This window comes from Ruegeria sp. CJ6, assembly GCF_056536665.1.
This window is the reverse complement of the sequence record NZ_JBQFQB010000004.1, coordinates 166497-501668: the sequence shown is the minus strand read 5'-3', so window position 1 is coordinate 501668 and position 335172 is coordinate 166497. Positions and strand designations below refer to the sequence as shown.

Here is a 335172-nt window from a genome sequence, read left to right as displayed (position 1 = left end):
CCCAATCAAAAACCTCAGATGCCCCCAGTCTCTCCCGAGCGTCTCCGCAGCTTCCACCGCGTCCCAGCACCTCAGCAGCGCCGGTGAAGGGCGTTCTATGCCTTACGCATTCAACGCGCAAGTGGAAAATTCAAGAATATCGCAAAAAACTTCAAATTCATTTTTTAAGAAATAGTTTCAAATAGTTGAGCGGCACTCACCTCATAGAAATCGGCGAAAATCATCCTTCAAGCACACCAGATATTCCGCCTAGGTATCAGTGCTTGTTGGTTCAAACCCAACATATAGTGAGAACACTACAGTCACCCACAAGACCATACCGACTCGACGGCAATCAGCGATTCATTTCCAATCCCGGAATCGCACCCGATATCGGCGGCGCCAGGCGCAATGCAAGTTGGCCTTACAGGGCCTTGCGCATTGTCTATGGATAGGCTCAGGTCTTTTCAAAGCAAACCCGATACGCCTGTGACCTTGATATGACGAATGACATTAAGTTTCCCTTGCTGCGAACCGTTGGATTTGACGGTCTGTTGGTGACCTTTGCGCAAACCATGTCCGAGCCGTCGAACCGCGCCGCCCTGGCGTTTCGGGGCGCAGTCGAGGCGCAGCAGATTGACGGCGTGCTTGAGACTTCGGCCTCGCTGGCATCTGCATTTATAAGGTTTGATCCATTAAGCCTGTCGCATCATGACATCGAAGAGTTGCTGCGGGCTATGCTGGTCAGTCGCGATTGGTACGCTGCACCTTTGCCTGCGGGGCGACGATTCTGGAAAGTGCCGACGGTCTACGGTTCCGATCTTGCGCCACAGCTAGAAGACGCGGCATTGGCAGCAGGGTTGTCACCAGCGGACGCTATTGATCGTCTCAGCCAATCGCGTGTGCGGGTTTTAACCATCGGATTTGCGCCGGGCCAACCTTATCTCGGGCCACTCGGACCCGAATTCAACATTCCACGCCTGAAAGAGCTGACGCCGATGGTACCTGAAGGGGCGTTGGTTTTGGCAATTTCGCAATTTGTCCTGTTCTCGGGGCCAACCCCAACCGGATGGCGTCATGTTGGACAAACCGCGTTTCGTTGCTTTCGTCCGGACATGGAGCAAAGTTTTGCCCTCAACCCCGGTGATGAGATGCAATTCATCTCAGTCTCGCGCGAGGAGCTTGAGGATATCCGTACAACCTGCACTGATGGCTCTGGTGGTGCGAGTTGCGAGGAGATCACGACATGACACTGATCGTCCATCGCATCGGCCCAGCTTGCACGGTTCAGGATCAAGGGCGCACCGGGTATCTGGATCAAGGCCTGTCGCGTTCGGGTGCCGCAGATATAGCGGCGCTTTATGAAGGGGCCGCGTTGCTTGGTAACACCCCAACGAGCGCCGCCCTCGAAATGGCGGGGATGGGTGGTGAGTTTGAGGCAACCGCACCAACCGCCATCGCGCTGACCGGCGCACCGATGCAGGCCAGTATCGATGGCAGCCCCGTCTTGTGGAATGCCTCGCATCAGATGGAGGCTGGGCAGCGGCTGGTAGTCGGGTCGGTGCTGCAGGGCAGTTACGGGTATCTGAATCTGGGTGGCGGGATCGGGACCGACGTGACGCTGGGCTCACGCGCGGCCCATCTGATCGCAAGGATCGGGCGTGCTATTCAAGCGGGTGATCAGCTGCCAGCGACGGAAACCGGCAAGACCGGCCTGAAGCTGCGTTCGGAGGATCGGTTTTCAGGTGGGACGTTGCGGGTTGTGGCCAGCTTTCAAACTGCACTGTTCGATGACGAGACGCTGGCACGGTTTACGCAAACGACATTCCGCCGCGGCGCCCGAGCCAACCGGATGGGCATGCAGCTGGATAGTGAAGGTGACGGCTTCGCGGCCAAGGGTCAGTTGAACATACTGTCCGAAGTCATAACCCCCGGCGATATACAGATGACCGGCACCGGTGCGCCCTTCATCCTACTGCCCGAGTGCCAGACCACCGGAGGTTACCCGCGCATCGCAACCGTTCTGCCCTGTGATCTGCCTCGTGCTGCACAGACCCCGGCGGGAGGCGAGGTGCGCTTCGAATTCGTAACACTGGAACAAGCCATCACGCTGCAAGCCGCATTTAAGGCCGACCTTGCCCGCCTGCCCGCCCGTGTTGAACCATTGGTCCGCGATCCGCATGACATCCCGGACCTCCTGTCCTACCAACTGATCAGCGGAATGATCTCTGCCACCGAATAAGGAATTATTGCGATGCCGAGCGTCGATCTGAATGCCGATATGGGCGAAAGCTTTGGCCCGTGGAAGATGGGTGATGATGAAAGCCTTCTGAAGATCATCACCTCGGCCAATATTGCCTGTGGCTTTCATGCGGGTGACCCTGATGTGATGGCCAAGACCATGGCTCTGGCAGCCCAGAACGGTGTGGGCATCGGTGCGCATCCCGGTTTTCCTGATCTGCAGGGATTTGGGCGTCGAAACATGAAAGTGCCCCATGACAGTTTGCGCAATCTGGTGCGTTATCAGCTTGGATCGGCAATCGGTATGGCCAAGGCGGTGGGCACCGAAGTACGTCACCTGAAATTGCACGGGGCGCTGGCCAACATGTGTTCGGTCGATATCGATATGGCGCGGGCCTGTTATCAGGGTGCATTGGACGTGGACCCGGACATCATCATCATGGTGTTGGCGGTCACCAAACAAGAAGAAGCGGTGCGCGAGCTGGGCTGCAAATGGGTGGGCGAGATTTTTGCCGACCGTGCCTATAATGACGATGGCACTTTGGTGGATCGGTCACTGCCGGGAGCCGTGATCCATGATCCGGCGCTGGCCGGACCACGTATTCTGGAAATGGTGAAGGAAGGCGCCATCATCACCAAATCCGGCAAACGCCTTGAGACCTCAATCGATACGATCTGCCTGCATGGTGATGGCCCGACGGCAGTTCAGATCGCGCACTCGGTGCGCGAGAACCTGATCGCGGGCGGAGTCGAGGTCACAAAATTCATCCGTTAGAGCGTCATGTTAATTACCTGAAACTGCGCTTATCCTTGATCGATCATTCGCCTGCTCGGATATATCCCAGCTTCAATGGCCGTGTTTAGATGCACAAGCATGCTATTTCATTCAGAAAGTGCGTTCTTACTTGCCCCCGCGAACATGACTACTAATGTTGACCAACATTCCCTGAATGTCCCAGATGCATTAAATCTTCGATCGAGGTGGCGGTGAAAACAGTTGGATTTCTGTGGCTTGGCAATGAACTGCCATGGTTCAACAAAGTCGCGATCAAAACATTTCAGGATATCGGGCATCCCGTAGAACTGTTCTGCGAGGAGTCGCTGCGCGAAACCGAGAGCGACCTTCCGCTCCGAGACTATCGGGAGGTTTTGGATTCGCAGATTCTGACCAAGCTTGGCACGACTCCTCGAGTGGCATCCGACATATTCAGGCTCATTCTAATGCGGGACACTAATTATATCTGGGCAGATTGCGATTGCGTGGCGCTTCAGCCCCTGCCGGATACGGATATCATTCTTGCCAGGGCGGACGCGGAATCGAAGCTATTGAACAACAATGTTCTGCGAGTCCCCTCGGAGTCTCAGGAATTGTCAGAACTGCTTGAGATTGCTCTGGACCCCGAGGCTATTCCCGATTGGGTTCCACCGCGCCGCGCCAAAAAGGCAAGACAATTCTCTGGCCGCGAACGCCGCGAAATTGTGACCAGCAGACAGACTACATTCGGGCCCGATCTTCTTAATCATGTTTTCCAGAAATCCGATAATATCGATAAAGCCTTCAGCCACGAGGTTTTCAATCCGATTGGGAACACCAAAGGCTACATGCTTTTCTCTGAAGGGATATCGATAGGCGACGTATCGACTCCCAAAACCTGTGTGACGCATTTCTATCAGGCCAATGTGAGACGTTTCTTTCACGCAAACGGACCACAGAAAGGCACAGTTCTTGGCGACTTAGCCTTCAAGTACGGGATTACTGCTGATTAGGCGTGCCCGACCCGAAGTTCACATTCGCACGTGTAAACCAAGCATTCCATCTGATGCTTCTCTGAACAGGCTGTTGCCCAAGCAAAGCTTTGCGCCTAGCATCGCGGCAAGTGCATGATCTGACTACCACAAATCCAAGCAACGCGCCGCAAGGAGGTGAGCCTATGTCTTTTGATCTGATGTCCTACCAGCCAAGGGGCGACAAGAAGAACTCGGACTTCTTCACCGAATATCTTCCCAGGATTTACGAGCGCCGCATCAGCTCGGGCATTGCGGATCAGGTCGGTGCGATGCGGGCCATTGTCATTCAAGTCGAGACAGATGCGCTGTTTGACACGCTGGTCGAGCTTTATGTGATGACCCCCTATCGCCACACCGCCAGCTATTTGGGACAGACACACAAGTTCTCGGTGATGCATTCACATGCCGATTATCCGGCGCTGATCCTGATGGCTCCGCTCAGCCCGGCATTCGAGGATTTCATCCCGCGTATCAATCGTATGTACCCGCTGGCGCGCGGTAAGCCGCAGACGCGATATGTAGGTGAGATTTACGGTGCCATCGACCTGAAGGCGCTGACTGGATCGCTGGAGGATCAGAATATTCGGTTCGAATATTCTGGGGACACCGAAAATCCGTTCTACACGCTGGAAGGATACCGCTTTACGACGCCATCGGATTTCACGTGCAATCGCGTCGGCTATTCCACGCTGGATTTCAACGACACAGACAGTTTGGGACTGGGTGACCGTGTGCTGTTGAGTGATGCGGAACAGGTCAAGCTGGATCAGGCCGCCGCTTTTGGGACCGAAAGCAATATCTCACCACTGATGCTGGGGATCGACCATCTGGCGACACGCATTCTGGCCGGGGAACGTGAGGACGCGATCCTCGAATTTCTGACCATGGTGCCTTATTACTTCTGGGGGGCGTACAACATCTTCGACATGAACTCGTCGACCAATGTGAATCGCAATGCCAATGTGGATGACGACAAGAAATCCCCTGCCAAGGTCTTTACTGCTAACAACACGCCGTCGTTCGTGAACTCTTTCGAGCAATTGCCGATGCCAACCGAGGATTTCGTGCGTAATTTCGGACGACGCTTGCACCACATGGCGGTTGAAATTCAGGACGGCGACCATGGCGCGGGTGAGAAAAATGTCGATTTCGTGGTCAACACTCTTAAAGACAAGGGCGTTCCGTTCCTGGCCCATGTGGTCGGGGAATGCAAAGATGATCCGAACCTGAAACAGATCTTCTCAAAGCACTCGAAACACACGCTGCTGATCACCGAATACATCGAACGTTGTCATCACTACGACGGTTTCTTCACCAAGGATAACGTTGCAGCCTTAACTGCGGCGGCCGGGCAAGATGAACAGTACAAGCACGGCCACGTCTTCGATTGATTTGCCATAAAAAATGGGCTGCGAGGTCATCGCAGCCCAGGCCCATCCAGGAGAGAATGCCGGGTCTTATGACGGCCCGATCATGAAACACGTGACATTGCGCGCCTGTAACCGACGACAGGCCAGATCAGCCTGCTCGCGGGTCATGCCCTGAAACGTCGCGTCAAACCCACGCGAGCTTTGGTTCACCTTACGCAAAGTGCCTTCCAAAGTGGTCATTTCCGACAGCGCAGTTTTCAACAGAACCTTCTCGGCCTCATACCGTGTGGTGTAGCGGCCAACATTGACGCCCCAAAGGTGACCGCCGGAAGTGGACAAGCGGGTCACAACTTCGGGTTCAGGCTCGGGCTGTTTGGCCGGTTCGACCGAGGCCAGCACAACGTTTTCGGAAGGCTTGGCGCCATCCGACGGTGCTATGTCTGCTGCTGCAATCGCAGCAGCGATACCGTCCTGAATCCGGGTGTTGTCTTTTTCAGCCGTTGCGGCGACCGACCCCGCGACCTGAACCGTTTCGCTCGCCACCGGGCGCAACACCGGGCGCAGGCTCTTTTTCGGCGGGCCCGCTTGGGCGACCACTTGTGCACTACCCAGACCTGCATTCCCTGCATAGGCCGGGCGGGCGGGCTTACGGATTGGCGCACGCGAGGGGGCACGGCGGAAACCCATATCCAAAAGCTCGGCCACCCGGGCGTTGCGCGATGCACCTGATTTGCCACCGAAGACGGTCGCGATGATACGTTCATCCTTGCGCTTGGCCGAAGCAACCAGATTAAACCCTGCAGCGCGGGTATAGCCGGTCTTGATCCCATCGGCGCCCCGATAGGCTGCCAAAAGGCGGCGGTTGGTGTTCGGTACAGTCTTGATCCCGGCATTCGTCGATTGGCGCGAGAACAGGTTGTAGTACTGCGGGTAATCATACAGCAGGTGACGGCCCAGCGTGGTCATATCCCGCGCGGTCGACAAATGCCCCGACTCGGTCAGACCATGGGCATTCTTGAAGGTGGTCCGGCTCATCCCCATCGCCTTGGCGGTGCGGGTCATGCGACGAGCAAACGCCGCCTCGGACCCGCTGAGGGCGATGCCGATCGCGGTTGCCGCGTCATTGGCGGATTTCACCGCCGCCGCCCGGATCAGATAGCGAAACGCGATTCGCTGCCCAGTGCGCAAACCCAGCTTCGAGGGCGGCTCAGCCGCTGCCGCCTTGGTGATGCGCACCTGAGTGTCCAACGTGATCTCACCATTCCGCACGGCCTCAAACGCAATATACAGCGTCATCATCTTGGTCAGAGATGCCGGATGCAACCGCGTGTCGGCATTGCGGGAATGCAGCACTTCTCCGGTGCGTGCGTCGATCACCATGGCCGCGTAAGGGGCCGCCATGCCCTGAAGTGGTGCAAATGAAAGCAGCCACAGAAATGCTATAAGTAATAAGCCCATTCGGGCCGGAACTGTCCGCCGAATCTGCACGATCTTTGCCTCTGTCTGCCTCGCGCCGCCGGGTTTTCCCGGTCAGCAATTTTTATTTTGATATTCTTCAGGCTAACACAGGGACGGGTTTAAAGAAACTGAAAGCTGCGTTTGAGTGGATCATATACACAGTCAGATTCACGCTACATATGGTGTTTCATGCGCGCCCGAACACCATACAGGCGATTGTGCCGAATTTCAGGCAAGCCGTGTCATCGAATTTTTTGTGACTGATGTCAAACGGCAACAGGTCAGGAAATCTGATCAATCAAAGCTGAAAGATCACCCAAATCCTTCAACTCGCGGAACCGTGGGTTGGAAGTTGGGACCTCGGCCTGCTCGACCTCCCATACCAACCCGTGCGGGACATGCACGCCCCAGCACCCGGCTTCGATTGGGGCCACCACGTCAGAACGCATCGAGTTTCCGATCATCATCGAAGCGTCGGGTCCATCACCGTACTGGTCAAAAATCATCGCATAGGTCGCCGCCGTTTTTTCGCTCACGATCTCGACGCCATCGAACAGCTCACCCAATCCGGATTGCGCCAGCTTGCGCTCCTGGTCGATCAGGTCGCCCTTGGTGATCAGCAGAACCTTATGCGTCTTGGCCACCGCCTCGATGGCCTCGCGCGCATGGGGGAGCAGTTCGATGGGATGTGCCAGCATCTCCTGCCCCGCTTCAACAAGTTGGCGGATGACGCGCGCCGGTACGCGATCTTCCGTCACCTCAATCGCTGTCTCGATCATCGACAGGGTAAAGCCCTTGATGCCATACCCATAGTGCTGGATGTTGCGCTTTTCGGCGGCAAGTAGACGTTCCATCAGGTGATCGTGATCGGCGTGATCGGCCAGCAATTCGGCAAAATATGCCTGAGTCAGCTGGAAGAAACGCTCGTTATGCCAAAGGGTATCGTCTGCATCGAACCCGATTGTTGTCAGCTTGTCCCGCATCGCATTTCCGTCCGGTTGCTCTTTTCTCTGGCCACCGTGACGTTATATAAGCCGGGAAACAATTCGTAGTGTTAATCGAGATTCTCTTACAGCAATGCGCAAACACCAGTGGATCATGTCTGAAAAGGACGACGAAGACGACGACACGTCGGTCCTGGTGCAAACGCGCCCCAAGACCAAGCGGCCGCCGCTGTATAAGGTGCTGTTGCTGAATGACGATTATACACCGATGGAGTTCGTAGTGCATGTGCTGGAACGGTTCTTCGGCATGACCCATGCGCAAGCGTTTGAAATCATGCTGACCGTCCACAAGAAAGGTGTCGCCGTGGTTGGCGTGTTCAGCCATGAGATTGCCGAGACCAAGGTCGGGCAAGTCATGGATTTTGCGCGCAGGCATCAGCACCCGCTGCAATGCACCATGGAACGCGAAGAATAACGCACGGCCATGTCCTCTCGCCTTGATCTAGCCCTGAACAGCGGGCTCAGCCTGTCGCAACCGCTGACTGTCTTGGCGCCCACCCCGGACCACGATTTGTCGGACCTTCCGCGCGAGGCGCAGATGGTGCAACCGTTCAAACCATTCCACGATCACTTTGCCACGCAGGGCTTTGTCGCTACGCCCAATAGTGACGCGCCTTGCCAGGATGCGGTCGTGTTTCTACCGCGCGCCAAGGCGCTGGCCCGGGCGCTGATCCATCAGGCCTGCAGCCGCGCCAGCGGGGTCATCGTGGTGGACGGGGCCAAAACCGATGGCGTCGACAGTTTGCTGAAAGACATCCGCAAGCGGGTCGCGATCGAGGGTCCAATCTCGAAGGCACATGGCAAGATTTTCTGGTTTCAGTCTGATGCGGACGCCTTTGCCGACTGGGCTGCGCCTGAAAACCAAATGGTTGACGGCTTCCATACCGCGCCCGGTGTGTTTTCCGCCGATGGTATCGATCCTGCCTCGGCCCTGCTGCTGAAGTCTCTGCCAACCAAGCGCGGCACGCGCATCGCTGATCTGGGTGCAGGTTGGGGCTTTCTGTCCGCCATGCTGATCGACGACACCTTGCGCAGCCTGCATCTGGTTGAGGCCGACCACACCGCCCTTACTTGTGCCCGCGCCAATGTCACCGACCCCCGTGCGCAGTTCCACTGGGCCGACGCCACCAAATGGAGCGCGCCCGAGCCGCTGGACATGGTGATCATGAATCCGCCCTTTCACACCTCGCGCAGCGCCGACCCGACATTGGGCCAGGGCTTTATCACCAGTGCTGCACGCAACCTCACCCGCAACGGTCAACTCTGGATGGTTGCAAATCGCCACCTGCCTTACGAGGCCACGCTGGCCGAGGCTTTCGACCGTGTTGACGAAGTGGCAGGAGACAACCGCTTCAAGGTTTTCCATGCCTCTCGCCCTCGGGGCTGAGGCCCGCTAACCTGCGCCAGAACTCAGGAGGATTCGCATGTCCTTTTCCATCGCGGGCAAGACCGCAATCGTCACCGGGGGTGCCAACGGCATCGGACTGGCCATCGGACGGCACTTTGCCGATGCAGGCGCCAATGTCATGTTCGCCGATATGGATGAAAAGCGCCTGTCCGATGAGCTGGGCGAACAGGCGGATGACAGCAACATCCGTTATTTCGCCGGTGACCTGCGTGAAAAGCTGACCATAGCCAATCTGCTTTCGGCCACGCTAGATGCGTTTGATCAGGTTGATATCCTGATCAATGGTGCGCGGCAGGTGATCCCGTCGGACCCGCTGGACACCGATGACGATTCCGTGCGCACATTGCTGAACCAGAACCTGATGCCCGCGCTGCGACTGAGCCAACTAGTGGCTAAGCGATTTATCAAACAGGCTGATGGAGACGATGAGAACCCTGCCGGGTCAATCATCAACCTGTCCTCGATTGCCGCACGCCGCACCCATCCCGATCTGATGGCCTATTCCGTTTCGACCGCTGCGCTGGATCAGATGACACGTTCGTTGGCGGTTGCACTTGCGCCCAGCCGCATTCGCGTAAACTCCATCGCACTAGGATCGGTCATGAGCGCCTCATTGCAGTCAACGCTGAAAGAAAACCGAGATTTCCGGGACGACATCGAAAAACATACTCCGCTTTCCCGGATTGCCGCTCCGAACGAACTGGTCGAAACCGCGCAATTTCTCGCGTCGGACGCTGCGGGCTTCATGACAGGCCAAATTCTAACCATTGACGGAGGCCGCACCCTGCTGGACCCTGTCGCAGCCCCGGCCCACTGATCCCAATGTTCGATAAAGAAAAAGCCACCGCCGCTGCCTGGTTCCGCCAGTTGCGAGATGACATCGTAACCGCCGTCGAAGCGTTGGAAGACAGCCACACCTCAGGCCCCTTCTCGGATTCTCAGCCGGGAAGGTTCGAAGTCAAAGAAACTAAACGGCAGTCTGACGATGGCTCCGACGCGGGCGGCGGGCTGATGTCGGTGATGCGCGGGGGCCGCGTGTTCGAGAAGGTGGGCGTTAATGTCTCAACCGTCTTTGGTACGCTGGGTGAGCGCGCGCAAAACGCGATGGCCGCGCGCAAGGGTATTCCGGGGATGAAGGACGACCCCCGGTTCTGGGCTTCGGGCATCAGCCTTGTGGCCCATATGCAGAACCCGCATGTGCCTGCGGTCCATATGAACACCCGGATGTTCTGGACCCCACATGCCTGGTGGTTCGGCGGCGGCTCCGACCTGAATCCCTGCATCGAATATGACGGCGACACCGCCCATTTCCACGCCACCCAAAAAGCGCATCTCGACCCGCACGGACCCGGCCACTACCCGCGCCTCAAAGATTGGGCTGACGAGTATTTTTATATCCCCCACCGAAAGCGCGCTCGGGGTGTCGGCGGGATCTTCATGGATGACTATTGCACCGGCGACTGGCAGGCGGATTTTGCGCTGACGCAGGACATCGGTCGCGCCTTCCTGCCCGCCTTTCTGCCTCTGGTCGAAAAACGCCGGGTGCAAAGCTTTGACGACGCGGACAAAAACACCCAGCTGGTGCATCGTGGGCTCTATGCCGAATACAATCTGGTTTATGACCGGGGCACCAAGTTTGGTCTGGAAACCGGGCACGACCCCGATGCTGTTCTGATGAGTCTGCCGCCCTTGGCCAAATGGGTCTGACCGCTAAAACCCCATATCGATGGAATTATCAAAGCAGTAGTTTTGCGCCGAAGCGGCGGACAGGTTCTCACCCACCCTGTTGACGGTCAAAGAATATCCCGGATTGGTATCCGCGCCGGGCGGTGGAGTTAGCGAAAACTGCACTGTGCGAACACCTTTCTCGTAAGCTTTGGAAACATAAATCCGCTGCGAGTTTGAAACTCCCAATGTGCGAACTGCATAATCCCCAATTCCACACCAATAGGTGACCGCGGCCGAGGATCCACCGACGGGCTTCACTTCGTAGGTTCCATCCTTTAGCGGCGTGATCTGGGTTCTGAACTGCGGTCTTAGTTTATAGCCAAAACCAACGCCCTGAGACTGCGCAATGGTGGGGGCCAGTATGATGGCTGTCAGAGAGAGGCATGTAAGAAAACGCATATAAAACACCCTATGAAAAACGCGATCACGGCTGAGACGACGTGGGACCAACCAGCCTATACGAATCAATATAGTCAAACCGGGCCTCAGGTCTAACTCAACCCGTAACACATCAACTTGAGTGAAAATTCTTTCTTTGAATATGTGGTGCGCTATGATCTCTGCATCAGCAGTTTCCAGAGTGGCCCGTGGAAAAGTCATTTCCCAAAGACTGGTTCGATCTTTCCGGTGAAAAATACGCCGACTTCGGTGCGTTATTTTATCTGGCTGCCCTGACCAAAACGCATCGTAACCGCAGTTTGGCGCAGGTTCTCTATGCGTTCGAAACGCCGCTGAGATTGGGCCAGTATCACATCTTCCGCCAAAACGGCTTTCCGCGCGGATTCGTGACATTTGCCGGTCTCAGCCCGGAAGCCGAATATCGCTATGCGGTGAAGGAAGAGCCGCTGAGAGATGTCGATTTCGCCAGTGGCTCATCCTTCTGGATCATCGATATGGTGGCACCCTTCGGCCAAACTCGTCAGATCGTCGACATGCTGAAACGGGACATCCCGCACCCACGCGTGCGCACCAATCGTCTCAGCAGCGACCTATCCACAAAACGTATCGTCGAATGGACACGCGATGACCAGCAACAGGTGCATATGCGCCTTTACCGCGATGCCGAATTTGCCAGAACGCTCGAGCAGGAAAACGGATGACTTCGGTTGTAACCATATCGGGCGATATCACGGGCGACGTGACCGGCTTTCCTCCGAATGTCGCCTCGGGTGACCTCGATGTCACCGCAACATCGGATTTCGGGACCTTCACCGGGGCCACCTGGGCAATCTCAGATCAACCGGATTTCGGCACCGCCTCAATAGATGCGAACGGCACATGGACCTATTCCGTCGACCCGGCCTTCTTCGATAGCCTCGATGACGGAGAAATCCAATTGGACTCGTTCGAGGTGACGGTCACCGCCAATTTCGCCAATGGTTTCTTCACCTTCAGTGGAACCCAGACCCAGATCATTGATATCACTATCGAAGGCGTATGCTTTACCGCAGGTACTCTGATTGAAACGGCGGAAGGCCAGCGCGCCATTGAGACCCTGAGCGTGGATGACGACGTGTTGACTGCCGATCACGGAATACAGCCGATCCGCTGGATCGAAAGCAGCCCCATGTCGCCCGAGCGGTTGCGCGCAAATCCTGCGATGCGCCCGGTGCGTGTGACCGCAGGCAGTCTGGGACCCGGTGTTCCATCCCGCGATTTGCTGGTGTCTCAACAGCATCGCCTCCTGATCCGCGGCCCCAAGGTCGAGATGCTGTTTGGCGCGCCCGAAGTGTTGGTCGCCGCCAAACATCTGTGCTCGTGGCCGGGAATAGATATTGATACCGGTGATGAGCCGGTCGAATACCTGCATATCCTGCTTGACAGGCACGAGATTTTGTTTGCCGAAGGAGCTCAGGCCGAAAGCCTGTTTCTGGGTGAAGAAACCCTCCACACGCTGTCTTCTGACGCGCTCCAGGAACTCGCCGAGATATTCCCCGAGCGCGCCTCGGACGAACATATCGGCTTCGGCCTTGCTGCGCGGCTGATCCTGCGCGAACATGAGGCGCGCGCGCTTGCCTAGGTCCTAGACAACCCGCCCCCCGACATCCTGCGGAGCCAGCGCGACGGTCTTGATCACCGCATAGCATGTACTGCCCTGCTGCAAACCCAGCGCCGCGACCGAGCGTCGGGTCACGCGCGCCAGCACAACACCCGCAGTTGTTTTGACCGACACGATTGCACCGGGCCCCTCACCTGCCCGGATCGCCTCGACCTGCCCCGACAACACATTCAAGGCTGAAAGACCCTCGGGTGGTCTATTGGACAGGATCACCTCTTGCGCCGGAATACGAATACGCAGCTCTTCGCCGATTTGATGGGCAATCCGAGGCAGGTAAAGACGTGCGCCGCCGGCATCAAGTTCGGACAGGCCATCGTCGTGATGCGCCGTAACACGGACCCGCAAAACGGCCCCCACCGCGCGCACGCCTGCGGGGGCCACAGATGGGTCCGACAGAACATCGGACGCGGGACCATGCCGCACGACACGCCCGTCCTGCAGCGCAACCACGGACGTTGCAAGCCGGGCAACCTCGGCCGCCGAATGGGTCACATAGAGTATCGGGACTGATACCTCGTCCCGCAACCGTTCGAAATAGGGCAGGATTTCAGCCTTTCGCGCGTCGTCGAGCGCGGCCAGAGGCTCATCCGCAAGGATCAGGCGCGGGCTGGCCAGCAGGGCTCGGCCAATGGCGACGCGCTGTTTCTCACCCCCCGATAGCATCGCTGGGCGGCGGTCCAGCAGATGGCCAACACCCAACATCTCGATCACCCGATCCGGGTTTTCGCGTCGCGCCCCGCGCGGTGCAAACCAGCGACCATAATTCAGGTTCTGGCGTACGGTCAGATGCGGGAACAGACGGCCTTCCTGAAAGATATAGCCCAAGCGCCGTCTATGTGGCGGCAGCCATGCCCCACGATCCGTGTCGAACAACACCCAATCGCCGACCGCGACCCGCCCGGCCTCGGGCCTCAATAGCCCCGCGACTGCATTCACCACCGTCGTCTTTCCCGAACCAGAACGCCCAAACAGAACCGTTACACCGGAAGGTGCGTCGAAATCGAGGTCCAGCTTCATCCCGGGCAGCTGGTGTTGCAGGCGGACGGACAGGCTCATGATCCGGCCACGCGTTTGGCCACACGACGGCCCACATATTCCGACAGCAAAAGCGCGCCCATGGCGACGATGATCGAGATGATCACCAACCGAGTCGCCGCCGCCTCACCCCCTGGAACCTGCAAGAACGCATAGACTGCCGAGGGCAACGTCTGCGTCTGACCGGGTATGTTCGAAACAAAGGTGATCGTGGCCCCGAACTCTCCCATCGCCTTGGCAAACGCCAGGATCGCGCCCGCAATGACCCCAGGCAGGATCATTGGCAGCGTCACCGTTCCAAAGACCAGCAGACGCGACGCCCCCAAAGTGGCGCCTGCCTGTTCCAGTTTTGGGTCTACCGCCTCGATCGATAACCGGATCGCGCGCACCATCAGCGGAAAGGCCATGATCCCGGCAGCCAGCGCAGCGCCAGTCCATCGGAAAGCAAAAACGATCCCAAGCTCGGCCAAAGGCGCGCCCAACGGCCCCTGAATCCCAAAGGTCAGCAGCAGCAGATAGCCGGTTACCACCGGCGGCAGGATCAGTGGCAGGTGAACCAGACCATTCAGCAACTGGCGCCCCGGAAACCGCCAGCGCGCAAGCGCATAGGCAATGAAAATCCCAAAGGGCAACGTGATCAGCGTTGCCCAGAACGATACGCGCAGCGACAGGCGCAATGCCTCCATCTCTGCCGGGCCCAACCATCCCATCGTACTACCCTTCGGGCAGGGAGAACCCCTGCCTCACAAATTCGGCCCGTGCGGAATTGCCTTGCAAATAGGTCAAAAGCGCGTGCGCCGTAGGTTCTGCAGTAGAAGTCAGGGCTGCTGGATACACAATCTTCGGGTGGATATCTGCCGGGATGACACCGATGACCCCGACCCGCTCATCAGCCACAGCGTCCGAGCGATAGACAATGCCCAAAGGCGCCGCCCCCGTCGCAACCAGCGCCAGCGCGGCGCGTACATTGTCCGTCTGGGCGATCTGGTCCTGAACATCGCCCCAAAGTCCCAGACCCTGTAACGCGGCCTTGCCATAGATGCCCGCAGGCACCGCATCGACCAAAGCCATGGCCAGATACCCACTGCCTAGACGGGTGCTCAGGTCAAACCCCGCCTCAATCTCGGCCGTGTCAGCCCCCGGCGCACCAATCAAAACCAGCCCGTTACCCAGCAACTCAATACGTGAAGCGGTATCGATCAGGCCCTCATCCTGCAGCACGTCCATCCAATCCTCGTTGGCCGAAATGAACAGATCGGCGGGCGCCCCCGCTTGTATCTGCCGCGCCAGCACCGAGGAGGCCGCGTACGACACCGTCACCTCTTGCCCGGTCTCAGCCTCATAACTTCTGGCAATCCCGTCCAGTGCGGTCTTGAGGCTGGCGGCGGCAAATACCAGCACGCCCTCGGCCCGAACCGGGGCAGCGAGTATCGCGCAGAAGGCCAAAGCTGCGATCAGACAGCGACAGGCGCCCGTCATTCTTTGCCTCCGGATCAGAGGGTTGCAATCCCTCTGGGCATATCGGAGGCAACACGTGGCAGGCAAGGCCCTTTGGCCTTACAACCAAAGCTACGGCCCATATTGAACTCAGAATTCGGTGGAAAACGAGAATCGCCCAACCCAAGATCAATATGCTGTCGCGCTTCTCTAAAACCGAAAACTCCCGAGGTAGAGCGCTCAATCGCTAAACAACGTGTCTGATCCGCCTCGTCTGAACAGCGATATTCGCATTTCGCTATTCAACCACGATATGACACATGAGTTTGCTCGATTGGGAACCGCGCCCCATTGCCTAATCGCTGATCTGAAACCTTGCGCAATTTTGCAAAAGAAATTGTGCTATACCCTCTTGCACCCACGCACGGGCTTAGCTACATGAGCCCTCACGGGTGATTAGCTCAGTTGGTAGAGCGCTTCGTTTACACCGAAGATGTCGGGAGTTCGAGTCTCTCATCACCCACCATTCTTTCCCCGCAGTGTATCAAGGCTTAAGCGAAAAACACTTGCTGCTGTGCTGCTCGGGAAACTGTGTCCGCCGCACTTAAACGGAAAAGATGTCTCCAACACAGGAGATATGGGCTACGGCAACAATCGTAAAACAGCCTCAGCCCAAATGCCGTAGCCGTATTGATGGACCTGCCAAGCAAAGACGACCGGTGTTTGCCCCTGTCTGGTAACTCTGTGCGATTAGTCTTTGAACATCTCAGGCAAGGGGCAGGTGTGGTTGACCCGACATTTCATGATCTTCGGCACGAGGCGGTGTCACGCTTTGTGGAAAGTGGATCGTCGCTGGCGCAGGTCCAAATGATCAGCGGGCATCGGGATTTGCGGATGTTGATGCGTTATACCCACCTACAGACCGATGACATCATGGCAAAGCTGGCCACCGTAGAACTTGCTTAGATCGCCTTGATACAATGTAGGGTGGTCGCAGTCTCCAGATGCGCTAGCTCGAACGGTACGTCAGCAATCGCCAATGCGTGCAGTTTAATGCCGAAAAAACAGTAGAGCGGGATCGGAGATGTCGGGCAACCGTTCCGTCGTACCGAATGTTTAGGTCGGCGCTATATCGGTCGGGACAAGTTCCAAAGGGTTGAGCGAAACCGACCAATTCGGTTGGCTGCTCCAAGGACACATTAACACGGCACATAGACTTCCAGTTTTTGGATGGCATGACATGGGATCGGTATGGTCAATGCGAGGTCGACCACATTACCCCTCTTTCGGCTGCTCGGTCTTTGGAGCACCTCATCGAACTTTGCGGTTACAGCAACCTGCAACCTCTTTGGAAGCGGGACATCCTAGCAAAGGGCGGGGCGTAAGGCTCGCCCGTGCGGGCTAGAATCTGTCTTCTTTGCACAAGGCTGGTTGCGAATTTGCTCAACCCGCACCGTTATCGAGTATTCAAGGAAGAAGGCAAAGCCGATATTCCCTTAGCTTATGCCGAACGTCAGTCCTGCGGACTTTCCTGCTCTTCGTGATGGCCGTTTAAACGTCCGCTTTGTAGTGCTTTAGGAACATCGCGACACAATCGTCCAGTACGTCTTTCGGCGTTGGGTTCTCGCCAAGGAAGAACTCTGGCCAGAAGAAGAAGTTTTTTACAAGCGCCAGAAGCTGGTTGGTCGCAAGAACCGGATCAGCCTTTCGGATCACGCCTGCATCCATGGCTTCGCTGATCAGCCTCGTTATTGGGTAATCATGTGTTGCTGTTTCAGTGAAGAATTGCCGGGAACGTTCAAGGTCACGGATCAATTCTGAGATGACCATCCGGTTCAATCCGATGGCGGTCTCATCGGTGATCACCCCAATGTAGCGCCACAAGGCGTTCTTCAGTTGCTCAACGAAGTCTCGATCCGGATCATAGGGCACTGGCTCCATGCTCCGGTTCTGCTCCAGCATGATCTGTGAGATCGCCTCGAAAAGGGCCTCCTTGCTCTCGAAGTGATTGTAGAGCGTGCGACTCGATACGTTCGCTTTTTTGGCAATGGAGGTGGTCTTGGCCCCCAGAAACCCCTGTTCTTTGAATTCATCGATGGCTGCGTCGATGATATCTTTTCGTTTTTTTTCAGTGCGCTTCAAGATTTCAGCCTCAAAAAGTAAAAAGACATGTTTACAAAACACTGCCCATCACCATAAGTAAACACAACGATTTACTTTAGCAAGGCGCAATGCTGCCTGATCCCGAAAGGACCAAGACCATGACAACTCAAAATCTCACAGCGGGCAAAAACGAAGTCACCTTCAAATCCTTTGGCGTGGATTTGGCGGGCGATCTCTACCTGCCCGAAGGCTTTGATGAGACCAAGACCTACAAGGCCATCGTGGGGGCCAGCCCGTTCCCTCAGGTCAAAGATCAGATCCCGGCTACTTACGGGCCGGAAATGGCCGCGCGGGGTTTCATCTACCTCGGTTTCGATTACCTCGGCATGGGCTCGTCCCCTGCGCTGCCCGGAGAGTACAAGCAATCCCGCTACATGTTCCGGCTGATCGAAAACACCTGGGACGCCGTGTCTTACCTCGGCACTCTGCCGTTCGTTGACGAGATTTACGGTCTGGGTGTTTGCCAAGGCGGCTCGATCATCGCATCCGCCGCCGTGACCGATCATCGCATCAAGAAGATCGCCATGGTGTCGGGCATGATGGCGGCTGATGGTTTTCAATGGACCGACCGCGATATGGTCAATCAGCAAATCGCGGCCTCGAACGCCTCGATGCAGAAGATGTATGAAACCGGCGAGCCGGATTATGTCGAACCATTTGGGCTAAATGATGAGCAAACCCGAGAAGAATTTGTTGGATCGGGTGTTAACCCGATGGCCGGAGAATCCTATGACTACTACGGACGCGATGGAGTCAAAGGCCCGGTTGCGGTTCCGACCTATACCAACATGCATATCGGCGATCAGGGCATGCAGTCTCTGATTTCCATTGGAGAGGCTTATGCCGATAAGATCGTGCAGCCGTCCCTAACCATCTACAGCAGCACGGCCTTTACAGCGCCGTGCTCCACGCAGTTTGTCGCGAAGCTGACGAATGAACATGAGGAGTTGGCGTTTGATGAGTTCTCTCATGTGGACTTCTACTACAAGCCCGAGGCAGTAAAGGCGTCGACGGACGCTGTAGCAGAGTTCTTCAATAGATGAAGTGATGAGGCAGAGGTCATACAGTGATCTCTGCCTCCTTGCCGACAAGCGGAAGTTAGATCGAGGTTCTGCAATGGCCGCTTAGGGCTCAAAGCAGACATCAGGCTAAGACGCAGCATTGGCTGTTAAAGGCAGAAAAGCGGTCTTTCGCAGCGAAATGAGCCTACGTCGGCTAGTCGCAGTGTTTTGGCAGCTGCTATACTCTTCAAGCCAACCTTGGTTAGCTAGATGCACCTAAGCAGGGACAGCAAAAACTAGGCCAACTTTACACATTTCGAAAGTTGTCAGAAATGGCCAATTTGAGCCCGCGCACTCACGCAGTCAGGCCGCATGATTTTGATCCGAAAACCCTCAAGACTCTCACTTGTGATGCGCTCAGAGCCTAACGCGTTTGTGCACACAGCCATATATTTTGTACACTCCTAGGAATAACCTTTCAGGATTGACATGAATTTACATCGAAGCAACCGGGTCAAGGCACTAGTGCTGGCAAGCTTTGCAAGTATGGCGTTCGGGATTGGCGCTGCGGCCTCTGAGCGGCTACCGGCGCTACGCGTCGTACAATCAGGTCATAGCCTCACCGATGGCGTCATCGGTCCGCTTGAGATCATGGTACGTGTAACCAGTATGCGCGGCGGCAAACTGGACAAGGCTACAATTCCGGGCAGTCCGATGGAGTGGCGATGGGAAAATGCGAGTAACCCGGATATCCGTCAGCCTGAGGTGATGGCCCGTTACGACGTTCTAGCAATCACCGAACGTGTCGCACTGACAAACACAATGGACCATCATGACAGCAAACACTGGGCTTTGCATTGGGCGAGCCATGCGTGGGAGCATGGCGCGAATGGTGATGGCGCTCGGTCTGTGCTCTATGCAAGCTGGGTCGATATCGAAAGCGGTTCGGGTTCTGAAAATCGCCACAACGACCCTGAAGGTCATTTGACATTTCGCGAACGACTGCCGCTGGAGATGGTGCGGTGGCAAAGCATTCTTGATCACGTCAACGCAAACCGGCCCGATGGGATGCCTGAAATGGACATGATCCCTGGCCCTCTGATTATGGCTCGCGCTTATGACGAAATTGCATCAGGCACAGCCCCGGGGCTCAATGATATTCACGACCTTTTTTCAGATAGCATTCACCCCAACAAGATGGGTAACTATCTCATCGCACTGGCACATTTCGCGGTGATCTACGACGGCGATCCGCGTGGCTTGCCGCCAACGATGCTGACGCAGGGCGGGCCGGACAAGGTGCAGGCGGCATGGATGCAAGAAATTGTCTGGGACGTGCTTAACGAATACGCAGAAACATCAGGCGGCCCCTAATGAGCCCTGTGTAGGTCGGCTTACGCCGTTCACGCGCATCTTGGTCCGGTTTGGGCCTTCGCTCCTGCTGGGTCCAAAACAGCGAATGGCAGCAATGTCCGCAAAGTGGACGTACAAGCAAGTCGCCGAAAACGACCGCAATTCGGACAACCCCATCTCCAACTTTGCGGACGGAATGTCTGCTTCTGTTATTTTGTCTTGAAGTCAGGCGATTTAGCCAACCGCCATTCAACTATAGACTGAGCTACTAGACCGCTCGAGCTCCACACTGTTAACTCCGATATTACCCATGTGGAGAGTTATTCGCTCTGCTAGCCTTTGTTTGCACAACTCCGCTACGGCCGCTGGCAAGCCTTGCAACTCCTCTTTCCTCGCAACGACCGTCAACGTGCGCGACAAACCCGAAACAGGCAATTCTTGCAATCGCAAAGCCATGTTTTCAACGAGACCATCGATCAACAGCGTCGGGGTCAAAAGGCTAAAACCCTGTCCTGTCGAAACGCAGGAAGTCACCATGCTGGAGCGATCTGCCTGTATGACTTTGTCAGGCTCGAAGCGCAGTCGTCGCAGGTGCTGGGCAATCTGGCGTCCTGCATTGGTCGTATCCCCGAAACGTACAAGAGGCAGCCTTGTCTGGATTGCTTCCAGGCTTTCAGTTGGCCCGTTGTATGCTTCAGGAAGAACCAAGAGGTATTTTTCGGTCAAAATGTGATGCCGTTCTAGCCCGTCCATGTCCAAAAAAGGGTTTGATGTAATTGCCAGGTCCGCCTGCTTGGTGCGCAAGAGATGCTCATGGTTACCGCTTTGCCCGGCGTGCAATGTGATATCTTCGACGTTGAACATCTTTTGCGCAAGATCGATCAATGGCGGTGTAAGGGTTGTTGCAACGGAGGCTTGAATGCCCACCCTTAGCAGCGTCAGGGACTGGCCACCGACATGGCGCAACTCGGTTTCCATATCCGACAAAGCATCAAGTATCTTTTGCGCTTTGCCGTGCAGTCGTGCACCAGCGTATGTCAGTTTTGCGGGTCGCGTGCTGCGGTCCAGTAGCGTCGTGCCGAACGCCTTTTCCAACGCGGAAATGTGCTGAGATGCGGCGGGTTGTGACAGACTCAGCAGGCTCGCTCCAGCCCGCATTTGACCTGTTTCTGCTACCGCAAGGAACACCTCAAGCGAGCGCATAAGACTGGGTGACATTTTATAGCGATCAAGCACGGCTCATCCTTAGTATAAGAATTTCTAATACTATTTAGGTTTTCTTGGGTTTGGTCAATCGCTGCGGCATCGTTATCACATGTCTCGCATACGCACCTCTCGCCGCAAAAAAACGGCAAAGCAACGCTCACCGAACGACGCGCGTGCGCCATACATTTTGCGCAAGCTTTCAACCTTCGGTGTCCTCAGCGATGCCGGGCTTGAGCAGATTGAGGCAAATGCCGACACCATCCTTTCTGAGACGGGTATGGAATTTCAAGACGATCCTGAGATCCTCCTGATTTTTGCGGATGCAGGGTGCGATGTAGACGGCACACGGGTACGGTTCGCGCCCGGCTTTTGCCGCCGGACCATCATGGCGACCGCGCCAAGCCAGTTCATACAGCATGCCCGCAACCCCAAAAACACTGTCCAGCTTGGCGGCGATGCGACGGTTTTGTGCCCGTCCTGGGGTCCGCCTTTTGTGCATGATCTGGATCGCGGCCGGCGTTATGCGAGCCATGAAGACTTCAACAATCTGGTAAAGCTACACCACACGCTGCCATGGCTGCATCATTCGGGCGGTGTGGTTTGTGAACCTGTTGATCTGCCCGCCAACAAGCGCCATCTGGATATGCTCTACGCTCATATCCGCCACTCTGACCGCGCGTTTATGGGGGCCTTTATCGGCGCTGAACGGGCAGGTCATGCAATTGACATGGCGCGCATTGTTTTTGGCGACATCTCAGAGAAGCCCGCGTTATACTGCGTGTCTAACACCAATGCGCCTTTGGTGATGGACAGCCATATGTCTGGCGCGCTGAAAACCTATGCCCGCGCGGGCCAGCCCGTCGCCTGCACGCCCTGGGTGCTGACTGGGGCGATGTCACCCGCGACCGTGGCCGGCACGCTTGCGCAAGTGCTGGCCGAATCCATGGCGACAATGACGTTAACCCAACTGGTGAACCCCGGCACGCCTTGTCTGATGGGCAGCTTCGCCTCGACCATGTCGATGAAATCCGGCGCGCCAACTTTTGGCACACCTGAGGCCGGGTTGATGGTTCTCGCCGCGGGGCAACTTGCGCGCAGGCTCGGGGTGCCCCTGCACACTGTTGGCACACTAAGTTCGTCCAAACTGTCCGATGCACAAAGCCAGCAAGAGGCCGCGTGGGGTCTGATGATGTCGATGTTTGCCGGTGCCAACTTGATCAACCATGCGACCGGCTGGCTCGAAGGGGGGTTGGTGACCTCATTCGAAAAAACCGTGATTGATCATGATCTGTGCGGCAAGATCGGTCGCTTTTTTGACGGGATCGATATGAGCGAAAATGCTCAGGCGATGGAGGCTATTGCCACAACAGGGCCGGGGCAACATTTCCTTGGGTCTGAACATACGCAAGCCAACTTCATGACTGCGCTCTTTCGCCCGTGGACACCCGACGATAACTCGTTCGAGCAATGGCACGCGGCAGGTGAACAGGATGCGGCCGTGCGGGCCAACGTCATTTGGAAGGAACGACTAGCAGGGTATGAGGACCCCGGCCTCGACCGAGACGTTGATGCAGCTCTCAAGGACTACATCGCCGCCCGCAAAGCCGAAAAACCAGATCAGGAATACTTCTGATGGGCCTGGCTTTCAGCAATCTCACACATCCGCTCGTAGAACGGTACGTGATGCGCAGCTATGTCGGTATAGGGTTCTCCGAGCTGGTGAAGCTCTGCTTGGAAGTCGACCGCTTCAGGCGCCTTGATCGCCCCGCTTTGCAGCACTTCGGTATGCCAACTTTGAACCGAACCCCATCCATCCGGCACAGCATCGTTCCACGTGAACGCATGATCCAGAAACGTAAGCCCCACATGTGCCCAGTAGCGGCGCAACGTGGTCTGCGGATCATTGCGCAACTGATCTGCAGTAATCACCAACGGGCTATGGCCCAACTCGGTCAACGCGCTATAAAGCCTGCATTGCGCCTCATGCCCCAACTCCAACTGCGTAAACTCAGGATCGCGCTTTGCGTAGGAAAGCGCGGCTTCGATGGGATTGCGCACCAAAAAGGCGTGGGTCATTTCGCCCGCAAACCCTGCATCGCGGGGCAGTCTGTCGGCGACGTAGTACGCCATGTCCTTGAAGAAAACCAGACCACCCTGCGCGGTCTTGCGGATCATGGCGCGGATTTCATCGTAGGTCACCGGATGTCCCGGTTCCGGAGTGAAACCCGGGAAAAGCCGATCCTTGGTCGTAAGGTAGTGGTGGTACATGAACGGTTCGTGCAGGACCGACAGATCACCACGCTCGCGCATGATCCGTTCAAACGCCGTCGAAACCGAGCGTGGGTGGCACCACAAAGCATGTATAGTCATGTGGTTAGCCTAGTGGTGCTGAAAAGCTTGCGTCAACAGGGGTTTGCATGAGCCGCATTTTGATCATTGGCGGCGGCGCAATTGGCCTTAGCGTAGCCTATCATCTTGGGAAACGCGGCGCAGATGATGTCACGTTGCTGGAGCGCAACCAGTTGACGTCGGGCACCTCCTGGCATGCGGCGGGGATTGTTGGCCCTTTGCGCGCGACGCCCAATATGACGGTACTTGCCTCTGCCGCGCTTGAGGTCTTTCCGGCGCTGGAGCAAGAGACAGGCATGTCCACCGGATATCGACGCACCGGGGGTTATTGGCTGGCGCGCGAACCGGCGCGCATGGACGAATTTCACCGGATTGCTGACCTCGGCGCGACGCAAGGGTTAACGCCAGCGGTGATCGCTGCGCGCGATGTTCCGCTGCCCGCGCTCGATCTTTCAAAACATGTCGGCGCATTGCATGTGCCGGAAGACGCCAATGTGAACCCGGTCGACCTATGTATGGCCTATGCTCGTGCCGCCAAGACCCTCGGTGTAACGATCCGTGAAGGCGTCGAGGTCGAAAGACTGATCACCGAAAACAGGAAAGCAAAGGGCGTGGCACTTGCTGACGGCACCACTATGGAAGCGGACCAGGTGGTCATCGCGACAGGAGCCTGGTCGCGAGAGCTGGCTGCGACTGCCGGGGTCGCGCTACCGCTCCAAGCGGTTGAGCATATGTACGTTGTGACCGAACCCTTCCCCGATCTGCCCGACCCTTTCCCAGTGATCCGCGATCTGGATCGAGGCATCTATATCAAGGGCGATGCCGGAAAATTGGTGATTGGCGGATTTGAACCCAATGCCAAATGCTGGAACCCATACGGGCCAGAAGGCAACCGACCTTTCCTTGAGATGGCAGAAGACTGGGATCAGTTTGCCCCTTTTATGGAAGCGGCTTTGGAGCTTTGCCCCGCGTTGGAGCACTTAGGCGTGCAGCATTTCATGAACGGCCCCGAGAGCTTTACCGCCGACACACGCCCACTAGTCGGGGAAACTGACGTTGATCGTCTGTTTGTCGGCGCAGGCATGAACTCGGTGGGCGTTATGTCCTCGGCCGGGATCGGACGCGCCTTGGCCGATTGGATGGTCGATGGCCAACCGCCAATGAACATGTGGGAGGTGGATGTCGCCCGGGTCGACCCACTTACGGCAACGCCCGCGCATTTGGAAGCACGGATGGAAGAGGCCGTCGCGGACCTCTTCAACCTGCATTGGCCTTACAAACAGCCCAAGGCCGGGCGCGGGATGCGTAAGTCCGCACTGCATGATCGATGGGCTGCCTTTGGGGCGCAGTTTGGACAAACCGCCGGGTGGGAGCGAGGGCTTTGGTATGGCGAGGCGCAGGCGTATTCTATTGGCGCTCAAGGATGGTGGCCGATTACCCAAAACGAAGCTGCGTCTATGGCCAAGGGCACGGCCCTGATCGACCTCAGCCCCTTTACCAAGATAGACGTCACGGGGCCGCGTGTTCTTGACGCGCTGAACCAGCTTTGTACCGCGCAGATGGACGTCGCTATCGGCAAAGCAGTTTACACCCAAATCCTGAACGACCGTGGCGGGATCGAGATGGATATCACCGTCTCTCGTCTCGCCGACAGCCGTTTCCATATCACATCGGGTGCCGCGACCCGTGCTCGTGACTTTGCGTTCCTGCGACGCAATCTGGCCGATGGCGTGACGCTAACGGATGTGACCGAGGAGTTTTGCACACTTGGTGTCATGGGCGCAGGCAGTGGCCCGGTGCTGCAGAAACTGGATGCCGGGGTCGCATGGGCAAATGCGCCAATGGGTCAGGTGTGCGAATTTAAGGTCGAAGGCCAAAGTGCGCGCGCCACCCGCGTAAGCTTTGTCGGTGAATACGGCTGGGAATTAACCCTTCCCAATGCTGTCGCAGTGCGCGTTTTCGACGCGCTCATCGCTGCGGGCGCTGCGCCGCTTGGGCACTATGCGCTTGATGGCTGCCGGATCGAAAAGGGTTTCAAACACTGGGGCCATGACATTGATCCGACCGTCACACCTTTGGAAGCGGGGCTTGGCTTTACCATCGACTGGAATAAGGACTTCACCGGCAAGGCAGCTTTGCAGGAACAAAAGGAACAGGGCACCCGCAAACGTCTTGTCCTGATGCAAATCGAAGGTTCGGCGTTGATGCTGCACGATGAACCCATCTTTGAAGAGGGTCGACATGTCGGGTTCACAACCTTCGGCGCGCGTGGACCTCGCACCGGGCTGAACCTTTGCTTTGCTCTTGTGTCCACCGACCCAAGTGAGGCGAAAGCTCAAACTTGCGCACGTAGTTTCACGGTAAAGGTCGCTGGCAAAGACTATGCTGCCACCCCGTTGCAGCGCCCGCCCTTTGACCCGAAAAATGAAAGGATGCGTGGACAATGAGCACCGTGACCAAGGCACAGGTTGTCATCATCGGCGGCGGCGCGATGGGCGTCTCGCTGATGTATCATCTGGTCAAAGTGGGTTGGACGGATGTGCTGCTGGTGGAGAAGAACGACCTCACCCATGGCTCAACCTGGCATGCAGCGGGCCTGTGTACCCATTTCGCGCACAATCCGACGATTCAGGAACTGCGTGCCAAGTCCGTGCGACTCTATCGGGATATTCTGCCACAGGAGACGGGCCGTGACTGCGGGTTTCACACCACTGGCGCAATGCGGATCACGCGCAACCCGGACCGGATGGATGAGTTTCGCCATGTCGCAGGCCTGTCGGATTTCACGGGCTATCCGCTGGAAGTCCTGACACCCGAACGCATCGCCGAGTTGCATCCGCTGGCAAGACTCGACGGTCTGTTGGGCGGAATCTATGAACCCGATGACGGCCACGTCGATCCCACGCTTGCCACCAACGCCATGGCCGAGGTGGCGCGCCAGGGCGGCGCGCAGATCTGGCGCAACTGCCCAGTAACCGCGATCCGGCGCGATGGCGACCATTGGTTGCTCGACACGCCCAAAGGCACGGTTGAGGCGGTACATGTAGTCAACGCGGCTGGCACTTGGGGATGGGAAATCGGCCAAATGATGGGGCTGAACATCCCCTCTGTCCCGGTGCTACACCAATATCTGGTAACCGATACTGTACAGGTCGTGGAAGACCGGATTACTCAGGGGCTGCCTGAACTGCCGATCATCCGCGACCCCGAAGAAAGCTGGTATGTCCGGCAAGAACGCGATGGGCTGATCCTTGGACCTTACGAAAAAGAGGCACAGGTCTGGTCCGTGGATGGCGTCCCGCCCGAATTTGGTGCGGACTTGATGCCGCCTGACCTAGACCGGGTCGAAGATATCATCGAGGCGGCCATGGCACGCATTCCAGCGCTGGAAACTGGGGGCATCAAATCGGTCATCAACGGCCCCATCACCTTTACCCCCGACGCCAACCCGCTGATTGGTCCGGCGCATGGGTTGCAAAACGCGTGGTTGCTGACCGGCTCGTCCATGGGTGTGATGGAGGGCGGCGGCGCGGGCTGGTTCCTCGCGCATTGGATGACCCATGGCGCGCCGCCTATGGATGCGCTGGCAGTGGATAGTCGCCGCTTCGGGTCCTGGGCAGATCGCGACTATCGCGTGGCCAAAGCCATTGAGTGTTTCGGCTTACAATTTGGTGTCCACTATCCCCACGAGGAACGACCCGCAGGTCGTGGCCTGCGTCTGTCTCAATTGCATGAGCTGATGGTCGAACGGGGTGCGGTCATGGGAGCGGCCCATGGCTGGGAACGGCCAAACTGGTTCACCGATACACCCGGCGCAGAGGCGATTGAAACCTTCCGCCGCGCCAATTGGTTCGATGCAGTGGCCGCCGAGGTCGATGCCGCCTCCAACCGCGTTGCGATGGCCGATCTTTCGGTGTTCTCGAAATTCGATGTCACCGGGCCGGATGTGGCGGCGTTCCTTGAGGCGCTCGGATCCAACCGCGCGCCAGAACCGGGGCGCATCGGCCTGACCCATGTGCTAACACCAGCAGGCGGGGTATTGTCGGAGCTCACCGTCACCAGATTGGCCGAGGATCATGCCTACCTGACCTGCGCGGCTGCGGCCGAGGAAATCGACTTGGATCAGTTGATCAAGGCAGCGGCGGCGTTCGAGGTCACCGTTACCAACCGCTGCGAAGATCTGGCCGTGATCGGTGTCATGGGCCCGAAATCACCCGATGTGTTGCCCCAACTCACCAGCATGCCGTGGCTCACCGCGCAGGCAACCGAGATCGCTGGTATCCCCGTGCGAGCCCTGCGCGTGTCCTACCTTGGGGAATGCGGGTGGGAGCTGCATGTTACGCGCAATCAGGCCGTTGCGCTTTTCACCAAACTGGAAGAGACCGCCCAACCCCATGGCCTTGGCTTTTATGGCGCCTATGCCGCCAACTCGATGCGGCTGGAAAAGGGCTATCGCGCTTGGGGAAGCGACCTGACAACGGAACGCAGCCCGCTAGACGCCGGCCTTACACCCTTTGTCCGCAAAGACTTGCGCAACACCCTGCGTCAAGAATGGGACATGGTTCTGCTGGAGATTGAGGCAGGCGAAGTCGATCCGTTCTATGCCCACACGATTTGGCATCGGGAGCACCCGGTTGGGATCATCACCTCCGGTGCTTATGGCCATCGCACCGGCAAAGTGCTCGCACTGGCGTACCTGCGCGACCCAACTGCACGCGAAAACTTGACCGTTTCCATCCTAGGGCAGCACAGGCGGGCAACCATTCTGCCGCGTCCTCCATATGACCCTGACAATACCCGTTTGAAAGCTGGAGCCGCCAAATGATCGAACATCCCCTGCATACCGATTGGAACTTTGACAGCACCGCCGCGCGGCGTGATCGGTTCTATGCAGCCTCACTGACCCGTTTCACACCGTTCCGGGAACCAATCGTATTTCAGAAGGGGCAAGGTCAGTATTTGTGGGATACGGACGGGCGGAAATACACGGACCTTCTGGGAATGAACGTCTGCATCTCTGTCGGCCATTCGCATCCCCGGGTCGTCGCCGCAGCGATGGAACAGGCGCAAGAACTCACCCATTGTACGACCATGTTCTATCACCCGACGCCTGCGCATTTGGCAGAGGAACTTGCTGCCACAATGCCAAAAGGTCATGACTGGGTGGTGCATCTTACCAATTCGGGGTCTGAGGCCATCGACCTGGCCATGACGATGGCGCGGACCTTCACCGGCAATCTTGATTTGCTCGCTTTGAGGACCGCCTATCATGGACCGACCGCTGCAGCGCAATCAGTCACGGGTATTTCTGGGTGGCGGCACCCGGGCATGCCCGGCAACGTGGCCTTTGTCGCTGATCCGAACCAGTATCGCGGCATTTTTGGCCCCGGCACTGCGCCTTATCTTGATGAGATCACACACACGATCAATGCCGCTACATCCGGCCAGGTGGCCGGGATTTTGGTTGAGAGTGTGCAAGGTTATGGCGGTATCCACCAGATGCCGCCGGGATACATGTCGGGGGCGGCGGAACGAGTACGCGCAGCAGGTGGGCTCTATATCGCGGATGAGGTTCAATCCGGTTTCGGCCGCACTGGCGATCACTTCTGGGGGTTTGAGGCGGACGGCGTGGTTCCCGATATAATTGTTATGGCTAAAGGTTTGGGCAATGGCTTTCCTATCGGCGCCGTTGTGGCCAAGAAACATATCGCAGAGCCAATGGCCGAGAAGTTCATGTTCCACACCTATGGAGCGAACCCGACCTCTGCTGCCGCCGCGCGTGCCGTCCTTGCGGTAATGCGCGATGAGGGTTTGCAAGAGAACGCAAAGACCGTTGGTGCAAAGCTGTTGGAGCGCCTGAACGATCTGAAAGCCAAGCATAAGGCCATCGGAGATGTTCGAGGCCACGGTCTGATGCTGGCACTGGAATTCGTGATCGACCGCGACAGCAAAACACCTGACAAGACGATGACGTCCGAGGTCTTCGAGGCTTGCCGCGCACAAGGAATTATCTTATCGAAATCCGGTCCGTTCCAGCAATGCCTACGCATGGTGCCCCCGCTTTGCCTGTCTATGGAGGATGTGGATCAAGTCACAACGAGTCTTGATCAGGCGCTAGGCGATGCGGCGATTCAGGTATGAACAGCACCAAAAAGTGTAGTGTTCATGACGCGGCCAGGTAACAGCGTGAACAAGCCAGTTACCACAAGCGCCAAAGCAAATAGGGATATCATAAGCACCTTGTGACGGTTGATGTCTCCCTGACGTGCCGCCTTGCTCGCCAGAAAAAGGCTAACAAGTGTAACCGGAATCAACAGGTGGATGGGAGAGTAGCTCCCCCATAACCGTGTCTGATGCATGAAAACTGCGGTAAACGCCGTTCCCGCCATAAGTAAGGCCCAAGCATATCCGAACAGCCGATGACAGTGGTTCACCTGATAGGTGCATGATGCCTTAATGACTGAGACGCGCGGCACGATCTTTGTAGCTTTTGGACCAAGCTTGCTGCCAGCGCGGGCTGATGAGTTGTGCCCTCCTTTTTTCGTCGACTTTGAGCCTTCGGCCATCGATCCGCCCATGTACAACCAGCGCACCCGATACCTCTTCGCAGCTGATATATTTATCGGGATGTGCTGCTTTCCAGGTGATCAATCGGGCGCTTTCGTTTTGGGCATTGTTCTTTGCCAACCAGTGCCAAAGCTGATCTTTGGATGTGATCACGATCTCGTCCATGGTGCCCCAGGTAGATCATGTTCAGGTTATCCGCTGCAGAAAGGCTTCGGCGGTCGTGACGTGCTTGTCTTTGACATCCGAGGACATGCGCTCAGCCGTGCGGCACATCATTGCCCATCTTGGATTGCTGGCAAGCGTGCCCGCGTGTTTCAGGATGAAGCGCCAATACAGACCGTCCCATATGTCGGCCCACGGCCCTTTGCCCCAATGGCTCATTTTGCGGATGTAGTTTGAGCCGGAAAAATAGGGCTTCGTTGTGATCAGCCCGCCGTCAGCGTGCTGGCTCATGGCATAGGCGTTGGGAACCATGACCCAATCATAGCTGTCCACGAACATCTCCATGAACCAGCGGTAAACATCGTCAGGATCGATCTCGCAAAGGAACATGAAGCCACCCAGAACCATAAGCCGCTCGATGTGGTGGCAATACCCGGTTTTAAGCACCCTGCGGATCGTGTCGTCCAGCGGATCGATCCCTGTGCTGGCGTCGTAGAATGCGACTGGCATAGTGCGGCGATGGTTCCAGTGATTTGTGGTCCGCATCTTTACGCCTAGGTCATCATAGGTCGCCCGCATAAATTCACGCCATCCGATGATCTGGCGGATGAACCCTTCCACCGAATTCAGCGGAACATTTCTGCGATAGGCATGGGCGAGCGTGGTATTCAAGACTTGTTTCGGCGTCAAAAGTCCAATGTTCAATGCGGGCGTCAGGACAGCGTGCCAAAGCCAGCTTTCGCCTTCGACAATGGCATCCTCATAATCGCCAAACCGATCAAAGCGCCGTTCCAAAAACTGATTTAGCCAGTTGGCCGCTTCTTTGTGGAATGTTGGGTAATAAAGACGATCCAGTGTCCCCAGAGCGTCCGGAAACTCGGCAAGAACGCTGTCTTTTGCCGTTTGATCAATTGCATCATGGGTCGGCCAATCAATCCAAGGCAGGCTTTTGAGCAGCGCTTTGGGGACTTTCTTTCGATTGTCTTCGTCATAGCTCCACTGCCCGCCCACCGGTTGATCGCCATTCATCAGCACGTTCAAACGGCGGCGTTGGCTTTTGTAGAACTCCGCCATGAACCAGCGCTTTCTGCCGGTCGACCAAGCCAGGTTATAGTCTTGTGTGTTCAAGAAGCCTGGGGACGGCTGTAAGTTGATTGTGATGTTTGTAATACCCGCCGCCGCACTTAGGCGTTTTTCGGCGATAAAATCGACAGGATCGACCATGTTCACTTGATCGACGCCGAGTTCTTGCAGGTTCTGAAATAACCGCAAACACGAACCCGCCTCCCGTTCATAGGGCCAGATCGTCGCGTCGAAACCCTGCCTAATCAGATCGTCGCGATATCGGGCCATCGATGACCGGTGCAGCCAAAGCTTTTGCTTGTGCATGTTGGCGGGATAGATCGGGTCGCCAAAGAATAGAGGGTCTTCAAAGAGCACCACTTTGTCCGGCTGGGGAGTCAGACTGGGATGTTGGGCAAACAGTTGGTTAGGGAGCAGCAGGGCAGCGGTTGACAAACTGAGATCTCACTTCGTTACAGCGATAAAATTCAACTGGCTCAGAACGTTCGGTATCTTTTTCTTTAGTCCGAAAAATCCCGCCTTCGCGTGGGGCCATGAGACAGCGTCATAAGGGCGAATTAACCGTTCCAGCGTCAGGCCTGCTTCACGCAAAATAGGCTCAGCACGATCTAACCTGGACCGTACCGGACCTATTGGCGCATAAGCAGTCGCAATTCTTCTTACTCCTGCACTTTGCGCAGCTTCAATTATTGGCAGACTCCAATCATCGGCAGATTGCGCACGCACTTCATGGTCTGACAAAACGCTGTTCATTGCTTCTTTTGCAAAATTCACCGGGATAAATCCAACCGGATTAGGGGAGCGACCGTGGGTTGCCAAAAGTCCTACCACTGCAACGGGCGGTACGGGCATGATGGATGCACCGGTCATGTCATCCTCGCTTACTAGCAATAGAAATGGCTCTTTCGGCTGCATTTGAAGGATTGGAAAAGAAACACGTGGGTGTTCTACCGGTTCGGTCAGCGGTTCTGCGAACTTGGCCAATCCAGTGGGGCGAAATCGGCCTTCGGTATATTTGGCGATGTTGTCAGGTCGGGCGAGGTAGGTCTTGCCTTTCGTGTGCAAGCCCGCGACCCATCGCCAGCTCAATGTGTTCGACGCCGGATCACCATCAATCAGATGTCGCAAAAACAAGTCAGCGCCCAACTGCCAAGGCAGACGCAAGGTGAATATCCAGATTGAGGCAAACCAAATCAGCGCATGGTTATGCAGATAACCGGTGCCCACGAGTTCTTTTGCCCAATGATCAAAGCAGTCTATGCCGGTATTGCCTGACACTGCATCAGTATGGCGGCTTGCCAATGACGTGTCGTTATCAAGTGAGTTAAGCGCGTCCATCAGGTCGCGTTGATAGTGTGACCAGACGCTTGGTCTTTGTTCCAGCCAACCTTTGAAGTAAGCCCGCCAAAAAACTTCTTGTACAAACTTCTCAGCAGTGTCGGGACTGTGCGACGCCAATACCCGTGTAAGCACCTCCTCTTCGGTCAACAAGCGATGGCGGAGCCATGGTGACAAGACTGATACATTGTTGCGCCGCTCGGTCCCAAAATCGTAGCTCCGCGTGCGAGCATAGTCCTGTCCAGCACGCGTCACGAATTTCTCTAGCCGTTTAAGGCCACCCGCGCGCGTCGGGCTGAAATCGACGGTCTCGGGTAAAGTAATAAGTTCCGGGAACAGTTCAGTCATGCGGCGGATCTGCATTTATTTGAGCAGTACTTAACCTCATCCCAGACCTTTTCCCATTTCTTGCGCCAAACAAACGGACGCTGACAGACTGAGCAGATTTTCTGTGGTAGATTCGCTTTTTTTCGCATCTTCATTCGGCGTCTCCGCGTGGTAGACTGAGCTGTGCTAGATCCTCTGTCGATCCTGTGCGTTTAAGTGTTCTTTTACCGGATTTTCTGCTGGTGTGTTTTGACATGATCTTTTTGGATCCATCGCGGAATTCATCGCCTCTGCGGACCCTCCAGACCCTTTCGCGCGCGGCTTTGACGGCCGCCATATGATCAAAGACGCGTGCAGGATAGGCAAAGCCTATGATCTGCCCTGCGTTCGGTGCCGTCCAAGGTTCATGGATGTACGGGTCAGAGATCGCCGCCAATTCGGGCACCCATTTTCGAATGAACTGCTCATGCGGGTCCTGATCGCACCCCTGTTTCACTGGATTGTAGGTGCGCACCGTATTGATGCCCGTGGTTCCCGATTGCATCTGCACTTGGCTACAATGAATACCCGGCTCGTAATCCGAAAACATCCGCGTCAAATGCAAACCCCGAGCCCACCAATCAAGCCAGAGGTGATAGCTAGCCGTGGCCGTCACCATTGCCCGCATCCGAAAATTCAGCCACCCAGTCGCTGAAAATGACCGCATGCAGGCATCAAAAAACGGATACCCCGTTTCCCCCCTTGACCATGTGGAACGTAAATCCGCGTGGGGCTCCCGAGGACGAAGACCATCGTAGAGCGGATTTAAATTCTCCGACTCCATCCGCGGTTCGTCCTCAAGCTTTTGAATAAAGTGGCAATGCCAATGGAGCCGGCTGGAATATGATCGGAGAGATTTGCGCCAATTTCTGGCATTCGCAGGCAATGAACGACGCTGTCGATCCGTCGCTTGCTTCACTTCACGCATCGAAAACGCACCCCTGCAAGATAAGGCGAAATGCGCGAGTACGCGACTGGGCCCTCAATAGGGCTCGACACTTCACGCCGATATCGTTTGCCGCGGCTGATCAGATAACTATCCAAGGAATCAAGTCCCGCACGGCGGCCACCAAATTGGCGGTGGGCGCATGGATCATCCGCCAGGTTAAGGTCACACCGGATCGGCGTGGGGCCGAGCTCTATGTCTAAAGGGGTAAGTTGCGTTGACGAAGACACGAGTCGCTCCATAAACTCTGTCCAACGGGCCGCCCAGCCATCGCGGGATTTAAGCGGAAGAAACACACCATGGTTCCGAACCTGGGTCCAAGGAATACCTATCTGCCTGCACCACGCGCTAAATTCACGATCCCGCCAATAGGTCCAATCATTTCCCTTTTCATCATGTGACCAAAGGGCTTCGATCAGTCGGCTGGTCGCCAAATCAGACAGCACCTGTGTCACCCGACCCATACGTAAGATGAGCAGTTGGCCCAAGTCCGCTAAATCTCCACGCAATTCAGCAAGTGTTTCGGCAACAAAGTCCCAATGTCGCGCCGCGGCATCGGGTTGCTGCCAAAGCTCGGGCTCAACCACATAAAGCGGCAAAACCTGACCGATACGAGACGCCTGCGCCAGCGCCTCATGATCATCGACCCGGAGATCGCGTTTGAACCATACAACCTGCACGTAATCTCCTTTTTGATAGAATACGTGAAAGCTCTTACGTTGGATCTGCCGTCCGACAAGTCACCTACCAGTGTCAGACTTGAGCACAATGAACTCTGGCAAACGGCACTCAAACAAGAACTCGAATGTCCACAAATTTTTCGGTTCGATACTGCTCCGAATTCGCGTTTGCACCGAATTTCCATTCTTAGGAGCTACGTAGCCGGGTATCTAAAGGTAACTGGAAAGCAAGTTTGGGTCGTTCGTTTATGGCTCAATGTCAGCTCTGGGCGCATCGGTGCGTTTGGGGTGAGGCGCAGCATTTGGGAGATTGGGCACGAAGCAGTCGTTGTTTGAACTCAACTCAATGTCTGCTCTACGGACAAAGCCGCCTTTTGATTGCTTGCGATCAACGACTATTTCTAACCAGATGCGGCCACCTTTAGCTTGATATAAGTATTCGGCAGGCCAAGCCGCCAAGATCCGCTGATTTCTCCAGTTTTAGTTTGCCGCCGTAAGCGTTCATCAGATCAACACAGATTGCCAAACCCAATCCTGTGCCGCTGACAGAGGTATCCAACCGACCTCCGGATCGAACTACTCCCTCACGTGCATCCTTCGGAATACCTTGTCCGTCATCCTCAACGCAAATCTCAATGCCGCCGTCTACACGCTTTGCGGCGATGTGAATTGTTGTCCGACACCACTTGAGCGCGTTGTCGAGGAGGTTTCCCATCACCTCTTCGATGTCCTGAGTATCCATTCGAACCTGAATCCCATCCTCACAATCTGTCGTCAGAGATTTTCCTTCGCGTTCTGCCATGACCGAAAACAGTCTGGATAACCTGTTGACGGAATTGGTAAGGTCAGTTCGTGAATGCGTAAGTTCTGCGGTGTTCGACGCACGCATACGCGCAAGTGAGCGCTTTAGCTGAGCATCAATTCGATTTAACGCGTCATCTGCAGATTCGATATCTGCACCCGCGTCCGACAAAGTCGCCAGTTCATTTCTGAGAATTGCCGTCGGTGTTTTGAGCGCATGTGCCAGATCCGCAGCTTGTCGCCGAGAACCAGACACAATTTCACGATTCCTGTGCAGCAATTTATTTAGGTCCTCAACAAGCGGCGAAACCTCTTCTGGGTAATCTTCCGGAATCAAGTCATCTCCCTTGTCCCAGCGATGCACCACATCTGCGCGCAGTTTTTTGAGTGGGCCAATAATTGCTGACATCAACAACAACGAACCGGCAACTCCAATCAAACCAACCAATCCAAAAACCGGTAGCAAGTTGTTTTGCGCGGCTCTGCGTTCGCTTATCAGCTCTCGCCTGCTTTCGGCGACCGTTACGCCCCACTCAGTTCCGTCTTCGAATGTGATTCTCTGATATGCGCTACGAACGGCTTCGCTGTCCGGACCTGTGGTGTTCCAAACGATTGCCTCTTCGCTCACACGTACAGGTTCGGAAATTGTCTCGTCAAAGAGCGAGGCTGATGTGAATGTAGCCCCGTTTCCATCGGTAACCTGCCAGTATCTGCCTGAATACGGCGTTCCATAGGCTGGATCGAATATCAGTTCGCGCAATGCCTCAGGGTTATGCGTCGTTGCGCTCAAACCGACAACGAGTTGGGTGTGCCGGTCACGTAGCGTCTGGTCGAATTGTTCCAGAACACGTGTGTTGATGTACGAAAACACAATCAACGTTCCGACGCCGACAGAAAGCGCGCCTGTCGCAAGGCCGCCAAGCAAAGCGCGTTGGCGCAGCGATAACATCAGGCCGTATCGATCATATAGCCGCGTCCTCTGACCGTTGTAATAAGGTCAGAGCCCAGTTTCTTTCGCAGCCGGGTTATGAAGACGGCAATGGTGTTCGAATCCCTGTCACCGTCATATTCATAGATATGCTCTGACAACTCGGTACGTGACACCATGCGTCCCATGTTGTGGGCAAGGTATGTCAGAACTGCGATCTCTTGCGCCGTCAGATCAACAGGAATGCCGCTCACGCTGACGCGACCGTTTCGCGTATCGAGCATAACGTCCCCCATTTCGATAACCGGGTTCAACTGACCGCTTTGTCGGCGCAAGATGGCCCGTACACGAGCGGCCAGCTCGGGCATGTGAAATGGCTTGGTCATGTAGTCATCAGCACCTGCATCAAGACCATCCACGCGCTCGCTCCACCCATCGCGGGCGGTGAGGATCAACACAGGTGTCTTGACGCCCGCGCTGCGCCATTCGCGCAGGACAGAAATACCGTCGCGTTCCGGCAACCCGATGTCGAGGATGATCATGTCGTAAGGTTCGGTCGCACCCAGGTGCAGGGCGTCAGTACCATTCTTGGCCACATCTACCACGCGGCCTTCTGCGCTAAGAAGTTTCTTAATCTGCTCGCATAGCTGCGGTTCATCTTCGGCCAGAAGTACTCTCATATTCAAAAACTACAGTCACAAGGGCTTTGATTTAAGCCCTATTTTTTACCGTTGCCCTTGCCGTTCCCGCCAGAGTTGCCGCCGCCGTTACCACCGCTATTACCTCCGCCGTTTCCACCACCATTTCCACCTCCATTGCCGCCGCCGTTGCCATTGCCGCCGCCGTTGCCATTGCCGCCGCCGTTGCCACCGCCGTTTCCACCAGCATTGCCATTGCCACCGCTGTTGCCTTTGTTTCCACGGCTCGCAGAAGCTCCACGATTGCTGTTGGTGTCGCGGCTGTTGTTGGCGTTGGCGGGGTTCGAACGGGCTGCTTTCGATATTTGACGCCCAACACTGGATCGATTGGAAACGACTGTACCGGACTGGGCATTCACAATGACACTGACAATTTTTCCATCAGGCTTTTTGACAAGAATGCGATAGTAAATCTGATCGGACTGAAACGCTCGTGCATCGACAGGGGTGCCGCCATAGGCTTTTTCGACACCTTTGATAACCCGTTTCAAACGAATGGTGTCCCCGGTCAGGGTCGCTTTGCGCAGTTCACCTTGCTTGAGCTCGCGTGTCTGGGCAGCCGCTTCCCCAAAAGGCAAAGCAACAAGCAGGCTTGCAACCACCAAGATCACCTTCGCGCGCATGAAAGTCCTCGTATTTCGCGGCTAGAGACTACGTCTTTCGACATGAACCGATGATGAACAAGCAGTTAGCCCTGCGTTCAAGCACCCTCAAGTTAAATGGCAAGGAGCATTGGGGATTCGTGCGTGAATCGAGACTATTGAACATAGCGAGTTGTTTCAGAAAACTGATACCCGCTGATTTCCACCGAGGAGGTCGATATGAAAATCACCAGTTTGAGACTGCTAAAAGCATCGACCCTGGCAATCGCGTTGTTGGGATCTACAGCCATCGTAGCCACCGTTGCGGTGCCGGATATTGCATTTGCAAAGGAGGGCAAAGGCAATGGCGGTGGAAAGGGTAACGGTGGAGGCAACGGCAAAGGCGGCGATAAAGGAAACGGTGGAGGCAACGGCGGCGGAAAAGGCAATAGCGGTGGCAAAGGTAACTCTGCCAGCGGAGATCGTGGTGACCACAGTTTCGCCGGTAACAAAGGCGGAAAGAAAGGTGCCGACAAAAGTCTTGGTGGCCGAAACACCGGTAAATCCAAGACAAAATCTTCGCGCTCTGCTTTGGGCAAGGGCGGTCGTTTTTCCTTGAAGGATATCTTTAGCGGCAAAGGCAAGTCGAGAACGGTTGCCACATCTGGAAAACGCTCGACCACCAGCGGTAGCAAACAAAAGCCCAGGACGTACAAGAAGCCTTCGAAAACAGTAATTGTCGAAGAGTCCATTCGCCCAGCGGTCAGGGAAAAGGGGAACAAGATGGCGGCACTTCTTGGTGCCCACCCGTCTGAGTTAGGGGCGCTCAATGCCGCCAACGCCAGCGCAACTGCATTAGAAAATGCAGCGCCCAATTCCCGCGTAGGCCGAATTGCCAATTATCGAGATACCGTGTTGGCCGGAGAACCCTTGCGCGAAGAGCTTGAGGAACAATTGGAAGAGCTCGCTGGCTTGGAGCCGCCGGAGCGGACTGTTCCTGAGATTGAAGAAGACCTGGAAGCCGCGTTGGGTGAAGTCCAGGAAAACCAGGAACGCGTCGAGGATCTCGAACAAGCGCTGGAAGACGCAGGCGGGACGGACCCAGAGATTGAGGAGCAATTGGATGAAGCCCGCGCTGATTTGGACTCTTCGATCGAAGCAGCGCAGGACCTGAACGATGAACGACAGGCTGCCGTTGAATACGAAGAAGCGACTGAACAGGTGCAAGAACTGGCTGACCAGGTCGAGGAACAGGAATTGACCGAACGGGAAGCACTGGAAGCCGCCGCAAACAAGCCCGTGACCGACGCCGTTGAACACGAGGTAAAGGTGCTGTTGGGTCTGTAACGAAAGACAACGACTCTCTGCGTCAATCAACCCTCAGTACTGACCACTCACGGAAGTACTGAAACCCGGGTCGGCCAAAGGCTTCACAGAATGGGTAGCGGCTGGCCGGATACTTTTGCAAATCAAGGGCTACGCCCTTTTTCCCAAAGGCATAAGAAAGAAACCCCGCCCCATAACTGGAGCGGGATTTAGTTTTCAATTCCAATATCTAGGACGAATACCGGGAATTGTGTGGGGGTCTGCTGAACTGCCTTCAGACGTTGTTATGTGCCTCGGAAAGCCGCTTGTTTTTGACGATCTGTGTTAATGCATTTTCGATAGGAGGGAAGCGACCACTGCTCGATTTGGTCGTGGTTGGCAAACGTTCTTCGGCGATTTTGCCGGAGGTTTGCATCACAGCTGTTGTGCTGGACTCTTCAGTCACAAAGGCAGACTTGATCATGCGTTTCCCCTTGTCAGCGATCAAACGGAACAACGTCCCTATTGATCCAACACCGTCACTATGCCTGAGACTGTTTGAACACTCTGAGAATACATTGTTCACGTTCAGTTAATGTTGTTCGCGAAATAAAGACAAACGAATAGGCGGGCGACCAGATGGAGGAAGAACATCCCGTTTTGATGCTTTAGTTGAATTTGCGATGACAATCGCAGCCGATGATTTCAGCTCGTGAACAAACTGCTGCATCGGAAAGCGACTCTTCGCTTATGAACTCGCTAAGGCCCATTCAAGATCATATCTAGGCTAAGAAGCTGAAAAAGGCGCTGGGAATGAAAAAGATTGTTGGGATTCTAGCGGTGGCACTTACCGTGCAAGGCGCGTCATTTGCGAACGCCAGTGTCAGCTTGTGGAGCCTTAGCACGGGGCACGTTAGCGGAACCGGCGCCACCTCGCCGATCCATGTGAAATCCAAATCCGGACATTGTCCGCCGGGCTTGGCAAAAAAGGCAATCCCGTGCGTACCGCCTGGACAGGCAAAGAAATATCGACGTGGCGATTACATCTATGATGGGTATGTCCGCATTGATGATCCCAGCCGTTGGGGACTACGGCGCAACGGATATTACGTGCGTGCCGGAGATTATGTTTACGAAGTAAACCGTGAAACACATGAAGTGCTGAACCTGATAGGGGCAATCGCCGACATTCTGAATTGAGAGCTGGTATCGCTCACCACCTTGAAGCACTGTTTGCGGCCATTCGGTTGGATTGCGGCAGTCGAAAGTATGGACTCGCTACGGCCATTCACTGTGGTGCGCTTGGACTGGTGGTGAGAGCCCTGAGCGGACCTTGATCGCCGTTTAGGGCTTCGCTCTTGCAGCAAGTCGCGAACTGCAAAAAAAGGTCGTTAGACCTAATGACGACTAAAGGCGAGTGTGCAGACAAAGACGCCGTTCAGTTTTTGGGTGGTTCGTAGGGATCGGGCGTTCCCGGTGGAATCGGAGGGTATTCCTCGAAGGTAGCGATGTGCTCTTGCAGCTGCGGAAGCGCCTTTTCGACCGCCCACGTGTAAGGGAAAAGTACACTTTCGCGCTCGTGTGGATCGTTCAATAGATTGTAGACCCTTGGTGTGTCGAAAGACTCCGTTGCACCAAAAGCCGTCGTATTCTCTTTGAAAAGAACTTTCCAATCCTTCCATTTTACGCCGAATATTTGCTCTCCCATGTAAACGATCACGCCTTCTCGGTTTGAATTTGGCTGGACACCAAGAAAGAACTTCGACTGGTCGATACCATCAAAGGCCCTGTCATCAGGCACCTTGCCGCCTGCAAATGCCGCAAGTGTCGGATAGAGGTCCATCGAATGGACAACATCGTTGCTTGCTGAACCCGCGGGAATCTTACCCGGCCACTTGATCGCAAAAGGCACCCGCATGCTTCCTTCGAGGCTGGTGAACAGAGTGCCACGCCAGGGCCCGGCGGTGCCATGTACCGCTGGCACGGGCGAGACATTTGCGTTTCCAACCGGGAGAGCTTCGGGGCCATTGTCAGCAGTAAATATCACCACAGTGTCGTCGGAAACACCTGCCGCCTCGATCGCATCCACGATGCGCCCGACATAGGTATCTGTTTGAAGCAGAATATCGGCCCAAACACCATTACCGGTGGCGCCATCAAATTCCTCGGACGCGATATTTGGATAGTGAGTCTGAGTATAGGCAAGATAGATAAAAAACGGCGCTTCTTCGGCACTCTTCGCTTTGATAAACTCGATAGCCTTTTTCGTCAGGTCGCCGTCTATCTCGCCGCGATAGTCGAGATCGTAGTCCCGCGCGATGGTTGCTGGCTCACCTGCAACACCCTGCATCACAACAGGCTCTTCCAAGTTGGCTTCAGCAAATCCCGGAAGCGTGCGCCAGACTGTAACGTCAGTGGTCTCAACTCCGAAAAATTCGTCGAATCCTTGATTCGTTGGATATCGTCCTTCGGTCCAGCCAAGGTGCCACTTGCCGTACATGGCCGTGTTGTATCCCACATCCTTTAGCATCTCGGCCATCGTGAGTTCCCACTGAGTTAGGCCGTAGACACCGCCGCCTAGTGGGACCGTGTGGTTGCCGCTCCGGATACCATATCGTCCCGTCATGGTCGCTGCGCGGGACGGCGTGCACTGGCTTTCCACGTTGAAGTTCGTGAGTCGCAGTCCCTCCGCGGCGAGGGCATCCATCTCGGGGGTCGCTGTACCTCGGATTATGCCACCTCCATTGAACCCGGGTTCACCCCAACCAAAATTATCTAGAAATATGAATACGATGTTTGGTTTATCTTGAGCTGAAGCTCCCGTGGCAAATTGAAGGGATAAGGCCAGTAGGAATGTTCGCGACAACCATTTCATAACAACGCCTCCAATCAAGATCACAGGTTCAAGTCTGACGATCCAGGCCACAAGTCGTCAAGAACACCCACTCGTTGCGGTATTTTCTCACAACGGCTGAGCGTTAAAGAATTGGGCGAAGCTGCGGTCCGATTTTGGTCGAACTTCCCCCGGGGTCCTTGTGCAAAACTAAGAAAAACTGTTGTTTTCCTTGACGAACAGCCGGCTCAGATGTTGCCATGGGCTGGCATTCAGCTCGGCTGGGAGGTTCAAATGAAGTTTTTTCTGACGACATCAACAGCAATAGTTTCCGCAGCATTCATAACAAGCTCTTCACATGCTCAAGAGGCCGCTCAAGGTGGGCAAGTTGGAGAGATGACCATATCAGTTGATGATATGCGTGAACCCGCGCCTGCTGATTTCTCACCTTATGCAGGTCGAAACTTTCCTACACGACCTCTGTGGGGTGACACTCACCTGCACACGTCAAATTCGCTCGACGCGCGGGGGTTTGGCGTCATCCTGAGCCCAGACGATGCTTATAGATTTGCACGCGGTGAGGAAGTCACTACGTCGCACGGCCTTCGGGTGCAGTTATCGCGTCCCCTCGACTGGCTTGTCGTATCCGATCACTCGGACGCCATGGGCGCCATGAATGAAATCGTAGCAGGGAACTCCACTCTGATGCGAGACCCAACGCTTCGAGACTGGAACGAGCGCCTCAACGCTGGTGGGGACGTTGCGCTTGGTGCAACAATGGAGGTCATAGAAACCTTTGCGGGTATAACCGGTGATGCTCTTCCCGAGGCTGTTTCAGATCGCAGGTTCGTACAATCCGTTTGGGACGAATTCACGCAAACTGCGGATCATCACAACGACCCCGGCGCATTCACTGCGTTCATCGGGTACGAATGGACGTCCACAGAAGGAGGCAACAACCTCCACCGCAACGTGATCTACCGAGATGATGCCATTCGCGCACGGCAGATGCTGCCATTCACAACCGCAGAAACTTTTAATCCCGAACGTTTGTGGGACTGGATGGAAACTTATGAACTAGAGACCGGCGGCCGTGTGCTGGCCCTTGCCCACAACGGTAACGTCTCCAATGGCCTGATGTTTCCTGTCGAGACCAACCCTGAAACGGGTGAACCATTGACAGAAGATTACGCAGAGCGGCGTGCCAAGTGGGAGCCGATGTATGAGATCACCCAGATCAAGGGCGATGGAGAAACCCACCCGTTTCTCAGCCCGAATGATGAGTTCGCGGACTATGAAACCTGGGATAAGTCAAATCTGGGTCCGACACCCAAAGAAGACTGGATGCTTCAGTACGAATACGCGCGTGAGGCTTTGAAGAATGGTCTTAAACTAGAGGCTCAACTCGGCACCAATCCATACAAGTTCGGAGTAGTGGGCTCGACCGACAGCCATACGGCTTTGGCAACGGCGGAAGAAGACAATTTCTTTGGCAAACACTCCGGTGTCGAACCGGAACCTGGCCGTTGGCAGCATGTCGTTGGCGAGTTCGATACGACAAGGATTCTTGGGTGGGAAATGGCAGCCTCAGGTTACGCTGCAGTCTGGGCAGAAGATAACACGCGCGAAGCGATATTCGATGCCATGGAGAGGAAAGAAGTATATGGGACGACTGGTAGTCGCATCGCGGTTCGCTTCTTTGGTGGCTGGGACTTTACTGAAGCTGATGCAAAATCTCGTTTGCCCGCCGACGTCGGATATGAAAAAGGCGTTCCGATGGGTGGGGACCTCGCAACCGCTACAGAAGGCGCGGACTCCCCGACATTCCTGGTCGCTGCCCTGAAAGACCCGTTTTCCGGCAATCTCGACCGTATTCAGATTGTGAAAGGCTGGTTAAATGCCAACGGCGACACTGAAGAGCGGGTTTATGACGTGGCATGGTCGGGAGACCGCGAACCTGATGCGGACGGCAACCTACCGGCGGTGGGGAATACCGTGGATGTTGCAACGGGTACGTTTACCAATTCGATAGGATCCCCGGAACTGATCACTGTTTGGACGGACCCTGAATTCGATCCTTCTGTGCGGGCTTTCTACTACGCCCGCGTCCTGGAAATTCCCACACCGAGGTGGACAATTTACGATGCCGTTCGGTTCGGAGACGAATTGCCTGCTGAAGTGCCGACCTCAACACAAGAACGCGCTTACACTTCGCCAATTTGGTATACTCCCGGGGGGTGAAATATACCAAATACCTACGTCGTTGCTGTAAAAGCCCGGCAGTTCAGGTCGCCGCAACATTAGGCTAATCCGTTCATGCGACCGTCCGCTAAGAGCTAAACTCGGTCATTCGCAACCGATCGTAAAAACGTCCGCTTTGGGACCGGACGAGAATTTACGGCACATTTTTTGGGAGGGTAGAGGCAAGCTCCATACGGTTACCGCGAATAGAATCCATCACGAAGTTCTTGCCTCAGACGCAAACGCTCAGGGTATTCTTTCATGAATTGCTCGGGTGGTTTGCCTTCCCAAACTTGCGCATAAACCCGCATCTTGTTGCCGCCATAGATCTTTGCAAGGTCCTCGTTTGAATAGCCCCGCGCCCAAAGGTCATCGGTTATCGCCGCAAGGATTTTGGCGAGTTCGCCGTTGCCGGTAGCCCCTTTGTTGAACGCGTCGATCATGTAGCCGCCATCATCGTACATACTCGCATTGTCAGTCGCCCACTGCACGACGAGTTCAAGTGAGAACATGTCATCCGTTGCGATTCCGACATGGTCAACTCCTACAAGTCGGACGTAATAGTCGATCATGTCAGCGGCCTGCTTGGGTGAGATATCTTCAGGCCAGACGCCGTCCATCATCCATTCAGTGAAGGTCGGAGAAATGTAGCCGCCCGATTTGGCCGCGCGCAGCGCCTCGTCGTCGGGAATGGCACGATAACACCCGCGCAGCGTCGCATTCGGTTCATTCGCGTAAAGACCAGCAGGGACAGAGTGCGTGTAAACATAAGGCACACCGGGATAGGTCTCATCCATGTAGTCCATTGCGTCATTGGCCGTTTTTGAGCCAGTATGGCTCAGGTCCAGCAGGATACCGAACCTCACCATTTCATCGATGACCGACTTCCCCCAAGGGGTCAGACCAATATCGCGCCCGTTGTAGGCCGCCAATTGTCCTGAACCTGTGCGGAAGATGTCATTGTAGGCCAGGATCATACTCTTGATCCCCATATCCTTGAGCACCGCCATCTTCTTAAGGTCGCCGTCAAGGATCGTGGCCGTTTGGCTGTTCCAGATGACCGCCGTTTTGCCTTGTAAATGGGCGGCTTCGATATCGCGGGTTTCATTCACAATCAGGTAGTTTTCCGGTTGCTGCGCCATGGCCGCACGGAAGTGGTAATGCTGATCCAGAAAGGTTTCGAAAGACATATCTGCAGCAGCCAGCGTCATTTCGTGCCCTGTGATACCGTTCTCGCGAGCACGCTCAAAGTATGTGTGAAGCTGCTCGTCTTCGGTCCAGCCGGTGCCGTGGGGGCTGGCCAACATGCCAAGGACAATTGCGTCCTGCACAAATTGCTTCGCCTCATCTGACGCTTCCCAAGTCTTGCTTTCCTCGCTGGCGTTCAATGCGCCCCCAATAGCAATCGCTATGGCACCTAGGGCTAACAAGGTCTTCATGTCCGAACCTCCCAATCTACTTTGCTTTTTGGTTGCCACTCTCGAACCACCTCAGAAAACGATCCGGGTTCTTAGACCGAACAGCATAATGCTATCCTGCGTGGGGTTCAGCAGCGGGTCAGAAATGAACTGCAGTGATGGCGTGATCTGCAGCCCGGGTGATATTGAAAAACGATAGAATGCTTCGAGCGTGAACTGATCACCGTCTATGCCCCTTGCCTCGGCCCAGTTCAGTCCCAGCCCGGCCAGATCGGTATTGCGACCGTAATATCCCAGACCCGCAGAAACGGACCGATCATAAAGCGCCGCTGTCCCTTTTGAGGCCCCTGCCCTGAAGAATGGCATCCATTTATTGCCAACAAACCAAGCCGCTGAGAAGGCAGCCCCATAATCTTCAGGGCGGCTACCATCGTCGGCTGCATCCGCATGCCAAAGGGTCAGGTGGATATTGTCAAAGTAGATGCGATCAAAGCCGGAGGTGTAACCAAGCTCGAGTGACTTGAAGAGATTGCCATCGCTAAACACATCAAAGTTTGGATCAGACGGGTCGGCGTTTGCGTCTGAGATGCTCGCAACAGCGTAGAAGTTTTCGCTCAGCTTTACCCCACCGGCAATGCCAAGGCCTTGATTGGGTGTGTTAATAGTCGGATTGGTATTGAAAGACAGGTTCTGGAAACCGCTGTATGGGCTGACCAACCCATAAATGTCCACAAAGTCCGTTACATCAATCTGCCCGACTTGCAGTGTCCACGCGCCGTTCTCGGCCCTTTGCGTCCAGAATAGATTGGTCAGCAGCAAACCATTATCGTTGAAGGCTGTCCCAGTGATCGAAAGTGCTCCGCCATCCAGCCCAAGAAACTGTGGGGCAACATCAGTGTAACTGTGCCGATCTTCGATCTTGAATGTCAAAGAGCCGCGTTCAGTTGCCTGCCAACTACCGTAAAAACGCGCAATTCCGCTTGCCGCTTCGCCGGTTCCCAGATCAGCATTCGTGGATTGGCCCAATGCCAAGTAATCAATGTTGAACCGAAACCCACCCTCAGCCAGCCGGTCTTTCCACTGAAACCAACCTGGTGCGATATTGCGTGGAAAATCGGTACGGTATTGCGGATCGGTTAGCCCATCTCCGGGCTCTAGATCAGCTTCAACCGAAGATGGCCCGGACAGTCCCTGAGCCGACGCTGCGCCAGCAAAGGCAATACTCAATGCGGCAAACAGAAGTCTTATCATTCAGACGCCCTTGCCCCTCCGGTCTTGCGATCTCCTGCCGCCCGGATGCGATCGGCGGCGCGCTGCTTCCATTCCAGCCTGTCTGCTTCAGTTTCCAGAGTTTCGACGCGTTCCGTCTCTAACTGGAAAGTCGCATTCATAGGCATGAGGCCGTCCACAACCATCATATTCTGAACAGAAGGATCGATAGTCAGCGTGCCCGTCAGCCGAACGGGTTCGTGGAAATAGCTGGGCGTCCAGTCGCCGTTCAGCCGTACACGGATCATTTGGTTGGGCGGAGGTGGAGGCATGTGACTGCACATCCCGCGTTCCGGCACCAGATAGGCGACAGGTCGCCCATCCGGATCGCTCGGGGCGGGAATGGCAAAGCCCACGAGGGTGATTGTTTGACCGTCGAATTGCGGATTTCCATTTGTACCGGCTTTTCTTCGACGTTCCGTTACGACCTCTCGCTGATCCAGCAGCCAGTCGACATCAATACCATCTGCCGCCAAGGCATCCTCAGTCTCGGTCAGAAGCTCTTGCCATTTCTGCCTTTCTTCATTGCTACCAGATTCCCGCTGCAATCTGCCGCGCAGCCTTACGACGTAAAGAACATCGTCGAACTGTTCAGCGCTAAGTTCGCGATAGGGGTTTTCAAAGACCTGCGCGGACGGGTCAGGCAGGTCAGACCAGTCTAACGCGGTTCCTGGCGTCGCCATGACAGGATGAGCACACCAAACCAACCCTGCGAATACTATGGAGCGGAAGCAATGTCGCATAAATACTCTCCGGCTGTTCAGACAGGTCAATCCAGCGTGTTTTTGTAGATGACGCCGTCCTTCATGATCAGGCGGATCGTATCTGGGCTTTCAGGCCTCGGGTCGGCACCGAACCATTGATCTCCCGTGCCAACAACCGAGAAGTCTTCAAGTGGGTTACCATCGATGAGCAGGATATCCGCATAAGCTCCTTCCTCGATAACGCCCAGTTTTCCGGCGGTATACGGGTTCATAAAGTCACCTGACAAAGCGACCACCTCACCACCCGTCGATGTCAACGTCACCATCGACGTGTAGGGTCCAAAAAACTCATTGTTCAGGTGCTTCTCGTAGGCAATCTGGATATTGCATGCCTCGACCGAACCAACACAGTCGGTCTGGAACCCTCGCTTCACCGGGCATTCCTTCATATTGTCGATGTAGCCCGCAAATGTGGCCGAGGCGGACTTTGCCTTAGCAAGACTCGACGGGACATTTGCCACTGCCGGAATATCTAGCAATCCGGGATCGAAGGCCGTCAGGTTGGTGGTAATGTATGCCCCTTTTTCGTTCATGACTTGGGCAATTTCACAGTCAAACGAGAAGCCATGTTCGATCGACATCACACCCGCATCTAGCGCGCTCAGGATTGCTTCCTTCCGATAGGAATGCGCCATGACATAGCTGCCATACTCGTTTGCCACCTGTACCGCAGCTTTGATTTCCTCAGGCGATCCAGCCAGCAACTGCCACGGATCGAAGGCCGATACGACGCCACCAGATTGCATGAACTTCAACTGCGTCGCGCCCATGCGGAAATTGTTGCGTGCGAACTTGTAAACGTCATCAACACCGCTAATTTCCTGCGCCAAGTTCAGCCTGCTCATGTTTGTTTCAGACCCGGGCGGTGCAGTGAAATTCGCGAAGTCAGCGTGACCACCTCGCGTTCCGATAAATGCACCAGATGGAAAGTAACGCGGGCCGTCAATTTGGCCTGCGTCAATTGCACGACGTAACCCGCCATTGGCGCCACCCGCATCCCTGACTGTGGTGAAGCCCTGCATCAAATACATCTCGGCCATCCGTGCACCGTGTATGGCAAAGTCCTCCCACGTTGTGTTGGCCTCCATCGCAGGTAACGTCGGCCCCATCAGCATGAGGTGCGCGTGCAGTTCAATAAACCCGGGGGTCAGTGTCCGTCCCTCTCCGTCAATGACCGTAGCATTGGGGGCATCGATCGCTTCGGTTGATACGGCCTTAATCAGATTACCCTCGACCAATACGCTGGCATTCTCGATACGCTGTTCATTGACGCCATCGAAGACATGCACGTTGGTAAACAACGTTTGAGGTTCTTCTTGATCCTGAGCATGCGCGGACGTTGAAAAAGAAAGAGCTGCAGCGACAATTACCGTCGAGCAAAGGGACAATCGTAGGCCGGACATAAGTACTCCCTTCATATTCGTGTTTTGCAAACTGTAGTCCGGAAAATCTTGGCTCGGTTGCCACTTTCGAATTAGGATGTTCGAATGTGATTGAAAAAATGGCCACTTCTTAAAACTAATCCAGACAAGGGTGACGAGCTTGCCTTTCAACTCCACCTCTCAAGAGCATAGCGAGGGCTTTATTCGCCTCTCCTTAGCTGCTCCGTTCCTGCAATATCTCACCGAACGTAAGATCAATCCGCAACCAGCATTGGATCAGGTCGGCCTGAAAGCCGAACTGTTGTCTGACCCAGCCGTGTTCGTGCACTCAGAGTTGGTCTATGGTTTGGTAAATGCCTTCTCAGAAGTATCAGGGGATCGATACCTTGGACTGAAAGTAGGGGAGACGTTTGACCTGCAAGAGTGGCCTCCGTTCGCTCAGGCCCTGCAATCGACAAAGACGCTGTTCGAGTTCTTTACCCGTTTCGTGGGGCTTGTACCGCAGGAATCCAATTCTGTGCGACACAGCCTTGTCGTAGAAGCGGACAAAGCGACTTATCGAATCGAAAGGCAACAAGAGCCTACTGTGCCGCCGATTCAGGTGACCGGTTTTGGTGCCGCAATCTATGTACGCCTATTGCAGACCGTCGTCGGAGATGCCTGGGATTCTTCGCGTGTGCGATGGGAAAGCAGATACATCAACGGACTACCTATCGATTACAAAGGGATCGAGGTCGGCCTTGGGACCGATCCCGGAATGCAGATTAGTTTCCCTGTAGAATGGTTGTTTTTGCACCATGTCTCTGAGGGCTCTGCCAAGCCCATCGCCTCACCGCGACAAGATGAAGAAGTAACCGTAGTAGCTGCTTTGCGATCTGTTTTACGCGATAAGCTGGATGAAACCGATTTGGGACCAGAGGTGGTGGCTGGATTGTTGGGAATACAGCCGGAACGGTTTCTTAAGGCGCTTCAGCAGCAAGGCACAACGCTGCCCCGCGAAATCAAACGGCTGCGTGTCGATGTCGCCAAGGAACACCTCGGAGAAGACAAAATGACAATAGCTGAGATCGGTCTAATGCTCGGCTACTCCGACAAATCCCATTTCACACGCTTTTTCAGGGGCCAGACCGGAATGACACCGACCAAGTTCCGCCTTGGCTCGTAATTATGTTGCAAATGCTTGGATCAGCTGTGCGAACTTGATCTCGGAACAAAAGCAAAGGCGCGACCAGACTGCCGTCCCGACCGCGCCTTAAACCATTCTATTCGAACGCCATTATTGGCCCGTGGTCTCTACGCACGTTCCCTTGCCCCATCCGGACTTGCTGCCAGAGGCAGAGTAATCAAACGTGCCCTTCTCAGGGTGAACGTTATAATTCAGCGTGTAATCCTCACCGACATACAGATAAGTCAGGGTGTCGAGACCGGGAAACACATCCACATCCTTGTCGATATCCCCGATCGTGATGTGGCCCTTTTGCTGGCCATCATACTTCACAAGCCGAGCGGCCATTTCCGGGTGTTCCGCATCCGGTGCCTCACATTCAAACACCCGCTCCTCAGCAACTGCGGCTGCTGGCAATAGGGCAAGAAGAAGAGCTGCCTTTTTCATTGATTTCCAATCTGTATTCGATCTGTTGCACTGCGGCGGCTATTGACGATTTTGGGCGGAATTTTGTCCAAACTCGGGTCGTTCTGCGGTCTCGTTGCACGCATCTCGTTAGACCAATTCACGTTTGGGTTTCGCCTGCGTTTTGAGGTGAGCCCTAAGCACATTTCCATCGCGTTTTGGGGAGTATCCAACCCAGCATTGAGGGCTCGAAGACAGAGACAATGGGTCTATGCACCCATCAGCTGCTGAAAAATTTCTTAGGGTTCGTCATGGCAACCATTTGGAACCTCAATTTGTGAATTCCAATGCTGAAGGGGGCAGCGCGGGACCGGGCCAACTCTGCCCTACAGCTTTGCCCATAGCGGGACGTGCGGTCGCAGTAGGGTGAAAAACCCTGCGCGCGCTCCCATCTGTTCAGGACAGAAAAAGGAGAGCGTCTGATGCAATGTCCGATTGATGGAACTCAGCTGGTAATCACCGAGCGGAGCGGGGTCGAGATTGATTATTGTCCGCAATGTCGTGGCGTGTGGCTGGACCGTGGAGAGCTGGACAAAATCATCGATCGCTCTGCCGACCATACGCCGCCGCCACCGCCGCAGCGGGGTTATGATGACCGATCAGATCACGGATACCGTAAAAAGAAGAAACGCGGCGGCTTTCTGGATGAGCTGTTTGACTTCTAAGACGTTGGCACCGTGATCTGAGAGGGTTTTATCGGTTGTTGTATGGTCACGGTGGGAGATGGGTGCGAGCACCCATCCTACGCTTGCTGATCATATTATTCGGAATCGGAGATATCAGGCTCTTCGCCGATATCTATCGCAGTTAGCAACTCATACCCTTTACTAGAAATTGCGTCTTTTTTCTTCTCGAGTAGCCCCATGTCTCTCAGTTCCGCAATTGCTGCACTATACTCTAAGAATTTCTTTCTGTTGGGAATCTGAAAAGATTTACCGGACATAATTACCTTGTATTTACCTTCATAATCACTCAAACGGAATGCCCCGCTTTTATCGCGACTAACATATTTCAAAAACTCCAGCGCTGACTTAGAGACGCTCCCGATGGATGTCGTCGTCGGCAGTTCTGGTTCGTTCACGCGCCGTTCTTCTTCAAGCTCCGCCTTAAGTTCCTGTCCGCCGACCGTTGCAGCCTCCTCAAGACGTTTAGCTGCGTCAATTTTTGCTCTCTCTTGAGTTGCCTGAAGGTTCGCTTCGGCCTCAACTCGTACTAGTTCTGTTGAAATCTCTAAGATCTTCAATTTGTGCGCGGCGTTGTGTTGAATCTCTTTCATCTTTCCATTCGGACCCTGTGCCCACCATGTTCCGAGAGTCCGTAGCCACGGCGTCGCTAGTGCTAGCGCTACGCCTACAACAATGGGAATGACGGCAAGGGAAACTAGAGATGTATTGGCGTCAAAATAAAGAAACTTTTGTCGAACCGGTCGGTCGGCAAACAAGAGGTACCAGACGGGTTGCCAGTTGACTGCAAAAAAGCTAAGCGCAATTGATCCAATGAAGGGACTCCGCAGGCGTTGTGACCACGCTTCTGACAAGTCTTTAAAAAACTCCAAATTTTAATCTCCAACGCGTAAAAAATATGCGCAAGATATAGTTGTATCGGATGGCGTCAATACCATCTAGGGAGTTCTCACCGCTTCCGTCTCTTCACACTCCCACCCCGCTGCCCCGGCCTGCCAGCCGTTGACCGCCCCCGCGATTTCACTGCGTCTTCCGAGGCTTTCTCGACCGCCCATTGGCGCGCCATGGGGTCGTCGGCGACGGCCAGATCGACCGCTTCCAGACGTTTGATCTCATCCCGGATATTGGCGGCCTCTTCGAATTCGAGGTTCTCGGCGGCTTTGCGCATCTTCTCGCGCAGACCGTCCAGATGCGCCTCGAGATTCGCGCCGTGCATCGGTTTGTCGATCGTGGCGGTGACGCGGTTCATGTCGACATCGCCTTCGTAGAGACCGGCCAGAACGTCCTCGACGTTCTTCTTCACGGTCTCAGGCGTGATGCCGTGTTCTTCGTTATAGGCGAGCTGTTTGGCGCGGCGGCGGTTGGTTTCGCCCAAGGCGCGCTCCATCGAGCCGGTGATCTTGTCGGCATACATGATCACTCGGCCATCTGCGTTCCGCGCAGCGCGACCGATGGTCTGAATCAGGGATGTTTCCGAGCGCAGGAAACCCTCTTTATCCGCGTCCAGAATGGCGACCAGCCCGCATTCGGGGATATCCAATCCTTCGCGCAGCAGGTTGATGCCGACCAGTACGTCGAAGGCCCCCAAGCGAAGGTCGCGCAGGATTTCGATGCGTTCCAGCGTATCGATATCCGAATGCATGTAGCGGACTTTGATGCCCTGCTCGTGCAAGTATTCGGTCAGGTCCTCGGCCATGCGTTTGGTCAGCGTTGTCACCAGCGTGCGGAATCCGTTGGCGGCCACCTTGCGCACCTCGTCCAGCAGGTCGTCCACCTGCATCGACACCGGGCGGATTTCGACCTCGGGGTCCAAGAGGCCGGTGGGGCGGATGACCTGTTCGGTGAAGACACCGCCGGTCTGTTCGATCTCCCACTTCGCCGGGGTGGCCGAGACAAAGACGGATTGCGGGCGCATTGCGTCCCATTCCTCGAACTTCAAAGGTCGATTGTCCATGCAGGACGGCAGGCGGAACCCGTGTTCGGCCAGCGTGAACTTGCGCCGATAGTCGCCACGGTACATGCCGCCGATCTGCGGGACGCTGACATGGGATTCATCCGCGAAGACAATCGCGTTGTCCGGAATGAATTCGAACAGGGTTGGCGGCGGTTCGCCCGGCGCACGGCCCGTGAGGTAGCGTGAGTAGTTCTCGATCCCGTTACAAACGCCGGTGGCCTCAAGCATTTCCAGATCGAAGTTCGTACGCTGTTCCAGCCTTTGAGCTTCCAGCAGCTTGCCCTCGCCAACCAGCTGGTCCAACCGGATGCGGAGTTCCTTTTTGATCCCGATAATCGCTTGGTTCATTGTTGGCTTCGGCGTGACGTAGTGCGAATTCGCATAGACCCGCACCTGCTCCATCGTTGCCGCGCGTTCGCCGGTCAGCGGGTCGAACTCGGTGATGGTTTCCAGTTCCTCGCCGAAGAACGAGAATTTCCAAGCACGGTCCTCAAGGTGGGCCGGCCAGATTTCCAGGGAATCGCCACGCACCCGGAAGGACCCGCGCTGGAAAGCCTGATCGTTGCGGCGGTACTGTTGGGCAACCAGATCAGCCATCACCTGCCTCTGGTCATACTCATGACCCACCTTCAGATCCTGTGTCATCGCTCCATAGGTCTCGACCGAACCGATACCGTAGATGCACGAGACCGAGGCGACGATGATCACGTCATCGCGTTCCAGCAGCGCCCGCGTGGCCGAGTGGCGCATCCGGTCGATCTGTTCGTTGATCTGCGATTCTTTCTCGATGTACGTGTCCGACCGCGGCACATAGGCTTCTGGCTGGTAATAGTCGTAATAGGAAACGAAATACTCGACCGAGTTCTCTGGGAAGAAGCCCTTGAATTCCCCGTACAGCTGCGCTGCCAGCGTCTTATTTGGCGCCAGGATGATCGCAGGCCGCTGCGTTTCTTCAATCACCTTGGCCATGGTGAAGGTCTTGCCCGTCCCGGTCGCACCCAGCAGGACCTGATCTCGCTCACCATCATTCACACCACCTGCCAGCTCTTTAATCGCCGTCGGCTGGTCGCCAGCCGGTGCGAACTCGGTGTGCATGACGAACTGCTTGCCGCCCTCCAGTTTCAGACGCGCGCGCACGTCGTCTGCGGTCAGTTGAGTCTTGTCGGAATGGGCATAAGGCATGGGCGGGCTCCGGGTCAGGCCCCTACATTTGTTCTTATTTTGTCCATCTGCAAGGGCTGATCTGGATTCATTTTCAGCTAAGCGGTCCGGGGTTGGGCGTCGCGGTGCGTTTGAACCTTCGCCGCCAAGGCCGACAGGTTCTCGGCCAGCACGCGGCCCATCATGATCTTCAACAGGGTTTGTCCCATTAACCAGCCCAACGGTCCATATTTCATACAAAAATCCATACTACAGATAACACGGCTGCGCGTGTCGGACAGCGGTGTGATGGCAATCGCCGCCTGTGCTTCGCGCAGAGGCATCGCCACCTGCGACAACCGCACAGTGTAGCCGCGGTCGACCTGCCAATCCGTCACCTCTTCGACCAATGATGTGCCGTTCGCGAAGTGACACCGGCGCTGTGATCCAACACCATCCGATCCGGCAGTCAAAGCATCAACCGATATCACCTGCGGGGCAAACTCATCGATATGCATAAAGCGGCGGAGGATGGCCCAAATCTCATTGGGTCGGGCGTTGATGTCGAGGTGGCGTTCTTGGTGAAGCATCCTGCTGTCCTTTTACGTCTGCGCGCTTTCTACCCCGAACTAATGACAATACCTGTCATTAGTCAGTCCATGCGACCCGCGACAATTGTCATCTTGTCCCGGCGCGCGCTCTGACGCATAAACAGCTTCAGCCAAGTGAGTACGGAGAGGCGACATGCGCGCACGGATTTACCAGCCTTCGCGAAACGCGATGACCTCGGGGATGGCCAAAACCCGCAAATGGGTTCTGGAATACGCCCCGGCTTCTGCGCGTGAGGTCGATCCGCTGATGGGCTGGACCTCGTCCAATGACACCCAAACGCAGGTGCGTCTGAAGTTCGATACCAAGGAAGAGGCGCTGGACTATGCCAAAGACAACGGTATCGACGCGCAGGTATGCGAGCCGCACAAGCGCAAGCCGAACCTGCGGGCGCGCGGCTATGGTGAGAATTTCGCCACTGACCGGCGCGCTCCCTGGACCCACTGACAAGGCCCAGTGAATGATCGACATCCGCCAAGCAGACCCCGGCGCCAAGGATCTGCGCCCGATCATTCAAGCGCATCTCGCCCATAGCTGGGACGCGACACCGCAAACCTCAAATCATACGCTGGACATTGATGCCCTGCGCGAGCCGGGCATTCGCTTTTGGGCTATTTATGAGGCGGGTAAGCCCTTGGGTTGTGGTGCGCTTAAGGCGCTGCCGGATGGCACTGCCGAAGTTAAATCGGTGCACGTGGTTGCTGCTGCGCGCGGCCGAGGATTGGCGCGTGTGATCATGAACCATCTTGCCGATCTGGCCCGAGCCGAGGGCGTTTCCGCACTTGTCCTGGAAACTGGCGCAAATCATCTCTCGGAATATGACGCAGCACGCAAGCTATATGAAACATTGGGATATTCCTATTGCGGTCCGATCTACGGCTATGACGCCGATCCAAACAGCGCGTTTATGCGGTTGGACCTTACGTCCAGCCCAAAACGCTGAGGGAAAAGCTGAATGCACCCGCTTGGTGCAGTCTGACCGACCGCTTTGAATTCAGATATAAGGGCCGTACCCTTGCCCCGTTTCGAAAAACATCTGAAAAAATGGCGAGCCGTGGAGGACTCGAACCCTTATCTCAACCTAAACACAGTTATACAGTCGGTTTTGACAGACTTTGAACCCAAGTTTATAGCAGGGTGCACGAAACCCTCGCTGGAAAGCCTGCGCAAATCTAAGAGTTTAGTCAGGGCTGTCGCGAAATGGCACTTCGTTTACCATACTGGCAATCTGCGTATTTTTAACTTGCACTTTGATACGATTTAACTGGACGGCAATCGCGCGCATTAGACAATGATACCTTGAAGAGCGTGATACAGGAAAAATTTCAGGAAGTGGAACATTTTGAACAAATCCCTCAGTTATTTTGACGTTGTATATACTGCGGATTTCTTCATCTTTGCCGCAAATCTCTGAAGGAAATTGCTTTGATTACCGAGACCGATATCCGGCAGTGGGCAGATCGAAAGGAAGCCCAGTCACTTCTCCCTGTCATGGTACGCAAATTGATACGCGAAACCACGCTCGGACTTTCTTATATCCGCTTCCCAGGAAACGACGCCGTTGCTCTACACGGCGTGGATGGAGAGACAGAGACCGATGCGCCTACGCCATGGGTTCCGAAAGGCAAAGCATATTGGGAAATGGGATGTGATCAGTCTCCAGGCTCAAAAGCAAACAGTGACTATGACAAGCGCGTTAGCAGTCTCGACGTTGAAACCAGGCGCTCGAAAGCTTTTGTATTTGTTACCCCACGGCGTTGGCCAGGCAAGGAAGAGTGGTTGAAGGATCGACGTGCACGTGGCGATTGGGCCGAGGTGCATGCCTGGGACGCCGTGGACCTCGAAACTTGGCTCGACGAAGCTCCCGCGACTCGAGTCTGGCTCGCAGAGATGTTGGGCTCCGTTCAAGCTGGGATCACTTCTCCCGAAGATTGGTTCCGCAGCTGGGCCAGTGCCTCATCCCCGAATGTTACGCAGCGCCTCGTAGCGGATCGTCGTGGGGGTGTAGCCAAAGCTTTTATGCAAAAGCTTCGTGACGGTGACAGATCGATTCCGGTCGTCGCAGACAGCCGCCAGGAGGCCGTAGCCTTCTGTGTTGCGTCCCTCGATATGGAGAATGCCAACGATTTGTTGGATCGAATGGTGGTTATTACATCTCCTGACGCGGAGCCCAGTGCTGGTAATGGACCAAAGCCGATCCTAATCCTCGACCTGCCCCAGGGGGAGAAACCTGCGCGTTTGGATCGTGATCGCTTTCAAACAATTCACCCGATGGCGAAAGGCGAGGCCGCGCTGCGGGAACAGCTTGAGCTTCCGCATATTGCAGCCGACGTATTCCGAGAAGAGCTCGAAGGCATTGGTTTCTCCCGCGACGAAGCTCAACGGCTGGCTTTAGAGGTTGGCCATTCTGTAACAGTTCTCCGGCGGCGATTGTCGGACGATCCTGCAGTTCGGTTACCAAGATGGGCACAAGAGCCTGATATGGCTCGGAAGCTGCTGCCTTTCGCGCTTGTAGGTGGTTGGGTGCAGAGTGATGACCAAGATGACCTGTCTCTTTTGGCTCTGCTCTCCGATGCTTCTGAAGACAACATTTTACGCGCGGGCATTGAATTGGCGAAGGGAGAAGATGCACCACTTGCACGAATAGGCAGCGTTACGATGGCGGTCTCCCAACTTGATGCCCTCTTCGCAGTTGGTCCTTATATTGAAGCATCAGATTTAGATCGGTTCTTCCTACTATCCATCGATGCGCTTGGGGAGCGAGATCCGAAGCTCGACTTGCCCGAAGACGAGTGGTGGTGTGCGAATATACACGGCAAGTCTCGCACCTATTCAGGAGCCCTTCTATCCGGCTTGGGCGATACACTTGGTATATTGGCGACGTATGGCGATGCCATCTGTGGGAATAGACTGAACGTCAACCTTCAAGGCCGCATTGACCGCCATGTCAGAGATTTGATGTCTGAAATGACACCAGATGCCTGGGTTAGTATTCGTCCGCACCTGCGTGCAGTCGCCGAAGCTGCACCTTTGGCGTTCCTCGACTGCGTCGAGGCTGATCTTGCTCGACCGGATCAACCAATCTCGGCAATTATGCGTACCGTCGGTGCTGCAGGGATTTCGCAATCCTGCCTCCGGGTTGAATTGCTTTGGGCACTTGAGGCACTCGCTTGGTCGCCAAAGTACTTTCCGCGGGTTGCTGAGATTTTGTTTCGGCTCCGTGCCTTTGATGTCGACGACAATCACGTTAACAATCCGGCGAATTCAGCTAAGGCAATTTTTCGAGATTGGCTTCCGTCGACGACGCTCGACGTGGAAGGCAAAATAAGCGTCTTGCGTCGGTTGGCTCATCTCTACCGATCTCCGGCGATTGATGTTTGCAAATCACTGATCGAGTCCGGTCCGAGGTTTGCAAGTAGGACGACCATGCCGCGATGGTTGGCAGTAGAGGGGGAGTACGACGTCGCAACCAACGTCGATTGCTGGAAGATCCGCCGCGCTGCGAGTGAATTGCTACTTAATCTTGCCCCGTTAAACCTCGAGGAATTGCGCGCAATTTTGGAAATTGTCGATTGTCTACATCCAGATGACCTTCACCGACTTCGAGACGAAGTAGAGCGGTGGTCAAAGGACAATGAAGATCAGGCAAAAACTAAACTGGCTAATGTCGTGCGAACCAAACTCGGGCAGCTTCAGTTTAGGCATCAGCAAGAGGACAACGATGGTGTGGCTCAGTCAGTTATTCCGACGCTTGAACAGATTCTGGGCCAATTGCAGCCGCAAGATCTGCGCCACCGTCACCTGTGGTTGTTTGAGGAGGAGTACGTTCAATGGCCCTCCTTGGAAAGCGATGAAGCTTCGGGAAAGATCAATTGGCGAGAACGAGATGAGCTTGTTCAGGGCCGTCGTCACGACGCATTGCGCGAAATTGAAACAGCTTATGGTGCCGATGCTCTTTACGAGTTTTCCTTGGAACTGGAACATCCCCATATCGCAGCTCGCGTCCTTACCGGTCCGGATGTACCGCAAGAACAAACAATAGACTGGGCCATCCGAGCAATCACTGACGCAGGATTCTCAGAGAAATCTGAGAAATTCCTTGCACAGGTACTTTTTATCCACGACGAGACAGCTCTCGCCGTTGTTGTGGCGGCTCTCGAAGAAAAGGGTCTGTTGACCACTCAAGAGGATAAAGAACGACTTGGTCGTTGCCTTCCCAACCGTAGCGCCGGTTGGCGACTCGCAGAAAGAATTGGCGGGTATGTGAAGAGTACGTTCTGGTCGAACGTGCATATCCAAATCTTTGGGAACGAAGACTTCTTAGAAGTAGAGTTTGTCATCCGGCGCCTGTTGGAAGCTGGCAGGCCTCGATACGCGTTTCAGGCGGCCCGCCACGAACCTGAAAATCTCTCGGCGGACCTTTGGGTCGAAATTCTTAACGACATTGCTCAATGTTCTCAGGACGAAGGCCCGCTACCCAATCGTTGGCATCTTGTGCGCATTCTAAAGCAACTCGACGAAGCCCCAGGGGTGTCGGACGAGCAGATTGCGGCTCTGGAGTGGCCCTTTGCCAAGCTGCTGGGGGCGTATGGGGAAGGCAGCGATCGACCCGTGTGGGCAATTCATCGTCTACTCGAAAAGAACCCAGCCGAGTATATTGGGCTATTGAGATACTTGTACCGTCGGACCGACGACTCTCCAGAGGCAGATTTGGAAGAGATCGAAGCGGATCAGCTCCGCATTCGCGCTGACTTGGCCTTTCAAATCTTGCACGGGTGGGCTCAGATTCCCGGAACGCGGGACGACGGATCGCTGGATGAAAAAGCGTTTCTGGAATGGATCGACGAGATGCTCAAACTGGCCCAGAAACACGGACGTCTAAGACCGGCACTTTCTGGCATAGCGGACTGTCTCGCCCGTGTCGCAAAGGAAAGCGGCTTCGAAAATTGGCTACCAGATGTTGTTTTGAAGTTTTTGGACCGTTCTGACATGACCGACTTGAGGCGATCGTTCGAGATCGGCGCATACAATACGCGTGGTACCACCATGCGAAGCCCTTACGACGGCGGAGCGCAAGAGCGTGAACTCGCCGAAAAATACCGCGAACTCGCAGGCCGTAAATCGAACGACTATCCCCGGGTCGCCGCCATGCTCGATAGTATTGCCACGGGCTATGACCAGGACGCAAAAAGACATGATGAAGAGGCACAACTGGGTGAGAGGTGGCATCCGTAGATGTAGGCTCACGGCTCGTTGCCCTACTCAATCTGTTCCAGCTCTTAGGCGCAGCTGAGAGTCCGAAACAGAGGTTTGGGTACAGCAATACCGGTTCGTGTTGTGCTCACGCTAAAATTGTATGCAATTCCGACTACAAGTGGTCTTACGCATTTTGCTGGCGTACGACCCTTTCAATCAATGCAAGCAGAACGTAGCAGAAAGAGTTGAAGATGCATTTGGCTACTCCCCCGCATCCAATAGACGAAGATTTTTTTGAGGAAGTTTTCATTGAAGAACTTGATTCATGGTTTAACGCTGATATCGCTTGCTGCGACAAATGCTATGAGAGCTTCCTCAAGACTTGGCCAATGGCAGACGTTGCAGACGACTATGAATTCCAAAGAAATCAAATTCCATTAGACTGTTTCTACGAAGGTTCTCGTCTTGGAGAACACTTTACACTTGAGCAGTTTGAACGTCTCGTGACGGAACTGCCTTGCCCAAGGTGCGATGGAAAACTGGGCTATCTACTTTACCCTTATAACTTACCATTCAATGTTCCCAAGGACTTTGAGGAGTCCATAAATTCCATCAGCGTTCTGGCACGAGATACGCCCTTCCTACTATTAAAGAACAGGTTCGCCTCGGATGTGTTTGAATGCATCCAACAACGTGCAAAAATTACTCCAGTAGAAAAACTTGATCAAACAATGTTTCGGGGTAGAAGTCTTGCGGGCTTGAGAAGTTATTCCAACAAGGAGTTTGATTTTCCTCCGCCTGAATTCGTAGGTGAAGGACGATACAATCATGCCGGAATACCGGTACTTTATTTGGCGGATTGCGTGGAAACCTGCTTTCACGAACTGCGCGAGGAACCGTGTGCAGCCGCAGAGATTTGTGTAGACCAAGAAATCAAGATCTTGGATTTGGTAGATCCTATTGAATCCAATGAAGACGACACAGAGCTTTTGAACGCACTGGTGTTTTCTGCGCTTCTAAGTACGCCGAGCGATACCACGGGATACAACAAGCCTGCGTATGTCTTTTCGCGTTTCGTGGCTGATTGCGCCCGAGACTCAGGTTTTGACGGAATTCGATATCCTTCTACGCGGCTTTCGGAAGGAGCACATAATTTGGCAATTTGGAACCGAAATTGCTCCGTGGAGCGAAGCTCAAATATCCAAACTTTATCTGTTTTCGATGGCGATACATCCAAGACAATAGTGCCATAGCGACCACTTTTCGTGTTCGATGAGGTCATAAATTGAAGGCTGAGGCAGAACTGAGAAATCACCGCGTTCAGCAACATGGAACTCGATGTGAAGAGTCCCTACGACGGAGTCGGCACAACAAAGCAACCTTTCCACTTCGAGCTAATGTTCATACCGGTCTCATGGGAGGGGAGACATCAACAAACATGGGCGGGTCCGACACTGACCGACATCAAGAAGCCCTCAAGAAAACCAATGAACGAATATCTTGGCCCCGCGGCACTATAATTTCAGCGACGAAAGTCCCATTTCCCAAACTGTTGCATCAATCGTCGCACCCACAACGAAGTTTTGTTTCCGGCTTGGGGCAAAAAGGTACCAAACAGCAGGCTAAGTATTGGGCGTTCGACACATTGATGCCAATTCGCACAATCTGTGGTCTACTACTCCAAAGCGTTACGTTGCAGACCATCTTTGAGGATAATTTTGAGAAACTTCATTTGCCGCACACTCACTTTTTTTCTTTTTTGGTCATCATCTGCTGTTTTCGCCGATGAATACAGTATCACCGCCGTCGGAGATGCAGCATCAGCAGCCATCCAACAGATGGGTAATCAGCTTGATGATGCAGATAGCGGTGTGACATTGTCCTTCCTGCCAAACATCGCTCCACAAGATGAGTTGCTTGAATTTCTCGACTCCGGCTTCATCGATATCGCTGTCGTGTCCTTCCCCAACGTCCCAGCTCTTGCCCAATCACCGCTACTCAAGGCTTTCATGGCGCAAGATGCGATCGAAGTCCGCAAAGCCATCAATTCCGAGGTTGGCGCTTATGAAAAAGCTGACGTGGAGCGTGAGGGTTATCGTGTGCTTGATTTTTGGCACCTTTCTTCCACCATCTTCGGCTCACAGAACCCAATTCTCGAAGCAAGCGACTTCCAAGGACTTAAAGTCTTTCAGGGGACTCGCAACGAGGGTGATACCCTGATTGCGCTCGGCGCCGCCCCGGTTTCCATGCCATTCGGAGAGGTCTTTAACTCGTTGCAAACTGGGTCAATCGATTCAAGTGCCGTGCCTATTGACAACAGAGCAATTGCAGCCGGTTTCGCAGACGTGGTTACCCACTACATCGACAGGACATATGTCCCGACGCTCTATGCCGTTCTAATCACCGAAAAGAGATGGAAGGACATTCCATTTCCCGACCAGCATCATCTCGCCAGAGCTGCCGAAAGAACAGGCGAGAGGCTCGTCGATCAGCTTCAACTCCAGGCACAGACCTTCCGCACTCAAAGCCTTGCTCGCGGAGCCGTATTCAACGCTTGGGCGGCAGTCGATGTCGATGCTGCGCGGGAGGCAAGTTTGGCAGCCATTCCAGATGATCGCCCAGTCGAACGGAATCTCATCAATCTTGCCTTTGCCAACGCTGCAGCGGAAGCTGCGCCGCCGCCAGAACTGTCAGATCCCAGACCAGCGGCGGATGTCGATTTGCTATTCGCAACGGACCGGGAGCTCGTTGATCTGCAGCAAACGGAAACTGCGTACTCGTCAGTCCGCCGCCTGCGCGGCCATGATTACGGAATTGCCAGAGTCAGCCTCAAAGACCGTCGTAGATATGGTGATGATCTGGAAGATGTGTCCAACATAGAAAGGCTTGACCCGCTGACCGAAAACGACTTCCTACAAGAGCTCAGAAAAAATGACGGGCGGCAGATCGTCGTCTTTGTTCACGGGTATAACAACTCTTTCGCAGACAGTATGCGCCGTGGCGCGGCAATTCAGGAAGACATCGCTCGAGACGCCATCGTTATCAGTTACACTTGGCCCAGTGATGGGGAACTCTTAAGTTATGGATACGACGAATCCTCAACCGACACTGCGGACCAGAATTTCAAACTTTTTATGAAAAATCTGACCGAGACAGTCGATGCCGGGAGGGTCAATTTCATAGCCCATTCCATGGGAAGCCGGTTGCTCGCAAAATATCTTGCCGGCCTTCCTGAACGTGGCATCGACCCCGGTCAGACGAAATTCAACGAAATCATCTTTGCCGCTGCCGATGTTTCGATGGATTTTTTCAAACAGAAGGAAGAAACACCCTTCGATCCGGCAGCACCACTGTCAAGCTATGCCAGTCGAATTACAGTTTATTCCTCCGAACATGATCGCCCGCTTGGCCTGTCTGAAAAGCTCCACCGGGATCAGCGACTGGGTCTTGCGGATCAATCCAACATGTATCTTGAGCCAGATATTACTGCCGTTGATGCCTCCTTGATCGATCCTGCTCGATGGTATCAAAAATTCAGCTTTGCTACCCGCCATTCTTATGTGTTCGACAAGGCTGCCGGCGTGCGCGACTTAACTCGTCTCCTAAACGGAGAGGATCCAGCCACGCGACCGGGAATGAGTAGGAAAACAAGGGGGCACTTAGAGTTTTGGGAACTGCGTCCATAGGTGCAGATAAAGTTCTGTATAGAAAGAGTGGAAGAAGAAACAGCTCATCAATACGAGAGCGTGCCGCGGGTAGTCTGCGGGTCGCAGTCAGGCGCTTCTTGAATTAACGGCGTTCGTTGGGCCGACATGTGGCAAGCATCTGATATCACGCTTTTCTCAATGTAGTTTTGATTTTCATGCAGAAGGGACACGCTCACCCAGTAGGCGACCCGTCTAACTTTAGTCTGTATTTTGGATTGGCTTAATTGAACGATGAGGTATCCGAGGCCCCGTTTGCGTCATTCTTGTTGCCCGAACCAACGAGGGCCCCGTTGAGCTCGCTCCCGAAGGTGGATTTAGACAGAAACGTTAATCTTAAAATTGCTTGCCTTGACTTGGTTCTGGCTGGCGCTCTTCCCATCGGCGCCCCGCATTAGCCATAGCCTCGAAAGCCCTGATGGCTTCACCCGGGAAATCCTTTCTGACAATGGCTCGTGGGGTGTGCTCCATACCACCAAGATCAACCAACCTCTGCCAAGTCTCCTTGTATCGAAGCTTCATCCGGCTGTGTCCTATAAAGGTTTTAACGAGAACACCTCGCGCCTCTTTAGGTCCTCCCTTTACCTTGCTTACTGGAAGCACTGTCCCGCAACAAATCAGCCCCGTCTCTACCGGCACCATGAAAGCACCCTTATGATGGGATTTATTCGCAACCCCTCCCCAGCTCAAAGCCTTGCCGGCGACCGCCATGAGATCCCTCGGAGTTCGGACCCTTGCGTCTTGGATCATTCGTGCAACGGCGTGCATAGAAATCGCCCCAACACTCCCGCCTTGGTCAACCTCCAACCCGCTGACGCCCCCAAAGTAGGCTACGCGGTTAAGCCGCCTGAGTTGAATGGTGTCTACGGATACATTCAACATTTTCTGGGATTGTGCAAATATACCCGGACAAAGATGCATCACCCTCAATGTTGAAAAATCCGGTGTAGCTACTTTGTCGAACACTAAAGGTCCATAAGCTGCCAAAAGTTTCTGACAGCTCTTTTTTCGCATAGCCTTCGAATTTGTCCCGGCTGTCATTACAGGCTTTCCAAACCCCTTCTTTGTAATCGCCGCAATATCATTGAAAAGTTCCTTGGCGAGACCATCCGCCAGGCTGTCATCGATTTTGTCGGGCAATATCTCGCTTTTTATAGGCATGTTGCACTCAGATCTGTGAATTTTCTTTGTTTTCCGCCATATTGGAGGATCCCTCAAGACCCAAAGAGATCATCTCCACAACCGCAGGGGCACCGCATGGCAGCTGACCGATCATCACCATCGTCGCGGCAAAGATAGTCATGGCGCGATGGAATTGGAGCAGGTGGGGTGTCTCCCTCAACGATGACAAGCCGTCGCTTGGGGCCATGCCGCTGCCATAGTGATCGGAGCCAGAATCTAAAGGTCGTGCTGCATCCTTTTGGCTAAAGGACGCGTGTTCACGACAAGAAAACGAAAACGATTTTTTGCGGGGTGCAACTACGGGCGTGCCACAGCAGCCATTGTGAGTTGTTCGGGATTACGGATTGAACCTTGGGTCAAGCCCAATTTGAATCTTAGGATGTTAAGGCGTTGACGTCGTCACAAGTGCATGCTCTTCAGCTTCAAAGGTTGTTTGAGGGGCGGATCGCTCCCCGTATAGATGATTTCGAGGTTCGGGAATTCAAATGTTGGACAAAGCATCTGTTGATTGGGCGATTGATTTCATTGCTGAACACTCTGATGGTGACCTTTTTCCTCAAGTGGTTGAAATTAATGCCATAAAATCTGAGAGGGATCGCCTTTCTACCGCCATCGCTGGAAAGGACTTGAACCAGTTTCCGATTGGAACCTCGAGAAGATTTATCGTTCCCAAAGATGAAATTTCCTACCGACAAGCAACTCAGCTTGATCCGCAGGACTCGCTTATTCTATCCGCAATAATGCACCAGTTTGGTTCAGGTGTGGAGCAGCGAAGGAAGCCTTCCAATAAAGTATTCAGTTATCGTTTCTCTCCGACTGCTGAGCATGGCCTTTACGCCAGCCAATCGGGTTGGAATGATTTTTGGGCTAACGTTTCTCGCAAAGCCGCATCTTCTTCGGTAATTCTTTATTGCGACATCGCTGACTTTTACAATCAGATCTATCATCACACGGTCGAAAACCAGCTGATGGACTCTGGGTTTCCCAACCAAGCAACAAAGTGGGTAATCAGCCTTCTTGAATCTACGACAGCTGGCGTATCGAGGGGAATACCCGTGGGTCCACATGCGGCGCACCTGATTGCGGAAGCAACGCTCATTCCCATTGACAATAGTTTGGAAGTCCAAGGGGTGGATTTCCTAAGGTATGCCGACGATATTCTTGTTTTTTGTTCGTCGCAGGATGACGCAAGAGATGCACTTGCAAAAGTTGCTCGCACTCTTGATCAGCAGCAACGCCTGACCCTTCAGAGACACAAGACACGGTTTCTTTCACCAGAAGAAACGGATTCTTTGTGCCGGCAAATGGTCGAAGATAGACCAATCAACAAGAATGAGAAGGATCTACTTAGCGTTGTAGGTCGGTATTCATCAGGAAACCCATATAAGATGATTTCCTTTAGCTCGATTAAGGCAGTTGATTGGGCGAAAATCAGTGACGCCAGAATAGACACTATTATTGATGAGTATCTCAATCAAAATCCCGTAGATTTCATTCGGCTGCGCTGGTTTTTCAGGAGGCTCGCTCAAGTTGGGCACCCTGGCGCAATTCAAAAGGTTATAGCGCGCATTCACGACCTGAACCCGTGCCTCGCCGGAATTTGTGCATATCTGTCGAGTGTTCAGGATCTTGGAGTAGAAGATTGGAGAGAACTTGGGGGAGACTTGATACGTTTGCTTCAGGATAAGTCTCTATCAAGTAACGAATATTTTAGACTATCAGTGCTGAGCCTATTCTCGAGAAATGCTACTTTGAACCACATCCCCCAAATTATTCACTTTTTCTCGTCAGGTGATCCTTACGTTAGGAGGGAAGTAATCCTATCAGCAATGGCATCAGGAGCGACGGATTGGCTTCGTGAGCGCAAGGAGGAGTTTTCTTTGATGGATCCGTGGCAACAAAGAGCATTCATCTACGCGTGCTCAAAGTTTCCGCCTGATGAGCGTAAATACTTCCTTGGAAGGTTTCCGCAACAACGAGCTTTCGACGCGGCATTGCTTAGATGGGCAAGGCGCTGACTTCAGCTATGCGAAAAATTCACTGGCTTTAGGCATCGTGGAACGCAAAACCCAAATACTATAGCGAGCAAGCGGCATGAGCTTAGATGGATTTCTGACATTTTTTGGCTTGGTCATAGCCGCATATGCGGTTTTGGATCCGTTGTCGCGTCTAAAGCTGCGCCTGAATGCTCCAATAGCACTCGTTCTTTCTGTGGTTTTTGTCACGATAATCCTCGGGTTCCAGTTCATTCTCCCTATTCTCAGCATTCTGCCAGAAGACGTTGCAGTGTGGATAGTTAGCTTCGGGTTTGGGCAGCCAAGTGATCTTATGAGCAATGAAAAAGTTTCTTTTCTCCTGACTGCGCTTTGGGGTGTCTCCATACTCACATTTTTCTATCTAAGCCGACCGTCTGGAAATAAAGTCCGACGTCTCCTGCCGCTTACAAATATGCTTTATGATGAGAGGAGATACTTGGAGCTCATTAGAGTTCTGTATCCATATATTCCACTGCTCGGCAAATACCATAATCGAACAAATACATTGCAAAAGTTGTATGACTGGATGGTGCGTGTTAGCTCGAATCCGCTACCACTGGCGTTGCAGGGAAGCACAGATGGCAAGAGAGCACCTCGGTTCATTCGACCGATACTGAAGTTGGCGGCGAAAGGTCTCCCGAAATTTTCTAAGAGAACAATCGCTACACGTTTCATAGTAGAAACCGTAGCAAAGTCGCAGCACGTCAGACGCGAGCTCCAAATGCATACGCCTGAGTTCGCTGTCGAGTTCTATCGGACATTTCAGACCAGCACCTTCGAGGAGTTCGATCGGTTCGTGATGGAAAGTATGCAGAATCCAGAGAGCTTCTTACGTGAAGATCTCCGCGCCACCATCAATATTCAGGGTGAAACATACGCGCTGGACCCAGAGAGAGTTACCGTACTCAACTTTGTTGGTGACACCGACTTTGCGTTACGGTCAGGAGTTTGGAGGCCAGTAGGGGAAGCTGCCCTTAAAGCCATTCGGGAGGATAATAATTATGTCAGCTCCCTTTCCGAAGCTCCTCCGTTCGAAGATGAAGACCTATTCGACGATGTTACTTACTCTGCGATCCACTTTTTTGATATCTTGATTACTCGTGCTGCGACGAAGGAGGTCCAAGACAACTTTTGGCTGATGTATGTTGCGATCTTCGTCGAAAAGATCCTCCCTGTTCATGACCCATCTCGAGCGCCAGCACACTATGAAGGAGAGTTTCCGACTTTAGGGACCCGGATCGTTTGGGAAGCACAACATCGGCTTCAAAACTGGGTCGAGCTTTCTTGGAGGCTTTCTGAGGGAAATGTTCATAGAACCCCTTGCAACGTTGAAGAAGCCAAAGACGTTTGCGCGATCCCATACTGGGCAGCGCATTCTCTTTGCCGCGCGGTTAGGGAAATTATTCTTAGTGACAATGTTACCGAGAGTTTCAAGGTCGAAAGCTTAGGGAGCTTCGTCCGAACCGCAGCTCAAATCCCCAGATCCGGAAATTCTTCCTATTTAAGAGAATTCTTGGCGCTCGGTATTCTTGACGGCCCCTTTGATATACCGTTTGAGGACTTATCTCCTGAACTCAAGAAGCTACTGCCGCAAACAGATCACGCTTATCTCAGCAAGTTTCCTGAACTTAAGACAGCGATTAAAGTGAGATGAAAACCAATTAGCCCTCACCCGTACCTCTTTCGCACCGGAACAGAGCTTTGCAACCCTACGAATGGCTTCTTCGGCAACTGGAGAGCCCAGTGCGGCGAAGAAATTGACAAATTTGCGCCGGGAACGGGCCATGCAGGTCATTTCGCGGGTCTTTCTTTTTCCGAACGATCCGCTCACTTCGTCGGCGATAGCTCGCGCTAAGGACCAGAACATTTCCATTTCAAAATCGTCGTCTAAAAAAGAAGTCGGCGTCAGACGTAGTACTGAGCAACCTAACAATCATTGCCAGACAAGATCAGGACTTGGGGTCTACTTTCTACGACATTACGGACCCAGAACACCGAGAGGAATTAGTCAAAAAAGTTGCTGGAAGCTACGACCTATTAATTCTGGACGACTTCACCACACTGACCAATGGTCTGGACGACGAGAATGATGCGCCCGCTTTCAAAAAGGTTCAGGACTTGTTTCTGGAATTGAAGCGGGATGGAGTGTCGACGGTACTGGTCCATCACGCCAACAAGGGGGGTAAGCGGTCGTTCGCTGCAGTCGCGACCCAACCAACGAATTGCGAAGAAGATTGCGCGTCAAGCCGCCGACTATCAATCAATCAGGGGACTGGCTGTTCGGGGGCGCACAATCAGGACAAAGCTTCGCGCCCGGGTAATTCCGACGCGCAAAAGCCGCCGCGATGGCGCAAAGTCGGGCGCTTCGTGCTCGAGGAGGAAGGGGCTGGAATACATGCCTTCAATCATTACGACGCCGTCAAACTCTTTCCCCTTGGATTTGTGCATAGTCATGAGTGAGACACCCTTGGGATCACTCTCAAGACCGATCAGCTTCTCCTGATCGAGCACGCTGCGGATCAAGCGCGCCGCTCCATCATAGGTCGCCCGCTCTACCCAGCGACCAGACAGCGCTGTCGCCAGTGTATCGGACGCGCGGAACAGTCTCACCATCCGCGCATCCTGAAAGATCGTTTTCAGATCACCATGAGCTTGGAACGCCGTTCGGACGGCCTTCCAGTCTCTGACCGGATCGCCTGTCAGAGCGGGGATCGTCGATAGCGCATTCTCGAAGGTCTTCGGCGAGCCTGGCGTTAGCGCCTTGTCCTCTGCGACCCTGGCTTTCGATTTCCCAAAGCGCGCCGCCTTTTTGCCTGCTGCCTTCGCGCCGCGCCCACCATAGCGTTCGCAGAAATCCTTCTTTATGAGGAAATACTCTTCGATCTTGGCGTGCATGGCCTCGCGTGCAGCAGGCGTGCCCACAGAGATGAATTCGAGCGCAGCCGCCATCGCGACGCCCGCCGACGCTGACAGTTCTTGGTCCCAGACAGTGTCGTGCGGGATCGGCTGCAGGTCCTTGCCATTGTAGGTGTGTGGGAACTCGAGAATGTCAGAGATTTCTGCGACCAGATCATTGCTTCGTGTAAGGACGGCGACGGTCGGATCAGCGATCCCACGCTTACGCAGGGTGCCAAGTGTCACCGCCACGGCGAAGTGAACCGTTGCCGGGAATTGGTTTTTGTAGTTGTAGGGCAGCCACTTCACGTCTTCGCTCTTGGGCAGCGGACCTTTGCCTCTCAGCACGCAATCGGCAATCGAGAGGATATCACTATCGGCGCTGCGGTAATTGTCGTCCCGCAGATCGACTTCGAGCAGATCGACGGCGTCTTTCAGGATATCCAGCCTATCCGCGCGAACACCGGGCCGGAACGTGCCTTCGAATATCCGTTGTTCCGTATCAGCCAGAAACAGAGTTTGGGTCACGGCGCTGAGTTGCTGTACAAATCGCCATTGGTCGTCATCCGAATCCTGAAATTCATCAAGGATCACCAACGGAAAAAGCCGTCCCATCCATGAGCGCAAATGCGTGCTGCCCTCAAAGAGCTCCGACGTCGCGTCTGCGAAGAGGTCGAAGCAGACTATGCCGTCTTCACCCTTTAGCCGCTTGCTTTCCACCGCCCAATCCCCGTCGAACTGCGTGCGCCGGGTGCCTTCCTCGGACGGGGCCATCATTTTAAGAGGCCGTCCGCCCAGCAAGCGTCCGTGGCAATGCAGGATATCCCAGCAGAAGGAATGATAGGTGCGAACATCGATGCGCTTCATTTCTTCTTTGGTTAGAATTTCACGGCAGCGTTTCAGGATTTGCTGCACAGCGGCACGGGAAAAGCTCAAGAACAAGATGCTTTGGCCGGGCGCGAGCGCGTCCAGAATACCCTTGCACTTGAGTAGCGCGAGAGTCGTCTTACCCGAACCCGGCCCGCCAATGACCAACGCGTGACCTTTTTCGTCTATGACTGCTTGGCGTTTTTCACAGATCGTAAAAGCCATGATCTAAAGTATGTCCTCGACATCGCCATCGTTATCGAGCGGATCAGGGTCATTCGGTCCGTCTTCACCGTCGCCTGCATCGTCGGTATCGTCCAGGTTGGGCAAGGCCATGTCGGCGGCGACGGTCTCCAGAAAGGTCTTCACCGTGTCGGGCATCTCGTCCAGCGTCTCGCATTGCTCAATCAGCATTGCCGCAAAGCCCGAGCCCTTCTTAGCCTTGAGGACCTGCCTGGACAGCGCGATCACGTCATCCTCGCTTTCGCCGCCTTTCAGATACCCCTTATCGGTCGGATAGTCGGGATGGTCTTTGGCCTGCTCTAAAAAACGCCGATGGACCGCAGGCGATACTTCGGCGGCCAGCAAATCTTCTGTGCCCTTATAAGCGCTCTGGAAATTGTGGTGGTAGGTATCCAGCTTCGCCGCCTGGTCCGCAGTCCAGGCCTTATTGGGCTGATCGTGAAACGCGAAGGTCGTCTTTTTCATTGCCCCGAAAAACGGCCCCCACTTGGGAACATCGGACTGTGTACCTGCGTCGAAGACACTAATCCCAATCAAGTCCAGCGGCGCGTAAGCGTCTGATTTATCAAGAGCTTCATACATGTAGCTCGCCGCCGCCAGCATCTTGGCTTCTGTATCACCTTCCGCGACAATCACGCCGCGCGCTAACACGGCTTCCGCCAATTGCCTTCGATTGGTGCGCAGCGCGCTGTGTTTGATGACTCCCGCCGGAATGCTGTCCGATGACAGCGCCCCTGCTGTGCGAGATATGGACCGCAGATTCGCCATATCGAACTCTTCGATCACATAGGGCGAATGGGAGGTGATGATGGCCTGTCCCATGTTCTTCAGGAGGTATTTCGCGATCCTGCGCATGGGGCGGCAAGGCGATCTCAGGTTCCTCCATCGCAAAAATGATGGCGCGGTTGCCTCGCAAGTCTGCGATATGGGTCAGCAAGGCAAAGACCAGCGCGTTTACCGCGCCCGTGCCAAGCCTGTTGAAAGGCACGGCATGGTTGCTATCTTGGCTCTTCAGGAAGAGCTGGACAACCTCCCGCAGATTCTCGCGGGTCAGGTCAGAGGCATAAAAGCCCGTCGCGTCCTTGTCTGCCGACAGACCGACGAAGCGCGCCATGCGATCCTTGATCTGCGTCTGAATGCCAGCGAGCTGGGGAATGTCGCCAATCGGCGGGTCGAGAGCACGGAGTTGCTTCACCGTGCTTTCCCACATCGACTCCTTCCCAGTGTCGCCGAGCCGCAAAATCGTGTCCAGCAGTGAGCCGCGCTCAAGGCTCAGGGCGCGGCGTCCGGTCCGCAGCGTGCGCAAATAGATGAACCCGCATTGGATTTTCCACTCGCGGGGGAAGAAGCTCAGCCCCGCGAACGGCCTGCCATAGTGTTCATCGTCTTCGCCCAGCTCTTCGACAGGGTGTGCAAAATAGGTAGCCCCGACAAAGTCATCTTCCTTGCGGTCATAGTAGCCGATGAAGGTCAGGGGCAAGGCGCGCACGACATCTTCGCCGTCAGCGTCCTCCGGCACTGCGCCGTCTTCATCGACGAACCCGCCTTTGATGTCGCTCCATGGGCGCGTCTTTGAAAACAGCTTTTTCTCCATCTCTTCGGGAAGATGCAGCAGCACAACATCAAGCTTGATGTAAATCGGGTTGCCATCGTCATCGAGATATCGGCCGGCGTGAAAGTCATGCTCATTGACGATGGGACGGCGATAGGCGCGCTCTGGCCCGAGAACCAGCTCCAGCGCTTCACAGATTGTAGACTTGCCCGCACTATTGCCGCCTACAAGAAGTGTGTGGCCTTGGAAATCAACTGATCCTTTATTCACACCCCTAAAATTCTCGATCGACAGGTGCCGGACAAGAAGCGGCTTACGTTCTTCTTCTTTCAACAACAAAAAATCCTATTCAAGTTACAGGGCCACCCTCAAGAGGAGTAAACGAGCTCGCTGCTCCTGCAAAACAGTGCTTCACCACTACCTTCGATTGTCACCTATAGCTTACAGGCGTCCTCGCCATACATAAGAATCCCGACTGCTGCGCCGCCGCATTTGCATGTCATGTGAAAGGGAGCTTAGGGCCGTCTGCACATGATCGAAACGCCCCATATTGACCCAACTCATCAATCTTCAATCAGCGAAAAATCGTCGCCATCGCCCGATTTTCTTTTACGGTTCTTTGCTTTCATGGTTCGTCTTGGGCCTTTGGGAACGTAATTGTCGTTTAACGCTTTCTCGACCAACCATGTGGCAGGGTGATCAGGGAAACCTTCGCCATAGTGGCGGATCAGATCAATATATTTGAACCCAAGCGCAGATATCTTTCCGATCTCCTCGCCGGTTGAGGCGTTTTTGACCACAAGGCCGCCGCCCTTGGCCGCCAGCGCAATATCTTTATCTTTCAACGCTGCCGAAAGCTCATCCCAGGCGCGTGTGTCGTCAATAGATTTGCGGATGAGCGTTTTGAGGTCGAGTTTTGGCGGAATATCAATCTCCTGTGGTTTTGGAACCGAGATATCCAATGCCTTTGCGGAAGGGTCGGTCGTTTGTCGATGTGGATTGTCCCTGACACGGTCCGTCTGATCTTCCTCTCGGGCTGTTGGTGTCGGCTGCGTATGCGAGGCTTCGGCATTCTCATGCCGGAAGATCAACTCTGGTAGTATGGTCTCCCAACTATCGCGCCTATGGTAGTGGGCGTACTCTTCTCCACTATCGATCTTGCGCCAGTTAATGATGGCCCCGATCTGGCCAGAGGCAAATACATGCCCGAGGGGTGGCTTCCACGATTTGGCCATACGTCCGACAACACGTTTTTGGGCGTCCAACAAAACCCAATGAGGTTGTTGAAACACAAGGGAAAGAGTGTCCCCTACATTCGCTGAGCGCACGGCGTTGTGCACTTCATTTGCATCCCTTTGGCGACCGGCGAATGACAAATCTACAATATCGAGCGCAGGCATCTGGTATTTTGTTGCGGGCAATGAGGTTTCGTCGAGATCGGGCGTCACATGCCTGATCAGAACTGAATCTGAACCCGTTTTCAGAAAGGGGTGCGCTCCGGATGTCAGCACTGTGAGGCTTTGCTGTGCGCGGGTCATTGCCACATAGAATAGGCGACGAGGGGCTTCGTTATCCTCCTCTTTCGAGACCCGGGTCCAGCCGCCGTTTAGAATTGCGACATGGTCAAATTCAAGGCCTTTGGCCCTGTGCGCCGTCAGCAACAGCAGTCCACGTTGCTCACCGCGTGTATCCCGGGACCAGTCCGCGATCCATTCAATGATATCAGGTACCGGCATAGTCTTGGTGCCCAACTCCCGGGCCAGTTCCGCCACACCTTCTGCCAGCAAATCCACCCATTTGTTGCGAGGCTGAACATTCAGGACCGTAAGGATGTCCTGAATACCCAGAAGCGCGCCTTGTTTCTCGCGCAACCCGGACACCAGACGTTGGGTTTCTCTAAGACGCCAAACATTTGGAAGGTCTTCGTTGGCCATATCCACGCGCAACCCCAGTGCTTCGGCATAGGTCCGAACTGCATCGAGTGATTTCCAGTCTCGGGAAATCACAGCAACGCGGGACCAGTTCCAATTGGGGTCCAGGCGAGAAAGGCGTATCAGCTCGTCGATTGCTGCTGCAGATTGCGGCATAGCGCCAGGTGGGGCGTCCAGTAACTGCACTCGGCCATGGGCGACGGAATCCTTCCCCTCCAGACGTCCGCCGCTGGGTTGAGAGAGCCGCGCCTGGTTGATCGTGATTTGGTGATCCATTTTCATGCGTTCAGGCGCTCTGGATATGACCTGATTGGCGGCCTCGACAATATGTGCTGTTGACCGATAGTTTTCGATCAGAAAAGATGGTCTGGCCTTATAGTCATCTTCAAATCTGCGGATGAAATCGACAGAAGCCCCGTTGAAGGCATAGATATTCTGGTCATCGTCGCCCACGGCAAACAGGCTAAGTTTAAGCTCAGCATCTTCCATAGACCGACCTGCCACGGCGGAAATGAGCGCGTATTCCTCCGGGCCAATATCCTGGTACTCATCCACCAATATCCAGCGAAACCCCTGGATCAGGCTCTCGCGCTGCGCCTCTGCTTCGGCTTTTGTCAGGCCTTCGGGGTTGAGCTGGCGCACTGCCTCCATGATGACATTGTCGAAGTCTTCTGTTGCGGCCTGAACCCCCGCAAAACTGGCGCCAACCAGCTTCATCGCAAGTGAATGGCAAGTCGAGATCGTGACCCCAGCCGCATCATCGCCCACCAGCGCTCGCAAACGAACACGGATTTCGGCAGCAGCATGTCGATTATAGGCCAGTACCAGAATACCGCGCGGGTCCTCGCGCTTCATCCGTAATAGATAAGCGATCCGGTGCACCAAAACACGGGTCTTCCCCGATCCGGGACCGGCCAATACCAAAACATTGGTCTGGTCCCGATCGTCCGCGACAATGTCCTGTTGGACCTTGTTGCCGAGGTCTTCGACAATGGCGGTCCAGGACTTGCTGGTTGTCTGTCGCCTGACCTCACGAGCCATGCCCGGCATCCAACGTTTCATGAACTGCTCTTTGTTGAGCAGGAAGTAATCCTCCGATAGGCGTTCGGCGTCTGTGATCTTCTCGAGACCGGTTTCCGCGTAAGTTGCCATGACATGGGTCTGAAGCGTCTGTTCGGCGTAATGCTCTTCCAGAGGAAGGAAGTCCGATTGCGTGAACTGACCACCTTGGGGATTGAGGAATACGGTCATGGCGGGGCGGAATACGGTCAACCCTTTCCCCAGTGTCAACACGCCCTGTTCATGCATCCAAAGCAGGGAGCGTTCCAACAGTTTGGTCATATCGCGCAGACCGCTGGATTTCAGAACGGCATCCTGCATGAGCTGCGCCAGAAGGTCACCCACGGTGGTTTCGACCTGCAGGTCTTTGCCGCGTGCGCCTTTGTCGAGTCTACCCGTCAGAAACTTCAAAAGAATCCCGGCCGCTTGCCACCGGATCTCAGCAGTCTGGGCAATGACTTCCCACGATCTTATCCGCGTCACGTTTAGAGTGTTCCGGCTGATCTTGCGCAACCGGATATTGCCGGTGCCTCCATCCTGCCCCTTGCCATCCCGCGCTATGCTCCGGATCAGTTTGTCGATGACATCGGGGCGGGCATCGGCGTGGTCCTGATTGCGCAGATGCTGGCAGGTTTCCTGCAGGTTCAGCGGTATCGGAGTCTCTTTGTCCGCATCCGGTGCCAGCTCTCGCATCGACGCGATCAAATCCCGTTCCAGATTTGCGGCCTCTGTGAGGCGCCCAGAGGAAGACTGCGCCACACCCACGTGGATGAAGAGCGTCATTGCAACGTCGTTGCGCGCGATGCCAAAGCTTTCGAGATTGGCCATCGCTTTGGTCAGTGCGCCGGGTGTCAAACCGCTGACGCCGCAGAGCTGATCGGTTGAGACCCCTTCATCCGCCGGGGCCAAAATCAGATGCTGCACGATGGCCAGCAATTGTTTGCGATGCGCTTGAGTGATCTCCGCATCCGCAAGCCGTTGTTTCGCTTCGTCCAGTGTGCGGACTGTTAGCGAAGAAGGGAAAATACGAACACGGTTCTCTTCTCGCGAAACAAGTGTTGCTTCTTCAAGCCAAGATACGGCCGTCTTGACTCGTGTGTCATCAGTCGCGCTGTCCCGTTCAAATTCTTGATCCTTTTCGAACCGGACAATCTCACCCGCAGTGGCGACGATCTTGCCAGTTTTGCGTGTGCGCTCGTCGATCCGGCGTAGGGCTTTCAGAATGGCTCCGATTTCATGCCGTGCCAAACGCGAACCCGCTGACAACCTGAACTGGCGTTCTACATCATCCCCCGCGTACAGAAGCACGCAATCGGCGATTTCCCGGTCGCGTCCGGCGCGCCCAGCCTCCTGCAGGTAGTTTTCCAAGGACCCTGGGATGTCTGCATGCACTACCAGCCGGATGTCGGGTTTGTCGATGCCCATGCCAAAAGCGTTGGTGGCTGCGATCACCCGCAGGTCTCCGACCCGGAACCGTTCCTGAACGTCGTGTTTGTCATCGGACCCAAGTCCAGCATGGAAATGTGCCGCGTCCATACCTTGTGATTTCAGAAATTCGGCAACGCGCTCGGTCTCTTTACGTGTCGCACAATAGATCACGGCACCGGATCGGCCCTCAGATGGCAGCAGCTCTTCGATCACGTTCAGGACATCGGTCAGTTTGCTGTTCTTAGTCGTACGCCTGACATCAAATGTCAGGTTTTTCCGCGATGCTCCACCATCAAGGCAGAGCAGCTCGACCCCGGCGCGAGACTGGAAATGCTCGACGATATCGGCGACGACCTCTGGTTTGGCGGTGGCCGTGAGGCAGAGGATTGGGACAGGCGGTTGATCGCCCGAGAACTCTTTGATGAACCGTCCCAGATATCTGTAATCCGGTCTGAAATCATGACCCCATTTCGACACGCAGTGAGCCTCGTCAATAGCCCACAGGCCAACTTCGCGCTGAGCCAGTACCGACCGGATTGATGTACTACGCAATTGCTCTGGCGAGATGATCAAAATGCCCGCATCCCCCATGCGAACCTTGTCCAGGGCGTCTTGTCGCTCGGGCATGGACATCTGACCATTCACAGTCACGGAACAGGAAATGCCTACGCGCTCCATGCCCTGAACCTGATCTGCCATCAGCGCGACCAGCGGGGAAATGACCACGGTCAACGCCCCGATTTTGTCGAACCGCGACAAAGCGGGCACCTGATAACACACGGACTTTCCAGTGCCTGTTGGCAGGATGCCGAGCAGGCTTGTTCCGGACATGGCCTCGTCGACAATGCGTTCCTGCAGAGGGCGACCATTTGGGTCCACAGGCTGTGGGCGGAAACTGTCGAACCCGAACCACCTGTTCAGCGCACGGACCGGGTCATTCTGTTCTGCACACCACAAGCAGGCGGGATCTTTGCAGGACGTATCCCTGAGATGCCGGACAATCAGAGATGCCTCACGAAACTGCGCCCGGACCCATGGCGGCATGACCGAGTCCCCGCCGGCTACGGTGATCCACGATAGCGCATAGGCCATAGGCCATCCGTTTCGGGGATTGCTAAGCCGTCCCAGAGTCTGTTCGACCCGTTTGCCACAAGCCCGACCGTCCAGCATCCGACGGATGGCGGCAACGGCTTCATCCTGCGGCGGGCAATTGGCTTTTCGTAGGTACTTAAAAACCGCATCGAACCCTTCCGATTGTTCCGTCCGAGTGGTCAGGAAGTGATAGGCTACAAGCGCATCCGGTTCGCTTTCGTCAAGGTTTTGAAAGGCATCAATCTGATTGGCCAACACCTCAAAGACAAGCCGGGCGTCAAGCTCCGGATCATTTATGTGCCCTGCAGCCAAACGCCCGTCCTGGTAGTGTTTGACCAAGTGGTGGTAGGGATTGCGTGGGAAAGCCAGCGGGTTCAGCCACAATGTATCAATCGGTGCCTGCATGATCTGGTCCAGTCGTGGTCTGGCAGCAATAAGGTGCTCTATATCGTGTTGCAGGAAATTGTGGCCAATCGGATGTGCGACTCCGGAGATAGCCTCTTCCAAAAGGTCGAGATCTCTCTCCAGAACGCTGGATCCCGACTTCAAAGCCGGTTGCTCATCGTTTCGAACGGCGGCAAAGGCAAATACCTTGGCGGTTTTGGGATCCACCTCCAGATCGATGGACAGACATTTGGAAAGTAACTCGGTATGTCGACCGTTCATTTGTGATGCGCAACTGTTCATAGGTTGCAGTCAGAGAATACCTTTTTGAGGCCATGCACAACCCGGACGGGAAGTGATGACTAAAGCCATGGGTTGCAACACCACAAGTGATGGTGGTCAACTTAAATCTGGAAACAGTCCTGCCGGAATAGGTTCGATTTGAGGTGGCCAATTTCCATGCATTCAACCTTTCTCCGTTCTCGGGAAGTTGCACTGCATCATCGCAGTTCATTGAGAACGGTCGATTTGGGCCGTCCTTGCATCGCATGTCGCCGCAACCGGATACCATCTATCACTTGGCCACTCTCCGTACCGAAGCCTCGCCATAATACGTTCTTGAAGAGTCCAACACTGCAATTCCCGAATAGTAGAATGGAAGCTTTGCTAAAGTGCTTTACTCGGCGGCGACAGGAACCTTTTCGCCGGTCGTCATGGTCTCGAGCAACTTGAGCCCAATCGCTCTTCCGAGCAGTGGAGGAACTGCATTCCCAACTTGAACGTATTGTTCAGTCTTCGACCCTTTGAACTCAAACCAATCGGGAAAGGCTTGTAGTCGTGCAGCTTCACGGACTGAAATTGCTCGGTCTTGTTCGGGGTGAATATAGGCTCCCCAATGAACGTCGCACTTAGTTAGAATGGTGCATGAGAGCCCATCCCAGGTCATACGCCCATACCGTTTCGTGTGATCCGAACGTTTGGCTCGCTTCATCCCGGCTGGCAGCAATTCAAAGGGAATATCCCTCCAGCTACCACCAGGGGGGATGTGAGCCATGCGTTCAATGTTCACTTTGCCCAGCTTTGGTGCACCATGATTGCTGACTGACTTGCGCTTCCCGCGGGCATACTTGCGGAACTCGCTGTTTGCCTGGGAGCTGTAAGAAGATACTCCCAGATCCTGGCCATTCTTCAACTCGGGAAGATCTCCGATCGCATCCTTAATGGTGGTAAATGGCGCCAAACCTTCACCGTGAGTGGGCTCGGGATGCTCAATGGGAGCTCCAATACGGTTGCCAATGAAGATTACTCTCCGGCGTTCTTGTGGAACCCCAAATTCCTCGGCCTTTAGAACCTTCTCTTGGACTTCATAGCCCAGCTTTTTCAGTTCAGATTTGATTGCCCTGACAGCTTCGCCGCCACCAATGGAAAAGATCCCCATCACGTTTTCCATTACAATCCACTCGGGCTGCATTCCTTCAACTATGCGAAGATACTCCAGAAAAAGTGTTGCCCGCTCATCCTGCATGCCTCGTTTATGGTTGTAGACAGAGTAGGCTTGGCAAGGGGGGCCGCCCGCAAGAACAGTTAGCTCTCCGGGTTGCAGACCCGTTTTCTCAATAAGCTCGTCGATAGTGACATCTTCGATTGGTTTCTCAATGAATGTTGCATGCGAATGCGTGGCTTCGAAGGTTTTGCCAGCAGCGCTGAATAGATCGACGCCAGCTCGAACCTCAAAGCCTGCCATCTCCAAGCCGGCGGATAGTCCGCCTGCACCGCAGAATAGGTCAATCGCAGTTGGTTTCATGAAGCGCTCGAGTAGATGTTCTTGCTTTGTTTTGGACGCATACCGTTACCAGAGTATGAAACAGCAAGCAATCTGGAACAAGAATTTTCATGCCCCTTTATAGCGAGCCGAACAGTCGCCCGATGAAGTTAGGAGCATGCTACGGTTTGAGTTCTTCGAGTTTCCTTGTGAGCGTCTCTTGATAGATTCCCAGCGGCGGAAGGTTCTGCGGCGACACAAAAGCAAAAGCGAGTTGTTCAACCGTCGTAGTCAGTTCTTGAACTTTTTCAATCGGCCTGGCACCACTCTCGAGTGGTTCTGCAAGTTGATACGAGTGGAAGGTGATCGTCCCGGGACCCTTTGGGTAGGGGAGCAGGCTACCACCTACTCGAGTAAGAATTTTTTTGAATACAGGGTCTGGGAGGACGAAAAACAAACCATGAGTAGCGAGCCTTTCGCGCCGAAGGGCATGCCCCTTGTAGATCAGCTGTGGCAAGATTCGTTTAGTTACATTTTCCCAGTTGAAGCCTGCTTTAGTCCAGCCCGGCTTAGGGTTCTTGCCGTATCCCAGATACGGTTTGCCACCATAGTATTGGCTTGAAGCGTCGGAGTATTTATTCGTTGTATCAATCGTTTGAACTTCAATAGCAACGATGAGCTCTGGCTTCAAATCTGCATCTACACGCGCAAGAACATAATCCACTTTGAAGCTGCCCGAGCTTTCGTCCTCTGAAGGAGCTTCGATACCAATTTCACCACTGAAACCCTGCCCATAAACGACGACTTCGTTTCCGCCAAGCGCGTTCTTGCGCCTGCGAACTTCAGCTTCGGCGGCTTCTACCAGTTCGCAAGCTTCACCAAAAACCTCTTCGGCGATGTTGCGGATTACGCTGAAGTTCTCTGCATACAATCTGTTCGGGCAAATGATTACAGGTGGGGATGACGGTGCCTGCAAGGCACACGCCCCACCGCTTCGACTTTTCTTGCATTTGGCACCTATGAAGGGACACCATTTTTTGTCGGCATTATTCCGGCTCGGATTTGTAAGGGGCTTGAAACCGTGGAATTCCAAAATTTGTGTCGGCAACTCTTGCTCCATTTTTTGATAGTTGAGCGAGTTGTGCCGCGGTTGGCAAGGAGAGTTCGGCAATCACTCGAGCAAAATATTTTTCAGTTTCCAAATCGCACCCATGTCCCTCGTAGGTACGGAACAGAGGGCCGAACACATGAGCAAAAGAACTAAATCCGCGGATGTTTGCAATGCCATCACGCGAGGAACTCTACTATTTGAACACCGGGCGCGCGCGATTTGGTTCAAACTGGTCACAAAGGAGTGCACAGTATGTGGTCCGCTGAATGTTCGACAGGACTGGACTATTGTCGTTCCTGGGGTCATGCCTGTTATTGATCAGGTGAGCTTTTCGTCGGGTGATTGTGTTACATCAACCCACCTTCATGGGTACTGTGAGCACGTATCTTGTTGGTATCAACTTCTACAGCAGAGGCTTTCGCCTGAGAACATTTTCGAGTTTTGTCACGAAGCAGGGTGGTTTATCTGTTCCTATAAGTCAAAACCTTTGAAGCTGGCGAAAATTGAGGCTTCAGCGGCTTAATGACCAGGTAAACTGGAGGGTAGGAGTCAGTAGGAGGGTATATGGAGATTTGTTGTAGCGGGACTGCACGGATCCGTCATGTATCGAGTGGCGAAATCTTCGATATCGAAGCTGATGAGTTGGATTGGGATATTGTTGGTGGCGACGAACGCCAGATGGGACCAGAAACCCATTTTGAGGCAGTCATCAACCACCCTGACCTTGGAACGTTGACTTGGGGGATTTGGGAGTATCCCACAGGCGTTGAAAACTATCGAAACACTAATGCTGGTGGACACGAGATCGTCCATGATTTCGACTACGGACTTGAACATGCGGAACCAGAGCCGGACGATTGGCTCGACTACAAGTCCCCATCCGACCCATATTCGATTTTCATGGACTCCTATCACCATACTGGTGATCTGCTTGCCGATCATGCTGGAACTCGCGGCGACCATCTTGTGAATCGGATGATCTTCTCTCAGCAGATCACGGCGCTGGAAGCGTATCTTGGTGACACATTGTTGAATGAGGTTATGGACGACAAGGTGGCAATGGAACGCCTGCTTTCCCAAGACGAATATCTGGGAAAGGAGAAGTTCACACTGTCTGAGGTGTCAAAAGATCCCAAATTGGTTGAGCGCAAGATTCAAGAGCACCTTCGGTCCATCATTTATCATAATCTCGCGAAGGTCGATACTCTCTACAACATTGCACTTAACGTGCGTATTTTGAATCTGGTCATCGATAGAGCCAACCTCTTCAAGGCTGTTTCGCTTCGGCATGATTGTGTCCACCGCAATGGATACGACAAGGAGGGCAAAGAGATTCACATTTTCACAAAACAGTTTGTTCAGGAGACGGCAGATCTAATCAAACATTTCGTAGAGGAAATCCAAAAGTCGGTGCAGAACCGTGCCAGATAGACTTAGTGTCGCTACGCAGGTCCGCGCCAGCCAACTTTTCGAAAGCACCATTATCCGGCATTCCAATTCGCCCAAGACGGAAAGTCCTTCCCCCCCCCTCAGCAAGTCATCGATGCGAACCCAACCGCCCGGCATCAGCGACGGCCCAGCTATTTCCGGTTCATGCCTCAGTATTTTGCTCTGCTTCAACATCTGTATATTCTCTTTGATCTGAGCTATGCTGCTGCAAATGAACAAAAAAGTCGAAAACTCTGAGAGAACCCTCGCAGAATCGAATGAAGCCCTGATAGAACTCGGAAAAAGCTACGCAGACTATACTCCAGAACCGTCGTCAGACACTCCCGAGCAAGCAAAGCGCCGCGAAGCGTGGCGTCAGGCGAATGCGTCAGTTCGACTGTCCGGCGGAAAGATCAGCGACGAGTTTTTGGCCGTTCAAGAACGTCATATTACCGGCGAGATCGGCGATAAAGATGTGAAGCAATGGATCGAGAATCTGCTAACCTCGAACGAGACGCTGTAGTTCCGGCAGCGCCGGCGGCATATTGTGAGAGAACCTATTTCATGACACGGAAAGATCTCATCATCTGCGATCCCGATATCCGCGGTGGGATCCCAACGATCAAAGGTACTCGCATTGGCGCTCACGAAGCAGCAAATCTTGCCGCGAACGAAACGCGCGCGAATGTTTTCAAAGCGTTCCCTCGTTTGACGGAAGAGATGCTTGATGCTGCGATCGAGTATCATCGTCGAGCCATTGCCGACGCATCGAGCGAAGATGAAGAAGTTGGCGTCAGAGACCGCGGCACGGAAGACACCCGGGCAGCTTTCAAGCAGCGCGTTAAAATCACGAAAGCTCGTCTTTCTGAACTCTGACGAGAGTCTCAGAAAGTGGATGCTCGTATCGCTCTTGCCATTCTGACTGCGCAAATAGCGCAGCACGGTTTCCATCGAACCAGGCTTGCCGGTATCTTTCCAACGACGGCCCACTGTCCTCCAGACGTCGATGTTCATTTTCGACACCAGCCTGCGCTTCAAAGATCCATTTCTTATCTGTCATCGAACCAGACACCGCTTGCATCGGAAACTACTATCAAACCCTCGGACGTACTGCGTCCAAATTTCGTTCTAAGATCCTCGGGCAACCGGTTCAGCGCATCTTCGACGATATCGACAAGCATGTTTCGCTCAATTGCACCTCCGGGCAGTATTTTGAGATTGAGATACTCAATTACATCTCGCCTGGAAAAGCCCAGTGGGCTTATAAAAATCAGATCTGGGTCAATGCTCTTGCTGCGCAACTCAGCGAAAAACTCTTCAGCTTCACCTGCCGGAGTTGCCAGTTTGCACGTGAACGCATCGAACCAAACGTCATATTCCTGTTCAGTCAGATCGCTTGGTGCGATTAATCCATCGAGGACAGCTTTGACGCGCTCACCGATATCTGACCCTCGCACCAGGTTTCCATCTTCATCGAGACCGACGCCAAGGCCCTTCCGCCGCCGTTCTTCAATAACCGCTCGTTCTCTCGGCCCTGGATTGGTCACCTTCTCGATGAACAACGCAGCCCAGTTCTCTTGTTCCACGTTGGAGAGATCACCAGGTGACAATTTGCCTTCAAGGGCAGCCTTCACGCGCTCACTTGGATCTGGTCCGCGTATCAGCTTCCCGCCATTATCGAGACCGACGCCAACCCCAAGCATGCGGAGATTGGCGAAATGTTCGTGTGCTTCTGTTGTTAGCGTCGCGGTAATTTCCATAAAGGCATCGAACCAGACCTCTTGCTCCTCTGCAGTGAGATCGTCTGGCGAAAGCCGTCCGTCAAGCGCAGCTTTCACTCGCTCATTGACGCCTCTGTTCCCCTTATCCTCTCCTCCCATCACACGCACTCTTTGCGGCAGATTATAGCGTAATTTCGAACGGGCTCAGCCTAAGCTTGAAGGGCACACTTCTTCGCGACCTGCTCCGCAAAAATTCATTGGTACAACGTCAGAAATCATCATCCACTTCCCTGTGCCGCACTTGAAATGCCCGCTGCTGTAGAAGAGCATTTTTCTGTCTCTGCGCATGCAACCGCGGGCTGACAAATCGCGGATCATACTCTTCGGGCTCATACAGAGGAACACTTAACATAGCGGCAACTGTGAATGTCTTGCCGATTGGTACGCTTAAATCTCCAGCTTCGATCTGCTTTATTTGTAACGCTGATAGTCCCGCTTCTTCGGCAAGCTTTTCGACTGACATCTTATGCTGAAGGCGCACTGCCTGTATCATCAAACCGAGCATCTCAGCTGCTTCCGCGGCCATTTCATTGTGTCTGTATTCAGTAGGATTTTGGGTATCAAAAAAATCTGGAGGATTTCCAAGTTGGCCGTCAAGAATGCCGAGCTTGAACTTCTTGTCGGTCTGATCAGGCATCTCAATCTCCGTTTCAGCTAATGGTCAGGTCAAAAAACCTCATTCGCTCGACTTAGGTCAAAAACGTCCACGCATGACCTCTTTTGCCCATCCGTGCTCCACCAAGGGGACTGTTCCTGCCGAATACCTTTGTCGGTTTGATTGGCTCCACTGCGGAAATGCGGAAACTGTTTAGTTCCGTTGTTAATAAAAACGACGCGTTCAAGCAAAGCCGGGTCCGGGATCTCAAGTGCTGTTTCATAGAGCGGCCGAGACATACAGATTCCAGCTCCTTGGTCGACACATACATAACCCTGGATGGCCTCTCTAAACAGTTGCATCCAACGGTTCTCTTCCAATCCCACTTGCTCTGATGCCAAGGTTGTCCAACCCAGTGGGGATATCTCCAAAGCCTCGCACTCTTCACCTCGAAACTGCTGGCTTCGGCATCGGAACTTCGTGGCGTGAGCAAGCTCCTGCCCTACCAATAGAAGTGCTCCTTCAAAGCTGGTGCATCCATTGATTTCAAGTTCCAAAAGCGGGCGCAGGAACGGGCGGGCGAGAAGGTTCGTTACGAAACGACGCGCCAAAGGCTGCGGAATGCTCTCAACGATGACTTCGTCTCGGGCCTTTCTTGCCGCCAAATCCGCCAAGGCTATGAAATTCAACGAACCACCTTCAGGCACGCGCGTCGCTCCAGATTATTTTATCTACTTTTTAGATAATCTAAATTCCAGATTAGGGATCGTCAAGCACACAAATGTTTGGCGGTCATGTCAAAAACTATAAGAAGCAGTGGGCACAAAGCTTTGTGCCAAGCCATTGTAGACGCAAGGAAGCGTTCAGGATTGTCCCAGGAGCAAGTGGCCGAAAGACTACATTGCCAGCAATCCTTAGTGGCTCGAATAGAAAGCGAAGAACGCCGTATAGACGTCGTTGAGCTAATCGTTATTTGCAGGGCTTTAGGCGTCGACCCCGAAGAAGTTCTAAAAGTTACCGAAGCTGCCACGCAGCACGATCATTACCTTTGAAACTTATCCACAAGCAACCAATACAAGTCGGCTCCTTGTCTCGCACAGGCGGATAAAGCATCTGCTTAAGTCGAAACTGTCGCTTAGACCTGTAATTCGCGGATTGGGTCTTTCCCGCTCCAGTCTATCGAAGCCTGCTGGACACGACGGATACCCGCCTTGTCGTGCGTATTGACCGACCCGAAGATCTGCACGGTTTCGCCGGCGTGTATGAAGCTCAATACCGAGAAGGGAAGGCTCGCGCCGATGCTGTACACTGGTAGTCGTCGCTCGAGAAAGTAATAAGGAACAGTCAAATCGTGGATCTGGCAACGGAATGAAACATCGACACCGTTTTCTTAACGTTCAAAATTGCAGTAAGAAACTAATGAATGACCTCGTTGTATCTAACTGATCAAAGCGGCTGTGACACAAAACTGGAAAATCGAGGATCATGTGGCGGCCCCGGAAGAACTCGAATCCTCAACCTGCCGATTAGAAGTCGGCTGCTCTATCCAGTTGAGCTACGGGGCCAAACCACGAGACGGTGTCTATCAGAGGAGAAAATCTAAGAAAAGCGAGATTCTTTAGGTCCGTTCGGAATATTGCTTTCAACATGTTGCTCCACACATGACGATGCTGACAACTCGACTTATGGCGTCACAGTAAAAAGTCGAACACAACGCTGATTAAGAGTTCCAGCCCTATTACACCGTCACCGCCTGGCGGCCCGCCCGGCACTCCAGGTTGTTCAACCTACAATCGAAACTGATCTTGTTCTTGAATGACACGTGTTTGAAATCATCCACAGTCTTGCCTGGGCTTGCGAGCGTCCGCAACAATCCGTGCCTTCAGATCACGAGGCCAGCGTCGATGGCCCCGCGGGCCGACCACTACATCAATATCATTGAGAAACGACGTTTAGTGCTCCATTGAGAAACTCCCTGAAAACTATCACTCAGGCTGGAATCTCAAATCACAGAACAAAACTAAAGGTGGGACCAAAGCAACGCTTACCACTATCGATGGTGGACACTATCAGCTCTTTCCATCAGCCATCAGAGCGGGGAAGCCGGGCGGATACACGCAACATCAGATTCGCAGAAAATTTTCTGATGTTCAGTGTTTCTTACGATGCGCAACTGATAGGAAGCTGGTCCCAGCACCAACCTTCTGCTTAAGGCACCATCGTATAAATGGTCCGCAAAGATTGCGACCAGCAATAACTTCCTCACCCAGCAACGACGCAGTATCTATTATTACTTCGCTTTGAGTATCCAAATAGCACCCTTGAAAATGATTCAAAAAAGCAAGAACAAGGTTGGCTGTGCATTCGAAGTCCTCTCGAGCCGTACCTGAACTGTCTTTTAGTAGATCCCGATCATTGATCTTGTGCTCAGAAGTCTCTGGTCGTTTCTCGAGAGCAGCTCTTAACCTATTGTTGGACGCCCGCAGATTTGAAAGCTCCAATTTCAAGCCAAACACTTCCTGTTGCAAAGCGAGTAACGCATCGGTTCGCGGCCCTCCGTTCAAGCTTTGGCGTTTTGTCGACCCCATATGCTCATCCAACAGAAGCCGATAAACACTGTTCTGTCGCAGTCTGACGTCTGATACCCCTACAACTTTTGCAAGCGCCTTTGAGAGAGCAGTCAAACTGCGATATGTTGCGCCGGAATCTCCTATTTCTTTCAAAGCTCTTCGAAGCTTCGCGGAGACATCTTCCATTCGAGCATCGTGATACGCTTTTGCGTTTTGTGAGCCTTTTGGAGCACCCATCAAAGTTCTTTCCCGGCCGTTCTCAACGGAATTGCCTGCGTCGGTCGCGCAAGAGCCTTTAGTTCCTGACTGATTGCCTTCAGACTAACATTGTTTGCTTGGAGGCGTGTATGTATTGAGGCGGCCATTGCTCTAATCTCAAAATCCCTGTCTACTTCCGCCAAGAAATCTTTGGGCATATCGTCATTCTTCAGAACACGCGTCAGTCTGCTGGTTTTGAGGCGCAACTCGTCACTTGCAAGACCAGGAAAAGCATCGGCGTCAATTATGCGCTGCAACAGAAATTCTTGCTGATCTTGGTTCTGAGTGACCCGTTTCAAATGCAATCGGACGGTTTCAGGCTTCCCTGTGAGATATTCATCAGATGATCGCGCGCGCTCAAGTCCTTCCTTCAGAACCTCCACTGAATGCGACCATCCCATAAGTTCGTAGGAATCCAGATTTATTTCCCTTAAAATTGCTGAACGTTCGTCTTCACGTTCCTTTGCCCGATTAATTTCTTGTAGCAACTCAAGGCTGGATCTAATGCGCCCCATCAACGCATTTCTTTTGGCTTCAATTGCGGGCAGATGATCTACCGACTTACATGCAAAGCGGCACGCACCGCAACGCAGGGTTCCCCCCGTTTCCTCTACAACTTCCGCAGGACACAATTCACCAATTGGGCAGATGTGAGTGTCGCGAAAGACTATTTCAGTTGCTCTTGAAGATCGAAGTAAGTCCAGACCACTTTTTTCACCCTCTTGGTGGATGGCGGTTAAATTGAAAATCAGAAAGTCTTGGATTGTTGCATTTCGATCAATTCCGAATGACTTTCTAAGCGCAGAGTTCTTCTCTTTAGCGTTAACATACGCTGGTCCACTGGTAATGGCGGACATCGTACAGTTTAGCGATAGAGCGTCAGCCGCCTCAAGCTTTAAGGATAGATCCTCAAAATCAGAGTAAACATAGTGATGCGTCGCAATTTCGTTCGTATGGCCGATTACACGAGCTATGGCCCCAAGATCTACAAATGGGGAGCGAAGGGTCACGAACGTAGATCGGCACGAATGGGGCGTGTGCTCGTACTGCCAGTTCAAAACACATATGGAGAATCTTGATCTATTATCTCGTTTTTTTAGGATCTTATCCGGTGCTTTGTAGTGTACTATGTTCTTTGCCGGGATGTTCGACCAACCGAGGTAACTCTGGAAAGAGAACAAGAGGATTTTCCAGTATTCCGCGTACGATGAATCGGCAATGAACTTCCCAAGGTGATTTCGAAAAAGATGCTCTACAGCGGAAAAACGACTATGTTGTCGTCGTTCATACGGAACCTCCAACCAGCGATTTCCAGAGACACTCTCCTGTTCAGACTGTCTGTGTAGAAGTTCCCAAACACGGTGTAGAACGGGCGTTTTGAACGATTCATGTACTTTGTCCGTGTTTGCATAGAGCTGATAAACTTCCTTATTTTTACCGCTACAAGATTGATTCCAGCTGCGTCGGTCCAGCCACTGAATCGCTTGGTGCCCTAAACCGGTTTCGAGCGCTAAAATCTGCCACCTTAAATGTGATAGCCAGATTGGCCCTGACAGATTGCCGCTCCGCAGCAAACGAACAGGAACCCTGTCTACGCGAAATTTACCCGTTGGAGTTTCGTAAGAGGAAACAAGCCCATAGTCTTGTGGCCGGACACAGTAGTCAATACTGGCGCTCAATTCTGTCGGCAGCCCAGTGGAATGCCCCTTCTTTTCCATTTCTTGTAGATGCAGCCCAACTTTCTCGACCTCGTACAACCAAAGTAGCAGGTGAGGAAGTGTATCTCTGGAGATATTCTTCTTATTGGTGCCACTTCGTTTTCTCGAAATCGGTTGATCTAATTCACGGCTAATTGGGTTTCGAAAACTTGGACCTGCAATTCCTTCATATTCTTGTTCTGAATATGAAACTTCGATCCATTCGAAGAACAACGAAGCATGCCTTATCCATGCTCGCCTCGTGTCGTTACATTGAGAAAATGAACCTATAAACTCATGATAAGTCGGGATATTATCATCTGAAATAGTTCGGTCGATATGACGGCTGCGAAGGAAATCCTTAGGTGCTCGCACTAAGTACTCAGGAGGCAACGCTCGACCCATTAGTTTAGCGGGCAAATAGTAGGATATGTAATTAGCCAACTTTCTTAAAGAAACGGACACAGCCTTTGTGTCTTCATGCCCTTGGACAATCTGCCTATGACTTAGATACGATTCGAAAAGCCGTTCCCACAATGACAGCTCGGACGAGCTCAGCTGATACTCTGTGCCCGCGACGCGCGGATTGATCTTCATGAAGCTTGTAGTTTCAGGGCTTAACCGCAGCGACTGTATGTCTGTGTCTAATTCCTTGGATATGTCTTGGCTAAGTCTCTTATGCACGCCCGATTGAGCACTCTCAGCCCTAATGCTATCTTGAACAGCCTTCAGGCTTTGTTCTGAATAAGACAACTTTTCGGGAAATCGAGAAGTGGCAACAGAGACGAACAGAGTAGCGGTTGACGGCGAGTTGGTCTTGTCAGCAGATCGGGCTCTCGCTGCCATTTCTTCGCACAAGATCTTATAATCATCCAAGCAGATATCCTGGAAATTGACCCAAGTTGTTGTGTGCAACCATACCCAACAATGTGATTGCATTCGCTTTCCAACGGATTTGCCGAAATTCAACTGATCGCTGGGCAGTTCTACAAAGTCAGCCAAGAACCTTGCCACTTCCGAGGGCGACCGGCGGCGTACAGATTTTCCGACCCTTCTCTGAAAGTTAAATCTGTATGGGAGAGCAATTTTTCTTTGACACCATAAATGAAAAAGAAAGTTACACGCGAAGCGCTTCAAATTTAGGTGGGCCTCACGGCCCGGAACGAAGCCATTGAAGCCAGAGTTCATTGAGACGTCTGAAGTCGGCGCGGTCTCGTTCATAACCAAACCAGAAATGTCGGCAACCAGTTGATGTGGATTTTTATAGTCTCGAGCGGCTCGGACTAATCTGTCAAATTGGCTTACTTGCTTCCGAAATGGTTTAAGCCGTTGCTTGTTCGCGCTCTCCTCGAGGTCTTGACGCCCCTTTGCAAACGCGCATTGTATGTCTTCTTCAGTGAGTGTCTCAACAAAAAGAACTTCGTCGCTTGTGTTAATCAATGGCTCAGCCCCCTCAGTTTACGGGCCTCAAACTCATGCCGAGCGGCTATTATGGACGGCAGATCTTCGGGGGACGCAGCGTGGGTGAGTAGAGCATTGTCGGCAAAAATTAGTTTGCTTTCCAAAACGAGCTTGTCTTCACGAGCATATCACTGGGTGGACTTGACGTGTTGGTGCCCCATTAAGCGCTGAACTTCGTGAAGCTGTAAGCCGTATCCGTCCGGCAAGGGAAGGTAATTTAGCGTGAAAACTCCGTAAAAGTGTCGCAAACTGTGCCGACCATATCGCCTGCCAGATGGCAGACGGGAAACCCCGATTGCGTCACAGGCTTCGTTGAAAGCCTTTACTTTCGCATGGTCGGAGACTCCAAAGAACGGCCTGCCGTTTTGGCCTCTGCGAATGTCCTGAAATATAAAGTCGTGAGATGCCCGAGGGTCGTATTCGAACTTCCAATACTCTTCCAACGCCTCAAAAAAAAGGTCCCGGAATGGCTGCATAAAGTAGACTTGGGAGACAGTTCGCCCCTTGAATCTGAGCTTATATCGATCTTCGAGCTGGCTGGCATAGCGATAGTTGTGAGGGTCATTGACAAAAACCAGCCGGCTATCGAAGTCAATGTCTGGCAATCGCAACTGTTCAGCCTCATGGCTCCGCAGACCAGTGCCTGCCAAGAGCAGCCAGTATGCAAGGTTGCGACGGCTGGTCGCTCTTTGAAAGAGAGGCTTCAAGAGCAGCATCGGAAAATCCAAGGCACCGTCGTCCCGATCCTCCTGAACGCTTTTAAATTTCACTGACAACCCTGGTTTGGGCCGCTTGATACCGCCCGGCTTCAACCTCATTACGTTTGCTAAAGTTGAGTTTTGCATAAGGGCTTTTTGTTCCCCAACAGACATCTTTCGCATAGCTAACGGGAAGAGTACCTGACGAGTTGCGCACGTAGACATGGGTACTTCAGCGAGCCCGAATTTTTCAATCGCGTCCTCATGAAGCTCATTAGACAACTTCAAAAACTTGTTTATTGCAGCCAGGATATTCGACAATGATTTTCGACTAACTGGTTGAATCTGTAACCGATCTGCGATCAGTTCCCACTGCAGTTCGCTTGCATCTCCAAAAAAGGTATTCAATTTGCCTAAATCAGCGCCGAGAAGAATAGGAACGTAATGATCAACCGCATGTAAAATCTGTACGCGTGTTGCAGGCTTACCTAAGACTCCGACTTCGGTTAAGTAGTCCAGAAATGAAGCAACAACGTACCCATAGCGTGTGATTGTGTTTTGAGAATAATTCTTGGCAATCAGTTTATTTATATACGCATCGTAAGACACAACAAATTGACCATCGTGGTCTATGAGGCGTGACGCGTGATAGCCGCTTTTAGCAACACTTATTCTCGTAAAATGTCTCATGAAATCGCCTGTAAGATCGACCTGCTCATGGAACTAACGCTCGCAGGGACTATAAGCCATTCATGATATTGGAGTTAGTGACTTGCGGCGTGCGTAGCGCAACCAAGGCCACTTTTTATGTGATTTGGAGCCAAAATTCAGTTTGCATTCAAAAATCCCTATACCTAAAGGCGTTTTTTACGTTAATTATTCTCCTATATGTTGATTTTCAATCTTGTTAAACAGTACGGGCTTCGCGTAACCAAGAAGTATTTCCAATAAAAAAATCTACTCGAAGATGCGACCCTTCCTTAACGGATTGCGAACTTCGGATCTTAAAAAAAGACCCAGAAAGATTGAACCCAGCGCCGCCAATCTCAATGCCGGAACTATGCTCCAGCCAACACCTACAATTTCGAAGAATGGCCCTTCGGTCCATGGCGCTTGGCACCCGCTTGCTTTGTGAGGAGCCGCGCGTGCAAAGCGCCAAGCCTATGTAACCCCGCGCAAAGTCACGAAGAGGAAAGTTTAATCCATATTACTGATATGGTTAAGATAAGAACCCCCGACCTGAGAATTAGAAGTTCCCTGCTCTAATCCAGCTGAGCTAACGGCCCGGTCTTGTTCCGTTTGTATCAGTCAATCCATTAGGATTGTCAACTTGATAGAGGGCAAGCTTGTTCTTTCAAAAAGGTTATTTCCATCAGGGTATTGGCCGAATCTGGCAGACCTCTCGGCAAGAGACATCGAACCTACCTGCAGTTCAAACTTGCAGCCCAGCGCGCCCTGCGTCACGTTTGAAATCACAAATTGTGATTCCAAACGGATATGATGACGAACCCGGAAAACCTGCCCAGCCCTCAAGAGGTCCAAAACGCCATTCATCGGGTGCGCGGGGTACGCGTGGTTCTGGCAGAAGATCTGGCGCAGTTTTACGGAAAATCCGTCAGCGCCTTCAATCAGGCCGTCTCGCGCAATAAGGATCTGTTCGAAGGCTACCGCTTTCAGCTTTCCGACGCAGAGGTTGCGGATTTGCAATCACAGAATGTGATCTCAAAACCCGAAGGCCGCGGTGGCCGACGGGTCAATCCGTGGGTCTATACCGACTACGGCGTAGCTATTGCCTCGACTTTGTTTAAAGATCCGCGCGCGATCAGGATCACGCGGATGATCACCGAAGCCTTTGTTGACGGCACCAATGCGCTAGCGGAAACCCCGCGCAGCCCGCCTGAGATTCTGCCACCGCAAAATGCCCCTACGCCGTTGCTTCCAAATGGGGATCAACTGCGTGATCTGGCCGAAAACATCCTTGATTCCGGACAGCAAAGCCTTGTGGACTACATCGCCAATCCCACCACCAAACGGCAGCAGGCGGTGGCAGTGATCATGAAGACCCTCGCTGAAACGGCGGGCGAAGAGGTTCGCACACAACATGACCGTCTGCGCCTGAGCATCGCCGAACGGCTGGCCAGCGGAGACTATGCCGACGATGATGACCGGAAAAAACTGCTTGAGCTGCTGCACGCCATGAAAGACTGACCGCCTTAAAGGCCCAGCTCTGCCCGCGCCTTTCTGGTCAGCTTAGCTACGACCAGATCGTATGAGATTACAATATGATCTCGCAGCGACGCGTCGCTCATGCCACGTTCATCGTAAACCTGCAGCCATTTCATACCTCGCGATGCCAGATAGGGCGCTGGGCGGATACCTGGCTCATCTCCGAGGACCTCAAAGGCTAGATCGGTGGCCTTGAAGGTAAACGCATCCTTTCCGTCGTTCCAACCACAGATGGCAAAGACTTTGCCGCCTACTTTCCAGACATCTGCGTTGCCCCACTGCACGACATGGCTGGTGGCTTTGAGGTCCGAGCAAAAGGCATTGAATTCATCACGAGTCATCGCGGCGACTGTGGCGCTCTGGTCAGGACAAGGCAAGACCCGCTTTGCGGGCGCAATTTCTTTACCCGGCATTAACCTAGCTGCGCCAAATCATAGGTGATGTATAACTGTAATTCTCCCCTCTCGCCTGAGGTTTGGCTCAGTGATCTATTCGCCTCCAAGGCGGTGCAGCAAGGTGGCGTAATCCGTCGCAAGGCGCGCGATATAGAGCGATTTGCCGGGATGGAGCGTTTTATGGCCGAAATCAATCGTCGCGGTTATCAAGCGGCGGAAAACTCGGGCCAGATCGTAATCTTCTGCAACCGCGCACCCGTGCGTTGGCTCACCTGAGCCACGCAACGCTTTCTTGAAAAGAAAGCGCCCCGAAATCTTTTCAAGATTTCGCCCCCCACCGATTCAAGGTTTCAAAAACTTTGCCGTTCCGACAGTGCGCTGTTTCGGGGTCTGAAGATTCCGGGGATTGGCTTGGATATCTCCCGGCATCGCGACATTGCGTGGTTTCTGCAAGGCAAACGAGCCACAGGCGACACCATCGCCATCGGGGTCATTGCGCTTATGATATCCGGGCCTTCCTTCGCGAAAAGGCCCGAATCCCAGCATCTCCACCGCATCACACCCAGCCAGCGCCACCAGATGGATCACCGCTTCATGACGTTCGTAGTCTGAAACGCGCAGGTAGACACCGATTGCGATCATTCCTGTGGTTAAGGGCAAGGCCAGCACCATCAGTAGAATACGCACCGGAGACAGAGCCTGCCTGCGCAACGCGTCTGCGCGCCGCTGTCGCCGTATAAGACGAGGGTTCGGATCGGTGTCTTTCGTTTGTTTCCCGGTTGTCATGCCATAGGTCTTACACGCGGTATGTGGCAAAGCCATGGCCGCAATCGGGGTCGGCTTGGAAAAAGCTCGACCTTATCGCACCACATGCACGGCACATTTGGCGTGGCGCACCACATGGGTCGCGGTTGAACCCAACAACAGGTCCTGCATCCCCGGGCGGTGCGAAGCCAGGATGATCAGGTCAGGCTTATTCACTTCGGCCCAGTCCAGAATCGTTCGCCCGGAATGGCCTTCAACCACCAGCCCCTTCGCATTCGGGACGCGCGCCGCCAGAGCATCAAGCTCGGTCTGAATGGCCTTGCGGGCTTCGGACAGATACTCGGCAGGCATGTACGAGATCGCATAATCCGGAATGTGCTCTACCACATGCAGCAGCGTAACCGCAGCCTCGGGCGTCGACAGTAGTTCTGCCAGCTTCAACGCTGCCGAGCTGTCCCGTTCGGTATCAAAGGAAATGGGAACAAGAATGTTATGATACATGGCTCGCGCCTCCGTAGTTGTGCCGCTATACTGCGCGACCGGTGGTGGCCGTGCATTGACTCAGATCAGGTCTCACCGAATGTCTCGGCGACGTCGTACATCACGGGTTCAAAGCTCTTGCACAGCTCGTTAACCCTGCGATTCCGCTCTCGCATTTCCGGTGTGCGCAACATCGCCAGGAAATCCTCGCGGCGCTCCCATTGTGAATAGTTGGCAATCCGCGTCTGGGCATCATTCACATGCAATCCAGCTGAAATGAAACCCGGCTGTTTCGAAATGAACTCGGCATACGCATCGGTCAGCGCCTCAAGAAGGTCCTGGCAGGTTCCGGGGGTCATCTCGAAGGTGGTGATGACAGTCTGATAGCTGTTGGTTTTGGAAATCTGCGGCATAAGGCTCCTCCTTTATAGCTGACCCGAGCCTAGCACAGCTTTTGAAAACGCCACCCTTTTCCTGCACATAGACAATGTTTTTGGATCAAAAAATCTTTCTCAAAGATGAACAAGAAACTAACCATCCGTTAACCATGTCTGCCGATGCTGCCCCCATGGCTCGTCTGGTTCTCGTCATTCCGCTGCTTTTTATGGTGTGCACTCCGGCATGGTCCGGTGCGTGGCTCCGCGAGAAGGGGTCAAGCTTCACCGCGTTATCTGTGACCGCTTTCAAAGAGGAAGACGTCTACAAGTACAAAACCTCGCTTTATACCGAGTGGGGATTGCGGCCGAAAATCACGATCGGACTGGATGCCGAGGAGCATCAGGATTTGTATGGGCACGCGCTGGTCTTTGCACGCGTGCCGGTTGCAGACATGGGGTCAGCAGGGCGTCTGGCGGCCGAGTTCGGCGTTGGCGCGCACCATCGCCAGTACAGTAGTTGGGCAATGTACAAAGCAACACTTTCATACGGCAAAAGCATTCAAACCGGATTGGGAGGCGGATGGATCAATGTCGACGCAGCGCTCGAAAACCGCACCCATGAGGCAGTGATCCGCAAATTGGATTTCACGGCCGGTCTGTCCTCGGGTCGACGGTTTGACCCGCTCCTGCAGATCGAAACTTCTTATGTTTCGGACCGACCATGGTACTGGAGGGTGCGACCTTCGCTGATGTATCGCCCAAAGACGGGCAGACTCACCTGGATTCTGGGTGCCGAGCGCAATTCGGCTGATGATAACATCGGGATCAAATTTGGATTGTGGCGCAGCTATTAAAGATGGGCCGCCTACATTCAGGCGGCCCACCGCATCAATCAGGTATCAATCCGCAGAATGGTCGAAACCGCACCACGCAAGCCTTCGGACCAGCGCAGGCGGATATCGCTCTGGCCCGATCCCTGTCGCAACTCGACATATGGCGCGGTATAGCGCACCGAATTCAACGATGTCCTGAGGCTTCCCAGGGCAACAACCGCATCACACCCGCGCGCCCTGCCCCCGAACGGCAATTGGCCCTGCGAACTGACGGTCCAGGCTGATGACGGTGAGCTTTGCGTGTGCTGCAGCCGCAATGGATTGGCGCAAGGCGTATCGATGCCGTGAAACGTATTGTTCTCGAAACACACCCTCTTGTGCCTTTCCGGGTCGAGATCGGCAAAACTGGTATCGACCCGGTCCACTCGGTCGATCCGCACGTTGTTGACACGGAACTTGTTGCCGGTGACGGTCAGCCCGTTCAAGAAATGCCCTGTGCCATGGGGGCGGATCACCAGATAGCTGAACCAGGGGGCAACATCGCTGGCATAAAAGATGTTATCCGTGATGCTCAGCGCGCTGAACGAGAAGCTGGTGAAGTAATCCGGGTTGGCATCGTGCTCGTTGGTCCATTCGATAAAACAGTTATCGACATAGTTCTCGGCGATGGACGAACTGTTATAGCCGCCGATGATCACCAACCCGGCGTTGCGCACCCCGTTCGACACGTTGTCGCCCTGGAAGAAGTGGTTGCCCAGCACCAGATTGTTGTCGCCACTTAGCACCGCGAAATGATGGAACCGCGTGGCCCGGTTGTGGCGCAGCTTGACGTCGTTGGCATTGGCGTTCAGCGCGATTGAGCTTCGGTCCGGCACGTCCAGACTTTCCTCGGTCGACAGGAACTGACAGCCGTCGATCAGCATCCCCTGACATCCACGCCCGATCGAGGTGACGCCGCGATCTTTGGGGCGGCTGATGAAACAGTCCTTCAACACAAAGGTGTTCCCGCCCGGAGACAACCGGATGGCACTGCACCGCCCGTTACACTGGAACTCAATCCCTTCCATGTTGAACTTCTGCAACGCGCTGAAGCCGCTGAAATCCAACAGATATTTGAACGACGTGAAGGTAAAGGTCTGCGTCCCCGCAGCATCATAAGTCGGCGCACTCAGCGTGATTTCACCGGTGCTTTCGTTTTTCGACCGCACATAAACCTCACGCCCGACCCCGCTGCCGGTGACCAGCGAACCCACCGGTATATTCGCCACATTGGCCACGTTGGTCAGCGTATCAGGATCAGACGGGCTGTAGGTCGCGATCGAGGTGAAGGTTTCGGTATCCCAATTCGAGCTACTTTTGACGTCAAACTGCCCGTTGCGCACCACTCGACGGGTGGCATAGCCCGTCCGGTTCGGCACTGCTGCCGCCATATCGATGGGCTCGGTCACTGCGATCTTGCGCCCGCCCAGATCCAGCGATTCATGGTCCGAGCTGTTCAGCAACGCCTGAAACGCCTTTTTAAACGCCAGCATTTCATCACCAAAGGCGGTGATATAGGTGGGCAGATCAAAATTCTTGGTCAGCAGCAGCATTTTGTCGACCGGCATCGTGACGGTGCCGTCAAATGCGACCTCGGACGCCATGTTAGTGTTCTCTTCCAGCCGGAACTCACCTTGCGGAATATAAACCTTGCGCCCGTTCGCTGCCTGATCCGCCGCCTCAAACGCTGCGGAGTCATCGGTGACCCCGTCACCCACAGCGCCGAAATCGCGCACGTCGACCAGACCAATCAAATCGCGCAGAAAGACCGAGGTCACATCGGTGATCTCGATATCATCCACCCGCACCACCGCGCCGTTGGTGCCTTCGATATCCAAACCAAAGTGTCCATAAAGCGCCGCATTGCCCCATGGCATGTCCACGCCGGGGCGCAGGCCCGTGCCCACGATGGCCGTCACCTCATGCACGGTGCCATAGCCGGTCAGCTGCACCGCCGGACCCTGCTCGGCCAATCCGTCCACATGCGCATCTCCGGCTCCTCCGGCCCAGCCGGCAATCCGCACCTCGGGAAGCGGCCCGCTGATCGCCTTCACCCGCGCCTTGATCTGCAAATAGCAGCCCGGCAACAAAGGTGTCTGCCCCATATAGCGCAGCCGCTGAGGTTCTGCCGTCTTATAAATCTCCAGACAGCCTGCGAAATCCGCATCCGCCGGAACGAACACCCCCGTCCCCGACCCCTCATAGGTCGGAGAGCCCGGCGTGCCGTCGCCACCGGACCAGACCCCAAGACCAGCCGCATAGGCGGGCGGCATGAACACGATGCCGTCGGTGATTGCCTTGTTCATGTAAAATCCCTTTCCCAATCGCGCCAAGCACGCGCGCCAAAACCCGATACTGCCCGGGCCCTGAGCCCAAGCGCATGGGTCTGAGTATCGAAAAGGAATTAATCGCGGCTCTTACCACCGTGACGGTGGTGTTGCCTCAGGCCGCCGGGTCAGAATTGCCCAGCAACTGTACACCGTTGATCTTCCAGCCGTTTTCCTGCCGGATCATCTGGTAGTCCAGCAGATGCACCCGTCCGTTACCATCAGTGATCATGACCTTCTGCCACAGGGCTCCGCCAATCTCGCGCAGCTCCAGAAACCTCACATCGGCAGGCCGCCAGACCATAGGATAGCCGCGGCGCACCATGATCCCGAAATTCTCCGGATCGCCGAACAGCCGCTGGATATTGGGGCTGGCAAAGGTGAAGGCGGTGGCAAAGTCATCCGCCCTGAAGGCCTGTATCTGCGCCGAGATATTGGCCTCAATCTCGTCACTCTGAGCAAAAACTCCGGATGCCAGTCCGGCACTCAGGGATACAGCAAGCAATAGTCGACGCATGGGGCCACCTCCTGTTTCAAGGGTAGCCCCACACTGGATCAGGTCAAATCAGGCCAATTCCCCGGCCAGCGCCTTGTCGATCAGAGCAATCGTCTCTGGCACGCCATAAAGCGCGATGAACCCACCAAACCGAGGCCCTTGCGAAGCCCCCAGCAGCACTTCGTAAAGTGCCGTGAACCAGCCGCGCATCGGATCGAACCGCTCGCGCCCGATGGAATACACCACCGATTGCAGCGCTTCATCTTCGATCGGCCCATCATAGGCCTCCAACGCCGCCTTCAACGCCTCCAGCGCTTCGCGTTCCTGATCCGTCGGCGCGCGGTGCTTGCGCGTCGGTTTGACAAAATCATTGAAGTAACGCACCGCAAAGCCCGCCGCCTCATCCAGATCGGGATGGGTCTCGGCGGTCGCCTCAGGCGCATACCGGCGAATAAAGCCCCACAGCGCCTCTTTGTCTTCGGCCCCCGAAACAGACGCTAGGTTCAACAGCATCGCAAAAGGAACCATAAGCGTGGATTCGGGCACATTCCCACCATGGATATGCCACACCGGATTGTTCAGCTGCGCCTTCAGATCCTGTCCCGGATAGGCCCGCAACTGCTGATGATACTCATCATAAGCTTTCGGGATCACATCGAAATGCATCCGCTTCGCCGTTTTGGGCTTCTGATACATGAAATAGGCCAGCGACTCGGTCGGTGCATAGGTCAGCCATTCGTCGATCGACACGCCATTGCCCGAGGACTTTGATATCTTCTGCCCGTTCTCATCGAGGAACAGTTCATACGAGAAATGCTCAGGCGCACGACCTCCCAAAGCCCGGCAGATCGCGTCATAGATCTTTTCGTTGGTGGCATGTTCCTTGCCATACATCTCGAAATCAACACCCAAAGCGGCCCAGCGCGCGCCAAAATCAGGCTTCCATTGCAGCTTCACATTGCCGCCAGTCACGGGCAGCGTCCATTCCTTGCCATCCTCGTCATCGAAGGTGACAGTGTAGGTATCGGCGCAAACCTTCTTCATCGGCACATACAGAACCCGCCCGGTCTCGGGATGGATCGGCAGGAAGATCGAATAGGTCTGCTGACGTTCTTCCCGCAGGCTTTTCAGCATGATGGCCATCACGTCGTCATACTTCTCAACGGCGCGCTTCAGGATCTCGTCGAACTGGCCCGAGCGGTAAAACTCGCGCGCCGAATAGAACTCATACTCGAACCCGAAAGTATCGAGGAACCGGCGCAGCATCGCATTGTTATGCTCACCAAAGCTGCCATATTCACCAAACGGGTCCGGCACCGAGGTCAGCGGACATTGCAGATAATCCTGCAGCGCCTCGGGGTTCGGCACATTGCTGGGCACTTTCCGCATCCCATCCAGATCGTCCGAGAAACAGATCAGCTTGGTCGGGATATCCGACAGCGCCTCAAACGCGCGCTTGACCATCGTGGTCCTCGCGACCTCACCAAAGGTGCCGATATGCGGCAGACCTGAGGGGCCATAGCCCGTCTCAAACAGCACATATCCCTTTTCCGGAGCGCCCTGCTTATACCGTTTGAGCAACCGCCGCGCCTCTTCAAACGGCCACGCCTTGGACGTCATCGCGGTTTCACGCAGGTCAGACATTTGGATACTCCATCGGGAAACGTGCCAGACACCCCATGCGCCCGGACCGGCCCCTGTTATTGTGCAGGTGCAGTATGAGTCAATAAAGGGTGGTGATTTTCATGCCTCTATGAGCATGAACAGCGTGCAATCCATATCTGGTCTTGGTTACAAGTGTCCGCAGCACGGGGCATTGCGGCATTCTGAAAAACGTAGTCTGTTGATCGCTCTCGCGGATTTGCAAGCAAGGCAAAAAGATTAAATCGACATAAGCCATTTCCTGAAAATTCTCACGGTGACCCGTTCCTGATCGCCGGGGCGGCAGACGAAGTAGAGCCCCCGATCCAATGGAACCCGGCTTTCATCGAGGCGGATCAAGCGACCAAGTTCCAAATCCCTCTCCGCCAAGAGATGTCTTGCCAACGCTACACCTTGCCCGTCAATCGCAGCCTCCAACAGAACCGCGCTGTCCACGTACTTGATGCTCTGCGAATTGATCCGGTCAGCGCCCAGCCCGACCTGCGCAGCCCAGCTTTCCCACCCGACGTTGTAGGCATCATGCAAGAGTGGAAGATCAGCCACATTCTCGGCGGGCATCGGCAGTCGGGTTTTACCAACAAGGGATGGCGCTGCTACAACAATCAGGTCCTCTTGTCTTATCTGCTCATGATAGAGCCCGTCCCAACCGGGTTCCCCGAACCGCAGGGCGACATCGACCTCAGATGCATCAAAATCCGCAAATCGATCATTTGTGTCCAGCAGCAACGCGATACCCGGATGTTCTTGCTGAAATGAACTGAGCAACGGGACAAGCCATTTAAGCGCCAGCGATGTTGACAACGACACCGTAATCGACTGGTGGTGATGCAGCCGCTTCACCTCCATCACGCCCAGTTGCAACGCCGAAAATGCCCCGCGCGTCGATTGATGCAGAAGCTCCCCGGCACTGGTCAGTTCAACCCCATTTGGGCGGCGATGAAAAAGCGTTACGCCAAGATGCAGTTCCAGCAGCTTAATTTGCCGACTGATCGCCCCGTGGGTGACGTTCAGAACATCTGCTGCCTTGGACAGGCTGGAGTGGGTTGCGGTTTCATCAAAGGCCTGAAGGGCACGTAGATGTCTAAGGTTCTCCGGCATGTGAGAAAACCTAACAGCATTGTCCCAAAAACTCGATAGGTCTGCTTTGTTCCCGGCAGTTACACTGACCACAAATCAATAAACCTCACACACTGTGCGCCCAAAGAAAGGACACACCATGCCCGTTACCAAAGTTGCTTTGATGACAGGTACAGGACAGGGAATTGGCCGGGGTTGCGCCATTGAAATGGCGAAAGCCGGCTATAAGGTTTCGCTTATGTCTCCTTCCAACCGCTCGGTTGAATTGGCGGAGGAACTTGAGGGCATTGGCCGTCGCGGCTCTGTATTAGATGTCGATGATTTGCAAGCGATGGTCGACGACACCATGAGCAAATATGGACGGATTGATGCAATCGTCAGTAATATGGGTCACGGTGGAACGGTGCCTGAAGCCATCAAAACCGTCGGTTTCGATCCTGACTTTGACGGACCGCTATTGGAACTCAGCGACGAGCTATGGCACGAAAGTCTGGACATGTATGTGCTAAATGTCGTCAAGATCGCCCGTATCGTCACGCCCATTCTGATCGAACAAGGCGGCGGTGCATTCGTAAATATCTCATCCATGAACACAATCGAGCCACGTGCGCCCTATCCCATGAGCATGCTGCGTGGAGCATTGCATAGTTTCTCAAAGCTTTACGGGGACCGATATGCACGGCACAACATTCGCATGAACAACCTGCTGCCGGGGTTCTGCGAAAACGTGAACCTGTCCGAACAGGCACGCCGGGAAATCCCCGCTCAGCGGCCCGCAACGTTCGAAGAAATTGGGCAGGCTTGCGTGTTTCTCGCCAGCGATGCAGCCCGGTATATCAACGGTCAGAGTATACTGTCCGACGGCGGGATGAACCGGGCAGTGCGATAGCAAAGAGGCGGTGAAGCGTGATTTTCGCGGCCCTCGATGAAATCCTTGACACAGATCGGGAGGCAACAGGTGATGCCCCCCGAGGTTTGATTTCTACTGCGACATCCCACCTTCGGTCGATATCTGCTCTTCGACATGGCCCTGGTTGGTTATGTCCGACCCCCGCGGAGGATAGTCCTTGAAGGTAGACAGGTGGTTTTGGACGATTTTGGCAGCAGGGCCAAAGGCCCACATTTTGTTGCCCATCCAACGGGTATACATCCCCGATTCCTCAGCTGCCTTCTCATAGGGATCGCGGCGCAGGTTGAACAGCAGGGGCGCGTTCAGTTCCTCTTTTGGACCTGCCCATCCTTCGGTTTGTATCGTGAAATGTGCTTTCCAATCACCATGGCGTACCGCTTGCAGGTCCGGACCTTCATAGTAGATAATCTCGTCCCGGTTGCTCTCACCTTTACCAGTCAGGAAAGGCAGTTGGTTGTAACCATCCAGATGCACCTGATAGCCCTCATAGCCCTTCAGTAGTGATCCAGGCAGATCGTCAGGTCCTCCGGCGGCGGCGACGAGGGTAGGCATCCAGTCAAGACCAGCAAAAATTCCGTTGCTTACGGTCCCGGCGGAAACTCTTCCGGGCCAGCGAATGATAGCAGGAACGCGGAAGCCGCCTTCCCATGTCGTACCTTTTTCGCCTCGGAACGGTGTTGTTCCACCGTCAGGCCAAGTCATGGTTTCGGGGCCGTTATCCGAGGTGAAGACTACAATAGTGTTGTCCGAGATGCCAAGTTCGTCCAGACGGGCCATGACCTTGCCCACGTTGTCGTCAAGCTCTTTCATTACGACATCCTGCAAACCGCGCCCGTCGCCCAGCATTGCCTCGTATTCGGGGCTCAGATGTGTCCAGACATGTGCTCGGGCCGGGGCCATCCAGACAAAGAAGGGCGTGTCGCTATCGACCGCGCGGTTGATGAAGTCCAGAGTATGGGCCGTCACCTCATCGTCGAGCGTTTTTTGCCGATCGGGCGGAGCCGGGCCATCGTCGATTATACGCTGCTTTCCAACCAGGCCCCAGCGAGGATCTACAGTTTCATCAATTGTATCCGTGGCATAGGCGTGGATGATGTTCCGTGGGCCAAATGTGTCGTTGAATTTCTGATCTTTGGGCCAATCGGGGTCAGAGGTGTATTCCATCGCATTCAGGTGGTAGAGCCAGCCCCAATATTCATCGAAACCTTTCACAGTTGGCAGAAACTTGTTCATATCGCCCAAGTGATTTTTGCCAAATTGCCCGGTGGTGTAGCCTAGAGATTTAAGGATGTTGGCCAGAGTAGGGTCTTTTTCATTCAGACCTTTTTCCGGATCTCCGGGCAGCCCGACTGTGTGCATCCCCGTCCGAACTGGCAATTGTCCGGTGATAAAGGCAGATCGCCCTGCGGTGCAGCTTGGCTGTGCATAGTAATCCGTAAGGCGCATACCATCCGCAGCAAGCTGGTCAAGGTTGGGGGTTTTGATACTTTTCACACCCTGATGATAGCTGCCCAGACTGGCCCAGCCGACATCGTCGGCCATGATGACAAGGATATTGGGCTGGTCGGTTTCGGCCAAAACTGGCAGGGCACAGACCGAAGCTGTAGCCAGCGTGGCGGAAACCACAATAGATCGAAAAATGAACATTTTTACCTCTGCGAACGTAGAAGACGATACCGGTGAAGGGAATATCGAAAGTCCGATCAGGGATAGCGGTCGAAACTTTCGCGTCGCAACAGAGCTTTACCGGAATTTCATATTGTGAAATCTAAAGAGCAAAACCTGAAATGTGGTTGACGGCATGATGAACGAAAACTCTTTGACCGCTTTTCTTACATTGGCTGAAATCGGCAGTTTCCAAAATGCTGCCCGTGCGATGGGTGTGTCCAACGCATCATTGTCCCGCTATGTCGGGCAGGCCGAGGACTATACGGGGCTTGTTTTGTTTCATCGAAGCCGAAACAACAGCACTCTGACACGCGCAGGGCAGGAGTTCTTGCCAATCGCCCAGGCGCTGCGCGAAGACCTGAACCAGTATGCAACGCGCGTGGCCGCTTTGCGCGAAACCGGGCCGGGCACTTTGCTGATCGGTTGCGGGCCTCTGACCACGAGAACCCTGATCCTGCCCGCCCTGCGATCAGTGCGGCAAGTGATGCCTGATCTTCGCTTCCGAATTCTGGTAAGCGCCTACGCACGACCGCTTGATTTGTTGCAGGCGGGAAAGTTCGACATGTTCCTCGGTGACCTGACCTACACACCCGAAGCTGACAACGTCGAGATTATGGTGATGGAGAAACAACAAATCCAGTTTGTGGCACATCGCGACCATAAGATTCATCAGCGTGGCCCGCAAACGATGGCAGGCATATTCGATTTTCCCTTTGCATCTCCGCATCTCCACAAACACTGGAAAGCCGCTTTGACAAAAGCACTTGGTGGCGGTGCTGAAGCCGTCGAAAAGGTGAATGCACAGCCGCATATCGAATGCGACGACTACAACCTCCTGACCGGATTGTTGGCAGAACCGGACTACATCGTGGGAGGGATGGCGGACACATTTGCGGATCTGATCCATGCAAAGACGGTGAAACCCGTGTCTATGGCACAGAACCTTACGTGGAACATCTGCGCAGCGCGTAAGTCACAGAACACTTCGGATGCTGTAGAATTATTCTGGAGTGAGCTTGCTAAATATCGGGCATGACCGGCGGTGCAAGGCATAGAAAAACGCCCAACTGAAACGCATCTTAGCTAGTGCCTGGTCGTTTCCGTATGGCCAATTAACTTGGCGAAGTTCTGCTTTGGAATGCTGGCGGTGAAAGTCCAAAATGCTTGGTTCGCGACGCGCAGCACATGCAAAGAATAGAAGCCTGGTCGACGGCAGGTATAAGCTCTCAACGGACGTTTACATCACAGCCGAAATCACCCACCTTCATCGATCGCATTCATTGCACCCCAAAACTACCAGTTGAACCTCCTTGCACCCGCTCCTATCGTGCGGCAACAAACGTTTCATTCAGGACGACACCATGACCGAGCAAACCCCACATCCGATGTCCCCGCAGGATTGCCTTGTGGCGATCATGGTGGCGATTTCCGCCTCGGACGAGAACATCCGAACTGCCGAGCTGGTCAAGATCGAAGGCGCGGTCAACATGCTGCCGGTTTTTGCAGGCTACGACATCGACCGTACCCGCCGCGTTTCGCAGATCGTGTTTGATCTGTTTGAGCAGGTGGACGGGCTGGATGCCCTGTTCGGACTGATCCGTGACAACCTGCCTGAACGCCTGAACGAAACCGCCTACGCGCTTGCATGCGACGTCGCCGCCGCTGACGGCACATTGGCCGAGACCGAACTGCGCCTGCTGGAAGAAATCCGGTACGAACTCAGCATCGACCGCCTGCACGCTGCCGCTATCGAACGCGGGGCACGGGCGCGGCATACAACCTAGCTACCGTAGAGCGTACCCCACCGCTCAATCAGATTGCGCTGCAAAGTGCGAGACCGTCGGTTCCAGGCCCGCGCCCCGTCCGGGCGCTCGCGCGACGCACGCGGGATCGTGGCGCGGTGCGCGGTGTCGGCGGTGAAGATCGCAAAAGCCAGATCCACTCCATCTGCCGTTGTCATGTAACCGCCAAGACCCGAGACGAAGTTCAAAGTACCCGTTTTTGCGTCGACCTTGATCGGATGATCCTTGACCGGCTGCCCGTTTTTGTCGGCCAGCGTAAAGGACCGAAGCAACGGCCGCAGCTCCTCTGACTGCCCCGCCGCCACCAGCGTATTGACCAGACCGAAGGGGGCCATACGTGAGGAACCGCTAAGTCCGGAATGATCGACCATCGCGATCCCATCTGCGCCAAAACGCTCTGCCGCCCATAGGTTCATTTCTGCGGCCGAGTCCTCAAGGCTCTGCGGCGCAACCCCGCGCGCCTTGGTGGCCGCCAAACCCACCATTTCGGCGGTTATATTGGTCGAATATCTCAGCATCCCCTTCAGGATGCTTTCCAACGGATCGCTCTGATGCACCACCAGTTCGGTCCCTTGCGGTGCTTGCCGCGTCACCTGCACCCGGCCCAGCACGATCCCATTCACGCGTGCCAGCGTGCGGAACACATCTCCGGCATAAAGCGCAGGCTTGCGCACCGGCAACCAGCGTGCCCCGCCATTGCCTAGCGCGCCTTTGGCCACGGTCCAGCGATCCTGTCGCGCGCTTGGCTGATAGGTGTAAATCGGCAGGCTGCGGCTCTCGACTCGCATCGATGCCATATCTACCGAAGGCGTATAATTCGCGCTGCGCGCATCCATGGTTACACCATAGCCGGCGCCCTCGCGTTTCCACTCGAAATGCACACGGTTGAAATTCAGGGAAATCCCGCTGATCGACGGGCTATAGCCCAGATGATCCGGCTGCCCCGGATCAATGCTGAAGACGTAGGGCAGCGCACCATCATAGACCTTGAACGCGCCCTTCACCTCGGTGATCCCGGCCTTGCGCAGACTGGCTGCCATTGTGGCCAGCGCGTCTGTATCCAGCAGCGGATCACCGCCACCCGCAATGATCAGGTCGCCTTTCAGAATACCATTTTCCACCGGTCCATCCGCGATCAAGCGCGTTTCGAACCGATACTCCGGACCCAGCACATCCAGCGCATAAAGCGCGGTCAGCGCCTTGGCGACGCTGGCTGGTGGTAGGCTTTGGCCCTCGCCGAACACCTCCAGCGGCGTTCCGGTTTCCACGTCGGCCACGGCAAAAACAACCTCGCCCTTCAGCCCCGCCGCCTGAACCAGTCGCTCAGCCCCGCTGGGCTGCGGGCCACGCAGCACAGGGCGCAGAGACACCGAAGGCGCCTCGGCCAGGCCTGTGCCCGGAACCAGAGACGCCCCTAATCCACCCAGAAACAAACGACGCGAAATTCGATCGACCATGGGTCTATTAGAATCCCAGAGCTTAAATGCAGACAATCACTTGATTAAGATTATGCGCCAAGTGGAGTCATTCGGGCAACACCCCATCGCTCCAATTCCCGCGATTGCGCAACTCGGTCGAACTGACGTCAACCATCGGCACGTTCACAAAACACCACGCCGGAGCCTCCGCCCGCCCCAGCAAATGCCGCGCCTGCCCGTCGATACGGTACTTGGCATAAAGCCGAGCCGCCGGGGACATCCGAGCAGAAATCCGGTCCCCAGGCCGCGCCACAACGCCCACCGGCACGCTGTCCATGATCTGTCGCCAATCTTTCCAGCGGTGAAACTGCGCCAGATTGTCGGCCCCCATCAGCCAAACGAACCGAACCTTAGGATAAAGCCTCCGCAACGCCGCCAGCGTATCCGCCGTCGCCCGCGTCCCCGTCAGAGCCTCAATATCCGTGACCTCAACGCGCGGATGCTGCATCACATCCCGCGCCGCCGCCATCCGCCGCGCCAAAGGCGCAGGCCCCCGCTCCTTCAACGGATTGCCCGGCGACACCAGCCACCACACCCGATCCAGCCCAAACGCCTTCATCGCCTCACGCGTCACATGCACATGGCCTTGATGCGGAGGATCAAATGACCCTCCGAACAACCCCACGACCTGCCCGGGCCCCGCATATGGAATGGTACTGCGTTCCATCCTCTGCTGATGTTCAGAACTGAGAGGTGTTGTCAATCAATCGGCTGCACCACATCGCCAAGCCTGACTTGCCCCGGTTGCACTACTTCGGCACACCATCCCCCATGCCCCCGCACAGCAGAATAGCCGCCTTTGCCCAACGCCTCCTCCATCCGACTGCATGGAGCGCAGATCACGGTAAAGCGTAAAATGGCCTCTCCCACTTGCACCTCACGCCCCTTAAGCGCCGCCAGATTGATCCCAGAAACCACCAGATTGCGCCGCAGGATCTCAGGCATAACCGATCCCTGCCCCAGATAAGAGCCAATCGCCGCCAGATGTTCCTGCTGGATCAAAGTCACCGCCCGCTTGCCCGCCCGGCTGCGGTCGCCGTCGAGCCCATCGGCTGAGACCCAAACATCGTTGCGCCCATCCATTTCCGCTCTGCGGCCGGGACGTAAACCGATCCATGTCACCCGGCCCGGTTGCGCCCAACCGGCAATCAGTTCCGCAAGTTCTGCCAAAACCCCACCACTCCTTGTCGTGTTGGTTCTACCGGATCAAACGACCACAGAAAATTCACAAAACCACCAGCTTGCCCCGCCCGCTCGCCTCGGATATCCAGCGTTCCAACTTGATTTCCCCGACCCAGAGGACGCGACATGGCCGCCTATCAATATGTCTACCACATGCAGGGTGTCTCCAAGACCTATCCCGGTGGCAAGAAGTGCTTTGAAAACATCCACCTGAGCTTCCTGCCCGGCGTGAAAATCGGTGTCGTGGGCGTCAACGGCGCGGGTAAATCGACGCTGATGAAGATCATGGCGGGCCTCGACACCGATTTCACCGGTGAGGCTTGGGCGGCCGAAGGCGCCAAGGTCGGCTATCTGCCGCAGGAGCCGCAACTGGATGAATCGCTGACCGTCCGCGAGAACGTCATGCTGGGCGTGGCCGCGAAAAAGGCCAAGGTCGACCGGTTCAACGAGATTGCCATGGAGATCGCCGAGAACTACTCGGACGAGTTGATGGAGGAAATGACTACCCTGCAGGATGCGATCGACGCGGAAAACCTGTGGGACCTCGACAGTCAGATCGATGTCTCGATGGAAGCGCTGCGCTGCCCGCCAGACGATGCCAACATCGCCAACCTTTCGGGCGGTGAGAAACGCCGTGTGGCGCTTTGCAAGCTGCTGCTGGAAGCGCCCGACATGCTGCTGCTCGACGAACCGACCAACCACCTGGACGCCGAGACCATCGCGTGGCTGCAACAGCACCTGATCGACTACAAGGGCACCATCCTCATCGTCACCCACGACCGGTATTTCCTGGACGACATCACCGGCTGGATCCTCGAACTCGACCGCGGTCGCGGCATTCCGTACGAGGGGAACTATTCCGCATGGCTGGAACAAAAAGCCAAACGGCTGGAGCAGGAAGCCCGCGAAGACAAGTCCAAGCAGAAGACCCTGCAACGCGAGTTGGAGTGGATGCGTCAGGGCCAGAAGGCCCGTCAGGCCAAATCCAAGGCCCGGATCAACGCCTATAACGAACTGGCCGAACAGTCCGAACGCGAAAAGCTGACCCGCGCCCAGATCGTCATCCCCAACGGCCAGCGCCTTGGTGGCAAGGTGATCGAGGTCGAGGGCCTGTCAAAACACATGGGCGACAAGCAGCTGATCGAAGGGCTGGACTTTGCCCTGCCCCCCGGCGGCATCGTCGGCGTCATCGGCCCCAACGGTGCCGGTAAATCGACCCTGTTCAAGATGCTCACCGGTCAGGAACAACCCGACAGCGGCACCATCACGCTGGGCGACACGGTCGAGCTGTCCTATGTCGACCAGTCCCGCGATGACCTTGCCGACAACGATACCGTGTGGGAGGCGATCACCGGCGGTGCCGAGATCATCCAACTGGGCGACGCGCAGGTCAATTCCCGCGCCTATTGCTCGTCTTTCAACTTCAAGGGCGGCGACCAGCAGAAAAAGGTCTCGCTACTCTCAGGCGGTGAGCGCAACCGCGTCCACATGGCCCGCCTGCTGAAAGAGGGCGGCAACGTCCTGCTGCTCGACGAACCGACCAACGACCTTGACGTTGAAACCCTGCGCGCACTGGAAGACGCGCTGGTCGATTTCGCCGGCTGCGCCGTGGTGATCTCCCACGACCGCTTCTTCCTTGACCGGATTTGCACGCATATTCTGGCCTTCGAGGGCGACGCGCACGTGGAATGGTTCGAGGGCAACTTCGAGGATTACGAAGAGGACAAAAAGCGCCGTCTGGGACCGGACGCGCTGGAGCCCAAGCGGTTGAAGCATAAGAAGTTTGCGCGGTGATATGGGGGCGGCTAGTTTGCTGCCCCTTTTCATTTAATACTAGCTCGAGACCATGAATAGATTTAAAGAACTTCGTTTCTGGTTGAAACATGCACTTTGGTTCGTGCCCTGCGCCTACTTGCTGAATTTCATATATGCAATTCAGTCAGACCAATCAGGCGGCACATTTGGTGACACATTTGGTGCGGCCAACGCCCTTTTCTCCGGCACCGCGTTACTAATGCTAGTGCTTGCGGTGAGCTTGCAACGTGAAGAGCTTGAAGAAGTCAGAAAGGAACGAAATGACACTCGCAAACTACTAGAAGGACAAGAGGAGCTTAATGAGCTTCAAAAAGAAGCACTAGAAAGACAGAATTTCACACAGACATTCAATTCTTTGCTGAATTCCGCGCTTCAAGAAAAAAACCGTTTGGCTATTCGCCCGGTCGTAGATGGAAGACTAGGTCAGTCCGAGTATTCTAGCTCGAGTTTTTTCTGCGCAAGCCTTCTTGAAAAAGTTGCAGTAGGCGTCCGTACTGAACTGATACTTCAGGATTCCATAAACAAGCTGGCAAACAAGAATTATTTCTATGTTTGCATGTTAGTCCATCTCACGAATCTGGTAGATCGGAACAATGAAGCCGAAGACATGGCTAGCTTACTGCGCTCTTTGTTTGACGAAGAGTGCGCATATTGTTTGGCTTGGTATATAGTCAAGTCGACTATACTAAACGAAAAGAATGATCACCTTTTAGGTGTATTCTCGGCTTTCGAAATGATTGAGATGCTGGATGATGTAGCCCTAAATGGGTTTTTGAAGACGCGTCCGGATTACGCTGAACTTGCTTAGCAAGCGTAGGATGGGGTTTCACCCCATCACTCACTCAACGATAATACCCGAAAACTCGCACGATCTGTTCCCGCGCACCAAACCACTTGCAAACTCCAACCTCTCAAATGATGGGGTAAGACCCCAACCTACGGCTCTCCGAACGTGCCATCGGTGACCACACCGCTCCACTCCGGATCAACCCGACCTGCACGAATATCGCGATGGATTGACGAATACGGCCAATCGGTGGGGCGCTCGACCAACCCGTGCTTCACCGGATTCCGCCAACAATATGCCATATGATTGCAGTAATCCTGTTCGTCCCGAATAGTGTGCTCCCAAAACCGGCGTTGCCAAACAGGCGCTTCGCGTCTGTCGGCCCGTAGGCCGGGCTTCAGCCCGGCATATCTGCCGGATGTCACAACGGGCAGGTGTTCGGGGGCGGGTGCCGGGCTGAAGCCCGGCCTACGCATTGCTTCTCTGACCCGCATGGTAAACCGCGCCTTAATCGCACCCCACCGTGTCGAATAATCCGCATCCCCCGGCGGCAAGGTCCACACCGCGTGCAAATGATCCGGCAACACCACAAGCGCATCGCACCAGAACGGCCGCTCCCTCTGGGTCACTGCAAAGGCGGCCCGCAAATGCGCCACCTCTCGCACCAGCAAATCCGACGACCGGTCGGCCAAAGACACGGTGAAAAAATACTTGGCCCCGGGAATGCGGACGCGTCGATAATCGCTCATGCTGTAACTTGATCATGACGAGGGTTAACGGATTCTGAATGCCACTCCGACGCGCCAGATAAATAACCGGACCTTATCAAAGCTCTGCTAACTAATAACCAGAACCATCGGCGGATTTTTGTACAAGACGGACGATTCCGCCTCAAACCCTTGTACAATCCATACAATCCGCCCTTGCCACACCGTCTGACCGATGCCATATCCAAGAGGCTTACGTTTTTCTATTTCGACCTGCAGTCTCCTTCTACGGCGCTCAGTCTATCGATACAGACAACGACGCCGGGCTGCCGCATCCACGTGGGCAGCACTAAACAGGAGACAACGGATATGCCCGCAGGCACCGTAAAATGGTTCAACACCACCAAAGGCTATGGCTTTATCGCACCCGAAGATGGCGGCAAAGACATCTTCGTACACATCTCGGCAGTCGAGCGTTCGGGCCTCACCGGTCTGGCCGACAACCAGAAGGTCACGTACGAGCTGCGCGCTGGTCGTGACGGCCGCGAAAGCGCCGACAATATCGAACTGGCCTAAGCCATTCAAAGGGCGGGATTTTTCCCGCCCTCTCCGCTATGCCCGCGCCCCGTGTGTGGCATAGGGAATACATCACAATCGGGTTATTCCTCCCCGGTGATTGACCAAATCCGCTATCATTTCAAAACTAGCGTTATGATTTCTTTGGTCATTTGAGGGATGTCACCATGTTCACACGCCGCGTATTTCTGGCCGGTACTGCCGTCAGCCTGCTTCCGGGCGTTGTCAGCGCCAAGAAAGCGGTCGAGTATGATCCCACGCCACAATTCGTGCGGGTCAAAAAGCAATTCCTACCCGGTCAGCTGCTGGTCGTTCCCCGTTCCTTCTACCTTTATTACATAACCGAACCCCGCAAAGCGATCCGTTATGGCTGCGGCGTCGGCAAAGCCGGACTGGAGTTTACAGGAACCGCAACTATCGACGTAAAGAAGGAATGGCCCACCTGGCGACCGACCGATGAGATGATCGAACGCGACCCGGTGGCCTATGGTCGGTTCAAGGACAACGACTATGTCCAACCCGGAGGGAGCGATAATCCACTGGGCGCGCGCGCTTTGTATCTGTTCCAAAACGGAGTCGACACCTATTTCCGCATCCATGGCACCACACAACCGCAAACCATCGGTCGCGCGGCCTCGAACGGCTGCATACGGATGCTGAATGAGCATGTAATCGATCTGTACAACCGGGTGCCGATTGGAACCGTGGTGACCGTGGTCTAAGCCGCCGACCAATCCACATCGTCGGCTTGTTCAATCCTCAGGCGACCTTCTGGCCATGGGCGCATCAGCTTCTGCGCCTCTTCTTCGGATCCATGTAACCAGCTATCCACATCCTGCGACCCCAGCAACACACCCATACGGTGGTGGATCGGCTTTACATCGGCATTTGGCTCGCAGGTGACTGCGGCGACCTGATCCACACGCTGCCCACCAGGGGCCTCCCAACAATCCGTAATTGCAGCAAATAATAGCGATATGCCATCCTTCGCTGCGATACGCCATGCAGTTTTGCGCCGTTTCTCTCCGGTCCACTCGTACCAGCCATCAACTGGTATAACTGCGCGCCCAACACCTTCGAATGCGCTTTTGTCAAAAACCGTTTCAGAGCGAGCGTTGATAATGGTCTCCATCACCGGACGTCCGCGCGCATTGACCCTGCCGACCGGGATCATCCCCCAACGCATCATCTTCAAGCCTTCACCGGTCAATACCGTCACCTCCTGACCCGGTTGAATGTTCCTGCGCGGGGGTTGAGGCCCTACGTTATCTTTCACGTTCAGGAACTTAGCAATCTCGCCAATTGGTCGTGTGAGAAAAAACCGGCCTGGCATAGGACCCTCCTAATCGGCAGCGCGCTCCGCTAAAGCCAGTACAAAAGGTCCCAGCGCGTCAACGATCAGCGCAACGCCTTGGGCATTTGGATGGATACCATCAGATTGCATGAACTGGCGCGCGGCTGCAGGATCGTTCTCGGTCGTGAGCCCGTCAAAGAAGCTTTCCGCATAGATCGCGCCATACTGCTGCGCCAGTTCCGGATACATGGCATCGAAACTTTGCTTGTAGTCCGTCCCATAGTTCCCGGGGGCTTGCATGCCGATCAGCAGAACTTTGACATTCGCAGCGTCAGCGGTGTTCAGGATTGCCTCAAGATTGGCGCGCGACACATCCGGATCGATACCGCGTAACAGATCATTGCCGCCGAGGGCTACAATCATGCCATCGACCTCTGGCGTCAGAGTCCAATCAACGCGGGAGGCTCCTCCTGCGGTCGTATCCCCGGAAACACCGGCGTTGATAAGCTGAATATCCGCCCCTTCCTCCTGCAACCAGCGTTGCAGTTGCGGCACAAACCCGTCTTGTTGCGGAAGTCCATATCCTTGTGTCAGGGAATCTCCGAGCGCCGCAATCACCACCGGCTCAGCCGTCGCGGCAAATCCGCAACAGATGAACACGCCTGACATCAAACCCTTGCGCAGCTTCTGTATCGCGCCATATCCCAATGGACTGTACCCCTCTTGATGGCCTGATCGATGACGACACCCGTTCTCACCCTCCAAGATGCCGCATTATCGCTGGATGGCAATGCCGGAAGAGTGGATATCCTGCACGACATCACTTTGACTGTGAGCAAGGGTGAAACTCTGGGGCTGATCGGTCCCTCTGGTTCCGGAAAGTCTTCGCTACTGATGCTAATGGGCGGCTTAGAACAGGCAACTGGTGGACGCGTTACCGCATTGGGCCAAGATTTGACGAAAATGAGCGAGGATGCGCTGGCACGGTTCAGAAGAGATGCCATGGGCGTAGTGTTTCAGAATTTCCACTTGATTCCGACGATGACCGCGCTTGAGAACGTGGCGACCCCGTTAGAACTCGCGGGACACAAAGATGCATTCCAGCGCGCCGCGGCCGAGTTGGAGGCCGTGGGCCTTTCACATCGTATCGATCACTACCCGGCGCAGTTGTCAGGCGGCGAGCAACAGCGTGTGGCGCTGGCCCGCGCTTCGGCCCCGCGCCCGCATATATTACTGGCAGATGAACCAACGGGAAATCTGGATGAAACCAACGGTTCAGCAATCATTGATCTGTTATTCGGACTGCGGGACCGTCACGAGGCAACTCTGGTACTGGTCACGCACAGCCATACGCTGGCTCAGAAATGCGACCGCGTTGTGCGCTTGCGCGATGGGCGTATCGCCGAGGAATCCCAGCGTGAGGCCGCCGAATGAGCCTGCGTCTGGCCGGTCGCCTGGCCCGGCGCGAACTGCGCGGTGGGTTGCGCGGGTTTCGGGTGTTTCTGGCCTGCCTGGCTTTGGGTGTTGCAGCAATTGCTGCGGTTGGCATGGTGCGCCAAGCCATTCAGACCGGATTGCAACAAGAGGGCGCGTCGCTCTTAGGCGGCGATGCCCAGCTGGAGTTCACCTATCGCTTTGCAAACGATGAGGAACGTGACTGGATGGCGGACACCGCGCAAGCAGTGTCGGAGGTCGTCGATTTCAGGTCCATGGCCGTCACGGGTGATGGCGCAGGCGCGCAACGGGCGTTAACTCAGGTGAAGGCCGTGGACGGGGCCTATCCGCTGTTGGGATCGGTGGCTCTGGAACCCGCAGTTTCTTTGCCCGAGGCCTTGGCGGGCGCCAATGGTCTGCCCGGCGCCGTGATGGCTCCGTCCCTGATTGACCGCCTGAACCTTGCGATTGGGGACCAATTTGATCTCGGCACGCAGAGGTTCGTTTTGATGGCCTCGCTGGAACACGAACCGGATGGTGCGGCAGATGGGTTCTCGCTGGGACCGCGCACGTTGGTTCGAACCGAGGATTTGCAATCATCGGGCCTGCTGGCTCCGGGTACTTTGTTTTCCACCAAATACAGGATGAACTTGCCGCAAACCGCCGAGTTGGAGGCGCTGTCGCAGCAGGCCAGGCAGGCCTTCGAGGGAACCGGCATGCGCTGGACTGATGCCCGCAATGGTGCGCCGGGGATATCCGAGTTTGTAGGGCGCCTCAGCGCGTTTCTGGTGCTGGTTGGTCTATCCGGATTGGCGGTTGGGGGGATCGGCGTATCGGCTGCCGTGCGCGCCTATCTGTCCCAGAAAACGGAAACCATTGCGACATTGCGGACTTTGGGCGCTGATCGGGCCACAATCTTTCAGACATACATGATCCAGATCGCCGTTCTTTCAGGCGTTGGTATCGTCATGGGTTTGACCCTGGGCGCGGCGCTTCCAATGTTGCTGGCACCGGTTATCGAAACCCAACTGCCGATCCCTGCTGTATTCTCGCTATATCCGCAGCCCCTGTTCGAGGCCGCACTTTATGGTGTGCTAACCGCGTTCCTGTTTACGCTTTGGCCTCTGGCCAGAACCGAGGAGGTGCGTGCGGCAACATTGTTCCGGGATGCGCTGACTTCGGCAAGCAGCTTCCCGCGCTTGATCTATGTAATTGCGACTGCAATTGGCCTGGCCGTACTGATCGGAGCCGCCGCTTGGTTCAGCGGTTCAACCCGGTTGACCCTCTGGACAAGCGCAGGTCTGGCGGGGGCGCTCACTTTGCTGACCCTTTCTGCCATTGCCATTCGCAAATTGGCCCGCGCGGGCGCTCCTTGGGCCAGAGGGCGTCCAGCCCTGCGGTGGGCGTTGTCCGCAATCTCTGACCCACGCGAAGGCGCAGCATCGGTGGTCCTGTCCCTTGGGCTCGGCCTTTCGATCCTTGCGGCGGTGGGGCAGATCGACGGCACGCTACGCAATGCGATTTCGGGCAACTTGCCTGAGGTCGCACCCTCGTATTTCTTCGTCGATATCCAGAAGGATCAGATGCCCGGGTTCAGCGAACGTCTCGACACTGACCCTGCCGTCAGTCGGGTAGAAAGCGCTCCTATGATGCGTGGGATCATTACCAAAATCAATGGGCGACCCGCGCACGAGATTGCAGGCGATCACTGGGTTCTGGACGGCGACCGGGGCGTAACCTACTCTGCCCGCCCCCCACGGAATGCCCGCGTGACTGACGGGGTTTGGTGGCCAGAGGACTACAGCGGCCCACCGCAAGTCAGCTTTGCCGCAGAAGAGGCCGACGAGATGGGCCTGAAACTGGGCGATGAGCTGACCGTTAATATCCTGGGCCGCGATATCACAGCTGAACTCACATCGCTGCGTGAGGTTGATTTCTCTACTGCAGGAATGGGTTTTGTCATGTCGATGAACCCCTCTGCATTGGCTGGTGCCCCGCATAGCTTCATCGCTACCGTTTATGCCGAAGAACAGGCCGAGGCCGCCATTCTGCGTGATTTGGCCGGTCAATTCCCCAACATCACGGCAGTCCGGGTCAGAGACGCCATCGACCGGGTATCAGGCCTGTTGGCAGGGCTTGCAGCAGCCACGTCATATGGCGCAGGGGTTTCTCTGTTGACCGGGTTTTTAGTGTTGGTCGGTGCGGCGGCAGCGGGCGAACCGGCGCGTAGGTACGAGGCAGCGATCCTCAAGACTCTGGGTGCCAACCGTGGGCGCATATTGCGCAGCTTTGCCCTGCGGGCAATCCTTTTGGGAGCAGCCGCAGGTTGCGTTGCTTTGCTGACCGGAATTCTGGGCGGTTGGGCCGTGGCTACTTATATATTCGACACAGAGTTCGCGGTCATCTGGCCATCCGCGCTTGGGATCGTCATCGCCGGTGTTGGCGTTACCTTAGGCGCGGGGATGGTCTTTGCCCTGCGCCCGCTTTCAGTACGCCCTGCGCGTATACTGCGCGCCAGCGACTGAGTTCAGCGCATACAAGCGACAGGCTGCAATATTTTCAGCAATTGGTCATTGTCGCAAACCAACGCATCGAGCGTGATTTCGTCCAGCGACGCATAAAACACCTCAGCCGCATCTTGCAGCGCCAACCGGAGGCGGCAGGCATCGGTCAGTGGGCAGGTGTTGTCAGCATCCGCAAAACACTCGGCAATCGGCAACCCGCCTTCGACATGGCGAAACACGGACCCGACCCGGATCTGATCCGCCGGGCGTGCCAGCGTCATGCCGCCATTGCGGCCGCGTTGTGTGCTGAGATAGTCTAGCTGGCTCAGTTGGTTGATCACCTGTGCCAGATGGTTTTCTGAAATATTACAGACATCGGCGATCTCGGCCTTCGTGACCAGCCGTTCCTGATGTGCGGCGCAATACATCAAAACACGCACCGCGATATTCGTCCGTTTGGTAATCCGCATTAGGGCCTCCCGAATCTCAAGGTGAAGCTTTATTGCATGTCTCGTAAAAAGACTGTTTGACATACATCAATCGTCAAAGAAGGACGCGACCCGCATGGCAGACCCTTATTTCTTCGGCTATGGCAGCCTCGTGAACCTGTCGACGCATGATTTCCCCGACCCGCGCCCAGCGCGACTGAAAGGTTGGCGACGCGCATGGCGGCACACGGATCTGCGCCCGGTGGCGTTTTTGACCGCTGTGCCGGATGCTGATTCCGAGATCGATGGTATGATCGCCCATGTTCCTAAAAACGACTGGGCCGCGTTGGATGAAAGAGAATGGGCCTATGACCGCGTTCCAGCCACACGGTCGGTCACGCACACTCTGACGCAAGAGGTGGAAATCGCTGTCTACGCAGTCCCGCATGATCGACACACCGCGCCCAGCAATCACCATCCCCTATTGCTCAGCTATATTGATGTTGTCGTGCAAGGGTATCTGCGGGCTTTTGGACCAGAGGGCGCCGATCGCTTCTTTGCAACAACCGATGGTTGGGATGCTCCGATTTTGAACGACCGCGCCGAGCCCCGTTATCCCCGTCACCAACAATTGAAGCAGGCCGAGACCGAATTCGTGGATGACCGCCTGCAACGCGTTTCGGCGCAAGTTTTGCGACCCGGAGAACAAAGAAAGGCAGGTGATTTACCTGCCTCCTTCGTATTCTAAGCACTGACCCTGAAGTCAGCCGCGAGCGCGGATCACCTGCAACAGCGGCAGCAAGGTCGCCATTTCGGGCCCGCGCTCCATCCCCGTCAGCGCTTTGCGCAGCGGCATGAACAGGCCTTTGCCCTTGCGGCCTGTGGCCTCTTTCACGGCCTTGGTCCATGTGCCCCAAGTTTCCCCATCGAATGGGCCTTCGGGCAGCAACGAGACAGCCTGAGCAATGAACTCACGGTCCTCGTCAGCGATCAGGGGTTCGGCCCCATCACGGCACAATTCCCACCATCCCTCCAGATCGCTCAGCGTCGTGATGTTTTCGCGCGCCATGGTCCAGAAAGGCTCGGCCAGTTCAGCAGGTACACCTGCTTTAGCAACGGCATCGGCCACATCGGTCAGCGGCAGCGATTGTAGATGCTTCGCAGTCAGCGGGAACAGGTCCTGCACGTCGAACTTGGTTGGGGCCGCACCGAAGCGTGTAACATCAAAGCCGTCGATCAACTCTGACATATCCGAGCGCAACTCAACCGGATCTGACGACCCCAGACGCGCCATCAGGCTCAGTAAGGCCATTGGCTGCACGCCCTGCTCTCGCAGATCGCGCAAGGCCAGAGTGCCCAAGCGTTTCGACAACGCCTCTCCCTGCGGGCCAGTCAGCAACGAGTGGTGCGCAAAACGCGGACAGGTCCCGCCCAAGGCCTCGATGATCTGAATCTGCGTTGCGGTGTTGGTGACATGGTCCGAGCCGCGCACGACATCGGTTACGCCCATTTCGGTGTCATCGACCACAGAGGCAATCGTGTAGAGAACCTGACCATCTCCTCGGATCAGCACCGGATCAGAGACCGAGGCCGCATCAATCGAGATATCGCCCAGAATGCCATCGTTCCATTCGATCCGCTCGTGGTTCAGCTTGAACCGCCAGACGCCGTTGCCGCGTTCGGCACGCAGGGCTTCTTTCTCGGCATCCGACAGATTCAACGCCGCACGATCATAGACCGGCGGCTTGCCCATGTTCAGCTGTTTCTTGCGCTTCAGGTCCAGCTCGGTCGGCGTTTCGAACGCCTCATAAAACCGGCCCATCTCGCGCAGCTTGTCGGCGGCCTCGGCGTAGCGGTCCAGACGCTCCGACTGTCGCTCAACCCGGTCCCAATGCAGGCCCAACCACTCCAGATCCTGCTTGATCGCGTCGACATATTCTTCCTTAGACCGCTCGGGATCGGTGTCATCAATGCGCAGAATGAACGTACCGCCAGCCTTGCGGGCGATCAGATAGTTCATCAGGGCGGTGCGCAGGTTGCCCACATGGATGTAACCGGTGGGCGACGGGGCAAAACGGGTCGTGGTCATGGAAGTCTCCTGTTGGCGCGGCTCATCTCACATGGGCGCGATTTTGTCCAGCAGGGGCTTTCAGGTCGGTTCAACCGGCCAAATGCCATCTAAGCGTTCGAGCCCGGCTTTGATGAGTTCACGAAGCACGTCGAAATCGATATCCGGTAGCTTATTCATATAGAGGCAGGATTTACCCAGCTTGTGCTTGCCCAGTCTTGATAAGATATCTCCGAATTCAGCATACCCGGGCATGATATAGATGGAATGCGCCGCCTTGCGCGGAGAGAACCCAGTTGCGAGAAAGTCGCCCTCGCGCCCTGACGCATAGCGATAATGATATCGACCATAGCCAATGATCGACGGGCCCCACATTACTGGCGTATAACCTGTGGTTTCACGAAACAGCCTATCCAGCACGTGCGCCTCATCCGCCTTGCGGGTCGGCTGAATGCTCGCCAGAAAATGAGCAACGTTTTGCCCGGTGGGTACAGTTTTATTCGCAGATCGCGGCATGAACAAAAATTAACACGTAATGTTCAACCATGCAGCCCATATAACAGTGCCATAGTATGGCCACAGGCCCAGACTGACCTAATTCAGTCAAACATGCTCTGACAGGGAGAACGACCATGACCATCAGATTGACTCGCCGGGCGGCGCTTGGAACGGTTGCGGCTCTGCCGCTTGCGGCAGCTACTTCGCCTGTTCTGGCCGCAGGTACCGAGACCAAAGCCAACTCTACAATAGCAAAATCGTTTCAACTGGGCGATTTCACCGTCACCACCTTGTTGGATGGCAGCCTGCCTCGTGATGGTGCGCAAGACATTTTCGGCGGCGGCGCCTCGGATGAAGATTTCGCCCGTGTATCGGCTGACAACTTCATCTCGTCAGATGTTGCGCAGTTCTTCTTCACACCAACGCTGGTTAATACTGGGTCCGAGATGATCTTGTTTGATACTGGGCTTGGCCAAGGTGGAATTCAGGCCGCGTTGGCCGATGCCGGCGTAACGCCTGATCAGATCGATGTGGTGGTCATTACCCACATGCATCCCGATCATATCGGTGGTATGACAACCAATGATGCCGCGACTTTTGCCAATGCGCGTTATGTAACAGCAGCACCCGAATACGACTTTTGGTCAGCGCAAGACGCGGGCAACCGAGTGGGTGATATGGTTGCAGCCAAAGTCACCCCGATGGCAGAGAAGATGACCTTTATCGGGGATGGTGGTGAAGTCGCATCCGGCGTCACCGGTATGGCAGCGTTTGGTCATACTCCGGGCCATATGGTCTATCACCTAGAAAGTAACGGTCAGCGTCTGGTCCTGACGGCGGATCTTGCAAATCACTATGTCTGGTCATTTGCACATCCTGAATGGGAAGTGCGATTCGACATGGACAAAGCCGCTGCAACGGAATCGCGCCGGAATGTGCTGGGCATGTTGGCTGCGGACAAAGTGCCTATGATCGGCTATCACATGCCTTTCCCGGCCGCTGGGTATGTCGAATCCCGTGGCGACGGGTTCCGGTTCGTGCCGGTCAGCTATCAAATGATGGGTTAGAGGCTAAAAACCAGCATCCGGCCGCACTTTTGACCCATCCGTGAAACGGGACAGGCGAAAGGCGGTCGGATCAACGCAAGGCGTGCTTTCCGTAACAAGGTCCGCCACTAATCGACCGGCGGCAGGACCGATGCCAAAACCGTGGCCAGAGAAACCGGTCGCAATATGCAGGCCCTGCACCGCGTCCACTTTCGAGATGACCGGGATCGCATCCGGGGTCACATCGATCAGGCCGGCCCAGCTTTGCACGATCTCCGCACTATCAAGCGCAGGCAACGCCTTGCGGGCGTTGGCCCACGCTCTTCGCAACACTTTCTGGGAAGGTTCCGGGTCGAGTACTCGGCAATGTTCAAACGGTGTCACATCGGTCGGCAGCCAGCTTCGGTCTTCATTCGCCTCGACCATCCAGCGTCTCGAAAGGCGAAACCTTAAGGACCGCCACTCTTGCCGGAATGCGGGCAGAAACTGCAACCCGAGTCGGAAACTGTCAGGAACGATATCCACTGTATTCTCGTGACCCGAAGCTATGGTGTATCCCCCGTCCGAGCGCTTTCGAATGGCAAAATCATCACTCCAAAGCGACACCTCTGGCCCTGCTGCAACCGGAGAGGTCCGCATGACCGTATTGAGCACTTTGAGCTGTGGCAGAGCGATTCCCGCGTTCCCCGCAAACAGCCGAGACCAGGCTCCGCCTGCAAGTACGACTTGACTACACCTTACGCGGCCGCGTTCGGTGAAAACACCTGCGATCCGGCCCGCAGCAACATCGACACTTCGCACCGCGCATTGCGTCATGATCGCGGCACCACGGTCGCGCGCCGCCTCGGCGATTGCGGGGGCCGCCCATTGCGGCTCGGCGCGCCCGTCCTGCGGCAGGTAAAGCGCTGAGCGCAGTTTCATACTGTTATCCGACAGCAACCCGTCCAGTTCAGGGCCGGATACCATGCGAGCACCTGTTTGCAGCCCTTCAACATGGTCCAGCCATCGCGTCAGGTTTTCATCGTCTCGTGCGCCAGATGCGCCAAACACGATTCCTGATTGAACATAGCCTGTGGCGCGTCCCAATCGCGCATCCAGCCCTTGCCAGATTAGAAGCGCCTCTTGCATCAGGGGGATCTCGCGCGGATCACGTGTCCCAAGGCGCACCCAGCCCCAATTGCGCGAGCTTTGTTCGCCCGCAATCCGGCCCTTCTCGCACAACAGAACGGAAACACCTCGCTCAGCAAGCTCGAAGGCAGCCGAAGCCCCGATGATTCCACCACCTATGACGACAACATCTACGTGTTTGGGAAGTGTGAGATCAGATTCGACGGGTGTCGGTGTGGGGCCTGGCATTAACCGCTCGGTGCTCGTTCATCGGAGCGACATCCAGCCTGAAGGCGATTTCACTGGCAATGTAGAAAACGATTGGTCCCGGGCAATTGCCGGAACCTGTGGCCAATTGGCCAATGCGCGGCGAATTACACCGCGCAGATGCGTTCAGATTACGCCGCCCCGGAAAGTTGCGCCCATTTCTGGCGCAGTACCGTGCTGAGCTTGGGATCGGACTTTGATGCAAGCGATTCCTGTGGCTGCAACACCGGAAATTCCGATCGCAACGGAACCGGGCCTGCCACCGCGTCGGGCGTCGGCTCTTCCTGGCTCATAATGTCTGCAATCGCAGCATCCAGCGCCTGTTCATCCAACTTGCGCGGCGCTGATTCCATAGGCTTCAACTGCAACGGAGAATGAAGCGGCTTATCGTATCCATTCGTCATTTGACCACCAATACCTTTACTGACATCCCAAACACGGATGCCTTTTCCCAGTTCCACAATCCCGGTCATCGGCTCTGAAAATGGCAGGACAACCTACCGGATTGCGTCACATCCGCCCCATATGAGGCAGACCCCTGTCGTAAATGTGGCAAAAAAAGGACGCGCGTACAAGCGAAACATAGTCTTTTCACCGCACAACTGGCTGAAATGGATAAACAAACTGCCGCAGAAATCCGCATTACCATGCACTTTCGAAACAATGGTAAATTCTTCAACCAGAGCGGTGCTTACGTTCTATCCCGCCAGCGATTTACAATCGGATAGCGACGATCCAGCCAGAAGGCCCGTGGCGTCAACCGTGTGCCAGGCGCGGACTGGAAGCGCTTGTATTCACTAATGTAAATCAGATGTTCGACCCGCCGGGCCTCGGCCTCGTCAAATCCGGCTGCAACGCAGTCGGCGATTGAGCCATCCTGATCCACCAAAATATCAAGAATCGCATCGAGAACGGGGTAGTCCGGCAGGCTGTCGCTGTCTTTCTGGTCTTCACGCAATTCAGCACTTGGCGGCTTGTCGATCACCGAAGGGCGTATGACCTCACCCTCGAGACCCATCATCCAATCGCGATGATTGGCGTTGCGCCAGCGGCAGGTCTCGAACACGCGGGTTTTGTACAGATCCTTGATCGGGTTATAGCCACCGTTCATGTCACCATAGATAGTGGCGTAGCCGACTGCGACCTCGGACTTGTTGCCGGTGGTCAGCAGCATCTCGCCAAACTTGTTCGAGATCGCCATTAGCAGAAGACCGCGCAGGCGAGACTGGACATTTTCTTCGGTCAGGTCCTCATTCAGCCCCGCAAAAAGAGGAGCCAAAGTGTTGGTTACCGCTGCGCGTCCCTCAGAGATCGGCACAAAGTCGTAGTGCACGCCCAGCGCCTTGGCGACGGCTTCGGCATCATCCAAAGAACTTTGGCTTGTATATTCCGAAGGCAGCATTACGCAGCGTACATTTTCCGCACCGATCGCATCCACGGCTATTGCGGCCACCAGCGCCGAGTCGACGCCACCCGACAACCCCAGCACAGCTTTGCCAAACCCCGTCTTACCCATGTAATCGCGCAGAGATTGCACCATCGCGCGATAATCCTGCTCCCATTCGTCGGGTTGCGGCACGACTTCACCAGCCACAATACGCCATCCGTCATCTTGGCGCGACAGATCGATATGGCTGACGGCCTCATCGAAGACGGGCATGCGGAACGCAAGCTCTCCACCCGGGTTCAATCCAAACGTAGCACCGTCGAAAACCTGATCATCCTGCCCGCCGACCATGTTCAGGTAGATTACCGGCAGACCCGTTTCGACCGTGCGAGCCACCATGTGGTTCAACCGGATATCGTATTTGTTTCGAAAATAGGGCGAGCCGTTGGGGATCAGCAGAAACTCGGCCCCGGTTTCTTCCAGTGTCTCGGCGACATCCTCGTGCCAGCCATCCTCGCAAATCGGGCTACCAATACGGACATTTCCAACCGCATAAGGGCCGCCCATAGGACCCGCATCATAAAGGCGTACTTCATCAAAGACGGTCTCATTGGGCAAATGATGTTTAAGAACTTTGCTGACAATCCGCCCACCTTTGAGGATCAGGTAGGCGTTATAAAGCTTCCCATCTTCAACCCAAGGACCGCCGATGGCCAACGCCGGGCCGTCGGCACAGTCTTCAGCCAACGCCTGCACCGCATTCATCGCGGCCCGATGAAACGCGGGCTTCATCACCAGATCCTGGGTATTGTAGCCGGTTATGAACATCTCGGGCAGCGCCACAAGATCAGCCTGCGCCGCGCGCCCTTGCTGCCAGGCTGCAGCAGCCTTGGCGGCATTACCGTCGATATCCCCAACCGTTGGGTTCAATTGCGCCAGAGTGATGCGGAAACGATCGGCCATTTTTGCCCTCTTGCCCTCATGTCTTTCAGGGATTTAGCAGATCACACCGCGAGTGAAAGGCAAATGCGCCAAAAGCCGTTGCTCTGCCCTCGGCGGTATCTTAGTTTTGCGCCAACACAAACACCGCAGGCAGGTACAAAAATGAAAGCGATCCGCACATCCCTTACCGCTGCAACGCTTACAATGCTGGCGTCTTTTGCTATCGCCCAACAGGACGGTCAGATTGTCATCGCTGATGATGATGTCGGAGGTGTCTACGAGGGCACGTTCGAAAACGGGCTGCGCCATGGTACCGGCACTTACCGCCTGCCGAACGGTTTTGAATATTCCGGTCAATGGGTCGAGGGCGAGATTCAAGGACAAGGCACCGCGCGCTACGCCAATGGCTCTGTCTATGAAGGGACATTCACCAAGGGCCAACCAGAAGGGCGCGGCAAAATCGTCTATTCTGATGGCCAGTCCTATGAGGGCGAGTGGGCCAACGGCACGATAAACGGTACCGGTATCGCGACATATTCCAACGGCTCGCGATACGAGGGCGGCTTCAAGGACGCCAGATATCACGGTCACGGCGTGCTGACCGGCCCGGATGGCTCGGTTTATGAGGGCGACTGGGTAAACGGCCAGAAAACCGGCAGCGCCAAGATCACCTACGCCGATGGAAGTACCTATGAGGGCGACTTGAATGGCGGGCAACGGCATGGTCAGGGCAGTCAGGTCTGGGTCGACGGCATGACTTATGCTGGGTCCTGGGCCAACGACCAGATGGCCGGAACAGGCCGTTTGGTTCAACCAAACGGAGATGTCTACGAAGGCGAAATGGTCGAAAATCGCCGACAGGGCAAAGGCAAGTCCATCTATGCCAACGGTGCGACCTATGAAGGCGACTATTCTGACGACCAGCGCCATGGTCAGGGCACCTACAAGGGCAGCGACGGGTTTGCGTACACAGGTGCCTGGCAAAAGGGCCAGATTGAGGGCCTGGGTGAGATGCTCTATCCCGATGGTTCGGTCTATATCGGCGACTTTCTGGATGACCTGCCTCATGGCAAGGGGCAAACGACATACCCCGACGGATCAGTTTACGACGGCAACTGGATCGCCGGGATTTTTGAGGGCACCGGCACGGCAACCTATCCCAACGGAACGGCTTATACGGGCCAGTTCAAAAACGCGCGCTTCGACGGCAAAGGTATTCTGACCTTTGCAAATGGCTATCGCTATGATGGCGATTGGGAAGACGGCGTCCGGCAGGGTAAGGGCAAGGCTACGTTTCCGGACGGGATCATTTACGAAGGCGATTTTCTGAATGGCAAGCGTCACGGCAAGGGAACACTGACCCGACCGGGCGGGTACAGCTACACAGGCGACTGGGCCGACGGCAAGATCACTGGCTTTGGAACCGCCACCTATGAGACCGGGGATGTCTATGAGGGCAATTTCCTGGAAAACAAACGCCATGGTGACGGCACGATGCGTTTCGCGGGCGGCGAGGTTGAGACCGGCGTCTGGGAAAATGACACGCTGGCGACCGAAACAGAGACTGCCCCCGAAACCCCCGCTGCGGGTGCTGAAACCACTGAGCCAGACTCTAGCCCCGACGCGCCCGCCCCTGACGCGACAGACCCGGATATAAACGACGGCTAAATCAGCCCTACCAAGGCACGCGCTTACCAGCCCAATCGTAAAAACTGCCCGAGTCAGCTGGGGTGAGTCCATTGATTACGGACAGCAGATTGGCTGCGGCCTCATTGGGTTCAACAGCCGGGTGGCGGGCAAGGTACTTTTCGGTAAAGGCCGTTTTGACTGTTCCGGGGTGCAAAGCGACACATATGGCCTGTTTGTGCGTGCGCGCCAATTCGATGGCAGCCGTATGTACTATCTGATTCACAGCCGCCTTGGCCGCACGATAACTGACCCACCCACCCAGCCGGTTGTCCCCGATTGAACCAACCCGGGCCGACAGCACGGCGATCACCGATCTGCGGTCGCGTGGCAGCAGGCGGTGCACGTGCTTCAACACCAAGGCCGGGCCAACTGCGTTCAGTGCAAACTGGTCCATCATCGCCTTCGCGGACAAGGTGCGCATAGATTTTTCCGGACCCATACCGTTAATCTCAAGCGCCCCTGAGGCTACCAGGATCAGATCAAACGGATCAGAAAGGGACGCCAGCATACGCTCTGCGCCATCCGGGTCGGTCAGGTCAAACCCATCCGTTGATCTGGCCAGTCGGGTGACTTTGACACCATCCGTTGTCAGGTGGTCATTCAAAGCGCGCCCGATACCGCCAGAAGCTCCGATGATTAATGCTGTTTTCATGCTCGAGAAGTTAGCCGGAAGCTTCATCGCTTCAACTCCACCGTCATTTTTGTTCCCCCGTAAATTTCCCGCTTTTCATTCGCCGCGCGCCCTGTATAAGCTGATCCCCATGATCAACCGCGCAGATATCGCTTTTGCAAACGCCGCACCCAGCGGCGCGTTGCTGCGTGGTCTACTGATCCTAATCCGCCTCTGAGCGTGCCATCCGGCGCGCCCGCTCAGAGGAGGACGCCCGCGCGCCAAGAGGCTTTAGGACAGAAGAAGAAAGAGAACCCCATGACAAACGTGACCGACCAAGACCGCGTCGTGATCTTCGACACCACCTTGCGCGACGGCGAGCAGAGCCCCGGCGCGACCATGACCCACAACGAAAAGCTCGAAATTGCCGAGCTTCTGGATGAGATGGGCGTCGACATCATCGAAGCCGGATTCCCCATTGCATCGGAAGGCGACTTCAAAGCGGTGTCCGAGATTGCCGAGCGGTCGAAGAACAGCCGCATCTGTGGTCTGGCCCGCGCCAATTTCGCCGATATCGACCGATGTTGGGAGGCCGTGAAAAACGCCGAGAAGAACCGTATTCACACCTTCATAGGCACCTCTCCGCTGCACCGGGCGATACCAAATCTGACGCAAGACGAGATGGCCGACAAGATCCACGAAACGGTCAGCCACGCGCGCAACCTTTGCGAAAACGTGCAGTGGTCGCCGATGGATGCGACCCGGACCGAATGGGATTATTTGTGCCGTGTGATCGAGATTGCAATCAAGGCTGGCGCCACCACGATCAATATCCCCGATACTGTCGGTTATACTGCCCCGGTCGAGTCTGCAGATCTGATCAAGCGCCTGATCGAGACGGTTCCCGGCGCGGATGAGGTAATCTTTGCCACCCACTGCCACAACGACCTTGGCATGGCGACAGCGAACTCTCTGGCAGCGGTCGCAGGTGGTGCGCGTCAGATCGAATGCACCATAAACGGGTTGGGTGAACGCGCAGGCAACACCGCGCTGGAAGAAGTTGTGATGGCGTTGCGCACACGCAACGACATCATGCCGTGGCATACTGGCATCGACACCACCAAGATCATGCATATTTCACGCCGGGTCGCGACCGTGGCCGGATTTCCGGTGCAGTTCAACAAGGCCATCGTTGGAAAGAACGCATTTGCCCATGAAAGCGGCATCCATCAGGATGGCATGCTGAAGAACCGCGAAAACTTCGAGATCATGCGCCCTGAAGACATTGGGCTCTCTGGCACCTCTTTGCCGCTGGGCAAGCATTCGGGCCGCGCTGCGCTGCGCGATAAGCTCGAAACGCTGGGGTATGAGGTTGGTGACAACCAGCTCAAAGACATTTTTGTGCGCTTCAAGGATCTGGCCGACCGCAAGAAAGAAGTCTTTGACGATGACCTCATCGCGTTAATGAGCGTCGACGACGAAGCGGACGATCACCTGCAACTGGTGTCGATGAAAGTGACCTGCGGTACCGGAGGTCAGGCCGAAGCGACGGTCGAGCTGGAAGTAGAGGGTGCAGACAGGATCGCCACGGAAAACGGTGACGGCCCAGTCGACGCAACCTTCCGGGCGATCCGGGCGATCTATCCCAACACTGCGCGGCTGCAACTGTATCAGGTGCACGCGGTAACCGAAGGTACGGACGCGCAAGCCACGGTTTCGGTCCGTCTGGAAGAGGATGGTATGATCGCCACCGGTCAGTCTGCAAATACAGATACGGTGGTTGCGTCGGCCAAAGCCTATATCCACGCGCTGAACCGCCTGATCATGCGTCGTGAAAAGGCTGGTCCGGGAGCAGATACACGCGAGATCAGCTACAAAGACCTGACCTGATTGAAGGGTAAGGCGAATGGCTCCCGCACCCGCGGCGGCCCGGCTTCGCCGACCCTTCTTGGGTTTTGGGCCCGGCAGCGCGCCTCTGGCGCGCTGCCGGGCCCAACGCGTTTGACGGCATCTTTGATGCAGGCAAACGGAGCGGGAGCTTTCCCTGTTTAATTCTTGCTTTTCAAAGCTGAGCGAACAGCTCCGACAAGCGGCGCGTTTCGTCTTCGATCCCGAAGGGCGCATTCAACATGAACATACCTGATCCGACCATGCGATGACCTTCCCGCGCCGGAGGGAACCTGACCTCATGGCAAATCGTTTTGGGATATCCAGCGGATTTCAGAGACGAAATCATAGCCTTGTGACGTGCGTCCGTCAGGATTGGATACCAAAGTGCGATCACACCCACATTCCATTTGCGGTGCAGCTTCGCGATCACCCCGGGAAAGCGGTCATACTCGGCTTTCACTTCATAACTTGGATCGATCAGCACCATTCCCCGCCTCGGGGTCGGAGGCAGCAACGATTGGGCCAACTCAAGCCCATCCTGCCGATAGACCTTCGCCCCGAAAGGAGACAGCGCCAGTGAAAGTGCCGTATGTTCCTGCGGATGCAGCTCGGCGAAATGCAGGCTATCCTGTTTTCGCAACAGGTTGGCCGCAATCAGGGGTGAACCGGGATACGCTTGCACGCCGTGACTGGCCTGTATGGTATCCAGCACCCGCGCCATTGGATGATCGGAATCAAACCAACCTTCGCGCCTGACGCGCCCGATCCCGGCGACAGCTTCACCCGTTCGAACCGCCTCAGCCGCGTCAAGGTGATATAGTCCACGCCCGGAGTGCGTTTCGATATAGCTGAGGGGTTTGTCCTTTTGGGTCAAATAACGCAGCGTCCACGCCAATAAAGCGTGCTTTTGCACATCAGCCAGATTTCCAGCGTGGTAAATGTGTTGATATGAGAGCATTATGCCTTCTAAAGTCCCCATCAATAAGGCGGAAAGGTGCTGATTGTCGCGGAATCAGCCCTTTAACCGGGCGAGTTGGCACCCTATAAGGCATCCGTCCCGGAACCGTCGAGTCGCGGGCAGTGGAAATTCTGACAAACGGGATCAGGGAAATATGGGCATCTTTGGCAATCTGGGCGGCCTGTTCACAGCGGACATGGCTATCGACCTTGGAACAGCTAACACGCTGGTTTATGTCAAAGGGCGCGGAGTGATCCTGTCTGAGCCCTCGGTCGTTGCCTACCACGTCAAGGATGGGGTCAAGAAAGTCCTTGCTGTTGGCGAGGACGCCAAGCTGATGTTGGGCCGGACCCCCGGCTCCATTGAAGCCATCCGTCCGATGCGCGAGGGCGTCATCGCGGACTTCGACACCGCCGAAGAGATGATCAAGCATTTTATCCGCAAGGTGCATAAACGCTCGACATTCTCGAAACCTAAGATCATCGTTTGCGTCCCTCATGGCGCAACCCCGGTTGAAAAACGCGCAATCCGCCAGTCGGTTCTGTCTGCAGGCGCGCGCCGCGCGGGCCTGATTGCCGAACCGATTGCCGCTGCGATTGGTGCAGGAATGCCGATCACCGATCCAACCGGCAACATGGTTGTGGATATCGGCGGCGGGACCACCGAGGTTGCGGTTCTGTCGCTGGGCGACATCGTCTATGCCCGCTCAGTCCGCGTTGGTGGCGACCGGATGGATGAGGCGATCATCTCGTACCTGCGGCGTCAACAGAACCTGCTGGTGGGTGAATCAACTGCGGAACGGATCAAGACCACCATCGGTACCGCACGGATGCCAGACGACGGGCGTGGCCAGTCGATGCATATTCGCGGGCGCGACTTGTTGAATGGTGTACCGAAGGAAATCGAGATCAGTCAGGCTCAGGTGGCCGAAGCACTGTCTGAACCCGTGCAGCAGATTTGCGAGGCGGTGATGACAGCTCTGGAAACCACGCCGCCCGATCTGGCGGCTGATATCGTGGACCGGGGTGTTATGCTGACCGGAGGCGGAGCTTTGCTGGGCGATCTGGATCTGGCGCTGCGCGAGCAGACCGGTTTGGCAGTTTCTATTGCTGATGAAAGCCTGAATTGTGTGGCTTTGGGCACGGGCAAAGCACTCGAATACGAAAAACAACTGCGCCACGCGATTGACTACGAAAGCTAAGGCGCGCACCCTGATGGGGTGAGAACTCGGGCACGAGCAGCACGGGAAGGTAACCTGTGGCAAAAGACCGTTCACAGCGCGACGAATACACGACCCCTTTGCGCCGCCTGCTGCTGGGGATCGTGGTCCTGTGCCTGCTGGGTATCTTCCTGATCTGGCGCATCGACAGCCCGCGAGTGGAACGGTTCCGCGCGCAGGTGGTGGATACGGTAGTCCCCTCGATGGAGTGGGCAATGGTCCCGGTCACTGCGCTGGTGAACCTGTCTCGTGATTTCCAAAGCTATCAGCGGCTCAGCGAGCAGAACCAGGAATTGCGCAGCGAGCTGCGCCTGATGCGCGCCTGGAAAGAGGCCGCGCTGCAGCTGGAACAGGAAAACGCCCGCCTGCTGGACCTTAACAATGTTCGGCTCGATCCGCGCCTGACCTATGTCACCGGGGTGGTGATGGCGGATAGCGGCTCACCCTTCCGGCAATCTGTGCTGCTGAACGTAGGCGAGCGTGACGGGATTGTGGATGGCTGGGCTACGATGGATGGGATCGGCGTGGTCGGACGTATTTCGGGCGTGGGCCCCGATACCGCCCGCGTAATTCTGATGACCGATGCCTCAAGCGCGATCCCGGCGACGATCCAGCCTTCGGGGCAGACGGCGCTGATCGCAGGAGACAATACTTCAGCCCCTGCGGTGGAGTTTCTGGAAAACCGGGAACTCGTGCGACCGGGCGACCGGGTCGTTACATCAGGCGATGGTGGCGTGTTCCCCGGTGGCTTGCTGATCGGTCAAATCACGGTTGATCCCGGTGGCAGGTTGCGCGTGCGGCTGTCGGCAGATTTCGAGCGGCTCGAGTTTCTGCGCGTACTACGCTATCAGTCGGCCCCACCAATCACGGAATCCGGTGATATCGTCGGCCCCCGTCAACCCGAAGCATCCTTGACCCCATCCGAGGTCAATGATGGATAGGTCGGTCTCAGATCTGTGGGCCAAGCGCGGTCTCTATGTCGCTCTGGCGGTATTTGTGGTGTTTCTGCACCTGTTGCCGCTGGATACAAAACCTGATCGCCTGCCCTTTCCTGACATACTGATCGCTCTTACCTACGCATGGGTGCTGCGGCGGCCGGAATATATTCCGATCCTGATCATTGCCATGGTCATGTTCATGGCCGATTTGCTGTTGCAACGCCCACCCGGGTTGCTTGCTGCGTTAGTGGTTCTGGGTGCAGCCTATCTTCATTCCACTGCAGCTGGCATGAAAGACAGCGGGTTTGTGGGCGAATGGGCAACCGTCGGGGCCGTGATCACGGTTGTGTTTGTGCTCAATCGACTCATTCTTGCTATCCTCTCGGTGCAACAGGCAACTCTGGGACCGGTAGTGGTGCAAGTTATTCTGACAATCGCAATCTATCCTGTGATGGTTTTGATGAGCCAAACTGTATTTGGCGTTAGGCGCAAATCTGTTGCCGACAGCACGATGCCAAGGGTGCGGCCATGAAGCAGCGCAAACCAAAGCCCAAGGGCCTTGCTTACAAACGTTTGCCGCGCCGCGCCTTGATCCTCGGTGGGCTACAAGCGGCCTTTATCGGGGGGCTGGCAGCCCGGATGCGGTTCATGCAGGTGGATCAAGCGGATGAATACCGTCTGCTGGCCGAAGAAAACCGGATCAACATCCGTCTGATCCCACCAACCCGGGGCCGGATATATGACCGGAACGGGCAGATCATAGGATTAAACTCTCAGTCCTATCGCATCGTCATCGTGCGCGAGGATGCAGGCGATATCGACAAGGTTATCGCCAAGCTTTCGGAACTGATCCCATTGACCGAGGATGAGATCGAACGTGCCAAAACCGAGATGCGTCGATCGGCCCCGTTTCTGCCGGTCACGCTGGCCGATCAAGTAACGTGGGAGGATATCTCGAAAGTCGCGGTCAATGCCCCCGCACTGCCTGGTGTCACGCCCGAGGTCGGCATGACGCGCCAGTATCCACGTTACGAGGATTTTGCCCACGTCGTCGGCTATGTCGGCCCGGTCAGCGATTACGATCTAAGCCAAATTGAAGACCCTGAACCGGTACTACGTATTCCAAGGTTTCAGATCGGTAAGGTCGGGCTGGAAGCCAAGCAAGAGATCACATTGCGCGGTAAGGCGGGCGCCAAGCGGGTTGAGGTCAACGCCACAGGCCGGGTGATGCGCGAGCTGGACCGTCAGATTGGCGAAGCCGGGGCAGATTTGCAATTGTCAGTCGACGCCAATCTGCAGCAATACGCGCAGGCGCGATTGGCTGGGGAAAGCGCCGCTGCGGTCGTGATCGATTGCGAAACCGGCGACATCCGCGCCATCAGCTCGGCCCCCAGCTTCGATCCGAACCTGTTCGTGCGTGGGATCTCGGTGGCGGACTATCAGATGCTAACGCAGGACAAGTATCGCCCGCTTGCCAATAAAACGGTGCAGGGCACCTACCCTCCTGGATCGACTTTCAAAATGATTACCGCCATGGCTGCGCTCGAAGCCGGGGTGATCAGCCCTTCCAGCACGGTGTACTGTCCGGGTCACATGAAAGTGGGCAGCCGCCGCTTTCACTGCTGGAAACGCGGCGGGCACGGGACGGTTGACCTTGAAACCTCGCTGAAGCGCAGTTGCGACGTCTACTATTACGACGTGGCAATACGCGTCGGGATCGACAGGATTTCCGAGATGGCACGCACCTTCGGACTGGGTATCAAACATGACATTCCGATGTCTGCCGTTGCTGCCGGGCTTGCCCCCAATCAGGAATGGAAGCAGCGGGTTCACGGACAGGACTGGCTGGTGGGTGACACTGCAAACGCGTCGATCGGTCAGGGGTTCATGCTTGCCTCACCACTTCAATTGGCCGTGATGACCGCGCGTTTGGCGACAGGTCGCGCCGTGCAACCACGCCTTGTTCGATCAATCAATGGGGTTGAGCAGCCCTCGGGCGCGGGTGAACCGCTGCAGGTGAACCGCAACAACCTTGAGCAAGTGCGCAAAGCCATGTTCACAGTCTCGAATAACAGGCGTGGCACCGCGTATCGCAGTCGCATCATCGCCGATGAGTTCCGCATGGCAGGCAAAACCGGCACCAGTCAGGTGCGCAATATTACCAAGGCAGAACGCGCCGCAGGTGTGATCCGAAACGAAGACCTGCCATGGGAGCGTCGAGACCATGCCCTGTTCGTCAGCTTCGCCCCCTATGACAATCCGAAATACGCTGTGGCTGTGGTGGTGGAACACGGCGGCGGCGGCTCCAAAGCCGCGGCCCCAGTGGCGCGCGATATCATGCTGCAGGCACTCTACGATGGCACGCCACCGCTCGAGGCGTATCCGGCCGGAGACCGAGAGCGCATCAAAGAACAACAGAAACGGCTGGAGGGTGACCGTCGCCCCAAAGCGCGTCCTGACGAGAAGGACCGCGCATGAGCTATCTTGAATATGCCGTCAAATCCACGCCGTCGGGGTTTCGCAAGTTCCTTTATATGAACTGGCCGCTCACCCTGTTGCTGATCAGCGTGGCAAGCGCGGGGTTCCTGATGCTCTACTCGGTCGCGGGTGGATCCTGGATGCCGTGGGCGGAACCGCAAATGGAACGGTTCGGTCTGGGCTTGGCAGCCATGTTTATCATCGCGCTTGTGCCTATCTGGTTCTGGCGGAACATGTCGGTTGTGGCCTATCTGGGCGCGATCGGTCTACTGATCGTGGTCGAACTGTTTGGAACGATCGGCATGGGGGCGCAGCGCTGGATTGATCTGGGCTTCATGCGGCTGCAACCCTCAGAAGTAATGAAAGTGGCGTTGGTGATGGTGCTGGCCGCTTATTACGACTGGCTTCCGGCGCACAAAACCTCGCGCCCGCTCTGGGTGATTATCCCGGTCATTCTGATCCTGATCCCGACATTCATGGTGCTGCGCCAGCCCGACTTAGGCACATCGATCCTGTTATTGGCTGCTGGTGGTGGTCTGATGTTCCTTGCCGGGGTGCATTGGGCCTATTTCGCTGCCGTGATTGCAGCGGGGGTTGGCCTGATTGCTGCGGTGTTCAACAGCCGAGGGACTGAATGGCAGTTGCTCAAAGATTACCAGTTCCGACGCATCGATACGTTTCTGGATCCTTCAACCGATCCGTTGGGAGCGGGATATCACATCACGCAATCGAAGATCGCTCTGGGTTCGGGGGGCTGGAATGGGCGCGGTTTCATGCAGGGAACGCAATCACGTCTTAACTTCCTGCCCGAAAAACACACCGATTTCATCTTCACCACCTTGGCCGAAGAGTTCGGCTTTGTCGGCGGCATCACACTGTTGATCCTTTACGGTCTGATCCTGATCTTCTGCATGGTCACGGCGCTGTCGACCAAGGATCGTTTCTCGTCTCTGGTGACACTTGGGATCGCGCTGAATTTCTTCCTGTTCTTTGCCGTCAATATGTCGATGGTGATGGGGCTGGCCCCAGTGGTCGGAGTACCGCTGCCGATGGTCAGTTATGGCGGCTCGGCCATGCTGGTCCTGATGGCCGCCTTTGGCATCGTTCAAAGCGCCCATATACATCGTCCCCGCTGAAAGGTTTCCCATGCCCGTGAATGTCCTGTTTTCCGCGCGCCCTGAGTTGTGGCCTGAGTATGAAGCTCTGATGCATCTATACTTGTCGGACGCAGGGCTAGATTTTCATCTGGCCACGGACATCCCTGCAGATCAGGTCGACTACATCGTTTACGCCCCGAACGGAGGGGTACAGGATTTCACCCCCTTTACACGGCTCAAGGCGGTGCTGAGCCTCTGGGCGGGGGTTGAGAAAATCTCGGGCAATGAAACCTTGACCGTTCCGCTGGCGCGTATGGTTGACGGGGGTTTAACGCAAGGCATGACGGAATGGGTGGTGGGCCATGTGCTGCGCTATCACCTTGGGATGGACCAACACATTACGCTACAGGATGGGGTCTGGACACCTGATGCGCCACCACTGGCCCAGCAACGCACCGTCTGCATCTTGGGTTTGGGCGCATTGGGTGAAGCATCGGCCCACGCGTTGGCAGCGTTGAATTTCCATGTCATCGGTTGGAGCCGTACCGCCAAGACTATTCCCGGCGTGACCTGTCTGCATGGTAAGAACGGGCTGCGCGATGCGCTGTCCCAGGTCGAGATAGTGGTTTTGCTGCTGCCAGATACTCCGGCGACCGAAAACACGCTCAACGCCGAAACACTGGCGCTGTTGCCGGAAGGGGCCAAGATCATCAACCCGGGTCGCGGGCCGCTTATCGATGATGAGGCCCTGCTGGCCGCGCTGAATTCAGGGCAGGTCGGGCACGCCACGCTGGATGTCTTCCGCACCGAACCCCTGCCGACCGAGCATCCCTATTGGGCACATCCCAATGTGACGGTGACGCCGCATATCGCCTCGGAAACCAGACCTGTTACCGCAGCTCAGGTGATCTGCGAGAACATTCGCCGAGGTGAAGCGGGTGAACCCTTTCTCCACCTCGTCGACCGAAAGCTTGGGTACTAGGCCGCGATCAGCCCGCGGCCTTTCAGCAAGGCTTCGACGCCAGGCAGACGTCCACGGAAGGCCAGATACAGCTCTTCCGCCTCGCGGGATCCGCCAGTTGAAAGGATGTGTTCCTCCAGTGCCTTGGCGCGTTCGGGATCAAACGCACCGCCCGCTTCTTCAAAGGCAGCAAAGGCGTCGGCATCCATGACTTCGGACCACATATAACTGTAATAGCCCGCGCTATAACCGTCGCCTGCAAAGACATGGGCGAAATGCGGGGTGGCGTGGCGCATTCCAATGGCCCGAGGCATGCCGATTTCGGCCAGCACCTCGGCCTGTTTCTCCATCGGATCAGCGGGGGCAGCCCCCTCATGAAACGCCAGATCGACCAGGGCCGAGGCAACATATTCCACCGTCTGAAACCCCTGATCGAAATTGGCCGCTTGCAGAACTTTGTCCAACATCTCTTGCGGCATCGGCGCGCCGGTTTCGGCGTGGGTCGCGAACTCAGCCAATACCTCGGGCACTTCCAGCCAGTGTTCGTAAAGCTGGCTGGGCAGTTCAACGAAATCACGTGCCACCGAGGTGCCCGAGATGCTCTCATAGGTCACATTGGACAGCATCTGGTGCAGGGCATGGCCGAACTCGTGAAACAACGTTCGGGCGTCATCATAGGACAAAAGCGCTGGTTCACCTTTGGCAAAGTTACAGACGTTGATCACGACCGGAGCCTGTTCTTTCGGGTATTTCGCCTGCCCGCGCATTGCGCTGCACCATGCACCCGACCGTTTCGATCCGCGTGCAAAGTAGTCACCGATGAACACCGCAATATGCTGCCCGTCACGGGTCACCTCCCACGCACGGCAATCGGGATGATAGAGCGGCACATCAAGCGGCGCGAACTCCAGCCCGAACAGCCGTGTGGCGCAGGCGAAAGACGCCTCGATCATCCGGTCCAGTTGCAGGTACGGCTTCAGCGCCGCTTCATCGAGATCATGTTCGGCCTTGCGGCGTTTCTCGGCATAGTAGCGCCAATCCCACGCCTCCAGCGGGCCATTTACGCCATCCTCTTGCATCATTGCCGTCAGCACCTCGGCATCTGCGTCGGCGCGGGATTTGGCGGGCTCCCACACATCCAGCAGCAGCTCTCGCACGCGATCTGGTGTGCGGGCCATCTCGGTCTCAAGCTTGTAGGCGGCGAAGCTGGCATACCCCAGCAGCTTGGCGCGTTCTTCGCGCAGGCGCAGGATGTCCGCCGCAATCTCGCGGTTGTCGGTCTCACCTCCATTTGCCCCCCGTGCAGTCCACGCGCGATAAGCCTTTGCACGCAAATCCCGGCGGGGCGAGAATTGCAGAAAGGGCACGATAATCGACCGAGAGAGGGTCACCACCGGGCCATCCGCCCCCTTTTCCTGACCCGCTGCGCGCGCTGCATCGATAACAAAATCCGGCAAGCCTTGCTGGTCTTCTTCGGTCAAATCCATGAACCAGTCGCGTTCATCCGCCAGCAAGTTCTGCGTGAAGGACGTGCCCAGAGACGCCAAACGGGCCTTGATCTCTTGCATTCTCGCATCGTCCTCGCCGGTCAACGCCGCCCCCGCCCGCACGAACCCGCGATGAGACAGCATCAAAACGCGCGCCTGTTCATCGGTCAGGTCCAGATTATCGCGCCGGTCCCATAAATCCGCCACGCGCTTAAACAGTGCTTTGTTTGATGAGATGCGCGAGTAGTGTGCCGCCAGCTTGGGCGAAAATTCGCGTTGCAGTTCTTCACGCTTGGGGTTGCTGTCCGCACCTGCAACGGTGAAAAAGACCGACAGAACCTTATCCATCTGCTCGCCTGCAGCCTCCAGCGCTTCGATCGTATTGGCGAATGTGGGCGTGTCCGGGCTCGCTGCTATCGCCTCAATCTCGGCATCATGTGCGTGCATCGCCTGTTTCAGCGCGGGGGAAAAATCATCATCCGAGATTGTGTCAAACGGTGCGATTTCGAAAGGCGTGTTCCAGTCAGAAAGGATCGGATTGGTCATTGAGGTCTCCTTTGACCTCATAGCTAAGACCACCCGTCGAAATGATCCAGAGCTACCCGAAAATTTGAGCCCACCTTAATGAGATGCCCCGCAGATCGGGCAATCGGTGCGACGCGCCAGGGTGATCTTGCGGCTTTCGCCGTATAGCGCATCGTAGATCAACATCTCACCTCGCAATGCCTGCCCGGCGCCGGTGATCACCTTGATCGCCTCAACCGCCATCATCGAGCCGACCACACCCGGCAGTGGGCCGATTACTCCAGCCTCGGCGCAAGAAGGCGCAAGGCCGGGGGCGGGTGCTTCGGGGAAAATGCACTGATAACATGGGCCGGTGGTGGCAGGGTCAAAGACGCTGAGCTGCCCTTCCCACTGCGACAGCGCGCCAGATATCAGGGGTTTTCCCAGTGCAACCGCCGTACGGTTTGCAAGGTAGCGGGTGTCGAAATTGTCAGTGCCGTCGAGGATCAGATCAAAATCAGCAAACAGATCTGCTGCAATCTCTTCGGTCAGGCGACGGTGGTACGGCAAGACGACCACGTTGGGATTCTGCGCCACCATCGCCTGCTGGGCCGAGAACACTTTGGGCATGCCGATATCTGCGTCGCGGTGGATCACTTGCCGCTGTAGGTTGGCGTTCTCGACCACGTCATCGTCGATCACGCCGATTGTTCCCACTCCGGCGGCAGCCAAATATTGCAGGGCGGGCGCGCCGAGCCCCCCCGCACCGATTACCAGCACGCGCGCCTGTTTCATTCGCTTTTGGCCGGGACCGCCCAGTTCACGCAGAACGATGTGGCGGGCATAGCGTTCAAGCTCGGTCTCGCTGAACTGTTCGGATGGCTTGGCGGGCTCCGACGTCTGGCCGGACGCGGCGCGATTTCGCAACGCCTTCAAACCCCGCCCATAAAGCAGAACCAGCACAGCCGCTCCAGCGAGGATCAGCCACATCGCTGCCGACCCGCCGGTTGCCTGACGCAACGGGTTACCCTCGGGCAGCAGAAGTTGAGCAATAATCACGCCTGTCAGGAGCGCGCCAACAGAAACCAGCCGCGCGCTGCGCGACACCCCGGCAATATAGCCAACACCCCAAAGCCCGGCAGCAAGGATCAGAACCAGCAGCATCAGCCCCGCCCGGTTGAACCGAACCCGCCCGCGCCGCGATCAGTCTCGGTCAGAGCCTCAACGTCCTGGAACATGGCCTGCACCACCGGTGCAACGATCAGTTGCGCGATACGTTCGCCATGCGCAATCTCGAAGGGGTCCTGACCCGCGTTCATCACGATCACGCCCAATGGCCCGCGATAGTCGCTGTCGATTGTACCCGGAGTGTTGGGCAAGGTGATCCCGTGTTTCAAGGCAAGGCCCGATCGTGGACGCACCTGAACCTCGAACCCCTGCGGAATTTCGATCCTAAGGCCTGTCGGTATCAGCGCACGACGGCCCGGTTCCAGAATAATAGACGTACCATCCGGCAGATTGGCGCGCACATCCGCCCCGGCAGCACCCTCGGTTTCGTATGAAGGCAAGGGCACCAACGGGTCAGCCCCCTCCTCTCGGATAACGCGAATTGCCACCATACCTGTACCTCTTGTCTTTATGGCTGCTATCTGGTCAACGCGCCGGCGATCTTGGCTGCTAACCGCTTTGCCACATCATCCTTGCCCATACGCGGCCATTCTTCGGCACCTTGCTCTGAGATCAGGATCACCGCATTCTCAGAACCGCCCATGATACCTGTCGCGGGGCTGACATCATTCGCAACGATCCAGTCACAGCCCTTGCGGGCACGTTTGGCCGTAGCATGTTCGATCACGTTGTCTGTTTCGGCGGCAAAACCCACCACCAAAACGGGCCTGCCACTTCCCATTCGCGCGATGCGCTTCAAAATGTCGGGATTCTCGGCAAACTCTAGCGCAGGCACCCCGTCGCGGCTTTTCTTCAGCTTCCGGTCCGAGGCACTGGATACCCGCCAATCGGCCACTGCAGCTGCAAATACCCCCGCATCCACCGGAAGCGCTGCGTCGACCGCATCCGACATTTGCAGCGCGGTCTCTACACGCACGACCTTCACGCCGTCTGGAGGAGGCACGTCAGCCGGACCCGTAATAAATGTAACATCGGCACCCAGCGCAGATAGCGCGCGTGCAACAGCTGTTCCCTGAGCGCCCGACGATCGGTTGGCGATGTATCGTACCGGATCAATTGGTTCATGTGTCGGGCCCGAGGTCACCAGAATACGTCTGCCAGCCAAAGGCCCATCCCCGAACTGCGCCTCGATCGCTGCGACAATTTCAAGTGGCTCCGACATGCGGCCCGGACCGTATTCACCGCAAGCCATATCGCCTTCGTTGGGGCCGACAAAACGCACGCCGTCTGCTTCCAGTTGCGCATGGTTACGCCGGGTTGCGGGATGCTCCCACATGCGGACATTCATCGCAGGCGCACACAGAACCGGCGTATCGGTCGCCATCAAAAGGGTCGAGGCCAGATCATTAGCCAACCCGCCTGCCATCTTACCCATCAGATCGGCCGTTGCCGGAGCAACCACGATCAGATCAGCCGAACGGGAAAGCTGAATATGACCCATCTCAGCTTCATCGGTCAGATCAAAGAGATCTCGATAGACCTTTTCACCGGCCAGGGCAGACACGGATAACGGAGTTACGAATTCTTCGGCAGCACGCGTCAAAACCGGCGTGACCGCCGCACCACGTTCCCGCAACCGCCGGATCAGGTCCAGCGACTTGTAGGCCGCAATCCCACCGCCGATAATCAGCAGAATACGTTTCGATGACAGCATGGCTCGCCCTTCCCGTCCCGGTCGGCCCTGACATTAGGCAACGCTGGCGGGCAGTTCCAGCAGTTAATTCTGCACCTCAAAGGCTTTGCAGGGGTCTTCTCGCTCGGCCGTGGGGCTATCGATAACAGCATCAAAATCCCCGCTCACGACCCCATCTTCGGATTGTCCAAGTACAAAGACCTTCAAACCGGGGCGCAGTCGCGACAGAAAAGTCGGAATTCCGCGATCCTTACGGGCATGGCCATTGCCAGTGATGACCGCGACAGGCCCACCAGTTTCGTCGGTGGCGCGCAGAATGGCTCGGGTCAACACAGCGTCCCTCAGACGTTGAATGGCTACCATCTGCGGTAGAACTTCAGCGGGCAATGCATCGCAATGTGCCGCCAGTTGATCAGCCTCGCGTGCGGCTTGATCTTCATCCGACAGGGGTACAGTCAATCCATATCTGGCCGCATCAGCCCCCAACGCTGTGGCCGCCCCGCGTTCCATAGCAGCCCGGGCCGCTTCACGCGGAACCATCGCGCCATACACCGGCACATCCGCGGCCTGAAAAATGGGGTAGTACATTCTGAGAGGCGGCCAGCCGGATTCTGCCCAGCGCAGAATTCGGGACAGCTCCTCGGGATTGGTTGCCGCTTTTTGAGCCAACCGCTGAGCACCTTCTTCGGTCACCATCTCCCAGACAACCGCCGTGGGCGTGATTGCCTCAACTGCTTCGGCTTGGACCAGATGATGCTGAGGGTTGTCATGTATCTCGCCCAGAATGACGACATCCGCGCCCCGCATGTCGGCCAACACGTCCTGAGGGATAAATTCAGCAGCTCGAACCGTTTGAGGCAAAGTGGCGAGCAACACAAAAGCTGTAAGAATCGCAAGAGGTTTCATGCGAAGAAGTGTTGCACCTCGCGCGATTGCGCTTCAAGGTTCTTGCGCATCTTTGTGAACGCTGCCGCCTCGAGCTGGCGCACACGCTCTTTCGACAGGCCAAGCTCTTTCCCAAGACTTTCCAGCGTCCGGGCAGGCTCACGCAGTTTTCTTTCGCGAACGATAAACCGCTCGCGATCGTTCAAAGCTTGCATCGCCGCCACCAGCCATTCGCGCAGTTGCTGGTTGTCGTGGCTGTTCTCTACTACCTCGGCGGCTTGTTCGCTGTCATCTTCCAGCGCATCAATCCACTCGCGCCCGTCCTCATCTGCAGACTGCACCGCATTCAGCGAGAAATCGGACCCTGCCAGACGGCCTTCCATCATCTCGACATCACGCAGCGGGACTCCGATTTCGGCGGCAATCTTCTGATGCAACTGATGGCGATCCAGCTCCAGCCCCTCAGTCGCGGCTTCGCGCTCCAGACGCGCCTGTACCCGACGCATGTTGAAGAACAGCGATTTCTGGGAAGAGGTCGAACCAGTGCGCACCATCGACCAATTGCGCATCACGTAATCCTGAATGCTGGCCTTGATCCACCACACTGCATACGTTGAAAACCGCACACCCCGATCCGGATCGAACTTGTCGGCGGCTTTCATCAAGCCCAGTCCCGCCTCCTGAATCAGATCATTCATCGGCGCGCCGTAGCGTTTGAATTTCGCCGCCATTGATATCGCCAGCCGCATATAAGCCGTAATGAGGCGATGCAGCGCCTGCTCATCGCGTTCGTCGCGCCAGGCATAGGCCAGTTCCAATTCAGTCTCCGCATCCAGCAGCTCGGCCTTCATTGCCTGCCGGGACATCGAAAAATCATGTGCGTTGTCGAGTGCCATGCAATTCTCCCCTTTTATCACAGGCGATGGGCCGGGCTTGCCTTGCCGACTTGTGGTCGATACGCAGGACAAAACCGGGTGGATCACCAGAAAGGTAATAAAAGTGCATGCCGATTTAACCTTTATCTTGGGCGGGGCGGCATCCGGAAAATCTGCTTTTGCGGAGCAACTTGCTGTTTCAACTGGGAAAAACCGCGTTTACCTTGCGACATCACAAGTGTTTGATGACGAGATGCGCCTAAAAATCAGGCAACATATTGCACAACGCGGCAGCGGGTGGACGACGATCGAAGCGCCATTTGATCTATCGCCGGAACTCGCCAAGCTGACAAATGATCAGATTTGCCTGATCGATTGTGCAACCATGTGGCTGACAAATCACCTGCTGGCAGAGAATAACCTAGAGGAAGCACAGGCCGGACTGCTTGAGGCGATGAAGACCTGTGCCGCCCAGATCGTTATCGTATCAAACGAGGTGGGCCACGGGATCGTCCCCGACAACGCCCTTTCCCGTCGATTCCGCGAGGCGCAGGGACGGCTGAACATCGCTCTGGCTGCGCAGGCAGATCGGGTGGTGCAGGTTACGGCCGGGCTGCCGCTGGTTCTCAAAGGACAACCCCTATGACGCGCCTGCATTTGGTACGGCACGGCCCCACCCATGCTAAAACTATGGTAGGCTGGTCCGACCTTCCTGCCGACTTGAGTGATAAGGCCGCGATTGCACGGCTTGATGCGCATCTGCCTTCCAATGCCGTCGTAATCTCATCAGACTTGTCACGCGCCAGCGATACGGCCAGCGCCATTCAAGGCACGCGACTCCGCCTTCCGCACCACCGCGATCTGCGCGAAATTAATTTCGGCAACTGGGAGATGCGCCCCTTCGCCGAGATCGAGGCGGAAGATCCCGAGCTTTGCTTTGCCTACTGGGATAATCCGGGCGAGGTCAGGCCTCCAAACGGGGAAAGCTGGAATGAGGTCCGCGCGCGTGTCGATAGGGTCGTCGACACCCTGATCGCGGCCCATACCGGATGTGACCTAGTCCTGGTCGCCCATTTCGGAGTGATCCTGACTCAGGTCCAACGCGCTCTGGACGTGGACGCCCAACACGCGTTTGGTCACCGCATCGACAACCTGTCCGTCACCGAGATCACGCGCCATAACGATGGTTGGACCGTAGGTCGGATTAATCACCGACCGTGATAAGTGTGCGCACAAATCTCTGATTTACCGACGCGTCTCTGTCCGACATCGTTGCTGTATGACATATGATCTCTTTATCGGTGACCGGTTGTTCTCCAGCTGGTCCATGCGCGGATGGCTAATGCTTGAGAAATTCGGCCTGCCATACCGCACCCATATGATTGGCCTTTATTCCGGCACCATGGCGGCGGATATGGAACCACTGGCCCCGGCGCGCCTTGTTCCTGCGCTGCGTCTTCCAGATGGAACCGTGGTCGGCGAAAGCCTCGCAATGGCAGAGACATTGGCCGAACGTCACCTCGAAGCGGGGCTTTGGCCGTCAGACCCCGCAGCGCGCGCCACAGCACGGTGGCTTTGCGCTGAAATGGTAGCCGGTTTCACAGCGCTGCGGGGGCAATGCCCCATGCAGTTGAAACATTGCTGGGAAGGGTTCAAACCTTCACCTGAAACGATGACTGATTTGCAGCGGATCGAAACCCTCTGGGCCCATGCACGGAAGGTCTCTGGCGCCGCGTCGGGCCCGCTGTTTGGTGCCTATTCTCTGGCTGATGTTTTCTACACGCCGGTCGCTGCGCGAATTATTGGCTACGGACTGCCAGTCTCCGAAGACAATCGCGCATACTGCATGCACCTGCTCTCGGATATCGCAGTTCGACAATGGCGCGCCATGGGCATGACGGTCGCGTATGAGCCCTTCCCGTATCCGCAAGACCTTCCCGCACATAGCTGGCCAATTGGCGGGGATTCAGGGGCATTGGCAGTCAGCACAGGCCCCTCGGTCAACACAGCCTGCCCCTATTCCGGCAAGCCTGTACAAGACTATCTGGAACTCGATGGCAAGATTTGGGGCTTTTGTAATCCGTTTTGCCGAGACAAGACCGTTTCTGACCCTGAGGCGTGGCCGAAATTTACGGCGATGGTTGCTGACGTTAACGATTCTTAAACTGCAGCCATGGCAGCAACGTCCTGTTAACCAAGGACAGGATTGCCATGGTCGCCCGTGCTCACACCGTTGCCTTTCAAGGGGTCGATGCCCGCCCGGTCGAGGTGCAATGCGCCGTCTCACCGGGCCTTCCGGCCTTTTCCATCGTGGGATTGCCGGACAAGGCAGTCTCCGAAGCACGTGACCGTGTTCGTAGTGCGCTAAGTTCGATGGCGATCGCGCTGCCGTCGAAACGGATCACGATTAACCTTTCGCCTGCCGATCTGCCCAAAGAGGGCAGCCATTTCGACCTGCCTATCGCCGTCGCTTTGTTGACTGCGTTGGAAATCATCCCAGCGGATGCTGCCGAGGGCGCTGTCGCGTTGGGCGAGTTGTCTTTGGATGGTTCTCTGGTACCCGTCGTCGGCGCGCTGCCCGCTGCCATGACAGCAGCCGCCGATGATCGCAGCTTGCTTTGTCCCAGCGCCTCTAGCGCCGAAGCCGCGTGGGTTGACACCACGCAGGTAATCGGAGCGGGCTCGTTGGGGGATGTGGTGCGGCACTTTACCGGTCAGTCTGCGCTGCCCGCTGCGACACCGGGCGAAGTGAAACTATCACCCAATGCACGGGACCTGCGGGACGTGAAGGGGCAAGAGCGCGCCAAACGCGCCTTGGAAATCGCCGCCGCCGGGCGGCATCACCTGATCATGATCGGAACGCCCGGTTCTGGCAAATCCATGCTGGCGGCGCGTCTGCCGGGTATTTTGCCGCCTCTGAGCCCGGTCGAAGCTTTAGAGACATCGATGATCCAGTCGCTTTGCGGCTTACTGGACGAAGGGGGCATCAGCCGTGCCAGACCGTTTCGCGAACCGCACCATACCGCTTCGATGGCGGCGATCGTGGGCGGTGGCAAAGGCGCGAAACCCGGTGAGATTTCACTGGCGCATAACGGCGTCCTGTTCATGGACGAATTCCCCGAATTTCCGCGCACCGTCCTGGAAACCCTGCGCCAACCTATTGAAACCGGCGAGGTAATGGTCGCCCGCGCCAACGCCCATGTGAAATACCCATGCCGCTTTATGCTGATAGCCGCCGCGAACCCGTGCAAATGCGGATACCTGACGGACCCGTCCCGCGCCTGTTCACGCGCGCCGGTCTGTGGTGAGGATTACTTGGGGCGTATCTCAGGGCCGTTGATAGACCGGTTCGATTTGCGCATCGAAGTCCCTCCGGTCGGATTTACCGATCTCGACCTGCCGCCTACCGGCGACAACTCTGCGACCGTCGCAGAGCGGGTTGAAGCGGCGCGCGCCATACAAGCAGATCGCTTTCGCGACACGCCAAATATCCGTCAAAACGCAGATGTCGAAGGCAATGTGCTGGAAGAAATCGCCGCCCCTGATGCTCAGGGCAAAGAACTATTACTGAAAGCCGCGGAACGCTTTGGCCTGTCGGCCCGCGCCTTTCACCGCATCCTACGCGTGGCCCGCACCATTGCCGACCTCGAAGGTGAGCCGGATGTGCGCCGCCCCCATGTCGCCGAGGCGCTGAGCTTTCGCATCAGCGCCAAAGCAGGAGCTTAAAGTTTCGCCTCAATCGCTTGCCAGATTTTCTCGGCGATGTTCACGCCATTGAACCGCTCAAGCTCCTGAATACCAGTGGGTGAGGTCACGTTGATCTCGGTCAGGTGGTCGCCAATTACATCGATCCCCACAAAGATCTGACCACGTTCCTTCAATAACGGCCCAATCGCAGCGCAGATTTCCATATCTCGCTCGGACAGGCCGATTTTCTCGGGGCGCCCGCCCACATGCATGTTCGAGCGGGTCTCGCCCTCAGCTGGAACCCGGTTGATGGCGCCCACCGGCTCACCATCGACAAGTATGACCCGCTTGTCGCCATTGCGCACATCGGGCAGGAATTTCTGCGCGATCAGAGGCTCACGAGAAAAGCCGGTGAACAGCTCATGTAGCGATGTCAGGTTGCGGTCATTCGCATCAAGACGGAATACGCCAGCACCTCCGTTGCCGTAAAGCGGCTTGAGGATGATATCGCCATGCTTTTCCTTGAACGCCTTGATGGTTCGCAAATCCCGCGCAATCGTGGTGGGCGGAGTCAGTTCAGGGAAATCCAGAACCAGCAGCTTTTCGGGATAGTTTCGCACCCAAAACGGATCGTTAACCACCAGGGCCTGCCCCTTTAGCCGGTCAAGCAAATGGGTCGAGGTGATGTAGTGCATGTCAAACGGGGGGTCTTGGCGCAGCCAGACGACATCAAATTCAGCAAGGTCCACTTCACGCTCAGGGCCCAACACTGCCGGGTTGCCAGCGACTCGTTGCACCGTCATGTCATGGCCGCGCGCCGTGATCTTGCCTTCCTGGTAAGCCAGTTGATCCGGGCCATAAAAAAACAGCTGGTGGCCGCGCACCTGAGCCTCTTCTGCCAGACGGAAAGAGCTGTCGGCGTTGATATCCACGGCCCCGATTGGGTCCATCTGAAAGGCGATCTTCATGGTGTATCCCTCAATTCCACGCTCGATACATGGCGCAGAGGCTTGACGGGTTCAATGGGGGTCAGTCCAAACCAAAGGCGTTTTCGATGATTTGAACAGTTCCAGTGTCATCAACCAGTGCCGCATCAAACCGAGTATTCGTCAGCTGACCAGCCGGCTCCTGTTCAAGAAACTGGGCAGCGGATGCGCAAATTCGATCCATCTGTCGGCGACTAATCCGGGCGGCTGCGCGGTCAAAACTACGGCTTTTCTTAACTTCAATGAAGACCAACCCATCTGCGTTGCGCGCGATCAGATCTATTTCACCGCCGGCACCGCGCCACCTGCGTCCTGCGATTGAATAACCCCGTCGCGCGTATTCGGCGGCCACGCAAAGTTCGGCGGATTGTCCAGCGTGATAAGATACAGAACCCCGAACGGATCTCTGTGCCATATCATCCCTTTCCCAGCTTCAGAGCCATCTGATAGATCGGGCGGCGCGGCAGGCTGAACATCTCTGACACCAAATCTGCCGCATCCCGCACCGAATGCGTTTGCAATGCTTTTATCAATGCCCCTTCTACGTCAGAGTCCTTAACAGATTGCGAATGGGCGCGATCCACAAGCAGAACCACCTCGCCCTTAACCGATGCGCCCTCGTACTCTGCTGCCAGATCAGCGAGCGTGCCACGACGCGTTTCTTCGAACTTTTTGGTGAGTTCACGGCACAGGGCCGCCTGTCGGTCTCCACCCAAAATATCCGCGAGATCAGAGAGGCAGGCAGCCACACGCTTCGGCGATTCATAGAAGACAAGCGTTCCGGGGACGCTGCGCAGGGATTCGATTCGTGAACGCCGTGCGCCAGAGGCATTGGGCAAGAACCCGGCAAAGAAAAATGCATCCGTGGGAAGCCCCGCCAACGTCAGCGCCGTCAAAACAGCAGACGGTCCCGGTGCACATGTCACGTTGTGCCCAGCCTCAGCCGCCTGGCGGCCTAAATCATAGCCGGGATCGGCGATCAGCGGCATTCCCGCCTCGGACGCGTAAGCCACCGATTGCCCTTGTTCCAGCGCCTCAAGTATTTTGCCCCGCGCGCCCGCGCCGCTGTGATCGTGGTAGGCCAATATGCGGCGCCCTTCGAGCGGCACGCCGTGGATTTCCATCAAACGTCGCAAGCTGCGCGTATCTTCGGCAGCAATCATGTCTGCCGAGGCCAAAACATCGAGCGCCCTGAGCGTAATATCGCGTGCCGTCCCGATTGGGGTGGCAATAAAGTACAGCCCAGTGGCCAATCTGATCTTTTGGAAATTCAAAGCTGGACCCTCACAGCGTGACGTTTATTATCGCGGTTCAATAGACCAAGGTGCCCTCAGACGCCGGATCAGGGAGTTTTCTTTTAGATGTTTACCGTTTGCAAGCCCGCACGCAAACTGGCGAAATCCGCCATTGTACTGGCCACGGCCGCTTTTCTGGCCGCCTGTGAAGTCGGCGGCATCAGCGAAGGCCCCTCGATCGACACCTCTGACCCGGTTCCGGTGGCCCTGTTGGTCCCAAGCGGATCACCTCAGTCTGGCGATGCGGCCCTTGCCCGTAGCCTTGAGAACGCAGCGCGGCTGGCTATAGCGGATTTGCCGAACGTCAAGATTGATCTGCGCGTCTACGACACGGCCGGCAATGCCGGAACGGCCTCGGCGGTTGCACAGCAAGCTGTAGCGGACGGGGCCAAGATCATTCTTGGGCCAGTGTACGCACAAGCCGCAAACGCGGCAGGACTTGCGGTGCTAAACAACAATGTGAACGTGCTGTCCTTCTCGAACAACACCAGCATTGCGGGCGGCAATGTCTATGTGCTTGGCCCCACTTTCCAGAACACGGCCAACAGGCTGGTGAACTACGCCGGACAGCAGGGTAAAAACAGTACTGTCATTGTGCACAGCAATGACTCAGCGGGCCAGCTAGGCCAGTCCGCCATCGCTGCCGCGCTCAGCAACAGCCGCGTCAACAATGCGGGCACAGTTGGATATGACCGGTCTCAGCAGGGCGTGATCGATTCGGTTTCGGCGATCAAAGCTACGGTAGATTCGACTGGCGCAGATTCGATTTTCCTGACCGCGACAACCGCAGGCGCGCTGCCGCTTTACAGCCAGTTGTTGCCCGAGGCTGGTGTGTCGCCTGCGACAACTCAGTATATCGGCCTGACACGTTGGGACATTCCAGCCCAAACGCTGGAATTGCCTGGCGTACAAGGTGGCTGGTTCGCACTTCCCGATCCGGCAAAGGCACAGGCTTATCGCCAGCGTTACAACAACACCTACGGTGAGGCACCACACCCGATCAGCGGGCTTGCCTATGACGGAATCGCTGCGATCGGAGCCTTGGTCAGCCAGGGCAAATCGAACGCGTTGACAGGTGCAGCATTAACCCAGAACGCCGGTTTTCAGGGTGTCGGCGGTATTTTCCGCCTGCGGCCGAACGGTACGAACGAACGCGGTCTGGCTGTTGCCACGATCCAGAACAAACAGGTGGTTGTGATTGACCCTGCCCCACAAAGCTTCTCTGGCGCCGGATTCTAATCGACCGGCGCAGGGCTCTGCGCCCGATGTCAATCTGATCTGCGCGGCTGACGAGATTTTTAACAACGCCGAGGTCAATGCCAACCTGTCCGCCGCTGTTGAAAACAGTTCGGACAACGCAGCCTTGCGCGCCGAGACGGTGCGCATTCTGCGAGAGGCGCAAAAGACAGGCCGCAAGGCGATTGCGGACGCCTTTGCCGAGCGCCCATTTGATGCACTGCCGCTGACGCATTCCTATACCTATCTGACGGACCAGATGGTCGGCACAGCAATGCGCATTGCCAGCGAGCATCTGCATCCGCTGGCAAATCCCACGCAAGGCGAGAAAATCGCTGTGCTGGCAGTGGGAGGTTATGGCCGGGGTGAGATGGCCCCGTCATCCGATGTAGATCTGCTTTTTCTGACGCCGTACAAAATCACCGCCTGGGCCGAGAGCGTGATCGAATCCATGCTCTATATTCTCTGGGATCTGCGGCTGAAGGTCGGTCACTCTTCACGCACGATCAAAGATTGCCTGCGTCTGGGGGCCGATGATTTCACCATCCGTACCGCCATGCTGGAACAACGGTATCTCGTCGGGGATCAGCCCCTTGCGCAAGAACTTGAAGCGCGCCTGAAGACCGATCTTTTCAAAGGCACCGAGCGGGAATTTATCGAAGCCAAGCTGAAAGAGCGCGATGAGCGGCACCTGAAGCAGGGTGAACGCTATATGGTCGAACCCAATGTCAAAGAGGGCAAGGGCGGCTTACGCGACCTGCAATCGCTCTACTGGATCGCAAAATACATCTATGGCGTAACGGACGTGGCCGAACTGGTCCCTATGGGCCTCTTTACGCCCGAAGAGTTTGACGAGTTCGCGCAAGCCGAAGAATTCCTCTGGGCCGTCAGGTCTCATTTGCATCTGGTGACGGGCCGCGCGACGGAACAACTGACCTTCGATCTGCAGGTCGAGGTGGCCGATCGTATGGGATATCAAGACCGCGCCGGTCGGCGCGCCGTCGAGGTGTTCATGCAACGCTATTTCCGCGAAGCCACACGTGTGGGCGAATTGACACGGATTTTCCTGACCAAACTGGAAGCCTCGCACATGAAGGGCGCGGCCTTGCTGGAACGTATTTTCCGCCGTCGCCCTCGCGTCAAGGCCGGTTACCGCGTGGTCCATGGCCGTCTGGATATCGCGGACCCTAACACGTTCCTGTCAGACAAGGTCAACCTGTTACGGTTATTCGAAGAGGGTTTGCGCACGGGTATGCTGATCCATCCCGACGCAATGCGGTTGGTAACGGCCAACCTGAACCTGATCGACGATGAGATGCGCAACGACAAAGAGGCGCGGCGCATCTTTCTTGATCTGATGCTGAAACACGGCAACCCCGAACGTGCCCTGCGACGCATGAACGAGTTGGGGGTTCTGTCAGCCTTTTTGCCCGAGTTTGAGCACATCGTGGCGATGATGCAGTTCAATATGTATCACAGCTATACGGTGGACGAGCATACGATCCAGTGCATCGTCAATTTGGCGCAGATCGAGCGAGGAGAGTTAATCGAGGAACTGCCCTTGGCGTCATCCATCCTGGAGGGTGGTGTTAGCCGAAAGGTTCTATACGTGGCTCTGTTGCTGCACGACATCGGCAAAGGACGCCCCGAAGATCATTCGATTCTGGGTGCGCAAATCGCGCGCAAAGTGGCACCACGATTAGGGCTGAGCAAGGCGGATTCGGAAACCGTCGAATGGCTTGTGCGCTATCACTTGCTTATGTCCGATATGGCGCAAAAACGCGACATCTCAGACCCGCGCACAATCCGCGATTTCGCGAAAGCTGTTGCAACCGTCAAACGGCTGGACTTGCTGACGGTGCTGACAGTCTGTGACATCCGCGGTGTCGGACCAACGACCTGGAACAACTGGAAGGCTACATTGCTGCGCGCTTTGCATGCTGACACCAAACACGCACTGGAATCCGGGATGGAGGCGCTTAACCGAGCCAATCGTGGAGATGGGGCGAAAAAGCGGTTGCGGGCCGAATTGGAAAACTGGTCCAAATCTGACCTGAAAACCGAAACCGGGCGGCATTATGATCCATATTGGCAGGGACTGAACCTTTCGACACATGTCGAATTCGCGGAAATGTTGAAATCGCTGGAGGACAGCGGCGATCCGGGTGCCGTAGAAATCCGTCTGCATCCGGATGAGGATCGCGACGCCACCCGCGCGTGTTTTGCCATGGGTGATCATCCGGGTATTTTTTCTCGCATAGCGGGGGCACTTGCCCTTGTCGGAGCCAATGTGGTTGATGCCCGCAGCTATACGACGAAAGACGGATATGTAACTGATGCGTTCTGGGTTCAGGACGCCGAGGGCCATCCCTTCGAGGCCACGCGCCTGCCTCGGCTGACCCAGATGATTCACAAGACACTCAGGGGTGAGGTTGTCGCACGGGACGCATTGAAATCCCGCGACAAGATCAAGAAGCGCGAACGCGCCTTCAACGTCCCGACCCATATCACCTTCGACAACGAAGGTTCAGAGATTTACACGATCATCGAAGTCGACACCCGCGACCGGCCCGGACTGCTATATGATTTGACGCGCACGATGGCAGCCGCCAATGTCTATATCGCGAACGCAGTGATCGCCACCTATGGAGAACAGGTGGTCGACACGTTCTATGTCAAGGATATGTTCGGCCTGAAATACCACTCTGAGGCCAAGCAACGCGGGTTGGAAGCCAAGCTGCGCGCGGCCATCACCGAAGGTGCCGAGCGGGCCGCATCATGAAGCCGATCCGCCTGATTTCGGGCTTTTTCACCGTTGGGTTCTGGACCTTGGCAAGCCGCATTCTGGGCTTTTTGCGGGAAATCCTGCTGACCGCTTATATCGGGCCCGGACCGGTGATGGACGCTTTCGTCGCAGCCTTCCGACTACCCAATATGTTCCGCCGCTTCTTTGCCGAGGGCGCATTCAACGCAGCCTTTGTTCCAATGTTTTCAAAACGCCTTGAAGGCGGCGAAGACGCCGAAGGTTTCGCACAGGATGCGTTTAACCTGTTGGCGGTGGCGGTGTTGGCGCTAGTCGGTCTGGCGATGGTCTTCATGCCCGCGTTGGTTTGGATAACCGCCGAAGGATTCTATGGTGATGAACGCTTCGATCTGGCGGTGGATTATGGTTACGTCGTGTTCCCCTACATCCTGTTTATGTCCCTCGCTGCGCTGTTTTCCGGAGTATTGAACGCAACCGGACGCTTCGCCGCTGCAGCCGCCGCTCCTGTGCTGCTGAACATATTCGCCTGCTCCGCGTTAATCTTTGGCGCGATATCTGGTGGAGAAATCGTACGCTGGCTCATCGCGGTCATCCCAGTCGCAGGCATCGCGCAATTGGCGCTTGTCTGGATTGCGACTGAACGCGCCGGAATTCGCATTCGGCCCGGTTGGCCAAAGCTCAGCCCGGAAATGCGCCGCATGGTGCGGATCGCGGTTCCTGCGGCGTTGGCCATGGGCGTTACGCAAGTCAATCTTGTGGTCGGACAGCTTGTGGCATCAAAAACCGAAAAGGCAGTCAGTTGGCTGTTTGCCGCAGATCGTTTGTATCAACTGCCGCTCGGAGTGGTTGGCATCGCCGTCGGCATCGTGCTGTTACCCGACCTGTCACGCCGCCTGCGCGCAGACGACAAAGATGGAGCACGCAACGCCTTTTCAAGAGCCGGAGAGTTTACTCTGCTGCTGACCTTGCCTTCGACAGTTGCCTTTATGATCATCCCCGGCCCGTTGGTCTCGGTCCTGTTCCAACGCGGCCAGTTCAGCGCCGAAGATACAGCGGCGACCGCCTTGGCCGTGGCCATCTATGGTATCGGGCTGCCCGCATTCATGCTGCAAAAGCTGCTGCAACCGTTGTTCTTCGCCCGCGAAGATACCAAATCACCGTTTCGATACGCAGTGGTTGCGATGGTGGTGAATGCCGGACTTGCCTTTGGGCTTTATCCCATTGTCGGGTGGATTGCGCCCGCAATCGCAGCGTCGACTGCTGGCTGGGCCATGGTTGCGCTGCTTGCAATCGGTGCGCGCAGAATGGGCGACGAAGCCCGATTTGATGACCGGTTCAAACAGCGGATTTGGCGGGTCGTGGCGGCATCGGCTGGCATGGGGGTGGTGTTGTTTGCGGCCATTAACCTCTTCGGCTGGACGTTCGAAGTACCAGGCTGGCGTTACCTTGCGCTTCTCGTGCTCATTGTAACTGCGGCGGTGGCCTACTTCTTGTTGGGGCACATCTTTGGCGCCTTCCGGATTTCGGAGTTCCGAACAGCGCTGCGCCGTAGCTAATGCGCATCAATCGCGTCGCGTTTTGCTGAGGATGCGTGCCCAGCCACCCGGAGCCAGAAAGAAAGACAAACCAAACCCGGTGGCAAAACCGCCCAGATCGGCGACCCAATCCGAGGTCCCACCGAAGATCAGACCGAACAGCAACTGAATGCCCATAAGAACCGCGATCAGGCTGAATGCGCGCGATTGGTTTTCACCCACCAGAGAAAGCTTGCGCCACAGCAGCCAAGTGAACGCGCCGATTAGCCCATAAACCGGAGGAAACCCGCCAACCAGTGGATATGGCGGGTTCAACAGCACCGCATAGGCCAACGCTCCGCCGACACCGGACAAGACGAATATGATCAGCATGGCGACGCTGCCAAAGACCTCAGCCACCATCTTCCCCATCGCCAGAACAAACACGCAGACAAACACAGCTTGTGTGAAATTGGCCTGAACAAAGGGATATGTGACAAAGCGGATCACATGTTCGAACGGCCAGCGCCCGTTCTGGACCATCCAATCGAATATATCGGGCGAAAACGTATATTGCTGCAACGCATCCAAGCGCCAACCAACAGCAGTCGGCCCTCCGACCAAGCCCCTGCTGCCAAGCAAGAAGATCAGTTCAATCCCGATGATGAACAGAACCAGCGCCACCACGACCGGCGGCAGAGGGTTCACGGGCGGTGTATAATGCTCACTGCTCATTGGGCTGGCCTTTCGCGGCTGTTGACGTCCCTTGGCCTCATGGGTAAGCGACGGGGGCTGATTTTTCCAGACAGGAGTTTCCTTCGATGACCGAGACCCAATTCACGCCGCGCGTGTTTTCCGGCATCCAGCCTTCAGGAAACCTGCACTTGGGTAATTACCTGGGTGCACTTAAACGTTTCGTGGATATGCAGGGGCCGGAATACGAGACCGTCTACTGCATGGTCGACCTCCACGCGATTACTGTCTGGCAAGATCCGGATCGTCTGCGTGAAAAGACCCGCGAAGTTTGCGCGGGGTTCATTGCCGCTGGTCTGGATCCCGAGAAATCCATCCTGTTCAATCAGAGCCAGGTGCCCGAGCACACACAGCTGGCCTGGATTTTCAACTGTATCGCCCGGATCGGCTGGATGCAGCGGATGACGCAATTCAAGGACAAGGCCGGTAAGAATGCGCAGAATGCTTCGCTGGGTCTGTTCGCCTATCCTGCCCTGATGGCGGCAGACATTCTGGTCTATCACGCGACCCATGTGCCTGTTGGTGAAGACCAGAAGCAACATCTGGAACTGACGCGCGACATCGCAATCAAGTTCAACCATGACTATGGCGTCGATTTCTTTCCGGTAACCGAACCGGTCATCGGTGGGCCTGCGCCCCGTGTGATGAACCTGCGTGACGGGTCCCGGAAGATGTCGTCGTCAGACCCGTCTGATATGACGCGGATCAACATGACCGATGATGCCGACGCCATCGCCAAGAAGATCCGTAAAGCCAAGACCGACCCGGACGCTTTGCCATCGGAGGTCGATGGCCTTGAAGACCGTCCTGAGGCGCGCAATCTGGTGAATATCTATGCCGCGCTTAGCGACCAGACGGCCGCACAAGTGCTGGCTGAGGTTGGCGGGAAGCAATTCGGTGAGTTCAAGCCAATGTTGGCAGAACTTGCGGTCTCGAAACTCTCACCCATTTCAACCGAAATGGCGCGCCTGATGGGCGAAGAGGCCGAGATTGATCAGATTCTCGCCCGAGGTGCTGAACGGGCACGTGCAATCGCGGCCCCGATTCTGCAGCAGACCTACGAGATTGTAGGGATGGTCGGCGCGGGCAAGTCCTGACCACGCGATCGCAATCCAAAAAAGAACGCCGCCCTTTCTCGGGCTGCGTTTTTCGTTCCGTCGGCTCTTATGCCGCCTGCAGGCTCAGCATCTCGTGCACGATGGATTCCGCAACTTCGTGCGGGCTGACCGCTTCGGCTTTGGCCCGTGTCAGGATGCGATCCATCGTCTGCTCCAGCGCCTGCAACCTACCGGCGACCCAAGCTTCACGCTCTGCGACACGCAGGATTTCCGTCGCCACATTCACGATACCACCGCCATTGGCGACGAAGTCAGGGGCGTAAAGAATGCCACGCTCGTGGAGCAACTGCGCGTCCCGATCGCTGGACAACTGATTATTTGCCCCTCCGGCCACAGCGCCGACTTTCAGTAATGGAATACTCGTTTCGTTCAGGATGCCGCCGATCGCACAAGGCGCAAAGATATCCGCTTCAACGCCGTAGATCGCATCGGGTGCAACGACCTGTGCCGCAAACCGTTCGGCCACGCGGGCCGCTTGCCGGGTGTCGATGTCAGTTACGATTAACTGCGCACCAGAATCGTGCAACAACTGGCACAAATGCTCGCCTACATGGCCAAGCCCCTGAACCGATACAGTCAGGCCTTTCAGGCCAGAAAATCCAAACCGGTGCTGCGCTGTCACCCGGATAGCATTGAATATCCCGCGCGCCGTTATCGGAGACGGATCACCGCTGGCGAACTCACCTTCCGCCAGCCCAGCCACAAATTCGGTTTCAGACCCGATATGCGCCATATCTGCAGGCGTCATACCCATATCTTCTGCCGTCCAGTACAGACCGTTCAAACCTTGAATCACGCGCCCAAAGGCCCGCAAAAGTTCAGGTGATTTATCCTCATGAGGATCCCCGATAATGACAGCCTTGCCTCCCCCGAGCGGCAGATCAGCCGCGGCGTTCTTGAACGTCATGCCCCTTGCCAGTCGCAAAGCATCGTCCAGGGCCTCGGCTGGGTGGCCGTAAGGGCGCATACGCACACCGCCCGCAGCGGGGCCACGTTGCGTTGAGTGGATCGCGATGTAGCCCAATAGACCAAGTGAGTTATCTTTGAATTCGACCACGCGCTCGTGCTCTGGCGCGTCTACGATGGTGATGTCCATTCTTCTCCTCCGGAGTGCTTCCGAGAGTTTGCCACCTATCGTCGAGTGATTTTCACCCTTTTGTCACTATATCAGGGGAATTTTTGGTGCTAACATCTAAAATTGAAAACTTTTGTGGAGTTTTTCGCCATGGATGATATCGATTCCAAGATAATCCGCGCCCTTCAAAACGATGGCCGTATGACTGTCATCGATTTGGCGGAGCATGTCGGGCTGTCCCCGACACCCTGCGCACGGCGTTTGGATCGACTGCAGCGGGACGGGATTATCACCGGCTACGCCGCACAAGTCGACCCCGAGCGGCTTGGATTCGGCGTCACAATCTTTGTGTCTGTCGAGTTGGAGAAACAGGATCGCAACGCCATCGATTCCTTCGAAAAGGCCATTCGTCGCTGCGACGAGGTGATGGAATGCTACCTCATGACCGGATCACGCGACATTCTGCTGCGCGTGGTTGCCAAAGACCTCAATGCGTTTGATGCATTTCTGGAAAACCGGCTTATGAAAATTTCGGGCATTCGAAACCTACGATCAAACTTCGCTTTGCGCACCATGGTCAAACGCGAAGCGCTGCCTCAGCACCACGGATAATCTGCTGGACCTTGCGTCAGCCCCAACCTAGGTTTCCCCGAAGCTTGAGGGAGGGCGCAATGGCAGTCGGCAAAAACATCCGCACCTATTTCAACGGCCAATGGCATGACGGGGACGCACCGATCATGCGCGCTGCTGACCATGGCGCATGGCTGGGCTCATCGGTGTTTGACGGAGCCCGGTACTTTGATGGTATGACCCCGGATCTGGATGCCCATTGTGCCCGCGTGAACCGTTCAGCCGAGGCGCTGATGCTGACACCTTCTGTAACAACCGAACAGATGGTCGATCTGGTTCACGAAGGGTTGCAAAGTTACGCACCTGACACCGCCGTTTACATTCGCCCCATGTATTGGGGCATCGACGGGGATCACACCGCCATCGTCCCTCAGGAAAACAGCACTGGCTTTGCCATCTGTCTTGAAGAAATCCCAATGGCACCCAAAACCGCCTCGGCGACGCTGACAACCACTCGGTTCCGCCGCCCTGTTCTGGAATCCGCTGTGGTCAACGCAAAGGCAGGGTGCCTGTATCCGAACAATGCCCGGATGTTGCAGGAGGCACGCAGCAAGGGCTTTTCAAACGCCCTTGTGGCCGACGCGATGGGGCATGTGGCCGAGACTGCGACCGCAAATATCTTCATGGCGCGCGATGGTGAGGTTTTTACTCCAATCCCCAATGGGACATTCTTGGCCGGGATTACACGCGCGCGGCATATTAAAAACCTGCGCGCCGACGGGGTAACCGTGCATGAAACCGTGCTGACTTTCGATGACTTTCACGACGCGGACGAAGTGTTCATGAGCGGTAACATGAGCAAAGTGACGCCAATCACCGCGCTGGATGACACCCAGTATCAGGTGGGCCCAATCGCCCGTCGCACACGCGAGATGTACTGGGATTGGGCTGCAAGCAATTGCTGATCTGCTCCTTTTCTGTTTCAGTTGCCACTGCTTACCCTGTGAGGCATGATCCCGAAAACAAACGAGGACAAACATGCGCAAGTTCCTAGTCGTTCTGGACGACAGCCGTGAATGCCTGAACGCCATGCGCTTTGCCGCTATGCGTGCGGCACATACTGGCGGCGGGGTTACGGTTCTTTCGGTAATTCCACCGGACGAATTCAACCACTGGATCGGTGTTGCCGAGGTGATGCGCGAAGAAGCGCGTGAACGTATTCACGCCCATTTCGAGGTGTTCGCCAAATGGATGCGCGACAAACAGGGTGTCGAGCCCGAATTGGCAATCCGTGAAGGCGATCCGGTGGCCGAAATCATTGAACATGTCCAATCCGATCCCGAGATCGGCGTATTGGTTCTGGGTGCAGGTACTGACAAAAAAGGCCCCGGACCGTTGGTGACACAACTGACCCGGAACTCTGGAAGTTTGCCCATTCCTATTACTATCGTGCCCGGCGATCTGAGCAAAGAGAAGCTGGAGGCCATCACCTGAGGTGAATTTATGTCTGCGAAGCTGCAGTTCTGGTTCGACTTCGCATCGACCTATTCTTATCTCAGCGCGATGCGTATCCAGCAGGCGGCTTCGGAATATGGAGTTGCCATAGAATGGCACCCATTCCTTCTGGGGCCGATCTTTGCTGAACAGGGATGGAACAACTCGCCGTTCAACCTCTACCCGGCAAAAGGTCGGTACATGTGGCGAGACATGGAACGGCTTTGCGCCGCGCGCGATTTACCTTTTCGGCGGCCTGAGCCATTTCCGCAAAACAGCTTGAAAGCAGCAAGGCTAGCGCTGGCGATCGAACCAGCTGATCAACGGGCAGCCTTTGTACGCACTGTCTATTCTGCGCAGTTTGGTTCCGGTCGTGATATATCGAATCCGGCGGTTCTGGCTGAGTGCCTTACCAAATCTGGCGTTTCGACTGATCTGATGGATCGGATAAGCGACCCCGCGATCAAGGCTGCCTTGTTCGAGCAAGTTACTCAGGCCAAGGCTAAACACATCTTTGGTGCGCCGAGTTTCGTTATTGGGGACGAGCTATTCTGGGGTGATGATCGTCTGGATGATGCGATTTCTTACTCCGCCGCAATTTAGAACGGTTCCAAATCTTGACTTCCCCCGCACGGACGCGCATATCAAGTGCATCTTAGACGGAGCCGCGCCATGTTCATTCAAACCGAATCCACACCCAACCCGGCCACACTAAAATTCCTACCCGGCCAGACGGTTCTGGAAGCAGGCACCGCTGATTTTCCAAGCGTCGACGCTGCAGAAAAATCTCCGCTCGCCAAACGCATATTCGGTGTAAACGGCGTAACAGGCGTGTTCTTCGGCAACGATTTTGTCACGGTAACCAAATCTGATGACGTGCAGTGGGATCACATCAAGCCCGCAATTCTCGGCGCTGTGATGGAGCATTACCAGTCCGGCCAACCGGTTATGGGCGCAGGCGCAGAGACCGCCTCGGGCCACGCTGAACACACCGGCGAAGATGCAGAGATTGTCAACCAGATCAAAGATCTGCTGGATAGCCGCGTGCGTCCTGCTGTGGCTCAGGACGGCGGTGACATCACCTTCCACGGCTTTGACCGCGGCGTTGTTTATCTGCACATGCAGGGAGCCTGCGCGGGCTGTCCGTCCTCGACCCTAACGCTGAAAATGGGGATCGAGAACCTGTTGCGTCACTACATCCCCGAAGTGACCGAGGTTCGCCCTGTTGCCGTCTGAACCGACGATTTTGGCATTCGATACATCGGCCGCGCATTGCGCGGCCGCTTTGCTGCGAGAGGGCAAGATTATCGCATCGCACGCCGAGGCGATGACTCGTGGGCAGGCGGAACGGTTGATGCCCTTGCTTGAAGAAATCCTGACCCGGAACAATTGCACATGGCGGCACCTTGACGCGATCGGCGTCGGAATCGGCCCCGGGAATTTCACCGGCATCCGAATCTCGGTATCCGCAGCGCGCGGATTGGCTCTTGGGCTCGGCGTGCCGGCGGTTGGGGTGTCGGGGTTTGATGCAGTTGCGGAAATTGCTCCCGACGGACATCTCCCGGCGATTGTCGCACCGCGCGATCAGGCTTATCTGCAGCCTCAGGGGGAATTGCCTTACCTGACCTCACGTCATGCTGCGTCCGATATTGGGCCATTGTATTTCTGCGATGACCCTGAACAGCAGGTTCGTGCGATCGCCCAGGTGGCCGCTGGTCGTTGGACGACAGTTCAAGCGCCACCCGCTCCGCTTTATGTCCGCCCTGCAGATGCGGCCCCTTCAAGCGATGTCCCACCGGTGCTTTTGGACGAATGACACCACAGGACATGGCAGAAACCCACGCCGCAGCCTTCACACAGTCACGCCCGTGGAGCGCGGAAGAATTCAGCAATCTGATTGCCAATCGCTTTACCCATGTTGTTGGCGACAAACGGTCTTTCGCCCTCATTCAAGTGATCGGCGAAGAGGCCGAGCTGCTCACGATCGCGACACGTCCAGACTATCAAAGACGCGGGCTGGCGCGGCGCATCATGGCAGACTGGCACGCCAAGGCACGAGAACTCGGTGCAATCCGTGCATTTCTGGACGTTGCCTCAGATAACCATTCGGCGATATCTCTGTACCAAACCAGCGGATACACGCCATGCGGCAATCGCGCAGCCTATTATCATCGCAAAAGTGGCCCGAACGCCGATGCGATCGTCATGGAACGCCCCCTGAGCGAAAAATATTCGCTTTTTTAGACCATATGGTCAAAAATGTGTTGACCGAAGCTGTTGCAAACAGCTTCAATTCCCGCCATCACAACAGGTATGCTCGCTCTGAGTGGGTACCGGGGGATTAAGCCCCGGACCGATAACAGCCAACGGGAGTAACAAATGACATTTATGAAATCCTTGATGGGCGCAGCCGCTGCGGTTGCACTAACAGCAGGTACTGCTATGGCAGAACCGGCCCTTATCTTTGATCTGGGTGGCAAGTTCGACAAATCGTTCAACGAAGCCGCGCATAATGGCGCTCAGCGTTGGGCGGAACAGACCGGCAAAAGCTATCGCGAGATCGAGCTTCAGTCGGAAGCGCAGCGCGAACAAGCGCTTCGCCGCTTTGCCGAAGCGGGCGCAAACCCGATTATCACAATGGGCTTCGCCATGGCCGATCCATTGGCTGCAGTGGCAGGTGACTATCCGGATACCAAATTCGTTGCGGTCGACGTGACCTGGCTGGAAGCCCCGAACATTCGCCAGATCGGATTTGCCGAACATGAAGGATCATACCTGGTCGGCATGATGGCGGCGATGGCGTCCCAATCCGGCACAGTGGGCTTTATCGGTGGTATGGATATCCCTCTGATCCGTCACTTTGGTTGTGGTTATGCACAAGGCGCGAAGTCCGTAAACCCGGACATCAACGTTGTTGCCAATATGACAGGCACCACCCCTGCAGCATGGAACGACCCGGTGAAGGGCTCGGAGTTGACGAAAGCACAGATCAGCCAGGGTGCTGACGTGATTTACGCCGCTGCGGGCGGTACCGGTGTTGGCGTTCTGCAAACCGCAGCCGACGAAGGCATCCTGTCAATCGGTGTCGATAGCAACCAGAACCACCTGCACCCGGGCAAGGTCCTGACCTCGATGCTCAAGCGTGTGGACGTTGCTGTATATGACGCCATGAAAGCTGGCGAAGACGTCCAGACCGGTGTTTACACCATGGGTCTTGCACAAGATGGCGTTGGCGTTGCGATGGATGAAAACAACGCGGAACTGGTGAGCGAAGAAATGAGCTCGGCCATTGAAAGTGCCCGTCGCGACATCATCGATGGCAACGTAAGCGTTGTCAGCTACTACGAGAACGACAGCTGCCCTGCACTGCAGTTCTGATGTAACTGGGGGCGGGGGCCATGGCCTCCGCCCTGCACCACTCTGCCGCATGCGGCCCTTTCGGCAACCCAAGGACAAGATATGACCGTCCCCGCCATTGAACTCAAAGGGATTTCCAAAGCCTTTGGGCCGGTTCAGGCTAATAAAGATATTTCCATCAGCGTCGCCCGCGGAGCGATCCACGGGATCATCGGTGAAAACGGAGCGGGCAAATCCACGCTGATGAGCATCCTCTACGGATTTTACAAAGCCGACAAAGGCGAAATCTGGATCAACGGTACCAAGACCGACATCCCTGACAGCCAGGCGGCGATCGCCTCGGGCATCGGGATGGTGTTTCAGCATTTCAAACTGGTCGAGAATTTCACCGTTCTGGAAAACATCGTTCTGGGTGCGGAGGACGGTGGGCTGTTGGCTCCGTCGCTCGCGAAAGCCCGGAAAGAGCTGAAAGACCTAGAGGAAGAATACGAACTGTTCGTCGACCCGGACAAACGCATCGATGAGATCGGTGTGGGCATGCAGCAGCGGGTTGAGATTCTCAAGGCGCTCTACCGCAAGGCCGAAATTCTGATTCTGGACGAACCCACGGGCGTTCTTACCCCTGCCGAGGCGGACCAGCTGTTTCGCATTCTCGACCGGCTGCGGTCCGAGGGTAAAACAATCATCGTGATCACGCACAAGCTGCGCGAAATCATGGAGAACACCGATACGGTTTCGGTTATGCGCCGTGGTGAGATGACCGCCACCGTCAAAACAGCTGACACCAATCCGCAGGCACTGGCCGAATTGATGGTTGGCCGCAAGGTCTTGCTACAGGTTGATAAGGTGCCTGCACAGCCGGGCAAACCGGTTCTGGAAATCGAAAACCTCAGTGTCACCGATTCGGCCGGTGTCGAGCGTGTCAAAGGCATCGACCTAACCGTTCGCGCGGGTGAGATCGTTGGCATCGCGGGCGTTGCTGGCAACGGGCAGTCCGAGCTGCTTGAAGTTTTGGGCGGTATGCGACCCGGGGTAGGCTCGATCAAACTGAACGGCGAGCCTCTGGCGTTGCACGGCCCCGGATCGGACGGGCAAGCGCGGCGCGCCCGACATATCGCTCATGTCCCCGAGGATCGGCAGCGCGAAGGCCTGATCATGGATTTTCACGCGTGGGAGAACGTGGCGTTCGGCTACCACCGCGACCCTGCTTACAAACGCGGGCTGTTCATGGACAACGCCGCCCTGCGTGCCGACACCGAAGCCAAGATCGAGAAGTTCGACGTGCGCCCGCCCAATGGCTGGCTGACGGCAAAAAGCTTCTCGGGCGGCAATCAACAGAAAATCGTCGTTGCACGAGAAATCGAGCGTAATCCCGATCTGCTGCTGGTGGGCCAACCCACGCGCGGCGTGGATATCGGTGCCATCGAGTTCATTCATAAACAGATCGTCGCCTTGAGGGATCAGGGCAAGGCGATACTGCTGGTTTCGGTCGAGTTGGAAGAGATCTTCTCACTCTCGGACCGGATCGCGGTTATGTTTGACGGACATATCATGGGCGAGCGTCTGCCCGCCGAGACGGATGAAAAAGAACTGGGCCTGCTGATGGCCGGTGTTGCAGGAGAGGCCGCCTGAACCATGGAAAAAATGCCCAAATGGGCCGATGTGGTACTGATCCCGCTAATCAGTCTGCTTCTAGCCACAATCCTTTCGGCAATCGTGATCCTGGCCATCGGGGAAGATCCGCTTGAGGCGGTAAATCTGATGGTCACTGGGGCCCTAGGGTCAACCTACGGCTGGGGCTATACACTTTATTATGCAACGAACTTCATCTTCACCGGACTCGCGGTTGCAGTTGCCTTTCACGCGCGCTTGTTCAACATCGGCGGCGAGGGTCAGGCCATGCTGGGCGGACTGGGCGTTGCCATCGTCTGTCTATCGGTCCCTTGGCCGCATTGGACAATAGCTTTGCTGGCCGCCTGTGCTGCTTCGATGATCTTCGGTGCAGCCTGGGCCGCGATCCCGGCCTATCTGCAGGCGAAGCGGGGCAGCCATATCGTGATCACCACGATCATGTTCAATTTCATCGCTGCCGCTTTCCTGAATTACATGCTGGTCAACGTCATGCGCCCGCAAGGGTCGCAAGACCCAGCAACGGCTCGTTTCCCCGAGGCAGTGCATCTCCCGACTTTCCAGTCGATGTTCTCGAGCGCCGAAAACATCGTTTTCCGAGGTGCGCCTGCCAACATCTCGTTCTTCGTCGCAATCCTTGCGTGTTTTGTTGTCTGGGCGCTGATCTGGCGAACTCGGTTGGGCTATGAAATCCGCGCCTACGGCCATTCGGAAACCGGTGCCGTCTACGCCGGTATCTCGCCTGTACGCATCACGATTATTGCCATGCTGATCTCGGGCGCTCTGGCGGGCCTGATGGCAGTCAACAACGTGATGGGCGAAGCCGAGCGGTTGGTGCTGAACGCAACCGAAGGCGCGGGTTTCATTGGAATTGCCGTGGCACTGATGGGTCGGTCGCATCCATTCGGGGTATTTCTAGCCGCTATTCTGTTTGGGTTTCTGTATCAGGGCGGGGCCGAACTGGCGCTTTGGACATCAATTCCGCGCGAACTGATCGTGGTCATCCAAGCGTTGGTCATTCTGTTTACCGGAGCACTGGACAACATGGTGCGCATGCCGCTTGAAAAGCTGTTCATGGCGCTTCGGAAGGGGTCGGCCTGATGGATTTCTTCCTGACACTCATCCAGGTTCTGGATTCGACCATCCGACTGGCTACGCCTTTGCTGCTTGCCTGTCTGGCCGGTCTATACTCCGAGCGCGCGGGCATCTTCGACATCGGCCTTGAAGGCAAGATGCTGATGTCAGCATTCTTCTCGGCTGCCGTCGCCGCCGTAACCGGTTCGGTGTGGCTGGGATTGCTGGCCGGGATCGCGGCATCTCTGGTCCTTTCGGCGCTACACGGGTTTGCGTCGATCACGTTCCGGGGCAATCAGCTTATCTCGGGGGTTGCGATCAACTTTCTCGCCTCAGGTATGACCGTTCTTGTCGCCCAAAGCTGGTTCAAGCAGGGTGGTCGTACGCCATCATTGTTCGGTGAAGGGCGGTTTGAATCTGCAGAATTCCCTTATGCGATCGGTCCGGCTGACGCCGAACTGACAGGCCGTCCGGTTTCCGAGCTGATGTCTGAAACCAATCCCCTGCATATGGCCTATTCCGAGCTTCTGTCTGGCCATTCCATTCTGGTCTATGTGGCTTTCCTTATGGTGCCACTGACCTGGTGGATTCTGTTCCGCACCCGGTTCGGGCTGCGTCTGCGCGCGGTCGGAGAGAATCCTGCGGCGGTGGATACTGCTGGAGTTTCGGTTGTAGGTCTCCGCTACGCAGCGGTTGCGATTTGCGGCGTACTTTGCGGCATCGCAGGTGCCTACCTGGCCACCGCGCTGCAAGCAGGCTTTGTGAAAGAGATGACCGCTGGGCGCGGATTCATCGCACTGGCTGCTCTGATCTTTGCAAAATGGCGTCCGTGGCACGCGATGTGGGCATGCCTGTTGTTCGGGCTGTTGCAGGCCATTGCCTTGCGGTTCCAGAACATCGATTTGGGCGGGGTCGTGATCCCGGTGCAGGTCATGGACGCCCTGCCCTATATCCTGACCGTGGTGATTCTTGCCGGGTTCGTCGGCAAGGCCATACCGCCACGCGCAGGCGGCGAACCATATGTAAAGGAACGCTGATAGAGCCAGTTCAGGACTGCCCCTCAGTCCTGTTTGCTGCAAAGCGGCATACAGAGTTGATTTTGTATGCCGCAACCGCTCTAAGGGGGTATGGACGTGTCCCGCATCAGTTCCGCAGCCATGCTATCGACTATTTTCAGGTTGAGCCACGGAAACAACTAGATGGCCCCACCTGGCACGCGCGCTTCGTCTGTTGAGATTTATGTTACCAATGGCTTTGCCACACCGCGTGGTACGGCCTCTCCTGTCTAGAAGAAGCCATGCAGATTTACCTCCCGATTGCCGAAGTATCCGTAAACGCGTTTCTACTGTTTGGACTGGGTGGAATGGTGGGCATTCTGTCTGGAATGTTTGGCGTTGGCGGTGGGTTTTTGATGACCCCACTGCTGTTCTTCATCGGCATTCCGCCTGCGGTTGCGGTTGCAACCGAGGCAAACCAGATTGTTGCTTCATCATTTTCTGGGGTGCTGGCGCATTTCAGGCGCCGAACCGTGGACCTTAAAATGGGTACAGTCCTTTTGGTCGGAGGGCTGACAGGCGCTGCGTTGGGTGTTGTTGTCTTCAACTATCTCAAGAGCCTCGGACAGGTCGATCTGCTGGTCAAACTTTGCTATGTCGTATTTCTGGGCATCATCGGCAGTCTGATGTTTGTCGAAAGCCTGAACGCGATTAGAAAAACGCGGAAAGGCGGCACGCCGCCTCCGAAACGACGCCAGCGCGGTTGGGTGCACGCCATGCCGTTCAAGATGCGGTTTCGGACGTCGGGCCTGTACATCTCGGTCATTCCACCGCTTGTCGTAGGCCTGTTTGTCGGTGTCCTGTCTGCCATCATGGGTGTCGGCGGCGGGTTTATCATGGTGCCCGCGATGATCTACCTATTGGGCATGCCGACCAAGGTTGTTGTCGGAACTTCGCTGTTTCAGATCATCTTTGTAACCGCCTTTACCACTATGCTGCACGCCACCACCAACTATACCGTTGATGTCGTGTTGGCGGTTCTTCTGCTCGTCGGTGGCGTAGTTGGTGCCCAAATCGGAACAGTCATCGGTGCCCGAATGCCGGCTGAACAACTGCGCGTTTTGTTGGCGGCTCTTGTACTTGTCGTCTGCGGCAAGCTGGCGCTTGATCTTCTGCTTCAACCCGCCGAGTTGTATTCGCTTGGCGATGCGGGAGGGCACTAAGATGCTGCGTCTGATTGCTCTTCTTTGTCTGATCTGTCTGCCAGTCTACGCAGCCGAAGAACAGGTTGTTCTGGGCCTAAGTCAGGATCGCGTCTCGATTACCGCCAATTTTGACGGGTCCGAAATACTGGTTTTCGGCGCGGTGAAGCGCGAAGCTCCGATCCCGGACGGTCCACCGCTTGAGGTCATCGTATCGGTGGTCGGCCCATCCGAACCTGTCACCGTACGCCGCAAAGAGAAACGGTTCGGTATCTGGGTGAACACCGACAGCCTTGTTGTTGATCTGGCTCCAAGCTTCTACGCCGTTGCCACCAGCGCACCGTTTTCCGAGGTTCTGACTCAAACCGAAGATCTACGCTATAAGGTTTCGATCGAGCGTGCCATCCGGTCGGTCGGCGCGGACATGAGCATTCAAGGCGCACAGGATTTTTCCGAGGCGGTCATCCGCATCCGCGAAGATGAAGGGCTGTATTCGATCCGGGAAAACACAGTGGCTGTGGACGAACAGACGTTGTTCCGCACATCAATCGACATGCCATCGGACCTGACCGAAGGCGACTACAGCGCCCGAATCTTCCTGACGCGAGACGGAAAGGTGGTCTCAACCTTTGAAACCTCGATCGGAGTACGCAAAGTCGGGCTTGAGCGATTCTTGTACGCGATGTCGCGTGAACAACCCATTTGGTACGGGCTTATGTCACTGGCCATCGCGATTGCCGCCGGTTGGGGCGCTTCGACAGCCTTCCGCCTACTGCGCGAGAACTGATCGTCACCCGCGACCGATATAGGGCATGGTCGTGGCCATAACGGTCATGAACTGCACATTCGCCTCAAGCGGCAATTCGGCCATATGCAGTACCGAGCGGGCGGCATCCCCGACATCCATGGTGGGATCAGGGTCGCGGCCTTCGGCAAGCGCCTCATCGACCAGCCCTTGCACCATCGGGGTGCGCGCATTTCCGATGTCGATCTGACCACAGGCAATTCCAAAACTCCGCCCGTCCAGAGACAGGCTGCGCGTCAGACCGGTAATCGCGTGTTTCGTCGCAGAATAATGCACCGAGTTCGGGCGCGGCACATGAGCAGCGATTGAACCGTTGTTTATGATACGCCCCCCCTGCGGCGCCTGAGCCCGCATCGCAGCAAATGCAGCCCGTGCACATAGGAACATGCCGTTCAGGTTCACATTGACCGAGCCGTACCAATCCTCAAGCGCGATCTCGTCGATGGTGCCACCAGGGGCAAAAATCCCGGCATTGTTGAACAGCACGTCCAGTCGCCCGGTCTGTCGGGTGAATGCAGTAAAGGCGTTTGCAACGGCATCCGGGTCAGTCACATCGGCAACCAGCGGGATCGCCGAGGCGTTATGCTGTGCCATAGCATGAAGTTTGTCAGCGCTGCGGGCCAGAAGCCCGACAGTCCATCCTTCTGACAGAAACAGCTCGGCGGTGGCGCGGCCTATGCCCGAGCTTGCACCGGTCACTATGATCGTCTTCATGTCTCTTCCGCCTCCAATGTCAGGGATGGTGCCGCAACCGCACGCAGGTCATCCACACGCAACGGGTGGGTCGGTTTCGACAAGCGGTTCCGCACTACCCAGATTAGCCTCTCCTGTGCGCGGGTTATGGCGACATAAGCTAAGCGCTTCCACAAAGGTTGCCCGGCCTCAGTACGGCCCATGCGGGCGGCTGCGTAGATGTCTGGCGCAAAGACCTGAACCGTGTCCCATTGCGACCCTTGCGCCTTATGGATCGTCACCGCGGCACCATGCAGGAACGTTGCCCCCATACGGGCAGCATAGGGAATGAACGGCTCCTCCTCATCGGGCTTTTCAATCTGCACGATCGACGCCGCCGAGACCTGAGGGTCTTCGGCCCCCATCACATGCAACCGCGAAAAACCCGGCTTGCGACCAGGGCCAAGGTAAATGACCTGCGCGCCTTTGATCAGCCCGCGCGCCTCAAGGTCCAGTCGCTTTTTGCGGTGCTTCAACGGCAGCTCAATGCCGTCACAAATCAACGGTTCCCCTTCCAGTAGTTCAGTTTCCGGCGCGCCATGTACGGTGCGGAACGCCTGAATCAGCCGGATTCGGGTCGCATTGCGCCAGACAAGAACCGGGCTGCGCGCCATCAGATCAACTTCTACCCGCTGTCCCCAGACAACGCGGTCATCCTTTCGGGCAGTGTCCTCGATCAGACGTTCGAAATCCTCAAACCCCATGGCCGGATCGGACAGAGCATGGGCGAGGTCTAGGATCGGGTTATCCGCAGTTTGCCGATGTACTCGATGCAGGATTTGCTTGCGCGGCTCTGGCAACCCGTCAAACACCATCGAGCCCGATTGGTTAACCGGCGCCAACTGCGCCGGGTCACCAAATAGCAACAAGGTTGGAAAGATTTCCTTTAGATCCTCGAATTGCCGGTCGTCTAGCATCGAGGCTTCGTCCACAAAACCGATATCCAGCGGCTCTTCCCGACGTTTCCAGCCGGTGATGAAATCCGAACCGCGCAACCCAGCAGCGGCCAGCGCACCGGGGATGGATTTGTTGTTGGCATAGAACGCGGCTGCGCGGTCCAGCGCTTCGTCTGTCAGCCCTTCGATCTCGGGCCGTTCGTCATTACCCGCTAGCCATTCGGCGATCCGCTCGTATTCAGGGTCGTAAACAGGCGTATAGAGGATACGGTGGATCGTGGTCGCGGGCACCCCACGCAGCCGCAATACGCTGGCGGCCTTGTTCGTCGGCGCGAGGATCGCAAGGCTGCGCTTGTCGCGGGATTTGCGGCTTTCGAAATCACCCGAGATCAGGTTGACCCCCGTCTCGGCCAAAGCTTTGTAAAGCTCTGCCAGCAACAGGGTTTTGCCCGATCCAGCCTTGCCAATAACAGCCATCACACCAGACTTTCCGTTGCCGGGCAGTTTCAGCAGAGCGTCGTCTTCAAGGTCTACTCCAGCGCCTCGCAACATCTCGGCAATGTTATCAAAAGCGGCAGCCTGATCTTCGGAAAATGTGACTTGGGGCAAGGACATGGCGCGACCCTACAGGGACGCGCCGCGCGCTGCCAGATGTGGATTGGTTTTTCCGTATGCTTAGGCCGACAAAGCGAACCGGTGCTGTGCGCCATGGCCAAATGCTGTCTTGAACCACAGGCGCGACAACTCTCGCGGGATGCCTGCGCGCGCTGCTACACGGTTGCAATCATCCGCTGAATAAGGCCACAGGCCGACCGAGATCTGATCGCGCCCTTTCCCTTCGGTGCCCAAAACCACCGGAGACGATCCGATCATACGGTAGATCCGGATCATGCGGGCATCAAAGACCCCCGCTATGTGGGTCAGGCCAAACCCTTCCATCACCTCACCGCCGCTCAGCATGATGGCCCCAGCAGTATGAGCACTGGCGTTGCGCGAGAGGCAAAAGCGAGTGACCTCCCAGATTAGTGGGCTTCGGATCGGACTGCCTCCGGTGAGATGTCCGAATATGTCGTTCACCATGACCGGACCGGTCGTCGGTAGGATCCGCATGGACCCGCCATGGCTGCCATCTGCCTCTTCCCAAATCACATAGAGCGGGTTCAGGTCATCATACTGATCCCGCTCTTCCCCCTTTTCATTAACCTTAACATCCCAGCCAAGGCGGGTTTTGAACTGATCCGCGCGATCCCTGAACATCCCCCTGGCCAATTCCGGAAATTTATGCAGCTCATCGGCATACAAATAACGCAACATGACGTGTTCCCCTTATCGTCCATAGTTGGAACAAAGGGGGTACGAACACGTGGTTAATTTAAGGTGAGACCACCGTACGGTCGTTAAACGACTATTAATCCTCTACTGAGTGCAGTGGCGATTGCATGAGTCGTATTTTGCGCACCGAGTTTTGAGCGCGCGCTTTCGATATAGGCCCTGAGCGTATGCTCAGAAATGGAAAGAGAGTGCGCCACCTGCGCTCGGCTATACCCCAGCGCCAGCAATGTCATTGCATCGATTTCGCGGGGCGAGAGCCCCCGCATGTTGTCCGGCTGCCGTTCTTTTGCAAATTCCAGCGCTTTTCGATTGAGGAAATGCGCCACCAATATGAGATCGCGGCCATACGTTTCGACAAATGCCTGCCATGTGATGTCATCACAGCTGTTGTTGACCGTAAACAGCGCGAATTGCCCGCCTGGCCCCCGCAGCGGGATCGAATAGCCCTGATTGCCGACGCCATGTTCCTGCGCGTCCTGCAGGAAGGCCTTTACTGCTTTGCCCGACCAATTCAGCTGTTTCCAGTCCACAGCGTGAAATCGCTGAAAACAACCCAGAATAACCGGATCAATACGATGATAATTCCTGTCTCGATACCGATCATCCCAGGCATCCGAATAAGTCGTGAACCCGTATTGATCCCCGGCCCCATCAACCCAATGATATGTCATGTGGTCAATTTGCAGCTTGTCCCGCAACTGGACTGCTACGCTGGTCAGCTCGTCAAGCGTGCTGGTGCTTTCCAAATCCCCTAGGATCTGGCTCAAATCGAATTTTCTTCCCATTCGCGGGCGCGCAAGCCTCATCCTTTGAGGACGCAATCTCGGCCGCGGCGATCAGTCTTGTGTCGTCAAGCTGCTCGGCCAGCGCGCTCAACCCATTCGCCACAGCAAAGGCGTTGAGGTCCGACAGAACGTCCAAAATCCACTCATTTTGCGCCATCAGGGTGTCCCCGAAATAGTTAACGAAGGGTTAACACAACCATAACATGTGCAGACTAATTCGGCCTACTCGCTGCTTTCTACTCCCCAGAAATAGTGGGGTGCGATTTCTTAAAGCATTGAAAATGCATAATCATCGATAGAAACGATGAACACCCGCAAGGCGTGTGTGCGCCCTGCGGGTGTTGCAGCTGCTGTTTGCCTGAGACCGTTAGTCGCGGGCAGCCAATACTTCTTCAAGGGTGCGCATGCCTGTATGCGGAGCCTGAACCAGCACCGACATGTTGCCCGGCTTGTGTTCGTTGCGCATCATCTTCATGTGCGCCTCAGGCAGATCCTGCCAAGTGAACACTTCGGACATGCACGGATCCAAGCGGCGCTCGACCATTAGCTGGTTTGCAGCCGAGGCCTGTTTGAGATGCGCAAAATGCGAGCCCTGCAAGCGTTTCTGGTGCATCCACATGTAACGCACGTCGAAGGTCAGGTTGTAGCCAGTGGTCCCGGCGCAGATCACAACCATACCTCCCTTTTTCACGACAAAAGTGGACACCGGGAACGTGCTTTCGCCGGGGTGCTCGAACACCATGTCGACGTTCACACCTTTGCCGGTAATATCCCAGATGGCCTTGCCAAACTTGCGGGCTTCTTTGAACCATTCAGCATATTCCGGAGTATTCACCGTGGGCAGCTGGCCCCAGCAGTTGAAATCCTTGCGGTTGATGACGCCTTTGGCGCCAAGGTCCATCACAAACTCACGCTTGCTTTCATCCGATATCACGCCGATCGCATTGGCACCCGCAGTGTTGATCAACTGTATCGCGTAAGAGCCCAGACCGCCCGATGCGCCCCAAACCAGGACGTTCTGGCCCGGCTTTAGATCGTGCGGTTCGTGCCCAAAAAGCATCCGATAGGCTGTTGCCAAGGTCAGCGTGTAGCAGGCGCTTTCTTCCCAGGTCAGGTGCTTGGGACGCGGCATCAGCTGCTGTGCCTGAACATTTGTAAACTGCGCGAACGAGCCATCAGGTGTCTCATATCCCCAGATGCGCTGGCTGGGCGAATACATCGGATCACCACCGTTGCAGTGTTCGTCATCGCCATCGTCCTGGTTGCAGTGAATCACGACTTCATCGCCGACTTTCCAGCGCTTCACTTTGTCACCAACCGCCCAGACGATGCCCGACGCATCTGAACCTGCGATGTGAAAGGGTTGGCCGTGGCCATCAAACGGGCTGATCGGCTTGCCAAGCGATGCCCAGACGCCGTTGTAGTTTACACCCGCCGCCATAACGAGAACCAGCACTTCGTGGCTGTCCAGCTTCGGGACATCAACGACTTCCAACTGCATCGCTGTGTCTGGCTCACCGTGGCGCTCTTTCCGGATCGCCCAGGCATACATTTGCTTGGGAACATACCCCATCGGGGGGATTTCACCCATCTCGTAGAGGTCCTTTTCCGGCGCCTCATACGACGCGATACCGCTGTCGACATCCAAAGCCATGCTGGCCTCCTTTTTCCAACTGTTGCCGCGCCGCAGAATCGCGGCTTTCCAAAGACGAAATATTAGCCTCTGAGTAATATTGCAACCGTTTTTGGTATCTATTTTGTAATTTTATGACCCAGCAGTTGCAGAAATACTTTCTGCACTTGCATCATTCTCAGCCCGAACAACGGGTTCTGATGCAGCCGCGTAATAAGCAAGCAGCTCTGATCGCTCGCCTGATGGGCGCAACACTCCAGCCTCGCGACGCAGAATCCGTCGCTCGACCAACTGATTGATGGCATCGTCAACAGCCTCTCCATCATCCTGGGCAACCGCGTCGCCGCCCAACGTCAGCAAACGCGCCTTCAACTCCTGCTCTGACATTTCACCTTCTTCCTGAACCAGCCGACACGCTGCAGGCACTGGAACAAAGGGAATTGCGGCACCGATCCTGCGCATCAACTCGCGGGCCAGATCGGTCGTTAGGTCCTGTTCGTGCGCGACTCGAAATTCCTTCAGAGAAATCGGTGTCGCATACCGCACCGAGGCAATCCCGAATCTCTTGTAGCGCCCGACGAGCTTGCGCCAAATCTGCTTGAGCGACCAGCGGGTGATAACCCCGATCCGCGCGCGGAAGCGGCGTTCACTATCCTTCGCTGCCGCTGTTAATACGGTATCTTCAAGCACCCGATCATAGTTCAAAGCAACCGGAACAAACACCACATCCCGCCCCTGCGGTTCGACTCCGTCAAGGATATACTTCAACAATCCCAGCTTGGGGCGCCCCAGTTTGCCAGTCAGACTCAGCCCGCCCTCAGGGAACATGGCCTGCGTCACGCCCGCTTCGGTCGCGTGTCTTACATAGCTTGCAAGGACCTGTCGATATAGGTCGCTACCCGACTTGCGGCGAATGAAATAGGCCCCCATCGCGCGAATCAATCGACTTAGAGGCCAGACACGGGCCCACTCGCCCACAGCATAGGATAAGGTCGAATGCTCTGCCGCCAGATAGGTGACCAGCACGTAATCCATATTGCTGCGGTGGTTCATGACATAAACGACCGTCGCATCGGGATCGATACTGTCCAGCGCGGCTTTGTCCTCGTAACCCAACTGCACCTTGTAAAAGGCGTTGCTCAGCATGCGGGCAAAACGGATCGCGATGCTGAAATACGCCACTGTCGAGAATGAGGGCGCAATCTCGCGCGCATAACGCCGTGCTAATTCTGAGGCAACAGCGTCAGGCACACCTTCTTCTTTGGCATGCTGCTGCACCGCCCGGCTTACTTGCGGGTCATAGATAAGCCGTTGAATCATGTCATGCCGCCCCGCCAACTTGAACGGTTGGATCGGACGCTGCAGTCGCTTGTTCAACCGTGCGACGGCGCGCTCAAGGCGGCGGCGGAAAAACCAGCGCACCGACGGAAACAAAAAATGCGAGGCAAATGTGACCGCGGCAAACAGCACGATCAGCACAAACAGCCAAAGCGGGATTTCCACAGTCTGCATCATTCGGGCACAGTGCCATCAAACGCGACCACCCACAATCTGCAGAAACCGTCGATGCCGCAACGCAGCGAATTGACATGTACTGAAAATTACTATTTACCACCATAGAACGTAATTTTGTTACCCACCGATCCGCGAGGCCCGACCCATGACGCAGTTGCAGAAAGATCGCCCCTGGCTCATCCGTACATATGCCGGTCACTCAACGGCCAAAGCGTCAAATTCGCTTTATCGTGCGAACCTGGCCAAAGGTCAGACCGGCCTATCCGTGGCCTTCGATCTGCCAACCCAAACAGGGTATGACAGCGATCACACTTTGGCGCGCGGCGAAGTTGGAAAAGTTGGGGTTCCGATCTGCCATCTGGGGGACATGCGGGTTCTGTTCGATCAAATTCCGCTGGAACAGATGAATACCTCGATGACGATCAATGCGACTGCTCCTTGGCTTTTGGCGCTATATATCGCAGTTGCCGAGGAACAGGGCGCGGATGCCTCGAAATTGCAGGGGACCGTCCAGAACGACCTGATCAAGGAATACCTGAGCCGCGGCACTTATGTGTGCCCACCCAAGCCATCGCTGAAGATGATCGCGGACGTGGCCGAATATTGCTACGATAACGTGCCCAAATGGAACCCGATGAATGTGTGTTCGTACCACCTGCAAGAAGCAGGCGCGACGCCTGAGCAAGAGCTGGCCTATGCTCTGGCGACTGCCATTGCAGTGCTGGACGAACTTCGCCCGCGCGTTCCGGCTGAAGACTTCCCAGCACTCTGCGGGCGGATTTCGTTTTTTGTGAATGCGGGCATCCGGTTTGTCACCGAAATGTGCAAAATGCGCGCCTTTGTGGATCTTTGGGACGAAATTCTGCAGCAGCGCTATGGCATTGAAGACCCCAAGTTCCGCCGATTCCGTTATGGCGTTCAGGTAAACTCGCTGGGGCTGACCGAACAGCAGCCGGAAAACAACGTTTATCGCATACTGATTGAAATGCTTGCGGTGACGCTGTCTAAACGTGCCCGCGCACGTGCGGTGCAGTTGCCTGCATGGAACGAAGCGCTCGGCCTGCCACGCCCCTGGGATCAGCAATGGTCGATGCGGATGCAACAAATCCTCGCCTATGAAACAGATCTGCTGGAATATGGCGATTTGTTCGACAGCAATCCGGTTGTCGACGCCAAAGTCGAAGAACTTAAAAATGGCGCACGAGCCGAATTGGCTAATCTCGAATCGATGGGCGGCGCGGTAGCCTCGATCGAATACATGAAATCGCGGCTGGTCGAGTCCAATGCCGAGCGCCTGAACCGTATTGAACGCAATGAAACCGTCGTCGTTGGCGTAAACAAATGGACCGAGGGCGAAGCCTCGCCTTTGCAGACCGAGGATGGCGGCATCATGGTCGTCGACCCGGCGGTTGAACAGGAACAAATCGGGCGCTTGAACGACTGGCGTGCGGATCGGGATGACGCAGCCGTGGCTGCGGCGTTACAAGCCCTGCGCGAAGCAGCGAAATCTGGTGCCAATGTGATGGCACCTTCAATCGCTGCGGCCAAGGCCGGTGTCACAACTGGCGAATGGGCCGAGGAAATGCGCAAGGCCTACGGTACATATCGTGGACCAACCGGCGTCTCGGGATCTGTTTCGAACAAAACCGAAGGTCTGGAAGACTTGCGCGCGGCCGTAGATGCGGTAAGCGACCGTCTGGGGCGCAGGCTAAAGTTTCTTGTTGGCAAACCTGGTCTGGACGGACACTCGAACGGAGCCGAACAGATCGCCTTCCGCGCACGCGACTGTGGCATGGACATCAGTTACGAAGGTATTCGTCTTACGCCCGAAGAAATCGTAACTGCGGCACAAGAAGACAAAGCGCATGTGATTGGTCTATCGATCCTCTCTGGCAGCCACCTGCCTTTGGTGAAGGACGTGATGACACGGCTGAAAGCAGCAGGGCTAAGCGATATTCCCGTCATTGTTGGTGGGATCATCCCCGATGAGGACGCGGATCAATTGCGTTCCATGGGTGTATCGAAAATCTATACGCCGAAAAATTTCGAATTGAATGCAATCATGGGCGATATCGTCACATTGGTTGACCCAACGGAAATTGCGGCTGAATAGAAAAGCATATTACAGAAATCTCCATTTCTATTTCCGGTAAAATGGGAATAGATAGGTTCGGGTTTATTCAATTTCCCCTGCAATAAGTAGGGGAATAGCCGAAATGGAGAAGATTATGGCGATCGATCTTGAAAAAATGTCGCGCAAAGAACTGCTCGAATTGCGCAATCGGGTCGAAAAGGCGCTAAAAACCGCCGAAGTGCGTGAGCGAAAAGAAGCGTTGAAAGCCGCCGAAAAGGCGGCGGCGGAATATGGGTTTTCGTTGTCTGAATTGTCAGGAGACAGCACTAAATCGGTAAAATCATCTAAAGCGAAGTATCAAAATCCGAACAATCCGTCGCAAACCTGGACCGGGCGGGGCCGCAAACCGCAGTGGGTTCATGACGCCATAAAAGCCGGTACCGATATTACTGATCTGGAAATCTGATCGGGGGCAAGTGGCAAAATGACTATCCATATTGGAGCCCAAAAAGGCGAGATTGCCGAAACCGTTCTTTTGCCCGGCGACCCGTATCGTGCGAAATGGGCGGCTGAAACGTTTCTTGAAGACGTTAAGCTGGTCAACGAAGTGCGCGGTATGCTGGGGTTCACCGGCACTTGGAAAGGGAACCGCGTTACCATTCAGGGCAGCGGCATGGGCATGCCCTCGCTGTCGATCTACGTGAACGAGCTGATCCGGGACTACGGTGCCAAGACCTTGATCCGGATCGGGTCTTGTGGCGGGATGCAGGACAGCGTGAATGTGCGTGATGTCATTCTGGCGATGACATCGACCACGCTAAGCACACCTTCGCGCGGGATCATGAAAGAGATGAACTTTGCCCCTTGTGCGGATTGGGGGCTTTTGCAGGCTGCGGCATTGGCTGCACAAGCCAAAGGCACGCCAACCCATGTTGGCGGCATCTATTCATCCGACGTCTTCTATGACGAGCGCCCGGATCTGAACGAACAAATGGTTCGGCACGGTATTTTGGGTGTCGAGATGGAAGCGGCAGAGCTTTACATCCTCGCCGCGCGTCACAAATGCCGCGCATTGGCGGTGCTGACTGTCTCCGACCACCTGCTGACCGGCGAAGCCCTGCCCTCTTCGGACCGGGAAAGCAGTTTTGGCGACATGATCGAAATCGCGCTGCAGGCGGCGTTTCCGGCCAGCTGAATTGCGCAAGTTCTAGCGCCCGTGCGTGCGGTCATATCCGTTGCGTGCGGGGCTGCGCCATCCCTCAAGCGCACCTTCAGCCGGGGCAAAGGTTTCTACCAGCAGGGGATAACACGGTGCTGTATCCGATGAATGCTCGGACGAACAATCTCCACCCGGGCACGCGCTTAGATTTCCCAGCAGATCAATCTCGGCGAAGAACTCAAGATAGTCGCCCGGACGAACGGGTGATGCTTTCATGAAATATTGCCCGGTATCACGCGTGAAGCCGGTGCACATGAATACGTTCAATACATCATGTACGGCAGGCTCGGCTTCGGCCAAAGAGATGCCCATATGATCCGCCAGCGCGCGCGTCAGGTTCGAATGGCAACAGTGATGGTACTGCGACCCGGACAGTAAATTGCCGGTATAGGGGTCGCATCGCGTGCCGATAACATCGTGAACCGACCCGCCGAAATCATCGATCCCGTACCACCCCAGCGTATCTGCAATGATTGTCGCCATGGGTCGCATATGTGGAAAGCTCGACCACATGCGCTCACCTACGGAGATATGCGTGCCATGCAACGCGCGCGTCTTGCCGGAATAGAAGCGCTCGGTCAGGTCGTTGAGGTTCCACAGGTTCAGGTCGCCAACCTGCGATCCTTCAACAGAAGTGATCCGAAAGAAATGCCCGGCAGGGACTTCAAAACACCGTGCATCTCGTGGCGGTACCAGCACCTCGCCCGTCTTTATCGCTCCATCACGCGCAGTTTGATAAAGCCCGAGATCGGGCTTTGGCAGCCCGTCATTGGGGTAGCAAATAACGGGCGCAATCGTGCGGCGTGCATCTGCATCAGCGGGTGGGCGGGGCGTGTTCCGAGATTCTGACATGGGCCGAGAGTGGCGCAGTTCGGCCCGGTGGGGAACCCCAAACCACAGCTATTGCCCTTTCAGACACTGCGTGGGCTCGACGTCAGATTTTGAAACCGCACCACAATACGCACAGCGCCACTGGCCCTCGCTTCGATGTTGCCGCCACCTGCAGTCGCGCGTTAGAGACGACGTGCGGGACCGCCAGAAAAAATAGGCAAAAACGCCAGCGGCGAGCAGAAGCAATAGAACGGGCATAGCTCTGCATTGCCTATTGTGTCGAGTTTTTCAAGCCGACACGGTCAGGCAGCGTTTGCGTATTCAAACAATTCTGGTGTTTCGTCTTTGGCCGGAACTTTGGGCTCGGGCGTATAGTAAGCCCAGGCTTGCTCCAGCAATTCCAGAGCTTTGGCCGCGTCGTGTTTTTTGTTTTGCCTGCTCATCGGAGTGACCTCTTTTCGAACTCATCACTCCTCCCTGCAGCAAACTTAGAACCGCAGGAGAATAAACGCATCGCATAGTTTTGCAGAGGCGTCATGCACTTGCCGCAACTCGGCAAGCGCGTTGATTTAGTGCACGATCAGACCGCGCGGTCGACCATCATCTTTTTGATCTCGGCGATCGCCTTGGCCGGGTTCAAACCCTTGGGGCAGGTTTTGGCACAGTTCATGATGGTGTGGCAGCGATACAGCTTGAACGGATCTTCCAGCTCGTCCAAGCGCTCACCGGTGGCCTCATCCCGACTGTCGATGATCCAGCGGTAAGCATGCAGCAGCGCGGCAGGGCCGAGATAACGGTCGCCGTTCCACCAGTAGCTGGGGCACGAGGTCGAGCAACTGGCACACATCACACATTCATAGAGACCATCCAATTTCTTGCGGTCTTCGATGGATTGCTTCCACTCTTTTGCCGGACGATTGGTCTTAGTCTCCAACCACGGCATGATCGAGGCGTGTTGGGCGTAGAAATGAGTCAGATCAGGGATCAGGTCCTTGACCACCGGCATATGGGGCAGCGGGTAGATCTTCACGTCGCCCTTGATCTCATCCATACCATAGATACAGGCCAGCGTGTTAATCCCGTCGATGTTCATCGCGCAGGACCCGCAGATGCCTTCGCGGCACGAACGGCGGAAGGTCAGGGTCGGATCGATCTCATTCTTGATCTTGATCAGAGCGTCCAGAACCATCGGGCCGCAAGTGTCCATGTCGACGAAATAAGTATCGACACGCGGGTTCTGGCCATCATCCGGGTTCCAGCGATAGATCTGGAATTTGCGCACATTGGTCGCGCCGTCGGGCTTGGGCCAGGTTTTACCGGTGGTGATCCGGGAATTCTTGGGGAGGGTCAGTTGTACCATAAGTTCCTCTCCTTAGAACGTCCGCGCCTTGGGCGCGATTCTTTTCATGCTTATGCCGCCCTCGTCTTCGGTCGTCAGCGGATCAACGATAACCGGACGGTAGCTAAGCTCTACTTTATTGCCATCGACACGGCTGACCGTGTGGACGCGCCAGTTCTCATCGTCACGCTCGGTGAAATCTTCATGGGCGTGTGCACCGCGGGATTCCTTACGCGCTTCGGCACCAACGATGGTGGCGAGCGCGCTTGGCATCAGGTTGGTAAGCTCGAGCGTCTCCATCAGATCGCTGTTCCAGACCAACGATCTGTCAGAAACCTTCAGATCATCCATCTTGGCAGCGATCGCGGTCATCTTCTCGACGCCCTCAGCCATGGTCTTCGAGGTGCGGAAAACCGCCGCGTCCTCTTGCATGGTGCGCTGCATCTCAAGCCGCAGATCTGCGGTTGGAATTGCGCCGCTGGCGTTGCGCGCCGCATCGAACCTGTCAAACGCCTTATCGACAGAGGCCTGGTTCAGAACCGGGTTCGACGCGTCGGCATCCACAACTTTGCCCGCCCGGATCGCCGCCGCACGGCCAAACACCACGAGGTCGATCAGCGAGTTTGAACCAAGACGGTTTGCCCCGTGAACCGAGGCACACCCGGCCTCGCCCACAGCCATCAGGCCAGGGACCACGGCAGTCGGGTTGTCGGCTGTCGGGTTCAGCACCTCACCCCAATAGTTCGTCGGGATACCACCCATGTTATAGTGCACGGTCGGCAGAACCGGGATCGGTTCCTTGGTAACGTCAACACCGGCAAAGACGCGCGCAGATTCTGAAATGCCCGGTAGGCGTTCCGCCAAAGCTTCGGCTGGCAAATGGCTGAGGTTCAGATGGATGTGATCGCCGTTGTCACCGTGGCCGCGCCCTTCGCGAATTTCCATGGTCATTGAACGGCTAACGTAGTCGCGCGGCGCGAGGTCTTTGTACTGGGGCGCGTAGCGCTCCATGAACCGCTCGCCTTCCGAGTTGGTCAGGTATCCGCCTTCACCACGTGCACCTTCGGTGATCAGGCAGCCCGATCCGTAGATGCCGGTTGGGTGGAACTGAACAAATTCCATATCCTGCAGCGCAAGACCCGCGCGGGCCACCATACCGCCACCGTCGCCGGTGCAGGTATGTGCCGAGGTTGCACTGAAATAGGCGCGGCCATAGCCGCCGGTCGCCAGAACAACCATCTTGGCGTTAAAGACGTGCATTGTGCCGTCGTCCAGCTTCCAGCACACGACACCCTGACACTGTCCGTCCTCAGACATTATCAGATCAATGGCGAAATACTCGATGTAGAACTCGGCGTTGTTCTTCAGCGACTGACCATACAGCGTGTGCAGGATCGCATGACCGGTCCGGTCGGCGGCGGCACAGGTCCGCTGCACAGCGGGGCCTTCGCCAAATTCGGTGGTGTGGCCACCAAATGGGCGCTGATAGATCTTGCCTTCTTCGGTCCGGCTGAATGGCACTCCGTAGTGTTCTAGCTCATATACGGCTTTGGGTGCTTCACGCGCCAGGTATTCCATCGCATCGGTGTCACCCAGCCAGTCCGAGCCCTTTACGGTGTCATACATGTGCCACTGCCAATGGTCTGGCCCCATATTCGACAAGGACGCCGCAATACCGCCTTGGGCGGCCACTGTGTGTGAACGGGTCGGGAATACCTTCGTCACGCAAGCGGTGCGCAAACCCTGCTCGGCCATGCCCAATGTTGCACGCAGACCCGCGCCACCGGCACCGACAACCACCACGTCATATTCGTGGGTTTCGTATTCATATGCTGCTGTCATTGTTCTTGTTCCTTACTGCGCATATCCGAGAGCCAGACGCGCGAGCGCAAACAGACCCGCAGCAATCAGTGTGTATGCAAAGGCCTGCGCTGCCATCAGCGCCAGCTTTTCCGCGACGCCATGCACGTAGTCCTCAATCGCTTCCTGGGCTTCGCGCAACAAATGCGGGACGACAACAACCAGTGTCAGACCCATGATAATCGCTGGGAACGGGCGGCTGTAATAGGCCAGAGCCTCTTCGTAGGTTCCACCTAGGGCGTGCCCGAAGGTAAATACAAACAGCGGAACAAGGATGACCAATGCCGCCGAGCTGAGCATCATTTGCCAGTGGTGATGTGTACCTGCACGTCCGGCCCCCATGCCCTGCGCGCGTTTACGGTCTGTGAGAAACTGCATCGCGAACCTCCCCTTAAAGCGCTACGGCTGTGATCAGAGCCAGAACAGTTGCCAGCACGAACATGCCAATGCCCATCTTCTCGGACACCTCAACATCCACGCAATATCCCAGATCCCAGATGACGTGCCGCAAACGGCCCAACATGTGATAGAAAATGGCCCATGCCGCGCCAAACATGACCAGATCACCCAGGAAACTGGTCATCAATCCATTGATCAGCTCAAAGGCGCTTTCCGATGAGGCCGCAGCAAGTAACCACCAGACGACCAACAAAGCCAAACCAAAAGACGCAAGACCCGTGATGCGCACCATAATCGAAGATATGGACGTCATCTGTGGACGATAGATCGTCAAATGTGGAGAAAGCGGGCGGTTGCCTCGATTTACATCGGCCATGTTGGCTCCTTTTCGGTTGGCTACCGAACGTTTTACTGTTTTTTACGACTCTGTCACGCGCTGCAGGTGCAAAATCCAGTAAATTTAACGCAAAATCGCTGATAAGCCGCGTTTGTGATCACACAAAATATTCTCGTGATCACAAATCACATTCGATACCGCCAATGTTAGCGTTTTCAATGAAAAAGCAATGTGATCACGAATCTATTATTGGAGCGGCGTCAGCCCTGCAGTCTGCTGTGTCACCTCGCGTAAAAGCTTCTTGCGAATACGTTCGGGATAATCCGCGAAGCCTGCTGCAGAGACGACAAAGGCCCCCTCGCCAACGATGACGTTCTCGAAGAAATAGGCTGTCAGATCGGGTTCACTTTCTTCAATCGCGATCGCGTTCACGGTGATGCCGCGATCACGCAGTTTGGCGTGGATGGTCGACGGCTCGATTCCTTCATTCGAAATTCCGTCGCCCGAAAGATCAATAAGATGCCTTTCGCATTCGGGCACGTCGTCAAAGCTGGCAACCGTCATATCGAGCGCCTCACCTATCGCAGTTGAGAAGTTACGCCAGACACGAGGATCAGCTGCGACCTGATCAGCAAAACTGTCCAGGGTGTTAAAACTATCGATCCGGGTCCAGGGGATCGTGATCCTCTGGCGAGAACTGCCTGTCCATTGCACAAGCATCAGCCGAGCCTGTCCGCGCACCAAGGCCTCGGATACGATAGGGTCCCGCAGACCTGCGGCAAGACCGTCCATTTGGATACGATATTCCTCGGAATCAACCGAGCCTGAAACGTCTACGGCCAAGGCCAGAGCCAAATCACAAGCATAGGCCTGAGATGCCAGATACAGGCTGGCGGCGAGCGCACGAAACATCATCATGCGCCAAGCGTAGCATGGATTTCGCGGACCGTGATCACTTGAATGTCAGCCGCCAGAAGGCATTGGCTACATCGGCATAAGAGCCCAATAATCCAAATCTAGCAGAACGTTAGGAAGATATCTCCCCTCGTCATTGCGCAGAACGAAGGGCTCGCCGCCTTTGGTCGCAACCAAGCGCAAGCGGATGGCACCGATTCCGGGAGTTCCAGTCTCGGCCTTGTCCAAAACCTCGGACCAGGCTTTGATCGTATCGCCCGAGAAACAAGGGTTGGCGTGGGCACCGCCGTTCAGACCAACGATCATCTGCGCATTCGCCAGGCCATTAAACGACAAGGCACGCGCCATTGAGATAACGTGGCCGCCATAGATCAGCCGCCCCTCTGGACGGAAGGTGAGGTCGAAATGCACTTTGGCGGTGTTCTGCCACAGGCGGGTGGCCAGCATGTGCTCGGCCTCTTCGACGGTCACGCCATCGACGTGATCGATCGTTTCTTCCGTGTTGTACGCATCCCAGCGGTGGTTTTCGCCGGATTGTACAAAATTATATTTCGAGAAATCGAGCCCCTGCGGTACCGCCAGATCGCTGACATCAAGCGCCTTTTTCAGATTGGGCACCACCGTCTCAGGTGCAGGCGCATCGAGGTTTGATTTGCGCACCATGACCCAGCGAACATACTCGATCACCACTTCGTCGCGTTGGTTCAGCCCGCGGGTGCGGACCCAGACGACACCGGTTTTGCCGTTTGAGTTTTGCTTGAGGCCGATCACCTCGGATTCGGCGCGCAAGGTATCGCCGGGATAGACCGGTTTCAGCCAGCGACCCTCGGCATAGCCCAGATTGGCGACCGCGTTCAGCGAGATATCGGGAACCGTTTTGCCGAATACCACATGGAACGCCGCCAGATCATCAATCGGGCTTTGCGGCAGGCCACAATTCCGGGCGAACTCATCCGAGGAATAGAGTGCGTGTCGCGCGGGATAGAGCGCGTGGTACAACGCGCGCTCGCCTTCGGTCACCGTGCGCGGCACGGCGTGATGCAGGATCTGCCCGACTGAATAATCCTCGAAAAAGTTACCCGGATTGGTTTTTGCCATTATTGCTGTCCCAGTTTCATGTCGGGGGTGTAATCAGCGGCGACCTCTTTGGTCACAGCCTGCGCGCAACGCATCACGTTATTTGCGGCGTCAAAGGCATAGGACGGGTCGCCATAAAGCTCCCATCCCTTTGCCAACGCGTCCGAGACCTTGTGGCAGAAGGCTGATGTGTCTTCCTCGGTCAACAAACGATAAAGTTTCGCCATTGATTAGGCCCCTTATCCACCAAACGGAGACGGACCAACCAGCCCGTGAATATAGCCCACAACGCCCAGCAGAACGATGGAGCCCACAAAGAACATGGCATCTTTGCCGTATGTGCCGGGTTCGCCCGGCGCCCAGTCTGGTTCGGATTTGTTGATCACGATCACTTCGACAATTGCCCAGGCCAGCAAGCCACCAAACAGGATGATCGAGGCCAGATCACCGTTCACCAACAGGTGCGCAAAGGCCCAGAGTTTAAAGCCACCCAGCATGGGGTGACGGACCTTGTTCAACAGGCGACCTTTGGTTCCCGCAGGGCTGGCCAGATAGAACGCGATCAACACCAGCAGGTTGTTGACGTGAATCAGAAAGGTTGGCGGCGCCCAGACATATATGAAATCGGTCATGCGATAACCGAAGATCATCAACAATACCGAGGCCACCAAGGCGAGCGCCACGACGCCCTTGCCCGCGTCGCCCATGGCGGCACGTCGTTCCGGCATCGCGCGCTTAAAAAGATGTGCGGCCCACCAAAGTGCCACACCAAGGATCAGAAGAACAAAGCCCATACTGGCTTACCCCGCTTGCAAAGCTACTATCGCCTCTGCTTTTGCCAGAGTTTCGCGGGCAGTTACAACGTGTAGGTTTTCAACAATCTTGCCATCGACAACGGCGACCCCCTGCCCCTGCGACTCGGTTTCCTCGAAAGCGGCAATCTGACGGCGAGCCAGATCAATCTCATCCTCGGAAGGGGCAAAGGCGGAGTTTGCGATGTCGACCTGGGCCGGGTGGATCAGGGTTTTGCCATCAAAGCCCATGTCGCGGCCCTGGGCACACTCGGCGGCCAGACCGTCGGTGTCCTTGAAGGCATTGTAGACGCCATCGACGATGATCAGCCCCTCTGCCTTGGCCGCCAACAGGCACAGGCCAAGCGAGGTCATCATCGGCAAACGGTCGGGGCGGAAGCGCGTCTGCAGCTCTTTCGCAAGATCGTTGGTCCCCATGACAAAGCCTGCCATCAGCGGATGTGCGGCAATTTCGGCTGCGTTCAGCATCCCGCGCGGCGTCTCCATCATCGCCCAGATCGGCAGGTCTCCGGTGATTGAGGTCAGCGCATCCACATCCGCAGCAGAACTCACCTTTGGCAACAGAACGGCATCTGCATCCATCTCGCGCACGGCTTCGGCATCCGCGCGCCCCCATTCGGTATCAAGCCCGTTGATCCGCACGATCTTGACCCGAGCGCCATAGCCTCCGGCGGCCAAAGCCGCCTTGAGGGTCTCGCGCGCGTTCTCTTTCTCATCAGCCGCGACCGCGTCTTCAAGATCAAAGATGATGACGTCCACCGGCAATGTGCGGGCCTTATCAAGCGCGCGTTCACGCGAGCCGGGGATGTATAGTACCGAGCGATAGGGGCGTTGGCGCGGGTCCACTGGACTCTCCCATTGAAATAATGTTGCGCGGAATGGGGCATTTTTTGACGGAAAGTTCAAGAACAAAATCGCCGCAGCGCAGCATTTCCTGCGCTGCGCAACGTGCGTTGCCTTAACGCGATGTCCTTTTGCCTACGGCACGCTGCTTTGAGGAAGAGCTTGAAAGGGGTGACCAATGAAAACGATTATGCTGAAAATGACGATTGGCTTGGGCATCATGGTACTGGTAGCGCAACAAGTCAGCGCACAGAATTGTGCGCCACGCGAGGACGTGATCAAGCGATTGGCAAAGTCCTACGGCGAAACCCGACGAGGCATCGGTATTGCGCGTCAGGGAGCGGTGATGGAGGTTTTTGCCTCGGACCAAACCGGCAGCTGGACCATTGTTGTGACCTTGCCGGAAGGTGTGACCTGCCTGATCGCCTCGGGCCAGTCTTATGAAACACTGGCCGAAACGCTGCCGCCCAACACCTAAACCAGCGCATCCCAGATCAGTTTGCTTCCCGTCAGGGTCAGCAAGACATAGGCAATGTTGAAAAACAAACGTTCGGAGAGCATGAAATGCGCCCGGACGCCCAGCCAGGCCCCGAGGATCGCAAACGGGGTCAGCAACAGGTCTGCCAAGGCTGTGTGCCAAGTGAAGAGGCCCAGATAGGCGAAGGGCACGAATTTGACGGCGTTGATTACCCAGAAGACCAGCACGGTCGAGGCTTGAAATTCGGTTTTCGTCAGGCGTTGTGACAGCAGGTACACGGCGGCGGGTGGGCCGCCCGCATGGCTGACAAAGCTGGTGAATCCGGCGATCAGCCCGGCAAACAGGCCCGCCGATGGAGGCAACCGGTTGGCAAAACCCCGCACCCAGCCTCTGGTCTGGGCAACGTGCCAGATCACAAAACCGACCGATATTCCGCCAATCAACAGACGTAGCAGATCGTCATCCGTCGCACGATAAAGCCACGCGCCCAGCGCGATACCGGGTACTGCGCCCAACATCAGAAGGCGCGAATCCGGCCAGCTCCAGCGTTTCCAATACGGCTTTAACGTCGCCAGATCGATCACCATCAGTATCGGCAGCATTAGCGCTAGCGCCTGTCCTGGCGTCAGTATCAGAGCCAGAATCGACGAAGATGCAAACGCCACTCCCGAGCCGAACCCACCTTTCGAGATGCCCGCGAAGATCACCGCCGGGATCGCCACTGCAAAAAACATCAGGTTCATGTCGAACATCAGGCACCCCGGAAATATGCATGATTCACAGGCGGTTTAGCGCAATCGGCGGGGTGTGTGCAAACGGTATGCGGTGGCATGCCGCGCCGCAGAAGGCTTGCGTGACGCCGCTTTTGCGACTAGCACAACCGCGATTTCAAAACCGACCGGAGATATTCCAAATGGCCAGACCCAAGATCGCGCTGATCGGCGCAGGTCAGATCGGCGGCACGCTCGCCCACCTCGCTGCAATGAAAGAACTTGGTGACGTCGTGCTGTTCGACATCGCCGAAGGCACCCCGGAAGGAAAGGCGCTGGACATCGCCGAATCCGGCCCCTCGGAAGGCTTCGACGCCAAGCTGAAAGGCACCCAGTCTTATGAGGATATCGCCGGTGCCGACGTCTGCATCGTCACCGCTGGCGTGCCGCGCAAGCCGGGCATGAGCCGCGACGACCTGCTGGGCATCAACCTGAAGGTCATGAAATCGGTCGGTGAAGGCATCGCCGCAAACGCTCCGGATGCGTTCGTCATCTGCATCACCAACCCGCTGGACGCGATGGTTTGGGCGCTGCGTGAATTCTCGGGCCTGCCGCACAACAAAGTCTGCGGCATGGCGGGCGTTCTGGACTCGGGCCGTTTCGCACACTTCTTGTCGGAAGAGTTCAATGTGTCCATGCGCGACGTCACCGCTTTTGTTCTGGGCGGCCATGGCGACACGATGGTGCCTTCGGTACGCTACTCGACCGTTGCCGGTATCCCGCTGCCCGATCTGGTTGAGATGGGCTGGACCACGCAGGAAAAACTGGACGCCATCGTTCAGCGCACCCGTGACGGCGGCGCAGAAATCGTTGGCCTGCTGAAGACCGGCTCGGCTTTCTATGCACCGGCGACTTCGGCGATCGAAATGGCCGAAGCCTACCTGAAAGACCAGAAACGCGTTCTGCCCTGTGCTGCCTATTGCAACGGCGAACTGGGTGTCGACGGCATGTATGTCGGCGTGCCTACCGTAATCGGTGCAGGTGGTATCGAGCGCGTCGTCGACATCAAGCTGAACGAAGAAGAACAGGCCGGTTTCGACAATTCGGTCAATGCCGTTAAGGGCCTGATCGAAGCATGCAAGGGCATCGACAGCTCGCTGGCCTAAGTCACGAACCCTAGAACCAATGAACCGGCCCTCTTCACGGGCCGGTTTTCTTTTACACGGTGCCAAGCTGGCTAAAAGATGTTCGCGCAAACGTCGCAAAACTCATCTATGAATGTGTTTTGTGGGCATGATCCCGGATCATCGAATCAATTTCCACGCCCCGCATTTTTTGTGATCACACCCCAAAAACCTGTGATCACAAATACTGAAAATCTTCGACAATTTCCCGTGACCGGTCAAAAAACTCTTTAATTTTGGCGCTTAGACACCCCTATAACGGTGTAATCGTAGTCAGACGGGACAATTTCGATGAACATTCACGAATATCAAGCCAAAGCGCTTCTTCGCAGCTATGGCGCTCCGGTCTCCGATGGTCGCGCAGTTCTGCGCGCCGAGGAAGCCAAAACCGCAGCCGGTGAATTGGACGGGCCGCTTTGGGTCGTCAAGGCGCAAATCCACGCGGGTGGTCGCGGCAAGGGTTCCTTCAAAGAGGCCGACGCCGGTGAAAAAGGCGGTGTCCGTCTGACCAAATCGGTGGAAGAAGCCGCCGAAGAAGCCAAAAAGATGCTGGGCCGCACGCTGGTCACCCATCAGACCGGCCCCGCAGGCAAGCAGGTGAACCGCATCTACATCGAAGCCGGTTCGGGCATCGAACGTGAACTTTACCTGGCCCTGCTGGTGGACCGCCAGACCAGCCGTATCTCATTCGTATGCTCGACCGAAGGCGGCATGGACATCGAAGAGGTGGCCGCTGCGACGCCTGAGAAAATCCTGTCCTTCTCGGTTGATCCCGCCACTGGTTATCAGCCCTATCACGGCCGCCGCATCGCGTTCTCGTTGGGACTGGAAGGCGCGCAGGTCAAACAATGCGTCAAGCTAATGAACCAGCTCTACAATGCCTTCGTCGAGAAGGACATGGAGATGCTGGAGATCAACCCGCTGATCGTCTCGGACAAGGGCGACCTGAAAGTACTGGACGCAAAAGTCGGCTTTGATGGTAACGCGGTATACCGCCACCCGGATATTGCCGAGTTGCGCGACACGACCGAGGAAGACCCCAAGGAACTGGAAGCGTCCAAATACGACCTGAACTACATCGCGCTGGACGGTGAGATCGGCTGCATGGTCAACGGTGCCGGTCTGGCGATGGCGACGATGGACATCATCAAGCTTTACGGTGCCGAGCCTGCCAACTTCCTGGATGTGGGCGGTGGCGCGACCAAAGAGAAAGTGACCGAGGCGTTCAAGATCATCACCTCGGACCCCAACGTCAAAGGCATTCTGGTCAACATCTTTGGCGGCATCATGCGCTGTGACGTCATCGCCGAGGGCGTTGTCGCCGCAGTGAAAGAGGTCGGGCTGCAGGTCCCGCTGGTCGTGCGTCTGGAAGGCACGAATGTCGAGAAAGGCAAAGAGATCATCAACACCTCTGGCCTAGACGTGATCGCGGCGGACAACCTGAAAGACGGTGCCGAGAAGATCGTGAAGGCGGTTAAAGGCTGAGTGTCATCCCGTAGGGTGGGCTTCAGCCCGCCTTTCCCAAGATTTTGGCGGGCAGAAGCCTGCCGTATAAAGGAGAACGCCAGATGGCAGTCCTCATCGACGAAAATACCAAAGTGATCTGTCAGGGCTTTACCGGCTCGCAGGGCACATTCCACTCTGAACAGGCCATCGCCTATGGCACCAAGATGGTCGGCGGCGTGACCCCGGGCAAAGGTGGGATGGAGCACTTGGGTCTACCAGTGTTCAACTCAGTCCACGAGGCCAAGCATGTGACCGAAGCCAACGCCTCGGTGATCTATGTTCCGCCACCCTTTGCGGCTGACTCGATCCTCGAAGCGATTGATGCCGAGATGGAGGTGATCGTCTGTATCACCGAAGGCATTCCGGTTCTGGACATGATGAAGGTGAAGCGCGCGCTGGAAGGTTCAAAATCGCGCCTGATCGGCCCGAACTGCCCCGGTGTCATCACGCCGGATGCCTGCAAGATCGGCATCATGCCCGGCCACATCCACAAGCGCGGCTCGGTCGGTGTAGTGTCGCGTTCGGGCACCCTGACCTACGAAGCCGTCAAGCAGACCACAGATGTGGGTCTGGGCCAGTCCACCTGCGTTGGCATCGGCGGCGACCCAATCAAAGGCACCGAGCATATCGACGTGCTGGAATGGTTCCTGGCGGATGACGAAACCGAGTCGATCATCATGATCGGTGAGATCGGTGGCTCTGCCGAAGAAGAAGCTGCACAGTTCCTGGCGGATGAGGCCAAGAAAGGCCGCAAGAAGCCCACGGCAGGGTTTATCGCGGGCCGCACAGCCCCTCCGGGCCGCCGCATGGGCCACGCGGGCGCAATTGTCGCCGGTGGCAAAGGCGGCGCCGAGGACAAGATCGAAGCCATGCGCTCGGCCGGTATCGTCGTGGCCGAAAGCCCGGCGCAGCTGGGTGAGGCTGTGCTGGAAGCCATCGGTTGACCAGAATTTGACTGCTTTGGGAGGAGCGGTAAACATGACTTTCGGCGAAGCCATTAAAACCTGTTTCTCCAAGTTTTTCACCTTTTCGGGCCGTGCCTCGCGGCCCGAATACTGGTTTTTTTTCCTGTTCATCGTAATCTGGAGCATCATTGCCGGGATCATCGACTTGCAGTTCTTCACTCAGGTCGCAGTGACTGAAACCGAAACATCCAAATCCGTCACGGCCACCTCAACAGGCCCGGTCCAAAGCATCGTCAGCCTGATTGTCTTCTTCCCGCATCTGGCCGTTGCATGGCGGCGGATGCATGATACCGGGCGCAGCGGGCTTTATGCTCTGCTGCCGATCCTGCTGATACTTGGTGCGCTTGCCGTCCTGATCTTTGGCATCGGCCTTGCCAGCCAGTTCCATGGCGGCACGTTGGATATCCTGTTCACCCGCGCAACTCTTCTTATTGTCATTCCGACACTTCTTGTCCTGTTTGTGTCGCCCCTCCTGGTTCTGTGGTGGCTGACCCGCCCTAGCGAACCAGGCACCAACCAATACGGTCCCAACCCATATGAGGTAGCCCAATGACCGAACACTCGCCCAACACCGCCTTTCATGCCTCAAGCTTCATGCAGGGGCATAATGCCGAATATCTGGAGCAGCTTTATGCCCAGTACACTAAGAACCCCGGTGCGGTCGACGCAGCCTGGGTCGAGTTCTTCAAGGCCATGGGCGATGACGCGCCGGATGTGCAGCGCGAGGCCGAAGGGCCTTCGTGGGCGCGTACCGACTGGCCTCCGATGCCTGCGGATGATCTGACCGGTGCGTTGACTGGCGAGTGGGCCGAGATCGACGCCAAAGCAGCGGGCAACAAAATCAAGGACAAGGCGGCGGCCAAGGGTGTTGAGGTCAGCGATGACCAGATCAAGCGCGCGGTGCTGGACAGCCTGCGGGCGCTGATGCTGATCAGGGCCTATCGTATCCGGGGCCATCTGGCAGCTGATCTGGACCCGCTAGGCATGCGCGCCGCCAGTACGCATCCCGAGCTGGACCCGAAGACTTACGGGTTCACCGATGCTGACATGGATCGACCGATCTTTATTGACAACGTGCTGGGCCTGCAGATGGCCAGCATGCGCCAAATCGTCGAGATCGTGAAGAGGACCTATTGCGGCACCTTCGCGCTGCAATACATGCATATCTCGAACCCGGAAGAGGCCGCGTGGCTGAAGGAACGCATCGAGGGGTTCGGTAAGGAAATCGCCTTCACCAAGGAAGGCCGCAAGGCGATCCTGAACAAGATGGTCGAGGCCGAGGGTTTCGAGAAATTCCTGCATGTGAAATACATGGGCACCAAGCGGTTTGGTCTGGATGGTGGCGAGGCACTGATCCCCGCGATGGAGCAGATCATCAAGCGCGGCGGCGCCTTGGGCCTCAGCGATATCGTCATCGGCATGCCACACCGGGGTCGTCTGAACATTCTGGCCAATGTGATGGGCAAGCCCTATCGCGCCATTTTCAACGAGTTTCAGGGCGGCAGCTTCAAGCCCGAAGACGTGGATGGATCAGGCGATGTGAAATATCACCTCGGCGCGTCAAGCGACCGAGAGTTCGATGGCAATAGCGTTCACCTTTCGCTGACCGCAAACCCAAGCCACCTTGAGGCGGTGAACCCAGTGGTTCTGGGTAAGGTACGTGCCAAGCAGGACCAGTTGAACGACGAAGACCGCACCAAAGTGATGGGCATTCTGCTGCACGGCGACGCAGCCTTTGCCGGACAGGGTGTTGTGGCCGAAGGCTTCGGCCTGTCGGGTCTGAAAGGGCATAAGACCGGCGGCACCATGCATATCGTGGTGAACAACCAGATCGGTTTCACCACCGCGCCGCATTTCAGCCGTTCCAGCCCTTATCCCACGGATATCGCGCTGATGGTTGAGGCTCCGATCTTCCACGTGAATGGCGACGACCCCGAGGCGGTGGTGCATGCCGCCAAGGTGGCGACCGAGTTCCGCCAGAAGTTCCACAAGGACGTGGTGCTGGATATCTTCTGCTACCGCCGGTTTGGTCATAACGAGGGTGACGAACCCATGTTCACCAACCCGATCATGTACAAGAAGATCAAGACGCATAAGACCACGTTGTCGTTGTATACCGAGCGCCTTGTCAGGGACGGGCTTATCCCCGAAGGCGAGATTGAAGACATGAAGGCGGCCTTTCAGGCACATCTGAATGAAGAGTTCGATGCCGGGAAAGACTACAAGCCAAACAAAGCCGACTGGCTGGATGGGCGCTGGTCGCATCTGGACAAGCACAAAGACGAATACATGCGCGGTGAAACCGCAATTACACCAGAGACGCTGGCCGAGATCGGCACCGCTCTGACCAGCGCCCCCGAAGGTTTTGCGATGCACAAAACCGTGGGCCGGTTGCTGGACCACAAGAAACAGATGTTCGAAAACGGAACCGGCTTTGACTGGGCAACGGGCGAGGCTCTGGCGTTTGGCTCTCTGCTGACTGAAGGCTACCCCGTACGTTTGGCCGGACAGGACGCGACGCGTGGCACATTCAGCCAACGCCATTCCGGATTTGTCCATCAGGAAACCGAGGAACGGTATTACCCGCTGAACAATATCCGCAAGGGCCAATCACATTATGACGTGATTGACTCGATGCTGTCCGAATACGCGGTGCTTGGGTTCGAGTATGGCTATTCACTGGCCGAGCCCAACGCGCTTGTTCTCTGGGAGGCACAGTTTGGCGATTTCGCCAACGGGGCACAGATCATGTTCGATCAGTTCATCAGTTCGGGTGAATCGAAGTGGCTGCGGATGTCTGGTCTGGTCACGCTGCTGCCGCATGGGTTCGAAGGGCAAGGCCCAGAACACTCATCTGCACGGCTTGAGCGGTTTCTGCAAATGTGCGGTCAGGACAACTGGATCGTGGCGAACTGCACAACGCCTGCGAACTATTTCCACATCCTGCGCCGTCAATTGCACCGGACCTTCCGCAAGCCGCTTATCCTGGTGACGCCGAAGTCGCTGCTGCGCCATAAGCTGGCGGTCAGCAAGGCCGAGGAATTCACCACAGGCTCGAGCTTCCATAGGGTGCTGTGGGATGATGCTCAACAGGGCAACTCGGACACTAAACTGGTGGCAGATGACAAGATCAAGCGGGTCGTCATGTGCTCGGGCAAGGTCTATTTTGATCTGCTTGAGGAACGCGATGCGCGCGGCATCGACGACATCTACTTAATGCGGATCGAGCAATACTATCCTTTCCCTGCGCATTCGCTGATCAACGAGCTTGAGCGCTTCAAGGGGGCCGAGATTGTCTGGTGTCAGGAAGAACCCAAGAACCAGGGGGCTTGGACCTTTATTGAGCCCAATATCGAATGGGTTCTGACCCGCATTGGCGCAAAACACACCCGTCCGGTCTATGCCGGTCGCGCAACTTCGGCCTCGCCCGCGACGGGTCTGGCCAGCCAACACAAAGCCCAACAAGAAGCGCTGGTGAACGAAGCGCTGAGCATTGAAGGAAAGTAAACGATGACGATTGAAGTTCGTGTTCCCACGCTGGGCGAGTCTGTCACCGAAGCCACCGTTGCGACTTGGTTCAAAAAACCCGGCGATGCAGTCGCCGTAGATGAGATGCTATGTGAACTTGAGACCGACAAGGTCACGGTCGAGGTGCCCTCACCCGCTGCTGGCGTGATGGGTGAGATCGTTGCAGCCGAAGGTGAGACCGTGGGCGTCGATGCCCTGCTTGCCACGATAGCGGCGGGCGAAGGGGCTGCGCCTGCTCCGGCAGCGGCGGCCCCGGCCCCGGCCCCGGCGGCAGCGGCACCCGCAGCATCAGGCGGCAGTGTAGATGTGATGGTGCCGACATTGGGTGAATCCGTCACCGAGGCTACAGTCTCGACATGGTTCAAACAGGTCGGCGACAGCGTTGCACAGGATGAAATGCTGTGCGAACTGGAAACCGACAAGGTCTCGGTCGAGGTCCCTGCCCCGGCGGCAGGCGTTCTGGCTGAAATCGTTGCGCCTGAAGGCAGCACGGTCGATGCTTCTGCCAAATTGGCGGTGATCTCGGGCGCAGCCGCAGGTGCGGCAGCGGCTCCGGTGGCAGCCGTCGCCACTCCGGCTGCAGCCAGCACAGGTAAAGACGTGTCCAACGCTCCATCGGCTGAGAAAGCGATGGCCGAAGCTGGTCTGTCTGCGGATCAAGTCACTGGCACCGGACGCGATGGTCGTATCATGAAAGAAGACGTGGCAAAGGCAGTTGCAGCAGCTACGGCCCCAGCGCCTGCGGCGGCTGTGCCCGCCCCCGCTGCCCAAGCTCCGCGCGCGCCTGTGGCTGCCGAGGATGCGAGCCGCGAAGAGCGCGTGCGCATGACCCGTCTGCGCCAAACCATCGCCAAGCGCCTGAAGGACGCGCAGAACACCGCCGCGATCCTGACCACCTATAACGAGGTGGACATGACCGAGGTGATGGCCCTGCGCAACCAGTACAAGGACCAGTTCGAGAAGAAGCATGGCGTACGTCTGGGCTTTATGTCCTTTTTCACCAAGGCCTGCTGTCATGCGCTGAAAGAAGTGCCCGAAGTGAATGCCGAGATCGACGGCAATGACATCGTCTACAAGAACTTCGTGCATATGGGTGTGGCCGCAGGTACGCCGCAAGGGCTGGTGGTTCCAGTCATCCGGGATGCGGACTCGATGTCTTTCGCAGCGATCGAGAAAGCCATCGCCGAAAAGGGCAAGCGCGCCCGCGACGGTAAACTCTCGATGGCGGAAATGCAGGGCGGCACGTTCACGATCTCGAACGGAGGCGTCTACGGCTCGCTGATGTCTTCACCGATCCTGAACCCGCCGCAATCGGGCATTCTGGGCATGCACAAGATCCAGGATCGTCCCATGGTCATCAATGGTGAGATCAAAATCCGCCCGATGATGTATCTGGCGCTGTCCTATGATCACCGTATTGTGGACGGCAAGGGTGCTGTGACATTCCTTGTCCGCGTAAAAGAGGCGCTGGAAGATCCGCGCCGTCTGCTGATGGATCTGTAAGATGGCGACTCATGTACTGTGGCAAGCCGATGTGGCCGATTTCGATGCCTGGCTGAAAGTGTTCCGCGAGGATCAACCGATGCGCAAGGCCGCGGGTATCCGCGACCTGCATGTCTGGCGCGATCCAGATCAGCGGGATCATGCGATAGCGATGTTCGAGGTTATGAATCTGGATAAGGCCAAAGCCTTTTTTGGGTCCGAAGAACTGGCGATGCACCACGAACGCGGCGGCATTGCGCATATATCAATCAAGCTGCTGGAACCCGTTTGAAATATAGGTACCCGACCCACCACACCGGATCGGGACGCTGCCGGATCACCCGGTCGATTTAGGAGAATGTAATGGCAAATTATGACGTCATCGTAATCGGCGCCGGACCCGGCGGCTATGTCTGCGCCATCCGTTGCGCCCAACTGGGCCTTAAAACCGCAGTTGTCGAGGGGCGCGAGACGCTGGGTGGGACTTGCCTGAACGTGGGCTGCATCCCCTCGAAAGCATTGTTGCATGCCAGCCATCAGTTGCACGAAGCCGAACACAACTTTGCAAAGATGGGTCTGAAGGGGAAGTCACCTTCGGTCGATTGGAAGCAGATGCAGGCCTACAAGGATGAGGTCATCGATGGCAACACCAAGGGCATCGAGTTTCTGTTCAAGAAGAACAAGATCGATTGGCTGAAAGGCTGGGGCTCAATCCCTGCTGCGGGCAAGGTCAAGGTTGGTGATGAGGTCCATGAGACCAAGAACATCATTATCGCTTCGGGCTCTGAGCCATCGGCACTGCCTGGCGTCGAGGTTGACGAAAAGGTCGTGGTGACTTCGACCGGCGCGTTGTCTCTGGGCAAAGTTCCCAAGAAAATGATTGTGATCGGTGCCGGTGTGATCGGGCTTGAATTGGGCTCAGTCTACAGCCGTTTGGGCGCAGAGGTGACGGTGATCGAATTCCTCAAGGAAATCACGCCGGGTATGGACCCCGAGGTTCAGAAGACTTTCCAGCGCATCCTGAAGAAACAGGGTTTGAAGTTCGTCATGGGCGCTGCGGTGCAAAAGACCGAAGCCACCAAGACCAAAGCCAAGGTAACGTACAAGCTGCTCAAAGATGACAGCGAGCATGTCATTGATGCTGATACCGTGCTGGTGGCCACCGGGCGCAAGCCCTATTCGGATGGGCTGGGGCTGGACGCTTTGGGCGTCGAGATGACCCCGCGCGGCCAGATCAAGGTCGGTAGTGATTGGCAGACCAACGTGCCGGGCATCTACGCCATCGGCGACGTGACCGAAGGCCCGATGCTGGCCCACAAGGCTGAAGACGAGGGCATGGCCGCAGCTGAGCAGGTTGCAGGCAAGCATGGTCATGTGAACTATGGTGTCATTCCTGGGGTCATCTACACTTGGCCCGAGGTGGCCAATGTGGGTGAGACCGAAGCGACACTCAAAGAACAGGGCCGCGCCTACAAGGTCGGCAAGTTCATGTTCATGGGCAATGGCCGGGCCAAGGCGAATTTCGCAGCCGACGGGTTCGTCAAGATTCTGGCAGACAAAGAAACCGATCGCATTCTGGGCGCGCATATCATCGGCCCCGCGGCCGGAGACCTGATCCACGAGGTTTGCGTCGCCATGGAATTCGGCGCATCAGCCGAAGATCTGGCCCTGACCTGTCACGCTCACCCGACCTATTCCGAAGCAGTGCGCGAGGCGGCGCTCGCCTGTGGTGACGGGCCAATTCACAGCTGACCCAACCTGAGCAGGTCCTCTACCTAGTCTCCTTGAGCGGCACCCCGTGTCGCTCAAAACCATTTGCGGCAGGTGATCAGACGCGGTTTACTGACTCCATTGCTTTTGGAAAGGAAGTCAGATGAGCGTCAGTTTACAGGTGATCTATCCCATAGGTACAGAAACACATTTCGATTTCGACTATTATGTCGGCACACATCTTCCGCTTGTCGGCGAGCACATGGGGTCACATATCGAACGTACGGTCGTAACCAAAGGCATTGCGGGAGGCCCGGATGAGGCGGCGGGTCACTACGCGATCGCAACGATCATATTTGAAGATCAGGAAGCGATGAACGACGCTATGTCAAAGGCAGGCCCTGTCCTGGCCGATCTGCCAAACTTCACCAATGTCAAACCGCAGATGCTGATCGGTGAGGTGATCGGCTGAATCAGAGCCATGTTTACCTACCACATGGTTTTTGCGGCGCGGGCACCCCATTCCTGATCATATTGCGCGCCGCCTTCCTCTCCTGACGTCATTTCCGACAATATCTCGCCAGCCGTCGGCAGGCCCTCGCTTTCATCGTGGCCACTCCAGGTTCTGGCCCGGATCAGGGCGCGCGCGCATTGTGTGTAAATCTCGGATATCTCGATTACGATGACGGTTGCGGGGCGTTTTCCGTGTTTTTCGAACCGGGCGCGCAGGGCTTCATCATCAGTCAGTTGAGCGTTCCCATTTACCCGAACCACATTGTTCGAACCGGGCACCATGAACAACAATGAGACGCGCGGGTCGAGTACGATATTTCGCAGGGAATCCAAGCGGTTGTTTCCCCGCCAATCCGGCAGTGCCAGGGTACCTTGGTCCAGTTCCAACACAACTGGCCCTTCATCTCCACGCGGGCTGCCATCGACACCTTCGGAGCCGACGGTGCTGAGGATACACAAGCGTGAGGCCATAATCCATTTGCGGTAGAGCGGTGTTAGCCGCCGCGCCACTTTGCGGATCGAGGCTGCTCCGGGCGTGCCATACAGCGCTTCCAGAGCGGTAATGTCCTCAATGAATTCCATCCGGATCAAACCCCACTTCTCGCATCAGTTCGTTGGACCGTGTCTCAATCACGTTTTCCAGCCGTTCCAGAAAGGCATTCCGCGCAACGCCGGGTTCGATCGGATTAAGGAAATCAACAATCGCCGTGCCGGGCTTGCGCATGATACCGGTTCTGGGCCAGAAGACGCCCGCATTGGTGGCAACTGGCACGCACGGGAACCCAAGCCCTTCATACAGAACCGCCGTTCCAACCTTGTAAGGCTTGTGCACCCCAGGCGCGACGCGTGTACCTTGCGGGTAGATCACCAACTGACCGGGTTCGCTGAACTCGCGCGCGACATCCTTGACCATCTTCGCAACCGCCGCCCCGCGTTTGCCGCGATTGACCGGGATACATCCCAGACGGCGCGCATACATTCCGATGACCGGCGTCCACAGAAGCTCTCGCTTCATGATGAATTTGCCGTGCGGGATGGCGTCGAAGATTATGATGATGTCCAGAAACGACTGGTGCTTGGCGCCGATCACAACCTCGCCATGTGGGACTTCCCCGCGCACTTCGCAGCGAATACCAACCATCCAGCGGGCCAACCACTTGGTTGTGCGCGCATAGGTTTTGCATGCTCGCAATGCGCCACGCTTGGCGAACAGCGCATAGGGGGCAAAGACAAGCCCCAGCACCAGCATCCAGGCATAGATGGTGATCATAAAGATCAGCGACCGGACCCATTGAATAGCCATGAACATCACGAAAGCTCCTTCAACTTGCGCTGCGCGGCTGACCATGTGGCCAGAAACGCAACGGCCGCGCCCAATACCGGGATCAGCACGGGCAGGATCCAACCGATACCCTGAAACCCAAGGCCAGTGAGAAAACCACCCGCATCCGAGGCTTCGGGGAGCAACAATACACCCGTCATACCCAGCAAAGTGCCAACTGCTGCTCCAAACAGCGCCCGGAACGTAAAGCGGCGCACGAACGCTCCGGCGATGAACCGGTCCCGCGCGCCGACCTGACGCAGAACCTCGATTATCTGCGCGTTGGCGGCAAGCGAGGCGTTGGCGGCAAGCGTGATCATAGCGGCAGTGGCGCCACCGATCAGCAGGATCGAAATCCAGCCCAGACGCCGCAGTGAATTGGCCGCATCAACCAATGGCTCGCGCCAGCGAGTGTGATCATCCAGCACTGCGCCCGGCACCTCAGCCCCTAGCCGCAGCCGCAGGCCAGCCGCATCAAGACCCGGCTCACCTTCGATAATCTCTATCAGCTGCGGGATTGGTAAAGTGTCCAGAGGCAAGTCCGGTCCGAACCAGGGTGACAGCAGTGTGGCCTGCTCTTCGCTCGTCAACGCGCGAGCCGAAGCCACACCCGGCGTTTGCTGGAGGACATTCAAAGCAGCCTCGGTTTGCGCCGCACGTTGATCTGCAGGGGCATTGATCCGCAAGGTCGCTGCCCCCGCCAACTCTGAAGCCCAACGATCCGCCACACGGCCCGAGGCTAACGAAAGAGCCAGCGCAAACACCGCCAGAAAGGCCATTGCGCCAGACACGAACAGGGTCAATTGCGCCGTAAAGCCCGTGGGTGGCACCACCCGGTCGGCGCGGCTGTCACGGCGCAGCAAATTGCGGATCGTGCCCTTGCTCATAGATCCGCCCCCGCAAGCTGCACCCGGCGCTGCGCGATACGCAGTACGCGAGCCTGAACCTGGGTTTTGGCGGCGCGGATCAGGCTTAGGTCATGGGTGGCGATCAGCACGGTTTTTCCCATCCTGTTCAATTCGACCAACAGGCGCAGAAGTCGTTGCGACATCTCCCAGTCCACATTGCCGGTGGGTTCATCCGCAAGCACCACATCGGGCGATAGGATGACTGCGCGGGCCAATGCGGCACGCTGGCGTTCGCCCCCCGATAGTTCAGGCGGGTGCGCCTCAAGCCTGCTGCCAAGCCCGACCCAGCCAAGCAGTTCGGTCAGATCGTCCTGCTGCCCATTTTCAGAGCGCCCCGAGACCATCAGCGGCAACGCGACATTCTCGGCCAGCGTCATGTGATCCAAAAATCGGCAATCCTGATGCACCACGCCAATTCGGCGGCGCAGCAGCGCCATCTGATCGCGGTCCATGCGGGCGATATCCTCACCAAAGGCCATCAACCTGCCCGAGGTTGGCAACAACGCGCCATAACAGAGTTTCAGCAATGTGGTCTTGCCCGCACCCGAAGGCCCGGTCAGAAAGTGGAACGATCCGGGCTGCAATTGCAGCGAAACATCGCTTAGCAACTCACCACCGCCGTAGGTATAGCTGATATTCTCCAGCTCGATCACGCCTGCCCCCTTTGTTCTGCTCACCTCTTGCCCGAGCGCAGCGGTGGATTCAATGCCTCGGGCGGGGCCAATTGGCGACACTTGGCCCGCGAAACCGAAAACACGCTTTGCTGTTGGGTCTTAACGGAATATCATCCCTGAAAAAACTATTATCAGGCCAGCCTTGAAGGCCAGGAGGCAGAATGCGTTTAACGTGTCCGAATTGCAGCGCCCAGTACGAAGTCCCGGACGAAGTGATCCCCGAGGACGGGCGCGAAGTTCAATGCTCGGCTTGCGAAGAGACCTGGTTTCAGGAAAAGTATCCAGTCGCCAGCAAAGCAGAGCCGGAAGCGAAATCTGCGACTGCAATCCAGGCAGCCTTTGCCGAACCGGAAGATGTTAAGTCAGAGGATGCGCCAGAACCCGATACGGCCAAGGCCGAGCCAGAAAAGGTTAAGGCAGAAGACACACCAGAACCCGATGCGCCCGAGGAATTGAGTGTTGGAAACGTAGACCCGGCGGTATCCAGCATCCTCAAGGAAGAGGCTGCACGCGAGGCAGAGCTGCGCGAGCGTGAAGGCAGCAATCTGGAAAGCCAACCTGATCTGGCATTGGATCCGCCTGAAGAGCCCAAGGTCAAACCGAAACGGCCCTCGGCCACTGAAACCGCAGCTGACGCAGGTCAGAAAGATGAGCTGCCGGATGTTGAGGCGATCAACTCGGGTCTGCGCAGCGACTTGACATCGGACGAAGCTGAAGCCGTTGCTCCGGCCCGCAAATCCGGTGGGTTTCTGCGTGGCTTTGCCTTGATCATTATCATCGGCGTCATTCTGTTTCTGATATATGGAAACGCCAATCAGATCAGCGAGGCGGTTCCTCAGGCTGATCCGATGTTGAAATCATATGTCTCACTGGTCGATCAAGCGCGCCTTTGGCTTGAGACACAGACCGGGGGCGCAGGGCAGAACTAGAACCTTTCGAGCAATCGCTTGAGGTATTCCAACTCGATCTGAGGCCGATCCTGTTCACCGGTCCTACGGCGGATTTCATCCAGCAACTCGCGCGCACGGCGATATACATCTTCGCCTTGCAGCAGGTTGTCGTCGGTCGAGATTGATCCCGCGGAACCTGGCGTACGACCCAATGGATCGCGGTTATTGGCCTGCATGTCGCCGGCCTCGGTCCCTTGACCCGGCTGGTTCTGCTGGTTCTGCGCCAGGGCTTCGCCAAGTGAACGCATGCCTTCGCGCAGGGCTTCCATCGCCTCGGATTGACGGTCAATCGCCTCGGCCAGATCATCGCTGCGCAAGGCGTCTTCGGCGTCGTCCATGGCCCGGCCCGCACGGCCCAATGCTTCGCGCGCAGCGTCGCCTTCGGGTGTACCACCGCCGGGCAGACCCTGTTGCTGCCGATTCAACTCATCCCGCAGCGCCTGCTGCCGATCCGCCAGTGACCCCTGACCTTGCTGGCCTTCACCAGCCTCATCCTGACCCTGGCCCCGACCGCCTTGACCTTCATGGCTCTGGCCGCGTCCCAAACCACCGTTGCGACCCTCATTGCCCTGACTTTCGCCCGCTTGCGCACCGGGGTTGAACTGTTCCTGCAGGTCGCGGAATGCCTGATCGCTGAGGCCCTGTTGTTCGCGCAGGGTTTCTGCCAGCCCTTCCATGGCCTGCTGTCCTTCGGACTGGCCACCTTGGCCCTGCCCTTGTGTGACGCGCATGTTTTCCATCATTTGCTGGAACTCTTCCAATGCCTGCTGCGCCTCGGCCATGCGGCCTTGTTCCATGAGCTCCTGAATGCGGTCCATCATTCGCTGCAGGTCATCCTGCGTCATCTGCAGGGTTTCGCCGTTCTGGCCCTGCTGTCCTTGCTGCGTCTCACCGTTTTCCTGCGCCAGACGCTGGAGTTGCCGCATGTAATCCTGTGTCGCTTCGCGCAGCTCCTGCATCAGTTCGGCAATCTCTTCGTCGCTGGCACCGTTCTGCATCGCTTCGGTCAGACGCTCCTGCGCACGGCGCATCCGTTCCAATGCGTCGGCCAGCGTGCCATCCTCGATCAGAACCGCCAGATCCCACAGCGCTTGCGCAATTTCTTCCTGCTGTTTGACGTTCAGTGCGCCGTATTTGTCGAAGGTCTCCAGCCGCCGCAGGATCACACGCAGACGCAGATACGCTGTATCTGAGCGGAACAGGTCCTCGGGTAGGTGCGAAACCGCACGCAGCAATTGCGATACACGCAGCGCGTTTTCGCGCGACCAGAGCAGATCGCGCCGCTGTTCGATCACCGCAGCAGCCAATGGGTCAAAGAACCTACGGGCCGGCAGTTCTGTCAGATAAGGTTCCGCCACCGTCTCTTGATCTGCCGCGTCGATAGCCATGAGGGTTATTTTCACTGGCAAATGTGCCCAAGGGTGCTGCGAGAAATCCTCGATCAAGTCTTCGGTGAAATCGGTCCGATCGCCTGTAATCGGCATTGGCAACTCGACCGTAATGATCTCGCGCGGTTCTGGCTCGGTCGCAAGACCGAATTGACGGTTGACCGCAGGCAGGTCCAATTCGATCCGGGCGGTGCCGGAGACGATTCCATAGTCATCCGCAGCAGCGAAAGGCAGCTTCATCTGTCCGCCAGCCTCTGATTGCGCCACTCCTGCCGTCGCGATCCTGGGCGCAGTGTCTGGAAGGATCTCAAGCGCCCAATCGCGCCCGGCCGGGCCATCGATCCGCATTTGGCCCGAGCGTTCCGCAACAAATTCCTGTTCCGGTTCTGTCGCGGCTTCGGTGCCCAGAGGTGTCGAAGATTCTGTCAGACTATGTGCGCCGACCTCGCCATAAAATCGTAGCGTGATGCGGCTGCCTTTAGGCACCGTCAACGTCGGATCGGTCTGATCGGCAAGGTAGAGCGTTGGCAGCCCGGTGTAGCGCGGCGGTTCAACCCAACCCTCCCAAGTCGGGCCCTGCCCCGCCTGAGCGGTCCCCGGCGTCATGTCAGCGACCGAGCCTATCCGCCAGAACGAGCCGAACAGAGCCGCAACGACGAGTGCCAATAAGGCAGCATAACGAAGCGCATAGGGATCGCGAGACGCCAGCCGCAAGTCGGGTTTCACCGGATCGGCCTTTGATGCACGATCTGCCATGCGCGTCTGGTGCGCATGCCACAGTGCCACCGAATCCGCATCCATCGCACCGATTGCCTGATCGTCCATCAGTGCTTGTATCGGGCGTCCGGGCAGGGTTTCATCCAGCCGAACCAGCGCCTCGGCCCGGGTTGGCAGGTGGAACCGTCTGATTCCCAAAACCGCTGTCGCAATTAAAGCAATCAATCCGACCGCAGCAGAAATCCAAACGGCTTCAATGCGCACAAGATCGTGCAGACCCAGCATCAGGGCGGCCAGCAGCGCCATAAGAATAGAAAAGAACGGCCAGAAGGCGCGCATCACCTGCTCAGCCAGCATACCCCCGTGCGTCAGCCACAGGGACAGTCTTGGAATTGGCAAGGTCTGGTTGTCGCGCAAGGCGGGCCTCCTGATCGGCCCGACGCGCCTATCGCGTCAAAGCCACTCTGGTATGGTATCGCGGTTTATGATTTCGTCAAAGCTTGGGCGTTCACGAATTACGGCAAATTGATCCCCGTTCACCAGAACCTCAGGGATTAGGGGCCGCGTATTGTATTCGCTGGACATGACAGCACCGTAGGCACCTGCACTGCGGAATGCGATAAGATCGCCCGATTTCAAAGCCGGCATGTTGCGTTGTTTTGCAAAGGTATCCCCGGATTCACAGACCGGACCAACGATATCATACGGGCGCTGTTCGACCCCTGCGGCAGGTTCTTCGACCGCCACTATATCATGATACGCCTCATACATCGCGGGGCGGATCAGGTCGTTCATCGCGCCATCGAGGATCAGGAAATCGCGGTCTTCGCCGGACTTAACATAGATGACCTTGGACACCATCAGACCCGCGTTTCCGGCAATCAGCCGACCGGGCTCAATCTCGATCTCGCAGCCCAGATGGCCCAGTGTTTTCTTGACCATCGCACCATATTCAACCGGCAGCGGAGGCGCGTCGTTGGAACGGGCATAAGGAATACCCAAACCACCGCCCAGATCGAGGCGGCGGATGTTATGTCCCTCGGCGCGCAGACGCTCGGTCAGCTCAGCAACCTTGTTATAAGCCAGCTCAAACGGCTCCAACTCGGTCAGTTGTGAGCCGATATGAACGTCGATCCCAATCACCTCCAATCCTGGAAGGCTTGCGGCCAGTGCATAAACCTCGGACGCACGCGAGATTGGGATGCCGAACTTGTTCTCGGACTTGCCGGTGGCGATCTTGGCGTGGGTCTTTGCATCCACGTCCGGATTCACCCGAACAGTGATCGGCGCAACCTTGCCCAATTCCAGTGCAACCGCATTGATCACCTGCATTTCGGGCTCGGATTCGACGTTGAACTGACGAATGCCACCGGTCAGAGCGGTACGAATCTCATCCGCTGTCTTGCCGACGCCCGAAAAGACGATCTTGTCTCCGGGCACGCCCGCGGCTTTGGCGCGCAGATATTCCCCGCCCGAAACCACATCCATTCCCGCACCTGCCTGCGCCAGCGTCTTCAGGATCGCCTGATTGCTGGCCGCTTTCATCGCATAGCAGACCAGGTGATCAGTGCCCTCAAGCGCGTCATCGAACAGCTTGAAATGCCGCTGCAGCGTCGCCGTCGAATAGACATAGAACGGGGTTCCGACCGCGGCTGCGATTTCGGAGATTGGCACATCCTCGGCGAAAAGCGCGCCGTCGCGGTAGAGAAAATGATCCATGCCTGCGCGCTTAGACCAAAAGAGGTATGTGGATCAAATGATTCCGGTAGGGTTGTGGTCACCGTCGCGGTTCAGAACGTCTTTGACGCGCCAACCCTCGCATATCCTGAAACCGAGACCCCGGACCCGCTGGGTGCGGCCGTTGGTTCCGTTCGGGGTGCGCCTGTCGGGTCGCAAGCTGCAAGTACGGCGAGGCAGAGGATCAGGCCGACAGGTCTCATGCATTTTCTCTTTGTCATTCAGGACGTGTCAGATGCAGATGGGTGTGCGATCAGTAAATTGCAATTTTGGAGTTCAGAGCCCCAGATAAACGCCCAGCCCACCGCGTCTGAGACCAACGCCAACACCGCCATAGGTGCCGCTGCTGCCTACGCCGACGCTTGCGCTCATGGTGGGCTGTATGGGTTCGCCATCGGCACCACACCCGGCCAAGGCCGCTGCGACCGCAATCAATAGCACCACCCGTCGTATATGCATTACACCAGCGCCTTCCATCGCTTGATCTGGGTCCGCACCTGATCCGGTGCGGTGCCGCCATAGGATTGGCGAGAGTTTACCGAATTTTCGACGGTAAGAACAGAATAGACGTCATCGGTGATGTCCGCGTGGACCGATTGCATTTCCTCCAGCGTCAGATCCGGCAGGTCGCAGCCCTTGCTTTCAGCCATGGCCACCAGCGATCCAGTGACATGGTGCGCGTCGCGGAAGGGCAGTCCCAGCACGCGGACCAACCAGTCGGCCAGGTCGGTCGCAGTTGAAAAGCCAGACCCGGCAGCGGCAGCCAGGCTTTCGCGATTGGCGGTCATGTCCTTGACCATGCCTTCCATCGCGGCAAGTGCCAGCATCCAGTTATCTGCCGCATCAAATACCTGTTCTTTGTCTTCCTGCATGTCCTTGGAATAGGTCAGCGGCAGCCCCTTCATCACCATCATCAGGCCAGTATTCGCACCAAATATGCGGCCAACCTTGGCACGGATGAGCTCAGCTGCATCGGGGTTCTTCTTTTGCGGCATGATTGATGAACCAGTCGAGAAGCGATCAGACAGTGATACAAACCGGAATTGGGCCGAGGACCAGATTACCAGTTCCTCGGCAAAGCGCGACAAGTGCATGGCGCAAATCGAGGCGGTCGACAGGAACTCCAACGCGAAGTCGCGGTCGCTGACAGCGTCCAGTGAATTGGCTGCCGGGCGGTCGAAGCCCAGCGCCTCAGCTGTCATCTGGCGGTCGATTGGGAAAGAGGTCCCGGCCAACGCGGCTGCGCCCAAGGGGGATTCGTTCATCCGGGCACGGGCGTCGCGCACGCGGGACAGATCGCGGCCAAACATCTCGACATAGGCCATCATGTGGTGACCCCAGGTTACTGGCTGCGCGGTTTGCAGGTGGGTGAAACCGGGCATGACCCAGTCTGCCCCGGCCTCGGCCTGCGCCAAAAGCGCGCGGATCAGGGCCAGAAGACCGGATTCTGCGGCATCTAGCTGGTCGCGAACCCAGAGTTTGAAATCGGTCGCCACCTGGTCGTTTCGCGACCGGCCCGTGTGCAGACGGCCTGCGGGTTCTCCGATCACCTCTTTCAGTCGCGCCTCGACATTCATGTGAATGTCTTCCAGCGCAGTCGAGAACTGAAATTCTCCGTTCTGAATTTCTGACAAAACGGTGAGCAGGCCTTCCCGAATGGCGTGCGCATCACTATCAGTAATAACGCCTGTGGCAGCCAGCATGGCGGCATGGGCGCGCGAGCCTGCAATGTCCTGGGCTGCCATCCGCTGATCGAACCCGATCGAGGCATTTATCGCCTCCATGATCGCGTCTGGACCAGCGGCAAAGCGGCCGCCCCACATCTGGTTCGAAGATTGATCGGTCATGAAAGAAAACCCGGAGTTGATATGCGCCTGTTACGTCTGATCCCCCTTTATATGGCCCTAGCGCTGGGTGCAAACGCCGCTTTGGCAACAGATGCGGCAACGCTTGGCCCATTGCGTGAGGGCAGCCTGAAGCGGCTGATCCTGCATAGTGAGCCCAAGCCGGTCAAAGTGGTCGATTTTGAACTAGAAGATGATGGCGGCACCGGATCGCTGGCCGACTACAAAGGCAAGTATGTGCTGCTGAACTTCTGGGCCACATGGTGTGCGCCGTGCCGCAAAGAAATGCCTCAGATCGCTGAACTGCAACAGGAGTTTGGCGGTGACAAATTCGAGGTTCTGACCCTGGCGACCGGTCGCAACACACCTGCCGGGATCAAGAAGTTCTTTGACGAAAACGGCATCGACAACTTGCCGCGTCATCAGGATCCGAAACAGGCGGTTGCACGCGAAATGGGAGTGATTGGCCTGCCGATCACTGTGATCATCGACCCCGATGGCAATGAGATCGCACGCCTGATCGGTGATGCAGAATGGAACTCGGACAGTGCCAAGGCGATAATTTCAGCGCTTGTCGAAGGCAATAGCTGAGGTCCCGCGCGCTCTTGCAGAAAATCTGTGTTAGAATGAGACCGGCCCCAACGGGCCGGTTTTCGTTTGCGACCGGAAGAAAGGGAGACTCCGATGAAACCGGTAGTTCTGTTGATTGGGCGGTTGCCGAATGTAATCGGCAACGTGGCACAACAACTGGATCACCTGCCGATTCAGTGGCTGGGCGCGCATGATCAGGATGAGGTGCGGCGGCAGCTGGACGCGGAACCGCGCATCGCCTGTGCGATCATGGGCGCGGGTCTTGATGACAAGATACGCGGAGAAATGGTTGGCATCATCGCCGCGCGCAGGCCCGATATCTGCATCCATCTCAAAGATCGGGCCTCTGGTCCTGACGGGTTAATGCCGTTTGTCGCACGCATCGTCCAGCATGAGATTCTGGAAAGCCTGGAAAGCGGCTGACGCCACGCCACCTTTGACAGACAAATCGCCCGCTTGCAGGTTATCTGCAGGAGGATGGAATGCCGCTGGAAATACTATTGATCCTCGTCGTCGGCGGCATTGCCGGGGTCGCCTTGCTGCTGCATCTGACGGGCAAGTCACGCTTGCAAGTGCTGACGCCTGAGACAGCGCACGAACAGTGGCTGCGTCACTTTCCAGATGATTCCATCATTGACGTAACCGTTGCCCATGATGGTCACGCCGCCCTTATCCGAACCGAAACCGGAGCCGGTCTGCTGTGGTCCTTTGGTGCCGATACCGTGGCCCGCCATTTACGGGATTTCGATTGGCTGGATCATCCCGAAGGCTTTGAAGTCCTGTTCCACGATTTCAGCACTCCTCGGGTCATCGTCCACCTTGATGAGACCGAACGCCAGCACTGGCAAAATCTGATGGATCCCGCATGACCGATCAAGTGAGTTTTCCCGACGCGGTGCAATGGGCCGTGCCCTTCTTCATCGCGGCCATTCTGGCCGAATTCCTTTGGATCGCGATCAAAGGCCGGGGCGGTAGGTACGAAACCCGCGATGCCTTGACCTCGCTAATCATGGGGGCAGGCAATATCGCCTCGGGCTTTTTGCTGGGCTTCATCGCATATGCGTTTTTCATGTGGCTGTGGCAGATCACACCGCTCAACCTAGGGGCCTCGATCCCGGTCATCATCTTGTGCTTTGTACTGGACGATCTGCGGTATTACTGGGTGCACCGCTTTGGGCACCGCATTCGCTGGGTTTGGGCCAGTCATGTGAACCACCACAGCTCACAGCATTACAACCTGACAACGGCGCTGCGGCAGACCTGGACCTATACATTCACCTTTATGATGGTGGTACGTGCGCCGCTAATCTTACTAGGCTTTCACCCGGCGATGGTGCTGTTCGTCGGAGGTCTGAACCTGATCTACCAATTCTGGATCCATACCGAAGCGATCGGCAAAATGCCGCGCTGGTTCGAAGCCGTTATGAATACGCCCAGTCACCACCGCGCCCATCATGGGCGAAATGCGCGATATCTTGATTGCAACTATGCAGGTGTCTTTATCATCTGGGACAAGATGTTCGGCACATTTGTCCCCGAGCAAGAAGATGACAAGGTCGACTATGGGCTTGTCCACAATATCGGCACGTTCAATCCGCTGCGCGTGGCGTTTCATGAATGGGTTGGAATCTGGCGGGACGCCACCCAACCGGGCCTGTCCTTGCGCCAACGTCTGGCTTATTGTTTTGCCCCTCCGGGCTATAGCCACGATGGAAGCCGCGACAATTCCCAACAGATCAAGGCCAAGCACCTTGTCCGCCATCCGCAAGATCATGGCACACCGGGATTCGAGCAGTTCGGCACCAAATCACCTGCTTCCACAGCCAAGCGGGCCTAGGCCTCAAAAAGACCTTTTCTTTGCTTGAAATTTGGCACAAGCGCTCCATATCCCCTGAGATGTTTTAAGAGTGCATTTCCGGAGGCCCGCATGTCAAAGCTGATGAGAATTTCTACGATCACAGGTTTGCTGGGCCTCGTCATCACAATGACAGCCGCACTCAACGGAGCAATGCCCGCGCTATTGGGGCTGGGATTTGTCATGGCCGCGCTGGGACTTTTAGGAGCGCTTATCGGTGCGGCTGCTTCGCTGCGTCATGCTTGGCAATCAACACACTGATCTTCCGCCCCGCCACCTGCGATAAAATTTTGAGCGTTAACCCCGGTTTTACCTGTCTTCCCTGAAACTGGCCCCGGCCAAAATCATCGGGATCAGGGGAACGGTACGTCATGGGAAACAGGAAACGCGCAGACCTGCCCGAGGGATCGGACGACCCTTTGAGCGCCGCCGTCACTTCACGGGATCGATCGGTGGTACAGATGGCGACCGAAGCCGTAAAGCATAGACAATGCAGGCTGGCGTTTCAGCCTGTCGTTCAAGCACATCCTCCTCAGGGCATCGCGTTCTACGAAGGGTTCATCCGTGTATTGGATGAAACCGGCCGCGTCATCCCCGCGCGCGAGTTCATGCCACAGGTTGAGAACACGCCAATTGGCCGGGACCTTGATTGCGTCGCGCTTGAAATGGGGCTGCGCACTCTGATCCGCAACCCCGGCATCCGCCTGTCGATCAACATGTCCGCGCGGTCCATCGGTTATTCCAACTGGTCGCGTGTGCTGGATAGGTTTCTGAAAAAAGACGCAAGCTTGGGCGAAAGGTTGATTCTGGAAATCTCAGAATCTTCGGCGATGCAGGTGCCCGAACTGGTGGTAGATTTCATGGATCGCCAACAAGCCCGCGGTATCGCCTTTGCGCTGGATGATTTTGGGGCCAGTAACTTTGGCTTTCGCCACTTTCGTGAATTTCTGTTCGATGCCGCCAAGATCGATGGGCAGTTCATCAGGGGCATCAGCAGCAATCCCGACAATCAATTGCTGGCGCGCGCACTGATTGCAGTTGCGCGGGAATTCGAAATTCTTGTCACCGCCGAATCGGTCGAAAGTGACGAAGATGCTCATTTCCTGATCGCAAACGGTGTCGATTGTCTGCAGGGCTTTCTGTATGGAGCGCCTTCAGTCACTCCGCCCTGGAGCTCGGAAAAAGCTGCAAAAACGGGCAGTTGATAGCAGCTGGTCGCGCGGAACACCGCCAAGGCTCACTCTGAGACAAGCTGTCCGTTGCTGCAGATGCAGCATTGCGCTATTGCAGAAGATGCTTGAGCGGGGGATCACGAGGCGCTCTTGCACCCGGAGAAGACTTCTCCTCAAACCGCGCCGTCAGATTTCCCACAGGACCATGACGGTAAAGGATTGACTTTATGACCAACGTAGTAATCGCATCCGCCGCACGTACGGGCGTCGGTAGCTTTAGCGGTTCGTTTGCGAACACCCCCGCACATGATCTGGGCGCTGCCGTCCTTGAAGCAGTTGTCGAACGTGCCGGGATCGACAAGGGCGAAGTAAGCGAAACCATCATGGGCCAGGTCCTGACTGCCGCCCAAGGTCAGAACCCAGCGCGCCAGGCGCATATAAATGCGGGCCTGCCGCAGGAAAGCGCGGCTTGGGGCATCAACCAGGTCTGCGGTTCGGGTCTGCGTGCTGTTGCTCTGGGTGCACAGCATATCCAATTGGGCGATGCCGACATCGTTGCGGCTGGTGGACAAGAAAACATGACCCTGTCGCCCCATGCCGCCGCCCTGCGCGCCGGTCATAAGATGGGTGACATGAAATACATCGACACGATGATCCGCGATGGTCTGTGGGATGCCTTCAACGGCTATCACATGGGTCAAACGGCTGAGAACGTCGCCGAGAAATGGCAGATCAGCCGCGATATGCAGGATGAGTTCGCTGTCGCCTCGCAAAACAAAGCCGAAGCGGCCCAGAACGCTGGCAAGTTCGCCGATGAAATCGTGCCCTTCACCATCAAGACCCGCAAGGGCGACATCGTGATGGACAAGGACGAATACATCCGCCACGGCGCGACAATCGAAGCCATGGGCAAACTGCGCCCCGCCTTCGCCAAGGACGGTTCTGTCACGGCCGCAAACGCTTCGGGCCTGAATGACGGTGCCGCTGCCACCCTGCTGATGTCGGCAGAAAACGCAGAAAAGCGCGGGATTGAGCCCTTGGCCCGAATTGCATCCTACGCGACCGCCGGACTTGACCCGTCGATCATGGGCGTTGGCCCGATCTACGCTTCGCGCAAGGCGCTGGAGAAAGCTGGATGGTCGGTCGATGATCTGGATCTGGTCGAAGCCAACGAAGCCTTCGCAGCGCAAGCCTGCGCTGTAAACAAAGACATGGGTTGGGATCCGTCGATCGTAAACGTCAACGGTGGTGCAATTGCCATCGGACACCCAATCGGCGCGTCCGGCTGCCGGGTTCTGAACACCCTGCTGTTCGAAATGAAGCGCCGGGATGCCAAGAAAGGTCTCGCGACCCTCTGCATCGGCGGCGGCATGGGTGTCGCCCTGTGTGTGGAGCGTGACTAAGTGTGCTGAAAACTAAATACAAAAGGGCGTCCACTGGGCGCCCTTTTTTGTTACAATCGGATCATACCCCTTAGATGCGACAATATCGCCGGACAGAAAGACAAGATCGATCACGAAACGATATTGCGCATCCTCAACTCTCAGAGTAACAGAATTACCAAGACGACTAAATTTGGAGGAGTCCTAAATGGCACGTACAGCACTCGTAACCGGCGGTTCCCGCGGCATCGGCGCAGCAATTTCCAAGGCGCTGAAGGCCGAAGGATACAATGTTGCCGCCACTTATGCAGGCAATGACGAAGCCGCCGCAAAGTTCACCGACGAAACCGGTATCAAAACCTATAAATGGAATGTTGCGGATTACGACGAATCCAAAGCGGGTATCGAAAAAGTCGAGGCCGAGGTCGGCCCGATCGACATCGTGGTCGCCAACGCCGGTATCACCCGCGACGCACCGTTCCACAAGATGACACCTGAACAGTGGCATCAGGTCATCGACACCAATCTGACTGGTGTTTTCAACACCGTGCACCCGGTATGGCCGGGTATGCGCGAGCGTAAATTTGGTCGTATCATCGTGATCAGCTCGATCAACGGTCAGAAAGGCCAGTTTGCGCAGGTCAACTATGCCGCAACCAAAGCGGGCGATCTGGGCATCGTGAAATCTCTGGCGCAGGAAGGTGCGCGGGCCGGCATCACGGCCAACGCGATCTGCCCCGGCTACATCGCGACCGAAATGGTCATGGCCGTGCCGGAAAAAGTGCGCGAATCGATCATCGGCCAAATCCCGGCTGGTCGTCTGGGTGAACCGGAAGAAATCGCGCGTTGCGTCGCCTTCCTGGCATCGGACGATTCGCAGTTCATCAACGGCTCGACCATTTCCGCAAACGGAGCACAGTTCTTCGTCTAAACCGGCGATCTGAGAATGAAAACGGGCCGGTCCATCAAGGACCGGCCCTTCTTTTATCCCGTAAGATCACGCGCGCTGCGATCAGCGGGAACCGAATAGCCAGGACCAGAATCCTACAACCGCCTTGCCGCGCTCTTCATGCGCGCGGTGAATGGCGTTCTGAATGGCTGGGTTTGTTGTCATCTCGATCATGCTGAACCCTTCTCAATCAAGTTGGATTTGTCTTGCCATCAACATGGCCTTTGATTTTAAATTACACAAACGAGAGTTTTCTATCCTTCAGTTCAGAAAAACTTAACCGTCATGACCGACCGCCTGCCTCCGCTGACTGCTTTGCGCGCCTTCGATGCCGCCGCACGACATATGTCGTTTGCCAAGGCGGCGGAGGAGCTGAATGTGACACCTGCGGCCCTGTCCTTTCAAATCAAGTCGTTAGAAGAGCATCTGGGCCACCCCGTGTTTCGCCGGCTCAATCGCGCCGTCGAGCTGACCGAAGCCGGGCGCACATTGGCACCCGGAACCGCAGATGGCTTTGCCGCCCTGCAAGCCGCGTGGCAAGCGACGCGGAGGCTGCAGGATGAAACAAGCCTCACGGTTACAGCAGGTCCTGCCCTGACGGCGAAATGGCTGGCACCGCGCCTTTATGAATTCGCCCGTGCAAATCCGGGGATTGACCTGAAATTCTCGGCCACTCTGCGCAACATGGACCTTGAACGGGATGACGTGGACGTGGCGATCCGCTTTGGCTACGGGCCGGATGAGGGGCTCTATTCGGTTCCCGTCCGCAAGGAGTGGCTGACACCGGTTATGACCCCGGAGCTGGCCGAACAATTCCCCACGCCAGCGTCGTTGCGCGACGCCCCCCTGATCCATGACGATTCGATCAGTTTCCTTAAGCCGCGTTGCGACTGGCCCGCGTGGTTCCGTGCGGTTGGATTGGATTTCACTCCGACCCATGGGGCGCATTTTTCGAACGCCGATCACGCCATCGACGCTGCTGTGGCCGGGGTGGGCGTGGTTCTGGGGCGGCGCGCCATGATCCTGAAAGACCTGACCGAAGGGCGACTGGTCGCGCCGTTCAAAGTGGCACTGGAGACCGCCGGGCGATTTCGTTTCCTCTGCCTGCAAGGGGCAGAGAAGCGACCGCAGATCGCAGCGTTCCGCGACTGGTTCATATCCGAGATTGAAAAGACCGCGCATATATCGGATGAGTTTGAAATCATCCCTGTTGAGAAGGTAGCTGGTGAATGAGCAGAATGGGCGCGACCGCGATTGGTTTTGTCGCCGTTTTGCTATGGTCTCTGCTGGCGCTTTTCACTGTGGGTTCGGCCCCGACGCCGCCTTTGTTGTTGAACGCGATCTGTTTTACCATCGGCGGTACGCTGGGTCTGATTTGGACATTCGCCAGCGGCGGGCTGGGTCAACTGCGCCGGGTCGCGTGGACAACATACCTGCTTGGATCAATTGGCCTTTTTGGCTACCACGCGCTGTACTTTTCAGCCCTTCGCATGGCCCCTGCAGCCGAGGCTGGGCTTATCGCTTATCTCTGGCCTTTGCTGATCGTTCTTCTGTCAGGTCTGCTGCCCGGAGAACATCTGAAACCTGGTCACCTTATCGGAGCCTGCCTTGGCTTTGCCGGAGCCGCTGTCATCATCACCGGTGGTGGCAGCGCAGGGTTTCAGGTCCAGCATCTACCCGGCTACGGGCTGGCCTTGCTGTGCGCGCTTACATGGTCCAGCTACTCGGTTCTATCGCGACGGCTGGGTGATGTGCCGACAAGTTCGGTCGCGGTGTTCTGCATTTTGACGGCCATCGCCTCATGGGCCTTGCATTTCACAGTGGAAGAAACGACCTGGCCGCAAGGCACATTTAGCTGGGCCTCGACCTTTGCACTTGGCCTGGGACCGGTTGGGCTGGCGTTCTATGTCTGGGATATCGGCGTCAAGCGCGGGGACATTCAAATACTGGGCACCGCCTCATACGCGGCACCTTTGCTATCGACGCTTGTGTTGGTTCTGGCCGGGATCGCCGCCCCGTCCTGGGGTCTGGCGATCGCGGCCTTGTTTGTCACCGGTGGCGCTGCCATCGCGGCCCGCGCCAGCCTGAAGGCCTAGAACCTTAGGTCGACAGGCGTTCGATCTCTTCTTTTAGCTTCAGCTTTTGCTTCTTCAGCTGTGCGATATGGAGATCGTCAATACCAGGTGAGCGTTGCGCTTCTTCCACTTCAAGACCGAGAATTTCGTGTTTTTTCTTCAACTCCGTCAGATGTGCGCTCACGCTCATGGCGGTCCTCCTTCTCTGGTTTGTAAGTGTCACGTAAGAAGTTGACCACATCATTTCCAGCCTGTCACGCTGCAGACGCACGAATTCTATAATAAATCCGACAAATTCGGCTGGTCATTGCCGATCAGGCAAAGTGCCCGGTCAAATCCGCCCCATCGCGCAACACCGCCGAAACCACAGGAGTATAGCTTTCACCGTCTTCTACGTGCTGTTCACCGAGGTGCAGAATCAGCGGTGCGTGTAGCCGAAAGGCGGCGCGCCCGCCCTTTCTGGCACGCAAAATCACCAGCTCGGACGCGCGATCCGCACGGGGGGCCAGAGGTAGCACCTGAATCGAGCCCAAGCGGCCCGCGCACCCCGCAAGCATATCGGGCAGCCGGTCTGCCCTCTGGATCATGTGAAGATAACCGCGCGGCGCCAGACGTCGGGCGGCGACATTGATCCAGTCCTCAAGCGGCGTGTCTTCACCCAGTGCGATCTGCCGTCCCGCATCGGTGGCAGGGCTGTGCGCGCCTGCCCGGTAGTAGGGCGGATTGGCGATCACATGATCGAACTGTTCTTGTCGCAGATCATTCGGTAGTGCGTTCAAATCCGCCTCAACCACGGTGATCGCTGCGTTTTGTTCCGAATTGCGGCGGGCCAGATCTGCATAGCCAGCCTGCAGTTCAACCCCAGTTGCCTTCAGGTGCGGCACTCGCGCCATTAGGCACTGAATAGCAGCCCCTGCCCCGCAGCCCAATTCCAGCACCGACTGGCCAGCTTGTGCCGGGACCGATGCCGCCAGTAAGACCGGATCGACCCCTGCACGATATCCTGAGCGCGGCTGCCACAGACGCACACGCCCGCCCAGAAAATCATTGCAGGTCAGATCACTGTCGGAAAAGCTGCTCATCGCCCCAGCGGGATCTCGTTATCGCGCATGACCCGTTCGGCGCGAGTCAGATCATCTGCCCGCACCATCAGGCGACGGGGAAAGATTCCGATGCCGCCTTCTAGGATGCTCATATTTACGTCCATCTGAAAGCAGTCTATATCCTCGCCCTCAAGGAGAGCTGTTGCAAAGGCTAGGATTGTCGGATCGGTGCTGCGCAATAGTTCTTTCATGGGGATGGATGTAAGGGCAAGGTGACAGGGATGTCGAGCCTTGTATCAGGAGAGTGATGAACGTCAGCACGATCTCGAAACCGCATGAGCGTCTGGCAGAGATGCTTGCGGGCGAAATGGCAGCAGTAAATACGCTGATTCGGACGCGTATGGCGTCGGAACATGCCCCGCGCATTCCCGAAGTGACCGCGCACCTGGTCGAGGCGGGCGGCAAGCGTCTGCGCCCGATGCTGACCCTGGCGGCGGCGCAGCTGTTCGGCTATTCAGGCGACCATCACGTCAAGCTGGCTGCAACGGTCGAGTTCATTCATACCGCAACCCTGCTGCATGACGATGTCGTCGATGAAAGCGGGCAGCGGCGCGGGCGACCCACGGCAAACCTGCTATGGGACAATAAATCCAGTGTTCTGGTTGGCGATTACCTGTTTTCCCGCAGCTTTCAGTTGATGGTCGAAACCGGTTCGTTGCGCGTTCTGGATATCCTTGCAAATGCGTCGGCCACAATTGCCGAAGGCGAGGTGCTGCAGATGACAGCGGCCACCGATCTGGGCACGGATGAAAGTGTCTACCTGCAGGTTGTGCGCGGCAAGACAGCGGCGCTGTTTTCTGCCGCAACCGAAGTGGGTGGTGTGATCGCAGGCGCGACCGAGGCGCAGGTCAAGGCGCTGTATGACTATGGCGATGCGCTTGGAATCGCGTTCCAGATCGCTGATGATCTTCTGGATTATCAGGGCGATAGTGCGGCCACAGGCAAAAACGTCGGCGACGACTTCCGTGAACGCAAATTGACCATGCCAGTGATCAAAGCCGTGGCTCAGGCAACTGCCGAGGAACACGCGTTTTGGGAACGGACGATCGGTCGCGGGCGGCAGGAAGAGGGTGATCTGGATCACGCTTTGTCGCTGATGGCCAAATACAGCACGCTGGATGCAACCCGCGCGGATGCGTTTGGTTGGGCGGCCAAGGCCAAGGCTGCGCTGGCGCCTCTTCCGGATCACGAAATCCGCACCCTGTTAGGCGATCTGGCCGACTACGTCGTATCGCGCCTTAACTGAGCGTCGTTGCGCGGTACCACCAGCCGGGTTGGGCCGCGCCGATCTCATAGGCGGCAAAATGGGCTGCTTTGAGCGTTGGATAAAGTGCGAAACAGGTTGAGCCTGAACCCGACATACGAACCATCAACGCGTCTCGGGTGTCTTCCAACGCCGCTAAGACCTCCGCAATGCCCGGCGCTACAGATATTGCAGGCGCCTCTAAATCATTCCGCTGAACCTGCAACCACGTGGCGCAGTCTTCCGGTGTTTTGAATGCAGGGATCTCAGCAGGCATCGGTGCGTAGTCTCTGCTCTGCAAAGCGGAAAACACCGGGCCGGTGGGAACTTCAATACCCGGATTGACCAAAAGCGCCGGGAGGGGCGGCAACGCCATCGGCTCAATCTGTTCACCAATCCCGCGCATACGCGCTGCAGCAGCATGTATGCATACCGGGACATCCGCGCCGAGCGACAGCGACACGCTATCGGGCCACTCTCCCCCCTTCTTCACGGTGCGCAAAACCGCCGCAGCATCCGAGGAGCCGCCCCCGACACCGCCACCGTGCGGCAGTTGTTTGTTCAGATGAATGCGACCGCTCCAGCCTGCGGCCTCGGCGGCCTGCCAGACCAGATTACGATCATCGGTCGGTACGCCATCCGAAAACTCACCCGTGACCGACAGAGACAGCTCGGGGCCGGAACTGAGGCTCAACTGATCCCCAACATCGGCAAAGGCAACCAACGAATCAAGCAGATGATAGCCATCCGCGCGTTGGCCGGTCACATGCAGGGTCAGGTTGATCTTGGCGGGGGCAAATGCCTCAGCCTTCATTGGCGACCTTCAGGGGTTCGGCGCCTTCCTCGGCCAGAACCGCATCCAATCCGACTTCAATCTTGCGGCGAATGCGTTCAGGATCGGCTTCGCCGTCGGTATCTTCAGGATCAATGAAAGACAGGGCTCGTTTCCACTGGAACTCGGCTTCACGCCCGCGACCTACGGCCCAGTAAACATCGCCCAGATGATCATTTACCACCGGATCGACCGGCATCAGTTCAACGGCGCGCTCCATGTGGTCGACTGCTTCGTCGTACCGGCCCAGGCGGAACAACACCCAGCCCAAGCTGTCAACGATATAGCCGCTGTCAGGGCGCGCTGCGACGGCGCGTTCGATCATATTCAACGCTTCGTCCAATTTCTCGCGCCGCTCGACCAGCGAATACCCGAGATAGTTCAGCACCTGTGGTTGGTCCGGGTTCAACTCAAGCGCGCGGCGGAAATCGGCCTCGGCCTCGTCCCAGTTCTTCAGACGTTCATGCGATATCCCCCGGGCATAATGCAGGAACCAGTTTCCACCTGCACCCTCTTCCGTCAGGCCAATCGCCTTGTCGTAAGAGGTGACCGCTGCCGCGTAATCCTCTTGCTGGCGCCGCAGGTCGGCCAAAGCTACATGCACACCGGGCAAATCAGGGCTTTGAGCGGCAAGGTTTTGCAGGACCTCGGCTGCAGCTTCTTTTCTGTCAGAGCGACTTAGGACCTCGGCGCGCCCCAGCTCGGCGGCATGATAATCGCTGCTGTCCGGAGGCACCTGCCGATAGACATCAACCGCCAGATCATATTGTTCCAGCCCATCCAACAACTCAGCGCTTAGCAAAAGCGCATCAATATGGTCAGGCCGCAGAAAGGCCGCGACGCGGGCATATAGCAGAACATAATCCTGCGCGGCCTCGGCACTCAGCGCAGCGCCAACGGTGAAGAAAACCTCGGCCATGCCATCCTGTGCAGAACGGACATGGGTAAAGGGCAGCGTTTCGCCATCAGACAGCCGGGTGACGTAACCTTCGATGGTCGGATCACTGCCGGCGGCAAAGACGTTATCCAGAAATTCCAGCGCATCGTCGTTGCGATCCAGCTGCGACAGCACTTCGGCACGCGCCAGCGCAGCCCGGCGTGAAAAACGGGCGACCAGGCCATCATCTGCGGCAAGGATCGCCTCGGCCCCCTCAAAGTCTCCGACTGACGCCAACGCCATGGCCTTGTGATAAAGTGCAAATTCTTTCAGACCTTCCTGCGTGGTAACAACGTCAAATTGTTCCATCGCTTTGGTCATGGCGCCTTGCCCCATATGAGCCCAAGCAATCATCAGGCCATCAACCAGCGGTCCAACCCCTTGCGTTTCAGGATCGCGGGCCAGAAATTCATCCAGCTTGCCATCTGCCACCAGATTGGCGGCGATCACCATCCGAGCGGCCTGGCTGGGCAGTTCATTTTCCTCGATAACTTCGGCGACGGTCAGGGCCCGCTCAATCTCACCCAAAGCGAGCCGGGCGACGACCACGTTTTCCAGCAGTTTCGGATTTTGGGGATCAGCGCGAAGCGCCTGCGCATAGTAACGCTCGGCAGCGGGATAGTCGCTCTCATAAATCGCCTGACGCCCGGCCAGATACGACCCCGATCCGGTATCCGATACCGCAGGAAACGCGATTGAAGAACTGAGGATCACGGCCAGAGCCGCGCGTCGAACCAGGGAAACCACTGATAATCTGCCTTGCTGTCGTTGACTGACCGACAAGCTAGGGCTTTGCTGGGCGAGAGGCAATGGCAGAGCCTTCACGACCCTGCCAACGCCCGTGTTCTTGCCTACATATTGGGGTAGTTCGGCCCGTCGCCGCCCTGCGGTGTAGTCCAGGTGATGTTCTGGCTGGGATCCTTGATGTCACAGGTCTTGCAGTGAACACAGTTCTGGAAGTTGATCACGAATCGCGGCCCGTCTTCATCCTCGACCATCTCATAGACGCCTGCGGGGCAGTAACGCTGTGCCGGCTCGTCGAATTTGGGCAGGTTGACCTTAACCGGGATGTCCGGGTCGGCCAGTTTCAGATGGCAAGGCTGGCTTTCCTCGTGATTGGTGGCCGCAAACGATACGTTCGTCAGGCGGTCAAAGGACAGTGTGCCATCGGGTTTCGGGTAGTCGATGGGTTGATGCTTGCTGGCATCTTCGGTCGATTCCGCGTCGTTCTTGCCGTGGCCCAGCGTGCCCAGCAGCGAGAAGCCCAGCGTGTTGGTCCACATGTCCATACCGCCCAGTACCAGGCTGGCGGTCAGGCCGTATTTCGACCACAGCGGTTTGACGTTGCGCACCTTCTTCAGATCCGAGCCGATTGCACCATCGCGAACGTTGGCCTCATAAGCGGTCAGCTCATCACCCGAACGCTCGGCCTTGATGGCGTCATAGGCGGCCTCGGCCGCGGCCTTGCCTGACAGCATCGCGTTGTGGTTGCCCTTGATGCGCGGCACGTTGACCATGCCGGCCGAGCAACCCAACAGCGCAACACCCGGTGCGACCAGTTTCGGCATCGACTGGTAGCCACCCTCGGTGATCGCGCGGGCGCCGTAAGCCACACGCTTGCCGCCTTTCAGCAGCTCGGCCACCATCGGGTGGTGCTTGAAACGCTGGAATTCCATGTAGGGGTACAGGTGCGGGTTTTTGTAGTTCAGGTGAACCACAAAGCCGACATAGACCTGATTGTTTTCAAGGTGATAGATGAACGACCCGCCACCCGCGTTGCTGCCCAGCGGCCAGCCCATGGTGTGCGTGACGCTGCCTTCTTTGTGCTTGGCCGGGTCGATCTCCCAGATCTCTTTCATGCCGACGCCGTATTTCTGCGGCTCTTTACCGGCAGACAGGTCGTATTTGGCGATGACTTCCTTGGACAGTGAGCCGCGCACGCCTTCCGACAGGAAGACATATTTGCCATGCAGTTCCATGCCCGGCTCGGTGTTGGGGCCGTAGGATCCGTCTGGCTCCAGACCAAATACACCGGCTACAACGCCTTTGACTTCACCGTTCTCACCGTAGACCAGCTCGGAACAGGCCATGCCGGGGAAGATTTCGACGCCTAGTTCTTCGGCCTGCTCTGCCATCCAGCGGCAGACATTGCCCATCGAGACGATGTAGTTGCCGTGGTTGTTCATCAGCGGCGGCATCGGGAAATTGGGGATGCGGATCTTGCCAGCCTCGCCCAGCATGTAGAAATTGTCTTCATGCACAGGCACGTTCAGCGGGGCACCCTTTTCCTTCCAATCGGGGATCAGAGCATCCAGACCACAAGGGTCCAGCACCGCACCCGACAGGATATGCGCACCCACTTCCGAACCCTTCTCTAGAACCACGACGTTCAGGTCGGCATCCAGCTGTTTCAGACGGATGGCCGCAGACAGGCCCGCAGGGCCAGCACCCACGATCACCACGTCATATTCCATCGCTTCGCGTTCAATCTCGGCCATCGCGGGCTCCTTAGCTAACTTTCCGAATTGGCGCTTTCTTCATGCGGTCGGCGCAATATTGTTTCACGGCTGATTACATGGTCATAAAGACTTTGGTCAATCGAAACACGGCGTAACAACGCCGCTATTCGACACTTCAGGCTTCGGGTGCGTCCCCCATAAGGTATCTGGGACCGCTACCATGGGATTTGGCCCTGTCATCGGGGTTGTAAAGCTTGCATTTCGGCAGGCTGAGGCAGCCGCAACCAATACATCCATCCAGATTGTCGCGCAGTCGCATCAGCGTATCGATTCGCTGATCCAGATGCGTGCGCAGCCGTTCGCTGATACTCTTCCAGTCCTGAGGCGTCGGTGTGCGGTTTCCTGGCAAGCCCGACAATACCTCGCGGATCTCGGGCAAAGTCAGACCGAATTGCTGCGCGATCATCACAAAGCTTAGCCGTCGGATATCGGCGCGCTGATAACGCCGCTGCCCACCCGCGTTACGCCATGGAGATATCAAACCTTGCGCCTCGTAGTATCGGATCGCCGACACTGCCAACCCAGTGCGCCGGGCCAATGCTCCAATCGCCAGACCTTCCGAAACAACCATTACATCCTCCCAAAGAAATCTCTTGACCTAAAGTTAGGTTTAGAAATTACAGTGAGTCGGGACAAGCCTCAAATTGGAAGGAGAATCCCATGATGGCGACGCTGGAACATACTAATTTCACGGTCCGCGACCCAAAGGCATCTGCGGCGTGGATGCAGAAAGTCTTCGACTGGAAAACACGCTGGGAAGGCCCTGCCATTGCCGGTGGCTATACGGTGCATGTGGGCAGCCCTCATACCTATCTGGCACTCTACGCCCCCGGCGATCCCAAGCCATCAGGCGAAAGCAGCTATGATTACGTGGGCGGCTTGAACCATGTAGGTGTGCTGGTCGAGGATATCGACGCCACCGAGGAAAAGGTCCGCAAAGCGGGATTTGAACCGCACAACCACGCAGACTATGAGCCAGGCAAGCGGTTCTATTTCGAAGATGACAATGGCATCGAATTCGAAGTGGTTCAGTATGATTGAGATGCTGTGGCTTGGGCACGAAGCCAGCCGTTGGCGAAGTGGAGAATTGTTGGGAAAGCGCCACAGACGCACCCGCCCCCCGGAACGGCGGCGCTAAGTTGCGAGTTTACTGACAACGCACACCTCCCCTCTTGCAATTCACGCCTCATTTGGGTCAGGTAATTGCCAACCCATCCTTCGCCCCGACGCTATTGTGCGGCGGGGCGTAACAATTTCTGCGTGGACGACAAGACAATGGAAAAGATCCCCATGACGCCTTCGGGCAATGCCGCGCTCGAGGCAGAGCTGAAGAATCTGAAATCCGTCGAGCGCCCGGCGATCATCGAGGCGATTGCCTCAGCCCGCGAACTGGGCGACCTGAAAGAAAACGCCGAATACCACTCGGCGCGCGAAAAGCAGGGCTTTATCGAAGGCCGCATCAAAGAGCTTGAAGGCATCCTGTCGCTGGCAGATGTCATTGATCCGGCCAAACTGTCAGGGGCCATCAAGTTCGGCGCGAAGGTCACGTTGGTGGATGAAGATACCGACGAAGAAAAGACCTGGCAGATCGTGGGTGAGTATGAGGCCAATATCGAAGCGGGCCTTCTGAACATCAAATCCCCCATCGCCCGCGCCCTGATTGGCAAAGAAGAAGGCGACAGTGTCGAGGTCCGCACCCCCGGAGGCGTGCGCTCTTATGAAGTTCTGAGTATCGAATACGCCTGACCGGAGCGTTTGTCATGTCAGGGTCTGAACCTGAGCAAGAACCCGAGAAACCCACCTCGCTGGGTATCTACGACCGTCCGGCGCACCGTTCGGTCACCGAGATCGAGATTGCAGCAGTTGTTCTCAGCCTGATCTGGCTGGTGGTGTCGGTCGTGTTTCTGGTACTGCCCGGCGGGCAACAAGGAGGGTTCATCGTCACCTTCCTGGCGGTGTTCATGCCGGTTGCAATGATCTGGGTCGCAGCCCTCGCGATGCGCGCCAGCCGGGTGATGCGCGAAGAAAGCGCCCGCCTGCAGACAGCCATCGATGCGATCCGCAACAGCTATGTCGTTCAGCAACAACGCGCGGCCAGCACGTATGAACCGACGGTCGGCAAGAAACTGGATGAAATCGCCGAAAGCGCAAAAAAGACCGAGAGCGCGCTGGCGACATTCTCGACCAATCGCGGTGAACCCGGGCGCACCCAAAGGCCCGCGCCGGACATGGCCAATCAGACTTCGTTGGAACTTGGCACCTCAGCGGAAGAAATTGCGCCCCCATTGCCCACCGACATCTTTATCCGCGCCCTGAACTTCCCCCAGACGCAAAGCGATGCCGAGGGATTTAACGCGCTGCGGCTTGCATTGAAAGATCGCAAGACCTCGAAACTTGTGCAGGCCTCACAAGATGTTCTGACCCTTCTCAGCCAGGAAGGCATCTATATGGATGACCTGCGCCCCGATATGGCGCGACCCGAAGTCTGGCGGCAATTTGCCCAAGGCGCGCGCGGGCGGTCGGTGGCTGCCTTGGGTGGCATTCGAGACCGTTCGTCACTGGCGCTGACTGCGGCGCGGATGAAACAGGATCCGATCTTTCGCGATGCCGCACACCATTTCCTGCGCCGCTTTGACCATATGATCGTCGAGTTCGAACCTAATGCCAGCGATGCCGAGCTTACAGCCCTGAGCGAAACCCGCACAGCGCGTGCCTTCATGCTGGTGGGGCGTGTCGCAGGGACGTTCGATTAAAGCCCAAAACTCCCGTAGGGTATGAACCTCACCAGATCGCCGGGCTTGATATCGCGGGCACCGTCCTCGATTTCGACCAAGCCTTCGGCCCAGCTCAGCCCGCTGATCCGGCCAGATCCTTCCGAATGGAATACCTCGGCCTGTCCTTCACGGATGCGCGCCCGCAGGTATTCCCGACGACCCGGTTTCTTGTGCTTTTTGAACGCGGCGGGCACGTCGAAGCCTTGCGGCTCTTGCCAGCCTGCACCGGCCAGCACGTTCAGTGCCGGGCAGGCAAAGATCAACGTGCAAACCAGTGCTGCCACCGGATTGCCCGGCAAGCCAAACACCGGCGTCTGATCCCACATGCCCAGCGCCAAAGGCCGCCCGGGTTTTAGTGCGATGCGCCATTCCTGCATCGCCCCGGCCTCTCGCAACAATGCCGAGACGTGATCTTCATCGCCGGCGGAGGCGCCGCCACTGGTAAGGATTACATCCACTTGCTGAGCTGCGCGATCCAAATGCTGTTTCAGCGCCGCGCGATCATCCTCGGCGCGCCCAAGATCAACCGATTTGAATCCAATCCGCTCGGCCAGTGACAGCAGCATCGGACGATTGGCATCATAAATCTGCCCCAGTCCGGCGCTGTCACCCGGCTCGACCAGCTCATCCCCGGTCGATAGCACTCCGACCCGCAAAACCTTGCGGACAGAAACCTCAGTCAGACCAACCGCCGACAAAAGCGCCAGATCCGTTGGTGTTAAACGCCGCCCAACTGGCAAGGTCAGCGCGCCTTCAACCACGTCTTCGCCTGCCTTTCGCGTGTTCGCGCCCTGTTTTAACGGACCTCGGAATGCAATGTGCCCCTGATCAAAGGTCACATCCTCTTCCAATATGACCGTATTAACACCCTTTGGCAGTGCAGCTCCGGTAAGAATGCGTATCGCATGGCCCTCTGGGACCTCACCGTCAAAGGGTACACCCGCGGCCGCCCGGCCCTCTACCAAAGGCATGACACAGGGTCCGTCCGGCACCGGACCGGCAAATCCGTACCCATCGACAGCGGTGTTGGGCAGAGGCGGGTTTGATCGTTTGGCCGATACGTCCACCGCCAGAACTCGGCCCGCCGCCCGCATCACGGGCACGTTTTCAACCCCAGCTACCACCGACAATCTGTCTCGCAAAAGCGCCAGAGCCTCATCAACGGGTGTCCAGTTCACCCCTGCAGGCAAGGCGAAACAATCATTGCGCAAGGGCGGAGGTGAGATATCCGGCGTGCTCATAATCCGACCTCTTCCAGAATAAAATCTGCAATGACCGCCGTATCATCCAGATCAAACACCGGGCAATCCAATTCCAAAGGCGTATCACTTGCAACCGCGCGAACCGTGTCATCATCCGTGGCGATCAGCGGATTTTCGGGTTCTGCGCGAAACGCTTCGATCTTGGGGTGACGCTCGCGTTTGAAGCCTTCGATCAACACCAGGTCGACCGGAGACAAACGCGACAGCAGGGTGTCCAGCTTCGGCTCGGGCGCACCGCGCAACTCCTGCATCAGTGCGATCCGCTGGCCGGATGCCAACAGCACTTCGGACGCACCCGCCGCGCGATGCCGCTGGCTGTCGGTACCCGGATGGTCTACGTCGACGGAATGATGCGCATGTTTAACGGTGGAAACGGTATACCCACGTCCGGTGATTTCAGCCACCAGCCGTTCCACTAGGCCGGTTTTGCCCGCGTTTTTCCAACCGGTGACGCCGTAAACCCTCATACCTGCTCCAACAAGGTTTCAGCGCGGGCCAGATCATCGGGAGTGTTGACGTTGAAGAACGGATCAAACGGCTGGGCCGAAAACAGCGCCTCTCGCCCATCATGCTGGTCGGTCCACAGGACAACCTTGCGCAGTCCACCGTTCAACGCCGCCCTCAGATCATCGCGCAATGCCACCGGCCAGAGCCCAAAGGTCGGATGCCGATTAATCCGCTTGCCGCCGCCGGATTTTAAAGCCTCGTCACTCGTGCGCGGGGTGGTTGCCAGAACAAGGGGGTAATTCTGCCCTTTGGATGCGTTCACCAGTTGCGCCACAAGATCATGCGGAAAGAACGGAGTATCCGCCGCAACCGTCACGGTAGATTGAGCGCCCTGTTCAGCGGCCCAATCAAGCCCGGCCAAAACACCGGCCAGCGGTCCTGCAAAGCCCTCGATCGAGTCCGAAACAACCGGCAAGTTCAAGCGGGCAAACCGTTCGGCATCGCCGTTGGCGTTCAAAGCCAGCCCGCCGACCTGAGGGCGTAGCCTGTCTATCACCCGATCCAGCAGGCTCTGCCCGCCGATCTGCAACAGCCCTTTATCGCCGCCTCCCATTCGCGTTGCGAGGCCGCCTGCCAGAATAACCCCCAGCGGTTTTTGCGACTGTTCAGCCATCGGCACTTTTCCTGCGATGTTTTTTGTCCTCAATCGCCACGCTCGACGGATCAACATCGCGCACCAATCGGTCTTCGCCCGACAAACACACGAACCGCTGCCCGCGCATCCGGCCGATCAGAGTCAAACCGACCTCGCGCGCGATCTCGACACCCCAGGCGGTGAATCCCGATCGCGAAGCGAGAACAGGGATGCCCATCATCGCCGTTTTGATCACCATTTCCGAGGTCAAACGACCGGTCGTATAGAGGATCTTGTCAGACGCAGTCGCACCCTCGGAGAGCATCCAGCCTGCGATCTTGTCGACCGCGTTATGGCGGCCCACGTCTTCCATATAAACCAACGGGTGGCTTTCATGACAAAGCACCGTGCCATGGATGGCACCCGCCTCGAGGTACAGAGACGGGGTGCGGTTGATCTTCGACGCCAACTCATACAGCCACGAGGTGCGCACCGAGACCTGTGGCAGGCGCACGTCCTCTAGCCCCTCCATCATGTCTCCGAACACAGTGCCTACTGCGCAACCGCTGGTGCGGGTCTTCTTCTTCAGCTTGTCCTCGTATGAGGTCTCACGCGCTGTACGCACGACCACGGTTTCCAGATCGTCGTCATAGTCGACCCGAGTAATTTCATCATCTGCAAGCAGCATCCCCTGATTACGCAGAAACCCGAGCGCAAGGTATTCGGGATAGTCGCCGATGGTCATTGCCGTCACGATTTCCTGTGAGTTGAGGAAAATGGTCAGCGGGCGTTCCTCGACCACCGAGATCTGACTGATCTCACCATTCTGGTCCACACCCTCGACACCGCGCGTCAGGCGGGCAGCCCCCGGATCGGGCGCAATGAGGTAGTCTGACAGGTCGATCTCCGTGGCCAATTGCAACCCCTTCCCAAGACGGCTACTGCTGCTCGCGTCACCATAGGATTTAGCCATGGCCTCTGCCACATCCAAGTCATACTTCTGGAAAGGTTTTCGCGACGGGACGCCGTTTATCTTCGTCGCCATGCCCTTTGGCCTTCTGTTTGGTGTTTTTGCCACAGAAGCAGGGCTGGATATCATCCAGACGATGGCCTTTTCCGCCACGGTGTTTGCCGGCGCTGCTCAGTTCACCGCATTGCAATTGCTGCAGGACAATACACCAACGGTTATCGTTCTGATCTCGGCCCTGGCTGTGAACCTGCGGGTGGCCATGTATTCGGCTTCACTGACCCCTTATCTGGGGGCGGCTCCGCTGTGGCAACGGGCCCTTGGAGCCTATCTTATTGTTGATCAGTCTTACGCCTGTTCGATTGTCCGATTCGAGAAAGAACCGGATATGTCCGTGCCTCAGCGCATGGCGTACTTTGTCGGCTCGGTCACGCCGATCACGCCGCTTTGGATACTCGCCACTTATCTGGGTGCTGTTCTGGGGGCACAGATTCCGGAAAGCTGGGCTCTGGATTTTGCGCTGCCGATCACGTTCTTGTCCATGATCGGACCAATGATGCGCACCATGGCGCATGTTGTAGCCGCGCTGGTGGCGATTGTTGTCGCCCTGCTGTGCGTGGCAGTGCCGTTCAATCTTGGACTGTTGATCGCAGGGATAGCCGGGATGATGGCAGGTGCACGGGCTGAATTGATGTTAGAGCGGAAAAAGTCATGACGCAGATCGACCCGACAACCATGTGGATCATCATCGTAGGTCTGGCGATAGGCAGCTACCTTCTGCGCTTTACCTTTATCGGGCTGGTTGGCGACCGCCCGATGCCGCCCTGGCTTCTGCGGCACCTGAGGTACACAGCAGTGGCGATTCTGCCTGCCCTGATCGCACCTTTGGTAGTCTGGCCCACGGCCACCGAAGGACAACCGGATATGCCGCGCATGGCGGCTGCGGCAGTTGCGTTGACGGTGGGAATTGTAACGAAAAACGTCATAGCGGCCATCTTTTCAGGGGCCGCCACGCTTTACGGTCTGCTTTACCTAGTTGGTTGAGACCGCTTCAAGCTGATTGAGTCGCGCATTGTTTTCCGCCAGCCCCTGCTGCAGATCAGCCGAGTCATTCTCACGATAATCCGTGGTGACAACGCCTGGAATCTGACCAAACTGATCGGATAGCTTCACCGGGTAGAATGTTGTTTTGATTTGCTCGAACCCCGGGACCTGTTGCAGCAATTGCGAGGTCGAATTTGCACAAAAAGCCTGCGAAACCGGGCCCATTTGCTTGGCCAATTGCAGCGCGATCTCGGCCTGCTGTGGCGTCACTTCGATCGTCTGAATACGGGCATAATGCGTCTCGCGCGCATGACTGCTACGATAGGCGCGTTCGACATTTGGCGTGATGCCATAAAGGACATCATTCTTGATCGGCACCACATCCGCCCGGAACGATCCGGCAGGATCAAATATGACCCGCTCGCTCCCGCTGATCATCAGCGACGTGTGTGCCCCAGATCCGGTGCGCGTGCTGATCATCGTATAGAGCGTCAGTGTCGATGGCCCCGGATCACGATAGGACCGGGCCACGATTTCCGAGGGATCAGCCTGCGGGCGCTGCGATCCCGCGCAACCCGCAACTGTCACTGCCAGCAGGCAGGCAATCAGAATCCTGAACAAGAGATGCGCCTCGTGTACCGTTTAGGCCGCAAAGACCGCCAGGAACAGGCAAAGGAGTACAATTGCTACCACGCACCACGTGGTGAATTTGATGAAACCGTCAAAGGTTTTTGTTTGAACGGTGATGTCCATCTCGCCGTGCTTGTGATCAGCCATGTTTATTAGAATCCCAATTCGCGTATTTGAAATGTTGGATAATGCAAAATTCAGGGCCTGTCACGACGTCATTCGCGCGCAGTTGGTCCAAAAATCGTGCAGCCTGGATAACCAAACCCCCAGCGCCAGGGCAACCCGCTGCAGGGACCACCCCCAAAACGCACGGCCAGAAACATCGCCTCGGAGGTGATTGAATGAACCGAGCGGATCTGATCCGGCGTCATGTCATAACGTTCGGCGTATTCATCAGCGTGGCTTTCGCCGTGGGTTTTGACACAGGTGCGCAGCGCGTCATCGGCAGCGAGCCGGGCGTCAAAGCTGGCCTCGGCCTGCGATGCGCCGCCTGCGTTGTAATAAGCGCGATCGTGAGTAACGCAGCAGTACTCCCATGGCGGGTGTTCTTCATAAAGCAGACTGAACTTCGGAAAGGTTTCGGCAACCATACGCCAGCTGGAAGATAATCCGCCCGAACAGCCGTCCGTTTCGAAGGGGGTCAGTTCAGCGCCTTCTATCGTGTCGGCCAACGCCCGGTGAGCGGGTATTTCCACGCTACGCATCAGGTCCTGCGCAGCTGCAGGCAGCGCGCAACAGACCAGAAGGGCGGCCAGTCTATGGTTCCGCATCACGCATCTCGGCAGTATCAATGGACAATCCGAATGTCGTCGCCAACCAAAGCATCAGGCGTTCGCCCGGTCCCATCTCGGCACGAACACGCAGCACTTCGCGGGCCATGGCAGGACGATCGGTGATCAGCCCGTCGACCCCCATCGATGCCATGGCCGACATCTGTAGCGGGTCATTCACCGTCCAGACATAGATGTCCTTGCCCGCCTCATGGACCGAGCGGATCAGACCCGGTGACACCGTTGCTGCGTTTACGGCCACAAAATCGCCCTCAAGCCCCGACAGATTGCCGATGGCGGTCGCGGCCAGAACGCCTGCCCGCCAATCGGGGCGCAGCGCTTTCATCTTCTGCACGGCCGGATATTTCAATGACATGGTGGCGATGTCATCCTGCATATCCAGCTCCTCGACAATCGTGGCAACTTGGTTTTCCAGGTCGACGTCATGGCCATAGTATTTCAGCTCGATGATGACCTTGGATTTGCCCTTCGCAGCTTCCAGAACATCCCGCAGCGTGGGCGTCCGTTCCGAAGCATATTCGGGGCCGAACCAGCTGCCGATATCGATCTCGGCTATATCCTCCATGGTTGCGTCCCAGACCTTGAGCGGCACACCCGCCAATTTCATGAAATCGCTGTCATGCGCGATGATGACCACACCATCCGCGGTCTCCTGAACGTCGATCTCAACCCAATCGGCGCCATCTTCGATAGCCTTCAACACTGCCGCCATGGTATTTTCCGGCCTTATCGCCGCCGCGCCTCTATGACCAATGACATCCGCATGATCGGGGGCCTGAATGCGGACCAGCAACTCCTGCCCGGACCAGAGCCCGATCAGCAGGGCGATTGCCGCGCCACCGACCACAGCGTAAAGCGGCGCGCGCAGGTTGCCTGGTTCGGGATGAGGGACCTCTCGGCCTTGTGTGTCGAAGAACCCATCCAGCAGAACCGCCAATGCTCCCAGAGCGACGGCTGCAAGCACAAGCCCAGCCAGCGACCAGAGGCCCGCTACGATCATACTGAAGATCAGCGCAAAGCGCAGGTTCGTGCTTTCCTGCAACGGTACCAGATCGAACAACAGTCCGGCCACAAAGGCAATCAGTGCGGCGATCACGAGACGCATCGCAAGCCAAAGGCCAAGCTCGATCTTGAGGCGACCGCGTTTGCCTTCCATTCGATCCGTGCTGGCGGAGAAGGCCTCGGCGGGTTTGCAGCCCTCAAATAATACAAGATGCAGCGACAGCGCCCAGGCCGAGAGCCTGCGGATCAGAACCCAAGCCAGACACAGCACCATAAATCCGATCAGCACCACTGCGACCCAGAATGAAGGCGGGTGGAAGGTGAGGTAATAGTTGATGTCGTATTCAGTCAGCATCCACCAGGCGATCAGGCCAGCCACGGCGACAAAAGGCAGCGCAAGTACCAGCACACGCAAAATGAACCGTGCGGCAAAGCCGAAAAGCGCAGGTAAACGCGTCAGGATCAACCGGATGGAAGCACTGCCCGCGCGCCAAGGGTCACGCTCACCCATCCGCAATGATCCGGCCATGACCGAGAAGACAAAGACCTCGGCCAGTAAGAACAGGCTGAGAACTACAACCGCGGCGATGAAGCCCGCTGGTGACAGCAGGAACATCGCAATGTCCTGATCCGTCAGCGCCGATTGATCAGACAATGAAACAGCAACATTGACGGCGATGGCAACGCCCGGAGCGATCAGTGCAACCAGCAGCAACCGGACGGCGACATAAACAGGCACAAACACGCGCCGCCGCGCCCATGCGCCCCTGTAGGCAGTTGTAACGGCTGAGAAATTGGTCACGCGGTTGCCTCCTGAATGGTCTATCCATTCAAGGCTGCGTAAGTGTGAATTGCAAGAGTGGGCGTCAGCTTTCTTCCAGATCAGCCGCCAGCCGGAAACCAATGCGGTTGGCTGGTTTATCCTCGATCGATTTCGGCAAGGCACGCAGCATCACATTCAACTGGCTGACATGCTGGACGAGCTGCGTTTTGGCGCCGCCTCCGTCCGAGCCATAGAAGGTAATCACATCCGGATCGAAATAGCCCATGCCCTCGATCCGCATTACACCGGCATCACCACCGGTGAATCCCATGGCAACCTCGTGATCGCCATCCAGAGTCTTCTCGAAATTCTGAATATACATGATCAGCCGCTCATAGGCCCATTGAGCAGGGCTTTTGCTTTCGACCGGCTTTTGCAATGGCTTGGGCAAATCCTTGTTCCCCGATGCCGCTTCAGGGTTGGCGTGTACCTCATAGCACCGCGGCAACGCCGCAGATTCCGCTGCCTCGGCTGAGGTTTCGATCTTGTCCATTGCTCTACCCTTTGCGCTGATATTCCCAAGCTCCGTCCGCGCGCCGCGTCCGGGTGACCGCTCCAATGTGGTAGAGATGGTTCATATGTGCAACCGCCTCGACCAGCGCGAGGCCGTATTCCCCGCCCCTGATCTGGCGCTTGAACAGCGGGGCAAAGCACTCGGCGGCGGTTTTGGGTTGATCGAGATCGTTCAGCAGACGCTCAAGCGCGCCGTGGTGGTTATCGATCAACTGCCGCATGCGGATCGGCAACCCGGTGAACGGCAGTTTGTGCCCGCCCAAAACCAAATGATCGGGCCGGGCCAGCGGTTGCAGGCGTTCGCACGCCTCCAACCAGTCGGCCACCGGATCGGCCATCGGCTCGGTGGCATAGACGCCCAAGTTGGAACTGATCGAACTGAGGATCTGATCACCGGTCAGCACCAGATTGTCCTCGCGGCTCCAGAAGGTGCAATGCTCGGGCGCATGGCCGTTGCCCATGTGAACATCCCAGTCGCGGCCACCCATGCGGATCACGTCGCCCTGTTTGACACGGGTAAATCCCAGCGGCATAGGGTACACGGCGTCGGCAAAGTTGAACGGACGCTCGGCCATCCGACCGGCCAGCACGTCCGGATCCATCCCCGCGCTGCGGTAATAATCCAACGTTTCCTTCGGCCAATTCTCTTGCACATCCAGCGTCAGCATACGTGCGAACAACCATGCGGTACGACTGGTGACCAGTTCTGCACCATGCTCGGACTGGAACCAGCCCGCATTGCCCACATGGTCGGGATGATGGTGTGTCACAACCACCCGGTGGACAGGTTTACCGGCCAGAGGCCCCTCCATCAGGGTCTGCCAGATGGCTCGTGTTTTCTTCGAAGAAAGCCCGGTGTCGATGATGGTCCAGCCGTCGCCATCATCCAGCGCGTAGACATTCACATGATCCAGCGCCATCGGCAGAGGCAGCCTGATCCACAGAACCCCTTCTGCAACTTCGACCCATTCGCCAGACGCGGGCGGTTCCTCCCACGGATAGCGCATCACTTGCGGAGCCTCACCATCCATCAAACCGCCAGTTCCTCTGGGCTGAGGGCATAGAGGTCATCCGCCCCGTTCTGCGCCTGCGCAAGCAAGCCCGTATGTTCAGGCAGCAGCACATTGATATAAAAACGTGCCAACTTGGCGCGCGGTCCATCGGGATCGGCCAGCGCCGCTGACAAATGGTAATGCCCGCCCAGAACCCGCGCGAACGCTTTTAGATACGAAGCCGCGCCAGCAAACCGGTTGTTCATATCCGATTGAGCAACGAGCCACTCCGTCGCTTCCCGCAGCGACTCGGAAGCTTCCCAAACAGGACCAGCAAGTTCAGGCATCGTGGCGCGCGCCTTCTCAGCTTGATCCTCGATCTCATCCAGAAGGTTCGAGGCCGCCTCACCCCCATCCATCATCTTGCGCGCTACGAGGTCCATGGCCTGAATACCATTGGTGCCCTCGTAGATCGCGGTCACACGGACATCGCGATAATATTGTGCAGCACCAGTTTCTTCGATGAAGCCCATGCCGCCATGCACTTGAACGCCGGTCTCGGAAACGCGCATGCCGGTCTCGGTGCCAAAAGCCTTGCAGATCGGCGTCAGCAGCGCCGCACGTGCCGCCCAATCGGCCTCACCCGTGGCCTGCGCCATGTCGATTGCAGCCGCATTGGCAAGCATGATCGCCCGCGCGGCAAACACATCCGCACGCATCGACATCAGCATCCGCCGTACATCCGCGTGGTCGATGATGGTGCCCGAGGGCGTCTTGCCCTGCTTACGCTCCAACGCATAGGCCAGCGCATGCTGGTAGGCTCCTTCGGCGACACCCACACCTTCGCCACCAACGCCCAAACGCGCGTTGTTCATCATGGTGAACATCGCGGCCATGCCGCCATGTTCCTTGCCGACCAGCCAACCCTTGGCCCCGTCATACTGCATCACGCAGGTGGGCGAGCCGTGCAGACCCATCTTGTGTTCCAGCGAGACCACCTTGAGGTCATTGGCCACGCCGGGGTTGCCGTTCTCGTCGGGGATGTATTTCGGCACCAGAAACAGCGAAATCCCCTTGGTTCCCGGAACTCCGTCTGGCAGGCGGGCCAGAACAAGATGGCAGACATTCTCGGCAAAGTCGTTGTCGCCCCAAGAGATATAGATCTTCTGCCCGGTCACCGAATAGGTGCCGTCGCCATTGTCTTCGGCTTTCGAGGTCAGCGCGCCCACATCCGATCCGGCCTGCGGTTCGGTCAGGTTCATGGTGCCTGACCATTCACCCGCCATCATCTTGGGCAGATAGAGCGCCTTCAACGCATCGCTTGCGTGATGCTCCAGCGCCTCGATCTGACCTTGGGTCATCAGCGGGGCCAGTTGCAGCGACAGGCAAGCAGCACTCATCATCTCATTCACGGCAGTGGTCATGGTCATGGGCAGACCCATACCGCCATATTCGGGATCGCCGCTCATCCCGATCCAGCCGCCTTCGGCAATCACCCTCCAGCCCTCGGCATAGCCCGGAGAGGTCCGCAGCACGCCGTTCTCCAGCCGCGCGGGTTCCAGATCACCAGGGCGTTGAAGCGGGGCCATGATCTCTTCGCACATCTTCCCGGCTTCGGTCAGAATGGCGCTAACCACATCCTCGCTGGCTTCCGAGAACTTTTCGGTCGCGGCGATCTGGTCAAAGCCGATCACGTTGCGGAACAGGAATTCATAGTCTGAGATCGGGGCGCGATAGGGCATGGTTTCCCTCTGGTTCTGGCAAGTTGTCAGCGTGGGGTTGGAATCCCGGCCCCACGCCGGTATTCATCTGGGCTGGCACGATTACCTACCGTTACCTGAACTGCAAGCAACCAAAACGCGGCGTCACGATCCATGACCCTTCTCGGTACTCAAGACTTACCAGCAAACGCCGACGGGCTCGCCAAGGCCGCTGACCTGTTGCGGCAGGGGCTGCTGGTCGCTTTCCCGACCGAGACCGTCTATGGACTGGGTGGCGATGCACGGAACGGCGAGGCTGTGGCCGCGATCTATGAGGCCAAGGGGCGACCCAGTTTTAACCCACTGATCGCCCATGTCGCCTCAACCGAGACCGCGAAACGCTTCGTCGAATGGACCGATCAGGCTGATTTGTTGGCTGATGCCTTCTGGCCCGGACCGTTAACTCTGGTTCTTCCTCTGCGCCCCGATCACGGGATTTCGTCGCTGGTCACAGCTGGCTTGGATACTCTGGCCGTTCGCGTGCCTGCGCATCCCACAGCGCACGCTTTACTGACCGCTTTTGACGGTCCTGTGGCAGCGCCATCGGCCAACCCCTCTGGTCAGATCAGCCCAACGACGGCGGCCCATGTCCGAGCGGGGCTGGAGGGACGCATAGCCGCAGTTCTGGACGATGGGCCGTGCGGTGTCGGGCTTGAGTCCACTATTGTGGGTCTGGCCGGCACCCCTGCCTTGTTGCGTCCAGGTGGTGTCGCATTGGAACAAATCGAAGAGGTTCTAAAGGCAGAACTGCATCACCACCAACCCGGCGATCTGCTTACCGCGCCGGGGCAGTTGCAATCCCACTACGCGCCGGACGCGCCGGTGCGGCTAAACGCCCGGTCACGGCAGGGGGACGAGGTGTTGCTGGGTTTTGGCCCCGTTGATTGTGATCTGAACCTCTCCAGCACCAGCAACTTGCCCGAGGCCGCCGCCAACCTGTTTGCCGCCCTTCACAAACTTAACGATACCGGTCGGCCAATCGCCGTATCACCAATTCCCCATCACGGATTAGGTGCGGCCATCAACGACCGTCTACGCCGCGCAGCGGCCCCTCGCGATTAGGCGCGGCCTGCACTGGCTGATAGGGTCAGCGGATCAACACCAAGCGTAGCCAAAGCCGCCTCCCATTTCTCGTCATCAGGGACATCAAAGACCAGTTTCGACGACGCATCAGTCGTTAACCAACCATTCATCGCGATCTCATCTTCCAACTGACCCGGCCCCCAGCCGGAATAACCTAAAGTCAGCATCGAATTCAGCGGCCCCTTGCCCGAGGCCAGATCCTCGAGCACATCCAGCGTTGCGGTCATGCTGAAATCTTCGGAAATCTGCATTGAATGCAGATTCGCCTCGTAATCTGCGCTATGCAGGACAAAGCCACGCGACATCTCGACCGGGCCGCCAAACTGCACCAGCCGTTCGCCAATTACGGGTATCCGACACGGGATGTTGAGCTGTTCCAGCAAGGTCTTGATCCGCAAGTCCGAAGGCTTATTCACGATCAATCCCATCGCGCCGTCATCACCATGGCTGCAGATATAGACGACCGAATGCTCGAATCGCGGGTCGCCCATTCCGGGCATCGCAATCAACAGTTTTCCCGTAAGGTCCATCAGCAGATATCTCTTGCGCCATAGGATATCCCTAGAATGACCCTGTGAACCGGGGAATGGCAAGGGATCAGCCGGGATTTCCGTGCATTTCACAGAAGTGACCGGAACGTGACTTGGCAATCACGACCGGAATGCGCATGTTCTGCATATGAAAGCGCTTTGCAAATCTGCTGCAGCCGGGCTGGCCGTCAGCCTTTGTTTTGGTGCCCCCGCCACTGCGCAGGGGGTTGATAATCTGGTTCAGCTTGAGGTGTTGGACGGCGGCAAAACCGCCGAAGGTACCTATCAGGGGGCCTTGCGTCTAAAGCTCAAGGACGGGTGGAAGACCTATTGGCGCGCACCCGGCGATGCGGGCATTCCGCCACAGTTTGATTGGAAAGGCTCTCGCAATATTGCAGACATAGCCTTCACATGGCCCGCGCCGCATGTGTTTGATCAGAACGGGCTGCGCTCGGTCGGGTATGAGGATCAACTTGTACTGCCCGTTGAAATCACGCCTAAGAACCCTGCCAAACCCGTGCGTTTGCGCGGCGAGATGGACTTGGGCGTGTGTAAGGATGTCTGCGTGCCGGGTCGGTTGCAATTCGATCACACAATGGATGCCGACGCTGCACGCAATCCGGCCATCGCCGCAGCCCTCGCCCAGCGCCCGTTTTCCGAACGCGAAGCAGGCGTGGCGGATGCGACGTGCCAATTGACTCCCACTGCAGACGGAATGCGGATCGAGGCGCGTATCACCATGCCTTCAGCGGGCGGGTCCGAATTCGCCGTCATTGAACCAGGAAACCCGGCACTCTGGGCATCGCAGCCCGATACACGCCGTCAGGGCAACACCCTGATCGCAAGCTCGGAGATTATCGGTGCCTCCGGCGGGCCATTTGCGCTGGATCGGTCCGAAGTGCGCATCACGGTTCTGGGGGCAAACCACGCTGTCGATATCCAAGGATGCAGCGCAGGCTGACCGGATGAGCCAGACCCCAAAGATCGGTGCCTTGGCTGTCGTGCTGCACGATGGCCAGGTACTTTTGGTGCAACGCAGCAAGCAACCCGATCAGGGGTTGTGGGGCTTTCCAGGCGGCCATGTGGAATGGGGTGAAACGGTTCTGGACGCCGCCACCCGCGAGCTGCGGGAAGAGACCGGTGTGATTGCTGAGCCTTTGGTCTATCTCGACAATCTCGACCTTTTGCTGCGCGATGATAGCGGGCAGACCCGGGCGCACTACCTGCTGGTCGGAGTTGCGTGTCGCTATGTAACCGGCACGCCTGTCGCTGCAGACGACGCGCAGGACGCTCAGTGGTTTCCGGTGGACCAGATCACCAGCGGCGACCTGCCAATGAGCGACCGCGTTCCCGATCTTTTGCAGCGTGCTTTAGAGATGGATCAAGCCTCGACCCGATCCGACAAGCGTGCATAAAGCACGCTGGACAGCACGACACCTACCAGCAGGATCACGGTCGCACCCGCTACGAAAACGCCAAAGCCCATTTGCAACACACTTGGACCTTCGGCGGCTGGGTAGAGACCCGAGAGCAGCGCCAACGGCGCACCTGTCACTACGGGCCAGATCATCGAGGCCCCCAGCCAGATCGCCAACGCTGCGCCCGTTGCGCGCACGGCATTGCGCACCACCCTGTCCGGCGCTCGCAAGGCCCGTCTCATCGATGTCATCGGGCGTGAGATGTCGTTTAGGATGGCCAGCAATGCAGGCACTAGCAGCAGGATCAGGGCCATGCCAAAGCCCAGCCCATAGACCAGTGTGATCACGGTCGGTTTCAAAAACTGCGCCTGCTGCGAGCTTTCGTACATCAAGGGCGTCAGCCCGAGTACCGTGGTCAGCGTGGTCAGCATCACAGGCCGCAATCGATCTGCCGTGCCTTCGACGATTGACGGCACCAACCCGCGCTCTTTCCGGTATCCGTCGATTGTGGTCACCAGAACAATCGAGTCGTTGATTATGATCCCGGTCATGCCCAACAGGCCGACGACGGTGAACATGCTTAACGGCACGCCCCACAGGTAATGCCCCCAGATCGCGCCCACGAGGCCAAAGGGAATGATCGCCATGACCACCAAGGGCCTTGTCCAACTGGCAAAGACCCAAGCCAATACCAGATAAATTCCGGTCAGACACAGGATCAGGCCTGTGCGGGCCTCGGACAGGAATTCATCCTCCTGCTCACTCAGGCCAGCCATGCGCCATTCGACCTGCCGTTCGGCGGCTATGTTTGGCAATATCTCTTCGCGCATGGCGCGGGCGATTTCGGCAGCCTGCGCCGGGTCGTCCTCGGAAATATCACCATTCACCGAGATGACCCGCAGACCATTTTCGCGCCGGACGGTCGAAAAACCCGATTTACGCTCGACCGAGACGATATCGGCGAGCGGGACATAAACGCCATCCGGAGTCCGCATCAATGTGCGTTCGAGGAAATCAGCAGTCAGTTCGCCCTCAGGCAGTTCGATCCGAATCTCGGTGCTACGCGGACCATCCGGGAAGGTCGCGGCCTCAATCCCATTCAGCCGGTTTCGCAACACGCGGCCCAGTGTTTCGATGCGGAAACCCAGCGCCTGACCCTGCGCGGTGAGGTCCAGAATGAACTCTTCCTTGTCATAGGCGAGGTTATCCTCGAGCGCTGAAACTTCAGGGTATTTCGCGAGTTCCGCCTGGAGGTCCTCGGATGCAGATTTCAACGTGTTCACATCCGCACCGTAGAACTGCACGTCAATCGCATCGCCACCGGGCCCTGAACGCCAACCACGGAAGCTAAGCAGCTCAACCTTCGGGTGGCGCGGCACGAAATCCTGCAGCTCGCCCACAAATTCAAAGCTGGAATAGGGGCGCAAGTCGGCATCAATCAGCTCGATCGAGATGCCGCCCAGTAGATCGTCATCCTTGCCATCCGCCGCGCGCAGCCCCCATCCGGCCGAACCGCCAACCTCGGCTAGAACGTATTCGATTGGATTGCGGCCATGGCGTTCTTCGTAAACCTGACCCAGTTCTTCCGTGGCTTTCTGGACCATGCGCATCATTTCCAGCGTCTCAGCGCGCGTCGCCCCTTCGACCATGATGAAATTGCCAGTGACCGAACCGCGTTCCGGTGCGTTGAAGAACCGCCAATTCACGTCGCCCCGAATGAACAGAGCAATCTGGCTGGCCAGAATCACTACCATCAGTGCAACAACCACATACCGTGCCCAGACCACCCAAGCGACCAACGGGCGGAACAGGTGGTCGCGCACCCAGCGGAAGCCCTTGTTTACAACCCGGTTGGGCCAGTCATACCAATGCTCCTTAGCCGAATGCGCGATGGCATGGGCCATATGGTTCGGCAGGATCAGGAAGCATTCGATCAGTGAGGCAATCAGGACAGCGATAACGGTGAACGGGATGTCTCGGATCAGCTCTCCGAAGCGGCCACCGATGGCTGTGAGACCAAAGAAGGCGATGACCGTGGTCACTGTTGCAGCAAACACCGGCATCGCCATTCGGCGGGCAGCGCGTTCTGCGGCGACGATTGGCGCTTCGCCCAAACGGCGGGCACGGAAATCGGCGTGCTCTCCCACGACGATGGCGTCATCAACCACGATGCCCAGGGTAATAATCAAACCGAACAGAGACACCATATTCAGCGACAACCCGCCCAGATACATCAGCGCAATCGCCGCAGACATTGCCACCGGAATACCGGCAGCCACCCAGAAAGCGATGCGGGCGTTCAGAAACAGGAAGAGTAGACAAACCACCAGCCCAAGCCCAACCAGCCCATTGTCGACCAGAATATCTAGTCGGTCGGTGATCGCTTGTGCGCGGGTGCGGATCAGCTCAATCGTGATACCTTCGGGCAGGCTGGCCTGCATCTCGGCCACGACATCCTCGACATCGCGCTGAATCCCGATGGCATCGCCCAAATTGGACCGGTCGACGCGGATCGACATCGCCGGATTGTCGCCGACGAAATAGCTGCGGTTGCGCGTGACCCCCTCGACCCGGATTTCCGCCACATCGCCCACAACCAGCTTTGAACCATCGGCAAAGTTGCGCAGGGCGATACCCTCGATCTCTTCCGGGGTGCGTTTCTCAACGCCAGTCCGAATACGCGCATTGGCACCTGTGACATCGCCCGCAGGGTTCGCGGTGACTTCTGCCGCGATGGCCTCGGCAATGTCCGAAAGCGAGATATCATTGGCGATCAACTGTGCGGTGGGGACTTCGACCACCACACGCGGCGCGGCCAGTCCCCGGATCGTGGTGCGCGTGACACCAACTGCAAACAGGCGGCTTATCAATTCATCGGTGAATTTGGCCAGTTGTTCAGCTTCGATGGGCCCCGTGATGACCACATCCGTGACACGATCCCGCCAAGCGCCGCGCCTGATGGTTGGTTCCTCGGCGTCTTCGGGCAGGTTGGTGACGCTATCGACGGCGGTCCGGACCTCCTCAACCGCGCGAGACATGTCCCAGTTCGGCTCAAACTCCAGCCGGACCTGCGCCGTTCCCTCGCGTGAGGTCGATTCCGTGCTGGCAACGCCCTCAACCGCCAAAAGCGCAGGTTCCAGCAATTGGATGATGCCATTGTCGACATCCTCGGGGCCTGCGCCGTCCCATTGGACATTCACATCGACGCGTTCGAGAATCACATCAGGAAAGAACTGTGCCCGCATGTTGGGGATCGCGGCGGCCCCCAGCACCAGCATGATCAGCAGCAACAGATTGGCCGCAGTCCGGTGCCGGGTGAAATAGCTGAGGATACCGCCCGCCGCGTTGGGAATGTCGCGGATCATCGCGCTTAGCCCCCGGCCCGATTGTCATCAAGACGGCGTATTAGGGTGGCGGGCACTTTGGCCTCGCTCAACTGGCCCAATACTTGGGCTTTGTCTTCCTGAGACATCGCATCACTGGCCTCGACCTGAGCCACAAGCTGAGCGCGCTTTTCGTCCGAAAGCTCGACCATGCCCGGATCAGTTTCAGCGTTCGCCTCAATCCGTAGGGGCCGCACACGTACACCCGAACCCAGCAGGGGCGTCCGGCCAATCACAACCTCGCGGCCTTCCAGGCCTTCACCACGCAAAAGCACCTCATCGCCCTGACGACGGATCAATTGCACAGCCAACGGTTCCAGCCGGTCATCGGGGCCGAGAACAAGCACGTTGCCCGTGGCGTCCAGAACCGAGGATGGCAGACGGACCACATTATCGAGCGGCTGTTCTTCAATCGAAACGGTGACAAAATCCCCCGGCTTGAATCCCGGCGCGTCGTCGAGACGCGCATAGATCAGACGCCCGGTTTGCCCTTCACCCGCCGCGCCGCTATCGCGACTGATCCGGCCGGTGGCAGTGAGATCGGTCCCCGTGACCTCAAGCGATACAGTCACCGGGGCTGAGATCAGATCACCCTGCGCGTCCAGCAACCGCACGAATTGCGCGGTGGAAACCCGAAACGCGACCTCAAGCGCATTGGGGTCGACGAGTTCGGCCAGCTTTTCGTTGGCCGCGACCAACCTGCCTTCAACCAAAGTAACCTCGGTCAGCGTACCATCAAACCCGGCATGGATCGTCATATCCTCCAGGTCACGCTCGGCCCCTTCCAACGCGATACGAGCCCGCGCAAACAGGGTTGTTGCTTGATCCACCCGGGATTCGGCCTGCGCCAGAGCGATCCTGCGTGCGAGAACTGCCTGATGAGCCGATGTTGCGGCCAGTTCCGCTTCTTCGACGCTTGCAGCAGCCCCGACACCTCGCGTCTGCAGGTCCTGCTGGCGCTGCAATGCCCGGTCACGCAGTTCGGCCTGTGCCTCGGCTGATTTCAACTCATCCTGCGCCAAAAGCAGCGAGCGTTCGGCGTCCCGCTCTTCAAACTGGGCATCCAGAAGATCGGATTTGGCACGGTCCAGAGCCGATTGCATATCGGCTGGGTCCAGTTCGACCAGCAATTCTCCCGCCGTTACGGTACCGCCATCTTCAAAATCTTCGGCCAGTGATACAACGCGCCCACCCAAGGCCGCGCGCAGCTCTAACCGGCGGCGGCTTTGAATCTGGCCAAACGCTTCCAGATAAGGAGTAATGGTTTCCGGCTCGGCGGTTCGTACGGTAACGGCGAATATGCGTTCCCGCGCCTCAGGTGCCTGATTGTCCCGCGTCAGCACATCCTGCACCGCGCCCGAGATCATCTGTGCGGCAACGATCAACAGGCCCAGCGTCAGAAACGCCAGGAAGACCCCAACAAGGCTTTGCCGCAGAAATCGCATCGGTCACTCACCTTTGGTCGCACATGCTGCCTTCCGCAAAGGTAGCCGGGTCGCAAAAAATGCCAAGCCACAAAGCGGTTATGATCCGTTAAACGCAGAACCAGTCTACTTCCGTCGCAGGTGTTCGTCCAATCTGGGCATTATTTCAACGAAATTACAGGGCCGGTGGCGATAATCGAACTGCTTCTCCAGAATCGCATCCCAAGCGTCTTTGCAGGCACCCGGGCTGCCCGGCAACGCGAACAGATAGGTTCCGCCTGCAACTCCGCCTGTGGCGCGTGACTGCACGGCAGAAGTACCTATCTTTTCCATGGACACGATGGTGAAAACGGTGCCAAACGCTTCGATCTCTTTTTCATAAACGTCCCGGTGCGCCTCGACTGTAATATCGCGACCCGTCAGACCTGTGCCGCCGGTCGAGATCACGACGTCGATTTCAGGATCCGCGATCCAACTGCGCAATTGCTCGGCAATCTGGGCGCGTTCGTCCTGAATGATCTTGCGGTCCGCCACTGAATGTCCAGCCGTTTCGATCCGGTCGACAAGCGTCTGGCCCGAGCGGTCGTCGTCCAGCGAGCGAGTATCCGACACAGTCAGAACCGCAATGCGGACGGGGATGAACTCAATGCTTTCGTCAATGCGCGACATATGTCGTCAAGCCCTTTCCATAATGGCAAGCCGGATGGCAAGAGCCGCGAATATCCCGCCCGTGACCCATCCAATGATACGTGAAGCGCGTGGGTTTGAGATCAAAATGCGCCCTGCTCCGCCCGCAAAGATACCGACCACCCCGTTCACCAGAATGCTGCCCAAGGTGATAATTGCACCAAAGGTTAGGAATTGCAGCAGAACCGGGCCGTTTGCTGGGTCCACGAACTGAGGGATAAAGGCCAAAACAAACAGAATGACCTTGGGATTGGTCAGGTTCACCAGCAACCCCTCGCGAAACGCGAAATGAGCAGGCTTGATTGCTGCATCGTCCGACACTGCCCCTTTCCGGATTGCGCCCCATGCAAGAACCAATAGATAAGCAACGCCCATCCACCGGATAACGTCAAACAGCCAAGGCACGGCTGATACCAACGCCCCAAGTCCAAGCCCCGCCAGCAAAACTTGCACCATCAGACCCGTCGAAACACCGAGGCTGGCCATCATCGCTGGGCGTGACCCGGACCGTAACCCTTGCCCGAAACAGAACATCATGTCAGCGCCGGGTGTGAAATTCAGCACCAGTGCGGCTGGGATGAAGGCCATCAATGTCATTGTCTCGATCACGTTGTTACCTCGAACCAATGTGGATTCGGACCCAGATTGGCAATCTGAGACCGCCCCAGCATGCCGCGATATCCCCAGCTGTCATGGATATGACCGCAAAAGACAAAATCGGGCTGGATGCGTTCAACCGCGTCCCGAACTGCGGTCGAGCCGACCGACACATCTTGCGATGTCACATCCCCATATCCTTTTGGCGGAGAGTGCGCGATCAGAACATCCGCAGCCTCGCACCGGTCCAGCAGTTCCGATGCTTCAGCTTCAGTAAGATCGCAGGACCAGTCTCCAAAAGGCGTCACCGGCACGCCGTAGCCCAGCCCGAACAGGCGCAGACCATCCAATGTCATGCCCGTCCCGTGCAGAACATGCGCGCCTTCGGGCGCAGCGGCTGTCAGTTCCTCGGCGCTCTCAGCGTTGCCCGGCACCAGGATCAGCGGCGCTGCAATGCCCGACAGCATCTGCATCGCTTCATTCAGGCCCCGCCGCGCATTGCAAAAGTCCCCCGCACCGATGACAAGATCAGCCTCGGCGCTAGCGACCACCAGATCAGCGGCCCGGTTGCGCGCCATATGAAGATCGGAAAACGCCAGAACTCTCATCCCGCGCCCCTCAGCCGTGCTTGCAGGTCCAGCAGATCGGCCCAGGCCTGTCGCTTCATCTGCGGTTGACGCAGCAGGTAGGCCGGGTGGAACATCGGGATGACCGGCAGGTTCAGCGCCTGATCCCATTTCCCGCGCAGCCGCGTGATACCGCGTTTGCCCAGCAAGGCCTGACAGCTAATATTGCCCATCACCACCAGCACCTCGGGCTTGGCCAACGCCACATGCCGCTCCAGAAACGGCTTCATCATGCCAATCTCTTCCGGCTTGGGATCGCGATTCTGCGGGGGCCGCCACGGCAACACGTTGGTAATGTAGACATTCTCGCGCCGATCCAGATCAATCGCGGCCAGCATCCGGTCCAGCAATTGCCCAGCGCGCCCGACAAAGGGCTTACCTTCGCGATCCTCATCACGGCCGGGCGCTTCGCCGATGATCATTACCCGTGCACCGGGGGTGCCATCGGCAAACACCAACTGCCGCGCGCCGCGTTTGAGGTCGCAAAAATCAAACGCCTCCATCGCCGAACGCAAATCGACGAGCGATGCAGCGGTTTTCGCCGCCTGTTTTGCAACAGCTGCGGCATCGACCGGCTCTGGTTTTTTCGCAGGTTCAACCGCAGCTGGTTTCTTAGCCTTGGCCGCTTTGTCCGGCAACGCATAGCGATCTACCGGCGCGTCGCCGATCGCCTCGGTTGCGCCCAGCTCGATCTGCCATTCCAGCAGCGCCCGCGCGGTATGATGGTCCAAGCCCGATTCCATAACCCTCAATCTAACCAGCTTTTGACCGAGGGAAAGCGAATAGACCTTGCCATGGCACAGGGTCGCACCGACCATGGCAGGGTCATGCTGTCATTTCTGCGATTCCTTCTGACTGCTCTATTGCTGGCAACCTCTGGCGGTTCGGCGAGTGCGCAGCTGTTTGATCGGAATACACAATGCCGCGCCGGACAGTTGCAATGCGGGCGCGGTTGTTGCCCCGCAGGCCAGCGCTGCAGCTTTGATGGCCGCTGTATCCCGCCGGGACACACCTATTGTGGAGGTGGGCGCACCTGCGGCCCGTTCGAGCGCTGCGTGGCAGGAGGAACCCGTTGCGCCCCTGCTGGGGCGAATAAGTGCACCTCGCGCTTGGATTGCCCCGGTGGTAGCTTCTGCAACGGACGCGGTGAATGCGAGCGCAGCCGACCGGATTTGGTCCCAGCTCCACCCACAACCTGCGCAGATGGTAGGAGTTGCGGAGCCGGTTCATCCTGCTTGCCGGGCGGCGGATGTTCGCGCCCCGGCTGGTTTCTGTGTGAAGAAACCGGTTCGCAATGCCGACCCGGATTTAAATGCTCGGCTTATCAGGGCTGTGTTCCGATCAAGGCCATTGATTGTGGCTATGGCAAGTGGTGCAAACCAGGGGAACAATGCCTGCCCGAAGGTGGATGCGAGAAACTGCCCGAAGGGTCGGAACCTTAGGTTGCCTTGGCCTGCATGGCTTCCTATAAGCGGTCCGATTGTCAGACAGGAGCCCGCCCATGCGTTTCGCCCATCGTCACCTTCTTGGCATCGAGCATCTGTCGCAATCCGATATCACCGCTATCCTTGATCTGGCCGAAACCTATGTCGATCTGAACCGGCAATCGACTAAGCATTCCGATGTGCTGTCGGGCCTGACTCAAATCAACATGTTCTTTGAAAACTCGACCCGCACGCAGGCGAGTTTCGAAATTGCGGGCAAGCGATTGGGCGCGGATGTGATGAACATGGCGATGCAGGCCAGTTCGATCAAAAAGGGCGAGACGCTGATTGATACAGCAATGACGCTGAACGCAATGCATCCCGATCTGCTGGTGGTGCGGCATCCTCATTCCGGCGCGGTGGACCTGCTGGCGCAGAAGGTAAACTGCGCCGTGCTGAACGCAGGTGACGGGCGGCATGAGCACCCGACGCAAGCCCTGCTGGACGCGCTGACCATCCGCCGTGCCAAAGGCCGCCTACACCGGCTGAACATCGCGATTTGCGGAGACGTGGCGCATTCGCGCGTGGCGCGCTCGAACCTGATCCTGCTAGGCAAGATGGAAAACCGCATCCGCCTTATCGGTCCACCGACTTTGGTCCCGTCGCAATTCGCGGACTTCGGGGCCGAGATCTATGATGATATAAATGAGGGTCTGAAAGACGTCGACGTTGTGATGATGCTGCGTCTTCAGAAGGAACGGATGGACGGCGGCTTTATCCCCTCGGAACGCGAATACTATCACCGCTACGGTCTGAACGCTGAAAAGCTGGCGCTGGCCAAGCCAGACGCCATCGTGATGCACCCCGGTCCAATGAACCGCGGGGTCGAGATCGACGGCACTCTGGCCGATGACATCAACCGATCCGTCATTCAGGAACAGGTCGAGATGGGCGTTGCTGTCCGCATGGCCGCCATGGACCTGCTGGCGCGCAACGTGCGAGAAGCCGCATGAACGATCTGATCATCGCCCCCCATGAGCGCGGTGTGATCCGCCTGTTCTCGCTGGACATGCGCCCGGAAGAAGCAAAATTCCTGCGCGAACCGGGGGCTGTTGATCAGGTGTTGGGTGTCGAGGGGCTGGATCCAGAACAGATCGACATTTTTCCGGTATCCGACCTCGAAGATCTCGGGCTTTATGGCTATCTCAGCGAAGGCTGTGGTGTCTCGGAAGACCAGTTGGATCGCGCGAAGTTGGACGCCATTGAAGGCTGGGTGATGGTCCTGCGCAGTGCGGCGCTGGGTGGTCGATCTGCAACCCTTTCCCTCGATCTCCGCCTGCATCTGATTGGCCTGTTCACCGAAGAGGCTACCAACTGGTCCGGCGGCACGATTGAGACCGAAAGCGCAAAACCGTTCTCGGCCGCGCAAAGCCCGCCAGTGGATAATAAACCAAGCCGCATCGGTTCAGCCGTCATTGCCTTGCTGATTCTGATCGCCGTCGGAGGTGCCTTGTGGCTGATCCTATGACCTTCTCCTCAGACAAGGGCGCTTATGTCCGCACCAACGCATGGCTCGCCGCCTTTGCAATGGCGGCCGCAATGGTCGTGCTATGGTTGATCGGCAATCCTTACGTCTGGACCGGCGCACCCGCAGGGTTGGCCGCCATCACCATCCGCGCTTGGTATTTGGCTTCGGAAGAATTGGTCGCCAAGTGGGAAATGACGGGCACCACTCTCACCGGTCCTGGTCCGCGTAAGGTGGCGCTGAACCAAATTCAGGCGGTCAATACCATTGGCAGCTTTGTCCAGATCGTCACAAAAGGCGGCGACAAGCACCTGATCAAATATCAGGCGGACCCCGCCGCCACCAAAGCTGCAATCGAAAGGGCCATGGCATGAGCAATCTGATTTTTACTAACGCTCGCCTGATCGACCCCGAAGCTGGCACAGATAGCATCGGCTGGCTGCAGATTGCCGATGGTCGGATCGCAGCGCTTGGTGAAGGCACGGCCCCAGACGCTGACACGCAGGTGGTCGATTGCGGTGGGCAGTGCCTCGCTCCCGGCATTGTCGACATTGGCGTCAAGGTCTGTGAGCCCGGTGAGCGGCACAAAGAAAGCTATAAATCCGCAGGTCTGGCTGCGGCTGCAGGGGGTGTGACAACCATCGTCACCCGTCCCGATACTCTGCCTGCCGTCGACACACCCGAGACGCTGGAGTTCGCCACCCGCCGCGCGCAAGCGGACGCTCCGGTCAACGTTTTGCCAATGGCCGCCCTGACCAAAGAACGCGAAGGGCGTGAGATGACCGAGATCGGGTTCCTGCAAGATGCTGGAGCTGTGGCCTTCACCGATTGCGATCATGTCATCACCAATACCAAGGTGTTCTCACGCGCGCTGACCTACGCCAAATCCTGTGGCGCGCTTGTGATTGCCCACCCGCAAGAGCCGGGCCTGAGCAGCGGTGCCGCGGCCACCAGCGGTAAATTCGCCGCACTGCGAGGCTTGCCTGCCGTATCGCCTATGGCCGAGCGTATGGGGTTGGACCGCGACATCGCCCTGCTTGAAATGACCGGGGCCGCCTATCACGCCGATCAGATCACCACCGCCCGCGCCCTGCCTGCACTGGAGCGCGCCAAGCGCAACGGGCTGGACATCACAGCAGGCACGTCAATCCACCATCTGACGTTGAACGAATTGGACGTGTCTGATTATCGCACCTTCTTCAAGATCAAGCCCCCGCTGCGATCCGAAGATGACCGGCAAGCCGTGATCGAAGCAGTGCGAACCGGTCTGATAGACACGATCAGTTCCATGCACACGCCGCAGGATGAGGAAAGCAAGCGTCTGCCGTTTGAAGAGGCGGCCTCGGGCGCGGTGGCGCTGGAAACACTGCTGCCTGCTGCGCTTCGGCTATATCATTCCGAACAGCTGGACTTGCCGACCCTGTTCCGCGCCATGGCCCTCAATCCGGCCAAACGGCTGGGGTTGGAGAGCGGTCGCCTGTCCCAAGGCGCGCCCGCTGATCTGGTACTGTTCGACCCGGATGTTCCCTTTGTTCTGGACCGCTTTACGCTGAAATCGAAATCGCAGAACACACCGTTTGACGGCCAGCGGATGCAGGGTAAGGTCACCGCAACCTTTGTCGCTGGACAAGAAGTGTACCGGAGAGCCTGATGCCCCTGATCGACAGCACAATGACTCAGCTCATCCTGTGGGCCGCGTTGGGATACCTGCTAGGCTCCATACCCTTTGGCATGATCGTCGCGCGCGTGATGGGTCTGGGAAATCTGAGGCAAATCGGGTCGGGCAATATCGGCGCAACCAACGTCCTGCGAACCGGCAATAAGGCAGCGGCAGCGCTGACATTGCTGTTTGATGCAGCCAAGGGTGCCGTTGCTGTTCTGCTGGCACGCGCTTTGGCTGGTGAAGATGCCGCGCAGATCGCCGCGTTGGCCGCGTTCCTCGGGCATTGCTTTCCGGTCTGGCTGGGCTTCAAAGGCGGCAAAGGCGTTGCGACTTTTCTGGGCCTTTGGCTGGCACTTGACTGGCGCGTGGGTGTCGCCTGCTGCTTGACATGGCTGGTCGCGGCGCTGATCTGGCGTATTTCATCCGTTGGTGCGCTGGCCGCCGCCGCCCTATCCACCACCTGGATCATGGTGCTGACAGATGGCAGTACCTTCGTTCTTGGAATTGCTCTGACCTTGCTGCTCTACTGGCGGCACAGCGCCAACCTAGCGCGGATCAAGGCGGGGACAGAACCGAAAATCGGGAAATCGTGACAGCGCCCAGCGCGTTTCTGAAAGCGTTCCATGATCTGCCGGTCGGTACGTTCACCGGTTCCGTTGGGCCGCATCGATATTTGGTATCGCATCAGATCATGGCCTGCGGGAAATCTCACAAACTGGTGGCTCATCAATTGGGCGGGCCGGATTACATCAGCCTGAACCTTTATCTCACACAGAAAAGCGGCGCATTGCTTCGCCCCTGCGAAATGCCTGCGGAAAAGGTGGTCGATTTTGTCCTGGCGCTGGTGCCTGACGTGCAGGAATGAACAACCGGTCTTTGTGATTGCACAATCACAATTGATTGCTTTGAACGTGATCGGGCCATTCCCCAACTGGGATTTTGTGACGGCCAATTACAGGCGTCGCGACAATCAAATCCGGTTCGCCCGGGCAAAATTACAGTGCTCTTCAGCGAGCCTATTCACGAAAGGTGAAGTCATGAACACGTTCAAATCCATCATCAGCGGAGTCGCGCTGTCTGTTGCGATCGCAAGCTCAGCAATGGCGGCTGGCGTCGAAATCAACGCAAGCTCGACCGGATTGGCAATGCAGGGCTATGACCCGGTTGCCTATTTCACCGTTGGCGAAGCAACCAAGGGTGATTACAAAATCACCACGCTGCACAACGACGCCCTGTACCGTTTTGCATCGGAAGAGAACAAAGCCGCTTTTGAGGCGAACCCAGAGGCCTATCTGCCTGCCTACGGCGGCTACTGCGCATTTGGCACCGCAATGGGCTTCAAGTTCGATGGTGACCCGAACTACTGGAAAATCGTCGACAACAAACTGTATCTGAACCTGTCACAAGACATTCAGGAGCGTTGGGAAGGCGACATTCCGGGCTTTGTTGAAAAAGCCAGCGCGAACTGGGAAGACATCGCCGACAAAGACCCGGCTGAACTACAGCAATAATTCGCTGACAAGACCTTTGTGCATCGGCGGCAGATCGTATCTGCCGCCGATCTTCGTTTGAAGGCATCATGTTTCACCCTATCTAGCATATGAGAAAAGAGCCCAACCTGAGTGGGCCCACGCCGGGGCACCGGCCAGAATAAATTTGTTCGGGACAGTCAAAACATCACTGATCCGGCCTAAGGGCCGGAACGTAGATTCAATCATAACGCTGCCATTAGATTTGATTGGCAGCAGGTTTCGAGCGAAAGGAATGAGACGATGACAGGAAGATTGGCACTGATCACCTCGGTCGCCGTATTGGCTGCGGGATCCGCCATGGCGCAATCATCAGGCAACTGGACTGGATTCTACGGCGGTGCACAGTTTGGTTATGCGGACATCGACACAAACGTATCAGGCGTCGACGGCGATGGTGCGATCGGCGGTATCATCCTTGGATATGATTACGATCTGGGCGATTGGGTCGTCGGAGGTGGCTTCGACTATGACTGGAGCGACGTAGACCTTTCCGGCGCCGCCACGGTCGAGAATGTCTGGCGGCTCAAAGCGCGCGCGGGCTACAAGGTGAACCCGCAGGGCCTGCTTTATGGCACCGCCGGTTATGCCGATGCGGATACCGATAATCTGGGCAGTGACGATGGCTGGTTCATCGGCGCTGGCTATGAGCAGATCGTAGCCCCCAATATCAGCGTTGGAGGCGAGATTCTGTATCATGAGTTCGACGACTTCAACTCATCGGGCGTTGATGTTGACGCAACTACAGTTCAACTGCGCGTCGCATATCGGTTTTGATGAGAAGGTAGGGCCCGGCTATTTGCGCCGGGCCCGTGCCGCTAGGGCACCAAGACTGTGCTGCCGGTGGTTTGTCGTGCTTCCAAAGCACGATGCGCATCAGCAACTTGATTCAACGGAAACTCCTGATCGACATGGATCTTGACCTCGCGCCCGTCCACTTTGCCAAACAAGCGTCGCGCCATCGCCTGACAGGTGGCGGTATCCGAGATATGCGTGAACAAGGTTGGCCGCGTCACCTTCAGAGATCCCCGCTGCGCAAGCATTCCCAGATCGACAGGCGGCACTGGCCCCGAAGCGTTTCCGAATGAAATCATCATGCCCAAGGGTTTCAGGCAATCCAGCGATCCCTCAAACGTGTCCGCACCGATGGAGTCCATCACCACATCAACCCCTTTGCCTCCGGTGATCTCGGCCACACGCTCGACAAAATTCTCGGTCCGGTAGTTGATGCAATGTGACGCGCCATTGAATTGCGCCAGGCTGCATTTCTCATCCGTTCCCGCTGTCCCGATCAGTTTGATGCCTTCGGATTTCGCCCATTGGCAGGCGATCAGTCCCACACCTCCGGCAGCCGCGTGGAACAACACGGTATCTCCGCGCCGCAGCGGCGTTGTGCGGTGAAACAGGTATTCAACCGTCATGCCCTTTAGCATCATGGCCGCTGCGGTGCGGAACGAGATACTCTCGGGCAGCGGACAAACCTGTGCTGCAGGCATCACGCGCGCTTCGGAATATGCTCCCGATGGGCCTGCGGCATAGGCCGCGCGTTGGCCGGGGGCAAGATGCGTAACGCCTTCGCCTACCGCCTCAACGACTCCGGCCGCTTCCATTCCCAACGCATGAGGCAATTCCAGCGGATAAAGGCCGGTACGCTGGTACACATCGATGAAATTCAATCCGCAGGCATGATGGCGAATGCGCACCTCACCCGGGCCGGGATCGCCAAGCGGGCGATCCTCAATCCGAAGAACCTCGGGGCCGCCGGATTCGTGTATGACGACTGTGCGTGCTGTCTGCTGCATGAATGCCTCCCTTGCCTGTGGAAACAAAGCTAACACGCCTGTGCGGCAGAGCAATCCTTCCGGCTCTGCAAGGGTGATCGGGCAAAATTTCGCAATATGTGCTATAATGCAACGAGACGTTGTAATTGGGCAGACGTTGCCGGCTGATCCGGTCACGCGAATTGCCACGCCGGATGCATCCCGCGGCGCACCCACGCCAGAAAAGGGGATGAACATGGACAAGACAATCGGTAACCCAATCACCTGGGTCGCCCGAAATCTGCGGGCAACCAGCGATCATGTCACTGAATCCGTGACCGAGATCGGCAGCGCGGATGTTCAGGCTCTGCCGACGGTGCATACGCTGACCCTGCAGGATCTGCGCGAATGCCTGAAAGCTGGATATAACGATTTTCTCGAAACCCGGGCCGATGCGATCTTTGTCGTTCTGATCTATCCAATCGCAGGTCTGCTGATGTTCGGTATTGGGCTCAACAAAGACATGGTGCCCCTGCTGGCCCCGCTTGTCATGGGCTTTGCCCTGATCGGGCCGGTCGCCGCCGTCGGGCTTTATGAGATCAGTCGCAAGAGGGAACAGGGCGGAGACGTTCATTGGCTGGACGCGTTCGGCGTATTCCGTTCGCCTTCCTTCGGAGCCATACTGGCATTGGGCTTCTATCTGGTCATGCTATTGATGATCTGGCTGATGGTCGCGCAAGGCATCTACGCGCAAACCCTAGGGCCAGAACCTCCGGCCTCGGCCATGGCATTCGTGACAGAAGTGTTCACCACCGGAGCAGGCTGGAGCATGATCATCATCGGCACCGCCACCGGTTTCCTGTTTGCACTGGTCGCATTGGCGCTAAGCGTGGTCAGCTTTCCGCTGTTGCTGGATCGCAAAGTGGGCGTTCCCGTGGCCGTCGTAACCTCGGTCCGGGTCTTGCGTCAGAACCCGGGTGTGATCTTGACCTGGGGGGCCATTGTGGCCGCGATGTTGGTACTGGGCGCGATCCCGATGTTGCTGGGGCTGATCGTCGTCATGCCCGTTCTAGGCCACGCCACATGGCACCTGTATCGCCGGGCGGTCGCCTGACTACATGGCAGCAGCTTAACCAGAGACCTTCAGAACGATCTTGCCAATGTGGCCCGATGCTTCCATCCGCGCATGTGCAGCGGCGGCATCAGAAAGATCGAATTCTGAATCCATCACCGGTGCGACCTTCCCGGCCTCAAGCAATGGCCACACGGCTTCACGCAAGTCTTGCGCGATGCGCGCCTTGGCCAAATCGCTTTGTGGGCGCAAGGTGCTGCCAGTCAGGGTGAGGCGTTTCACCATCATCAGCGCAAAATTCAGTTCGACTACCGGACCTTGCAGGAAAGCGATCTGAACCAGCCGCCCGTCTTCCGTCAAAGCCTTGATGTTGCGCGGGATATAATCACCACCGACCATGTCCAGGATCAGGTTCGCCCCGCCCTCGGCGCGCATCGCAGCCACGAAATCTTCGTCGCGATAGTTGATCGCCTTTTCGGCACCTAGCTTGATACAAGCCTCACATTTCTCAGCCGACCCGGCGGTTGCAAAGACGCGGGCGCCAAACGCATTGGCCAGCTGAATGGCCGTCGTGCCGATCCCGCTGGAACCGCCATGGACCAGAAACCGCTCCCCCGGCTTCAAGCCGCCACGGGTGAAGACATTGGACCAAACAGTAAAGAAGGTTTCGGGCAGGCAGGCAGCTTCTTTCAAACCCATACCCGCAGGCACAGGCAGACAATGGGCGGCGGGCGTTGCGACATATTCAGCATAACCGCCGCCGGGCAACAGGGCGCAAACCCGATCGCCAACGACCAGACCTTCGACACCCGAGCCGATGGCGATGACCTCGCCCGAGGCCTCTAGCCCCGGCAAATCGCTTGCACCGGGAGGCGGATCATACGCCCCTGCCCGCTGCAGCGCATCAGGACGGTTCACCCCAGCGTACGCGACTTTCAGAACCACTTGACCCTCTGCCGGTTCCGGCATCGGGCGTTCCGTCAGTTGCAGAACGTCCGGGCCACCAGCTTCGGTGATCTCGACAGCGCGCATTGTCTGGGTCATGGGCATATCTCCTTTGCCCAATGCCTAGCAGGCGAAAACGCAGAGGCCCAGCGGCAAGTGGAAACGCTGCGACTATTTTCCCGATGACAGCGAACCGGGCAGGTTGTTGGGCAACTTCGTCGGAGCCTTCACCTGACCCGCAAGCCAGTTGGGGACGGCCAGAAACGGTTTCAGCAGCGGGTTGCCATTCACCTGCGCCTTGAACTTCTCAAACTGCATTACGCCCTCGATCCGCCGATCCAGGAATTCCCATGTCGCCTGATAATCCGGGCTGTCATCACCCAGCCAATACAACAGTGTCGAAGAATAGACGCCCGACAGAGTGGCACGTTTGGTGTACCAGTTCACGTCGTCCGAAGTATCGCCAAGCGCTGTCCAGATCTGGTCACAGGTGCCCCAGACCGCCTTGGCCCCATCCGCGGCATGGATCGGCAACGCGAACAAAGTCATACCTCGGCGCACTGCTTCTTTGTCTTCGACCGCCTGCAGGCGGAAACGGACGGCGGCGGCGATCTTTTCACGGAATTTCAGCCCGCTCAGGTCTTCGGATTTCAACCGCTCCAACATCGCGGCATCCCCGCGCGCATGAAAGGACAGTGCCAGATCGACGGCACCACGCGGACAGATCGCTCGGGCCAGCGCGGGCTCCAGATCGCAATCGCTGATGGCCGCACGAAAGCTTGTTTCCGACCAGCCGTCGAACGGCACATGGTTCAGAATCGCATCGAGAAGCTGCTCTTTGGTGTCTTCATAGGTTGCTGTCATGTCGGGTCTCCGAGGCTGCGGGTCCAGTACTAGACAAGTTAGGCGTGCTTTGCTATACGGCCACTTCCTGCAAATCCTTGCAACTCTATCTAGAAAGGTGGTGACAACCACATGCAGGTTAGTGTTCGCGACAATAACGTCGATCAGGCGCTTCGTGCCCTGAAGAAAAAGCTGCAGCGCGAAGGCGTGTTCCGTGAAATGAAGCTGAAGCAACATTTCGAGAAACCGTCCGAGAAAAAAGCGCGCGAGAAAGCTGAAGCGATCCGCCGTGCCCGTAAACTGGCACGTAAGAAAGCACAGCGCGAAGGTTTGCTCTAAGAGCTTCCTGCGACTCGTCCAGCTTTGGATGACACTATTTGACGACCCCCGAGGCCCTGCCCGGGGGTTTGTCGTTTTTAGGGCGGATGATCCCGCCAAATCCCGGCTTTACCCTCGCGGCAACCTGCCGATTTTGATGCAATCGCCGCAGTCGGCATTTTACAGCGCAGCGAATCGCCGTTCGGTTGCATTCTGCCGCCGAAAAATGCCCATCGCCGTACCCGCCCTATTCAGCGTTCTTTGATCGTCTGTAAGTGAGGCCGTCCACTCAGACATAACCAAAAACGGAGGCACTGATGTCGACAGCAAGTACGGTCGAGCGCGAAATGCTCGCGCTGATCAACCAAGAGCGCACATCCCGCGGTCTTGATCCCCTGGAACTTGAACGCAACCTGAACGAATCTTCCGAGGACCACAGCAGCTGGATGCTGGACACCGACCGGTTCAGCCACACCGGTCAGGGTGGTTCATCCGCGACCCAACGGATGCAAGCCGCAGGGTTCGACCTGTCCGGGAGCTGGCGCACCGGAGAAAACATCGCCTGGCAATCCGAGCGTGGCGCACCCGGTATCAGCGATGATGTCGCCCAGTTGCACCAGAACCTGATGAATAGCCCCGGTCACCGCGCCAACATTCTGAACCCCGATTTCAAATATATCGGCATCGGGATCGAAGAAGGCGACATGCAGGGGTACGACGCTGTCATGGTGACGCAGAACTTTGCGGCGACTCAGGGCGATGTCGATCTTGATAACGGCGGCACCACCCCGCCGGTGACGCCTCCGGTTGAAGAAGTTGTTGAGCCAGAAGAGGAAGAGGTTACCACCCCGACTGAACCAGAAGTGCCGGAAACCGATGTGACCGAGACTGAGGAACCAGTTGACGAAACACCGGTAGCGGAAGTTCCCGATGCCGGAGAACCGGCAAAGGAGACCCCGGAGAAAGACGTCACCGAAACCGAAGAACCATCGGACGAAACACCCGACACCGATGTGACGGAAACCGAGCAACCGGCAGACGAAACGCCAGAAACTGAGGTTACCGAGACCGAGGACCCGGTTGAGGAGACTCCGGAAACAGACGTGACCGAAACTGAAGAGCCGGAAACGCCTGATACCGATGTGACTGAAGTTGAAGACCCGGAACCCGATGTGCCGGATACTGACGTCGTCGAGGTCGAGGAACCCGAAACTCCGGAGACCGACGTCACCGAGGTCGAAGAACCCGAGCCAGAAACACCTGAAGTTGTCGTTGACAATGGTGCACCGGGCGCGGACTGCTTTGACGTTCAGGCCTTCCTTGCCGGGATCGAAGCGTTTGTTAATGCGCTGCAAGCCCAATTTGACCAGTTCGAATGGTCTCCGGTGCAGCAGGCTGACACGACCCCGGAGATGGATGATTTCGATCTGGTGTTCGACACCGACTTCGCTGACGACATGATCGAAACCGTTGAAGCCACAGTCGAAGACATGAATGACGACATGTGCGGCGTGTTTGTTTTCGAAACGAACTGCGGATTTGATTGGGGTTAATCAAACCGTTCAGGTGCGGGGATCCTTTTCCCGCACCACTTTCCTGCCAAATCAATATATCTTAGGCACGTGTAGCTCATCCGGCAAAATGCGCCGTTCGTATTCGGGGTTATAGCGCCGATCCGGCAGATTGACCTTTTCCTGCGGCACATCCTCATAGGGGATCTTGGTCAGCAGGTGCTCGATACAATTGAGCCGTTCGCGTTTCTTGTCGTTGCCTTCAACAATATACCAAGGCGCCTCGGATATGTTGGTGCGAAAGAACATATCCTCTTTGGCCTTGGTGTATGCCTCCCACCGGATGCGGGATTCCAGATCCATCGGTGACAGTTTCCACTGCTTCATCGGATCGTGAATACGCATCAGGAATCGCAATTGCTGTTCTTCGTCTGTAATCGAGAACCAGTATTTCAGCAGGATAATCCCCGACCGCACCAGCATCCGTTCGAATTCGGGAACGTCCTGAAAGAACTGTTCGACCTGATCCTCGTTGGCAAATCCCATCACGCGTTCAACACCAGCGCGGTTGTACCAGGACCGATCGAAGAACACGATCTCACCGGCCGCAGGCAAATGGGGCACGTAGCGCTGAAAATACCACTGGCTTTGTTCGCGTCGGCTGGGTGCAGGCAAGGCGACCACACGCGCTACACGAGGGTTCAAGCGCTGCGTGATCCGCTTGATCACGCCCCCTTTCCCGGCGCTGTCGCGCCCTTCAAATAGAATACAGACCTTGGCCCCTGTATGGACCACCCAATCCTGAACTTTGATAAGTTCAGCCTGCAGCCGCAAAAGGTTGCGAAAATAGACCTTGCGATCCAGCATGTCAGGATGCTGGTCCTTGTAAATCTTGCGCACTTCCATCGAAAGCATGGGTTCGCTGAATTCGATCTCGAAATCTTCGTCCAGCGTGTCTTCCAGTTCAGCTTCCAGCCAATCTTTCGGCGTGCTGTTGTTTTCGTAAGCCAAGGTCTGCTCCTTATCGTTCATCGGGTTCGGACCGTACACGGCCAGTGTAACCACGGAGTGTCAGCGCAAAGTGCCGAGGTCGTACATAAGGTCGGAAACATGGATTTTGGCCCGACCGCACGACAGATACAAGCGGCAGAATTGACGCAAGGCTAACCCCCAATAGTTGGTTTCAGACAGGCAAAGCCGTGGTTTTGAACACCGTGCGCAAAGCAAATGAGCTTTGCATCTGCGCCACCCCAGGCAAGCGAGACAGGTATTGCCGATGGATGCGAGCAAAATCCTCGGTATTTTCTGCGACGACCTTCAGAATGTAGTCCGCCGTGCCCGCCATCAAATGGCATTCCAGCACATCCGGAATCCGTGCTACGGCTTTTTCAAACGCCTCCAGCACTTCTTCCGCCTGACCCTGCAACGTGATCTCGACAAACACAGTGGTTGGAACGTTCAACTTCCGTGCATCCAACAGGGCGACGTAGTCCTTGATATAACCCTCAGCTTCAAGTCGCTGCACGCGCCGGTGGCAGGCCGAAGGGGATAGATTCGCCTGTTCGGACAATTCCGAATTTGACATCCGCCCTTTGCGCTGCAGGGCTGCCAGAATCTTCCGATCTGTTGCGTCAATCGTCATTTGCGCACATCCATTGCGTCAAGTTGTCTATACGCTGAATATTTTCCCGCAGATTGTGTGTTTAGCAAGTGGGGTTTCACAAAAATTGCGCCAATATATGCCCATAATTTAGGCAGTTTATGAATGGAGTCTCACATGAAAATCGGCTGCCCCAAGGAAATCAAACCTCAGGAATTCCGCGTCGGGATGACCCCGAACGCTGCTGGCGAAGCTGTGGCCCGCGGTCACGAAGTCATTATCGAAACCGGTGCCGGGATGGGCTCGGGCTTTGATAACGACGCTTATGTAGCGGCAGGTGCCCGCATCGTCGACACTGCAGAAGAAGTGTTCGCCACGGCTGATATGATCGTCAAGGTCAAGGAACCTCAGGCGGTCGAGCGTAAAATGCTGCGCGAAGGTCAGTTGCTGTTCACCTATCTGCACCTGGCACCCGATCCAGACCAGACCCACGATCTGCTGGAATCCGGCTGCACCGCGATTGCCTATGAGACCGTGACTGACTCCAATGGCGGCCTGCCGCTGCTGGCGCCGATGTCCGAGGTTGCCGGTCGCTTGGCTCCGCAAGTTGGGTCCTGGACTCTGCAAAAGGCCAACGGTGGCCGCGGCGTTCTGATGGGTGGTGTACCGGGTGTAGGCCCTGCCAAAGTGATCGTCATCGGCGGAGGTGTCGTAGGCACCCACGCAGCGAAGATTGCCGCAGGCATGGGTGCGGATGTGACCGTACTGGACCGTTCGCTGCCGCGTCTCCGCTATCTGGACGATGTGTTCGGCGGAACCTTCAAGAACCAGTATTCAACCGCTGGTGCGACAGCCGAGCTGATCCAGGATGCCGACCTGGTCATCGGTGCGGTCCTGATCCCGGGCGCAGCTGCTCCCAAACTGATCTCGCGCGAACAGCTGTCGACCATGAAGCCCGGCGCGGCTCTGGTAGACGTTGCGATCGATCAGGGCGGCTGTTTTGAAACCTCGAAAGCCACCACCCACGCCAATCCGGTTTACGAAGTTGACGGCATCATGCACTACTGCGTCGCCAACATGCCCGGTGCGGTTGCCCGGACTTCGACCATCGCACTGGGCAACGCAACCATGCCGTTCATGTTATCGCTGGCAAGCAAGGGCTGGAAGCAGGCCTGTAAGGACGACGCACACCTGCTGGCAGGTTTGAACGTCCACGCCGGCAAGCTGACTTACGAAGCGGTGGGCACCGCCCTCAACATCGACTCTGTGGATCCAACAACTCTGTTGAACTAAGAGCGCTCCCGCCTCTGAAAGCGTCCTTTTTCAAAGGACGCTTTACAGACTTGGGCCCAGCGCCGCGCCAATAGCGCGGCGCTGTTGTTTTCTGGACCAAGGGTCGCACAAAAAAGCACCGCGCCTTAGCGCGGTGCCCGGCCCAACCAGAGGAGGGCATTTCAATGCCCGATCGACGGGCGGGAGGCTTACGCCTCTTTGTGAATCTCCACAGAATGCGGATACGGGATGGATACGCCTTTGGCGTCAAACGCTTCTTTGATCGCTTTGGTAAGTTCAAACTTCACATCCCAATAGTCAGCCGCTGCGCACCACAGGCGCGCGGTCAGATCAACCGAACTATCCCCAAGATTTGTCACGCGCACCCAGGGCTCAGGATCAGCCATGATACGATCGTCAGCTTTGGCCACATCCAGGATGATGTTCATAGCCTCATCCGCGCTATCGCCGTAGTCGATGCCAAACACCAGATCGACCCGGCGGGTGTCATGGGCGGAATAGTTGGTGATCACCGAACCCCAAGCCTGACCGTTTGGCACGATGATCTGCACGTTGTCCGGCGTCACCAGCTCGGTCGTGAACAGGTTCAGGTCTTTCACAGTACCCGCTGTGCCACCAATATCGACATATTGGCCCAGCTTATAGGGCCGGAACACCACCAGCATCACGCCCGCGGCCAGATCGCTGAGTGTTCCCTGCAGCGCCAAACCGATGGCCAGGGATGCGGCACCCAGAATGGCCACGATGCTGGTCGCCTCGATTCCGAAAATGCCCAGAACGGCGACAAAGACAATCGCCAGCAGCACCCATTTCACGAGGCTCGCAACGAAATTCCCCAAAGTCGGGTCGATATGTGGCGTGGCGTTGATCCGCCGCCGCACCAGACCGCTAATGGCTCCGGCAACGATCCAACCCAATACCAGAACGATCAACGCTTTGATCGCGCTCATGATCAGCGGACCAAATGCGCCCACCTGTGTTACGACATCTTCCACACGCTTCTCCTTTGCGCCAACAGCAAACCCGCGCCTTTTGGCGCGGGATCGCTGAAAAGTCTGGGCTAATTTTGCGCGCAGGTCTAGGTGCGGGATTTCCGAGTTTTCCCCCCTGCTGTTCCCCAGCAAACATCGACTGACCGATCACGCACAGAATTGGACCTTACAAAAGCGCCACAATTTACCAGATTGACTGCAACACGCGCGATAAAAGGAGCCCATCATGCTGGACACAATCCAATTCCCGATCATGAATAAATGGTCCCCACAGTTCCCCGAGCGGATTCAGCTTTATTCCTTCCCCACACCCAACGGGGTAAAGGCGTCGATCATGCTGGAAGAAACCGGCCTGCCTTATGAGGCACATCGTGTCACACTGGCCGATGCAGATGTCAAAAGCCCGGAATTTCTTTCGCTGAACCCGAACAACAAGATCCCGGCGATCATTGATCCCAACGGGCCCGACGATGCTCCGTTGGCTTTGTTCGAAAGCGGTGCAATCCTTCTGTACCTCGCTGAAAAGAGCGGTAAGCTGCTGGGTCAGAACAAAGGTGACAAGCACCGGGTCACCCAATGGGTTATGTTCCAGATGGGCGGTATCGGACCAATGTTTGGCCAGCTTGGGTATTTCCACAAATTCGCAGGGGCTGAAATCGAAGACCCCCGCCCGCGCGAACGCTACGTGTCCGAGGCCAAACGCCTGCTGAACGTTCTCGACCGGCAACTGGACGGCCAAGGCTGGATCGCCGGAGAATTCTCGATCGCCGATATCGCAATCGCGCCGTGGCTGCGCGGTTTAGATTATTACGGCGTCAAGGATGTCATAGGCTGGGAAAGCTATGGCAACGTTACGCGCTATCTGGATAGGTTCCTGGATCGACCCGCAGTGCAAAGAGGACTGAACATCCCCTCACGGGATTGATACACAAGGCCTGTGCGGCGGGATCCAAATCCGCCGCCACGGGCCATCGGGTTACCCAGGCAGCGCGCCTGTTAGAACGTAGCGTAAGATCTCAACAACTTGCGCGGGTTCTTCAGCGACGGCGAGGGCTGCTGCATCTACTTCTTTCAGCGCGTGCTGATGATCAGCCCCGTGCAGAACAATGATCGACTTGCCCAGTGCTGCCGCATAGCCCGCGTCAAATGCCGCGTTCCACTGCTTGTATTTGTCCCCAAAGCGTACAACCACAACATCCGCGTCTGATATGCCCTTGCGGGTCCGGATCGCGTTGACCATGGCACCCTTGTGATCGTGCCAGTACTTGTTCGGCTCGGCCCCCAAGATCGTGACACCGCAATCGTCCGAAGCACCGTGATCGGTGACCGGGCTACTGAACTCAACATCCAACCCATCGGCGCCCGCAATGATCTGCTCGCGCCAATCCGTGTGAATCTCACCGGACAAATAGACCTTCAGCATTTTTCTCTCCTCCCGTGAAAAAGGGGCGCAATGGCCCCTTTATCATTTCAAAAATACTCCCGCCGGAGGCGAAAACCAACTCATCCCCGCAAGACGCCGCCAGTGGCTTTCAACACTTTTTCGACAATCTTGGTGCTGACCGCCTCGATATCCTTTTCCTTCAGGGTCGCGTCCGACGGCTGGAGCCTTACGGTAATGGCCAGAGACTTCTTGCCCTCGCCGACGCTACCGCCAATGAATTCGTCAAAGACGCGCACGTCCTCGATCAGAGCCTTATCAGCACCCGCAGCCGCATTGACCAACGTCAGAGCTTCGATATCCGCATTTACAACAAAGGCGAAATCGCGCTCGACCGCCTGCAGGTCGCGCAATTCCAAGGCAGAACGGGTCGCACCGGATTTACGTGGCATCGGCACCTGATCCGGCCAAATGGTGAACGCCATCGCCGGGCCCTTGATGTCCATCGCCTGCAACACGCGCGGATGCAATTCGCCAAAGACGCCCAGTACCTTTTTCGGACCCAGACAGATTTTTCCATGTCGGCCCGGGTGCCACCAGGCATCGCTGTCGCGCAGAATCTGAACCTTCGCGGGCGCGCCAATTGCGGCAAGCACCGCCTCGGCGTCAGCTTTCGCGTCAAACAGGTCAACCGAACGAGACGCGCCGTGCACATCCTTGGGACCGCTACGCCCAACCATCAGGCCGGCAATCTGTGTCTGTTGATCCCCCGGCTCACCATCGTGGAACACCGGCCCGACCTCGAACAAGGCCAGATCGGCATAACCCCGTGCCTGATTGCGCGCCGCCGCTTGCAGCAGACCAGGCAGCAGATCAGGGCGCATATGGCTCATCTCGGACGAGATCGGGTTTTCCAACATGGTTGCTGCGTCACCGCCCCCGAACAAGGCTGCCGAGGCCTGATCGATGAAGGTATAAGACACACATTCATTGTACCCCAGCGCTGCACAGGTCCGGCGCGCCATCGACTGGCGACGCTGCGTGGCTGTCATGACCGGTTTGGGGATACCCGCCGTCGTACGCGGCAGCGGAATACCCTGCAACTTGGTCAGAGAAGCGATCCGCGCAACCTCTTCCACCAGATCGGCTTCCCCCATGATATCGGGTCGCCAGCTGGGCACATGCGCCATCTCGCCATCCAGACGAAAGCCCAAACGGGTCAATGTCTGCCGCTGCTCGCTTTCCGGAATCTCCATCCCGACTAGGGACTGCACGCGCGCCGCGTCCAGTTTGTAGGCCCGCGCGTGGTTCGGCGCTTTGCCCGCCTCGACCACATTCGAGGCTTCACCGCCGCAGATATCCAAGATCATCTGCGTCGCATGCTCCAACCCTTCGCGCGTGTATTCCGGGTCGACGCCGCGCTCGAATCGATACCGCGCGTCCGAGTTTATCTTCAGCGCCCGACCTGTGAGGGCGATCTGTACATGATCCCAGAACGCGCTTTCAAGGAAGACGTTCACAGTCTCCTCGGTACAACCGGTTTCCTCGCCGCCCATGATACCCGCGATAGATTCCGGGCCTTTGTCGTCCGAAATCACCATCATGCCAGGCTGAAGGGAGTATTCTTTTTCATCAAGCGCGACCAGCTTTTCACCACCCTTGGCGCGATGCACCCGCAAATTGCCCTGCACCTTGTCCGCGTCGAACACGTGCAGCGGACGGTTGTGGTCGAAGGTCATATAATTGGTGATATCCACCAGAGCCGAGATCGGACGCAGACCAATCGCTTTCAGTTGATCCTGCAGCCACTGAGGGCTCGGGCCGTTCTTTACGCCACGGATCAGACGCCCGGTGAAATGCGGCGCGCCGTCCAGCGTATCCTCGTCGATCGACACTTTGATCGGGCTTTCGAAATCACCCGGCACCGGAGTGTAATCGCGCACTTTCAGCGTGCCCAACCCCCGCGCGGCCAAATCACGCGCAATACCCGCAACACCCAGCGCATCCGGGCGGTTCGGCGTGATCGCGATCTCGATCATCGGATCAACCTTTGACGGATCGTTCTCAGCCAACCAATCGACAAACTTGTCGCCGACCTCACCCGAGGGCAGCTCGATAATCCCGTCATGTTCATCCGACAGCTCAAGCTCGCGCTCGGATGCCATCATGCCATAGCTCTCGACGCCACGGATCTTGCCGACGCTGATGGTGATATCCAGGCCGGGAATATACATACCCGGTTTACAAACCACCACGGTGATGCCTTCGCGCGCATTGGGCGCGCCACAAATGATCTGCAGATCGCCCTCGTCGGTTTCAACCGTGCAAACGCGCAGCTTATCGGCGTCCGGGTGCTTCTCGGCATGTTTCACATGGCCCAGCGTAAAGCCCGCCAGACGGTCCGCCGGGTTGACGATCTCTTCGACCTCAAGCCCGAGATCGGTCAGTGCTTCGGCGATCTCATCAACCGACGCATCCGTATCGAGGTGGTCTTTCAGCCAGGACAGAGTGAATTTCATTGCAGCGGGCCTTTTTCGGCAAACATTCAGTCGGCACAGGCAATGGCAAAGATTGCGCCAAGGTGCAAGCGCTGCGGCTCACGGATAGGTGGGGGTGCGACCCAAAAGCTCGTCCAGCTGCCAGCCGATCCAGCCGTGGGGAATAAAGTGCCCGCCGGGATGGGTGTCCAGTGTCACCTGCCCTTGCGCGCAATCGGTCCACTCCAATCGGCTGAGCGTCAGGAAGGGCTTCACACTCCAATCTCCACGAGGGGTCGCGCCGTTGCAGTTGAACTTCGCCTTCCACAGAGCCACTGGATAGGTCGCGTCACCGTCCGGCCCAAAGGGAAAATCCATCACCGTATCGTCCAGCCCGTGCACATGACGCACCTCGCGTGGGGCTTCCGGGCAGTCCTCGGTCTGGCGGATCGAGCCCGCAACCGCCAGCAGAGCAGCGATGTCGTTTCCCGACTGGCAGACATAGCGCCATGCCATTGCGCCGCCATAAGAATAACCCGAGACATATATGCTTTCAAGATCAATGGGATAGCGTTTGGCGACGTCCTCAAGCACGCGATCTGCGAACGGCACGTCTGCGGTATCAGCAGTCCAGAAGTTCCAACTTTTGCCCAGCCCATTCGGAGCCACCAACAGCACATCTCGCAGCTTGGTTGCCCCGGCGATGCGCTCATGGTTCACCACCACATCGCCCTGCCGCGCCCAGCCGTGGAAATGCAGCAGCACCGGCAGAGGCGTTACGCCATCCCAACCATCGGGTTCCAGCACATGATACGAGCGGTCGCCAACCTCACAGGCGGTATCGCCGTGGCAGTCAGATTTCCACGGCCCCATCGCAAAGGCCGGAGTCGCGGTCAGCAGAAGAAAAAGCAGTCGATAGATCATAAGCCGGAGCCTAGCGACGTCTGCCGCGCTGTCACATAACTTATTGGTGTAGGGTGGGGTTTCACCCCACCAACCGCCCCACGGCGGGGTGAAAACCCACCCTACACCGGATCAAATCACAAAGCAGCGCGATCGCCAGACCGCGGGGTGGCGATCAGAGGTTTGTGTTGGGCACTTTATGCCAGCCAATTCCGCGAAACATTCAAACGGAGCGCTTATGGAGACAAATTTTCAGCCCAAGCCAGCGTTTTCAACATATGACTGGTCACTCTAAATCTGCCCTCATGGCGGTGATAAGTTCATCAGTGGCGGCGTTGAGTTTGGCTATAAAATCTGTATCAACGCTGTTCTGAGCCGCAGTCTTATTCCGCCACTCTATTGGGGTTAAAGACAATACATGTGCTCCATATTTCACATAAATGACTCTAAGTTCAAAAGCTCGTTCATATACTTCAATAGGTGCCAACAATCGTAGCTCCTCAAAGTAACGCTTAAGGTCTGAATTCCGCATTGATATTTTGGAATCTACAGGTCCTGAAGTAACTTCGTTCCATACCAACCCGCATTGGTGCAAGTACTCAGCATAAACCTTTCGGCGCTCATCACGGCGAAGCGCTTTTCTCTCGTCTTCAGACTTTCGATAGTAAATATAAATAGCCCCTGCCAATGCAATCAGAGGACCAAGATCGGTTATCAAATCACCAATCCACGCAACAAAACCAGGCACCCAATGAAAATCGCTTGCCAAGTTTTCTAGCGCAGTGGTTTTTTCCGTCACCTACTCAAACCACCATGCAGGTTCGGCATATCCAGCGCCGCGAACCCGTAGTGGCGCAGCCAACGCAGGTCAGAATCAAAGAACGCTCGCAAATCCGGAATGCCGTATTTCAGCATCGCCAGACGGTCGATGCCAATGCCGAAGGCAAAGCCCTGATAGACTTCGGGATCAATACCACCAGCGGCGATCACTTTGGGGTGGACCATGCCGGAGCCCAAAATTTCCATCCAGTCGTCGCCCTCGCCGATCTTCAGCTGACCGTTATCCCACGAGCAGCGGATATCGACCTCGGCCGACGGTTCGGTAAAGGGGAAGTGCGATGCGCGGAAGCGCAGCTCGACGTCGTCGACCTCGAAGAACGCTTTCACGAACTCTTCCAGAACCCATTTCAGGTTCGCCATCGAGATATCCTTGTCGATGGCCAGCCCCTCGACCTGATGGAACATCGGCGTGTGAGTCTGGTCATAGTCGGCGCGGTAGACACCGCCCGGGCAGATCACGCGGATCGGCGCGCCCTGCAGTTCCATCGAGCGGATCTGCACTGGCGAGGTATGGGTGCGCAGCACGTGCGGCGGGCGATTGTCGCCCTCGGCGCGGTGCATGTAGAATGTGTCCATCTCGGCCCGCGCAGGGTGGTGGCCGGGGATGTTCAGAGCGTCAAAGTTGTGCCAGTCGGTTTCGATCCGCGGACCTTCGGCCACCGAGAAACCCAGTTCGGCAAAGATCGCGGTCAGTTCCTCGGTCGCCTGGCTGACCGGGTGGATCGAGCCCTGACGGCGCGCGCGAGTCGGCAGGGTGACATCCAGCCATTCGGTGCGCAGACGCTCATCCAGCGCGGCATCGGCCAGAGCGGCCTTCTTGGCGGACAGGGCCGAGTTGATCTCATCCTTCAGGGCGTTCAGCGCGGGGCCTGCGACCTGACGCTCTTCGGGGGTCATCTTGCCCAGCTCGCGCATCTTCAGCGCGACCTCGCCTTTTTTGCCCACGGCAGCGACGCGGATCGCCTCAAGCGCGTTTTCATCGCCTGCTTCGGCGATTTGGCCCAGATATTTTGCCTTAAGATCGTCCATGACGCCCTCTGAATTTGGTCGCCAACCTGCTATCGGCCCCGTCCCACGAATGCAAGCGGGACGGAGGGGATCAATAGCTGTATTCGGGATAAATCCGGGTCAGGTCGCCATTCCAGTCGCCATTGTAGTGATCCAGCAACTCATCCGCCGGAACCTTGCCCGTATCGATGCTGTCCTTTAGCGCGTTCAGGAAATGCGTCTCGTCCTGCACCAGACCACCTGCGCCGGGGCGCGCGCGCGACGCCAGACCGGCCTCGGCAATCGAGACCACTTCGCGCGCCAGATCATGCATGTTGATGTTGCCAACCTGTGCTTGCAGACCATCCTTGGCAGCCTCAACCCGCAGTGCTTCGCGCGTCTCGGCATCCCAGCCTTTGACCAGATCCCAAGCGGCATCCAGTGCGGTTTGATCATAGGTCAGACCAACCCAGAAGGCAGGCAGCGCACAGAGCCTGCGCCATGGGCCACCATCGGCGCCGCGCATCTCCATGAATTTCTTGATCCGCGCTTCGGGAAATGCCGTGGTCAGATGATCGGCCCAATCGGACAGAGTCGGCGTCTCGCCGGGCAGTGCAGGCAGTTTGCCCTGCAGGAAGTCGCGGAATGACATGCCCAGCGCGTTGATATACTGGCCGTCACGATAGACGAAATACATCGGTACATCGAGCGCATATTGTACATAGCGTTCGAACCCGAAGCCTTCTTCGAACACAAAGGGCAGCATGCCCGTCCGTGCATCGTCCAGATGCCGCCAGATATAACTGCGCCAGCTTTTCTGGCCGTTCACCTTGCCCTCGAAAAACGGAGAGTTCGCAAACAGCGCCGTCGCGACCGGCTGAAGGGCCAGCGCGACGCGCAGCTTCTGCACCATGTCGGCCTCGGACCCGAAGTCGATATTGACCTGAACCGTGCAGGTGCGCCGCATCATGGCACGGCCCATGGTGCCAACTTTCTCCATATAATCGTTCATCAGCCGGTAACGGCCTTTGGGCATCAACGGCATCTCTTCATGGGTCCAGATCGGGGCTGCGCCCAGACCAATAAAGCCTACACCGATCTCATCGGCGATATCCTTCACTTCACGCAGGTGAGTGTTCACCTCATCGCACGTTTCATGAATTGTCTCGAGCGGAGCGCCGGACAGTTCCAACGCACCGCCTGGTTCCAGGCTGACGTTCGCGCCGTCCTTCTCAAGCCCGATTAAATGTCCAGCTTCACGCACTTCGGCCCAGCCATGGCGGTCTCGCAGACCTTCCAGCACGGCCACAATCGACCGTTTGCCTTCAAACGGCAGAGGTTTCAGAGTGTCTTTGCAATAGCCGAACTTCTCATGCTCGGTTCCGATGCGCCAATCTTCCTTGGGCTTGCAGCCCGATTCCAGATATTCGGCCAGTTGCTCATGGCGTTCGATCGGTCCGCCGCCGGACTGGGGGATGGACATGTGACCCGTGCTCCGATCCTGATGTGTCTGTCTTGGCGGTCAGTCCTGAGCGCAAACCGCGCCAGTGTCAATGCAGCCTAAGGTGCGCAGGCCGTGACGGCGTACGCTCCCAGATCACCACCGGATGTGCCGCACGACCGTTGAGTTCCGACAGCATTTGCTCGGTTTTCAGCCCCGGAAGTGCTGAGAACACATCAAACAGCGCTTCGGCCCCTTCGGCGTTCACCGGAATGTGAAGGGTCGGTTGCCCCGGCTGATCCAAAACCCAATGCGCAGGTTGCGAGGTCGGATCCAACGCCAACCGCTCGATTTCGCGGGCTGCAACGATGCCGCCGTCGAGCGGGCCCAGATAGGTGATCTGGCCTTCATCAATAGTCACCACACCCGGTCCTCCCGCACCATTGCGAAAGCGCGCGCGTTGCACTCCGATCACCGCCAGTGCCATCGAGACGACGATCAGCAGCCACCCCAACCACGCCAGCAATCCGCCGGGGCCGCTGATCCAGCTGAGGCCGAGGATCAGAACAAACCCTGCAACCAGCACTTCGCGCCAGCGCCACAGGGCCAGTTTGGCTTCGGGTCGAAAGAAACTCATGCCACGTCCTCCGGGTTTTTGAACAGGATCAGCGAGTATTGACCTGCAGGCTGGAACCCAATGGATATATAGGCACGCGCTGCCGCATCGGAAGCCGCAAAGAGGACAGCTCTGGAAACTCCCGCGTCGCGCGCCTCAACCAGATGCAGGGCAACAGCCAAACGCGCATAGCCCCGCCCTCGTAAATCGGGTGGTGTGTAGACACCACCGATCTGCACCACTTCAGGCAAGCGAGCGTTGAAGCCGGTCATGCTGACCGGTAGGCCATTCTGCAGCAAAACTCGATGCGAATCCCGCTCGATATAGGTCTTGATGTCCTTCCCAGCCTGCGTCTGTGCGCGCAAAGGATCAAAATCCATGGCTTCGATGAGGTAGCTTTCTCGCCAGTCTTCAAGGACCGAACGGTCTACATCAGTAAGCGGCATGAGATCTGCCCCACTGAAATCCGGTATTTGAAGTCGATCCAGCGCCAGGGAAAACCCCGGCTCATCGCTGTTCAGGGTCGCGGGTCGCCCTTCCCAACCTGCCAACCGGATTATCCGACGAGCCTGCGTTGCCTCAGCCGCGATGCCGAACAGGGCCCGGCCTCGAATAAGGTCAATCGCTGCGGCAAGTTCGGTATCCGAACAGTCGGGACATTGCAGTAGGATCATGCCTTCATTTGTTATGGCAAAGACCGCACGCAACGGGCTGCCAAGCGTCCATGCATTCAACGACCGGGGATGCGTACCGCACAGGCCAAAATCCCGTAGATTGGCCAAAGGGAACATCGATGTTTGGATATGTTGGGACAAAAACGTGTCGATCCTGGACAGGTCCGTTTCCTGCGCCAATTGCCACGTCACGTCCAATCTCCCAACGCTTGCTGCCACATTGTCATCGCCGCAACGGCTGCTGTATCGGCGCGCAGGATGCGTGGGCCGAGGCTGACCACATGGGTAAATGGTAGCTCCGCCAACCGTTTACGTTCTGGCTCGGAAAACCCGCCCTCGGGGCCGATCAGGATCGCCCACGGCTTGCCTTTCTCATTCTCTGCCAAGCGCAGGGCCGAGCCGGCTTCAGCCTCGTCACAGAACATCAATTGGCGATCATCGGGCCACGCGCCCAGGATACGATCCAATCGCTGGAGGTCAGCGACCTCAGGCACAAAAGTGCCGCCACATTGTTCGGCCGCCTCAATTGCGTGGGCCTGCAAGCGATCCTGTCGAATGCGCTCGGAGTTGGTGAATTCGGTCTGCACCGGTATGATCCGTGCGGCCCCCATTTCAGCTGCTTTTTCAACGATGAAATCGGTCCGCGCCTTCTTGATCGGTGCAAAGAGAAGCCACAGATCGGGCGGTAATTGCAGAGGTTTCGATTGCTCCACGCACGACAGAATACCGCCTCGTTTGCCCGCTTCTGCAACCTCTGCCTGCCACTCGCCATCGCTGCCATTGAACAGGGCGACCCGGCCCCCAACCGACAGGCGCATGACACCGAACAGATAATGCGCCTGCTCACGCGTCAAAGGAACCGATTGCCCCGGACCCAAAGGGTGCTCTACATACAGTCTGATCTTCGCATTCATGAGACCCTACATATGCAAGGCAATGCCCCAACACCAGACGGTCAGGTCGCCGATGCCGTAACCGGCAATTGGGTCGATACCCACGCCCCCGCCTTTGCCCGCCCTTACCTACGGCTCAGCCGCGCAGACCGACCCATCGGCACATGGCTGCTGCTGATTCCCTGCTGGTGGGGTCTGGCCTTGGCCATCCTGAGCGACGGCGCACCACGATGGGAGGATCTTTGGATCGCAGTTGGTTGTGCCATTGGTGCGTTTTTGATGCGCGGCGCGGGCTGTACGTGGAATGACATTACTGATCGTGAGTTTGACGGGAAGGTCGAGCGTACAAGGTCGCGCCCGATTCCCTCAGGCCAGGTGAGTGTCCGTCAGGCTGCATTCTGGATGGTGCTGCAATGTCTGTTGGCCCTGGCCATCCTTCTGACCTTCAACCGAGCCGCGATTGCGATGGGGGTTCTGTCTTTGCTGCCTGTTACCATCTATCCCTATGCAAAACGTTTTACGTGGTGGCCGCAGATTTTTCTGGGGCTGGCCTTCAACTGGGGCGCATTGCTGGCCTGGGCTGCACATACCGGCACCGTGGGCTGGCCTGCGATCATGCTTTATCTGTCAGGAATCGCCTGGACTTTGTTCTACGACACGATCTACGCCCATCAGGATGCCGAGGATGACGAGCTGATCGGCATCAAGTCCACCGCACGGCTGTTTGGCACCGATACCGCCCGTTGGCTCAAGTATTTTCTGATTGGAACCGTCAGTCTAATGGCCTTTGCAATTATCGACGCGGCTTTGCCCGGGACATCGGTTCTTGCTTTGGCGGTCGCCCTTGGCGGGCCTTGGGCGATGGGGTGGCATCTGGCCTGGCAATTGCGAGGGCTGGACACGGAGGACAACGCCAAATTGCTGCAGCTTTTCCGGGCCAATCGCGACACCGGCTTGATTCCGCTGATCTTCCTCTGCGTCGCCCTTTTCCTCTGATTGCACCTCTGTGCTGCGCTCTGTATGAGTCCCGGAACCAACCGCCCGAGGAGTCTCGATTTCGCCCATGCGTCTGCCTTACGCCCTAGCTGTTGCGTTGATTTTCGCGGTGTCCGCCGTGCTATCGCTGGTGGTCGCTGGATTTGCGGTCAGCAAGATCGAAGACGCCTCGGAACTGGCCGTGCGAAAGGCCTTGAACTTGCAGGGGCATGATTGGGCCGAAGTCGAATCCGACGGCCTGCGTGTCGTTCTGACCGGCACGGCCCCGACTGAGGCGACCCGATTCAACGCCCTGATCGCTGCGGGCACCGAGGTCGACACCTCGCGCGTCATTGACGAGATGGAGGTTGCTCCCACCGCCGATCTGACACCGCCCCGCTTTTCTACCGAGATCCTGCGCAATGACAGCGGAATTTCGATTATCGGGCTAGTACCTGCGGCTCTGGATCGCGACGATCTGGTAGACAGGCTGCAACGCCTTGATCGGGACGCGTCAGTCTCGGACCTGATGGAAAGTGCCGACTATCCCAAGCCAGACGGATGGGATCAGGCAATCGACTATGCGATCGAAGCGCTCTCGGATTTGCCACGGGCCAAGATATCTGCCAGCCCAGGGTTGGTGCGTATCACGGCCATTGCCGATAGCCAGCAAGAGAAAGACCAGCTGGAACAAGACCTGAGCCGCGCCGCGCCACCAGGTCTGCGAATCGGCCTTTCAATTTCGGCACCTCGCCCGGTAATCACACCATTCACGCTGCGCTATTTGATAGATGAGGATGGCGGGCAGTTTGATGCGTGCTCGGCCCAGGATGAAGTTGCGCGCGACATCATCGTCGCTGCAGCACAAGAGGCCGGACTGACCGGCCCCTATTCCTGCACCATTGGGCTAGGCGTACCGTCTCCGCGTTGGGCGAATGCAGCGCAGCTCAGCATTCGTGCGCTATCCGAACTTGGTCAGGGTTCAGTTACTCTGTCGGATGCAGATATCACTCTAATTGCTACACAAGGGACTAACCCTTTGGATTTCGACCGCATCGTGGGAGAACTCGAAAATACGCTGCCCGAGGTTTTCGCCTTGCATGCAATTCTTCCCGAACCCGAACCGGATGACCCGACTGGGCCTATTGAATTCGTCGCAACACGTAGCCCTGAGGGTTTGGTTCAACTGCGTGGCCGTCTGAGTGACGAAACGCTGCGTGAAATGACCGACAGCTTTGCACGTGCCGCCTTTGGATCATTGCAGGTGCACACAGCCACCCGGATTGCACCGGACCTGCCCGCGGATTGGCCCATACGTGTCTTGGCCGGGCTGGAGGCACTGTCACAACTGCACAATGGCGCCCTGACCGTTACGCCGGACAATGTAGCACTGTCGGGCATCAGCCATGATCCCGACGCCAAGGCCCGGATCGCCGGCATGCTGTCGGACAAGCTGGGCGAGGCGCAGGATTACACCCTGTCAATCACCTATCAGGAGCCGCCCGCACCCGCCGACGCGCCGCCCGACCCTGAGGTCTGCGAAGAGCAGCTGGCCGAGGTTCAGGCCACCAGCAAGATTGCTTTCGAACCGGGATCAGCCACCGTCGCAGCAGACTCGCGCGATGCCCTGAACCAGATCGCGGACATCCTGCGTGAATGTGGCCCCATCCGGTTGGAGATTCAGGGCCATACCGACAGTCAGGGCCGTGAAGAGATGAACCAGCAGCTCAGCCAGTCGCGCGCGCAGTCGATCCTGAACGAATTGCGCGGACGGCGCGTGCCGACTTCAAGCTTTTCTGCGGTCGGGTATGGCGAGACGCAGCCCATCGCCGATAACGAAACCGAAGAAGGCCGCGAAGAGAACCGCCGAATCGAGTTTCGCCTGATCCGTCCTGAACCCGTGGCCAACACCCTGACCGGGCTTGAGGCGATGGAAGCCGAGGCCGAATCTGAGGCCGAAATCGAGACACCTGAAACCGACGCACCGGATGCAGGCTCAGAGGACCAGTAAGTTGAACAGAACAGAATTCATCATCGCCACAGCCATCATCCTGTTCGCAGCTTTCTGCATGGGTTGGTTCGCCAACTGGCTGGCCCATCGGCTGTCCCGTGTTCGCCAAAGCGACGTGGCCGATCTTGACCGCATGAGTCAGGAACTGCACGAGGCCGAAGAAACACGCGATCAGGCAATCACATATCTTCAGCAGCGCGAGGCAGAGCTGACCAACCAGCTGACGCAAACCGAAGCCGAGTTGAATGCCGCAATGGAAGGGCTGCGCGCGGCGCGGCAGGAAGCCGAAGAGATGCGCGGGCGGATCAACAACGCAGACTAGGCACCCTACCAGCGGGTCAGCGCGTCTTCATCCTCGTCCTTGGCAGCCACCCATTCTGCTCCGGAAGTGGTGATTTCCTTCTTCCAGAATGGCGCGCGAGACTTGAGGTAATCCATCAGATATTCCGCCGCCTCAAACGCATCTTTGCGGTGCGGTGCGGCGGTGGCGACCATCATGATACGGTCACCCGGCGCAAGCCTTCCGTGGCGGTGGATCACCAGAACGTTGCCCAGTGACCAACGGGCTTGCGCCTCTTCCGCTATCTTGGTTAGGGCGCGTTCGGTCATGCCGGGATAGTGCTCGATCTCCATCACATCCAGATCGCCCGAAGCCAGATCGCGCACAACGCCTGTGAAGGTCACGATGGCCCCGTTGGTATCGTCCCCGGCGGCAAAAGCGTTGGCTTCGGCCCCCAGATCGAACGGGGCCTCCTGCACGACGATCCGCATTCTAGCCACCCGTCATGGGCGGAAAGAACGCAACCTCGCGCACACCGGTCAGTGGGGCGTCAAAATCCGAAAGCTCTTGGTCCAGCGCCACGCGCAAGGCCGACAGATCGGCAAAGGCAGCAGCATAGCGATCCTCACGCGCGCTCAGTTCCGCGACCAAATCGCTGACTGTTGTGGCCTCAGTTTCAATCTTCTCTTTCGGCAGGCCGATGCGTTCGCGCACCCAAGCGAAATACAGCACGTTCATCGGTTAGCTCTCCTTCAGGTGGGGCATGGCTTTACGTAGGTAGTCATAGCCCGTGATCAATGTCAGCGTCGCGGCAATCCAGAGCAGCCATAGCCCGATACGACCTGACCAGAACATGGCCTCAAGATGCCAGCGGATGTTGTTCAGGTCCTCGACCTGCCCTGCCAGAACCTGATCAATGGTTGTCGCATCCATGCCAAACGTGGCCATCACAAAATGGTGCTCGAATATCCCCTGCGAGAACAGGATCGCGATCGCTACCATCTGTGCCGTCGTTTTCCACTTGGCCAGCTTGGTGACCTTCAGGGTTCCGGCCACATCGCCTAGATACTCTCGCAAGCCTGAGACAAAGACTTCGCGAAACAGGATCACTGTCGCGGGCAGGACCAGCCATGGTGTCCAGTGTTCAGTCGAATAGCCCACCAATATCATCAGCGCGATTACCACCATTGCCTTGTCGGCAATGGGATCCAGCATGGCGCCAATCTTCGTTTCCTGTTTCCAGGCGCGCGCCAGATACCCGTCGAACCAATCGGTGATCGCCGCTGACAGGAACAGAATCAAAGCAAACCAATCCGCATAGGGACGGGTGAAATACAGAAACATCACGGCGAGACCGGGGGCCGCCACAAGGCGCAGTACAGTCAGAATATTCGGCAGGTTCCATTTCATGGCTTGGACCCTACATCGCCGGTTCAAGACAGAAAAGACAGGGTCTTAAAAAACTGACCCAGCACAAGCGTTTGCTGTCTTAAAAGTCAAAGCGTCGCAGCGGTGGTCACATTACAGGTTTCATCTTGGCACTTGATTGCTTTGGCGTCAGATTGTCGGCTGGCCAACCAGACAACACCCCAGAGCTGACATGACACCGCATATTCAAACCGATCCCCGGTCAAATCTGATCGGCAGCGCCTGGATGGTCGCCGCAATGGCACTGTTCGCGCTGGAGGATGCGCTGCTTAAGGCGGCTTCGGCGTCGATCCCGATCTGGCAAGTGCTTGTTCTCTTCGGTGCGGGCGGTGCTGTAATCTACGCAGCGGTTGCCACCGTACGTAGCACGCGTCTGTTCCAGCCCGACGTGTTGTCGCGCCCGATGAAAGTACGTGTGGTCTTCGAGATCCTTGGACGGCTTTTCTATGTATTGGCGATCGCGCTAACGCCACTGTCCTCGGCTACGGTGATCCTTCAGGCCACACCACTGGTTGTCGTCGCAGGGGCCGCGTTGTTCTTTGGTGAATCCGTCGGCTGGCGGCGATGGAGCGCCATTTTGATCGGTCTTGTTGGCGTTGTGATCATCATCCAACCGACCGGAGACAGCTTCTCGGCCCTGTCAATCCTTGCCGTGCTGGGGATGCTCGGCTTTGCGGGGCGCGATCTGGCCAGCCGCGCCGCGCCCGCAACACTGGGCACTGAGGTTCTGGGGTTCTATGGCTTCCTCTGCATCATTGTCGCGGGTTTGGCTTATCGATTATGGGAAGGAACACCGCTGCAAACCCTGACGCCTAATGTCAGCCTGCACATGGGCGGGGCGATCGTGATGGGGGTCATGGCCTATGCCGCGCTGATGAAGGCGATGCGCACCGGCGAGGTCTCATCTGTGACGCCGTTTCGCTATTCGCGGCTGTTGTTCGGTATCGGCTTGGGCGTGGTGATGTTTGGCGAGCGATTGGATCAGACCATGTGGATTGGCTGCGCCCTCATCGTGGCGTCAGGCCTCTATATCCTTTGGCGGGGGCGAAAGGCCTAGCCCTTGTCATGGAAGAAGTCATAGACCTTCTGCGCCAGCCCGGCTGAAATCCCCTCGACGGCTTTAAGATCCGCCAAATTGGCTCGGCTCACCGCTTTGGCGCTGCCGAAATGAGTCAGCAGGGCGCGTTTGCGCGCGGCCCCGACGCCGGGGATTTCGTCCAGTGGCGTTGCACCAACCGCCTTAGCGCGTTTCGCGCGATGGGTGCCGATGGCAAAGCGATGCGCCTCATCCCGCAAGCGCTGGATAAAGTACAATACGGGATCGTTGCGTTTCAGCGCAAAAGGGCGCTGCCCGATGCGATGGAATTCTTCCTTGCCGTGATCGCGATCGACACCCTTGGCGACACCGACCATCGGGATATCCTCGACCCCGTGCTGGGCCATGATCTCATTCACGGCGCTCACCTGCCCTGCACCACCGTCGATCAGCAGCAGATCGGGCCAATGCCCTTTGTCCCTATCCGGATCATCCTTTTGCAGGCGTGTGAAACGGCGGGTCAGGACCTCTTTCATCATGCCGAAGTCATCGCCGGGGGTTAGATCATCGCCGCGGATGTTGAATTTGCGATAGGCATTTTTCATGAACCCTTCTGGGCCCGCGACGATCATGCCCCCAACTGCATTGGTGCCCTGAATGTGAGAGTTGTCGTATACTTCGATCCGGTTTGGCGGCGCGTCCAGATCAAAGGCCTCCGCCACCCCGCGTAGCAATTTGGCCTGCGTGGCACTTTCCGACATCCGCCGGGCCAACGATTCACGTGCGTTGCGCAAGGCACCGGCGATCAGTTCCTGCTTTTCACCGCGCTGGGGCACCAGGATTTCCACCTTGCGTCCAGCTTTTTCCGACAATGCCTCCTGCATCAGATCGGCATTCTCGATTGCATCAGACAGGATCAACTGCCGGGGTGGTTCCTTGTTGTCGTAGAATTGGCCCAGAAACGCTTCCATCGCCTCAGCCTGTGACACATCCGGGCCGACGCGCGGATAGAAATCGCGGTTACCCCAGTTCTGGTTGGCGCGGATGAAGAACACCTGAACACAGGCTTGCCCGCTGTCCATGTAGAGGCCAATGACGTCGGCCTCGGCCACGCCGCGCGGGTTGATGCCCTGAGACGTCTGCACCTGCGTCAGCGCCCGGATACGGTCGCGCAAACCGGCGGCCCGTTCGAACTCCATCGCCTCGGAGGCAGCCATCATCTGCGCGGCGAGATCTTCCTGCACTTTGGTAGATCGGCCTGACAGGAACCTTTCGGCATCCTTAACGCTTTCACGATAGTCGGCTTCCGAGATCAGTTCGACGCACGGTCCAGAACATCGCTTGATCTGATAGAGCAAACACGGCCGGGTCCGGCTATCGAACATGGAATCCGAACAGTTCCGCAGCAGGAACGCCTTTTGCAGCTGGTTCAGCGTCCTGTTCACCGCGCCTGCACTGGCGAAGGGGCCAAAATAAGCCCCCTTTTCTTTCTTCGCCCCTCGGTGCTTTTTGATCTGCGGAAAGGCATGATCCTTGGCGACCAGAATATTCGGGAAGCTTTTATCATCCCGCAACAATACGTTGTATTTGGGCTTGAGCTGCTTGATCAGGTTCTGTTCCAGCAGCAGCGCCTCGGTCTCGGTCCGAGTGGTCAGAAACATCATCGAGGCAGTTGCGGCGATCATTTTCTCGATCCGACCCGAATGTCCCGGGCGGGTGTAGTTCGATACCCTCGCCTTCAGGTTTCGCGCTTTACCTACGTAAAGAACTCGGCTGTCCCCATCCAACATCCGATACACACCCGGCGAGCTGTCCAGCGTTTTCGCATAACGCTGAATGCAGGCATAGCCGGTGGCTTGGGTCGACGATTCGGGATCGGTGCTGGCGGTCATGAGTCTGAGATATGATTCTCTGACCATGGCTGCAATCTTGTGCGCTTCAGATCAAGAGAAAACAAATCCACGACTTCTGTGGATAACTGTGCAGATAACTTTAGGGGCATTGTGATTTTCCCTTGAATCCTTGCCTATTCGTTGATCTGCACAAAAAATAGGCAGGAAATTATGGTGTTGTTTTTAAACGATAAATTTGTTGATCTGAGACAAGTGTATGAAAATTAAGACATTTTTGTAACGTTCAGATAACAGGAACGAGAGCAGTGCAAAACTTGCAGCAGATTTACTTATTCTACACCAAGAACATCGGGTGTTTGCCAACCCAAATGTTGCCCACCATCGACGCAAAGAAGCTGCCCCGTAACAGCATGCGCATCCAGAAAGTATCCCAGCGCAGCGGTGATATCCGACGGGTTCGCGCCGCGCTCCAGAATCGTGTTCTGCCGCTGAGCGCTAAAATGAGCATCACTTTGGCGATGACCCTGCAGCGTTGGACCGGGGCCGATCGCGTTCACACGGATTGCGGGTGTCAGAGCCTGCGCTGCAGTCCGGGTCAAGGCCCACAACCCCATCTTGGCAATCGTGTATGACATGAACTCAGGCGTCAGTTTACGCACCCGCATATCCACCATGTTCACGATCAGCCCAATCGCCAGAGGCTCTCCCTGATCATCAAGCTCCGGCTGCAACCCCTGCTCGGCCATGGCTTGGGTCAGTACGAATGGTGCGCGCAGGTTGCTGTCGAGATGCCGATCCCAGCTTTGGCGGGTAGCTGTGTGGATATTGTCATACTCAAATATCGATGCATTGTTGACCAGACAGGTGATCGGACCACCCAGCGCCTCAGCTGCACGCGGCAGCAATGAGCTGACTTGCCCCTCATCAAGCAGATCGGCCTGCAGCGCAACTGACTTTCGGCCCAGCGCCTGAACCTCATCAACCGTTTCACGCGCAGCCTGATCCGAACTGGAATAGTGCACAGCGACATCCATGCCGCGCTGCGCCAAATACAGCGCCATGGCACGACCAAGGCGTTTACCGGCACCGGTCACCAATGCTCGGGTCATGGGCTCATTCTCCTCGTCAGGTCAGGCTAACAGGCTTGCAACATAGATCACATAGAGCGCTGTCAAGATCAGGCCCCAGACGCGTGTGATATCATTCTTGAAGAACACAAAAGGAATCAACAAGAGCGACGCGCCGAGCATCACCCACAGATCGAAACGCAGGAATTCAGGATCGACGGGAATACGCCCAAACAAGGTCGTAATGCCGACAATGGCCAGCAGATTGAACATGTTCGATCCGATGACGTTACCCAGTGCCACATCCGCTTGTCGCCTCAGGGCAGCCATGACGGTTGTCGACAGTTCCGGCAGGGACGTACCCACCGCGATCAGCGTAAGGCCGATCACTGTTTCGCTCACACCATAGTTCCGGGCAATGACGGTCGCATTTTCGACCAGCAGATGCGCACCCATTGGCAGGCCGATCAAGCCGAGGATCAGGTAGATCGACACCTTCCAATAAGGCATGTCAGGATCTGCTTCTTCAAGACCCTCAAGCTCGTCCTCATCGGCACAAGCTTCACCACAGGCTTTACGGTGCGCATGTGCTTCGCGAAACGCGTTGCCGAGGATCAGAGCCAACGCAGCCAGCAAAATTGCCCCGCTGAGCAGATTAAAGACCCCGCAAAAAGCCAACCCGATAAATAACACCGACGCCAGAAGCATGAAGATGTAGTTCTTGCGGCTGTCGCACTCGCTTGTGTGCAAGGTCGCCAGAAGCGCGGGCAATCCCAGAACCAGCAAGATATTCGCTGTATTCGAGCCCACCACGTTACCCAACGCAATGCCCGGCGCGTTTTCCTTGATGGCGCTGATTGCAATCAGCAGCTCAGGGGCCGAAGTTCCAAATGCAACGATTGTCAGGCTGACGATCAGGGCGGGAACCCCCAACCGCAGGCTGAGGTTCACGGCCCCACGCACCAGCGCGTCACCTGCCAACAACAGGATCAGCAGCCCGAGGCCGGAGAACAGCCATGCCGTCATCCACGGCCTCCTTCTTCGCAAGGACACGGGCCTTTGCCGATCCTAAACCGCCCACAACGCGGACATTTCGCAGAACTCAATCGTTTCTGTCCAGGAAAGCGTAGCTTGCCGAACATCGCCAGAACGCCCATGGCGATCAGGAACAAGGTGACTGCTTTGATGATCACTCTACAACCCGAAACGCGCGTAGGCAGCGCGCTCCTCAATACCGGCTATGGCATCCTGCGCCAGCGTCGCGCCGAAGCGCGACCAGATCGGTTTGCGCAGGCCATAGCGGCGGAACCTGACTTTGTCGCCAAACTTCTCCTGCATCTTGGGCTTCAGATGGGCAATACCATCAATCAAGCCCAGCTGTTGCGCGCGACGGGCCAGCCAGACCTCGCCATTGAACAGATCAGCGCTGCTGTCCAGCTTGCCGTCCCGACGAGATTTCACATGGGTTATGAAATTCTCGTGGATATCGCCCAGCAGCACTTTGAGCCGTGCAATGTCTTCTTTCTTTTCCGGAGCAAACGGGTCGAGCATTGATTTCGACTGACCCGCAGTATGTACGCGTCGTTCAAAGCCCTGACGTGCCAGAAAAACATGCGCGCCAAATCCCGACGATATCACGCCGATCGACCCCAGAACCGAACTGTCATCGGCCCAAATCTCATCCGCTGAAACCGCCAACCAATATCCACCCGAAGCCGCCACGTCTTCGACGAAAGCGTAAACAGGGATCTTAAGCTCTTCCGCCAGTCGCTGGATACGCGCACCGATCAATGAGCTTTGAACGGGGGAGCCGCCCGGCGAATTGATCTCCAGCGCGACCGCAGCGGGCTTGCCCTTGCGAAAGGCTTTCTCCAACACCGGTGCCAGAGCGGTCGCGTTCATCGACCCTCGCCCGGCCATTCCAATGGCACCGGACAGGCGAACAACGGCCACAAGTGGCGGCTTTTTCATGAAGGGCAGGCTGAGTTTCATGGAAGCCGATGTAGAGCGCGCCGGAGCCGTAAACAAGAGACCCGAAGCGCCATAAACGCGACGTGAACCAATTTCACACACCTGATGGGCAAAAATGCAACGCCCTAGCTGCGGATGCGCCAACCGGTTTTGAAGATCCAGCCAATGATCGCGAGGCATATTCCGGTGAAGGCCAGTATGGCCAGAAGGCTCCAAAATATCGGGACATCTGCGATACCATAGAATGACCAGCGGAACCCGGAAATCAGATAAACCACAGGGTTGAACAGAGTGATCGTCTGCCAAAGCGGAGGTAGCATCGAGATCGAGTAAAACGTCCCACCCAGAAAAATCAGGGGCGTCACAACAAGCTGGGGGACAAGCGACATTTGCTCAAAATTTCCGGCCCAAATGCCCACGATAAACCCCAGCAGCGAGAAACTGAGGCAAGACAAGATCAGGAAAGCCGCCATGGCAAACGGGTGTTCAATGCGAATGTCCACAAAGAACGTCGCAGTGGCCAGAATGACAAGACCTACAAACAGTGCCTTAGTTGCGGCCGCGCCCACATAGCCAATCACAATCTCGATGAAATTGATGGGGGCTGAAAGTAACTCATAAATCGTACCCAAGAATTTGGGGAAGTAGATGCCAAAGGACGCATTCGAGATTGATAGCATCACTACGGACAACATGATCAGACCCGGCACAATGAAGGCCCCATAGGACACGCCTTCGATCTCTTGAATGCGACTGCCGATGGCAGTGCCAAACACCACGAAATAAAGCGAGGTCGACAGGACCGGAGACAAAAAACTCTGCGCCAGTGTGCGAAAGAACCGGGCCATTTCAAACCGGTAGATGGCAGTAATAGCGGACCAGTTCATGCGGGTTCTCCGGACACGAGGTTGACGAAAATCTCTTCAAGGCTCGATTGCCGCGTCTGCACATCACGCAGCACTAAACCGGCCTGTGCAACATCATTGAGAAGAGTGGTGATGCCCGTGCGCTCGGCATTGGTGTCGTAAGTATAGATCAGCGCATCGCCTGCACCGTTGAGCGTCAGTTGATGATCGGACAGAACGTCGGGAACGGATAAAATGGGCTCGGTCAACATGACCTCAATCTGCTTTTTGCCCATCTGCGCCATCAATGTGTCTTTGTCCTGCACGAGCAAAAGCTCACCCTTGTCGATGACACCCACACGGTCGGCGATTGCCTCGGCTTCCTCGATGTAGTGAGTGGTCAGGATGATGGTGACACCAGCCTGCTTCAATTCGGCCACGATCTCCCACATGTCCTTACGTAGCTCGACATCTACGCCGGCGGTGGGTTCATCCAGAAACAGCACCCTTGGCTCATGCGCCAAGGCTTTCGCGATCAGCACACGTCGCTTCATGCCTCCGGATAGTTCCTTGATTGCGTTACGGCGTTTGTCCCATAGGGACAGCTTGCGCAGGATTTCCTCGATCCTGGCGTTGTCTCCGCTATGACCGAACAGCCCGCGCGAAAAGCGGACAGTGTTCCAGACCTTCTCGAACGGTTCCAGCGCGATTTCCTGCGGCACCAGCCCAATCATCTTGCGGGCTGCGCGATACTCGGTCTGGATGTCATGGCCACCTACGGTGACCGAGCCCGAAGTCGGCGTGGTAATACCGCACACAGTCGAGATCAGCGTTGTTTTACCCGCCCCATTGGGGCCCAACAGCGCTAGAATCTCACCTTCTTCAATGTCCAGAGACACACCTTTCAGCGCCTCAAACCCATCGGCATAAGACTTCCGCAAATCCCGGATCGACAATATGGTCGTCATGCGTACCCTCGTTCTGACCCCGCAACCTATCGTGACGGACCATCGTCGAACAGTCCAATTCCGCACAGTGCCATGCGCGTGTGCGCAGGGTTCAGTCTCGTCCCGTCAGGCGACCTAGCCAGCCTGACTTGGTCTCTTCTTCGGCAGCGTCTTCTTGCGGTGGCGGACCTTCGAAATATTCTTGAAGATTGGCGAAAAACTGATCGGCCATCTTCTTGGCAAACCCATCAATCAGGCGGCTGCCCAGCTGAGCCAGTTTGCCACCCACCTTAGCCTCGACCTCGTAGGTCAGAAGGGTGCCACCAGCCTCGCTGGGCGCGAAGGTTACATCAGCGCTTCCCTTGGCAAAGCCTGCAGCGCCCCCCTTGCCCTCACCAGCGATGGTCAGGCGTTCGGGCTCAATCATGTCGGACATGGTCACTGTGCCTTTGAAAGTCGCCTTCACAGGGCCAACCTTTTGCACCACGGTCGCATTATACCCCTCGGTTGGATCACCGGTAATCTCCTGCGCGCCGCTGATGCAGGCTTTTAATACTTCAGGGTCCAGCAACGCAGCGTAAACGGCGGCAGGCGGCGCCTGAATTTCACGGGTATCGCTTAACTGCATCTCTCAACCTCTTTTTAATCCTTCGGCAGACCACAAAGACCTAGCCCTGAAACATCGATGCAGGCAACCAGTTTGCTCACACCAAGGCACTGGATCGGGATTCTTCGCTTGCATTCGCTCCGCCCAACAGAAACCCTGCGCCGCAGGAGGAAGACATGCTGCACGGCATACGCATCATCGAAATCGAAGGGCTGGGCCCAGCCCCCTTCGCGGCCATGCTGCTGGCGGATATGGGCGCCGATATCATCACCATCCATCGCAAAGGGTCCGCCGTCACTCCAGGTATGCCTGAACGTTCGCTGCTGGATCGCGGCAAACGATCAATTGCACTGGACCTCAAAGACCCGCAGGATCTTAGCGTTGCAAAACGGCTGATCGCAACGGCTGATGCGCTGATCGAGGGTTTTCGCCCCGGCGTGATGGAAAAGCTGGGGCTGGGGCCGGAAGACTGTCATCACCTGAACCCAAAGCTGGTCTATGGCCGAATGACAGGCTGGGGGCAGCATAGCCCACTTTCTGAGACAGCGGGCCATGATCTCAACTATATTGCCCTTTCAGGGGCTTTATCCTACGCGTCGCCGCCCGGCCAACCGCCTTTGACGCCCGCAACACTAGTCGGGGATATCGGCGGTGGTGCGATGTATCTGGTTGCAGGTCTGCTCGCCGGGCTTCTGAATGCCCGGAGCACAGGCAAAGGCACGGTGGTGGACGCCGCCATCTACGATGGCTCGGCACACATGATGAATTTGCTGATGAGCCTGCGCCAAACCGGCAACCTGTCCGACACCCGGGGTCAAAGCCTGCTTGACGGACCGCATTGGAGCCGAACCTACGCCTGCGCAGATGGCGGCTTCATCTCAGTTCAATGTCTGGAGCCAAAATTCTATGCTCACTTCCTGGACATCCTCGGGCTCAGCGATGATGCGGAGTTCGCTCAGCAATACGACCAGACCGCGTGGCCCAACCTGACGGAACGGTTGAGCGAAATCTTTGCCAGAAAACCGCGCGACGAATGGGCGGCGCTATTCCAGGGGACAGACGCCTGCGTTGCGCCGGTCCTAAGTCCACAAGAAGCACGAGATCACCCCATGAATTCGGCTCGCCAAACATGGGTCGACCACGACGAAACACGTCAAGCCGCAGCCGCTCCTAGATTCTCAACCTACAACTGGCAACCGCGGCCCAGCCCCAAACGCGGAGAGCATACAAATGAGATTTTGAACGAATTTCCTCCCGCTTCATCTGGCTAAAAATACCTCGGGGGTGAATTGGCCGCAGGCCAAGAGGGGGCTGGCCCCCTCGCCAGGCTTACCTCCCGCGCACCGTATCGATCATCAATTGAACGTTCTCAGGGTCCGCATCTGGCGTAATACCATGACCCAAATTGAAGATATGCGGTCCTTTTGAGAAGGCTTCGATAATCCGCCGCGTCTCATCGACAAGCGCTTGCCCGCCTGTCACCATATGCGTTGAAGCCAGATTGCCCTGCACACACCCATCGACTTGCACATTCGCAGCAGCCCATTCGGGCGACACAGAATTGTCCAGCGCGACACAATCCACATCGGTGGCCTTGGCGAAACCGATGTAACCCTGATCCGCTTCGCGTGGGAAACCGATGACGGGAATGCCCGGATGGCGGGCCTTTATGGCAGCAGTAATCTCGCGACAGGGTTCTACGGCGTATTTCTGAAACGCTTCGCCCTTCAATGACCCCGCCCAACTATCAAATATTTTGACAACCTCGGCCCCTGCCTCGATTTGGGCAGACAGGTATTCAATTGTCGCGGCCGTGATCCGATCCAACAGCGCCTCGAACAGCGCAGTGTTTTCTTCGCGCAGCGCATGGGCTGGCCCCTGATCCGGGGTGCCCCGTCCGGCGATCATGTAGGTAGCCACTGTCCAGGGCGCGCCTGCAAATCCGATCAGAGTTGTCTCAGAAGGAAGCTCACGCGAAAGAATACGCACGGTTTCATACACCGGAGAGAGCGTCTCATGAATTGCATCAACCGGCTTCAGCGCATCAAACTCCGACTCCCGTGTAATTGTCGAAAGGCGAGGACCTTCGCCGGTGACAAACCACAAATCCGCACCCAGCGCCTGCGGCACAAGCAGGATATCAGCAAACAGGATCGCGGCATCAAAGCCGTAGCGGCGAATGGGCTGAAGGGTGACTTCGGCGGCAAGCTCGGGGTTATAGCAAAGAGACAGGAAATCTCCGGCCTGTGCGCGCGTTGCACGATATTCAGGCAAATACCTCCCGGCCTGTCGCATCATCCAGATCGGCGGCACATCCTGCACTTCCCCCGCCAGCGCCCGTAGCAATTTCTTTGTCTCGGCCATTCGTGCCCCCAGTGTTCCGGTTTGGTGCAACGCGTCGGCCCTCAGTGGCAATTTGTCAAGCTCTGCCCCCATTGTCAGGGCAATGTGACGCGACTAAAGCTGTGCGCATGAGTCTTACATTGCCTACCCCCGCATCGCCTCTGAAAATCGGCACCCGTGGATCTCCGCTGGCGCTGGCGCAGGCCTATGAAACCCGTCAGAGACTTGGCGCCGCTTTCGACCTGCCTGAGGACGCGTTTGAGATCGTGGTAATCAAGACCACCGGTGACAACCGCGCCATGATCGACGCGGACCGGCCGTTGAAAGAGATTGGCAACAAGGGTCTGTTCACCAAGGAAATCGAAGAGGCGATGCTGAAAGGTGAGATCGACATCGCCGTACATTCGACCAAGGACATGCCCGTCGAACAGCCTGACGGGCTGGTGCTGGGTACATTCCTGCCGCGCGAAGATGTGCGCGACGCGTTTATCTCGCCGACTCTGAGTTCGATTCACGATCTGCCAGAGGGCGCAGTTGTCGGGACTTCATCGTTGCGACGCCGGGCGCAGTTGCTGAATCGGCGGCCCGATCTGAAAGTGGTCGAGTTTCGCGGCAATGTTCAGACTCGCCTGAAGAAGCTGGCCGATGGCGTGGCCGATTGTACCTTTTTGGCCATGGCCGGATTGCGCCGCTTGGATATGAAAGACGTCCCCGCGACTGCCATATCACCTGATGACATGCTACCTGCCATTGCGCAGGGCACCATCGGCATTGAACGGCGCAGCGACGATAACCGCACCGCCGAGATGCTGGCGGCGATTCATCATGTCGAAACAAGCCAACGCCTTGCGGCTGAACGCAGCCTGCTGGCCGGGCTGGATGGCTCATGCGAAACACCGATCGCCGGTCTGGCACAAGTCCAAGATGGCCAACTGCATCTGCGTGGAGAAGTTCTGCGCCCGGACGGTTCCGAGGCGATCAGCGAAGAGGCCACCGGGGCGCTTGAAGACGGCGCAAAACTGGGTCAGACAATGGCCGCCTCTCTGCTGAAACAGGCCGGACCAGGGTTTTTCGACTGGCGCTAAGAAAAAATTTAAACAATTTCAGGGTAATGTGAACTTCTTCACTGTCTACCCTGCCGAATTCGTTAAATATGGGGACAGAAGGTCGATCTCGAATATATCGAAAGTTTTAGCCCGTGTTGTTTTAGATGGTATTCGAGGGGGCGAGATTGATACTTCCGGCGGGGCGCAGTTGATTTTCAACAGCGCCCCGTTCTCTTTTCTAAAGCATATGGCGAAGTACTTACTCTGCACCTTCGCGCAGACCATGATGATGACTAAACACCGGCCGCGCATGAAGCACCTCTGATCGGAAATCCGCCATGCGCCCCGGTAGCGCGCGATAGAATGATGCCAAACCTGGCTCAACCGCCATCGCATGCTTGGCACATTCCTTGCACAATCCAGCGACTACGGTCTGTGACTCCCGTGCGCGTATCGCCTCTAGTAGACCTATGTGTGCGGTCTGCAGCTTTTGAAACGATGCACTGCCTGCAACTTCCCGATCTCCGACCAGTACATAAACAGGCTCTGGCTCGCTTTTACCTTTCAAATCCACGAAGCCCGCCTCTAGCAGCGCAAGATCAGAATTGGTGACACGGCGAATAGAGTCTGAGACTAGAATATCATAATCCACATGTCGGCAGTTTTGTTCGATCCGCGCTGCCACATTCACCACATCTCCGATTACTGTGTAATTGAACCGGCGCCGCGAGCCGATATTGCCTACGCAGGCGGCTCCGGTTGCGCAGCCAGTCGCCAGAGCGATGGGAGGACGCCCGCGCATGATGGGCAAAGTGTTGAACTTATCTAACGCGCCGCGCATCTTCAGCGCGGCCAAAGCAGCGCGGCACGGGTGATCATCCACGGGCAGCGGTGCATTCCAAAAAGCCATAACCGCATCGCCGATAAATTTGTCGATCGTTCCACGCTCGACCAGAATCTGATCCCCGATCTCTGAGAACAGCGCATTCAGCAAGGCCACCAGATCGGTGGCTGATACAGACTCGGACAATGGCGTGAAGCCCCGAATGTCCGAAAACATCACCGTGATCTGCTGAGATTCACCTCCCAATTGCAGTTGATGCCCGTTGGCCTCCATCTCATCGAGGATTTCCGGTGCGACATAATGCGAGAAAGTCTGGCGGATCACCCGCTTCTCCCGCTCGGTCGAAACAAAGAGGTACCCGGCCAGAAGCCCGAAATTGGCCATACCTCCGGCCAAAGGGAAGGTCGCATCAAACAGAACCGACTGGTTCTGGAACGCCAACCAACTGATGGCAATCACGGCCGATGCGGCCACACCGCCTGCAGCAAAAGAAGCGACCGCCCCATAGTTGGACATGACCACTGTGACAACGACGCCCAGGATCACGAACGCCAGCAGCTCAAGTGCAGAGGTAACATCCGATCTGCTCAGCACATCGCCAAGGATGATCTGTTCGATAATCTGGGCGTGGATCGAAACACCGGGAACAGATTCACCCAGTGCCGTTTCGCGTATATCGAACAAGCCCGCCGCAGAGGTGCCGACCAGAATGATCCGTCCTTCTATCTCTGACTGAAGCGTTGGATCACTACCGCTGCGCATGACATCATCGGCCGACAGATAGAGGCCAGGATTGTCCCGCCTGTAACGCACCCAGATCTCGCCATTCTCGGTGGTCGGCAGCACAAAATCACCCAGACCAACCTCAAGCATGATGCCGATCTCGTCCTGCGATCCTTCGGCAAAATAAACGGATTCGCCCATGGCCACCCGCAGGGCTTCAACCCCAAGCGCAGGTAATACACCGTTGGGCCCGGACCAAAGCACAGGGACCCGTCGCACCACACCCAAACTTCCTTGGGGCGAAACATTAACACCCCCGATCCCGGCCGCTTCTTCCCCCAATGGCGGCGCCAGAGAGGTCCAGTGGGCAACGCTGACAAGGCCAGCTGCGGGGTTCTCTCCGATTTCGACTAACCCCGCCTTCGGTACAATGGCCGAACCGCTATCGGTTTGCCGGGCTGCCACACCCAGAACCACTGGCCATTTCGCAACTTCGTCCCCAAATCTGACGTCATTGTCCAGATCGATCGCGGCCTGATCCACCTGCAATAGTCCGGACAAGGTCGGGTCTTGCAACAGTCGCATCGGAGAGTATCGGTCGGGCTCGGCAAACAGCATATCAAAGGCAATCGCAGCGGCACCGTATTCGCCCAATCGTTCGACCATCTGACCCAACAGGGTACGAGGCCAAGGCCATTGGCCCCATTCTGCCAGAGACCTTTCATCAATATCCACCACGCGGACCGGCAGATCCGGGTTGTAGGCCCGTGGTGAAATCCGCTGCAGGATATCGAAGTAAATCAATCTGGACATTTGAACGGGATACGGATCCGCGACCCTAATGAAGCAGCCCATCAAGATCAGCCCCAAGCCTACAAGCCTGAATACTAATCGATGCCCAATTTTGTCTCTTATCTTACCCACCACGTTCACCTTCCAGGCGTAGGGGAACATGAAAATATATGTAACCTGATGCTACCAACCAGCTATCGCTGAAGCGTTACCTGCCGTCGCCGTTGCCCTGACACCCGATCCACCGCTATCTCCACTGGATGCGTTTACGGATGTTCTCGTTTCACCCGAGGCGCTTACACCTGCGCGCGCTGATGTCCCGGAACGCCCTTCGGCGCTGGCAGAGGCCCGGTCTGGCGCTTCGGATCGCCCGCTTTCGCGGGCCGCCGACACCTCAGAACGACCTTGTTCCGTTTGCCGCCGCGCTTCGCGCCGCTCTGGCCTTTCAGATTCAATCTTTGGGGCCTGAGCCTGTCTGCCCGAACACCCTTCTGCACTCACCCGAAACGGTGGCAGCAGTTGCGTTTGCGAGCGTATGAAGGGGAAACCACCTTTTAGCGCTTTGTCATACTGCTCCTGATCTATCGGGCGCCCCACCTGACCGCCCGAACCGGTCGCAAAGAGACTGCACTGTCGGCTTGCCGACCGGCACGACCCGCGTCGGCCGCACATCTGAACGGTGCCCTCGATAACCAGCATCGCGCTTTGGCTGCCGGATGTAATCCACATATCAAATGTCGTTCCCCGCACGGCCATGGTGGCATCGGGCGTTTTGATCGAGTAAGCGCGCTTTCTGCTTTTGCCCGAAATGAAACGGAAACTGCCGCCCAGCGCCTGCACGGTGAAGTTTTTTGCCTTCCGATTGCCTCGCAGCATCGAGACATCCAGGATCATTCGCGCGTTCGGACCAACCGCGATCTTGGTTTCATCTACGAACACCAATTGAACCACCCCTGATCTGTCGGTCGAAATAGTATCGCCTGAAATAACATCCATCCCTTCACGCAAGCGTATCTTTTTACCGGCCCGGATAATATCCGCGCCCGGTTTAGCACTGAGCACTTTTCCGATTGATGCGATGGCCGACGCAGGCAGCGTCGCTAGAACCAAGAAAACACAAAACAATTTCAACCAGGCCAAACCCAAGTCCCCTTCCCCCAAAAGGTACCTACCAGGGTGCCAAACACCCCACGCCCGATATCTGTCGCCTCAGAAAGCTAAATCTGAATAGTTATTAGAGCCTTAAAACTAGACAAATATGCGCCAGAACAGGTGGAGTTGGCAAGGTTTTGCATGTTTTTCAGCATTTCGGGGGTTTCGCACCCCTGCTTCCGGTAGCCCCAGCGCTCCTTCTTGTGGGTTTGATCATCGGTATTCAGAAAAATTTTCCAGACATAGAAAATCGCCTTGTATCTGGATGACAGGCAAGGATATACCGGCCAGCGGAGACGTGGCCGAGTGGTCGAAGGCGCTCCCCTGCTAAGGGAGTAGGCGGGAAACCGTCTCGAGGGTTCGAATCCCTTCGTCTCCGCCACCCATACCGGGCATCACCTGCGATGCCTGCCATGGTCTGAACGATCTCATAAAATCATCCCACTGAATTCACGGCATTTCACGGGCGTTGCACACTACCATTTCTCAAGGCGGATTGGATCGCTCGCATCAACCATTGCACCCTGATGCCGGAGCTTGGTGCGTTGTCTGCAGTACAATTCAGCCCAGGATGTTGGAGGCGGTGAGATATCTATCTTCGTCGCCCTAGAAAGCTCAATTTGGCAAACTGGCGCAATCGACACCCGTTACGGATTCAAAAAAAGGCCGTCCCAACTGGGACGGCCTTTCATTCACTGTCTCTCGAAAGAGGTTCAGGCAGCCAGCGCGGCCTGTGCTTTGGCGACGATCGCGCCGAACGCTTCCGGTTCGTGCACAGCCAGGTCAGCCAGAACTTTGCGGTCCACTTCGATACCGGCCAGGTTCAGGCCGTTAATGAAGCGGGAATATGTCAGTGCCTCGTCATGCGAACGGACAGCGGCGTTGATACGCTGGATCCACAGCGCGCGGAAGTTGCGCTTGCGGTTCTTGCGGTCGCGGGTTGCGTACTGGTTGGCCTTGTCTACGGCCTGACGGGCAACCTTGAAGGTGCTCTTGCGGCGGCCATAGTAACCTTTGGCAGCCTTGATGACCTTCTTGTGACGGGCGTGAGTTACGGTTCCACCTTTAACGCGGGACATCTCTTAATCTCCTCTTAGCGGTCGTAGGGCATGTAGCCCTTGACGATCTTGGCGTCGGGGGCGGACAGGGTGGTGTTGCCACGGGCGTCGCGGATGAATTTCTTGGTCCGCTTGATCATGCCGTGCCGTTTGCCGGCCTGGCCAGCAAGGACCTTACCGGTCGCAGTCACCTTAAAGCGCTTTTTGGCGCTCGACTTTGTCTTCATCTTAGGCATTTCCGTCTCCTTTCGGGGTTCGGTTTCAGACGCGACTCGGCATGCCATCTCGGCCGGTCACGCGATCAGAAGCGCCGTTTACGCAAGTTCGGTCATACTGGCAAGGGGGTTTGGGCCAGAATCTGCGCTTTTTGCAGGCTGGCTAGGCACCGGGGCGACGCGCGCCGCCCCGGTGGTTTGGATTAATGTTCGAATTTGCGGATTTCACCGCTCTTCAAACGCTCGGCATAAGATGCCAGTTCCTGACGTACCACTTTCATCAGGAAGTAGAGCGCGAAGACGTTCACAACCGCCATGGCAAAGATCGCCGCATCCGAGAAGTCGATAACGGGGCCAAGGTTGGCCGCTGCACCGATGACTACGAAGATGCAGAAGATGACCTTGAACACCAGTTCCTTGGTGTGACCCTCACCGAACAGGTAGGTCCAGGCCTTGAGGCCGTAGTAGGACCAGCTGATCATGGTCGAGAAGGCGAACAGAACTACTGCGATTGCCAAAACGTAAGGGAACCAACTGAACGCGCTGCCAAAGGCGGCTGAAGTCAGGCTGACGCCCGAGTTTCCGTCAACCGTTGCGATGGCATTACCGGCTTCGTTCAGCATATAGTTTCCGGTCTCCGGATCGACGATCAGCTGCTGCGTGATAATGATCACCAACGCGGTCATGGTACAGATCACAACCGTATCAATGAACGGCTCCAGCAGCGACACGAACCCTTCGGTGATCGGTTCTTTGGTGCGAACCGCCGAGTGGGCAATCGCCGCAGAACCAACGCCCGCTTCGTTCGAGAACGCCGCACGCCGGAAGCCCTGGATCAATGCGCCGACCATACCGCCAGCAACACCAAGACCGGTGAAGGCTCCCGCGAAGATTTGGCCAAAGGCCCAACCGATCTGATCCGCGTTCATCAGGATGATCACCAGCGCCGCGGCCACATACATCACGCCCATGAAAGGAACGACTTTCTCAGTCACGCGCGCGATGGATTTCAGGCCGCCCACGATCACTGCAAAGACGATGCCTGCAAAGACCAGTCCAGTGATCCAGCCCGGGTAATCTCCGACGATGCCTGCGATCTGCTGATGCGCCTGATTGGCCTGGAACATATTGCCCCCACCAAGCGCGCCAAGGATGCAGAAGATCGAGAACAGAACGGCCAGAATTTTACCGCCCGGCAGGCCCAGTTCGTTGAACCCTTTCGACATATAATACATTGGACCACCAGAAACGGTGCCGTCATCATATTCGTTGCGGTACTTCACACCCAGCGTACATTCGGTGAATTTCGACGCCATGCCCAACAGGCCCGCGACAATCATCCAGAAAGTTGCACCTGGCCCGCCGATACCGACGGCGACCGCAACACCAGCAATATTACCGAGGCCAACTGTACCGGACAGCGCCGTTGCCAGCGCCTGAAAGTGGCTAACTTCACCCGCATCATTGGGATCAGAATAGTCACCTTTCACAAGGCTGATAGCATGACCGAAGAAACGCAATTGTACAAAGGCAAAATAAAGCGTGAAGACGGTCGCGGCGATGACCAGCCAACCCACGATCCAAGGGAACCCGGTGCCCGGAAACGGGGCAAAAATAAAGCTGACGAAAGGCCCGGTGAAATCAGCAAAGGCCTGGTTGATTTTATCGTCCAAACCGACCGCCTCCTGTGCGGCAGTGGGGCTCGCAACCAGAGCGGCAAGTGCTGCCAGACTCAGTTTGTTCTGAATATTCATCATAATCTCTCCCCTCAGTTCACGACCGTAACCGGAACATCGGCGTGCATGACAAGGTTCTGGGTCGAACTGCCAAACAGGCGTTTTTTAAACCCATCTGCCGAGGCCCGACCCACAACGATCTGGGAGCCACCGTTTTCAACCGTGATTGCATTCAGCGTTTCCGCCACATCTCCGTGACGGACGATGCCGCGCGCCTCGAATCCTGCAGCCTTCAACGCTTCAACCGCTGGCTCGATGATCCGTGACGTAGCTAACGCAACCTCTTCTTCGCGCCGTTTGTGGCGTAGGGCGTTCTCTTCTGGTGTCTGGAATGTGAAAGGAGACCATTCGATGACGTAAACCGCCAGAAGCTCGCATGAACCGATACGCCCGGCCAAGTCTTTGGCAAAGGCGATCGCGCGTTCTCCGGTTTCTGTCCCGTCCAGTCCTATGACAATTTTCGTTGTCATGCCGTTCCTCCGTTATTGTTGCTTTGGCCGGGGCCCTCGCCCCCGGCAGGGCAGCCGGAACCTGGAACTTGCTTGAGTAGACCGCCCTAAGGGCAAGTATCCCGAAAAAACACGCAAAAACAGAGAGATTATTGCTGGATACAACCCTCAAACTTCTAAGGTACTGTAAATAAATATTATTATATGCCCAAATATTAGGCATACGCTTGGTATCAAACTGAAATTAGTAGTGGTGATCCGGGCTTAGCCCGGATCAGTGTTGTAGATCAGCCGTTCATCACAAGGGGCGATACGTAAGATGTTGGTGGTGCCAGGAACATTGAAAGGGACGCCGGCGGTGACCACAATCTGATCAGTTTCAGCGGCGAAACCACCCGAACGGGCGGCGCGAGCGGCGCTGACGACCGCACCTTTGAACCGCTCTTGTTCAGGGGTTAAGACGCAATGACAACCCCAGCTCAGGCAAAGCCTGCGGGCGGTGCCGGTGGCGGGGGTCATCGCGATGATAGGCACACCGGGACGCTCACGGGCGGTGAGCAAGGCGGTGGTCCCGCTTTGAGTGAAGCAGCAGATGGCTTTGATGTCAGTCTTTTCAGCAATCTCGCGTGCCGCAGCCACGATACCATCAGCGATGGTCGTACCCTTGGCGGTACGCGACGCGGCAATAATTTGAGTGTAGGTTGGGTCAGCTTCAACTTCGATGGCAACCTTGTTCATCGTCTGAACCGCCTCGATGGGATAAGAACCAGCAGCCGATTCAGCACTCAGCATGATTGCATCGGTACCCTCGTAGATCGCGGTGGCCACGTCTGAAACCTCGGCCCGTGTGGGCATTGGGCTTTCGATCATGCTTTCCAGCATCTGGGTTGCGACAATCACAGGCTTCGCGGCTGTACGGCATTTACGCACCAGACGTTTTTGGATCGGGGGGACTGCCGAAACAGGCAGTTCGACGCCCAGATCACCCCGCGCAACCATGATCCCGTCTGAGGCGTCAAGGATATCGTCAAAAGCTTCGACCGCAGCAGGTTTTTCGATCTTGGACAAGATCGATGCTCGGCCATCCGCCAGTGCGCGCGCCTCGAACACATCCTTGGCACGCTGAACGAAGCTCAGCGCCAACCAGTCCACACCCAGTTGGCAGACAAATTCCAGATCGTCGCGATCCTTGGCCGACAGCGCTGCCAATGGCAGCACCACGTCAGGCACGTTCACACCCTTGCGGTTCGAAATCGTGCCACCGACTTCGACCGTGCAATGTGCAAAATCCTGACCGCAATCCTGCACGATCAGACGAATCTTTCCGTCATTGACCAGCAGGCGCGCACCTGGCTCCAATGCGGCAAAAATTTCGGGATGTGGCAGGCAGACCCGGGTGATATCCCCGGCTGCCGGATCAAGATCCAGACGGAATGCGGCGCCCTCCTCCAGTTCTTCCGCATCATTTGCAAACACGCCAACGCGCAGCTTTGGCCCCTGCAGATCAGCCAGAATCGCGATCGGGCTTTCCAGATCCTTTTCGATCTGCCGGATTATACGGTGCCTCTCGCGAATCTCATCGTGGCTGCCATGGCTCATGTTCAGCCGGAATACATCGGCCCCGGCCTCATGCAGCGCACGGATGGTGTCATAGTCATTGGACGCCGGTCCCAGCGTCGCCACGATTTTCACATTTCTCAGGCGTCGCATTGATCAGGCTCTCCTCAAACGCGTAAATGTTACCGCAAACATTGCTCAGGCTGCTTATTGCGCAATTCCCTTTCCAACGCAACTGTCCTACACCTGCGGCAAACAAGATGACAGGCTCATGACATACTCTCCGTTTTTTGTTCACGGCGCGGATCGCTCGTCGCGTTGGCTGATTACCTGTGACCATGCAACCAACATGGTGCCGCCCGATATCAACGGCGGAGACCTGGGCCTGCCGCGCGAAGATATGGAACGCCATATCGCTTATGACGTGGGCGCCTACGAGGTCTCAAAGCATCTGGGTGAGGTCCTGAACGCCCCCGTAATCGCAGCCAACTTCTCGCGCCTCGTAATTGACCCCAACCGGGGCGAGGACGATCCGACGCTGCTGATGAAGCTCTATGACGGTTCGATCATCCCCGGTAACCGACACGCAGATGCGACCGAGCGTGAGCGTCGTCTAAATATGTGTTACCGGCCCTATCACGATGCGCTGGCACAGCTTGCGGCCCTGCCGCATGCGGTCATCATCTCGATGCATTCCTTTACGCGCCAGCTCCGTGGCCGCGATCCTCGGCCGTGGCACATCGGCGTCTTGCACACACCGGATGAGCGGTTCTCGCGCCCGCTGATCAACCGGTTGAACGCCGAGGATGATCTGTGCGTTGGGGTAAATGAACCCTATACAGGAGTGCTACCCGGCGATGCGATCGACAAGCATTGCAGCAGTTTCGGCCGTCCTAATGCACTGATCGAGCTGCGTAATGATCTGATTGCGGATCATGACGGGCAACGCAGCTGGGCCGAACGATTGGCCGTTATTCTGCAGGATGCACTGAACGATAGCGGACTATGACGTAAGGTCACTTCATGCCGCTTCCGATCCTCGAAATATTGTGAGCCAATATACTGACACCCATATATTAAGGGAAAGGAGACGACCATGACTCAGGAATTCCTGACAACTGTCTTCGGCTGGATGACCGCCCTTAACATCGCTGTTTTGTTGTTCAGCACACTTATGATCCTCATCATGCAGGACTGGATTGCAGGCGTGCATGGCAGAATGTTCCAAATGGAGCGGGCCGACGTAAAGAGGGCCTATTTCAGATATCTTGCGAACTACAAAATCCTGACAATCATTTTTTGCCTTGTGCCGTGGCTGGCCCTCAAACTGACATAGAGCATCCAAACCTGACGTTCCAAGGGGCCTTAGGGCCTCTACTGTTCGTTGTAACATGGCCCACGGATTGCTAGGTCAGGTCCAGAACGCAAGACAATCATTCGGAGCCCGACAATGGACAAGCAAACCGAAATCGAACTTCAGGCCGCAGCGTTTCGCCGTTTGCAGCAGCATCTGATGCAGGATCGCACCGACGTACAGAACATCGATATGATGAATCTGACCGGGTTCTGCCGCAATTGCCTGTCGCGCTGGTATCAGGAAGCCGCCAATGCCAAGGGCATCGACATGGACAAAAACGAAGCGCGCGAGATTTTCTATGGCATGACCATGGATGAGTGGAAGGCCAACTACCAGACCGAAGCGAACGCCGAGAAACAAGCCGCCTTCAAGGTCGCGTTTGAAGAGAACGTCACGAAAAAAGGCTGACGCCCCGAAAACGAAAAATGCCCGCCATACTGGCGGGCATTTGGTTTAGATTGCAGCCTTTCGGCTTTCGTCCAGATAGATCTCGCGAAGGCGTTTGGCAATCGGGCCCGGCGTGCCATCACCCAGTGCCACACCATCAATCTCAACAACCGGCATGACAAAGGCGCTGGCCGAAGTGGTGAAGGCCTCATCCGCCTCCTTCGCCTCGTCGATGGTGAACAGGCGCTCCTCAATCTCCATCTGCGCCTCGGCTGCCATGCGCAGAACCGCCTTGCGGGTGATGCCGTGCAGAATGTCGTTGGACAGCGGGCGGGTGACGATCTTGCCGTTCTTGACGAAATAGGCGTTGTTGCTGGTGCCTTCGGTGACATAGCCGTCTTCAACCAACCAGGCATCGTCACAGCCAGCCGCTTTCGCCATCATCTTGCCCATGGACGGATACAGCAACTGTACGGTTTTGATATCGCGTCGGCCCCATCGGATGTCGTCGATCGAAATAACCTTGGCCCCTTTCTTCGACGCGGGGCTGTCGGCCAGACCTGGCTTATTCTGCGTGAACAGAACAAGCGTAGGCTTGGTATCCGCTGACGGAAACACAAAATCCCGGTCGCCGTCACTGCCGCGCGAAACCTGTAGATAGATCAGACCTTCTTCGATGTCGTTCAGCTCGACCAGTTTGCGATGGATTTCCAGAAGTTCTTCTTTGCTGCAGGGTTCAGCCATCTGTAACTCGTCCAGCGAGCGTTTCAGCCGCACCGCGTGGCCTTCGAAATCGACCAGCTTACCATCCAGCACACTGGTTACTTCATAGACGGCGTCTGCAAACAAGAAACCCCGATCAAAGATCGAGACGCTTGCCTCGGTTTCAGGCAGGTATTCGCCATTCACATAAACGGTGCGGGTCATGTTCTTCTCCTCAGCCCCAAAGTGCCGCTTTGGGCGGATGCACTCCGGCGTCATCAAAAATCAGGGGTGTGTCGCGGTCTTCTGCCAACAAAAGCGGTCCGTCAAGGTCCGTCACCATCGCGCCCTGCGCCACCAGCGTTGCAGGTGCCATGGCCAGCGAACTTCCAACCATGCATCCGACCATGATGCCATAGCCCTCGGCCAGCGCGGCCTTGCGCAGCTCCAGCGCCTCGGTCAGACCGCCGGTCTTGTCGAGTTTGATGTTCACCACATCATATTTGCCTTTTAGCGCAGGCAAGCTGGCCCGATCGTGACAGGATTCGTCGGCACATACCGGCACCGGACGATCCATGCCGATCAGTGCATCATCCTCACCGGCTGGCAGAGGTTGTTCAACCAGAGAAACGCCCAGTCGCACAAGATGCGGCGCAAGATCGGCGTACACTTCAGCAGACCAACCTTCATTGGCGTCGATAATGATTTTGGAGTCCGGCGCACCAGCCCGCACAGCCTCAAGCCGGGGCATGTCGTCCGGTGTACCAAGTTTGATCTTCAACAAGGGTCGTAACGCATTTTCTGCCGCCTGTGCCTGCATTGCCTCGGGAGTGTCCAGGGAAAGAGTATAGGCCGTAACTTCAGGCCCCGGTGCGGCAAGTTCCGCCAGCTCCCACGCCCGTTTGCCGGAGCGTTTCGCCTCAAGGTCCCAAAGCGCGCAATCCACTGCATTCCGAGCCGCGCCGGCAGGCAGCAGATCCATCAGGGAATAGCGAGAGAATACGTCGGGCAGGCCGGCGATCTCGGCCTCGACTGAATCCAGCGTTTCGTCATAGCGCGCATAGGGCACGCACTCGCCCCAACCATGATGCACACCATCCGAGATCCGAACCGTCAGGACCTTTGCCTCAGTCCGTGAGCCGCGCGAGATAGTGAATACCTGCGCCAGCCGAAATACATCGCGGGAAACGTCAATCTGCACGCGTTCAACCTTTCATCGAAAGTGATGTCTGTTGCCGACAGCAAGGGGCGATCGGCAACCTGCTTAGATCACAGTGCGGCCAGCGCATCCACCAGTTTACCGGCACCAAACCGGTAAGGATCGGTTGCTGGGATACCCATCTCGGTCTCAACCTTGGCGATGTATGCGTGTGCGTCGTCTTCGCTCAGATGCTGGGTGTTGATCGACACGCCCGCAACCTGGCATTCCGGGTTAGCAACACGCGCCAGCTGCAGCGCTGTGTCGCGCAACTGCTCCAGCGTCGGCAGCGAATACTCAGGCAATCCTCGCATATGGGTCCGGGTCGGCTCGTGGCACAGGATCAGCGCGTCGGGCTGACCGCCATGAATCAGCGCCATGGTCACGCCAGAATAGGACACATGGAACAACGAGCCCTGCCCTTCGATGTGATCCCAGTGATCCGGATCGTTGTCCGGTGTCAAATACTCAACGGATCCCGCCATGAAATCGGCGATAACCGCATCCAGCGGAACGCCCTGACCCGTGACCAGAATTCCGGTCTGACCGGTGGCCCGGAAGGTGGATTTCATGCCGCGTTTGCGCATTTCAGCGTCCATGGACATCGCAGTGTACATCTTGCCGGCAGAGCAGTCGGTTCCAACGGCCAGGCACCGCTTACCAGTACGCTTGCGGCCGTTTGCGATAGGATATCCTACGGTCGGTACACGGACGTCGTGCAATGTGCAGCCGTGAGTCTGCGCCGCAGCAACCAGATCGCCTTCGTCGCGCAGCAGGTTGTGTAGGCCCGACGCCAGATCATAACCCATTTCCAACGCTGCGATCAGAACCTCTTTCCAGGCCTCACTGATGACCCCACCCCGGTTGGCAACACCAATGACAAGAGTCTTGGCACCAGCAGCTTTACCTTCGGCAAGTGTCATTTCGGTAAGACCCAAATCAGTCTTGCAACCATCCAGCCTTATTTGACCCACGGCATTCTCAGGACGCCAGTCCCGGATACCAATGGCCACTTTGGCCGCCAACAAGTCGGGCGCATCGCCCAAAAACAACAGGTACGGTGTCTCGATCATTGCGGTGCACTCCTTTGATTCTGGCTTAAGCTAAAGAACCGTTTTGACGAGGGTTTCTCAAATTCTTCTTGCCTGCCCGCCCACAGCGGGAAGTTTTTGCGTATTTTGGCTTTCTTGCACAAGATTGTTCGAGGTTTTTAAACTGATCAAACTTTAAGCTCCCCATTTTGCCAGTATCTTCAATCATGCTGCATACGCATTGCCGCATATGCACAATCACGCTTGCGCAGCATTGCGCAATTTAATATCCCATGACCAACCCTAAACGCAATTTCCTTACTCGCATGAGGTCCAAATGAGCTTCCGCATCCAACCTGCCGCTCCGGCCCGGCCCAATCGCTGCCAACTGTTTGGCCCGGGCTCGAACACCAAGCTATTTCCCAAGATGGCAGCATCAGCTGCAGACGTCATTAATCTGGATCTAGAAGATTCGGTGGCTCCTTCCGACAAGGATACCGCTCGCGCTAACGTAATCGAGGCGCTGAACACAGTTGATTGGGGCAATAAATACATGTCGGTTCGGATCAATGGGCTGGATACACCCTATTGGTACCGTGACGTGGTTGATGTGCTGGAACAGGCAGGCGACCGTCTGGATCAGATCATGATCCCCAAGGTAGGCTGCGCGGCCGATGTCTATGCCGTGGACGCGCTGGTCACCGCGATCGAGCGCGCCAAGGGCCGAACCAAGCCAATTTCATTCGAAGTGATCATCGAATCTGCCGCCGGACTGGCGCATGTCGAAGAAATCGCAGCCTCATCCCGGCGCCTGCAGGCCATGAGCCTTGGTGCCGCAGATTTTGCAGCCTCAATGGGCATGCAAACAACCGGCATCGGGGGTACGCAGGAAAACTACTATATGCTGCGCGAGGGTGAGAAGCACTGGTCCGATCCGTGGCACTGGGCGCAGGCCGCAATTGTCGCCGCCTGCAGGACTCATGGCGTGCTGCCTGTCGACGGCCCGTTTGGCGATTTCTCAGACGATGAGGGCTATATCGCGCAGGCCAAACGGTCTGCCACGCTGGGGATGGTCGGCAAATGGGCCATCCACCCCAAGCAAATCGTATTGGCCAATCAGGTCTTCACACCGTCGGATGAAGCAGTGTCCGAAGCGCGCGAGATCCTGGCTGCCATGGAAGAGGCAAAAGCCAACGGTGAAGGCGCGACTGTCTACAAAGGGCGTTTGGTCGATATCGCCTCAATCAAACAGGCCGAGGTAATTGTGGCACAGGCGGAATTGATCGCGGCGGGTAACTAAGAAAAAAGGGCGCTCAGCCGAGCGCCCTAATCGATCTGATCAGCGTCCAAATACATTGTTTGGTGTCCATGTGAAACGCTCACCCTTCTTTCCTGATTTCATCATCAGGCACGAGGTACCGTATTTCTGAAAATACTTGATTTTGATTGGATACCAACCCGCCTGCGGCACTTCGACCTCGGTGCGTTGGTTGGCTTCGCAGCCCTGACGGCCGTTGACATAGCCGATCTGCTGACCGCCGACCCAGGCGTCAATCCCATCGTTCGACCAGGTCTCAAGCTCGTAAACTCCGGGTGAATCAAACCGGATATATCCGCTGATTTCCGCGGCAACATTGAACGCCTGATTGTAGGTCAGGACAGGATCACCTTCGTTCGTGTCTCTGTAGTCCAAACCTCGGAGGGGCTGACCCGGCTTTGCCTTCTTCAATAGATGATTGACCTTCGAGAGGTTCTGGATTTTGCGAGGCGGGTTACCTTCCCAACTGTATTTTACGTTCAAGCCGGCTTTTGGGCTGGGCTGAGGGCTAGCTGGCTGTAACTTCAAAGGTGCTGCTGTCGCAGCGCCGGCAAACATTGCCAAGGCAGCCACCAGCGCTCCGGTGCGGAAAAATGTCATGGTCTACTCCCTGAATTTGCGCCTGCTTCGGGGTTAATCCCTGCCGACGATCCTGTTGAGATGACACTAGGCGCTGAACTTTGACCTCGCAAGATAGTTAAAAATCACTTTTTGATGGTCACGCACGCATATCCTTGGGCGATCCCATCACAACATATGAGGTGATCGAGGTCACATGCGGCAGTGTACCCAGCACCTCGGTGTGGAAGGTTTTGTAGGAGGGCAAATCGGCACATTCGACCCGTAGCAGGTATTCGATCGTGCCGGTGATATTGTGACATTCCACCACTTCGGGCGCTTGTTGCAAGGCCCTTTCGAACCCTTCCTGCGCCGCTTTTGTGTGCTCGCCCAGACCAACGCCGATATAGGCAACGAAACCCACCCCCAGCGCCGCCGGGTTCAGCACTGCTCGGTAGCCAGAAATGACCCCTGCCCGCTCAAGCTCTTGCACGCGGCGCAGGCAGGCGGAGGGCGATAGGCCCACCCGCTCGGCAAGATCGAGGTTGCTGATGCGACCGTCCCGCGAAAGCTCTTGCAATATATGTTGGTTGATCTGATCAATCTTCGCCATTTATTGCAACATTAACCTTAGAGCGCACGAATACGCAATTTCATTTGCCGGATTCAGCGAGAAAATGCAGCCATGACCTACGATATCCTGATGGCCCTGATCGCATTTGCCTTTGTCTCGTCAATCACGCCGGGACCCAACAATCTTATGCTTATGGCATCGGGTGCGAATTTCGGCTTTCGCCGCACGATCCCGCATATGCTGGGTATCGGTTTGGGCTTCACCTTTATGGTGCTTCTGGTAGGGGCGGGTCTGGTTCAAGTCTTTGACCGGTATCCGATTAGTCATACCGTGTTGAAAGTTCTTTCGGTTCTGTATCTGCTGTATCTGGCATGGAAAATCGCCCATGCAGCGCCCGCTAAAGGTGTCGATGCTGCGGGCACCCCGATGACGTTTCTGCAAGCTGCAGCCTTCCAATGGGTCAACCCAAAAGCCTGGGCGATGGCGCTGACCGCGACAGCCGCCTATGCGCCCGACCAAACGATCAACGCGATTCTGCTGGTCGCGCTGGTGTTCGGAGCCATCAACCTGCCCTCGGTCAGCACCTGGACGGTTCTTGGACAGCAAATGGCGCGAATCCTGACGAACCCGCACCGATTGCTGGTTTTCAACTGGACGATGGCGGCCCTGCTTGTGGCCTCGCTCTATCCGGTGCTGTGGCCGAATTAGGTTACCTGAGCGGCAGGCAAATTTCGGTCAACAGATCCTCGGGGGCCGTTTCTCGTGGATCGTTGAGATAGATCTCATAACACGGATGGTCCGCAGGTTCTTCGCCAGACTCGGGCAACCAATTGCCAAATAATGCCTGATACGCGCCGTGAAGGCCGGAATAAGGGCCCTTGAAGGTCAGCACCGCTGTTTTGCCACCCGGAATTTCAAGGTCTTCCATCCCCTCGGGCGTATCATCACCGCAGAATTCAGCACCTGCAAAACTGCGCAATTCATCCTCGGGCACATCGTCCGGACTGTCGAGATACAGCCCGATCATCGGGCCGATTTGCGGCCACAGTTTGCGGGATTCGCACAGGGCACCAAAGGCCTCAAAGCTGCGGCCAATCTCGGCATACGCCCCTTTATGTGGCAGCGCTATGACTCGGCGGGACGGTGCGGTTCGGGTTGTTACGGGATGCATCGGATATCCTCCGGTTTTGAACATTGGATGGGCTGGCAGTATTTGCCCCGCACGTCGAAACGCGGTGGGGCTGCTGCCGTAGGCCTCGGAAAAGGCCCGCGCAAAGGATTTTTGGTTCGGATAGCCAATGTCGGTCGCGATCCGCGTAACCGGTCTGTCTGTTTGCACCAGCCAGCAGGCGGCACGGTGCAGGCGTATCCGACGGGTGGCCTGCGCGCAGGTCTCGCCAGTAATGGCGCGAAACACGCGATGCCAGTGAAACCGCGACATGGCCGCAACCTCGGCCAGGGCGTCCAGAGACAAGTCTCTGGCGGGGTTGTCATGAATGTAGGTCAACACACGCAGCACGCGATCTTCATAGCTGGCAGCCATCAGTATCCTTCCTTCACTTTGCCCAACGGTGATCGCATATTCCACAACCACAAATCTTGCTGAGTTGCATCCCGGACAAGCATTAGTCATATAGCAGGGAACTTCCGCGTTGAGAGGCGTCATGACCCAGTATCTGGATTTCGAAAAACCGCTGGCCGAGATCGAAGGCAAAGCTGAAGAGCTGCGCGCGCTGGCCCGTGCCAATGAAGAAATGGATGTGACCGAAGAGGCCGCCGCGCTGGATGCCAAGGCCGCCAAGCTTCTGGATGAGCTGTATGCCGATCTGACACCATGGCGGAAATGTCAGGTTGCACGGCATCCTGAACGTCCACACTGCAACGACTACGTGGACGCACTGTTCACCGAATTCACTCCTCTGGCTGGTGACCGGAACTTTGCCGACGATCTGGCGGTAATTGGCGGTCTGGCGCGGTTCAACGATCAACCCGTCGTGGTGATTGGCCACGAAAAAGGCAGCGATACCAAATCGCGGATTGAACGCAATTTCGGCATGGCCCGGCCCGAAGGGTATCGTAAAGCTGTGCGCCTGATGGAGATGGCGGGCCGCTTTGGCTTGCCGGTGATCACTCTGATCGACACTGCGGGTGCCTATCCCGGCAAGGGGGCGGAAGAACGTGGCCAATCCGAGGCGATCGCGCGCTCAACCGAGATGTGCCTAAAGATTGGCGTTCCTTTGGTGTCCGTAATCATCGGCGAAGGTGGTTCTGGTGGCGCGGTCGCCTTTGCGACTGCGAACCGCGTAGCGATGTTGGAGCATTCGGTCTACTCGGTGATTTCGCCCGAAGGCTGCGCGTCGATTCTTTGGAAAGATGCCGAAAAAATGCGCGAGGCCGCCGAAGCGTTGCGCCTTACCGCTCAGGATCTGCACAAGCTGGGCGTTTGTGACCACATCATCACCGAGCCCAAGGGCGGTGCACATCGCAACCGCCCGGCGGCGGTCGAAGCCGTGCGGTCTGCAATTGCCTCGATGCTGGAAGAGCTTGATGGGAAAGACGCGGCAGCCCTGATCAAGGACCGCCGTCAGAAGTTCCTGGATATCGGTTCGAAAGGGCTGGCGGCTTAACCCGTCAGCCACCCAACCGCTGCAACAGAGCCACCGAAGGCTGGCCAGTCACGGACAACCCGTTGGCGCGCTGGTAGGCGCTAATTGCCGCCTCAGTATTCTTGCCGATAACACCATCTGCGCCTTGTGTGTCATAGCCCGCGGATGTCAGGCGGCGCTGCAGTTCTTTACGATCCTCCAGTGTCAAACCGGTCGCATCCGGCCCGAATGACGCTTGGAACGGCGCGCCGCCAGCAATGCGATCAGAAAGATGACCTACGCCGATCGCGTAGCTGTCCGAATTGTTGTAGCGCTTGATTACCTGAAAATTGCGGAACACAGCAATACGTGGGCCAGGCGTCTGCGGTTGCAGCACTGCCGCCGGCGTGCCCGAAACCGTGCCGACTTCACCGCCCCAAGGCTGCCCTCGCACCCAACCGGCACGTGCCAGATAAGCCGCCGTTGACGCAAGTGAATCTGCTGGGTCATCGGACCAGATATCGCGCCGCCCGTCGCCGGTGAAATCGACCGCATAAGCAAGGTAAGATGTCGGAATGAACTGTGTATGGCCCATCGCTCCGGCCCAGCTGCCGGTCATGTTAGCCGGGGTCGTATCGCCCTCTTGAATGATCTTCAGCGCTGCCACCAGTTGCTTCTCAAAAAACGCTCCGCGCCGCCCGTCATAGGCCAGAGTCGACGTTGCCGAGATCACCGGTACATCGCCCCGCCGTGCGCCATAACGGCTTTCCAGGCCCCAAACAGCCACGACGACCTCCTTGTCGACACCGTATTGGGCCTCGATCTGCGACAGGGTTCCTGCATGCCGCACAAGCATTTGCTTGCCAGTGTTGATCCGTTCATCCGAGGCAGCAATCGCCAGATAATCCTCAAGCGAGCGTTTGAATTCGACCTGATTGCGATCGCGTTCGATCACGTCGGGTAGATATCCTGCGCCTTGAAACGCTTGGCTAAGGGTCGTCTGTGAAATGCCCTGTGACGCTGCCCGGTTTTTGAAACTGGCCACCCAGGCATCCCATCCTGCGTTCGGAACCGCACGCATCCGCGAAGCCGGAGCACTGTTGGGAGCGGTGCCTGTGGAACAGGCCGCCAACAGGGTTGAACCAAGCCCTAAGGAAAACACTCTTCGATTAATCATGGTTAAATCTGCTCTTGTTGTGATTTGCGTTCAGAATAGCGCAGCCCGGTCGCTCAAGCCAGCAAAGCGACATCCTAAATCAACTGAGTTGAGAGATGGGCAACAAGCCGCTCAGGTCACAAGCAGCCGCAAGCCCTGGGTCACATCCGAACGCACTGCTAGTCGCAACCCAGGCTCATCCCCGGCCTTGAGCGCTGCGATGATCAGACGATGGTAGTGCGGTGGCTCGGTCCTCCGCAACCGACCGTATAGGGCACGCATCGTGGGACCCAGCTGCAGCCAGACGGTTTCGGCCATGGCAAGCATCGCGGGGGCCTGTGCGCGTAGATACAGCGTGCGGTGAAATTCCAGATTTGCACGGATATATCCCACTGCATCGCGTTTCGTGACCATCTCGGCTACTGCCATGTTGATGCTTTGCAACCGGTCAATCAGCGCCATATGCGCGCGCGGCAGGGCCCGGCTGGCCAGTTCAACCTCAAGCAGCGCGCGCAGCGCCGCCAGCTCTTCGATCCGATCGCGCGTGAGTTCCGGCGTTGATACCCGACCGGAGGTGGACAGGAACAAAGCACCTTCTGCCGCCAGACGTCGCACCGCCTCGCGCGCGGGAGTCATCGACACACCGAATTCCTTGCCAATCCCGCGCAGCGTCAACGCCTGCCCCGGGGCAATCTCTCCATGCATGATGCGGGATCTGAGGGCGCGATAAACGCGATCATGGGTTGCCGTATGAGACTCGGCGGGGCGTGAGGTTAACATGAGTTTATGTGATCACAAATCGCGCTGAGGTCAAGCGACGGAGTCGAAGCGATATCTGTGCAGTTCAGCCCCGTTGTCTCGCAGCCAGCGGCGTGGTTCTTTGTAAGGGCCAAAAATACGCTCGACCTGCGCCCAGAACGCAGGTGAGTGGTTCATTTCGGCAAGATGCGCCACTTCATGCGCGGCCACATAATGGAGAACCTCTGTCGGGGCGAGGATCAACCGCCAGGAGAACATCAACCCGCCCGCAGAACTGCACGACCCCCAGCGCGAACGCGTATCGCGCAAAGTAAGGCTACTGTACGACCGCCCCAGCATCGCCGCGTAATCATCGCACGCACCGGTCAGACGATCGCGGGCAAGCTCTTTTAGAAACCGCGCTAGTCGCCGTGCTTCGGCACCGGGCGGAACCCCGATCGCATCGCCACTCAGCAAGACCCTCCGCCCCGATGCAGGAACGATTCGCCGCGCCGTACCCTCGATCGGAATGAACTGCCCTACGCCAACTGCTTCAAGGCTAGGTCGATCCTGCAGGTGCCCGCGGATCCAGCCCTCTTTCTGCTGTGCGAAATCCAGCGCTTCGGCTTCAGCCACCCCTGTCGGGTAGGTCAGCGTAACCCGTCCATCCAATTGGGAAATTCGCAAACTGATCCGCCGTGCGCGCGCCGATCTGCGCAGTGTCAGCGGCACCGGAGGTGTTCCGGGCAATGCGTGTCGCCCCATGGGTGGGCCTCCTTTGCGCAAAGGCTTTGACAGTGCCTGCCGCATGTGGCAGGTGACCTGAATCATTGATGAGATTCACCTGATATCAAGGGGATTTGATATGCCCAAGGAAGAATGGGGCGTAAAGCGTGTCTGCCCGACAACCGGCAAACGTTTTTACGACCTGAACAAGGACCCGATCGTCAGCCCCTATACGGGCGAGGTCGTGGAGCTGGACACCGGAAAAAGCCGGATGATCGCCGCGGATGCTGAAGATGCCGCATCGGTCAAGGCGCGCGAAGCGTCGTCGGACGAAGACATCGTTCTGGATGATGACGACAACGTCGATGTCGAACTGGACGATGATCTGCTGGACGACGATGACGATGGCGATAACGTTTCACTCGACGATATCAAGGACATGTCGTCAGAAGACGAAAACTGATGGATCCCGAGGCGGCCCCGCCGCCTCGACCCGGTCCGCGAAGTCGGTCTGAATTTTTTGCCGATTCCGATTTTAGGACTTGCACTCATCGACGGCGTCTCATAAACGTCCGTCCACCGTTACGACGGTACCTTTATGGGGCCTTAGCTCAGTTGGGAGAGCGCTTGCATGGCATGCAAGAGGTCAGGGGTTCGACTCCCCTAGGCTCCACCATCTCACTTTTTGATACATGCACCAAAGATTTTCCTTTTTGGCAGCGGGATTTTCCTTTGAGGCCGAACCGGACCTTAGTGCAATGTGCAGAGAACGGCAGGTGGAAATTTCTCCTAAGCTCTTCCGTTATCTCGCTTTCCTCTTCCATTTGTTGGATCCGGCGGCATTTTTGCCCCGGAGAGACTTATGTCGCCGGAATTCTCGTAGTTCTTTTGGGAGGGGGCCGCGGGGTTCAGCAGCAATTTCGATAACGGAATTAGAAAACACACGTCCATGTTTTCATCATTCTGGCTTTGACGCAGTTTTAGAGATGATCTATCGGTGTCGCGCACAATTGTCCGATGTCGCGAGTTTACAAAGTCTCGAATGGCGCCAAGCAAGATCCACATTGAAGCAATCGACAAGCTGCTAGCATCTATCACCTTGACCATGGGAGAGGATGGCGCTCGTGCTTCGTTTCTGTTTGGGGCTCCAGGTGCACAGCATTGGGACAAGCGAATTGGAATCGACATTTATTATCACTTCGTCGAACTTAATTTAGCCGCACTGCATGTCAGAAGTGCCGGTCCCACTTATTTGAAAGCCCTTCCGCTAACGGAGATCAGCTCAAAGCTGCAGGACTTCATGAGCGAGAACTTCGGCTACATAGGCAACATGGCTTTTGGCTCTAGGGACGAACGGCCGCTAAATCTATGGATTCCAACAAAAGAAAAAACCGAATTGGCGCGGGCCTTGGCTTCTAGTGCTCTATTTCAGCCAGAAGAAGAGCTAACCCTGTTTCCACTTGTTCCGGTAGATGTACGAACGAGCTTCAAGTCCGATCAGTTTTTCTTTTCTTCATCTCAAGACGAGAATCCATTTTTTCTGAACGACGAACGGTTGAGGCGAGAGATTGACGCTTCGCGCTTTCCTCCTCAAATCGGTTTCAGAGGACGAGTACACAAACCTAACTCCTGGTTGGGGGTGTACTCGCCTGACTATCGGGCCGCCCTCAAGACACGCTCATCGATTTTGGGAGCCTTGGCATTGCGCGATCAGGGTTTCGAGTGATGGATCAATTGGACCAAACATTGAAAATTTAACTTCATTCAAATCGTTTAGCCGTATTGAAGATCGGTCTACTCCCTTCGTGAGGTTCTTGAAAACCACTTTGAAGTCTAAATGCCGTGGACAGCGACATCAGGGATAACGGGGCAGCATCTTTGTGCGGTCGCTCTGACACAAAAAACAGGCTCTGCTGCAGGATTTATTTCTTCACACAGCTTTAGGATCGCACATGACGTCCTGCGTGGCGCAGTGGTAGAGCTCTTTTTTAGGAGCTTCGGCTTAATCCCTGCCAAATTGTTAGCCTCAAACTCAATTCCAATATTGGTAGTGCGCAGTGATGCCAAGATCACTTTACATTTGCCAACAGCTAAGCCTCCGTTATGAGCACAAGATCAGGTCACGGCTCAAGGCCGCAATTGGCAGACAGATTCAGGAACTGGCAGGTTAAGCTCCCTTCACAACCTATTGCTGATTTCACCTTACGCAGCAAACCACGAACATCGCTGAAGGGGTGCTTTGTGAAGCGATCCCTGGTTGAGTAACTGCAGTGCACGGTACCTTCTATGGCCCACATCGAAACGGAAGTCCTAACGCCGAAAAGAAGCTGAAATAGAGGGCTTGGGTTGTGGGGATTTCTGTTCGCTTTATCACTGGGTGGATGGAAACCAGGCTTTGAACTGCGACCATTTACTGAAACAAAGATGATCGCACCTTAAAAAGTCAGTTGAAGTTTGTCGGTTCTGGGCCTTCGTCGCTCCGTTTGATTTCAGGAAGAAGCGCGTTCAGGCTCTGAACGTATTCCACAATTACCTCACCAACTTTTTCTGACGGTCGTGACACTTCGTCGAGAAGTTGCCGAGCGGCTTCCTCGATGCTTACACCTCGTTCCGCTGCGATAATTCGCAGACGTCCATAAACTTCGACCGATAAGTTTTTGACAATCAAATTCGCCATTGGAACCTCCACTTCGGAACCTACTAACATATCCTAGACGGCCAATCGAATGGCCGCCGGTGATTTTCAAAGAAGTCATGGCGTTCGTAGTAGCGTTCGCGGGTGATTTCACAGCGACCGGAGAGACGCGGGCCATCCTGCCCTGGTCAAACAGGCACGATGTCTACCGGCCAACGTGTAAACTGCCAAGTGCGGTTTGGAGTCCGTCGACGGTGGTCAATGCCGAGAATGTAACACTCTTTATCAACCTCGGGAGAAGAAACGAAAGGACCAGCCTGATCGAAGTGCAGCGCCGTTAGTTTAAAGCTCTTGGGATCAAGAAAGATTGCAAGCCAGCCTTCGCGGGGGCCTAGCCCTTGCCAAAGATCGTCTGGCAAATGGTTACAGTTGATTTGTGCCAAAAGTTGCGTCGGAGAATTGATTTCTGGCCAACTCAAACCAACTGGTAAACGAGCCCCCCTCCGATCCAACCCGCCGCGGCATCCGCATCCCGTACTGGCACTTGGGGGACAAGACGAACGGAGATCGACTCGTTCCCACGCGCGGCGCGCATATTCGTTTCGTGCTGAATTTGTGCCAACATTCCCGCGGCTGCGCTGCCGACAAAATTTTCGTCCTCATTCGATAACCTGTGACTATTGCGCTTACGGCCAAGTGCTTTTTGGAAGAAATGCGTTAATCTCGATGTCATTAATTTTTCTCAGGCATAATGCTTTGTTGCCTCCGCCCAATCCGTGCATTCGAGGTTGATCATTTTCGCCAACCTGTTCGGGCAACTTAACGCCAAGGTGGGTGTTCGTCGAGCGATGTGGGAGTCTGAGCAGCGACCTGATAGAAAATCCAAATTTGTCAGGTTTGAAGGTCAACAACACCAAATTGCACGATCAAATTACCTGTTCTGGTTCAAGCATAGCTCACTGAAAGGATAATACGACTATTAGATAAGCAGACACCACCACAGAAAAGTTGAACCCCAGATTTGTCCTGCATCTTGCCCATTCATACGACGCGCAGCAAAGGGAGCTCCATCCTGGAGCGGTCGTTCATGGATCTTGCGACGAAGGTGCCAGAAGAGCCCAACTTTGACGTTCACAAAATAGGAAGAAAAGCGGCTTCGTTCTCCTTATTATCCTCAGGAAATGGATCTATAAAGTAAATCTGTTCGAGCCGAAACGAGCCGTCCACGCTTTCCTTGTTATGTGCAATGTACTCATCAGACCAATCCCCGTGTACGCTTTTGATTAAAAACGGTTGCTTCAGACGAGAGCCTTCGATTCCCGCAGTTCCGCACGTCAGCCTGCTTGGGTCGAAGAATGCATCTGTTCCGAAAGATATCAATTGTAGCTCGATGTCGGGAGTGGCGTATTTGCCAACGAAATCAGAGTAAGCCTTCGATAACTCTGACATCATTTCTGGACGTTTGAGACACTCGGTTGCGGTGCTTATCGCCATGCAATGATCATTCCAGGCTTTGTAGTCCTGACAAAAGCTGCGTATAAATGCTTCCCTGCTCCTGTGATCAGACCCAGCGAATTCCGGTCGCTTGAACGTTCTCATAAGCCTTTTCCAAAGGGTCAAAACTTCTCCACGTACAGCTATGTGCGATTCACGCCCTTTTACACTGGACGACCCGTCGAAAGCGTTCAACGAATGAATGTTGGCTTCGTCCGCCCCTTGGTGATTGAGGTTGGTCGCGGCGAAAGGTCGGATTGAAAGCCGACTAACCGAATGGGCTTCATTGTCCGGTCTCGTGAAATTTTCTGCACCAACGAGAGGACGCTGCCGCAGATGCGAGGAAATGCTGCGTGAGCAAAAGCGGCGTCAACAAAAGGCGACTTTGTCCCGCAATCCAGACACTCCGCCAGATTCCCACAACCGCAGTGCAGAGAATGTTCGGTTTGAGCCCATTTTGCCGATTCCTGCAGTGTGCACGAATGACCGCATAACAGATGCAGTCAAGGGCCCAGCATTCGCTTGGCAGCTAAACGCAGTGCTTGATGGGTTAGTACGGTGTCCCCGAAAGCCAAATGCTTAGCGAAAATAATCAAACTAGCGGCTGATTAAACATAGCTTCGAATCCCACGCGCAATAGATTTAACCTAACATCGGAGACGCTATCATGACTGATTCAGTTGCAATTTTCTTTGGCTATCATGCTGACCCATCACGCTCCAGCTCATTGCAGGCCGCTGCCTACACCGAGCGCAAGTGGTTTGACGCAGACCTTCGCTCCATCCTCTCCAAAACTTGGCAATGGGTGTGTCATGTCGAGAAAACACGTGAGCCGGGATCATATGTAACGGTGGATGTTGCCGGTCAGCCTATTGCGGTCGTGCGTGACAAAGAGGGTAAGCTTCGCGCCTTTTACAACGTATGCAAACACCGTGCTCATGAACTGCTATCAGGCGAAGGCAATACCACACGGATTATGTGCCCCTATCATGCCTGGGTCTATAAGCTTGACGGGCAATTGGCGCGTGCGCCACATACTGAAAACCTCGAAGACTTCAACAAGGATGAGATTTGCCTCGACGAAGTGCAGGTCGAAGAGTTTTGCGGCTTTGTTTTTGTCAATTTGGATCCGACGGCTGCCTCTTTGTCAGAGCAATCCGGAAACCTGGAAACCGAGGTGCGCCATTGGGCACCAGATGTGGATCAACTCACTTTTGGCCACCGTCTGACCTACGACATCAAGTCGAATTGGAAGAACGTCGTGGACAATTTCCTTGAGTGCTATCATTGCCCTACGGCCCATAAGGATTTTTGTGACCTCGTGGATATGGATACCTACAAGGTTACAACCTACGGCATTTACTCCAGCCATATGGCTGACGCAGGCAACAGTCCAAATACCGCCTATGACGTCTCAAACGCCACGGTAAAAACCCACGCGGTTTGGTGGCTCTATCCTACCACTTGCCTGATGCGATATCCGGGACGGTCCAGCATGATCGTGTTGAACATTATCCCTGTTGGGCCAGATCGGACGCTTGAGACCTATGACTTCTTCCTTGAGACGCCGGAACCCGACGCGATGGAGTTGGACGCAATTCGCTATCTGGACGAAGTTCTTCAGGTCGAAGATATCAGCCTTGTCGAAAGTGTGCAGCGCGGGATGAATACACCTGCGTTCACCCAAGGTCGGATCGTCAATGACCCGGACGGGTCCGGCAAGTCCGAGCACGCCGTTCATCACTTCCATGGCTTAGTCTTGGACGCTTACGCAAAAGGTGCCACGTGACGCGGCCAAACATCCTTGTGGTCATGGCGGACCAATTGGCTCCGCATTTCACAGGGGCGTACGGGCATAAGGTCGCCAAGACGCCACATCTTGACGCGTTGGCCGCGCGCGGCATGCGCTTCGATGCAGCTTACTGCAATTCCCCTCTCTGTGCGCCTTCACGGTTTTCCTTTATGTCGGGTCAGCACATCAGTCGCATCGCAGCTTACGACAATGCATCCGAGTTCAAGGCTTCGGTGCCGACATTTGCGCATTATCTGAAATCGCTGGGCTATCGTACATGTTTGGCAGGCAAGATGCATTTTGTCGGGCCGGATCAGATGCATGGATTTGAGGATCGTGTGACAACCGACATCTATCCTGCTGATTTCGCGTGGACCCCGGATTGGGAGGCCTCGGACGAGCGGATCGACAAGTGGTATCACAACATGCAAACGGTGAAGGAAAGCGGCGTTGCCCACGCGACTTTCCAGATCGACTATGACGACGAGGTCGGTTTTGCTGCCAAACGCTGGCTGTTCGATGCGGCCCGAGACAAAGCGCTTGGCAATGACGCGCCTTTTGCGATGGTTGCAAGCTTCATTCACCCGCATGATCCTTACGTTGCGCGGCCCGAATGGTGGAACCTGTATACGGATGATGAAATTGACTTGCCCGCGTTTGTGCCCGCGTTGGAGGATCAAGACCCCTTTTCACGACGTTTATTGGATGGGATCGAAGCGTCTTATGTGCCACTGACCGAGGAAGAAATCCTGCGCGCGCGCCATGCCTACCTGGCAAACGTCAGTTACTTCGACAGCAAAATCGGAGAGCTGGTTCAAATCCTCGAAGAAACGGGCGAGTTGGACAGCACCATTGTGATTGTCACAGCCGACCATGGCGACATGCTGGGTGAACGAGGGCTGTGGTACAAAATGAACTTCTTTGAGCACTCCGCGCGAGTTCCGTTAGTCATGGCCGGGCCGGGCATTGCGGTTGGAACGGCGCAGAATGCGGTGTCACTGGTCGATCTGTTGCCGACATTTATCGACATCGGCGGCGGTGATGAGACGATGATCGGAGAGCCGATCGACGGTCGTAGCCTTATGCCTTTGGCTCGGGGTGAAGACGATCCAGTTGATGAGGCGATCGGAGAATATTGTGCCGAGATGACGGGCTATCCTGTGATCATGATCCGGCGCGGGCCCATGAAATATATTCATTGCGATAGCGACCCACCGCAGCTCTATGACCTGAGTGCTGACCCGATGGAAACGAAGAATTTAGCTTCGGACCCAAGCTACTCTGACGCGAAAACTCGTTTTGCAGCTGAAGTCGTCGAGCGTTGGGACGGCAGTGCTTTGCGAAAGAAGATAATCGCCACGCAAAAATCGCGCCGTGCATTACATGCCGCGATGGAGGCCGGTGCCAGCGAGCCTTGGGACTACAACCCGCCGTCCGATGCAAGTCAGCAGTATGTACGCAACAATTTGGATTGGACAGTGGCTGCACGCCGCTACCGCTATCCGCCATTGAAGGATTGAAACCAATGATGCTGAACGGAAAAGTTGCTCTCGTGACTGGTGCCCGCGGTGGAATCGGGCGCGCGATTGTCGCTCGGTTTCTAAGAGAGGGCGCAACGGTATTTGCCGCTGACCTCACACCGGAAGGGTCGTTAGATCAACACGACGATGATGGCAGTCATTTTGTTAAGCTGGATGTGACTCAAGAAGCAGACTCGGTTGCGGCGATGGATCATGTGCGCGCCGCACACGGAAAGTTGGACATCCTAGTGAACGCGGCGGGGATCGAGATCGAAAAAACGGTTGAAGAGACCACGTTGGAGGAATGGAATCAAAGCTTTGCGATTAATTCCACGGGCACGTTCCTGACCTCGAAATACGCCCTCCCCCTAATGCGCGAAGCGGCGAAGACAGGGAATAGCGCAAGCCTTATCAATTTTGGCTCCTACGACGGGTTCATCGCAGACCCTGGGCTTGCGGCCTATTGCGCGACCAAGGGTGCAGTTCACGCTTTGACCCGCGCAATGGCTTGCGATCATGGCCCAGAAGGTATCCGGGTGAATGCCATCTGCCCTGGCTATATCGACACTCCAATGCTGCAGAGCTTCTTCAACGGCGATGGATCCGGCGGAGGAGGTGGCAACATTGAAACGCTGCAAAAGGCCGTGCGTGATGTTCATCCAATGCGGACCTACGGGACGCCCGCGGATATTGCAAATTTGGTCAACTGGCTTGCCTCGGACGAGGCGCGCTATGCCTCTGGCCAGTTGTGGGTTCTGGACGGGGGGCTGTCTGCACAAGTGCAGCAGATGAAACTCTGATGCCCAAGCCAGTCATTATCACTTGCGCGCCGACCGGAGGCATCCATACGCCGTCAATGTCACCGCATCTGCCGATTACACCGGCCGAGATTGCGACGGCCAGTATTGAGGCGGCCCAGGCAGGGGCATCAATCATTCACCTGCACGCACGGCACCCGGAGACAGGAAAACCCGATCCCCGACCTGAGCTGTTCAAGCAGTTTCTACCCGTAATTAAACAGTCCACCGATGTTGTGATGAATGTCTCGACCGGCGGCGGCTTGGGGATGTCGATGGATGAGCGGCTGCTGGCGGCGACGTCTACCAGCCCAGAGATGGCGTCGCTCAACATGGGCTCTATGAACTTTGGTATCTTTCCGATGCTGCAGAAATACACCGAGTTTCAGCACGACTGGGAACGACCATTTTTGGAGATGACGGAAGACTTTATCTTTCCCAACACTTTCAAAACAATTCGTTACGCCATCGAAAAACTTGGTGGCGATCATGGCACCAAATTCGAGTTCGAATGCTATGATCTTGGACATCTCTACAACGTCAAATGGTTCGTGGATCAGGGCCTGATCAAACCGCCATTTTTCATTCAGATGGTATTTGGCATCCTGGGTGGAGTTGGCGCGGATGCCGACCATCTGACTCACATGCACAACACAGCCGATAAGCTGTTCGGAGCAGAGAATTACGAATGGTCGGTCCTTGCCGCTGGTCGTCACCAAATGCCATTTGCGACCCAAAGCGCGATGCGGGGCGGTAACCTGCGTGTCGGTCTCGAAGACAGCCTGTTCATCGGCAAGGGTGAGTTGGCAAAATCTAACGCGGAACAGGTCACGCGCATCCGATCAATCGTTGAAAACCTTGGCCTTAAGGTCGCGACGCCAGCAGAAGCGCGCATGCGGCTCGCACTAAAAGGCGGCGATCAGGTTGGCTTCTGAGGAGACGCATATGCAGACGAACATGTTGATCAACGGCGAAATGGTTGAAGGCACCGGCGACGCCTTGAACATCCTGAACCCTGCAACAGGAGAGGTTATTGGTACCGCAAAAGAAGCCAGCGATGCACAGATCGAGGCGGCGGTGCGCGGCTCAGCAGAGGCATTTGAGACCTTTTCGGTTACGCCCCCTGCAGAACGCGCTGCAATCTTGCTTCAGATAGCTGATGTTATCGAGGCGAACAGCCATGAGTTGGCAGATCTTGAAAGCCTAGATGTGGGAAAACCCTGGCCATCGGCTCATGATGATGAAATGCCGCTGACGATTGATGTCTTTCGCTTTTTCGCCGGGGCTGCGCGCACCATGATGGGGTCTGCCTCTGGAGAGTATGTCGCGGGTCATACGTCGATGATCCGGCGCGACCCCATTGGCCCTGTCGCCGCCATCGCCCCTTGGAACTACCCGCTGATGATGGCGTCCTGGAAGATTGCTGCACCAATTGCGGCAGGATGTTCGGTGGTGTTGAAACCGTCCGAGATCACGCCGCTATCTACTCTGCGACTTGCAGAACTGTTACAAGATGTTCTGCCAAAAGGCGTGCTTAACGTGATCCATGGTCGCGGGCCCGGCGTGGGGAATGCCCTGATGAACAGCCCACAGATGGAAGGGATCAGTGTTACGGGTTCTCCGGCGACAGGCATGGCTGCAATGCGGGCTGCTTCCCAGAAAATTAAACACGTTCATCTGGAATTGGGCGGCAAGGCGCCAGTCATTGTCTTTGATGATGCTGATCTCGATGCTGTGGCCGAGACGATCCGATATGGCAGCTACTTCAATGCCGGTCAGGATTGCGCACAGCCTTGCCGCGTGATGGTTGCAGACAGTGTTTACGACAAACTTGTGGCCGCGATTGCCGGTCAGGTTGGCCAGATCCAAATCGGTGCACCGAAAGCTGAAGGAACGGAAATGGGCCCGCTTGTCTCTGCGGCTCAGCGGGATCGTGTAGCGGGTTTTGTTGATCGCGCACGCAGCAGCTCTGAAATCGTTTCCGGTGGGGCCTCTGGCGAAGAAGACGGCTTTTTCTACCAGCCGACAGTCATAGCCAATGTCGACAACACTGCAGAGATTGCCTGCAATGAGGTTTTTGGACCCGTTGTAACTGTCTCTCGTTTTTCTGAGGCAGAAGATGCGTTGAAGACCGCCAACAACGGACCTTACGGGTTGGCCTCATCGGTTTGGACACGAGATGTTGGGAGAGCAATGCAAATGACGTCCAAGTTGCGCTATGGATTCACCTGGGTAAACACGCATGGGATTGCGACCCCCGAGATGCCATGGGCCGCGATGAAGGGCTCAGGCACGGGCAGCGATATGTCGGTCTATGCGCTGGATGCTTACACCGCAGTCCGTCACGTTATGGTGGCACACTGATGCGGTTAGCTGGGAAACGCGCCTTTGTTACCGGCGGCAAACAGGGCATTGGTCGCGGCATCGTTGAGGCCTTCGCAGCCGAAGGTGCGGCTGTCGCCACCTGCGGGCGCGGCCCTAAGCCAGATGATCTACCGGATCACGTAGCATGGTATACGCTGGATGTATCCAATCCCGAAGCGGTTGCACGTACTGCCCGAACAATCGGCCTGGTAGATATCCTGGTAAACAACGCCGGCGTTCAGGTCGAAAAAACGGTGACCGAAAGCACAGACGCGGATTGGGATTTGGTGATGGGAGTAAACGCACGAGGCGTTTTTAACTGTTGCCGCGCCTTTATTCCGAAAATGTCTCAGGGTGGTTCGATCATCAACATTGGTTCGATCTCGGGCAATGCCGCTGACCCATCGATGGCGCTCTACAATGCTTCAAAAGCCTTTGTGCATGGGCTTACACGCTCTATCGCGGTGGACCATGGACCTGCGGTGCGCTGCAATGCAATCTGCCCGGGATGGATTGAGACGGGCATGCTGGACGCAGCATTCGAACTCGCCAATGACCCAGAAAAGGCTAGATCAGACGCGCTGGCACGCCATGCGGTCAAACGCTTTGGTAAGCCCGTAGACATTGCTGCGATGGCTGTTTGGCTAGCTTCTGACGAGTCGTCTTTTGCGACTGGCCAACTGTTCACTGTGGACGGTGGTATGACAGCGGCCTCCCCCCTGAATCCGGGACTGTTCTGATGTCGGAAATCGAAAGAACCGCCATTCTCGGAGCCGGTGTCATCGGGGCAAGCTGGGCAGCGCTGTTCCTCGCGTCGGGTCGCAGTGTGACTGTATTTGATCCCGATCCGAACGCTGAGGCATCCGTCCGTAAATACATTGAAATGGCGTGGCCTGCGTTGGAAGAATTGGGCCAAGTTGGCCACGCCACCCGAGATGCGATCACCTTTGCACCGACCGCAGCTGAGGCCGTGCGAAACGCGCAGTTCATTCAGGAGAATGTGCCCGAGCGGTTGCCGATCAAACATTCCACCTATGCGGAAGTTGAGCCAGAGTTGAGCGCTGATGCAATAGTTTCAAGCTCAACATCCGGCCTAACACTCGAGGCTCTCCAACAGGGATGGCGCGATCCGGGTAAGCTCATCTTAGGTCATCCGTTCAACCCGCCACATCTCATTCCGCTGGTCGAGTTGACAGCGAACGACGCCACCGGTTCAGATGTTCTGAACCGAACAGAGACGTTCTACGAAGACCTGGGCAAAGTCACGATCCGGATCAAGAAGGGCATGCCCGGACACGTCGCAAACCGCTTACAAGCTGCAGTATGGCGCGAGGCCGTCCATATGGCGATTGAAGGCGTTGCCAGTGTCGAAGACATCGATAAAGCGATGTGGGCCGGCCCCGGATTGCGGTGGGCCGCGATGGGTCCGACGACGCTTTTCCACCTGGGTGCAGGCGACGGCGGTCTGCGGGCCTTCTGTGACCATTTCAAGGATACATTCAATGGCTGGTGGGATGACCTGGGCAACCCTCGTCTTGATGAGGATGTAATCAATAAACTGGTCGATGGCATTAACGATCAAACTCAGGGGCAAAGTACCGAAGAGTTATCAGCGCAACGCGACAAGATGCTTACGGCGATGCAAAAAGCTACCCAACACCTTCGGACTTAATATCAGGCTTGAACATTGGCCACGCGCGGAACTCGAATGGAGTACGGCCTTCAATACGGTCTGCAGTTGGTGTGAGGCCAAAACGGCTTCGATATGCCCGGCTGAAATGAACTTGCCCGTTAAATCCTGATGCTTCTGCAATCTCGCTGAATTTCAACTCTGTTTGGGTTACTAGTCCACGCGCGCGATCAAGGCGTATGTCACGGTAGTACTCGATCGGCGACTTCTGGACATATTGCCGAAACAATCTGCTAAGTTGTCGTTGCGAAATCTTCAACCTCGCTGATATTTCAGGGATCGACAAAGTGGCTTCCAAATGTGCCTCCATCAAGTCGATCGCGTCCCTTACCACCCCAGAGGTGACATACCCCAGTGGCTCCACGTCTTTGGGGTTCTGTGATTGGCCCTCACCGCGTACATTGTGATGAAAAAGATATCGCGCAGATGCATTGGCGATACTCTCACCATCGACAGAGTGCACAAACCGCAAACCCAGATCAGTCGCTGCGGAACCCCCGCAACAAGTGAACATCTTTCCATCCATAACAATCATGTTCTCTGACACTGTGGTATCATGGGCCATTTCAGCAAAGGCATCGATGTGCTCATAGTGAACCGTCGCTGTCTTGCCTTTAAGCAGTCCAGCAGCCGAAAGAACAATCGCACCAGTATCCAAGCCGCCAACGATTGCTCCGCACGCCTCCCACTTCTGAAGGGCCACCTTAAACTGAGATGTTCCGTGACGTTCAGGTGACCAACTTGTACTCACCAGAACCAACCAGGGCTTGCGCCCCGTCACGGCCGCCAATGGGTCAGTGTCAACGACAAGGCCGCTGCTAGACTCAACTGGTCCACCGAGGTCCGAGACATAGGTCCAAGAAAATCGAGCCGAACCTGTCAGGTAATTGGCTATTCTGAAAGGATCCACGAAAGACGTAGTCGCCGAAACATTGAAATGCGGACTCACCAGGACAACGATATCTAACTTGCGATCAATTGGATGGATCATGGCCGATTCTGTAAAATGGCGTCCAAAATTGTCAATAATGAACTTATCACTGGTTCAAAAAAGTCCAATTACTAAGGCAAACACAGCATAAACAAGGGGAAAATACCGGGGAAGATCAGCGCTCATTAAGTTTCTGAAATCCAAAAACCGACATTCGTTCTACCGCGGCGAAAGTCCGTTTTGGCCGCTAGAAACTTAGTGTTGTTGCGAGACAAAGAGATCACAATTCGGGATTCCGCGTCCAAGCGCAGTCATATCAATCTTTCACAGGCCAAAGCTTCTGATTTGCAAGGCATTCTGCAAGGCTCACATCATTAGCGCCAACCCATCAAATCTTAACTGGTCTCCCATCCGCCTGGATCATCTCATCACCGCCTGAGAGGCCTTCAACAATTACGCTACTTGTGGCTGTTTCGATTGCTGTTCCATCGACTAAGCACACGTAATTCATCTTGTTCGGATTGTTTGTGCTTATGCTGGCTAATGCAAGCGGAACGCCTTCTAGCAAGGCCTGGTCGTCGAAAAGAACCAGCTACTTGCCCCGCCATAATAGTCACCCGCTGTCGTCGATACCTCTAAAGGGTAGAGGACATAGTTATCAGTACCGTCTATAGTGGTGAACGTGGCCTTATAAAAAACTCGTTCTCCGCCAATCGTTTGCTGGGTTGTATCGCTTGAGATCTGCTGAGGTAAGTCACCGGATAACTTTGCACGATTTGCCCGATAGTTTGCACACGCACCATTTTGGTGCCAGATCAAATCCTTCCGAAAGTCTCTTTGAGTTCTGCGACTTGTTCTGCATCCAGTAGGCGGGTTGGCAGGCCGCGCAGTGTCACGAGCAGCTTGGCTGTTTCTTCTAACTCTTCTGCTGCAGAGACCGTTGAAAACAGATCCTCTCCCGATACGACGGGACCGTGATTGGCCAACAGAACCGCACTATATTTGCCATCCAGATCGCGGATCAAATCACCGGACGTCGGGTCGCCCGGCTTGACGTATGGAACCAGTTTGACTGTGCCGACACGCATAACCACATATGGCGTAAGCGGTGGAATACAGTCGTCAGGATCGGTGTCTTCCAGACAAGACAGTGCAGTGGCCCAGGTCGAATGCAGATGCACCACTGCACCAGCTTCTGGCCGCGTCTCATAAAAGGCTTTGTGCAGAAAGACCTCCTTGGTCGGCTTGTCGCCGGAGACGTGGTTGCCATTCAAATCAATCTTGGCGATGCGCTCGGGGTCGATATCGCCCAAGGTCGTATTCGTTGGCGTCATGAGGATGCCGTCGTGCAGACGAGCAGAGACGTTGCCCGCAGTGCCGACGGAAAATCCGCGCGCAAACAGAGATGCACACAGGTCCGACATCTGCTTTCGCAGCGCCTGTTCTTCGGAACTCATTTGCCAACCTCCATCATTCTGAGGGCCTCAGCGAAGAAGTCAGGAGCGCCAAAGTTTCCAGACTTTAGAGCCAGCGCAATGGGTTTAGTTTTTCCAACGCTCAGGACTGGTACGCCCGGGTCAATCTCTGGCCCAATTGACATGGCCGGTGACCCCAGTGCCTCAGAGACAGCCTTGGCGACAGCTCCCGACGTCTCCCCTCCGGCAACCACCAATCGCTTGTAGCTCTTCTGAACAAGCTCGCGCGCGGTATCTGCAAAGAGATTGTCCAGCTTTTCCGCCACGGCTTCTTGGCCAAATTGACCTTGTACCGCGCGCACATCATCCGGGCTTCCCGATGAATAGGCGAGCGGTGCCTGACCCGGATGCGTTTCAAAGAAATCCAGAAGCGTTTGCATAGTCACATCCCCGGACATAACACCCGGAACGTCAATGGCGAAGGTCGGATGGGATTTCGCATGAACATCGATCTGACCACGGGTCGCACCTGAGCAAGACCCTGCAAGGATAGCGGCGGGCCCAGCGATACCTGTGAATACACCGCCAGCACTTTTGGACGAAGCTTTTCTGACGAAGTTCTTGGGTAGCCCCAGCGCTATCCCAGATCCCCCAGTAATGAGCTGGGCATCCTTCAGAGCCTCGCCCCAGGCCAGCAAATCCTCGTCCGAAATCGCATCACCGATCACAAAGCGTTCGTCGACGTTCCGCAAAGCAGTAGCAATCGCCTCTGGTCCTTGCGTCACGGCGTCAATTGAAACCAACCCAACCGCTTCTTGGATCTGATACTGCAACCAACGCTTGATGTCGGCATCCGTCATCGGAGTGAGAGGGTGATTTTCCATCCCGGACTCGTTCAACAGCTTGCCGAGCACAAATAGATGGCCGTGATAGATGGTGCGCCCCGTTGTCGGAAAGGCCGGACAGAAAACCACCTTTTGCGCGCCCAGTTCGTTGGCCAACGCTTCCGCAACCGGGCCGATATTTCCCTGCCTAGTGGAGTCAAAGGTCGAGCAATACTTGAAGATGAACTGGCGGCATCCTTGATCTTTAAGCCATCGCAGGGCTCGCAGGCTGTCCGCAACAGATTCTTCGACAGGTGCAGTGCGGATCTTGAGTGAGACGACACCCGCTTCGATCTCTTTGTCGGCCGGGGTATCCGGAATACCTGGAAACTGCGCGGTTCTTAATCCACCTTCCGGCTCGACGCCCTTTGCCAAGGTGTTCGCAATGTCGCTCGCACCAGTGAAATCGTCCGCTATGACGCCGATTAGCATATCTTAATGTCCTTCGTCGGCCCTGGATCCAGCCTATGGATGTGCGGTGCTGCTCCGACGGGAAAAATCTCGCGCACAAGTGGATCATGGCCGGGCACGATAAGTCGAGGATGTGAGGCCAACCTCTCTAGGGTCTTGAAACCATCCATCATGTCCTGCAAATCGACAACGATGGGAAAAGCTTTTCGCGCCATGAAATTCTCGTAGTAATGCGAGGCATCCGAGGCCAGAACCATCCACCCGGCTGCTGTTCTTACACGAACACATTGCAACCCCCGCGAATGCCCGCCGATACAGTGTACGGTCACCCCATCTGCTATCTCGGCCTCTCCGTCGTAGAACACGACCTTGCCTGTATAGAGGCGCTTTACGACCTCGCAGATATGGCCCGCCGAGAAAGGCGCGCGTAAGTGGTCGTGGCACATGCAGGGACCTGTGGCGAAGGCCATTTCCGCCGATTGCATGTGCAACTTCGCATTTGGGAACATATGCAGCCCCCCAGCGTGGTCATAATGGAGATGGGTCACGATAACCTCGGTCACCGCTTCAGGCATGATGTCTAATGGGCGCAAAGCCTCGCGTGGGTCCATCGCAATGGGACGACCACGGGCGGCTGCCTCGTCGCCGTCGTATCCGGTATCGACCAGTATAACTTTGTTGCCACGCTTGAGCACCCAAACGAAATAGTCCATCGCGTGAGGTGCATCGTGATTGTCATCCAATATGAAGCTGTCGCGTCGAGTGCGGGCATTGCGATCCGCGTATTTCACGGCGTGAATTTCCCAATCGTTCATCGGATGACCTCGGAATACTGGTGAACAGTCTTGGTGGCGATCATATCAGCCACAGCCGTATCGAAGGACTGGAAATGCGCGCTTTCCAGGTGGGCGGAGAAGGCCACGCTGTCATGATAAACCTCATAGAGAAAAACTGTCTCGGGATCGTCGCCGAGGCAAACGTCAAACTGCTGGCATCCGGGTTCTTCACGCAAAGAGGTTGAAGCGTTTTCGACCATTAGCGGCAAAAAGGTTTCTCTCGTACCGGGCTTGAGAGTGAAGGTAACGGTAACCACAAACATCAGACGGAAAGTCCTTTCAGACGTGAGAAAGCGCGCTTTGCCACAGGCAGTTGGCTGAGGATCAGACCAACGTTGAGCACAAGTAGAATGGCCGCACCGGGTCGCGAAAAGAAGACAGAAAGATCCCCGTCCGACAAGAACAGCGATCGGCGGAAAGTTTCGTCAAACAGGCTTCCCAGTATAACCCCAATGACCAATGGAGCGATTGGGTACTTCATCAGGTTCATAAAATAGGCGACGGCGCCGACACCAAGCATCAGGTAGAGATCATTGATGCCACCACCGACGCTGAAGGACCCGATTGTTGTCAGAACCATCACAACCGGCAAGAAGATGGTCTGCGGTATGGCGAGTATTTTGATAAAGACCCGAGCAGTGAACAGGCCCATCAAGAACATAGTCAGGGATGCCAGCACTAGGATTGCGACTACGCGCAGAATGATCTCGGGGTCTATCGTGGGGCCCGGGATCACGTTGTTGATCTTGAAAGCCCCCATCAAAGCCGCGGCGGGTGGCGAACCGGGAATGCCCAAAACCAAAAGCGGGATTAGCGCGCCCCCAATGCAGGCGTTGTTTGCTGTTTCAGAGCATAGCAGACCTTCCAATGAACCTTTTCCGAACTTGTCGCCCTCGGCAGATACGGTCTTGCCGACACCGTAGCTGACCCAACCGGCGACATCTTCGCCCACGCCAGGAAGCGCTCCCACCCCGGTCCCAATTACCCCTGAACGGCCTATGGTCGGCAGGTAGCGTCGAATAGAGCGAAGGTTTGGAAGAATACGGCCCTTCAGTGCCAGAACTTTCCCGGCTTCAACATGCCTTAGACCGTCGATGATTTGAGGTATCGCAAAAGCCCCCATCAAAACGGGCACAACCTGAAACCCGCTCAATAAGTAAGACCAGCCGAAAGTATAGCGCGGCTCAGACAGAAGCGGATCGAGCCCTACCATAGACATTGCAAGCCCGATCAGACCGGCGATCCATCCCTTGATCACCAGATCCTCGCTCATAAGTGTGCCAGATAGAAGGATGCCAAACAAAGCCAAGAGTGCTTTTTCCGGACTCGCGATGTTCTTCGAAACCAAAAGCAGTGCCCAGACAAAAATCAAAAGCGTGATCGTCCCGATAACCGTACCGATAAAGCTGGCCGTTGTGGTCAGACCAAGTGCTTCGCCCCCTCGACCTGCTTTGGCCAGAGGGTAGCCATCCATGGCCGTCGCCGCGCTGGCTGCTGTGCCAGGTATGTTCAGCAGAATAGACGGGTAAGAGCCGCCGTAAATCGCGCCGACATAGGCCCCGAGCAAAGCGATAAGCGAATAGTCCAATGGGATCTTGTTGCCGAAAAATCCCGTCAGGATCGTCACTGCCAGCGTTGCGGTCAGGCCGGGCAATGCGCCGAACGTGATGCCTAGGAACACGGAAGCAATCAAATACAGATAGGTCAGCGGGTCCACTGCCAGACCAACGAATGCGGTCCCAAACCCAGCCAGTTGCGAAAGGATAAAGTCCATCCGGTCAGTCTTTCCATAACGGACGAAGCGTCACGTAGTAGTGGTATTCGATTTGCTTGAAGATCAGCCCCCCGCGCGCGGGCACGTTCTGTCGGAAAATAAAGGCCATCGCGCAGACGAGGATCAGCGGGGCCAGTATTGCGACGACTGGCACAAACCGCAAAACGCGTTCAGAAGCCGATTTGATCAACACCACAAGTGATAGCGAGACCCATAGGGCCAGTGTAAACCAATCATCACCGTGTGCATTCCATTCCGCCTGCGCGGGAAACACGGCGAACGCAAAAACCCCGGCAGAAACAACTGCGATACAGGCTACCAAAGCACGCCGCGCGTGACCGCCGTAGTAGCCGTAAGTCAAAGCTGTAATCAGTAACCCCGAGCACAATATGAAGTCCACTCTGGGAACCAGCCCGACGACGTATGCAAGAAGGATCAGGCCTATTGTTGTTGCTCGATAGGCTTCCGACTTATCCCATCCAATCCCCAAAGCCGTGAGTGCGTTCTGGGCTCCACCTGAGCGGATCGAATTAGCCAGCAAGACGAAGGACAACACAAGCAATCCACAGAAGATGAACAACGGTACAATTGCAGCCGAGTTGTACCAGTCCGACCCACTTACACCTGCGCGGTTTTCACCCCAAAGTGGGATGTCCAACGTCTTCCAAAGGAAAAAGACGGACACTGTTATTAGAACAATCGCAGCCCAGAAATCGCGGGTCCGCATGACCAGTGTTTCGTCGATTTTGTCCATGCCTGCCTCCTAGAGGAAAGGGCGCGATCAGACGCGCCCTTCCAAAGTTGATCGGATTAGGGCTTCTCGATACCCAGCGAGGCTGGATCGACCGTGGCAGCGCCCAAATCTTGCAAGGTATAGGCAAAAGTAGCCTCAAGGTTCGCAAACAATTCTTGAGCTTCTTCGCCGTGTTGACCACCGACATCATAATTGTTTGCCTCAGCCCATTCAGCGACGGTATCGGATGCAATCGCCTGCTCGAACGCTTCGCCGAGGGCCGCCTTCACATCATCTCCAGCCGAGCTGTGAACGGCAAATCCGATGGCTTGTTTTAGTGGCAGATACTTGTCGAGACCGTCATAGATGCCAAAGGCAGATGGCACTGTAGCTCCGGCAATCTGCGCATCTTCCGGTGTCAACATCGCAAGTGGCTTCAACTGTCCGCCTTCGATCAAAGGAGCTTGTTCAGCCAGCGAAGTCACAACCAACGCAACCTCACCTGCTATCGCCGCTTCCTGCCCGGGCGCTGAGCCTTTGTATGGAACAAACTTGAACTCTGCACCGGACCCTTTCTCGATGGCGAGAAGATTCAAGTGGTGGATCGAACCCGCGCCGGACGCGGCAGCGGGAATAGTGCCAGGAGCGGCTTTGGCAGCGTCGACCAGTTCTTCCAGAGTATTGTAAGGGCTGTCCGCCGGAACCGAGATCAGATCGGGTGATCCGCCAACAATAAACGGATACCAAAAGTCAAATTTCTTATCCCAACCACCCTGCACAGCAGCGGTGACGTTCGATTCAGACAGACCAACCAGTGTATAGCCATCGTCTGGTTGGTTCATGACGTAGACCATGCCGTTGGAGCCTGCGACCCCACCGGTTTGGTTGATCACATTGATCGAGACTGGAAGGTGTTTTTCCATTTCGGCCATGATCATTCGGTTGATCGTGTCCGTGCCGCCACCGGCCCCCCAGACCACAGCTGTGGTGATATCACGGTAAGGGTAATCCTGCGCGGTAGCAGCCCCTGAAATCCCGGTTGCAATCACGGCTGCGGCCGCCAACTGCCCTAGCTTCAGTTTCATTTCCAAGTCCTCCCAAACATCTTTGCGTTTATTATTGCATTTATTTGCGTATACATTAAAGAATGCGTTGTCAACGGACTGTAGTGAAAGCTGCTATCGCGCTATGAATGCGAAACGGGAAGGAAGCGGGCTAAGATGAAGAAAAGTTATGATGTGGCAGTGTTCCACGGGGACGGAATCGGCCCGGAAATTATGGCCCCTACGCTTGAAATTCTGCGTCAGCTCTCGCGCGGCGGTCCTTCCTACGAACTGGTGTTTACAGACGCTCCGGCGGGCGCAGCCCACTACGCCAAAACTGGAGAATCGTTTCCGACTGGTTCACTTGAAACTGCACGCAAGGCTGATGCGATTCTGCTATCTGCAATGGGTTTGCCGGATGTTCGCTACCCTGACGGAACCGAGATTTCACCACAGATCGACCTGCGGAAGCAACTGGGACTTTTCGCTGGTGTAAGACCAGTAAAGGTAAACAGCGGACAAATGACCCCCTTGGCGCTGCCTCCCGGAAAAGAGATCGACTTTGTCTTGATACGCGAAAGCACAGAAGGACTGTTCTTCACCCAAGGCGCTGGAGAAGTTACCGAACACGAAGCACGTGAAACTCTGCTGATCACTCGTGAGGTTTCCGAAAAACTGTTCCGGTTTGCGTTTGAACTCGCCCAGAACCGCAAAAGAACCGGGCGCGGTCGGGGTCGAGTTACATGTGTCGACAAAGCCAATGTATTCCGCGCCTTTGCGTTCTTCAGATCGATGTTTGATGCAGAAGCTGCAAACCATCCCGAATTGCAGGCAGACCATGCTTATGTTGATGCCACTGCGCTTTGGATGGTGCAGAAGCCTTGGGAATTCGATGTTTTGGTGACTGAAAACATGTTCGGCGACATCCTTTCTGACCTTGGCGCCGGCCTTATGGGCGGTCTTGGATTGGCTCCTTCAGCAGATATCGGGTTGAACCACGCCGTGTTCCAACCCTGTCACGGCTCTGCTCCGGACATTGCGGGACAAGACATCGCCAATCCTTTCGCGATGATCCTGTCTGCAGCAATGATGCTTGAATGGTTAGGGTTGACCCATAATCATCCAGAACTGTCCAAAGATGGCGAACGTTTACGGGAAGCCGTGGAAAAGGTGACTGAGAGCGGTCAAAACCTGACGCGTGACCTAGGTGGCACAGCCGGAACGCAGGACGCAGCCTCATCGGTATTGGAAGCATTGCTGGCATGAATACTCAACAAGCCATCACGGTCGCGTGCGTAGGTGCGGGGTATTTCAGCAAGTTCCACTACGAAAGCTGGTCTCGAATGCCCGGAGCGGTTCCGATTGCATCCTGCAACCGTGACATCAAAAAGGCGAAAGAAACAGGACTGGCCGCTTACGATGATCTATCAAAAATGCTGGAGGCGGAACAACCAGATCTCGTGGACATCATCCTTCCGCCTGTTGCGCAGGCCGATGCCATCCGAACGGCGCTGCACTCTGGAATAAAGTGGTTGATCTGCCAAAAACCTTTCTGCATGTCGTTGCATGAAGCTGAGAAAATTGTTTCAGAGGCCGAAGCGGTAGGAGCAACTATTGTTGTACACGAGAACTTTCGCTTTCAACCTTGGTATCGCGCGATCAAAGAGGCGATGACCGAGGGTCGAATTGGTACACCTCTACAAGCTACTTTCCGGCTTCGGCCTGGCGACGGACAAGGACCACGCGCCTATCTTGACCGGCAGCCGTATTTTCAGGACATGCCGCGTTTCCTGGTTCATGAAACAGCAGTTCACTGGGTAGACACATTCCGATTCTTGTTCGATGCGCCCAGCGCAGTTTATGCGGACTTGCGCCAAGTGAACCCCATTATCGCGGGTGAGGATGCCGGCTATATCCTGCTTGATCATCCCAACGGTTTGAAAGCTCTGTTCGATGGGAACAGATGTCTTGACCACAGCGCCAAAAACCTGCGTCAAACTATGGGTGAAGCCCTCATTGAAGGAACAACAGGATCATTGGTTCTTAACGGCGATGGTTCAGTTGAACTCCGCGCTTTTGGAAAGCAGGCGCAGCAGCAAATTCTACGTCCAAGCGATCATAATGGATTTGGCGGCGATTGCGTCCACGCCTTGCAAAGTCACGTCGTTTCAGGCCTTGTAAAGGGCACGCCGCTGGAAAACACGGCTCGAGA

329 protein-coding genes, 4 tRNA genes and 1 pseudogene (1 of these 334 cut by a window edge) are annotated in these 335172 nt (G+C 56.4%); 151 read left to right on the top strand and 183 right to left on the bottom strand.

The features are described from left to right. Positions 1 to 479 precede the first annotated feature (479 nt). The 5 genes from ACR0BT_RS14780 (at position 480) to ACR0BT_RS14760 (ending at position 5399) form a co-directional block, all read left to right on the top strand. Positions 480 to 1229, top strand: a complete 750-nt coding sequence (locus tag ACR0BT_RS14780; RefSeq protein ID WP_480763484.1) for a 5-oxoprolinase subunit B family protein — start codon at positions 480 to 482, stop codon at positions 1227 to 1229. Next, positions 1226 to 2221, top strand: a complete 996-nt coding sequence (locus ACR0BT_RS14775; RefSeq protein WP_480763483.1) for a 5-oxoprolinase subunit C family protein — start codon at positions 1226 to 1228, stop codon at positions 2219 to 2221. Before ACR0BT_RS14780 ends, ACR0BT_RS14775 begins: the two co-directional genes overlap by 4 nt. 12 nt (positions 2222 to 2233) lie before the next feature. Continuing rightward, complete coding sequence (locus ACR0BT_RS14770; protein WP_170514124.1) at positions 2234 to 2995, top strand: 5-oxoprolinase subunit PxpA; 762 nt, start codon at positions 2234 to 2236, stop codon at positions 2993 to 2995. A gap of 206 nt (positions 2996 to 3201) precedes the next feature. Further along, on the top strand, positions 3202 to 3987 hold the full coding sequence (locus ACR0BT_RS14765) for a hypothetical protein (protein ID WP_170627318.1): 786 nt from the start codon (positions 3202 to 3204) through the stop codon (positions 3985 to 3987). 164 nt (positions 3988 to 4151) lie between these two features. Continuing rightward, entirely contained in the window at positions 4152 to 5399 is a 1248-nt protein-coding gene (locus tag ACR0BT_RS14760) for a hypothetical protein (RefSeq protein WP_223117608.1), read from the top strand. Between the two features lie 66 nt (positions 5400 to 5465). Here the strand turns inward: ACR0BT_RS14760 and ACR0BT_RS14755 are convergent, their stop codons facing one another. Continuing rightward, positions 5466 to 6836 (bottom strand): D-alanyl-D-alanine carboxypeptidase family protein, encoded by a 1371-nt coding sequence (locus tag ACR0BT_RS14755; RefSeq protein ID WP_170396050.1) that lies wholly within the window; start codon positions 6834 to 6836, stop codon positions 5466 to 5468. Positions 6837 to 7117: 281 nt separating this feature from the next. Continuing rightward, entirely contained in the window at positions 7118 to 7819 is a 702-nt protein-coding gene (locus ACR0BT_RS14750) for an HAD family hydrolase (RefSeq protein WP_170396048.1), read from the bottom strand. A gap of 94 nt (positions 7820 to 7913) precedes the next feature. On the opposite strand from ACR0BT_RS14750, the gene clpS reads away from it, so the two are divergent. From clpS to hemF, 4 genes are read left to right on the top strand one after another with little or no spacing between them, the layout of a single operon-like run. Then, positions 7914 to 8255 (top strand): ATP-dependent Clp protease adapter ClpS, encoded by a 342-nt coding sequence (gene clpS, locus ACR0BT_RS14745; RefSeq protein WP_170396046.1) that lies wholly within the window; start codon positions 7914 to 7916, stop codon positions 8253 to 8255. A 9-nt stretch (positions 8256 to 8264) separates the two neighbouring features. Next, the gene (locus ACR0BT_RS14740) at positions 8265 to 9227 is read left to right on the top strand and encodes a class I SAM-dependent methyltransferase (protein ID WP_480763482.1); all 963 of its coding nucleotides are present in this window, start codon (positions 8265 to 8267) and stop codon (positions 9225 to 9227) included. 37 nt (positions 9228 to 9264) lie between these two features. Further along, positions 9265 to 10065 carry an SDR family NAD(P)-dependent oxidoreductase gene (locus ACR0BT_RS14735; RefSeq protein ID WP_170408883.1) on the top strand — a complete coding sequence of 267 codons (801 nt, stop codon included), beginning with the start codon at positions 9265 to 9267 and terminating at the stop codon, positions 10063 to 10065. Positions 10066 to 10070: 5 nt separating this feature from the next. Continuing rightward, positions 10071 to 10955 (top strand): oxygen-dependent coproporphyrinogen oxidase, encoded by an 885-nt coding sequence (hemF, locus tag ACR0BT_RS14730; RefSeq protein WP_480763481.1) that lies wholly within the window; start codon positions 10071 to 10073, stop codon positions 10953 to 10955. 3 nt (positions 10956 to 10958) lie between these two features. Here the strand turns inward: hemF and ACR0BT_RS14725 are convergent, their stop codons facing one another. Beyond that, on the bottom strand, positions 10959 to 11375 hold the full coding sequence (locus tag ACR0BT_RS14725) for a hypothetical protein (RefSeq protein WP_170396038.1): 417 nt from the start codon (positions 11373 to 11375) through the stop codon (positions 10959 to 10961). Positions 11376 to 11563: 188 nt separating this feature from the next. Here ACR0BT_RS14725 and ACR0BT_RS14720 point away from each other — a divergent pair, with 188 nt between their 5' ends. After that, positions 11564 to 12076, top strand: coding sequence for a toxin-activating lysine-acyltransferase (locus tag ACR0BT_RS14720; RefSeq protein WP_170408881.1), 513 nt, complete (start codon positions 11564 to 11566; stop codon positions 12074 to 12076). After that, positions 12073 to 12996: a Hint domain-containing protein gene (locus tag ACR0BT_RS14715; protein WP_480763480.1), complete on the top strand. Its 924-nt coding sequence runs from the start codon at positions 12073 to 12075 to the stop codon at positions 12994 to 12996. Before ACR0BT_RS14720 ends, ACR0BT_RS14715 begins: the two co-directional genes overlap by 4 nt. A 3-nt stretch (positions 12997 to 12999) precedes the next feature. On the opposite strand, the gene modC is transcribed toward ACR0BT_RS14715, so the two are convergent. From modC to modA, 3 genes are read right to left on the bottom strand one after another with little or no spacing between them, the layout of a single operon-like run. Further along, entirely contained in the window at positions 13000 to 14091 is a 1092-nt protein-coding gene (gene modC / locus ACR0BT_RS14710; RefSeq protein ID WP_170396032.1) for a molybdenum ABC transporter ATP-binding protein, read from the bottom strand. Then, the gene (modB, locus tag ACR0BT_RS14705; RefSeq protein ID WP_170423885.1) at positions 14088 to 14780 is read right to left on the bottom strand and encodes a molybdate ABC transporter permease subunit; all 693 of its coding nucleotides are present in this window, start codon (positions 14778 to 14780) and stop codon (positions 14088 to 14090) included. The genes modC and modB overlap by 4 nt, the downstream gene beginning before the upstream one ends. Positions 14781 to 14784: 4 nt before the next feature. Continuing rightward, positions 14785 to 15549, bottom strand: coding sequence for a molybdate ABC transporter substrate-binding protein (gene modA / locus ACR0BT_RS14700; protein ID WP_480763479.1), 765 nt, complete (start codon positions 15547 to 15549; stop codon positions 14785 to 14787). A 408-nt stretch (positions 15550 to 15957) separates the two neighbouring features. Between modA and ACR0BT_RS14695 the strand changes: the two genes are divergently transcribed. Continuing rightward, positions 15958 to 16033 (top strand) — tRNA-Val (locus ACR0BT_RS14695). A 167-nt stretch (positions 16034 to 16200) separates the two neighbouring features. Beyond that, entirely contained in the window at positions 16201 to 16473 is a 273-nt protein-coding gene (locus ACR0BT_RS14690) for a tyrosine-type recombinase/integrase (RefSeq protein WP_480763478.1), read from the top strand. Positions 16474 to 17058: 585 nt separating this feature from the next. Here ACR0BT_RS14690 and ACR0BT_RS14685 read toward each other — a convergent pair. Further along, a complete protein-coding gene (locus tag ACR0BT_RS14685; protein WP_480763477.1) occupies positions 17059 to 17691 on the bottom strand; it encodes a TetR/AcrR family transcriptional regulator in 633 nt (210 codons plus the stop codon). A 77-nt stretch (positions 17692 to 17768) separates the two neighbouring features. Here ACR0BT_RS14685 and ACR0BT_RS14680 point away from each other — a divergent pair, with 77 nt between their 5' ends. Then, positions 17769 to 18713 carry an alpha/beta hydrolase gene (locus tag ACR0BT_RS14680; protein WP_170566494.1) on the top strand — a complete coding sequence of 315 codons (945 nt, stop codon included), beginning with the start codon at positions 17769 to 17771 and terminating at the stop codon, positions 18711 to 18713. 447 nt (positions 18714 to 19160) lie between these two features. Then, entirely contained in the window at positions 19161 to 20045 is an 885-nt protein-coding gene (locus ACR0BT_RS14675) for a hypothetical protein (protein WP_170396022.1), read from the top strand. A 228-nt stretch (positions 20046 to 20273) separates the two neighbouring features. Here ACR0BT_RS14675 and ACR0BT_RS14670 read toward each other — a convergent pair whose 3' ends face one another. Next, positions 20274 to 21227, bottom strand: a complete 954-nt coding sequence (locus tag ACR0BT_RS14670) for a LysR family transcriptional regulator (RefSeq protein WP_170396112.1) — start codon at positions 21225 to 21227, stop codon at positions 20274 to 20276. 112 nt (positions 21228 to 21339) lie between these two features. Here ACR0BT_RS14670 and ACR0BT_RS14665 point away from each other — a divergent pair, with 112 nt between their 5' ends. Then, the gene (locus ACR0BT_RS14665; protein WP_480763476.1) at positions 21340 to 22863 is read left to right on the top strand and encodes a trimethylamine methyltransferase family protein; all 1524 of its coding nucleotides are present in this window, start codon (positions 21340 to 21342) and stop codon (positions 22861 to 22863) included. On the opposite strand, the gene ACR0BT_RS14660 is transcribed toward ACR0BT_RS14665, so the two are convergent. Beyond that, on the bottom strand, positions 22848 to 23600 hold the full coding sequence (locus ACR0BT_RS14660; RefSeq protein ID WP_170396015.1) for a sulfotransferase-like domain-containing protein: 753 nt from the start codon (positions 23598 to 23600) through the stop codon (positions 22848 to 22850). The genes ACR0BT_RS14665 and ACR0BT_RS14660 overlap by 16 nt on opposite strands. Positions 23601 to 23647: 47 nt before the next feature. Between ACR0BT_RS14660 and ACR0BT_RS14655 the strand changes: the two genes are divergently transcribed. The 3 genes from ACR0BT_RS14655 to ACR0BT_RS14645 are packed head-to-tail and all read left to right on the top strand — an operon-like array spanning position 23648 to position 29720. Then, a complete protein-coding gene (locus ACR0BT_RS14655; RefSeq protein WP_480763475.1) occupies positions 23648 to 26026 on the top strand; it encodes a GcvT family protein in 2379 nt (792 codons plus the stop codon). Continuing rightward, on the top strand, positions 26023 to 28404 hold the full coding sequence (locus tag ACR0BT_RS14650; RefSeq protein WP_480763474.1) for a GcvT family protein: 2382 nt from the start codon (positions 26023 to 26025) through the stop codon (positions 28402 to 28404). The genes ACR0BT_RS14655 and ACR0BT_RS14650 overlap by 4 nt, the downstream gene beginning before the upstream one ends. Then, entirely contained in the window at positions 28401 to 29720 is a 1320-nt protein-coding gene (locus ACR0BT_RS14645) for an aspartate aminotransferase family protein (protein WP_480763473.1), read from the top strand. Before ACR0BT_RS14650 ends, ACR0BT_RS14645 begins: the two co-directional genes overlap by 4 nt. On the opposite strand, the gene ACR0BT_RS14640 is transcribed toward ACR0BT_RS14645, so the two are convergent. From ACR0BT_RS14640 to ACR0BT_RS14610, 7 genes are all read right to left on the bottom strand, one after another. Further along, the gene (locus tag ACR0BT_RS14640; RefSeq protein WP_480615524.1) at positions 29711 to 30145 is read right to left on the bottom strand and encodes a DUF2306 domain-containing protein; all 435 of its coding nucleotides are present in this window, start codon (positions 30143 to 30145) and stop codon (positions 29711 to 29713) included. The two genes, ACR0BT_RS14645 and ACR0BT_RS14640, sit on opposite strands and share 10 nt — an antisense overlap. Continuing rightward, positions 30033 to 30311, bottom strand: a complete 279-nt coding sequence (locus ACR0BT_RS14635) for a YdeI/OmpD-associated family protein (protein ID WP_480459925.1) — start codon at positions 30309 to 30311, stop codon at positions 30033 to 30035. The genes ACR0BT_RS14640 and ACR0BT_RS14635 overlap by 113 nt, the downstream gene beginning before the upstream one ends. A gap of 21 nt (positions 30312 to 30332) precedes the next feature. Then, the gene (locus ACR0BT_RS14630; RefSeq protein ID WP_223117597.1) at positions 30333 to 31826 is read right to left on the bottom strand and encodes a cryptochrome/photolyase family protein; all 1494 of its coding nucleotides are present in this window, start codon (positions 31824 to 31826) and stop codon (positions 30333 to 30335) included. Between the two features lie 9 nt (positions 31827 to 31835). Beyond that, positions 31836 to 33077, bottom strand: coding sequence for an FAD-binding domain-containing protein (locus ACR0BT_RS14625; protein WP_480763472.1), 1242 nt, complete (start codon positions 33075 to 33077; stop codon positions 31836 to 31838). After that, on the bottom strand, positions 33074 to 33211 hold the full coding sequence (locus ACR0BT_RS14620) for a DUF2256 domain-containing protein (RefSeq protein WP_223117596.1): 138 nt from the start codon (positions 33209 to 33211) through the stop codon (positions 33074 to 33076). Before ACR0BT_RS14620 ends, ACR0BT_RS14625 begins: the two co-directional genes overlap by 4 nt. Continuing rightward, entirely contained in the window at positions 33208 to 33879 is a 672-nt protein-coding gene (locus ACR0BT_RS14615; protein ID WP_480763491.1) for an FAD-binding domain-containing protein, read from the bottom strand. The genes ACR0BT_RS14620 and ACR0BT_RS14615 overlap by 4 nt, the downstream gene beginning before the upstream one ends. 131 nt (positions 33880 to 34010) lie before the next feature. After that, the gene (locus tag ACR0BT_RS14610) at positions 34011 to 34670 is read right to left on the bottom strand and encodes a deoxyribodipyrimidine photo-lyase (RefSeq protein ID WP_480763490.1); all 660 of its coding nucleotides are present in this window, start codon (positions 34668 to 34670) and stop codon (positions 34011 to 34013) included. Here ACR0BT_RS14610 and ACR0BT_RS14605 point away from each other — a divergent pair. Continuing rightward, entirely contained in the window at positions 34581 to 35057 is a 477-nt protein-coding gene (locus tag ACR0BT_RS14605) for a hypothetical protein (RefSeq protein ID WP_480763492.1), read from the top strand. The genes ACR0BT_RS14610 and ACR0BT_RS14605 overlap by 90 nt on opposite strands. Before the next feature lie 85 nt (positions 35058 to 35142). On the opposite strand, the gene ACR0BT_RS14600 is transcribed toward ACR0BT_RS14605, so the two are convergent. The 3 genes from ACR0BT_RS14600 to ACR0BT_RS14590 all read right to left on the bottom strand — a co-directional run bounded on the left by ACR0BT_RS14600 (position 35143) and on the right by ACR0BT_RS14590 (position 37771). Beyond that, a complete protein-coding gene (locus tag ACR0BT_RS14600) occupies positions 35143 to 36150 on the bottom strand; it encodes an ATP-binding protein (RefSeq protein WP_480763471.1) in 1008 nt (335 codons plus the stop codon). A gap of 320 nt (positions 36151 to 36470) precedes the next feature. Then, on the bottom strand, positions 36471 to 37130 hold the full coding sequence (locus ACR0BT_RS14595) for a response regulator transcription factor (protein ID WP_170424792.1): 660 nt from the start codon (positions 37128 to 37130) through the stop codon (positions 36471 to 36473). A 38-nt stretch (positions 37131 to 37168) separates the two neighbouring features. Then, entirely contained in the window at positions 37169 to 37771 is a 603-nt protein-coding gene (locus tag ACR0BT_RS14590; protein ID WP_480454317.1) for a PepSY domain-containing protein, read from the bottom strand. Positions 37772 to 37969: 198 nt separating this feature from the next. On the opposite strand from ACR0BT_RS14590, the gene ACR0BT_RS14585 reads away from it, so the two are divergent. Further along, positions 37970 to 39076, top strand: coding sequence for a hypothetical protein (locus ACR0BT_RS14585; protein ID WP_480763470.1), 1107 nt, complete (start codon positions 37970 to 37972; stop codon positions 39074 to 39076). A 253-nt stretch (positions 39077 to 39329) separates the two neighbouring features. Here ACR0BT_RS14585 and ACR0BT_RS14580 read toward each other — a convergent pair whose 3' ends face one another. Then, a complete protein-coding gene (locus tag ACR0BT_RS14580) occupies positions 39330 to 39518 on the bottom strand; it encodes a hypothetical protein (protein WP_170424798.1) in 189 nt (62 codons plus the stop codon). 329 nt (positions 39519 to 39847) lie between these two features. On the opposite strand from ACR0BT_RS14580, the gene ACR0BT_RS14575 reads away from it, so the two are divergent. Next, positions 39848 to 40234 (top strand): excinuclease ABC subunit A, encoded by a 387-nt coding sequence (locus ACR0BT_RS14575; RefSeq protein ID WP_255612012.1) that lies wholly within the window; start codon positions 39848 to 39850, stop codon positions 40232 to 40234. Between the two features lie 238 nt (positions 40235 to 40472). Here ACR0BT_RS14575 and ACR0BT_RS14570 read toward each other — a convergent pair whose 3' ends face one another. Beyond that, complete coding sequence (locus tag ACR0BT_RS14570) at positions 40473 to 41909, bottom strand: arylsulfatase (RefSeq protein ID WP_170818673.1); 1437 nt, start codon at positions 41907 to 41909, stop codon at positions 40473 to 40475. Between the two features lie 354 nt (positions 41910 to 42263). Here ACR0BT_RS14570 and ACR0BT_RS14565 point away from each other — a divergent pair, with 354 nt between their 5' ends. Then, a complete protein-coding gene (locus ACR0BT_RS14565; protein ID WP_480459909.1) occupies positions 42264 to 44108 on the top strand; it encodes a DUF3604 domain-containing protein in 1845 nt (614 codons plus the stop codon). Between the two features lie 197 nt (positions 44109 to 44305). Here ACR0BT_RS14565 and ACR0BT_RS14560 read toward each other — a convergent pair whose 3' ends face one another. The 4 genes from ACR0BT_RS14560 to ACR0BT_RS14545 form a co-directional block, all read right to left on the bottom strand. Continuing rightward, positions 44306 to 45547 (bottom strand): dipeptidase, encoded by a 1242-nt coding sequence (locus tag ACR0BT_RS14560; protein WP_170626120.1) that lies wholly within the window; start codon positions 45545 to 45547, stop codon positions 44306 to 44308. 51 nt (positions 45548 to 45598) lie between these two features. Continuing rightward, positions 45599 to 46777, bottom strand: coding sequence for a carbohydrate porin (locus ACR0BT_RS14555; RefSeq protein WP_170612993.1), 1179 nt, complete (start codon positions 46775 to 46777; stop codon positions 45599 to 45601). Further along, on the bottom strand, positions 46774 to 47478 hold the full coding sequence (locus ACR0BT_RS14550) for a DUF3299 domain-containing protein (RefSeq protein ID WP_480763469.1): 705 nt from the start codon (positions 47476 to 47478) through the stop codon (positions 46774 to 46776). Before ACR0BT_RS14550 ends, ACR0BT_RS14555 begins: the two co-directional genes overlap by 4 nt. 86 nt (positions 47479 to 47564) lie before the next feature. Next, complete coding sequence (locus ACR0BT_RS14545; protein ID WP_480439322.1) at positions 47565 to 48977, bottom strand: amidohydrolase family protein; 1413 nt, start codon at positions 48975 to 48977, stop codon at positions 47565 to 47567. 124 nt (positions 48978 to 49101) lie between these two features. On the opposite strand from ACR0BT_RS14545, the gene ACR0BT_RS14540 reads away from it, so the two are divergent. Then, a complete protein-coding gene (locus ACR0BT_RS14540; RefSeq protein WP_170395978.1) occupies positions 49102 to 50106 on the top strand; it encodes an AraC family transcriptional regulator in 1005 nt (334 codons plus the stop codon). Positions 50107 to 50217: 111 nt separating this feature from the next. On the opposite strand, the gene ACR0BT_RS14535 is transcribed toward ACR0BT_RS14540, so the two are convergent. Next, complete coding sequence (locus ACR0BT_RS14535; RefSeq protein ID WP_170514092.1) at positions 50218 to 50553, bottom strand: hypothetical protein; 336 nt, start codon at positions 50551 to 50553, stop codon at positions 50218 to 50220. A gap of 440 nt (positions 50554 to 50993) precedes the next feature. Between ACR0BT_RS14535 and ACR0BT_RS14530 the strand changes: the two genes are divergently transcribed. Beyond that, entirely contained in the window at positions 50994 to 51236 is a 243-nt protein-coding gene (locus ACR0BT_RS14530; protein ID WP_170408258.1) for a TFIIB-type zinc ribbon-containing protein, read from the top strand. A 95-nt stretch (positions 51237 to 51331) separates the two neighbouring features. Here the strand turns inward: ACR0BT_RS14530 and ACR0BT_RS14525 are convergent, their stop codons facing one another. The 3 genes from ACR0BT_RS14525 to ACR0BT_RS14515 all read right to left on the bottom strand — a co-directional run bounded on the left by ACR0BT_RS14525 (position 51332) and on the right by ACR0BT_RS14515 (position 54938). Beyond that, positions 51332 to 52126, bottom strand: a complete 795-nt coding sequence (locus ACR0BT_RS14525; protein WP_170626123.1) for a hypothetical protein — start codon at positions 52124 to 52126, stop codon at positions 51332 to 51334. A 77-nt stretch (positions 52127 to 52203) separates the two neighbouring features. Continuing rightward, positions 52204 to 54390, bottom strand: coding sequence for an excinuclease ABC subunit UvrB (gene uvrB, locus ACR0BT_RS14520; RefSeq protein ID WP_170626124.1), 2187 nt, complete (start codon positions 54388 to 54390; stop codon positions 52204 to 52206). A gap of 77 nt (positions 54391 to 54467) precedes the next feature. Further along, positions 54468 to 54938: an SRPBCC family protein gene (locus ACR0BT_RS14515; RefSeq protein WP_480763468.1), complete on the bottom strand. Its 471-nt coding sequence runs from the start codon at positions 54936 to 54938 to the stop codon at positions 54468 to 54470. A 154-nt stretch (positions 54939 to 55092) separates the two neighbouring features. On the opposite strand from ACR0BT_RS14515, the gene ACR0BT_RS14510 reads away from it, so the two are divergent. The 5 genes from ACR0BT_RS14510 (at position 55093) to dctP (ending at position 63839) form a co-directional block, all read left to right on the top strand. Next, positions 55093 to 55404, top strand: a complete 312-nt coding sequence (locus ACR0BT_RS14510) for an ETC complex I subunit (protein WP_170395965.1) — start codon at positions 55093 to 55095, stop codon at positions 55402 to 55404. Between the two features lie 13 nt (positions 55405 to 55417). Beyond that, positions 55418 to 55900, top strand: coding sequence for a GNAT family N-acetyltransferase (locus ACR0BT_RS14505; protein ID WP_170408263.1), 483 nt, complete (start codon positions 55418 to 55420; stop codon positions 55898 to 55900). Between the two features lie 482 nt (positions 55901 to 56382). Further along, positions 56383 to 60192, top strand: coding sequence for a hypothetical protein (locus ACR0BT_RS14500; RefSeq protein ID WP_480763467.1), 3810 nt, complete (start codon positions 56383 to 56385; stop codon positions 60190 to 60192). A gap of 212 nt (positions 60193 to 60404) precedes the next feature. Further along, entirely contained in the window at positions 60405 to 61406 is a 1002-nt protein-coding gene (locus ACR0BT_RS14495; protein ID WP_480763466.1) for an RES family NAD+ phosphorylase, read from the top strand. A gap of 465 nt (positions 61407 to 61871) precedes the next feature. Next, positions 61872 to 63839 (top strand): TRAP transporter substrate-binding protein DctP, encoded by a 1968-nt coding sequence (gene dctP / locus ACR0BT_RS14490; RefSeq protein ID WP_480763465.1) that lies wholly within the window; start codon positions 61872 to 61874, stop codon positions 63837 to 63839. Positions 63840 to 64193: 354 nt separating this feature from the next. On the opposite strand, the gene ACR0BT_RS14485 is transcribed toward dctP, so the two are convergent. Next, positions 64194 to 65018, bottom strand: a complete 825-nt coding sequence (locus tag ACR0BT_RS14485; protein ID WP_480763464.1) for a hypothetical protein — start codon at positions 65016 to 65018, stop codon at positions 64194 to 64196. A gap of 506 nt (positions 65019 to 65524) precedes the next feature. Between ACR0BT_RS14485 and ACR0BT_RS14480 the strand changes: the two genes are divergently transcribed. The 3 genes and pseudogenes from ACR0BT_RS14480 to ACR0BT_RS14470 all read left to right on the top strand — a co-directional run. Further along, entirely contained in the window at positions 65525 to 67057 is a 1533-nt protein-coding gene (locus ACR0BT_RS14480; protein ID WP_480763463.1) for an RNA-directed DNA polymerase, read from the top strand. Between the two features lie 76 nt (positions 67058 to 67133). Then, positions 67134 to 68729, top strand: a complete 1596-nt coding sequence (locus ACR0BT_RS14475; RefSeq protein ID WP_480763462.1) for a hypothetical protein — start codon at positions 67134 to 67136, stop codon at positions 68727 to 68729. Between the two features lie 302 nt (positions 68730 to 69031). Then, positions 69032 to 69247 (top strand): annotated as a pseudogene (locus ACR0BT_RS14470) (hypothetical protein); the annotation flags it as partial. An 84-nt stretch (positions 69248 to 69331) separates the two neighbouring features. Here the strand turns inward: ACR0BT_RS14470 and ACR0BT_RS14465 are convergent. From ACR0BT_RS14465 to ACR0BT_RS14440, 6 genes are all read right to left on the bottom strand, one after another. Beyond that, positions 69332 to 71062 (bottom strand): UvrD-helicase domain-containing protein, encoded by a 1731-nt coding sequence (locus tag ACR0BT_RS14465; protein WP_480763461.1) that lies wholly within the window; start codon positions 71060 to 71062, stop codon positions 69332 to 69334. 3 nt (positions 71063 to 71065) lie between these two features. Then, a complete protein-coding gene (locus tag ACR0BT_RS14460) occupies positions 71066 to 71743 on the bottom strand; it encodes a toprim domain-containing protein (protein WP_480763460.1) in 678 nt (225 codons plus the stop codon). Continuing rightward, on the bottom strand, positions 71697 to 72965 hold the full coding sequence (locus ACR0BT_RS14455; RefSeq protein ID WP_480763489.1) for an ATP-dependent nuclease: 1269 nt from the start codon (positions 72963 to 72965) through the stop codon (positions 71697 to 71699). The genes ACR0BT_RS14460 and ACR0BT_RS14455 overlap by 47 nt, the downstream gene beginning before the upstream one ends. A 230-nt stretch (positions 72966 to 73195) precedes the next feature. Further along, complete coding sequence (locus ACR0BT_RS14450; protein ID WP_480763459.1) at positions 73196 to 78808, bottom strand: RecQ family ATP-dependent DNA helicase; 5613 nt, start codon at positions 78806 to 78808, stop codon at positions 73196 to 73198. Between the two features lie 394 nt (positions 78809 to 79202). After that, on the bottom strand, positions 79203 to 80330 hold the full coding sequence (locus ACR0BT_RS14445; RefSeq protein ID WP_480763458.1) for a DNA cytosine methyltransferase: 1128 nt from the start codon (positions 80328 to 80330) through the stop codon (positions 79203 to 79205). A gap of 139 nt (positions 80331 to 80469) precedes the next feature. Further along, the gene (locus ACR0BT_RS14440) at positions 80470 to 81408 is read right to left on the bottom strand and encodes a hypothetical protein (RefSeq protein ID WP_480763457.1); all 939 of its coding nucleotides are present in this window, start codon (positions 81406 to 81408) and stop codon (positions 80470 to 80472) included. Positions 81409 to 81963: 555 nt separating this feature from the next. Between ACR0BT_RS14440 and ACR0BT_RS14435 the strand changes: the two genes are divergently transcribed. From ACR0BT_RS14435 to ACR0BT_RS14425, 3 genes are all read left to right on the top strand, one after another. Further along, entirely contained in the window at positions 81964 to 82830 is an 867-nt protein-coding gene (locus ACR0BT_RS14435) for a hypothetical protein (RefSeq protein ID WP_480763456.1), read from the top strand. Between the two features lie 217 nt (positions 82831 to 83047). After that, on the top strand, positions 83048 to 83350 hold the full coding sequence (locus ACR0BT_RS14430) for an antitoxin VbhA family protein (protein WP_480763455.1): 303 nt from the start codon (positions 83048 to 83050) through the stop codon (positions 83348 to 83350). Positions 83351 to 83391: 41 nt separating this feature from the next. Then, positions 83392 to 83703 carry a DUF433 domain-containing protein gene (locus tag ACR0BT_RS14425; RefSeq protein WP_480763454.1) on the top strand — a complete coding sequence of 104 codons (312 nt, stop codon included), beginning with the start codon at positions 83392 to 83394 and terminating at the stop codon, positions 83701 to 83703. Between the two features lie 173 nt (positions 83704 to 83876). Here ACR0BT_RS14425 and ACR0BT_RS14420 read toward each other — a convergent pair whose 3' ends face one another. From ACR0BT_RS14420 to ACR0BT_RS14410, 3 genes are all read right to left on the bottom strand, one after another. Further along, a complete protein-coding gene (locus ACR0BT_RS14420) occupies positions 83877 to 84707 on the bottom strand; it encodes a hypothetical protein (protein ID WP_480763453.1) in 831 nt (276 codons plus the stop codon). A 109-nt stretch (positions 84708 to 84816) separates the two neighbouring features. Next, positions 84817 to 85245 (bottom strand): helix-turn-helix domain-containing protein, encoded by a 429-nt coding sequence (locus ACR0BT_RS14415; RefSeq protein ID WP_480763452.1) that lies wholly within the window; start codon positions 85243 to 85245, stop codon positions 84817 to 84819. 29 nt (positions 85246 to 85274) lie between these two features. Next, complete coding sequence (locus tag ACR0BT_RS14410; RefSeq protein WP_480763451.1) at positions 85275 to 85910, bottom strand: hypothetical protein; 636 nt, start codon at positions 85908 to 85910, stop codon at positions 85275 to 85277. A gap of 87 nt (positions 85911 to 85997) precedes the next feature. On the opposite strand from ACR0BT_RS14410, the gene ACR0BT_RS14405 reads away from it, so the two are divergent. Further along, positions 85998 to 86255, top strand: a complete 258-nt coding sequence (locus ACR0BT_RS14405; RefSeq protein ID WP_480763450.1) for a helix-turn-helix domain-containing protein — start codon at positions 85998 to 86000, stop codon at positions 86253 to 86255. 83 nt (positions 86256 to 86338) lie between these two features. Here ACR0BT_RS14405 and ACR0BT_RS14400 read toward each other — a convergent pair whose 3' ends face one another. The 5 genes from ACR0BT_RS14400 to ACR0BT_RS14380 form a co-directional block, all read right to left on the bottom strand. Beyond that, on the bottom strand, positions 86339 to 86476 hold the full coding sequence (locus ACR0BT_RS14400; protein WP_480763449.1) for a hypothetical protein: 138 nt from the start codon (positions 86474 to 86476) through the stop codon (positions 86339 to 86341). Between the two features lie 215 nt (positions 86477 to 86691). Further along, a tRNA-Arg gene (locus tag ACR0BT_RS14395) sits at positions 86692 to 86768 on the bottom strand. Positions 86769 to 87353: 585 nt separating this feature from the next. After that, positions 87354 to 88010, bottom strand: a complete 657-nt coding sequence (locus tag ACR0BT_RS14390; protein WP_480763448.1) for a hypothetical protein — start codon at positions 88008 to 88010, stop codon at positions 87354 to 87356. After that, the gene (locus ACR0BT_RS14385; protein ID WP_480763447.1) at positions 88010 to 90730 is read right to left on the bottom strand and encodes a hypothetical protein; all 2721 of its coding nucleotides are present in this window, start codon (positions 90728 to 90730) and stop codon (positions 88010 to 88012) included. The genes ACR0BT_RS14390 and ACR0BT_RS14385 overlap by 1 nt, the downstream gene beginning before the upstream one ends. Positions 90731 to 91317: 587 nt before the next feature. Next, positions 91318 to 92577 (bottom strand): tyrosine-type recombinase/integrase, encoded by a 1260-nt coding sequence (locus ACR0BT_RS14380; RefSeq protein WP_480763446.1) that lies wholly within the window; start codon positions 92575 to 92577, stop codon positions 91318 to 91320. Between the two features lie 810 nt (positions 92578 to 93387). On the opposite strand from ACR0BT_RS14380, the gene ACR0BT_RS14375 reads away from it, so the two are divergent. Continuing rightward, complete coding sequence (locus tag ACR0BT_RS14375; protein ID WP_170612981.1) at positions 93388 to 94095, top strand: ORF6N domain-containing protein; 708 nt, start codon at positions 93388 to 93390, stop codon at positions 94093 to 94095. 5 nt (positions 94096 to 94100) lie between these two features. Here the strand turns inward: ACR0BT_RS14375 and ACR0BT_RS14370 are convergent, their stop codons facing one another. Then, positions 94101 to 94454 carry an MmcQ/YjbR family DNA-binding protein gene (locus tag ACR0BT_RS14370; protein ID WP_170423840.1) on the bottom strand — a complete coding sequence of 118 codons (354 nt, stop codon included), beginning with the start codon at positions 94452 to 94454 and terminating at the stop codon, positions 94101 to 94103. A gap of 99 nt (positions 94455 to 94553) precedes the next feature. On the opposite strand from ACR0BT_RS14370, the gene ACR0BT_RS14365 reads away from it, so the two are divergent. After that, entirely contained in the window at positions 94554 to 94784 is a 231-nt protein-coding gene (locus tag ACR0BT_RS14365; protein ID WP_480763445.1) for an aspartate aminotransferase, read from the top strand. Positions 94785 to 94850: 66 nt separating this feature from the next. On the opposite strand, the gene ACR0BT_RS14360 is transcribed toward ACR0BT_RS14365, so the two are convergent. From ACR0BT_RS14360 to ACR0BT_RS14350, 3 genes are all read right to left on the bottom strand, one after another. Then, positions 94851 to 95330 carry an excalibur calcium-binding domain-containing protein gene (locus ACR0BT_RS14360; RefSeq protein WP_480763444.1) on the bottom strand — a complete coding sequence of 160 codons (480 nt, stop codon included), beginning with the start codon at positions 95328 to 95330 and terminating at the stop codon, positions 94851 to 94853. A 36-nt stretch (positions 95331 to 95366) separates the two neighbouring features. Then, positions 95367 to 95774: a universal stress protein gene (locus tag ACR0BT_RS14355; RefSeq protein ID WP_480763443.1), complete on the bottom strand. Its 408-nt coding sequence runs from the start codon at positions 95772 to 95774 to the stop codon at positions 95367 to 95369. A 65-nt stretch (positions 95775 to 95839) separates the two neighbouring features. Beyond that, positions 95840 to 96166 (bottom strand): antibiotic biosynthesis monooxygenase family protein, encoded by a 327-nt coding sequence (locus ACR0BT_RS14350; RefSeq protein ID WP_170395957.1) that lies wholly within the window; start codon positions 96164 to 96166, stop codon positions 95840 to 95842. A gap of 74 nt (positions 96167 to 96240) precedes the next feature. Here ACR0BT_RS14350 and ACR0BT_RS14345 point away from each other — a divergent pair, with 74 nt between their 5' ends. Beyond that, positions 96241 to 96984, top strand: a complete 744-nt coding sequence (locus ACR0BT_RS14345) for a hypothetical protein (protein ID WP_480763442.1) — start codon at positions 96241 to 96243, stop codon at positions 96982 to 96984. 38 nt (positions 96985 to 97022) lie between these two features. On the opposite strand, the gene ACR0BT_RS14340 is transcribed toward ACR0BT_RS14345, so the two are convergent. The 4 genes from ACR0BT_RS14340 to ACR0BT_RS14325 all read right to left on the bottom strand — a co-directional run bounded on the left by ACR0BT_RS14340 (position 97023) and on the right by ACR0BT_RS14325 (position 102585). Continuing rightward, positions 97023 to 99308 (bottom strand): glycosyl hydrolase family 28-related protein, encoded by a 2286-nt coding sequence (locus tag ACR0BT_RS14340; RefSeq protein ID WP_480763441.1) that lies wholly within the window; start codon positions 99306 to 99308, stop codon positions 97023 to 97025. 136 nt (positions 99309 to 99444) lie between these two features. Next, positions 99445 to 99846, bottom strand: coding sequence for a DUF4864 domain-containing protein (locus ACR0BT_RS14335; RefSeq protein WP_170566431.1), 402 nt, complete (start codon positions 99844 to 99846; stop codon positions 99445 to 99447). A 48-nt stretch (positions 99847 to 99894) separates the two neighbouring features. Beyond that, positions 99895 to 101469, bottom strand: coding sequence for a lysine--tRNA ligase (locus ACR0BT_RS14330; protein ID WP_480763440.1), 1575 nt, complete (start codon positions 101467 to 101469; stop codon positions 99895 to 99897). 237 nt (positions 101470 to 101706) lie between these two features. Next, the gene (locus ACR0BT_RS14325) at positions 101707 to 102585 is read right to left on the bottom strand and encodes a LysR substrate-binding domain-containing protein (protein WP_480763439.1); all 879 of its coding nucleotides are present in this window, start codon (positions 102583 to 102585) and stop codon (positions 101707 to 101709) included. A 118-nt stretch (positions 102586 to 102703) separates the two neighbouring features. On the opposite strand from ACR0BT_RS14325, the gene ACR0BT_RS14320 reads away from it, so the two are divergent. Beyond that, on the top strand, positions 102704 to 103453 hold the full coding sequence (locus ACR0BT_RS14320) for an SDR family oxidoreductase (RefSeq protein ID WP_480763438.1): 750 nt from the start codon (positions 102704 to 102706) through the stop codon (positions 103451 to 103453). A gap of 93 nt (positions 103454 to 103546) precedes the next feature. Here the strand turns inward: ACR0BT_RS14320 and ACR0BT_RS14315 are convergent, their stop codons facing one another. Continuing rightward, positions 103547 to 105121, bottom strand: a complete 1575-nt coding sequence (locus ACR0BT_RS14315) for an arylsulfatase (protein ID WP_170597320.1) — start codon at positions 105119 to 105121, stop codon at positions 103547 to 103549. Positions 105122 to 105278: 157 nt separating this feature from the next. On the opposite strand from ACR0BT_RS14315, the gene ACR0BT_RS14310 reads away from it, so the two are divergent. Further along, positions 105279 to 106178: a LysR family transcriptional regulator gene (locus tag ACR0BT_RS14310; RefSeq protein WP_480737016.1), complete on the top strand. Its 900-nt coding sequence runs from the start codon at positions 105279 to 105281 to the stop codon at positions 106176 to 106178. A 325-nt stretch (positions 106179 to 106503) separates the two neighbouring features. Then, positions 106504 to 106926 (top strand): tellurite resistance TerB family protein, encoded by a 423-nt coding sequence (locus ACR0BT_RS14305; RefSeq protein ID WP_170395941.1) that lies wholly within the window; start codon positions 106504 to 106506, stop codon positions 106924 to 106926. Here the strand turns inward: ACR0BT_RS14305 and dacB are convergent. The 3 genes from dacB to ACR0BT_RS14290 all read right to left on the bottom strand — a co-directional run bounded on the left by dacB (position 106923) and on the right by ACR0BT_RS14290 (position 109592). Next, positions 106923 to 108401, bottom strand: a complete 1479-nt coding sequence (dacB, locus tag ACR0BT_RS14300; RefSeq protein ID WP_480763437.1) for a D-alanyl-D-alanine carboxypeptidase/D-alanyl-D-alanine endopeptidase — start codon at positions 108399 to 108401, stop codon at positions 106923 to 106925. The two genes, ACR0BT_RS14305 and dacB, sit on opposite strands and share 4 nt — an antisense overlap. A 67-nt stretch (positions 108402 to 108468) precedes the next feature. Beyond that, on the bottom strand, positions 108469 to 109089 hold the full coding sequence (locus tag ACR0BT_RS14295; protein WP_480763436.1) for a nicotinate-nucleotide adenylyltransferase: 621 nt from the start codon (positions 109087 to 109089) through the stop codon (positions 108469 to 108471). Between the two features lie 32 nt (positions 109090 to 109121). Beyond that, positions 109122 to 109592 carry an MOSC domain-containing protein gene (locus ACR0BT_RS14290; RefSeq protein ID WP_480763435.1) on the bottom strand — a complete coding sequence of 157 codons (471 nt, stop codon included), beginning with the start codon at positions 109590 to 109592 and terminating at the stop codon, positions 109122 to 109124. A gap of 138 nt (positions 109593 to 109730) precedes the next feature. Here ACR0BT_RS14290 and ettA point away from each other — a divergent pair, with 138 nt between their 5' ends. Together ettA and ACR0BT_RS14280 are read left to right on the top strand one after the other, a co-directional pair. Beyond that, positions 109731 to 111398, top strand: a complete 1668-nt coding sequence (gene ettA / locus ACR0BT_RS14285) for an energy-dependent translational throttle protein EttA (protein ID WP_170462733.1) — start codon at positions 109731 to 109733, stop codon at positions 111396 to 111398. A 52-nt stretch (positions 111399 to 111450) separates the two neighbouring features. Next, the gene (locus ACR0BT_RS14280; protein ID WP_223117573.1) at positions 111451 to 112227 is read left to right on the top strand and encodes a hypothetical protein; all 777 of its coding nucleotides are present in this window, start codon (positions 111451 to 111453) and stop codon (positions 112225 to 112227) included. A gap of 128 nt (positions 112228 to 112355) precedes the next feature. Here the strand turns inward: ACR0BT_RS14280 and ACR0BT_RS14275 are convergent, their stop codons facing one another. Next, entirely contained in the window at positions 112356 to 112955 is a 600-nt protein-coding gene (locus ACR0BT_RS14275) for an REP-associated tyrosine transposase (protein WP_480763434.1), read from the bottom strand. A gap of 327 nt (positions 112956 to 113282) precedes the next feature. Here ACR0BT_RS14275 and ACR0BT_RS14270 point away from each other — a divergent pair, with 327 nt between their 5' ends. Further along, entirely contained in the window at positions 113283 to 113489 is a 207-nt protein-coding gene (locus ACR0BT_RS14270) for a cold-shock protein (RefSeq protein ID WP_010442474.1), read from the top strand. Between the two features lie 167 nt (positions 113490 to 113656). Beyond that, complete coding sequence (locus tag ACR0BT_RS14265) at positions 113657 to 114211, top strand: L,D-transpeptidase (RefSeq protein ID WP_170395928.1); 555 nt, start codon at positions 113657 to 113659, stop codon at positions 114209 to 114211. Here ACR0BT_RS14265 and ACR0BT_RS14260 read toward each other — a convergent pair. Then, a complete protein-coding gene (locus tag ACR0BT_RS14260) occupies positions 114208 to 114822 on the bottom strand; it encodes an SOS response-associated peptidase (protein WP_480763432.1) in 615 nt (204 codons plus the stop codon). The two genes, ACR0BT_RS14265 and ACR0BT_RS14260, sit on opposite strands and share 4 nt — an antisense overlap. Before the next feature lie 9 nt (positions 114823 to 114831). Continuing rightward, positions 114832 to 115452 (bottom strand): arylesterase, encoded by a 621-nt coding sequence (locus ACR0BT_RS14255; RefSeq protein ID WP_480763431.1) that lies wholly within the window; start codon positions 115450 to 115452, stop codon positions 114832 to 114834. Positions 115453 to 115521: 69 nt separating this feature from the next. Here ACR0BT_RS14255 and ACR0BT_RS14250 point away from each other — a divergent pair, with 69 nt between their 5' ends. Together ACR0BT_RS14250 and ACR0BT_RS14245 are read left to right on the top strand one after the other, a co-directional pair. Next, positions 115522 to 116217, top strand: a complete 696-nt coding sequence (locus tag ACR0BT_RS14250; protein WP_480763430.1) for an ABC transporter ATP-binding protein — start codon at positions 115522 to 115524, stop codon at positions 116215 to 116217. Continuing rightward, positions 116214 to 118742, top strand: coding sequence for an ABC transporter permease (locus ACR0BT_RS14245; RefSeq protein ID WP_480763429.1), 2529 nt, complete (start codon positions 116214 to 116216; stop codon positions 118740 to 118742). The genes ACR0BT_RS14250 and ACR0BT_RS14245 overlap by 4 nt, the downstream gene beginning before the upstream one ends. Positions 118743 to 118744: 2 nt before the next feature. On the opposite strand, the gene ACR0BT_RS14240 is transcribed toward ACR0BT_RS14245, so the two are convergent. Continuing rightward, positions 118745 to 119191 carry an RrF2 family transcriptional regulator gene (locus ACR0BT_RS14240; protein WP_170395922.1) on the bottom strand — a complete coding sequence of 149 codons (447 nt, stop codon included), beginning with the start codon at positions 119189 to 119191 and terminating at the stop codon, positions 118745 to 118747. A gap of 94 nt (positions 119192 to 119285) precedes the next feature. Here ACR0BT_RS14240 and ACR0BT_RS14235 point away from each other — a divergent pair, with 94 nt between their 5' ends. Then, positions 119286 to 119897: a gamma-glutamylcyclotransferase family protein gene (locus ACR0BT_RS14235; protein ID WP_170514025.1), complete on the top strand. Its 612-nt coding sequence runs from the start codon at positions 119286 to 119288 to the stop codon at positions 119895 to 119897. Between the two features lie 15 nt (positions 119898 to 119912). Here ACR0BT_RS14235 and gltX read toward each other — a convergent pair whose 3' ends face one another. Both gltX and ACR0BT_RS14225 read right to left on the bottom strand, forming a co-directional pair. Next, positions 119913 to 121238 (bottom strand): glutamate--tRNA ligase, encoded by a 1326-nt coding sequence (gltX, locus tag ACR0BT_RS14230; protein WP_480763428.1) that lies wholly within the window; start codon positions 121236 to 121238, stop codon positions 119913 to 119915. A gap of 60 nt (positions 121239 to 121298) precedes the next feature. Then, positions 121299 to 121733 carry a DUF1801 domain-containing protein gene (locus ACR0BT_RS14225; protein ID WP_480763427.1) on the bottom strand — a complete coding sequence of 145 codons (435 nt, stop codon included), beginning with the start codon at positions 121731 to 121733 and terminating at the stop codon, positions 121299 to 121301. Positions 121734 to 121849: 116 nt separating this feature from the next. Between ACR0BT_RS14225 and ACR0BT_RS14220 the strand changes: the two genes are divergently transcribed. Continuing rightward, the gene (locus ACR0BT_RS14220; protein ID WP_480763426.1) at positions 121850 to 122782 is read left to right on the top strand and encodes an MBL fold metallo-hydrolase; all 933 of its coding nucleotides are present in this window, start codon (positions 121850 to 121852) and stop codon (positions 122780 to 122782) included. Between the two features lie 3 nt (positions 122783 to 122785). Here ACR0BT_RS14220 and ACR0BT_RS14215 read toward each other — a convergent pair whose 3' ends face one another. From ACR0BT_RS14215 to ACR0BT_RS14205, 3 genes are all read right to left on the bottom strand, one after another. Next, positions 122786 to 124117: an NAD(P)/FAD-dependent oxidoreductase gene (locus tag ACR0BT_RS14215; protein WP_480763425.1), complete on the bottom strand. Its 1332-nt coding sequence runs from the start codon at positions 124115 to 124117 to the stop codon at positions 122786 to 122788. 149 nt (positions 124118 to 124266) lie between these two features. Next, positions 124267 to 124608: a hypothetical protein gene (locus tag ACR0BT_RS14210; RefSeq protein ID WP_170408289.1), complete on the bottom strand. Its 342-nt coding sequence runs from the start codon at positions 124606 to 124608 to the stop codon at positions 124267 to 124269. A 218-nt stretch (positions 124609 to 124826) separates the two neighbouring features. Continuing rightward, positions 124827 to 126485 (bottom strand): NAD+ synthase, encoded by a 1659-nt coding sequence (locus tag ACR0BT_RS14205; RefSeq protein ID WP_480763423.1) that lies wholly within the window; start codon positions 126483 to 126485, stop codon positions 124827 to 124829. Between the two features lie 141 nt (positions 126486 to 126626). Between ACR0BT_RS14205 and ACR0BT_RS14200 the strand changes: the two genes are divergently transcribed. Next, on the top strand, positions 126627 to 128132 hold the full coding sequence (locus tag ACR0BT_RS14200) for an MORN repeat-containing protein (protein ID WP_480736989.1): 1506 nt from the start codon (positions 126627 to 126629) through the stop codon (positions 128130 to 128132). Between the two features lie 7 nt (positions 128133 to 128139). Here the strand turns inward: ACR0BT_RS14200 and ACR0BT_RS14195 are convergent, their stop codons facing one another. After that, the gene (locus ACR0BT_RS14195) at positions 128140 to 128805 is read right to left on the bottom strand and encodes an SDR family NAD(P)-dependent oxidoreductase (protein WP_170395904.1); all 666 of its coding nucleotides are present in this window, start codon (positions 128803 to 128805) and stop codon (positions 128140 to 128142) included. A gap of 276 nt (positions 128806 to 129081) precedes the next feature. Between ACR0BT_RS14195 and ACR0BT_RS14190 the strand changes: the two genes are divergently transcribed. Continuing rightward, positions 129082 to 130653, top strand: coding sequence for a 2-isopropylmalate synthase (locus tag ACR0BT_RS14190; protein ID WP_170597303.1), 1572 nt, complete (start codon positions 129082 to 129084; stop codon positions 130651 to 130653). A 172-nt stretch (positions 130654 to 130825) separates the two neighbouring features. On the opposite strand, the gene ACR0BT_RS14185 is transcribed toward ACR0BT_RS14190, so the two are convergent. After that, entirely contained in the window at positions 130826 to 131611 is a 786-nt protein-coding gene (locus ACR0BT_RS14185) for a 23S rRNA (adenine(2030)-N(6))-methyltransferase RlmJ (protein WP_480763421.1), read from the bottom strand. Positions 131612 to 131765: 154 nt separating this feature from the next. On the opposite strand from ACR0BT_RS14185, the gene ACR0BT_RS14180 reads away from it, so the two are divergent. From ACR0BT_RS14180 to ACR0BT_RS14155, 6 genes are read left to right on the top strand one after another with little or no spacing between them, the layout of a single operon-like run. Next, positions 131766 to 132812, top strand: coding sequence for a rod shape-determining protein (locus ACR0BT_RS14180; protein ID WP_039523195.1), 1047 nt, complete (start codon positions 131766 to 131768; stop codon positions 132810 to 132812). Positions 132813 to 132868: 56 nt separating this feature from the next. Further along, on the top strand, positions 132869 to 133771 hold the full coding sequence (gene mreC / locus ACR0BT_RS14175) for a rod shape-determining protein MreC (protein WP_170423788.1): 903 nt from the start codon (positions 132869 to 132871) through the stop codon (positions 133769 to 133771). After that, positions 133764 to 134300 (top strand): rod shape-determining protein MreD, encoded by a 537-nt coding sequence (locus ACR0BT_RS14170; protein WP_170597301.1) that lies wholly within the window; start codon positions 133764 to 133766, stop codon positions 134298 to 134300. Before mreC ends, ACR0BT_RS14170 begins: the two co-directional genes overlap by 8 nt. Then, positions 134297 to 136246, top strand: a complete 1950-nt coding sequence (gene mrdA / locus ACR0BT_RS14165; RefSeq protein ID WP_170818619.1) for a penicillin-binding protein 2 — start codon at positions 134297 to 134299, stop codon at positions 136244 to 136246. Before ACR0BT_RS14170 ends, mrdA begins: the two co-directional genes overlap by 4 nt. Then, complete coding sequence (gene rodA, locus ACR0BT_RS14160; RefSeq protein ID WP_170395892.1) at positions 136243 to 137382, top strand: rod shape-determining protein RodA; 1140 nt, start codon at positions 136243 to 136245, stop codon at positions 137380 to 137382. Before mrdA ends, rodA begins: the two co-directional genes overlap by 4 nt. Before the next feature lie 10 nt (positions 137383 to 137392). Next, the gene (locus ACR0BT_RS14155) at positions 137393 to 138325 is read left to right on the top strand and encodes a 2-hydroxyacid dehydrogenase (protein ID WP_223117564.1); all 933 of its coding nucleotides are present in this window, start codon (positions 137393 to 137395) and stop codon (positions 138323 to 138325) included. Here the strand turns inward: ACR0BT_RS14155 and ACR0BT_RS14150 are convergent. The 6 genes from ACR0BT_RS14150 to ACR0BT_RS14125 form a co-directional block, all read right to left on the bottom strand. Next, positions 138322 to 140337: a M3 family metallopeptidase gene (locus ACR0BT_RS14150; RefSeq protein ID WP_480763420.1), complete on the bottom strand. Its 2016-nt coding sequence runs from the start codon at positions 140335 to 140337 to the stop codon at positions 138322 to 138324. The genes ACR0BT_RS14155 and ACR0BT_RS14150 overlap by 4 nt on opposite strands. Positions 140338 to 140412: 75 nt before the next feature. Next, positions 140413 to 141459 carry a HesA/MoeB/ThiF family protein gene (locus ACR0BT_RS14145; RefSeq protein WP_480763419.1) on the bottom strand — a complete coding sequence of 349 codons (1047 nt, stop codon included), beginning with the start codon at positions 141457 to 141459 and terminating at the stop codon, positions 140413 to 140415. After that, positions 141459 to 141914, bottom strand: coding sequence for a dUTP diphosphatase (gene dut, locus ACR0BT_RS14140; protein WP_480763418.1), 456 nt, complete (start codon positions 141912 to 141914; stop codon positions 141459 to 141461). Before dut ends, ACR0BT_RS14145 begins: the two co-directional genes overlap by 1 nt. 26 nt (positions 141915 to 141940) lie before the next feature. Further along, on the bottom strand, positions 141941 to 143137 hold the full coding sequence (gene coaBC / locus ACR0BT_RS14135) for a bifunctional phosphopantothenoylcysteine decarboxylase/phosphopantothenate--cysteine ligase CoaBC (protein WP_480763416.1): 1197 nt from the start codon (positions 143135 to 143137) through the stop codon (positions 141941 to 141943). Between the two features lie 63 nt (positions 143138 to 143200). Further along, complete coding sequence (locus ACR0BT_RS14130) at positions 143201 to 144022, bottom strand: ChaN family lipoprotein (RefSeq protein ID WP_480763415.1); 822 nt, start codon at positions 144020 to 144022, stop codon at positions 143201 to 143203. Then, positions 144019 to 144897 (bottom strand): RNA polymerase factor sigma-32, encoded by an 879-nt coding sequence (locus ACR0BT_RS14125; protein WP_480763414.1) that lies wholly within the window; start codon positions 144895 to 144897, stop codon positions 144019 to 144021. Before ACR0BT_RS14125 ends, ACR0BT_RS14130 begins: the two co-directional genes overlap by 4 nt. Before the next feature lie 103 nt (positions 144898 to 145000). Between ACR0BT_RS14125 and cobU the strand changes: the two genes are divergently transcribed. Genes cobU through ACR0BT_RS14105 form a run of 4 tightly spaced genes read left to right on the top strand, consistent with a single transcriptional unit; the run spans position 145001 to position 148602 of the window. Next, on the top strand, positions 145001 to 145522 hold the full coding sequence (cobU, locus tag ACR0BT_RS14120; RefSeq protein WP_170465962.1) for a bifunctional adenosylcobinamide kinase/adenosylcobinamide-phosphate guanylyltransferase: 522 nt from the start codon (positions 145001 to 145003) through the stop codon (positions 145520 to 145522). After that, complete coding sequence (locus tag ACR0BT_RS14115) at positions 145519 to 146097, top strand: histidine phosphatase family protein (protein WP_170408306.1); 579 nt, start codon at positions 145519 to 145521, stop codon at positions 146095 to 146097. The genes cobU and ACR0BT_RS14115 overlap by 4 nt, the downstream gene beginning before the upstream one ends. A gap of 58 nt (positions 146098 to 146155) precedes the next feature. After that, positions 146156 to 147040: a glutathione S-transferase N-terminal domain-containing protein gene (locus tag ACR0BT_RS14110; protein ID WP_480763413.1), complete on the top strand. Its 885-nt coding sequence runs from the start codon at positions 146156 to 146158 to the stop codon at positions 147038 to 147040. Positions 147041 to 147087: 47 nt separating this feature from the next. Beyond that, on the top strand, positions 147088 to 148602 hold the full coding sequence (locus tag ACR0BT_RS14105; protein ID WP_480763412.1) for a YifB family Mg chelatase-like AAA ATPase: 1515 nt from the start codon (positions 147088 to 147090) through the stop codon (positions 148600 to 148602). Here the strand turns inward: ACR0BT_RS14105 and gshB are convergent. The 3 genes from gshB to rsmI all read right to left on the bottom strand — a co-directional run bounded on the left by gshB (position 148599) and on the right by rsmI (position 150823). After that, positions 148599 to 149531 carry a glutathione synthase gene (gene gshB / locus ACR0BT_RS14100; protein WP_480615436.1) on the bottom strand — a complete coding sequence of 311 codons (933 nt, stop codon included), beginning with the start codon at positions 149529 to 149531 and terminating at the stop codon, positions 148599 to 148601. The two genes, ACR0BT_RS14105 and gshB, sit on opposite strands and share 4 nt — an antisense overlap. 61 nt (positions 149532 to 149592) lie before the next feature. Continuing rightward, positions 149593 to 149964, bottom strand: coding sequence for a YraN family protein (locus tag ACR0BT_RS14095; RefSeq protein ID WP_170423764.1), 372 nt, complete (start codon positions 149962 to 149964; stop codon positions 149593 to 149595). A 1-nt stretch (position 149965) separates the two neighbouring features. Further along, on the bottom strand, positions 149966 to 150823 hold the full coding sequence (rsmI, locus tag ACR0BT_RS14090; protein WP_480763411.1) for a 16S rRNA (cytidine(1402)-2'-O)-methyltransferase: 858 nt from the start codon (positions 150821 to 150823) through the stop codon (positions 149966 to 149968). Positions 150824 to 150910: 87 nt separating this feature from the next. Between rsmI and ACR0BT_RS14085 the strand changes: the two genes are divergently transcribed. Genes ACR0BT_RS14085 through murJ form a run of 3 tightly spaced genes read left to right on the top strand, consistent with a single transcriptional unit; the run spans position 150911 to position 156400 of the window. Further along, positions 150911 to 152083: a penicillin-binding protein activator gene (locus ACR0BT_RS14085; RefSeq protein ID WP_480763410.1), complete on the top strand. Its 1173-nt coding sequence runs from the start codon at positions 150911 to 150913 to the stop codon at positions 152081 to 152083. After that, positions 152043 to 154862, top strand: coding sequence for a [protein-PII] uridylyltransferase (locus ACR0BT_RS14080; protein WP_480763409.1), 2820 nt, complete (start codon positions 152043 to 152045; stop codon positions 154860 to 154862). Before ACR0BT_RS14085 ends, ACR0BT_RS14080 begins: the two co-directional genes overlap by 41 nt. After that, positions 154859 to 156400 (top strand): murein biosynthesis integral membrane protein MurJ, encoded by a 1542-nt coding sequence (murJ, locus tag ACR0BT_RS14075; RefSeq protein ID WP_480763408.1) that lies wholly within the window; start codon positions 154859 to 154861, stop codon positions 156398 to 156400. The genes ACR0BT_RS14080 and murJ overlap by 4 nt, the downstream gene beginning before the upstream one ends. A 6-nt stretch (positions 156401 to 156406) precedes the next feature. Here the strand turns inward: murJ and ACR0BT_RS14070 are convergent, their stop codons facing one another. Beyond that, positions 156407 to 157093: a rhomboid family intramembrane serine protease gene (locus ACR0BT_RS14070; RefSeq protein WP_170423757.1), complete on the bottom strand. Its 687-nt coding sequence runs from the start codon at positions 157091 to 157093 to the stop codon at positions 156407 to 156409. Positions 157094 to 157179: 86 nt separating this feature from the next. On the opposite strand from ACR0BT_RS14070, the gene trpS reads away from it, so the two are divergent. Beyond that, positions 157180 to 158208 (top strand): tryptophan--tRNA ligase, encoded by a 1029-nt coding sequence (gene trpS, locus ACR0BT_RS14065; RefSeq protein ID WP_170423755.1) that lies wholly within the window; start codon positions 157180 to 157182, stop codon positions 158206 to 158208. A 67-nt stretch (positions 158209 to 158275) separates the two neighbouring features. On the opposite strand, the gene ACR0BT_RS14060 is transcribed toward trpS, so the two are convergent. Then, the gene (locus tag ACR0BT_RS14060; RefSeq protein WP_170609148.1) at positions 158276 to 159325 is read right to left on the bottom strand and encodes a Glu/Leu/Phe/Val dehydrogenase; all 1050 of its coding nucleotides are present in this window, start codon (positions 159323 to 159325) and stop codon (positions 158276 to 158278) included. Positions 159326 to 159454: 129 nt separating this feature from the next. Between ACR0BT_RS14060 and ACR0BT_RS14055 the strand changes: the two genes are divergently transcribed. The 13 genes from ACR0BT_RS14055 (at position 159455) to ACR0BT_RS13995 (ending at position 170412) form a co-directional block, all read left to right on the top strand. Beyond that, positions 159455 to 159916: an Lrp/AsnC family transcriptional regulator gene (locus tag ACR0BT_RS14055; RefSeq protein ID WP_170423751.1), complete on the top strand. Its 462-nt coding sequence runs from the start codon at positions 159455 to 159457 to the stop codon at positions 159914 to 159916. A 59-nt stretch (positions 159917 to 159975) separates the two neighbouring features. Continuing rightward, on the top strand, positions 159976 to 160839 hold the full coding sequence (locus ACR0BT_RS14050; protein ID WP_480736957.1) for a branched-chain amino acid aminotransferase: 864 nt from the start codon (positions 159976 to 159978) through the stop codon (positions 160837 to 160839). A 73-nt stretch (positions 160840 to 160912) separates the two neighbouring features. Continuing rightward, entirely contained in the window at positions 160913 to 161368 is a 456-nt protein-coding gene (locus ACR0BT_RS14045; RefSeq protein WP_074736907.1) for a universal stress protein, read from the top strand. Between the two features lie 9 nt (positions 161369 to 161377). Next, the gene (locus tag ACR0BT_RS14040; RefSeq protein ID WP_480763407.1) at positions 161378 to 161971 is read left to right on the top strand and encodes a DsbA family protein; all 594 of its coding nucleotides are present in this window, start codon (positions 161378 to 161380) and stop codon (positions 161969 to 161971) included. Between the two features lie 69 nt (positions 161972 to 162040). Then, a complete protein-coding gene (locus tag ACR0BT_RS14035; protein ID WP_170733587.1) occupies positions 162041 to 162604 on the top strand; it encodes a NifU family protein in 564 nt (187 codons plus the stop codon). Next, complete coding sequence (gene tsaB / locus ACR0BT_RS14030) at positions 162594 to 163184, top strand: tRNA (adenosine(37)-N6)-threonylcarbamoyltransferase complex dimerization subunit type 1 TsaB (RefSeq protein ID WP_480763406.1); 591 nt, start codon at positions 162594 to 162596, stop codon at positions 163182 to 163184. The genes ACR0BT_RS14035 and tsaB overlap by 11 nt, the downstream gene beginning before the upstream one ends. An 11-nt stretch (positions 163185 to 163195) precedes the next feature. Continuing rightward, positions 163196 to 163612, top strand: a complete 417-nt coding sequence (locus tag ACR0BT_RS14025) for a GNAT family N-acetyltransferase (RefSeq protein WP_480587241.1) — start codon at positions 163196 to 163198, stop codon at positions 163610 to 163612. A 135-nt stretch (positions 163613 to 163747) separates the two neighbouring features. After that, complete coding sequence (locus ACR0BT_RS14020) at positions 163748 to 164746, top strand: BMP family lipoprotein (protein WP_480763405.1); 999 nt, start codon at positions 163748 to 163750, stop codon at positions 164744 to 164746. Between the two features lie 81 nt (positions 164747 to 164827). Beyond that, positions 164828 to 166357, top strand: coding sequence for an ABC transporter ATP-binding protein (locus ACR0BT_RS14015; protein WP_170395839.1), 1530 nt, complete (start codon positions 164828 to 164830; stop codon positions 166355 to 166357). 3 nt (positions 166358 to 166360) lie between these two features. Continuing rightward, positions 166361 to 167455, top strand: a complete 1095-nt coding sequence (locus ACR0BT_RS14010; protein ID WP_170513031.1) for an ABC transporter permease — start codon at positions 166361 to 166363, stop codon at positions 167453 to 167455. Next, complete coding sequence (locus ACR0BT_RS14005; RefSeq protein ID WP_170408321.1) at positions 167455 to 168465, top strand: ABC transporter permease; 1011 nt, start codon at positions 167455 to 167457, stop codon at positions 168463 to 168465. Before ACR0BT_RS14010 ends, ACR0BT_RS14005 begins: the two co-directional genes overlap by 1 nt. A 260-nt stretch (positions 168466 to 168725) precedes the next feature. Continuing rightward, positions 168726 to 169646, top strand: coding sequence for a sulfite exporter TauE/SafE family protein (locus ACR0BT_RS14000; RefSeq protein ID WP_170395834.1), 921 nt, complete (start codon positions 168726 to 168728; stop codon positions 169644 to 169646). 1 nt (position 169647) lies between these two features. Beyond that, a complete protein-coding gene (locus tag ACR0BT_RS13995) occupies positions 169648 to 170412 on the top strand; it encodes a TIGR02186 family protein (RefSeq protein WP_170513034.1) in 765 nt (254 codons plus the stop codon). Positions 170413 to 170415: 3 nt separating this feature from the next. On the opposite strand, the gene ACR0BT_RS13990 is transcribed toward ACR0BT_RS13995, so the two are convergent. From ACR0BT_RS13990 to ACR0BT_RS13960, 7 genes are all read right to left on the bottom strand, one after another. Then, the gene (locus tag ACR0BT_RS13990; RefSeq protein ID WP_170408323.1) at positions 170416 to 171144 is read right to left on the bottom strand and encodes an SDR family oxidoreductase; all 729 of its coding nucleotides are present in this window, start codon (positions 171142 to 171144) and stop codon (positions 170416 to 170418) included. Next, complete coding sequence (locus ACR0BT_RS13985) at positions 171141 to 172673, bottom strand: AAA family ATPase (RefSeq protein WP_170566301.1); 1533 nt, start codon at positions 172671 to 172673, stop codon at positions 171141 to 171143. Before ACR0BT_RS13985 ends, ACR0BT_RS13990 begins: the two co-directional genes overlap by 4 nt. A 60-nt stretch (positions 172674 to 172733) precedes the next feature. Then, the gene (locus ACR0BT_RS13980; protein ID WP_170647111.1) at positions 172734 to 173372 is read right to left on the bottom strand and encodes an acyl-homoserine-lactone synthase; all 639 of its coding nucleotides are present in this window, start codon (positions 173370 to 173372) and stop codon (positions 172734 to 172736) included. Positions 173373 to 173455: 83 nt separating this feature from the next. After that, on the bottom strand, positions 173456 to 174175 hold the full coding sequence (locus tag ACR0BT_RS13975) for a helix-turn-helix transcriptional regulator (protein ID WP_170647112.1): 720 nt from the start codon (positions 174173 to 174175) through the stop codon (positions 173456 to 173458). After that, complete coding sequence (locus ACR0BT_RS13970) at positions 174114 to 174332, bottom strand: hypothetical protein (RefSeq protein ID WP_152610760.1); 219 nt, start codon at positions 174330 to 174332, stop codon at positions 174114 to 174116. Before ACR0BT_RS13970 ends, ACR0BT_RS13975 begins: the two co-directional genes overlap by 62 nt. Before the next feature lie 210 nt (positions 174333 to 174542). Further along, a complete protein-coding gene (ccrA, locus tag ACR0BT_RS13965) occupies positions 174543 to 175829 on the bottom strand; it encodes a crotonyl-CoA carboxylase/reductase (protein ID WP_170395824.1) in 1287 nt (428 codons plus the stop codon). A 111-nt stretch (positions 175830 to 175940) separates the two neighbouring features. After that, positions 175941 to 177323 carry a 1-acyl-sn-glycerol-3-phosphate acyltransferase gene (locus ACR0BT_RS13960; RefSeq protein ID WP_480763404.1) on the bottom strand — a complete coding sequence of 461 codons (1383 nt, stop codon included), beginning with the start codon at positions 177321 to 177323 and terminating at the stop codon, positions 175941 to 175943. Between the two features lie 145 nt (positions 177324 to 177468). On the opposite strand from ACR0BT_RS13960, the gene ACR0BT_RS13955 reads away from it, so the two are divergent. From ACR0BT_RS13955 to deoD, 3 genes are all read left to right on the top strand, one after another. Next, a complete protein-coding gene (locus ACR0BT_RS13955) occupies positions 177469 to 179436 on the top strand; it encodes a methylmalonyl-CoA mutase family protein (protein ID WP_480763403.1) in 1968 nt (655 codons plus the stop codon). 115 nt (positions 179437 to 179551) lie between these two features. Further along, the gene (locus ACR0BT_RS13950) at positions 179552 to 179863 is read left to right on the top strand and encodes an H-NS histone family protein (protein ID WP_223117549.1); all 312 of its coding nucleotides are present in this window, start codon (positions 179552 to 179554) and stop codon (positions 179861 to 179863) included. Positions 179864 to 179881: 18 nt separating this feature from the next. Then, entirely contained in the window at positions 179882 to 180592 is a 711-nt protein-coding gene (deoD, locus tag ACR0BT_RS13945) for a purine-nucleoside phosphorylase (RefSeq protein ID WP_223117548.1), read from the top strand. Between the two features lie 12 nt (positions 180593 to 180604). On the opposite strand, the gene ACR0BT_RS13940 is transcribed toward deoD, so the two are convergent. The 11 genes from ACR0BT_RS13940 to ACR0BT_RS13890 all read right to left on the bottom strand — a co-directional run bounded on the left by ACR0BT_RS13940 (position 180605) and on the right by ACR0BT_RS13890 (position 189032). Next, complete coding sequence (locus ACR0BT_RS13940) at positions 180605 to 181468, bottom strand: urea carboxylase-associated family protein (protein WP_223117547.1); 864 nt, start codon at positions 181466 to 181468, stop codon at positions 180605 to 180607. 281 nt (positions 181469 to 181749) lie between these two features. Beyond that, a complete protein-coding gene (locus ACR0BT_RS13935; protein WP_223117546.1) occupies positions 181750 to 181890 on the bottom strand; it encodes a hypothetical protein in 141 nt (46 codons plus the stop codon). 137 nt (positions 181891 to 182027) lie between these two features. Next, positions 182028 to 182807 carry a succinate dehydrogenase iron-sulfur subunit gene (locus ACR0BT_RS13930; protein WP_170408332.1) on the bottom strand — a complete coding sequence of 260 codons (780 nt, stop codon included), beginning with the start codon at positions 182805 to 182807 and terminating at the stop codon, positions 182028 to 182030. A 12-nt stretch (positions 182808 to 182819) separates the two neighbouring features. Next, positions 182820 to 184628 carry a succinate dehydrogenase flavoprotein subunit gene (gene sdhA / locus ACR0BT_RS13925; protein ID WP_170395802.1) on the bottom strand — a complete coding sequence of 603 codons (1809 nt, stop codon included), beginning with the start codon at positions 184626 to 184628 and terminating at the stop codon, positions 182820 to 182822. 12 nt (positions 184629 to 184640) lie between these two features. Next, positions 184641 to 185024: a succinate dehydrogenase, hydrophobic membrane anchor protein gene (locus ACR0BT_RS13920; protein WP_170395800.1), complete on the bottom strand. Its 384-nt coding sequence runs from the start codon at positions 185022 to 185024 to the stop codon at positions 184641 to 184643. A 13-nt stretch (positions 185025 to 185037) separates the two neighbouring features. Then, entirely contained in the window at positions 185038 to 185421 is a 384-nt protein-coding gene (gene sdhC, locus ACR0BT_RS13915; protein ID WP_480763402.1) for a succinate dehydrogenase, cytochrome b556 subunit, read from the bottom strand. Positions 185422 to 185628: 207 nt separating this feature from the next. Beyond that, the gene (locus ACR0BT_RS13910) at positions 185629 to 186300 is read right to left on the bottom strand and encodes a DUF1194 domain-containing protein (RefSeq protein ID WP_370644346.1); all 672 of its coding nucleotides are present in this window, start codon (positions 186298 to 186300) and stop codon (positions 185629 to 185631) included. 66 nt (positions 186301 to 186366) lie between these two features. Then, positions 186367 to 187395, bottom strand: a complete 1029-nt coding sequence (locus ACR0BT_RS13905) for a MaoC family dehydratase (protein WP_480763401.1) — start codon at positions 187393 to 187395, stop codon at positions 186367 to 186369. Continuing rightward, positions 187395 to 187601 (bottom strand): DUF1737 domain-containing protein, encoded by a 207-nt coding sequence (locus ACR0BT_RS13900; RefSeq protein ID WP_170408336.1) that lies wholly within the window; start codon positions 187599 to 187601, stop codon positions 187395 to 187397. The genes ACR0BT_RS13905 and ACR0BT_RS13900 overlap by 1 nt, the downstream gene beginning before the upstream one ends. A gap of 12 nt (positions 187602 to 187613) precedes the next feature. Further along, a complete protein-coding gene (locus ACR0BT_RS13895; protein ID WP_170395794.1) occupies positions 187614 to 188168 on the bottom strand; it encodes an NnrU family protein in 555 nt (184 codons plus the stop codon). A 6-nt stretch (positions 188169 to 188174) separates the two neighbouring features. Further along, the gene (locus tag ACR0BT_RS13890) at positions 188175 to 189032 is read right to left on the bottom strand and encodes an HpcH/HpaI aldolase/citrate lyase family protein (RefSeq protein WP_480763400.1); all 858 of its coding nucleotides are present in this window, start codon (positions 189030 to 189032) and stop codon (positions 188175 to 188177) included. A 175-nt stretch (positions 189033 to 189207) separates the two neighbouring features. Between ACR0BT_RS13890 and ACR0BT_RS13885 the strand changes: the two genes are divergently transcribed. Further along, positions 189208 to 189507 (top strand): hypothetical protein, encoded by a 300-nt coding sequence (locus ACR0BT_RS13885; protein ID WP_170733574.1) that lies wholly within the window; start codon positions 189208 to 189210, stop codon positions 189505 to 189507. Here ACR0BT_RS13885 and ACR0BT_RS13880 read toward each other — a convergent pair. Beyond that, positions 189504 to 190259 carry a sulfite exporter TauE/SafE family protein gene (locus ACR0BT_RS13880; RefSeq protein ID WP_480707112.1) on the bottom strand — a complete coding sequence of 252 codons (756 nt, stop codon included), beginning with the start codon at positions 190257 to 190259 and terminating at the stop codon, positions 189504 to 189506. The genes ACR0BT_RS13885 and ACR0BT_RS13880 overlap by 4 nt on opposite strands. Positions 190260 to 190420: 161 nt before the next feature. Between ACR0BT_RS13880 and mdh the strand changes: the two genes are divergently transcribed. From mdh to ACR0BT_RS13835, 9 genes are all read left to right on the top strand, one after another. Then, positions 190421 to 191383 carry a malate dehydrogenase gene (gene mdh, locus ACR0BT_RS13875; RefSeq protein WP_170353522.1) on the top strand — a complete coding sequence of 321 codons (963 nt, stop codon included), beginning with the start codon at positions 190421 to 190423 and terminating at the stop codon, positions 191381 to 191383. 309 nt (positions 191384 to 191692) lie between these two features. After that, positions 191693 to 192886, top strand: coding sequence for an ADP-forming succinate--CoA ligase subunit beta (gene sucC / locus ACR0BT_RS13870; protein ID WP_170395786.1), 1194 nt, complete (start codon positions 191693 to 191695; stop codon positions 192884 to 192886). A gap of 83 nt (positions 192887 to 192969) precedes the next feature. Next, positions 192970 to 193851: a succinate--CoA ligase subunit alpha gene (gene sucD, locus ACR0BT_RS13865; protein ID WP_152456828.1), complete on the top strand. Its 882-nt coding sequence runs from the start codon at positions 192970 to 192972 to the stop codon at positions 193849 to 193851. A gap of 34 nt (positions 193852 to 193885) precedes the next feature. Continuing rightward, positions 193886 to 194425, top strand: a complete 540-nt coding sequence (locus tag ACR0BT_RS13860) for a DUF805 domain-containing protein (RefSeq protein WP_480571511.1) — start codon at positions 193886 to 193888, stop codon at positions 194423 to 194425. Beyond that, positions 194422 to 197379 carry a 2-oxoglutarate dehydrogenase E1 component gene (locus ACR0BT_RS13855; protein ID WP_480763399.1) on the top strand — a complete coding sequence of 986 codons (2958 nt, stop codon included), beginning with the start codon at positions 194422 to 194424 and terminating at the stop codon, positions 197377 to 197379. The genes ACR0BT_RS13860 and ACR0BT_RS13855 overlap by 4 nt, the downstream gene beginning before the upstream one ends. Positions 197380 to 197382: 3 nt before the next feature. Then, positions 197383 to 198903: a 2-oxoglutarate dehydrogenase complex dihydrolipoyllysine-residue succinyltransferase gene (odhB, locus tag ACR0BT_RS13850; RefSeq protein ID WP_480763398.1), complete on the top strand. Its 1521-nt coding sequence runs from the start codon at positions 197383 to 197385 to the stop codon at positions 198901 to 198903. Position 198904: 1 nt separating this feature from the next. Next, positions 198905 to 199174, top strand: a complete 270-nt coding sequence (locus tag ACR0BT_RS13845) for a hypothetical protein (protein WP_170395780.1) — start codon at positions 198905 to 198907, stop codon at positions 199172 to 199174. 71 nt (positions 199175 to 199245) lie between these two features. After that, complete coding sequence (gene lpdA, locus ACR0BT_RS13840; protein WP_170465907.1) at positions 199246 to 200634, top strand: dihydrolipoyl dehydrogenase; 1389 nt, start codon at positions 199246 to 199248, stop codon at positions 200632 to 200634. Between the two features lie 121 nt (positions 200635 to 200755). After that, positions 200756 to 201064 (top strand): EthD family reductase, encoded by a 309-nt coding sequence (locus tag ACR0BT_RS13835; RefSeq protein ID WP_170408345.1) that lies wholly within the window; start codon positions 200756 to 200758, stop codon positions 201062 to 201064. A 17-nt stretch (positions 201065 to 201081) separates the two neighbouring features. Here the strand turns inward: ACR0BT_RS13835 and ACR0BT_RS13830 are convergent, their stop codons facing one another. The 4 genes from ACR0BT_RS13830 to ACR0BT_RS13815 are packed head-to-tail and all read right to left on the bottom strand — an operon-like array spanning position 201082 to position 203987. Beyond that, positions 201082 to 201687 carry a pyridoxamine 5'-phosphate oxidase family protein gene (locus tag ACR0BT_RS13830; protein ID WP_170408346.1) on the bottom strand — a complete coding sequence of 202 codons (606 nt, stop codon included), beginning with the start codon at positions 201685 to 201687 and terminating at the stop codon, positions 201082 to 201084. Beyond that, positions 201674 to 202414 carry a lysophospholipid acyltransferase family protein gene (locus ACR0BT_RS13825; protein ID WP_170736705.1) on the bottom strand — a complete coding sequence of 247 codons (741 nt, stop codon included), beginning with the start codon at positions 202412 to 202414 and terminating at the stop codon, positions 201674 to 201676. The genes ACR0BT_RS13830 and ACR0BT_RS13825 overlap by 14 nt, the downstream gene beginning before the upstream one ends. Continuing rightward, positions 202414 to 203313: an FtsX-like permease family protein gene (locus ACR0BT_RS13820; protein WP_170408348.1), complete on the bottom strand. Its 900-nt coding sequence runs from the start codon at positions 203311 to 203313 to the stop codon at positions 202414 to 202416. The genes ACR0BT_RS13825 and ACR0BT_RS13820 overlap by 1 nt, the downstream gene beginning before the upstream one ends. Continuing rightward, positions 203310 to 203987 (bottom strand): cell division ATP-binding protein FtsE, encoded by a 678-nt coding sequence (locus ACR0BT_RS13815; RefSeq protein WP_480763488.1) that lies wholly within the window; start codon positions 203985 to 203987, stop codon positions 203310 to 203312. Before ACR0BT_RS13815 ends, ACR0BT_RS13820 begins: the two co-directional genes overlap by 4 nt. A gap of 182 nt (positions 203988 to 204169) precedes the next feature. On the opposite strand from ACR0BT_RS13815, the gene ACR0BT_RS13810 reads away from it, so the two are divergent. Then, on the top strand, positions 204170 to 204937 hold the full coding sequence (locus tag ACR0BT_RS13810; RefSeq protein WP_170597269.1) for a zinc-ribbon domain-containing protein: 768 nt from the start codon (positions 204170 to 204172) through the stop codon (positions 204935 to 204937). On the opposite strand, the gene ACR0BT_RS13805 is transcribed toward ACR0BT_RS13810, so the two are convergent. The 4 genes from ACR0BT_RS13805 to argH form a co-directional block, all read right to left on the bottom strand. Next, entirely contained in the window at positions 204934 to 207420 is a 2487-nt protein-coding gene (locus ACR0BT_RS13805; RefSeq protein WP_480763487.1) for a TIGR02302 family protein, read from the bottom strand. The two genes, ACR0BT_RS13810 and ACR0BT_RS13805, sit on opposite strands and share 4 nt — an antisense overlap. Before the next feature lie 96 nt (positions 207421 to 207516). Next, positions 207517 to 208782, bottom strand: coding sequence for a diaminopimelate decarboxylase (lysA, locus tag ACR0BT_RS13800; protein ID WP_480763397.1), 1266 nt, complete (start codon positions 208780 to 208782; stop codon positions 207517 to 207519). A 294-nt stretch (positions 208783 to 209076) separates the two neighbouring features. Further along, positions 209077 to 209259, bottom strand: a complete 183-nt coding sequence (locus ACR0BT_RS13795; protein ID WP_480571486.1) for an argininosuccinate lyase — start codon at positions 209257 to 209259, stop codon at positions 209077 to 209079. After that, complete coding sequence (gene argH / locus ACR0BT_RS13790) at positions 209259 to 210647, bottom strand: argininosuccinate lyase (RefSeq protein WP_480571483.1); 1389 nt, start codon at positions 210645 to 210647, stop codon at positions 209259 to 209261. Before argH ends, ACR0BT_RS13795 begins: the two co-directional genes overlap by 1 nt. Before the next feature lie 21 nt (positions 210648 to 210668). On the opposite strand from argH, the gene ACR0BT_RS13785 reads away from it, so the two are divergent. The 10 genes from ACR0BT_RS13785 (at position 210669) to yddG (ending at position 218689) form a co-directional block, all read left to right on the top strand. After that, the gene (locus tag ACR0BT_RS13785; RefSeq protein ID WP_170395758.1) at positions 210669 to 211235 is read left to right on the top strand and encodes a TlpA disulfide reductase family protein; all 567 of its coding nucleotides are present in this window, start codon (positions 210669 to 210671) and stop codon (positions 211233 to 211235) included. A 93-nt stretch (positions 211236 to 211328) separates the two neighbouring features. Further along, positions 211329 to 211658, top strand: a complete 330-nt coding sequence (locus ACR0BT_RS13780) for a hypothetical protein (RefSeq protein WP_170395756.1) — start codon at positions 211329 to 211331, stop codon at positions 211656 to 211658. Positions 211659 to 211717: 59 nt separating this feature from the next. Continuing rightward, on the top strand, positions 211718 to 212104 hold the full coding sequence (locus ACR0BT_RS13775) for a hypothetical protein (RefSeq protein WP_170408353.1): 387 nt from the start codon (positions 211718 to 211720) through the stop codon (positions 212102 to 212104). Beyond that, positions 212101 to 213072, top strand: coding sequence for a sterol desaturase family protein (locus ACR0BT_RS13770; protein ID WP_480763396.1), 972 nt, complete (start codon positions 212101 to 212103; stop codon positions 213070 to 213072). Before ACR0BT_RS13775 ends, ACR0BT_RS13770 begins: the two co-directional genes overlap by 4 nt. 90 nt (positions 213073 to 213162) lie before the next feature. Continuing rightward, on the top strand, positions 213163 to 213351 hold the full coding sequence (locus tag ACR0BT_RS13765; RefSeq protein WP_170395750.1) for a hypothetical protein: 189 nt from the start codon (positions 213163 to 213165) through the stop codon (positions 213349 to 213351). A gap of 110 nt (positions 213352 to 213461) precedes the next feature. Continuing rightward, the gene (locus ACR0BT_RS13760; protein ID WP_480763395.1) at positions 213462 to 214295 is read left to right on the top strand and encodes an EAL domain-containing protein; all 834 of its coding nucleotides are present in this window, start codon (positions 213462 to 213464) and stop codon (positions 214293 to 214295) included. 194 nt (positions 214296 to 214489) lie between these two features. Further along, the gene (locus ACR0BT_RS13755; protein ID WP_170395746.1) at positions 214490 to 215665 is read left to right on the top strand and encodes an acetyl-CoA C-acetyltransferase; all 1176 of its coding nucleotides are present in this window, start codon (positions 214490 to 214492) and stop codon (positions 215663 to 215665) included. A gap of 187 nt (positions 215666 to 215852) precedes the next feature. Beyond that, positions 215853 to 216575: an acetoacetyl-CoA reductase gene (gene phbB / locus ACR0BT_RS13750; RefSeq protein ID WP_170395744.1), complete on the top strand. Its 723-nt coding sequence runs from the start codon at positions 215853 to 215855 to the stop codon at positions 216573 to 216575. Between the two features lie 303 nt (positions 216576 to 216878). Continuing rightward, a complete protein-coding gene (locus tag ACR0BT_RS13745) occupies positions 216879 to 217826 on the top strand; it encodes a transcriptional regulator GcvA (protein WP_170513880.1) in 948 nt (315 codons plus the stop codon). Further along, positions 217823 to 218689: an aromatic amino acid exporter YddG gene (gene yddG / locus ACR0BT_RS13740; protein WP_480571473.1), complete on the top strand. Its 867-nt coding sequence runs from the start codon at positions 217823 to 217825 to the stop codon at positions 218687 to 218689. Before ACR0BT_RS13745 ends, yddG begins: the two co-directional genes overlap by 4 nt. Before the next feature lie 4 nt (positions 218690 to 218693). Here yddG and ACR0BT_RS13735 read toward each other — a convergent pair whose 3' ends face one another. From ACR0BT_RS13735 to ACR0BT_RS13725, 3 genes are all read right to left on the bottom strand, one after another. Beyond that, positions 218694 to 218858 (bottom strand): YdcH family protein, encoded by a 165-nt coding sequence (locus ACR0BT_RS13735; RefSeq protein WP_170395738.1) that lies wholly within the window; start codon positions 218856 to 218858, stop codon positions 218694 to 218696. 124 nt (positions 218859 to 218982) lie between these two features. Beyond that, a complete protein-coding gene (locus tag ACR0BT_RS13730; protein ID WP_480571470.1) occupies positions 218983 to 219750 on the bottom strand; it encodes a tRNA1(Val) (adenine(37)-N6)-methyltransferase in 768 nt (255 codons plus the stop codon). Continuing rightward, entirely contained in the window at positions 219747 to 219962 is a 216-nt protein-coding gene (locus ACR0BT_RS13725) for a putative signal transducing protein (protein WP_008755664.1), read from the bottom strand. The genes ACR0BT_RS13730 and ACR0BT_RS13725 overlap by 4 nt, the downstream gene beginning before the upstream one ends. A 56-nt stretch (positions 219963 to 220018) precedes the next feature. Between ACR0BT_RS13725 and ACR0BT_RS13720 the strand changes: the two genes are divergently transcribed. Further along, positions 220019 to 221017 (top strand): polyprenyl synthetase family protein, encoded by a 999-nt coding sequence (locus tag ACR0BT_RS13720; RefSeq protein WP_480763394.1) that lies wholly within the window; start codon positions 220019 to 220021, stop codon positions 221015 to 221017. On the opposite strand, the gene ACR0BT_RS13715 is transcribed toward ACR0BT_RS13720, so the two are convergent. The 4 genes from ACR0BT_RS13715 to soxR form a co-directional block, all read right to left on the bottom strand. Further along, entirely contained in the window at positions 221010 to 221828 is an 819-nt protein-coding gene (locus tag ACR0BT_RS13715) for a 4-(cytidine 5'-diphospho)-2-C-methyl-D-erythritol kinase (protein ID WP_480763393.1), read from the bottom strand. The genes ACR0BT_RS13720 and ACR0BT_RS13715 overlap by 8 nt on opposite strands. Further along, on the bottom strand, positions 221818 to 223530 hold the full coding sequence (locus ACR0BT_RS13710) for a tetratricopeptide repeat protein (RefSeq protein ID WP_170395730.1): 1713 nt from the start codon (positions 223528 to 223530) through the stop codon (positions 221818 to 221820). The genes ACR0BT_RS13715 and ACR0BT_RS13710 overlap by 11 nt, the downstream gene beginning before the upstream one ends. A 104-nt stretch (positions 223531 to 223634) precedes the next feature. Then, positions 223635 to 225281: an electron transfer flavoprotein-ubiquinone oxidoreductase gene (locus ACR0BT_RS13705; RefSeq protein WP_170395728.1), complete on the bottom strand. Its 1647-nt coding sequence runs from the start codon at positions 225279 to 225281 to the stop codon at positions 223635 to 223637. 136 nt (positions 225282 to 225417) lie between these two features. After that, positions 225418 to 225873, bottom strand: a complete 456-nt coding sequence (soxR, locus tag ACR0BT_RS13700; protein WP_170395726.1) for a redox-sensitive transcriptional activator SoxR — start codon at positions 225871 to 225873, stop codon at positions 225418 to 225420. Positions 225874 to 225962: 89 nt separating this feature from the next. Here soxR and ACR0BT_RS13695 point away from each other — a divergent pair, with 89 nt between their 5' ends. The 3 genes from ACR0BT_RS13695 (at position 225963) to ACR0BT_RS13685 (ending at position 228055) form a co-directional block, all read left to right on the top strand. Further along, a complete protein-coding gene (locus ACR0BT_RS13695) occupies positions 225963 to 226343 on the top strand; it encodes a VOC family protein (protein ID WP_170513859.1) in 381 nt (126 codons plus the stop codon). 234 nt (positions 226344 to 226577) lie between these two features. Further along, positions 226578 to 227048 carry a transcription elongation factor GreA gene (gene greA, locus ACR0BT_RS13690; protein WP_170395722.1) on the top strand — a complete coding sequence of 157 codons (471 nt, stop codon included), beginning with the start codon at positions 226578 to 226580 and terminating at the stop codon, positions 227046 to 227048. A gap of 14 nt (positions 227049 to 227062) precedes the next feature. After that, complete coding sequence (locus ACR0BT_RS13685) at positions 227063 to 228055, top strand: hypothetical protein (protein WP_480763392.1); 993 nt, start codon at positions 227063 to 227065, stop codon at positions 228053 to 228055. Here ACR0BT_RS13685 and ACR0BT_RS13680 read toward each other — a convergent pair. The 4 genes from ACR0BT_RS13680 to ACR0BT_RS13665 are packed head-to-tail and all read right to left on the bottom strand — an operon-like array spanning position 228052 to position 231392. Next, positions 228052 to 229317, bottom strand: a complete 1266-nt coding sequence (locus ACR0BT_RS13680; protein ID WP_480763391.1) for a molybdenum cofactor synthesis domain-containing protein — start codon at positions 229315 to 229317, stop codon at positions 228052 to 228054. The two genes, ACR0BT_RS13685 and ACR0BT_RS13680, sit on opposite strands and share 4 nt — an antisense overlap. After that, positions 229314 to 229805: a molybdopterin-guanine dinucleotide biosynthesis protein B gene (gene mobB / locus ACR0BT_RS13675; protein ID WP_480763390.1), complete on the bottom strand. Its 492-nt coding sequence runs from the start codon at positions 229803 to 229805 to the stop codon at positions 229314 to 229316. The genes ACR0BT_RS13680 and mobB overlap by 4 nt, the downstream gene beginning before the upstream one ends. Then, complete coding sequence (gene mobA / locus ACR0BT_RS13670) at positions 229802 to 230458, bottom strand: molybdenum cofactor guanylyltransferase MobA (protein ID WP_480763389.1); 657 nt, start codon at positions 230456 to 230458, stop codon at positions 229802 to 229804. Before mobA ends, mobB begins: the two co-directional genes overlap by 4 nt. After that, positions 230451 to 231392, bottom strand: coding sequence for a formate dehydrogenase accessory sulfurtransferase FdhD (locus ACR0BT_RS13665; RefSeq protein ID WP_255612005.1), 942 nt, complete (start codon positions 231390 to 231392; stop codon positions 230451 to 230453). The genes mobA and ACR0BT_RS13665 overlap by 8 nt, the downstream gene beginning before the upstream one ends. Between ACR0BT_RS13665 and ACR0BT_RS13660 the strand changes: the two genes are divergently transcribed. Together ACR0BT_RS13660 and ACR0BT_RS13655 are read left to right on the top strand one after the other, a co-directional pair. Continuing rightward, positions 231391 to 232101, top strand: a complete 711-nt coding sequence (locus tag ACR0BT_RS13660; RefSeq protein WP_170408370.1) for an AzlC family ABC transporter permease — start codon at positions 231391 to 231393, stop codon at positions 232099 to 232101. The genes ACR0BT_RS13665 and ACR0BT_RS13660 overlap by 2 nt on opposite strands. Further along, positions 232098 to 232430 carry an AzlD domain-containing protein gene (locus ACR0BT_RS13655; RefSeq protein ID WP_170395711.1) on the top strand — a complete coding sequence of 111 codons (333 nt, stop codon included), beginning with the start codon at positions 232098 to 232100 and terminating at the stop codon, positions 232428 to 232430. The genes ACR0BT_RS13660 and ACR0BT_RS13655 overlap by 4 nt, the downstream gene beginning before the upstream one ends. Here ACR0BT_RS13655 and ACR0BT_RS13650 read toward each other — a convergent pair. The 7 genes from ACR0BT_RS13650 to ACR0BT_RS13620 form a co-directional block, all read right to left on the bottom strand. Then, positions 232419 to 233051, bottom strand: a complete 633-nt coding sequence (locus ACR0BT_RS13650) for a hypothetical protein (RefSeq protein ID WP_170395709.1) — start codon at positions 233049 to 233051, stop codon at positions 232419 to 232421. The genes ACR0BT_RS13655 and ACR0BT_RS13650 overlap by 12 nt on opposite strands. Before the next feature lie 21 nt (positions 233052 to 233072). Next, positions 233073 to 233207, bottom strand: a complete 135-nt coding sequence (locus tag ACR0BT_RS13645) for an aa3-type cytochrome c oxidase subunit IV (protein ID WP_170395707.1) — start codon at positions 233205 to 233207, stop codon at positions 233073 to 233075. A 68-nt stretch (positions 233208 to 233275) separates the two neighbouring features. Next, positions 233276 to 233830: a hypothetical protein gene (locus ACR0BT_RS13640; protein WP_480615390.1), complete on the bottom strand. Its 555-nt coding sequence runs from the start codon at positions 233828 to 233830 to the stop codon at positions 233276 to 233278. Then, complete coding sequence (locus ACR0BT_RS13635) at positions 233817 to 235655, bottom strand: glycerophosphodiester phosphodiesterase family protein (RefSeq protein ID WP_480763388.1); 1839 nt, start codon at positions 235653 to 235655, stop codon at positions 233817 to 233819. The genes ACR0BT_RS13640 and ACR0BT_RS13635 overlap by 14 nt, the downstream gene beginning before the upstream one ends. A 64-nt stretch (positions 235656 to 235719) precedes the next feature. After that, positions 235720 to 236169 carry a DUF6173 family protein gene (locus ACR0BT_RS13630; RefSeq protein ID WP_170395701.1) on the bottom strand — a complete coding sequence of 150 codons (450 nt, stop codon included), beginning with the start codon at positions 236167 to 236169 and terminating at the stop codon, positions 235720 to 235722. Between the two features lie 4 nt (positions 236170 to 236173). Continuing rightward, positions 236174 to 237220 carry an MBL fold metallo-hydrolase gene (locus tag ACR0BT_RS13625; protein WP_480763387.1) on the bottom strand — a complete coding sequence of 349 codons (1047 nt, stop codon included), beginning with the start codon at positions 237218 to 237220 and terminating at the stop codon, positions 236174 to 236176. After that, complete coding sequence (locus ACR0BT_RS13620; RefSeq protein ID WP_480763386.1) at positions 237220 to 238923, bottom strand: acyl-CoA dehydrogenase family protein; 1704 nt, start codon at positions 238921 to 238923, stop codon at positions 237220 to 237222. Before ACR0BT_RS13620 ends, ACR0BT_RS13625 begins: the two co-directional genes overlap by 1 nt. A 132-nt stretch (positions 238924 to 239055) precedes the next feature. Here ACR0BT_RS13620 and ACR0BT_RS13615 point away from each other — a divergent pair, with 132 nt between their 5' ends. Further along, a complete protein-coding gene (locus ACR0BT_RS13615; protein WP_480763385.1) occupies positions 239056 to 240003 on the top strand; it encodes an L-threonylcarbamoyladenylate synthase in 948 nt (315 codons plus the stop codon). Here ACR0BT_RS13615 and ACR0BT_RS13610 read toward each other — a convergent pair. Then, a complete protein-coding gene (locus tag ACR0BT_RS13610; protein WP_170395693.1) occupies positions 240000 to 240554 on the bottom strand; it encodes a YqgE/AlgH family protein in 555 nt (184 codons plus the stop codon). The two genes, ACR0BT_RS13615 and ACR0BT_RS13610, sit on opposite strands and share 4 nt — an antisense overlap. A 148-nt stretch (positions 240555 to 240702) precedes the next feature. On the opposite strand from ACR0BT_RS13610, the gene ACR0BT_RS13605 reads away from it, so the two are divergent. Together ACR0BT_RS13605 and ACR0BT_RS13600 are read left to right on the top strand one after the other, a co-directional pair. Beyond that, complete coding sequence (locus ACR0BT_RS13605) at positions 240703 to 241515, top strand: protein-disulfide reductase DsbD domain-containing protein (RefSeq protein ID WP_480763384.1); 813 nt, start codon at positions 240703 to 240705, stop codon at positions 241513 to 241515. 4 nt (positions 241516 to 241519) lie between these two features. Continuing rightward, a complete protein-coding gene (locus ACR0BT_RS13600) occupies positions 241520 to 241969 on the top strand; it encodes an NUDIX hydrolase (RefSeq protein ID WP_170395689.1) in 450 nt (149 codons plus the stop codon). On the opposite strand, the gene ACR0BT_RS13595 is transcribed toward ACR0BT_RS13600, so the two are convergent. From ACR0BT_RS13595 to ACR0BT_RS13570, 6 genes are all read right to left on the bottom strand, one after another. Next, positions 241936 to 245337, bottom strand: a complete 3402-nt coding sequence (locus ACR0BT_RS13595; RefSeq protein WP_480592426.1) for an efflux RND transporter permease subunit — start codon at positions 245335 to 245337, stop codon at positions 241936 to 241938. The genes ACR0BT_RS13600 and ACR0BT_RS13595 overlap by 34 nt on opposite strands. A 5-nt stretch (positions 245338 to 245342) precedes the next feature. Then, on the bottom strand, positions 245343 to 246800 hold the full coding sequence (locus ACR0BT_RS13590; protein ID WP_170566222.1) for an RND family efflux transporter: 1458 nt from the start codon (positions 246798 to 246800) through the stop codon (positions 245343 to 245345). Positions 246801 to 246905: 105 nt separating this feature from the next. Continuing rightward, positions 246906 to 247448: a molybdenum cofactor biosynthesis protein B gene (gene moaB / locus ACR0BT_RS13585; protein WP_170566219.1), complete on the bottom strand. Its 543-nt coding sequence runs from the start codon at positions 247446 to 247448 to the stop codon at positions 246906 to 246908. A gap of 6 nt (positions 247449 to 247454) precedes the next feature. Continuing rightward, entirely contained in the window at positions 247455 to 248075 is a 621-nt protein-coding gene (locus ACR0BT_RS13580; RefSeq protein WP_480763383.1) for a LysE family translocator, read from the bottom strand. After that, a complete protein-coding gene (locus ACR0BT_RS13575) occupies positions 248072 to 248671 on the bottom strand; it encodes a metallophosphoesterase (RefSeq protein ID WP_170647147.1) in 600 nt (199 codons plus the stop codon). The genes ACR0BT_RS13580 and ACR0BT_RS13575 overlap by 4 nt, the downstream gene beginning before the upstream one ends. Continuing rightward, positions 248668 to 249432 carry a uracil-DNA glycosylase gene (locus ACR0BT_RS13570; protein ID WP_480763382.1) on the bottom strand — a complete coding sequence of 255 codons (765 nt, stop codon included), beginning with the start codon at positions 249430 to 249432 and terminating at the stop codon, positions 248668 to 248670. Before ACR0BT_RS13570 ends, ACR0BT_RS13575 begins: the two co-directional genes overlap by 4 nt. Positions 249433 to 250190: 758 nt before the next feature. Between ACR0BT_RS13570 and ACR0BT_RS13565 the strand changes: the two genes are divergently transcribed. From ACR0BT_RS13565 to ACR0BT_RS13530, 8 genes are all read left to right on the top strand, one after another. Beyond that, positions 250191 to 251126, top strand: coding sequence for an aspartate carbamoyltransferase catalytic subunit (locus ACR0BT_RS13565; RefSeq protein ID WP_480763381.1), 936 nt, complete (start codon positions 250191 to 250193; stop codon positions 251124 to 251126). Continuing rightward, positions 251123 to 251641: a hypothetical protein gene (locus ACR0BT_RS13560; RefSeq protein ID WP_170423643.1), complete on the top strand. Its 519-nt coding sequence runs from the start codon at positions 251123 to 251125 to the stop codon at positions 251639 to 251641. Before ACR0BT_RS13565 ends, ACR0BT_RS13560 begins: the two co-directional genes overlap by 4 nt. Further along, positions 251638 to 252012, top strand: a complete 375-nt coding sequence (locus tag ACR0BT_RS13555; RefSeq protein WP_170514152.1) for a hypothetical protein — start codon at positions 251638 to 251640, stop codon at positions 252010 to 252012. Before ACR0BT_RS13560 ends, ACR0BT_RS13555 begins: the two co-directional genes overlap by 4 nt. Continuing rightward, on the top strand, positions 252009 to 253289 hold the full coding sequence (pyrC, locus tag ACR0BT_RS13550; protein ID WP_480763380.1) for a dihydroorotase: 1281 nt from the start codon (positions 252009 to 252011) through the stop codon (positions 253287 to 253289). The genes ACR0BT_RS13555 and pyrC overlap by 4 nt, the downstream gene beginning before the upstream one ends. Next, positions 253289 to 253894, top strand: a complete 606-nt coding sequence (gene plsY, locus ACR0BT_RS13545; protein ID WP_170395665.1) for a glycerol-3-phosphate 1-O-acyltransferase PlsY — start codon at positions 253289 to 253291, stop codon at positions 253892 to 253894. The genes pyrC and plsY overlap by 1 nt, the downstream gene beginning before the upstream one ends. Then, positions 253891 to 254166: a hypothetical protein gene (locus ACR0BT_RS13540; protein ID WP_170395663.1), complete on the top strand. Its 276-nt coding sequence runs from the start codon at positions 253891 to 253893 to the stop codon at positions 254164 to 254166. Before plsY ends, ACR0BT_RS13540 begins: the two co-directional genes overlap by 4 nt. Positions 254167 to 254338: 172 nt before the next feature. Further along, positions 254339 to 254812 carry a YHS domain-containing (seleno)protein gene (locus tag ACR0BT_RS13535; RefSeq protein WP_170395661.1) on the top strand — a complete coding sequence of 158 codons (474 nt, stop codon included), beginning with the start codon at positions 254339 to 254341 and terminating at the stop codon, positions 254810 to 254812. A 261-nt stretch (positions 254813 to 255073) separates the two neighbouring features. Continuing rightward, positions 255074 to 255607, top strand: a complete 534-nt coding sequence (locus ACR0BT_RS13530) for a porin family protein (protein ID WP_170395659.1) — start codon at positions 255074 to 255076, stop codon at positions 255605 to 255607. Between the two features lie 41 nt (positions 255608 to 255648). Here the strand turns inward: ACR0BT_RS13530 and ACR0BT_RS13525 are convergent, their stop codons facing one another. Then, positions 255649 to 256632 (bottom strand): quinone oxidoreductase family protein, encoded by a 984-nt coding sequence (locus ACR0BT_RS13525; RefSeq protein ID WP_480763379.1) that lies wholly within the window; start codon positions 256630 to 256632, stop codon positions 255649 to 255651. A 214-nt stretch (positions 256633 to 256846) separates the two neighbouring features. On the opposite strand from ACR0BT_RS13525, the gene ACR0BT_RS13520 reads away from it, so the two are divergent. Further along, positions 256847 to 257704 (top strand): DUF2189 domain-containing protein, encoded by an 858-nt coding sequence (locus ACR0BT_RS13520; RefSeq protein WP_170408392.1) that lies wholly within the window; start codon positions 256847 to 256849, stop codon positions 257702 to 257704. A 15-nt stretch (positions 257705 to 257719) separates the two neighbouring features. Here the strand turns inward: ACR0BT_RS13520 and ACR0BT_RS13515 are convergent, their stop codons facing one another. Further along, entirely contained in the window at positions 257720 to 258706 is a 987-nt protein-coding gene (locus tag ACR0BT_RS13515; protein WP_480763378.1) for an NAD(P)H-quinone oxidoreductase, read from the bottom strand. A 72-nt stretch (positions 258707 to 258778) separates the two neighbouring features. Further along, positions 258779 to 259471, bottom strand: coding sequence for a COQ9 family protein (locus ACR0BT_RS13510; protein ID WP_480763377.1), 693 nt, complete (start codon positions 259469 to 259471; stop codon positions 258779 to 258781). 111 nt (positions 259472 to 259582) lie between these two features. Here ACR0BT_RS13510 and rpsU point away from each other — a divergent pair, with 111 nt between their 5' ends. Together rpsU and ACR0BT_RS13500 are read left to right on the top strand one after the other, a co-directional pair. Then, on the top strand, positions 259583 to 259789 hold the full coding sequence (gene rpsU / locus ACR0BT_RS13505) for a 30S ribosomal protein S21 (RefSeq protein WP_005614280.1): 207 nt from the start codon (positions 259583 to 259585) through the stop codon (positions 259787 to 259789). Positions 259790 to 260085: 296 nt separating this feature from the next. After that, entirely contained in the window at positions 260086 to 261321 is a 1236-nt protein-coding gene (locus ACR0BT_RS13500; protein ID WP_480763376.1) for a CAP domain-containing protein, read from the top strand. 51 nt (positions 261322 to 261372) lie between these two features. Here the strand turns inward: ACR0BT_RS13500 and ppk2 are convergent, their stop codons facing one another. After that, complete coding sequence (gene ppk2, locus ACR0BT_RS13495; protein WP_170395648.1) at positions 261373 to 262311, bottom strand: polyphosphate kinase 2; 939 nt, start codon at positions 262309 to 262311, stop codon at positions 261373 to 261375. Positions 262312 to 262462: 151 nt separating this feature from the next. Continuing rightward, a complete protein-coding gene (locus tag ACR0BT_RS13490) occupies positions 262463 to 262921 on the bottom strand; it encodes an Lrp/AsnC family transcriptional regulator (RefSeq protein WP_170395646.1) in 459 nt (152 codons plus the stop codon). 135 nt (positions 262922 to 263056) lie between these two features. Here ACR0BT_RS13490 and ald point away from each other — a divergent pair, with 135 nt between their 5' ends. After that, a complete protein-coding gene (gene ald, locus ACR0BT_RS13485) occupies positions 263057 to 264172 on the top strand; it encodes an alanine dehydrogenase (RefSeq protein ID WP_170566190.1) in 1116 nt (371 codons plus the stop codon). A gap of 188 nt (positions 264173 to 264360) precedes the next feature. On the opposite strand, the gene ACR0BT_RS13480 is transcribed toward ald, so the two are convergent. After that, a complete protein-coding gene (locus ACR0BT_RS13480; RefSeq protein ID WP_170423629.1) occupies positions 264361 to 265167 on the bottom strand; it encodes a mechanosensitive ion channel family protein in 807 nt (268 codons plus the stop codon). A gap of 223 nt (positions 265168 to 265390) precedes the next feature. On the opposite strand from ACR0BT_RS13480, the gene ACR0BT_RS13475 reads away from it, so the two are divergent. Continuing rightward, positions 265391 to 266089: a glutathione S-transferase family protein gene (locus tag ACR0BT_RS13475; RefSeq protein WP_480763374.1), complete on the top strand. Its 699-nt coding sequence runs from the start codon at positions 265391 to 265393 to the stop codon at positions 266087 to 266089. Positions 266090 to 266140: 51 nt separating this feature from the next. Here ACR0BT_RS13475 and ACR0BT_RS13470 read toward each other — a convergent pair whose 3' ends face one another. The 9 genes from ACR0BT_RS13470 to ACR0BT_RS13430 form a co-directional block, all read right to left on the bottom strand. Further along, positions 266141 to 266587 carry a YtoQ family protein gene (locus ACR0BT_RS13470; protein WP_170423625.1) on the bottom strand — a complete coding sequence of 149 codons (447 nt, stop codon included), beginning with the start codon at positions 266585 to 266587 and terminating at the stop codon, positions 266141 to 266143. Positions 266588 to 266667: 80 nt separating this feature from the next. Continuing rightward, positions 266668 to 269064 carry a phenylalanine--tRNA ligase subunit beta gene (pheT, locus tag ACR0BT_RS13465; RefSeq protein WP_480763372.1) on the bottom strand — a complete coding sequence of 799 codons (2397 nt, stop codon included), beginning with the start codon at positions 269062 to 269064 and terminating at the stop codon, positions 266668 to 266670. Positions 269065 to 269142: 78 nt separating this feature from the next. Further along, positions 269143 to 269946: a CE1 family esterase gene (locus ACR0BT_RS13460; protein ID WP_480763371.1), complete on the bottom strand. Its 804-nt coding sequence runs from the start codon at positions 269944 to 269946 to the stop codon at positions 269143 to 269145. Positions 269947 to 270211: 265 nt separating this feature from the next. Next, a complete protein-coding gene (locus ACR0BT_RS13455; protein ID WP_480763370.1) occupies positions 270212 to 270724 on the bottom strand; it encodes a hypothetical protein in 513 nt (170 codons plus the stop codon). After that, complete coding sequence (gene pheS, locus ACR0BT_RS13450; protein ID WP_010443591.1) at positions 270721 to 271794, bottom strand: phenylalanine--tRNA ligase subunit alpha; 1074 nt, start codon at positions 271792 to 271794, stop codon at positions 270721 to 270723. The genes ACR0BT_RS13455 and pheS overlap by 4 nt, the downstream gene beginning before the upstream one ends. 70 nt (positions 271795 to 271864) lie before the next feature. Further along, entirely contained in the window at positions 271865 to 273235 is a 1371-nt protein-coding gene (locus ACR0BT_RS13445) for a glutamate--cysteine ligase (protein WP_170408403.1), read from the bottom strand. 67 nt (positions 273236 to 273302) lie between these two features. Further along, entirely contained in the window at positions 273303 to 273830 is a 528-nt protein-coding gene (locus ACR0BT_RS13440; protein ID WP_170408404.1) for a hypothetical protein, read from the bottom strand. Further along, complete coding sequence (locus ACR0BT_RS13435; protein ID WP_480763369.1) at positions 273827 to 274675, bottom strand: GNAT family N-acetyltransferase; 849 nt, start codon at positions 274673 to 274675, stop codon at positions 273827 to 273829. Before ACR0BT_RS13435 ends, ACR0BT_RS13440 begins: the two co-directional genes overlap by 4 nt. Next, positions 274672 to 275397 (bottom strand): 16S rRNA (uracil(1498)-N(3))-methyltransferase, encoded by a 726-nt coding sequence (locus ACR0BT_RS13430; protein WP_170663995.1) that lies wholly within the window; start codon positions 275395 to 275397, stop codon positions 274672 to 274674. The genes ACR0BT_RS13435 and ACR0BT_RS13430 overlap by 4 nt, the downstream gene beginning before the upstream one ends. 12 nt (positions 275398 to 275409) lie before the next feature. On the opposite strand from ACR0BT_RS13430, the gene ubiA reads away from it, so the two are divergent. The 3 genes from ubiA to ACR0BT_RS13415 all read left to right on the top strand — a co-directional run bounded on the left by ubiA (position 275410) and on the right by ACR0BT_RS13415 (position 278684). Then, the gene (ubiA, locus tag ACR0BT_RS13425; RefSeq protein WP_170423611.1) at positions 275410 to 276372 is read left to right on the top strand and encodes a 4-hydroxybenzoate octaprenyltransferase; all 963 of its coding nucleotides are present in this window, start codon (positions 275410 to 275412) and stop codon (positions 276370 to 276372) included. A 67-nt stretch (positions 276373 to 276439) separates the two neighbouring features. Next, positions 276440 to 278362 (top strand): OmpA family protein, encoded by a 1923-nt coding sequence (locus ACR0BT_RS13420; protein ID WP_480763368.1) that lies wholly within the window; start codon positions 276440 to 276442, stop codon positions 278360 to 278362. Between the two features lies 1 nt (position 278363). Next, on the top strand, positions 278364 to 278684 hold the full coding sequence (locus tag ACR0BT_RS13415) for a hypothetical protein (protein WP_170395619.1): 321 nt from the start codon (positions 278364 to 278366) through the stop codon (positions 278682 to 278684). A gap of 5 nt (positions 278685 to 278689) precedes the next feature. Here the strand turns inward: ACR0BT_RS13415 and ACR0BT_RS13410 are convergent, their stop codons facing one another. The 3 genes from ACR0BT_RS13410 to pgsA are packed head-to-tail and all read right to left on the bottom strand — an operon-like array spanning position 278690 to position 280052. Next, positions 278690 to 279133 carry a molybdopterin synthase catalytic subunit gene (locus ACR0BT_RS13410; protein ID WP_170395617.1) on the bottom strand — a complete coding sequence of 148 codons (444 nt, stop codon included), beginning with the start codon at positions 279131 to 279133 and terminating at the stop codon, positions 278690 to 278692. A 1-nt stretch (position 279134) separates the two neighbouring features. After that, positions 279135 to 279380: a molybdopterin converting factor subunit 1 gene (gene moaD, locus ACR0BT_RS13405; RefSeq protein WP_480763367.1), complete on the bottom strand. Its 246-nt coding sequence runs from the start codon at positions 279378 to 279380 to the stop codon at positions 279135 to 279137. Between the two features lie 3 nt (positions 279381 to 279383). Beyond that, positions 279384 to 280052: a CDP-diacylglycerol--glycerol-3-phosphate 3-phosphatidyltransferase gene (pgsA, locus tag ACR0BT_RS13400; RefSeq protein ID WP_170395613.1), complete on the bottom strand. Its 669-nt coding sequence runs from the start codon at positions 280050 to 280052 to the stop codon at positions 279384 to 279386. Between the two features lie 190 nt (positions 280053 to 280242). Between pgsA and ACR0BT_RS13395 the strand changes: the two genes are divergently transcribed. Beyond that, complete coding sequence (locus ACR0BT_RS13395) at positions 280243 to 281127, top strand: DMT family transporter (RefSeq protein WP_170636671.1); 885 nt, start codon at positions 280243 to 280245, stop codon at positions 281125 to 281127. Here ACR0BT_RS13395 and uvrC read toward each other — a convergent pair. The 7 genes from uvrC to ACR0BT_RS13360 all read right to left on the bottom strand — a co-directional run bounded on the left by uvrC (position 281124) and on the right by ACR0BT_RS13360 (position 288417). After that, complete coding sequence (gene uvrC / locus ACR0BT_RS13390; protein WP_480763366.1) at positions 281124 to 282998, bottom strand: excinuclease ABC subunit UvrC; 1875 nt, start codon at positions 282996 to 282998, stop codon at positions 281124 to 281126. The genes ACR0BT_RS13395 and uvrC overlap by 4 nt on opposite strands. A 290-nt stretch (positions 282999 to 283288) precedes the next feature. Then, positions 283289 to 284068 (bottom strand): SDR family oxidoreductase, encoded by a 780-nt coding sequence (locus ACR0BT_RS13385; RefSeq protein WP_170423603.1) that lies wholly within the window; start codon positions 284066 to 284068, stop codon positions 283289 to 283291. 21 nt (positions 284069 to 284089) lie between these two features. Next, positions 284090 to 285052, bottom strand: a complete 963-nt coding sequence (locus ACR0BT_RS13380) for a calcium/sodium antiporter (protein WP_480763365.1) — start codon at positions 285050 to 285052, stop codon at positions 284090 to 284092. 168 nt (positions 285053 to 285220) lie between these two features. Then, a complete protein-coding gene (locus tag ACR0BT_RS13375; protein ID WP_170423599.1) occupies positions 285221 to 286018 on the bottom strand; it encodes a S49 family peptidase in 798 nt (265 codons plus the stop codon). A 104-nt stretch (positions 286019 to 286122) separates the two neighbouring features. Next, the gene (locus ACR0BT_RS13370; RefSeq protein WP_170395601.1) at positions 286123 to 286884 is read right to left on the bottom strand and encodes an ABC transporter permease; all 762 of its coding nucleotides are present in this window, start codon (positions 286882 to 286884) and stop codon (positions 286123 to 286125) included. Beyond that, positions 286881 to 287810, bottom strand: a complete 930-nt coding sequence (locus ACR0BT_RS13365; protein WP_170395599.1) for an ABC transporter ATP-binding protein — start codon at positions 287808 to 287810, stop codon at positions 286881 to 286883. The genes ACR0BT_RS13370 and ACR0BT_RS13365 overlap by 4 nt, the downstream gene beginning before the upstream one ends. A 91-nt stretch (positions 287811 to 287901) precedes the next feature. Next, complete coding sequence (locus ACR0BT_RS13360; RefSeq protein ID WP_170395597.1) at positions 287902 to 288417, bottom strand: SRPBCC family protein; 516 nt, start codon at positions 288415 to 288417, stop codon at positions 287902 to 287904. Between the two features lie 155 nt (positions 288418 to 288572). Here ACR0BT_RS13360 and ACR0BT_RS13355 point away from each other — a divergent pair, with 155 nt between their 5' ends. Beyond that, positions 288573 to 289667: a CaiB/BaiF CoA transferase family protein gene (locus ACR0BT_RS13355; RefSeq protein WP_480763363.1), complete on the top strand. Its 1095-nt coding sequence runs from the start codon at positions 288573 to 288575 to the stop codon at positions 289665 to 289667. 58 nt (positions 289668 to 289725) lie between these two features. On the opposite strand, the gene hemE is transcribed toward ACR0BT_RS13355, so the two are convergent. Then, positions 289726 to 290760 (bottom strand): uroporphyrinogen decarboxylase, encoded by a 1035-nt coding sequence (hemE, locus tag ACR0BT_RS13350; protein WP_480763362.1) that lies wholly within the window; start codon positions 290758 to 290760, stop codon positions 289726 to 289728. Positions 290761 to 290867: 107 nt separating this feature from the next. Here hemE and hemC point away from each other — a divergent pair, with 107 nt between their 5' ends. Further along, positions 290868 to 291824: a hydroxymethylbilane synthase gene (gene hemC / locus ACR0BT_RS13345; protein ID WP_480763361.1), complete on the top strand. Its 957-nt coding sequence runs from the start codon at positions 290868 to 290870 to the stop codon at positions 291822 to 291824. A gap of 220 nt (positions 291825 to 292044) precedes the next feature. On the opposite strand, the gene ACR0BT_RS13340 is transcribed toward hemC, so the two are convergent. Both ACR0BT_RS13340 and ACR0BT_RS13335 read right to left on the bottom strand, forming a co-directional pair. Next, entirely contained in the window at positions 292045 to 294165 is a 2121-nt protein-coding gene (locus ACR0BT_RS13340; RefSeq protein WP_480763360.1) for a CHASE2 domain-containing protein, read from the bottom strand. 162 nt (positions 294166 to 294327) lie between these two features. After that, positions 294328 to 295254, bottom strand: coding sequence for a FecR family protein (locus ACR0BT_RS13335; protein ID WP_480763359.1), 927 nt, complete (start codon positions 295252 to 295254; stop codon positions 294328 to 294330). 334 nt (positions 295255 to 295588) lie between these two features. On the opposite strand from ACR0BT_RS13335, the gene ACR0BT_RS13330 reads away from it, so the two are divergent. Beyond that, positions 295589 to 295678: transfer RNA gene (locus ACR0BT_RS13330), tRNA-Ser, on the top strand. Between the two features lie 331 nt (positions 295679 to 296009). Here ACR0BT_RS13330 and rplT read toward each other — a convergent pair. The 5 genes from rplT to pyk all read right to left on the bottom strand — a co-directional run bounded on the left by rplT (position 296010) and on the right by pyk (position 300464). After that, positions 296010 to 296375, bottom strand: a complete 366-nt coding sequence (gene rplT, locus ACR0BT_RS13325) for a 50S ribosomal protein L20 (protein WP_008756009.1) — start codon at positions 296373 to 296375, stop codon at positions 296010 to 296012. 14 nt (positions 296376 to 296389) lie between these two features. Continuing rightward, positions 296390 to 296590: a 50S ribosomal protein L35 gene (gene rpmI, locus ACR0BT_RS13320; protein ID WP_010443552.1), complete on the bottom strand. Its 201-nt coding sequence runs from the start codon at positions 296588 to 296590 to the stop codon at positions 296390 to 296392. A gap of 182 nt (positions 296591 to 296772) precedes the next feature. After that, positions 296773 to 298323 carry an alanine/glycine:cation symporter family protein gene (locus ACR0BT_RS13315; RefSeq protein WP_170465878.1) on the bottom strand — a complete coding sequence of 517 codons (1551 nt, stop codon included), beginning with the start codon at positions 298321 to 298323 and terminating at the stop codon, positions 296773 to 296775. Between the two features lie 14 nt (positions 298324 to 298337). After that, positions 298338 to 298775 (bottom strand): universal stress protein, encoded by a 438-nt coding sequence (locus ACR0BT_RS13310; protein WP_170395586.1) that lies wholly within the window; start codon positions 298773 to 298775, stop codon positions 298338 to 298340. 243 nt (positions 298776 to 299018) lie between these two features. Next, a complete protein-coding gene (gene pyk / locus ACR0BT_RS13305) occupies positions 299019 to 300464 on the bottom strand; it encodes a pyruvate kinase (protein WP_170395584.1) in 1446 nt (481 codons plus the stop codon). 118 nt (positions 300465 to 300582) lie between these two features. Here pyk and ACR0BT_RS13300 point away from each other — a divergent pair, with 118 nt between their 5' ends. From ACR0BT_RS13300 to ACR0BT_RS13290, 3 genes are all read left to right on the top strand, one after another. Then, positions 300583 to 301320: an N-formylglutamate amidohydrolase gene (locus ACR0BT_RS13300; protein ID WP_480763358.1), complete on the top strand. Its 738-nt coding sequence runs from the start codon at positions 300583 to 300585 to the stop codon at positions 301318 to 301320. A gap of 87 nt (positions 301321 to 301407) precedes the next feature. After that, positions 301408 to 301647 (top strand): DUF6868 family protein, encoded by a 240-nt coding sequence (locus ACR0BT_RS13295; protein ID WP_480562777.1) that lies wholly within the window; start codon positions 301408 to 301410, stop codon positions 301645 to 301647. A gap of 114 nt (positions 301648 to 301761) precedes the next feature. Next, entirely contained in the window at positions 301762 to 302076 is a 315-nt protein-coding gene (locus ACR0BT_RS13290; protein WP_170395578.1) for a DUF1244 domain-containing protein, read from the top strand. A gap of 45 nt (positions 302077 to 302121) precedes the next feature. Here the strand turns inward: ACR0BT_RS13290 and ACR0BT_RS13285 are convergent, their stop codons facing one another. The 3 genes from ACR0BT_RS13285 to dgcN form a co-directional block, all read right to left on the bottom strand. Next, the gene (locus ACR0BT_RS13285; protein WP_170395576.1) at positions 302122 to 302982 is read right to left on the bottom strand and encodes a D-amino-acid transaminase; all 861 of its coding nucleotides are present in this window, start codon (positions 302980 to 302982) and stop codon (positions 302122 to 302124) included. Between the two features lie 10 nt (positions 302983 to 302992). Next, complete coding sequence (dgcA, locus tag ACR0BT_RS13280; RefSeq protein WP_480763357.1) at positions 302993 to 303958, bottom strand: N-acetyl-D-Glu racemase DgcA; 966 nt, start codon at positions 303956 to 303958, stop codon at positions 302993 to 302995. Between the two features lie 68 nt (positions 303959 to 304026). After that, on the bottom strand, positions 304027 to 305028 hold the full coding sequence (gene dgcN / locus ACR0BT_RS13275) for an N-acetyltransferase DgcN (protein ID WP_480763355.1): 1002 nt from the start codon (positions 305026 to 305028) through the stop codon (positions 304027 to 304029). 295 nt (positions 305029 to 305323) lie between these two features. Between dgcN and ACR0BT_RS13270 the strand changes: the two genes are divergently transcribed. Next, positions 305324 to 306286, top strand: coding sequence for an L-malyl-CoA/beta-methylmalyl-CoA lyase (locus ACR0BT_RS13270; RefSeq protein WP_480763354.1), 963 nt, complete (start codon positions 305324 to 305326; stop codon positions 306284 to 306286). 39 nt (positions 306287 to 306325) lie between these two features. Here the strand turns inward: ACR0BT_RS13270 and ACR0BT_RS13265 are convergent, their stop codons facing one another. After that, positions 306326 to 306904, bottom strand: a complete 579-nt coding sequence (locus ACR0BT_RS13265) for a PA14 domain-containing protein (protein ID WP_170395568.1) — start codon at positions 306902 to 306904, stop codon at positions 306326 to 306328. A 118-nt stretch (positions 306905 to 307022) separates the two neighbouring features. Continuing rightward, positions 307023 to 307475: an Lrp/AsnC family transcriptional regulator gene (locus ACR0BT_RS13260; protein WP_170401994.1), complete on the bottom strand. Its 453-nt coding sequence runs from the start codon at positions 307473 to 307475 to the stop codon at positions 307023 to 307025. A gap of 72 nt (positions 307476 to 307547) precedes the next feature. Here ACR0BT_RS13260 and ACR0BT_RS13255 point away from each other — a divergent pair, with 72 nt between their 5' ends. Next, positions 307548 to 308144: a LysE family translocator gene (locus ACR0BT_RS13255; protein ID WP_480763353.1), complete on the top strand. Its 597-nt coding sequence runs from the start codon at positions 307548 to 307550 to the stop codon at positions 308142 to 308144. Between the two features lies 1 nt (position 308145). Here ACR0BT_RS13255 and ACR0BT_RS13250 read toward each other — a convergent pair whose 3' ends face one another. Next, positions 308146 to 308979 (bottom strand): AraC family transcriptional regulator, encoded by an 834-nt coding sequence (locus ACR0BT_RS13250; protein WP_480763352.1) that lies wholly within the window; start codon positions 308977 to 308979, stop codon positions 308146 to 308148. 121 nt (positions 308980 to 309100) lie between these two features. Here ACR0BT_RS13250 and ACR0BT_RS13245 point away from each other — a divergent pair, with 121 nt between their 5' ends. Then, on the top strand, positions 309101 to 310063 hold the full coding sequence (locus tag ACR0BT_RS13245; RefSeq protein ID WP_170423571.1) for an acetyl-CoA carboxylase carboxyltransferase subunit alpha: 963 nt from the start codon (positions 309101 to 309103) through the stop codon (positions 310061 to 310063). A 4-nt stretch (positions 310064 to 310067) separates the two neighbouring features. Here ACR0BT_RS13245 and ACR0BT_RS13240 read toward each other — a convergent pair whose 3' ends face one another. The 3 genes from ACR0BT_RS13240 to ACR0BT_RS13230 all read right to left on the bottom strand — a co-directional run bounded on the left by ACR0BT_RS13240 (position 310068) and on the right by ACR0BT_RS13230 (position 312680). Next, positions 310068 to 311198 carry a lytic murein transglycosylase gene (locus tag ACR0BT_RS13240; RefSeq protein ID WP_480592345.1) on the bottom strand — a complete coding sequence of 377 codons (1131 nt, stop codon included), beginning with the start codon at positions 311196 to 311198 and terminating at the stop codon, positions 310068 to 310070. 111 nt (positions 311199 to 311309) lie between these two features. Further along, positions 311310 to 311957 (bottom strand): GntR family transcriptional regulator, encoded by a 648-nt coding sequence (locus ACR0BT_RS13235; RefSeq protein ID WP_170395556.1) that lies wholly within the window; start codon positions 311955 to 311957, stop codon positions 311310 to 311312. Between the two features lie 30 nt (positions 311958 to 311987). Further along, a complete protein-coding gene (locus tag ACR0BT_RS13230) occupies positions 311988 to 312680 on the bottom strand; it encodes a M48 family metallopeptidase (RefSeq protein ID WP_480571347.1) in 693 nt (230 codons plus the stop codon). A 100-nt stretch (positions 312681 to 312780) separates the two neighbouring features. Between ACR0BT_RS13230 and ACR0BT_RS13225 the strand changes: the two genes are divergently transcribed. The 3 genes from ACR0BT_RS13225 (at position 312781) to ACR0BT_RS13215 (ending at position 314367) form a co-directional block, all read left to right on the top strand. Continuing rightward, entirely contained in the window at positions 312781 to 313104 is a 324-nt protein-coding gene (locus ACR0BT_RS13225; RefSeq protein WP_170402007.1) for a TIGR02300 family protein, read from the top strand. A 137-nt stretch (positions 313105 to 313241) separates the two neighbouring features. Next, a tRNA-Ala gene (locus tag ACR0BT_RS13220) sits at positions 313242 to 313317 on the top strand. 366 nt (positions 313318 to 313683) lie between these two features. Then, positions 313684 to 314367, top strand: a complete 684-nt coding sequence (locus ACR0BT_RS13215; protein WP_480763351.1) for a hypothetical protein — start codon at positions 313684 to 313686, stop codon at positions 314365 to 314367. Between the two features lie 717 nt (positions 314368 to 315084). On the opposite strand, the gene ACR0BT_RS13210 is transcribed toward ACR0BT_RS13215, so the two are convergent. The 3 genes from ACR0BT_RS13210 to ACR0BT_RS13200 form a co-directional block, all read right to left on the bottom strand. Beyond that, positions 315085 to 315318, bottom strand: a complete 234-nt coding sequence (locus ACR0BT_RS13210; RefSeq protein ID WP_480763350.1) for a FitA-like ribbon-helix-helix domain-containing protein — start codon at positions 315316 to 315318, stop codon at positions 315085 to 315087. 146 nt (positions 315319 to 315464) lie between these two features. Further along, a complete protein-coding gene (locus ACR0BT_RS13205) occupies positions 315465 to 315788 on the bottom strand; it encodes a DUF1963 domain-containing protein (RefSeq protein ID WP_480763348.1) in 324 nt (107 codons plus the stop codon). A gap of 619 nt (positions 315789 to 316407) precedes the next feature. After that, positions 316408 to 316770, bottom strand: coding sequence for a hypothetical protein (locus tag ACR0BT_RS13200; protein WP_480763346.1), 363 nt, complete (start codon positions 316768 to 316770; stop codon positions 316408 to 316410). 667 nt (positions 316771 to 317437) lie between these two features. Here ACR0BT_RS13200 and ACR0BT_RS13195 point away from each other — a divergent pair. From ACR0BT_RS13195 to ACR0BT_RS13165, 7 genes are read left to right on the top strand one after another with little or no spacing between them, the layout of a single operon-like run. Continuing rightward, positions 317438 to 318559, top strand: coding sequence for an aromatic ring-hydroxylating oxygenase subunit alpha (locus tag ACR0BT_RS13195; RefSeq protein ID WP_480763345.1), 1122 nt, complete (start codon positions 317438 to 317440; stop codon positions 318557 to 318559). Continuing rightward, positions 318556 to 320082 (top strand): choline-sulfatase, encoded by a 1527-nt coding sequence (gene betC, locus ACR0BT_RS13190; protein ID WP_480763344.1) that lies wholly within the window; start codon positions 318556 to 318558, stop codon positions 320080 to 320082. Before ACR0BT_RS13195 ends, betC begins: the two co-directional genes overlap by 4 nt. A 32-nt stretch (positions 320083 to 320114) precedes the next feature. Next, positions 320115 to 320882, top strand: a complete 768-nt coding sequence (locus ACR0BT_RS13185) for an SDR family NAD(P)-dependent oxidoreductase (RefSeq protein WP_480763343.1) — start codon at positions 320115 to 320117, stop codon at positions 320880 to 320882. Next, the gene (gene kce / locus ACR0BT_RS13180; protein ID WP_170636279.1) at positions 320882 to 321814 is read left to right on the top strand and encodes a 3,5-dioxohexanoate:acetyl-CoA acetone transferase; all 933 of its coding nucleotides are present in this window, start codon (positions 320882 to 320884) and stop codon (positions 321812 to 321814) included. Before ACR0BT_RS13185 ends, kce begins: the two co-directional genes overlap by 1 nt. Positions 321815 to 321824: 10 nt before the next feature. Next, the gene (locus ACR0BT_RS13175; protein ID WP_480763342.1) at positions 321825 to 323243 is read left to right on the top strand and encodes a gamma-aminobutyraldehyde dehydrogenase; all 1419 of its coding nucleotides are present in this window, start codon (positions 321825 to 321827) and stop codon (positions 323241 to 323243) included. Beyond that, positions 323243 to 323983: an SDR family NAD(P)-dependent oxidoreductase gene (locus ACR0BT_RS13170; protein ID WP_480763341.1), complete on the top strand. Its 741-nt coding sequence runs from the start codon at positions 323243 to 323245 to the stop codon at positions 323981 to 323983. The genes ACR0BT_RS13175 and ACR0BT_RS13170 overlap by 1 nt, the downstream gene beginning before the upstream one ends. Beyond that, a complete protein-coding gene (locus ACR0BT_RS13165) occupies positions 323983 to 324915 on the top strand; it encodes a 3-hydroxyacyl-CoA dehydrogenase NAD-binding domain-containing protein (RefSeq protein ID WP_480763340.1) in 933 nt (310 codons plus the stop codon). The genes ACR0BT_RS13170 and ACR0BT_RS13165 overlap by 1 nt, the downstream gene beginning before the upstream one ends. On the opposite strand, the gene ACR0BT_RS13160 is transcribed toward ACR0BT_RS13165, so the two are convergent. From ACR0BT_RS13160 to ACR0BT_RS13125, 8 genes are all read right to left on the bottom strand, one after another. Then, the gene (locus ACR0BT_RS13160) at positions 324893 to 325924 is read right to left on the bottom strand and encodes a GlxA family transcriptional regulator (protein WP_480763339.1); all 1032 of its coding nucleotides are present in this window, start codon (positions 325922 to 325924) and stop codon (positions 324893 to 324895) included. The two genes, ACR0BT_RS13165 and ACR0BT_RS13160, sit on opposite strands and share 23 nt — an antisense overlap. Before the next feature lie 755 nt (positions 325925 to 326679). Continuing rightward, positions 326680 to 327321: a 3-oxo-tetronate 4-phosphate decarboxylase gene (otnC, locus tag ACR0BT_RS13155; protein ID WP_480763338.1), complete on the bottom strand. Its 642-nt coding sequence runs from the start codon at positions 327319 to 327321 to the stop codon at positions 326680 to 326682. Continuing rightward, positions 327318 to 328595 carry a 3-oxo-tetronate kinase gene (gene otnK, locus ACR0BT_RS13150; protein ID WP_480763337.1) on the bottom strand — a complete coding sequence of 426 codons (1278 nt, stop codon included), beginning with the start codon at positions 328593 to 328595 and terminating at the stop codon, positions 327318 to 327320. Before otnK ends, otnC begins: the two co-directional genes overlap by 4 nt. After that, on the bottom strand, positions 328589 to 329389 hold the full coding sequence (locus tag ACR0BT_RS13145; RefSeq protein WP_223117479.1) for an N-acyl homoserine lactonase family protein: 801 nt from the start codon (positions 329387 to 329389) through the stop codon (positions 328589 to 328591). The genes otnK and ACR0BT_RS13145 overlap by 7 nt, the downstream gene beginning before the upstream one ends. Then, positions 329386 to 329673: a putative quinol monooxygenase gene (locus ACR0BT_RS13140; protein WP_480763336.1), complete on the bottom strand. Its 288-nt coding sequence runs from the start codon at positions 329671 to 329673 to the stop codon at positions 329386 to 329388. Before ACR0BT_RS13140 ends, ACR0BT_RS13145 begins: the two co-directional genes overlap by 4 nt. Then, the gene (locus tag ACR0BT_RS13135; RefSeq protein WP_170638038.1) at positions 329673 to 331184 is read right to left on the bottom strand and encodes a tripartite tricarboxylate transporter permease; all 1512 of its coding nucleotides are present in this window, start codon (positions 331182 to 331184) and stop codon (positions 329673 to 329675) included. The genes ACR0BT_RS13140 and ACR0BT_RS13135 overlap by 1 nt, the downstream gene beginning before the upstream one ends. A 4-nt stretch (positions 331185 to 331188) precedes the next feature. Continuing rightward, entirely contained in the window at positions 331189 to 331938 is a 750-nt protein-coding gene (locus ACR0BT_RS13130; protein ID WP_480763335.1) for a hypothetical protein, read from the bottom strand. Positions 331939 to 331994: 56 nt separating this feature from the next. Continuing rightward, complete coding sequence (locus ACR0BT_RS13125; protein WP_170423468.1) at positions 331995 to 333002, bottom strand: tripartite tricarboxylate transporter substrate binding protein; 1008 nt, start codon at positions 333000 to 333002, stop codon at positions 331995 to 331997. A gap of 135 nt (positions 333003 to 333137) precedes the next feature. Here ACR0BT_RS13125 and ACR0BT_RS13120 point away from each other — a divergent pair, with 135 nt between their 5' ends. Both ACR0BT_RS13120 and ACR0BT_RS13115 read left to right on the top strand, forming a co-directional pair. After that, positions 333138 to 334226, top strand: a complete 1089-nt coding sequence (locus ACR0BT_RS13120; RefSeq protein ID WP_480763334.1) for an isocitrate/isopropylmalate dehydrogenase family protein — start codon at positions 333138 to 333140, stop codon at positions 334224 to 334226. After that, positions 334223 to 335172 carry the 5' portion of a Gfo/Idh/MocA family protein gene (locus tag ACR0BT_RS13115; protein ID WP_480763333.1) on the top strand. 82 nt of this gene lie beyond the right edge of the window, so the window shows 950 of its 1032 coding nt (coding positions 1–950); the start codon lies at positions 334223 to 334225; its stop codon lies beyond the right edge, outside the window. Before ACR0BT_RS13120 ends, ACR0BT_RS13115 begins: the two co-directional genes overlap by 4 nt.

Coding starts and splice junctions, on each gene's coding strand:
- ACR0BT_RS14780 (WP_480763484.1), top strand. CDS start 480: ATGACGAATGACATTAAGTTTCCCTTGCTGCGAACCGTTGGATTTGAC.
- ACR0BT_RS14775 (WP_480763483.1), top strand. CDS start 1,226: ATGACACTGATCGTCCATCGCATCGGCCCAGCTTGCACGGTTCAGGAT.
- ACR0BT_RS14770 (WP_170514124.1), top strand. CDS start 2,234: ATGCCGAGCGTCGATCTGAATGCCGATATGGGCGAAAGCTTTGGCCCG.
- ACR0BT_RS14760 (WP_223117608.1), top strand. CDS start 4,152: ATGTCTTTTGATCTGATGTCCTACCAGCCAAGGGGCGACAAGAAGAAC.
- ACR0BT_RS14755 (WP_170396050.1), bottom strand. CDS start 6,836: ATGGGCTTATTACTTATAGCATTTCTGTGGCTGCTTTCATTTGCACCA.
- ACR0BT_RS14750 (WP_170396048.1), bottom strand. CDS start 7,819: ATGCGGGACAAGCTGACAACAATCGGGTTCGATGCAGACGATACCCTT.
- clpS (WP_170396046.1), top strand. CDS start 7,914: ATGCGCAAACACCAGTGGATCATGTCTGAAAAGGACGACGAAGACGAC.
- ACR0BT_RS14740 (WP_480763482.1), top strand. CDS start 8,265: ATGTCCTCTCGCCTTGATCTAGCCCTGAACAGCGGGCTCAGCCTGTCG.
- ACR0BT_RS14735 (WP_170408883.1), top strand. CDS start 9,265: ATGTCCTTTTCCATCGCGGGCAAGACCGCAATCGTCACCGGGGGTGCC.
- hemF (WP_480763481.1), top strand. CDS start 10,071: ATGTTCGATAAAGAAAAAGCCACCGCCGCTGCCTGGTTCCGCCAGTTG.
- ACR0BT_RS14725 (WP_170396038.1), bottom strand. CDS start 11,375: ATGCGTTTTCTTACATGCCTCTCTCTGACAGCCATCATACTGGCCCCC.
- ACR0BT_RS14715 (WP_480763480.1), top strand. CDS start 12,073: ATGACTTCGGTTGTAACCATATCGGGCGATATCACGGGCGACGTGACC.
- modC (WP_170396032.1), bottom strand. CDS start 14,091: ATGAGCCTGTCCGTCCGCCTGCAACACCAGCTGCCCGGGATGAAGCTG.
- modB (WP_170423885.1), bottom strand. CDS start 14,780: ATGGGATGGTTGGGCCCGGCAGAGATGGAGGCATTGCGCCTGTCGCTG.
- modA (WP_480763479.1), bottom strand. CDS start 15,549: ATGACGGGCGCCTGTCGCTGTCTGATCGCAGCTTTGGCCTTCTGCGCG.
- ACR0BT_RS14690 (WP_480763478.1), top strand. CDS start 16,201: ATGGACCTGCCAAGCAAAGACGACCGGTGTTTGCCCCTGTCTGGTAAC.
- ACR0BT_RS14680 (WP_170566494.1), top strand. CDS start 17,769: ATGACAACTCAAAATCTCACAGCGGGCAAAAACGAAGTCACCTTCAAA.
- ACR0BT_RS14675 (WP_170396022.1), top strand. CDS start 19,161: ATGAATTTACATCGAAGCAACCGGGTCAAGGCACTAGTGCTGGCAAGC.
- ACR0BT_RS14670 (WP_170396112.1), bottom strand. CDS start 21,227: ATGCGCTCGCTTGAGGTGTTCCTTGCGGTAGCAGAAACAGGTCAAATG.
- ACR0BT_RS14665 (WP_480763476.1), top strand. CDS start 21,340: ATGTCTCGCATACGCACCTCTCGCCGCAAAAAAACGGCAAAGCAACGC.
- ACR0BT_RS14660 (WP_170396015.1), bottom strand. CDS start 23,600: ATGACTATACATGCTTTGTGGTGCCACCCACGCTCGGTTTCGACGGCG.
- ACR0BT_RS14655 (WP_480763475.1), top strand. CDS start 23,648: ATGAGCCGCATTTTGATCATTGGCGGCGGCGCAATTGGCCTTAGCGTA.
- ACR0BT_RS14650 (WP_480763474.1), top strand. CDS start 26,023: ATGAGCACCGTGACCAAGGCACAGGTTGTCATCATCGGCGGCGGCGCG.
- ACR0BT_RS14645 (WP_480763473.1), top strand. CDS start 28,401: ATGATCGAACATCCCCTGCATACCGATTGGAACTTTGACAGCACCGCC.
- ACR0BT_RS14640 (WP_480615524.1), bottom strand. CDS start 30,145: ATGGCCGAAGGCTCAAAGTCGACGAAAAAAGGAGGGCACAACTCATCA.
- ACR0BT_RS14635 (WP_480459925.1), bottom strand. CDS start 30,311: ATGGACGAGATCGTGATCACATCCAAAGATCAGCTTTGGCACTGGTTG.
- ACR0BT_RS14625 (WP_480763472.1), bottom strand. CDS start 33,077: ATGACTGAACTGTTCCCGGAACTTATTACTTTACCCGAGACCGTCGAT.
- ACR0BT_RS14620 (WP_223117596.1), bottom strand. CDS start 33,211: ATGAAGATGCGAAAAAAAGCGAATCTACCACAGAAAATCTGCTCAGTC.
- ACR0BT_RS14615 (WP_480763491.1), bottom strand. CDS start 33,879: ATGGAGTCGGAGAATTTAAATCCGCTCTACGATGGTCTTCGTCCTCGG.
- ACR0BT_RS14605 (WP_480763492.1), top strand. CDS start 34,581: ATGTCGCGCCGCGGCATCGGGTTGCTGCCAAAGCTCGGGCTCAACCAC.
- ACR0BT_RS14595 (WP_170424792.1), bottom strand. CDS start 37,130: ATGAGAGTACTTCTGGCCGAAGATGAACCGCAGCTATGCGAGCAGATT.
- ACR0BT_RS14590 (WP_480454317.1), bottom strand. CDS start 37,771: ATGCGCGCGAAGGTGATCTTGGTGGTTGCAAGCCTGCTTGTTGCTTTG.
- ACR0BT_RS14585 (WP_480763470.1), top strand. CDS start 37,970: ATGAAAATCACCAGTTTGAGACTGCTAAAAGCATCGACCCTGGCAATC.
- ACR0BT_RS14580 (WP_170424798.1), bottom strand. CDS start 39,518: ATGATCAAGTCTGCCTTTGTGACTGAAGAGTCCAGCACAACAGCTGTG.
- ACR0BT_RS14575 (WP_255612012.1), top strand. CDS start 39,848: ATGAAAAAGATTGTTGGGATTCTAGCGGTGGCACTTACCGTGCAAGGC.
- ACR0BT_RS14570 (WP_170818673.1), bottom strand. CDS start 41,909: ATGAAATGGTTGTCGCGAACATTCCTACTGGCCTTATCCCTTCAATTT.
- ACR0BT_RS14565 (WP_480459909.1), top strand. CDS start 42,264: ATGACCATATCAGTTGATGATATGCGTGAACCCGCGCCTGCTGATTTC.
- ACR0BT_RS14560 (WP_170626120.1), bottom strand. CDS start 45,547: ATGAAGACCTTGTTAGCCCTAGGTGCCATAGCGATTGCTATTGGGGGC.
- ACR0BT_RS14555 (WP_170612993.1), bottom strand. CDS start 46,777: ATGATAAGACTTCTGTTTGCCGCATTGAGTATTGCCTTTGCTGGCGCA.
- ACR0BT_RS14550 (WP_480763469.1), bottom strand. CDS start 47,478: ATGGCGACGCCAGGAACCGCGTTAGACTGGTCTGACCTGCCTGACCCG.
- ACR0BT_RS14545 (WP_480439322.1), bottom strand. CDS start 48,977: ATGAAGGGAGTACTTATGTCCGGCCTACGATTGTCCCTTTGCTCGACG.
- ACR0BT_RS14535 (WP_170514092.1), bottom strand. CDS start 50,553: ATGAAAAAGGCAGCTCTTCTTCTTGCCCTATTGCCAGCAGCCGCAGTT.
- ACR0BT_RS14530 (WP_170408258.1), top strand. CDS start 50,994: ATGCAATGTCCGATTGATGGAACTCAGCTGGTAATCACCGAGCGGAGC.
- uvrB (WP_170626124.1), bottom strand. CDS start 54,390: ATGCCTTATGCCCATTCCGACAAGACTCAACTGACCGCAGACGACGTG.
- ACR0BT_RS14515 (WP_480763468.1), bottom strand. CDS start 54,938: ATGCTTCACCAAGAACGCCACCTCGACATCAACGCCCGACCCAATGAG.
- ACR0BT_RS14510 (WP_170395965.1), top strand. CDS start 55,093: ATGCGCGCACGGATTTACCAGCCTTCGCGAAACGCGATGACCTCGGGG.
- ACR0BT_RS14505 (WP_170408263.1), top strand. CDS start 55,418: ATGATCGACATCCGCCAAGCAGACCCCGGCGCCAAGGATCTGCGCCCG.
- ACR0BT_RS14495 (WP_480763466.1), top strand. CDS start 60,405: ATGCATTTGGCTACTCCCCCGCATCCAATAGACGAAGATTTTTTTGAG.
- ACR0BT_RS14485 (WP_480763464.1), bottom strand. CDS start 65,018: ATGCCTATAAAAAGCGAGATATTGCCCGACAAAATCGATGACAGCCTG.
- ACR0BT_RS14480 (WP_480763463.1), top strand. CDS start 65,525: ATGTTGGACAAAGCATCTGTTGATTGGGCGATTGATTTCATTGCTGAA.
- ACR0BT_RS14475 (WP_480763462.1), top strand. CDS start 67,134: ATGAGCTTAGATGGATTTCTGACATTTTTTGGCTTGGTCATAGCCGCA.
- ACR0BT_RS14465 (WP_480763461.1), bottom strand. CDS start 71,062: ATGGCTTTTACGATCTGTGAAAAACGCCAAGCAGTCATAGACGAAAAA.
- ACR0BT_RS14450 (WP_480763459.1), bottom strand. CDS start 78,808: ATGAACGGTCGACATACCGAGTTACTTTCCAAATGTCTGTCCATCGAT.
- ACR0BT_RS14445 (WP_480763458.1), bottom strand. CDS start 80,330: ATGAAACCAACTGCGATTGACCTATTCTGCGGTGCAGGCGGACTATCC.
- ACR0BT_RS14440 (WP_480763457.1), bottom strand. CDS start 81,408: ATGGAGCAAGAGTTGCCGACACAAATTTTGGAATTCCACGGTTTCAAG.
- ACR0BT_RS14435 (WP_480763456.1), top strand. CDS start 81,964: ATGGAGATTTGTTGTAGCGGGACTGCACGGATCCGTCATGTATCGAGT.
- ACR0BT_RS14430 (WP_480763455.1), top strand. CDS start 83,048: ATGCTGCTGCAAATGAACAAAAAAGTCGAAAACTCTGAGAGAACCCTC.
- ACR0BT_RS14425 (WP_480763454.1), top strand. CDS start 83,392: ATGACACGGAAAGATCTCATCATCTGCGATCCCGATATCCGCGGTGGG.
- ACR0BT_RS14420 (WP_480763453.1), bottom strand. CDS start 84,707: ATGGGAGGAGAGGATAAGGGGAACAGAGGCGTCAATGAGCGAGTGAAA.
- ACR0BT_RS14415 (WP_480763452.1), bottom strand. CDS start 85,245: ATGCCTGATCAGACCGACAAGAAGTTCAAGCTCGGCATTCTTGACGGC.
- ACR0BT_RS14405 (WP_480763450.1), top strand. CDS start 85,998: ATGTCAAAAACTATAAGAAGCAGTGGGCACAAAGCTTTGTGCCAAGCC.
- ACR0BT_RS14390 (WP_480763448.1), bottom strand. CDS start 88,010: ATGGGTGCTCCAAAAGGCTCACAAAACGCAAAAGCGTATCACGATGCT.
- ACR0BT_RS14380 (WP_480763446.1), bottom strand. CDS start 92,577: ATGAGACATTTTACGAGAATAAGTGTTGCTAAAAGCGGCTATCACGCG.
- ACR0BT_RS14375 (WP_170612981.1), top strand. CDS start 93,388: ATGACGAACCCGGAAAACCTGCCCAGCCCTCAAGAGGTCCAAAACGCC.
- ACR0BT_RS14370 (WP_170423840.1), bottom strand. CDS start 94,454: ATGACTCGTGATGAATTCAATGCCTTTTGCTCGGACCTCAAAGCCACC.
- ACR0BT_RS14365 (WP_480763445.1), top strand. CDS start 94,554: ATGTATAACTGTAATTCTCCCCTCTCGCCTGAGGTTTGGCTCAGTGAT.
- ACR0BT_RS14360 (WP_480763444.1), bottom strand. CDS start 95,330: ATGGCTTTGCCACATACCGCGTGTAAGACCTATGGCATGACAACCGGG.
- ACR0BT_RS14355 (WP_480763443.1), bottom strand. CDS start 95,774: ATGTATCATAACATTCTTGTTCCCATTTCCTTTGATACCGAACGGGAC.
- ACR0BT_RS14350 (WP_170395957.1), bottom strand. CDS start 96,166: ATGCCGCAGATTTCCAAAACCAACAGCTATCAGACTGTCATCACCACC.
- ACR0BT_RS14345 (WP_480763442.1), top strand. CDS start 96,241: ATGTTTTTGGATCAAAAAATCTTTCTCAAAGATGAACAAGAAACTAAC.
- ACR0BT_RS14340 (WP_480763441.1), bottom strand. CDS start 99,308: ATGAACAAGGCAATCACCGACGGCATCGTGTTCATGCCGCCCGCCTAT.
- ACR0BT_RS14335 (WP_170566431.1), bottom strand. CDS start 99,846: ATGCGTCGACTATTGCTTGCTGTATCCCTGAGTGCCGGACTGGCATCC.
- ACR0BT_RS14330 (WP_480763440.1), bottom strand. CDS start 101,469: ATGTCTGACCTGCGTGAAACCGCGATGACGTCCAAGGCGTGGCCGTTT.
- ACR0BT_RS14325 (WP_480763439.1), bottom strand. CDS start 102,585: ATGCCGGAGAACCTTAGACATCTACGTGCCCTTCAGGCCTTTGATGAA.
- ACR0BT_RS14320 (WP_480763438.1), top strand. CDS start 102,704: ATGCCCGTTACCAAAGTTGCTTTGATGACAGGTACAGGACAGGGAATT.
- ACR0BT_RS14315 (WP_170597320.1), bottom strand. CDS start 105,121: ATGTTCATTTTTCGATCTATTGTGGTTTCCGCCACGCTGGCTACAGCT.
- ACR0BT_RS14310 (WP_480737016.1), top strand. CDS start 105,279: ATGAACGAAAACTCTTTGACCGCTTTTCTTACATTGGCTGAAATCGGC.
- ACR0BT_RS14305 (WP_170395941.1), top strand. CDS start 106,504: ATGACCGAGCAAACCCCACATCCGATGTCCCCGCAGGATTGCCTTGTG.
- dacB (WP_480763437.1), bottom strand. CDS start 108,401: ATGGTCGATCGAATTTCGCGTCGTTTGTTTCTGGGTGGATTAGGGGCG.
- ACR0BT_RS14295 (WP_480763436.1), bottom strand. CDS start 109,089: ATGGAACGCAGTACCATTCCATATGCGGGGCCCGGGCAGGTCGTGGGG.
- ettA (WP_170462733.1), top strand. CDS start 109,731: ATGGCCGCCTATCAATATGTCTACCACATGCAGGGTGTCTCCAAGACC.
- ACR0BT_RS14280 (WP_223117573.1), top strand. CDS start 111,451: ATGAATAGATTTAAAGAACTTCGTTTCTGGTTGAAACATGCACTTTGG.
- ACR0BT_RS14275 (WP_480763434.1), bottom strand. CDS start 112,955: ATGAGCGATTATCGACGCGTCCGCATTCCCGGGGCCAAGTATTTTTTC.
- ACR0BT_RS14270 (WP_010442474.1), top strand. CDS start 113,283: ATGCCCGCAGGCACCGTAAAATGGTTCAACACCACCAAAGGCTATGGC.
- ACR0BT_RS14265 (WP_170395928.1), top strand. CDS start 113,657: ATGTTCACACGCCGCGTATTTCTGGCCGGTACTGCCGTCAGCCTGCTT.
- ACR0BT_RS14260 (WP_480763432.1), bottom strand. CDS start 114,822: ATGCCAGGCCGGTTTTTTCTCACACGACCAATTGGCGAGATTGCTAAG.
- ACR0BT_RS14255 (WP_480763431.1), bottom strand. CDS start 115,452: ATGTCAGGCGTGTTCATCTGTTGCGGATTTGCCGCGACGGCTGAGCCG.
- ACR0BT_RS14250 (WP_480763430.1), top strand. CDS start 115,522: ATGACGACACCCGTTCTCACCCTCCAAGATGCCGCATTATCGCTGGAT.
- ACR0BT_RS14245 (WP_480763429.1), top strand. CDS start 116,214: ATGAGCCTGCGTCTGGCCGGTCGCCTGGCCCGGCGCGAACTGCGCGGT.
- ACR0BT_RS14240 (WP_170395922.1), bottom strand. CDS start 119,191: ATGCGGATTACCAAACGGACGAATATCGCGGTGCGTGTTTTGATGTAT.
- ACR0BT_RS14235 (WP_170514025.1), top strand. CDS start 119,286: ATGGCAGACCCTTATTTCTTCGGCTATGGCAGCCTCGTGAACCTGTCG.
- gltX (WP_480763428.1), bottom strand. CDS start 121,238: ATGACCACGACCCGTTTTGCCCCGTCGCCCACCGGTTACATCCATGTG.
- ACR0BT_RS14225 (WP_480763427.1), bottom strand. CDS start 121,733: ATGCCGCGATCTGCGAATAAAACTGTACCCACCGGGCAAAACGTTGCT.
- ACR0BT_RS14220 (WP_480763426.1), top strand. CDS start 121,850: ATGACCATCAGATTGACTCGCCGGGCGGCGCTTGGAACGGTTGCGGCT.
- ACR0BT_RS14215 (WP_480763425.1), bottom strand. CDS start 124,117: ATGCCAGGCCCCACACCGACACCCGTCGAATCTGATCTCACACTTCCC.
- ACR0BT_RS14210 (WP_170408289.1), bottom strand. CDS start 124,608: ATGACCGGGATTGTGGAACTGGGAAAAGGCATCCGTGTTTGGGATGTC.
- ACR0BT_RS14205 (WP_480763423.1), bottom strand. CDS start 126,485: ATGGCCGATCGTTTCCGCATCACTCTGGCGCAATTGAACCCAACGGTT.
- ACR0BT_RS14200 (WP_480736989.1), top strand. CDS start 126,627: ATGAAAGCGATCCGCACATCCCTTACCGCTGCAACGCTTACAATGCTG.
- ACR0BT_RS14195 (WP_170395904.1), bottom strand. CDS start 128,805: ATGAAAACAGCATTAATCATCGGAGCTTCTGGCGGTATCGGGCGCGCT.
- ACR0BT_RS14190 (WP_170597303.1), top strand. CDS start 129,082: ATGACAAACGTGACCGACCAAGACCGCGTCGTGATCTTCGACACCACC.
- ACR0BT_RS14185 (WP_480763421.1), bottom strand. CDS start 131,611: ATGCTCTCATATCAACACATTTACCACGCTGGAAATCTGGCTGATGTG.
- ACR0BT_RS14180 (WP_039523195.1), top strand. CDS start 131,766: ATGGGCATCTTTGGCAATCTGGGCGGCCTGTTCACAGCGGACATGGCT.
- ACR0BT_RS14170 (WP_170597301.1), top strand. CDS start 133,764: ATGGATAGGTCGGTCTCAGATCTGTGGGCCAAGCGCGGTCTCTATGTC.
- mrdA (WP_170818619.1), top strand. CDS start 134,297: ATGAAGCAGCGCAAACCAAAGCCCAAGGGCCTTGCTTACAAACGTTTG.
- rodA (WP_170395892.1), top strand. CDS start 136,243: ATGAGCTATCTTGAATATGCCGTCAAATCCACGCCGTCGGGGTTTCGC.
- ACR0BT_RS14155 (WP_223117564.1), top strand. CDS start 137,393: ATGCCCGTGAATGTCCTGTTTTCCGCGCGCCCTGAGTTGTGGCCTGAG.
- ACR0BT_RS14150 (WP_480763420.1), bottom strand. CDS start 140,337: ATGACCAATCCGATCCTTTCTGACTGGAACACGCCTTTCGAAATCGCA.
- ACR0BT_RS14145 (WP_480763419.1), bottom strand. CDS start 141,459: ATGCTGCTGGTTCTGATCCTTGCTGCCGGGCTTTGGGGTGTTGGCTAT.
- dut (WP_480763418.1), bottom strand. CDS start 141,914: ATGGTGGCAATTCGCGTTATCCGAGAGGAGGGGGCTGACCCGTTGGTG.
- coaBC (WP_480763416.1), bottom strand. CDS start 143,137: ATGCTGTCATCGAAACGTATTCTGCTGATTATCGGCGGTGGGATTGCG.
- ACR0BT_RS14130 (WP_480763415.1), bottom strand. CDS start 144,022: ATGAAACCTCTTGCGATTCTTACAGCTTTTGTGTTGCTCGCCACTTTG.
- ACR0BT_RS14125 (WP_480763414.1), bottom strand. CDS start 144,897: ATGGCACTCGACAACGCACATGATTTTTCGATGTCCCGGCAGGCAATG.
- ACR0BT_RS14115 (WP_170408306.1), top strand. CDS start 145,519: ATGACGCGCCTGCATTTGGTACGGCACGGCCCCACCCATGCTAAAACT.
- ACR0BT_RS14110 (WP_480763413.1), top strand. CDS start 146,156: ATGACATATGATCTCTTTATCGGTGACCGGTTGTTCTCCAGCTGGTCC.
- ACR0BT_RS14105 (WP_480763412.1), top strand. CDS start 147,088: ATGGTCGCCCGTGCTCACACCGTTGCCTTTCAAGGGGTCGATGCCCGC.
- gshB (WP_480615436.1), bottom strand. CDS start 149,531: ATGAAGATCGCCTTTCAGATGGACCCAATCGGGGCCGTGGATATCAAC.
- ACR0BT_RS14095 (WP_170423764.1), bottom strand. CDS start 149,964: ATGGCACAGAGATCCGTTCGGGGTTCTGTATCTTATCACGCTGGACAA.
- ACR0BT_RS14085 (WP_480763410.1), top strand. CDS start 150,911: ATGTTTACCGTTTGCAAGCCCGCACGCAAACTGGCGAAATCCGCCATT.
- murJ (WP_480763408.1), top strand. CDS start 154,859: ATGAAGCCGATCCGCCTGATTTCGGGCTTTTTCACCGTTGGGTTCTGG.
- ACR0BT_RS14070 (WP_170423757.1), bottom strand. CDS start 157,093: ATGAGCAGTGAGCATTATACACCGCCCGTGAACCCTCTGCCGCCGGTC.
- trpS (WP_170423755.1), top strand. CDS start 157,180: ATGACCGAGACCCAATTCACGCCGCGCGTGTTTTCCGGCATCCAGCCT.
- ACR0BT_RS14060 (WP_170609148.1), bottom strand. CDS start 159,325: ATGGACATCACCATCGTAGACGCGCCAGAGCACGAGCGCGTGGTCGAA.
- ACR0BT_RS14055 (WP_170423751.1), top strand. CDS start 159,455: ATGGATGATATCGATTCCAAGATAATCCGCGCCCTTCAAAACGATGGC.
- ACR0BT_RS14050 (WP_480736957.1), top strand. CDS start 159,976: ATGGCAGTCGGCAAAAACATCCGCACCTATTTCAACGGCCAATGGCAT.
- ACR0BT_RS14045 (WP_074736907.1), top strand. CDS start 160,913: ATGCGCAAGTTCCTAGTCGTTCTGGACGACAGCCGTGAATGCCTGAAC.
- ACR0BT_RS14040 (WP_480763407.1), top strand. CDS start 161,378: ATGTCTGCGAAGCTGCAGTTCTGGTTCGACTTCGCATCGACCTATTCT.
- ACR0BT_RS14035 (WP_170733587.1), top strand. CDS start 162,041: ATGTTCATTCAAACCGAATCCACACCCAACCCGGCCACACTAAAATTC.
- ACR0BT_RS14025 (WP_480587241.1), top strand. CDS start 163,196: ATGGCAGAAACCCACGCCGCAGCCTTCACACAGTCACGCCCGTGGAGC.
- ACR0BT_RS14020 (WP_480763405.1), top strand. CDS start 163,748: ATGACATTTATGAAATCCTTGATGGGCGCAGCCGCTGCGGTTGCACTA.
- ACR0BT_RS14015 (WP_170395839.1), top strand. CDS start 164,828: ATGACCGTCCCCGCCATTGAACTCAAAGGGATTTCCAAAGCCTTTGGG.
- ACR0BT_RS14010 (WP_170513031.1), top strand. CDS start 166,361: ATGGAAAAAATGCCCAAATGGGCCGATGTGGTACTGATCCCGCTAATC.
- ACR0BT_RS14005 (WP_170408321.1), top strand. CDS start 167,455: ATGGATTTCTTCCTGACACTCATCCAGGTTCTGGATTCGACCATCCGA.
- ACR0BT_RS14000 (WP_170395834.1), top strand. CDS start 168,726: ATGCAGATTTACCTCCCGATTGCCGAAGTATCCGTAAACGCGTTTCTA.
- ACR0BT_RS13995 (WP_170513034.1), top strand. CDS start 169,648: ATGCTGCGTCTGATTGCTCTTCTTTGTCTGATCTGTCTGCCAGTCTAC.
- ACR0BT_RS13990 (WP_170408323.1), bottom strand. CDS start 171,144: ATGAAGACGATCATAGTGACCGGTGCAAGCTCGGGCATAGGCCGCGCC.
- ACR0BT_RS13985 (WP_170566301.1), bottom strand. CDS start 172,673: ATGTCCTTGCCCCAAGTCACATTTTCCGAAGATCAGGCTGCCGCTTTT.
- ACR0BT_RS13980 (WP_170647111.1), bottom strand. CDS start 173,372: ATGTTGCGTTATTTGTATGCCGATGAGCTGCATAAATTTCCGGAATTG.
- ACR0BT_RS13975 (WP_170647112.1), bottom strand. CDS start 174,175: ATGGGAAGAAAATTCGATTTGAGCCAGATCCTAGGGGATTTGGAAAGC.
- ACR0BT_RS13970 (WP_152610760.1), bottom strand. CDS start 174,332: ATGGCGCAAAATGAGTGGATTTTGGACGTTCTGTCGGACCTCAACGCC.
- ccrA (WP_170395824.1), bottom strand. CDS start 175,829: ATGGCTTTGGATGTCGACAGCGGTATCGCGTCGTATGAGGCGCCGGAA.
- ACR0BT_RS13960 (WP_480763404.1), bottom strand. CDS start 177,323: ATGATGCAGACTGTGGAAATCCCGCTTTGGCTGTTTGTGCTGATCGTG.
- ACR0BT_RS13955 (WP_480763403.1), top strand. CDS start 177,469: ATGACGCAGTTGCAGAAAGATCGCCCCTGGCTCATCCGTACATATGCC.
- ACR0BT_RS13950 (WP_223117549.1), top strand. CDS start 179,552: ATGGCGATCGATCTTGAAAAAATGTCGCGCAAAGAACTGCTCGAATTG.
- deoD (WP_223117548.1), top strand. CDS start 179,882: ATGACTATCCATATTGGAGCCCAAAAAGGCGAGATTGCCGAAACCGTT.
- ACR0BT_RS13940 (WP_223117547.1), bottom strand. CDS start 181,468: ATGTCAGAATCTCGGAACACGCCCCGCCCACCCGCTGATGCAGATGCA.
- ACR0BT_RS13935 (WP_223117546.1), bottom strand. CDS start 181,890: ATGAGCAGGCAAAACAAAAAACACGACGCGGCCAAAGCTCTGGAATTG.
- ACR0BT_RS13930 (WP_170408332.1), bottom strand. CDS start 182,807: ATGGTACAACTGACCCTCCCCAAGAATTCCCGGATCACCACCGGTAAA.
- sdhA (WP_170395802.1), bottom strand. CDS start 184,628: ATGACAGCAGCATATGAATACGAAACCCACGAATATGACGTGGTGGTT.
- ACR0BT_RS13920 (WP_170395800.1), bottom strand. CDS start 185,024: ATGCAGTTTCTCACAGACCGTAAACGCGCGCAGGGCATGGGGGCCGGA.
- sdhC (WP_480763402.1), bottom strand. CDS start 185,421: ATGGCCGATGTAAATCGAGGCAACCGCCCGCTTTCTCCACATTTGACG.
- ACR0BT_RS13910 (WP_370644346.1), bottom strand. CDS start 186,300: ATGATGATGTTTCGTGCGCTCGCCGCCAGCCTGTATCTGGCATCTCAG.
- ACR0BT_RS13905 (WP_480763401.1), bottom strand. CDS start 187,395: ATGGCAAAAACCAATCCGGGTAACTTTTTCGAGGATTATTCAGTCGGG.
- ACR0BT_RS13900 (WP_170408336.1), bottom strand. CDS start 187,601: ATGGCGAAACTTTATCGTTTGTTGACCGAGGAAGACACATCAGCCTTC.
- ACR0BT_RS13895 (WP_170395794.1), bottom strand. CDS start 188,168: ATGGGCTTTGTTCTTCTGATCCTTGGTGTGGCACTTTGGTGGGCCGCA.
- ACR0BT_RS13885 (WP_170733574.1), top strand. CDS start 189,208: ATGAAAACGATTATGCTGAAAATGACGATTGGCTTGGGCATCATGGTA.
- ACR0BT_RS13880 (WP_480707112.1), bottom strand. CDS start 190,259: ATGTTCGACATGAACCTGATGTTTTTTGCAGTGGCGATCCCGGCGGTG.
- mdh (WP_170353522.1), top strand. CDS start 190,421: ATGGCCAGACCCAAGATCGCGCTGATCGGCGCAGGTCAGATCGGCGGC.
- sucC (WP_170395786.1), top strand. CDS start 191,693: ATGAACATTCACGAATATCAAGCCAAAGCGCTTCTTCGCAGCTATGGC.
- sucD (WP_152456828.1), top strand. CDS start 192,970: ATGGCAGTCCTCATCGACGAAAATACCAAAGTGATCTGTCAGGGCTTT.
- ACR0BT_RS13860 (WP_480571511.1), top strand. CDS start 193,886: ATGACTTTCGGCGAAGCCATTAAAACCTGTTTCTCCAAGTTTTTCACC.
- ACR0BT_RS13855 (WP_480763399.1), top strand. CDS start 194,422: ATGACCGAACACTCGCCCAACACCGCCTTTCATGCCTCAAGCTTCATG.
- odhB (WP_480763398.1), top strand. CDS start 197,383: ATGACGATTGAAGTTCGTGTTCCCACGCTGGGCGAGTCTGTCACCGAA.
- ACR0BT_RS13845 (WP_170395780.1), top strand. CDS start 198,905: ATGGCGACTCATGTACTGTGGCAAGCCGATGTGGCCGATTTCGATGCC.
- lpdA (WP_170465907.1), top strand. CDS start 199,246: ATGGCAAATTATGACGTCATCGTAATCGGCGCCGGACCCGGCGGCTAT.
- ACR0BT_RS13835 (WP_170408345.1), top strand. CDS start 200,756: ATGAGCGTCAGTTTACAGGTGATCTATCCCATAGGTACAGAAACACAT.
- ACR0BT_RS13830 (WP_170408346.1), bottom strand. CDS start 201,687: ATGGAATTCATTGAGGACATTACCGCTCTGGAAGCGCTGTATGGCACG.
- ACR0BT_RS13825 (WP_170736705.1), bottom strand. CDS start 202,414: ATGTTCATGGCTATTCAATGGGTCCGGTCGCTGATCTTTATGATCACC.
- ACR0BT_RS13820 (WP_170408348.1), bottom strand. CDS start 203,313: ATGAGCAAGGGCACGATCCGCAATTTGCTGCGCCGTGACAGCCGCGCC.
- ACR0BT_RS13810 (WP_170597269.1), top strand. CDS start 204,170: ATGCGTTTAACGTGTCCGAATTGCAGCGCCCAGTACGAAGTCCCGGAC.
- ACR0BT_RS13805 (WP_480763487.1), bottom strand. CDS start 207,420: ATGCTGGCTGAGCAGGTGATGCGCGCCTTCTGGCCGTTCTTTTCTATT.
- lysA (WP_480763397.1), bottom strand. CDS start 208,782: ATGGATCATTTTCTCTACCGCGACGGCGCGCTTTTCGCCGAGGATGTG.
- ACR0BT_RS13795 (WP_480571486.1), bottom strand. CDS start 209,259: ATGCATATACGACGGGTGGTGCTATTGATTGCGGTCGCAGCGGCCTTG.
- argH (WP_480571483.1), bottom strand. CDS start 210,647: ATGACCGATCAATCTTCGAACCAGATGTGGGGCGGCCGCTTTGCCGCT.
- ACR0BT_RS13785 (WP_170395758.1), top strand. CDS start 210,669: ATGCGCCTGTTACGTCTGATCCCCCTTTATATGGCCCTAGCGCTGGGT.
- ACR0BT_RS13780 (WP_170395756.1), top strand. CDS start 211,329: ATGAAACCGGTAGTTCTGTTGATTGGGCGGTTGCCGAATGTAATCGGC.
- ACR0BT_RS13775 (WP_170408353.1), top strand. CDS start 211,718: ATGCCGCTGGAAATACTATTGATCCTCGTCGTCGGCGGCATTGCCGGG.
- ACR0BT_RS13770 (WP_480763396.1), top strand. CDS start 212,101: ATGACCGATCAAGTGAGTTTTCCCGACGCGGTGCAATGGGCCGTGCCC.
- ACR0BT_RS13765 (WP_170395750.1), top strand. CDS start 213,163: ATGTCAAAGCTGATGAGAATTTCTACGATCACAGGTTTGCTGGGCCTC.
- ACR0BT_RS13760 (WP_480763395.1), top strand. CDS start 213,462: ATGGGAAACAGGAAACGCGCAGACCTGCCCGAGGGATCGGACGACCCT.
- ACR0BT_RS13755 (WP_170395746.1), top strand. CDS start 214,490: ATGACCAACGTAGTAATCGCATCCGCCGCACGTACGGGCGTCGGTAGC.
- phbB (WP_170395744.1), top strand. CDS start 215,853: ATGGCACGTACAGCACTCGTAACCGGCGGTTCCCGCGGCATCGGCGCA.
- ACR0BT_RS13745 (WP_170513880.1), top strand. CDS start 216,879: ATGACCGACCGCCTGCCTCCGCTGACTGCTTTGCGCGCCTTCGATGCC.
- yddG (WP_480571473.1), top strand. CDS start 217,823: ATGAGCAGAATGGGCGCGACCGCGATTGGTTTTGTCGCCGTTTTGCTA.
- ACR0BT_RS13735 (WP_170395738.1), bottom strand. CDS start 218,858: ATGAGCGTGAGCGCACATCTGACGGAGTTGAAGAAAAAACACGAAATT.
- ACR0BT_RS13730 (WP_480571470.1), bottom strand. CDS start 219,750: ATGAGCAGCTTTTCCGACAGTGATCTGACCTGCAATGATTTTCTGGGC.
- ACR0BT_RS13725 (WP_008755664.1), bottom strand. CDS start 219,962: ATGAAAGAACTATTGCGCAGCACCGATCCGACAATCCTAGCCTTTGCA.
- ACR0BT_RS13720 (WP_480763394.1), top strand. CDS start 220,019: ATGAACGTCAGCACGATCTCGAAACCGCATGAGCGTCTGGCAGAGATG.
- ACR0BT_RS13715 (WP_480763393.1), bottom strand. CDS start 221,828: ATGAAGGCTGAGGCATTTGCCCCCGCCAAGATCAACCTGACCCTGCAT.
- ACR0BT_RS13705 (WP_170395728.1), bottom strand. CDS start 225,281: ATGGCCGAGATTGAACGCGAAGCGATGGAATATGACGTGGTGATCGTG.
- soxR (WP_170395726.1), bottom strand. CDS start 225,873: ATGGTTGTTTCGGAAGGTCTGGCGATTGGAGCATTGGCCCGGCGCACT.
- ACR0BT_RS13695 (WP_170513859.1), top strand. CDS start 225,963: ATGATGGCGACGCTGGAACATACTAATTTCACGGTCCGCGACCCAAAG.
- greA (WP_170395722.1), top strand. CDS start 226,578: ATGGAAAAGATCCCCATGACGCCTTCGGGCAATGCCGCGCTCGAGGCA.
- ACR0BT_RS13685 (WP_480763392.1), top strand. CDS start 227,063: ATGTCAGGGTCTGAACCTGAGCAAGAACCCGAGAAACCCACCTCGCTG.
- ACR0BT_RS13680 (WP_480763391.1), bottom strand. CDS start 229,317: ATGAGCACGCCGGATATCTCACCTCCGCCCTTGCGCAATGATTGTTTC.
- mobB (WP_480763390.1), bottom strand. CDS start 229,805: ATGAGGGTTTACGGCGTCACCGGTTGGAAAAACGCGGGCAAAACCGGC.
- mobA (WP_480763389.1), bottom strand. CDS start 230,458: ATGGCTGAACAGTCGCAAAAACCGCTGGGGGTTATTCTGGCAGGCGGC.
- ACR0BT_RS13660 (WP_170408370.1), top strand. CDS start 231,391: ATGGCCTCTGCCACATCCAAGTCATACTTCTGGAAAGGTTTTCGCGAC.
- ACR0BT_RS13665 (WP_255612005.1), bottom strand. CDS start 231,392: ATGGCTAAATCCTATGGTGACGCGAGCAGCAGTAGCCGTCTTGGGAAG.
- ACR0BT_RS13655 (WP_170395711.1), top strand. CDS start 232,098: ATGACGCAGATCGACCCGACAACCATGTGGATCATCATCGTAGGTCTG.
- ACR0BT_RS13645 (WP_170395707.1), bottom strand. CDS start 233,207: ATGGCTGATCACAAGCACGGCGAGATGGACATCACCGTTCAAACAAAA.
- ACR0BT_RS13640 (WP_480615390.1), bottom strand. CDS start 233,830: ATGCGGAACCATAGACTGGCCGCCCTTCTGGTCTGTTGCGCGCTGCCT.
- ACR0BT_RS13630 (WP_170395701.1), bottom strand. CDS start 236,169: ATGGACAAGATCGAAACCTCAGCCGAGGCAGCGGAATCTGCGGCGTTG.
- ACR0BT_RS13625 (WP_480763387.1), bottom strand. CDS start 237,220: ATGGATGGTGAGGCTCCGCAAGTGATGCGCTATCCGTGGGAGGAACCG.
- ACR0BT_RS13620 (WP_480763386.1), bottom strand. CDS start 238,923: ATGCCCTATCGCGCCCCGATCTCAGACTATGAATTCCTGTTCCGCAAC.
- ACR0BT_RS13615 (WP_480763385.1), top strand. CDS start 239,056: ATGACCCTTCTCGGTACTCAAGACTTACCAGCAAACGCCGACGGGCTC.
- ACR0BT_RS13610 (WP_170395693.1), bottom strand. CDS start 240,554: ATGGACCTTACGGGAAAACTGTTGATTGCGATGCCCGGAATGGGCGAC.
- ACR0BT_RS13605 (WP_480763384.1), top strand. CDS start 240,703: ATGAAAGCGCTTTGCAAATCTGCTGCAGCCGGGCTGGCCGTCAGCCTT.
- ACR0BT_RS13600 (WP_170395689.1), top strand. CDS start 241,520: ATGAGCCAGACCCCAAAGATCGGTGCCTTGGCTGTCGTGCTGCACGAT.
- ACR0BT_RS13595 (WP_480592426.1), bottom strand. CDS start 245,337: ATGATCCGCGACATTCCCAACGCGGCGGGCGGTATCCTCAGCTATTTC.
- ACR0BT_RS13590 (WP_170566222.1), bottom strand. CDS start 246,800: ATGCGATTTCTGCGGCAAAGCCTTGTTGGGGTCTTCCTGGCGTTTCTG.
- moaB (WP_170566219.1), bottom strand. CDS start 247,448: ATGTCGCGCATTGACGAAAGCATTGAGTTCATCCCCGTCCGCATTGCG.
- ACR0BT_RS13575 (WP_170647147.1), bottom strand. CDS start 248,671: ATGAGAGTTCTGGCGTTTTCCGATCTTCATATGGCGCGCAACCGGGCC.
- ACR0BT_RS13570 (WP_480763382.1), bottom strand. CDS start 249,432: ATGGAATCGGGCTTGGACCATCATACCGCGCGGGCGCTGCTGGAATGG.
- ACR0BT_RS13565 (WP_480763381.1), top strand. CDS start 250,191: ATGCGTTTCGCCCATCGTCACCTTCTTGGCATCGAGCATCTGTCGCAA.
- ACR0BT_RS13560 (WP_170423643.1), top strand. CDS start 251,123: ATGAACGATCTGATCATCGCCCCCCATGAGCGCGGTGTGATCCGCCTG.
- ACR0BT_RS13555 (WP_170514152.1), top strand. CDS start 251,638: ATGACCTTCTCCTCAGACAAGGGCGCTTATGTCCGCACCAACGCATGG.
- pyrC (WP_480763380.1), top strand. CDS start 252,009: ATGAGCAATCTGATTTTTACTAACGCTCGCCTGATCGACCCCGAAGCT.
- plsY (WP_170395665.1), top strand. CDS start 253,289: ATGCCCCTGATCGACAGCACAATGACTCAGCTCATCCTGTGGGCCGCG.
- ACR0BT_RS13535 (WP_170395661.1), top strand. CDS start 254,339: ATGAACACGTTCAAATCCATCATCAGCGGAGTCGCGCTGTCTGTTGCG.
- ACR0BT_RS13530 (WP_170395659.1), top strand. CDS start 255,074: ATGACAGGAAGATTGGCACTGATCACCTCGGTCGCCGTATTGGCTGCG.
- ACR0BT_RS13525 (WP_480763379.1), bottom strand. CDS start 256,632: ATGCAGCAGACAGCACGCACAGTCGTCATACACGAATCCGGCGGCCCC.
- ACR0BT_RS13520 (WP_170408392.1), top strand. CDS start 256,847: ATGGACAAGACAATCGGTAACCCAATCACCTGGGTCGCCCGAAATCTG.
- ACR0BT_RS13515 (WP_480763378.1), bottom strand. CDS start 258,706: ATGACCCAGACAATGCGCGCTGTCGAGATCACCGAAGCTGGTGGCCCG.
- ACR0BT_RS13510 (WP_480763377.1), bottom strand. CDS start 259,471: ATGACAGCAACCTATGAAGACACCAAAGAGCAGCTTCTCGATGCGATT.
- rpsU (WP_005614280.1), top strand. CDS start 259,583: ATGCAGGTTAGTGTTCGCGACAATAACGTCGATCAGGCGCTTCGTGCC.
- ACR0BT_RS13500 (WP_480763376.1), top strand. CDS start 260,086: ATGTCGACAGCAAGTACGGTCGAGCGCGAAATGCTCGCGCTGATCAAC.
- ppk2 (WP_170395648.1), bottom strand. CDS start 262,311: ATGAACGATAAGGAGCAGACCTTGGCTTACGAAAACAACAGCACGCCG.
- ACR0BT_RS13490 (WP_170395646.1), bottom strand. CDS start 262,921: ATGACGATTGACGCAACAGATCGGAAGATTCTGGCAGCCCTGCAGCGC.
- ald (WP_170566190.1), top strand. CDS start 263,057: ATGAAAATCGGCTGCCCCAAGGAAATCAAACCTCAGGAATTCCGCGTC.
- ACR0BT_RS13475 (WP_480763374.1), top strand. CDS start 265,391: ATGCTGGACACAATCCAATTCCCGATCATGAATAAATGGTCCCCACAG.
- ACR0BT_RS13470 (WP_170423625.1), bottom strand. CDS start 266,587: ATGCTGAAGGTCTATTTGTCCGGTGAGATTCACACGGATTGGCGCGAG.
- pheT (WP_480763372.1), bottom strand. CDS start 269,064: ATGAAATTCACTCTGTCCTGGCTGAAAGACCACCTCGATACGGATGCG.
- ACR0BT_RS13460 (WP_480763371.1), bottom strand. CDS start 269,946: ATGATCTATCGACTGCTTTTTCTTCTGCTGACCGCGACTCCGGCCTTT.
- pheS (WP_010443591.1), bottom strand. CDS start 271,794: ATGGACGATCTTAAGGCAAAATATCTGGGCCAAATCGCCGAAGCAGGC.
- ACR0BT_RS13445 (WP_170408403.1), bottom strand. CDS start 273,235: ATGTCCATCCCCCAGTCCGGCGGCGGACCGATCGAACGCCATGAGCAA.
- ACR0BT_RS13440 (WP_170408404.1), bottom strand. CDS start 273,830: ATGAGTTTCTTTCGACCCGAAGCCAAACTGGCCCTGTGGCGCTGGCGC.
- ACR0BT_RS13430 (WP_170663995.1), bottom strand. CDS start 275,397: ATGAATGCGAAGATCAGACTGTATGTAGAGCACCCTTTGGGTCCGGGG.
- ubiA (WP_170423611.1), top strand. CDS start 275,410: ATGCAAGGCAATGCCCCAACACCAGACGGTCAGGTCGCCGATGCCGTA.
- ACR0BT_RS13420 (WP_480763368.1), top strand. CDS start 276,440: ATGCGTCTGCCTTACGCCCTAGCTGTTGCGTTGATTTTCGCGGTGTCC.
- ACR0BT_RS13410 (WP_170395617.1), bottom strand. CDS start 279,133: ATGCGGATCGTCGTGCAGGAGGCCCCGTTCGATCTGGGGGCCGAAGCC.
- moaD (WP_480763367.1), bottom strand. CDS start 279,380: ATGAACGTGCTGTATTTCGCTTGGGTGCGCGAACGCATCGGCCTGCCG.
- pgsA (WP_170395613.1), bottom strand. CDS start 280,052: ATGAAATGGAACCTGCCGAATATTCTGACTGTACTGCGCCTTGTGGCG.
- ACR0BT_RS13395 (WP_170636671.1), top strand. CDS start 280,243: ATGACACCGCATATTCAAACCGATCCCCGGTCAAATCTGATCGGCAGC.
- uvrC (WP_480763366.1), bottom strand. CDS start 282,998: ATGACCGCCAGCACCGATCCCGAATCGTCGACCCAAGCCACCGGCTAT.
- ACR0BT_RS13385 (WP_170423603.1), bottom strand. CDS start 284,068: ATGACCCGAGCATTGGTGACCGGTGCCGGTAAACGCCTTGGTCGTGCC.
- ACR0BT_RS13380 (WP_480763365.1), bottom strand. CDS start 285,052: ATGACGGCATGGCTGTTCTCCGGCCTCGGGCTGCTGATCCTGTTGTTG.
- ACR0BT_RS13375 (WP_170423599.1), bottom strand. CDS start 286,018: ATGAAACTCAGCCTGCCCTTCATGAAAAAGCCGCCACTTGTGGCCGTT.
- ACR0BT_RS13370 (WP_170395601.1), bottom strand. CDS start 286,884: ATGAACTGGTCCGCTATTACTGCCATCTACCGGTTTGAAATGGCCCGG.
- ACR0BT_RS13365 (WP_170395599.1), bottom strand. CDS start 287,810: ATGACGACCATATTGTCGATCCGGGATTTGCGGAAGTCTTATGCCGAT.
- ACR0BT_RS13360 (WP_170395597.1), bottom strand. CDS start 288,417: ATGCAGTTAAGCGATACCCGTGAAATTCAGGCGCCGCCTGCCGCCGTT.
- ACR0BT_RS13355 (WP_480763363.1), top strand. CDS start 288,573: ATGCTGCACGGCATACGCATCATCGAAATCGAAGGGCTGGGCCCAGCC.
- hemE (WP_480763362.1), bottom strand. CDS start 290,760: ATGGCCGAGACAAAGAAATTGCTACGGGCGCTGGCGGGGGAAGTGCAG.
- hemC (WP_480763361.1), top strand. CDS start 290,868: ATGAGTCTTACATTGCCTACCCCCGCATCGCCTCTGAAAATCGGCACC.
- ACR0BT_RS13340 (WP_480763360.1), bottom strand. CDS start 294,165: ATGTCCAGATTGATTTACTTCGATATCCTGCAGCGGATTTCACCACGG.
- rplT (WP_008756009.1), bottom strand. CDS start 296,375: ATGTCCCGCGTTAAAGGTGGAACCGTAACTCACGCCCGTCACAAGAAG.
- rpmI (WP_010443552.1), bottom strand. CDS start 296,590: ATGCCTAAGATGAAGACAAAGTCGAGCGCCAAAAAGCGCTTTAAGGTG.
- ACR0BT_RS13315 (WP_170465878.1), bottom strand. CDS start 298,323: ATGAATATTCAGAACAAACTGAGTCTGGCAGCACTTGCCGCTCTGGTT.
- ACR0BT_RS13310 (WP_170395586.1), bottom strand. CDS start 298,775: ATGACAACGAAAATTGTCATAGGACTGGACGGGACAGAAACCGGAGAA.
- pyk (WP_170395584.1), bottom strand. CDS start 300,464: ATGCGACGCCTGAGAAATGTGAAAATCGTGGCGACGCTGGGACCGGCG.
- ACR0BT_RS13300 (WP_480763358.1), top strand. CDS start 300,583: ATGACATACTCTCCGTTTTTTGTTCACGGCGCGGATCGCTCGTCGCGT.
- ACR0BT_RS13295 (WP_480562777.1), top strand. CDS start 301,408: ATGACTCAGGAATTCCTGACAACTGTCTTCGGCTGGATGACCGCCCTT.
- ACR0BT_RS13290 (WP_170395578.1), top strand. CDS start 301,762: ATGGACAAGCAAACCGAAATCGAACTTCAGGCCGCAGCGTTTCGCCGT.
- ACR0BT_RS13285 (WP_170395576.1), bottom strand. CDS start 302,982: ATGACCCGCACCGTTTATGTGAATGGCGAATACCTGCCTGAAACCGAG.
- dgcN (WP_480763355.1), bottom strand. CDS start 305,028: ATGATCGAGACACCGTACCTGTTGTTTTTGGGCGATGCGCCCGACTTG.
- ACR0BT_RS13270 (WP_480763354.1), top strand. CDS start 305,324: ATGAGCTTCCGCATCCAACCTGCCGCTCCGGCCCGGCCCAATCGCTGC.
- ACR0BT_RS13265 (WP_170395568.1), bottom strand. CDS start 306,904: ATGACATTTTTCCGCACCGGAGCGCTGGTGGCTGCCTTGGCAATGTTT.
- ACR0BT_RS13260 (WP_170401994.1), bottom strand. CDS start 307,475: ATGGCGAAGATTGATCAGATCAACCAACATATATTGCAAGAGCTTTCG.
- ACR0BT_RS13255 (WP_480763353.1), top strand. CDS start 307,548: ATGACCTACGATATCCTGATGGCCCTGATCGCATTTGCCTTTGTCTCG.
- ACR0BT_RS13250 (WP_480763352.1), bottom strand. CDS start 308,979: ATGGCTGCCAGCTATGAAGATCGCGTGCTGCGTGTGTTGACCTACATT.
- ACR0BT_RS13245 (WP_170423571.1), top strand. CDS start 309,101: ATGACCCAGTATCTGGATTTCGAAAAACCGCTGGCCGAGATCGAAGGC.
- ACR0BT_RS13240 (WP_480592345.1), bottom strand. CDS start 311,198: ATGATTAATCGAAGAGTGTTTTCCTTAGGGCTTGGTTCAACCCTGTTG.
- ACR0BT_RS13235 (WP_170395556.1), bottom strand. CDS start 311,957: ATGTTAACCTCACGCCCCGCCGAGTCTCATACGGCAACCCATGATCGC.
- ACR0BT_RS13230 (WP_480571347.1), bottom strand. CDS start 312,680: ATGGGGCGACACGCATTGCCCGGAACACCTCCGGTGCCGCTGACACTG.
- ACR0BT_RS13225 (WP_170402007.1), top strand. CDS start 312,781: ATGCCCAAGGAAGAATGGGGCGTAAAGCGTGTCTGCCCGACAACCGGC.
- ACR0BT_RS13215 (WP_480763351.1), top strand. CDS start 313,684: ATGGCGCCAAGCAAGATCCACATTGAAGCAATCGACAAGCTGCTAGCA.
- ACR0BT_RS13210 (WP_480763350.1), bottom strand. CDS start 315,318: ATGGCGAATTTGATTGTCAAAAACTTATCGGTCGAAGTTTATGGACGT.
- ACR0BT_RS13200 (WP_480763346.1), bottom strand. CDS start 316,770: ATGGCGATAAGCACCGCAACCGAGTGTCTCAAACGTCCAGAAATGATG.
- ACR0BT_RS13195 (WP_480763345.1), top strand. CDS start 317,438: ATGACTGATTCAGTTGCAATTTTCTTTGGCTATCATGCTGACCCATCA.
- kce (WP_170636279.1), top strand. CDS start 320,882: ATGCCCAAGCCAGTCATTATCACTTGCGCGCCGACCGGAGGCATCCAT.
- ACR0BT_RS13175 (WP_480763342.1), top strand. CDS start 321,825: ATGCAGACGAACATGTTGATCAACGGCGAAATGGTTGAAGGCACCGGC.
- ACR0BT_RS13170 (WP_480763341.1), top strand. CDS start 323,243: ATGCGGTTAGCTGGGAAACGCGCCTTTGTTACCGGCGGCAAACAGGGC.
- ACR0BT_RS13165 (WP_480763340.1), top strand. CDS start 323,983: ATGTCGGAAATCGAAAGAACCGCCATTCTCGGAGCCGGTGTCATCGGG.
- ACR0BT_RS13160 (WP_480763339.1), bottom strand. CDS start 325,924: ATGATCCATCCAATTGATCGCAAGTTAGATATCGTTGTCCTGGTGAGT.
- otnC (WP_480763338.1), bottom strand. CDS start 327,321: ATGAGTTCCGAAGAACAGGCGCTGCGAAAGCAGATGTCGGACCTGTGT.
- otnK (WP_480763337.1), bottom strand. CDS start 328,595: ATGCTAATCGGCGTCATAGCGGACGATTTCACTGGTGCGAGCGACATT.
- ACR0BT_RS13145 (WP_223117479.1), bottom strand. CDS start 329,389: ATGAACGATTGGGAAATTCACGCCGTGAAATACGCGGATCGCAATGCC.
- ACR0BT_RS13140 (WP_480763336.1), bottom strand. CDS start 329,673: ATGTTTGTGGTTACCGTTACCTTCACTCTCAAGCCCGGTACGAGAGAA.
- ACR0BT_RS13135 (WP_170638038.1), bottom strand. CDS start 331,184: ATGGACTTTATCCTTTCGCAACTGGCTGGGTTTGGGACCGCATTCGTT.
- ACR0BT_RS13130 (WP_480763335.1), bottom strand. CDS start 331,938: ATGGACAAAATCGACGAAACACTGGTCATGCGGACCCGCGATTTCTGG.
- ACR0BT_RS13125 (WP_170423468.1), bottom strand. CDS start 333,002: ATGAAACTGAAGCTAGGGCAGTTGGCGGCCGCAGCCGTGATTGCAACC.
- ACR0BT_RS13120 (WP_480763334.1), top strand. CDS start 333,138: ATGAAGAAAAGTTATGATGTGGCAGTGTTCCACGGGGACGGAATCGGC.